The following is a 441,752-nucleotide window of genomic DNA, read 5'->3' on the forward strand; positions in this document are numbered from 1 at the left end:
CTCGCCGACTACGTCGCCGAGGACGGCCCGGGCCTCCACCACGTCGCGTTCGCGACCGACGACGCGGCCGCGGCGCTCGATCACGCCCGCGACCTCGGCGTCGAGACCATCGACGACGAGCCGCGGCCGGGCGCGTGGGGCCACGACATCGCGTTCCTCCACCCGCGGGACACCGCAGGGGTGCTGGTGGAGTTCGTGGAGCACTGAGCCGGGTCGTGGTATATACCCTCACATAATCCTCGGTGGTGTATATATCCGACGAGCTATCGAGCGATTTATGCAGGACCGTTCAGCACGTCGACCCGCATGCAACGACGGGCACTCCTGAAGACGGCGGCGGCCGGTGCACTGCTCGGGAGCGTCGGCGTGAGCACGAGTACGAGCGCGCTCGCGGCGACGGGCACGATCGACTCGCTGGTGTTCGACTCCACCGCGAGCCAACTGAACGCGGAGAAGGAGCCGTTGACCGACGACTCGCTGGTGGCGGTCTGGGCGGCCGAGACGGCGACGACCGTCGACGAGGACGGGAACGACGACGCGGTCATCTACCCGGAGGACGCGTCGATCCCGCTGGTGACGAGCGACGACGGCGTCGTCGGCTTCGGCGCGCCGATCGTCCAGAACGGCACCGACTTCGGCTTCGGCAACGAGGAGTTCGTCCTGAACGTCCTCGACGCCGAGGCCGACGGGTCGGCGGTGGCGTTCGACGACGGCCACGGCCAGTTCTACGACAGCGATAGCTTCTCGCAGTTCCTCAACTACGCCGAGGCGAACGGCTACGAGACCAGCGCGACCACGGATCTCGCGGGTGCGCTGCCCGACGCCGACGCGGCGATCGTCACCTCGCCGGCGACGGCGTTCACCGACGACGAACTCGATGCGCTCGCGACGTTCGTCGACGGCGGCGGCGCGCTCCTGCTGTTCGACCAGTCCGACTACGGCGACTACGACGCGACGGCCAACCTCAACGAGATCGCCGACGCGATCGGTCTCGGCTTCCGGTTCAACGACGATCAGGTCATCGACGAGGGGAGCAACGACGGGATCGGGTTCGTCCCGACGACCGATCGCTTCGACGCCGAGACGTTCGACTACTTCGCCGACCGGCCGGGAATCGCCCCGCCGGAGCTGGAGAAGGGCGAGCAGTACGAGGTGGACGTCATCTCGGTCACCGACGGCGACACCGCCGACGTGCGGTTCTCCAACGGCTGGGTCGACACGGTCCGCATCCTCGGGCTCGACACCCCCGAGACCGGCGAGACTGAGGAGAACCTCGACGAGTGGGAGGGACTCGAAGACGAGTCCTACCTCAAGGATCGGGGCGACGACGCCGCCGCGTTCGCCGACGACCTGCTCGGCGACGAGACCGTCTCGATCCGCTTCGACGACGAGGAGCCGCTGCGTGGGGACTTCGGTCGGCTGCTCGCGTACATCGACGTGGACCGCGACGGCGACGGCACCTACGAGTACCCCTACAACCGTGCCGCGGTCCGCGAGGGGTACGCCCGCGTCTACGACTCCGGCTTCGGCCAGCACGACAGCTTCCTCGAGGAGGAGTTCGCCGCCCGCGACGAGGGGCTGCGCCTCTGGGCCGAGAGCGACCCCGACGCCTCCGAGACGATCCGGAACGGCGAGGTGACGGAGATTTACGCGCCGTACGCCGCCAGCGTCCGGACGACCGACGGCCAGATCGACGCCAAGCGCGTGCCCGTGGCGGCGTCGCCGACCGCGACCCAGCAGGACGCCGACCTGACGTACGACGGCGACGTGCCGCTCGTGGGGATCGACCAGCACGCCCGCGTCGCGATGGCGGGGTCGACGCTCGTCGACGAGCAGTTCGAGGACTCGGAGTTCCCGGACGACGTGAGCGGGTACGGCAACTACGCGTTCCTCACCAGCCTGCTCGACCGGCTCTCCGACCGCGAGGGCGACGTGCTGATCGACGGCGGCCACGGCCAGTTCGGCGCCGACGGCTCGATCGGGGCGGAGGACGCCGCCCCCTACCTGCGCTACCTCGAAGGCGTCGACCTCGGCTTCGAGCAGGTGAACGACCTCACCGGCGACCTGCTGGAGCGCGGCCGCGCGATCCTGATCTCCGCGCCCGCCGAGTCGTTCGCCGAGGAGGAGATCACCGCGCTGCGTGAGTTCGTCGCCAACGGCGGCGGCGTCGTCCTGCTGGGCGGCGACGTGCCCCCCGAGCACCGCGAGAACCTCGACGCCGTCGCCGAGGGGCTGGCGACGGACCTCCGACTCGGCAGCGGGCGTGTGATCGACGAGTCGTCGAACCTCGCCGACCGTGCGAGCCTCCCGACGACGGCGAACTTCGACGACTGGTACCGCCTGTTCGGTGGCTACGACGCCGACGCGAACTACAAGGGTCCCCGCGGCGGCCCCGGCGTACCGGGCAAGAGCGGCAAGGACCCCGGCAGCGGCAAGGGTAACGGCAAGGGGAAGGGCCACGCCGACTGACCGATCGCGTCGACCTGACTTTTTTGCCGGCGCCGTCGCGTGTCACGCGAACGAACTGTTAAGGCGGCCGGTTCGTAACCCCGGTGTGTGCTTCGAAAGCTCGTTGGCCTCGCCGTCGTCGGAACGCTGCTGTTCGCCGCCGTCGGCGGCGGCTGGCTCGTGGCCGGCGGCCCGCTACAAGGAGAAGCCGCCGCGCCGCTCACCGTCGACACCGCGACCGCCGCCGAGCACGGGTTCGCGGAGCCGCGCGTCGAGACCGTCCAGTTCCAGGAACGCCTGCAGGTCGCCGGCGTCGAGAAGGCGGTCGACCTCTCGGCGTACACGATGACGACGACGAACGAGGAGACGGGTGCGGCGGTGGTGACCGTCAGCCTCCCGGGGTGGACGGTCGGGGGCGTGTCGCTGAACCCGGTGACGTACGCGCCGCTGAAACAGGCCGTGAACCGCGTGCTACCGTACCTGCCGATGGAGACGCCCCCGGTGACGTGGGCGGGCGAGACGACCGTCGATCTCGGGGGTGAGAACGTGACCGCCGGCGAGTACGCCGTCGAGGGGGAGGCCCCCCGGCTCGTCGTCGCGCGGACGACGATGGGCGGCGATACGGTGTTCGCGGTCGGGCTCTACTCGACGGAGGCTCCCGAGAGCCGGGACTCCGTCGACGCACTGTTCGCCGAACTCGATCACGGATGAGCCGCCAACCGCCGGCCGGCGCGATGTGCCAAGACGGAAGTACCAGCAGTCCCCTTCGGTGACCATGCACGACTGGCTGGCCCAGCGGGCGCGGAGCACGCCCGACCGGGAGGCCCTCGTCAACGCGAGTTCGGGCAACGCGTGGACGTACGCGACGCTGGACGAGACGGTCGACGAGATGGCGGGGCGGCTCTCCGCGCTGGGGGTCGCCGAGGGCGACCACCTCGCGGCGGTCATGGAGACCGGCGTCGAGGAGGTCTGCCTGATCCACGCCGCGATGCGGCTCGGCGCGGTGCTGGTGCCGCTGCCGCCGGAGTTCACGCCGCCGGAGCTGGCCGACCGCTTCGACCGCGCCGACGTGGACGCGGTCGTCTGCGACGCCGATACGGAGTCGCAGGTCCGCGGGGCCGTCGAGGGTGCCGAGCCGTGGCTCCCCGTGTTCACGATCGACGAGGCCGACTGGAGCGACGCGACGCCGCTCTCGGACGCCGAGCCCGGGTCGTTCACCCCGGCGACGTGGGAGCGAGGGGACACCCAGCTACTGCTGTTCACGTCGGGAACCACCGGCGACGCCAAGGCAGTGACGTTGACGATGGGGAACCTGCTCGCGAGCGCCACCGCCAGCGCGTTCCGGCTGGGGATCGACCCGGCGGACCGCTGGCTGGTGCCGCTCTCGCTCCACCACATGGGCGGGATCGCCCCCGTCCTCCGCTCGACGCTGTACGGGACGACGGTGATCGTCCGCGAGTCGTTCGACCCGGGCGGCACCGTCGACGACCTGCGCGAGTACGACGCCACCTGCATCTCGCTGGTGCCGACGATGCTGCGCCGAATGCTGGAGTCGCGCGGCACGCTGCCGGACAGCCTGCGGTTCGTGCTCGTCGGCGGCGCGCCCTGCCCCGAGGAGCTGATCGAGCGCTGCCGGGACTACTCGGTGCCGATCTGTCCGACGTACGGGATGACCGAGACGGCCTCGCAGGTCGCGACCGCGCGCCACGAGGAGGCGTACGACCACCCCGACACCGTCGGTCGGCCGCTGCTCTGGACCGACGTGACCGTCGTCGACTCCGCTGGCAGCCCGGTCGAGCCCGGCGAGTCGGGCGAACTGGTGGTCCGCGGGCCGACCGTGACGCCGGGGTACTACGGCGACCCCGCGGCGACGGGCGAGGCCATCGGCGCCCACGGTCTCCACACCGGGGACGTGGGGTATCGCGACGAGGAGGGGCGGCTGTACGTGCTGAACAGGCTGGACGACCGCATCCTCACTGGCGGGGAGAACGTCGACCCCGGCGAGGTCGTCGAGGCGATCCGGACCCACCCCGGCATCGAGGACGCCGCCGTCGTGGGGCTGGACGACGAGGAGTGGGGCGAGCAGGTCGCCGCGCTGCTCGTCCCGACCGAGGACGGCGTTGACGTCGACGACCTCGAGGCCCACCTGCGCGAGCGCCTCGCGGGCTTCAAGCTCCCGCGGACGATCGGGACCGCCGAGGAACTCCCCCGGACCGTCTCCGGCACCGTCGAACGCGACGCCGTCCGGGAGCGACTGCGCGAGGACGACACGGTCTCGATCGGCCGCGACCAGCCGAGTGCCCGTGCCGCAAGCGACGCCGAGAGCGTCCGCGCGGTCGCTCGCGAGGCGTCCGAGGACGAACCGACCGAACTCCCCGAGAGCGAGGAGCCGTCGGACGGGGAGACGGACGACTCCGACCGGGCCGCCGACACGGAGCCGGCGCTGGATCGGGAGCCGGCCGCCGCCGGGGAGAGCGTGACCGAGGACGCCGGCTCGGCTCGCCCGCCGCTCGGCGACGATCGGGAGGGTGACGGCGCGCTCGACGTGACCGACGCCGCGGAGGAGACGCGACTGGGCGGCGCCGCGCTCTCCTCGCCGCACGACACCGTCGACGCAGCGAGCGATCGACTCACCGGCGGTGCAGTCGGAGAGCCGTCAGGCTCCGACGACGAGATCGAAACGGACGACGAGGGAGTGACAGTCGACGCCGACACCGTGAACCGCGAACCGGAGGAGGACGGACGCGACGACGAAGGTGGGGAGGTCGATGACTGGGACGCCGACGGAGGGGACGCCCCGGACGGTGACGCCGCGAACGAAGACGCCGAGGACCCAGCCTCGGACGGCACGTAGCCGGAAACGGCGGACCACGGGGGGGCAGTTCTGGGTGGCTTTTTGCCCGCTCGCGCCCATCGTGGGGTATGGATCTGCTCGACGAGGGGATCGTCCCCGAGCACGCACGCGAGGCGAAAGCCGAGGCCAGAGCGTTCGCGGAGGACGAGATCATGCCCGTCGCCGCCGAGAAGTTCGACGCCGGCGAGTACCCGTGGGACGTGCTGGAGGCCGGGATGGACGCCGGCCTCGTCGCCGCCGACCTGCCCGAGGAACTCGGCGGCCGGGGGTTCGACATCCAGCAGATCCTCGCGATCGCCGAGGAGTTCTACCGCGCCGACGCCGGGATCGGGCTGACGCTGATGCTCGCCTCCTTCGGCTGTGAGCTGGTCGAACAGTACGGCAGCGAGGAGCAACACGAGAAGTACCTCCGACCGGTCGCACAGAACGACCAGATCTCCGGGCTCGCGGTGTCAGAGCCGGAGACCGGCTCCGACCTCGCGGGGATGAGCACTACCGCGGAGAAAGACGGCGACGAGTGGGTGCTCAACGGCGAGAAGTACTGGGTCGGCAACGCCGTCGAGGGCGACTGGCTCACCGTCTACGCCAAGACCGGCGACCGCGACGACCGCTACGGCAACTACTCGCTGTTCATCGTCGAGACCGACACCGACGGCTACGAGGCCGAGCACATCCCCGAGAAGATGGGGATGCGCGCCTCCAAGCAGGGCCATATCGTGTTCGACGACTGCCGGATCCCCGAGGAGAACCTCGTCGGCAGCGAGGGCGGCGGCTTCTACGCGCTGGCGGACTTCTTCAACCACGGCCGCGTCGTCGTCGGCGGCCACGGGCTGGGGATCGCCGCCGCCGCGATCGAGGAGGCCGAGGCGTTCGTTCACGAGCGCGAGGGGTTCGGCCGCAACATCAACGAGTTTCAGTCGGTCCAGCACATCCTCGCGGACATGCAGACGGAGTTCCGCGCGGCCCGCGCGCTGAACTGGCAGGCCGCCGAGAAGGTCAAGAACCACGACAACCCCGGCTACTGGGCGGCGATGGCCAAGACGAAGTCCACCGAGGTCGCCGTCGACGTGGCCGAGCGCGGGATGCAGCTCCACGGCGGCCGCTCGATCTTCACCGACCGCCGGATCGCCCGCGCGTACCGCGACGCCCGCATCCCCGTGATCTACGAGGGGGCCAACGAGATCCAGCGGAACCTGATATACCGCCAGACGCCGCGGTAGGCGTCGCTCCTTCCCCGTCCGTTTTCACACGCCGAGTTCGTCCTGCACGATCTCGATCCCGTCTTGCACGGCCGCCATCGACACCGAGCGGTCGCGCTCGACGGAGAACAGACAGCCCCGCTTCGGGCCATCGCTGACCCGGACCACCCACGAGCGTTCGAACGTCCGGACGACCGCCTCCAGACTCCCAAGCCGGAACGACGACTCGACGGCCGGCGCGTCGAGCTGGTGGACGATGCTGTTGTCGACGACCGCCCTGATCTCGTCGTCGCTGTACTGCGCCGCCACGTCCTCCCGGAGGGAGTGATCGAACTCCCCGCTGTCGTACCTGATGACCCCACGGAGTGCGGTCCCCAGCCGGTCCGCGAGGGCGGCGTGGATCGTCCCGGCGTCGATCTCACCCATAGCGGCGACTCTTTCTGTAGGGGCAAAAAGCTCCGTATCCCCGCCGCCGCCCGGAGAAAGAACTACGGTGATTCCCACGTCCGGTAGGGCCATGGACACGCTCACCGGCGGCGAGGCGGTCGTCGCACAGCTCGAGCGCGAGGGGGTCGACGTGGCGTTCGGCATCCCGGGCGTCCACACGCTCGAGATCTACGACGCGCTGCTCGACAGCGGGATCGACCACGTCACCACCCGCCACGAGCAGGGTGCGGGGTTCGGCGCCGACGGCTACGCGCGGGCGACCGGCCGCGTCGGCGTCTGCTTCGTCATCACCGGTCCCGGCCTCACCAACGTCGCGACCGCGGTCGGGCAGGCGTACTCCGACTCCTCGCCGATGCTGGTGATCTCCACGACGAACGCGACCAACGAGGCCGACCGCGGGAAAGGCCACCTCCACGAGCTCAAGGACCAGCAGGGCGTGATGGAGTCGATCGCCGCCGAGAGCTACCACGTCGACCGCGTCGCAGACGTGCCGGAAGCGATCGCCGACGCGTTCGACTACCTCGACCGCCACCGACCCCGGCCCGTCCACGTCCAGATCCCGACGGACGTGCTCGAACGCGCGGAGCCGGTGGAACTGGTCGACCGGACGCCCGCCACGCCGCCCGGCCCGGACACGGAGCGCGTCGAAACCGCGACCGAGATGCTCGCCGACGCGGAGCGTCCCCTGCTCGTCGTCGGCGGCGGCACCGTCGACGCCGCCGACTCGATGCGGGCGTTCGTCGACGAGACCGAGATGCCCGTAATCACGACCGCCGCCGGGAAAGGCGTCGTCCCCGCGGATCACGACTGCTGTGTCGCGACGGCGCTGGGCCACGAGCCGGCGGCCGAGTTCGTCGCGAGCCGGGACCTCGTGCTCGCTGTCGGGACGGAGTTGAGCGCACAGGACACGGGCGACACCCCCCTCCCCGACGAGCTGATCCACGTCGACATCGACCCGACGGATATCGGGAACAACCACGAGACGGCGATGGGGATCGTCGGCGACGCGGGAGCGACGCTCGACGCGCTCACCGAGCGAGTGAGTGAGCGCCGCCTCTCCTTCGACGGCCCGGCCGAGGCCGCCGACGCGGGGCCGGAGCCGCTCTCGATCGGTGTCGAGGACGACCGCCTGCATCTGCTCGCCGTGCTCCGGGAGGCGCTCGACGACGACGCGGTGGTCGTCAACGACATGACGAAGGTGAGCTACGCCGCGCGGACGCGGTTCCCGACAGGCGCGCCCAGATCGTTCCTGTTCCCGCGGGGGTTCGGGACGCTGGGGTTCAGCGCGCCCGCGGCGTTCGGCGCCGCGATCGGCACGGACCGGCAGGTAGTGTCGCTGGTCGGCGACGGCGGGTCGCTGTTCACGATCGGCGACCTCGCGACCGCGGTGCAGTACGACCTCGGCGTGCCGATCGTCCTCTGCAACGACGACTCCTACGACATCCTCGAGGACGTCCAGCGCCGGGACTACGGCCGGACGATGGCGACCGACATCGAGAACCCCGACTTCGTCGAGATGGCCGAGAGCTTCGGCGCCGCCGCACGGCGGATCGAGTTCGAGGACGCCGCCGACGAACTGCCCGACGCGCTCACCGCGGCGTTCGACCGCGACCGGCCGACGCTGATCGAGGTCCCCGTCGAGTTCTGACAACGCTGAAGGACCCCCGGCCGCATGAGCACCTATGCGACTGCAGGAGTACTGGGGCGTCGGCCCGAAGACGGCCGACCTGCTCGAAGCCGAGTTGGGGGTCGAGCGTGCGGTGCGCGCGATCGAGTCCGCGGACGTGAGCACGCTCGTCGACGCCGGGCTCCCGCGCGGCCGGGCGACGCGCATCCTCCGCCGGGCCACGGGCGCGGCCGGGCTGGACACGCTGGGCACCGGTGACGCCCGCGACGTGTACGGTGACCTGCTCGAACTGGCCGCGGGCGAGGCACTGACTGACGGCGCGGCCGACCGAATCCGCGTGCTCACGCCACTTGCGAGCCACGAGGCCGCCGACGAACGGCTGGACCGCATCGACCGAGCACGCGAGGTGTGGTCCGGACTCGAGGAGGAGGACCAAGAGCGCGTGATCGACGCGTTCGACAGCTACGACGAGGCCGGCGGCGGCCGCCGCGCGGCCGTCGAGGCCGCGCTCGAACTCCGGCGCGTGGGCACGAGCGAGGGCGGCCCGTTCGAGCGGCTGGCCGAACTCGACGCCGACGCGCTCGAGGCCGCCGTCGACGCGCTGGCGGCCGTCGAGGGCGAGTTCGGCGACGGTGACGAGCCGCTGTCGGTCGGGGAGGGCGCCGACGACCGGCTCGACACGCTCCGGACCCAACTCGCCGCCGCGAGGCGGCTGGACGACGCCGCGCTCGACGTGCTGGAGACCGTCCGCGGGCAGGGCGTCCGGTCGCTGGAGGAGTTCCAGCGCGCGGTGATCTCCTACGTCGCCGAGGAGACCGGCGTGACCGCGAGCGAGGTCCGGTCGGTCGCACCCGACGAGGCCCGCGACGAGACCGACTTCGTCTCGGCGACGCTGCGCGCCCTGGTCGCCGATCTGGAGGGGCAGGTCGCCGACCGCGAGGCGGCCGTGGCGACCGACCTCCGGGAGACGCTGGACGACGCCGGCGGGGGGATCGAGGCCGCGGTGGACGCGGTCGGCGAACTCGCCTTCGACCTCTCGATCGCCCGCTTCGCCGCGAGACACGACCTGACGCGGCCCGTGCTGGTCGAGGACGGCCTCGCGGTCCGGAACGCCCGGAACCTCTTCGTCGAGGGAGAGGTCCAGCCGGTCACCTACGGCGTCGGGACGCACTCTGTGTCGGGAGGCGAGGCGGACCCGCCCTCGGGCGACCGCGTGGCGGTCCTGACGGGCGCGAACTCCGGCGGGAAGACGACGCTGCTGGAGACGCTCTGTGGCGTCGCGCTGCTGGCGGCGATGGGGCTGCCCGTCCCCGCCGAGCGCGCGGAGGTCGGCAGGTTCGACACGGTCGTGTTCCACCGTCGGCACGCCTCGTTCAACGCGGGCGTGCTGGAGTCGACGCTGCGCTCGGTCGTGCCGCCGCTGACGGGCGAGGGCCGGGCGCTGATGCTGGTCGACGAGTTCGAGGCGATCACCGAGCCCGGCCGGGCGGCGGACCTGCTGAACGGGCTGGTGGATCTGACCGTCGACCGCGGCGCGCTGGGCGTGTTCGTCACCCACCTCGCGGAGGACCTCTCGCCGCTGCCGGAGACCGCTCGGATCGACGGCATCTTCGCCGAGGGGCTGACCGACGACCTCGGCCTGCGCGTCGACTACCAGCCCCGGTTCGGCACCGTCGGGCGCTCGACGCCGGAGTTCATCGTCTCGCGGCTGGTCGCGAACGCGGGCGACCGCGACGAGCGCGCGGCGTTCCGCTCGCTCGCGGCCGCGGTCGGAGAAGAGGCGGTCCAGCGGACGCTGTCGGACGCGGAGTGGCAGGATTAGCGCCGGAGCAGCACCAGCGCGAGCCCGCCGCCGCCGAGGACGATCCCGCCGCTGACGAGCAGGCCGGTCACGTCGTCGTTGCCGGCGGGCGCGTCGGTCGGCGTCGTCGAGTCGGTGGCCCTCGGGTCGGCCTCGGAGACGAACAGCGTCCCGACGTCGCTGTTGCCGTCCGCTCCGGCAGCCGCGACTTGGAGGTCGTACTCGCCGGCGTCGAGTGCGGCCGGGAGGCTGTCCTCCGAGCGGACGCTGAGCTCGTCGCCGCTGGAGACGCTGACCGTCTCGCCCTCGCGACCGGCGAGTTCGGTGTCGAAGTAGACGGTCGCCTCCCCGTCGCCGTCGGCGTCGCGGACCTGCAGATCGAGCACGTAGCCCGCGGCCTCGCTACCGACGGTGAGCGTCGCAGTATCGGCGCCGTCGAACCGGATATCGATCGTGGCCACGTCACCGCGGACGGTGTCGACCACCGACTCGGTCAGTTCGACGGCCGCGCCCTCGTCGGAGCCGTTCGAGCCGGGGGTCGCCGTCGTCGTCTGTTCGGGGATTGGCGTCGGCGTGTCGCTCGGCGGCGTGTCCGCACAGTCGCCGCCACACCGGACCACTTCGGCCTCGGCGGTGGCGGAGTTCGTCCCGTCCTCGGTGCTGGCCTCGACGCTGAACGTCGCCCCCGCGTCGAGGAACGAGAAGTTGAACGCGGTGGCCCACGTGCCGTCCTCGGTCACGACCGCCGTCGAGGTGCGGAAGAAGTTGGGCCGGGTGTCGCCGGTCGACCGGAGGGAGACGACGATCTCGGTCCCCGTCGGCTCCGCGGCCGTGCCGGAGACGACCTGCGTGCTGCCGTTGGCGACTGTCACCGCGTCGCCCTCGTAGTCGATGGCGACGCCGTCGTCGGGTTCGGGCGTCGGTTCGACACAGCCGCCGTCACAGGCGACAATCTCGCCGGTCGCGTTGGCCGTCGCGTCGCCCGCCTCGACGGTCACGTTGAACGTCCCGCCGGCGGTCTGCTCCGAGAAGTCGAACGTGGCGCTCCACGTCCCGTTGCCGTCGACGGTCGCCGACTCGGTCTTGAAGAACTTCGGCTGAGTGTCGCCGGTCGCACGGATGCGAATTTCGACGGACTCGCCCTCGGGGAGGTCGGCCGTACCGGAGATCGTCTGCGCGCTCCCGTTGGCTACCGTGACCGACTCGCCCTCGTAGTCGATGCCGACGCCGGCTTGTGTGTCGGCGCCGGCTGGCGCGACGAGCGTCGGTAGCAGCACCGAGAGCGCCACGAGACCCGCGAGGGCGAGCGCACGGTACCGTCCGTTCATCGGTCCCACCTCCGCCGCTGGCGGGTAGTCGGTGTGTCCGGTTCGAGTGTGGTCCGTGGCTGTGCCGTGGAGGGCATACGCGAATCGTGGGACCGGGTTACCGAAAAACGGCCGATAGCTTCGACGCGATTTTACGCTACTGGCACCGTTCGGAGGGTTGATAGCTCCGGGGATCGTTCGCCCGGCGATGGCGTCCCGTTGGACCGAGGACTCCGGCCGACGACTCAGCCGCCGTCGGGCGATCACGCTCGGTGGCGGCGCCGTCGCCGCGGCGCTCGCGGCGGTGGGACTCCCGGGCCGGTCCGCCCGGTCCGAGGGGGTACTCGCCGACGAGTCGAACCCCGTCGAAGGGATCCACGGCATCGGCGTCACCGGGGAGGGCGTCCGCGTCGGCGTGCTCGATCCGACCGGGTTCGACCCCGGACACCCCGCGCTGGTGGACTCCGTGACCGGGCTGCGGGCGTTCGACGGCTCCCCCGTGGTCGTCGACGGCGGGAGCCACGGCACCGCGGTGGCGGCGACGGTCGCCCGCGCCGCGCCCGACGCCGACCTGTTGCTCGCAGGGTTCGAGCGCGCGTCGGGGTTCGGACGTGCGCTCGAGTGGTTCGAGGAGATGAGCGTGGACGTGGCGCTCGCGCCCGTCGCGGCCCACGGCCCGGCCGCCGTCGGCGGCGGCGCGGTGAACCGCGCCGCGGCGGCGGCAGTCGAGGCGGGAATCACGCTCGTCGCGCCCACGGGCAACGCGGCGCGCGGGCACTGGCAGGGGCCGCTCGGATCGATCGCGTCGACGGGCGAGTCCTCGGCGCTGCTGGAGGTGGAGTCACGCGACGGCGACGAGCCGCCGGTGGGGAGTCTCACCGCGTGGCTGGGCTGTCGAACCGCGGAGCCGCCGGAGCTTTCCCTCGCGCTCGTCCGCCGAACCCAGACCGGCGACGGCCGGCAGTTGATCGCGCTCTCGAGCGCCGAGCGGCCGGGGCTGGAGCGGCTGACGGCCGAACTCGAACCCGGTCGGTACGCACTGGAGGTCAGGCTGCCGGAGCGGTCGTCGGTCCCCGAGGAGCTGTCGACGGCGCCCGTGACGGTGACGACGCCGAGCCACCGACTCTCGCCCGCGCGGCCGGCCGGGAGCGTCGCCGCGCCCGCCAGCGCCCCCGGGGTCGTCGGCGTCGGCGCGCTCGGTGCCGACGGCGCCGCGGCCTACAGCGGACGCGGGCCGGCGCCGGACGGCGGCCTCGGCGTCGATCTCGTCGCCGAGCCGCGCTCCTGGCCGACGGCCGAGGACCCCGGGACCTCCGGCGCGGCCGCACAGGTCGCCGGCGTGGCGGCGCTGGTCGCCGACGCCCGGGGAGACGAGGCTGAGGGGGCGGAACCCGTCGGCGCGTTCCTGCGGGCGACAGCGACCTCGGCCGACGACCAGACCCGCCCCACGTTCGCCACCGGCCACGGCGTCGTCGATCCGCTGGCGGCGGTCCGCCGCGCGCGCCGATCCGACTAAAACGACGTTTTGAGCCACACCGGGATTGATGTGGCCGCTGCCCACAGTACCGGTATGTCGTCTCCGATCGCCCGGCTCGGCTCGCAGTCGTTCGGTGGCGAAACCGAGCCGACAGTGGTCGACGTGAGCGGCGACGACGCCGACGCCGTGCTGGACGCACTGAGCTCCGACACCGCGCGGGCGCTGTACTGCGAGATCGACGAGGAGCCGGCCCCGCCGTCGGTGTTGGCGCGGCGGCTCGACAGCTCGGTCCAGAACGTCCACTACCACCTCTCGAACCTCGAAGCGGCCGGGCTCGTTCAGGTCGTCGGCAGCGACTACTCCGAGAAGGGCAACGAGATGGACGTCTACGGCGTCGCCGCCGACCCGATCGTGCTGGCCGCCGGCGCGACCCCGGAGGAGCGCTCAACGCTCCGGCAGCTGCTCGCGGACTGGACCACCGGCGTCGCCGCCATCGGGCTGGTGAGCGTCGCCATCCAACTGCTCGCCGTCCGACTCGTCGGCAGCGGGAGCGGCGTGTTCGAACCGGCCTCGCCGGGGCTTCCCGACGACGCGGTCCTCCCCTGGCTGGCGGAGGCGGTCGCGGCGCCCGGCCTGCTGTTCTTCGTCGGCGGCGTGGCGGTGCTCACCGTCGCGATCGCGCTGGAGCTGCTGGGGGAGTAGCGCCGTTCGGCGGTAGTCTCATATGACTGTTTACCCAACAGTGCCGCGTGTACGAGTCGCGGGATCGGACCGACACCGTGTTGCTGGTCATGGCTTCAGGCCGTGACCGCGATCTCCTCAGCGATCGGCTCGAAACCGGGGGCGGCTACGAGGTGCTGACACCGACGGAGTCGGCGACGCTCCCGGCGTACGACGCCTGTCTGATCGACGGGGACTCCCTCGAACAGTACGAGGACGCCCTCCGGCAGCGCAAGCGGGACGCCGACGCCTACCTCCCACACCTGTTGCTGGACGGGGCGGACACCGAGCCGCCCCAACCGTCGGCGTCCGAGGACCCCATCGACGACCCGCTCATCGACGACGTGCTGAGCCGCCCCGTCGACGAGGGGACGCTCGTCCGCCGGATCGAGAACCTCCTCGCGACCCGCCGGGCGTCGGTCGCGCTGGCCGACCGCGAACTGCAGTACCGGCAACTGGTCGAGCTCACCCCGCAGGCGGTCCTGCTGGTCGACGACGGGCGGATCGTCTACGCCAACGCCGCCGCGGTCGAGCTGTTCGACGCGGCGAGCACGGAACTGCGCGGCGAGCACGTCACCCGGTTCGTCGACGAGGCGGGTGAGACCGCGCTGACGGCGCTGCTGGACGCGGTCCCGCCCGCCGGTGAGGGCGCCTCTGAGTTCATCGACGTGCGGTTCGAGACCGTCGACGGCCGGCACATCGACGGCGAAGCCGCCGGCATCCGGGTCAGCTACCGTGACACCGAGGTGGTCCAACTGCTCGTCCGCGACCAGACCGACGCCCGGCGCCGTGAGGACCGGCTCCAGCTGTTCGGCCGTGCGGTGGAGGCGGCCAACCACGGGATCACCGTCGCCGACGTACGCGCCGACGACGAGCCGCTGATCTTCGCCAACGCCGGCTTCACCCGGATCACCGGCTACCCGCTCGGGGAGGTCCTCGGCCGGAACTGTCGGTTCCTGCAGGGGGAGAACACCGACCAGTCGACGGTCGATCGGCTCAGAGCCGCGATCGACGCCGGCGAGCCCGCCTCGGAGGACCTGCTCAACTACCGCCGGGACGGCACCCCGTTCTGGAACCGGCTGGACCTCGTCCCCATCCACGACGACGACGGCGAGCTGTCCTACTACCTCGGCCTCCAGCGCGACATCACCGAACAGATACAGAACGAACAGCGCCTCGCGGTGCTCGACCGCATCCTGCGACACAACGTCCGGAACAAGACCAACGTCATCCGAGGGTACGCCGAGACGATCGCCCAAGGAGAAGCCGATCCGGTGACGGCGGCCGAGCGCATCGTCGACGCCGCGGACGAGCTGTACACGATCAGCGAGCAGGTCCGCGAGTTCGACACCGTCGTCCGGAACACCGAGGAATCGATCGACGTGGTGCAGTTGGACGCAGTCGTCGGCGAGGGAGTGGCGGCGCTCCGCGAGGAGTTCCCCGGCGCCGACGTGCAGTTCCGGGCTTCGGGCTCGGTCGCGGTCCACGCCAACCCCACGCTCCGGGCAGCACTCCAGAACCTCCTCTACCAACTCGGCGACGCCGACCAGCCGGCCGCGGAGATCACGCTGGTCGGGGAGGGTACTGATGTCCGCCTCGAAGTGCGCGACCGCGGGGGCGCGATCCCGCCGGAGGAACTCGAACTGGTGTCGGCCCGGTCGGAGACGCCGCTGGAGCACTTACAGGGACTCGAGCTCTGGCTGCTGCGCTGGGCCGTCGAACAGTCCGGCGGCGAGTTCACCCTCGGCGACGCCGACGGCGACCCGCTGATCCGGATGCGGTTCCCCGCGGCCGACCGCGAGCCGCCGCTTCGAGATTCGTAACGGTCCCCGGCGGCCGGACCCATCGACGTGTACACCAGCGTCGAGGCCAGAGCCGAGGGATTCAAGGTCGTGCCTATCCCCTTCTCCACCGATGCGTCAGGACCACCTCGTCGCCGCGGGACAGCTCTCCCGGGCCGACGTCGAGCGGCTGCTCGACCGCGCGGCCGAGTTCGACGCCGCGCTCGACGCCGGCGGCGACCTCCCCGCCAGCTACCCCGAGAAGCTGCTCGCACTGTGTTTCTACGAGCCGAGCACGCGCACCAAGATGTCGTTCGAGGCCGCGATGAAGCGGCTCGGCGGCGACGTCGTCGACATGGGCGGCGTCGACGCCTCCTCGGTGAAGAAAGGCGAGAGCCTCGCCGACACGGTCCGGGTGATCGAGGGGTACGCCGACGGCCTCGTGCTTCGCCACCCCCGCGAGGGCGCCGCGAAGATGGCCGCGGAGTTCGTCGACGCGCCGGTGATCAACGCCGGCGACGGCGCGGGCCACCACCCGAGTCAGACGCTGCTCGACCTCTACACCATCCGGGAGTCCGCGGGGCTTGACGACCTCACGATCGGCATCGTCGGCGACCTGAAGTACGGCCGGACGGTCCACTCCCTCGCGACCGCGCTGACGGAGTTCGACGCGCGGATGCACTTCGTCAGCCCGGAGTCGCTGCGGCTTCCGCGATCGGTCCGGTTCGACCTCCACGAGGCCGGCGCACAGGTCCGGGAGCACACCGAACTCGAGGAGGTGCTGCCCGAACTCGACGTGCTGTACGTCACGCGCATCCAGCGGGAGCGCTTCCCCGACGAGGACGAGTACCAGAAAGTCGCCGGGGAGTACCGGATCGACGCGGAGACGCTCGACGCCGCCCGCGACGACCTGACGGTGATGCACCCGCTGCCCCGCGTCGACGAGATCGCCCCCGAGATCGACGACACCGAGCACGCCGACTACTTCGAGCAGGCCCACAACGGCGTCCCGGTCCGGATGGCACTGCTCGATCTCCTGTTCCAGAACCATGAGTGATCACGAACTCCGCGTCTCGAAGATCCGCGACGGCACCGTGCTCGACCACCTCCCCGGCGGCAGCGCGCTGAACGTGCTCGCGATGCTGGGGATCGACGGCAGCGAGGGCACCGGCGTCAGCGTCGCGATGAACGTTCCCTCCGACCGCCTCGGCACCAAGGACGTGGTGAAAGTCGAGGAGCGCGAACTCTCCCAGGCCGAAGTGGACGTGCTCTCGCTGATCGCGCCGCGGGCGACGGTGAACATCGTCCGGGAGTACGACGTTCGGGAGAAGAAGCAGGCCGAACGCCCGTCGTCGGTGTCGGGCGTGCTGGCCTGCCCGAACAGTAGCTGCATCACCAACGCCGACGAGCCGGTCGAGAGCCGCTTCGACGTGCTCGACGACGGCGTGCGCTGTGGCTACTGCGAAGAGATCATCCGCGAAGGGATCGCGGACCACCTGGACGTGGCCTGAGGCGTCGCAGGAGTTTTTCGACACTGACCGTGATTTATACCGTTTCCGAGGTGGAGTCCGCGCGTGACTGTCACTCTCTCCCAAAGTTATTTGTCATTTAGTGATCACCATTGGAGTATGTCAGAAGCGGCAGAATCCGACGGTCCTGAAGTGTTGGGGTCCGGTATTCGAATCCCCGAGTACTATCTTCGAAAGAGAGGGGAGGCGCTTTCGAACGAAGAAGTGACCCAGCATCTCGGCAGTATTCGGAACCAACTCGAGGAGTATCTGGAGCCCGACGAGCCTCTCGAAGCCGTCTACTCCGGGATCGGAACGTCCTTCGGCGGGGCGGGAAGCGGGCTATACGTGTTCGGGGCGACTGACCGCCGGTTCGTCATCCTCGATCAGAACGGACGGTTCGCCGAGGTGGACTACGACGCGGTGACGACGATCGACCGGGAGACGGACGTGTTCAGTTACGAAGTGGACACCTCTCGGCTACGTGAGATCGGAATAGGGGGCGGGGCCATGCTCGTCTTCATCGTCCTGATGAACGTGTTCACTCAGCCCGTTTTTGCGCTCGGCTTCATTCTGAGTTTCTTCGGCACGGCCTACATGATAAACCGCCACTGGAAGGAGAGCAAGCGTCTCCACATCCCCTTCTACGAGGTCGTGATCCGTACGCCCAACAGCACCGACCGAAGCGTCGAGGTCGAAGCCGACACGGACTGGGTGCTCGGGACGACCGACGTCAACGTTCGAGAGTCGGAGTCCGAGCGGTACGTGATTCGGCAGTGGATGAGTCCCGAAGAAGCACCCGACACCGGCGGCACCGGGATCGAATACGACGGCGTGGAGACGTTCGGCGACGGCACCGTCGAGGAGCCGCGAGATCTCGAGACCCGCCTCTCCAAGATCGTCCGGAAACACAGAGACTGAGACCGGTCGGATTCCCTCGTCCCTGTCCTCCGATTTTGACAGAACGACCTCTCACCGCAGCGACCCCAGCGACGGCCGCCACGACAGCAGCACGACCGTCACCAGGAACACCGCGGTCGACACGTCGTAGGCGTACGTCGTCGTCGCCGCCGCGACGAACGAACCGCCGCCCAGCGCCGCCGTCCCCACCGACGCGAGGATCGGCCACGAACAGGAGATACAGGAGAACAACCCCAGCAGCCCCGACACCGCCGACCCGGACACGTCGAGCACCGTGACGTAGACGAGGTAGGCGAGCGCGAGGTAGCCGACGACGCGGGCGGGCATCAGGACCAGCCGGACGAACTCGCTTTTGAACGTGAGCGCCGGTCCCCAACCCGGCGGGAGCCAGAGCACCGAGAAGCCGGCCGAGTAGTCGAACGTCGCCGGGATCCCGGGGGCGACGACGCCGCCGGTGTACGCGAGCACCGCGAGGTAGCCGAGGGCGAGCACGCCCGCGCGGCGGACCGCCGAGGCGCTCGCGTCGGGGGCGTCAGTCCGGAGGACCACCCACAGCGAGACGTTGATCCAGAGCAGGCCGTACAGCGCGAAGCGCGGCTGGCTGACCGAGACGGTGTCGCCGAACAGCCAGTAGCCGGTCAGCGCCATCACCTCGACGTACAGGACGCCCGTCCAGAACAGGATCGTCCGGGGTTCGGGGAGAACGTCGGCGTCCACGCGGTCGAGGACGGACATCGTCACAGCGCCAGCGTGTCGAGCACGACGGCGAGCAGCACGCCGCCGAGGTAGGCGTTCGAGGCGTGGAACGCGCGGAACGCCGCCGCCTCGGTACGCTCGAAGTGGAGGCGGACGACCGCCCAGAGGAACACCCCGGCGAGGGCGATCCCGAGCGCGACGAACAGCCAGTCCAGCCCCGGGATCAGCGCCAGCGCGGCCGTCGCCGCGAGCGTCGCGCCGAGGTACCAGAGGATGTGTCGGCGCGTGGTCGTCTCGCCGCGGACGACGGGCATCATCGGGAAGCCGCCGGCCTCGTAGTCGTCCTTGTAGGCGAGCGCGAGGTTGTAGAAGTGGGCGGGCGTCCAGAGGAACACGACCGCCGCCAGCCCGACGCCGCCCCAGCCGATCTCGCCGGTCACTGCGGCCCAGCCGATCAGCGCGGGGAGCGCGCCGGCGGCGCCGCCGATGACGGTGTTCTGGACGGTGTTGGGCTTGAGGATCAGCGTGTAGACGACGCTGTAGAACGCGATCGCGATCAGCCCCAGCACCGCCGCGAGGACGTTGATCGACGCGAACAGCCCGACGGAGATCGCCGCGAGGGAGAGGCCGAACGCGACGGCGTTGCGGACCGGCACCAGATCGACCGCGAGCGGGCGGTCGCTGGTGCGCTGCATCCGGCGGTCCACGTCGCGTTCGAGGACGTGGTTGAACGTCCCGGAGGCGCCGATCGCGAGCGCGCCGCCGACCATCGTCTTCGCGACGACGGGGACGGTGAAGTTCTCGCCGCCGGCCAGCGCCATCGCCGCCGCCGCCACCAGACAGAGCAGCCACATCAGCCGGGGCTTGGTCAGCCGGGCGTACGCCAGAATCTTCGCCTTCGTCCGGGGCCACCCCGGTTCGGGGAGCGCCGGCGAGGGCGCGTCCTCGACGGGCGGGAGTTCGTCGTCGAGCGGGTCCTCCGGCTCGTCGTCGGGGTCGCCCGTGGCGGCTTCGAGCGCCCACGTCAACGCCGCGAGCACCCCGCCGAAGATGACGACGCCGACAGCGAGGTGGAGCGCAGAGACGGCCGCGGTCGGCGCCACGGTCGTCGTGGCGATGACGGCGCCGACGGCGGACTGGAGCGGGAACAACACGACTGCGAACAGGAGGGCGGCCTTCACGCGCCGGGACTCGCCGCGGCGGAACGCGAGCGCAGTAGCGCCGACGAGCAGGAGGCCGGCGCCGACGGCACCGATCCGGTGGCCGAGGGCGAACCAGCCGTCGGCGGAGGTCGGGAGCGCGAAGCCGCCGCCGCAGGCGGGCCAGCCGCGGCACGCGGTGGCGGCGTCGGTCACCGCCGTCGTCGCGCCGACGGCGACGAGGAGGTACACTCCCATCGCGGCGGCCGCGAGCAGGCCGGCGAACTGGCGGTCTGAAGTCACTACGCGAGGTAGCGCCCGGCGATACTTATCCGCTTCGCGTCTGCCCGACGGCTGGGAGCCACGGACACCGTCCGAGCGAAAATCGATCGACAGCGACCGTCGACTACCCGCGCCGCTCCAGAATCCGGTCGACGATCCGGCCCGTCGAGAGCAGTTCGTCCTCGTACTTCGGCTCCCGCGGTCCCGCACGGGCCACGTCGCAGTCGATCCCGCGGTCGTCCAGCGCGGCCGCAACCGCGTCCTCGTCGTGGTGCTGGTCGTAGCCGAGCACGATCACGTCCGGGTCGATGCGCTCGATGGGGACGAAGATGTCCGACTCGTGGCCGAGGTGTGCCTCGTCGACGGCGTCGATCGCGCCGACCACGTCCCGGCGCTGGCGGGCGGGCAGCACGGGGTCTTCCTTGTGGGAGACGTTCGAACTCCGGGCGACGATGACGTGGAGTTCGTCGCCGTGGTCGGCGGCCTCGCGGAGGTAGTGGACGTGTCCCGGGTGGAGCAGGTCGAAGGTGCCCTGTGCGACCGCGCGGGTCGGTTCGCCGCCCGTCGTCTCCCGACCGTCCCCGCTCATGGCTCGTCCCCGTCGAGGCCGAGTTCGGCGTCGATGTCCTCCTGCGTGAAGTCGAAGAACTCCTCGGGGTCGTCGAGTTCTACGTCGTACACCGGGAGGCTGCGGCGCTTGCCCTCGCGGTCGAGCGCGACCCAGTCGTCGCGGCCGTAGGGGTGGCCGACGATGATGTGGACCTGCCCCTTGCCGAACGTCGCGAGGTCGGCCTGAGAGGGCTGGAGCACGCCGTTGGGGTGGGAGTGGATCGATCCGACGGAGGAGAAGTCGTTGGGGACCATGTTGGTCTTGATCGTCGCGCTGATCGGGTTGGACTCGGTGCCGGGGATGATCAGCACGTCCGTCACGAGCAGCCCCTCGTGGTCGATCCCGAACTCCTCGGCCGGCTCCCCGCGCAGCAGCCCCATGTACTCGTCGGGGTGTGTCTCGCGGGACGCTTCGAGCGCGAACGTGAGGGCGTCGTCGGCGATGCCGACCACATCGCCCGACCGGAACAGTCCCATCTCCGGGTACTCGGTGGCGGCGCTAACTAAGGATTCCGGGACGCCCGCGGGGGCGCGTCGTGTTCGAACTGGAAGACTTAACACCCGCGACCGCCGAGTTTTCCGTATGACCGAGCACTCAGCCGGCGAGGACGCCGGCACTCCCGAGGGCGGTTCGCCCTCGGACCGTCGGGATGTTCCCGACGACGCGACCGTGGTTTACGATCTCGACGACGACTGTACGATGGACGACGTGGCGGAGGGCGCACGCTACCTCGTGACCGTCAACGGCGTCGTCGACTACGGCGTCTTCGTCGACGTCTCCGACACCGTCTCCGGGCTGGTCCACGAGTCCGGCCTCGACGGCGAGTACGAGGAGGGCGACGAGCTGGTCGTCCGACTGACCGAGATTCGGGAGAACGGCGACATCGCGTTCGAGGAGGTCGATCCCGCCGAGAACCGGGTCGTCCGCGTCGAGCACGAGCCCGAGATCACCGCCGTCGAGGAGCTCCGCCGCGGCGAGGCGGTCACCGTCGAGGGCGAGCTCACCCAGATCAAACAGACCGGCGGCCCGACCATCTTCCACGTCGGCGACGACACGGGTATCGTCGCCGCCGCCGCGTTCGAGGAGGCCGGTGTCCGGGCCTACCCCGAGGCCGAGATCGGCGACGTGGTCCGCGTGAGCGGCGAGGTCGGCCTCCACGACGGCGTCCGCCAGCTCGAAGTCGACGACATCAGCGTGCTGGCGGGCGAGAAAGCCGAGGCCGCCCGCGAGCGCCTCGACGAGGCCCGCGCCGAGCACGCCGCCCCCGAGTCGGTCGAGCCGCTGATCGAGTGGGACGCCTTCGAGAAGCTCCGACCCGACCTCGAGGAGCTCGCCCGCCTGCTCCGCCGGACGGTGCTCGAAGGGCGCCCCATCCGGGTGCGTCACCACGCCGACGGCGACGGGATGTGTGCCGCGATCCCGGTCCAGCGTGCGCTTGAGAGCTTCATCGAGTCGGTTCACGCCGACCCCGACGCCGGCCGCCACCTGCTGAAGCGCCTCCCCGCGAAGGCACCGTTCTACGAGATGGAGGACGTGACCCGCGACCTCAACTTCGCGCTCGAGGGGCGGGCCCGCCACGGCCAGCAGCTCCCGTTCCTGCTGATGCTCGACAACGGGAGCACCGAGGAGGACACCCCGGCGTACCGCAACCTCGCCCACTACGACATGCCCATCGCGGTGGTCGACCACCACCACCCCGACCCGGACGCGGTCGACCCGCTGCTCGACGCCCACGTCAACCCCTACCTCTACGACGAGGACTACAGCATCACCACGGGGATGATGTGCGTCGAACTCGCCCGCATGATCGACCCCGAGATCACGGAGGACCTCCGTCACGTCCCCGCGGTCGCCGGCGTCTCGGACCGCTCGCGGGCCGACGCGATGAGCGACTACGTCGAACTCGCCGAGGCGGAGGGGTACGACCGCGACGACCTCGACGACGTGGGCGAGGCACTGGACTACGCCGCCCACTTCCTGCGCTACTCCAGCGGCCACTCGGTCGTCAACGACGTGCTCAACGTCGGCTGTGACGACCGCGACCGCCACGAGGAGCTGGTCGAGTTCCTCGCCGACCGCGCCGAGCGCGACGTGGCCGAACAGCTCGACGCCGTCGAGGACCACGTCGAACACGAGACCCTCGAGAGCGACGCCCACCTCTACCGGATCGACCTCGATCAGTGGGCACACCGCTTCACCTACCCCGCGCCGGGGAAGACCACCGGCGAACTCCACGACACGAAGGTCGAGGAGACGGGCGACCCCGTGATCACGATCGGCTACGGGCCGGACTTCGCCGTCCTGCGGAGCGACGGCGTGCGGCTGGACATCCCCGAGATGGTCGAGGAACTGAACGAGGAGCTGCCCGGCGCCGGCGTCTCCGGCGGCGGCCACCTCGTCGTCGGCTCGATCAAGTTCGTGAAGGGCCGCCGCGAGCAGGTGATCGACGCGCTGGTCGAGAAGATGGCCGACGCCGAGATCGACGAGGCGCTCTCCTCGACCGCCGCCGCGCTGGACGACTGATCGTCGCGGCGTCGGCCTGCCGCGACGGACGATTAGGCAGCGCGGCACGCTGTCAGCCGCGCTGGACGACTGGGCAGCCGATTCTCTCCACGGTTACGACGCTCACTCCTCCCACTTCTCCACCGCCGCGAAGTCGAGCGACCGCGTCGCGACCAATACTGCGACCAGCACTGCTGCGACGGCGCCGGCGGCGAACAGCCACGTCCTGCCCGCCCCGCTGCCGCCCCGCCAGTCCGCCGCGAAGCTCTCGCGGTAGAACGCGACCGGCTCCGGGCCGTGAAGCGCGAGCGCCAACTCGCGGTTCCGGGTCGCACTGTTCTCGTTCCAGTTGAGCGACCCAACGACCGCGAGGTCGTCGTCGATCAACAGCCCCTTGGCGTGGATCTTTTCGTACCGCCCGTCAGGCTCGGAGATTCGCGCGGTGAGCGGGGCGTCGTTGCGGTCGGCCCAGTCGTTCAGCCACGCGACCAGCGCCTCGTTCTCCTCGGCGGAGTACCACGCCCCGGAGAGCAGAATCCGGACCTCGACGCCGCGCTGGGCGGCCCGCAGCGTCGCCCGCACGAGCGCGTTGTCCTCCCGGCCGAGGCTCGGCTGGAGCACGTCGACACGCGTCTCGGCGGCGTCGATCGCCGCAATCAACTCCGACTCCGCGTTGCCCGGTGCGGTCAGGAGCGTGACGTTCCTCGCGGTGACCTGCTCGGCGGGGAACTGGGTCGGGTAGCTCCCGTTCGCCGCCGGGATCGGCTCGAACCGACGGTTCTCGCGGAACGCTGTCCACGCCCGGGTGTCCGGCGCGTCGCTGTCGTTCCGGAACAGCGCCGCGAGTTCGTCGGCCGTGCTGCCGTTCTCGACGCGGACGCCCCAGCCGCGGCTCGACGCGCCGCCGACGCCCGAGGGTTTCCAGTTCTCCGAGAGCACGAGCGCCCGGCCGTCGGCGACGGCGTATTTTGGATGGTGGAATGCGAACCGGCTCGCGCCCACACCGACGACTCGGACCTCGACGCCCGCGTCGGCGAGACGGTCGAGAAGCCGGGCCTGTCGTGCCGAGGCGCCGTTGACGGGCTCTGCCTCGACGAGCACTCGGACGTCGACGCCGCGCGATTCGGCGGCGAGCAGCGCCTCGGTGACGCGCTTGGACGTGAAGCTGTACCCCGCGAGCAGGATGCGGTCGTCGGCGCGTCGGAGCGTCTCGATCGGCACGTCGGGCGAATCGGGGAGCAGGAACGCGGTCGCGTTGGCTGGCCCGGTCGCGATCGGCGGTCGGGGGTCGAGCCCGCGCGGCCGCCACTCGTCGACCGCCGGGAGGTAGCGCTCGCCCTCGGTCGTCTCGGTGTAGCGAACGCGGTGGACCGGCTCGCCGTTTCGGCGGAGCACGACCGTCTCGCCGGTGTTCGCGAGCGCGAGCGAGCCTTCGACGACCGTCGCGCCCTTGCCGGCGTTGCCACTGATGGCTTCGGGATCCGGCGTGATCAGGACTCTCCCCGATCGGTTCCGCAGGGGGACCGTCGAATCGCCGTCGGAGAGACTCCAGTTGCCGGCTTCGGGGAGTCGGACCAGCACGTACTCCCCGGCGTCGCCGTTCCGGATCGGGTCCGGGTAGAGTTCGAGCACCGCAGCGTCGTCTGACTCGGTTTCGAGTGTGGGTTCGACGGCGTCGGCGCTCCGTCCAACGGCTGCGTGACCACTCCCGGCCACCAGCGAGACGAGCAACAGGCTCACGAGGAGCAGGCGAACGGCGAACGCGCCCGGGAACGAACGCTCCCGTGAGCAGTTCTGTCGCGCCACGGGACGGCTGGTCCCGCTATCGGTGATAAAGGCTCGCCCGGTCGCTACATCCCCATGTCTTCGGCGGGGTCGGGGACGGGGAGGTCGTTGACGGCGAGGCCGAGCAGTTCGGCGGCGTGGTCGAGCGCCATGTCGAACCCGTAGTAGCGTTCGAGTTCGTCGCCGTCGGGGGCGGTTCGGACCTTCAGCATGGCGTAGCCGTCGACGTTCTGGGCGATCGAGGCGGTCCGGCCCTCGTACACGAAGTCCAGTCGGCGTTCGCCCGCCTCCTCGACGTAGCTGGCTCTCACGCCACCCGCCGTCAGTTCGGTTTCGCCGTCGTCGTCGCTCATGCCCGGCGATTCGACCGCCCGGGAGTAAGGCCCATCGGTGTCGGTGGGCCGCGGTGCAGGCTTATGGGGCGCCCGCCCCAACGCGGGGACATGACCGACCGTCGGGACCCCTCCGAAGATAACCTCCGCGACCGCCTCGACGAACTCGAATCGACGCTGACGGCGCTCCGTGAACAGCTGGACGACGACCGCCGGCAGCCGCCGACGATCCCCCGCGGCCTCCCGGGCGGCGGTCGGCGACCGCCGCGCCCGCCCCGACTACGGGAGGTGCTGCGCTTCACCGAGGAGTACACCATCCCGACGCTGATCTCGATCCTGGAGACGAACGTCCGGCTGCTCCGACTCACCGGCGCAGCGCTGCGTGCGTTCGACCCCGAGCGGTCGGCGGCGCCGTCCGAGGACGGCGCGGTCCAGCGGGCGATCGACGCCGGACGGGGACTCTCGACGGATCGGCTGGCGAGCACGCTGGAGGAACTGAACGACGCGATCGCGGGCACCGAGGCGCCCGACCCCGAGGCCCGCGAACTGCTCTCGGAGGCCGAAGCGCTCTCGGCGGAGATTCAGGAGCGGCTGCGGGACGCGAACGCGGCCGCCGACGCGGATCGAGAACGGGATGGCAACCGCGCCGAGGGTGACGGAGTCTCGATCGACGTGGCCGACGGCAGCGAAGGAGAGGCCGACAGCGCGACGGAAGAGACAGCAGAGTCCGACGACTCGCCGGAGCCGGACGTCGACGCCGAACTCGACTCCATCCGGGAGGAGGTCAGAGGGTCCGAGGACGAGGGTGACGACGCCGACGAATCGGCCGACTCCGGACCGGGCGAGGACGCCGAGGACACCGCGGCCGAGTAGCTACTCCTCGACGGGGCGGAACCGGAACCCGTCCCAGTCCTGACTCTCCGGCTCGCGGATTCCCTTTTCGGGATCGCGGAGTTCGTCGACGTGGAACGGCTCGACGGTGTCGCCTATCTCGACGTTCGCGTCCTCCAATTGTCCCAGCGCGCGGACCGGCACGCCGTCCACGTCGAACTCCACGATCGCGAGGTGGTTGGGCTGGCGGACGCCCGGCGGCGTCGCCGTCGAGGTGGTCCACGTCACGACCTCGGCGGTGTACTCGCTGAGGTCGACGGTACCGACGGGTTCCTCGCCGCCCGGGCCGCGCGGGTGGCCGGGGTAGGTGACGCTGCCGTCGGGGTAGCGGTACGCGGTCATCTCGGGGTCGGAGTTCTGATCGGTCATTCTGCCTCCGGGGTTTCGAGGATCGTCGTGGTCACGCAGTTGCCGAAGCCGCCGACGTTGCAGGCCAGCCCGACTTCGGGATCGTCGAGCTGTCGGTCGCCGGCCTCGCCGAGAAGCTGTTCGTACACCTCCACCGCCTGTGCGACGCCCGAGGCGCCGAGGGGGTGGCCCTTCGACTTCAGGCCGCCGGAGGTGTTGATCGGCAGGTCGCCGTCGCGTTCGGTGCGTCCCTCCTCGATGGCCTTCCAGCCCTCGCCTTTCTCCGCGAAGCCGAGGTCCTCGAACTGCAGGAACTCGAGGATGGTGAACATGTCGTGGAGTTCGGCGAAGTCGACGTCCTCGGGCGATCGATCGGCCATCTCGTAGGCCTGATCGCTCGACTCCACGACGCCGCGCATCGTGGTCGGGTCCGCGCGCTCGTGGACGACGTGGGTGTCCGTCGCGCCCGCGACGCCGCTCACGACGACGTACTCGTCCGTGATCTCGCGGGCGACCGACTCCGGACAGAACAAAAGCGCCGCGGAGCCGTCGGTGATCGGGCAGAAGTCGTAGAGGCGGAGCGGGTCGGCGACGATCGGCGAGTCGAGGACGGTGTCGAGATCGACCGCCTTCCGGAACTGCGCCTTGGGGTTGTCGACGCCGTTCCTGTGGTTCTTCACGGCGACTTTCCCGAGGCTCTCCCGCGGCGCGTCGTACTCGTCGAGGTAGAGTCGCGCCGTCAGCCCGGCAAAGGAAGGGAGCGTGACGCCGTGTTTGTACTCCACCGGGTGGGTCAGGGAAGCGATCACGTCCGTCGCCTCGCCGGTGGTCTTGTGGGTCATCTTCTCGCCGCCGACGAGCAGCGTCATCTCGCTGGCCTCGGAGGCGACCGACTGCCACGCGGCGTAGATGCCGGCACCCCCCGAGGAGGATGTCTGGTCGATCCGTGCGGTGTAGGCCGGCTGAGCGGCGAGATCGTGGGCGAGCATGTTCGGGGCGCCCGTCTGCCCCTCCAGTTCGCCGCTGGCCATGTTCGAGACGTACAGGTGGTCGACGGCGTCGGCGGCGACCCCGGCGTCGTCGAGGCACGCGGCGCCGGCCTCGGCGAGCAGGTCCCGCAGCCACTCCCCCTCGCGATCGCCGAAGGGGGTCATCGACGCGCCGACGATGGCGACTCGGTCCATACCCGTTGCCCGGACGCGGGTCGCTTACGCGTTTCCCTTCGCCGAACACGAGCGATTTATGCCCGCGCCGGCGCGACTCCCGGCCATGGATCTCGCGGACCCCGCGGACGCCGGGAAACTGACGGCGGCCGTCGCGGCGCTGCTCGCCGTCGTCGCCTTCGCGCCGCTCGTACTGGTGACCGGGGCCGGGGACACCCTCGGCGCCTACTACGCGGCCGGCCCGTTCGGGCTCACCGCGGTCGGCCTGCTGGCGATCGTCGCCGCGGTCGTGTTCCTCTCGGTCGGCCAGCCCCACACTGACGCGCTGACGCTGTCGGGCGTCGGCGTCGTCGTCGCGCTCGGCACCGTACTGACCGCGGCCGTCTGGCTGCTCACGCTCGACTCGACGGTGCTGTTCGGCTTCCCCGCCGAGTACGCGTGGATCGAGAACCACCGCTGGGCCGTGCTCGCCGGGGCGGTCGTCCTCACGGCGGCCTCGGGCCTGCAAGCCCGGACGGCGCTGTGACCGACTGGCCGCCCGTCGACCTGACCGACGCCGCGGCGGTCGCCGAGCGCCGCGACGCGGTCGTCGAGGCCGTCCGCGACCACGCCGGGCGGATCGCCTACGAACTCGCGCTGCTGGAGGGCGGCGACTACGGCCGCGTCGAGTTCGAGACCGACGGCGGTACGTGGACCGTCAAGTACGAGGCCGGCGATCTGGAGTTCCTCCTGTTCGACCCCGACAGCGGCTCGGAGGTGTACGTCGTCTCCACCAAGCGCCAGCCCGAACCCGGCGCGCTCGCGACGGCACTCGCAGACTACCCGGCGTTCGTCCGGGCGTTCAACGACCACGTCAGGGCCGCCGAGGAGCAGTTGGAGAATGCCCCGACCGAGTTCCCGGAGCCCGCGAGTACCGAGGAGGCCGTGAACGAGCGCCGGCGTGTCCTCGACCGCGTGGAGGAAATCTGCGACGAGATCGCAGGCCAGCTCCACCGCCTCGAAGGCGGGGAGTACGGCACCTACGAGAGCCGGATCGACGGCCAGCGGTGGGAGCTCAACTGGGACCGCGACGGCGTCTCCTACCTCCGGATCGGCGGCAGCGACGGCGTCTACCTGCTCTCCCAGTACGCGCCGCCGGAAGCCAGCGATATCCGCCGGTACGTCCCGCAGTTCCCCGCGTTCGTCGAGGCGTACAACGAGTCGGTCGCCGATCGGACCGAGACGCTCTCGCGGGTCGAGTTCTGAGTCGTGTCGAACGCGCCGCCGGCGTCGGGATGTACGACCCGAAAGGGCCTTAAGTCGCACCGCGCTACGTTTTGGTGGACTAGGTCGGGCGGTTAGGCCCCGCTCGCAACCCCCGAGATAGTCTTCAGGGGGGACCGAACCCCGGGCGCGTCCGGTCAGACCGGCACGGGCCTCGGGAGCCGACGTGGAAGCCTCGTCCGCCGGGGACAGCGGTCCGCGACGCTCGCCCGCAGGGGCGATCCGCCGCGGTTGGTCGACGGCACTGGGTCAGGCGCGGAAGCGAGCAGCCCACCGTCGGACGCCCGTCGCTCGTCGGGTCGCGGGGTGGAGGAGGCAACCGAGACTCCCCGTGTCGGAACGCCGGGCAATCCCGGACGTCCGCCATTCATTCCGTTCTCAGTTCGCGAGCCGACGGCTCGGCGACCGAGACGTTCGAAAAATTCCGCAATGTGCGAACCGTCTGAGACGTTCGGACCGCTCAGGCTCGCTTGTACTGATCCGGCCACTCCGGCGCGTTGTCGGCGTCGAGTTCGCGGCCGGCGTGGAGCGTGAAGTACGGGTCCCGGAGGTGCTCGCGGGCCAGTAGCACCGCGTCGGCGCGCTCGTTGCCCACCAGCGCCTCGGCGTGAGTCGCGTCGGTGATGCCGCCGACGGTGCCGACTGCGATCTCGTCACTGCCCGCATCCAGTGCGTCGCCGGAGAGCGTCTGCCCGTCCTCAGCCAGCACCTCGCGGATGGTCTCGGCGTACTGGGCCTGATAGCCCGGACCGGCCCGCGGGATCTGCTGGTCGGGGTGGATGCCGCCCGAGGAGACGTCGAGGAAGTCGACGCCGAGTTCGGCGAGATCGCCGGCGAGGCGGGCCGACTGGGCAACGTCCCACGACTCCCGGTCGGGGAGCCAGTCGGTCGCGGAGATGCGCACGAAGATCGGCTTCTCGTCCGGCCAGACCGAACGGACGCGCTCACAGACCTCCCGCAGCAGCTTCGTCCGGCCCTCGAAGTCGCCGCCGTACTCGTCGTCGCGGTCGTTGGAGACCGGCGAGAGGAACTCGTGGAGCAGGTAGCCGTGGGCGGCGTGGATCTCGGGCACCTCGAAGCCGGCGTCGAGCGCGTACTCCGCGGCCTGCTCGAAGGAGTCGATCACGTCGTCGATGTCGTCCTGATCCATGCGCTCGGTCGGCGCCGTGTTCTCCTCGTCGCGGGGGTAGGGCTTCTCCGAGGGACCCTTGGGGGTCCAGCCGCCCTCGTCCGGTTTGACGAGGCGGGGACCGTCCTCCCACGGGCGACGGGTGCTGGCCTTCCGACCGGCGTGGGCGAGCTGGATCGCCGGGACGCTGCCCTGCTCGCGGATGAACTCGGCGGTCGGGGCGAGCGCGTCGGCGTGCTCCTGACTCCAGAGCCCGAGGTCCTCCGGCGAGATGCGCCCGCGGGGTTCGACGGCCGTCGCCTCGGCGATCACGACGCCGGCGCCGCCGACGGCGCGGCTGCCGAGGTGGACGTGGTGCCACTCGGTCGCCAGCCCGTCGCGGTCGTCACAGGAGTACTGGCACATCGGCGACACCATCACGCGGTTCGGGATCGTCGTCTCACGCAGCGTGAGCGGTTCGAACAGTTCGGCGTTCACAGCGGACGTTCGGTAGGGTGGGAAAAGGCGCTGTCGACCGATGTACGGATTGCCGATTTCGCGGTCGCCGCTCTCCGTTCCGGTGGTCCGTGCCGGCTTCGGGAGCTTTTCACAGCCACCGCGGGGAGAGAGCGCATGGCACTCTCGACGTCCGAGATCATGGAGATCAGTCTCGACCTCGTCGGCTGGGACGAGGTGCCGGCCGACAGCGGGGTTCACGTCCCCGCCGACGCCGTCGAAACCGCGCTCGTGGGGATCGACCTCGAGTCGCCGGAGATCCAGTTGGCCCACCGCGAGGGGTACGACCTCGTGCTCGCCCACCACCCGCCCGGCGGCGACCCGCGGGTGAACTTCGCGCCCGTACTCGACAAGCAGATCGAGTTCATGACCGACCACGGCGTCCCCGAAGAACGAGCCGAGGAGGCCGCGTCGTCGATCATCTCGGGGATGGAGCACGCCGGCCACAGCGCGAACTACCGCCACGACCCCAGTATCGCCGAGCACCTCGACCAGCCGTACATGAACGTCCACCTCGCACCGGACGAACTCGGCCGCCGGCGGTTCCGCGAAGTCGCCGACGACCTCGCCGACGACGCGACCGTCGGCGCGTTCGCGGACGCGCTGGGCGAGATCCCAGAGATCGACGAGGCGATCACCGACGTGGAACTGCGCCTCGGCGAGCGCGAGAACGACCTCGGCGAGGTGGCGATCCACCACGCCGCCGGCACCAACGGCGGCAGCGACGTGGCCAGCGCCTACTTCGACAACGGCGTCGACACGGTGCTGTACATCCACGTCGGCGCGGGCGACACGGCCGAACTCAAAGAGGAGTACGGCGGCGAGGGGAAGAACCTCGTCGTCACCGGCCACATCGCCAGCGACGCGATCGGGATGAACGAGTTCATCGACGCGCTGGAGGAGGAAGGGCTGGAGTGCGACACGGTGTCGGGCTGCGGCATCGGCCGGTAGGCAGTCAGACAGTTCGGCTGCCGAATCGGTAGCTGGATGGGGGAGTCGTCCGACTGTGAGCGTATGCCCGAGGAGTTCACGCCGGAAGCGTACTACGACGAGTACGGCGAGCGCGAGTGGGACCGGCTCGACCGCGACCTCTACGGCGAACTGGAACACGACGAGACGTGGAACTATCTCGACCGCCACCTCCCCGAGTCGGGACGCGTCCTCGACGCCGGCGGCGGCGCTGGCCGGTACAGCGTCGAACTCGCCGATCGAGGGTACGAGGTGACGCTCGTCGACCGGAGCAGCGAGCAGGTCGCGCTCGCCCGGGAGAACGCCGCCGAACACGGTGTCGCGGACGCGGTGACAGCCCGGACCGGCGACGTGCGTGACCTCGATGCCGAAGCCGACAGCTTCGACGCGACGCTCTGTCTGGGCGGCCCGCTCTCGCACGTCCTCGACGCCGGAGAACGGGAGACTGCGGCCGCGGAGCTCCAGCGAGTCACTGACCCGGGTGGCCCGGTGTTCGTCTCGGTAATGGGCCGGCTGGCCGCGCTCCAGACCATCGCCCGGATGGCGGGCCGGGTCGATCCGGCGGCCGACGAAACCGAGATACTGCCCCGGCTCGCTCGGACCGGCGACTACGACGCCGACCTGCTCGAGGCGTTCGACCTCGAGCCGTCCGGGCCGCCGATGCATCTGTTCCGAGCCGACGAACTGCGCGAACTCCTCCAGCGCGCCGGATTGACGGTCCACACCCTGACCGGGCTGGAGAGCGTCGCCTCCCAGCGCCGGGACGAGTTCGACGCGCTCGGCGACGACCACCGCGAGGCGATCCGGGGGACCGTCGCGGCGCTGCGCGGCGACCCCGGCGTCGCCGACCTCTCGGGGCATATGCTCGCGGTGGCGAGCGCGTGATCCGCCGCCGGGCGTACCATTATACGTCCGGCTGAAGTACCCCGTGGCGTGACTGGGGGAACGAACGGGGACGACGAACGCAGCCCGGAGGACGCCGCGTTCCTGCGGGCGATCCGGGAGATCGAGGACTCGTCCGATGGGGCGGAGACGCCCGCCGAGACTGGAACGGACGAGACAGCCGAGGAGAGCGACCGGATCGCCGAACTGGAAGCGCGGATCGAGCGCTTGGAAGAACAGACGGCGGACGACGCGACCGAATCGGAGTCGGCGACCGACGACCGCGTCGAACTCGCCGAGGAGGTCGCAGCGCTCCGCGAGACGACCGACCGGCTGGAGTCGAGGCTGGACGAGGCGCTCGACGAACTCGACGCCATCCACGAGTCGGAGTACGGCGCACTCGACGAGAAGCGCGAGCAGCAGTTCGAGACCGCGGTGAAGTCGATGGTGGCGTTCCACCAACTGGCGACGGAAGTGCTCGACGTGCGCGTCGAGAACTACGAGCCCGCCGCCGGCCACGCCGACGCCGAGCGCGTCGAGGCCACGCGAGAGCGGATCGTCGACGCGCTGGACGTCGGGCAGAACGACGGCGGTATCGGGCCGACGCTCGAGACGAGCGACGAGGAGTGGCCCGATCCCGAGGAGGCAGCCCGAGAGGGTCGCGTGTTCTCGGGAGGCGACGAACCGGAGACGACCTCCGACGCCCCCGAGTCGGGGGTCTACCCGCCGGTCGGGGAGGACGACGCAGAGAACGAGGGGTCGGGGTCGCTCCCCGAGAGCGTCCGAGCCGACGCCGACATCGTCAAGGAGAGCACCTCCGAAGACGAGCACGCCGCTGAGGCCGACACTGAGGCCCCGTGGCGCCTCACCCGCGTCGATCCCGGCGGCGCTCGCGAGGTTCGTGACGCCGTGCTGGCGTCGGACGCCGGGGGACCCCCAGACGGGGAGGCGTACGCCCGGATCGTCGGCGAGCCGTCGGTCGGTTCCGCGAACGCGCCGGAGGGCGGCAGTCCTGCACCCGTCGACGACGACGATTGAGCGTCACGGCACGCAGTCACCCGGGAGCGATAGCTGTTCCGAGGCGGCCGCCCGAACCCCGGTTTCGCTTCGCTTAACTCCGCGGACCCGCAAGCCGGCGTGTGGACCCGTTCGACGTTCTGGGCGTCGAAACCGACGCCAACGAGTCCGACGTCTCCCGGGCGTACCGGGAGCGCGTGAAGGAGGCCCATCCCGATCAGGGCGGGTCCCGCGAGGCGTTCATGCGGATCCAGCAGGCCTACGCCGCGATCCGGAACGGCAACGTCGAGGTGGCCGAGGACGGCTCGGCGGAGTCGACGGCCGCGACGGAGCCGACCGCGACCCACGATCAGGGGCCGCCGCCGGGCACCGCCCGGATGGAGTATCTCGACTTCGAGGTGCTGTCGGACCACGGCTGGGAGATCGACGACGACGACCTGTTCGAGGCGGCGTCGAACGCCGACCTCGAGCCCGGGGAGTACGGTCGCCTGCTCGTCGACCGCGAGGAGACGCTGCTGGAGGCGGCCGAGCGCTGCGGGTTCGCGTGGCCGTACGCCTGCCGGGGCGGGGCCTGTGCAAACTGTGCGGTGCTGCTGCGCGAGGGCGAGGTCGAGATGGCCGACAGCCACGTCCTACCCGAGGGGATGGTCGAGGAGGGGATCCGGCTCTCCTGCCTCTGTCGCCCGCGAAGCGACGAGCTACAGGTCGTGTACAACGTGAAACACCTCCCGGGGCTGGACGAACTTCGACTCCCGTCCCAACGCTTCTGAGCGGTCGGGATCAGTGCGTTCGCGGTCGACCCGCGAGTTCGGGGTTCGTCCACGCCCACTCTTCGTCCACGTGTTCGAACGCGCGGTTCGGGTCGTCGACGGCCTGTCCGAGCGGTCGGGCGCCGCCGAGATCCGGCCCAACGTCGGTGATGGGGACCGCGGCGACACACCGCGTCCGCGTTGAGTAGTACACCGCCTCGTCGGCGCCCGAGAGCACGCCGATCAGCGTGCGGTTCCCGACGTCGGCATCGTACAGCAGGTCGGCGGTCCGTTTCCGGACGGACACGTCGGGAGTTCGCGGGCGCAGCGCCCGGACGAGCGCGTCGAACGGCGTCGTCGTGCGCGTTCGGGTAGCCATACACCACCGTCGGACGCGCAGGGTAAAGGGAGTGAGCCATCCCCGGAGTGAAAGTGAAGGATACGGCGAAAGTGAACGAGGCGGGCGATTTTCCGGAGCCGTCGCCGCGCGGCCCCGACGCGGAAAGGTGATGTGCCCCCTCGCCCATCGGGCGGGTATGGAGTACGTGGCGTTCGACGAGGCCGAGACGTACGAACCCGACGAGGGGTGGCAGCGCCGCGCCCTCGCCGGCAGCGATCAGTTCACCTTCGAGTGGTTCGAGAAGCCGCCGGGGCACTCCTCGCCGATGCACGACCACGAGAACGAGCAGGTCTGTGTCTGTCTCGAGGGCGAACTCACCGTCCACACCGAGGAGGAGTCGGTGACGCTTTCAAAGAACGACTCGGTCCACCTCGACGCGTGGGAGTCCCACCGCGTCGAGAACGAGACGGACGAGCGCGCCGTCGGACTGGACGTGTTCGCGCCCGGCCGCGGCTTCGAGTTCTGGACCGACCGGGAGTAGTCCGTAACTGACCGGCCGAGGGTCCGTGCGTCGGCTCTCACGGGATCGGACTCACCGACTGCCCCGGGCGTAACGTTCTCGGGTATCGCCGCCCAACGACCAGCCATGGCACAGGAGACTATCTCCGTCGAAGGAATGGCGTGTGGTAGCTGTGAAGAGACGGTCGAGTCCGCGGTCGCGGCGCTGGACGGCGCCGAGTCCGTCGAGGCCGACAACACGACCGACACCGTCGAGATCGAGGGCGAGGTCGACACCGACGCCGTCGCCGACGCGATCGAAGACGCCGGCTACACAGTTCTCGGTTAATCCTCGTTCGCCGGCGACGCCGCCTCGATCAGCGAGACGACCCGGTCGGGCCGGTCCATCCCGGCACAGACCGACAGGATCGTCAGGTCGAGACCCCCATCGATCGGGGTGTCGCCGGCGCGGACCGCGCCGCCGCCGATCGTCTCGTCGAGCGTGCGTCGGGCGTCGGCGATCGCCTCGCGGTTGAGCCACTCGGGCGGTCCCATCGTCACCAGCAGCGCCCGCGTCGCCCGCGAGAGATCGCCGCCGGCGGAGCGCTGGCGGAACAGCGACCGCTGGACGGCGGTCTCGATCGTGCTGTAGCTCTCGATCTCGTCGGGCGACTCCGTCTTCGAGCGCAGGCGATCGAACAGCGACGGCTTCTCGCGGACCTGCTGGCGCCAGTAGCCGAGCGTCGCGTACCCGCCCTCGCCGAGCGTCGCGATGATCTCGCTGGCGTCGACGACGCTCTCGCCGACCGCGGCGGCGTCGGCCGCCTCGCCGGCGCCGAACAGCGTCGCGATCCACTCGGCGATCGTGTCGTTCGCGTCGGCGTAAGCGTCGGCCGCCTCCGCGTCGGGCGGGCGCTCCGCGGGCGCGTCAAGATTTCCGTTGTCGAACAGCAGTTGCGCGTCGACGGTCGCTTCGAGGCCGCGCAGGCCGGCACGCGCGTTCGCGGCGACGCCCTCCTCCTCGGGTGCCGGGAGCACGGTCAGCGCGTACACGGGAACCTCGATCGTCTCCCGGAGCGTGTCGATCAGCACCGGCGCGGCGCCCGCGCCGGTCGCGCCGCCGACGCCGACGGCGACGAGCACGCCGTCGACGGTCGAGGGGACGGCGTCGGTCGCCGCGTGGCTCAGTTCGCGGACGTTCGACTCCGCGGCCGCGCGGACGGCCGCGGCGTCCCCCGTGGACCGCGAGGTCGTCCCGAACGCGTGCCGGCGCTCCTGTGGCACGTCGAGGTCGGCGATCGCCTCGGGGTCGGTGTCGAAGGCCGCGACGGTCGCGACGTACGGCCGGTCCTCGGACTCCGCGGCGGCGAGCCGAGCGGCCACCCGACCGCCCGCGCCGCCGACGCCCAGAACGGCGAGTTGCATAGTTCCGCGTTGCCGCCCGACGGCATAGGTGCTTCGTCGCTGGGGCGAAGAGCGGTCGGCGGCTCCCGACGGGGTCGGATCGGCGGGGACCCCGTCGTACAGAAGTACTATACTCGTTCGTCCCCGAAACTCCCCGGAGAACAGATGCGTACCAACCGAGCACGGGACGACCGTGTAGGAGGCCGCTGATCATGCTCGACAGCCTGCTCGCCGACGCCCGATCGAGCGACCACCAGTTCGTCATCCACTCGGACGACCCCGAAACGGCGGCGGCGGACTGGTTCCGGAACCACGACGTCGACGTGGCTCATCGGCCGCTTCCCGAGGGGATCCCGCGCCCGTTCCTCGTTGTCGAGCGGGACGGGGAGTTCGTGGGCGTGCTCGACCTCGCGGAGGTCGAACGGCTGCTCGAACCGCCGATCGAGCCGCCCGCGTCCCGCGAGGAGCTCTCGCCGGGCCACCGGGAGTTCTTCGACGCGCTCGCCGGGACTGTGTTCACCTCGATCAGCCGGCGGGAGCTGCTCGCGGTGAGCCGGGAGATCGAGGACCGCGCCCGCCGCGTCGGCGACGGCAGCCTCCACGTCAGCTTCCAGCGGCTGTCGATGTTCCGGTCCCAGCAGGAGGTGTACGAGCGGATCGCGACCGAGACGGCGCTGGACATCCACGTCCACGGCGTCGACGACTGGACGCCGCCGGAGCGCTCGGGGATCCACTACCACGCACACCAGGACGAGCAGCTTGCGCCCTACTGGGTGCTCGCGTTCGACGGCGGTCCCGACGAGACGCAGGCGTCCGGGCTGGTCGGCAGGGAACGCCCGGGGGAGGGGTTCACCGGGTTCTGGACCAACGACGAGGGGATGGTCGAGCGGATCCGCACGAACGTGGCGTCGGCGACCGCGTAGCCGCCCCGGTCGAGCACGCCGCCGACACGCGCTGTTCCACGACCGACCACGTCGTTCGAGTTTTGTGACCGATATCGGTTTCTCCGCTCGGCGTCGATATGCCTCATCGGAAACGTTGATACGCCCGTCTCTCCACTGTCGTCGTAGTGGACGGAACAACGACCCCGACCGTCACGGAGTCCCTCTCGTTCTCCGCCAGCGAACTGACCGGGGCGTTAGGGGATTCGGTTACGGTCCTCCCCATCGTCGTCGCGGTCGGCGCGCTCACGGAGCTGTCGCTCGCGAAGATGCTGCTGGGATTCGGTGCGTTCCAGATCGTCTGGGGGCTGCGGTACGGGCTGCCGATCTCCGTCGAGCCGATGAAGGCGCTGGCGGCGCTGACCATCGCCGGCGCGCTCGGCGCCGACGAACTCGCGATCGCCGGCCTGCTCGCCGGCGTCGTCCTGCTCGGCGTCGGCGCGACGGGGGCGCTCGGCCGGGTCGCGCAGTACGTCGGCGAGCCGGTCACCCGCGGCATCCAGCTGGCGGTCGCGCTGCTCCTGCTCCAGACCGGCGTCGAGCTGAGCCTCGGCGATCCCGCGTTCGCGCTGGCCGGCGTCGTCGCGGCGGCGGCCGTCGTCGCCGCGGGCTACCGCCGCGCGAGCGCGCTGGTCGTGCTCGCCGTGGGGCTGGCGATCGCGCTCGCGACCACCGGGATCCCACAGCCGACGCTGCCGTCCGTGGGCTTCGCCCTCCCGGACCCGAGCGGGCTCACCCGTTCGGCCGCCGAGGCGACGGCCGCGCAGTTGGCGATGACCGTGGGCAACGCCGCCGTCGCGACCGCGCTGCTGCTCTCGGAGTACTACGACGCCGACGTGACGCCCGACGAGCTCGCCTCCAGCATGGGCGCGATGAACCTCGCGGCGGTCCCCTTCGGCGCGCTGCCGATGTGTCACGGCAGCGGCGGCGTCGCGGGGAAGTACACCTTCGGCGCCCGGACCGCCGGCTCGAACGTCCTGCTCGGCGGCCTCTACGGCGTCGCGGCGCTGGGAACCGCCGTGGTGACGGCGTTCCCGATGGCGGTTCTGGGCGTCGTGCTCGCGCTGGTCGCGGTCGAACTCGGGCGGTCGGCGTTCGACACCGACCACCTCCCCACGACGCTCGCAGTCGGCGCGCTCGGCCTGCTCGCCAACGTCGGCGTCGCGTTCCTCGCCGGAGTCGCGTGGTGGATCGCACGGGAACGGGTGCTGTGACGCGAAAATCGAGAACTGTCAGTACTCGTACAGCGACACCACGAACGGTAGCTTGTTGTACATCACCACCGCGATCGGGATGCCGACGATGCTCAGCGTGAACACGTAGGCGACGGACATCCAGACGCCGCTGGCCCACCAGCCCACGAACACGAAGTAGACGCCCCGGACGAGCAGGCCGTACCGCTGCTCGCCCGGACTCCCCGTTTCGTCGACGAAGTCGCGCTCCTTCAGCGAGAGCACCTTCGGCGTCGCGTTGATCATCTTGATCCCCAGCGGGAGGCCGACGATGGTGACGTTCAGGAACCACGCGACGCCGAGCCAGATCCCCGTCGCCCACCAGCCGACGAGCAGGAACCACACTGCACGGACCGCGAGCGAGGGGTCGTCCGCGCCGCCTGTCGTTGTACTCATACCGAGTCGGACGAGCGTCGCCCGGTTAGGTGTACCGGCGATCGGCCAGCAGCCGCCTCAGTCCGACCGCGTCAGGTAGTCGCTGGCCTGTGGCTCGTCGGGGTCGGTCGGCACCTCAACCAGCCGCGGCTCGTCGGCGTCGACGGCGTCGGCGACGGCCTCGCGCACCTCGGCGGGCGTCGCGGCGCGGGCGGCGTCGACGCCCATCGACTCCGCGAGTGCGACGAAGTCGATCGGCGACTCGCCCCACGCGTACGTCCCCTTCGGGAGGCCGTGCTCGCGCTCGGCGCCGTCGCTGATGATCGCGTAGTCCTCGTTGCGGAACACGACCGTCGTCACGGGCAGCCCCTCGGCCGCGGCGGTGTGCAGTTCGTGGATCGCCATCATCAGCCCGCCGTCGCCCGCCAGTGCGACTACGTCGCTGTCGGGGTTGGCGGCCTGCGCGCCCAGCGCCGAGGGAAGCCCGCTGCCCATCGTCGCCCACGAGCCCGGGTTCACGTAGGATCGCGGTCCCGCCGCGGGGAACGTCGCGAGCGTCCAGATTCGGAAGCCGCCGGCGTCCGCCGCGACGATCGCGTCCTCGGGTACCGCTTCCCGGACGGCTCGCAGTGCGCCCGGCGAGGTGAGCGGCGGTTCGCCGTCGACCAGCTCGTCGACGCGTCGGGCGACCGACGCACGCAGCCGATCGGCGACCGTTTCGGCGTCGTGGTCGCCCGCCGGGATCTCGGCCGTCAGCGCCGCGAGCGTCGACTTCGCGTCGGCGACGATCCCGACCGCGGGCTCGTAGTTCGTCCCGAGGTCGTCCGGGGAGAGCGTGACGTGGACCAGCGCGTCGGGCACCTCGAGCGTCCGGCCGCGCGTGACCAGCTCGTCGAAGTCGGTGCCGATCGCCAGCGCCGCGTCGGCCTCGGCGACGTACTCGTGCATCTCCGGCGTGGTCGCGCCACAGAGCACGCCCGCCGAGAGCGGATGGTCCTCCGGGATCACGCCCTTCCCCTTGTACGTCGTCAGCACGGGCGCGTCGTAGCGCTCGGCGAACGCGAGTAGCTCCTCACTGGCGTTGGCGCTCCGGACGCCGCCGCCGGCGATCACGACCGGCGCGTCGGCGCCCTCGAGGATCGAAGCCGCGTCGGCGACCGTCCCCGCGGGCGGCGCCTCGGGCTGGCCGGTGTCGGTCACCGCGACGCCGCCCTTGGGCGCCGCAGCAGGGAGGTAGGACTTCGGGATGCCGAGCCGGACCGGCCCCTTCGGCGCCGTCGTGGCCGTCTCGACTGCACGCTCGACCTCCGCGAGCACGCCGTCGGGGTTCTTGACCACGCGGTTGGCCTTGGTGACGGTGTCGTACGTCTCCGGCGGCGTCTCGTGGATGCCGTCGCGGCCCCGGACCTCGGGGTCGGTCTCCACGGCGATGTGGACCAGCGGCGTGTTGTCGTTGTACGCGTTCTTCAGCCCGTTCATCGCGTTCATGTCGCCCGGACCGGGGACGACGACGGTGGCGGCGGGCCGGCCGGAGGTCTCGGCGTACCCCCACGCCTGCTGGGAGACGGCCGTCTCGTGGCGCGCCATCACGAACTGCACGTCGTCGCGGCCGTCGACGGCCTCGTTCAACGGCAGCGTCTGCTTGCCGGGGATGCCGAACACGGTGTCGATCCCGTGCTCGACGAGTCGGTCGATCACGGCGGCGGCGAGCGTCATGATCGGTGTGCCGGTCCGCGATGTGAAAACTGTATCTCACTCCGGGCGCCGGGCTACTGGTTCCACGCCGCGCCGTCGGGGTCGACCAGCCGTCGCCGTTCCTCGATCCCGTCGATAGTGGCCATATCCTCCTCGGTCAGGTCGAGGCTCGCGGCCTCGAGGTTCGCGCGGATGTGCTCCGGCGTGGCGGACTTCGGGATCGGCACCAGCGCCTCCGTCTCGACGGCCCACGCGATGCAGACCGCCGCGGGGGTGGTGTCGTGGCGGTCGGCGACCGCCTGCAGTTCGGGCGTGTCGAAGATGTCGCCCTGTCCGAGCGGACAGTAGCCGACGAGGGTGTGGCCGTGCTCGGCGGCGTACTCGCGGAGTTCGTCCTGCGGGAGCAGCGGGTGGCACTCGACCTGGTGGGCGGCGATGTCGGCGTCGAGGATCTCGCGGGCCTCGTCGAGCAGTTCGGGCGTGAAGTTCGACACCGCGACGTTGCGGGTCACGCCCTCGTCGTGGAGTTCTTGCAGCGCGCGCAGGCTCTCCTCGGGGTCGTACGCGCCCGTCGGCCAGTGGACGTACAGCAGGTCGAGTTCGTCGACGCCGAGCCGGTCGAGGCTCTCCCGGCCCGTCCGTTTGGCGTCCTCGTAGCCGAGGTTGTCGGGGAGAATCTTGCTTGCGAGCACGACGTCCTCGCGGTCCACCTCGGAGAGGCGGATGCCCGCGCCGACCGCGGGCTCGTTGTCGTACATCTGTGCGGTGTCGACGAAGCGGTAGCCGGCGTCGAGCGCCGTGGCGACCGCGTCGGCGCACTCGTGACCCTTCGTGCCGGAGGTACCGAGGCCGATGTCGGGAAGGTCGAGACTCATGGCTGTGGCGGGGAACTGGGAGCGGCGGCGTAAAGAACTCCGGCTCCCGGCGGATTTCGGGGCCGCGTCACCACGGCCGGACCGGGAGCAGGTCACCGGCCCGGACGGTCCGGATCTCGCCGTCGCGGGGGACGATCACCCGCATCTCGGGGTTGTAGTCCGCGAGCAGTTCCCGACAGACGCCACAGGGCGGGACCGGTCGCTGTTCGTCGGCGTCGTGCTCGGGGAGCGGGTAGGAGACGGCGACGCAGGCCTCGATGTCGGCCCCCGAGTGGCCCGCGGCGATCGCGGCGCTCACAGCGCCCGGTTCGGCGCAGTTCGACGCCCGACCGATGCTGGCGGGCAGACTGACGCCGTCGTAGACGGAGCCGTCGACCGTGCGGACGCTCGCGCTGACAATGTGTGCACCGTCCAAAAATTCCGGATCGTACGTCTCCCGGTTCAGGGCTCTCGCATGGTCGAGGAGGGCGTCGTCGGCGTCGGACAGCGGGGCAGTCTCCATACGTGGCGGGGCGCCGTCGCCGGTAAGTGTTTTCGGGAACGCGTCGATTTCGATCGACAGAGGAGCTAAGTGTAGAACGCTCCAAATACGAGGGTATGGTCCCCTCCAACCGCGAAACGAGTCGGCTGCTCGCCGCGGTCGCCCTGCTCGCCGCAGTGCTCGCGTCGGCCGTCCTCCTGTTCCCGGCGCCGCTTTCAGACGCCTTCTTCGCTGGGATCGTCCTCCTGAATCCACTCTTCGCGGCCGTCGGCGTCGCCGGCGCGTGGACCGAGCGGACCGTGGTCGTGTGGGTCGCGGCGCTCCTCTCGGTTGGCCTCTCGCTGGTCGGGATGCTGTCGATCGGGCTGTTCCTCGTTCCGACCGCGCTCCTGCTGCTCGGGAGCGCGATCGCGGCACAGGCCGCCGGCCCGCAATCGGGCGTTCGCGAGCGGATCGTCGCCGACCCGCCGAGCAGCCGCGAGCGACTGCTGCGAACGCTGGCCGGCGCGGCGTCGATACTCGTCGGCGTCGGACTGGTGAACGTCGGCGCGTTCGGCCAGGAGCTGTTCGGCTCCTGCGCGCGGGAGACGCTCGCCTGCGCGCTCGAGACGACGAACTGGGGCGCGGTGGGTGTGACGGTTCTGGGGTTGGCGGCGGTCGCCGTCGGCGGGTGGCTGGTGTGGAAGCAGGTGTACGTCTCGCGGGTACTCCGGCGGGCTGGGAGTGGGTAGGTGCTCAGGATGGCTTCGATGCGTAGCTTCTCGGGGGAGTAGCGATCACGTAGTTTCTCGGAGGAACAGCGACCGGAACAGCACCTCGCTCGTTGGCCACTTGTGACCGCAGTGCGCCGGACACGAGGTCCGGCGCAGCACCGAATCCCCACCCCTCCCCCCGCGGCCGCCGACCGCTGGCGGCCGCGAGGCGTCCACCGCGACCGCACCGCTGTGGCGGTCGGCGCGCGACGTGAGCGCCTCCGTGCGCGAACGAGCGCGCGAGGGACGACTGACCGAGCGAAGCGAGGGAGGGAGTCGGCTGGGGAGGATCGAGGGCTGTGCGGGGCGGTGCGGTCGCAAGTGGTCTACGATCGAGCTGCTGTTGCTGTTCCAGTTGTCAACGACCGAGCTCCCATTGCTGTCTCAGTTACTGCTCGTCGACAACAAAACGAACCAAAAATACGCTACAACCTCACTCCAGCGCGCTCGCGGCCCGAACGATCGTCTCCTCGCCGTACTTCGGTCCGACCAGCTGCAGCCCGACCGGCAGGCCGTCAGCCTCCCCCGCAGGCACGGAGATTGCGGGCAGGTCCGCGAGGTTCACCGGCACCGTGTTCGCGTCCGCGAGGTACATCGTCCGCGGGTCCTCAAGCCCCTCGCCGAGTTCGAACGGCGGCACGGGCATCGTCGGCGACGCGAGCACGTCCGCCTCCTGCAGCGACTCGTCGAAGTCCTGCTTGATCCACTCGCGGGCGTCCTGTGCCTTGGCGTAGTACTTGTCGTGGTAGCCGGCCGAGAGCGCGAACGTGCCGAGCAGGATCCGCCGCTTGACCTCGGGACCGAACCCCTCCTCCCGAGCAGTCGCGAACGCCTCGTTCCAGTTGCCCGCCTCCGAGAGGTCGTCGGCGTCGCCGGCCTCCACGGCGTTCAGCCCGTAGCGCGTGCCGTCGAAGCGCGCGAGGTTCGAGGAGGCCTCGGACATCGCGATCACGTAGTACGCCGCGACCGCCTTCTCGACGGAGGGCATCGACACCTCGACCGTCTCGGCACCCTGCGCCTCGAGCTCGTCGATCGCGTCCCGGAACGTCTCGACGACGCCCTCGTCGGCGCCCTCGACCAGTTCGTTCGGGATACCGATCGTCATCCCCTCGACGTCGCCGTCCGCGGCCGCGGCGTAGTTCGAGCCGTCGCCCTCGTCGACGGTCGTCGCGTCCCGGTCGTCCGAGCCGGCGATCACGTCCAGCAGTTCCGCCGCCTCCTCGACGGTCGGTGCGATCGGGCCGATCTGTTCGAGGGAGTTCGCGTAGGCCACGAGCCCGTAGCGGCTCACGAGGCCGTAGGTGGGCTTGATCCCGACGACGCCGCAGAACGCGGCGGGCGCGCGGACCGAACCGCCCGTGTCGCTCCCAAGCGCGAGGTCGGCCTCGCCCGCGGCGACGGCCGCCGCCGAGCCGCCGGAGGAGCCACCCGGCACGCGGTCGGTGTCCACGGGGTTCAGCGTGGGGCCGAAGTGGGAGGTCTCCGTCGTCGTCCCCATCCCGAACTCGTCCATGTTCGCTTTGCCGTTGATCGTCGCGCCCGCCTCTTTCAGGCGCTCGACGACCGTGGCGTCGTACGGCGGGACGTACCCCTCGAGCATCTTCGACCCGCAGGTGGTCTCGACGCCCTGGGTGGAGATGTTGTCCTTCACCGCGACGGTCTTGCCCGCGAGCGGGCCGTCGTCGGCGCCTTCGATGCGCTCCTCGGTGATGTAGGCGTTCAGCTCGGCCATTACGACACCCGCGGCCCCTTGAAGTAGCCGTCCTCCGTCTCGCTGGCGTTGCTGAGCGCTGCCTCCTGACTGAGGCCCTCCTCGACCTCGTCGGCCCGCATCACGTTCACGAGGTCCGGCTCGCTCTCGACTTCGGGCACCTCGTCCAAGGTTTCGAAGTCCGCGAGCACGTCCTCGAACTGCTCGGCGAACTGCTCGACCTCCTCGTCGGTCAGGTCCACCCGCGCGAGGTCCGCCACCTTCCGGACCTCCTCGCCGGTGACCGCCGGCTCGTCTCCGTCGCTCATACCTCTCGGTCGCCGCGGACCGGGAGTAAGGGTTTCGGTGAGCCCCGAGCCCGCTCCCAGAACGTCTTTCCCGGAACCGTTCGACAGCGGTGGTGTGAACCTCCCGTTCGCGACCGACACCCCGACGGACGACCGCTGGCTCCGGGCGTGGGCCGTCGGCTACGCGGCCGTCGGCGGCGCGTCGGTGCTGCTCCCGCTGTACGCGCTGAGCCTCGACGGCGGCGCGTTCCTCGTCGGACTGATGGCATCGACCGCGGCGTTCGCGGGCGTCCCCGGCGCGATCCTGTGGGGTCGGATCGCCGGGAAGGCCGGCCGTCGACGCCCGTTCGTGCTGTTCGCGCTGATCGCGACGGCGGCGGTGCTGCTGGTGTCGCCGCGACTCAGAAGTCCGATCGCGCTGGTCGCCGCCAACGCCGCGCTCTGGTTCGCCGTTACCGCCGCGTCGCCGGTGCTCAACCTCATCGTCGTCGAGGGGGTGGAGCAGTCGGCGTGGGACGGCCGCATCGCCCGCCTGAACGCGCTGCAGGGCTGGGGCTGGCTGGCGGGGCTGGTCGTCGGCACCGTCTGGACCGCCGCCGCGCCGCGGCTTGGCTACACGGCTGTCTCCGCCCAGCGCACGCTCCTGACGGGGCTGGGGCTGCTCGCGGTCGCCGCGACGCTGCTGTTCGTCCACTTCTACCCGGACGCCACCCACGTCTCCGAGAAGCGGTTCCTGCGCCGCTACCGCTCGCTGTCGCGGGAGAGCTGGCGGGGCGACCGGTTCCTCCGCGGCATCCCGTACGGCCCGAGCCGGATGTACTGGGCGCTGCGCTCGCTGCGGTCGGGGCGGCTCTCCGAGCGCTTCGGTCGACCGCTGCTCGGCTACTTCGCGGGGACGGCGCTGTTCTCAGCGGGCTTTGCGGTGTTCTGGGGACCGATGCCCGCCCACCTCACCGACATCGGGTTCGGCGACGGCGTCGTGTTCCTCTGTTTCCTCGCGAACACGCTCGGTTCGACGGTGTGTTACGACCCCGTGGGCCGGCTGATGGAGCGCTACGCGGCGATGCGCCTGCAGGCGGGCGCGCTGATCGCCCGTGCGGTGCTGTTCGTGGGCACGGCGTTCCTCGCCGTCGAACTGCTGGTCGGGAGCGCGCTCGCGGCGATCGGCGTGACGTGGGCGGTGGTCGCGGTCACGACGACCGGAATCGTCGCGCGGCTGGCCTCCGAACGCGTCCGCGGCGAGGCGCTGGGGCTGGTCGTCGCGATCACCGGGATCGGCGGCGGCGTCGGAAACGCCGTCGGCGGCGCCGTCGCCGCGGCGACGAACCCCCTCACGACGTTCGGGCTGGCGGCGGTGACCGTCCTCGTCGGTGGCGCAGTCGCCGCCGCTGCGGTCGTTCCGGCGCGAAACGCCGCCTGAGGGCGGGTCGAGGTGAAACGGCAGGAAGAGAACCGAGCGTTCAGAGGCCGATCTCGCGGCCGATCACGAGGTGCTGGATCTCGCTTGTCCCCTCGCCGATCTCCATCAGCTTCGCGTCGCGGTAGAACCGCTGGGGCGCGAAGTCCTCCGTGTAGCCGTAGCCGCCGAGGGTCTGGACCGACTCCTCGGCGACCTCGCGGGCGGCCTCGCTGGCGTCGAGTTTCGCGAGCGCGGACTCCCGGCTGACGGACTCCCCCTGATCGTACGCCCACGCAGCCTTGTGGGTCAGCAGCCGGGCGCGCTCGATCTTCCGGTGCATGTCCACGACCTTGTCCCGGATCGCGTCGAACTTCGAGATGGGCTGGCCGAACTGCTCGCGCTCGGTGGAGTAGTCGCGTGCGGCCTCGTAGGCGCCCTGTGCGAGCCCCGTCGAGAGCGCCGCGATGGAGATGCGGCCGCCGTCGAGGGTCTTCTTCGTCTGCTCCCAGCCCTCGCCCTCCTCCCCGAGCAGGCGGTCCTCCGGGATGCGCACGTCGTCGAGCTGGATCTCACAGGTGGGCGAGCAGTTCAGCCCCATCTTGTCCCAGACGGTCGTGACCTCGAACCCGTCGTCGTTCTCGGGGTCGACGATGAACGTCGAGATGCCGTCGTAGCCCGCGTCGGGGTCGGTGACCGCCTTCACGAGCACGCTGTTCGCCACGTTGGCGTTGGTGATGAACTGCTTCGTCCCGTTGAGCACGTACTCGTCGCCGTCCTTCTCGGCCATCGTGTCCATGTCCGAGGCGTCGGAGCCGCTGCCGGGTTCGGTGAGCGCCCACGCGCCCATCCCCTCGCCGCTCGCGAGCGGTTCGAGCCACTCCTCCTTCTGGGCCTCGCTGCCGAACATCTCGATCGGCTTCGAGCCGAGCGAGACGTGGGCGGCGTAGGAGAGGCCGATCCCGCCGGAGACGCGGCCCAGTTCCTCTGTCACGAGGGAGTACATCAGTTGGTCACCGCCGAGGCCGCCGTACTCCATCGAGACGGGGACGCCCATCATGTCCAGTTCGCCCAACTGCTCGAAGATCTCCTCGGGGAAGCGGTGCTCGTTCTCGATCTCCTGTGCGATGGGTTCGATCTCCTCCTCGCAGAACTCCCGGACCGTGTCGCGGATCATCCGGTGCTCCTCGCTGTCGACGACGTCCAGCAGACCCTGCTCGCTCATGCACGGGCGTACGGACGAAGCAGGCAAAAACCCCGCCGGTCCGTCGCCGCCGGTGGTACCGCGGCCGCCGGAGCGCTACCACGGTGACGTGTACGTTTAACTGCCGAGCGACCGTTCGACCCCGCGTGCCCTCCGATCGCTCACGCGACACCGAGCCGGACAGCCGGACGGCCGTCGACGTGTCCGATCTCGATCAGGAAGCGCTGTATCGAACCGTGCGGCAAGCCGTTCAGGACGCCATCCTCGACGCCGTCGGGACGATCGCGCTGGTCGCCGTCGGCGGGGCGCTGGCGTTCGCCGGTGCCAGCCTCTTCGTCCGGACTGCTACCGAGAGCGGGCTCTCGATCGGGTTCCTCACTGCCGGGATCTGGCTGCTCGCGATCGGCCTCTACGTCGTCGGCTCCTCCCTCGGCGCCGTCCAGCCGGTCCGCGACTGGCTCTGAGAGCTCGAAGGTCGTCAGCGTCGCTACTCGAACGCGGTACAGAAACGGTCGGAGAATCGAAAACGAGCCGTCAGTCGTCGGTGAAGGAGCTCCCCACCCGTCTCAGGGCATGTGGATGCTCTCCTCGGCCTCCAGCAGCTCGTGGTAGCGGTTGCGGATCGTGACTTCGCTGATGTTCGCGACCTCGCTGACCTCGGACTGGGTCACCTTCTCGTTGGTGAGCAGCGAGGCGGCGTAGACGGCGGCGGCCGCGAGGCCGACCGGCGACTTGCCCGAGTGGACCTCCTGCTCCTTCGCGGTCTGGAGCAGTTGGCGCGCGCGGCGCTCGGCCTCGTCGGAGAGGCCGAGGTCGCTGGCGAACCGGGGGACGTACTGCTCGGGGTCGGCAGGCTGGATCTCCAGCTTCAGTTCGCGGACGACGTAGCGGTAGGTGCGGGCGATCTCGTCCTTCTCGACGCGGGAGACGGCGGAGATTTCGTCGAGGCTGCGCGGGGTGCCGGCCTTCCGGGCGGCGGCGTAGAGACTGGCCGTGGAGACGCCCTCGATCGAGCGCCCCGGCAGGAGGTCCTCCGAGAGCGCACGCCGATAGATGACGGAGGCGGTCTCGCGGACGTTCTCCGGGAGGCCGAGCGCGGAGGCCATCCGGTCGATCTCGCCGAGCGCCTGCTTGAGGTTCCGTTCCTTGGAGTCCCGTGTCCGGAACCGCTCGTTCCAGGTCCGGAGCCGCTGCATCTTCTGTCGCTGGCTGGCCGACAGCTGGTTGCCGTAGGCGTCCTTGTCCTGCCAGCCGATGTTGGTCGACAGCCCCTTGTCGTGCATCATGTTCGTCGTCGGGGCGCCGACGCGGGACTTCTCGTCCTTCTCGCGGGAGTCGAACGCGCGCCACTCGGGACCGTGGTCGATGCTGTCCTCGTCGACGACGAGGCCGCAGTCCTGACAGACGGTCTCGCCGTGTTCGGTGTCGGTGGCGAGGCTGCCGCCACATTCGGGACACTGGAGCTCGTCGACGGACTCCTCCTCTTCCTCGGTCTGTTCCTCGTTCTGTGCGGCCTCGGCACGCTCACTGGTGTACGCTTGTACTTTGTCGCTCATTGGGTGTGGGGTGGGGAGAGACAGATGCGTCTGGACTGCAGTCGTCTCACTTTCGGGTACCGTACGGTGTTACTTAAATCTGCCGTCTGATTTCTCGCCCGAATGGACGGAGAGGAATCAGGAAGAACCGCTGAGACAGCCGAATTACTCCGAATCCTTCCGACCGGGTAGAGCGCCGGACGTGGCCGACGAGGCCTACTTGAGGGTTTCGTCGCGCTGGACACGGGGGTTTATTGAGCGTTTCGCCGGCGGGAACCCCCGATCGGCGCGGCAGCCACGCCCCCGTGACGGCTCAGTCCGTCCGGTTCACGTAGAAGCTTGCTCGGTACAGGCTCTGCCCGTCCCAGAGGATCCGTCCCGTCTCCGACTCGTCGGCCGAGAACCCGAGCCGACGGAGCAGCGTCTCGAACGCATCGGACGGTTCGCCGGTTTCCCGGTACGCCTCTCGTTGGATCGCGCGGTCCAGCAGCGTCCGGGCGTCCTCGGAGAGGTCGATGGCACCGAGGTCGGTGTCGACTGCCGACCCCAGCACGACCTCCCGGAACGCCTCGCGGTCGTCGGCGACCACGGTCGCGAACGTGGTGTGTTCGGTCAGCGTGACCCGCCCGCGCTCGACGTGGACCCGGTAGGCGAGCTCGCCGTCGGCCGCCATCCTGACGGCTCGGCCGTCCAGTTCGTCGACGAGTCGGCTCTCGCGTTCGGCCGGCCGAGCCATCACGTAGGCGTCGCCACGGAGCAGCGACGCCGACGAGGACGCGCCGTCGCTCACGGCGTAGGTGTGGAGGATCTTCACCGGTCGCGCGCTGGGCTGTTCGAGGCTGTCGAGCAGCACCGCGTCGTCGGGGGCGCCGTCGAGGGTGTCGACCCGGACTAACGGGCGCTCACGCACCGCACGGCCGCTGACGAACTGGTCGATCCGGTAGTACTGGCCGTCGTGTTCGACGTAGGCGCCCTCACTGATTGGCGTGTAGCCGCGGGTCACGTGCCGCCCCGTCGGGACGACCGCGTCGATTGCGGCCCGCGCCGGGTCGCCGAACAGTTCGTTCTCGGGGGGTTCGTACAGCGCCCAGGGGACGGGCTCGGTCGCGATCCGATACACCTGTAGCGTGTACTCCGTTCGAGAGGAGTCGTTGCCGAGCACGTCGCCCGAACAGCCGGCCAGCGCGGCCGCGACGGCAGTACCGGCGAACTGGAGGGACCGTCTGCGAGAGACCATACCCACCGTGGCCGCTCGGAGGACTTGGAACTACTGACGCGAGCCAGCCGGCAGAAAACGAACGGTGGCGGTCAGGCCTGTGCGGTCAGCGCGGTCGTGATACGGCTCTCCACGTCGTCCATCCGCGCCAGCACGCGCGTGCCGTCGGCGAGTACGGGGTAGGTGGCGTCGAGGTCGCGGTAGAGGTAGCGGTACACCGACTCGCTGTCCTCTCGCTGCCAGCCGAACGTCACCCCCTCCTGAATCTGCTCCTGGCGGCGGGCGAGCGTCGCCTCCAGCGACTCCCGCGTCTCGTCGAGGCACTCGAAGCGCGCCTGCAGGTCGTCGAACGACTCCCGCCGGAGTCGGTCCCCGTCCAGCTCCGCACACCGGGCCGCGGCGTCGTCGAGCGCGTCGCCCGCCCGTTCGAGCCGGCGGCGCTCGTCGTCGAGCGTGTCGAGGTAGCGATCCCGGCGAGCGCAACTCTCCTCCGCGCTCGCGATCACCGCACGCTTGACCTGCGGGGAGAGCGCGTCGTTCGCGACGACCGCGCCGGCGACGCCGTCGCCGAACTCGTTCGCGAGGTTGACCGGTAGCGACTCCCCGTAGTCGCGCTCGAAGTGCTCCACGTCCATCATCGTCTCGCGGTACGCCTCCCGCACCTGCGCCATCCCGCCGGACTGACCGTTGGCGGCGCCGACGACGCCGACCCCGCCGCCCTCAACCGTCGGCGCCGGGCCGGCCGCCGAAAGCTCCCGCACCCGGGAGACGAACGACGACAGCGCGTCCTGCTCGGCGGTGATTGCCTCGTACTCCCGCCGGATCGCCTCCGTCGCCGCCCGGACGTTCGCCCGCGGGGCGAACAACAGCCCCGTCGAAAGCCCCGCCCACAGCACCAGCGCGATCAGCGAGCCCGCGACCGCCTCGGCACAGCCGAACGCGCCGCTACAGGCCGCGACTTCCTGCTCGATGTCGGGGGAGAAACCGTACGAAGCGGGCATTTGAGTGTGTGAACAACTGACTCGGAGCCACTTCAATTGCCCGGCCATTCCCACGATCGGCAAACGGCGGCGGGATCGGTCCGCGGACCGACAGATCGAAGGTCGCACCGCCGACAGTCCGGCACATGGTCAAGATGGTCGTCCTGCTGGTCCGGAAGGAGTCGCTCGACTACGAGGAGTTCCTGACCCACTGGAAAGAGGAGCACGTCCCGCTGGTCGAAGATCTCCCGGGGGTCGAGCGCTACGTCACCTCCCACCCGACGGAGCCGGAGAAGAGCGCCTACGACGGCGTCGCGGAGGTGTACTTCGAGGACATGGAGCAGCTCGGCGCCGCGTTCGACTCCGAGGCGGGCGAGGCGCTGCTGGCCGACGCCGAGGCGTTCTCCGATCAGGACGCCGGGGAGGTGCTGTACATGGAGGAGGAGACGCGGTTCGTCGCGGAGTGAGAAACCGATCATGGCGCGCGACCTGCCGCGCGCTCCGTCGCGCGGCTGCGGAGCCAATGCCGTGATCGTGTAGATAACCCCCGGCGCGCGACCTGCCGCGCGCTCCGTCGTGCGGCCGCTGAGCCGATGCCGTGATCGGGTAAACTATTCTCGACGAACAACGACGGCTCGGGAGACGCCTCCTCCTACTCCTCTGTCGGCTCCGACTCACCCTCGCCCGGCGGAGACGCAACCTCGTCATCCTCGTCGGAGTCGGCCGCCGCCCCGTCGCCGTCCTCGCCATCGTCGCTTCCGTCGTCGACGAGCGTCAGCCCGTCGCCCAAGAGCGATCCGAGTCCGTCGCCCCCGCCACTCGAGTCGTCACTCCCTCGTGGTTCGCGCCGCGCGAGCGCCGGCGGCTCGTACACCACGACCAGCTCCTCGGCGACCGCGTAGAACAGCCCCGTGTCCGGCTCCTCGATCACGCCGGTGTCCGCGTCGATGGCGAAGTCGACCACGTCGCCGAGCGACTCGGCCTCGGCGCGGGGCCGGTCGTCGAACGCCGTCGAGAGCCGCGCCCGGACGACCCACTCGTCGAACTCCGCACGCTCGGCCCGGAACGCGAGCAGGTCGCGCTCGGCCTCGGAGAGGGTGAACGCGTCCTCGCGCCACCCACCGACGAGTCCCCCGACGCCGACCACGCCGAGGAGCAGCAGGAGCGGCCCGCCGACCGACCAGAACGGGCCGTACTCGCGGGTCGTCCGGACCGTCCGCGTCGTGGTCGCCGGCTCGCTCCCTGCCTCCGCGGGGCCGACGACGTACGTCTCGTCGTTGACGGTGATCGGGAGCCGGTGGGTGAACGAGCGGTTGGCCGGCTGGCCGTTCAGGCTCCCGGCGACCGTGGCCTCGACCGCGACGAACGTGGATATCTCCCCCTCCGTGTCGCCGAGGCTTTCCTGAATCGTCGCCCGCCTCTCGGCGACCTCGGTCGCGTTCACCGAGAAACTGAGTTCGACCGTCTCCCCCGGAGCGACCGACTCGGTACGGGTCCCGCCGAGCGGGGTCCGATCCGACCAGAGCACCGTCCCGTCCGTGCTCGACTGGATCACGAGAGCGGCGTCGATCTCGACCGTCGCCGGCTCGGTGCCCCCGGCGTACCGCAGGCTGTACTGCCCGTCGAGCACCGGCGACGGCCCGACGTAGTACGTCGAGCGGTCCGAGAGCGTCGATCCGACCGGGAACACGGGGTTCTCGCGGGTCACGTCGGCGCTGTGTCGGAATCCCCCGTCGGCCCGCCAGTGGGTCCGTTCGACCTGCTCGGCCTCGGTCCCCGGGGCGACGTGGGCGGTGTACGCCGCGGCGCCCCCTACCACCGTGACCGCGACGAGTACGGCAGCCAACACGGCGAACCACGACCCCACGATCGCACGGAGCCGAAGCCCGCTCGTCCCCTCTGTCATGCCCGTTCCTGTGCGGTGGTCTCACATAGAACTATTGGTCATCCGAAACGAAATCACCGCGTGAGATAGCGGAGCAGTCGGCGCCACCCGGCGCGGCTGTGGCGGGAGTCCCGCTCCCTGACCCGCACCCGCCGGCCCCCGAGCACGACCAGCCCCAATAGCGCGACGAAACCGGCGAGGCCGGCGTCGATGACGACGATCGGGAGCCACGGGTGGACGCCGTACAGCGTGTCGATCACCGGGCCGGGGAGCACCGCGAGGTACCGGCGCTCGGTCACGAACCGCCGGTAGTACCCCGTCTCGTCGGGCGCCGAGAGCGTCATCTCGACGGTGGCCCGCTCGCGGCCGGCAACCCGGACGCGGTCCGGCGAGACGGTGACCCCTTCGCTACCCGGTTCAAGGTAGGTCACGATCGGAAGCAGGCCGCCGTTCGGGACGGTGTAGGGGACCGTCGCCGACTCCCCCTGTCGTATCACGGTCGGGTTCTCGGAGGCGAACTCCGCGCTCACGACGCCGAACTGCTGAGTGCCGGCCGGGACGACCATCGCCGCCGTCGCCGACGCCACCAGCACCCCGGCGAGCACGACGACGACCAGCGCCGGGGAGATCCCTTGGTCGCGATCCCGATCCCGGCTCCGGTCCCGAGCCTCCCCACCGCCGGCGACGAGGTCGTAGAGGTACAGCAGCGCCGACAGCCCCAGCAGGGCGTACGCGAGCCCCTGCGTGCCGAGCAGCGCTCGCGAGCCGGTGAGGACGGCGAGCCGCTGCTGGACCGCGCCGAAGGAGCTCTGCAGCCCGGTGACCACCGTCCCGAGGTTCGGGATCACGACCACGCTCCCGCCGATCTGGAGCGCCTCGGCGACGATCTGGCCCTCCTTCACCGGTGGCTCGTCGCCGTCCTGATCGGTGAAGGGGTTGGCGTCGCCCTGCGTAATGTACCCCCGCTCGGTCTCCCCGACGACGCGGTGGGTCGTCAGCCCGCCGCCCTGCAGCTCCTCGGCGCGGAACACGATCACGTCGCCCTCCTCCACGTCGCCCGCGACGGCGTCGGGGACCGCGACGAACCCGTCGCCCGGTTCGAGCGTCGGCTCCATGCTCCCCGTCTCGACGTAGCCGAGCAGCACGGGCGTCCCGAGCACCTGCCCGAGCAGCAGCGACGCGACGACCAGCGCCACGGCCAGTTCGGCGCCGACCGTCAGGAACCGTCTGGGGGACACGGTACGCGAGGAGTGGTGTCAGTCTGACAAAAAGCCTCGGTCGGCGCCGAGGACGCCGAGCACGAGCGCGATGTACGGGACGATAAAGCCCAGACAGAACCCGAGCAGGTGGACGTAGACGTTCACGATCCCGCTGCCGGTCGCGAGGCTGCCGAAGCCGACGAACTGGTAGCCGAACAGCGTGACCGTGCCGAGGATCCCGGCATCGAGCCAGCCGGCCCGGTCGAGGCGGCGACGACCGGTCCCCGGCCTCTCGGGCCACGATCGCCGCGCCGAGACCACGTAGCCGGCGGCGACGAACACGCTCGCGGCGCCGATCCCGGTGACGGTCCCCGCCCGCGGGACGATCAGCGCGATCAGCGCCACGACCGCGAAGAACAGCCCCGGCGCGTACCGGACGCTGATCCGGTCGTCCAGCCGGCCCCCGTACGCGACGAGCACGAGCGCGAGCAGGCCGACGAACGCCATGTTCAGCCCCGAGAGCCCGTAGCCGACGGCGTTGCGAGGGAGTGCGAGGTTCAGCCACGACAGCGCCGGGGGAAAGGCCAGCAGGTACGTCGAGGCGGCGACGCCGAACAGCCGCCGGTAGCCCGACAGCGCCGCGAGCACGTAGCCGAGCCCCGCGACCAGCACGTAGCCGAGCGCGTTCGCCGCGAGGTGGGCGGCGTCGAAGTGGACGAACTGCGCGGTGTAGGCCGTCAGGAGCGACGGGTCGCGGTACGCGAACGCGAGCGACTCCCGGCGCGCGACCGGTAGCGTGAAGGCGGCGACGGCGATCGCCGGCACGAGCGCGAGCGCCAGACAGTCCCGGAGCCGGACGGCGTCACGTAGTGCCGCGAGAAACGAGTCGTCGTCCGGTCTGCCCATGTGTCAGTGATCGATATTGAACGGCAAAAGGCTGTCTCCCAAGGGTTCAGGGCTGGGGCGTCCGCCGGGCCAGCGCCAGCGTGACGGCAACGATGGTCAGCAGCCCTACCAGCCCCACGAGCGCCCGAAGCCCGAAGCCGCTGGCCTCGCCGATGGGGGACTGTGTGCGCTCTGCCGTCGACGCCGGCGAGGCCGCCTCCGCGTCGCTCGATGCCGGCGTGGCGCTCGTTTCGGTCATCACGCGGAACGTTCCGACCTCGTTCCCGTCGACCGCGACGGCGTACTCGCCGGTCGTGTTCCGGACGATCGGGACCGACACCGTCTCGCTCTCCCCGGGGGACACCGCGACCGTCCGCTCGGCGGCCACCGTGCCGTTGACGGTCACGCGCACGGTTCGCTCGCCCGCGAGCGTGCCGTCGTTCGCGACGGTGGCGTTTACGGTGACGGCCTCGCCGGGCGCGACGGCGTCCGTGTCGAGGCTCGCGTCCGTCACCGCGAACCGCGGTCGCTCGACGGCCACGACGAACGTCGAGAACCCCGCCGTCTCCGCCTCGAACGCGAGTCGGCCGTCCCGTTCGCCGAGCGTCCTGACGGGCACCCGGGAGAGTTCGCCGTCGGCGTGGCGGTAGACGGCGAGGTTCGCGGGATCGACGCCCCGGGCCTCGAAGTACGCCGCCGGCGCGCTGAACCGCAGCGTGGCGTTCGAGACGGTCCCAGTGCGGACGGTCATCCGGACCGCCCCCAACGGCTCGGAGCCGTCGGCGACTACCGACGACCGCACCTCGTCGGTCCCCGCCGCCTCGGCGGTCACCGAGAACGTCCGGTTCGAACTGCTCGCCGAGAGTTCGTCGAAGGTGAGCGCCTCGCCGTCGACACGGTCGAGCGGCAGTCCGGCGGCGTCGAAGTCGACCGGGCGGCCCGGGTCGATGCTGAGGGCGGTGAATCGCCGGGAGTCCTCGGTGGGCGCCCTGGACAGGGTCGAAACGCCGGCGCTCTCATCGTCCACCTCCTGTTCCTCGGGTTCGGCGACCCGGGCGTGGATCGTGACGTCGTCGACGAGGCCGTCGGCGGCACCGCCGGTGGTGTCGACGGTGATGGAGACGGCGGCCGACTCGTTGGGGGCGAGCGTCACGTTGTTCTCCGGCGACTGGATCGGCCGGCCGTCGACGGTAAAGGTCACCGCGTCGGAGCCGTGGGTCAGCCAGACGTCGGCGTAGCGGGAGCCGTTGTACCGGACCCTGAAGGCGTCCCCGATCGTCGTCCGCCCGTCGGCGGCGACGCCGTCGCCGTCGAGGGCCGGGTTCGACGCCGAGAGGTCGACGACCAGCTCGCCGTCGCCGTCGAGGTACGCGTAGTCGCTGCTCGGGGCGAGAACCACGTCGTTCCCGACCTGGTCGGTCTGGCCCCCGAACAGCGGCGCCGCTGCCGAGGGGAACGCGAGTGTTCCCGCGACGACGAACGCGACGACGAGCGTGAGTGTTCGGCGGTTCACTGTCCTCCCGGCGCCCTCCGACCGGGCGTTACCTGTCGTGTAGACACCAACTCCCGTAGTATTGGTACGTCTGAGCCGGTTCAGGATCGCCCTACGGCCACGCTGTCTATCGATCGGAGGGTCTCGTGGCTGGCTCCCGGTCGCCCCGACGTGTCGGTGCCTGACTGAACGAGGCCACGGGCGAGTCCGAGCTATCCGCGAAAGTGACAGTAAACAAATATGCGTCTGACGATTCCTGTCGCGCCGGATCCGTACAACAAACGTCGCCTGACCGCTCCGAAGGGCGGCGTTTCCCGACATTGTATCAGGTTATAGTTCTGGAATTATAATAGGAAATATGTACTCTCAACCCCTATATAGTGGTTTTACTCCGAATTCGTTGGAGACAGTATTCTGACCAGTCTGTTAAAATATACATAGGGTTTATATGGCATTGTACTAACACTCTCCCTGTGTCATCCACAACTCCGCGCCAGCAGCAAGGGGAGGCTGCCGGCGACATGACCGCGGGCTCGGTAGCGGGCGAACAGTCACCGAGCCTCTCCGACGACGAGCTGTTCGAGGTGCTGTCGAACCGTCGTCGTCGATACACGGTACACGCACTGGAGGCGGCGGATGGCGCCGCGGAGATCGGCGACGTCGCCGAACAGGTGGCTGCCTGGGAGTACGACGTGGCCGTCGAGGAGGTGTCCTACGAGGAGCGCAAGCGGGTGTACACGGCGCTCCAGCAGTCCCATCTGCCGATGATGGACGACGCGGGTGTCGTCGAGTTCAACAAGAACCGGGGGGTTGTCGAGCCGACCGACTCCCTCAACGACATCGAGGTGTACATGGAGGTCGTCCAAGGCAACGAGATCCCCTGGAGCGTCTACTATCTCGGACTCTCGGGGGTGGCCGCCTCGCTGACGGCGGCGGTGTGGCTGGGGGCGTGGCCGTTCACGCTCCTGCCCGACGTGGCGTGGGCCACCGCCATCACCGCGATGTTCACCGTCTCCGCGGTCGCTCACACGTACTACGCACGGGGCCAGCGCATCGGGGAGGTCGACAAACCGCCCGAACTCAGGAAAGAATGAACTCCCGCCGCGCGGTCAGCGTCCTGCTCGCAGCCGTCGCCGCGACGATGCTCGTCACGGGCAGTTTCGGCTTCACGAGCGTCAGCGCTGAGCGCGGGGTCGCCGTCAACGTCGTCGAGTCGGAGAACGCGTACGTGAACGTCTCGGCCTGCGAGAAGAGCAACGGGAACGCGACCAGTCGGCCCGCGCGGGTGACGGTGACCAATCAGTTCAGCGGATCGTTCACCATCGAGGACGTCTCGTGGGGCGACCTGAATCGTGAGCGCACCCTGCAGCCCGGCGAGTCGACGACGTTCAACAACGCCTTTGCCGACGCCGCCGACGGGACGGTCACCGTCGACGTGACCGGCGGCCTCGACGCCACCGTGACCGCGCAGGTGTCGGAGAAGGCCGACTGCCCCAAGAATCCGAAGAAGGGCGGCGGGAACGCCGATAAAGGGGGGAGGGAGTCCGGGGATACCCAGGGTGAGACGGAGTAGGCCGACGAGGGGATTGACGACGAAGAGAGAGACGACTGAGCCGCCAGTCGACACCGACCACGTTCAGACGACGCCGTTCTCGCGGAGCCGTTCGATCTCCGCCTCGCCGTACCCCAACTCCGTCAGCACCGCCTCGGTGTGCTCGCCCAGCAGCGGCGGGTGCCGCCGCGCGGTCGCCGCGTACTCCGAGAACTGCATCGGCGACCCCGGGAGTTCGATCTCGCCCGCCGTCGGATGGCTGACCCGCTGGACCATCCCCCGCGCCTCGGCCTGCGGGTCGTCGAACGCCTCCAGCACGTCCCGGATGCGGCCGACGGGAACGTCGTTGGTGCGGAGCAGATCGACCACCTCGTCGACCGGCGCGCCCCTGAACGCATCCGTGAGGATCGACTCCAGCGCCTCGCGGTTGTCGACGCGCTTCTCGTTGCTCTCGAACCGCGGATCGTCGACGAGGTCCGGCCGGTCGAGCGCCTCGCAGAGCCGGTACCAGATCGCCTGACTCGCGCAGGCGACGACGACGTAGCCGTCCGCCGCCTCGAACGCCTGGTACGGCGCGATGTTGGGGTGGCGCGAGCCCATCCGCTCGGGCGCTTCGCCGGAGGCGAACGCGTCGGTCCCCATGTAGGAGAGCCAGCCCAGCAGCGCGTCGAACAGCGCCACGTCGATGCGGTCGCCGCCCTCGTCGGCAAACTCACGGCGGAACAGCGCCGCGAGCACCGACTGGGTCGCGTACATGCCCGCCGCGAGGTCGGCGACGGCGACGCCGACACGGACGGGCGGTCGCCCTTCCTCGCCGGTGATGCTCATCATCCCGCCCTCGGCCTGCATCATCAGGTCGTACGCCGGGCGCTCGGCCTTCGGACCGGTCTGTCCGTAGCCGGTGATCGAGCAGTACACCAGCCCCGGGTTCGCCTCGCTGAGCGTCTCGTAGTCCAGCCCCCACTCCGCGGCTTTGCCGACCCGGAAGTTCTCGAGCAGCACGTCCGCCTCGCCCGCGAGGTCGCGGAACGCCTCGCGACCCTCCTCGATAGTGAGGTTCAGCGTTATCGAGCGCTTGTTCCGGTTGATGCTGGCGTAGTAGGAGGCAACGTCGTCCCCGAACGCAGGCGGCGTCCAGTGGCGGGTCTGATCGCCGCCGTCGGGGCGTTCGACCTTGATCACGTCGGCGCCCAGATCGCCGAGCTGCATCCCGCAGAACGGGCCGGCGAGCACGCGCGAGGCGTCGAGTACGGTGACGCCCTCCAGCGGTCCGGTCGGGTCGTCGGTCATAGCCCGATCCGGGCGGGCCAGCGTCTTAGTGGTTCCCACCCGGCGCCGTCACGGCTCACTCCTCGCGACCGGCGAGTCGATCCGGAAGCCCGGTGAGATCGCCGTCGACGTGGAGGTAGCGCCCGCCGTGGCGGTCGATCCCGCCGTCCGCGTCGTGGTCGTCGCCGACGTGGGTCAGCGCCTCGACGGGCACGTCCAGTTCGTCCGCGACCGCGGCGAACGCCCGCCGGTCCGGCTTCCGCCAGCCGATCTCGACGCTCGACACGACGGTATCGAACTGATCGAGCAGCCCCGCGCGGGCGAGGACTCGATCGACCAGTCCCGGGACCGAGCAGTTCGAGAGCACGCCCACGGGCGCGTCGACGGCGGTGATCGCCGCTTCGACGCCGGGAACCGGCACCACCTCGCGGTCGAACGCGTCGAGCACGGCGGCCTCGACGACCGATTCGTCGGCCTCGATCCCGCGGCTCGACAGCGCCGCGCGGACGTGCGCGGGCAGCGACACCTCGGCGCCGGCCGGCGAGTCGAGGTGCGGTTCGGTGTACGCCTCGTGCCAGTCCTCGGGGACTGTGACGCCGCGGCCCCGGAGCTGTTCGGCGACCGCTGCGGCGGGGTCCGGGGGGCGCGGGACGGCGACGAGCGTGCCGAAGCAGTCGAACGAGACGGCGCGCATCACCCCACCCTCGGGGCGGGAGCGCGCTAAGGGTTTTGCCGCTCCCCGTCGACTGCGATCGTCGGCGTCGATTCGGGCAGGACGAGTAGCCAGTCGAACGATCCCGGCAGATCGGTACGGGCGTACCCTTCCTCCGCCGGATCGAACACCGAGCCGACGTAGCGTTTCCGCTGCTCTGCAGTCGCCCACTGGGCGAGTCGATCGTCGTCGGCGACGGCGTCGAGATCGAGGGCGTAGGGGGCGTCTCCGACCGCCGCGAACGCGGCCGTCGCGCTGTCCTCGGTCGGCGAGCCGACCGAGAACGTCTCCACCTCGCCGCTCTCACGGCCGACCGCACGGAACGACCCGCGAGCGAAGTCGAACCCGACCGGCCGGTAGTCGTCGCCGAGCGCCCGCGCGAGTCGCTCGCCCATCGTCGTCGCGTCGGCCCAGACCGTGCCGTCGTCGAACGATCCGCGCTGGACGTGGCCGTCGTGCGCCCACAACACCACGCCCATTCCGGGATCGCGCTCCAGTGCCCGGCGGGCGTTCTCGGCCATGAAGCGGTCCCGTGCCGCCATCCCCGCGGGGTGGGGGCCGGGCTGTTCGTGCCTGACGCGGGCCCACTCGCAGGACTGTTCGATCACGCGGCAGAGCCATCGGGCCGTCCGCCACGCGTCGCGGGACGCTTCGTCCGCGTCGCGGGTCGCGTCCAGCCGCTCGCGGATCTGTTCCGCGGCTGCAGTCACCGTCTCCAGTACGCGTTCGCGATCATCGTCGTCGCTGACCGTCGCGTCGGCGACGGTCCGGAGCTGTTCGATCTCGGCGTCGGGGTCGATCCGTTCGAAGTACGCCTGCAGCGGCGCTGCCGGCGCCGACGGCGTGCTCAGGTCGACGCCACGGATCCGGACCTGGTCCGCAGGCGCGCGCCCGTCGTTGAACGCCCGGAGCCAGTCGAGCAGCGCCCGCACCGACTCGGTCCGCCACTGCCACATGTCGAGTTCGGCGAGCGCCGACTCCGCGTCCGCGGACAGTCGAGCGAACGGGCTCCCGCCACGGACGAACGCGTCCAGCGCCGTCGTCGCCGCCGCGTCGGCTTCGAACGCGACCGTTCGGAACCCCCGTTCGGTCACGAGGTGGCGGATCAGGCGGTGTTTGTGTTCGAAACACTCCCGTGTACCGTGAGTCGCCTCGCCGAGACCGACGATCCGGGCGTCGCCGAGCGAATGGGCGAGCGGCGTCGGAACCGCGGCCGACCTTGCCTCGGCGTCCGTTCCCGCAGGGACCATCGAGGTTGTGCGTGCCGCCAGCGCGTCGATCGTCCCGTCGTCGAGCATACGCACCCACTACTGCCGGCGCGTGAAAACGGTGCGTGAGAGAGGGTCGCAAACCCACGATAACATTTACCACGGTAGAACTCCCACGGTAATTCGATGGTCGGTCCCCAGTTCGTCTGTCAGGAGTGTGCCCGGACGGTGAGTAACCGCTCGTACCGCGCCAACTGCCCCGACTGCGGCGGCGAACTCGACCGACAGCGCCGCGCGACGTGAGCGAGGTGTCGACCGACCCCACCCGGATCCGCTCGCTCGCGGTCCACCGCGACGACGTGCTCACTGCGCTGGAGGCCCGAGCGCGCGACCGCGATCCCGCCGTCCTCCGCCTCGTCGCCCCCTTCTCCGGCCGGATGCGCGCCCGCCTCCACGTGGCCCGCGAGGACGCCGGTCCCGAGGAGATCCACATCGAACCGGCGACGTTCGTTGCCGACCCGCCAGCGTTCCCGAGCGTCGACGAGACTGAGGACCGGCTCCGGGCGGCCGACGAGTACGACCTCGACCGCCACCGCGAGGCCCACCAGCGAGCGGTGGATCGGTGGCGCGACCGCGTCGAAGACCGCCTCCGGGACCGGCTCACGCTCCCGGGGACGGACCACGAGGTGACGGTGCACTATCTGGGCTGATCGCCGCCGAAAAATCGACCCGCCCCGCGACGGTTACAGCCGCTGCAGGTTCGTCGCGCGGGGTCCCTTGTCGGCCTGTTCGATGTCGAACTCCACCTCTTGACCCTCCTCGAGGTCGGGACCGCCGACGTCCTCCATGTGGAAGAACACGTCGTCGTCCGCGTCCTCGGTCTCGATGAAGCCGTATCCGCCCGTGTCGTTGAAGAACGCAACCGTGCCTGTCGCCATCGGTATCTCCGGCGGGGAGATTACGCCCGCTCGAATAAATATGTGTGGGACGCTACCACGGGTGAGTATCACGTGATCGATGGGATTTACGCCACAGAATCCCCCTACGCGAGGTCCTTCGCTTCGATCTCGCAGGTCGGCGAGCAGTACGGTCCCGCCGTCGCGTTCGCGTCTGGGTACGCGCGGAACGTCGTCGAACACTCCACACAGTCGTACGTGTCGAAGTCCGACATACGCTCGCCGGTAGTTCGTGGCGGCCCAAAAATCGTGTGGCGGCGGCGGTCCGACAGCAGCTTTTTGCGAACACGTCCCAACCGACGCGTATGGCCAGAGAGACCATCAGCGACGACACCCACGGCGTCGTCTACGAGTTCAGCCCACAGATGAAGCCGGTCCGGACGGTCGAGCCCGGCACCGAACTCACCTTCGAGACGCGGGACAGCCTGAACGGCGTGATTCAGGACGACGACGACCTGCTCGAACAGATCCCCGAGGAGGTCAACGCCGCCACCGGCCCGGTCGCCGTCGAGGGTGCCGAGCCGGGCGACGTGCTCCGGGTCGAGATCGAGGACGTACGGCTGGCGGAGGACCGCGGCCGCGTCGTCACCACGCCGGGGTTCGGACTCATGCAGGACGACCCCGACGTGGAGGCGCCGTTCACCCGGGTCACGCCGGTCGAGAAGGGGTCGAACTACGCGGACGGCCGGCCGCGGGTGCGGTTCCAGGGCCGGGAGATCGCCGCCGACCCGTGTATCGGGACGATCGGCGTCGCGACCGCCGGCGAGACCCACTCGACGCTCGTCCCCCACGACCACGGCGGCAACCTCGACACGAACGACGTGACGACGGGGTCGACGCTGTACCTCCCGGTGTTCCAGTCCGGCGGGCTGCTCGCGATGGGCGACTCGAAGGCGGTGATGGCCGACGGCGAGATGTGCGGCACCGGCGCGGAGATCGCGACCGACGTGGACGTGACTCTCGACGTGATCTCGGACCCCGAGTTCGACCTCCAGCGGCCGCTGATCGACACCGGCGACCACTGGAAAACCGTCGCGAGCGCGGAGACGATGGAGGAGGCGTCCCGGCTCGCTCACAAGGACGCGATGGCACTACTCTCGGCAGAACACGGCTACAGCACCACGGAGGCCCACACGTTCGGCAGCCTCGTCGGCGGGCTGGAGATCTCGCAGGTCGTCGATCCGCTGGTGACAGTCCGGAACGCGATCCCGAGCGAGCACGTCTCCTCGCCGTTCTGAGACTACTCGCCGAGGAGTTCCAGCAGGAGCGCCTGCTGCGTCGGCTTGCGGTTGCCGGCCTGCTGCCACACCACCGACTGCTCGCTCTCCAGCGCGCCATCGGTCACCTCGCGGCCGCGATCGGCGGGCAGGCAGTGCATCAGCGTGGCGTCGCCGAGCAGCTCCTCGTCGACTTGGAACCCCTCGAACGCGGGCAGTTTCTCCTCGCTATCGCCCATGCTGACCCAGACATCGGTGTACACTACGTCCGCGCCCGCGACGGCGGCCTCCGGGCTGTCGAACTGTGTCGGCTCGCTGCCGGCCGCGGCCGCCGCCGCGATGGCGTCGTCGTCGACGCCGTAGCCCTCGGGGGTCGCGACGCGCAGATCCACGCCCGCGAGCGCACAGCCGACCACGAGCGAGCGCGCGACGTTGTTGCCGTCGCCGACCCACGCGAGGGTGATGTCGTCGAGCGCCCTGCCCGACTCGGCCGCGATCTGGCGCAGCGTCAGTAGGTCCGCGAGCGTCTGACAGGGGTGGGCTTCGTCGGTCAGCGCGTTCACGACTGGCACGTCGGCGTACGCCGCCAACTCCTCGAGGTCGTCGTGGCTGTTCAGCCGCGCCACGAGCGTGTCGACGTACTGCGAGAGCGCGCGGGCGGTATCTTTCAGCGGCTCGCCGTGGCCGAGGTGGATGTCGTCCTGCCCGAGGAACGTCGGGTGGCCGCCGAGTTCGGCGACGCCGGACTCGAACGACGTCCGAGTGCGCGTCGAGGGTTTCTCGAACACCATGGCCACGCTCCGGTCGCCCAGTCGCGCGGGGTCCTCGCCGGCCTCGATCGCGGCTGCGCGGTCGAGGAGCCGCCGGAGCGCCGCCGGCGAGAGCTGGTCGATCGTGAGCAGGTCCGTCGGGAACGTGGTCGCGGTGTTGTCGTGCATGGGTCTGTCGGTCAGTCGGTGAGCTGTTCGCAGGCGGTCGTCAGCGCCGTCACCGCGCGGTCGAACTCGGCGAGTGGCAGGCGCTCGTCGGGTGCGTGATCGAGCGCCGAGTCGCCGGGGCCGTAGGTGACGACGGGCACGTCCCACGCGTCGGCGTAGAGGTTGGCGTCGGCGGTGCCGGTCTTCTGCAGGTGGGTCGGCTCGCCGCCGGCGGCGCGAATCCCCCGCCGGAGCGCCGCCGCGGGCGTGCCGCGCGGGGACGCGACGTGCGGTGGGATCGACGCCCCCCACTCGATCTCGCCGGCGTCGAGGCAGCCGTCGACGAGGTCGCGTACGGAATCGGGCGTCTCACTTGGCGGGACGCGAAAGCGCGCCGCCATCGACGCCGTGACGGTCGATCCGTCGTCGGACAGCCCGCCGTCGATCGACGCCGCGGTCGCGGTAATCGTGTCGAAGCTTCCGGGCTCGGCGTCGCCGTTCTCGTCGGCGACGGCCGCGCGGACGCGCTGCCACCACGCGGTCGCGTGGTCGATCGCGTTCGCGTCCGGGCGGGCGCCGTGGCCCGCGGGGGTCGAGACGGCGTACTCGCCGCCGACGATCCCGCGGTAGCCCAGCGTGATCGCGTCCCAGCCCGAGGGTTCGCCGTTGATCACGACCTCGGGGGCGTCCCGGTCCGCGAGCAGGTGACCTGCGCCGCGGGAGTCGGTCTCCTCGCCGACGACGCCGACGAACGACGCACCGGTCTCGACGGCCGCGACGGCCATCGCCGCCAGCGGGCCGGTCGCGTCGACGCTGCCGCGGCCCCAGAGCACGGGTCCCTCGACACCCAGTTCGTCGTCCCCGTCCTCGACGCGAACGGGAATCTCCCCGGGCACCGTATCGACGTGGGAGGTCAGCAGCACCGAATCGTCGCCCGGCGCGCGGACGTTCCCGGCGTCGTCGATCCACGCCTCGCGGCCGTGGGCCGTGAAAAAGTCCGCGAGGTGGGCCGCCGCCTCGGACTCGTCGCCCGAGGGCGAGGGGATCGAGACGAGCGCCGCGAGCAGTTCGCGGCCCGGCGTGTCGAGCGCGCCGGTGGGGTCCGGGATACCGCCCTCGAGGTCGGGCATCGTCAGCCGAGCACCTCGATCAGACTGTCGACGACGCTGTCGGCGTGCCCTTCGTCAATCGTCAGCGGCGGGAGCAGGCGCACCACGGAACGGCCGGCCGGGAGCGCGAGCACTTGCTGTTCGATCGCGAGGTCGCGGAGCACGCGCATCGAGCCGCGCTTGACTTCGATGCCGATCATGAGTCCCGAACCGCGCACCTCACGGACGGGGAGGTCGTGCTCGTCGACCGCCGCACGGAGTTCCGCGCGAAGGTACTCGCCGACTGCGGCGGCGTTCGCGGGCACGTCGTCGGTCTGCAACTGCGTCAGCGTCGCGCTCGCGGCCGCGGCGACGACTGGGTTGCCCGCGAACGTCGAGCCGTGGTTCCCCGCGTCCTCGGCGATCCAGTCCGCACAGAGCGTCACGCCGAGGGGGAGGCCCGACGCGACGCCCTTCGCGGCCGTGAGCACGTCGGGGACGATTCCCGCCGACTGGCAGGCCCACATCGTCCCCGTACGGCCGACGCCGGTCTGGATCTCGTCCAGCACGAGCGCCGCGCCCGACTCAGCGGTCACCTCACGGGCGGTCTGCAGGTACGCGTCGCCCGCGGGGTGGACGCCGCCCTCGCCCTGAATCGGTTCGAGGAAGACGGCCGCGGTCTCCTCGTCGACTGCGTCGGCGAGCGCGTCCTCTTCGCCGTAGGGAACGAACTCCACGCCGCCCGGGAGCGGCCCGAACGGGTCGCGGTACTCGTCCTTCCACGTCAGCGAGAGCGCGCCGAGCGTGCGCCCGTGGAACGCACGGGTGGCTGCGACGACCTTCTCGCGACCGGTCGCCGAACGCGCGAACTTCAGCGCGGCCTCGTTGGCCTCCGTCCCGGAGTTACAGAGCCACACCTTCGAGAGGTCGCCCGGCGCGACCTCGCCGAGCTGCTCCTGCAGCGCCGTGCGGGCGGCGACGGGGTAGGACCCCTGCACGTACAGCAGATCCTCGGCCTGCTCGCTGATCGCGTCGACGACCGCCGGCGGCGAGTGCCCCAGCGGCGTGCAGGCGTAGGACGCGCCGAAGTCGAGGTACTCAGTGCCGTCCTCGGCGGTGAGCGTGACGCCCGACCCCGACTCGATCGTGATCGGCTTCTCGGAGAAGACGAACCCCTCGCCGGTCACGCGGACTCACCTCCGTTGGCTGTGGCCGCTGCGTCGTCGCCATCCACGACAGCCTCCTTCGCGATCCACGTCCCGTGACCCTCCAGCGCCGCGAGGAGGGGCTTGCGGAGCGTCGCGTCGGAGACGACGACGCCCTCGGCGCCGCCGGAAAGCGCCTCCTTCGCGGCGTGGACCTTGCGGCTCATGAACCCCGCCGCGGCGTCCTCGACGGCCGCGAACTCCGCGGGCGTCGACGCCTCGTCGATCAGCGTGTCGGGGTCGTTCGGGTCCGCGTAGACGCCCGCCACGTCGGTCAGCAGCACCAGTTCGGCGCCGAGTTCGGCAGCGAGCAGCGCGGCCACGCGGTCGGCGTCGGCGTTGGCCGTGGTGTCGTCGTCGGCCAGCATCGGCGGCGAGACCGTCGGGACGTAGCCGTCCGCGAGCAGCGACTGGAGCAGGTCGACGTTGACCTGCTCGGGCGTGCCCGCGTGGTCGCCGCGACGGATCTTCCTCTTCCCGTCCTCGACGATCCTGACCGCCGACTTGCGCGGGCCCGTCACGAGGCCGCCGTCGACGCCCGAGAGCCCGACCGCGTTCACGCCCGCCGCGCGGAGCTCGGTCACGAGCTCGGTGTTGAGCTTGCCGGGCAGCACCATCTCGAACACTTCCAAGGTCCCCTCGTCGGTGAAACGTCCGGAGACGCCCGACGGCGTGGTGACGTACTCCGGCTCCTCGCCCATCGCTTCGAGCGTGTCGTCGACGGCCGTCGAGCCGCCGTGGACGACGACGACCTCGCGGCCGGCCGCGACGACGTGGGCCACGTCCTCGATCACGCCCGCCGGGTCGACCGCGCGGGCGCCGCCGATCTTTACCACCAGCGGAGGCTGCTCCGGGCCGACTGCGGTGTTGGACTCGCTCATGGCGATCCCACCGGGTGAAGCCCCTGCTGGTCGAGTCCGGCCGTCTCCTCGAGCCCGAACGCGATGTTGGCGGCGTGAACCGCCTGCCCCGCGGCGCCTTTCATCACGTTGTCGATGGCCGCGAACGCGACGACGCGCTCGCCGTCGGCCGCGAAGCCGACCTCCGCGAGATTGGTGCCCGCGACCGACTTCGGTTCGGGGTAGCGGTACACGCCACTGCCGCCGGCGACGAGTCGGACGAACGGCTCGTCCTCGTAGGCGTCGCGGTAGGCACCCCAGAGGTCGGGCGTCTCGATCCCGCCGTCGCCGCCCGTGGGGAACGTGTGACAGGTCGCGGCCGCGCCGCGGACCATGTCCACCGCGTGGACCGTGAACGACAGGGAAAGCCCCAACTGCTCCTCGATCTCGGCCTCGTGGCGGTGCCCCGTGGGCGCGTACGGGCGGACGACGCCCGAGCGCTCCGGGTGGGAGGAGGCCGCGCCGCCGCCGGCGCCGCCTTCCGAGGAGCCGACCTTGAGGTCGGCGACGATCTGATCCTCAGGGGTCAGCAGGCCCGCGTCGACGAGCGGTTTGAGTGCGAGCATCGTCGCCGTGGCGTTACAGCCGCCCGAGGCGACGATATCCGCGTCTTCGAGTCCGTCACGGCCGAGTTCGGGTAGCGCGTACGTGGCGGAATCGAGGTACGCCGGCGCACTGTGCCCGTCGTACCACTCGTCGTACGCCGCCTCGCTGCCGAGGCGGAAGTCCGCCGAGAGGTCGACCAGCGTGTCGGCGGCGGCGAGGTACGATTGGACGTTCTCCATCGAGACGCCGTGAGGCGTCGCCGTGAACAGCGCGTCCACCGAGTCGAGGTCCGTCGGGTCGGTGAAGCGCAGATCGAGTTCGCGGAGGTTCGGGTGGACCGACCCCACCGTGTGGTTCTCGTACTCGCGAGAGGTGGCCTGGACGACCTCGAACTCCGGATGTGCCGAGAGCAGGCGGAGTAGCTCCCCGCCCGCGAAGCCGGAGGCGCCGACGACGCTCGCAGCGAGCGTCACGACTCCACCCCCGCGGCCGTCGGGTCCGGGGCCGCGAACGTCCCTTCCAGCCAGTCGACGATCTCGCCGGCCACGTCCACGTCGACGGCGGCGTTCAGCGCCTTGAACTCCACCGTGTGGTTCACCTCGTGGACAGTGTAGCCGCCGGACTGCAGTTCCATCAGGTCGACGCCGAGCAGGCCGCCGCCGACGGCCGCGCTGGCCTCGCGAGCCAGCTTCTCGATCTCGGGATCGAGGTCGAACGAGTCCGTCTCGGCGCCCGTCGCGGCGTTGGTGAGCCAGTGGTCCGAACTGCGGCTCATCGCCGCCACGGGCTCGCCGTCGATGGTCAGCACGCGCAGGTCACGCCCGGGCTTCTCGACGAACTGCTGGACGTAGAACACGCTGTGCTCGTAGTGGCCCAGCGTCTCCTTGTGTTCGAGCACGGCCTCGGCGGCCGAGCGCGACTCGATCTTGGCCATCAGTCTGCCCCACGACCCGACGACCGGCTTCAGCACGCAGGGGTAGCCGAACTCCTCGATGGCGTCCAGCGCCGACTCCTTCGTGAACGCGACGGTGGTCTCCGGCGTCGGGATCCCGGCTTTCGAGAGCGCGAGCGTCGTCTCCACCTTGTCCGAACAGATCTTCGCCGTCTCGGGACCGTTGACGACCGGCACGTCGTAGTGGTCCACGAACCGGCCCGCGTACTTCGAGCGCGAGGTCGCCAGACAGCGGTCGAGCACCACGTCGCACTCCCCGAGCGGTTCGGGCGGCGCGTCGAGGCCGAACGTCGCTTTCCGCACGTCGACCTTGTGGACCTCGTGGCCGCGGTCGCGCAGCTCCGTCAGCAGGAGCTTCTCGTCCGGGCGGATGCGGGAGTAGAGCAGACCGACGTCCATCACTCCCCCCAGTCCTCCGCGAGGTCGGGCGCCTCGTCCAGCTCGGCGGGCTCGACGCCCACGACTTCGAGTTCGGTGCCACAGCTCCCGCAGTCGACGATCTCGCCGATCTCGACGTCTCCGGGCAGTGTGACGCTGTCGCCGCACGTGACGCAGTCAGCTTCTGACATCGTACTCCGAGGGAGGCGACGGGTGTACTTTAATCCGTCTATTTAATCCCCGTAAAATAAACTCTTAGACGCTTCTATCCGTCAAATTCTGCCGAATCGGTGCCGCGCAAAACCGACCGCGACGGCGCGAAGTGAGTGGTGGCCCGGACGGGCCGTCGCGGCCCCCGCCGGAGTCGGGTGGGGACCGGCCGCGGGCGTCGTCGCCGGCCCCGCCGTAGCCGTGGCTGTCGCCGCGGGGCTGGCGTCGCCGGGGGCTGGACGTTCTCAAACATACTCGGTCACCGCCGCAGTCAGCCGGTCATCCGCGGCCGCGAGCGCCTCGCGGTGGGCGTCGACGGCCGCGGTGTGCTCCTCCTGCGTGTCGCGGAGGCGGGTCAGCGAGTCCGCGACCGCCGCGGCCGCGGGGCCGCCGCGGGAGTCGCGCGCCGCGACGCTCCCCGCGGGCGAGAGCACGTCAGCCAGCGTCGCCTCGTCGACGTACGCCGAGAGCGGGTCGTCGAGCACGGCCTCGGCGGCCGCCGCGAGCGCGTCGATCTGCTCGTCGACGGTCGAGTCGTCGTCGATCCCCGCGGCCGCGTCGGCCACGAGTTCGTGAGCGGTGCGGAACGGCACGCCCGCACTCGCGAGCGCGTCCGCGACGCCCGTCGCCGTCGAGAACCCCGCGCCGGCGTCGGCCGCGCAGGCCTCGGCGTCCCACTCGGCGGTCGCGACGGCGCCGGCAGTGACCTCGGTCGCCTCGGTCACGATGTCGACGGCGTCCCACGCGTGGGGGGTGGCGCGCTGGAGGTCGCGGTTGTACGCGCGGGGCAGCCCCTTCAGCGTCGTGAGCAGCCCCGTCAGGTCGCCGACGGCGTCGCCGGCGACCGCGCGGACCAGCTCCAGCGAGTCGGGGTTCTTCTTCTGGGGCATGATCGAGGAGGTGGAGGCGTAGGCGTCGTCGAGTTCGACATGGCCGTCCTTCGCGCCCTCGATCAGGTCGGTCGCCAGCCCCGAGAGCGTCGCCGACAGCGCGGCGAACGCCGAACAGCCCTCGATCAGGAAGTCGCGGGCGGTGACGGCGTCGGCGCTGTTCTCGATCACGTCGTGGAACCCCAGCAGCTCCGCCGTTCGCTCGCGGTCCACGTCGAACGTGGTGCCCGCAAAGGCCGCCGCGCCGAGCGGCGAGCGATTCGTGCGCTCGTAGGCGGCGAGCAGGCGCTCGGTGTCACGCGCCACCGCGCCCGCGTACGACGCGAGCAGGTGGCCGACCGTCGTCGGCTGGGCGTGCTGGCGATGGGTGAAGCCGGGGACGACGGTGTCGGCCTCTGCGGCCGCCGCGTCGAGCAGCGCGCCGCGGAGTTCGAGGCTGGCCTCGGCGGCGGCGAGCAGGTCCTCGCGGAAGCGGTAGCGGATGCAGGTCGCGACCTCGTCGTTGCGCGAACGCGCGGTGTGCATCCGCCCGCCCGCAGGTCCGACCTCGGCGACGACCGCCGACTCGATCGCCTCGTGGACGTCCTCGCCCTCGGGGAGGGCGTCGTGGCCGGCGGCTTCGACCCCATCGAGCGCGTCGAGGATCGCCGCGGCGTCGTCGTCGCCGACGATCCCCTGCTCGGCCAGCATCACGACGTGGGCACGGTCGACCGCGAGGTCAGCCGCGAAGATGCGCTGGTCGGCGTCGAGGCTGGACATGAACGAGCGCGCCGGCCCGTCCGCGAAGCGCTCGCGGCGGATCACGGTCTCCGCGCCGTCGGTCGACTCTCCGGACATCTACTCCCCGCCGTCGGTCGAGAGCGTCGCTTTCTCGTGGTCGTCCTCTTTCTCGGCGGCTTCCTTCACCTGGTTCGCGAGGCGCTCCTGGAAGCCGTGGTACTTCGCGACGCCGGTGGCGTCGGCCTGTTCGATCCCGTTCACGGTCTCGGTGTTGAACGAGGCGGCGTTCTCGGAGTAGACGCCGTACTCGGAGTCGCGGGCGACCGGGCGGACGCCCCCGCCCTGCAGTTTGACCGTCACCGTGCCGGTGACTTTCTCCTGTGAGGCGTCGAGGTAGCCGTTCAGGCTCTCGGTCAGCGGCGAGAACACCAGCCCGCGGTAGGCCTGTTCGGCCCACTGCTGGTCGATCTGCGGCTTGAAGTCGCGCTCGGTCTTCGTGAACACGAACTGCTCGAGCGCCTCGTGGGCCGTGAGCAGCACCGTCGCCGCGGGGTGCTCGTAGTTCTCGCGCACCTTCAGCCCGAGCATGCGGTCCTCGAGCATGTCGGTGCGGCCGACGCCGTGGACGCCCGCGAGCGCGTTGAGGTTCTCGATCAGGTCCACCGGATCGAGGAGTTCGCCGTTCAGCGCGATCGGGTAGCCGTCCTCGAACTCGATGTCGACCAGCTCCTCACCGCCGCTGGGCGTCTGGGTCCACTCGTAGATCTCCTCACTGGGGACGTGGCTGGGGTCCTCGAGGTCGCCGCCCTCGACTGAACGGGACCAGAGGTTGGTGTCGATGCTCCAGGTCCCCTCGTTGCCGGCCTCGACGGGAAGGTCGCGCTCGGCGGCGTACTCGACCTCCCACTCGCGGGTCAGGCCGAGTTCGCGCACGGGCGCGACGACTTCGAGGTCGGAGCCGCGCCAGACCGTCTCGAAGCGGAGTTGGTCGTTCCCCTTCCCGGTGCAGCCGTGAGCGATCGCGTCGCAGTCCTGCTCTTCGGCGACTTCGAGGATCGCCTCGGCTATCACGGGACGGGCGAGTGCGGTGCCCAGTGGGTAGCCCTGATACGTGGCGTTTGCACGCACCGAATCGAAGCAGAGCGACGCGAACTCGGCTTTGGCGTCGACGACGTGGATCTCCAGCCCCAGCGCGTCGGCGGTCTCGCGGGCCTCCGCGAACTCCGCCTCGGGTTGGCCGACGTCGACGGTGACGGCCACCACCTCGTCGTAGCCGTACTCCTCTTTCAGTAGCGGGACGCAGACGGTGGTGTCGAGTCCACCGCTGAACGCGAGCGCGACTTTCGTCATATCTGCGTCTGATAGTCGCTACCCGATAAATACATCGTTTTAGAGCTTGTAAGAAAATGTGCTACGACACGCTAACCGGACGAAGAGGTGGAGAACAACGGCGAAACGGTGACGAGGGAATGAGGTGGAGTTGGGCCTAAGCGGCCCGCGGCCGGAACGCGACCCGCCGCTGTCGGGCAGCGGCGACGGCGGTGGCGTCGGCGGCGTGCGTGCCGTCGACGGCGGTGGTCGCGTGAGTCACAGGAATATGGTTGAGCCGGGGGGACAAATGTGTTACGCCGTTCGCGCCTCCAGATACGTCTCCGTGCCCGCTACTCGAGATACGTCTCGGTCGCCCGCGCCAGCGCCGCGACGCCGGCCTCCAGATCTTCGGGCGAGCAGTGGCTGAAGGAGAGCCGCGCCGAGCGCGTCCCCCGGCCGTCCTCGACGAAGAAACGCTCGCCGGGGAGGTACGTCACGCCCTCCTCGGCCGCCAGCGGGAGCAGTTCCTCGGTGTCGACGCCCGCCGGCAGCGTGACCCAGAGGAAGAAGCCGCCCGCAGGCTCGGTCCACGACGATCCGGGCGGGAGGTGGCGTTCGAGCGAGTCGAGCATCGCGTCGCGGCGACGCTCGTACCCCGCCAAGAGGTCGTCCAGCGTCGGCTCGTAGTGGCCGGCGTCGAAGTAGCGGCCGAGCACGCTCTGGGTGAACGTGTTGGTGCCGCCGGCGGCCATCCCGCCGATCTGGTCGGCCAGCGCCTCGTGGGCGACGATCCAGCCCGTCCGCACCCCGGGCGCGATCGTCTTCGAGACGGTGCCGAGCCGGATCACTCGCCCCGAGTCGTCCAGCGCCGAGAGCGGCGGCGGCGACTCGCCCGAGAAGCGGAGTTCGCCGTAGGCGTCGTCGGCGACGATCAGGAAGTCGTACTCCTCGGCCAGTTCGAGCACGCGCTCGCGGCGCTCGCGGCTGAGCGTCGCGCCCGTGGGGTTCTGGAACTCCGGGATCGTGTACAGCAGTTTCGGCGTCGGCTCGTCGGCGGCCTCGCGCGCTTCGAGCGTCGCTTCCAGCGCATCGGGATCGAGGCCGTTTTCGTCGATCTCGACGCCGGTGAGGGCGGCACCGCGGTTGTCCAGCACCGCGAGGCTCCAGACGAACGTCGGCGCCTCGACGAGCACCTCGTCGCCGGGATCGAGGAACGTCGAGCAGACGGCGTCCAGCGCGTGGGTGGCGCCGTTGGTGAGGAGCAGTTGCTCTCGCGTGGCGTCGATCCCGCGGGCCTCCTCGCGGGCGAGCAGCCCGTCGCGCAGGCGGTCGACGTACTCGCCGCCGCCGTACTGGAGGGCGTCCGCGCCTTCCTCCTCGAGCACGGTCTCGGTGGCAGCCTCCAGTGCCGCTGTCGGGAAGGAGTCCGGGTAGGGGAAGCCGTACGTCAGGGGGACCGCGTCCTCGGCGTTCGGGGAGGCGCTGCTGCCGTACCCCTCGCGGCCGAGGCGTTCGCGCACCGTCGACGCGAACAGGTGGTCGAACCGGTCGTCGCGTGGCTCGGTCATGGCGGGAGTCGTCGCCGCCGGGAAATAAAGCCACCCGTGGCGGGATCGGCGACCGGCTCAGCCGAGCAGCCCCAGCACCCAGCGGACGACCTCCGACCCGGCGAACAGCCCGCCCTCCAGCCGGGAGAGCTCCCGCCCGGTCCACAACGCGGCGACCATCACCAGCGAGACGGCGGCCAGCCACGCGAGCGTCGACAGCGCCGTCGCGCTGACCGACAGCGGCCGGACGAGCGACGCCACGCCGACGACCGCGAGGAGGTTGAACACGTTGCTGCCGACGACGTTGCCGACCGACACGCCGAGGCTCCCGCGCCGGAGCGCGACCAGCGAGACGGCGAACTCCGGCGTCGACGTGCCCGCGGCGACGATGGTGCCGCCGACGACCCACTCGGAGACGCCGGCGCCGCGGGCGAGGTCGGACGCGGCCTGTACCAGCAGGTCGCCGCTGACGAGTACGAGCGCGAGGCCCCCGACGAGGTAGACGGCGTCGCGCCCGCGGAAGGAGAGTTCGGTGGGGAGGTCGCGGGTCGCCGCCGTCGCCGACGTCGTCGGTGCCGCGGGCTCGCTCTCCCCGGACCGGAGCAGGTACGCCGTGTACAGGGCGAATATCGCGACCAGCGCGCCGCCTTCGAGCCGGCTCACGCCGAGGTCGAACAGCACGAGCGCGCCGAGGCCGGTGCTGACGAGCAGCGCGATCCCGTCCCTGTGGACCAGCGACTTCGCGATGGGGATCACCCGGATCAGTGCGACGACGCCGAGGACGAACGCGAGGTTGTAGATGTTCGACCCGAGGACGTTCGCGACGGCGATGTCGCCGAGCCCCTTGAGCGCCGCGTCGATGGAGACGGCCAACTCCGGCGTCGACGTGCCGACCGCGACGACGGTGAGGCCGATGGTGAGGTCGGAGAGGCCGAAGCGCTTCGCCAGCCGGATCACGGCGTCGACGAGCAGTCGCGCGCCGATCCAGAGGCCGACGACCGTCAGCAGCACCGTCGCGACCTGTCCGAGCGTCGTGTCGAGCATGATCGGGCGCGGGTACACGGCTCGTTCCGCCAGTGATTTATCCGTACTGGCCCGGGCGGCCCGACGTCCGCCCGGCGGGCGCCGACGCGGGGGTGACGGCCCCGAAAACTATCCGGCTCCGGATTCGACGGAGTAGTATGAGCGGTGACAGTTCCGGGAGCGGCTGGGTCGACTTCCCCGCGGACGGGAGCGTACACGCGGGGAGTCGGCGCGCTCGGCTCGCCGCCGCCGCGGTGAGCGCGGTCGGAGTCGCGCTGCTCGGGGTGCCGGCGTACGACATCTGGGACGACACGAGCAACCTCGGCTGGGGGGTCGCGGCGACGCTGGTAGAGAACGCCGTGCTGATCGCGCTGGCACTGCTGCTGGTGGGGGGCGGCGTCTGGCTCTCCCGGCAGGAGTGGCCGGAGCGCGACGTGCTGCTCGCGGCGAAGTGGACCCTCGGCGCGACGCTGCTCGCGACCGGGATCTACGCGATCGTGATCCTGCTCCAGCTCTGGGCGATGGGGCGACTCAAGCCGTACGTGCTGGCCGCCGACGGCGTGTTACTCGGCTCGGTGGCGGCGTTCGGCGCCGGCCTCTACGACGTGCAGCGACGGCAGGAGCACCGCGCGCTCACCGCCGAACGCGATCGGTTCCGGTCGTTCTTCGAGGACACCGCGGTCCGGATCGTCGCGCTGGACCACCACGACGGCGGGCTCAGCGCCGGGCGGGAGAACCCGGCGTTCGAGGAGACGTTCACCGTGGGGTTCTCCGAACTGCTCGACGCCGCCGACGCCCCGGCAGGCAGCGCGTTCGACCGTGACCAGTTCGTGCAGGCGACGCTCAGGGGCGAGCCCTACCACGAGGAGATCAGCGTCCCGCCCGAAATCCTGTCGCCGAGCACGCGGAACGACGACGGGCTGACCGACGGGCGGTTCTACGACCTGCGGACGGTCCACGTCGCCGACGACGAGACGTTCGCCGTGCTACCGGACATCACCGCCGGGAAGGAGCGGGAGCAGCTACTGAGCGAGCGCACCGAACGGCTGGCCCGCGAGAAGAGCGAACGCGAACGGGAGCTCGAGGAGCGCACCGACCAGCTCGAGTTCCTCCACTCGCTGCTTCGCCACGACGTCCAGAACGGGATGATGGTGATCGACTCCCGCGCCGAGATCCTGCGCGAGGAGCTGACGGGCCGCAACGGGGAGTTCGCGACCACGATCCTCTCGCGGTCCCGCGAGATATCCGACCAGATCGACCGGATCCGGACCGCCCTCGACACGCTCGCCGAGGGGACCGACACCGAGCCGGTCGACCTCACGGGGGTGCTGACCAAGCGGATCGAGACGTTCCGGAGCAACTACCCCGAGGTCGTCGTCGACACGGCGATCGAGGACGGTCTCCGGGCGGAGGCCGACGACATCCTCGACGACGTGCTGACGAACCTCCTGCGGAACGCCGTCGAACACAACGATAAGGAGCAGATAGAGGTCGAGGTCCGGGCGATCGCGGACGGCGACGAGGTACGGATCGAGGTCGCCGACAACGGCCCGGGCATCCCCGAGTCCGAGCGCGATCAGGTGTTCCGCCGCGGCGTCTCCCACGCGGCCGGTGGCGGTCCCGGCGGCTCCGGGTTCGGCCTCTTCTTCATCGACACGATGGTCGACAGCTACGGCGGCGACGTCCACGTCGGGGACAACGACCCCGAGGGCGCGCGGTTCGTCGTGACGCTCCCGCGGAGCGACGACGGGGAGCACGACGCCTGATTCGTTTCCCCGAATCGGCCACATTCCTTTTAGTCAGCCGGGTGAACACTCTACAGTACGATGGCGCCTACCGAGTCCTCGAGAACTCCCGTCGTGCTCGTCGTCGAGGACGACGACGACGTTCGAGCCACCTACGACCTCTGGCTCGACGACGAGTGGGAGGTGCGGACGGCCGCGGACGGCAAGACGGCGCTATCGATACTCGATCCGGCAGTCGACGTCGTGGTGCTCGACCGGATGATGCCCGGGCTCTCGGGGCGTGACGTGCTCGACGCGATGCAGGACCGGCAGGCCGACCCCCGGGTCGTGATGATGACGGCGGTCACGCCCGACCTCGACATCGTCGAGATGCCGTTCGACGCCTACCTCTCCAAGCCGGTCGACCACGATCAGCTCAACGAAACCGTCCGGACGCTGCTCGACCGGGACAAGCAGGACGACCAGCTCCGGGAGTACTACCGGCTGGTCGAGAAGCGGGCGACGCTGGAGTCCGAGAACCCCGACCACGTGCTGTCCGAGGACGAGCGGTACCAACAGCTCACCGACCGGATCGCGGAGCTCGAGGACGTGCTCAGCGACGATCTCAACGATCTGGACTCAGACGAGTTCGTCGCCCTGCTCGACGACGTCGTCTGAGACAACGCGTGTGACTTTCTTTCGTAGTTTCCACCGACAAACGTTTTTGAATCGGTAGCGCAACGCTTCGTTATGGACCGATCCACGCTGACGCGACGTGACGCCCTCCGAGCCGGCAGTGCGGCCGCCCTCGCCGGCCTCGCCGGCTGTTCCGGCGTTCTCGGCGGGAGCGCGACCGTCTACGGCCGGTGGACCCCCGAACGGGAGGGCAGCGGCGCCAACCGGAGCGGCGAGTCGATCCGGGCGATGGAGCCGGTCGATCTGGCCGAGGCACGCTACGTGCTCGGCGACCGCTACGACCTGATGGCGGCGTTCCTCGAACCGCCGGTGCCGACCATGGAGTTCGGCGAACTCGATGCCGTCTACTACAACGGCGGGTGGACCACCTCGCTGTACGGCGTCGAGGCGGAGTTCGACCGCTCGGCGATGATCGAGGCCTACCGACAGGAGCTCGACGCGGAGACCGTCAACAGCACGTACAGCGGCTACGAGCTCTACCGCGTCGACGCGACGCTCAGTTCCTACCTCGTCGGCGTCGGCGACAGCCGGATCGCCATCTCCTCGAACGGCGACCGGGACCGGGCGGCGATCGAGTCGCTGATCGACGCCCGCGAGGATGGCGCGCGCCGGACGAGCAACGACGGGCCGCTCGCCTCGATCCAGTCCGCGGTCGGTCAGGAGTCCTACACCCAGATCTCGATGGGCGACGACGTCGGGATCGAGGTCGGCGAGACCACGCCCACGGCCGTCGCACTCGGGTTCGGCGTCCCCGACACCGAGGAGGACCGCGTCAGCCTCACCAGCGGCTTCGTCCTGCCCGACACCGTCTCGGACCCCGAAGCGGCCGTCGAAGCCCGGCTGAGCGCCGACGCCTCCGTCGGCGTGCTGAACTACGCCGACCCCGAGATCAGCACGGACGCCGGCGTCGTCGTCGCGACCGAGGAACGGCCCGTCGACGACGGGCTGGCGTTCTAAAGCGTCTCGAACAGCTCGACGCTGGTCCGGATCCCGCTCCGGAAGCAGGAAAGCGCGAGGTTCTCGTCGGGCGAGTGGTTGTTCTCGTCCTCGTTCGCGTACGGCACCGTCACGCAGGGCAGCCCCAACTCCCGCTCGAACACCGCGGTCGGCAGCGAGCCGCCGAGGGTCGGCTTCAGGATCGGCTCGGTCGGCCACGCGGCCGCGACGGCCTCCATCACCGGCTCGCGGATCGGGTGGGAAAGCGGCGTCCGCTGGGGGTGCATCTGGCCCATCTTCGTCACCGCCACGTCACAGACGCCGGTCGCGTGCTCGTGGACGTGTTCCTCGAAGGCGTCGTAGATCGCGTCGGGGTCCTGATCCGCGACGAGGCGCATGTCCATCTTCAGCGTCGCCGTCGAGGGGAGGACGGTCTTGCTCCCCTCGCCGCCGTAGCCCGAGGAGAGGCCACAGATGTTGCAGGTGGGGTAGTACAGCAGCTTCTCGAGGTAGCTGTCGCCCGGCCCCTCGGCGAACCGGTCGATGCCGAGGTCGGCTTTGATCGCCTCGGCGTCGAACGGCATCGCGTCGAGCGCCTCGCGGTCCTCCGCCTCGATCGGGCGCACGTCGTCGTAGAAGCCGTCGACAGCGACCCGGCCCGACTCGTCCTTCAGCGAGGCGACGATCCGGACCAGCTCCCACGCGGGGTTGGGGACCGGCCCGCCGTAGTTCCCGGAGTGGAGGTCGCGGTTCGGCCCGGTCACGTCGATCTGGACGTACTGCATCCCGCGGGCGCCCATGAGGACGTGCGGGCGCCCCGAGGCGTCGATCGGGCCGTCGGCGACGAACGCGAGGTCGGCGCCGCTCAGCACGTCGGCGTACTCCCGGACCACGTCGTCGAGGTTGGGGCTGCCGCTCTCCTCCTCGCCTTCGAGCAGGAGGGTGACGTTGATCGGAAGGCCCGTCGTCTCCCGCAGCGCGCGCACCGCACAGAGGTGGGCGAACCACTGCCCCTTGTTGTCGCCGGCGCCGCGGGCGTAGATGCGCTCACGGCCGTCCGGCCCCTCGCGGATCGTCGGCTCGAACGGCGGCGTCGTCCACTCGTCGGGGTCGGCCGGCTGTACGTCGTAGTGGCCGTAGACGAACACGGTCGAGGCCTCCTCGCCCTCGACCGCCTCCTCGTCCGCGTCGGCGCGGGCGATGACCGCCGGCTGGCCGGCCGTCTCCACCCGCATCGCGTCGTCGAAGCCGTACGTCCGACAGAGCGACTGGACCAGTTCCACGCAGTCGGCGACGCCCTCCCCGGTCGCGCTGATCGAGGGCTGGGCGAGCAGCGAGAACAGGTCCTCCAACTGTTCGTCCTCGTGGTCGTCGACGTACTGTTCCGCCGCCCCGCTCATCGACGCTCACCGATCATGCGTGTCGGTGGCACGGGGAGGGGCATATCCCTATCGGACCCGGCGACCTGTGGGCGTCACTCAACCCGGCCGAGCGCGATCTCGCGGGCGGTGTCCTCGGGCCGGTCGGCCGCCAGTTCGATCGCCGCCACCCACTTGACGCTCTCCCAGCAGTCGCCGTCGCCGGTCGGGATCAACCGCGCCGGCCCGCCGTGTACCGTCGGGAGCGGTTCGCCGTCGAGTTCGAGCGCCAGCACCGCGCTCTCGAGCCGATCGAGCGGGAAGGCACAGGCGTAGTCGCCGTCCATCGCGTGGACGAGCGCGAACCGGCTCTCCGGCGACGGCTCGACGTGGTCGAGGAGGTCGCCGACACGGACGCCGCGCCACGACAGCCCCTCCGCGACCCAGCCGGCTTCACAGTCGAAGTCCTCGGAGAACGTCTCCATCGGGAGGTCGGCGAGGTCGGCGGCGTCGAACGTCCGGGGCTGGCCGACGCTCCCGCGAACCGCGAGCGCCCAGTCATCGGTCTCGACCTCGTCGGGGACGTCGTGTTCGGGGAGTCCGTCCATCGCTCGCGCTTGTGGCTGCGGGACAATGAATGCCGTCACGAACCAGTACGGAAACGGTGCTAACCCGGCCGATCTGCGAAGCGGGCCGGAAGTCAGAGCGACAGCTGCCGCACGTCGATGATCCGGTCGTCGCCGGTCAGCTCCGCCAGCGCGTCCTCGGGCACGTCGTCGTCGAGGCTGTACACCGTCAGCGCCTCGCCGCCGATCGTCTCGCGGGCGTTGTACATCCCCGCGATGTTGACGCCGTGCTCGCCGAGCACGGTGCCGATCAGGCCGATCACGCCCGGCGCGTCCTCGTTGCGCGCGACGAGCATGTGGCCGTGCGGGAGCGCGTCGACGCGGTAGCCGTCGATGGAGACGAGCCGCGGCTCCTCGCCCGTGAACAGCGTCCCCGACACCGCGAGCTCGTCGGTCCCGTCGCCGACAGTCACCGTCAGCAGGCTCCGGAAGTCCTCGGAGCTTCGAGTCTTCGTCTCGGTCACGTCGACGCCGCGCTCCTCGGCGACCCGGGGCGCGTTGACCGCGTTCACCTGCCACTCAAGCGGCGCGAACGCCCCCTGCAGCGCGCTGGCGGTGACCAGCTCCACGTCCTCCTCGGCGATCTCGCCGGCGTAGCTTACCTCGACCGTCTCGATCCGGCCGTCGAACAGTTCCGCGGCGACCCGGCCGGCGGTCTCCGCGAGGCCGATGTACGGCTCGATCCGCGGGAACGCGCTCTCGTCGACCGAGGGGGCGTTGAGCGCGTTCATCACCGGCTCGCCCGCGAACGCGGCGAGCACCTGTTCGGCGGTCGCGACGGCGACGTGTTCCTGCGCCTCGGCGGTCGAGGCGCCGAGGTGGGGGGTCAGCACGATGTCCTCGACCTCCCGGAGGCGCGACCCCTCCGGGAGCGGCTCGTCGGTGAACACGTCCAGCGCGGCGCCGGCGACGACGCCGTCCTCGACCGCGTCCGCCAGCGCCGCCTCGTCGACGACGCCGCCGCGGGCGACGTTGATCACGTAGCCGTCCTCCATCTGTGCGAGTTCCTCCTCGCCGATCAGCCCCTCCGTCTCGTCGGTCAGTGGGACGTGGACCGTGAGGAACTCCGCGCGGTCGATACACTCGTCGAGTTCGACCAGTTCGGCGCCGATCTGCTCGGCGCGCTCCTCGCTGATGTAGGGGTCGTAGGCCACCAGCTCCATCCCCAGTGCGCCGAGGCGCTTGGCGGCCTCCTGCCCGACGCGGCCGAGGCCGACGATGCCGAGCGTCTTGCCGTTGAGTTCGGTGCCGAGGAACTCCCCTTTCGCCCACGCGCCCTCGACCATGCGCCCGTGGGCCTGCGGGATCGATCGCGCGGTCGCGAACGTCATCCCGACGGTGTGCTCGGCGGCGGCGCGGACGTTCCCCTCGGGCGCGTTCGCGACGATCACGCCGTGGTCGGTGGCGGCGTCGATGTCGATGTTGTCGACGCCGATGCCCGCGCGGCCGACGATCTGGAGCTTCGGCGCGGCCGCGAACAGCTCCTCGGTCACGTCGGTGCCGGAGCGGACGATCAGCGCGTCGGCGTCGGCGACGGCGTCGAGCAGCGCCGTGCCGGCGGCGTCGTAGGCGGTGACGACCTCGTGGCCCGCCGCCCGGAGCCGTTCGATCCCGGCGTCGGCGATCGGGTCCGTGATGAGTACCTTCATGCCCCGAGTGAACTCTCCACGGGGGTTAACGCTTTCTCCAGCGTGACACCGACACCCACGATAAATATACAGGTGCGTGTATAGATTGTCAGACTGGATGAGTCCGATACACAGAAACGTCCACAGGGAAACACCGATTACCCCCGACGACGCAGTACGCCCGTGACCCTCGTCGCGTTCGACTTCGACGGCACGCTCTCCGAGGCGGAGATGCTGGTGGCACTGGGCGAACGGTACGGCGTCGCCGAGGCGATCGGCGACATCACCGCCCGCGCGATGCGCGGGGAACTCTCCTACGCCGAGAGCCTCCGGGAGCGCGCGGCGATGCTCGAAGGGCTGCCCGACCACGAGGCCGCCGCGGCGTACGAGGAGACCGCGCTCCGGCGGGGCGCCGCCGACGTACTCGAACGGCTGCAGGACGCCGGCCACACGACGGCGATCCTCACCGGCGGCTTCACCCCCGGCGTCGAGGCGGCCCTCGAACGCGACGGCGCAAGCGTCGACCGGATCGTCGCCAACGACCTCCCGACCGCGGACGGCGAACTCACGGGCGAGGTCGAGGGACCGCTGATCGAGGGGACGAAAGACGACGCGCTCGCGGATCTCTGTACGGAGTACGGCGCCGATCTCGCGACCACCGTCGCGGTCGGCGACGGCGCGAACGATCTACCGATGCTGAAGGCGGCGGGCCACGCGGTCGGGTTCGAGCCGAAGGACGCGGTCGAACCGCACTGCGACGACGTGGTGACGACGATGGACGCGCTGGAAGGGCTGTTCGAGCGGACCGGGCTGCTCGACTGACGCTTACGCGTCCAGTTCCCGCCGCGCGGTCTCGACCCCCGCCTCGGTGTCCACGTCGACGCCGACCTGCTCGAACGCCTCGCCGATCGTCCGGACCCCCCGCAGCAGTTGGTCACTCGTGAGGTTCCCCATGTTGCTCACGCGGAATATCTCGCCGCCGAGGTGGGCCTGCCCGCCCGAGATCGACACGCCGCGCTCCACCACGGCGTCGAAGAACGCGCCGCTGTCTTCCTCGCGTGCACCCTCAGGGAGTTCGATCGCCGTCAGCGTGTTCGAGTAGCTGCTCTCGTCGTTCAGTTCCGGGAACGACTCCAACCCCATCGCCCACATCGCCTCGCGGAACGCGGTCGACTGCCGGCGGTGGCGGGCGATGCGGTCGCCCATCCCCTCGGCTTGGATCTCCTCGACCGCGACCGCGAGCCCGCGGAACAGCGGCACCGCGCTGGTGAAGGGGGTCTGGTGCTGGCTCGCCTTCCGGCTGTGCCAGTCGAGGTCCTCGTAGAACGGCGCCCCCTCGCCGTCGACGTGGGCGTCGACGCCGTCGGCGACGTACAGCGCGGAGATTCCCGGCGGCGCCGCGAGCGCCTTCTGCCCGTCCGTGACCGCGATGTCGACCCCCCAGTCGTCGATCCGGAACTCGTCGCCGCCGATCGAGGTGACGCCGTCGACGACGTAGCGGGCGTCGTGCTCCGCGGCGATCTCGCCGATCTCCGGGACGGGGTTCAGCAGTCCCGTGCTCGTCTCGTTGTGGACGACCGTTACAACTTCAGTCTCGTCGGTCACCGCGTCGGCGACCGCGTCCACGTCGACGGGGTCGCCCCAGTCGAACTCGACTGCCGACACCTCGCAGTGGCGCTCGGCGATGCGCTTGAACCGCCGGCCGAACTTCCCGTTGACGACCGCGACGAGTTCGTCGTCCCCGTCGACGAGGTTCGCGACGGCGGCCTCCATCCCCATCGTCGCCGTCCCGTTGAGGACCAGCGCCTCGCCGCCCTGGGCCGCTCGCGCCTCCTCGGGCGTCGAGCGCTCGAACACGTACTCCAGCCCGTCCTGTGCGCGCTCGTACACCGCCTCGAACGCCGCCGAGCGGTGGGAGACCATCGGCTCGCTCATCGCCTCGCGCGCCTCGGCGCTCATCGGGACTGGCCCGGGGTTGAGAAGCAGGAAGTCCTCTCGCATGTGTGTGGATAGTTCACGCCGTGGGTGTTAAGCCCGCCGTTGGCGGTGGTCGTGTTAACACGAGGCAGGGAAACGGTGTCAGGACCGAACGCCGCGCTGGAGGGCGACCTCGCCGAGCGTCTCCGCGCGGCTGGTGGTCCGGACCACGCTGTCGAGCGCCCGAGTGAGCAGGATCCCGTCCGGCGGTCCCTCGACCGCCACCGCTCGGCGGAGTCCCCGCGCCGCGTCCGCCGCGCGTTCGGCCCGGCGCAGCACCTCGCGTGCCGTCGCGGTCGAGCCGCCGTCGACGACCGCGTCGGCCGCCATCTCGACGGCCTCGCGGGCGTCGTCGCCGACGGTCCGAACCTCGGCGGCGAGGTCGGGCGACACGGTCGGACCCAACCGACGGGCGGCGCGGGCGATCTCGGCGGCGTCGGTCCCGACCCGTTCGAGTTCGCGCGCGGCGCGGTACTGCGCGAACAGCTGGGGGCGCGTGGCGTCGAGCCGGTCGAGCGCCGCGAACAGCACCATCGCCCGGCTGCACTGGCGCTCGACCAGCCGGGCGAGCCGGTCGGTCTCCTCGGTCCGGTCGCCGACCGACCGCGGGTCGGCCGTCGCGCCCGCGAGCGTGGCCATCGCCGCGTCGTGCATCGACCCCGCGACGAACCGGAGCTGGCCGACCGACCGGCGGACGGTGAGGTCACTGTCGTCCAGCAGCCACCGGACTTCGACGCTATCATCGGACTCCTCAGTCACGTCGACGCCGACCAGCGTCCGGGCCCGCGCGGTGATCGACTCCCGCTGGGCCGCCGAGACGCCGTGGAAAGTGATGCGGTCGAACCCCGCGGTGTACGCGGCGTCGAGCGTCCGATCGGCGGCCGCGTCGGCGTCGCCGACCTCGACGTCGACCGCGCCGAGGGCAGTCTCCTCGCGCTCGCCCCACCGGACGATCAGCGAGCCGTCGCGGTGGGTGTAGAGGTACGCGGTCTCGCCGGCCTCGACGCCGTGCTCCTCGGCCCAGGAGATGGGGATCGAGACGGTGTACGTCCCGCCGCCGACCTGCTGGATCTTTCTGGTCTCCATCAGCCGAACTTACCCGTGATGTAGTCCTCGACCCGCTGGCTCTGCGGGTGTTCGAAGATCTGGTCGGTCTCGCCGTACTCGACGAGTTGGCCCCCGGTGAGGAACACCGCGGTCTGGTCGCTGATCCGGGCGGCCTGCTGCATGTTGTGGGTGACGACGACGACGGCGTACTCCTCGGCCAGTTCCTCGATCAGGTCCTCGATCTTCGCGGTCGCGATGGGGTCCAGCGCCGACGCCGGCTCGTCCATCAGGATCACGTCGGGGTCGACAGCGAGACAGCGCGCGATGCAGAGCCGCTGTTGCTGCCCGCCGGAGAGCCCGAGCGCGTTGTCGTCGAGCCGGTCCTCGACCTCCTCCCAGAGCGCGGCGCGGCGGAGCGCTCGCTCGACCAGTTCGCGCTCCTCCTCGGTGTCGTCGCGGCCGAGCAGCCGGGCCAGCAGGCCGGTGTCGAGGTCGCCGTGTTTCCGCGGCCCGTAGGAGATGTTGTCCGCGATCGATTTCGGGAAGGGGTTCGGCTCCTGGAACACCATCCCGACGCGCTTGCGGAGCGCCACGAGGTTCACGCCGTCGCCGTATATCTCCTCGCCGTCGAGCCGCACGGAGCCGTCGACGCGTGCGCTGTCGATCCGGTCGTTCATGCGGTTCAGACAGCGCAGGAACGTCGACTTCCCGCAGCCCGACGGGCCGATCAGCGCAGTCACGGACTCGTCGGGGACGTCCAGCGAGACGCTCTGGAGCGCCCGCTCGTCGCCGTAGTACACGTCGAGGTCCTCGACGGCGAGCTTGGCGTCGCCCGCGAACTCGTACTCCGTCCACGCCTCGCGGACCCGCTCGCTGGTCTCGCCGGTGGTCGTCAGTCCCTGTTCGGTGCGGTCGCGCGTGTCTGTCTTACTCATGTAGTTTCCTCCGGAAGTAGAGTCGGCTGCCGACGCCGACGGCGTAGAGGCCGACGACGACCAGCAGCAGCACGAGGGCGGTCCCCCAGCCGAACTCGGTGTTGGTGAATATCTCCTTGGGGAACACGCCGGCCTTGATCGTCGAGTACAGCTGGTACGGCAGGGCGCTCGCGGGGGAGAGCAGCGCCTCGTTCGTCACGAACGGCGGCTGAGCGCTGAGTTGGAAGCTGCCGAGGACGTTCGGGGAGTCGCTCGGGTACGGCGCCCCGCCGAACACCAACAGCAACGGGGCCGTCTCGCCGGCGATTCGGCCGACGCCGAGGATGACGCCGGTGATGGTGCCCGGCATCGCCGCCGGGAGCACGACGCTCCTGATCGTCTGCCACTTCGTGACGCCGAGGGCGGCGCTGGCGTCGCGGTGGGCGTCGGGCACCGCGAGGATCGCCTCCCGGCTGGTGATGAGCACCAGCGGCAGCAGCATGAATCCGAGCACCAACTGCCCGACGATGATCGAGTTCCCGCCGCTGATCCGCGGGACGAGAAACGCCAGCCCGAACAGCCCGAACACGATGCTCGGCGTGCTCCAGAGCCCGTTGGTCGCGACCTCGACGACCTGCGTGAACCGCCCGCGCTCGGCGTACTCCGTCAGGAACACCGCGGCGCCGATCCCCAGCGGGACCGCGAACGACACCGCGCCGAAGACGAGCCACAGCGTCCCGATCAGCGCGGGCAGGACGCCCGGAATCTCGACGTACAGCCCGCCGGTCTGGTTCAGCAGGAACGGGAACTCGGGCCACGGGAGCCGGACGCCGACGACCGGGAGCGTGAGCCGGCCGCCGGTGAGGCTCGCCCCCGTGAGCATCGTCTCCAGCCCGTTGGTGACGACGAACGCGACGAGCAGCACGAGCACGCCGAGCATCCCGAACACGACCGAGCCGACGAGGTAGTACGCGCCCGTCTGTCGCCCCTCGGCGCCGAACCCCGCCTTCGCCTTCCCGGCGCTCCAGGCGCCGAGCAGCGTCCCGAAGACGACGAGGATCGGCACGAGTTCGCTCCCCGGGAACTCCGCCGAGGACCACGCCGGCGACCAGGTCCAGCCGGCGTTGATGCCGCCGACGGTGACGAAGCCGCCGAGCAGGATCAGTATCCCCGCGACCGGGAGCGTCGAGCCCACGTCCTCGCTCGGCAGCACCGACGCGAGGAAGCCGGCTCCCCCGACGAGGACGGCGACGGGGAGCCACAGGGCGGTGTCGTTCCCGAGGGCGGACGTGGCCGCGAGACCGCCGACGACCGCCCAGAGCAGCCCGAACACGACGCCGACGGCGACCCCGGCCGTCGACGACGGCGCAGTATCGACGTAGTCGAACCGCGAGCCAACGCCGAGGAACGCGAGGCCGCCGCCGACGGCGACGAGGCCGACGCCCAGCAGCTTCAGCACGCTCAGCCCGGCGACGGTCGCCGTCTCGTCGACCCACTGGAGCAGCAGCACCCACGACGTGAGGAAGGTGAGCACCGCGACGGCGAGGATCCCGGTCGACACGAGGTCGCCGACCGGCGAGTCAGCGCCGGCGAGCCGGGTCCGTTCGACGTTGCTCATCGCTCACCTCCGAGCTTCTGGTGCATCCGCCACTCGACGTACTGCGAGGTGACGCTCAACAGCATCACCATCACGAACAGGACGACGCCGGCCGCGAACAGCGCGCTCATGTGGATGCCGCTGGCGTTGCCGCCCTCGAACGCGATGACCGTGGTGAGCGTCTCGCCGTAGCGCGAGAACACGTCGAACACGGGCGAGGGGAACCCCTTCGTGTGGGTGAGCATCACCGTCGCGGCCATCGTCTCGCCCATCGCCCGGCCGACGCCGAGCAGGACGCCCGCGGAGACGCCCGACAGCCCGGCGGGGATGGTGACGCTCTTGGTGGTCTGCCAGCTCGTCGATCCCATCGCGAGCGCGCCGCTTTTGATCGACTCGGGGACGGCGTTGAGCGCGTCCTCGGCGACGGTGACCACCGTCGGCAGCGCCATGATGCCGATCATCAGCCCGGCCGCGAAGTACGTCCCGATGGTCGGGGTGCCGAACTCGGCGTAGAAGTACTGGTTCACGATCGTGAGGCCGATGAACCCGTACGTGATCGAGGGGATCCCGGCCATCAGTTCGATGCCGGGTTTGACGACCTCGCGGACGCGCCCGGGGGCGATCTCGCTGACGAATACCGCGCCGGCGACGCCGATCGGCGCCGCGATCAGCGTCGCGACGACGGTCGTGATCGCGGTGCCGAGCATCATCGGCGTGAGCGACCAGACGCCGCCGCGGCCCCACAGCCCCTGCCCGAGGGTGGGGGTCTCCATCGCGGGGTTGCGGACCCGCGTGAACAGGTCCACCCCCATCGCGCGGACCGCGGGGATCGACTCGTAGAGCAGGAACGCGACGATCAGCGTCAGGATCGAGACCGTCGCGACGGTCGTGAGGAACGTCAGGGCCTTGGCGGCCTCCGCCTGATAGCGGAGCCAGCCGACGCTCATCGTCCCGAGGAACGTCAGCACCGGGAGCACGGTCCACCGCGAGCCGGCGAGGAACAGCAGGAACGTCGTGAGCACCGACGCGGCGACGAGGCCGTGCATCGCGATGGCGCCGTCGTCGGTCCGGGATCGGTAGTCGCGTGCCCGCTGTCTCGTGCGTTCGGTGTGTCGGGCGACGGCCCCGCGGAGCCGCGTCGGTACCTCTCGTGGCGGCGGGAGTAGCTGCGTCATGGATGCATCAGTGATAAATCGGGAGGGCCGATCGCGCGGGGCGGGGCGTTACTCGTAGTTCGACGCCGCGACTTTCTCCCGTTGGGTTTCGAGCCGGTCGTCGGGGAGCTGGAAGTAGTTGTTCGCGGCGACGAAGTTCTCCTGCCCGAAGTCGCTCAGCACGAAGTTCAGGAAGGCGGCCTCCTTCCGGGACGTTCCCTCCCACGTGTAGGCGTGGAGGTCACGCGACAGCGGGTAGTCCTGGGAGCCGAGGTTCTCGCCGTACTCGTACAGGGTGCCGTCGATCTCGAGGCCGATCGGCGGCGTCGCGCCGTCCGGCTCGACGAACGCCAGCGCGATGTAGGCGATGGCGTTGTCGGCCTGCCCGATGGCCTGCTGGAGCTGCTGGTTCTGCCCGAAGCGCTGGTCGGGGCTGATCGGCGCGTTGGGATCACCGTACACGTTGTTCCGGAACGCGGTGTCGGTCCCGGATCCCTCCGCGCGGCCGAGGGCGAGGATCTCCCGGTCGGGGCCGCCGACCTCGTTCCAGTTAGTGATCTCCTGCCGGTAGATCGCGCGGAGCTCCTCGATGGTGATGCTCTCGACACCGGCGTCGGCGATCTCGCGGCTGACGACGATCGGCTGGCCGTCGACGCCGACGACGTGGTCGGTGAAGTTGTTCAGCGTCTCCTCGGAGGGGTCGCTGCCCGCGAGCTCGGCTGCGGCCGGCGCGCTGGAGTCGCCGATGTCGACGCGACCCTCCATCACGCCCTCGATCCCCGTGCCGGAGTGGCTCAGCGCGATACTGACCCGGAACGGCGGCACCGAGCGCTGCTCGGTCGCCTCGTAGCCGTAGTCGCTCGCGAAGTAGTCCGCCAGCCGCATGTCGGTGCCGTACTCGTCGGCCCACTCCTGGGGCCAGTAGTCCTCGTCGCCGGCCTCGGGGTTTGAGTTCCAGTAGCTCGACGCGGTGCTCGTGATCGGGAACACCGTCGAGGAACCGTCGCCCGTCAGAACGGAGGTGTCCAGCCCGTTCGAACTCCCCGAGCCTGAGCCGCCGGAGCCGCCGGCCTCGGTGTCGGTTCCGCTACCGCCCGAACAACCGGCGACGCCGGCCACGCCCGCGACGCCGGTCGCCGCGATGAATTTCCGCCGCGATACTCGTCCTGCCTCCGGGTCGGGTGCCATCACCTGAGTCGGGTGGGGGGATTAGTAAAGCAGTTTATAATAGGAGTATTTGATGGTACAATAACCCTACAGCGGTCCGTTTACCCTCCGTGTGGTACGGTCCCATGCTGGAGGCTATATACTCCTCCGTACTCCTCTAAGAGCGCCTCGGGAGCCGCGCGGTCCCGGCGCCCCACCGGCGCTACTGGGAGAGCGAGAACGACCGCTCGACCGTCTCGTACCCCTGTGCCGCCAGCGCGTCGTCGCGATACCGCCGCGCGACGAGGTGCTGGGGGAGCCGCCGGAGGCCGAACTTCCGGTCGGACTGCACCTCGACGGTGATCCCGGTGCCCCCCTCGACAGGCTCGATCCACGCGGTGTACGTGCCCCACGGCTGCCCGTCGACCGTCACTCTCAGTTCCACGCGGTCCGGCTCGGTCACGTTCTCGACGACCTCGCTATCGACCTGCATCTCGACGCTCCGGAGGCCGAACAGGTAGGAGAGGTCGTACGCGGCGCCGCCGTCGTCGGCCCGAACGTCGTCGGCGACCCCCCACTGCAGCGCCAGCGGCGGCGGCGTCGGCCCCGCGAACGCGTCGCGGACTCCCTCGGGATCGTCGTCGGTTCGCAGGCGGGCACGACCGCCCGAGCGGAACACGGGCGCCCGCGCCAGCGCGACGAGGGCGACGATGGGGACCAGCGCCCACAGCGGCGGAAGATAGAGGAACGCCGCCGCGCCGGCGATCCCGATCCCGAGCGCGACGGCGCCGCTGACCAGTCGCTCGACGCGGAGGTAGCGCCGCGCGACCGCGGCGGCGTCCCGGGGGGCCTCGATCTCGTCGGTCACGGTCCCGGCGTGTGCGGCCGTCGGCCTCAGCGTTCCGGTCGCCGGTAGAGCGAAGTCCCGCGGGGGCCAACGGCCGGCCATGACCGTCGTTGCGTTCCTCTCCGTCGCACCGGCGACCGACGAGTCGATGGGTCCAGAAGTCGCGAAAGCCGTCGACGCGCTCGAAGACTTCGACGTCTCCTACGAAACGACGCCGATGGGGACCACCATCGAGGCCGACGAGATCGGCGAACTGTTCACGGCCGCGCAGGCCGCCCACGAGGCCGTCGACGGCGACCGCGTGAGCACGTTCCTGAAGATCGACGACAAGCGGGACAGCGACGCGAGCGCGGCGTCGAAAGTCGAGTCCGTGGAGGACGCGCTGGGCCGGGCGGCACGGAGCGAGCGGCCAAGCGATAGGGACTGAAAACCCCTTTACGCGGTGACGCGGGAGTAAGGCGTATGGAGAGCATCAACCGGATGGCGGTCGAGCTGGTCGACGAGGCGCTCGACTTCGCCGACGAGCTCAACGTCGCGCCCTACGAACTCGACTCGGGCGCGACCGTGCTGGACTTCGGCGTCGACGCCGACGGCGGGATCGAGGCGGGCGTGCTGCTCGCGGAGATCCAGACCGCGGGGCTGTCGACGATTACGACCCGGATGGGCCGTGTCGACGGCGCGCCCGTCCCCCACGTCGAACTGTCGACTGACCACCCCGGGATCGCGCTGCTGTGCTCGCAGAAGGCGGGCTGGGAACTGGACTTCGACGTGTTCGACGGGCTCGGCTCCGGCCCCGCCCGGGCGCTGGTCGGCCGCGAGAGCGAGTTCGAGGCCGTGGGGTACTACGACGAGTTCGACCTGACCGTGCTGGCCGTCGAGAGCATCGAACTCCCGGACGACCAGATCGCGGCCCACGTCGCCGACCTCGCTGGCGTCGAGGAGAGCGGCGTGTTCCTGCCGACGTTCGCGCTGGGCTCGATCGCCGGCAGCGTCGCCGCCGGCGCCCGCGCCCCGGAGATGGCGGTCTGGCAGCTGTTCGAGGCGGGCTACGACCCCAACGACGTGCTGTCGGTCTCCGGCACCGCGCCCGTCGCGCCCGTCGGCTACGACGAGAGCGAGGCGATGGCCCGGACGAACGACGCGCTGGCCTACGGCGGCGAGGTCCACCTCACCGTCACCGGCGACGACGCCGACGCGTTCGAGTCGATCACCTCCGCCGCCGGCGAGGAGTTCGGCCGCCCATTCGCCGACATCTTCGGGGCCCACGACTGGGACTTCGAGGCGCTGCCGGCGTCGGTGTTCGGCCCCGCGGCGGCCACCGTCGACGTGGTCGACGGGCCGACGTACCGCTTCGGCGAGCGCAACGAGGCGCTGCTGGCGGAGAGCTTCGGCTTCTGAGCCGTGCGGCTCAAACCGCTCCCCGAGGCGCCGACCGACCTCGACGCAGTGGCCGACGCCCAGTCGGCGGTGCCGCTGGTCCCCGGCTCGGAGAACGACTGCTGTGCCCGGCTGATGCGCCGCGAGGGCCACGAGAGCCGCGACGTGGCACGGACGTGGCTCACGTTCCTCCGCGCGTTAGAGTTGGTCGTGGAGACCGATTCTGGGTTCAAGCGCACCCAGCGCGAGCCGACGCCCGAGAATATTCGCGAGTCGTTCCGCGAGCGCGTGTTCGGCGCGAGCGAGACGCTTTCAGTCCTGCAGGACGCAGGCGAACCGCTCCACGCCGAAGCGGTCTTCGACCGCCTGCGCGACACCGTTCCGGGCTGGGAGCGCGAGCGCCGCCGGCAGTGGGTCGACCACTGGACCGACCGCACCGAGCGGCTGCTCGACTGGCTGGTACTACTGGATCTGGCCGAGCGGACGGACGACGGCTACGTCGCCGCCTGACCGATCACTCGCGGGCCGTGAGTCCGTCGGCCGCGAGGCGGCCGAGCACGAGCGCGCGGGCCGCGACGCCGCCGAGGTACGCCCCGGCAGCGGCGCCGCCGACCGGGATCACGGCCGGCAGTTCGACCGCGAGCAGCACCGCGACCGCGGCGACGCCGACCGCGACTCCGGCGGCGCTCTCGGCGACCGCGAGCGTCGCCCGCGTCCGCCGGTCGTCGACGTTCGTCAGCGGGTACGCGCCCGAGAGCAGCACCGGCATCGCGACCCCGAGGCCGACCGCGACGGCGTACGGCTCCGCGGCGGCGACGCCCTCGCCGACGAGCAGGCTCTGGACGACCGCCGTGACGGCCGTAGCGAGCAGGGCGCCGGCGCCGAACCGCGCCAGCCGTCGCTTCCCGGTCGACTCCATATCCCTTCAAACGAGGCTGTCCGGCGCGAAAAGGGTTCGGGCTACGTGTCGATCGATCTGACCGTGCCCACGCCCTTGCTCTGGCCCTCGCGGAACACGAAGCGCTGACCCTCCTCAACGAGGTAGGGGCGGAACTTGAACCGGACCGTCGTCCGGCCGTTGTCACCCGGGAGCAGCCGACCGCCCTCCGGCGTGAAGATTCCGGCCTCGCTCACGGTCTCGAGGTGGACGACCGGCTCGTACCCCTCGCCGATCTTGGTCGGGTGGTTCAACACGACGACCTCGGCCTCGAACTCCCGCACGGGGTCGGGGTCGGCGTCGCGGGGGAGCAGCGCCATCCCGCGTTCGATCTCCGCCTCCTCGACGCCCTTGAGCGCGATCCCGACGATCCGGCCCGCGCGGGCCTGATCGACGCGGTGGTAGTGCATCTCGATCGAGCGGACCTCCACCTCCCGGAAGCTCCCGTCGGCCATCGGCCCGAGCAGGAGTTCGTCGCCGGCCTCGACGGTGCCGGCGTTGATCGTCCCCGAGGCGACGGCGCCGACGCCGGTGACGCTGTAGGAGCGGTCGACGTACATCCGGAACGGCGCGTCGGCGTCGGAGTCGCGCTTGGGCAGCGCCTCGAACAGCGTGTCCAGATCGTCGAGGCCGTCGCCGGCGACCGCGCTGGTCCGGAGGATCGGAACCACGGTGCCGATCTCCTCGATCGCGGCGTCGATGCCGTGGCGGTCGACGGGTAGTGGGGTCTCGCCCACTTCCCGGAGCATCGCCTCCACCTCGTCCTCCACGTCTTCGACGCGCTCGTCGCTGACGGCGTCGGTCTTGGTGATCGCGACCATCGTCGGCAGTTCGGTCGCGAGCAGGATGCCGAGGTGTTCGCGGGTGGTCTTCGTCGGGCCGTCGTCGGCCGCGACCGCGAGCAGCCCGTAGTCGAGTTTCTGGCCCACCAGCCCCCGGATCGTCGTGCGGAGCCACGGCTCGTGACCCACGGTGTCGACGAAGCTGACGAGGCGGTCGGCCTCCTGCACGACCCGTGCCCGGTCGCTCTTGCGGTGGGGGTTGTCCATCCGGACCGTGTCACCCTCCCCGTCGAACCCGTACACCGCGTAGGAGAGGTCCGCCGAGAGGCCGCGCTCGACCTCGTGTGGCTGCACGTCGAGGAACGAGCGGGTGTTCCCCTGTCCGTCGTCGCGCTCGCCGGTGACGAGCGTGCCCACGAGCGTCGACTTCCCGTGGTCGACGTGGCCCGCAGTACCGACGACGACGTGCTCGTCGTCCTCGCGTTCGAGCATCGCGCCCTCGCGGACCGTCGCGACGCCGACGAGTCCCTCGGTCCCATCGCCGCCGTCGATCCCCCACGTCTCCACGTCCTCGATGTGAGCGTCGGCCTCGTCGGCCAACAGGGAGAGCACGTCCATCGACTCCGAGAAGGCGTCGGGGGAGATGCCCGCGATCGCGCCGTCGTCGTCGACGCCGACGACGTACGTCGCCTCACCGTCGCCAGAGAGCACGCGGTGGCGGAGTTGGGCGGCCAACGACTCCATCCGACCGTCCGCGAGGTGGGTGTCGCGGGTGAGCCGCGTCTTGAATTCGACGGGACCGCCCTCCTCCTCGCCGCGCTCCAGGGCCCGCTGCAGGGGGGCCCGGTCTGCGCTCATGGGGCGGGGTAGGCGCCGCGGCCGATATATGCCTTTTCGTGTTGTGTCTCCCCATGGCACAGTACCGCTCCGGAGCGGCGCTGCCGGTGGAGGGGAAGCGGTTATAGGTATCCGGACCGAACCGGGTAACAGATGTCTACCGATATCGAGGACGCCGGCGTGACCGCGGACGAGCAGGTGACCGAGGGGCAGGCGACGGAGGTCTGCCCCGTCGTCGACGCCGTCGAACAGATCGGCTCCCAGTGGCGGCTCGTGGTACTCCACGACCTGACCGAGGGGGAGAAGCGGTTCAACGAGCTCAAGCGCTCGACGGAGGCCAACGCCCGCACGCTCTCGCGCGTGCTCGACGACCTGCAGGAGTCCGGGTTCGTCGAACGGCGACTGGAGGAGGACGCCCCCGTCGCGACGTACTACTCGCTCACCGGAAAGGGCGAGTCGCTGGCGCCCGTCTTCGACGAGATCGAGTCCTGGGCCAACGAGTGGATGGAGAGCTGTCAGGCCGCCACGGCCGACGACTAACTCCGGATCTCGATCCGCGCGCCGCCGTCGTTCTCGGCGACGATCTCCCAGTCGTGAGCCTCGGCGATCCGCCGGACGATCCCCAGCCCGGCGCCCTGCCCGCCGTCGCCGGAGTAGCCCCACGCGAACGGGTTCCCGTCGCCGAACCCCGGGCCGTCGTCGGCGACCGCGAAGCCGGCGTCGGTGTCGGTCACGCGCACGGTCACGTCGTCGCCGCCGTGCTCCACCGCGTTGCGAACGAGGTTCTCGAGTAACAGCGTCAACAGCTCCGGGTCGGCCTGTATCGTCTCCTCGGCGTCGATGCGGATCGAGGCCTCGGGCGCGCGAACGCGGTCGGCCGCGTCCGTGGCGGCGGACGCGAGCGAAACGGGTTCGGTGTCGCTGACCTCGCCGGCGGCGATCGCCTCCGCCTCGTTGGCGAGCCCCTCCAGCCGGTCCAGCGCGTCCCGTGCCTGCTCGATCGTCGGCCCCTCCAGCGAGTCGACGGCGAGCCGGGCCGCGCTCAGGTGGTTCCGGAGCTCGTGGGAGACGGTGTCGCCGAACGCCGCCAGCGGGTCGTTCTCGACCGCGGGCTCGGCGTCGGCCGCGCTCGCGGCGAGCAGGCGTTGGCGGATCACCGACGCCGCCGCGTCCGCGCCCGCGGGCGCCTGCTCGACCCCCGGCGGGAGCTGTCGCGCCTTCGACCCGACGAACACGCCCGGGAGCTGGTGGCCCCGGCGCGCGGCGGCGCCGAACACGTCGGCGGGCCGGCTCTCGATCCCGTCGATCACGACGAGCAGCGCCACCTCCACCGCGTCGAGCGTCGCGAGCGCCTCGGGCGCCGACGCCACCCGCGTCGTCTCGATCCCGTCGGCGGCGAGGCTGCTCTCGAGTGCTGCGGCTCTGTCGCCGTTCCCAACAACGAGAACGCGATTGCGGGCGAACGGTGACTCCAGAGCCGGCGTCACACCCGTCGTTCGTGAGCCGCCCACAATAATCGTACGCTCCAGTTACGAGATCTGATAGGAGTTGTGTGAGGTACGTTCACAGGCATCCGGAACGCGTTTCACTCGGGGGTCGGAACGCCGCCCATGGACGACCAGCGGGCGACGGTTCGGGACGGCTACGACGCGATGGCGGACGCCTACGACGAGCAGCGAGGGGGCGACCCGGCCGACAACGACGCGCTCGTCGCGCTGAAGGCGTCGCTACCGGCGGCGCCGCGGGTGCTCGATCTGGGCTGTGGCGCCGGCAAGGGGCCGCTCGGGTTCCTCCCCGCCGAGCGCGCAGTCGGGCTGGACATCTCGACGGCGCAGTTAGGACTCGCACGCGAACGCGTCGACGCCGGCCTCGTCGCCGGCGACATGACAGCACTCCCGTTCGCGGCCGACAGCTTCGACGCCGCCACCGCGTTCTACTCGGTGATCCACCTCCCGGTCGAGGACCACGGCGACTGCTACGCGGAGGTCGCGCGGGTGCTCGAACCGGGCGGGGAGTTCCTGTTCAGCATCGGCGACGACTGGGCCGGTGAGAACGACGACTGGCTCGACGCCGGCGAGCGGATGGCGTGGTCGTTCCCGCCGATGGCGGAGACCGAGCGGCTGTTGGCCGAGGCCGGGTTCACGATCACGGATCGCTACGGGGTCCACAGCGAAATGGACGGCGTCGATTGGCCGTTCCTGCGGTGCCGGCTCGCGGAGTAGCCCTCTTCCTGAGACCGTTTCGTTCCTCACTGCGGTGCGGATGCTGTCGCGGTGCGGCGGACGCCTCGCGGCCGTCGGTGATCGAAACACGGCTCCTGTCACGGCCACCAACACTCCCAACCGACGGCCCGCCGGTTCCTTTTTACTACCCCATCCGCTACGTCGGGTATGGCCCAGTGTGAGATGTGCGGCGCGGAGAAGTCCTCGCTCACCACGACGAAAGTCGAGGGCGCGGAGCTCGAACTCTGCGACGACTGCAAGGACTTCGGCACGACCGTCGAGACCGAGTCGACGTCGACCACGTCGACGAAGTACTCGACGTCCTCCTCCGACGGCTCCTCGTCCTCGACGAGCGGTGGGAGCACCGGAGGCGGTGGCGGGCGCCGCCGCGACATGTTCGACCAGATGGACGAGATCGCGGGCGACTACGACGAGCAGATCCGGGCCGCCCGCGAGGACGAGGGGCTGAGCCGCGAGGATCTCGCGAAGGAACTCAACGAGAAGGCCTCGCTGATCGGCAAGCTCGAACGCGGCGACGTGCTCCCGAGCGACGACGTGCGCAAGAAGCTCGAGAAGCGTCTCGGGATCTCGCTGGCGGAAGGCTCGGGCGACGACACCTCCGACTGGGAGACCGACTCCTCGATGACCCAGACGCTCGGCGACGTGGTCGAGCGCAAGGGCGAGTAACGCCGCCGAACCGCCTACCTATTTGCCGGTCGGGACCCGCCTCCCGACGTGTTCGTCCTCGTCAACCTCAAAGCGTACGACTGTGACCCCGTCGCCGTGGCGGCAGCCGCGGCCGACGTGGCCGAGGAGACAGGCGCTCGCATCGCGGTCGCGCCGCAGGCCGCCCGCCTCGGCGCCGTCGCCGCCACGGGCGTCGAGACGTGGGCCCAGCACGTCAGCCCCGTCGGCCACGGCAGCCACACCGGCAGCACTCACGCCGACGCCGTCGCGACGACGGGCGCCGTCGGGACGCTGCTGAACCACTCAGAGAAGCGGCTCAAGCTCGCAGACATCGACGCCGGCCTCGACGCCGCGGCGTCGGCCGGGCTCGAGACGGTGGTCTGTGCGAACAACCCCGACCAGATCGCCGCCGCCACGGCGCTCGGTCCCGACGCCGTCGCGGTCGAACCGCCCGAACTCATCGGCGGCGACGAGTCCGTCGCGACCGCCGACCCGGATATCGTCCGTGACGCCGTCGACGCCGCGGGCGACGTGAACGACGACGTGGACGTGTTCTGCGGCGCCGGCATCGCGACCGGCGAGGACGTCGCGGCCGCGCGCGACCTCGGCGCCGACGGCGTGCTGCTCGCCTCCGGGGTGGCGCTCGCGAACGATCCCGAAGCGGTGCTGCGCGATCTGGTCGACCCGCTCTGAGTACCGATCGAACGGGGTGCGATCTCTTCGGGGAGTCGAACACCTAAAGCAGAGCCTCAGCGCGAAGACCGAGGCCTCTCTCCGGGGGTGTTACGCCTCGCCGAGAGATAGTTCAGAGGTGGCGTTCAGATAGCAGGGCTGCGCGAACTACTCGTCCTCCGGATCGACCAACAGCGTGTTTGCTACGAGAGTGGAGATACCACGGCGGAGCCGCTCAGTTACCGCCTGATCGGAGATATCGAACCGTTCCGCCAACTCCTCTGTCGATGTGGCGCGCGGCAGCGAATAGTACCCCGACTCCACCGCGTACGCGAGCGTTTCGCGCTGAACCGGCGTCACTCCGAACCAGGGGCCAGCGTCGGGCTTCGTCGGGTTGTAGATGTGCTTGATCGACACCGGGATGTTCGCTTCGAGATAGTACTCTTGGAACTTCGAGAGCGTCTCGTGGGTCGGAAACCTGAGTTCGAGGCTCCACGTGTCAGCGGTCCCCGTCGCGCTCAGGAGCACCCCCTCCAGATCGAGAACCGTCTGCAACAGCGAGAAGTCCGACGACTGCCAATCGAGTGAGTACAACAGTTCCCCGTCATGTGAGTTGACGAGTTGAAGCCCATCGACCGACGGATGGTTCCGGACGGTGCGTTCGAACTCCTCTCGCGTCCCGTTTTGAATTTTGATGAACGGCGTCGGCCTCCCGCCTAACGGCACCATCGTCTCTACGGTAATTTCTGTCGTCCCCTCTATCCGAAGGATTTGTCCCAGTTCGAATGAATCAGCTGGGAGAGTCAGATCAACGATAACAGCCATAGATATGTATAGAATCTATCGCAACGAGGATAAAGGCTCGGTAGAGGCGTTCTCGGCGCGGGTTTGGGCTTGGTGTACCATGCTTTCCGATACTCCTATCCGACGTGTCCCCGTACGAAGAGATAGAGACGATTACGGCTGTGGTCCTGATCGCTGTGAGGTTTCGAATCACAGTCAGGCCGTCTTCCCATTATGACAACCGACTCTACGTCCAACGAGGAGATAACGACTACAGAGGACTTCGAAGCCGCGCTCGGCCGGGTAATTCTCGCCGGCCTCGAGAACGATATCGACCTACAGGGGGCATGGGAGTATCGCACCGACGGGGAGATGCCCGACATGGAAGTCATGGTCGTCGAGCTTGTGCCGTAACACTCGAAGGGAACAGCGAACGGCCGGCGAGTCGTACTCCGCGATAGATCACCCCCGAAGAGATCCGTCTTCTCGCGGCCGGAAACTGGCAGGGGGGGATATTCACGATGGTATACCATGCTGGACACCCTTCCGAGAGGCCGTTCTACGTGCATATATCGGAATCATGGATGGAACAGGTCGGACGGGTACCGAGACGACGGTTTCGGAACCATGACAACAACATCACGTACGAACACCTGTGATCGGTGCGACCGAAAGACGGAGCATACCGTTCGAATAGAGGTACGAACGGAGAGTCAAAAGGAGGAAAACATCAAGTTTTCCCGGGAACCGTATCGCGTTAGCACCTGTTCGGAGTGCGGAACGAAACAAGTCCAGCGGATGAACAACGCGTAGCGTCCGTTTTAGCGAGACCCCCGGTGAAAGAGGTCGATGTTCAGCCCTCCCGCTCCTCGATCACGTAGTGATCGTCGCCCTGCTCGACCAGCGTGCCACCCTCTTTCAGCGTGACGACGTATCCCGTCGGCGAGCGCTCCATCTCGTGGGGCGGACGCACCCGGACGAGGTTCCCGATGAACTGCGCCGAGGGCGGTTTCTGTGCGGCGCCGCAGTCGTAGACGGTCACGAGTTCGTCGCCGGCGTCGGCCTCGTACACCACCAGCCGGGCGTGGCGGTCGAGCCGCCAGCGACCGTCGCCGGTTTCCGGAAGCGCCCGCATCAGTCGATATCCGTCGCGGTTTCGATCGCCTCGACGGCGTCGGTCACCGTTCCCGCGGCGGCGTTGCCGTCGAACGCCTCCCTGACGAGGTCGGGCAGCGCGTAGCGGTACCGGCCCGCGCCGTCGTGTTCGATCACGCCCGCCTTCCGCAGCGTCCGGTTGCGCGCGTAGGCGTACCGGCGCTCGCCGGAGCCGCCGGCGGCCACGTGGGCGTCGAGGGGGGTCGCGTCGCCGACCTCGCGGTAGTGGGCCAGCATCTCCCGGGTCACCTCGTCGAGCGCGTCGATCCCTTCGACGAACGCCTCGACCACCTCCCCCTCCTCCCGGAGTTCGGCACGCCGGACCAGCCGGCTGAGGCGTTCGCCGCGGTCGGCGGTCGGATCGGGCGGCTCCTCGTCCACCCCGTCCGAGTCGGGTTCCGACTCCGCGTTCTCAGTCAGCGGCGAGCCGTCGAGCGATCCGCCCGTGAGATCCGAGGAAGTCTCCATCCCGACGCCGAACGACTCGTCCGTGTCCCCGTCGTCGGACTCCCCGCTGCCCGCCTCGGCGTCGGCCGCGGACGCCGTCTTGACGGGCGAGATCCCCGAATCTCTGGCGTTCACGCCGGTGTCGGCCGACTCCTCGCGCTGGCTATCTGCGGTCGGAGCCTCCCGGTCCGGAGCCGATCCCGCCGCGTCGACGGTCGGTCGCACGCCCTCGTGATCGCCGTCGGCGGTCGCGGTGCCGGTGTCCTCGAGCGGGTCGGTCGCCGGGTCCCAGTCCTCGTGCGATCTCGTTCCCGTGTCGGCCGTCTCGCCCGCCGGGGCAGCGGTCTCGGGATCGCCATCCGCGGGGTCGAGGTAGCGCCGGTCGAGCTCGCTCTCCAGCCGCTCGATCCGGTCGGCCTTCGCGTCGATCTCGGCCGTCAGCGCGGCGTACGTGTCGATGAGCGGGAGCGAGACGGCACGCTCGTTCTCGTGCTCGTCGGAATCGGTGTCGTCGGTCATAGTGGGGGGCGTCGCCGCCGTCCGACGTCGGTCGGGCGGCACGATGGGCGACCGGAGCGGTCGCCGTGATCGTCGTAACAGACCCACTGGCCCCACATAGGGTTTCCGACGGGGCTACTCGAACTCCTCGAGCGAGAACTGTCCCGACCGGTCCTCGTCGGCGGAACCGCCACCGGCGCCGCCGTCCTCGCCGCTACCGTCCGTGACGGCGTCGCCGGACTCTGTCGAACCGGCGGCCGAACCGTCGCGGGGCTGGCCGTCGAATCCGTCGAGGCTGGCCTGCTCGCCGGCGGTGAAGCTCAGCTTCGACACCCGCACCCCGAGCTTGCGGACCGGCTCGTCCTCGAACTCCGCCAGCAACGAGAGCGCGGTCTCCTCGACCAGATCGGGGTCGTCGACCGGGCCGGAGAGCGACTCGGCGCGGGTGTTCACGTCGTACGGCGTCGTGACGGCCTTGATCCCGATCGTCCGGTAGAGCGCGTCCTTCGACCGCGCGCGCTCCGCGACGGCGGCCGCGAGCGCGCGGACCTTCTCGCGCATCGCCGCGGCGTCGCTCGTCGCCTCGCTGAACGACGACTCCCGGGAGAGGCTCTTTGGCAGCCCCGTCGGCGTGACCTCGCGATCGTCGTTCCCCCGAGCGCGCTCGTGGAGTTCGACCCCGCGGTCGCCGAAGCGGTCCTGTAGCCGGCCGGGATCCGCGGATGCGAGGTCGCCGGCGGTCTCGATGCCCATATCGCGGAGTTCGCCCGCCCGCACGGGGCCGACGCCGTGGATCTCCTCGACGGGCAGCGGCGCGAGAAAGTCGGCGACCGTCCCCGGCGGCACGACCGTCAGCCCGTCGGGCTTGTCGTGGTCGCTGGCGATCTTCGCAGTCGCCATGTTCGGTGCGACGCCGACGCTGGCGGGCACGCCCACCTCGCGGGCGATGCGCTCGCGGACGTGGCGCGCGAACCCCTCCGCGAGCGTGCGCTGCTCGGCGGCGCCCGACGCTCGCGCGGGCGCGTCGACACGCTCCCACGACGTGCGGTCGGTCACGTCGAGGTACGCCTCGTCGATGCTCACCTCCCGCACCGTCTCGGCGCAGTCGTGCAGGATCGCCTTCACCTCGCTCGCGACCGACTGGTAGAACTCCATGTCCACCGGGCGGTAGTGGCCGCGGTCGTCGCCCTCGTCGCCCAGATCCGGGCGCTCGACCGGCGGCAGCCGCTCGACAGCCTGCGAGATGGGCTGGGCGGAGTCGACGCCGTACTCCCGGGCCTCGTAGGAGGCGGTCGCGACGGCGCCGATCGTCTGGCCTTCCTCGTAGCCCATCCCGACGACGACGGGCTGGCCGCGGAGCTCCGGCTCCCGCAGGCGCTCACAGGAGGCGTAGAAGCAGTCCATGTCGACGTGGAGCACCACCCTGTCGGGCGACTCGTCGTCGCCGGTCCCGGGGAGGGTGCTCCCGCTCATAGGTGGCGTTCGGGCCGGGACGGAGAAGAGGGTTGCCCAGCCACGGTGAAAGTGGAGCGGCGGGCGCGTGCTCAGCGTGGCCCACTCGACCGCGCCGGCAGCCGTCGGTGTCGACCAGAATAGAGTCATCTACGTTACAAAAAATGATTGCCGGGAATACACTTGATCCCGGCGACGCCACAGTCGAGTATGGTCTCTGTGGTCAGGCGGTACTACGCGTACCGCGCGACGCTCACGAACGGGTTCTACCTCCCCGTCTCGGTGATCTACATGGAGGCACAGGGGCTGGGGCTGGCGGAGATCGGCTTCGTGCAGGGCGTGTTCCTGTTCGGGATGGTGGCCGGCGAACTCCCGACCGGCTATCTGGCGGACTACCTAGGTCGGCGGCGGACGCTCGCGCTGGGCAACGCCGTCACGGCGACGGTGATGGCGGGGTTCGTGTTCGCGTCGTCGACGGAGGCGTTCACCGGGCTGTTCCTGCTGTGGGCGGTGGCGTGGACGCTCCGGAGCGGCACCAGCGACGCGTGGCTGTACGAACTGCTGGCGGAGAACGATCTCGACGACGAGTTCGCGCGGCTCAGCGGGCGAGCGGAGTCAGTGCTGCTAGTGATCTCCGCGGGCGCGGCGCTCGCTGCTGGCTTCCTGTACACCGCCGATCCGGCGCTACCGTTCGTGGCGAACGCCGTCACCGCCGGGCTGGGACTCCCGATCCTGTTCACGCTGCCCCCTACTGGGGGTACGACCGACGACGAGCCGACGATGACGGTCCTCCGGGCGGTCTCGCTGCTCCGCGAGCAGTTCACCCGCCCCTCGATCGGCTGGCTGATCGTCTACGCCGCCCTGTTCAACGTCGTCTTCTCGGTGACGCGGGTGTTCGAACAGCCGGCGCTACGGGAGGTGGGCGTGCCGGTCGCGGGGCTCGGCGTCGTGTACGCAGGGTTCAAGCTCGTCTCGGCGGCCGCGACCGGAGCCGCGGGGGCCGTACAGGATCGCCTCGGAACGCGCGGCGTCATGCTGTCGCTTATTCCGATCTTCGGCGTGCTCTACGCGAGTTTCGCAGTCGTCCCCCTCCTGCTCGTGCCGGCGGTGTTCGCCCGGCGGGCCGTCTCGCAGTTAGTTCGTCCCGTCCGGAACGAGTACTTCAACGACCGGCTCGAGAACGTCGGCCGTGCGACGGTGCTCTCCGGCGTCTCGATGGCGCTCTCGTTGGCCTCCGGGACCGCGAACGTGCTCGGCGGCCGCGTCGCGGAAGGAATCGGCCCCGTGACGTTCCTCGCGGTGACTGGCGTCGCCGTCTCCGCCGTCGCGGGGGTGCTCTGGCTGCTCACGTCGCCGGTGCGGGACGACCCCGCCACCGCGACCCCGGCCTCGGTCGGGAGGACCGAGGGGTCCTCGGGCGCTACCGACCCGTAGCGAAGCCGCTCGTCGCCGGATCTACCGAAAACGCTTCCTCGCGGCTCCCCAAGCGACAGCCATGCGGGACCGCGACGAGCCGCGGACGCACGGCCGTCTCCCCCCGGAGACGACGCTGTCGCTGCTGTCGAACGAGGTGCGGGCAAGCATACTCTGGCAGCTCAGCGAGGCCCGGGGCGGCGACGGGCCGCCGCCGACGCTGTCGTTCTCCGAACTCAAGGCGCTGGCCGCGCCCGAGGCCGACAGCAGTCGGTTCAACTACCACCTCCAGGAGCTCGTCGGCCCCTACGTCGAGCGCGTCGAGACCGAGGAGCAGTGGGGGAACGCCAGCCGGCCGATCCCCCGGATGGCGGGCGATCCGGAAGTGGGCTACCAGCTCACTCCCGAGGGGACGACCCTGATCCGGACGATCCGCGCGTGGTCCGCGGAGGCAGCGACCGACCGGGAACTGGCGATCGACCACGACTGCGACTACTGCGGAACGACGCTGACGGCGCGCTACGAGAACGCGATCCTGGCCATCGAGTGCCCGGGCTGTGAGTACCTCTACGACTACAACCTCACGCCGCCGGGCGTGCTCACCGGCGTCGACGACGAGTTCGGCGACGTGGACGACGCCGACGTGCTCGATCGGGCGGCCGAGTACAACCGTACCGTCCGCCTCGCGTTCGCCCGGGGCGTCTGCCCGTACTGCGGCAACGGCGTCGACGCGGAGTTCCAGGACCCCGAAGACACTGGCTACCCCCGCGGGGACCGCCGCGCGGCGCTGATACGTCGGGGCTGTTCACACTGCGGGAACAAGGACAACCTCACCGTCGGCGAACTGCTGCTCCGGGAGCCCCGGGTGATCTCGTTCTGCCTCGACAACGGGATGGACGTGACACGGACGCCGATCTGGGAGATCGAGTTCGCGGCCACCGATCGGCACACGACCGTCCGTTCGACCGATCCGTGGGCGGTCGCTGTCGACGTGACGTTCGGCGACGACCGGCTGACGCTGGTCGTCGACGAGTCCGTGACCGTCGTCGAGGAAGAGGGCGGTGCGTGAGGCCGGATCGCCGCGAGAAACTACTTCAGGCGTTCCTGCAGGAAACAGGGGTGAGCCGCAGTCACGCCGTCGATTTCGAGGATCCGGTCGTTGATCACGTCGCCGAGCGCGTCGCCGTCGGCGGCGCGGACCTCCGCGAGCAGCATGTGGTCGCCCGACGAGCTGTACAGCGACTCGATGGCGTCGAGATCCTTGAGCGCGTTCGTGGCGTCGACGTACTGCTCGCTGTCGACGTCCATCCCCACCAGCGCGATCGACTGGCCCGTCAGCTTCTTGGGGTCGACCTCGGCGGAGTAGCCGACGATCACGCCCTCCTCCTCGAGCTGGCGGACGTACTTCCGAACCGTCGGCTTGGAGACGTCGGCGCGCTCGGCGATCTCGGAGACCGACGCCTGCGCGTCCTCCTCCAGGATCTGCAGGATCCGGTCCTCGGTGGCCGACGTAGTCATGGAACTCGCTTCGCGGTCCGGGGAAAAATGCCTTGCGAAGCGGAAAGCGAGTCTCCGTGGACCCAAACGGGGCGGGGGCCGCTACCGGCCGCCGACGTTCACTTGTGGTCGTCGAGGAACATGTCCGCGGAGCGCTCCCACTCGTAGTCGTCGTCGAAGTAGCGCTCGGCCAGCGGCTCCTCGGGGATCTCGCCGATCTGTCGTTTCTCCTCTTGGTAGGACGGGCGGCTCTCGTCGACGTAGAACTTCCCGGTGAGCACCTCGCCGTCGTTGAGGGCACCCTCGGCCTCACGCATCATCTCCGCGGCTTCGTCCCGGTCGGTCGGGTCGAACTCGTAGTCGTCGTTCTCGTTCACGTCGATGTAGGGGACGTACTGCTTCGCGTCCTTGTTCCAGGTCGGACACTGGGTCAGGAAGTCGATGTGGGCGAACCCGTCGTGTTCGATGGCCTCCTTGATCAGTTCCTTGGCCTGGTTGGGGTTGACCGCCGCGGTCCGGGCCACGAACGACGCTCCCGACGTGAGCGAGAGCGAGAGCGGCCGGACCGGCTCCTTCGCCGAGCCGTGGGGCTGGGTCTTGGACTTGTGGCCCTTCGGGGAGGTGGGCGAGGTCTGGCCCTTGGTGAGGCCGAAGATCTCGTTGTTGAACACGATGTAGGTGAAGTCGTGGTTCTCCCGGGCGGTGTGCATGAAGTGGTTCCCGCCGATCCCGTAGCCGTCGCCGTCGCCGCCGGCGGCGATCACTTCCAGTCCGGGGTTCGCGAGCTTCGCGGCTCGCGCGACGGGCAGCGCGCGCCCGTGGATCGTGTGGAACCCGTAGCTGTTGAAGTAGGAGTTCAGCTTGCCCGAGCAGCCGATCCCCGTCACCGTCAGGGTCTCGTCGGGCGTGCGTCCGGCCTCGGGCAGGGCGCCCTTCAGGGCCTTCAGGACGCCGAAGTCGCCACAGCCCGGACACCACGTCGGCTGAGGCTCGATCCCCGGCGTGTACTCCTCCTGTTCGATCTCGCGTTCGTCGCCGATTGCGCTGAATGCACTCATTGGTCAGTCACCTGCCGCGGGTACGAACGTCGTCTGGTGGTCGGTCGCTTCCTCGCCGCCGACGGTGTTGTGGAACCCTTCGACGACCTCCGCGGGCTCGAATGGGTTGCCGTTGTACTTCAGGAGGCTCGACAGCTTCGGCCCGTACTCGCCCAGGTGTTTCTGGGTCAGGCCGCGGAACTGCGCCGAGGAGTTCATCTCGACGACCATCGCCCGGTCGACGCTCTCGATGAACTCCCGGACCTCGGTCTCCGGGAACGGTGCGAGTTCGCCGACCGCCAGCGCCTTCACGGACTCGCCGTCAGCGTTGAGTCGGTCGACCGCCTCCTCGACGGTGCCGACCATGCTGCCGAACGCGAGGATGCCGTAGTCGGCGTCCTCGGGACCGTACGTCTCGTTCAGGCCGTCCTCGTTCAGCTCTGCGCGGATCGACTCGAGCTTGCGGTTCCGCCGGTCGACCTGCGCGACGCGGTTGTCGGGGTCCTCGCTGATGTGGCCGGCCTCGTTGTGCTCGTTACCGGACGCGAGGAAGCGCCCGCCCTTCTGTCCCGGCACCGAGCGCGGCGAGACGCCGTCCTCGGGGTCGTGACGGAAGCGGTGGAGCTTCCCGCCGGGCTCGTGGGGTGCCTCCGTGATCTCGTCCTCGGTGAGCGTCTTGCCGATGTCCGGGTTGGGGTCCCGGTCGAAGTGGCTCGCGGGGACGTTGCGGTACTCCCCGGAGAGCTTCTGGTCGTAGAGGATGATCGTCGGGATCTGGTACTGGTAGGCGATCTGGAACGCTTTCCGCGCGTGGTCGTACGCCTCCGCGGGGTCCGCGGGCGCGAACACGACGCGGTTGGAGTCGCCCTGTGAAGTGTACAGGACGTGCTCCAGGTCGGCCTGCTCGGGCTTGGTCGGCATCCCCGTCGAGGGGCCCGCGCGGGCGGCCTCGAGCAGCACGATCGGCGTCTCGGAGATCTCGGCCAGTCCGAGCGGCTCGGACATCAGCGCGAAGCCGCCGCCGGAGGAGCCGGACATCGCCTTCACGCCGGTGTGGGCGGCGCCGATCGCCAGCGACGCCGCGGCGATCTCGTCCTCCACCTGCTCGGCGATCCCCCCGACCTCGGGGAGGTTCTTCGAGAGGATGGTGAACACCTCCGTCCACGGCGTCATCGGGTAGCCGGAGATGAACCGGCAGCCCTCGTCGAACGCGCCGTAGGCGATCCCGTCGGAGCCGTTGACGAGCACCTGCTCCTCCTCGTGCTCGCCCTCGGGACAGGAGACCTCGATCCCGGAGAGGTCGTAGTCCTCCAGCACTGCCTCGTACGCCTCGTTGAGGATCTCGAGGTTCGGTTCGAGGATCTTCTCGGGCATCGCGTCCCGCATCAGGTCTTCGATGGCCTCGACGGGGATGTCGGCGATGGCGCAGGTCGCGCCGACGCCGGCGGTGTTGCGCATCACCTCGCGGCCCTTCTCGCGGGCCAGCCCGCGGAGGTCCAGCGGGAACACGTGCCAGTCGTTCTCCTCGACGCGCTGGTCGAAGTTCGGTACCTCGTCGGCGTCGATGAGGCCGGAGTCGTAGACGATCACGCCGCCCTCCCGGAGGTCGTCTAAGTTCTCCGAGAGCGGCTTGATCTCCTCTTTCCCGTAGTACGCCTCCTCCTGTGGGTTGCGCGCGAAGGAGTCCCCGAGCGCCAGGAGGAAGTCGTACCCGTCACCCCGCGAGGTCACGTCCTCGGGGGCGGCCCGGACTTCCGTGTACGTGTGACCGCCACGGATCCGGGACGGGTAGTGTCGGTGGGTGAATACGTCCAGCCCCGACCGCATCAACGCTTTCGCGAAGTTCTGGCTGGTCGAAGCGATCCCGTCGCCGGAACCGCCTGCGATCCGCCAGATGAGTTCGTCGTCAGTCATGAGTGGTACGGCGACCGACGGCCGGTCGCGTCTTCGTGGGCATTCCATCGCCGAGCCCAAAGCACTTGCTATCAGTTGTCAAGAAAAGACCGTGACAGACCGGGCGGCGTCGCCGCGTCCGACCGCGACCGACGGCTCAGTGACCGGCTTCCTGATCGGGGAGCGCGTCGAGGTAGCGCGCGAACAGGAGGACGGCGAACACGAGCACGGCGCCGCCGGCCAGCTGGAGCGGCTGACCGAGCTGCGTGAGCTGTTCGCTGTGGACCAGTTCGGAGCCCAGCGTGACCCCGACCAGCAGGACGGCCGTCCCGATCGTCATCGTGCCCGCGAGCAGGTAGGGCATCGAGGACTCGTTCTCGAGCATACCCCTATTCCGGGTGTCGAGTGATAAATAACGCACGGACGCGCCTCCAGAAGATTCTCCGACCGATCCACCTATCAAATAGGAAAGTCTGCACATGAAATTTAAGTACTATTGAGAGATGAAGGAACCCACTGTCAGATGAAACGAGTCTCTCTCATGCTCGTAGTGCTGCTCGTGGTAGCGGGCCTGCCGACGCCCGCAGTGGCGGCGACCGACGACGGACGCCCGCTCGCGGACGCGGGACTCGACCAGTCGACGACGGTCGGGAGTACGGTCTACCTCGACGGCGGCGGAAGCGTCGATCCCGACGGCGAGATCGTCGGCTACGACTGGTCGATCCGGACGCCCGGCGGCGAGACGGTGACGCCCGCAGATCCGGACGCGGTGACCACGCGGTTCGTCCCCGACGAAACCGGCCGGTACGAAGTTCGGCTGACGGTCACCGGCGACGATGGGCAGACGCATACGGACATGCTGTACGTCGACGTGGAGGAGGCGTCGACGCAGCCGCCGGCGGGGACCCCGACCGAAACGTCCACACCGACACCGGAGTCGACGGACACCTCGCCACCCTCCGAGCCGGCGAATCCTACAGAGCCGACACCGACCGAAACCGTCGCATCGACGCCGACCTCACCTGATGGCCCGACTGCGGATACGAACCGGCCGCCGTCGGGGGAGATCGACGGACCGTCACACGTGACTTCGGGATCGACGGTCGGCTACAGTATCCACGCGAGCGATCCGGACGGCGAGATCGTGGACCGATGGTGGCTCCCCACCTCGATCGCCGCGTCGGCCCCGAATCAGGCTGCTCTCCGGAGCGGTACACGAACGCTGACCGTCGGGGGGACGCCGGGAACGACCGCGACGGTGACCGCGATCGTCGTCGACGACGACGGGGCGACGTCGACGCTGGAGAAGACCGTCGAGATCCGGAACACGCCGCCGACCGCTCGGATCGAAGGCGACAACATCGCAGTCGTCAACGCGACCAAGGAGTATCGAGTCGTCGCGAGCGACCCCGGCGGCCGGATCATCTCGGTGAGTCTGGCCGACGACGCCGGGAGCGTCGTACCAGTCGGAACGGTCTCGTCGGGCAGCGGCGAGTGGGCACGGTCGTTCCGTTTCGACGGGATTCCGGAACGTGACGGGACGGTGACGATCGAAGCGACGGTTCGCGACGAACATGGCGGGGTGACGAAAGTGGAGAAGGAGGTGACGGTGGTTGGAGAAACTACGAAGTCGGAGATGGCCAATCCAGTCTCTCAACAGGCACCTGAAATCCTCGATTTAAATATCTCGTTGAGAGAAGCACCTGATGGAATCAGCGGGAGACAGGTCATATTGACTGGGATCGCGAACGACAACGACTCAGATCGGTTACACTTCCAGTGGAAAGTCGACGACAGACTCCTGTTTAGTACTCGTGAGGAGGGGAGTCCCGCACGGGCGAGTGTCTCTCACGGCCTCGAAAACATGGAGTTCGACGACGGGACGGTCGGGGTACAACTCACCGTCACCGATCAAAACGGACACCAACAGTCGGTCAAAGAGAGTTTCGACGTGCATCGGGGGACCCCAACGGAAAGTAGCAAGGGGCTGACTATCCCGATCGAACTCACAGAGGTAGACGGAACAACCGTCCAAGGGCGGTACCGGATAGACCCCATGCACGCGGGAAAGCAGGTGGTGATCGGTTTCGGCGACAAGAACGTCACAACCCATACGATCAAGGAAACGAACTATCACTACTTCCGACATCGATACGCCTCCGGTGGAAATTACCACATTTCAGTGCATCCTGCGTGGTCACCAGACAAGGCGTCGATCCCCGTGAGGCTATCCGAGGCGGAGTACAATGTCTGGGTGTACGAGCGGAACACGACCGAAGTGCACAGAACCAAGGCTTTCGAGAGTCCCGGGGAAAATTGGACGCGAGAGGGGATCGCGCGGATCGACCGTGAGCAGATCGATACCAAGACGATGCGGACCCCAGCCGACAGCGGGCGCGGAACTCTCAGTCCCGGTCAGGAGTGGTACCGCGTCGGAACGACGACCGAGTACGACACCGAACGGCGAACGACGAGGAGCACGGATCATCCCGGCGGTGAATGGGAGATCGCGGAGCAGAATGTCGACCAACGGCGGGTGTTCGACGGGTGGGAGTACACCACAATGCCACAGCGTGACGCTTTCGGTGACGACTGGGAGTACGTCGAAGCCGTCCCCCGAACCGTCGAGCGGGGCGAAACAAAGCGGTCAGCGGACCGGCCCGCCGGGAGTGGTTGGGAGCGAGGGGACCGAGTCGGTCGAACACTAGCTGGCTACCACACGCAGTGGGTCTACTCCCACTACCGTGCACCAGAGCACTGGGAGTACCGCCGGTCCGATAGATACGTCAGTGGATATGATGAGACGGAGTACTGTGTCGAGCGCTCGTATCGGTTCGATCCGCCAGTCTGCATCAAGTCGGAAACCGAGCGTGATCCGCAGTACGACTATCGGTACGAGTACCGCGTTCCCGAGTACGACGCAGTTTACGAGTGGGAACGAACCGTCGAAGAAACGGAGTACTCTCATCGGTACCGCCGCGCGACGTACGAGCAGGAGGCAGTCCACGAGTACGAGAAGCAGGTGCGGGTCGGCACCGAGTACGTGCAGTGGAAACGCCCAGTGTTCGAGACGACAGAGGTCTACCGATGGCAAAAAATTACGTACACCTGGGAGCAAGTCCGTGCATTCAGCGAACCGACGGGAGACGTTCGAAACGTGACCAAGATCGTGAAGGAGTGTGGCGCAGATCCGAACGCGGACGAACCGACAGCCTGTAACGGTGAGACCTGAATGAGGGTTCTGGTCGTCGCCGTTTGTGTGGTGGTACTCCTCGCCGGTTGCGGAGGGGCTGGGACTGTCCCTGACGCCATCGACGGGACCGAGCATACGACAGCCGATACGGAGTCGACACCCCGACAGCCGACGACACCGTCATCGGAGCGGTACGATGTCGATGTGGAACAGATCGAGGAACTCATCCACAAGAAGATGAACGAGCGTCGGGTCCAGAACGGTGTAGAGCCGCTTGAGCGGAACGAAACGCTGGACGCCGTCGCTCGGTATAAGTCGTGGGACATGGCACAGCAGGATTACTTCGCGCACACTGGACCAAACGGGACGACCCATGCGGAGGTTCGATCACAGTATAAGTTGAAGTGCAATCATTCAGGACAGAATATCTACAAGCATACGACTCGACAGATAGTCGACGATACCTATGATTTTCTTAATAATGAGAGAAAGGTATCTACCGGAGCTGTCGATTTTCTACTTGACTCACCCTCTCACCGCCAAAACGCCCTCTCTTCGAACTACGACACCCAAGGAATCGGCGTCTTCGTCGACGAGAACGGAACCGTGTTCGTGACGCAGGAACTCTGCGGTTAGTCGTTCCGTGGACTGCTCGGGTGGTACGGCGTGTCGTACTCGCCCGGGTTGTCGTCCAGTCGATCCGGGTTGATCCGGCCGCCGAGCAGCATGAAGTCGAGCACCGTCAGGTAGAGCATCGACTCGACGACGGGGACCGCCCGCGGCGGGAGCACCGGGTCGTGCCGGCCGACGACCTGAATGTCCTTCTCCTCGCCGGTTTCCCAGTCCGCAGTTCGCTGGGTCTTCGGAATCGACGTCGGCGCGTGGAGCGTGAGTTCGCCGTAAATCGGCTGCCCGGTCGTGATCCCGCCTTGAAGCCCGCCGTGGTCGTTGCCGACCGGCGTCGGGTCCGGATCCGCCTCGTCGTCGGGGAACTCCCAGTCCTCATTTCGCTCCTTCCCGGTGACCTCACGCGCGTCGCGGCCGAGTCCGTACTCGAAGCCCGTCGACGCCGGGACGGCGAGCAGCGCCTGCCCGAGCCGGGCCGGAAAACTGTCGAACCGCGGCGCGCCGAGGCCTCGCGGGACGCCGCGAGCCTCGAACGCGACGCTGCCGCCGATGGAGTCGCCGGCCTCCTGGTACTCGTCGATCAGCGCCCGCATCTCCTCGGCGGTCTCCGGGTCCGCACAACGGACCTCGTTCTCCTCGCTATGTTCGAGCATCTGCTCGAAGCTCACTTCGGGCGCCTCGATGTCGCCGATCTGGTTGACGTGTGCCTTGATCCGCACGTCGTGCTCGCTCTGTTCGAGCACCTGCTTGGCGATCGCGCCCGCGGCGACCCAGTTCACCGTCTCGCGGGCGCTGGATCGGCCGCCGCCGCCCCAGTTCCGCGTGCCGAACTTCGCGGAGTAGGTGAAGTCGCCGTGACTCGGTCGGGGCGCGGTGACGAACGGCTCGTACTTGCCCGACCGGGCGTCCTTGTTCTGGATCGTCATCCCGATCGGGGTGCCGGTCGTATAGCCGTCCTGCAGTCCCGACTGGATCGACACCTCGTCCGGTTCGCCGCGGCTTGTCGTGATCATCGACTGGCCGGGCTTGCGCCGGTCGAGGTCGCGCTGGATGTCCTCCTCGTCGAGTTCGACGCCGGCGGGGACGCCGCTGACGGTGCAGCCCATCCCCGGACCGTGGCTCTCACCGTAGGTGGTCACCTGAAACAGGCGACCGAAGCGATTGCCGTTCATGGGTGGTGGTAGTGAGCCGTGCATTTAGTCGTTGCAGAAGCGGCCGCCCGAGCGCCGACGCTGTCGAAGTCAGCCGAGCGGTGAGGTCAGTCCCGCAGGTCGCTCCCTCGCGCCGCGGCGAAGGGGACCAGCATCTCCTCGGGAGTCATTCCGCCGTGGACGCCGATCTTGTCGTCCGGTTCGTACCACATCACGTGATCGCGGTGGACCGCCAGCAGGTCCGGGGCGCGGCGGTCGAAGGTCGCGCTGGTCGCGGCGTGGTTGCTGCCGAACAGCCCGCGATTGCGGTACTCGGCTTCCGTGAACGTCAGCACGTCCCCGCCGGCTTCGGTTTCGACGTGTTCTCGAAGCTCCTCGACCCGCCCGTCGCGGACGTGGAACTGGACGTTCCGCGGGCCGCCCATCGGTGGAATCGGCTGGCCGTCGTTGTTTCGGGCGAGGTAGTCCTGCACCTCGGGGACGGAAAGATCGACCGCGACACCTTCGTCGACGTTGGTGTGGCCGTGGTCGGCAGTGAGTAGGACGGCCGTCTCCTCGGCGGTTTCGGGGTCGAGGTTGTCGAGGAATCCCGTACGGAACGCCTCGGTCACCATCCGCACTTGGGCGTCGTACCGATCGGCCTCGGTCCCAGTCACGTGGGAGATGCTGTCGACGTTCGGAACGTACGCCGTGACGTGGGTCGGGCCGCCCTCGGCGACGGCGTCGCGCACCGTGACGGCCATGTCGGCGACGTTCCAGTAGCCGTGTGTCTCCGCGCCGGCGGTCGTGAGTTCGGAGGAGACGGAGCCGGCGATGTGCTCGGGCTGAGTGACGTGGGTGTCGATGCCCGCCGCCTCGGCGTCGCCGTAGATGGCCTCCCCCTCGAACAGTTCACGCGGGTCCGCGAGCGGGTACTCGTCCCGAACCGGGGTGCCGTCCTCTAGCAGGAACGGGAGTGTCTGGACCGACTCGCCGACGGAGTCGAGGTACTGGTGCCAGCCGAGCAGTCCGTGTTCGGCCGGGAGCAGTCCCGTGTGGAGCGTCGTGATCGCCGCGGCGGTCTCGGAGGGGTAGGTGGAGGTCAGCGGCGTGACGGTCCCGGCTGCCTCGAAGGCGTCGAGCAGCGGGAGGTCGTCGCGGAGCCGCGTCCACTGGTCCAGCCCGAAGCCGTCGACGACGAGTAGGACGACGTTCTCGACGCCCGCCGGGAGGTCGCCGAACGCCTCCTCGGGGAGGTTCCGCTCGAAATCCGACGACAGCAACGAGAGGGCGCTCTCGGTCGCGTCGGCGAAACAGCGGTCGCGGTACGCCGGGAACACGTAGCCGTCCTCCTCGTACTCCTCGCGGAGGTCGGGTGCGAACTCGGTCACAGAGGCAGTCCCGCAGGGACCGACAAAGCGGTACCGACACCGACCGAGCGCGGGTTCTCAGGCGTCGGTAACGTTCGCGCCGAGGCCGTCGAGAACCGTCCAGAAGTCGGGGAACGACACGTCGACGTGCTCGGCGCCCGCGATCGTGGTCGTCCCCTCGGCGACGAGGCCGGCGACCGCCAGCGCCATCGCGATCCGGTGGTCGCCGCGGCCGTCGACTGCCGCGCCGACGAGCTCCGACTCGCCGCCGTGGACCGTGAGCGTGTCCCGCTCTTCGGTCACCTCGGCCCCGAGCTTGCCCAGCTCTTCGGCCATCGCGCTCACGCGGTCAGTCTCCTTCAGCCGGACGTGCTCGCAGTTCACGATCCGCGTGTCGCCGTCGGCGACGGCGCCGACCGCGGCGATCGTGGGGAGCAGATCCGGCGTGTCGCCCACGTCGACCTCGACCCCGGAGAGGTCGCCGCCCGCGGCGTGGATTTCGCCGGCCTCGCGATCCCAGTCGATCTCGGCACCCATCCGGTCGAGGACCTCGACGATCGCGGTGTCACCCTGCGCGCTCGGCTGGGCACCTTCGACGACGACGCCCTCGCCCCCGTTTGCGGCGACTGCCCCCGCGGCGGCGAGGTAGGAGATCGAGGAGAAGTCGCCCGGCACCGCGTAGCTTCCCCCCGAGGGGGCGTACTGCTGGCCGCCGGGGACGCGGAACCCCGAGTCGGTGTGTTCGGCGTCGACGCCGAACGCGTCGAGCACCTCGAGCGTAATTTCGACGTACGGCGCCGACTTGAGTTCGGTTTCGAGGTCGATCTCGATTCCCTCGTCGGTGACCGCGCCGGCCATCAGCAGCGCGGTGATGAACTGCGAGGACACGTCGCCGGGCATCGAGACCGTCCCGCCCGAGAGGGAGTCACCGACGACCAGCGGCGCCTGCCCGTTCCGGCGGGTGCTCTCTGCGCGTGCGCCGAGGTCCTCGATCGCGTCGAGCAGCGGTCCGTGGGGGCGGGAGCGAAGCGAGTCGTCGCCCGTGAGGACTGTCAGTCCGTCGGCGAGCGCCCCCGCAGCCGTCACCAGTCGGGTCGTCGTCCCGGAGTTCTCGCAGTCGATCACGTCGTCGGGCACCGCGGGGCGCCCGTCGAACCCCTCGATCGTGAGCGTTCCCGCCTCGAGTCGCGAGCGGTCGACCGTGCCGCCGAATGCCGAGACGGCGCGCATCGTCGCCCGGGTGTCGGCGCTGACGAGCGGACTCTCGACGGTCGCCTTGTCGGCGTAGCCCGCGGCGAGGATCGCCCGGTGCGTGTAACTCTTCGACGGCGGTGCGCGACAGCGGCCGGCGACCCGAGATTGGGAGACGTGTTGCTTCATGCTCCCCCCTGTGACTGCCGGGGGGATGAGTCCACCGGAGCCGGTTTTTGAAGTACGATGTCGGGACCACCCCCTGTGTGATCTGAGAACCGCCGCGAGATGGTTCGCGGTTGTGCGGCCAGCCGTCTCGCGTCGATCCGGGCCGCCTGTTCGCTAAGGCCGCCAGCGACTGCGCTGGGCGTCGACAGTGCCTACTCCCCAGCGACGTCGGCGCCTGCCGACTCCGCCATCGCCCCGGCCAGCACCCGCGCCGCGCTCGCGCAGTCGTCCCAGTCAGTCCACTCCCGCGGGTTGTGGCTGATTCCGTCCGCCGACGGCGCGAACAGCAGCGCCGCTTCGGTCACGTCGGCGACGTGCATCGTGTCGTGTGCGGCGCCGGAGTGGAGGTCCATCGTCCGGATTCCGGCCTCCTCGCCCGCGCGGTGAGCGGCCGCGCGGAGCGACTCGCTCATCGGCGTCGGTTCGAGGTCGAACGGTCGCGAGAACGATGTCTCGACGCCGCGGTCGGCTTCGACGATCGCGAGGCTGGATCGCGTTGCCTCGACGATCGTCTGCATCGACTGGTACTCCACGTCCCGGATGTCGACGCCCATCTCCACCTTCCCGGGCACGACGTTGGTCGCGTTCGGCGATACGGAGAGCGAACCGACGGTTCCGACCGCGGTCTCGCTCTCGGACTCGACCACGTCGTTGGCGGCGGCCTCAACGTCCAGCACCACCTCCGACGCGGCGGCGAGCGCGTCGGTCCGCTCGTCCATGGCCGTCGCGCCGGCGTGGTTCGCTTCCCCGACGATCTCGGCCTCGCAGTGAGTGATCCCGGTTATCGTGGTCACCACGCCGACCGGGACGCTCTCGCGCTCCAGTTGGGTGTCCTGTTCGACGTGGAGCTCGTACCACGCCTCCCAGTCGCCGGCGTCGAGTCGCCCCTCGCCGCGGAAGCCGATCCGTTCGAGAGACTCCTCGAGGCTGATCCCCTCCTCGTCCTTGATCGCGAGCGCTTCTTCCACCGACCGCTCGCCGACCGCGACCGACGAACCCAGTAAGCCGTCGGCGAAGCGCTGTCCCTCCTCCTCGGTGAAGGAGACCACGACCAGCGGCCGCGACGGCTCGACGCCGGCGTCCTGCATCGCCCGCACCGCCTCCAGCGCCGCGTACACTCCCAGCGGGCCGTCGAAGATGCCGCCCTCCGGAACGGAGTCGACGTGGCTCCCTGCCGCGACGGGGGCGGCGTCGGGGTCGGCAGATTCGGGTACCCACGTCCCCGCGACGTTCCCGACGGCGTCGACGGTCACGTCCAGTCCGACATCCTCCATCCGTTCGACCAGCATCTCGCGAGCGGCGCGGTTGGCGTCGGTCCCGGTGAGGACGGTCCGCCCGCGCCCCTCGTCGACCTCGATCTCCCCGTGCTCCGCGTTGCGTTCGATATCCCTCCGCAGGCGGTCGGCGTCGATCTCCATGCCCGACTGTGACGGGGCGGGCGCCTTACCAGTACCTCTCGCGGCGGACGGCCCACCGGAGGCGTGGTGCTTAACCCCGGCGACCGCCTCCTTCGGAACGAATGGAGAACGCCGGCGTCGACGCGTTCACCCACCTCGGCCCGGCGGTTCGGGAAGCCCTCTCCGAACAGGGGTTCTCGACGCCGACGGAGCCACAGCGGCGGGCGATCCCGCCGCTGGCGGCGGGGGAAAACGCGCTCGTGATCGCGCCCACCGGGACTGGCAAGACCGAGACCGCGATGCTCCCGGTGCTCGATCAGATCGCCGCGAGCGAGGAGCGACACGGCATCTCGGCGCTGTACATCACCCCGCTCCGTGCGCTGAACCGCGACATGCTCGAACGGCTGGAGTGGTGGGGCGAGACGCTCGATCTCGAGGTCGACGTGCGCCACGGCGACACCACCGACTACCAGCGGAGCAAGCAGGCCGACGACCCGCCGGACGTGCTGATCACCACCCCCGAGACGGTGCAGGCGATGCTGACCGGGGAGAAGCTCCGGCGGGCGCTCTCGGACGTGGAGCACCTGATCGTCGACGAGGTCCACGAGCTCGCCGCCTCCAAGCGCGGGGCACAGTTGACGATCGCGATGGAGCGGATTCGGGAACTCTCCGGGCCGTTCCAGCGGATCGGCCTCTCGGCGACCGTCGGCGACCCCGACGAGGTGGCGAAGTTCCTCACCGGCGCCGTACAGGGCGAGCGGCGCACGCAGCGGGACTACCGAATTGTCGAGGTCGACGCCGGCTCGAAGATCGACATCGACGTGGTCCGCCCGGAGATCACCGAGTCCGACCGGAAGCTGGCGGGCGAACTCGCGACCGAGCCCGAGATCGCCAGCCACGTCCGGTTCGTCCGGGACGTGGTCGCCGAAAACGAGTCGACGCTCGTGTTCGTCAACACGCGACAGACCGCCGAGGCGCTCGGCTCGCGGTTCAAGAGCCTCGACGCGCCGATCGGGATCCACCACGGCTCGCTCTCGAAGGACGCCCGGATCGAGGTCGAGGAGGCGTTCAAGGCCGGCGAGATCGACGGGCTCGTCTGCACGTCGTCGATGGAACTGGGGATCGACGTGGGACGGGTCGATCACGTCGTGCAGTACGGCTCCCCGCGCGAGGTCGCACGCCTACTCCAGCGCGTTGGGCGAGCGGGACACCGCCGGGATCAGGTCTCGAACGGGACCGTCGTCGTCTCCGACCCCGACGACGCCAGCGAGGCGATGGCGATCGCCCGCCGCGCCGTCGCCGGCGAGGTCGAACCCGCGGGTATCCACGAGGGGAGCCTCGACGTGCTCGCGAACCAGATCGTCGGCCTGCTGATGGACGAGGGGGAGATCGACGCCCGCGAGGCGTACGAGCGGATCACCCGAGCGTACCCGTTCCGCGACCTCCCCGAGGAGACGTTCCGCGAGGTCGTCCGCGAACTCTCCTCGAACCGGCTGCTCTGGCTGGAGGAGGACCACGACCGCATCGAGAGCTCCGGCGGGACGTGGCAGTACTACTACGCGAACCTCTCGATGATTCCCGACGAGGAGAAGTACGAAGTGTACGACGTCTCCTCCCGCCGCGGGATCGGATCGTTGGACGAGCGGTTCGTGGTCAACTTCGCCGAGCCGGGGTCGGTGTTCGTCCAGCGCGGCGAGATGTGGCGCGTCGACCGCGTCGACGACGAGGAGGAGCGCGTCGAAGTCTCGCCCGTGCAGGACCCGGGCGGCGAAGTGCCGACGTGGGTCGGGTCGGAGATCCCCGTTCCCGCGGCAGTCGCGAACGAGGTGGGCGACCACCGCGAGGTGGCGGCTCAGCAGTTCGAGAACGGAGCGAGGCTCTCCGCGGTGGCGTCGGAGTTTACGACCCGCTACCCGGTCGACGTCGGGACCGCCGAGACTGCACTGGAGCCGGTCGAACGGCAGGTCGAAGCCGGTGCGCCGGTGCCCACCGCGGAGCGACTGGTGCTCGAGTCCCAAGGCCGGACAGTCGTGCTCAACAGCCCGTACGGCCACCAGGTGAACGAGACGCTCGGGAAGCTCTGTTCGGCGCTGGTCGGCCAGCGGACGGGCTCCTCGGTCGGAATGGAGGTCGACCCGTACCGCGTCGAGTTCGAGGTCCCCAGCGGCGTCGGCATCGCGGCGTTCGACGAGGTGTTACGCGAGACGGACCCGAGCCACGTCGAGGCGATCATCGAACTCGCGCTCAAGAACTCCGACGCGCTGAAGTTCACGCTCAGCCACGTCGCCGCCAAGTTCGGCGCGCTCAAGCGCTATCAGGGACAGGGGCGCTTCGGCGCGGATCGGCTGCTCGCCGCGCTGGAGGACACGCCCGTCTACGAGGAGGCGCTCCGACAGGTGTTCCACGAGGATCTGGCGCTCGAAGAGACGAAAGACCTGCTCGAGGCGATCCAGTCCGAGGACGGCAGCGTCGAACTGACGACCGCCCGCGAGCGCACGCCCATCGGCGCGGGCGGGCGCTCGACCGGCGGGGAGTTCCTCGTCCCGGACGACGCCGACGCGAGCGTGATCCAGACGGTCCGTGACCGACTGGAGGGCGACCGCGTGCTGCTGTTCTGTGTCCACTGTAAGGACTGGAACCGCCGGCAGGAGGTGGGGAAGATCCGCGAGCCGATCGAGTGCCCGAACTGTGGCTCGACCCGGATCGCGGCGCTCAACCCCTGGGCCGACGAGGTCGTCAAAGCGACCCGGGCCGAGCAGAAGGACGAAGAGCAGGACCGTATGACGCGGAAGGCGTTCAAGTCCGCCAATCTGGTGCAGGAGCACGGGATGAAGGCGGTCCGGGCACTGGCGGCCCGCGGGGTCGGCCCGCAGACGGCGGCGCGGATCATCGCGAAGTTCCGGGAGGACGAAGCCGACTTCTACCGGGACATTCTGGAGCAGGAGCGGCAGTACGCACGGACCAAGAGCTTCTGGTGACTCGGCTCTCGGTCAGATCTGGACCGCTCCCCTGCTGATCTGTACGCTCTCCGCTCGAACTGTCTGTATCCACTCTTCTGCATCATCCCGTCTCGGACCTCGGCGCGGTAGAAATTGCTATCGCGATATGTGATTTATCACTGGGTCTCGAACGAGAAACTGCTCGAACTGGCCCCTCAAGGGCAGTCTGTGCCCCGCAGTAACGGGAACCTCGATCGACAGTATCTCGATCGGCCGCCGAGCCCACTGACTGCCACAGACTTCCTTCGCGATCTGCCTCGGCACAGTTTCTGTCCCGCGAGCGACTTCCCTCGGGCGTTTTCGGGATACCGGCGCCGATGTCGGATCCCGTGTTGACGTTTACCAATGTTTATGCCGAGCCCTCCCCTACCGCGCGAACGCGAGCCACGCATGAGCCAGCCGACCACCGATAGGGGCGTCCTCGACCAGTTCGAGCAGCGCCTGTACGACGAAGTATCGATCGACGAGCCGTGGGACCTCCTCGAGGAGTTCGCCACGCTGAACCGAGTGTCGGGCAGCGACGACGAGGTCGCGGCCGCGGACTACGTCTGTGACCGACTCGACGCGAACGGCGTCACGTACCGGCGCCACGAGCCTGAACTCTACATCAGCCAGCCCCACGGCGCGACCATCGAGACGATCGGGAAGGAGTTCGAGCCCGGACCGATCAAGACCGTCTCGTTCTCGGCGTCGACGACCGTCTCCGGTCCCGTCGAGTACGTCGGGAGCGCCGGCGGCGATCTGCTCGAGGAGGAGGACGACCCCCGGGAGCCGTACCACGACGTCGGCGACCTCTCGGGCCGGATCGCCCTCACGAAGGCGGGCAGCCTCTCGATCCGCGCGGTCAGGAAGCTCTCGGAGAAGGGCGCGATCGGCGTGATCGCGATCCACAAGCACGACCGCGAGCCTCACAACGGGATCGCGACGCCGATCTGGGGCGGTGCCCCCCGGTACGACGAGCGCGAGAAGATTCCGGACGTGCCGATCGCCAACGTCAACAGCCCCGACGGCGAGACGCTGCGGGAGTGGGCCGAGAGCGACGAGGGACTCGAGATCGAACTTTCGACGGACCTCACGACCGACTGGATGGAGTGTCCGGTCGTCGTCGCCGAGATCGAAGGGGAGGCCGACCCCGAGAACGACGACTTCGTGCTGCTGCACGGCCACTACGACTCGTGGTACGTCGGGGTGACGGACAACGCGACCGGCGACGCCGGGCTGCTGGAGGCCGCCCGAGTGTTCGAGCAGCACAGTGACGAACTCGACCGGAACCTCCGGATCGCGTGGTGGCCCGGACACTCCACCGGGAGATACGCCGGCTCCACGTGGTACGCCGATCAGTTCGCCCAGGAGCTGGCCGAGCGCTGCGTCGCGCAGGTCAACATGGACAGCCCCGGCGCGAAAGACGCCACCGAGTACACCGACATGTCCTGCTGGACGCCCGAGGCCCACGATCTCGTGGGCGACGCGATCGACGACGTGACGGGCGCGCCGTACGAAGAGCACTTCCCGTACCGTGCGGGCGACTACTCCTTCGACAACCTCGGCATCACCGGCTTCTTCATGCTCTCCTCGAACATCCCGGCCGAGATCAGGGAGGAACGCGGGTACCACCCGGTCGGCGGCTGCGGCGGCAACTCCGACGCCTGGCACGTCTCCACCGACACCCTCGAGAAGGCCGGCGAGGACGAGCTTCTGCGGGACATCCGGCTGTACGTGATCTCGGTCGCCCGCGTGCTGAACGCGGACGTGCTGCCGTTCGATCACGCCCGGACCGCCGCGAAGCTCCGCGAGGCCGTCCAGCGTTACGACGAGGCGGCGGGCGACCGGTTCGACTTCTCGCCGACGCTCAACCGGCTGGACGCGCTGAAAGCCGAGATCGAGGCGTTCCAGGACGCCGCGGAGGCGGGCGAGATCGACGCGACGACGGCCAACGACACGATCACGTCGCTCTCCAGAGTGCTGACTCGGCTCTACCTCGTCGAGCGCGGACAGTTCGAGCAGGACCCGGCGACGGGGCGCGAGCCGTTCCCGCGCTTCTCGGTCGCCCGGAAGTTCGAGGTCGTCGAGGGCGACGAGGTCGGCTTCGTCGAGACACAGCTCACCCGTGAGCAGAACACGGTCGTCGGCGAACTGGAACGGGCGCGTTCTATCGTCGCGGACGCGATGGGGGGTGGTGCCTGATGGTCGACGTCTGCTACCTCGTCCCCGGCGTCGGCCTGCCGAACGACGAGCAGGCGCGCCGCGAGCGCGTCGCGAACGAACTCACGCCGGACCACGTCGACGTGACGGTGGTCGAGGCCGACGGTCCCGGCCCGACCAGCATCGAGAGCGCCGTCGAGGAGTACTGGTGTGTCGTCGGGTCGATGAAGACCGCCCACCGCATCCAGTCGGAGTTCGACGCGCTGGTGATCGGCTGCTTCGGCGATCCGGGCATCCGCGCGCTGCGCGAACTGCTCTCGATCCCGGTAGTCGGGCCGGCGGAAGCGACCATCCACACCGCCGCGATGATCGCCGACCGCTTCACCTGGCTCACCATCCTCGAAGCGACGGCGCCGATGAGCTACGAGCAGGCCCACGAGCACCACCTCTCGGACCGCTGTGTGAGCGTCCGCTCCGTCGACGCCCCCGTCGAGTCGATCGATCACGGCGACGACGACCTCGTCGAGCGCATGGTACGCGAGGGAAAGGCCGCCGTCGAGGAGGACGGCGCCGAGGCGCTGTTCCCCGGCTGCATGAGCCTCTCGTTCGCCCAGCGGCACGACGAGATCGAGGAGCGCGTCGGCGTGCCGTTCCTCGACCCCGCGAGCATCGCGCTCGAACAGGCGGCCGCGTGGGCACGCCACGGCGTCGCCCAGAGCTCGAAAACCTACCCTGAGCCGAAGTTCGAGAAGCTCGGCGACCTGTTGGGTGGGTCCGCCGCCGCGGCCGACGACTGAGGCGCGGCGACGGCCAGCCGCGCCTCTGTGACGACTGAAACGCGGCGGCAGACAGCCGCGTTTCGGTGATGACTAATCGCTGCGACGGGCAGCCGCGTTTCGGAGAGAGCGCCGAGACACCCGGCCGCTTGGCCCCCGCGAAGCTATTTGGTGGATCCGTCGTGAGGAACCCGTATGGACGACGACCAGTCCGTGACGGCCGACAATATCGGAGCGTATGCCCGGCGGGCACGGTTCGACCCGGACCGGTTCGACCCGGCGGAGCAGGCAGCCGCGATGGCGGCACAGGACGACCTCGTCGCCCGGCTCGACGAACTCGAAGCGCCGAGTCCGCCCGATCGGGAGTTCTGGGACCCGACCGACGACGACCCGAACGCGGCGTTTCTCACCCGGTGTGACCTGCAGCGAACCGACGAAGGGGTGCTGTCGGGGCTGACGGTCGCCGTCAAGGACAACGTCGCGGTCGCGGGCCTCCCGATGACCGCCGGGTCACCGCTGTTCGCCGATCACGTCCCGGCCGAGGACGCGACCGTCGTGGACCGAATACTCGACGCCGGCGGGCGCATCGTCGGGAAGGCCAACATGGACGAGTTCGCGCTCGGCGGCGACGCCGCGACGATGCGGTTCCGGCTGGCGCGGAACCCAAACGACACCGACCACCAGCCCGGCGGCTCCTCGGCCGGTAGCGGGGTGGCCGTCGCGGACGGGCTCGCGGACGTGGCGCTTGGGAGCGACACCGGCGGTTCCGTCCGCTTCCCCGCCTCGTTCTGTGGCGTCGTCGGGCTGAAACCCAGTCGGGGGCTCGTCCCGACGACGGGGTTCGTCCAGTTCTCCAAGCTCAACGACGAGATCGGCGTGCTCGCGGGCGGCGTCGAGGATGCCGCCCGGACGCTCGACGCGATCGCAGGGCCGGACCCGCGGGACGCCGCCACGGACGGGGCGACCCCCGAGGCGTACGTCGACGCGGTCGCCAGCGTCGACGCTGCCGCGGTCGAGTCGCTCACCGTGGGCGTCCCCGAGGAACTGTTCGGGGGCGATCCGGCGGTCGACCGGGCGGTTCGGGACGCGATCGACGACCTCGCGTCTGCCGGCGCGACCGTGCGGGAGGTGTCGATACCCCACTTCGAGTACGCCATCCCGGCCTGGTGGGCCATCGCGATGATCGAGATCGCCGCCTACGTCGAGCGAAACGGGGTCAACTTCTGGCAGCGATCGGTCGGCGACCCGGGGTTCGCGGCAGCCGTCGACGAGGCGCTCGCCGCGCGCTCCGACGAGCTCGGCGACTACCCCGCGGAGGTGCTCCTCTACGGGCAGCACCTCCTCGCGACGGACGGCCCGGAGTACTACGCCCGAGCCCAGCGCGCCCGGGAGTTGGTGACCGCCGGCGTCGACGAGGCGCTCGCGGCGGTGGACGTGCTCGCGGGGCCGACGACGCCGATGGTCGCGCCGGCGTGGGACGGCGACAGCTACCTCGAAGACAGCACGCTCGACGAGGCAGTCCGGACGACGGGACCGTTCAACCTCACCGGCCACCCCGCCGTCTCGGTGCCCTGCGGGACGATCGACGGCCTCCCGGTCGGACTGCAGTTCGTCGGGCCGCGGGGTGGCGACGCGACCGCCCTCCGCGCGGCGGCGATTTGGGAGCTGATCGACGGGTAGGCGGCGCCTTCCGTGTCAGCGAGCCCGATTCGCGGCTCCGGACTGTCGGCACTCCCGCCACGCTTATTGCACTACTTCCCTCCCTTTGCCTGTGATTGACACAGTCGACCGAACGACGGAGGAGAGACTCGTCGACGAGATCGATCGGGACGCGCTGGCGGCACACATCGACGCGTTGGCCGACCTCCGACGGTATCCGGGGACGGACGACCAGTGGGAGGCGGCCGAGTACATCGTCGACGAACTGGGCGCCGACGGCGTCGACGCCGAACTGCGGACGGTACAGGCGTACACGAGCGTGCCGGTGTCCGCGACGGTGACCGTCACCAGCCCGGTGCAGGCGGAGTTCGACGACGCGATCACCACCGCGTTCAGCGCGAGTACGCCCCCGGGCGGCGTCAGCGGCGAACTCGTGCTGGTGGATTCAGTCGGGCACGGGACGAGCGACCTGCCCGACGTGTCCGGGAAGGTCGTGTTCACGCGGGGACTGCCCACCCCGGGAGCCGTGCGGGCCATCGACGAGGCCGGCGCGCGGGCGGCGGTGTTCCAGTCGCCGACCGAGGGCGAACTCCACGAGATGATCGTCTCCCCCGTCTGGGGCTCACCGTCGGTGGACGACGTGGACGAGCTTCCGGACCTCCCGGTGGCGGAGATCCACCACGCCGACGGCGAGTGGCTGGCGGAGCGACTGGCCGGCGACGACGTGTCGGTCGCCGTCGAGACCCAGGCCCGGACCGAGCAGCGCGAACTCCCCTGTCCGGTCGCGCGCATCGAGGGGACCGAGAGCGACCGCTACACCGTCGTCGGCAACCACATCGACTCCTGGCACGAGGGCGTCACCGACAACGCTTCGGCCGTCGCGACCTCGATGGAGCTGGCCCGCGTGTTCGCGGAGAACCCGCCGAAACGGGGCGTCGTCGTCGGGTTCTGGCCCGGCCACTCGATGGGCCGGTACGCCGGCAGTGCCCGGTACGCCGACCGGAACTGGCTCGACCTCCGCGAGAACGGGGTGGCCTACATCCACATCGACCTGAACGGCCTCGACGGCGCTGACCACCTCTGGGCCCAGCACATGGCCGAGGTCGGCGACGAGCACCTCGACGTGCTCGAAGGCGGTCCCCTCCCGCTGGACGCGGCGAGGGACGACGACGGGCTGATCGGCGGCGGGCGTCGGCCGGGGCGCAACTCCGACCAGTCGTTCTGGGGCGCCGGACTCTCCTCGCTGCTCTCCGGCGCGCGGTTCAGCGCGGACCACGAGGACGCCGGCCCCGTCGGCGGCGGCTGGTGGTGGCACACCCCGGAAGACGGCCGCGACAAGATCGACGTGGACCTGATGGTCGAGGAGGCTCGGCTGTACACCGCCATCGTCTCCCGGCTCTCGAACTCCCCCGTGCTCCCGCACGACCACCGGGAGACGGCCGCAGAGATTCGCGCGCTCACCGAGCAGATCGACGCCGACGCCGAGGGGGAGATCGACTTCTCGCCGGTGTACGATCGCCTCGACCGTCTCGACGCCGCGCTCGACGCGTTCGTCGAAGTTGTCAACGCCGTCGACGACGACGGCGTCGCGGCCGACGTGGAGGACGTACAGGTCCGGCTCGGGAACTGCCTCATCCCGGCGCTGTACATGGAGTCGCCGGCGCACGAACACGACCCGGCGCTGCCACACGAACCGCTCCCGTACCTCCGGGTCGCCGAGTCGCTCCCCGATCGGACCGGGGCGCGGGCCGGGTTCGCCCGGACGAAAGCCGTCCGCGGCGTCTCGAAGCTCGCCCACGGCGTCGAGGAGGCGGCCGACGCCGTGGAGGCGTTCCTCGACGACCGGGCGTAGCTAGCTGAACGCCGGAACGACCTCGTCGGCGAACAGCTCCACCCCGGTCGCGTCGGGGAAGTCGACGAACTCCAGTACGGCCTCGTCGACGCCGAGTTCGGCGTAGGGTTCCAGCTCCTCGATCAGCTGTTCCGGCGTGCCGATGAGGTTGTTGTACGACGCCATCGGGTCGTCCGGGTCCGGATCACGGAACCGCGGCACCTCGTCGAGGATCGCCTCGACCTCGGCCTCGGTCTCCCGGACGATACACCGGGCGAACCAGGAGACGTCGATCTCGTCGTACTCGGTGTCGTACGTCTCGCAGTGGGAGCGCAGCACGTCGAGTTTGTGGGACATGACCTCGGTCGGTCCCCAGTAGTTCCACTCGTCGGCGTGTTTGGCGGCGATGCGGAGGGTGAACTCCTCGCCGCCGCCGCCGACCATGATCGGCGGCCGAGGCTCCTGACGCGGCCCCGGGCGACAGCTGGCGCCGTCGAGTTGGTAGTAGTCGCCGTCGTAGTCGACGTCGTCCTCGGTCCAGAGGCGCTTGGTGAGCTCGATCGTCTCCTCCATCGCGCGCAGTCGCTCGGGCGCGTCCGGCCAGTCGTAGCCGTAGGCCACCGCCTCGTCCGCCTTCCACCCGGCGCCCATCCCGAGCTTGAGGCGGCCGTCGCTGACGTTGTCGACCTCGGCGGCCATCTTCGCCAGCAGGGGACCGTGGCGGAGCTCGTTGTTCACCGTCTTGGGGAACAGGGTCACCTCCTCGGTCGCGCCGGCGAGGGCCGTCAGGGTCGTGAAACACTCGGTGGTCGCGCCGTCACCCGCGAGCAGGTGGTCGGGAACGCCGAGGCCGTCGAACCCCGCGGCCTCGGTCGCGCGGGCGAACGACCGCTGTTTCTCCCACGAGATCGAGTCACAGAACGCCAGCGTCGAGTACTCCGAGGCGCCGGCGGCAGTCGGAATGTTTGCTGCGAACCGCATCACCTCCACTATCCCCCACCACGGGTAAAGAACTACCCCCGGCAACGGGCGGGCACCGTCTACAGCGACCGGCGCAGCCGCCGGAGCTCCGCCACGACCTCGTTTCGCGCACGCCGGAGCTGGAGTTCGAGGAAGCGCTCGTCGTCGCCGTCGAGGTCGGGGAGTCGCTCGGCCGGCGCCAGCCGCGGCAGCGGCGCCCGGCTCTCGGCAGGGTCCTGCTCGAACGGCCCCTCGGTGACGAACTGCAGGCGCGTCAGTCGCTTCACCAGCCTGTCGGCGGCGTCGGGGTAGCCGTCGGCGTCGTCGAGGAACGCGGTCGTCGCCTCGCGGAGCGCGTCGAGTTCGTCGATCACCGGGCGGAGGTCGAAGCCGCTGGCGGCGTCGTACTCCGCGGCCGCCGACGCGAGTCGGTCGATCGCCCGAACCGGGTCCGCGGGGCGGGCCACGCGACTCAGCCGGGCGGTGGCGAGGGTGTATACCTCTGTATCCCGCTCCAGCACCTCCGGGTCGGCTTTCTCGATCGTGTCCGTGGTGAGGTGCCACGCGTCGGCGTGGCCGCCCGATCCGCCGACGGGGTGGTAGCCCCGCTCCTCCCTGACGGACTCCGGGATGCTGGACTGCAGTGACATGCCCGGGATGCCGAGGTTGTTGAACGAGTAGTCGCCCGCACGCGCCGGCCGGAACTCGCGAGTCGCTTTCCCGCTCACGTCGCCGATGGTTTCGGCCGCCACGTCGTGGACCGCGGCCATCCACTTCACGCGCTCGTCGTACTCGGTCGCGTCGGCGACGCCCGGCGAGTCGACGTTCACGTGCGCGACACAGCGCTCGGCCAGATCGTGGGCGAACTCGTCGGTGAACCACGTCGAGCCGGCGTATCTCCCGGTGGAGTGTCCGGGCCACCACGCGACCCACACGTCCCGCCGAAGCTCCTCCCGATGGCTCTGGAGGACTCTGGCGAGCTCCAGTAGGGTGGCGTCGCCGGTCGCGTTGTCGGTGACGCCCTCGTGCCACGAGTCGATGTGACCGTGTGCGAGCACGAACTCGTCGACGTCCGGCGCGGACTCCCCGGGGATGCGTGCGACGACGAGGGGCGCGGTCTGCCACTCGGTCGTCGTCTCGGCGGAGACGGTGACCTCGGCGCCGGCGGCGGCCTTCTCGCGGAGTTCGCGGCCGTCGCTTTCGGAGACGTTCGCCACGAGCAGGTCGGGTATCCGCTCCCGTTCGTCGTACGGCGGCGCGCCGCCCCAGACGGGGGTGACGATCCCCTCGTGGGGTTCGCGCTCGTGTGGGTGGATGCCGACGAACGCCTCGGCGCCCCGGTCGGCGAGCTCCGAGATCGCGCTGATCGGGATGATCGACTCGCTCATCACGACTTTCCCGGAGAGGTCCGCGGGGAGTCCGGCGAGGGAGACCGAGAGCATGGCCTCGATGGAGTCCATCTCGTCGTCGTTCTCGACGTAGACGAGCTCGCCGGAGACGGTGTCGCTCGCGGAGAACGCGACCGTCTTTGCCGACGCTGCCGTCCAACCGTCGTCGGTTTCGACGCTCGCCTCGCCGGGGGTGCTCAGATACAGCGACGGCTCGAACAGCTCGTGGTCGACGCCGAACTGTTCGAGCCGATCCGTCACGTACGCGGCCGCCGCGCGCTCGTCCTCGCTGCCCGAGACGCGTTCGAGTTCGGCGAACCGCTCGACGAGCGACCACGGCTCCTCGGCCGACACGTCGTCGACGATGGCGGCGTCGACGCCCGACAGCGATGGCTTCCCGTCCTCGTAGAGTCGCTGACCCATACGCCACCTTCGGCACCCCGTCCGTAATAGTTTCTCGTAAGTGACATTGAACCGGTAGAACCTCCGGGATCAGTCCGCGGTCGCGGTACCGCCCGCGAACCGGCGAACGACCGGCGCGTGTCGGGACCCTCGGTCCGTCCCGCCGTCGCGTGATAGTTCCTCCAAGAGTGTTATATATTCTACTGGCCTATTTTTAAGTTCTATTTGAATCTCTTCGAAGTATATTTCGGGGACGGATCGCGCTATGACAAACATTTAAATAAGCTTGGGAGTAGGTTACACCCATGCCTGAGAATGATTGGCAAGACAATCGTCGCAAGTTCCTCCAGGCCGCGGCGTCGGCGGGCCTCGTCGGACTTGCCGGTTGTACCGGTGGCGACGGCACTGAAACCCCGACCGACGCGGACCCCGGCTCCTCCGGGGGCGGCGACACGGACACCCAGACGGCGATGCCGAAGCGAGGCGGCTCGCTGAACTTCGCCCAGACCTCGTCGCCGGTGGAGCTGGACCCCGTCAACAACAACGGCGGGAACTACTCCATCATGCTGAAGAACTTGGTGTACTCGCCGGTGCTCGGCTACGACCGGAACACCAACCTCGTCCCCATCCTGGCCGAGGAGATCCCCACGCTCGACGGCAACGAGTTCACGCTCAACCTCGACCCCGACGCGACGTTCCACAACGGGGACCCGGTCACCGCGGAGGACGTGAAGTACACGTTCGAGGCGACCGTCGAGGAGCAGACCAGCTACGCCTCCAACTTCAGCATCGTCGAGTCCATCGACGTCGAGGACGACCAGACCGCCCACTTCACGCTGACCGAGCCGTACGTCCCGATCCTCCACGCCATCGCGCACCCGGTCGCCCCGAAGAGCGTCCGTGAGGAGGACCCCGAGGGGTTCGGCATCGACACGTTCGTCGGCTCCGGGCCGTTCGAAGTGACGGAGTTCGAGGAGAACGACCACGTCACGATGGCGGGCTGGGACGACTACTGGGGCAGCGGCAGCCCCAACCTCGACGAGGTGACGTTCACGCCGATCAACGAGCCGACCAACCGCGTGACCCAGCTCCAGACTGGCGAGCAGGACGTGATCAACCGCATCCCGCCCCAGTTCTGGAACACCGTCCAGAACATGTCGGACGCGGACGTGATCGAGGGGCCGTCGCTGAGCTACCAGTTCGCCGCGTTCAACCAGAACGAGGGGGAGTGTGCCAAGCGCGACGTGCGGCTGGCGATCGACCACTGTGTCGACCTCGATCAGGCGATCGACCAGTACATCAAGCCGGGCGGGGGCCGGATCTACAGCCCGCTGCCCGCCTCCGTCGCGGAGGCGTGGGACATGCCCCTCGACGAGTGGCAGAACAGCTGGTCCGAGAAGGACATCGACCGCGCACAGGAGCTGTTCGAGAGCGCCGGGGTGCCCGACGACTGGACCTGTAACATCATCGTCTCATCGACCGAGAAGCGCCGGCAGGTCGCCGTCTCCATCGCCAACGGGATCCAGGAGGCCGGCTACGACGCGCAGGTGCAGTACCTCGACTTCGCGACGATGCTCGAGCAGTTCGACTCCGGCGACGCCAGTCAGGTGAACATCTACCTGCTGGGCTGGACGCGTGCGCCCGAACCCGACCGCTTCCTGTACGAACTGCTCCACATCGACGGCGCGTTCCAGGGGCAGTACTACGACAACGACCGGTTCAACGAACTGCTGGCCGAGGCGCGAGTCACCGCCGACCGCGACCAGCGCCGCGAGATGTACATCGAGGCGATCAACCTCTTCGTCGAGGACCGCGTCCACCTCCCGCTGTACTACACCTCCATCTCGATGGGCGTGAAGAACTACGTCAAGGGGCTGAAAACCCACCCCGTCTCGACGTACAACCCCTACCTGTACGGCGAGCGGAACAACACCAACGGCGAGGCGGAAGGCTCGAACGTCTGGATGGATCAGTAACCCTCCCCCCGACGACCGTTTTCGCACCCACGACGACATAGATGTCACACTTACGATACACCCTCAAACGGCTGCTTCAGGCGATCCCGGTGCTCATCGGCATCTCGTCGATCACGTTCTTCCTGATCAACGCGATGCCCGGCTCCCCGGTGGAAGTGATGCTCGGTCCGACCGCGAGCGAGGAACTCATCGCCGCCGCCGAGGAGCGTTACGGGTTCGACCAACCCCTCCACGTACGGTACGTCAAGTACATTCTCGCGGCGATCGGCGGTGATCTGGGACGCAGCATCCACTACGGCGTCCCGGTCACGACCAAGATCATGGAGCGCCTACCGGTGACGCTCCTGCTGCTCGCGTCGAGTTTCGCGTTCGCCCTGAGCGTCGCGATCCCACTGGGGATCGTCTCGGCGCGCCGCCGGAACCAGCCGGTCGACCACGCCTCCCGCGTCGTCTCGCTGATCGGTGTCAGCACCCCCAACTTCTGGATCGGGCTGCTCCTCATCATCGTGTTCGGCTACCACCTCGAGGTGCTCCCCTCGAACGGGTTGGTGATGCCGTTGACTCCGATCTCGGAGGTGGAGGGAGCCACCTCACGGCTCGACGTGTTGGTCGAAACCGCCCGGAGCCTCGTCATGCCGACGATCGCGCTGGGGACCCTCCAGATGGCGGCGGTCTCCCGCATCGAGCGGTCGTCGATGCTCGAAGTGCTCGGCCGGGACTACATCAGCTTGGCCCGCGCGTTCGGCGTGAAGGAGTCGGTCATCACCCGAAAACACGCGTTCCGCAACGCGCAGTTGCCGGTCGTGACCATCATCGGCCTCCAGCTCACCTCCGCGCTGGGCGGTGCCGTGCTGACCGAGACGGTGTTCAACATCAACGGGATGGGCCGGCTGATCATTCAGGCGGTCCGCACACAGGACTACGCGCTCATCATGGGGACGACGCTGTTCTTCGGCGTCATGTTCGTGATCGGCACGCTGCTGACCGACCTGACCTACGCGTACCTCGACCCCCGCGTGACTTACGAGGGTGAGGAGTGATGGCGGCCGAAACCGAGGAGGCCGACGGCGAGGAGTACGAGTCCCGCGTCGGCGCCTCCTACACGCTCTCTCGGCTGCTTCAGGACACGACCGCCCGGATCAGTCTGGTGCTGATCGCGATCATCTCCGGGATGGCGCTGTTCGCGTTCGTCGATGCCGAACTGCTCGACTACCGGCTGGCGGAGACGTACCTCTACCATCCGCTCCGGAACAACGCCGGCACCCGCCCGCTCCTGCCGCCGGTCGGGCTCAGCAACCAGTTCGGCGAGGGGGTGCTCGCCCACCCGTTGGGCACCGACACCCGCGGCCGGGACATCGCGGTCCGGCTGCTGTACGGCTCCCGTATCGCCATCCAGATCGCGCTTGTCTCGACTACCATCGGCGTGGTCGTCGGCACCGCCGTCGGCGCCGTCTCCGGCTACTACGGTGGCTGGATCGACGACGTGCTGATGCGGTTCGTGGAGATCCTCTACTCCATCCCGTTTCTGGTGCTCGTGATCGCGTTCATGGCCGCGTTCGGCCGGGAACTCATCTACGCGATGATCGGGGTGAGCATCATCTCGATCCCCATCTTCGCCCGGCTGATCCGCTCGGAAGTGCTCAGCATCCGCGAGGAGACGTACGTCGAAGCCGCACAGGCGGCGGGCGTCAAGGACCGGAACATCCTGCTGCGTCACGTCATCCCGAACAGCTTCGCGCCGGTCGTCGTCCAGACGACCCTCCAGATGGGGACCAACATCCTGATCGTGGCCGGGCTGTCGTTCCTCGGCTTCGGCGCTCAGCCCCCGACGCCGTCGTGGGGGCAGATGCTCTCGATCGCGCGTAACTACATGCTCCCGGCGCCGTGGTTCTCGGTCTGGCCGGGGCTGGCCATCCTGATCACCGTGATGGCGTTCAACATCCTCGGCGACGGGCTCCGCGACACGCTGGACCCGCGGCTGAACGACTAACACAATGACAACTGACACACCACTACTCTCGGTCGAAAACCTCCAGACACAGTTCGAAACCGCCGAAGGGACCGTCCGGGCCGTCGACGGCATCTCCTTCGACGTACACGAAGGGGAGACCGTCGGCCTCGTCGGCGAGTCCGGCGCGGGGAAGTCCGTCGCCATCTCCAGCATCCTCCGGCTGGTCGAGTCGCCCGGCGAGATCGTCGGCGGCGAGATCCGCTTTCGCGGCGAGACGCTCCTCAGCTTCGAGGAGGGTCCCAACGGCGAGCGCCGACGGAGCCCGGAGACGCTCACGAACGAACAGTTCCGTGAACGCATCCGGGGCCGGGAGATCGCGACCATCTTTCAGGACCCGATGGAGAGCCTGAACCCGGTCTTCACGATCGGTAGCCAGCTTCAGGAGTTCATCGAGATCAACCGGGATCTCCCGCCGAAGGACGCACGCGACGTGGCGATCGAGACGCTCCGGGAGGTCGACATCCCCAAACCCGAAGACCGGTTCGACGACTACCCACACGAGTTCTCCGGGGGGATGCGCCAGCGCGTGCTCATCGCGATGGCGATCGCCTGCCAGCCGTCGCTGATCCTGGCCGACGAGCCGACGACGGCACTGGACGTGACCGTCGAGGGGCAGATCCTGAACCTGGTGTCCGACCTCCAGGAGGAGTACGGCACGAGCTTCGTCTGGGTCACGCACGACCTCGCCGTCGTCGCGGACATCTGCGACCGCGTGAACGTGATGTACCTCGGGCAGATGGCCGAACAGGCCGACGTCCACGACCTGTTCGACGACACCAAACACCCGTACACGCAGGCGCTGCTGAACTCCGTCCCGCGGCCCGACAAGACCGTCGAGTCGCTCACGCCGATCAAGGGGGTGATGCCCGAGGCTATCGACCCCCCGTCGGGCTGTCGGTTCCACCCGCGGTGTCCGGACGCTCGTGAGGTCTGTCGGGAGATCAACCCCGAACCCCGGGACGTGAGCGACACCGACACCCGACACGACGCGGCGTGTGTGAAACACGACGCCTTCGACGTCGACTACGAGCACAGCGCGCCGATACAGTCCGACGACGACGAGTTCGGCGAGGACCTGCAGGTGACGGAGGGGAGCCGATGAGCGAGGCCGACGACGGCGAGCCGATCCTCCGCGTCGAGAACCTCAAGAAACACTTCTCGACGGGAAGCGGCGTGTTCGACAGCGTCGAACTCGACCTCAGCGGCGGGTTCCCGCTCAAGCGGGCCGTCGAGCACGTCCGCGCCGTCGACGACGTCTCCTTCGAGATCCAGCGCGGCGAGACGCTGGGGCTGGTCGGCGAGTCCGGCTGCGGGAAGTCGACGCTCGGGCGGACGATCCTCCGTCTGCTCAAACCGACCGACGGCGCCATCTACTTCAAGGGGCGAAACATCGCCGACCTCGACAAGGGCCAACTCCGTCGGACCCGGAAGGACCAGCAGATGATCTTCCAGGACCCCCAATCCTCGCTCAACCCCCGGATGAAGGTCGGCCCGATCGTGGAGGAGCCGATGAAGGCCCACGACCTCTACGACCAGGCGGGCCGGGAGGAGCGGGCGCGGGAGCTGCTGGAGGCGGTCGGCCTCGACCCCCAGCACTACAACCGCTACCCCCACCAGTTCTCCGGGGGCCAGCGCCAACGCATCAACCTCGCACGGGCGCTGTCGGTCGACCCGGACTTCATCGTCTGCGACGAGCCGACAAGCGCGCTCGACGCCTCCATTCAGGCGCAGGTGCTCAACACGATGCGGGAGCTGCAGGACGAGTTCAACCTCACCTACCTGTTCATCAGCCACGACCTCTCGGTGATCCGCCACATCTCCGACCGCGTCGCGGTGATGTACCTCGGCCAGATCGTGGAGCTGGCCGAGAAGGAGGAGCTGTTCGAGGACCCGAAACACCCCTACACCCGGTCGCTGCTGTCGGCGATTCCGGTTCCCGACCCCAGCCAAGCGGGCTCCCGGACCATCCTGCAGGGCGACGTTCCGGACCCGGTGAACCCCCCGTCTGGCTGTCGGTTCCGAACGCGCTGCCCGGAGCTCATCCCGCCGGACGCGTACGACCTCGACGACGACGCGTGGGCGGCCGTCCGTGAGTTCATGCGGGCGGTCAGGCGCCGCGCGTTCGACCTCGAAGACCGTGCGGCCGTCGAGGCCGAGTTCTTCGACGGGGTGACCGTCGACGGCGAGCCGGGTGCCGTCGTCGACGAGGCGCTGGACCACGTCGCCGCGAACGAGTGGGACACCGCCGCCGAGCTACTCACCGACTCCTTCGCCGAGCAGAGCATCTGTGCACAGGCGGAGCCGGCGTACGAGCTCGAGTCGAGCCGGACGGGGAGCCGCTTCGCCGCCTGCCACCTCCACCGGGAGTAGCCGGCACCCTACTCGAACAGGCTCGCCTCGCGTTCCGCTGAGAACGCCGGGTAGGTGACCCGGCTCTGGGTCAGTCCCTGTTCGGCCCACATCGCCGCCGTCCCGAGGCTGATCCGGACGGGGTCGAGGAACGGCACGCCGAGCTCCTCGGCGACGCGGTCGTGGACCTGCATGAACGCAAGGCTCATGCAGCCGGGGACGACCGACTCCGCACCGTCGGCTTCGACCGCCGCCTCGGCCTCGCGGACCATCTTCCGGACGATCTCCTCGGACTCGTGATCCACGTCGAGCACCCCCTGTTCGACGACGCGCACGCTCGCCAACCGCTCGCCGAGCCCGTCGGCGAGAATCTGCCGCCGTTTCGAGGCCGGCGTCGAGCGGATCGTCAGACAGGAGAACCGATCGGAGAGCTGTGCCGCGGTGTGGAACGTCGCCGACGCGGGACCGACGACGGGCTTGTCGACGAACTCCCGCGCCGCCGCCAGCCCCGGGTCGCCGAAGCAGCCGACGACGAACGCGTCGTACTCGTCCTCGGTCTCCCTGAGGAGGCCGAGCAGGCTCCGCACGCACCACTCGTGTTCGACCTCGCTCTCGATCGAGAGCGGTCCGTCGTCGGCGTCGACGACGGTGACGCTGGCGTCGGTGAGTTCGTTGGCGATCCCCTCGCGGCGGTCGAGCTCCGCGGCCGCCAGTCCCCGCCCCGGGACGAGGTAGGCAATCTCTGTCACGCCCTGATCTGACGGTCGTACCACGATAAACCTACCTCCGCCCCGGAGCGGCGCTCGACGGGGAGGTATCGGCCAGAGTGACGGGTATGGGTACTGTTTTCATTGTTGTACGGTAACGTACCTTTATGGCCGAGATATCTCCGGCTGACGCGTACCAGCGACTCCTCGACCGGGCCGAACGGGTCGGGACGCTCGAAACGATGGACAACCTCCTGTTCTGGGACCAACAGGTGATGATGCCGTCCGGCGGGACGCCGGCGCGGTCGACCCAGCGCGGGCTCGTCTCCTCGCTCCAGCACGAGGCGCTCACCGGTGACGACGTGGAGGCGTGGCTCGACGCCGTCGACGGCGCCGACCTCGACGAGGACGAACAGGCCGTCGTCCGCGAGGTCCGCCGCGAGCACGAGCGGACGGCGGCGGTCGATCAGGAGCTTACCGAGGAGATCAACGCGGTGATCTCCGAGGCCAACGACGCCTGGGAGGAGGCGAAGGAGAACGACGAGTTCGAGACGTTCGCGCCCTACCTCGAAGAGCTGCTGGAACTCAAACGCGAGCAGGCGAACCAGATCGACCCCGACAAGGAGCCGTTCGCGGTCATGCTGGAGGAGTACGAGCCCTACGTCGGCGTCGAAACCGCCGAGCGAGTGCTCGAGAACCTGAAGGACGCGCTCGTCCCGCTCATCGAGGAGATACGGGCGAGCGACGTGGACCCCTCGGGTCCGTTCGTCGAGGGCGGCCCCTACGACGAGGACACCCAGATGGCGCTCTCGAAGGACGCGCTCTCGTTCGTCAACTGCGACTGGGACCGCGCACGGCTCGACACGTCGCCGCACCCGTTCTCCTACGGCAACCGGTACGACATGCGCATCACGACCCGGTTCCACGACCACTCGCCCGTCGACGGGCTGGACAGCTCGCTCCACGAGTACGGGCACGCGACCTACGAGATGGGGCTCGACCCCGACGGGTTCCCCGGTCCGCTGGGCCAGTCCCGCAGCCACTCGATCCACGAGTCACAGAGCCGCTTTTGGGAGAACCACGTCGGCCGCTCCGAGGCGTTCTGGGAGCAGTTCCTGCCGATCGTCCGGAAGCATTTCCCCCGGCTCTCGGACGTGACGCCGCGGGAGGCGTACGAGGCCGCAAATCAGGTGTACGAGGACAACCTCACGCGCGTCGAGGCCGACGAAGTTACGTACCACCTCCACATCGTCGTCCGGTTCGAGATCGAGCGCGCGCTGCTGAACGGCGAGCTCGAAGTCGAGGACGTGCCGGAGGTCTGGAACGACAAGTACGAACAGTACCTCGGCATCCGGCCGGAGACCGACAGCGAGGGCTGCCTGCAGGACATCCACTGGAGCATCGGCCGCATCGGCACGTTCCAGGGCTACTCGCTGGGGACGGTGTTCTCCGCCCAGCTCCAGCACTACCTCGAAGCGGAGTTCGGCACCTCCCTCGACGAACTCGTCCGCGAGCGCCGGTTCGACGAGATCCGCGAGTGGATGGAAGAGCACGTCCACCGCCACGGGAAGCGGTACCGGACCGACGAACTGCCCGAAGTCGCGACCGGCGAGCGGCTGACGACGGAGTACTTCGTCGACCGCATCGAGGAGAAGTACGCCGACATCTACGACCTGTAGCCGGCGACGACCCCGACGGCGCGACGCCGACGGGGTTACGTGTTCTCGGCGGTCTCGACCCGCCAGCAGGCCGCGGCGTGCTCACCGTCGGCCGTCTCGAAGGCGTCGAGGCCGGGCTCCTCGGTACACTCCTCGGCGGCGAACGGACACCGCGGGCGGAAGTTACAGCCCTCCGGGAGCTGTACCGGGTCCGGCGGCTCCCCTTCGAGCTGCGGTTCGGCGATCTCGTGTGCGGGGTTCGGAACGGGGACGGCGTCGAGCAACGCCCTCGCATAGGGGTGTTTCGGCCCCTTGATGAGCCGCTCCGTCGGCCCGCGTTCGACCACCTTCCCGAGGTACATCACGCTGGTCCGGTCGCACATCTGCCGGATGAGCGAGAGGTCGTGGGAGATGTACAGCGCGCCCATGTCCAGGTCGTCGACGAGGTCGCGGAGGAGGTTCAGGATGCTCGCACGGACCGACACGTCGAGCATCGAGACGGGCTCGTCGGCGACGATGAACTTGGGTTCGAGGACGAGCGCGCGGGCGATCGAGACACGCTGGCGCTCCCCGCCGGAGAGCTCGTGGGGGTGTTCGTTGACGTAGTTCTCCGGCGGCGTCAGCTCCGCCCGTTCGAGCGCCTGATAGATCCGCTCGTCCTGATCGTCGATGTCGTGGACTTCGAGCGGCTCCCGGATCCACTGTTCGACGGAGAATCGGGGGTTCAGCGACTCGTAGGGGTCCTGAAAGATCATCTGGACGTTCCGGCGGAACTCCTTGTGCTGGGCGTCGGACATCTCCTCGAGCTCCGTGCCGAGGAACTTGATGGAGCCGCCGGTGGCCTCCTGCAGGCCGATCAGCACCTCGCCCAGCGTGGACTTCCCACAGCCGGACTCGCCGACCAGCCCCATCGTCTCGCCGCTCTCGATGGCCATGTCCACGCCGTCGACGGCCTTGACGTGGCTCGTCTCGCCGCCGATCAGTTGGTGGATGATCCCGGTGCTCTGGGGGAAGTGCTTCTCCAGCCCCGTCACTTCGATGATGGGACCGTCGTAGTCCCAGTTCAAACTTTGTTCTCTGATAGCCATGTGTCGTCCTCGCGGGATTGGTCGCGGATCTGTTCGAACGGAACCGGCTCGTGGCAGCGAACCCTGTGGCCCTCGACCGGCTCCTGGACCGGCACCTGTTCCTCACACTCGGGGGTCGCGAACGGACATCTGGAGGCGAACGGGCAGCCCTCGATCGACTCCGAGAGGTCCGGCGGCGACCCCGGGATGCTGGTGAGGTCACGCTTCTCGCCCTCGACGCTCGGGAACGCGTTCTGCAGCCCCAGCGTGTAGGGGTGGTGGGCGTTGTTGAATATCTCGTCGACGTTGCCGGACTCCATCAGCTCGCCGCCGTACATCACCACCATGCTGTCACACGTCTCCGCGACGACGCTGATGTCGTGGGTGACCATCACCATCGAGTTGCCGAGCTCGCGCTGAAGCTCCTTGATCCGGTAGAGGATCTGCTCCTGGATGATCACGTCAAGCGCCGTCGTCGGCTCGTCGGCGATGATGAGATCCGGGTCGAGCGCGAGGCTCATGGCGATGATGACCCGCTGGCGCATTCCGCCGGAGAGCTGGTGGGGGTAGTCCTCGACGCGGTCGGCGTCGAGGCCGACCAGCCCCATCAGCTCCCGGGCGCGCTCGTAACACTCCGCGTCGGACGTCTCACGGTGTTCCTGAATGGCCTCCTTGATCTGGTCTTTGACCCGGTACACCGGATCGAGGCTGTTCATCGCGCTCTGGCTGATCATCGACATCTTCTCCCAGCGGATCTCCCGGCGCTCGCGGTTCGAGAGATGGGTGATCTCCTCGCCGTCGAAGATGATCTCGCCGCCGGTGATCTCGCCGTTGTCCGGCAGCGCGCCCATGATCGCCTGCGCGAGCGTCGTTTTCCCGCAGCCGCTCTCGCCGACGATGCCCAGCGTCTCTCCCTCTTCGAGGGTGAACGAGACGCCCCTGACGGCCTCGACGTCCGGATCGCCCGCGTACGTCACGTGTAGATCGTTGACTTCGAGTAGTGTCATTGTTCTTGGAGTTCGGGGTTCAGTTGCTCTTCGTAGCCGCGACCGATGAGGAACGCCGAGATGACCGTCAGCATGATCGCCATGCCGGGCATCGTGAACCACCACCACGCGTCGCGGGCCAGCGCCTGTGACTGCTGTGCCGACTGGAGCATCTGCCCCCACGTGACCGCGGTCGGGTCACCGAAGCCGAGGTAGCTGATCGAGGCCTCGGTCAGGATGGCCCACGCGATCGCGAAGCTCCCGTAGAGGAACACCAGCGGGAGGACGTTGGGCGCGATGTGTCGGTAGATGATCCGCCGGTCGCTGGCACCGACGGTCCGGGCGCTTTTCACGAACGGTTTCTCCTTGAGGTTCAGCACGTGCGAGCGGACGACGCGTGCGGTCTGGCGCCAGAGCAGCAAGGCGATGGCGCCGACGATGGTCCACTTCGACGGCTCCCAGAGCGCGACGAGCACGATGATGAACGGCGTGAACGGGATCCCGTAGGCGAAGTCGACCAGCCGCATCAGGGCGTCGTCGACGTAGCCGCCGTAGTAGCCGGCGATCAACCCAACGTTCATACCGACGAACGCGACGCTGATCGCGCTGAGCAGGCCGATCTGGAGCGCCGGGCGCGCGCCGAACACCAGTTGGCTGAAGATGTCCCGGCCCGCGCTGTCGGTGCCGAGGGGATGCTCGGCGCTGGGCGGGGCCAGCGAGTTGCCGTAGTCCGTCTCCGTCGGCTCGTAGGGGGCGATCACCGGCGCGAAAATCGCGACGAGGATGATCGCGAGCAGGATCAGGATCCCCGCCAGCCCCATCGGCTCCTGTTTGAGGAAGGCGAGGCGTCGGCGCCACGCGTCGACCTGTCGTTCCCGCCACGTCGAGAGCTCCGAGTCGAGGGAGCCGTCGGACGACTGCGAATCGAGGGTGGTCGTGTTCTGGTCACTCATGAGTCAGTCGTAGGTGATCCGCGGATCGAGGTAGCCGTACGCCAAGTCCGCGAGGAAGTTCGCGATCAGTACCAGTCCGGCGAGGATCAGGAACGTCGCCTGTGCCACCGGGTAGTCGTTCGCGATGACCGCTCTGACCATCTCCCGGCCCAGCCCCGGCCACGCGAACACGGTTTCGAGGACGACGCTGCCGCCGACGGCGAAGCCGGCGGCGACGGCGAACGCCGTCACGATCGGGAGCAGCGCGTTCCGAGCGGCGTGTTTCAGCATCACCGAGAAGTCGCTGATCCCCTTCAGCTCCGCGAAGTCGACGAAGTCCTCGTTCATCACTTCGAGCATGCTGTTGCGCATCAGCAGCGCCGGCAGGCTGTAGAAGTAGAACGCCTGCACCAGCGCCGGCAGGATCAGGTGTCGCAGGAAGTCGGGGCTGGTGAACTGTGCCAGCTTGCTGGAGTAGGTCACCCCCGGCTGCGACATCGACCCCGCGGGGAGCCAGCCGAGCTTGAACGAGAACAGCCAGATGCCGAGCAGTCCCGTCCAGAACACCGGCGCGCTCCGGGAGATGAGGGCGAACACGACGCCGAAGCGCTCGCGTTTGGTCCCGCGGTTCCACGCGAGGTAGGCGCCGAAGGGGACGCCGATCAGGTACGCCAACACGACCGAGGTCCCCATCAGGGCGAGCGTGTTCCAGATGCGATCCTGGATGATCCCCCACACCGGATCGCCCGTGATGTAGGATAGCCCGAAGTTGAACGTGACCAAGTTGGTCATGTACTTCCAGTACTGGACGTGGATGGGCTGGTCGAGCCCGAACGTCGCCCGTATCTGGGCCGCCTGCTCCTGAGTGAACCCGGTCCCGATGTACGCCGCCAGCGGGTCACCGGGCGCCGCCCGGAACAGGAAAAACAGCATCGTCGCTATCGCGAAGTAGAGAACGACGATCTGGATGATGCGCCTCGTGACGAATTCTTTTAGTCCCATTTTTTGGAAAAAGGAGCGGGCCTAAGGCTCGTCGTCCCCGTCGATCTCGGTGTTGTCGGCGGGCATGTAGAGCATCCCGTCGCTCTCGTCCCAGACGAAGCCGGCCTCGATGAGCTCGTTCGCGGCGGCCTGCAGGCTGAACTCGTAGCGTTCGAGCTCGTCGTTGTGCCAGTTCTCGAGCGCCGAGGAGACCAGCGTGTTCGGCGCGATCGATCCCCAGCCGCTGTAGATGTCGTTGACGATCGTCTCCTTGTCGAAGCGGTGGTTCATCGCGCGGCGGAACCCATCGATGTGGAACGGCGGCCGGTCGTTGTTGTAGGAGATCTGCTTGAACCCGACCGTCGTCGTCGCGGCCATGGTGAGGCTGTCGTTCTGGTCGACGCGCTCCCGCAGCACGTTCTTGTCGCCGCGGTAGTTCGCCAGCATGTCCAGCGTGCCGTTTTCCAACTGAGTCAGCATCGTCTGGACGCTGGGGATGATCCGGGAGTTACGCGCCTCGTAGGCGATCGGGTCGAAGTGGTCGTCGAACCGCTCCAGACGGACCTCCTCGGAGCTGTTCCAGTGGACGAACTCCATCGGTCCCGACCCGAGGGGTTCGTCCTCCTGGTACAGCATCGGGTTGTCGACGTCCATCCGGTTCTCGATGATGTCGGTCCACTTGTGCTTGGGGATGATGGCGATGCGGCCCATCGCCGCCATCGGGAACGGCGCGAAGTGGTAGTCGAAGCTGAACTCGACGGTGTGGTCGTCGACGACCGTGATCTCGTTGACCGGCTCGACCGGGCCCGAGAAGTACGTCGAGTAGTCGCGGTGGATGTTGTAGCTGTACTTCACGTCCTCGGCGGTGACTGGCTCGCCGTCGTGGAACGTGTGGCCCTGCTTGATGGGGACTTCGAGGGTGGTGTCGTCCTTCCAGTTGAACTCCTCGGCGAGGCGAGGCTCCGGCAGGGCCGACTCGTTGGGCCAGGCCAGACGGTCCCAGATCATCCGGTGCTGGATCATGTCGATCTCACCGGACTGGTCGAACGGGTTCAGCGCCTGGAGCTGTTGGTCGTAGGCGATGTTGAGTTCCGTCCGGTCGCCGGTAGGCTCCATGTTGGCGAACGTGAGCATGTTCACCGCGCCCATCCCGTTGAGCTCGACGACCCCCTCCCAGCGGTCGCTGTTCCACGGGATCGTCTTCTGGGGGTACATCAGGAACGTGCTCGGTCCCCTGTCGTGGAAGATCTGCTGACACTCCTTGATCAGCTGCTCGCGGGTGTCCTGGTCCAGCTCCTCGCGCTGGGCCATCACTTTCTCGTCGTACTCCTCGTCCTCCCAGAAGTAGTAGTTGTACCCCTGCTGGAAGTCCGAGTGGCCCATCTGGACGGAGAACTCGTCGGGGTCGAGCCGGGACGGACGCCCGACCATCTGCCAGAACGTCATGTCCCAGTCTTCGCCGTCCCAGACGGTCGAGGACTGGGAGGGCCACGTCATCGTCTCGACGGTAGTGTCGATGCCGAGCTTGGCGATCTCCTCGGTGACGAACATCGACGTCTCGTGGTCGTCGGGCTGTGCGTCCGGCGGATTGACGATCAGGGTGAGTTCGGGGATCGCCTGTGCGTCGTCCAGTTCGCTCTGAGGGACGACGTTCTCGGAAGGCACCTGAAACCCGTCCATGTCGACGGTATCGCTGTCGCCGCCGCCCGCGACGGTCTGGGTGTCGGTGTCGCCGCCGTCGTCGCCGTCGCCGCCCGCACAGCCGGCGAAGGAGGCGAGCGTCACCGTCGCTCCCAGCGCGCTCGTCCTCTTCAGAAAGCTACGTCTCTGTACCGAGTTGTCGGGTCTCTGGTCGGTCATGGGCTGACGTTTGGTTCTATCTGTCATGGTATATAGTATCTTGGGTTGAAGTCACAATACCGACAGTACACACAGTCCGTCACGGTACCGAACTAATCCCGAAGGGGGGTGCATAGAGATATGGGGATGGATCCCGACGGACGGGGTATGCGGGCAGTTCACATCGTCGACAGTGGGGCACCGGAAGAGGTACTGGAGATCCGCGAACTCCCGCGACCCGATCCCGGTCCGGGGCAGGTCACGGTGGCGGTGCGGGCGTGCGCGCTCCAGCACGCGGACGTGTTCGCCCGCGTCGGCCACCCGGAGATCGAGGAGTCGTTCCCGAAACGGCCGGGCACCGAGATCGCCGGCGTCGTCGACGAGGTCGGCGACGGCGTCGAGGGGTGGTCACCCGGCGACCGGGTCAACGTCTACCACCACGTGAGCTGTGGAGAGTGTGAGTTCTGCGAGCGGGGCGAACAGACCATGTGTCCCCACGACCGGAAGCTCGGGAGCGACTTCCCCGGCGGGCTGGCGGAGTACGTCGAGGTGCCGGCGGCGAACCTCGAAGCGGTGCCCGACCACGTCGAGATGACGACCGCGGCCGCGTGGCCGTCCTCGTTCACGACCGCGTGGCGGATGCTCGTGAGCGGCGGGGGACTGGAGCCGAGCGAGACGGCGCTGATCCTCGGCGCCAGCGGCGGCGTGGGCCACGCCGCCCTCCAGTTGGCCGACCGGATCGGCGCCGAGGTGTACGCGACGACCTCCGCCGACTGGAAGGCCGAGCGGGCGGCGGCGTGGGCGGAGGCGGTGATCGACTACACCGAGACGCCGTTCGACGAGGCGGTGACCGAACTCACCGACGGTCGCGGGGTGGATCTGGTCGCCGACCACGTCGGCGAAGAGACGTGGCAGCGGTCGATCGACAGCCTCGCGACCGGCGGGCGCATGGTGATCTGCGGCGCCACCTCGGGGGCCGACCCCGACATCGACATCCGCTCGGTGTACCAGCGCCACCGGCGGATCCTCGGGACGCCGATGGGGAGCCGGCAGGACTTCCGGGACGTGGGGCGCCTGATCGCCCGCGGTGAGGTGTCGCCGGTCGTCGACCGCGTGCTCCCGCTCGACCGCGTCGCGGAGGGCCACCGCGCCATCGAGAACCGCGAGGTGTTCGGCAAGGTCGTCGTGACGCCACAGGAGTGAGCGGCTGGCGCCGACCCGGGAGCCATCCGGTGGTCGGCACGCGAAGATTTTTGTGCCGTGGATTGACTTACCAATACGATGTCTCAGGAGAGCGCCGGCGAGAAGTCGCTAGACCGGTACGAATCACGTCTCACGGACGCGGTGTCGATCGACGAGCCCTGGGCGCTGCTCGAGGAGTTCTCGGAGTTGGAGCGCGTCTCCGGCACCGAGGACGAGCGGCGGGCCGCCGAGTACCTCACTGGGCGGCTGGACGCGTTCGGCGTCGAGTACGAGCGCTACGACCCCGAACTGTACATCAGCCAGCCCCACGACGCGTCGATCACGGTCGACGACGGCGCCTTCGAGCCGGGACCGGTGAAGACCGTCGCGTTCTCGGCGTCGAGGGAGGTGACCGGCGAACTGGTGTACGTCGGCGAGGCCGAGCAGAGCGACGTCGGCGCCGACGAGGGGAGCCAGTACCACGCCGTGAACGTCACCCGCCCCTACGCCGACGTGGACGATCTGGACGGGAAAGTCGCGCTCACCGCGGCGGGGAGCCTCTCGATCCGGGCGACCCGAGTGCTCGAACAGAAGGGCGCCGCCGGCGTGATCGCGATCCACGAACACGAGCGCGAGCCACACGACGGGATCGCCACCTCCGTCTGGGGCGGCGCGCCCCCCTACGACGAGAAGGAGCGCATCCCGGACATCCCGATCGCCAACGTCACCCGCCCGGACGGCGACGAACTGCGGACGTACGCCGACGCCGAGGCGACCCACGAGGTGACGCTCGGAACCGACGTGACGACCGACTGGATGGCGTGTCCGATCGTCGAAGCCCGCATCGAGGCCGGCGACGCCGACCCCGACGACGAGGACTTCGTGCTGCTGCACGGCCACTACGACTCGTGGGCGGTCGGGATCGCGGACAACGCGACCGGCGACGCCGGCCTGCTGGAGTTGGCCCGCGTCTTCGACGCACACGCCGACGAACTGCAGCGTGACCTCCGTGTCGCGTGGTGGCCCGGCCACTCCACGGGGCGATACGCCGGCTCGACGTGGTACGCCGACGAGTTCGCCATGGAGCTCGCCGAGCACTGTGTCGCCCACGTCGACATGGACAGCCCGGGGGCGAAAGGCTCCACCGAGTACGTCGACATGGCGTGCTGGATGCCGGAGATGCACGGCGTGGTCGCCGGCGCGATCGAGGACGCCACCGGCGCCCCCTACAGCGAGAACCGCCCCCGACGCGCCGGCGACTACTCGTTCAACAACCTCGGCGTCTCGGGCGCGTTCACCCTCTCCTCGAACATCCCCGCCGACGTGCGGGAGACGATGCGCTGGCACACGGTCGGCGGCTGCGGCGGGAACGCCGACGCGTGGCACCTCAGCACCGACACGATCGACAAGGCGGGCAAGCCCGAGCTGGTCCGGGACATCCGGATGTACGCCGTGCTGGTGTCGCGGCTGCTCCGGGCGGACGTGCTCCCCCACGACCACGCTCGCAACGTCGAGCGCCACCGCTCGATCGTCGCTGAGTACGACGAGCTCGCTGGCGACGCCTTCGACTTCGGCCCCACGCTCGACGCGCTGGACGAGCTCGCCGACGCGGTCGAGTCGTTCTACGACGCGGTCGAGGCCGGCGAGATCGACCCCGAAACCGCGAACGAGGCGATCAAGACGCTGTCGCGAACGCTGACACGGCTCAACTTCGTCAGCGACGGGCAGTTCGAGCAGGACCCCGCGTACAACCGACCGCCGTACCCGCGCTTCGAGCACACGTCGCTGTTCGAGGCGTACGACGAGGACGACGACGAGTACCGGTTCCTGCAGGTCGAGCTGCGACGGGCACAGAACGACGCGGTGTTCGAGCTGTCGCGGCTGCGGGAGCAGCTACCGAACTGACGGCGGCACCGACGGCTCAGTCGAACAGCGCGTCGTCGAGTTCGACGCCCAGTCCCGGACCGTCCGGGACCGGGGTGTCCGGCGCCCGCTCGATCGGTCGATCGACCGGGTCTTCTGCGATCAGGTTGGCGCCCAGCTCCGCCGCCGAGGAGAGCGTCGGGAGCACCGACGCCACGTGGAGGTTCGCCGCCACGCCGAGGGAGGTCTCGAACGCGCTAACCAGCGTCACCGGGAGGCCGGCGTCGGCCGCCAGTTCGCCCATCCGGACGATCTCGGTCAGCGAGCCCGCCTTGGCGAGCTTCGCACACACCCCCGAGACCGCCGCAGGCTCTCGCGTGAGCTCGCGAACGTCCGCCGCGTCGTGGATCGCCTCGTCGGCGAACACCGGCACCCCGCGGACGGTCCGCAGCGACCGGAGGTCGCCGACGGCGTCGGCGGCCACGGGCTGCTCGTAGTACTCGACGAACGCCTGCCGTTCGATCCGGTCGATGGCCCGACCCGCCCGTTCGTACGACTCCCAGCCGGTGTTCGCGTCGGCGCGGACGAACACCTCCTCTGGGTCGGCTCGGTCGGCTAGCTCGCGGGTGACGGCGTTGATCCGCGCGGCGTCGGCGTCGAGGTCGCCGTCGACCTTGATCTTGAACGTCCGGAACCCCGCCTCGAAGGCGTCGACGACGTTTTCCGCCACCGTCTCCGCCGGGAGCGCGCCGGAGGCGAACGCGAGCGGGATCGATTCCCGGCGGGGGTGGCCCAGCAGCTCCTGGAGGGGGACGCCGAGCTGTTTCGCCCGGAGGTCGAGCAGCGCCATCTCGACGCCCGCGCTCGCACCCGGGTTGCCGGGGAGGCGGTCGGCCAGATCCCGGCAGGCTCCGAGCGCCGCCGTGACCGGTTTCCCCTCGATCGCCGGGACGAACTCCGATCGGACGATCGACGCCATGGTGGCCGCGGTGTCGCCGGTGAACCACTTCAGCGCCGACCCCTCGCCGTAGCCGGTCGCGTCGGCCGTCCGCGCCCGCACGAACACGTGTTGGGTCGGGCTCTGGTCGTCGTACGACGTGGGGAACGCCTCGGCGTAGGGGATCTCACGGCTCACGACCTCGACACTCGTTATCATGCGAACACCAGTGCGAACGAGTCAATTAAGCGTTGTGCCGGTTCCGCCGATACTCACCCCCAAGCGAGTATTGAAATAGTTCGGTTCGCAACACCAGCCTGCATGAGTGAGGCAATCACTGACAGGAGCGCGTTGAGCGACGTGGAGCGGCGGGTCGTCGACGAGGTTTCGATCGACGAGCCGTGGGCTCTCTTGGAGGAGTTCTCGGAGTTGGAACGGCTCTCCGGCTCGGAGGACGAGCGGGCGGCCGCCGAGTACCTCACCGGGCGGCTGGACGCGTTCGGCGTCGAGTACGAGCGCTACGATCCCGAACTGTACATCAGCCAGCCCCACGACGCGTCGATCCGGACGATCAACAAGACGTTCGAGCCCGGCATCGTCAAGACGGTCGGCTTCTCGGCGTCGACGACGGTCGAAGCCGAAGTGGAGTACGTCGGCACGGCCAGCAGCGACCTCGTCGACGACGGCGAGGGCGGTCCCCGCGAGCCGTTCGCGGAGTTGGACGACCTCGAGGGGCGGATCGCGCTGGTCGACGGCGGGAGCTTCTCCATCGGCGCCACGACCGTACTGGAGGAGAAAGGCGCCGGCGGCGTCATCGCGATCCACGAACACCGACGCGAGCCACACGACGGGATCGCGACGCCGGTGTGGGGCGGCGCACCCCCCTACGACGAGCGGGACCGCATCCCGGACGTGCCGATCGCCAACGTCACGAAACACGACGGCGAGATCCTCCGGGAGTGGGCCGAGAGCGACGAGGGGCTCGAACTCGAACTCTCGACCGACCTCACGACCGACTGGATGGCGTGTCCGATCGTCGAGGCACGCATCGAGGGCGAGGCCGACCCCGAGAACGACGACTTCCTGCTGCTGCACGGCCACTACGACTCCTGGTACGTCGGCATCACCGACAACGCGACCGGCGACGCCGGGATGCTCGAACTCGCCCGGGTGTTCGAGGAACACAGCGACCAACTGAAACGCGACATCCGGATCTGCTGGTGGCCCGCCCACTCGACCGGGCGCTACGCCGGATCGACGTGGTACACCGACGAACACGCGCTCGAAATCGCCGAGCGCTGCGTCGCACAGGTGAACATGGACAGCCCCGGGGCGAAGGACTCCGCGGAGTACACGGACATGTCCTGCTGGACGCCCGAGGCCCACGGCCTCGTGACCGACGCCATCGACGACGTGGCCGGCATCCCCTCCGCGGAGCAGTTCCCGCCGCGGGCGGGCGACTACTCCTTCGACAACATCGGGGTGACCGGCTTCTTCATGCTCGGTTCGAACATCCCCGAGGAGATCAGGGAGGAACGGGGGTACCACCCGGTCGGCGGCTGCGGCGGCAACTCCGACGCCTGGCACGTCTCCACCGACACCCTCGACAAGGCCGGGAAGGACGAACTCCTGCGGGACATCCGCATCTACGCGGTCAGCATCCTGCGCGTACTGAACGCCGAGCTGCTGCCGTTCGACCACGCCCGGTACGCCGACCGCCTGATCGATCAGGTCGAGGAGTACGACGACGCCGCCGGCGACGCCTTCGACTTCGGCCCGACCCTCGACGAACTCCGGGCGCTCCGAGCGGAGATCGAGTCGTTCCGGGAGCGCGCCGAGGCGGGGGAGATCGATCCCGAGACCGCGAACCGCGCGATCACCGACCTCTCGCGCACCCTGACCCGGCTCTACCTCGTCGAGGACGGGCAGTTCGAGCAGGACCCGGCGACGAGCCGGAACCCCGTCCCGCGGTACGATCCGGCCTACGACTTCGCCCGCGTCGACGGCGACGACGCCCGATTCCTCCAGGTCCAGCTGAAGCGGGCACAGAACGAGACGGTGTACGAGCTCCGACAGGCCCGGAACGACCTCCCGAACTGACCGACCGAGCGGGCGAATTTCCCGCTTTGCAGAACGTTTCTCCCCGAAAATCGAACGAACGTGCAGTCCGTATCGGAACGGCTCCGGCCTGTCTCAGCGGCCGGCCGCCGCTGGTGTGCGATAGTCCGAGCGACTCCGTACGAGGAGTATCGTGAGACGAACGCCGTTACCGCTCTCCGGTAGCTGTGTTCCGTGATCCGGGAATCGTTCCCCGAACTATCACAGCAGTACGGTTGTGATAGATATCCGGATTTCCCTCAGTCGAGCGTGATCGTTTCTCACACCGGAACGGGCGTTTACCATGGTAACAATTAACACACTCTACAGCAGCCTGATGTTCAGCTCCAGCTCCTTCTTCACGTCGAGGAGGAGTTGGGTGTACTCGCCGTCGGCGGCGCCGACGCGGTTGATCGGTCCCGAGATGCCCAAGGCGCCGACGACCCTGTCGTCCTGTGTCTCGATGGGGACCGAGACCGCGCCCAGCCCCTCGACCGTCTCCTCGACGTTGGTGGCGTAGCCGCGCTCCCGGACCTTGTCGAGTTCGTCGAACAGCACGGCCGAGTCGGTGATCGTGTGTTCGGTGATCGCGTCCAGCCCGTTCCGATCGATGTACGCCTCGACCGCCTCACGCGGCCACGTCGAGAGGATTGCCTTCCCCCCGGCCGTGGCGTGGAGCGGGCGGAACGTCCGGGCGTCCGACCGGGAGACGAGACCGTTCCGCCCCGTCTCCTTGAACAGGTACACCAGCCGGCCGTCCTCGTGTGTCGTGAACTGGACGAGCTCCCCGGACTCGTCGGCGAGGTCGCGGACCTTCCGCTTGATCATCGGGTAGGAGGGGTCCCGGAGGTGGATGCGGTTGGCGTAGCTGAGGAACTCGAAGGAGACGCGGTACTGTCCCTCCTCTCGGCTCACGTATCCAACGGAAACGAGCGTCGAGAGGTGCCGGTGGATCGTGCTCTTCGACAGCGCCAGCGCCTCGGAAACCTCCGTAAGCGTGACCGGTTCGTTGTCCCGAACGTGTTCGAGGATCTGAAACGATCGTTCGACCGACTTCAGCGGGTTCGAACCGTCTGCCATGGTCTTGTCGACGCTTCACATGGGGCCGGCTTAATGGTTCCGCCAACCGGAACGATCCTCCCACTGGTTCGAAGCGGGCGGCTCGGCGCCGCCGAAATATCTGTTCCCTGTCCCGGGAGCGGACACCCCCTCGAAAGAACTATGCCGGTTTGGTGACACCGCCACCCATGGGTACTGACAAGCAGTATCAGGGGTACGAGCCGTTCGACTACCTCGACGCCGGCGAGGACTACGAGGCGTTCGACACGCAGGACGGCCCGCACTACTTCGACGACCCGTACGAGATCCCCCTCGACGAGGCGGACGAGGCCCGTGCGGAACGGCTCTCCGCGGCGGAGACGATCGTCTCGCTCCACGAGCACGCGTTCTACTTTCCCGAGAACATCGAGGAGATCGACGACTACTGCCGGCAGGGCCGGGCGATGACCGCCTACGACGCGCTGGCGGCGTCGAACCTCGACGCGGTGTTCGACTGGCACCTCGACGGCGTGCTCCGGATGCACTCGAAGAACGGCTGGAAGTTCTCGGAGGTGGTCCACGATCTGGGGATCAGAGCCGCCGACATCGCGAAACAGGAGTTCGTCACCCGCGCCGGCAGCGTCGACGACATCCGCGAGGCCCACGAGAACGGGCAGGTCGCGATCGTCCCGAGCATCGAGGGCTGTATGATGATCGAGAACGAGCTCGACCGCCTCGACGTGCTCTACGGGCTGGGCGTCCGCGCGCTCGGAATCACCTACAGCGAGTCGAACGCGCTCGGGACGGGGATCAACGACGAGGACAGCGACGGCGGCCTCACCAGCTTCGGCGAGGACGCCGTCGAGCGCATGAACAAGCTCGGCATCCTGATCGACCCGAGCCACGCGAGCAGGCAGACCACCCTCGACACCTGCGCGGCGAGCGAGGACCCCGTGATGCTCTCGCACAACGGCGCCCGGGACCTGCTCGACATCACCCGCCTCGACGCCGACGAGGTGCTCGAAGCCGTCGCCGACACCGGCGGCGTCATCGGTATCCAGTCCGCACCGCACAACGTCGCCTCCCCGGACCACCCGACCCACACCATCGAGTCGGTGATGGACCACTTCGAGTACGTGAAGGATCTCGTCGGGATCGACCACGTGTCGTTCGGGCCGGACACGCTGTACGGCGACCACGTCGGCCTCCACAAGTACATGGGGAAGAACTACGACAAGTACCCCGACTGGCAGGAGGTCGAGTTCGAGTACGTCGAGGGAATGGAGAACCCCACGGAGGCGTGGCACAACATCGTCCGGTGGCTCGTCCGCGAGGGCTACTCCGACGAGGAGATCCGAAAGGTCACCGGCGGCAACACCCTCCGGGTGCTCGAAGCGGTCTGGTAGCCCGTCGGGGACCGCGTCGGCGCTGTCGAGCGTGAACGCTTTCGCCCCGCGGGATCGCACCGAACCGCAGCCCGGCTCAGTTCAGCGCCGAGTAGCCGAGCCCGCCGGCGAGGCTCATCAACGCGGCGCCGACGGCGGCGATCAGCACGCGATCGAACGTCGTCGCCACCAGATCGGAGAACGCGCCGAACACGGCGATCGAGAACCCGACGGCGGCCAGTACCGCGGCGAGGCTGAGCGTGAGCATGAACAGTTTCTGCCCGCCGGCAGCGATCAGACGACTCACGGGATTGGCGCTTTCGGCCATCGAGTAACCGTGTACATCGGTGCCACATAACTGTGTCGTCCGACGCCGAGCCGAAACGGCGTTCGGGCCGTCGTCGTCCCCCAGTCGGGGACGGGCGGCTCAGTCGTACAGGTGACAGGCCACCTGTCGGCCGTCCTCCAACTCGGCGAGTTCGGGCTCGTCGAGCTCACACGGCGTCGTGAACGCGTCGGCCAGCCGCTCGGCCGCCGCCTCGTTCTCGCCGCGGGCGAGCGCGGTCAGCGCCTCGTCCACGATCGCCTCGGCGTCCGCGTCGACGAACGTGCCGTCGAAGCGCCGCTCCTTGATCGCGGCGGCGACGGACTCGGGGTCGTCCGGCGACTCGGCTCGCTCCCGGGCGCGGTCGACGCGGACCGAGCCGGCGTCGAGGTCCTGCCGGAGGTCCATGAGCTCGCGGAACCGTCCGTCCGCGAACTCGAACTCCTCGGGCGGGATGACCGCCGGACAGCGCGTGTGGAACCGACAGCCCGACGGGGGATCCCGGGGCGACGGCGGCTCGCCGCTGATGTCCACCGGCGTCCGCTCGACGGTCGGGTCCGGCACCGGCACCGAGTCGACCAGCGCCTCGGTGTAGGGGTGTTTCGGGTCCTCGACGATCCGGTCGGTGTCGCCGACCTCGACGAACTCGCCGAGGTACATCACGGCCGTCCGGTCGCTGACGTTCCGGATCAGGCTGAGGTCGTGGCTGATGATCGACAGCGTCAGCCCCTCCTCGCGGCGGAGCCGCCGGAGGATGTTGAGCACGCTCGCCCGGATGCTCACGTCGAGCATCGACACCGGCTCGTCGGCGAGCAGGAAGCTCGGGTCGACGACCAGCGCCCGCGCGATCGAGACGCGCTGGCGCTCGCCGCCGCTGAGCTGGTCGGGGAACCGCCGCAGGTACTCCTCCGGCGGGGAGAGCCCAACCTCCGCGAGCGTCTCCTCGGCGACCGCGACCCGCTCGGAGTACGTCAGGTCCTCGCCCAGCAACGCCAGCGGCTCGGTGATCGTCTGCTGGACCGTCATCCGGGGGTTGAGGCTCTCGAACGGGTCCTGAAAGATCATCTGGGCCCGGCGGCGGAACTCCTCGTTGGGAATCTCGTCGATCGACTCGCCGTTCAGCGAGATCGTCCCGTCGGTCGCGGTGTGGAGGTTCAGCATCGTCCGCCCGAGCGTCGACTTCCCGCAGCCGGACTCGCCGACGATGCCGAATATCTCCCCCTCGCTCACGTCGAAGGAGACGCCGTCGACCGCTTTCACCGGCGTCGACTCCCGGCCCAGCAGCGAGTCGAGCAGCCCGCTGCCGGTGTCGAAGTACTTGCGGACCCCCTCGGCCTCGAATACCGCCTCGTCGCCGGGTTCGGCCGCGGCTTCGTCGCCGCCGGGGGCGCCGCCCCACGTCGCCGGGTCGGCGGCCTCCTCGCGGAGGCGGTCCACCTCGTCGACGAAGTGACAGCGCGAGCGGTGGTCGGGCGCGCCCGGCGCCGCCGTCAGGTCGGGGTGGTACTGCTCGCACTCGTCGGTCGCGAACGGACAGCGCTCCACGAACGGACAGCCCTGGCGTTCGCCCGTGAGCTCCGGGGCGGTGCCGGGGATGTCCACGAGCTCGCGGTCCGGGTCGGTGATGTCCGGGAACGAGTTCGCCAGCCCCAGCGTGTAGGGGTTCGAGGGGTTGGCGAACACGTCGGTCGCGCTCCCGACCTCCATCAGCTCGCCGCCGTACATCACGCCGACGTCGTCACAGATTTCGGCCATCACGCCGATGTCGTGGCTGATCACCAACATCGCGACGCCCATCTCCCGCTGAAGCTCCTCGAGTTCGGCGAGGATCTCGTCCTGTACGACCACGTCGAGCGCCGTGGTCGGCTCGTCGGCGATGATCAGGTCCGGGTCACACGACATGGCCATCGCGATCACCGCCCGCTGGAGCATCCCGCCGGAGAACTCGTGGGGGTAGTCCGCCATCCGGTCGGGCGTGAGGCCGACCTGCTCGAACAGCCCCTCGGCGTGTTCCCGTGCGGCCTCCCGGTCGCGGTCCGTGTGGAGTTGGATCACGTCGAGGATCTGGGAGCCGACGGTCTCGACGGGGTTGAGCGCGTTCATCACGTTCTGCGGGATCGTCGCGATCTCGTTCCAGCGGGCGTCCCGAAGCTCCGCGTCGCTCACCGCCGTAAGGTCGCGGCCGCCCTTGCGGACGCTCCCGTTCGTGATCTCGCCGTTCTCGTCGAGCAGGTCGATGAGCGCGCGGGCCGCCGTCGTCTTCCCGCAGCCGGACTCGCCGACCAGCCCGAACGTGGTGCCGGCCTCGACGCTGAAGCTCACGTTCCGGACCGCGTTGACGTCCGGTTCGTCCTCCATCCGGTAGGTGACTGAGAGGTCCTCGACGTCGAGGACCGTCCCCTGTGACTCGTCGGCCGTCGGTGTGGTCGTGCTACTCATTGGTTCGAACCGGGATTCATGACGTCTTCGAGGCTGTAGCCGATGAAGTAGAACGACGCCGCCAGCAGGGCGATCATGATCCCCGGCGGGATCAGCCACCACGGCGCCGTGTAGATGTATCCTTGCACCTGTATCCACTGCAGCATCGTCCCCCACGAGACTTGGGTGAAGTCGGCGAGGCCGAGGAACGCCAGACTCGCCTGAATCAGGATGGCGAACGCCGCGTCCTGCGCGAGGTAGATGAACCCCAGCGGCAGCACGTTCGGCAGCAGGTGTCGCCACATGATCCGGAAGTCGCTGGCGCCGCTGGCCTCCGCGGCCTCGACGAACGGCCGCTTCGACAGCGACAGCACCTGTCCGCGGATGACGATGGCGTTGTTCAGCCACGACTTCGCGACGATGCCGAGGATGATGTTCGTCGTCGTGACGCCGTTGATGAACACCAGCACGATCACCAGCGGCAGGAACGGCAGGCCGTACATCACGTCGACGACGCGCTGGATCCCCTCGTCGACCCACGTGTTGCTGTAGTAGCCGCTGATGATTCCCAGCGGGACGCCCACCAGCGAGGAGAGCACCCCCGCCGCCAGCCCGATGAACAGCGCCGTCCGGGAGCCGTAGATCAGCTGGGTCAGGATCCCGTGTCCGAGGTGATCGGTGCCGAGCGGCGCGAAGAACGGGTCGCCGAACGCGGGCGGGTGGGGGAGCTGGCTCGCCTGCCTGAACGTCGGGTTGTTGCCGAACGCCTGCCACTCGAGCGAGTGGGGCGCGATGTACGGCGCGAACACCGCGACGAACGCGATGGCGGCGATGATCAGCAGCCCCAGCACGCCCAGTCGGGACTCGGTGAACTGCCCCCACGTCCGGCGGACGCCGACGATCAGCGGGTAGAGCCGCTCTCGGATCCCGTTGTCGGCGTCGGCGTCGACCTCTCTGGTCTCGGTCGCCATCAGGCCTCACCCCCGAACTCGATCCGCGGGTCGATCATCGTGTACACCACGTCCGTGACGAGCCTGAGCACGACGATCAACACCCCCAGCGTGTAGAACGCCGCGAGCGCGGTCGGGAGGTCCTTCGCGAAGATGGCGTCGACCAGCAGTTGGCCGATCCCGGGCCAGGAGAACACCGTCTCGACGATGACCGAGCCGTCGATCATGAACGCGATGCCGATGATACCCTGCGTGATGACCGGGATCAGCGCGTTGCGCGCGCCGAAGCGGGTCATCACCGTCGGCTCGTCGTACCCCTGTGCGCGGGCGAAGTCGACGTAGTCGGCGTCGACGACGTCCTGCATCGTCGTCCGCATGATCAGCATCGGCCCCGCCCAGCCGACCAGCGCGAGCGAGAGCACGGGCAGGGTCATGTGCCAGACAAGGTTGATCACCGCGTCCAGCCAGTGGAAGCTGCTGGTGTACGGCGGCATCATCGAGCCGCTGGGGAACAGCCCCAGCTCGTAGGAGAACGCCCCAACGAGGATCCACCCCAGCCAGAAGAAGGGGATCGAGTACATGAACAGGCCGGTGGTGAACCCCGCGAGGTCGGTCTTCGTCCCGCGTTTCCAGCCCAGGAACGTACCGATGATCGTCCCCAACGAGTACTGGAGCATGAAGGCGGGCGCGAACAGCACGATAGTCGGCACGAACCGGTCGAGCAGGCGATCGCGCACCGGCTCCAGCGTCTGGACCGAGTAGCCGAAGTCGAACACCGTGACCGAGGTGATGAACTCGATGTACTGGCGCCAGATCGGTTGGTTCAGCCCGAACCGCTGCTCGATGTTCTCGATCTGTTCGGTCGTCATCCCCGGGCCTACCAGCGCGTCGATCGGGCTGCCCGGCATCGCGTGCATCAGGACGAACAGCAGGCTCGCGAGGATGTAGATAGTGACGACGCTGATCGCCACTCGGCGGAGCAGATAGCGGCCAGTAATCCGAACCATGGAGGTGGCGGGGAGGTTAGGCCTCGCGGACGTTCAGGTACGTCCACGGGTTCTGCGTGATACCGCCGGGCACCTTCACCCACCCCTCAAAGGTGTTCGAGGAGGCGTGGAGCCGGTTGGGGTACTCCGTCACGAGCACCGGCTGGTCCTCGTACACCCGAGCCAGCGCCTCCTTCGTGGCCTGCCGCTGGGCCTCCGGCTCGTAGGTCGTCTGGACTGCCGAGATCAGGTCGTCGGCGTTGGTGTACCCCATCGGGTTGAGGTGGACCTCGTCGCTGGAGGAGTCGGCGTCCACGCTGCCGCTGGTCAGCCAGAACCCCATGTACATGTGGGGCTTGGGCATCCAGATCCAGCCCGAGGACCACATGTCGAAGTCCTCCTGTACCCAGATGAGCGAGTTCTGGGAGCCCTCGGCGACCGGCTGGGTCTCCGCGGGGATGCCGACCTCGTTGAGGTTCTCGACGAACCGGGCGCCGGCCTGAGCCTCCACGGGCGCGGTGCTCGGCGGCGTGATCACGAGGCTGATCGGCCCCTGCCCGCCCTCGCCGTCGTTGTTGGTGTGGGCGTCCGTGAGCAGTTCGCCGTCGACGCGGATCTCCTGATCGCCGGTGACCTGCTCGGACTCGACGGGGCCGAACGTGTAGTCGTGTTCGCCGTCGGCGTTGCGGAGGAACTCACGCGCCTGCTCCACGTCGAGCTGGCCGTCGTCGGTCATGTACGGACCGTGCTCGATCGGCTCGTCGAAGCTGTCGGGCCGCCACGGCTCGTACACGCCCGCGGCCACGTAGTCGCCCGTCTCGGTCAGGCCGCGACGGAGCTGGCTCTGGAGGTAGTTGAACGGGTAGATGAACCCCAGACTCTGCCGGAACGGCTTGTCGTCGAACGGCACCCGGCGCATGTTGTGGGCGATGTAGTTGTAGCCACGCGCCCGGGAGTTCCAGACCTTGACCGAGTCGGCGTCCTGAAGCTGGAACGCGCGGTTCGGCGTGATGGAGTTGTACGTCAGGTCGACGTTGCCGCGCTGGAGCTCCTGAATCAGCGTCGTCATGTCGCCGAACACGCGGAACCGGAGCGACTCGATGTAAGGCCCCTCGTGAATCTCGTCGGGGAGCGTGTCCGGATTGGCGTTCAGCTCGTACCAGTTCCCGGGGTTGGAGTCGGCCCACTCGAACCCCTGTGCGCCGATCAGTTCGTCCGGGGAGTACTGGGTGTAGTCGTCGATGTCCTGCCAGACGTGTGCCGGCAGGATCGGCACCGCGAACACGCCAGTCTCGGGCGTGAACACCGCGGCGGTCGTGCTCTCCAGTTCGAACTCCAGCGAGTACTCGCCCGTGGCCTCGATGCTCGCGAGCTGGTTGGTGTTGGACTCGTAGCGGTGGCCCGACTGCTCCATCAGGTACTGGAACCACCAAGCGACGCCCTCGGCGTCGAGCGTCTCGCCGTCGGACCACTGGAACCCCTCGGTGATCGTCACCTCGCCGGTGAGCGAGTCGGGGTCGAACGACCAGTCGTTGAACACGTAGGGGTGGGTGTTCTCCACGTCGGCGGGGTCCCGGACCGTCGGGTACGGGTACATGCGGTCCATGATGGCCCACGCGTCCGAGTCGGAGGTCACCAGCGGGTTGAACGCCTGCGGCTCCGCACCGAGTCCGACCACCGGCTTCCCGCCGCGCTCGATGTCCTCGTCCGTCGAGAGCGGCGTCCCCTCGGCGGTGCTGCTCTGCGTGTCCGTCGCGTCCGTCGCCGTGTCCGTCCCGTCGCCGCCGGTACAGCCGGCGAGCCCGATCGCTCCCCCGACGGCGCCGTATCGGAGGATCGACCGACGGTCGACGAGCGGTTCCGTGTCTGGGTTGTCGTCCCTCATGGGTCTCTGTCTCACGGGAACGACCCTCCCACCATAAGTCTTAGCATAGCGTCCCGATGCGTCAGGCGGGAGGGGTTCGACGGCGGGGCGTCAGAGGTGCTCGTCGAACCAGCCGCGGGTCCGCTCGATCGCGTCGCGGCGGTTTGCCTCGTCGCGGAAGCCGTGCCCCTCGTCCTCGTAGATGGTGGCGTCGAAGGGGACCGGCCCGTCGTCGAGCTCGTCGATCAGCTCCTCGGCCTGATTGATCGGGACGCGCTCGTCCTCGGCGCCGTGGAGCACCCGGAGCGGCGTCTCGACGCGGTCGAGGTCGAACGCCGCGCTGGCTTTCCGGTAGAGCTCCTCGGCCTCCTCGGGCGTGCCGCCCATGTCCCGCTCGGTGAGCAGGCGACCCACGCGGTCGACCTCCTCGTAGTCGGTGAACTGGTTCGAGACGCCGTACCACTCGACGCCGGCGTCCCACACCTCGGGGTAGCGGGTGAGGCTCATCAGCGTCATGAAGCCGCCCCACGAGCCGCCGTAGATGCCGACGCTGTCGGTGGTGTACGGTAGCGACCGGACGAACCGCGCGGCCTCGCGGGCGTCGTCGACCTGCCCGCCGTGCCAGTCCTCCATCGAGAGCTCCTGGAACGCCCGCCCGTAGCCGCCCGAGCCCCGGAAGTCGATCGCGAACACCACGTAGCCGTGGGCGGCGAGGTACTGCTCGATGGGGTGCCAGCCGTCGCCGTACTGGAAGTGGCCGCCGCCGTGGACCTGCACCAGCGCCGGCGCGGGGTCGTCCTCGGTGACGCCGTCGGGTTTGTAGAGGTAGCCGTTGACGTACTGGCCGTCGAAGCTCTCGTAGGTGACGTTCTCCGGGACGACGACGCCGTCGGGCACCTCGGGGTCACGGAGCTGCTGTTCCTGCCCGCCCGCGGTCGGGATCGCCCGCGGGTGGGGCGGTAGCTCCGCCTCGGCGTAGGAGAAGCCGAGATACTCGCCGTCCGGCGAGAGCGATATCGGCCCCGCACCGAAGACGCCCTCGTGAACGGTCACGCGGGTCGGAATCCCCCGCGCGTCGCTCTCGTCGTGGAGCAGCATCGCCTCCAACTGCTGTTTCCCGCGCTCGCGGGTCGGGAAGAACAGCCGGTCGGTGCCGTCCCAGATCGGCTGCTGGACGTTGTACTGGTGGGACGCCTCGACCGGGTAGATCTCACGGGTCCCGCGGCGCAGGTCGTGGACGTGGATATCCTCGGAGTGGCGGTACCACGGCTCGGCGACCTCCTTGGCGAAGAACGCCACCCTGTCGCCGTCGGGCGCCCACGAGGGGACCGAGGTGACGCTCAGCCCGCGAGTGAGCCGGTCGACCTCGCCCGTACCGACGTGGACGACGTGTGCCTCGTCGGCCCAGTCGCGGCCGTGCCAGTCGGCGGCGCCCACGTAGGCGATACGGTCGCCCTCCGGCGACCACGCCGGCTCCCAGCGCTTGTCGTCGTGGGGGTTCGCACCCTCGGTGATCCGTTCGAGATTGCTGCCGTCGCGGTCGACGACCCAGATGTCGTTCCCCGCCTCGCCCCGGCCGGAGATGAACGCGATCCGCTCGCCGCCGGGCGAGAACCGCGGCGCGTTGTCGAACGCCTCGCTCGGTGCCGGCGTCGACTCCTCGCCGGTCTCGGTGTCGTAGACGCGGATATCCCCGCCGCGGGTGTACAGCAGATACCGCCCGTCGGGACCCCAGTCGACCTGCCCCCAGCGCCCGGAGATGCGCTCGTCGAACGCGACCACGCGCTCGGAGGCGTCGATGTCGAAGCGGTAGTCGTAGACGGCGTCGGCGCCGCGCTCGCGCTCGACGTAGGTGAGCCGCCGGGGCTCGCCGGGGCGCCACGACACCGAGAGCGCGTCGGCGAGGTTCATCACGTCCGGGTCGCTCGTCTCCGTCATCGTCGCTCACCCCCGTCGGCCGCGGCGTACGGCTCGCCGTAGCCGATCTCGTCGAAGAACTCCCGGACGCGAGCGATGAACTGGTCGTGCTGGTCGAGGTTCGGCGAGTGGCCGCTGGACTCGAAGATCACCAGCCGCGAGTCCGGCAGCAGGTCGGCGATCTCGACGCTGGCCTCCGGCGGCGTGATCCAGTCGTGGCGGCCGACGGTCACGAGCGCCGGCACGTCCACGTCGGGCAGGTCGTCGGTGTAGTCCATGTTGGGGTAGGCGTTGGTGAACATCTCGTTGTGGGTCTCGTGGTGGAAGTCGCGCTCGGCGGTCGACTCCTTCGCAGCCTCCACGTCGAACGCGTCGAGGTTGGGGGCGTACAGCGGCAGCATCCCCAGCCAGATGCGTTCGAACTCCTCGTCGGACTCGACGTTGCCGTCCATCACCGTCATGAACTCCTCCCAGGTGATGTCGGGCAGGTCGAAGTTCCGGGCCTTCATCTCGTCCCACGACTCCCGGGCGTTCTCGACGGAGTTGTCCTCGTAGGCGTGGGAGGCCGCGGTGTCCCGGAGCACGAACCCCTCGAAGTGGTCCCGGTCGCCGAACCGGGTCGCGTACTCCTGGGTGATGAAGCCGCCGTATGAGCCGCCGACGAGCACCACCTCGTCAAGGCCGAGATGCTGGATCAGCCCCTCGCAGTCCCTCGCGTACTGTTCGTTCGAGTAGGGCTCGGTCAGGCTCGACTGCCCGCAGCCCCGGTGGTCGTACACCACCAGCCGGTAGGCGTCGGTGAGCGCCTCGAACGCCTCCTTTCCCTTCTGGTGGTCGCTGATGCCGGGCCCGCCGTGCAGCGAGACGATGGCGGGCGCGTCGTCCGGACCGTGGACCTCGTAGTAGAGGTCGGCCCCGTTGATCTCTGCGTACATCTCCTCGGCGTACCCACTTGGCCGGGGTAGCAAATAGCTTGTGTACAGGTCACGTTTACCGCGATCCGTCGCCGCCGGCGTCAGCTTGAAGCGCCCCGCCCCGAACCTGGCACGCGTATGTCCGACTCCCCCAGCCCCGAGGACGTGGCGGCGTACGCCGACCGGCTCTCGCTGTCGGTCGCCGACGCCGACGCGCTCGCCGAACAGTTCGCCGAGCAGGATGCGGTGCTCGACGCGCTCGACGCGGTCGCCCCCGCCGCGCCGCCCGAGCGGGAGCACTGGGACCCCGACCCCGAGACGGACGAGCTCGGCGCGTGGCTCACGCGCTGTGACGTGGGGCGCGAGGGCGCTTCCGGCCCGCTCGACGGGCTGACCGTCGGCGTGAAGGACAACGTCGCGGTGGCGGGCGTGCCGATGACCTGTGGCTCGCCCCTGCTGACCGACCCGGCCTACGTCCCCGCCCGGGACGCGACTGTCGTCGACCGGCTGCTCGACGCTGGCGCCCGAATCGTCGGGAAGACCAACATGGACGAGTTCGCCTTCGGTGGCAGCCGCGAGAGCATGCGGCTCCGTCTCGCCCGGAACCCCCACGACCCGGAGCGCCAGCCCGGCAGCTCCTCGGCCGGCAGCGGTATCGCCGCCGCCACCGGCGAGGTCGACCTCGCGATCGGCTCCGACACGGGCGGGTCGATCCGCTTCCCTGCGGCGTGGTCCGGCGTCCCGGGGCTGAAACCCACCCGCGGGCTGGTGAGCCACGCGGGGTTCGTCCAGTACGCCAAGACGCTCGACAACGTCGGCTTCCTCGCCCCGACGGTCGAGAACCTCGCACTCGGACTCGACGCCGTCTCGGGCCCGGATCCGCGCGACGAGCGGACACGGGGGAGCGAGCCGACGGCCACCGCCGACGCCCTCGGGGATCCGGCGCCCGAGACGCTCACGATCGGCCTCCCCGAGGAGCTGTTCGGCGCGGCGCCCCGGATCGAGCGCGTCGTCCGCGACGCCGTCGACGAGCTCGCCGCCGCCGGCGCGACCGTCCGGTCGGTCTCGATCGAGAGCTACGATCTCTGGCTCCCGGCGTGGCTGGCCATCGGGATGACCGAGGTGGGGAACTACCTCGCGGCCGACACCACGAACTACTGGGCGCTCTCGCCCGGCGAGCGGGCGCTGGTCGAACGCCTCCACGAGGCCCGCGCCGGCGACGCCGAACTCGGCGAGCCGCTGAAAGCCGCCATGCTGTACGCCGAACACCGCAGCCGGACCGACGGCGACGCCGCCTACGTCGCCGCCCACGAGGCACGGCGCCGCCTCGCTGCCGGGGTCGACGACGCGCTCGCGGACGTGGACGTGCTCGCGTCGCCGACGGTACCGATGCTCGCGCCGACGTGGGACGAGGCGGTCGACGACCTGTTCGGCGCGCTCGCGAACACCGGTCCGTTCAACGTCAGCGGCCACCCCGCGGTCAGCGTCCCGTGTGGCAGCCTCGACGGACTCCCGGTCGGCCTCCAGTTCGTCGCCGAACGCGGCGCGGACGCGACGGCACTGCGGGCGGGAGCGTGCTGGACGGCCACCGCGGACCGGCCGGCCGACGACTGATCGCGGCCGACCTGCGCACTGTTCCCGCGACCCAAACGGCTAAGTAGCGCTCCGGTCCGTGTGGGACGTATGGGTGCAGACAAGCAGTTCGACGGGTACCAGCCGTACGACTATCTCGACGCCGGCGAGGACTACCGAGCGTTCGATCTCGCGGAGAAGACTGCGGGGTTCGAACCCCGGACGATCGAGCTTACCGACGAACAGGAGGCCCGCGTCGACGAGCTCACCGACGAGATCGTGCTCTCGCTGCACGACCACGCGTTCCAGTTCCCCGCGGAGATCGACGAGGACCTGTTCGACTACATCCGCGAGGGGCGGATCCACACCGCCTACGAGTTCCTCGCCGAGACCAGCCTCGACGCCGTCTTCGACATGCAGTTCGACGGGCTCTCCAGCGTCCACTCGCTGCACGGCTGGAAGTGGGACGACATCACTCACGAGGTCAGCATGCGGGCCTGTGACCTCGCCCACTCCGACTACGCGTTCCAGTGCCGGAGCGTCGACGACATCCACCGAGCCCGCGAGGAGGGGAAGCTCGCGGTCGTCCAGTCGATCGAGTCGGCGGCGATGATCGAGAACGAACTCGACCGGATCGAACAGCTGTACGGCATGGGCGTCCGCTCGATGGGGATCACCTACAACAGCTCCAACGCGCTCGGCACCGGCGGCGGCGACATCCGGGAGCGCGACGGCGGCCTCACCGGGTTTGGCGCCAACGCCGTCGAGCGGATGAACGACGTGGGGATGGCCGTCTCGGTCAGCCACGCCAGCCCGCAGACCTCACTCGACGTGTGTGACGTGAGCGAGAAGCCGGTGTTCGACACCCACGCGCTCGCGAAGGGCGCGGGGATGGGCGCCCGCGGCACGTCCGACGAGGTGTTCGAGGCGATCGCCGACACCGGCGGCGTCGTCGGCCTGCTCTCCTCGACCCACCTGCCCGACATCGAGACGTACATGGAGCACTTCGAGTACGTCGTCGACCTGATCGGGATCGACCACGTCGCGTTCGGGCCGGACGTGCTGTACGGCGATCACACCGAACTGCTGCGCGTGCTCTCGGAGTACCACGGGATGGAACTCCCGGAGTCCACCCTCCAGAGCGAGTACGTCGAGGGGCTGGAGAACCCCACGGAAGCCTGGCAGAACATCCCGCGCTGGCTGGTCGCCAACGGCTACGACGACGACGAGATCGAGAAGGTGCTCGGCGGGAACGTGCTCCGCGCGCTCGAACAGGTCTGGTAGGACCACCCCACCGTTTCTCCCGCTTTTCCACCCCTGAGCGGCAGCGCTGGCGACGCACCCCCGTCGGTAAATATCTCTACACAGGATTTTGAACCGAACAAGTATACATAGTAGAATTAGAGATAAAAACACCCATAGGAGTTTTAGCGTGCCGCCGTTCCACGCAAAATGCCAATCGCCACCGCGGAAAACGTGTCACTCGGACCCACAGTCGCACTCCACACAGTCACAGAACGCCCCCCTCGCGAGCGCCTCCTCGACGGGGACGGCCGTGTCGCAGGCCGAGCAGCGGACGCTGATCGTGACCGTCGGCTCCACCGCCCCGCCGGCGGAGAGCGTTCCCTTGTTCACCAGCGACCGGACGGCCTCGGCGGCCTCCGCCGTCGCGTACTCCGTGAGCCCGTCGAGTCGGTCGGCCTCCCAGTTCGACGGCGGTTCGGGGTCGCGTTCCGCCCCCAAGCAGTCCCGGAGGTGGGTCCTGACGACGCTGTAAGAGACGAAGTCGGCCCGGAGTTCGCCGACTTTCACGCCGGCCCGACGGAGCAGCGCGGCGACCGCGTCGGCGGTGTCGTCGCCGGTCAGCCGCTCGTAGCGCGAGCGCGCCTCGCCGCCGCCCGTGGGGAGGCCGACGCGTTCCATCTCGCGGCGCAGCAGCGTGGCGTTGAGCCAGTCGGCGAGCCGGCGATACCCCATCCGTTCGCCCGACTCGCCCCGCCAGCGCGTGACGAGCTCGTCGTCGAGCCGGTCGAGTCCCCGTTCGTCGAGCACGCGGCACACCTTGCAGCCGTGGTCGGTCATCGCGCCCCGCTACCGGCCGGAGGGAGAAATACCCCCGGCCTCACTCCTCGTCGCCCTCGCGGAGTCCCTGCCGGTAGTAGTCCTGCAGGTCGCTCCGGCGGTCGGTGACGACGATGAAGTCGATCTCGGCCACGCAGTCGTAGCCGCGGATCTCGGTGACCATCGCGTCGATGTCGGCCATCGTCGGCGCCATCCCGACGCCGTAGATGTCGTACGTGCCGACCCCTCTGGTGACGTGCCAGAACGGCATCTCGGCGATGCGGTCGAACGCCTCGCCCTTGTCGCCGGGACCGTCCGTCGCCCGGACCGAGATCCGGACGATCTCCCACGCCAACTGCTCGGGATCGAGCAGGAAAAACGGCGTCGTCGCCGCCATCAGGTCCGTCACGCGCCGGCGGACCCCCTCGGCGCTCATCTGGTACCCCTCGTCCTCGAGCCGGCGGGAGAGCTGTTGGTAGGACATCCGGGGGTCCTCCGAGAGGATCACCAGTATCTGCGTGTCGATCGCGTCGAACGCGTCGAACGGCGATTCGCTCATACTCTCCCTGTCGGTGGGGGCGTGTTAACAGTGTCGTCGGCAGCACGCCGGCGGGCTCAGATCTCGGTGATCCGCTCGTACTCGTCGTCGAGCGCGGCGGCGTCCTCCGGGAGAAGCGCGACCAGGAGGTAGTCGGCGTAGTCGGCGAAGTAGTCGACCAGCGCCGCGATGCGGGCGGAGTCGATCGCCTCCAGCGAGTCCAGCAGCACGAACGGGACCGTCTCGGCCACGTCGTGGACCAGATACCCCGCGAGCGCGAACACCAGCCCGATCACCTCGCGCTCGCTCTCCGAGAGGTGATCGACGGTGTCCTCGTAGGCCGCGCCCGACTCCGTAGTGCGGACGACGTGGAGTTCGAACGTCCGCTCGGTCACTTTCCGGCGTCCCTTCCGGGTCTCCTGTTCGACCCGCTCGATCCAGATTCGGTCGAGGTTGTCGTAGTCGAGCAGCCCGAGCACCGACTCCATGTGGTCGTTGAACCCCTCGACGGCCTCGCGCTCGATCCGCTCGATCCGGGTGCGGAGCCGCTCGATTCGGTCGTTCACCGACTCCAGCTCCTCGCGAACGTCGGCCTCCTCGGCGATCCGCTCCTCGGCCGCGTCGATCTCGTTCTCGACGTCCTCGCGGTCGCTCTCCAGCCGACCGAGTTCGTACTCCAGCTCGTTCGCGGTCTTGTGGAGTTCGAGCATGTCGCCGTACTCCGCCGCCTCCAGTTCGTCGACCGCGGCCTCGATCCGTTCGATCTCGCCGGTCAGCGACTCACGCCGGCCTCGTAGCTCCTCGATGGTGGCTTCGGCCTGCTCGATCTCCTCGTCCAGTTCGCGCAGGCGGCGTACGAGCCGCTCGCGCTCGCGGCGAGCCTGCTCGATCTCGTCTTTCTCTTCTTTGAGCTGCTCGATCTCGCGCTCCAGCCGGTCGACGTCGCCGACTTTCGACTGGCTGCGTTCCCGGAGCTGCTCGACTGTGGCCTCGATCTGACCGGGCTCGACGTCGGTGCCGCAGGTCCAGCAGGTGACGCTGTCGTCGACCAGCTTCTCCGTGACGCTGTCGGCCCCGTCCGACGCCAGCTCCGGCGGGGTCGCGGCGCCCTCGTCGTCGAGCATCCCCTCGTTGAACTGGATCACGCTCTGCAGTTCGTTCACCTGCGACTCCAGCTCCCCCTTCCGCTCGCGGAGCTCCCGGAGCCGGTCGTCGATCCCCTCGGGGTCGGCGTCGGCCGGGTCGGACAGCTCCTCCAGCTCCGCCTCGCGTTCCCGGCGCTCGGTTTCCAGCGCCGTGAGGCTCTCCTGCTCGGTGTCGAGTTCGTACCGGACGTCCTCCAGCTCCGCACGCTTCTCGCGGAGGTCGGCCAGTCGGCTCTCCAACTCCGACTGCTCCTCCCGGCGCGCCTCGATGTCGGCGTCGGCGGCGTCGAGCTCGGCCTCGGTCTCCTCGAGTTCGGCCCTCGTCGCTTCGATCTGCGTTTCGAGCGTCTCGCGGCGCTCCTCGAGCTCGCGGAGCTCCCCCTTCCGTTCGTCGATCGCGTCGAGTTCGGCGTTGAGGGAGTCCCGGCGGTCCTGAAGTCGGTCGATCTCGGCCTCGATCTCCGCGGTGTCGATCGGCCGCATTATCAGCTCCCGGAGGTCCGCGTTCGTCGCGACGGCGCGCCGGGCCTCGTTGGACTCGAGCAGGAACGCGAACAGGTCCGCCAACGTCGGGTCGTCGCAGTACGGGGCTCCGCTACGCTCGACGCCGCCGCTCCGCCGAGTGAACGTCCGGGTGTACGTCTCCCCGTCCAGTTCGAGCGTCACTTCGGCCTCGTCGGCGTCGCCCTTCATCGAGACGTTCTCGCTTCCCAGCACCGCCATCACCGACTGCAGGAACGAGGTCCGGTTTGTCGCGTTGCGGCCGACGAGGATCGTCACCCCGGGGTCGAACGTGACCGTCGTCTCCTGAATTCCCCCGATGTTTCGGGCGTGTACCGTCGCCGCGGATGCCGAGGCCTGTGGTCGCTGCATGGGCGTGCTGTCAGCGGCACTCCTATAAAAAATATTGGCCGAGCCGGGAGAACCGAACCGTTAGGTGTCTTCGCAGTCACATCCGCCGCGGTCGAGCAGCGCCTCGGCGTCGTACTGCGCGCCGCAGTCCTCACACAGGACGTTCACCTCCACGAGCGTCCGGAACGACCCCAACTCGATCTCGTCGGTGTCCCGTAGCTGCTCCAGTTTGCTTTCGGTGACCGTCCGGGCCCGGCCCCGAAGCCGCTGGATGTGTTTCTTCTCGGATTCGGCGCGGTCGACCGACTCCGCGTCGTACGACGCGCCGCGGTGGCCCTTGAGGTACGTCCGGATCGCCTGGTAGGTGACGAACTCCTCGCGGAGGCTGTCCACGTCGACGCCCTCCCGCCGGAGCCGGCGTTCGGTCCGGGTCCGGTCGCCGCCGCCGACCTCCTCGTCCGTCAGCAGGCGGTACGTGTTGTCGACCTCGCCGTCCAGCGGCTGCATCCCCGCCTCGGCCATCGTGCTCCGCAGGAGTTCGCGGTTGAACTCGTCGGCGAGGTCACGCAGGCTCCGTCGCTCGTCGCCGCTTGCGGTCCATAGCCGCTCTAAGCGGTCGCCGATGCCGTCGAGCCCGTGTGCCTCTATCAGTTTGACTACCTTCCCCCGCCTGCCCGCGCCGTTCGACGTTCCGGAGTCGCTCACTACCCCCACGCACACCGCCGACGAGTATAGGCTTGTGGGCTGAAGAATAACACCAGTACACCTGTTAGGGAACTCCGTGAAACCCGGCTCCGTCGTCACATCGGGTTTTCCTCCCCGATATCGGCCCGAACACGCATTGATAAATCATATACAGCGATACCAAATCGGGGTCCCTCCCGTTGTTCAGCCTCGGACCCGTCGTCGACCCCCCGGGCGGGCGACCGGGACCGCTGCCGGTCCCGCTCGGCGGTCGGCGGCGCCGTCTCCGGCAACGCTTTGGGGCACCCGTTCCCACCCGCGGCCATGAGCGACTCCCTCCGCCTGACGGTCCGCGCCGCCGAGAAGCGCGACGCGGGCCGCGGTATCGCGCGGCTCCCCGAGGCCGCCAGACAGCAGTTGGGACTCCTCTCGGGCGACACCGTCCTGATCGAGGGCGAGCGCGAAACCGTCGCGAAGCTCTGGCCCGCCCGCGGCGACGTTCCCGACGGCGTGATCCGGATCGACGCCGACAGCCGCGCCAACGCCGGCGTGAAAGTCGGCGAGACGGTTCGCGTCGCCGCCGCCGACCTGCCCGAAGCCGAGTCGATCACGCTCCGCGCGCCGGCGGCGCTGGGCGAGGTGGACGTCGATCGGGAGTCGATCGAGCGCCTCGTGAGCGAGGACGTGCGGAACCGCCCGGTCGCACCGGGCGATCGGCTCCACCTCGAACGGCTCTCGGAGATCGCGTTCACCGTCGACGAGGCCGACCCCGACGGGCGCGTCCGCGTCACCGACGACACCGACGTCCGACTGGTGATCGAGGGCGATTCCGTCGAGTCGGGCCACTCCGGCGGCGTCGGACAGACTGGGGGGACGGGTGGAGTGTCGACGACCGGGGTCGACGAGGCACCCGGGGGCACGAGCGACGACGCCTCCGGTGCCGCTGACGTGACCGGGAGCGGCGCCACCGGTACGGGCGTCAGCTACGAGGACATCGGTGGGCTTGACGAGGAACTGGACCTCGTCCGAGAGACGGTCGAACTCCCGCTGTCGAACCCCGAACTGTTCGCGCGGCTGGGGATCGACCCGCCGAAGGGGGTGCTGCTGCACGGCCCGCCCGGGACGGGGAAGACGCTGATCGCGAAAGCCGTCGCCAACGAGGTCGACGCGACGTTCATCAGCATCTCCGGCCCCGAGATCATGAGCAAGTACAAAGGCGAGAGCGAGGAGCGCGTCCGGGAGGTGTTCGAGGCCGCACAGGACGACGCCCCGGCGATCATCTTCTTCGACGAGATCGACTCCGTCGCGCCCAAACGCGACGACGGCGGCGACGTGGAGAGCCGCGTCGTCGGCCAACTGCTCTCGCTGATGGACGGCCTGAACGCCCGGGGCGAGGTGGTCGTGATCGGCGCGACCAACCGCGTCGACGAGATCGACCCCGCACTCAGGCGTGGCGGCCGGTTCGACCGCGAGATCGAGATCGGCGTCCCCGGGGAGGCGGGACGCCGCGAGGTGCTGGAGGTCCACACGCGGAACATGCCGCTGGCCGACGACGTCCGGATCGACCGGCTCGCCGAGCGTACCCACGGTTTCACCGGCGCGGACCTCGCGTCGGTGGCGAAGGAGGCGGCGATGTCGGCGCTCCGGCGCGCGCGCCGGGAGGGGACCGAAACCGCCGATAGCGAGCCTGAAACCGCCGTCGCGGCCGCCGACCTCACCGTCACCCGGTCGGACTTCGAGTCGGCGCTGGCGGCGGTCGAACCCAGCGCGATGCGGGAGTACGTCGCGGAGTCGCCGGAGGTCGGCTTCGACGACGTTGGCGGGCTGGAGGAGGCGAAAGAGACGCTCGAACGTGCAGTCGCGTGGCCGCTCTCCTACGGCCCGCTGTTCGACGCGGTCGAGGCGTCACCGCCGACGGGAGTGTTGCTCCACGGCCCGCCCGGGACGGGGAAGACGCTGCTCGCGAGAGCGATTGCCGGCGAGAGCGGCGTGAACTTCCTCGAAGTCGCCGGGCCGGAGCTGCTCGACCGCTACGTCGGCGAGAGCGAGAAGGCGGTCCGTGAGCTGTTCGAGCGCGCGAGACAGGCCGCGCCGGCGGTCGTCTTCTTCGACGAGATCGACGCCATCGCGACCGCCCGCGGCGGCGGGAGCGACTCCGAGGTCGGCGAGCGCGTGGTCTCCCAACTCCTGACCGAACTCGACCGCGCCGCGGAGAACCCCAACCTCGTCGTGCTGGCGGCGACGAACCGCAAGGACGCGCTCGACCCCGCGCTCCTCCGGCCGGGGCGGTTCGAGTCCCACGTCCACGTGCCCGCGCCCGGCGAGGAGGCGCGGCGGGCGATCCTCGCCGTACACGTCGAGGGGAAGCCCCTCGGCGACGACGTGGACCTCGACGCCGTCGCGGCGTCGATGGCGGGGTACACGGGCGCCGACGTGGCCGCGGTGGTCCGCGAGGCGACGCTGCTGGCGGTCGAGGACGTGACGAACCGCTACGCGGGCGAGGAAGCCAACGATCACGCCGAGGAGATTCTGCTCACCGGCGAGCACTTCGAGCGGGCGCTCGACGCGGTGGAACCATCGATCTGACGCTGCCCCATCCGCCACCTTCGGGTCGTTTATGCCTGTCGCGTCGTACTGTCGGGTTATGGCGTTCGGCCTCAGCAGGCGTGCGACGGCCGCGGCGGTCGCAGTCGGACTGACAGTGATCGGGATGACCGTCGGGACGATACTGTTGCTGGCGACCGGCCGGACCCACGTCGGCTGGTTCATGTTCCTGCTCTCCTTCGGCGGGTGGATGTTCGCCGCCGTGGCGGGGATGCTACTGGTGTGGGACTCCGGCTACTTGGACCGGTGAGCGCGTCGTTCCGATAGGCCAAAGTACGCGCCGGCCACAGTCGCCCGTATGGACGACCACGATCACGACGACGGCGACGAGGGGCGCGTCACCGCACCGATGCAGGAGTTCACGACCGGGGAGGCCGGCGTCGGCGCCGCGGTGCTCGTCGTCGGCCTCGTGCTGACGTTCGGGCTGGCGCTGGGACTGGTCGGGTTCTAAGCCGGCCCGCTTCGGCGGGCGCCGTCCGACGGGAAATCGATTCGCCGGCGGACCGCCGGCGATGGATTTTACTCCCATGTCGAACAGCTTACGGGTACGTGGGCGAGCACGAGACGTCGACGCCCGACAGCCCCGGGGCGAACTGAGATGGGAGAGTTCGAGGACCACTACGCGGCAGGGAGTCGTCGCTTTCCGGTCGCCAGCCTGTGGCTCGTGGTCCCCGTCTACGTGGGGACGAACGACCCGACGCTCGTCGTCCTGACGCTGGTGCTCGGGAGCCTGATCGTCCGCGCGGGTGCGGTGGTGCCCGACATCGACAGCCACGACTCGATCCCTCGCCGGAAGCTCGGCCGTCTGCTCACCGTCTGGGTGCTGCTCGTCTTCTTCCTCGCGTCGGTCGATCTCGTCGTGCCGGGACCGCTGCTCGCGGGCGTGCTGTCCGCGCTCCCGGTGGGGTTCACTCCGTCGGCGCTGTTCGTCCTCCTGCTGCTCTGGACCGGGCTGGCGTCGCGCCACCGGAGCATGACCCACTCGATCGTCTGGGGGGCGGCGCTGTCGGTCGCGTTCGGGGCGACGGGCTTTTTCTCGATCTATCGCGGGGGCGTCGCCGCGGCGGCGACCGTCGGCGCCGCGCTCGCGGCGTACTGCTTCGTCGGGTTCTACAGCCACCTCGATATCGACGACGAGGAGGACCAGGTCGTGCCGTCGCCCGACGAACGCGAGTTCGACGGCTACGAGCAGTACGTCCGGGACTGGACCGCGCAGTATCGGTGGCTGAGCGTCCCGGCGCTCGTCGCCGGCCTCGTCGTGACGGAGTCGGGGCTGCTGCTGCTCGCCGGGCTGGCGCTCGTCTACTGCGGGCTGCTCGCCGGGCTCACCCTCCCGAACATCGACCGAAAGCGCTCGGAGCCGCGCCGGGTGTTCGACCTCGTCGGCATCGGCGTGTTGACCGGCCTGTTGCTCCAACAACTGTTGGCGACCCGGGCCCGACTCCTCGCCGAGGGGGCCGAGCGGGCGCTGGCGCTCCCCTCGGGGACCGTCCCGGCGTTCTACCTGTTCCTGCTCGTGCTGTGGCTCGGCCGCGAGGGGAACCTCCTGCGGCGGCTCGGGCTGGGTAGAGTGACCCACACGCTCCACTGGCCGGCCGCGGTCTGTGCGTCGTTCGTCCTCCTGATCGTCGCCGGCACGTCGGGGCTGCCCCGCGATACGACCGTCTTCCTCGCGGCGGTCGGGACCGGTTCGATGCTGTACGGCTTCTACCACCACCTCAGGGAGGACGAGATCATCGCGGCGCCCGAACACGGCGTCGACTGAGCGTCCGAGGCGTCACACCGCGGGGACCGACGGACCGAGGTGAAACGTCCCGCCGCCCACCGGAGTTAACCCCTGCGGGCCGCTTGCTCCGACCATGAGCGACAGCCACGTTCCGGCCGAGTACCGCGCGATCGCGGCGCTCCCGCTGACGGTCGACGGCGTCGGCTACGAGCAGTTCGAGCAGGACACCTCCTCGGGGTTCACCCGCGTCACGACCGTCCTCGAACTCCGCGGCGACGGCGCGACCGGCCGCGGCGAGGACGTGACCTACGACACGGCGGACCACGAGCGCCTCGCGAGCGCGCTCGACGCGGGCGAACTCTCGCTCCCGACCGGCTCGTTCACGTTCGAGGAGTTCTCGGCGTCGCTCGACGAGGTGGAGCTGTTCCCCGGCGAGGGTCCCGAGCGCGAGGACTCACACGACTACCGACGCTGGGCGGTCGAGTCCGCGGCGCTGGATCTCGCGCTCCGACAGAACGACACCGACCTCCCCGACCTGCTCGACCGCGAGCACCGGCCGGTCCGGTTCGTCGCGAGCACGCGGCTGGGCGAGCCGCCGAGCGCCGACCGCGTCGACGAAGTCCGGTCGCGCACCCCGGGGATCGGGTTCAAACTGGACCCCACGCCGGAGTGGGACGACGACCTGATCGACGATCTGCGGGCCCGCGACGCCGTCCGCGTCGTCGATCTGAAGGGCCACTACGAGGGGACGGACGTGGACACCGAGGCCGACCCGGAGTTCTACCGCCGGATCGTCGACGGCTTCCCCGAATCGGTGGTCGAGGACCCGCTCGTGACCGAGGAAACGCGGCCGGTGTTCGAGGGGGAGGAGGGACGCGTCTCGTGGGACAGTCCGATCCACGGGCTGGACGACGTGCGCGCGCTCCCCTGGGAGCCGTCGTGGCTCAACGTCAAACCCTCCCGCTTTGGCACCGTCGAGTCGCTGCTCCGGACGGTGCGCTGGGCGCTCGACAACGGCGTGACGCTGTACGGCGGCGGCCAGTTCGAGCTCTCGGTCGGCCGCGGGCAGGCTCAGGAGCTCGCGTCGCTGTTCTACCCCGACGGGCCGAACGATCTCGCGCCCAGCGTCTACAACGAGGCGTCGCTCCCGCCGGAACTCCCGCGGAGCCCGATCGCCGTGCCCGCCCGCGGGAGCCACGAGGGGTTCGGGTTCTGACTGGCCACGGCGGCGACGCTACGACGCCGAGGCGTTCCCGACCGTGACGCGTGGACCGTCCGCCGCCGTCACGTTCGCCGCCCGGACGAACGACTCGTTGCCGAGGTAGACGACGACGGTCCGTTCACTCGCGCGCTCCAGCCGGTAGGTCACGTTCCCGTCAGGCCGCGTCCAGACGCTCCCCGCTCGCGTCGCTTTCGCGTCGAGGTAGCGCTCGAACGCGCGCTCGAACTCGGTGGCGTTCGCGGCGTCGTCCCACCGCAGCACCCACGCCGTCGCGGTCGCCTCGCCGCGCTCGTAGGTCACTCGTCGGTCGTTCCCCCAGCCGGCCGCAGCGTCGGCGGCGGCGGACCTGTTCAGCTCCGTCCGGAGCGCGACCCGGAGGAACAGTTCGCCCTGCGTGGCGCCGGCGGTCCGCTCCCAGTCGCCGACCGCGCCGGCGGTGACGTTTAACGGGGCGATCGGGTCGTCAGTGCCGTGGAGCACCTGTTCGGTCGAGATCGGCGGGTCGGTGTGTATCGCGGCGAGATCGTCGCCAGCGGCGAGTCGCTCCTCGACGTAGGGAGCGCCGTACCGATAGGGAGCCAGCAGGAGTCGGTTCCACGCCGAAGCGTTCCGGTAGCGATCGGTGTAGGTCACAGGCTCGGTCGACGGCATGTAGGCCCGCTGGTACTGGCCCTCGAACTCGGTCGCCGCCCCCTCCATCACGAGGCGACTGGTCTTGCGGACGTCGTAGGTCCACTGGCGGTCCTCCGAGAGCGTGGAGAGGAGATCGCTCTTCCACCCCATTCCGAACTGGACGGTGTGGACGAACTCGTGGGCCAGCGTCCGCTCGGTGACTGCCTCATCGCGTAGCGCCGGGTCGAAGAGGTAGACGGTCGAGGGGTCCGTCGCGGCGCCGGCCGCCCCGACTCGCTCATCGGGGGGCGTGATTCCCAGCGAGGCGTAGAACGGCGAGGCGTCCTGTGGCGGGAGATCGCCGCTCTCGGCGGTGTACACCGTCGGCGGCTCCACGTCCTGCCCCGTGAGGTTCAGGACGCGCTCGAACACCGGGTCCGGATCGACGGGCAGCCCGTCGTTGGGGATCAAGACGCCGTCGCCGTCCGGCGTCACTCCGGCGGTCGGTGTCGGCGTGGCGGCCGCGTCAGTCGTCGGCGACGCCGTCGCGTCCGGGGCTGCCGTCGGCGATGGCGCCCCGGGCGCGGCACCACAGCCGGCGAGCACGAGCAGGAGGGCACAGGCGATCGGGACGAGACGCATACGGCTCCCGGATGGAACGGGAAAGTGAAAATACTGTCGACAGGTTTTTACTTCATTTAAATATTAAACGGACAGTTAGCCGTGTTATTACGATCTAAACACACGATTCGACAAAACCGACGTAGCCGGGGCGTCCGCGAACCGTTCCGGCTCTACGCCAGCTCCCGGGCCAGCACGCCGCGCAGATCCCGGATCTCGTCGGCCGCGTACTCGATCGATCGGTCCCCGATCGAGAGCGACAGCGATCCGTCCTCGGTCGCGGTGCCCAGTTCCGTCACCGCCGCGTCGTCGCCGGCCGCGTCACGGAGCGCGTCGGCGTCGGTCGTCTCCACTACGACCCGACCCGGCGTCTCGGCGAACAGCGCCGCCGCGTCGTCGAGTTCGGCCGCGACCCCTGTGTCGTCGGTGACCATCTCCGCGAGCGCCACCGCGAGCCCGCCGTCGCTGGCGTCGTGGGTCGCGAGCGTCGAGTCCAGATCGGCGACGCGAACGAGCGCGTCCACGAGCGCGCCCGGCGCCGCGGGCAGTGCGGGGAATCGGTCCGAGCCGCCGAACTGCGAGAGGAGTAGCGAACCGCCCAGCGCGTGGGACTCGTCACTGCCGATACCGGAGCCGGCAACGTACTCGGCAGGCTCGACGAGCACCAACTCCCCCTCGCCCGAAACAGTCGCCGGCGGCGCGCCGTACCCCGATTTCGTGGCCTCGCCGGCCCCCTGTGCCGGCGAGCGCCGCGTGCCCAGCACGGCGAGCGTCGGCGTCGGAGCGACGGGACCGCTCTCGGAGTCGTTGTACAGCGAGACGTTGCCGCCGACGACCGGCACCGAGAGGTCGGCACAGGCGTCGGCCAGCCCCGAGACCGCAGACGCGAACCCCTCGTACGTCTCGGGGTCCTCGGGGTTGCCCCCGTTGAGGCAGTCGACCGCGGCGAGGGGGGTCGCCCCCTTCGCGGCGAGGTTGGTCGCGTTCTCGACCGCGACCGCGCGGGCGCCGGCCTCGGGGTCGCAGTCGGTCCAGTGGGGGTTCGCGCCCGCCGAGAGCGCGATCGCGTGCTGTTCGTCCTCGTCGCCGGCGTCGTGGAGCGCGAGCACGGCGGCGTCGTCGCCCGGTTCGACCGCGGTTCGCAGGCCGACCTCGTGGTCGTACTGGCGGTACGCCCACTCCTTGCTCGCGGCGGTGGGGTCCGCGAGGACCGCCTCGAACGCCTCGGCGAGGTCGAAGTCGGGCAAGTCACGCTCCGGGGCGGTGAGTGGTTCGCGTGCGAGGTCGTTCAGCGGCGCGCCCTCCGCGAGGTAGTCGGCGTCGGCGTCGACGACTGTCTCGCCCTCGAACCGACAGACGTAGTTCCCCTCGGTGATCTCGCCGATGTCCGAACAGCCGAGGTCGAAGCGCTCGGCGATCGCTTTCACGCGCTCGACGTTCTCCGGCGCGACCTCGTAGCACATCCGCTCTTGGGACTCCGCGAGCAGGATCTCCGTCGCGTTCATCCCGGGCTCGCGGGTGTGGATCGCGCCGAGGTCGATATCGGCCCCGAAGCCGCCCTTCGCGACCAGTTCGGAGGAGGCGCCGCCGAGTCCCGCGGCGCCGAGGTCCCGCGCGGACTCGATCAGTCCCTCGTCGACGAGCGCCTCGTTGCACTCGATCAGTAGCTTCTCCGAGTACGGGTCGCCGACCTGCACGGCGGGCCGGTCCTCGGTCTCGGCGTCCTCGTCTAAGTCCTCGCTCGCGAAGGAGGCGCCGCCGAGTCCGTCCCGGCCCGTGGCGTTGCCCAGCAGGACGAGACGGTTGCCGGCTTCCTGTGCCTCGGCAGTCACGAGTCGGTCGGGCGTCGTCTTCCCGACGCAGGCGACGTTCACGAGGGGGTTCCCGACGTGGCCGTCCTCGAACGCGACGCTGCCCGCGACGGTCGGGACGCCGATGGCGTTGCCGTAGTCGGCGATCCCCTCGACGACGCCGTCGAGCAGGTAGCGGGAGTGCTCGCGGTCGAACGGCCCGAAGTACAGCGAGTCCGCGAGCGCGATGGGGTAGGCGCCCATCGAGAGCGTGTCGCGGACGATGCCGCCGATCCCGGTCGCGGCGCCGTCGTAGGGGTCGACGTAGCTGGGGTGGTTGTGGCTCTCGATCCCGAACGTCAGCAGCGTGTCGGTGCCGGGGACCCGGACGACCGCGGCGTCGTCGCCGGGGCCGATCTCGACGTGCTCGCCCTCGCTGTCGAACGCCGAGAGCAGCATGCGCGAGGAGCGGTACGCGCAGTGCTCGCTCCAGAGGTTCTCGAACAGGTGCTCCTCGGCCCGGGTGGGCTCGCGGCCGAGTTCGTCGACGACGAGGTCGTGGTCCGCATCCGCGAGAGGCATTCACCCGTGTGGTCAGCGCCGGTGTCCAAAGGGGTTTCGTTGTGCGCGTTCGTGGATACTCACGGTCGGCGGCGCAGGGTCAGACGAACAGCAGCGGCAGCATCACCGCCACGCCGGCAGCGAACCCCACGACCAGCACCCGGCGACCGCCACCGGGGAGATCCGTCCCCGTTTCGAGCGCCTCGGGGACGAACTCCGTCGCGACGAGATACACCATCGCGCCCGCGGCGAACCCGAAGCCGAACGGGAGAAACGACTGCGCCCAGCGCACGAACACGAACGCGATCACCGCGCCGACCGGCTGGGGGAGACTCGAGAACACCGCGGCACCCACCATCCGCCAGTTCGAGAGGCCCATCGCCCGCATCGGGATCGCGATCGCCGTCCCCTCGGGGACGTTGTGGATCGAGATAGCGATCGTCATGAACACCGCGAGCACGGGGACCGAGAAGCCGAGAATCGGGACACCCCCCTCCAGCCCCAACTCCGCGAAGGAGACGCCGACGGCGACGCCCTCCGGGAAGCTGTGGATCGTGAGGATGCCGAGGATGAGCGCGAGCTTCTTGATGTCGCCCGCCGCGAACGCCTCGGCCTCCAGTCGGTGCTCGTCGTGGCTGTGGCCGCCGTCGGCGTCGTCGTGATTGTGACCGCCGTCGGCCTCATCGTGGCTGTGGCCCCCGTCGGTTTCGGCGTCGTCGCCTCCGATGTCGATCCGGTCGAGGATGCGGTCCGAGACCTCGACCAGCGCCGCGCCGGCGACGATGCCGCCGAGGAGCAGGAGGGGAAGCCCCGTGGAGTAGGCCAGCCCCTCGTTGAACAGGCCGAACAGCGACGCCGACACCATGATCCCCGACGCCAGCCCCCACAGCGCGACGTTCCAGCGGTCGCTGATCTCGTCGGTGTAGAAGAACGGCAGCGCTCCGAGCCCGGTCGCCAGATCCGTGACGAGTCCGGCGACGAACACGAACGCGAGGCTCCCGGCCAGTCCCATGTCTCACCTTTCGTCTCGACCGGCATAACTCTTTTCAGATATCCGATAGTTTTGGCCGTCCTAAAGCCACAGTCCCCCCGGCCGGACCGGACGCCTTTTTACGGCCGGCCGCCAACCCCGGCCCGTGCTTTCGGCCGAGCTGCACTGTCACTCCGAGCTGTCCCATGACGGCCGTGACCCAGTGGACCTGCTGGTCGAACAGGCCGCGGCCGTCGGCCTCGACGCCATCGCCGTCACCGACCACGACGAGATCGACGCGAGCCACGAGGCCGCCGCGCTGGCCGAGGAGTACGGGCTCGTCGGCATCGTCGGGATGGAGGTCACCTCCGCGGCCGGCCACGTGCTCGCGCTGGGGATCGAGGAGGCGATCCCCTCGGGGCTTGACTACGACGAGACGCTCGACCGCATCCACGAACAGGGCGGCATCGCCATCGTCCCCCATCCGTTCCAGAGCTCGCGCCACGGCGTCGCCGCCCACGTCTCCGACGAACAGCTCGCGAGCGCCGACGCGATCGAGGTGTACAACTCCCGCCTCCTCACGGGTCGGTCGAACCGACAGGCCGAGCGGTTCGCGACCGCCCACGACGTGCCCAAGACCGCCGGGAGCGACGCCCACATCTCGGAGATGGTCGGACAGGCGATCACGGAGATCGGGATCGACGAACGCAACGTCGACGCGATCCTGCGGGCGATCCAGCAGGGCCGGACCAGCGTCGTCGGCCAGAAGACGCCGTGGCGCATCTCGTTCCGGCAGGCCGCCGGCGGCGTGAAACGCCGGGTCCAGCGCGGCGTGCGCGAACTGTTCCGATGACCGAACCGCTCCGCGGCGCCGACGCGTCGACGGTCTGGGCGGCGATGGAGTCCGGCGATCCACTACCCGGAACGGGGGGCTTCGCCGGCGAAGTCGACGGTCGGCTCGTCCGTGACGTCCTCGGCCGCGAACCGCTCTACCTCGACGCCGCGAGCGACGGCAGAGAGTGGAGCTTCGACCCGACGGATCTGACCGACCCCGAACTGCTCGACGCCGGCACGGTCATCGAACCGGACGACGCCCGGGGCGAGGTGTGGTCGCTCCCGAACCCAACGACCGAGACGGACCACGGGACCGCCGTCGACGCCGTTCGCGACGCCGTGCTCACGAGCGTCCGCGAGCCGAGTCCCGACGGACTCGCAGTCGCCTTCTCCGGCGGCGTCGACTCCGCGGCCGTCGCCGCGGGGGTGCCCGAGGCGCCCTGCTACGTCGCCGGCTTCGCCGACGCCGAGTCCCACGACGTGGACGCGGCCCGCGAGGCCGCCGACGCGATGGATCGCGACCTCCGCGTGGTCGCGTTCGACCACGACGATATCGAGCGCGCGGTCCCGGAGATCGTCCGCGCGACGGGGCGCTCGAACGCCATGGACGTGGGGATCGCCCTCCCGCTGTACTTCGTCGCCGAGCGGGCCGCCGCGGACGGCTTCGACCGGCTCGCGGTCGGGCAGGGCGCCGACGAACTGTTTGGCGGCTACCGCAAGGTCGTCGACCCCGCCGAGGACCACCGCGTCGACGCCGATACGGTTCGCGGCGCGACGCGGGAGGTGGTCCGGAGCCTGCCCGACCAGCTCCCGCGGGACGTGCTGACGCTCCGGGCCGCCGGTGTCGAGCCGGTCGCGCCGCTGCTCCACGACCGCGTGGTCGACGCCGCGCTCCGACTGCCCGCGGACCTGCTCGCGACCGACGAGGAGCGGAAGATCGCGCTCCGCCGAGCGGTCGCGGACGTGGTTCCGGACGACGTTCGCGGGGCCGAGAAGAAGGCCGTCCAGTACGGCACCTACGCCGCACGGGAGTTGGACCGGCTGGCTCGACAGGCCGGCTACAAGCGCCGGATGGACGATCACGTCGGGCAGTACATCGACGCGCTCGTGGCGGGCGAGGCGTAGTTAGCTCTCCTCGGCGGCCTCGATCGCACGCAGCGCGAGTGCCCGCGTGTCGGCGTCGACGTGGCTCTCCTGCAGGTCGTCGCGGTCGTACCAGTCCCACGCGTCGGCACCGGCCTCACCTGGGGCGGGGTCGATCTCTCGGCTCGGGACCGTCGCGAAGTAGATGTGGTCGACGTGCTGGTGGAACACGTCCTCGCCGTCGGTGTCGATGTCGTACAGGAGTTGCTCCCGCGGGGTGGGGAGGGTTCGCCCCGCGGGCGCGCCGACTGGCTCGGTGTCGTCGAGTAGCGTCGGTTCGAGGCCGGTCTCCTCGCGCGTCTCGCGCAGGCCGGCCTCGTGGGGGAGTTCGTCGCGGTCGACGTGGCCGCCCGGGGGGATGTGAATTCCCAGTTTCGGGTGGTAGTGCAGGGCCGCGGCGCCGTCGTTGACGATGTAGACGGTGGCAGTGAAGTGGCGCGTCGTCTCCATGGCTCTCGATTACCACCGTGGGGTTTCGGGGTTGCGGTTCGATTATTGGTCGGTCGTGGTTGGGGGCGTTTCAGTCGGTTATTGATCAATTGGTCCACCTGTTTTGTGAAGCGTGAGTACGACAACACCGTGAAAGCCCCTCCCCGCTCGGCTCGCGCGACTCGCTGCGCTCCTCGTCGGTCACTTCGTTCCCTCCTGCGGTGCTTGCGTCGCCGTGCTTCGCCGAGCGGGCAGCCCCTTTCAGTCCTACCCGACCGCACAGCCCACACGCCTCCCCAGCCGACTCACTCGCTCACTCCGTTCGCTCGTTCGTCCCTCGCGCTCGGGTCGCGCACGGAGGCGCGCCCGCTTCGCGCCACCGCATCTGCGGCGGAAGTGTGGACAGCGTTCCATCGGCGCCGCGCAGCAAGAGGTCGGTCGCAAGAACTACGTTTCGGCCCCCCGGAGGCGGGAGTATGGCACACGAAAACTCGTCCGATCTGGGTCTCGGGATCGGCGTCACCCTCTCCGTGGTCGCGCTGCTGGCCGCGGCGTGGCTGGCGCTGGTCGACCCGAGCGCGACGTTCGACAGCGGGATGCACGCCGCGGCGGTGCCGTTCGCGGTCGCGATGACCGTCGGCGTCGGCGCCGTCGCCGCGATCCACCTGTTCTGGGGGGAGTAGCCGGGAAACCGTTAAGAACGCGAACGCCCTACGCCACGACGAATGACCGAGTACACCGAGGAGGAGGCACGCATCGTCGCGTACCTACGCCACAGCGTCTCCTCTGGGGATCGGTACTTCCGGGCCAAGAACATCGCCGAGTCGATCGGCCTCTCGGCCAAGCAGGTCGGCAGCCGACTGCCGACGCTGGCGGAGAAGTCCGACGACGTGGAGATCGAGAAGTGGGGACGCTCGAAATCCACGACCTGGCGTGTCGAGCCCCAGGGGTAGCAGCACCGCAGCCTAGCGAATTTTCGCCAGCCGCCGCTCCATCTCCGCCCCGACTTCCGCCGCGAGCTCCTCGTCCGGCCGCTCGTCGTCGGGCGCCCACTTCGAGAAGAAGCCCGCCCGTCCGAGGTAGCCGACCGCTTCGTAGATCTCCCGCCTGGCCTCGAACCCCTCCGGCAGTGAGCCTGCAGTCTCCCGGTAGGCGTCGAGCAGCACAGCCTCCAGTTCGTCCGCGACATCGAAGTACTGCGAACCGAGGAGCTGACGGTGTGCCCGGTGGAGCTCGCGTGCCGGGTCTCCGACGTGGGCGATCTCCCAGTCCAACAGGCCGACACGCCCGTCGGTGAGGAATCCGTTGGGGTGGGCTGGATCGCCGTGAAGCAGTGCCGCGGGCGCCCCGTCGAGTCGCTCTCGATTCGCCTCGACGGCAGCGATCACTGCGTCGAAACAGTTCGGGAACCGTTCCGCCGGCGCGATTCGGCGCATCTGCTCGATCTGCCCGATCAGCACGTCGGTCCACGACCCCTCCTCGAGCGCGAGCCCGTCGGGACCGCCGCCGACGATCCGACCGTGGCTGTCGAACCGCTCGGCGTGCAGCGTCGCGAACGTCCGCGCGGCTTCCGTGACGAGCGTCGACCGCTCCTCCGTGTTCGCGTCGGCCCAACGCCGGATCAGGGGATCGCCGTCGACTGCCGCGGTCGCGAGATACGGTACCTCGTACTCCGGCTCCGCAGCCGTGATCGCCGGCACCGGCACGTCGACGTTCTCCGCGACGTAACCGATGACTGATCGCTCGCGGGCCACACGTTCGCCGTCTCCGGTCGTCGAGATCTTGAGATAGATCGTCTCGCCGTCGGTGAACGTCAGTTCGACAGTCCGGTTCAGATCGTTCCAGGAAGGTCCGGTCGATCCTACTTCGGCGATCTCCCGGTCCGGGAACGCACGCCGGAGGGCGTCCGCAACCTGCTCGTCCATGGCCGTGGGTCGGCTGACCCCGGAAAGGGTTTTGTGGTGGGACGTCGGGCGACACCGTCGGCCGCAGTCCCTACCCGTTATCACCCCCCGACCCGTAGCCTGGGGTATGACCGTCCGTGTCGAACGGACCTTCACGTTCGACGCCCCGGCCGAGCAGGTGTGGGAGTTCATCGCGGACCCCGCCAAGCGCGCCGAGGCGATCAGCGTCGTCGAATCGTACGAAGTCGCCGACGAAGCCGGCCGGGAGGCGACGTGGCACGTCAGCCTCCCGATCCCGGGCGTGGGCGCGACCGTCGCAATCGAGACCGAGGACGTCGAGCGCGACCCGCCGAACCGCGTCAAGTTCGTCGGTAAGTCCACGGCGCTGCGGGTGACCGGCACCCACACCATCGAGTCCGACGGCGAGACGACGACGCTGCACAACGAGTTCGTCGTCGACGGCCGGCTCCCCGGCGTCGAGCGCTTCTTCAAGAAGAACTTCGAGTCCGAACTCGACAACCTCGAAGCCGCACTCCGCGAGGAGTTGGGGCTGAAAGCATGAGCGAGATCGGCGACGGCGACGACGCGATCACGGTCGCGCTGGCCCAGCACCGCGTCGAGGCGGGCCACGTCGAGGCGAACGTCGACCGCGCGGTCGCGGCGATCGAGCGCGCGGCCGCGGACGGCGCCGACCTCGTCTGTCTGCCCGAGATGTTCAACGTCGGCTACTTCGCGTTCGACTCCTACGCCCGGGAAGCGGAGGGACTCGACGGGCCGACGCTGAAGCGGATCGCCGCGGTCGCCGCCGACCACGGCGTCGCTGTCCAAGCCGGCAGCATCGTCGAGGATCTCCAAGTCAGCGCCGAGACGGGGTTTTCGACGCCCGATTCCGAGGGACTGGCCAACGCCTCGGTGTTCCTCGACCGCGCGGGCGAGGTGCAGGCGGTGTACCGCAAGCAGCACCTGTTCGGCTACGACTCGGCGGAGAACCAACTGCTCACGCCCGGCGAGTCGCTGCCGACCGTCGAGTTCGAGGGGTTCACCGTCGGGATGACCACCTGCTACGACCTGCGGTTCCCCGAGCTCTACCGGAAGCTCGCCGACGACGGCGTCTCGCTGGTGCTGGTGCCGAGCGCGTGGCCCTACCCCCGGGTCGAGCACTGGCGGACGCTCCCGCGCTCGCGGGCCATCGAGAACCTCGCCTACGTCGCCGCGGTCAACGGCGCCGGGGAGATGGGCGACGACCGCCTCGTCGGCCGCTCGACGGTGTACGACCCCTGGGGGACTCCGATTTCGACCTGCGACGACGACCCTGAACTGGTGACGGCCGAGCTGTCGCCCTCCCGCGTCGAGGCGGTCCGCGAGGAGTTCCCGGCGCTGCGGGACCGCCGGCTGTAAGCGGCAGTTTCTCTCCGCTATCGGCGAAAGAGCCTCTACCCCGGCGGCTGAACGGCCGGTATGGACACGAAGAAGTTCCTGTTCGTCTCGGCCGACGCCGCGCTGATCACCGACCTCGCGTGGCAGGTCCACCGGGAGGGCCACGACGTGAAGTACCACATCGAAGCCGAGAGCGATCAGGAGATCGGCGACGGCTTCGTCCCCAAGACCGACGACTGGGAGGCGGAAGTCGACTGGGCCGACGTGATCATTTTCGACGACATCTGGGTGGGCGACAGCGTCGGGACGGGGAAGCTCGCGCAGGAGCTCCGCGAGGAGGGGAAAGCCGTCGTCGGCGGCACACCAAACACCGACCGGCTTGAGGAGGACCGCGGGTACGCGATGGAGATCCTCGAGGACCACGGGGTCAACACCGTCGAGCACCACGTCTTCGACGATTTCGAGGAGGGGATTCGGCACGTCCGGGAGAACCCCGCCCCGTACGTCATCAAACCGCTCGGTGAAGTCCAGAACGTCAAACGCCTGCTGTACGTCGGGAACGAGGACGACGGCAGCGACGTGATCGACGTCCTGCGGGCGTACGAGAAGGCGTGGGGCCACCGGATGAAGGGGTTCCAGCTGCAGCGGAAGGTCGAAGGCGTCGAGGTCGCCATCTGCGGGTTCTTCGACGGGAACGAGTTCGTCGATCGGGTGAACTTCAACTTCGAGCACAAGAAGCTGTTCCCGGGCAACATCGGGCCCTCGACCGGCGAGATGGGCACGTCGATGTTCTGGGCCGGGCGGAACGAACTGTTCGAGGAGACGTTCGGGAGGCTCGAAGGCTGGCTCGCGAACGAGGGGTACGTCGGCAGTATCGACATCAACTGCATCGTCAACGAGAACGGAATCTACCCGCTGGAGTTCACCCCTCGGTTCGGCTATCCGACGATCGCGCTGCAGGAGGAGTCGTTCGAGTCCTCGACGGGGCAGTTCTTCTACGACCTCGCCCACGGGAACGACCCCGACCTCGACGTACACGGCGGCTACCAGATCGCGGTCCGGATCGTCCTGCCGCCGTTCCCGTTCGACGACGAGGAGACGTACGACGAGAGCTCCCGGAACGCCGCGGTCGTGTTCGAGACCGAGAGCCGTGACGGGATCCACATCGAGGACGCGAAGAAGGTCGACGGGCAGTGGCGCGTCGCCGGCGACAACGGGATGCCGATCGTCGTGACCGGGAAAGGGGAGACGATGGCGGCCGCACGGGAGCAGGCGTACGACCGCATCGACGACATCGTGATGCCCAACATGTACTACCGCGACGACATCGGCGAGCGCTGGATCGACGGCGACGGCGACCGACTGCAGGCGTGGGGGTACCTCGGGCCGCAGTCCTGAGGGCAGTCGCCCCGGTCGTCGACGCCGTTACGGCAGCGTCTCGTTCGGCGCCCCGTCGCCGGCCAGCAGTTCACAGAAGCGCCGCAGGACCGCCTCCCGACCGTTCGCCCGGCGTCGGCCGCGACTGGAACCGGGGGGAACTGACAGTTTGAGTGTATACCGTTCGATCCAACGCCGCTCGGATCCCGTAACGAAGTGTATTCGCCCCGTAGCGGCGCTCTCGGATACTCATTATTGAATTCCGACAATAGCATCAAACATCTATCATCTATTGAGACGTATATTGACTTACGCTTGCCTAAGCTATTTACCCCATTAGCCCGCCCATAGCCCATGGTAGATGGTGACAATCAGCCAACGACCACGCGACGAACGTACCTGAAAGCGGGCGCAGCGGTCGGTAGCTTCGCCGGACTGAGCGGGTGTGTCTCTTCGCTAACCGGAGGGACGACGACGCTTCGGGTCAATTCGCCGGCCGCGGAGGGTTCAGTGCACGGCGACGCCGGGGCGTGGATCAAAGAGTACGTCGAGGCCGAGACCGACGGCGACATCGAGATCGAGGTGTACCGCAACAGCGAGTTGGGGGGCCAGATCGAGTCGATCGAGAACGTCTCCTCGGGGTCGCTGGAGATGTACGTCATCCCCTACGCGCTGACGGGGACCCAGTACCAGCCGGCACAGGTGTTCGACGCGCCGTACCTCTACGACCCGGAGAACCCCTACGAGGACATCTACGAGAAGACCGACCCGCAGGACAGCGAGATCGCACAGAACGTCATCGAGAACCTCGCTTCGGAGACCAACATCCGGTCGCTCGGCGCGGTGGTGCAGGGCACCCGCCGGTGTACGCTGAACGTCGAGGGCGAGCCGCCGACGAACCCCGAGGAACTGGGCGAGTACCGGATGCGTGCGGTGCCGATCGGCATGTACGAGCAGGCGCTCGTCGGCCTCGGCGCCGAGACGACGAACATCGACTTCTCGGAGGTGCCACAGGCGCTGGCCTCGGGCTCGATCCAGGGGCAGGAGAACCCCTACAACATCATCCGGAGTTCGGGCATCTGGGAGAACCAGAGCCACATCATCGAGACCGACCACATGCACGTGCCGCTGGCGATCATCATCAACGAGGGGATCTTCCAGGACGACCTCACCGACAACCAACAGCAGATCATGTACGACGCGGTGCGCGAGAACCAGTCCCGCGCGACCGAGACGCTCCAGTCGAACCTCGAGGACCACCGCTCGTTCATGCGTGAGAACGGCCTCACGATCGTGCCGCCGGAGGACCTCGACATGGACGCGTTCCGGAGCGCGACCCGCCAGCGCATCCGGGACCAGTTCCCCGACCTGATCGACACGATCGAACAGCTGCACGGCAACGGCTACCCCGCGGAATAGATGTCGCGGGTCGAGCGCGCGTTCGACCGGGCGACGAGTGCGCTGTATCGCGGCTCGGCGGTAGCGCTGCTGCTCATCCTCGTTTTGATGCTGGTCCGTGTCGTCTCACGGAACCTGAGCCTCGGCATCAGCGGGCTCCAGATCGTCGCACAGGCCGCCGCGGTCTGGCTCACGTTCATGATCGTCGGCGCCCTGGAGTGGGAGCGGCGCCACATCGAGATCGACTACTTCACCGACCGCATCCCCGAGCGCTGGCAGCCGCTCCACGACATCTTCGTGACGCTCGTGGGCACGTACGCGGCGTACGTCATCTTCGTCGGCTCGATAATCGCGATGGTGACGTTCGCCGACTCCACGTCGCCGGCCGTCGACATCCCGATCCCGTTCTACTACGCGGCGTCGACGCTCGGGGCGGGGTTCCTGCTGTCGATCTACGCCTACCGCATCTACTCCGCGGTGCAGGAGGTGCGTCGCTGATGGCGGTGCTGGGTCTGATCGCGGTGCTGATGTTCGTGGCGCTGGCCTCGATGCGGGTGCCGGTGTGGATCGCGCTGCTGGTGCCGGCCGCGCTGTACAGCTTCGTCAGCGGCCAGCCGTTGCTGTTCCCCGCGGTGAACATGGTCCGGGAGCTGGACTCGTTCACGCTGCTGGCCATCCCGCTGTTCATCTACGTCGGCTCGCTGATGAACCACGGCGAGATCACCGAGAAGATCTTCGACTTCGCCGACGACGTGGTCGGCCACTACGACGGCGGGCTGGCGCAGGTGAACATCCTCACCAGCCTGATCTTCTCGGGGATCAGCGGCTCGGCGCTCGCCGACATCGGCGGCGTCGGGCGCGTCCTGATCGACTCGATGAAGGACGCCGGCTACGAGGGCGACTTCTCGGCGGCGGTCACCAGCGCGTCGGCGACGGCCGGCCCGATCTTCCCGCCGAGCATCCCGCTGATCCTCTACGGGATCATCGCGGAGGTCTCCGTCGTCTCGCTGCTGCTCGCGGGCGCGCTGCCGGCGCTGCTCACCGTCGCGTTCCTGATGCTCGGCACCGCGGTCATCGCGAAGACCCGCGGACTCCCGAGCAACTCCCACCGGGCCTCGCTGAGCAAGATCGCCTCCTCGTTCGCGAAGGCGTTCCCGGCGCTGCTGACGCCGGTGATCCTCATCGCCGGGATGCTCGGTGGGCTGTTCAGCCCGACCGAGGCCGCGGCGGTGACGGTGTTCTACATCCTGCTGATCAACACCGTCGTCTACCGGTTCCTGAACCTCCGGTACATCTGGAACGCGGCCACCGAGACGGTCGAGACCACCGGGACGATCGTGATAATCCTCGGCGCCGCGAGCGTGTTCAGCTACGTGCTCTCCGTCGAGGGGGTCGACAGGCTGTTCGAGACGACCGTGCTGTCGGTGTCGACCAACCCGATCGTGGTGCTGATCCTGGTGAACCTCGTGCTGCTGTTCATCGGGCTGTTCCTCGACCCGATCGCGGCGCTGGTGATGATGACGCCGATCGTCGTCCCCACGCTGACGGAGGTCGGCGTCGATCCGGTCCACGCGGGGGTCATCATGGTGTTCAACCTGATGCTCGGGCTGCTCACCCCACCGCTCGGGCTCTCGGTGTACCTCTCGGCGGACATCGCGGACGAGCCGGTCTGGGACGTGTTCCGGGAGACTCGGGACTACTACGTGATCCTCGCGATCGCGCTGCTGGTGATCACTTACTACCCGCCGCTCAGTCTGAGTATTCTCGAGTACCTGTAGCCCGCCGCCGGCGCTCCTCCGGCGGCGTGTCGTCCTCGACCAACTGCATGGGCGCGAGCGTGTCGGCTTCAGCCATCGTCGCGACCAGCCAGTCGTACCCCTGCTGAGGCTCCTCGCTCGCGAACCCGACCCCCGCCGCCCGGAGCTCGGCCATCCGCTCCCGGATGTCGTCGACGGCGAAGGCGATGTGGAAGAATCCGTCGCCGTGCTCGCGCCAGTGGTCGTACACCCAACCGGACTCGGTCGTCGGCGTGATGAGCTCGACCAGCGCGTCGCCGACCGGGTAGAGCGCGACCTCGAGTTCGAACTCCCCGGTCATCTCCTCGCGAGCCAGCCGATCGACGCCGAACTGTGACTCGAACGCGGCCGTCGCCGCGTCCAGATCGCCGACCACGAACGCCACGTGGTGGATGCGCGTGAACATACCTCACACGTCGGCGCTCGCGGCATCAATCTATCGTCTCCCGCAACGCCGCCACGAATGCCCGACAGTCCATCCCGGTCGAGGCGCCGCGGGCGGCCGCGGTGTCGTTCACTGCGCTCACCACGCCGTCCTCCCACGTCGAACGCGCGTCGCCGATGCGGGCGGTGTCGTGAGCGACCGTCGCCGCGGGGATGCTCCGCTCGTCGAGGAACGGGAGTCGGCTCCGGCCGGCGCCGTCCTTTCCGCCGCCGGCGTCGTTGAACACCGCGGCGGCCACGTCGCCCGCGATGTAGGAGTCGCCCTCCCCGGCGAGTCGGGCGCCGTGGCTCGCGGTGATCGCGATCCGGCCGTCGTCCTCGGGCCGGATCAGCGACAGCGAATCCATCCCCCAGACTGCGGGGTCGCCGTCGTCGAGTTCGAACCGGCCGGGCGAACGCGCCGCCGGGGACGGCGCTGGCTCGGCGTCGCGCATCCGCTCGGCGGCGTCGACGACCGCGTCGCCCTCCGAGCAGCCGAGCGCGGCGGCCGTGTCGTTGGCCCGGCTGATCCGCCCCGATCGGACGGTATCGGCGCCGTCGCCGATGCGGGCGCTGTCGTGGGCCACCGTCGCCGCCGGCGTGCCGTGCTCGTCGAACGCCGGGAGGGTCTTAACGCCCGCCGCGCCCTTCCCGACCCCGGCGTCGTTGAGGATCACCCCGCGGACCCCGGCCCGCGCCGCGAGGTAGCCCGCGTAGGCGCCGCCGTGGCTCGCGGCGACGACGACCCCCGGTTCGGCGTCGGCCGAGAGCTGTGTCACGCTGTCGAGCACTCGGACGTGAGTGAGTACCATGGACGGACTGGCGGCCGCAGCCGCATAACTCCCGGCGTCCCCTCAGTCGCCGGGACGAACAGCTTTTTGTCGGTATTCGCCTCTTCTTGAGAGTATATGCCATACGTCGTCCGGATGCCGAAGCTCGGCGTCGAGATGGAGACGGGGATCGTGATCGAGTGGTACCTCGACGTGGGTGAGACGGCCGAGGAGGGGGACGTGATCGCCGAGATCGAGTCCGAGAAGTCGACAGCCGAGGTCGCGGCACGCGAGGACGGCGCGCTCCGGGAGCGCTACCTCGACGCCGGCGAGGAGGGGCCGCCCGGCGCCGCGATGGGCATCTTCGCGCCGCCGGACGCCGACATCTCGTCGCTCCGGGCGGAGGTCGACGTCGAGCCGGACGAAACCGAGGACGACGAGGCTGACGCCGAGGCGACGCCGGAGGCCACCGAGGACGACGGGACGCCGGGGTCGGCGGGCGAGCCCGCACAGCCGTCGGTCGACGACGGGACCGTCCGGGCGAGCCCGCGGGCCAAGCGCCGGGCCGAGGAGCTCGGGGTGACGCTCTCCCGGGTCGAGGGCACCGGTCCCGAGGGCGGGATCGTCGCCGACGACGTGGCGGCCGCGGCGGGCGACGCCGGCGGGCGGACGATTCGCGAGGAGCGGACGTTCTCGGGGATGCGCTCGACGATCGCCGACCGGCTGAGCACCAGCTACCGCGAGGCCGCCCACGTCACCGTCGATCGGGAGGTCGAGGTCGAGGCGGCGTTCGATGCGGCCGAGGCCGCCGGCGACGACGCCTCGCTCACCGACGTGTTGCTGCTCGCGGTGTCGGCGACGCTGGACGAACACCCCGAGTTCAACGCCACCTTCGACGCCGACAGCGAGACGCACACGCTGTACGAGGAGCACAACATCGGGATCGCGGTCGACCTCGAAGGCGGCCTCGTCACACCGGTCATCCCCGACGTGGGCGGGAAGTCGATCGACGAACTCGCCCGACAGCGAAGCCGGCTGACCGAGCGCGTGCTCGACGGCGAGTACGACGGCGACGACCTCAGCGGCGGGACGTTCACGGTGTCGAACCTCGGCGTCGTGGGCAGCGACTCGTTCACGCCGATCATCAACCCCCCCGAGATCGCGATCCTCGGCGTCAACCGCGTCCGCGAGCGCCCGGTCAACACCGACGCCGGCATCGAGTTCCCCCGACACATCACGTTCAGCCTCTCCTTCGACCACCGGGTGGTCGACGGCGCCGACGCGGCGCGGTTCCTCGTCACGCTCGACGAGACGCTTGCCGACGCGGAGAAACTGCTCGACTGATCGCCCCCGGATTTTCTGTTGTGTGGTACCACGCAACGTAGATTTATGCGCCGTCAGTCACACGACCGGACGATGACGAAACTCCTGACGGGCCAGACGGCGGTCGTGACGGGCGCGGCGAGCGGGATCGGGCGCGCGATCGCGCTCGCGTTCGCCGGCGAGGGCGCGGACGTGGTCGTCGCCGACCTCGACGCGGAACCACGCGAGGGCGGGCAGCCGACCGCCGAGCGTATCCGCGACGACACCGACGCCGACGCGACGTTCGTCGAGTGTGACGTGTCCGACCCGGACGCCGTCGAGGGCGCGATGGACGCCGCCGAGGCGTTCGGCGGCGTCGACGTGCTGGTGAACAACGCCGGCGTCGTGCGGGTGGAGTCGCTGCTGTCGGTCACCGAAGCGGAGTACGATCAGGTGATGGACGTGAACGTCAAGGGGACGTTCTTCGGCGCCCAGCGGGCCGCCCGGCGGATGGCCGAGGGCGACGGTGGCTGCATCATCAACATCTCCAGCATCGCCGGCCTCGAAGGCGCCGGCGACTACGTGACCTACTCCACCTCGAAGGGTGCGGTCCGGCTGATGACGTACGCGCTGGCCGACGCGCTCGGCGACGAGAACGTCCGGGTCAACGCGATCCACCCCGGCCCCGTCGACACGGGGCTGATGCGGGAGGACCTCGGCACCGACCCGGACGGCGAGAACCCGTTTCTCGCAGGGGTCCCCCGCGGACGGATGGGCGAACCCGAGGACGTTGCCGACGCCGCCGTGTTCCTCGCGAGCGACCGCGCGGATTTCGTCAACGGCTCGTCGCTGGTCGTCGACGGCGGGATGGTCAACACCCGGGGACAGCTCCTCTCGGAGTGAGGCGAGAATCGGCCGGAATCGCCCCGCTACCAAGCTTTTTATGCTATCTCCGCTCATTCCTACGCGTTAATCATTATCATGCCACAGTTCGACTTGGATTCAGCCGACGACAGGCGGAAGGCCCTCCGGAAGATGCTGCTGATACGGGAGTTCGAGAACCGGGTCAGCGAGCGGTTCGCGGACAACGAGATTCCCGGGTTCGTCCACCTCTCGCAGGGGCAGGAGGCCGTCGCGGTCGGCGCCTGCGGTGCGCTCGACGACGACGACTACGTCACGAGCACCCACCGCGCCCACGGTCACAGCCTCGCGAAGGGGCTGGAATCGGATCGGCTCATGGCCGAACTCTACGGCAAGGAGGCAGGCTACTGTGGCGGACGAGGGGGGTCGATGCACGTCGCCGACCTCGACACCGGGATGCTCGGCGCCCAGCCCATCGTCGGCGCCAGCGTCCCGCTGGGCACCGGGGCGGCGCTCACGGCCCACCTCCGCGACGAGGACTGGATGGCGATCGCGTTCTGTGGCGACGGTTCCACGGCCGCCGGACAGGTACACGAGGCGATCAACCTCGCGGCGACGTGGGGGCTGCCGATCGTCTTCGTCATCGAGAACAACCAGTACTCCGAGGGGATGGTGTTCGACGAGCAGCACAACATCGAGGACCTCGCGGACATGGCCGCGTCCTACGGGATCCCCGGTGAGATCGTCGACGGGCAGGACGTGGAGGCGGTCAACGACCTCGTCAACGATGCCCGCGACCGCGCGCTCGCCGGCGACGGGCCGACGCTGATCGAGGCCAAGACGTACCGCTACCGCGGCCACTTCGAGGGCGACGAGGAGCCTTACCGGTCCGAGGAGGAGGTCGAGGAGTGGAAGCGTGAACGCGACCCGATCGAGAACTACCGCGAGCGGCTGCTCGCGGAGGGCGTGATCGACGAGGCGACGTTCGAGGAACTACGTGAGTCGGTCGTCGAGGAGATCGACGCCGCCATCCAGTTCGCCCGCGACGCCGACGAGCCCGACCCGGAGGACGCCTACGACGACGTGTTCGCCGAGCCCGTCGACGACGTCGAGCGGTTCCACGATCGGCTCCGCGCCGACGGGGGTGGAGAATGAGCGGCGAGACCGAGCGACTGAGCCTCCGCGAGGCGATCCGCTCGGCGCTCCGGGAGGAGCTGCTCCGGGACGACGACGTGTTCATCATGGGTCAGGACGAGGAGGACGGCGGCTCCTTCGAGGTGACCGCCGGGCTGCACGACGAGTTCGGCTTCGACCGCGTGCGGAACACGCCGATTAGCGAGGCGGCACAGATCGGCTCGGGCGTCGGCGCCGCCGCGACCGGGCTTCGGCCGGTCGTGAACCTCAGCTTCTCGGACTTCATCGGCGTCTGCTACGACCAGGTGATGAATCAGGCCGGAAAGACCCGCTACATGTTCGGCGGCGCGAGTTCCGTCCCCATGACGATCCGGGCGATCGAGGGCGCCGGACTCAACGCCGCGGCCCAGCACTCCGGGACGGTCCACTCGATGGTGTCCCACCTCCCGGGGATCAAGGCGGTCGCCCCGGGCACGCCCGAGGCGGCGAAGGGGCTGATGAAGTCCGCCATCAGGTCGGACGACCCGGTGGTGTTCTTCGAGAACAAGACGATCTACGAGCGCCGGGGCGAGGTGCCGGTCGACGAGGAGTTCACCGTCCCGCTGGGCGAGGCAAGCGTCGAACAGGAGGGCGACGACGTGACCGTCGTCGCCACCCAGCGACTGCTCGGCGAGGCGCTCGCGGCGAGCCGGGAGTTCGACGACCTCGGCATCGAGGTGATCGACCCGCGCTCGCTCTACCCGCTGGACACCGACACGATCGCCGACAGTATCGAGAAGACGGGGCGGCTGGTCGTCGCCGACGAGAGCCCGCTCTCCTACGGGTTCCACGCAGAAGTGTTCGCGCGGTCGGCCGAGGACGCGTTCTGGCACCTCGACGCGCCGTTGCAGCGCGTCGGCGTCCCCGACACGCCGATTCCCTTCTCGCCGACACAGGAGGACGAGGTCGTGCCCGACGCCGACGACGTGCGCCGCGCGATCGAACGCACGCTCTGAGCCGCCTCAGCGGTTCACGGTGTGTATCGCCTCGCCGTCGACGTTCGCGGCGGCCTCCATCAACGCCTCCCCCAGCGTCGGGTGCGCGTGGACGGTGTGAGCCACGTCGGCCGCGGTGAGTTCGTTCCGAACCGCGAGCGTCAGTTCGCCGATCAGCTCCGACGCCTCCGGGCCGACGATCTGGGCGCCCAGCAGCGTCCCGTCGTCGGCGTCGGCGACGACCTGCACGAACCCTTCCTCCTCGCCGGCGGTGAGCGCGCGGCCGTTCCCGCGGAACGACATGCGGCCGACAGTGACCTCCCGCTCCGCAGCCTCCGGAGCGACCCCGACGGTCGCGATCTCGGGCTCGGTGAACACGACGCTCGGGACGGGGCCGACCGGCCCCGGATCGCCGCCGGCGATCGCCTCGACGGCGTGGAGCGCCGCGTGGCTGGCCTCGTGAGCCAGCATCGGCTCGCCCGCCACGTCGCCGACGGCGTAGATGTGCTCCTGACTGGTCCGTCCGTTCTCGTCCGTGACGACGAACCCGTCGTCGTCGACCGTCACGCCCGCGGCGTCCGGGTCGACCGTGTCGGCGACCGGGCGGCGACCGACGGCAACGAGCACGGCGTCGGCTTCGTACTCCTGCTGGTCCCCGTCCTCGGTCTCGGTGACGACGACGGGCGCGCCGGTGATGTCCTCGTACCACTCCTGTGCGGCCTCGCCGAAGGAGAAGGAGATCCCCAGCTCGCGGGCGCGCTCGGCGACCGGCTCGACGAGTTCGTCGGCGTAGCCCGGCAGCGGGTCGTCCAGCGCCTCGAGGACGGTCACGTCGGTGCCCAGCTCGGCGAACGCCGTCGAGAGCTCCATCCCGATGTAGCCCGCACCGACGACGACCAGCCGGTCGGGTCGCTCCGAGAGGTCGAGCACGTCGCGGGAGCTCAACACCGGCTCGTCGTCGAACGAGAAACCCGGAAGCTCGATCGGGCGGCTCCCGGTCGCGATCACCGCGTGCTCGAAGGAGAGCGTCGTCGAGTCGACGGTCAGCGACGGCGGGTCGATCTCGACGGTGTGGTCGTCCTGGAAATGGGCGGTCCCCTCCCGGTAGGTTACGCCGTTGGCGTCGAGAAGCTGCTCGACGCCGCCGGTGAGCCGGTCGACGACGGAGTCCTGCCACTCGCTCAGCTCGTCGAACGCGACCGTCGGCTCGGCGTGGACGCCGCGATCCGCCATCCGTCCGACCCCGCCCGCGGCGCGTGCCACGTCGATCAGCGCCTTCGAGGGGATGCAGCCGTGGTTGAGGCAGACGCCACCCGGTTCGCCGCGCTCGACGATGGTGGTTTCGAGGCCCCGCTGTGCGGCACGGATCGCGGCGACGTAGCCGCCCGGCCCGGCGCCGATCACGACCACGTCCGTCCGTTCGGTAGACATGGCTCTACCTTGGGTCAGTGTGGCATAAAGCCAGTCCCGCCGGCAACACTGGATCCGGGACGGATTCGGGGTTTCGATATCGCTATTAGTGGTTTACGAAGTGGGTTCAGCGAGCTACTCCCCCTGCCACTCGGGATCGCGGTCTTCGAGGAACGCGTCGATCCCTTCGTCCTTGTCGGCGGTCGCGAACAGCTGGGCGAACAGTTCGGCCTCGTACTCGATGCCGTCTTCCAGCCCCATCTGCGAGGCGGCCTGCACGGACTGCTTGGCGAACTCCAGCGCGACCGGGCTGTTCGCGGCCATCGACGACGCGAGGTCATTCACTGCGTCGTCGAAGTCGTCGTCGCCGTGGACCTCGTCGACGAGGCCGATCTCCCGGGCTTCGTCGGCGTCGATCAGCTCGCCGGAGAGGATCAGCCGCATGGCCTGCCCCTCGCCGACCAGCCGGGGGAGCCGCTGGGTGCCGCCGCCGCCGGGCATGATGCCGAGGTTAATCTCCGGCTGGCCAATTTTGGCGTCCTCGTGGGCGAGGCGTACGTCACAGGCCTGGATCAGTTCGCAGCCGCCGCCGAGGGCGTGCCCGTTGATCCGGGCGATCACCGGCATCGGGCAGTCGGCGACGTGTTCGTACACCCGCGGGCGCTTGCTGGCCTCGCGCTGTTCGAGCGCGTCGCGCTCCCGGAGCTCGGTCACGTCGGCGCCGGCGGCGAACGCCCCGGCCTCCTCCGCGCCGGTGAGCACGACTGCCCGGACCTCCTCGCCCTCCACCGCGTCGATCACGTCGGCGAGTTCCTCGCGTAGCTGGGCGTTCAGCGCGTTCCGGGCGTCCGGGCGCCGGAGCGTGATCGTGGCCACGCGGTCGCCCCGAGCGCCGACCTCGGCGTCGACGGTCTCGCAGTCGGCGGCGATCTCCTCGAGCGTCATTCTCCACCCCAGTCGCCGCTGGTGCCGACGATCTCACCGTCCTCCCAGACGTAGAACCCCTCGCCGGTCTTCTTCCCGAGCTTGCCGGCCCGGACCTTCCGTTTCAGGATCTGCGGCGGCCGGAACCGCTCGCCCAGCTCCTCCCGGAGGTGTTCGAGGATGTCCAGCCGCACGTCCAGCCCGACCACGTCGCCCAGCGCGATCGGCCCCTGCGGGTGGTTGTAGCCCAGCTCCATCGCGGCGTCGATATCCTCGGGCGAGGCGACGCCCTCCTGTACCATCCGCATGGCTTCGACGCCCAGCGCGACGCCGAGCCGGGAGGAGGCAAAGCCCGGCGAGTCGGTCACTTCGACGGGCGTCCGGTCGATCCCCTCGACGAACTCGTGGGCACGCTGGACGGTTCGGTCGCTCGTCTGCTCAGCAACCACAATTTCCACCAACTCCATGATGTGCACGGGGTTGAAGAAGTGCAGACCGACCGCGCGGTCCGGGCGGTCCAGCGCGCTCGCGATCTCCGTCAGCGACAGCGAGGAGGTGTTGGAGGCGATGATCGCGTCGTCAGCGACGTGGGACTCCACGTCCTCGAACGTCTCCTGCTTGATCTCCATCTGCTCGGGGACGGCCTCGATGACGATATCGGCGTCGCCGACCGCGTCTTCGAGCGAGGTCGTCCCGGTGATGCGATCGAGCGTCGCCGCCTTCTCGTCCTCGGTGACTTTGTCGCGCTCGACGCCGCCTTGGAGGTTCGCCTCGATGGCGTCGAGCCCGTCGTCGACGAACTCCCGCTCGATGTCCCGGAGCCACACGTCGTGGCCCGCCATGGCCGATACCTGGGCGATCCCGTGTCCCATCGTGCCGGCGCCGAGTACGACTACGTGCATGCGCCGGAGAGGGGCCGGAGCCGAGAAAAAACCGCGTGACACGGAGTTGCTGAAGATCGCCGAGGCGCTCGGCCGACTACCGCCGTCGCTCGACCGGCCGTAGTTTGAACCCGTAGCGGATCACTCCCTCCTGCGTGTAGATCCGACGGATCGTCGCCTCGACGCGCGTGCCGATCTCGACGTCCTCCCCATCAGCGAGCACTTGCGAGGGCACGCTCACGCTGCCGCCGTCGGGACCGTCGAGCGCGACGATCGCGCTCACGAACGGGCCGCTCCGGGACTGCTGCTCGACGAACTCCGGCGGCGCGCCGCCCTGGGCGATCGTGGTGGTCGCCTCGACGGTTCCTTCTCCGGGCAGTTCGACCCGTTCGTACTCCTCGACCTGGGCGTGGCAGTCCCCGCAGGCGCCGCCCGCCGGGAAGTTCAGCGCGCCGCAGTCCGGACACCGTCCCGCGACCAGTCGGTGGCGCTGCGGCGTCGTGCGCTGCCACGAGGGGACGCTGACGTACGCGCCGCCGCCCTCCGGCTCGCCGGTCGTGATCTCGCCGCGCCGGCGGAGGTACTCGGCGTAGGAGAGGTCGGTCGTTCCTGACAGCGCCGCATCGACGGGGATCGAACCGTCGATCACGAGCGTGTTCGCGCCCGCGCCGCTGCCGTACGCCGCGAGCAGCACGCGCTCGGCGCCGTCGTCGAACGCCGACGCGGCGCCGAGGAACGCGCTCGCCGCGCCCGTGTCGCCGAGCTGGCTGACGGTCTCCGCGGCCGCGATCGTCTCGGTGTCGACGCCAAGCGCGCCCGCGGCGCGGTAGGGAAGCTTGCCGTCGGGCGACTGGACCGCCGCGGCGTCGACGGACGCCGGATCGAGGTCGAGGGCGGCTGCCGCGCCGCCGAGCGCCGTCGTGAACGCCTCGCGGTCGTACTGAGTGACGCCGAGCCCTGTGGTCTCCTCGCTTCCGACCTCGCGGAACCGCGTTCCGGGGGAGGACTCGACGTGCGAGCCGCGGTCGACGACTGTTCCGGGGCCGTCGGCGGCGAGGACGAGCGCGGCCGCACCGGCGCCCGCGGCGTGTTCGATCTCGCTGTCCGGCTCGCCGCGCGGGCAGTCGGCGACGATCACGAGGCCGACGCCGTCTTCCGGGTCGGAACCGCCCCACGTCCCCGCGTCGAGCGCCCCGGCGAGCGCCTGTGCGCCGGCGCGGGTGCTGCCCGTGAGCGTGCGCGTGTCGGCGTCCGTGGGTGCGCCGAGCACGCTCGCGAGCCGGGGCGTGAGATCCTCCTCGGCCATCGGCGGCGTCGTGGTCGCGAACGCGAGGTGGGCGACCTCGTCGCCGTCGCGGTCGGCGGCGTCGAGCGCGCGCCGGGCCGCCTCGATCCCCATCGTGAGCGCGTCCTCGTCGGCTTCGGGGACCGCTTTCTTCTCGATTGCTGCCGCGTCGAACTGCCCCCACGCGGCCTCGAACTCAGCGGCGTCGATGCGCAGTCTGGGCGTGTACGCCCCGATCGCGGCGATTCCTGGTTCGTCGGCCGCGCCGCCGCCGCTCATCGTCCCACCTCCCGTTCGAGGACGTGGACGACCGCCGCGCCGCCGCTACCGCCAACATTGTGAGTCAGGCCGAGTTCTGCGTCTTCGACTTGGCGGTCCCCCGCCTCGCCGCGGAGTTGTTTGACCGCCTCCGCGATCTGCCCGGCGCCGGTCGCGCCGATCGGGTGGCCCTTCGACTTCAGGCCGCCGGAGGCGTTCACCGGGAGTTCGCCGCCGAGTTCGGTGGCGCCGGAGTCGACCAGTTCGTGGGCCTCGCCGCGGCCACAGAACCCCAGATCCTCGTACGCCAGCAGTTCGGCGATCGCGAAGCAGTCGTGGACCTCCGCGAAGTCGAGGTCGTCCGGTTCGATCCCGGCGCGGTCGTACGCCTCCGCAGCGGCTTCCATCGAGGCGTCGATCCCGGTGTAGGTGTCGCGCTGGAACAGGCCGACGCGTTCGCTGGCGGCACCGACCCCCGCAACGCGGATCGGTTCGTCGGTGTACTCCCCGACGGCGTCCTCGCTCGCGACGAGCACCGCGGCGGCGCCGTCGGAGGTCGGACAGCAGTGATAGAGGTTCAACGGATCGGCGACGACCGGCGCGTCCCGGGCGTCCTCGATCGAACACTCGAAGCCGAGGTGGGCGTCGTCGTTCTTCGCGCCGTTTTTGTGGTTCTTGACGGCGACCTGTGAGAGATGCTCCGGCGTCGCGTCGTAGCGGTCGAAGTAGGCGCTGGCCATCTGGGCGTACACGCCGGCGAACGTGGTGCCGGTCAGGCGCTCCCACTCGGTCTCGCCGGAGACGCCGAGCCAGTACTTCGCCGCGTCGCCGCTCATGTCGGTCATCACCTCGACGCCGCCGGCGAGCGCCACGTCGGCCATCCCGCTCCGGACGGCCTGCACGGCCTGTCTGACTGCGTACCCCGAGGCCGCACACGCGTTCTCGACGCGCGTGCTCGGGATGCCGTGGAGGCCGGCGTGTTCGGTGACCGCCGGCCCGGAGAGCCCGATCTGTCGCCCGCCGACGCCGAGCGTGCCGACGACCGCCTCGTCGATCTCGCCGGCGTCGATCCCGTCGGGGACGCTGTTGAGCGCCGCGTCGACGGCGTCGGTGAACAGCGACCGATAGCTCTCGCCGGGCATCGCGCCGAAGGGGGTCTGCCCCGCGCCGATGATGTACGCCTCGCGCATTGGCCCACGGTTCCGCCGGTCCGACGAAAAGCCTTCCCGTGGGCGACGTGGCGGCCACGGACCGGCGCCCGGTCGGTTGGTTTCACCTCGTCGGAACCATCATGATTTTTACTGTCGTCGGTCCAGCGGGCGAGTATGGTACACAAGCCCATAGAGGGCGCCGACCGCGCGGAGATCCGCGACCTCCAGGCCGAACGACTCCGGGAGACCGTCGAGAACGCCTACGAGAACGTTCCGTTCTACCGGGAGACGCTCGACGAGGCCGGGGTCGAACCGGCCGACATCCAGAGCGTCGACGACGTGACGAAACTCCCGACGACCACGAAGGAAGACTTCCGCGACGAGTACCCCGACGGGCTGTTCGCCGTCGACGACGACGAGGTGACCCGGATCCACGCCTCCTCGGGGACGACGGGCAAGCCGAAGATCGTCGCCTACACCGACGACGACGTCGACGTGTGGAGCGAGGTGGTCGCGCGCTCGCTCGCGGCGGCGGGCGTCGAGCCCGGCGACACCGTCCAGAACGCCTACGGCTACGGGCTGTTCACCGGCGGGCTCGGGCTCCACTACGGCGTCGAGGAGCTCGGCGGGACGGTCATCCCCGTCGGCGGCGGGCAGACTCAGCGCCAGATCGAGCTGATGATCGACCTCGACAGCGACGTGTTCACCTGCACGCCCTCCTACGCGCTCTACCTCGCCGAGACGGCCGAGGAGATGGGTCACGATCCGCGGGAACTGCCCATCTCGACGGTCATCTTCGGCGCCGAGCCCTGCACCGATCCGATGCGCGAGGAGATCGAACAGCGGCTGGACGTGACCGGGATCGACATCTACGGGCTCTCCGAGATCGTCGGTCCGGGCGTCTCGAACGAGTGCCACGAGGCACAGGAGGGGCTGCACATCTGGGAGGACCGCTTCCTGCCCGAGGTCGTCGATCCACAGACCGGCGAACCGCTCCCGGAGGGCGAGGAGGGCGAACTCGTGCTCACGACGCTGTCGAAGGAGGCGCTGCCAGTCCTGCGTTATCGGACGGGCGACCTGACGACGCTGACCTACGAGGAGTGTGAGTGCGGGCGGACGATGGTCCGGATGGACAACGTCACCGGCCGCGCCGACGACCTGCTGATCGTCCGCGGCGTGAACCTCTACCCCAGCGAGATCGAGGACGTGGTGCTCGACATCGACGGCGTCGCACCCCACTACCGCATCGACCTCGACCGCGAGGAGAACCTCGACGTGATGGAACTCACCGTCGAGCGCGCCGAGGGGGCGGATCGGGGCCACGTCGAACTGGAGACGGAGATCCGCGAACGGCTGTCGAACGTGCTGGGGTTCACCCCCGACGAGCTTACGCTGGTCGAGTCCGGCGGCATCGCCCGCAGCGAGGTCGGGAAGGTCCAGCGCGTCTACGACCACCGGTAGCGGGGGCCGGTGCCTCCGGGAGCTATTTACCCCGACTGGGCGAACCCGGGGGTATGGCTTACAGCTACGAACCGCACTACTTCGAGGACTTCGAGGTCGGCGAGGAGTTCATCAGCGTCGGGCGCACGGTGACGGAGTCGGACTTCGTGATGCACTCCGCGCTCAGCGGCGACTGGACCGAACTGCACACCAACAAGGAGTACGCCCAGGAGCAGGAGTTCGGCGAGCGCATCGCCCACGGCCCGATGACGTTCGTGCAGGCCACCGGGTTCGTCTACCGGACGGGCATCGTCGAGCGCACCGCGGTCGCGTTCCTCGGGATGAACTACATGGACCTCCCGAACCCCGTCACCATCGGCGACACGCTGCAGTTGGAGATGGAGGTCACCGAGAAGAAGGAGCTCAGCCGCGACGACGCCGGGCTGGTCGTGCTCGACTGCGTGATGGAGAATCAGGAGGACACGGTGGTGTTCGAGGGCGACATGAAGTTCCTCATCAAGCGGAAAAGCGCCGACGAGGACGCCGAATAGCCCGCCCGCTACTCGAACTTCTTGAACTGCTGGAGGCAGTCGTTGCAGTAGTGGATCGACTGACAGCGCGACGGCCCGCGGGGGTGCTCGCGCTCGGTGTTCTCCGAGCCGCAGTACGGGCACTCTGCGCCCGTCGTCTCGCCGCTGGTCGTGACGCTCGGGTCCTGCTCGGGGGCGTCGGCGCTCGGCCCCGAAGTCGGCTCGTCGCTCATCGCTCCACGCTGATCCCGAACTCCCGGAGCGCTTCCTTCCCCTGTTCGGTCACGAGATCGAGCGACCAATCCGGCGCCCAGACGAGGCGGACCTCGGCGTCGTCGACGCCGTCGACGCTCTCGGCGGCCGCCTCCACGTCCTCGAGGATCAGTTCGCGGGCCGGGCAGCCGCTGTAGGTCAGCGTCATGTCGATGGTGGCCTCGCCGTCAGCGACTTCGAGCCCGTAGATCAACCCGAGGTCGACGACGCTGACGGGCATCTCCGGGTCCTCGACCTCGTACAGCGCGGCCCAGACCTCGCGTTCCAGTCCCTCGGCGCCCTCGCCGGTGGCGGGCACCTCCTCGGTGGTGCGCTCTTTGGTCTCGTACTCGGTGTAGCCACACGGGCCGGCGTCGGGGTCGGCTCGTGGGCGGTCGAACTCCTCGGGACCGTCGGGCTCGCTACTCATCGTCCATGAGTGTGGTCGCCTTGTGGCGACCGAGGTTCCGGTACGCCGACACCATCTCCTCGTGGAGGTCGTGCCAGTGCTCGGTGTGCTCGTTGTCCCGGCCCGTCGGTGTCGCCGGTTCGACATCTGTCGGCACCTCGAAGCCGAGATCGGTGAGGAACGCCGTGGTTCGCTCCTCCCACTCCTCGCGCATCTCGTCGAGGCTCGCGGTCCGGATGCCCAGTTCCTCGATGTCCTCCTCGACCTCGCCGAGTGGCTCGAACAGGGTGAGCGCGTAGGGGTAGAGATCTTCCAGCGCGGCCTGTACTCGCTCGCTCGCCTCCCCGTCGTCGGCCATTCGCTCCAGCCAGCTCTGGGCGTGCTCGACGTGGTAGTCCTCCTCGCCCTGAATCCGGCTGGTGCGGTTGCGGATGACCTCGTAGCTCGAGTCCTCGAGCGCCGCGAGGCGGATATCCTCGGCCACGTCGTAGAGGTAGCCACGGACGACCGCGTCGGCCCAGTCGCCCTCCGAGAACGGGCGCTCCACGAGGGTGCTGTGCTGGAAGTCGTCCGGGTCGCTCTCCCAGAGCAGCGACTCCTCGCTGTAGCCGAACATCTGGATGGCGTCGTACCAGAGTCGGGCGTGGCCGAGTTCGTCCTGGGCGTTGTTCGCGACCGCGAGATCCGACTCCAGCGTCGGTGCGCGGACCTGCCAGAACGTGTAGCGCTCGGCCTGGATGTACTCGTCGTCGGCGAGCCGGAACAGTTGGGCCTCGACGGCGCGCTGTTCCCGCTCGCTCAGCTCCTCCGGACTCCCGAGGTCTGTCTCTCGTGTCGCCATCAGTTCTTCCCTCGTCGCTGTTTGGCCGCCACCTGCTCGTCCTCGGAGGCCGCCACTTCCTCGGCCGCCGGGTCGACGTTGTACGTCTGGGCGAAGCGGTAGGCCTTGTTCGTCGTGCCGCCGAACGCCACCTGATCGGCGGTGATCTCGCCGATGTAGCTGGACTGAACCAGCCACAGGCTGTGTGGGTCGTCGGCGCCGTACTGCTCGTCCGCTGCCGCCTTCGCGCCGTCGACGCTGTCGGTCGACACGTCGCCGCAGTAGGTGTGGTAGCCGCCCGCCTTCTCCTGACGGAACACCGTCCACACCGTCTCGCCGTCGACGGGGCCGGCGTCCTCGTCGCCGTAGACGCCGCTGACCTTCTCCTGCGGAGCGACCCACAGCGAGTGCGTCGGCTTGCGTCGGCCGTGCTGGATGGCCGAGAACTGCTTGGCCATCACGCGGTCGGGCGCGTGGACGTTGCCGCAGTGCTCGTGGGGTTCGCCGGGTGCCGCCTGTCGGAACACTTCCCAGATCATGGTCAGTCGGCCGCCTGCGGCGTGTTGGGACCGTCGCCGGTGGTCGCCTGACTGTCCATCATGTCTCGGACCCACTGGACCGCCTCCTGGGCGCGGGCCCGGCTGTCGATCTGCTGCTTGCTGCCCGCGTACTCGTTCTTCGAGACGGTGAAGAACTCCTCCCAGTCGAGGTCGTCCTCGACGACCTCGTAGGTGCCGTCACCGTTGTCCCGGATTCGCGGCTCGTCGGGAATCTCCAGCCCGTACTTCTCGGCTTTGGGCATGTACGTGTTGAGGAACGCGTTCCGGAGCTCGTCGTTGGACTTCGTCTTCAGCCCCACCTGCTCGGCGAAGTCGTGGTGCGTGCTCTGGTCGTCGGTCGGCCCGAAGAACTGCAGGATGCGGGGCCACCACTCCTCGAACGCCTCCTGTGTCATCTCCTGTTCCCGCTTGGAGCCGCTCATCAGCTCCCGGAGGATCGACTCGCCGTGTTTGACGTGCATCCCCTCCTCGAAGCAGATCTTGTCCATCGCGTGGGCGTACGGCTCCCAACTCGAGGACTTCAGCGTCGCCTGCCGGCGCATCGCCGCGCCGTCGACGAAGAACGCGATCATCGGCGTCTCGACGTAGCGCTCCATCGGGTAGTGGAAGCAGTTGAGGAACTTCCCGTCGCCGTTGGCGAGGTCGTCGAGCATCTCGTCGCGGGTCTTGATCCCCAGCGACTCCGCGGCCCGGTAGAGCATCTGCCCGTGGCCGATCTCGTCCTGCGTCTTGGCGCTGAACGCCATCTTCCGCTCGAGGCTCGGCGCCTTGCGGATGAACGGGCGCTCCAGATACGCGCCCATGATCTCGCTGTTCGCGTGGAACTCGAGCATCCGCGTCGCCGCCTCGCGGTACTCCCGGGGCAGGTCGTCCCGCGGGCTGAACGCGCGGGGTTCGGCCTGCTCCTTGACCTCCTCGATGTTCATAGTCAACTGTTGCCGTCACCGGACCTTACCGGTTCGGCAGTTCATAGACGGGTTTTAAATACTCCCGGCGCCTCCTCTCGGCGATGATCGACGAGTGCCTGATGGCGGAGTTCCGCATCAGGGGCGACGACTGCCCGCTCGCGGACGCCTCCCGCGCGGCCGACGCGGTCGTCGACGTGGCGCCGCCGCTGCTCCGGGACGACGGCAACGTCCTCCTACGGTTCAGCGCGGCGCCGAACGAGGCGTTCACCGCCGCACTTGAGGCCGACGACCGCATCCGCTACCTCTACCGCGCGGCCGTCGACGGCCGCCACAGCTACCGCTGCCTCTCGCTCCAGCGGAGTGTCGTCCACGAACTCGTCAGCGCGGGGTTCGTCGTCGAGTCGCTGCGCTACCAGCGCGGCGACGCCCTGCTGACCGGCGCCGTCGTCGGGCAGGAGATCCTGCAGGCGGTCATGGAGACCGCCGGCGGGACCGTCGGCGTCGAACTGGAGCGGGTGTACGCGCTCGGGCCGGAGGAGGACAGCACCGTCCCCGAGCGGTGGGATCTCACACCCGCGCAGGCCGACGCGATCGAGACCGCGGTGGAGATGGGGTACTTCACGGTCCCGCGTGCGGTCACGGCGAGCGAGGTCGCCGACGCGATGGGGATCAGCAAGACGGCCTTTCTCGAACGCCTCCGTCGCGGGCAGAACGCGCTGTTCTCGCAGGTGTTCGACGTCGAGCGCTGAGCGGCCACGGTTCCAGCGGCGGGAACTAAGACGCCGCCGGCCCCGGACCTACTCATGCAGATCGACGACGGCGCAGTCAAGCGCATCACCTTCGACCGGCCCGACGTGTACAACGCGATGACCACCGACGTGGCCGCCGAGCTCGCAGACTCGATCGCCGACCTCGACCCCGAGACCCACGACGCCGCCGTGGTCACGGGTGAGGGGGACGCCTTCAGCGCCGGCGGCGACATCGATTCGATGGCCGAGCGCGACTGGACGACCGCGGAGGCGTACGAGCGCGTCCAGTCGACGTTCGGCCGCGTCGCCGAGACCGCCCTGTCGGCGCCGGTACCGATCGTCGCGAAGGTGAACGGCGACGCCGTCGGCGCTGGGCTGTCGCTGGTCGCCGTCTCCGACTTCGCGTACGCCGCCGAATCCGCCCGGTTCGGGGCCTCGTTCGTCAACGTCGGCCTGATTCCCGACATGGGCGCGACGGCGATCCTCCCGCGCCTGATCGGCCTCCGGAAGACGAAGGAGCTCGCGTTCACCGGCGAGCTCGTCGGCGCCGACGAGGCGGCGGCGATGGATCTGGTCAACGAGGCGGTTCCGGACGACGACCTCGACGCTCGTGTCGACGACCTGCTCGAAACGCTCCGGAGCAAGCCGACCGCCAACGTCGGGCTCGCGAAGGAGGCGATCCACGACAGCCTCGGCCAGCAGTGGCGCGACGGCCTCCAGCGGGAAGCGGCCCTCCAGTCGATGGCGTACGACACGCCCGCCCACGAGGAGGGGGTGGCCGCGTTCCGGGAGGGCCGTAAACCGGATTTCGATCGATAGAACGCTGGAGATCCGTCCGGTGAGCGCCGATCCAGTCGAGGTGATTGGCCCGCTGGCCGTTGGCGAGGACAGGAACTTTGGCCCCCCGGCGTAATCTACGGGTGAATGACGACTGACACGCCCTCCGCCTCGGAGGCGGGCGAGCGCTGTGCGGCGGTGCTCGACGCCATCGAGGGAGCCGTGATCGTTCGACGCGAGTTCCTCGAAACCGTCCTCGTCGGCGTGCTCGCCCGCGGGCACGTCCTGCTGGAAGACGTCCCCGGCACGGGGAAGACGCTGACCGCCCAGAGCGTCTCGACCGCGCTCGGCCTCTCGTTCTCCCGCATCCAGTTCACGCCGGACCTGCTGCCGGCGGACATCACCGGGACGAACGTGTTCCACGAGAACGAGGGCGACTTCGAGTTCCAGCCCGGTCCGATCTTCGCGAACGTCGTGCTGGCCGACGAGATCAACCGCGCGCCGCCGAAAACGCAGGCCGCGCTGCTGGAAGCGATGGCCGAGGGGCAGGTCACCGTCGAGGGGGAGACCCGGGAGCTGCCCGACCCCTTCATCGTGATCGCGACCCAGAACCCCGTCGAGAGCGAGGGGACGTTCCCGCTGCCCGAAGCGCAGGTCGACCGCTTCGCGGTGAAGGACTCGATGGGCTACCCCGAGCGCGACGGCGAGATCGAACTGCTCCGCCGGCGTGCGGGCCGGACCGAGCAGGTGCCCTCCGTCGAGCGCGTGCTGGACGACGGGATGGTCGAAACGCTCCAGCACGTCCCCGAGGAAGTCCACGCCGATCCGGACCTGCTCGACTACGTCGCCGACGTGGCTCGGGCGACCCGCGAGGACCGCCGCGTCGAGGTCGGCGTCTCTCCCCGCGGGACCCAGCGGCTGTTCGAGATCAGCCGCGCCCACGCGACGCTGCGCTCCCGGGAGTTCCTCACGCCCGACGACGTGAAAGCCGTCGCCGAGCAGGCGCTCGCCCACCGCCTCGTGCTCACGCCGGAGGCACAGGTCGACGGCGTCGACAAGGCGGCCGTGATCGAGGACGTGCTCGACTCCGTCGAGGTGCCGACCGTCGACGCCGCGCCCGAAGCCTAATCGCGCCGAAACGCGAACGCCGTCTCCGCCCCGATTTCTTCGCCGCCCTCGACCGCCGTCACGCGGAGCGTCACGTCCCGCGTCGACCCACAGCCACGGCTCACGAACTCCGCCCACTGATCGCCGACAGCGACGGGACCGGCGTGCGTACGGCGGAGGAACGCCCGGTAGCGGTCCGAATCGAGCGCCGTCGCGGTGGCGTCGTCGTCGGGTTCGACGGAGAGCACGACCCGATCGGCAGTCGTCTCGCTCACGTTCGCCGTTCACACTGCACGGGGAAATCGTCCACGCCGACGCTCACCGCCCGGGCTCGCGGAGCCCGCGTTCGAAGAACGCCTCGTCGACGCCATCGCCGCCGACCGCCAGCGCGACCGCGAGCTTGATCCGCGCCTTCCACGGCTGGAGGTCGCCCGCCCAGAGCACGCCCAGTTCGTCGAGGGTCGTGCCGCCGCCGGCACCGCCGTACAGCGGTGCGGTCGCGCCCTCGTGACACCGGGAGGCGATCACGACCGGAACCTCGGCCGCCCGGATCTCCTCGATCGCGTCACAGAGCGCGCCGGTCGTGTTCCCCAGTCCCGTTCCCCCGACGACGACACCATCGACGGCAGAACTGGCCGGATCCCCGACCACCCGCCGGAGCGCGTCGCCGCCGGCGCCGAGTCCTGAGGTGAGGATCGGGATCGCCGCGCCGACATCGCCGACTCCCGGCACACCGGCCGCATAGCTCCGCGGCTCCCGAAACAGCCGAAGCCCGGCGGGCGTGAACTCCCCGACCGGCCCGCGCTCGGGCGAGCGGAACGTCGACAGCGCGCTGGTGTGGGATTTCACCACGTCGCGGGCGGCGTGGACCTCGTCGTCGAACACCAGATACGTGCCCGACTCTACGCGGTCGTGCGTGACCGTCCGGACGGCCGCGAGCAGGTTCGGCGGGCCGTCGGTTCCCACCTCGTCGAACGGCCGCTGGGCGCCGGTAAAGGCCACCGGGACGTCGAGATCGGTCGTCAGGTCCAGCAGGTACGCCGACTCCGCCATCGTGTCGGTGCCGTGGGTGACGACGATCCCGTCCGACGCCTCGGCCGCCGCTTCGGCCGCATTCCGGAGCGCGGCCGCCCGCTCCCACGTCACGTCGAACCCGGAGACGCTCGCGACGCGCTCGACGGTTATCGACGCCAACTCGCCGAGGCCCGGAACCGCCTCGATCAGCGCTTCGCCCTCCTTCGACGGCGTCTTCCCGCCGTCGCCGTCCGTGCTGGCGATCGTCCCGCCCGTACTCAGTAGCGTGACGTCCATGCCGGACCGGGACACCGACGGGCGATACGCCGCGGGATTCCGGCGAGGGTTGCCGCCACCACCGCACGACCGGGCTGCCGTCCCACGGATACTTACCGGTCGGGAGCCACGTCGGGGATATCCTCCCCGCATGACCGAGACCACCGACCGGGGCTCGCTCCGAGCGGTCGTCGGGCGCCCCGAAGAACTGCTCGACCGGGCGAGCCGTGCCGCCGAGCCGGCCGAGTTCGTCGTCACGCCCGAGCGGCTCCACCGGCGGAACCTGAAGCGTCGGCTCGCCGAGCGAGCGACGCCCCGGAGCAGTCTCCGGCTCACCGACGCGACGGCGATCGCGAGCCGGCTGCTCGACGCCGCGGGCGAACCGAGCGAGACGATCGACCGGATCGACCGACTCAAGCACCTCGAATCGTTGCTGGAGCGGGACACCGAAGCGAACGAACGGCTGCGCGCCGCGGTCGGCAGCGACCTGCCCGCCCACGCCGAGACGATCGCCGCGGCACAGACCCGCGTCGCCGAGATGACCGGCTGGGACGACGAGTGCCTGCACGCGCTATCGACAGTCGCCGAGGGACTCCCGTCGGTCGCTGCCCGGGACACGGCCGATCTGCTCGCCGGCGTCCGCGCGCTGGAGCGGGGGCTCGCGGAGCGTGTCGGCGCCGTCCACTCCCGGGAGACGCTGCTGCCGGCCGCCGCCGCGGCGCTTCGCGACCGTCCAGCGCTCTGGTCGGAGACGTTCCCGACGGCCGAGCGAATCTCCGTCGCCGGCGTGAGCGCGGTGGACGCCCCGCTGCTCTCGCTGCTGGACGCGGCCACGGCTGCCGGCGTCGACGTGACGCTATCGCTCCGACCGGGGACGGGGCAATCGATCGTCGACAGGCTTCCGGACCGAACCGAGGCCGACCTCTCAGCCGACGGGCGGGACGCGTCGATCGCCCCCGACCTCGCCGCCGCCGAGTTCGTCGCCGACACGCCCGAGGCGGAAGCCCGACTTGCGGCCGGCGTCGTCGCCGCTCACCTCCGGAACGGGGTGTCGCCGAGCGACGTGCTGGTGGTCGCCCGCGACGCCGCCGAGTACGAGCGCCCGCTCCGGCGGGCGATGGGCCGGCAGGGGGTGAACCTCGCCGTCTGGGCACAGCTCCCGGTCGAGCGGACGATCCCCTACCGCCAGTTCGCGGCAACCTGTGCCGTCCTCGCGGCCGACGAACTCGACGTAGATCGACTGCTCGAACCGCTGGAGTTCCACTGGGTCCCGCCGGCGACCGCGGTCGAGGACGCCGACATGGATGACTGGCCGCTGTCCACTGCCGATATCGGCGAACTCCGAACGGCGCTCGCGACCGATTCGGGGACGGAACGCTCCCTCGTTGGGTGGGCGGACAGACTCGGGGCGGTCGTCGACGCCGGCGAAATCCAGCCAGAGCGGGCGCGCCCGCTCCGGACGTTCCTCGACTGGGCCCGCGAACAGCCGGGAACGCCCGAACCCGTCGCAGTTCACGAGACGTTCGAGCCGCTGGTCGAGGCCGGACGGGAACTCGCCCTGCCCAGCGTGTTCGCCGAGGACAGCGCCGACCTCGGCCGGACATCGCGGTACGCCCGCGCACTCAGTCGGATCGAGGAGCTCCTCACCGACACGCGGGCGAAGTACCGCGAGTGGCTCGACGCCGGCGACGTGCTGCGCTCGTGGCTGGCCATCGCCGACCTCGCCGAGCGCGTGGTGACCACCCGCCCGGGCCGGCGCGAGCACGCCAACGCCGCCGCAGTCGACGTGATCGACGCGACGGACGCGTGGCTCCGGGAGGCGCCCCACGTCGTCGCGGTGGGACTGGTCGACGGCGTCTGGCCGCGCCGGGTCGAGAGTGTGTTCCCCGACGCGTTCCGGCAGGCCGTCGTCGCGGGTGACAGTGCCGCCGCTCGTCGGCTGGCGGTCCCCGGCCGGTGGACCGCCGCCCGCGAGGCCGACCACCTCGCCAGCGGGCTCGGCGCCGCGACCGAGACGCTCTGTTGTACCCGGTACCGCCGGGACCGCGAGGGCACCGCGCGGGAGCGCTCGCGGCTCCTCGCGGAGGTGTCGACCCGGCAGGTCGACGAGGCGGCGGCGCAGTCGCTACTGACGGCGGGGACGCTCCCCGACGCCCTCGCCGCCGACGGGGGTGGTGCGCGATGAGTGATAAGGAGTCGGCCGGCGGGGGAGACGAGGGGACGGACGGCTACCGGCGGCTCGAAGGCGCACAGGCCGAGATCCGCGACGCCTTCTTCGCGGCCGACTCGGGGCTGTTCGTGCTCGACTGCGGGCCGGGCGCCGGGAAGTCCGTCACCGCCGACAGCATCGCGGCGGAGGACCTCGCGCGCAAGGCCCGCGCCGGCGTCGACAGCCCCACGGAGACGCTCTGTCTCACCTCGTTCTCCCGTGACGACGCCGCGAGCATCCTCCCGGGCGTCGAGCGCGCGCTCCGGGGGTTCGCCGACGACCCCGACGCGCCGGTGGATCTCGACGACGAAACCGCCGCGGAGCTGGGGACCGCACTCCGCGGGAGCGACCGCGTGGGGACGATCGACAGCGTCCTCGGCACGGTGTTCGAGGCGATCGCCGGGGAGGTCGGCTTCGAGGAGGTGCCGGAAGTCGGCGACAGCGCCGCGCTCGCGGGCGTCCACGGTGACGCGCTCGAAACGGTCCGGAACGACGAGTCGCTCGACGACGCGTTTGCGACGCTGGACGACGCCTACCCCGGCGGGCGGTACGACGCCGACGCCGCCGACCTGCTCGCGGCTGCCCGGAGCGCCTGTCGCGAACGCCGCCTGTCGGTGGCAGAGCTACGCGAGCGGCTGGACGCCGTCGTCTCGGGCACGTACCCCGACGGGCCGCCCGACTCGCTGGCCGACGTGCTGCGGGACACCGAGCAGTTCTTCGGCGCCGAAGAGCGCGAGGCGGTCGAGCGCGCGTTGGCGGAGTCGGACGGAAAACCCGACGCAGTCGTCGCCGCCGACGCGGGCTGTCACGAGCGATGGGACGAGGCCGTCGGTGCACTCTGTACGGTGCTGCCCGCCTATCTCGACGCCTACGACGAGGCGTGCCGGGCGGCGGGCGTGCTCGCACACGTCGACGTGGCCCACTGGGTCGCCGAATTCTTCGACGACGCGGCCTACGGGAGCGCGTTCCGGGACCGCCTGCGCCGGCGCTGGACCGACCGCCTCTCGACGGTGATCGTCGACGAGGCACAGGACGTCTCCCGGGCACAGCACGACGCGCTCGCGCCGCTGATCGACGCCGACACCCGGGTCCTGCTGGTCGGCGACCGCGAGCAGTGCATCTACGCGTGGCGCAACGCCCAGCCGAGCCTGTTCGATCGGGCCGCGACCGAGGGGGAGTACTTCGGCGTCGACTGGACGCCCCACGAACGCCGGAGTGCGACCAGATCGTACCGCTTCCGGCCGTCCATCGCGGCCGCGATCGACACCGTGTTCGAGCCGACGTTCTCGGACCCGACCCGCGGCGGCGCCGAGGGCGCGGCCGACGGCCGCGAGACCGACGCGTACGACCGTCTCTCGGCCGTTCGCGAGTCGACCCCCGAGCCGAGCGTCCACGTCGCCGCGTTCCCGGAGCACGGCCGCCCCGGCTCACCGACGTGGGTCGATCCGTCCGAGGGACTGGGCGAGGCCGAGGCGCTGGCCGACTGCGTCGCGACGGGGCTGGCGTCGGGGCGGTTCGAGCGCGAGGACGGCGAGGCGCCGGGCGTGACGGTGCTGTTCCACCGCCGGACGCACATGGACAGCTACGTCGACGCGTTCGCCGACGCCGGGCTCTCGGTGCGTGACACCAGCCGCGCGCTGTTCGACCACCCCCTCGTCGGCGCGGTCTGTGCGGTCGTCGAGTGGCTCCGCGCGCCGACGACGCAGTCGGCGACGCTCGACCTCGTCAACGACGACGACCTGCCGATCGACGGCCTCGTCGACCGGCTCATGCGCTCGGACTGGTCGATCGCCGCCGTGGCCGAGTCGGGCGCGATGCGGGGCGAGAAGGCGGCGGTGGTCGACGGGCTGGCCGAGCTCGCGGGCCGGCGTGCCGACCACCTCGCGATGGCCGGCGCGGACGTGGTGAGCGACGTGATCGAGACGCTGTCGCTGGCCGACGACCCGCTGAACCAGAGCGCCACCGCGGTCGACGACGCCGCGGTGCTCGACCGGCTGGTCGGCGTCGTCGCCGACTGGGAGGGCGAGCAGCCGTACTCGCTGGGCGAACTCGCGAGGGCACTGGATCACGCGCGCCGGAACCCCAGAGGCGGCCCCAGCCTCCCGACCGCCGCCGAGACCGACGTGACGTTCCGGACGATCCACGGCGCGAAAGGCGACGAGGACGACGTGATCGCGGTCGCAGACCTCGGGACTGGGATCGGCCGGTACGGCGCCTACCTCGATCGGTTCGTCGCCCACGGCCGCCACGTCGCGCTGGCGCCCCCGGATCCCGAAGTGGGGGACGCGTACCCCGACCTCGGCGGGACGGTGGTCGCCGGCGGGCCGTACGATCCGGATGCCTCGCCGGGCGACGGGAGCGCGGGTCTCCGATGGGCGAGCGAGCAGTGGGTCGAGGGTGATCCGCCGCGGCTCGCCGGCCCGCCGCCGCTCCGGGCGCCGGTCGCGGCCGCGCGTGCCGAGCGCTGGCGCCTGCTGTACGTCGCGCTCTCGCGGGCACGCGACCATCTCGTGCTCCCGCTGCCGGGGCGGCGCTCGGCGCCGACGCCGCGGGATCGCTGGGTCGACACGCTCCGAGAGACGCTCTCGTTCGACGCCGAGCGCGCCGGCGAGTACACGGTCGAGGCGCCCGGCGACCACGACCCGTTCACGGTCGCGGTCCACCGCGCGGACGGCGAGCGGCCGACGTCGGCTGAGCAGCAGGAAGAGGCCGAGCCGTCGGGCCGACCGGAGCCTCTCCCCGAGCGCGGGTGGACGCCCCGGTTCGTCAGTCCAAGCACGGTGTACGAACTCGCCGCGGCGCCGGAAGAGGGCGTGCTCGCTCACCTGAGCGGGCAACCGCTCCACGCCGAGCAGGACGGCGTCACGGTCCCGCTGCCGTTCGAGACGATGGGACCGGAGGTCGTCGGCGACGTGGCCCACGACGTGTTCGCGACCGCGCTGTCGGCGGGGATCGATCCCGACACGCTCCGGGACTGTTCGGGGCCGCTGCCGGCGGCGCTGGATCGAGCGATCGGCGAACACGCCCGCGGCGTCGCGCCCGACGAGCGCGAGCAACTCCGGCGCTACGTCGAGGGGACGCTCTGCCCGCAGTTGGCGGCGACGGAGAGCTACGGGCGGCTGGCGGGGAGCGAACGGCGGTACGTCGAGGAGCCGCTGGACGCCGTCGTGCGCGTGTCGGGGCTGGCCGTCGAGCTCGGCGGCCGTGCGGACGTGGTCTCGGTGGATGCTGACGGCGAGTGGCACGTCGACGAGTTCAAGGTCGGCCTGCGGCCGCCGGAGCCCGAACTACGTGATCGCTACGAGCTGCAGGCGGCGACGTACGCGTGGCTGCTGGAGCGACAGGGACTGTCATCGGTGACGGCGACCGTGACGACCGTCGGCGCCCACCGGGAGAGCGCCACCGTCACCGCGGGGGCGGACGACGTTCGCACGCTGCTGGACCGGCTCGCGGACCGGCGCTGGGACTGCCAGCGGTAGTTTTCGGTTGAGCGGTGCTACGCGACGGTGAGAGAACGGGAGAAGGCGTGCTGTCGCCGCCGGTGTCGCTACCGGAGTTCGGCGGCGTGTCAGCGCCTGGTTACAGCGTTATCGATGCCACGACGGCGACGACGAACACCACGACCGCGATCGCGGTGATGCCTGAGGCGGTCTTGTCGTTCTCGGGTCCGTCAGTGAACTGCATCGTTCCGACAACGCCCACGACGGCGACGACGACCGCCGCCCACGCGTACGCCATGTTGAGTAGCTCGCCAGCCATACCTCCCCCTTACGGCGCACCCGTAATAACTCCCCGGTCGCCGAGCGGTCGTCCGAGGTGGACAGCTATATCCGCCCTCATCCCTCACAGCGGAGTATGCGGATGGAACTGCGGGTCTGCAAACACTGCTACGAAGGAGAACACGGCAACCCCGAGAAGACGGCAGTGACCCGCGACATGGTCAGCTGCGCCGAGCGGATTCGGGAGTACAAAGACCTGATCGGCATGGACAGCCTCTACATCACGAAAGTGGTCGAGGGCGAGCCCGGCGGCTCGGAGGCGCTGTCGTCGATCGTCGCCTCGATCGAGGACGGCCAGATCCAGCTCTCCGACACCCAGCTGGTGATGGAGGACGACGACGGCAACATGCTCGTCTACCCCGAGCCCGAGGACGTGCTCGAAGTGCTCACGCGGAACATCGATCAGATCCAGCAGCACGCCACCGAGGACGTGACCGTCGAACTGTCGACGGAGAGCGCGGAACTGATCTCCTAACGCCCTTTTTTCTCCGTCGGCGGCACATCCTCGCACCCGGGAGCGGCGGCTGTTCGATCGGAAAGAAAGGAAAAACCGCGAGTGTCGCGTCAGTCGGCCGCTTCGGCCTCGACGCTGTCGGCCTCCTCCTCCTCGGCCATGCGCTGTTCCCAGCGGATGCGGACGAGGTTGCCGTACACCGACAGCACCATGCCGAGGAACAGCACGAGCACGCCGATGTTGACGCCGACGGTCAGCAGCAGGTTCGTCGGGCCGCCGCCGACCAGCAGTTCGAGCGACACCGGGTAGCCGGTGTCAAAGATGCTGGCGGTCAGCACGCTGACGATCCCGATCACCGTCGCCGCGCCGCCGAGGTTGGACGCGCTCGCCCAGTTGGGCGAGAGCTCGAGGTGCTGGATGCCCGTCCCCTCGACGTCGTCGCTGTGTTCCTCGGGGATCATCGAGCGCGGGATGAACGCCTTGGTCTCCACCGGGAAGAACGCCGGGTGGAACCCGTGCTCGAAGATGTGGAACATCACACCCATCAGCATCACGACCCCGAGCAGGCCGTGGAACACGACGAACGCCATCGCCGCGGTCCGGGTCGCGAAGTACTGCATCAGCCCGGTCTTGCTCCAGATGAGCAGGCCCGAGATCGACAGCAGCGTCAGCTCCGCGGCGAAGATGAACACCACGCCCTTGCCGACGTAGCTCAGCAGCGGGATCTCGTCGGCGGTGCCGCCAGCGAACTGTCGGGCGTTGGGGTGGCGCTCCTCGGCGTTGCCCAGCACGAACTGGATGTCCTGGACGAACGCCTTCGCGTCGCCGGGCGTCGGCATGATCTCACGGAAGTTCGAGCGCCCGGTGTCCGTCGTCACCATCATCAGCATCCAGAACACGACCAGCGCCAGTAGGCCGACGCCGAACGCGCGGTGGAGCGCGGCGACGGAGCCGGAGCCACCCATCAGGGTGAGCATCCACCAGAGCTCGTCGTTGAACATGATGGCGTACCCCGTGAAGAACAGGAAGAACACGTCCATGGCGAGCAGCGAGTGGAACACTGTCGTCATGCGCGTGAACTTCCCGTGATCGAGGTTCGTCATTCGTTCTCACCTCCGTCGGTCGCGACGCGGGACTCGCCGGGCTGGCGCATCCGCCCCGCGAGGCGTCGGAACGCCCCCCAGTGGAGGAACACCATCACCAGGATGAACAGCCCCATCAGCACGTCGATCGCGTGCATCGCCTCCACGAGGAAGACGAGCCACTCGATCTCGTTGCCGGTGACGAACGCACTGCCGATCCCGCCGCCCTCGACGGTGGGCGAGACGCGGTCCAGCCGCTCGTAGAACACGTTGAACCCGTTGACGACCCAGACCAACCCGAGCGCGACCGCCACCGAGATCACGGCGTTGACCGCGACGACGGTCCCCGAGTAGCTGCTGGCGCCGTTCTCTGCGGTCGAGTTGCTCATACGCCGAACGCCTCCTTCGCCTCGTCCTCACCGAAGACGATCTCCATCGCCTCGTCGTTGAAGAACGTCCCCGAGTCACGCTTCTCGAGCTCGTCGGCGATCTGTTCGGTCGTGCCCACGAGGATGGCGTCGGTCGCACACTCCTCGGCACACGCCGGACCCTTGCCGACGTCCTGTCGGTCCTGACACATCGTACACTTGTCCATCGTGCCGCCGGTACCGAAGATCTCCGCGGCGCCGTCGTTCGAGCCCGGGAACTGCGGGGCGCCGAACGGACAGGCCGAGAGGCAGTACTGGCAGCCGATACAGACGTCGTCGCGCACGTCGACGAACCCGTCGTCCTTCTTGACGAGCGCGTCGACCGGACAGACCGAGACGCAGGGCGCGTTCTCGCAGTGGTAACACTGCATCGGGACGCTGGTCTCGCCCGGGCTCTCGCCCTGGGCCATCGCCTGCGAGGGATTCGCGTTGAGACCCTCGGCGCCCTCCTCGCCCTCGAGCATCGTGGAGATGCTGATCCGCTGTTCGTCGCGGGGCATGTCCCACGTTCGGTTACAGGCGACTACACAGCCGCCACAGTCGATACACGCGGCCACGTCGGGGAAGATGCGCGTATCCTCGCCGGTGCTCATCACCCCTTGGCCGATGACTTCGGAGTTTGATTCGTTGGTAGACATTTTACTGAACCGTCGTGTTGTCGCGGGTGTCGAAGTCCTTCTGCTGGCCGAAGCCCGCCTCGTCCTGCGGGAACGTGAACGTCTCCAGATCGACGTCCATGTTCAGCTCGTCGACCAGCTCCTGTGTGGCGGGGCGGACTTTCGCCAGCGCCGCCTTCGTCTCCTGCATCTGTGTCTCCACGTCGTACCCGCGCGAGGTGATGAAGTTCACCGAGTCGCCGATGGCGAACGGCTCGTTGCCGTCGGGGTACTTATCGAGCAGGCTCTCACCTTTCGCGATGCCGCCCCAGTGGTACGGGAGGAAGATCTCTTCCTCCTCCGGTCCGTGGCCGGGGCGCGGCGTGACGCGGGACTTCACCAAGACGGACCCGCGGTCCGTCGTGGAGACGACGACGAGGTCGCCGCCGTCGATCCCCATCTCCTCGGCCATGTTCGGGTGGATCTCCACGTACATGTGGGGCTGGAGGTCGGCCAGGTACTCGTTGGAGCGGGACTCTGCCCCGCCACCCTGGTGTTCGACCTGCCGCCCGGTCGTCATGACCGTGCTGAACGCCGACTCGTCGCCCGGATCGTTCGCGGCCGCGGTCGCGCGCTCCTGGACCGCCGCGTTGTTCTGGTCGAGCCGGTAGAAGTTGGTCTGCTGCCCGTTCGCGGGCCAGTCCTCCACGAGGTCGGGACGGGGGCTCTCGACCGGCTCCCGGTGAACCGGGACCGTGTCGAGGAAACCCCAGACCACACCGCGTGCGCGGCCACGCCCGGTCGGCGCGTCCGGCTGGGCGTAGTCGTACTGCTCGTACCAGTCCTCGTCGAAGTCCGTCCCGTAGCGCTCGTTCATCGCGACCGCCGTGTCGTAGACGGACTGGTTCGGATCGAGCGCGTACGCGTACGGCAGCGAGAGCTGGTCCGGGTTGGAGTAGTCCTCCGGCAGCGTCGTCGCGAAGCCGGGGTACTGCGGGACGCCCTGAACCTCGCCGTCGAAGTCGGACTCCCACTCGGGCTCGTAGGGGTCACGCAGGAGGTTCAGGCCCTCTTCGCCGTCCTGATCGTACGTCTCCTGCATCGGGTACTCCTTGTCCCCGACGTCCATCTCCTCCCACTCCTCGGGTGTCGGGGCCTGTACCCCCCACCGGGCGCGGAAGTCCTGCCCGCCGTTTCGCGGGTCGAGGTCGTCGTTCCAGATGATCGGGGTGCCGGGATGACCCTCGCCCCAGCAGGGCCACGGGAGCTGCCAGAACTCCCCGGAGACGGGGAGTCCCTCCTCCTCACAGCGGAGGTTGTCCGTGGAGAACGCGTAGTCGTACTCCTGCTGCTCCTGCAGGCGTTCGGGATCCTGCTGGTAGCCGATCGTCCGGACGCCGAGGTTGACCTCCCGGAGCACCTCCTCGTAGGTGCTCTTGCCGTTGTACAGCCCGGGGCCGGAGCCCCAGTCGAAGTGGTCGCCGAAGCCGAAGCGGGCCGCGAGCTCCTGCATGATCTCGAGGTCCGGCTTCGTGTTGTGCGACGGCGGTCGCACCGGCTCGGACCACTGGACCGAACGGTGGGAGTTCGTCAGCGAGCGGTGGTGCTCGTACTGCGAGGCCGCCGAGAGGATCACGACGTTGTCCTGATCGGAGAGCACCGACGCCACCGAGGGGAACACGTCGACGACGACGACCAGATCCATCCGGTCCATCGCGTCCTTCATCTTCTGCATCTCCGAGATGGAGTTCAGCGAGTGGCCCCAGATGACGACGGCCTTCAGCTCGTCGGGCTGGTACAGCGGCGTCTCGTTGAGCCGCTCCTCCTGGGGGAGTCCGCCGTCGAACCACCGCGCGACGGTCATCCCCTTCTGGAACATCATCGAGCGGTCGTTCGGGAACGTCTCGTCGACCTCCCCTTCACCCGACTGCCGGGCGTACTTCTCCTCCGGCATCAGGTCGTACTCGTCGTACAGCTCCTCGAAGGTGATCTCCCCGCTCGTGTACGGGCTTTTGCTCCAGACGTCAGTCCAGTAGCGCCACGAGCCGGGCGAGCCGACCGAGTAGTAGCCGGGCAGGATGTGGCTCGCGACCGCGAGGTCGGTCGCCCCCTGCACGTTCGCGTGGCCACGCATGACCTGCAGGCCGCCGCCGGAACGGGCGGCGCTCCCGGAGGCCAGCGAGGTGAGCGCGTAGGAACGGATGTTCTGGGTCCCGTTGTTGTGCTGGGTGCCGCCCATCGCCCACTCGATCTGGACGTTCGGCGCGTTCTCGGCGATCAGGTCGCCGAGCTCCCGAATCTGCTCCTGACTGACCCAGGTGATGTCCTCGACGGTTTCGAGGTCGTACTGGTCGAGTTCGGCCTCGACGTCCGGCCAGCCCATGACCCGCTCTTCGAGCATCTCCCGGTCGAGGTTCTGCTCGTCCCGGAGATACTTCATCAGCCCCATCATCAGGGCCACGTCGGTACCGGGCCGCATCCGGTAGTAGTAGTCACCCTTCGCCGCGGTCTTGGTGAACCGCGGATCGACCACCGCGATGTCGCCCCCGCGCTTCTGGCCCTCGAGGATGTGCTGCATCGCGATCGGGTGGGCCTCGGCCGGGTTCTGGCCGATGATGATGTTGAGGTCGAAGTTGCGGTAGTCGTTGATCGTGTTGGTCATCGCCCCGTAACCCCACGTGTTCGCGAGGCCGGCGACGGTGGTGGAGTGACAGATCCGGGCCTGGTGGTCCACGTTGTTCGTCCCGAACAGGCTGCTCAGCTTTCGGAACGCGTAGGACTCCTCGTTGGAGAAGTGGGCCGACCCCATCCACATGACCGAGTCGGGACCGTGCTCCTCCCGGATCTGGTTGATCTCGTCCGCGACCTTGTCGAGCGCCTCGCTCCAGCCGGCCTTGCGCCAGCTGTCGCCGTCCTTGATCAGCGGATGCTTGAGACGGCGTTCGGAGTGTTCACTCCCGTAGATCGCGGCGCCCTTCGAGCAGAGCGAGCCGTTGTTTATCGGGTTCTCGTGCCAGGGCTCCTGCCCGACGAAGGCGTTGCCCTTGCGTTCGCCCCGGAACCCACACCCGACGGCACAGAAGTTACAGACCGTCTTGGTGAGTTCGCCCTCTTCGTCGGTTCCGTCGACCTCCCCGTCGCTTTGTGCGAGTGCCTGTCCCGCGCCGCCGCCCCCGAGGGCTACTGCGCCGGCCAGCGCGCTCGCCTTCAGGAACGACCTGCGGTCCAGGTCGAGGGAGACTGGTTGTGAACTCATTGTTGTATCATGTCGCACCGACGATGCGTGCCGGTGCGAATTAACGGATACATGAACGGGTACTCCTTCAATCCATCGCACGGCAGTACCGGGGTTTGGAGACGAATCGACACGATTCTCGCTCGAAATGAAACTGTTTACCGCAACATCGTCCCCGATTTCCGCTATCGCGAAACGGGTATGCCGAACCCCACGGGTATTTTTTCGGCCAGCCAAAATCAAAACTGCCCGTGTCGCAAGCCCTATTGGGAGCGGTGGGTAAGCGCTCGGACGATGAAGGTAGGCGCGTTCGTCTGCGACTGCGGCGCCCCCGACGCCATCGACGCCGAGGGCGTCAGGGAGGGCGTCGGCGACGAGGACGTGGAGGTGGTCGCGAGCGCGAGCCACCTCTGTGGCGACGGCCTCGGGAAGGCCGCCGCCGTCGTCGAGGAGTACGACCTCGATCACGTGGTCGCGACCGCCCCCGACGCCGGCTGTCAGCGGCGGATCCAAGAGATGGCCGAGGCGCAGGGACTCCACCCCGACGCCACGGCGTTCGTCGACCACCGCGAGGGGTCGGGCTGGGTCCACGACACCGCCGAAGCGACCGAGAAGACCGCCCGCACCATCGACGCGACCGTGGCCGGCCTGCGCGAGGAGGCGCCCTCGCGCACGGTGTCGAAGGAGGCCGGCGACCACGTGGTCGTCGTCGGCGACGCCGCCGCCGCGGAGTCGCTGTCGGGCCGCGCCGACGTGACGCTGCTCGCCAACGGGCTGGACTTCGGCGAGCCGGAACACGACCTCGATGACGTGGATGTCGAGCGCGGCCGCGTGCGCGACCTCTCGGGATCGTTCGGCGAGTTCGAACTCACCGTCGAGGCCCGCGTCACCGAGGACTGCATCGGCTGCATGGAGTGTGTCAAGCAGGGCCCGGACGAGGCGGTCAGCTCCTACCCGGTCGACATCGCGCCGGACGCGCCCGACGGGGAGTATCTGGACTGCTGCCCGGTCGACGCCATCGAGCCTGAAGGCGTCGAGCGCACGATCGAGGCCGATCAGGTGGTGTACCCCGGCGGGCCGACGCGGGGTCGCGGGGGCCAACTGGGCTACTTCTCGCACTTCGACGGCGGCGTCGCCGCGGCCGTCGAGAGCCAGCTCGGCGGGATCTCCAAGCCCCAGCACCTCGACATCGACATGAATCTCTGTGCCTCGGGCGACTCCGGCGTCGAGGGCTGTACGCGCTGTACCGAGGCCTGTCCCCACGAGGCCGTCTCCCGGCCCGCGGTGGACGAAGTCGCGTTCGACGAGACCGCCTGTATGGACTGTGGCGCGTGTACGTCCGCGTGTCCCACGGGCGCGGTCGAACTCCGGGAGCCGTCGAACGAACGTCTCGCGCGCGAGGTCGAATCCCTGCTCGACATGGAGGAGGGAGGTCGGCTCTCGAGCTTCTTCGGCGGCGACAGCGGTATCGAGTCGCCGGTGATCGCGTTCGTCTGTTCCGAGCAGGCGGCCGACGCGCTGGAGAGCTACGGGCGGCGCGCGGGCCGCGGCGAGGACATCTCCTACCAGCCGATCCTCCCGGTCCGCGTGAACTGTACGGACACGGTCGGCGAGGCGCAGGTGCTCCACGCGCTCGCGGCCGGCGCCGACGGCGTCGCGATCGTCGGCTGTGGCGACGACTGTCTCCACTCCGGTCCCGACCCGAAGGCCGAACTGGTCGAGCGGATGAACATCGCCACGAACGATCTGGAGCTCGGCGCGCGGACCGCGTTCTTCGCGCCCGCCGGCGACGACCCCGCGAGCTTCGCCGACGAGCTCGACGGGTTCGTCGAGGGGCTGGAACCGTCGCCGCTCCCGACCGGCGAGCACGAGGCCACCGGCACCGGGCGGCCGGACTCCCCCCGCGAGCCGTTCACGACCCACGACTGGGCGCTGGAGTCGCTGCGCCGGATTCTGGCCGCGACCGACCCGGACCGCGACGTGATCCGCGGGCTGGACACGTTCGGCCGGATGGAGGTCTCCGACGACTGCAACCTCACGCCCACCTGTTCGACGCTCTGTCCCACCGACGCCATCCAGCGGACCGGCGACGGCGAACTGCAGTTCAACCACGCCGACTGCGTGAACTGCGGGCTCTGTGAGAGCGGCTGTCCGGAGGGCGCCATCACCATCGAGCCCGGGCTGGAGCGCTCGCGCCTGCCGGAGAACCGCGACGGCGAGGAGTGGGAGCCGGTCTTCGAGGGCGAGATGATCGAGTGTGTGCGCTGTGGCACTCCCTTCACCAGCCGCGGGTCGATGGAGAAGGTGCAGGACGAGGTCGGCGACCTCGTCGAGGGCGTCGCCGGCGACACCGAGCACAGTATCTTCGAGTACTGCGACGAGTGCCGCGCGCAGATCGTGTTTCAGGGGTAACTAATGGACGAAACCGCCGTTTACGACGCACGTATCGAACTGGTCGACTTCGTGATCGAAGTGTTCCACGACACGCCCGACGAGGCGTTCATCGAACGCCTGCTCGCGGGCGAGATCGAGACGCCCGGCGACGAAGTCAACGACCACCTCGACGCCGGCTTCGCCGCGCTGGAGGAGTTCATCGAGGAAAACGAGGGGCGCGATCCCGCGGAGGTGACAAACGAACTCGCCAAGGAGTACACCGCGCTGATGGTCGGTCCCCGGCCGAACGTGCTCCCCCACGAGACGTACTACCGGGACGACACCGAGTTCATCGGCGAGGGGCTGGCCGACGTGGAGGCCAGCTACGGTGCTGCGGGCTGGAACCCGCCGGAGGAGTACGGCGAGGAGAACGACCACATCGCCGTGGAGTTCGCGTTCCTGCGGAACCTGATCGAGCGCCAGCGCGCCGGGCAGGACGAGACCGTCGGCTTCGAGCGCGTGTTCCTCGACGAGCACCTGCTGACGTGGCTGGAGCAGTTCACCGACCACATCGCGGAGGAGACCGACGAGCAACTGTTCGTCGCCGGCGCGCGGATCGCCGCCGGGACTGCGGCGTTCGAGGACGAGATCGTGGCGCAGTTGCTGTAGTTCTCGGTCTTCGTTTCGTTACTTCGTTCGTGAGTGGGCACGGTAGTTGCTCGTTTAACGGCGATCACGACCGCGGAGTTGGCTGCCTCTATCTTCGCTACATCCACGATGAATGCGACCGCGGAGTGAGCATGGCCACTTGTAACCGCAACCGCCCCGCACAGCCCTCACTCCTCCCCAGCCGACTCCCTCCTTCGCTTCGCTCAGTCGGTCGTCCCTCGCGTGCTCGTTCGCGCACGGAGGCGTCGTGCGGGCGACCCATGCGTCGCCCGCACGGCCAGCGAGACCCTCGGTCTCGCCCTGCTCACGTCGCGCGCCACCGCAGCCGCGGTGCGGTCGCGGTGGACGCCTCGCGGCCGCCGACTGTCGCCGGCCCGCGGGGGGGAGGGGTGGGGATACGGGGCTGCGCCGGGCTTCATGCCCGGCGCACTGCAGTTACAAGTGGTCAAGCATCGAGATGCTGTCGCGGATGCTGCTTCAGTGGCCAACGATCGGGACGCTATCGCGGTCGCTGTTCCAGAAATCGACGACCGAAACGCGATCGCCGTTCCAGAAGCTATCGAGTCGAACTGCGATCCGCAAAAACGACGGGACGGCGAAGCCGAACCGTCGACCGCGTTACTCGTCGTCGTCTTCGAGGTCGTCGACCGAGGTCGCGAAGTCGCCGTCCTCGTACTTCTCGAAGTCGATCGTACCGTCGACCTCGCCCGTGTTGATCTCGTGTGGGCCGCGCTCGTACTCCCAGACCTCGTAGTCGCCGAAGGCATCCATCGCGCCCTCCGGACGCCAGCCACTATCCTTGAAAGCCATACACGGGGTCAAGAGCCGACGGGGCTTAGTCGTTTTCCCTCACCAGTCGTCGGCGTCGACCGGCGCGCCCGGACCGGCACCCGGCTGGATCGAGTCCTCGGGGAGGAACGTCCGGGCGAACAGTTCGAGGTGAAGCCCGAGCACGGCGCTCGGGTCGGCGTCGACGCGCTCGGCCTGCTCTTCGAGCAACGCCTCAAGTTCGTCGCTCGGCGCGTAGTGGAGCGTCCGATCGTCGAGTTCGAACTCGATCTCGGTCGTGCCGGAGGCGAGGTGTTCAACCTCCAGCAGCGCCTGTTCGAGCTTCTGCTCCAGCGCGTCGTCGTCGTCGAGCATCCGCTGGTCGGCCCACTCCGACGCCGCGTCGGCGAGCCGGTCGCCGATTTCGACTGCCAGCGCCATCAGAACGACACCCCCTGGGCCTCGCCCTCGAAGGCGGGCTCCCAGCGCGTCACCGCCTCACAGACGGGACACTGGGTGTCCACGGGACCGGTCTCGCCGCCGAACCGCGCCATCGAGTCGCACTCGGTACAGACGTACTGCATTATGCGTCTTCGGGCGGCCACGTCTCCGGCGCCGGCTCGTCGTGCTCGATCGCGCCCAGCAGCGCGATCGCGAGCACGATGCCGATACCCATCACGAGCACGCCGACGATCCCCGCACCGGGGGTCATGCCGAACGGCTCGGGGTTCCAGTAGTCGAACTGACCCAGCACGCGGGCGGTGGAGAACACCGTCCACGCGATAGCGGCCAGAACGGCCAGCGTCAGGAAGCTTGACTGTTCGAACGCCTCTTTCAGACTCATACCCACCCAATTGGACTGTCGAGTCAAAAACCCACGGGTCGCGGACGGTCAGTTCTCGTCCAACTCCCAGCCGGCCTCCTCCGCGGCGGTCTCCAGCGGGACGAACTCCCAGTCGGCCTCCTGCGCCCACGCCTGCTCGCGCTCGTCGACGCCGACGAGCACCATCCGCTCGGCGTAGAACATCGAGTTCGGCCCCACCGCCGCGAGCCGCTCGGCCGGCCCGGTGCCGGAGCCGTTGAAGAAGTCCAGATCCAGCACGTTGTCGCGCTGGTACTTGTTGATCGTCGACGCGTCCACGTCGCCGACGATGCCGAGGTAGTCCGTCCAGTTCTCGGCGTCGGCCAACGCGGCGTGGACGTTCGCGAGCCGCCGGATCGCGCGGTAGGAGAACGCCATCGTCATGTCCGCGGTCCGGGTCGGCGCCGAGCCGTGGGAGGCCGCGCCGGGCGTCGACTCGGACTGCTGTACCGGCTGGGCGTTCTCCCACTCCTCGCCGCGGGAGTGCCCGCCCGCGCTCGTCCGACTCGCGCTCGGGGTCGCGCCGTCGCCGCCCCCCGGCGTTCCGGGCTGGGGGCTGTCGGCGTCGGCCTCGGTCGCGTCCCCGGAGGCGCCGTGCTCCCGGGCAGCCTCCCCCCACGCCCGACTGGGCGTGTCGCCGGTGTTCGCGGGGTCGCCGCTCCGCTCGGCCTCCTCACGCTCGGCGTCGTCGGTCGACGGGACGCCGCCGGTCGGCGCGTCGCCCGAACTCGCCGGGCCGCCGCCCGCGCCGCCGCTGTCGACGGGGACGCCCACCGGCTTGTCGTCGTTCTCCCGCGGGATGCGCGGGGTCGCGGTGCCGGTGTCCGCGAAGTCGTCGGCGCCGATGTCGACGCTCCGCTCGGGGGGCGCCGGCTCCTCGTCCGGCGAGCCCTCGCCGCGCCAGAGCCAGTCGCCGGGGTTGGGTCGGTCCTCGTCGCGCTCCTCCTCGGGCTGTTCGACGTCGTCGAGATCGATCCTGTCGGTCATTCTGTCTGGGTGTCGTCGGGTACTGTCGCGTCGCCGGCGGGCGCCGGGGCGTCGGTCGAGAGCGGCGTTTCGGCGTCGATCACGTCGTCGAGGTCGAGCGCCGCGACGAGCGCCCGGGTCGGGAGGCCGTCGCGGCCCCAGCCGCGGTACTCGTAATAGGCCTCGAGGGTGCGCTCGAACGCCGCGGGGTCGATCGCGGCGCCGTCCTCGCGGGCCTGTCGCAACCGGGCGGGCAGTTCATCGTCCGCGCGGTCGAACCCCTCGCGGGCGTTGAACAGTCGGACCAGCGTCCAGATGCGCTCGCCGGTTCGGGCCAGTGAGGCGGCGTCGTGGTCGATGCCGACCGCGCGGAGCCACTCTGCGCCCAGATCCTCCCGGAGCACGTCGCCGAGGAAGTCGTCGGCGACGAGGCTCCAGAGCACCGAGCGGGCGGTCTGTGCCTCCGCGACCTCGCGGACGGTCTCGGCGCGGCTCCGGTCGTGGAACACCTCCTCCTCGACGGGCCGGGCGCGGCGGTGACAGCCGCCGCGGTCGCTGGTCGCGTAGGCCAGCGCCATCCCCTCGGCGCCACGGGGGTCGTACCCCGGCAGCGCCATGGCCTTCACCGTCGGCACCAGTTCCTCGCCGGAGAGGTCGGCGTCGCCGGTGTCCTCGTCAGGGTCGGCGCCGTCTCGGCCGTTCCGTTCGACGAACGCGGCGGCCTCGGCGACCCCCTGTGCGAGCGCGTCCGCCAGCGGGTCCTCGCGGCGGGCGATCCGCTCCACGAGTTCGCGTGCGGCCTCGTCGTCGCCGAACTCGACTGACTCGTCGACGACGCCGGCCTCCGCGGCGAGGACGGTCCAAGAGACGGCGCTGCCGGACTCGATCACGTCGACGCCGAGGCGGTCACACGCCGCGCCCAGCGCCGCGACCGCGTCGAAGTCGTCGATCCCGAGGCCGGCGCCGAGGCTGATCGGCGTCGCGCCGCGGGGGACGCTCTCGCCCTCCTCGGTGTCGACTCGGAAGCCGCCGGGCACGCGGTCGTCCTCGCGCTCGCGCTCGATCGCGGCGTCGCGCGCGGCGCCGATCCCGACGCCTTCGCTCCCGTCGAACCGGCCGGCCTGCCAGCCCTCGGTCGCGAGCGCGCCCACCTCGTCGGCGAACTCGACGGACTCGAGGGTGCCGCTGGCGGCCTGCCAGCGACCGGTCGCGTGGTCAGCGTACTCCGCGTCGGTCCGCTCCCGCAGTTCCTCGATCGCGGGCGGAATCTCGGGCCGGTCGCCGCGAGCGACGACCGCCTTCAGCCGCTTCGCGCCCATCACGGCGCCGACGCCGCCGCGGCCCGCGTGGTGGTCGCCGGCGTCGGACGCGACGGTCGCGTACGCGACCTCGTTCTCGCCCGCGGGACCGATACAGGCGACGCTCGCGTCGGGGTAGGCCTCGGCGGTCTCGACGGTGTCGGCGCCCCAGTTCTCGGCCGGGACGAGTTCGGCGTCGCCGTCCTCGACGACCAGCGTCGTCGGCTCGTCGGCGACCCCCTGCACGATCACGGCCAGACAGTTCGGCAGCGCGCCGGCGAGCGCGAGCGGGAACTGCCCGCCGGCGTAGGAGTCGAGGAAGCCCCCCGTCAGCGGCGACTTCGTCACCGCGGCGTAGCGCGTCTCGCCCGGGAGGTAGCCCGACAGCGGACCGAGCGCGAAACAGAGCCGGTTCTCCGGCCCCAGCGGGTCGGCGCCGGCCGGCAGCTCCTCGTAGAGGTAGCGTGCGCCCAGCCCCTTCCCGCCGAGGTAGCGCCGGCGCCACCGCTCGGGGACGGGCTCCTCAGTGACCGCCCCGCGGGTGAGGTCGACGCGAAGTACCGACTCCCGTTGCATCTGTGGTTTCCAGGGCGGGCACGGCTAAAAGGGTTGCTCGACAGTGCGACTGCCACTGCCGATCCGCGCCCGGAGCGAGTCGTCGGATCAGGCCAGCGAGACGGAGATGCGGTCGGAGTCCTCGACGATGTCGACGATCGCCTCGTGGACGCCGACCTGATCCACCAGATCCGACATCGCCGCGAGCACCAGTTCGGCGCCGTGGGAGAGCTCGTGGGCGCGGTACTGCCCGCCGGCGAGGCCGTCGTTGTGGTGGCTCGAAGCCGTGATCCCCAGCCCCTCGATCTCGCCGAGGAAGTCCCGGACCCGGCGCGTGGTTCGGGCGTCGTGGGGCGCGCTCTTGCAGAGTTCGGCGTAGCGCTCGTAGATGTCCTGTGAGCGGGCCGGCGTCTCGCCGGCGGCCTGCAGCGTAACGAGCGCGTACAGCACCAGCTTGTGCTGGTCGGCGAGGTCGGCGATGCCGTCCATCACCTCCTCGCGTTCGAGTTCGCGGCGGGCCTCCTCGACGTGTTCGGCGGTGACGGTGTCGGCGTTGTCCGCCCGCGCGAGGTCGGCCGCGGCCCGCAGCAGGTCGAGCGCCTTCCGGGCGTCGCCGCCGTCCTTGGCGCCGTAGGCCGAACAGAGCGGCACGACCTCCGCGGCGAGCGCGTCGTCGTAGAACGCCGCGTCGGCGCGCTGGGCGAGCACCTGCTCCAGTTCGCCGGCGTCGTACGGCGGGAACCGGATGTTCACCTCCGCCAGCGAGGACTTGACCTCCGCCCGGAGGTTCTCCCGGAACGCGAGGTCGTTGCTGATCCCGATGACGCCGACGCGGGCGGCCTCGACGTTGCCGTTCGATCGGGCGCGGGGGAGCTGATAGAGCAGCGTGTCGTCGCCGCCGATGTTGTCCACCTCGTCGAGCACGATCAGGACGGTGCCGCCGATCCCCTCCAGCGCGTCCCAGAGCTGGGAGAGCACCTCGTGCATCGGGTGACCGGTGTTGGAGATGCTCTCGCCGGGCGGGCGGAGCTTGTTGACGAGGTTGATCGCGACCTGGTAGCTGCTCGTGAGTCCCTCGCAGTTGAGTTCGACCGTCGTCAGGTCGACCTCGTAGGTGCCGGCGTCGGCCTCCAGCTGTTCGAGCAGGTACCGCGTCACGGCGGTCTTCCCCACCCCCGTCTTGCCGTAGACGAAGATGTTGTTCGGGTCCTCGTTGTTGATCACGGGCTGGAGCGCGGTGTGGTACCGGGCGATCTCGTCGTCGCGGCCGACCAGCTCCGTCGGCGTGTACTCCTCGGAGAGTCGGTCCCGGTCGCGGTAGAGCGAGTCGTCCGGGCTGAAGCTGATGTCTGGCATGTGTTAGCAGGCGAAGTTTCCGGTGGCGAACCGCCGACCACCGTTTCCGCAGTTTCCTACGGGAGTGGGGTTTCCGATGCTGTAAGTAGCTGTCGGACCGACCCGAACCGGCGGTTCGGCCCGGGGGAGAGAGACACCACCGTTTCCAGTGCTTTCCCGGGACGGGCTGCGGGGGGCGACGCCGAACGATCGGTGGATACGGAAGGATTGATTAGGCGGGTGGGAGAGTTAGTCCGTACGGCAGTCCTCTCCCGCGGTCCGGGGCGCGTATCGCGCCGCGGACTCGGCCGGATCGTGCTCCGAGAGCGAGAGCACCGGAAACGGTGGTCTCTCTCCCCGTGCGGGTCGGGGCCGCAGCGACCTCAGAACGGGTAGTCGCGAGGCTCCGTCTGGACCGAGATCCACTTCGTCTCGGTCACCTCGTCGAGGAACGCGTCGCTGTTGTAGCCGCCGACGCCGGAGGCGCCGATCCCGCTGAAGGGGACGTGTGCCTCGTCGTTGATGGGCTGGTCGTTGATGTGGACGTTGCCCGTCTCCATCCCGTGGGCGATCTCCTCGGCGACCCCGAGGTCGCCGGCGTGGACCGAGCCCGAGAGGCCGTACTCGGTGTCGTTCGCGAGTTCGATCGCCTCGTCGACGGTCGAGAACGGGATCACGGGCGCGATCGGGCCGAAGTGCTCGTTGCACGCGGCCGGCATCTCCATCGTCACGTCCGAGAGCACGGTCGGCGCGACGACGAGCGAGTCGTCGACGCCCTCCAGATCGACCGTCTCGCCGCCGGTCTCGAGCGTCGCGCCGGCCTCGACGGTCCGCTCGACGTAGTCGAGCATCTCGTCGCGCTGGGACTCGTCGATGATCGGGCCGACGACGGTGCCCTCGTCGTGGGCGCTGCCGACCGGCAGTTCCTCGGCGCGCTCGGTCAGGCGCTCGACGTACTCGTCGTAGACGCTCTCGTGGACGATGTGGCGGTTGATCGAGATGCACACCTGCCCCTGGTGGACGAAGCTGCCGAAGACGGCGCCGTCGATCGCACGATCAAGGTCGGCGTCACCGGTGACGACGTGGGCGTTGTTGCCGCCCAGCTCCATCGCGGGCACCGCGAGGTTCTCGCCGGCGAGGCTGGCGACGTGGCGGCCCACCTCCGTCGAGCCGGTGAACGCGACCACGTCGCTCTCGGGGTGGCTGGCCACGCGGTCGCCGATCTCGCTACCCTTGCCGACGACGACGTTCAGCACGCCCTCGGGGAGGCCGGCTTCCTCGAACAGCTTCGCGAACAGCAGCCCGCCCGTGATCGGGGAGTTGGTCGAGGGCTTGAGGACGACGCTGTTGCCGGCGGCGATCGCGGGCGCGACCGCCCGCATCGAGAGGTTCAACGGGAAGTTCCACGGCGAGATCACCGTCACCACGCCCTTCGGCTCGCGGTAGAGGCGGTTCTCCTTGCCCGGGATGTTCGACGCGGCGGTCTCGCCCTTCATCCGCCGGGGGAGCGTCGCCGCCTCGCCGGCGTGGTCGGTGGCGATCTGGATCGAGGTCTGGCCCATCGCGGGCGAGCCGCCGACCTCGTGGGTCAGCAGCGACGTGATCTCCTCTTCGTACTCCTCCAGCAGTCCGAGGAGGTTCTGGATTACTTCCGCGCGCCGCGCGGGCGGCTGCTCGGCCCAGGACTCCTGGGCCTCGGCGGCGGCCTCGTAGGCGGCGTCCACGTCGGCCTCGACGCCGGCGGGGACCTCGGTGACGATCTCCCGGGTCGAGGGATCCTCGACGTCGATGGTCTCGCCGCTCTCGCTCGGGACGAACTCGCCGTCGATGTACTGGCTGGCCCAGTCGGCGTCGATAGTGAACTCGGTGCTCATCGGTGATTTACCGTACGGTCAAGACCCGGATAAGCGACACGGCGACGGTGGTCGGGACCGCTACCGACGGTGTCCTTTCGGGGGTGAGTCGCGTACCGCGGGGACAGTGAACGGGCGGCCGAGCGCCACGGGCGCTACGCTTTTGGTTCGCGGCGACGAGGTGCCGGCGATGCCCGAGGGAACACGGATCGCGGCGGTCGACGCCGTGCCGGAGCGCGGCTCCTACCTGTTCAGCGTCGAGGACGCGTTCACCAACGAGCGCGAGGCGATCCTCGTCCCTTGCGAGGACGAGCCCGGCGTCGAGGCGTGGCTCAACAACTGCCCTCACGAGGACCAGCGGTTCGACCGCGGCGACGGCGCGGCGATGCGGGACGGCGAGATCATCTGCCCGAAACACGGCTCGCTGTTCGACGCCTGCGAGGGCGACTGCGGCAACGGTCCGGCCGCCGGCTCGTCGCTCCGCCCGGTCGAGATCGCCGTCGAGGACGGCGACGTGTTCCTCGTCGACGACGGCTACACCTACCTCAAGGACGGCGGCCTCGACGACGACGAGGGGCCGAGTTCGACCTCCCACCTCTCGTTCTGAGTCGAGCCACGGCTGTCGAAGCTGAAAACGGGGAAAACGCGTTCCGCGGCGGCGGGGTGCCAACCGTCGTGCGTGTCGCCGTCGCCGGAGCGCGCCGGATCGCGGCGTCGGCCGCGACCGCGTGAGGGCCGAAGTTCAGTCGTTACTCGAACAGTTCGACGGCCTGCTCGTAGCGGGCAGACGGCTCCTCCCAGTCGACGACCTCGAAGAACGCGTCGACGAAGTCGCCGCGGGCGGGACCGTAGTCGTAGTAGTAGGAGTGCTCCCAGACGTCGAGCGCGAGGATGGGGTGGCTGCCCCAGAGGGCGCCCTGGTCGTGCTTGTCGACGACGACGTTGCGGAGCTGGTTGCTGTAGGAGTCGTAGACGAGCAGCGCCCAGCCGCCGGCGGCGCCGGCAGCGGCCTCGAACTCGCCCTTCCAGGCCTCGTAGGAGCCGAAGTCCTCCTCGATACGGTCCGCGAGGGCGCCCGACGGCTCGTCGCCGCCCTCGGGGCTCATCGACTGCCAGAACAGATCGTGGAGAATGTGGCCCGAGCCGTTGTGGGTCACGTCGCCGATGGCGCCGGGGGAAGACCCGAACTCGCCGTTCTCGCGGTTCTCCTCGAGCGTCTCCTCGGCGCTGTTCCAGCCGTTGACGTAGCCCTGATGGTGCGTGTCGTGATGCCACGTCAGCACCTGCTCGGAGATCGACGGTTCCAGTGCGTCATACTCGTACGGCAGCGGCGGCAGTTCGTAATCCGTCATGCACTCCATCGTACGGGCCGGGACGGTAAGAGCGTTCCCTGAAACGGATTCAAGTTCGATAGTCGAGAGATAGGTATCCCGAGATAGTTGTCGCTACAAACCTCCTGACTGACTTTCCTCAAAAATACCTCGAGAAACTGGTGTTTCTTCTGTTCCGCCGCCGTGACGGTTAACCGTCCGCACCGACTGGATCGAACCATGTCTTTCGACCAAACGGTAAACGCCCCGGTGCCGGGCGAAACGGTCCGGCACGGGACGGGCGTGAACTCCAACCGCGCGTTCCCCACCGACGGCTATCCTCACAACCTCGACCCGTTCGTGCTGTTCGAGCGGTTCTACATCGAGCCGGACGACGGGTTCCCGACCCACCCCCACAGGGGGTTCGAGATCGTCTCCTACATGCTCGAAGGGGGGATGGAGCACGGCGACTCGCTGGGCGTGACCCACACCGCCTACCCGGGCGACGCGATGCGGATCACCACCGGCGGCGGGATCGAGCACTCCGAGATGCCCGCCGACGGCGCGGGCTGTAACGGCCTCCAGCTCTGGGTCAACCTCCCGCGCGAGAAGAAGGATATCGAGGCCGACTACGCGGACGCGGACGCCGAGGAACTCCCCACCGAGGAGGTCGACGGCGCGACGATCACGACCGTCGTCGGCGAGGGCTCGCCGCTCTCGCTGCACACGCCGATGACGTACCACGACGTGCGCGTCGACGGCACGTGGGAGTGGACGACGCCCGAGGGGTGGGCGGGATTCCTCTACGGCGTCGACGGCGAAGGGATCGTCGACGGCGAGGCGTTCGGGAAAGGCGACGTGCTGCCCGCGACCGACGCCGGCGGCGTCACCGTCGAGGGTGAGTTCCGGCTCGTCGCCGTCGCCGGTGAGCCGCACGAAGAGCCGATTAATCAGCGCGGCCCGTTCGTGCTGTAGCCGGTCACGGCTCGCGACCTGTCGCGCGCTCCGTCGCGCGACCACGCAGCGTGCTGCCGTGACCGTGCTGTAGGCCGACCACGGCTCGTGACCTGTCGCGGACTCCGTTCCGCGACCACGGAGCCTGTTGCCGTGACCACGAAGGGAGCGATTTTTGTCATTCCGTCACTTGTTCCGTGCTATGGCGACACACGCACAGCGCGACGGCCCGACCCCGGCGTCGCTCCCCGACGCCGTCCCGTTCGACCTCCGGAACCTCACGCGACAGAGCTGGAAGCTCGGCAGCCGGATCGTCGACGGCGCCGAACGGGTCGGCGAGTGGCGCCACACCGAAGGACGCTGGACGCTGACGGCGTTCGACGCGACCGACGAGACGCTCGTTCTTCGGCTCCGGACCCCTGTCGGGCGGGTCCGGTTCTACGGCGCGATCGAGGCGGAGTTCCGGGAGGCCCGCCCGGCGCTCGCGTCGGCGGCGGCGTGGGAGCGCGTCGACGAGTGACGGCTCAGGCCCGCGCGACCCGGAGATAGCTCCGGATCAGCGCGTACAGCAGGCCCAGCAGCGCGCCCACCACCAGCACCGCCGGCCCGACGCCCATCGAGATCTCGGTGGCCGTCTCCGTGAACGAGAACAGGTAGGTGATCGTCTCCTCGGTCCCGACGGTGAGGGACTCCACGCCCATCGCCGACAGCACGAGCGGGCCCGCGACGGCCAGCAGCAGCAGGACGGCGAACGCCGACACCGCGGCGCCGGCGAGCTACGAGGGGACCAGATCCCGGACGCGGTAGCCGGCGTCCTCGATGTCCCGGATGATCCCCTGAATGGCCGCCTCGCTGGGCGTCGTCAGCCGCATGACGAGGTCCGCCTCGCCGACGGGTAGCCCCTCCTCGGAGCGGTCGTGGCGCACGCTCCGGATGTTGGTGTCGTGCTCGCCGATCAGCGAGGCGAGTTCGCCGAGCACGCCCGGCTGGTCGTCGATCCGGACCCGGAGCGTGACGAACTGCCGGCGGTCGACCAGCGCGCGGGTCAGCACGTCCTGCAGCGTCGCGATGTCGATGTTGCCGCCACAGAGCAGCGGCGCGACGGTGCCGTCGACCTCGATCGTCTCCGAGAGCAGCGGCGCGACCGACGCCGCGGCCGCCCCCTCGACGAGCTGTTTGGTGCGTTCGAGCAGCCACAGCGTCGCGGTCGCGATCTCGGTGTCCGACACCGTCACCACCTCGTCGACGCGCTCCTCGATGATCTCGAAGGTGCGCTGGGAGAGGCTGCCCGTCGCGATCCCGTCGGCGATCGTGTCGGGGTGCTCGTTCTCGACGGGCTCACCCTTCCGCAGGCTCTGCGGCGCCGTCGCGGCGTCCTCGGCCTGCACGCCGACGACGCGAACGTCGTGGTCGGCGGCTTCCATCGCCGTCGCGACGCCGGAGATCAGCCCGCCGCCGCCGATCGGGACGATCACGGTGTCGAGGTCGGGCACCTGCTCCAGCAGTTCGAGGCCGAGCGTCCCCTGCCCGGCGATCACCGCGGGGTCGTCGTAGGCGTGGACGAACGCGGTCCCGGGCTCGTCAGCGCGATCCTGCGCCGCGGCCATCGCCTCCGCGAACGTCTCCCCGCGGAGTTCGACCGTCGCGCCGTACCCCTCGGTGGCGTCGATCTTGGCCTGCGGCGCCGTCTCGGGCATGAACACGAGCGAGTCGAGCCCGCGCTCGGTCGCGGCGTAGGCGACGCCCTGTGCGTGGTTGCCCGCGCTCGCGGCGACGACCCGGTCGGCCTCGCCGCGCTCGGCGACCTCGCTGATCCGGTTGTACGCGCCGCGGGGCTTGAACGAGCCGGTCTTCTGGAACTGCTCGAGCTTGAGCCACGCGTCGGCGCCGACGCGCTCGCTGAGCGTCTGGTTGTGCATCACCGGCGTCTCGCGGATCCCCTCGGCGTCGGCGAGGCGCTCGCGGGCCGCGCGCACGTCCTCGAGCGAGACCGTCATCGCCCCACCCCTACGGCGGATCGGCTCGGACTCCGGTGTCGGATCGCGTTGTCGTTCACGCCGTCGAAGTGGGGTCGACACCGCCTTAGTCCTTCGTTCGTCCGGCGACGCCGTCGGGTCATGGTGCGCCACGCGCCGTGGACTTTTCCCCCGGGCCGACCCAGCCCGGGTATGGCCGACTCAGCCGACCCCTCGCCCGAGGTCGTGGCCGTCGGCGCCGCGACCGTCGATCGGTTCTACGACGTGACGAACCTCCCCGACCCGGACGGCGGCGCGTTCGCCCGCGAGGCCACCGAGCGCTTCGGCGGCGTCGGCGCCAACGTCGCGACCGGCCTCGGCCGACTGGGGCGGGACGCCGCCCTCATCGCACGGATCGGCTGGGACGACCTCGGCGACCGCGTGCTCGCGGATCTCGAAGCCGGCCCCGTCTCGACTGCGCTGGTCCGGCGCGCCGCCGGCACGACGACCCACTGCGTGATCCTCCGCGACGACGCCGGCGAGCGGATGATCGTGACCGCGGGCGACTCGACGGTCCGGCTCCGCTTGAACGACGACGACCGCGCCGCGATCCGGGCCGCCGACGCGGTGTTCGTCACCGCGTACGCACCCGACCCCGTGACCGCGGAGATCGTCGATATCGCCACCGAGGACGACGGGCCGGCGCTCGCGTTCGACCTCTCCGGGCCGCTCGAAGAACTCCGGGGCCGCGGGACCGAGCCGTCCACGATCGACCACGTCGTCGAGACGGCATCGCTGTTCGTCACGGCCGAGGTGGCCGCAGAGTCGTACCTCGACTGCCCGGCCGAGGCGGCCGTCGACGCGCTCCGCGACCGGGGCTGCTCGCGCGGCGCGGTCACGTTCGGTACCGAGGGCGCGACGCTGTTCGACGGCGAGGAAACGACCGAGATCCCGGCGTTCGACGTCGAGGCGACGGACACGACCGGCGCCGGCGACGCGTTCACCGCGGCGCTGACCGAGCGCTGGCTGCTCGGCGACGCCGACCCCGAGCCGGCGGGACGGTTCGCGGCGGCCGCGGCGGCGCTGAACTGCCGCGCCGCGGGCGCCAGAGGCGGGCTACCCGACCGCGACGCCGTTCGGGCGTTCTTGGCGGGCCGGGACGCTTGATCGCCGAGGCGTTCGGTCCCGCCCACAGGATTATCCCTATCGGTGTGCTAACGAGTGTAATGGCAGACGACAAGCAAGGCCGGGAGAAGCAGGCCGCCGACGAGGAGCGACGACAGCGCGAGCGTGCGCTTCGAACCGAACTGGAGCGATACGACGAGGCCGAGCCGCCGATCGACGACGCCGAACTCGACGAGATCGAGGCCGAACTCGAGACGGTCTCCTTCCCCGCGACCGGCGCCGAGATCGTCGACACCGTCGGTAGGCGTCGAGTCGCCGCAGGGCAGGAGACGTACGCCGTCGAGGAACTACTCCCCGAGGCCGAAGTCGAGACGTACGAGTCGCCAGCGGTCGTCCGGAGCAGGATCCAGCGGCCGACGATCGCGATGGCGATGAAGCGAATCGTCGAAGCGAGCGAGACGATCCCGAACGTGGAGTACTCGGCGAGCCAGCGCGACGCCTACGAGAAGACGCTCCGCGCGCTGCAGGCGGTCGACACGCTCGACGAGGACGAGGGCGTCCGCGCGATCACCGACTGGATCGTCGAGCGGATCGAGGAGAAGGGGAAGCTCCCCGGCTCGCGCGACGTGCGCCGGGAAGCGGGGAAGCTCACGCGGGAGAGCGGCTACGAGGTGCGGAACGACGAGTGGCTGGGGATCTGACCCCGCCCCGAATCGGCCGCTAACACTCGCGTCACCGGGTGGGAGCCACGTCGGGGAACGGATTTACCCGTGGGGCGAGAAGTCAGTAACACGAGACAATTATGTCCGACGCACCCACGCAGGCCGACGAGAGCGACATCCCCGTGACCGCCGAGAAGCCCGACAGCCCCGTCGGGGTCACCGGCGTCGACCACATCACGCTGATCGGGAGCAACGAGGAGGACACCGTCGAGTACTACCGGGATATCCTCGGCATGCCGCTGGTGCTGCGCCAGCCGAACCTCGACGACCCCGAGGCGACCCACCTGTTCTTCGACGCCGGCGACGGCCGGATCATCACGTTCTTCGTGAAGGACGACCGCCCCTCGGACAACCGACCCAAGCGCGTCGGGATGGGCGGCGTCCACCACCTCGCGTTCAGCGTCGACGGCGAGCGCCTCGCGGAGATCGCCGAAGGGCTGGAGGACGCGGGCTACGGCTACAACGAGTTCGACCGCGGCGCGTTCCACTCGCTGTACACCCGTGACCACAACGGGCTCACGATCGAACTCGCCGCCGACAAGTTCGAGATCCCCGACGACCGCCGGGGCGAGGTGCTGGCCCACGCGCAGGCCCACCGCGTCGACGCCGGCGACGAGTACGTGAAGGACGAGCACATGCGCGCCGCGCTGGAGGAGCTCGACATCCCGATCGAGGAGATCGAGATCCCCACGACGGCGTCCTCCGGGACGGGGGGACTGTGAGCGAGCGGGAGCCCGAACTCGACACGCTTTCGCCCGACGCGGGCAGTGACAGCGAGACGACTGCCCCGGACACGCCGGGGATCCACCACGTCTCCGTCGTCAGCGGCGATCCCCACGGGACGCTGACGTTCTACCGCGACGTGCTGGGGATGCGGTTGGTCAAGCGCACCGTCAACCACGACGAGCCGGCGGTCCACCACCTCTACTTCGGCGACGGGACGGGCACGCCCGGAACCACGTTCACCGCGTTCCCCTACCCGCTCGACGCCGGCGGCCGTCGCGGTGCCGGGCAGCCGAGCGAGACGGCGTTCGCGGTCCCCGAAGGGAGCCTCGCTTACTGGCGCGACCGCCTCGAGGACCACGGCGTTGCGACCGACGAACCGACCGAACGGTTCGACGAGCCGACTCTCACCTTCACCGACCCGGACGGCCTCGACCTCGCGTTAGTCGAGAGCGCCGCCGCCGGCGTCCTCGGGACCGACGAACTCGCCGTCGATCCGTGGGCCGAGACGGTTCCGAGCGAGCACGCGATTCGGGGCGTCCACTCGGTCACGCTGCGCTCGAACAGTCCCTACGTCACCGGGCGCGTGCTGGAGCTGTTCGGGTTCGGCCTCGTCGGGCAGGCGGGCGACCGCGTCCGCTACGTCGCCGGCGCCGACGGCGTCGAGACCGAGGGGCTGGACGCCGACACGACTGATCTCGCGCGGGACCCCACACCGGGGACCGTCGTCGACCTCTACGCCCGCGAGGAGCCGTGGGGGAAGGAGGGCGCCGGGACGGGCCACCACGTCGCGATCCGCGTGCCCGACCGCGCGGCGCTCGAGGCGTGGCGCGACCGACTGATCGACGCCGGGCTCTCCCCGTCGCCGGCCCGGGACCGATACTACTTCGACTCGGTGTACGTCCGCGACCCCGGCGGCGTGCTGTTCGAGATCGCGACCGACGGTCCCGGACTCACGCGCGACGAGCCGACCGACGAACTCGGGAGCGACCTCCGCCTGCCGCCGTGGCTCCGGGAGGACGAGGCGATGCTCCGCGAGCAGCTCCCGCCGCTCGACGAACCGGTACAGCACGACGCCGATCCGGAGCGCCGCGAAGCGACGGATGAGTGATCTCCCGACCGTCGGCGGCGACGGCCCCCACGCCGGCCAGCCGATCCTGACCGCCGGCGCGCCGAAGGCCGCCGCCGAGGCTGCGCTGGTCCTGCTCCACGGCCGCGGCGCCCGTCCGGGCACCGTGCTCGACCTCGCCGACGAACTCGACCGGTCCAGTGTGACCCACATCGCTCCGGAGGCGTACCACGACACCTGGTACCCCCACGCCGCCACGGCCGAGCGGGAACTGAATCAGCCACACCTCGACTCGGCGCTTCGAGCGGTCGGCGACGCCGTCGAACTGGCGCTCGACGCCGGCGTTCCGCGGGAGAAGGTGGTCGTACTCGGCTTCTCACAAGGCGCCTGCCTCGCCGCCGAGTACGTCTACCGGAACCCCGAGCGCTACGGCGGGCTGGCCGCACTCAGCGGCTGCCTGATGGGGCCGGAGAACACGACGCCGCCCGATACCGAGGAAGGGAGCCTCGACGGGACGCCCGCCTTCTTCGGCTGCGACCGAACCGATCCGCACATCCCCGCGTTACGGGTCCGAGAGTCCGCCGACGCCTACCGCGAGCGCGGTGCCGAGGTGACGGAACGGCTCTACGAGGGGCTCGGCCACCAGGTGAACGAGGACGAGATGGACTGGGTCCGGGCCACCCTCGACGACCTGCTCGACTGATCGGGCGAACTCTTTTGAACGAGAGCGCAGGCAGGGCCGTCGATGCGCTGAGAACCGACCCGGGGCGTCTGCGGGTGTGCGGCCACACGCCTCGGGCACGCGACGGCCGCCTGTTCGCTACTCCGCCTCAGCAGCAGCGCCAGAGTCGACGACCTACTCCCGGACCTCGTCGGCGGCGGCGACCAGCTCCCCGGTCCGCTCCTCGCTCACGGGCTCGCCGGAGGCCGACCCCGACTTGAGCGCGGTGCCGACGATGACGCCGTCAGCGATCGAGAGGATCTCCCCGACCGTGTCGGCGGTGACGCCGCTGCCCACGAACAGCGGTACGTCCAGTCCGAACTCCTCGCGGCGGTCGGCGGCGCGCTGAAGCTCCTCCCGGTCGACGGCGTGGCCCGTGCCCATCCCCGAGACGACCGTGGCGTCGGCCAGCCCCCGCTCGACGTTGTCGGCGAAGGACTCGGCGGTGAAGTCCTCGGCAGCGATGGGTGCGGAGTGTTTCACGTCGTGGTCGGCGAACACCGCTACGTCGGCGCCGAGGCGCTCGCGCTCCCGCATCGTCTCGTAGGCCTTCCCCTCGATGATCCCCTGATCGGCGACGCGCGCGCCGGTGTGGATGTTCACCCGCATGAACTCCGCGCCGACGGCCTGCGCGACCGCGAGATCCGCCGCGGCGTCGTTCCGGAGCACGTTCACGCCCACCGGCAAGTCGACCTCGTCGGCGACCGCACCCGCGGCGTGGGTCATCGAGGCGACGACGTGTTTGGGCACGTCGTCGGGGTAGAACGGCGCGTCGCCGAAGTTCTCGACCATCACGGCGTCGACGCCGCCGGCCTCGAGTGCCCGGGCGTCGGCACGCGCCCGCTCGATCACGGCCGCGCGGTCGCCGTCGAACTTCGGCGCGCCCGGCAGCGGGTCGAGGTGAACCATCCCGACGATCGGCTGGCTCCGTCCGAACGTGGCTTCGAGATCCATAGCCGAGCGTCGAACCGACTCGGGTAAGCTCTGACGACTCCGGGTCGGGCTACGCCCAGAGCTCCGTCTCTTCGCGGAGGCCGCCGGTGATAATCGAGCGCACGGCCTCGATCTCGCTGTCGACTTCGGCAGTGTTCTCCAGCAACACGGTCTCGCTGGGGAACAGCTGTTCGCCCAGCACGAGGCCGTGGTCGCGAGCGGTGTTCCCAGTGACGGTGAGGTAGACGCCGACGCCGGCCTCGGCGATGGCGGCCTCCTCCTCCTGCCCGTTCTCGGGGTAGACGAACTCGACGCCGTCGAGGGCGTCCATCCCCAGCACCGCCTCCACCAGCCGCTCGTAGCGCGGCGAGATGCAGAGCGGGCCTTCGTAGTCGGCCAGGAACGCCCGGTCGAGGTCGGTGCCGGAGGGGACGGTCTCGGGCGTCCCGAGCAGCGTGTGGTACACCGTATCACCGAGCCCAGTGACGACGCGCACGTCGGACTCCGTCGGGTCGATCCGCTCGTTCACGGCGGCGAGGTTGTCGACCCCCTCCGGACCGAGGGAGACGACCTCTTCCAGCACCAGATCGGCGGCGTCGAAGCCGAGCGCGAACTCGTGGGTGCGAAGCGCGCGGAACGGCTCCTCCCGTCCCACGAGGTGGACCGGCGTCCCGTCGAGCTCGACGGTGAGGCTGTCGAAGACGATCCGGCGGGGTTTCCCCTCGCGGTCGTCACGGATCAGTGTGAACTCCGGACCCAGCGGGTCGGTGGGCATGGAGTACTCGAGCAGCCGCTCGTAGCTCCCCTTCTCGGCGGTCTGTTCCCCCTTCGTGATCGCCTTCTCGTAGCGGAGCACGGAGGTCACTTCGTCGACCGTCGCGTCGGCGTCGGGGGTGTCGGCGACGGTGGCGACCCGCTCCAGCACCGCCTCCAGCGGCCGCCCCTTCCGGGGAACCGCGACGGGTACCGGCTCAGTCATTACCTGTGCGACGGGGCCGACAGAAAAAGCGGTTGCGGAAGGGGCGTGTCACAACGGCTAAGCCGCGTCGGCCCGCGCTCACCGACGTGACCTACGGTGACGGCCGCTGAGACGGTCCTCCTCGTCGGCGTCGTACTCGCCGTGTGGGGTGCGGCCAGCGTGCTGTTCGACGCCGCCCTCGGCGGCGGGAACCACCGGTTCGTCGCCTACCTCGTCGGACTCTTGCTCGGGCTGGCGCTCGTCGGCTACCTGTTGGTGACGCGCCTCTGAGGTCGGAGGGTGGCGCCGTCTGGCACCGCGTCAGTGTTCGTCGCCGGCGAACTCCACCCGGGTACCGTCGTACCGGCAGTCTTCGAGGGCGTGCTTGGCGTCGATCCCCGCGTCGTGGGGAGTCGGGCCGAAGCCGACGCCGACTTTGAGCTCCACGCCGGCGTCGTCGCTGACGTGTTCGATGGCCTCCAGGTACTCCGCCTCGGTCATCTCCGGGACGACGGAAATCACGTTGTCGCCGCCGACGAAGAACGAGAGCGCGCCGTGGGCCTCGCGCATGTACCGCATCAGGCTGGCGTACGCCTGCTCGATGCGGATGAACGAGTCGAACTCGTTCAGCCGGTCGGTGTACTTCCCGGTCGCGTCGTTCACGTCGAAGTGGGCGATCGACACGTCGCCGGCCTCGGGTGGCCGGTACTCGCCGCCGAGCACCTCGCGTCGGGCGCGATCCTGCGCGCTGCCGGCCGCCTGCACGCGCTCGGTCGCGCCCTCGAGCGCCTCGATGGGGACGGGGTCGACCGCGGTCCCAAGGCTGACGGAGATCGGGTAGCGGTTGCCGATCGACTCCTGCAGGAGTTCGTGGTCGGTCCGGTCGAGCCCGTTGGTGACGGCGACCATGTTGTCGAACCGGGTGAAGAAGGCGTAGCCGTCCCGCGAGCCGACGAACTGCGCGATGTCGGCGAACAGTCGGGACTGCAGGGTCTGGAGGTCCATCTCGCGGCGCGGTTCCGGCTCAACGGTCCACGGGCCGTAGTTGTCGATCTGGATATGGGTAAGCTGCGGACGGGTCACGTTACCTGAAGTAGGTCGGCTGTCGCAGTTGTAGTTTGGTATTCCCGAATGCGTGACGCTACCGCAGCGGCGACAACAGAAGCCCGGCGTAGTACTTCGGCGCGCTCTTCCGCGAGCGGGCCAGCGCCACCCGCAGCGCGTTCGCGGCGTCGTCGAACACGCCCGGCCCGTGGCCGACGAGCACGCTGTCGGGCGAGAGGCCGCCGAGCGCGGTCTGCGGCGGGAACAGCCGCAGTGCGGGGTGGACGCCCAGACGCTCCACGCCCGTCGTGAAGAACTCGGCTGTGCCGACTGCTTCGGGGACGATCAGCGTCCCGCGGTCACGGTCGTATAGCGCCACCTCGTGCCAGAGTCGGTTGTCGACGACCGTGATCGCCCGGAACTCGGTGTCGGGGAGCGTCCGACTGTACCTCTCGGTCTCGGCGTCGAGGTCGTCGGCGACGTCGGAGAGCGGTTCGGGGAGCGAGACGGGCACGTCGTGGCGTTGCGCCACCGCGGCGGCGTCGCGCTTGTGCCGGTCGAGCAGGAGCGTCACTCCCGCAACCTCGCCCAGGTCCGCGAGCTCGTCGTCGAGTCCGGGGGCGTCGACGGGGTCGATCACCCAGAGGCCGTCGTCGGTCTCGACCGCGTGGCTGGTGCGGTGCATCTCGCCGACCTCCTCGGCGAGCGTCCAACTGATACCGCCGTCCCAGCGGTCGACGACTTCCAGAGTAGCCATGGACGGACGTTGGATCGCCCGCGGCTTAACTATCCCCGGCACCGGACCCGTGGGTTCGGTTGGCCGTTCGTGACCGTTCGCGTCGCAGTCGCGTTGCCCCGAACGTAGCCACGCCGAGAACGGCGCCGAGCTTGCCCGGGGAGGTGCACGCCGCACTACTCCAGCCCGGAGGACGGGACGTTGTACCGCGTCAGGTCGGCCACGAGCTCGTCGCCGTCGATCAGTTCGACCGCCGAGGAGTTCGCGGCGTATCGCTCGGCGGTGGTGGCGAACGACGAACTGGTGACGATGACGACACGGTCGGCGTCGCCGCGGGCGATCGTGCTCTCCAGTTTCTGGATCACCTCTCGGCCGACCGTGTTCCCCTCCGCGAACTGCTTGACCTGGATCGCGATCCGCTCGACGCCGTTCTCCGCCCAGACGTCGACGCCCAGATCCCGGGAGCCGGCGGTGACGGTCGTCTCGTACCCCTTCTGCTCGTAGAGGTTGGCGACGAGGTGCTCGAACGCCTCCCAGGAGAACTGATACAGCTCGTCACGGGACCACATCGACCCCTGCATCTGCTGCATCCGACGGTACGGCTCCAGCACCGGATCGGGGTCGCCGCTCTCACGCGCCTCCTCGATCGCGCGGCGCCACTCCCGGGCGTCGACGGCGGGATGTCGCCGCCACTCCTCGACGAACGCCGCCAGTTCGCCCGTCAGCGTCTCGATCTCCTGTTCGACGAGGCGATCGATCCGGTCGAACTCGGCCGAGAACGCCTCGGGAGCGAGCGGAACCCCGTCCTCGATCCGTTCACGCATCTCGTCGACGATGGCGTCGATAGAGAGCGACGGGAACGCCGACTGATACTCCTCGACGGTGTCCATCGAGTCGACGAGCGTTCGCACCCGCTTGAGCTCCGACCCCTCCCGGAGCGACTCGCGGTGGCGGAGCGCAGTCCTGACGGCGTCGGCCCACTCGACGATCGACTGGTCGGGATCGTCGGCGGCGAGTCGGTCGAGCCGTTCGAGGACGGCGGCGAACAGCTCCCCGCTGCGGACCGCGTCGTCCGGCGACTGCTCCGCCGACCGTACGATCTCGTCCAGTCGGTCGAGGTACGGCTCGCTCGGCGCCGTCGCGGCCTCGATCCTGTCTCGGACCCTTCGATAGCGCTCGACCAGCTCCGTCGCCCGCTCGGCCGTTCCGAGCCAGTCCTCGTCGAGTAACTCCGGGTAGCGCCCCTCGTCGAGCGTCCCGTCGTAGATCGAATCGAGCCGATCGCCGATCGGTGCCGGAAGGAGTTCCGCGAGCAGTTCCCGCTCGAACGGCGTCGGCGACTCGGGGAGCAAACCGAGCAAGCGCTGCCGGGCGGCCGTCGCGAGCCCGCTGTCGAGCCGATCGGTCAGTTCTCGGTGACTCTCCTCGTGTTCGTCGGGGGCACTCGGCGCCAGCCGGTCGTCGATCGTCCGGAACCGCTGGATCGCCGTCTCGTACTGGCCGGCGTCGACGGCGCGCTCGGCCGACCGGAGCAGGTCGAACAGTTCGTCGACCGACTCCTCGAACCGTGACACGGTCATCTCGGTTTCGAGTCGGCTCCGCCGCTGCGTGATTTCGTCGACTTCGTCGTCGCGGTCGAGCGCGGCCGCGAGCAGTTCCGCGCTCCGGTAGCACGCCATCGACTGCTCGAACTCCCCGTCGTCGGCGAGTGCCTCCCCCGCCTGTAGCGTCCGTTTCTGAAGTCGGTCCAGGCTCCCGACCCGGTCCGCGATGACCGCGGTCGCGATCTGTCTTCGGTTGTCCTCGATCTCCTCGGGGTAGTCGTCGAGGTCGATCCCCTGCCGAAGCCCGTCGGCGGCGTCGAAGACGGCGACCGCGTCTTCGTACTCCCGCTCGCTTCGGAGCGTCTCGCCGATTTCGATGACCCGTTCGACGAGCTCCCGCTTGGCCGCCTCGGGAGCGTCCCGATGGGTCACGGTCGCGGCTTCGAGGAACGTCTCGGCGCGCACGAGCGGGACCGCCAGCCGGAGGCGCGAATCGAGGTGGTCTTGCAGCACGTCCCGATCGGCGGGCGTCACGTCGCCCTCCGGCGTCGCCGCCAGCACAGCGAGGGCGGTGTTTCGGACGTCCTGATCGCGAACGTCGTCGGCGAGCAGGCTGTCCACCGCGGTGGCGCGGTCGACCTTAGTTCGTTTGTAGGTCTTGTAGACGAACCACGGAGTGGCGAGCGCGTAGAACACCAGCGCGACCCCGACCAACGCGTTCACCGCGGGAATGATCGAGATGATCAGGAGGATCACGGTCAGGACGACCAACAGTAGCAACCCACTGAGTATCGTCCGGGGGAGCGTCGGTTCGCCCCCTAACAGGAGGTCTTCGCCGTCGAGTATGGCCCAGCTCCCGAGCGCCAAGGACAGCCCGCCTATCGCTCCGGCGACGCCGAGGAGGAGCGTTCCGCCCCAGAGGAGCTGTATCCCCGGGGCCAGCCTGTAGACGACTGTGGCGAGTACGAACGTGAGGACGGGGACGACGAACGTCGAGAGATACCCGAGGACCAGATACCGGCCGTAGCCGGCCTCTATCCGCTCGTAGTAGTCGGTGAGCCGGGACTCCGACCAGACGGTTTCCCCCTCGAAGTCGTCGCCACAGTGGTGGCACTCCTCCCAGTCCGGCGGCGAGAGGTGGCCGCAGGAACTGCAGTAGTTCACCGGTGACACCATCGGGATGCACCACCGTACCTCCCTCCGGCAGATAAAGGCCCCTCTTCGGGCAATCGACCGGGGGGGAGCGTCGTTCGTCCGCTCGACTACGCCACCGGACCCGGGAACCTCGCCCCAGCGCTTACCCCGCCCACGCCCCTACCGTGAGCCATGAGCGACGAGATCGCGGCGGCGTTCGACGGTGTCGATCCGGCCGATGTGCCCGAATCGGTCGACCGCGCGGCGCTGGAGCGGATGCGCACGGTCGCGATGGTGCTCGACGAGTCGGTCGAGATCCCGGTGATCGAGTACCGGATCGGCGTCGATCCGCTGCTCTCGATGCTCCCCGGGGTCGGCGACGCGCTCAGCGCCGGCATCTCGCTGTACATCGTCGTCGAGTCGGCCCGGCTGGGCGTCTCCTTCGGGACGCTGTTAGGGATGCTCGCCCGGATCACCGTCGACTTCGCCGGCGGCTCGATCCCGTTCGTCGGGCCCGTCTTCGACGCCGCGTTCAAATCGAACAAGTGGAACGTCGAGGCCGCGGTGGACGACCTGTTCGGCGAGGAGCGGGACGAGGGCGACGACGCGGTGACGATCCCGGTCACCTCGCCGGAGTAGGCCGGGCGGCGCCTTTTCGACCCCGCCGGCCGTAGGGGCTTCCATGAGCTACGACGGCGCCATCCTCGACGTGGACGGGACGGTGGTCCGGGGCGAGCGGCTGCTCCCGGGCGCCGAGGCCGGCCTCGGGACGCTCGCCGAGCGGGGGATCCGGCGGCTGTTCGTCTCCAACAACCCCACGCGGCCGCCGACCGCCTACGCCGAGAAACTCCGGCGTGCGGGTATCGACGCCGCCAGCGACGAGATCCTGACCGCCGGCGCGAGCACGGTCGCGTACCTCGGCCGCCACCACGCCGGCGAGACGGTGTACCTCGTCGGCGAGCGGGGCTTACGTGAACAGTTGGAGAACGCGGGGTTCGACACCGTCGTCGCCGGCAGGCACGGCAACCCCGAGCGCGGCGTCGACGTGGCGGTGGTGTCGATCGACCGGGAGTTCGACTACGACACGCTCACGACCGCCGCGCGGACGATCAGGAGCGAGGAGCTCCCGATCGTCGGCAGCGACCCCGACGCGGTGATCCCCGCCGGCGACGGCGACGTGCCGGGGTCGGGGGCGATGATCGCGGCCGTCACCGGCACCGCCGAGCGCGAGGCCGACGCGGTGCTCGGCAAGCCCCACGCGATCACTCGGGAGCTGGCGCTCGACCGGCTCGACTGCGACGCCGCGGACTGTCTGGTCGTCGGCGACCGCCTCGATACGGACATCGCGCTGGGCGCCGGCGCGGGGATGACGACCGTGCTCGTGCGCTCGGGCGTCACCGACGACGCGCGGCTCGAACGCTCGCCCGTGACGCCGGACTACGTCGTCGACGACCTCTCGGGGATCGAATCGGTGCTCGACGGAACTGCCCCGCGGTACGGCTGAGCCGGAGTCGAACCGCTTAACCGCGGTTCCGCCGCATCGCCGGACATGAGCGAGCCGCGGATTCTGGTGACCAACGACGACGGGATCGAGAGCCCGGGGTTCCGGGCGCTGTACGAAGCACTCGAGGACGTGGGCGATCCGGTCGCGGTCGCGCCGTACTCGAACCAGAGCGCCGTCGGCCGCGCCCGGTCGTTCGAGGCGACGGTCCACGAGTACGAACTCGGCTACGCCGTCGAGGGGACGCCCGTGGACTGCGTGATCGCCGGCGTCGAGGCGCTCTGCCCCGACGTGGACGTGGTCGTCGCCGGCTGCAACAAGGGGGCGAACCTCGGATCGTACGTGATGGGCCGCTCCGGCACCGTCTCGGCGGCCGTCGAGGCCACCTTCTTCGACGTGCCGGCGATCGCCGTCTCCCAGTACGTCCCGACGACCGACGACGAGGAGTTCGAGAACCTCACCCCGCCGAAGGAGGCGTACGCCGACGCCTGCGACGCCGCGGCGTACCTGGTCGAGGAGTCGCTCGGCTCGGCCGTGTTCGATGGCGCGGACTACCTCAACGTCAACGCCCCCGCGCCCGACGCGACCGAGGGCCGGCCGCCGATGACCGTCACCGAGCCGTCGCCGCTGTACGCGATGAGCGCCGAGTTCGACGGCGAGACGATCCGGCTCGAGGACAACATCTGGCAGCGGATGCAGCGCGGCGACATCCCCGACGAGGAGGGTACCGACCGCCGCGCCGTCGTCGACGGCGAGATCAGCGTTTCGCCGCTGGCGGCGCCGCATTCGGTCGAGCGCCACGAGCACCTCGACGAGCTGGCGGCGAAGTATCGAGTCTAACCGGGGCCGGGCCTCAGTCGTACGTCTCGACGCGGAACACCGTCACCCGCGTTCCGTCGTGGATGGCGACGACGCGGCCGTTCCCCCCGTGGAACGTCACGTTCCGGACGGTGACCGACTCGTTGGCCCTCGGCAGCGGCCGGCGGACTGTGTCGTTGTCCTCGCTCACGAGGAGGTAGAACGACTCGTTTCCGGCGACGACCGAGACGTTCTGGTTCGCGATCTGTGGCTCCGCCCGGGCGGGGGCGGAGGTGAACACCGTCCGCCGCTCGTCGCCGTTTTCGAGCGCGACCGCGTAGGCGGTGCCGCCGCCCACCGCGGTCCAGCCGCGACGAACCGCGGTCACCGTCTCGCGCCAGCCGACGCCCCCGACGACGACCCTCGCACGGCCGTTGGACGCGAGCCGCCCCCGGGGGACGACGGACTGCCAGATCCCCCTGTCGCGGTTCGAGACGATCACCCCCGAGGTGGTGACCTGCGTGGTCTCGCCGAACAGCGTGACGGGGATGGCCGACACCAGTTCGTTCTCGACACCCTCCGCGTAGGTGACCTCGTACCCCCGGACGGTGACTGGCTCCCCCGGCAGGTTGCCCTCCGTGGAGACGAGGTTGACCGCGACCGCAGGCCCCGACAGCACCGCCGCCAGGACCACGAGCAGTGCGACCCCGAGCTGTCGGACGGGGAGGTCCACGAGCCGCGTGTCGCCGGCGTCGTCCGGCTCTCCACCCCCCAGACGGGCGAACGGGCGGCGGTCGGAGCCGGCGACGGCGACGACGATCAGCGCCGCCGCCAGCGCGACGAGGCCGAGGCCGACCGCGCGGTACAGCACGTACTCGGTGCCGCCGCGGTACCAGTACACCGCCCAGAGCGACTGGGCGCTGGCGAGCAGGAGCGCGCCGGTGAACAGCCGGACCGGCGACGGCCCGTCGGCGGGACGGCGACGGAGCAGCAGCGCGCCCAGCACCACCCCCGCGAGCAGGCCGATCGCGTGGCCCTGGATCGCGATGTCGGCGAACCACGGCGTGACGAACCGCGAGCGCCCCGAGGCGGTGAGCGTGGGATCCCGGAGCGCGTTGTAGAGGAGGTTCAGCAGGTCCGACCCCACCAGCGCCAGCACGGTACCCAGCGGGTAGCGAACCAGAGCGAACCCGGCGAACGCGAACACGACGCCCGAGAAGCCGATCACGGCGCCGACCGTGAACAGCGTGAGGAGGACGCCGACGACGGCGACGCCGAGCGGGAACAGCAGGAACGCGCGGGCGATCGGATCGTACCGGAGCGCGGCGAGGCGCTCGCGGCGAGTCGACGGCTCGGGATCGACGGGACGGCTCGTCGCGGGGTAGTGGCCGATCGCGTACTCCACAATCGGCGCGAGTGTGAGCGCGCCGAAGAGGTTTCCGAGCAGGTGGCCCGGGCCGGCGTGGGCGAATCCGGCGACGAGCATCCCCAGCGGCTCGGCGTACGACCACGCGCGGAACGGCAGCACGACTGGGCGGTACCAGTGCCAGTAGCCGCCCTGCAGGAACAGGTACACTGCGAGTACCCCCGAGAGAGTGACGAGCGTCCCCCACGGGACGCCGAGGACGAACCGCTCACGGAGGCGGGTCGGGAGGCGGCCGTCGTCGAGTCGGAGCGCGAGCGCACTGCCGGCGAGCAGCGCGAGGACGACGAAGGCGCGCTGGAGCAGCCCCCACGGGACCGCGCCGAACTGGAGGGCGGGCGAGGCGGCCATGGGCGTAGTAGTACCGTCACCGCCCTTGAAAGCTCGCCCGCGGGGTACTATTCTTCCAGCCGCCAGAGCTGCGTCTGAGGCTCGACGACGTACTCGACGCCGTTCTCGGTCACCCGGACCATCTCCTCCTGCCCGACGTACCCCCACTCGGTGTCGAGGCCGAGCTCCATCGTGTACAGCTCGCCGGGGCGGACCTCGTGTTCGACGGACTCCCCGTAGCGATCCCACTCCGGGCCGAGCAGCGTGCCGCCGTCGTGGGCGCTCCGCCCGACCTGGTGGCCGAAAGCGTGGTCGAACAGCTCGCGGTCCCGCGCGACCAGTTCCGCGCGGGCGCGGGCGTCGACGCGATGGCCGACGACGCCGGGCTGTAGCTCCTCGTACCCCGCCTCGATCGCGGCGCGAACGTCCTCGAACGCCTCGACCAGCCCCTCGGGTGGCTCACCCCGAACCCAGAGCCGCTGGAGGTCGGCGGCGTAGCCGTCGCGCACGACGCCGAAGTCGACGTGGAGCAGTTCGCCCTCGGGGACCGTCCGATCGCCGGGGAGCGTGTGGCCCACGTCGGCGTCGCCGCCGGCGTGGACGGTCGGGCAGTACTCCCACGACCACGCGCTGTCGAATCCGGCCTCGCGCATCCGACCGTGGAGGTAGTCGGCTACCTCTTCCTCGGTCGTTTCGAGTGTCCACTCGTCGGCGGCGTCGTGGAGCAGATCCAACGTGGTCTCGGCGGCCGCCGCGACGCGCTCGTGTTCGGTCCCGGACTTGATCCCGCGCACGTCGGCGACGATCCCGCCGGCACCGACGAACTCCCGGTCGGGCAGCAGGTCGTCGAGTCGGAGGTACATCCCGTGGGTCAGCCCATCGGCGACGTTGTCGTCCCGATCGAAGTTGACCGCGACCGTCTCGGCGCCCAGCCGCGCGAGCGTCTCCCGGAGGGGTTCCTCGATCGACTCGTCGTACGGCCGGACCTCGTGAACGCCCAGTTCCTCCGCTGTCGGCGCGTCGTGCTGACCGAGCACGACCGTCGACTCCTCGGATCCGATCACGATCGCGGTCGGCCAGACCACGTCGAACCCGAGCACGTACGGCAGCGTCGGCTCGTGGATCTCGTCGGTCTCCCGGCAGAAGATCAGCCACACGTCGGCGTCGCTCTCGGCGACGGCGTCGCGGGCCTGCTCGACTTTCTCCGCAACGAGGCTCGCGTCCATACCCCCTCCTGCGCCGGCGGCGGCTTAGTTCCGGGGGCTATCCCCCGGCAAGAGCGTTTATACGGATCGACTCGTGATATGTGCACAAGTACCACAGGTGGAGAGTCGTGATAGGAAAGCTACGCTGGGGCGTCGACGGACTCCTCGATCGCATCAGGCCGTCGCGGATCCGCCCGACTGCGCCCCCGGAGACGTTCGTCGACGGCGAGGGGCGGGAGGTACGGGTCCGGCCGTACCGCGAGGAGGACTTCGCGGGGCTGGTCGAGATGTATCACGAGTTCGACCCGGAACTGCGGGCACAGGGGACGCCCCCGGTCGGCACCGAGAACATCGAGGCGTGGATCGACGACCTCCTCGACGGCGTGAACGTCGTCGCGATCCACGACGGGCAGCCCGTGGGTCACGTGAGCTTCGTCCCCGACGGTATCGACCGCCACGAACTCGCGATCTTCGTCCACCAGGAGTACCAGCACGCCGGGGTCGGCAGCCGCCTCATGGCGAACGGGCTGGGGTACGCCCGGGAGCAGGGCGTCAGGTACGTCTGGCTGACCGTCGAATCACGGAATCGCGGGATTCAGCGATTCTACAGCCACGCTGGCTTCTCGACGGTGAGCCCGATGGGCGCTGCTCACCGGATGTCCCGGACGCTGTGAACCGGGGGGACACGCCTACCGAGCGAGCAGGAACGAGCCGACGAGGTAGACGCCGACGGCGACGGCCAGCCCGGCCGGGAGTCCCAGCAGCAGGTCGGGGCCGCGAGCGAACCCGAGTGCGAGCATGCCGATCGCGCCGACTTCGAGGCCGAGCCCGAGCAGCCCCGGGCCGGCGCTCCGATCGACGCGGTCCGTCGCCGCGGCGAACCGCTCGCCGTCGTCCATCGCGGCCGAGAGTCCGACGAACCACGGGAGGAACAGGAACGCGCCGACCCCGGAGAGGCCGCCGACGGCGACGCCGTAGGGGACGCTTTCGAGCGTCAGCACGCCGACGGCGGTGAAGGCGACGATCTGCATCAGGGCCGATCCGACGCCCAGCATCGTCAGGAACCGATCGCTCGGTTCCTCGGCGGTGGAGGACATGGCCGGGCGGTCGGCTGGCGGGAGCAAAAACGTCCCGCCTCGCGTGTTCAGTAGCCGACGCCGAACTTCTCGTGGACGCCGTCGCCGGACTCCAGCTCGTCGACGAGCGCGATCGCGAAGTCCTCCATCGAGACGTAGCTGTCGCCCGACTCGTCGGTCACCAGTTCGTCGACCGCGGTGCGGTACTCCCCGGTCCGCTCGCCGGGTTCGATCAGCGCCGCGGGCGCGACGTAGCTCCACTCGATGTCCTCGATCTCCTCGAGGCGCCCGTAGGCGTCGATGGCGGCGCTGGCGACCGGCACCCACTCCTCGGGGAAGTCGTCGGTCTCGATGAGGCGGGTGTCGGGGCCGACACGCAGGATGCCCGCGCCGCCGGTCCAGACGAGGCGGTCGACGCCGCCGCGGCGCATCCCCTCGATCACGGCCTCGATCATCGTCGTCAGCACCTCGGGGTCCTCGTCCTCGCTGGGGCCGAGCGCCGAGACGACGGCGTCGTGGCCGGCCGCGAGCTTGGCGACCGCGGCGGCGTCGGTGGCGTCGCCGGCGACGGCGACGAACTGGTCGTCGTCGACGCCCTCGACCGCCCCGCTCCGGGAGACGCCAGTGACGCGGTGCCCCCGGTCGAGAAGCTCCGTCGCGGTTCGTCGTCCGATCCGTCCGCTCGCGCCGAGTAGGAGTACGTCCATGGTGGGTGTCACGACGACGTGGTTACGTCGTCACACCTGATGTTGGAGAGTGACCGACAAATAGTTCCGCGAACGTCGGCGTGACCAGGTTACACCGATGTCATCGACCGCCGACCTCGAAGCCGAGTACCGGGACTGCCCCGTGATCGAGACGCTCGAACAGATCGGCTCCCGCTGGCGGATGACCGTCATCCACGTGCTCAGGGAGGGCGAACTGCGGTTCAACGAACTCAAGCGCGCCACCGACGCCAACTCCCAGACGCTTTCGCGCGTGCTCGACGACTTGGAGGAGCAGGGGTACGTCGAGCGCCGAGTCGCGGAGGGCAGCCCCGTCGCGGTGTACTACTCGCTGACGCGGAAAGGGCAGGAGCTTCACGGCGCGTTCGACGAGATCGCCGAGTGGGCCGAGACGTGGCTCGACGAGTGAGGTCAGTCGGCGGAGACGTGACGTTCGATCCGTGCGACGTTCCGCCGGTTGCCTTTCCACGCGACGTCGAGCAGGTCACCGAACAGCGGGACGCTCCCGAGCGCCGCTTCGAGTAGAACGAGCAGCAGCATCCAGAGGCAGGTGCGTTTGGGCATCCCCAGTCGGTAGCCCTGGTAGACGATGTACGTCGATGGGAGGACGATCAGCCAGTCCCCGGCGACGGGCAGCAGGCCGACGATGCCGTCGATCCCGACGTCCCCGACCAGCGGGAGCGTGACGGCTGCGTCCAGCAGCTCCGCGACCGTGCGGGCCCGGGCGAGCCGAGCCGGCTCGCTCATTTACAGTCGGCTCTCGGCGTCCTCGGCGAGCTCCTGCATCCGCTTACCGATCCGGCCGGCCGAGGAGAACTCGTCGTCGCTCATCGCGTTGGCGAGGGCGTTACCGAGCACGAACACGGCGTGTTTGTGCTCGCTTTTGGATTTGTGGACGTGGGAGGGGTCCACGTCGAGCTCGTCGTACTCGTCGAACGTCCCCTCCTCGACGTCCTCGCGGTCCCGGAAGTTCTCCATGATGATCACCATCTGTTCGTGGAGTTCGAGCAGTTCGTCCTTGTGCATACCCGAACCACGCGGTTCCGGCGGTTAAACGTTATTGGGGTGATGTCTCACACGGACGGCCGAGACTCAGGGCTGCGAGCGATACTCGCGGAAAACGGCGTCAGAAGACGTACTCGTCCTCGTGGCCCATCATGCCCTCCTCCTCGTACTCGGGCTCCTCGTCGTCCATCGGGCCACTGGTCTTGTAGGCTTTCAGTCCCGTCGAGAGCAGCTCTTCGACGGCTTCGTTCCGATCCACGAACTCGCCCTGCTCGACGAGCTGTGCGATCTGCATTTCGAGGTGCTCGGGGACGGTGAGATCGACCTTGGGCATCTGTCAGGGGGGTTTGGCACAGCGGGTATTTAAGTTCGTTGGCGCATCCCCCCGAACGGAGAACGTGCCGTAGAAGCGCTTTCCTTCCGGTTCGCGGTGTCGTCGCGATCACCTCTCGGCCCGCCGATTCCGATAACCATAGGTGAACGGACCCACTGGGTTCGAGTATGACTACGGACGTTACGGCGCTCCACGAGGAGTTCGACGGCGAGCGCCTCCCGCCGGGCCAACGGCAGACCGAGAGCTTCCCGGTGCTGTCGAAGGGGGAGACGCCGGCCGTCGACGACGACTGGACGTTCACCGTCTCCGGCGCCGTCGAGGACGAGCGGGAGTTCTCCGCCGCGGAGTTCAAAGCGCTCGCGCCCGAGACCCAGATTCAGGACTTCCACTGCGTCACCGGCTGGTCGAAGTTCGACTGCGAGTTCACCGGGCTGCCGTTCCCCGAACTCGCCGACGCGGTCGGCGTGCAGGACGACGCCGAGCACGTCATGTTCCACGCCCACGACGGTTACACGACCGATCTCCCGCTCGCGGAGTGTGACCGCCGGGAGGTCATGTTCGTCTGGGCGTTCGACGGCGAGCCGCTCCCCGCCGAACACGGCGGGCCGCTCCGGGTGGTCACGCCCCACAAGTACGCCTACAAGGGCGCGAAGTGGGTGAGCGGCGTCGAGTTCCTCACCGAGCCCGAACTCGGCTACTGGGAGAAGCGGGGGTACTCCGACTCCGCGAACCCGTGGAACGAGGAGCGGTACAGTTAGGGCCGCCCACCGAAAAGAGAGAGCAGATGGAGTCACCGCGGCAGGCCGGCGTCGACCCGGCCGAGACGACGCTCGTCGCCGAGAGCCGGGAGGTGCCGGACGCCTCGTTCCGCGCGTTCCTCGCCGGCCGGAGAGCACCGCGTGTCCACTGGGCCGCCCCGGACGGGCTGGAAGTGGTCGGCGCCGGCGAGGCCGTCCGACTGACCGGCGAGGGGGCCGAGCGGTTCGAGACGGTTCGGGACGCCGCCGAGACGACGTTCGCCGGCGCGGAGACCCCGGACGGCGCCGCCAGACCCCGCTTCTTCGGTGGCGCCGCGTTCCACGACGACCACGAGCCCGCGCCGCCGTGGGAGGGGTTCCCGCCGGCGGCGTTCGTGCTGCCACGGGTCCAACTCGTCCGGACCGACGAGGCGACCCACCTCACGGTCGTCCGTGTGGACGGCGACCGCGACGCCCTCGAACGCGACGTGGAGCGCGTCGCCGAGGAGATCGCGGAACTGCCGGCGATGCGTCCCGTGGGCGACCCGCCGGGGATCGTCGCCAGCCGACGCACGACCACCGAGGCCGAGTGGGCCGCGGGTATCGAGGCGGCGATCGAGCGCATCGAGGCCGGCGACCTGCGGAAGGTGGTGCTCGCGGTCGCGCTGGCGGTCACGCTGGAGGAGAAGCTCACGATCCCAGACACGCTCGAACGGCTGCGGCGCTCCTACCCCGACTGCTTCCGCTTCCTGACCCAGCCGTCCGACGAGGCGGGCTTCTTCGGCGTCCCGCCCGAGCGGCTGGTCCGCCTCGACGGCCGACACGCCCGCACGGAGGCCCTCGCTGGCACGGTCGCACGCGGGGAGACGCCCGAGGAGGACGCCACGCTCGCCGACTCGCTGCTCGAAAGTGAGAAGCTCCAGCACGAGCAGGCGCTGGTCACCGAGGCCATCGAGGAACACCTCTCGCCGCTGGGTGATGTGACCGTCGCCGAGCAGGGTGTCCGGAAGCTGGCGACCGTCCAACATCTCCACACGCCGATCGAGGCCGACCTCGACGGCGACCGGCACGTCCTCGACCTCGTCGAGGCGCTCCACCCGACGCCCGCGATGGGCGGCCTGCCGACGGCGACCGCCGAGCGCGTGATCCGGGAGACGGAGACGTTCGAGCGCGGCTGGTACGCCGCCCCAGTCGGCTGGTTCGACGCCGACGGCGACGGCGAGTTCGCTGTCGGCATTCGTTCGGCGGTCGCGGGGGGCCGGCGCGCCACCCTGTTCGCGGGCAACGGGATCGTCGCCGACAGCGATCCCGAGGCGGAGTGGGAGGAGGTCGGGCTGAAGCTGGAGCCGATCCTCGCGGCGCTGGGGGACTGAGGCCGGGCTCAGCCGTCGATCGGTTCGGTCCAGTAGGCCCGGAGCCCGCGGGCGACCGCGCCGACGATGACCGCTTGGACGTAGAGGAACGCGTAGATCTCCACCCAGAGCCACTGGGTGCCGCCGCCGATCAGGAACTCGTTGTAGAGGAACGTATCGAGCAGCAGCGCGGCGGCGATCGCCGGCGCGGCGACGAGAAGCGCTTGCCGGGGGAGGATTCCCCACTCCGAGAGCGCGACGGCCGCGCCGGTCACGGCGAACACGCCGAGCGTGACACGGGCGAGGAGGACGCTCGCGTGTCGATTCGGTCGGAGGGCCATGGTCGGCGGTTGCGGGGCGACTGACAAGGCGTTTTCCCCCGCGTCGCGGCTCGGTCCGCCGAAGGGCATATACAAGCGACCACCGAAATCGATGACAAGATGTCGTTGCGCCGGCTCGTCGACGAACACGAGGGCGCCGAGCGAGCACTCGTGCTCGCGAACCGGAGCCAGCCCGAGCAGCTCCGGGCGCTGCTCGCGGGGATGTTTGCCGAGCAGTCGGTGACCGTCGACGAGGCCGCCGTCGAAGGGGTCCCCGAGGACACGGTGTTGCTGCTCGATGGCGAGGGGGAGGTACTCGCCCAGTCGCCGCTCTCGGCGGTGTCGGAGTCGCTGCTGTTCACCAACTCCGACGCGTTCGTCACCGGCTCGACGAGCCTCGAAGAGACGAACCTCCCGGCGGTGATCACCGGACTGGAGGGCGTGCAGTTCCGGCTCCGGGGCTACCCCCAATCCCACAAGGAGAAGCTCCTGCTGATCGCCGTCTCCCGCCACATCGAGCGGACCGCCTGGGAGCGCGGCGCCGGCACCCACCGGGCGTCGTTCCAGCAGCTCTCCCGGATCGTCGACGAGCAGGGGACCCAGCGCGTGTACCGCCGGCTGGGCGAGAGCGGCGTGGACACGCACGTCTACGGCGTCGACGACGACGGCGGCGCCGAGCGGGCGGCCGAACTCGGCGTCACCGTCCACGCCGGCGAGTCGGCCGACTACCGCGACTCGTGGTTCGTGGTCCACCGCCCGCCAGACGCCGAGCAGCCCGAGGAGCCGGACCCGCTGGCGCTGCTGGCGATACAGGGCGACGACGGCGTCTGGGACGGCTTCTTCACCAGCGATCCCGAGCAGGCGCTGGCCGTCGACGACTACGTCCGGCGGGAGCTCTGAATCGGGGTCGGCGGCTTTATGTCCCGGACGTTCCAACGGTCGCGTATGTCCACGAAAGCCAAACTGCTGCTGGTGCTCGCGTTCGTGACGCTCGTCTACTTCCTCGTCGGCGGCGACGCCGAACCCGTGGAAGTCGAAGTCGAGTCCGAAGAGTAAGCCAACTACGGCGCGTGACCTGATGCGCGCTCCGTCGCGCAGGAACGGAACCCATGCCGTAGTTGTGTCACCAACTGCGGCGCGCGACCTGCTGCGCGCTCCGTCGCGCAGTAACGGAACCCATGCCGTAGTTGTGTAACCCAACTACGGCGCGCGACCGACTGCGCGCTCCGTCGCGTAACGTTCTTTCGCCACTCTCCTCGCGAGCGCCGCGGCCGCCGGGAGCGAACCACTTACCCGCCGCCGCGCCCAGTTCTCCCCCATGTACGGGGTCGTCACGCGCAACGAGGAGGAGGTGGAGTGGTCGGCGTTCGACCGGGGGTTCTACGAGGTGAAGGACGTGACCGGCCGGGCCGCGGAGCCGCTGCCGAACGCGGTGAACATGGTCTCCTGTTTCGGCGACACCGCCGCCGGCGAGTCCAGCCCGGAACTCCTCCCGGTCGACGACGAGGGGAACGAGGCGACCCGCGAGCAGCCCTACTTCGACTGGGGGTACGTCTGCCCGACACACGAGGGGTACCGCGAGGGGCTGCTGGAGACGATTTCGGACTGCGCCGCCGTCAACGAGGACGTGCGCCTCGACGACGTGGGGTTCCCGCGCGCGGAGTACTGCCGGTGTGACCGCTGTGAGCGGCTGTTCGCCGAGAGCGAGTACGAGGACCGGTTCGACTGGCGCGGCAGCGTCATCACCGAGTTCGTGAAGGAGGCCAGCGAGCGCATCCCCGGGCGGACCTACCTCACGCTCTACCCCGACCCGTACCCGGGCCACCTGTTCGAGCGGGCGGGGCTGGACCTCTCGGTGCTGTCGGCCTACGTCGACGAGTACGTCGTGCCGGTGTACGACACCCACTACAGCACGACGTACTGGCTGGAGACGATCGCCTCGGGCTTTCAGGACCTGCTCGGCTGGTCGCCGGAGACGCCGGAGGCGGGCACGCCGTTCTCGATCGAACTGTACGCCGTCGACGTGGACGTGGACAACCTGATCCACGCGGCGGAGGTCGCCGAACGCTACGGGAAGGACACCTTCTTCGGCTACGACGCCAGCAACGCCCAGGCCGCGATCCGGCGGAAGACCGCCGACGAGCGCGAGGGCGTCAGCCACGGGTAGCCCGACAGCCGCAACAGCGCTTACCTACCCCCCGCTCCAACGTCGGCCCATGTACGACAGTATCCTCCTCCCCGTCGACGAGGCTGCCGTCGAGAGCAGCCTGCTCTACCACGCCGCCGAGCTCGCGAACTGGGACGACGCGAGCGTCGAACTGCTGTACGTCGCCAACACGGGGCGGGACAGCGTGACCGTCGCCGGCGACGGCGACGTGGTCGACACGCTGGTCCGGGAGGGCGAGGACGTGCTCGACGAGGCGGGCGGCGTGCTCGACTCGCTCGGCGTCGAGTACGCCACCAGCGTCGAGCAGGGCACGCCCGCGAAGACCATCGTCGACTACGCCGAACACGAGGGGCACGACCTGATCGCGATGCCGACCCACGGCCGTCAGGGGCTCTCGCGGTACCTGCTGGGCAGCGTGACCGGGAAGGTCGTCCGGCTCGCACCCATGCCCGTGCTCACCGCGCCGATCGAGGAGGAGGCGTTCGAGTTCCCCTACGGCGGGCTGTTGCTCCCCACCGACGGCAGCGATCAGGCGCTCCGGGCGGCCCGACACGGCCTCGACTTCGCGGCCGAACTCGACGCGGACGTGCACGTCCTCACGGTGAACGACGACTCGCTGCTGGCCAGCGCGGGCGACGTGGTCAGCGAGGGCGAGGGGGCCGCACGGACGGCCGTCGACGAGGTGGTCGAGGCCGCCGAGGCCCGCGGGATCGGGGACGTGACCACCCACATCGAGACGGGGGATCCGGACGCGGAGATCCTCGCGACGGTCGAGGCGGCGGGGCTGGACGCGGTCGTGATGGGCGCGACCGGCCGCGACGGGATCGACCGCGTGCTGCTGGGCAGCGTCGCCGAGAAGACGGTCCGGCAGGCCGACGTCCCCGTGATCACGGTCGGCGAGGACTGAGATCACGTCACGCGCCGCTCTGGCGGCAGAACGGCCGGTGGATTTTCGTGTACCGGAGCTATCGTTTTCGGTATGTCCGAACACAACATCCCGAAGGGTGTCAACCTCGACACCCTCAAGGAGATCCTCGCGGGGTGGGCCAAAGCCGGGGCCGACGAGGAGCCACGGTACACCTCGGCGGTCGAAGAGTATACCGGCGTCTCGGACGTGGTCGGCCGACAGACGCGGTTTCTGGAGGAGCTGGGCGTCCTCGAACCGCACCGACAGAAACACCGACTCACCGGGGCCGGCGCGGCGCTCGCCGACGCGCTCGCGGCCGGCGACGACGAACGCGCCCGCGAAGAGGCCCGAGAGCTGCTCGCGAACTGGCCGCTCACCGACGATCTCCGCGGCGTGCTCGCCGAGAACCCGACCGACGAGGAGACGCTCGTCCCGATCCTCGCCGACCTGACCGAGCAGGACGTCGACGCCACCCGCGTGGAGCCGGGGCTGTCCACGCTGCTCGACGCCTACGAGTGGACCGGCCTGCTCGACCGCGACGACGAAGGCCGGTACCGGCTTCCCGAGGAGGCCGGCGGTGAGGGAGACGGGAACGGCGAGATCGACGAGGCGGACGCCGAAGCAGCAGGCGCCGAGGAGACGGCCGACTCCGCGTCCGAGCCAGAACCGTCGATCGACGACTCCGCGCTTGAGGAGGCGGCCGAACGGGCCGTCGCCGAGGCCGCGCGCACGGTGGCGCGCGAGACGGCCGAGGAGGTGGCCGAGTCGGTCGCGGAGGAGCAGGCCGGAGCGGTCGCGGAGGAGGCCACCGCGGACGCGGCCGACGAGGCGGACGCTGCCGCCGCGAAAGCCGAGAGCGCTGCCGAAACTGCCCAAGTGGCGGCCGGGAACGTCGAGGAGACCGCGAGACACGTCGCGACGGAGACCGCCGAGAGCGAGGCCGCAGAGACGGCCCGAACCGTCGCCCGCGAAGCGGCGGAGGACGCCGCCGAGGAGATCGCCCGCGTGGCCGCCGAGGAGGCGGCCGAATCGGTCGCTCGGGAGACTGCCGCCCGCGTCGCCAAGGAGACCGCGCGGGAGGTGGCCACGGAGCAGGCCGAAGCGGTCGCCGAGGAGGCCGCGGGCGAGGCGGCACAGGAGTCGATCGAGGCGACCGCCGGCGAGGTCGAACAGATCGCGTCGACGGTCGCCGACGCCGCCGAGACGATCGACAGCGTCGCGTCGGATATCGAGGCACAGCAGGGAACCGAGGACGAGACGGAGAGCGAGTCTGGAGCCGAGTCGGCGGAGGGATCGACGGAGGATTCGGCGGACGAATCGGCTGACGAACCGACGGAGGAATCGTCGGCCGAGATCCCCTCGGGGCTGGAAGCAGCCGCCGAGGCGCTGGCGGGAGACCAGCTCGACGGCGTGGAGGGTGTCGACGTCTCGATCGACGACGACGGCGGGCTCCAGATCACGCTGGACGAGGACGCCGACGTGGAGATCAGCGTCGACGACGGGACGGAGCTGTCGGACGTGACCCTCCCTGAGGGGATCGACATCCGGACCGGAGGGTCCGACGATTCGGATCTCGAACCCGACGGCGGGGAGCCGATCCCGGACGGCGGCTCGATCGAACTCGGCGAGGACGGCGAGACCGTCCACATCGATATCGACGACGGCCCGGGGATCACTATCTCCGTCGGCGAGGGGGAGTCCGGCGGCGACGAAGGGGAGGAGGAGTCGGCCGAGGGAGGCGAAGAAACCGGGGAAAGGGCGGTCGAGGAAGCGGAGGAGACTGTCGAAGCGGCGGCCGAGGCAGTCGAGGAGACAGCCGAGGAAGTCGAGAAGACCGGGGAAAAGGTCGAGGAAACTGCGGAAGAGGCGGCCGAGGAAACTGCGGAGGAGACGGACGAAGCGGCCGAAGAGACGGCTGAAGACGCCGCCGAGGGGACCGAAGAGGCGGCCGAATCGGGCACCGAGGACGCGGCTGAATCGGCCGAGGAAGCCGGGGAGGGCGGGGAGCCGCCGGAGTCGGTCCAACGAGCGATCGACGAGATCACGGAGACGGCCGAGGCGGCGAGAGCGGCCGCCGAGGAGGCCAAGGCGGCCGCGGCGGCGGAGGGCGCCGACGGGGAGCCTGCCACCGGCGACTCCGAAGCGGCGTCCCAGCCGCACACGCTCTCGCTGAACGTCGACATCGACGCCGACTCGGACGAACTGGAGGCGATCGTCCGCGGCGTCAAGGAGGGGCTTCAGGAGCAGGCCGACGAGGGAGACGGGGAGTAGCGAACCGAACCCACAGAGCTTCATAGCTCCACTCGGAACGCCCGTCCATGTCACGGGGGGACCACCCGTCGAGCCGGGGCGATCGCGCGGGCCGCCGCGCGCTCCGGGCGCTGGTCGGGCTGTCGGTCCTCTCGCTCGCGCTCCGACTGGCCGGCCTCGGCAGCCGGGTGTTCCACTGGGACGAGGGCCGCGTCGGCTACTGGATCCTGCGCTACCACGAGACCGGGCAGTTCCACTACCGGCCGATAATCCACGGCCCGTTCGTCCAGCACGCCGACGCACTGCTGTTCCACGTCGTCCCAGTGACCGACTTCTGGGCGCGGTTCCCCGTCGCGGTCGTCACCGCCGCGCTCCCGCTGTCGGCGTGGCTGCTGCGCCGCCACCTCGACGACCGGGAGATCGTCGCGCTGGGGCTGCTACTGACGGTCCAGCCGCTACTGCTCTACTACTCGCGGTTCATGCGCTCGGACATGCTCGTAGGCGCGTTCGCGTTCGCGGCGTTCGCGCTGCTCGTGCGGGCGGCCGACACCCGCCGACTCGGGCCTGCGGTCGCCGCGAGCGCGGCGCTCGCGCTCGGCTTCGCGAGCAAGGAGAACGCGATCCTCTACGTCGCCTGCTTCGGCGGCGCCGCGGCCGTCTGCTACGACCACCGGCTGGTCCGGGCTGCGACTGGTGGCGGTGAACCGGGCGCTACGGCCCGGGTTCGGGCAGACTTCGCCGCCGTTAGAGACTGGCTTGATCGCCGCTCGGGCGCGCTCCCCGCCGTGATCTGGCTCGGCGGCGCGCTCGCGGCACTGGCGGGGACGTTCCTCGCGGTCACGGTGCTGATGTACGCGCCCCGGCCGGAGATCTGGGGCGCGCTCTCCGGCGTCGGAAATCTGCTCGACGTACTCGACGCCGCGCTGGTGGAGACGGGCGAGGAGCTGGTGAGCACGTGGCTCGAGCGCGACGGCGGCGACCGCTCCTACCTCGCCTTCTTCCACGACACGCTGGAGACGCTGGCCTTCGGCGCACCCGTCGTTCTCGGGCTGGCGCTCGTCGGATACCTCGCCGACGGCTACGGGGTCACCGCCGGTCGCGGGAGCGAACCGCGCCGCCGCCTGCTCGTCGCGTTCTGCCTGTACTGGGCGGCCGCCAGCGTCGTCGGCTACCCGATCGCGACTGACATTCAGGCGCCGTGGGCCGTGACCCACGCGGTGCTCCCGCTGACGGTGCCGGCCGCTGTCGGCGCGGCCGCGCTCGTCGGCACCGTCGAGCGGGGGGTGACGACCGAGGGAGAGAGGATCGTCGACGCGCTCCGACGCGTTGCCGGAGGTGAACGCCTCGAACTCGGCGCGTCGGCGCTGGTCGCCGTGCTCCTGCTCACTGCCGGCACCGTCGGCGTCGTCGGCCTGAACGTCGACTACTGGAACAGCGCGAGCGAGGAAGACCGGGCGGTGCTCCAGTGGGCACAGCCCGAGAACGACCTCCAGCGAACGATGGACGACGTGGCGGCCATCGCCGACGGGACCGACGGGACGGATGTACTGTTCTACGGTACCAGTGTCGGCGGCGGGACACAGTTCTACGTCGCGAACGAGTCGAGCCTCGATCAGCCGCCGCCGGGCGGGCCGTCGTGGCACTCCCGGCTGCCGCTGCCGTGGTACCTCGAACGCGCCGGCGCGACCGTGAACTCCAGCGCGCCCGACACGCCGCCCGACGAAGCGCTCGTGGATGCGCCGCCGGTCGTGATCGCCCACGACGACGCCCGCGAGGAGATCGCCGCCGAACTCGACGGCTACGCGGTTCGCGAGCACCGCTTCAAGCTCTGGGGCGAGGATATCGTCGTGTTCCTCGACCGCGACGCACTGTCGAGGGTATAATCACGAACGTGCCTATATCGATCCCGATCCAGCAATCCTTATACACACTCGTCCGGAAGCGTCGCGCATGAGCGTCACGCTACCCGGACCCACGCTCGGCGTCGTCGGCGGCGGCCAACTCGGCCGGATGCTCGCCGAGGCCGCGTCACCGCTGGGCGTCGACGTGGTCGTGCTCGACCCGACACCCGACTGCCCGGCCGCGCGGGTCGCCGACCAGATCGAGGGCGAACTCGACGATCCCGACGCCGTCCGCGAACTGGCCGAGCGCGCAGACGTGCTCACGTTCGAGATCGAGACCGCCGACCCCGACCTGCTCGCGGACGTGCGGGCCGAGACGGGCACGCCGGTCCACCCCGACCCCGAGACGCTGGCGGTCACTGGCGACAAGCTCCGGGAGAAGGAGATGCTCGCGGGCGCGGAAATCCCCGTCCCGCGGTTCGTCCCCGCGGACTCGCCGGCCGCCGCGGAGACCGCCGTCGACCGCTTCGGCGGGACGATGCTGAAAGCCCGCGAAGGTGGCTACGACGGCCGGGGGAACGAGCCGGTGACCGAGATCGACGACGCCGAGCACACGCTGGAGACGGTCGGCGGTGACGCCGTGGCGGAGGAGCTACTCGACTTCGACCGCGAACTCGCCGCGATCGGCGTTCGGGGGGCCGACGAGGAAACGCGGGTGTTCCCCGTGACCGAGACGATCCACCGCGAGGAGATCCTGCGCGGGACCGTCTCGCCGCCGCGAGTCGACGACGAGACTCGGGAGCGAGCGCGTGAGGTGGTCGAGCAGGTGCTCGCCGAACTCGACGGCCGCGGCGTGTTCGGCGTCGAACTGTTCGACGTGGACGGGGAGATCCTCGTCAACGAGATCGCGCCCCGGCCGCACAACTCCGGCCACTGGACGATCGAGGGCGCCGCGACCTCGCAGTTCGAGCAGCACGTCCGCGCCGTGCTCGGCTGGCCCCTCGGGCCGGTCGACCGCGTCGCCCCCACGGCGTCGGCGAACGTCCTCGGCGACGTGGCCGAGCCTGAGGAGGCGACGCTGTCGGGTGTCGACGCCGTGCTCGCTGAGCCGGACGCGAGCCTCCACTGGTACGGGAAGCGGGAGGCCCGGCCGCTCCGGAAGATGGGCCACCTCACCGTCACCGATCCCGGCGCCGCGGACGCGACCGACGCCCTGACGACGGCCGAATCGCTGCGCGACCGCCTCACGTTCACCGAGTAACCATGCCTTCAGTTACCGACCTGATCGACCGACTCGAATCGGACGCCGCCGCCGACCGCCCGGACGAATCCACCCCCGACGTGGGGATCATCATGGGGTCGGACTCCGACCTCGACACGATGCAGGGCGCGTTCGACGCGCTCGACGCGTTGGGCTTCTCTGAGCAGACCGACCACGCCGACCCGCCCGAGGGACGGTTCAGCTACGAGTCCTACGTGGTCTCGGCCCACCGAACTCCCGACCTGATGTACGCCTACGCCGAGACCGCCGAGGACCGCGGGCTGGAAGTGGTAATCGCCGGCGCGGGCGGGAAGTCCGCGGACCTGCCGAACATGACCGCCTCGATCGCGTTCCCGCTGCCCGTGATCGGCGTCCCGGTGCAGGAGAAGTCAGTCGATTCCGTGATCGGGATGCCCACCGGCGCGCCGATCACCGCCGTCGACGCCGGCAAGTCGTACAACGCCGCGCTGTCGGCGGCCCAGATCCTCGCCCGTGAGTATCCCGAGGTCCGGGACCGCCTCGAGGAACTCCACGACGAACGCCGCGAGGGCGTCGGCGACGTATCTGCGGCACTGCACGATCTCGGCGTCCGCGGGTTCCGCGAGCGCGAGGAGTGACCCGCCTCGGGGTGCTCCGGGCCGGCCGTCGCGTCCGTTCGACTCCCCGACTTCCACGGTACTGGTCCGCACGCTCGCCCGCGTGGGGAAATGAACGCTTAAGAGCCGTGGGGTCGAACCCCGGAAACGTTACGGAGAACCCGATATGAATCCATGGATAGCTATCGGCGCGCTGGCGCTTGTTGCGGTCGGCATCCCCGTTGCGATGATGGTGGTGTCGGCACTGCTTCGTCCCAGCGTGCCTGAACAGGGGAAAAGCGCCGTCTACGAGAGCGGCGAGATCCCGACGGGGACGACGCGCATCCGGTTCAACATCCAGTACTACATGGTTGCGCTGCTGTTCGTCGTCTTCGACATCGAGACCGTCCTCATCTTCCCGTGGACGGTCATCTACCGACCGGCCCTCGAAGGGGGCGCCTCCATGATGGAGGTGCTCGCGCCGATGCTGGTGTTCATCGGGGTGCTGGTCGTCGGGCTCGTCTGGGCGTGGCGGCAGGGCGCCGTGCAGTGGGTGTCCAGTCCGCGCGCGCTCGAGGAGAAGACGGAGGCAAACCAATGAGTAGCGAACGAGAACTCTTCCGAACCGACGACGCACAAGTACAGACCGAGACCCGCGACGCCCGTATGAGCGGCCAGGGCGACCGGTTCAACTCCAAGCTTCGCGAGGCGTTCGGCTCCTCGCCGTTCATCCTCACGAAGTTCGACAAGTTCATGAACTGGGTCCGGGGCTCGTCGATGTTCATGCTGCAGTTCGGGATCGCCTGCTGCAGCATCGAGATGATGCACACCTACGCGGTCAAGCACGACCTCGACCGCTTCCACGCCGGCGTCCCGCGGGCCTCGCCCCGGCAGGCCGACGTGATGATCGTCCCGGGGACGATCGTCTCGAAGTTCGCCCCGCGGATGAAGCGCGTCTACGACCAGATGCCCGAGCCGAAGTTCGTCGTCGGCATGGGCTCCTGTACCATCTCCGGCGGCCCGTTCCAGGAGGGGTACAACGTGATCAAGGGCGCCGAGGAGGTCATCCCGGTCGACATCCACGTCCCGGGCTGCCCGCCCCGCCCCGAGGCGCTGGTGTACGGCGTCGCGAAGCTCCAGGAGCGGATCGCCAACGGCGAGGCGTCGCCGGTGACGGTCAAGCCCTACGAGCTCGAACAGTTCGGCGACCTCGAACGCGACGAGATCGTCGACGAACTCGCGTCCGAGATCGACGAGGAGGACCTCGTGATGCGCTACAACTGGGCTGATTCACCATGAGCCTGCAGGAAGGCGAGGCGACCCCGGAGATCGAGTCCGGCGAGACCGACCTCGAGGCGCTGCTCGGCGACCTCGTGGTCGACCGCGACGACCACATGAACGCGCCGGCGTTCGTGATCCGGCCCGACACGGTGCAGGAGACGCTCGGCCGACTCAAGGAGGAGGCGGGCTACGACCACCTCTCGCTGGTCACCGCCGAGGAGTACCCCGACCGCTACGAGTCGATCTACCACCTGAAGAAGTTCGACGACCCGACCGACGAGGTCAGCGTCGTCGTCCCGACCGACTCGGAGAACCCCGTCAGCGAGTCGGCGGAGCCGGTGTTCCGGACCGCCGACTGGCACGAGCGGGAGGCGTACGACCTGGTGGGGATCGAGTACGACGACCACCCCGACCTGCGCCGGATCCTCCTGCCCGAGACGTGGCAGGGCCACCCGATGGGTCGGGACTACGACCAGGACCGGCCGCAGATGGTCCCGCTGCGGGAGAACGCGAACCCGCTGCAGGAGGACCAGCGCGCCGCGTCCGACTCGGACACGATGTTCGTCAACATCGGTCCCCACCACCCGGCGACTCACGGCGTGCTCCACCTCGAGACCACGCTCGACGGCGAGCAGGTGATCGACGTGGAGCCGGACATCGGCTACCTCCACCGCAACGAGGAGCAGATGGCCCAGAAGAGCACCTACCGCCACCAGATCATGCCGTACCCGGACCGCTGGGACTACATCTCGGCGGGGCTGCTCAACGAGTGGGCGTACGCCCGCGCGGCCGAGGACCTCGCGGACATCGAGGTGCCGGAGTACGCACAGATCATCCGCACCATGGGCGCGGAGCTCTGCCGGATCGCGGCCCACATGCTCGCCGTCGGGACGTTCGCGCTCGACATCTACGGCGACTTCACCGCGATCTTCATGTACGCGATCCGGGACCGCGAGAAGGCCCAGAACATCCTCGAGGATCTCACGGGCCAGCGGCTGATGTTCAACTACTTCCGGCTCGGCGGGGTCGTCTGGGACCTGCCCGAACCCCGCGAGGAGTTCTTCGAGAAGGTCCGGGAGTTCGTCAACGAACTGCCCGAGGCGCTGGAGGAGTACCACGACCTCATCACGGGCAACGAGATCCTCCAGATGCGGACCGTCGACACCGGCATCCTGCCGCCGGAGGTCGCGAAGAACTACGGTGCGACCGGTCCGGTCGCCCGCGGCTCGGGCATCGACTACGACATCCGGCGCGACGATCCCTACGGCTACTACGACGAGCTCGACTGGGACGTCGTCACCGAGGACGGCTGTGACAACTTCAGCCGCCTGCTCGTCCGGATGCGCGAGGTCGAGGAGTCCGCGAAGATCATCGAGCAGTGTGTCGACCTGCTCGAGGACTGGCCCGAGGAGGAGCGCAACATCCAGGCCAACGTTCCGCGGACGCTGCGCCCGGACGACGACAAGGAAATCTACCGTACTGTCGAGGGCGCGAAGGGCGAACTCGGCGTGTACATCCGCGCCGACGGCACCGAGAAGCCCGCCCGGTTCAAGATCCGGAGCCCGTGCTTCTCGAACCTCCAGACGCTACCGGAGATGAGTAACGGGGAGTACATCCCCGACATGATCGCCGCGCTGGGGAGCCTCGACATCGTGCTCGGGGAGGTGGACCGTTGATGCTGCAGGCCGAGACCCCGCTGCCGGACCTGCTCGCGAACCTGCTCGGCCTCGGCGGCTTCGGCGTCGTCGGCGAGTTCGTCGCCGCGCTGCTGGCGGCGTTCATCGTCGGCAACGTGATGCTCGCGATGACCGGCGTCGCCGGCCCGTGGGCCAAGCGGAAGATCACCGCGAAGTTCACCGACCGCATCGCCGCCGACCGCATCGGTCCGAAGGGGCTTGGGACGATCCCGGCCGACGCGCTCCGGCTCCTCTCGAAGGAGCTGATCGTCCCCGAGGGCGCCGACCGCCCCGCGTGGGACGTGGCGCCGCTGATCGTCGCCGGCTCGGCGATGCTCGGCTTCGCGGTGATCCCGATGGGCAGCGGCATCCAGCTCGCCGACCCCGAGGTCGGGCTGGCGTACGTGTTCGCGGTCGCGTCGATCGCCAGCCTCGGCATGGTGATGGCGGGCTACGCGTCGAACAACAAGTACTCGATGCTGGGCGCGCTGCGTGCGGTCGCACAGAACCTCGCTTACGAGATCCCGCTGGTCGTGACGGGGATGTCGGTGGTGCTGTTTACCGGCTCGCTCCGGATGAGCGAGATCGTCGCCGTCCAGCAGGAGACGCTGGTGTCGATCGGCGGCCTCGCGATCCCGTCGTGGTTCGCGATCGTCAATCCCTTCGCCTTCGTCCTGTTCCTCGCGGCCAACGTCGCCGAGGTGGGGCGGAACCCCTTCGACATCCCGGAGGCGCCGACGGAGATCGTCGCGGGGTTCCAGACCGAGTACTCCTCGGTGTACTTCGTGCTGCTGTACCTGGGTGAGTTCCTGCACATCTTCCTCGGCGGCGCCATCACCGCGGTGCTGTTCCTCGGCGGCGCGGCCGGCCCCGGGCCGGAGAGCATCGGCTTCCTCTGGTTCGTGGTGAAGATCTGGGCGTTCTTCCTGTTCACCCAGTGGCTGCGCTCGGCGGCGCCGCGACTGCGTATCGACCAGCTGATCGAAGTCGGCTGGAAGGGGATGCTCGAGCTCTCCTTCCTCAATCTGGTGCTCACGGCCCTAATCGTGGGGGTGGTTGTATGATCGGAATCCTGAAAGGCATGGCAACGACGATGAAGCACGCGTTGGACGGCAACACCTTCACGGTCGAGTACCCGGAGGTCGCGCCCGAAGTCAGCCCGCGGTTCCGCGGGGTCCACAAGTTCAGCCAGGAGCGCTGCATCTGGTGTCGGCAGTGTGAGAACGTCTGCCCGAACGACACCATCCAGATCGTGATGGACGAGCAGCGCAACGGCGAGCAGTACAACCTCCACGTCGGGCAGTGTATCTACTGCCGGCTGTGCGAGGAGGTCTGCCCCGTCGACGCGATCATCCTGACCCAGAACTTCGAGTTCACGGCGGACACGAAAGACGAGTTCGCCTACAACAAGGAACAGCTCAAGAACGTCCCGTGGTACAAGGGGAGCGACCCCCTCGAAGCCCGCAACCCCGACCGGTCCGCGTGGGTCGGCGAGGGCGCGGGCGAGGTCGACTACCAGTAACACAATGGTCACAGAGACAATCACGTTCGCGCTGTTCGCCGCCCTCACGGTGGGGTGTGCGCTGGGAGTCGTCCTCGTGAAGGACCCCTGGCACGCCGCACTCCTGCTCGGCGGCGCGCTGACGAGCCTGGCGGTTCACTACGTGATGTTGCAGGCCACGTTCCCGGCGGCGATGCAGATCCTCGTCTACATCGGGGGCGTGCTCGTGCTCATCACGTTCGCCGTCATGCTCACGCGAACCCAGCAGCCGAAATCGGAGGTGTACAGCTAGATGGTCACGCGACCCGAGCTCAAGGAGGACGGTAACTACGCCAACGGGCTGGCGGCGGCGGTGCTATTCGTCGTGCTCGCGGCGGTGTTCCTCACGAGCAACTTCGGCGAGGCCGCGGGCTTCGCCGAGGACGCGTCGCTGGTCGCGGGGATCGGCTACGCGCTGATGGACCTACAGACCATGTCGGCGGTCGCCGTCGAGGGGTTCCTCGCGGCGTTCGAGATCATCGGCCTCGTGCTGGTGGTCGCGACCGTCGCCGCGGTGACGCTGGCACGTCGACAGTCCGACGGCTCGTACGTCACCGCCCTCACCGACGGGGGTCGGAAGGCGTCCGACAGCGAGGAGCCACGCTCCTCGGAACGCGACGAGGAGGTGGCCGACTGATGGTCCCCATCGAGTACTACCTCGTGCTGTCGGCGGCGGTGTTCTCCATCGGCCTCTACGGCCTGCTGACCCGGGAGAACGCGCTGCTGTTCCTGATGTCGGTCGAGCTGATGCTCAACGCCGCGAACATCAACTTCGTCGCGTTCAGCGTCCAGTGGGGGAACCTCACCGGGCAGGTGATGAGCCTGTTCGTGATGGGGCTGGCCGCGGCCGAAGTGGCTGTCGGCATCGGCATCATCCTCGTGCTGTACCGCAACTTCAACGACGTCGACGTGACCCTTCCGCAGTCGATGAGGTGGTAAGATGGTAGGAGCATTCGACTACGCACCGGCGATCGTACTGCTACCGTTCCTCTCGTTCTGTCTCGCGGTCGGGGTCGCCCTCTCCGGGCGGGACCTGCTACCGAAAGGTGGCGCGCTCCCCGGGATCGCGGCGACAGCCGGCTCGCTGCTGCTCTCCGCGTGGGTGTTCCTCACCGTCAGCGGCGGCGAGACGTACAACGAGACGATATACACGTGGGCCGCCGGGACCGAGGCGACCGGGAGCCTGAGCCAGCCGCTCGAACTGACGTTCGGGCTGCTGCTCGACCCGCTGTCGGCGATGATGCTGCTCATCGTCTCGCTGGTCGCGCTGCTGGTCCACGTGTTCTCGCTCGGCTACATGAACGACGAGGGCGAGACGGGGCTGCCCCGGTACTACGCCGGGCTGGGCCTGTTCACCGCCTCGATGCTGGGGTTCGTCGTCGCCGACAACCTCCTGATGGCGTTCATGTTCTTCGAGCTGGTCGGGCTCTGCTCGTACCTGCTGATCGGGTTCTGGTTCCGGCAGGCAGGCCCGCCCAGCGCGGCGAAGAAGGCGTTCCTGGTCACCCGCTTCGGTGACTACTTCTTCCTGATCGGCGTCGTCGCCGTGTTCGCGACGTTCGGCACCGCGCAGTTCGCGGGCGAGCACTCGTTCCCGCATCTCGCCGAGCAGGCGATCCACGGCGAGGCGACGGTGAACACGTTCCTCGGGCTCGGCCCGCGGGCGTGGTTCACCGCGGTCGGCCTGCTGGTGCTGGGCGGCGTGATCGGCAAGTCCGCCCAGTTCCCGCTGCACACGTGGCTGCCCGACGCGATGGAGGGCCCAACCCCCGTCTCGGCGCTGATCCACGCGGCGACGATGGTCGCGGCCGGCGTCTACCTCGTCGCCCGGATGTACGGCTTCTACGCGCTCTCCCCGACCGCGCTGGCGGTCGTGGCGCTGGTCGGCGCGTTCACTGCCCTGTTCGCGGCGACGATGGGGCTGGTCAAAAACGAGATCAAGCAGGTGCTCGCGTACTCCACCATCTCCCAGTACGGCTACATCATGCTGGGGCTTGGCGCCGGCGGCTACGTCGCCGGCACGTTCCACCTGCTCACCCACGCGTTCTTCAAGGCGCTGCTGTTCCTCGGCGCCGGCTCGGTGATCATCGCGATGCACCACAACGAGGACATGTGGGAGATGGGCGGCCTGAAGGAGAAGATGCCCGTCACCTACTACACGTTCCTCGCGGGCTCGCTCGCGCTCGCGGGCATCGTGCCGTTCGCCGGCTTCTGGTCGAAGGACGAGGTGCTGTACGAGGCGCTCGTCCACGGCCTCGGCACCACGAGCGGCCTCGGTACCGCGCTGCTGATCGCCTACGGGATGGGTCTGATCGCGGTGCTGTTCACCGGCTTCTACACGTTCCGGATGGTGATGCTCACCTTCCACGGTGAGCCCCGCTCGGAGACGGCCGAGGAGGCCCACGAACCGGGCTGGAACGTGAAGCTCCCGCTGGTCGTGCTCGGGATCCTCGCGACGACCGTCGGGTTCGTCAACATGGTCCCGGTCCAGGATCTGACGGGCGCACACATCGACTTCCTGCACCAGTGGCTCTACGGGAACCCCGGCTCCGGTTGGGCCGCGGCGCTCGGGACCGGTGGCGAGCACTACCACCACCTGCTGGTGGCCGACTACGGCGCCGGCATGACGGCGGCGGAGCTGCCGTCGTACCTCGTCGGCCTGCTCTCGCTGGCGCTGGCGCTGTTCGGCGCCGGCGCGGCGTACGTCCTCTACGGCGGCGCCGACCCCGAACCCCACACCGAGAAGCTGGGGAGTCTGCGTGAGGTGCTGTACAACAACTACTACCAGGACGAGTACCAGGTCTGGATCGCCGAGAGCGTCGTGCTCCCGCTGTCGAAGGTCGCCGACACGTTCGATCAGGCGGTCGTCGACGGCGTGGTCAACGGCGTCTCCAGCGTGAGCCTGTTCGGCGGCTCCCGGATCAAGCGGATCCAGGACGGGCTGGTGACCCACTACGCCGCGATGCTCACGATCGGCCTGACCGTGTTACTCGTCGGGTTCGCGATCTACGGAGGGTGGTTCTGAATGATCATCGAGACGCTCATCGGCTTCACGTTCGTCGCCGCGCTGGTCACGTTCCTCGTCCCTGACGAGGTGGCCAACCGCGTCGGCGCGGCGCTGAGCCTCGTCCCGCTGGTCGGGACGCTCTGGATGTGGACACAGTTCGACGGGAGCGGCAACGCCCTCACGGGCGGGACGCTATCCTTCGAGACGAAGTTCGACCTGCTGACGCTGTCGGGCTATCAGGTGCAGTGGTTCACCGGGCTCGACGGGATCAGCCTGCCGCTGGTCGTGCTGACGGCGTTCCTGACGACGCTCGCGATCGTGAGCGCGTGGACGCCGATCGACACGCGCCAGTCGCAGTTCTACGGGCTGATGCTGTTCATGGAGGCGAACCTGCTGGGGATGTTCACCGCGCTGGACTTCTTCGTCTGGTTCGTCTTCTGGGAGGCCACCCTGCTGCCGATGTACTTCCTGATCGGCGTCTGGGGCGGCCCGCGCCGCAAGTACGCGGCGATCAAGTTCTTCGTCTACACGAACGTGGCGAGCCTGCTGATGTTCGTCGGCTTCGTCGCGCTCACGTTCGGCGGCCTCGGCGACAGCATCGACACGCTGGCGCTGCCGGAGGTCGCGATGGCGCTCAACGCGGGCGGCAACGTGAGTTCGTTCATGGGACTCGCCCCGGACACGCTGAAGCTCGCGGCGTTCCTCGCGATGTTCGTCGGGTTCGCGGTGAAGGTGCCCGTCGCGCCGCTGCACACGTGGCTGCCGGACGCCCACGTCGAGGCGCCCACGCCGGCGTCGGTGATGCTGGCGGGGGTGCTGCTGAAGATGGGGACGTACGCGATGCTGCGGTTCAACTTCACGATGCTGCCCGACGTGGCGGGCGATCTCGCGGTCCTGATCGCCGCCCTCGGCGCGTTCTCCGTGATCTACGGCGCGATCCTCGCGCTGGCACAGGAGGACCTCAAGCGCATCGTCGCGTACTCCTCCGTGTCGTCGATGGGCTACGTGCTGCTGGGCCTGATCGCCTACACCGAGTTCGGCGTGGCGGGCGCGACGTTCCAGATGATCGCTCACGGCCTGATCTCGGGGCTGATGTTCATGGCCGTCGGCGTCATCTACAACACCACCCACACCCGGATGGTCGGCGACATGTCCGGGCTGGCCGACCGGATGCCCGTCACGGTGGGCATCTTCGTCGCCGGCGCGTTCGGCTACATGGGGCTGCCCCTGATGGCCGGCTTCGCCGGGGAGTACTTCATCTTCGTCGGCTCGTTCCACTCCACGGTGATCCCGAGCGCGCCGCTGTTCACCGCGGCGGCGATGTTCGGGATCGTGATCGTGGCGGGCTACCTGCTGCTGGCGATGCAGCGCACCCTGTTCGGGCCGTTCAGCCTCGACGCCGACTACGAGGTCGGCCCGGCCCCGTTCCACGACGTGGCGCCGCTTGCGGTGCTGCTGCTCGCAGTCATCGCGCTCGGCGTCGCCCCTGACCTGTTCCTCGACATGATCCAGAACGCGATCGCCCCGCTCGTCGGAGGTGGTGCCTGATGGTGACGGCACCGCCGCTGACGCCGACCTTCCTGCTGGGGCTCACGGCGCTTGCGGTGTTGCTCTACGACAGCGTGTGGCCCGACTCCAGCGACGCGAGCGTCCTCGCGGGCATCTCCGTGATCGGCTCGCTCGCCTCGCTCGGGACCGCGGGCTGGTTCCTGTCCGCCGACACCGGGCTGGCGACCGAGGGCATCTCGCTGTACGCCGACGCGGTCGTCGTCGACGGGATGTCGCTGTTCTTCACCGCGCTGTTTGCCGCGGTGACGATCCTTGTCGCGCTGGCGGCCTACGACTACTTCGACGACGGCAACCGCGGCGAGCTGTACGGGCTGGTGCTGCTGGCGACGACGGGCATGTCGCTGATGGCGAGCGCGAACTCGCTGGCGACGGCGTTCGTCGCGCTCGAACTGGTCAGCCTGCCGTCGTACGCGCTGGTCGCGTTCCTGAAGGACGACCGCGGGAGCAGCGAGGCCGGTCTGAAGTACTTCCTGATCGGCGCGCTCTCCTCGGCGATCTTCGTGTTCGGCGTCTCGCTGATCTACGGTGCCACCGGCTCGCTGCTGCTGCCCGACGTGGCGGCGGCGTTCGAGTCCGGGCTCGGCGGCCGGACCGGGATCGCCGGCGTCGGCGTCCTGATGGTCGCCGGCGGCTTCCTGTTCAAGACCGCCGCGGTGCCGTTCCACTTCTGGGCGCCCGAGGCGTACGAGGGTGCGCCCGCGCCGGTCTCGGCGTACCTCTCCTCGGCCTCGAAGGCCGCCGGCTTCGCGCTGGCGTTCCGCGTGTTCGTCGTCGGCTTCCCGCTGGGGGCCGCGACGAGCGCCGGGATCGACTGGGCACTGCTGTTCCAGGTGCTCGCGGTGGCGACGATGGTGCTCGGTAACTTCGCCGCCGCCACCCAGGAGAAAGTCAAGCGGATGCTGGCGTACTCCTCGATCGGGCACGCCGGCTACGTGCTGATCGGCCTCGCCGCGATCTCCGCGGAGGCCAGCACCAACGGCGACGTGATGGGCGCCGCGATGGCCCACCTGTTCGTCTACGGCTTCATGAACACGGGCGCGTTCCTGTTCGTGGCGCTGGCCGAGAACTGGGGCGTCGGGCGCCGGTTCGAGGACTACAACGGACTGGGCGCCGAGAAGCCGTTCGCCGCGGTGGCGATGACGGCGTTCCTGTTCTCGCTGGCGGGCGTCCCGCCGCTGGGCGGCTTCTTCTCGAAGCTGTTCCTCTTCGCGGGCGCCGTCGAGGCCGGCCTCTGGTGGCTGGTCGTGATCGCGGTGATCAATAGCTCGCTCTCGCTGTACTACTACTCCCGCGTCGTGCGGGCGATGTGGTTCGAGGAGGGCGAGCACGATCTCGGCGCGACGCCGACGGCGCTGTACGCCGCGCTGGCGATCGCGCTGGTCGGGACGGTCCTGCTGCTGCCCGGCTTCGGGCCAGTGATCGAGACCGCACAGGAAGCCGCGACGGCGCTGTTCGCCTGACCGGCACCGCACCTTTTACTCGAAGACGCCCTTCACCGCCGCGGATAGCTCCGACTCGCGATCCATCCTCAGCCCGTCGGTAGTGGCGACGACGCTGGTGTCGCCGATCCGGACCCGGGCGACGTAGCCGCTGTCGAACTCACAGACCGTTCGGCTGTGGTCGGAGTCGGTGGCGGGCGACCGTCCGCCGTCGGCGAACACCGGCGACTCGCAGGAAGCGCCCTCGGCCATCGCCTCGTGGACCGGCCCGTCGGTGCCGGGGGCGAGATCGCTCCGGCGGTAGAGCGTCCCGCTGTACTCCGGGCCGTCGACGCTGACGCTGCGGAGCCGGTCGCCGACGACGCCCCGGCAGGCGTATTCGAGGGCGCTCAGCCGCTGGTCGGTCGCGTTGTTCGCCGATCGAACCATGTCCCTCATTAACAATGCACACGATTATCAATCTATCGGCAGGCGCCCCCGACAGGCACATACCCCCCGAGAGCGAGCCACGGCGTATGCACGCACGCGTCGCGGAGTTCGCAGAGTTCGCCGAGGAGCGCCACGGGCTGGCGATCGATCCCGTGGAGTTCCCCGAGGAGGGGACGCCGACGGCCGCCGACGCCGCCGAGGCGGTCGACTGCGAGATCGGGCAGATCGTGAACAGCCTCGTGTTCGATGTGGGAGGCTCGCCGGCACAGGGAGCCGGCGAGGACGACGGCGACGCGGTGCTCTGTCTCACCTCCGGCGCCGAGCGCGTCGACGAGGCGGCGATCGCCGAGTGGACGGGCGTCGACGCCGAGGACGTTTCGATGGCCTCGCCCGACCTGGTGCGGGAGGCGACGGGGTGGGCGATCGGCGGGGTCCCGCCGATCTGCCACGAGTCCGACCTGCCGACGCTGTTCGATCCCGCGCTGCTCGAGTACGACATCGTCTGGGCCGCCGCGGGGACGCCCACGTCGATGTGGTCGATCGCTCCCGAACGGCTCCGCGAGACGGCCGACGCCAAGGTCGTCACGTTCACCGAGTGACGCGATCGGGTGGCGTCGGATCGCTACCCTTATCCCCATTTAGGGCTGCCTAAAGCATATGCAACGCGGGGGAGATCGTCGTGGCGAGTGAGACGGGCGAGATCGTCCCCGAGCTCCGCGCCGCGGTCTCGTGGATCGACTCCCGGGTGGCGACGCTGATCCTCGGGAGCTGTCTGATCGTCGGCGTCGGCGGGCTGGTACAGGTGAGCTTCGGGACGTACACGATGTCCATTCTCGACGCGTGGCGCGCCGTGTTCGACCCGGCCGTCTGGACCAACCCCCAGTATCCGCTACGCCTGCTGCTCGGCGACGGGCTGGGGACGCGCACGGCGGAGCTGCTGGGCTTCTCGACCAGCGAAGTCGAGCTCGGCCGCGAGACGCTGATCGTCTGGGGGATCCGCCTGCCGCGGGTGCTCGTCGCGATGATGGTCGGGACGAACCTCGCGATCTCGGGGGCGGTGTTCCAGGCGGTGACGCGCAACGAGCTCGCCTCCCCGTTCATCCTCGGCGTCTCCGCGGGCGCGGGGCTGGCGATCCTGCTCACGCTCGTCGTGTTCACCGGGCTGGCGTCGTTCCTCCCGCTGATCGCCGCCGGCGGCGGCGCGATCGCCTTCGGCCTCGTCTACGCGATCGCGTGGAAGGGCGGCACCAACCCAGTCCGGCTGGTGCTCGCGGGCGTGATCGTCTCGACGGTGTTCAACTCCCTCCAGACGGGGCTGTTCTTCTTCACCGACGATCTGGGCGTCGTCCAGTCGGCGATCTCGTGGACGACCGGCTCGCTGACCGGCGTCGACTGGGAGCAGGTCCGGATCGCGCTGCCGTGGACGCTCGCGACGGTGCCGATCACCCTCGCCGGCGCCCGCCAACTCAACGTCCTACTGCTGGGCGAGCGCACCGCACGCTCGCTGGGGATGTCCGTCGAGCGCGTGCGGTTCCTGCTCTCCGGCGTGGCGGTGCTCGCGGCCGGCACCGCCATCGCCGTCGCGGGGATCGTCAGTTTCGTCGGCCTGATCGTCCCGCACATGGTCCGTCAACTGGTCGGTTCGGACTACAAGCGCGTAGTGCTGGGCAGCGCCTTTGCCGGCCCGGCGCTGGTCGTCGTCGCCGACGTGGGCGCGCGGCTGGCGATCCCCGGGACGCAGCTCCCGGTCGGGATCGTCACCGGGCTGGTCGGTGGCCCGTACTTCCTCTACCTGATGCGGCGAACGGAGGTCGGTCAACTATGAGCAAGCACACCACCCCGGACGGGGACAGCACTGTCGGACCGAGCGGCGAGACGACCGACGGCGACGAGGAACCGCCCGGGATCGAGGCGAGCGACCTCAGCCTCGCCTACGAGCCGGGCGAGCCGGTCGTCGAACTCGACCGGCTGACCGTGCCAGCCGGCGAAGTGACCGCGCTCGTCGGCCCGAACGGCAGCGGGAAGTCGACGCTGCTGAAGTCGATGAACGCCGAGCTCTCGCCGGAGAACGGGATGGTCTACTTCGACGGCCGGGACGTGGAGCAGTACGAGACGACCGAGCTCGCCCGGAAGCTGGGGCTGCTCTCCCAGCAGAACGAGGCCCCGGCGTCGACGACGGTGCGGGAGCTGGCCGCCCACGGGCGCTACCCCCACCGCGGCTTCTTCGAGTCGCTGAGCGAGGAGGACCACGAGGCGATCGACCGCGCGCTCGAACGCGTCGGCGTCTCCCACCTCGCCGACCGACCGGTCGGCGGGCTCTCGGGCGGGCAGCAACAGCTCGCGTGGCTCGCGATGACGTTCGCACAGGAGACCGACGCGCTGCTGCTCGACGAGCCGACGACGTTCCTCGACCTCCACCACCAGCTCCGGGTGCTGCGCGCCGCCCGCGAACTCAACGAGGAGCGCGGCGTCACGGTCTGCGTCGTCCTCCACGACATCGGGCAGGCCGCCCGCTTCGCGGACAACCTCATCGCGCTCCGCGACGGCCAGCCCTACGAGTGGGGACCGCCCGACGAGGTGGTCACGCCGGACCTGCTGGAGGACGTGTTCGGCGTCGAGGCCGAGGTCGGGTTCGGCCCGGAGGGACCGACGATCGTCCCCCGCAAGCCCGTCGACGAGGAGTAAGGTCGCCGGCCCCGCCCGCGTTCTCACACGCCGAGGCCGGCCTGAAACGTTTTGACGAGGCCGACCGTCCGTGTCGACATGGCCGACGACAGCGACGCCGACACCGTCCGCGTCTGGCTCGTCGAACGTACCTACTCCGACGACGAGCAGAACATCGTCATCCTCGTCTACGCCACCCCCGACGGCGAGCGCTACCTCCGGAAGGAGCGCGCGCTCACCTCCTTCGGCGACCACCGCGACACCACCGCCGCCATCGACGCCGACCCCGGAAACCTCGGCGAGACCGGCGACGACAAGCGCGAGCAGTACGCCGCCGAGGCCGAGCGCATGGCCGCACAGCACGACCCCGACGACCTGATCTAATTAGCAGCGCCAGCCGCGGTCGGTGTCGTTCAGCCGCTCGCAGCCCTCCTCGGTGACGACGACGAGGTCCTCGATCCGGACGCCGAACTCCCCGGGGAGGTAGATCCCCGGCTCGACGCTGAACACCATCCCCGGCCGGAGTTCGCGGTCGTTCCCCTCGACGATGTACGGCTCTTCGTGCACGTCGAGGCCGACGCCGTGGCCGGTGCGGTGGATGAACTCGTCGCCGTAGCCCGCGTCCTCGATCACCGCCCGCGTCGCGGCGTCGACGGACTCCGCAGTCACGCCCGGCGCCACTACATCCACGCCCGCCTGCTGTGCCTCGCGGACGACCTCGTGAACCTCTCGGTACCGCTCGCTCGGCTCCCCGCCGAACACGAGCGTCCGCGTCTGGTCGGAGGGGTAGCCGTCCACCCGGGTGCCGAAGTCGAGCACCACCGGCTCGCCGGGGGTGATCTCCCGGTCGGAGTGGTGGTGGTGCGGTTTCGCGCCGTTCGGGCCGGCGCCGACGATCGTCTCGAAGGCGACGCCCGTGCCGCCGTTGGCCTCGAGCAGTTCCTCGATCTCTGCGGCGAGTTCGGCCTCGGTCAGCCCGAGTGCCTCCTCGCCCATCGCCCGGAGGTCCCGAACCGTCTCGTCGGCGACGGCGCCGGCCCGGCGCATCGCGTCGAGTTCGGCGTCGTCCTTCCGGACCCTGAGCTCGCCCAGCACCTCGCTCGCGAGGCCGAACGTCGCACCGGGGAGCGCCTCCCGGAGGTCCTGCGTGAACAGCGCCCACATCGTGTCGTCGACGAGCAGGTGGCCCTCGCCCATCCCCAGTTCGCCGGCGATCTCGGCGATCGTCGGCACGGGGTCCTCGGCGTCGCTCCACGTCCGCACGTCGCCGACCCACGACGCCTCGCGGACCTGCTCGCCAGAGAGCTCCGGGACGAGGAAGACCGGCTCGCCCGTCGCGGGGACGAAGAGGAGGAAGTGGCGTTCGCCGGGGTCTTCGGAGTAGCCGGCGAGGTAGCGGAGGTTCAGGCTGGGGAACAGGACGAGGCCGTCGTCGCCGCGGTCGCGGAGTCGCTGTTGGGCGTCGCTGGTCCGGCGTTCGAGCGCGTCGCGGTCGGCGGTCATGTGGGGGGGTCGGCCGGCGGGGAGGAATAGCTGCCGCTCCCGTTACTGCTCGATCTCCAGCAGGCGCGCGCCGCAGTCCCGGCACTGATGAGTGTACACCTCCGCCCGTCGACAGCAGGATTCGACGGTCTCCTCGCCGAGTTCGGGCGTCCCGCCGCAGGCCGGGCAGCGCTCGACGAACAGCCGCAGGCCGGCGAGGATGCGACCCCGCTCCTCCCGGCTCCGGCTCGGCCACGTCGGGTCGCGGGCACGCAGGGGCGCCGCCGCGCCCAGATCCGCGAGCAGCGCCGCGCGCGAGGGCCAGTCCGCGACGTGGATCCCCTCGTCGGTCACCACCGTCGCGCCGTCGCGCTCCTCGACGCCGGGATCGTCCAGCCCCAGCAGTTCGCCGGCCGCCGCGGCCGGGCGCTCGCGCACCTCGTCGATCCGTTCGTCCCACGCCGCCCGGAAGGAGTCGGTCGGTTCGAGTTCGTCACCGGTCGCCGTCTCCCGGAGGACGCCGGCGTCGAGCAGGTACGCCTCCACGTCGACGGCTTCGCCCGCGTCCGGCAGGTCGGGAGCCTTCCCGAACAGGCGGTGGACGCGGTCGGGCAGGTAGCGCTTCGTGAGTTCGGGCGTGCCGGGAACGAGGTAGCCACGCAGGTAGATGGCCGACAGCGACAGGACGAGCGCGGCGACGCCGGCGACCGGGACGACGACGCCGAGGACTACTGCGAGCACGATGGCGACGCCGACGTTGACCACGGTACAGGGCGTACACCGGTTTTCGCCGGTGTAGGCGGGCTGTCTGAGTCGATCGACGATCGTCTCGGCCGACATTAGTTATCGGAGTTCCCCGAGAGAACATAATCCTACCGACGCACGGAACGAACGGCCCGTTACTGCAGGCGCTTGGTCGTCTCGATCAGGGGGTGGCGCGCGTAGTCGACCACCGCCACGTCGTCGATGGAGTCCAGCCCCTCCTGTTCGGCGGTGCGTTCCATCCCCAGCGTGATCGGCTCGTCGGCCTCGACGACGATCACGTAGGCGTCCATCTCCTCGATGTCCGATCGGTCGGCGGCCAGCGCGCGGTGGTGGCCGTCGGTCAACAGGAGAAGCTCCTTGTCGCCGGTCGCGTTGGCGATGACGACCAGCGGCTCGGCCAGCCCGTGTTCGAGCTCGTAGCGGCGCCCCTCGAGTTCGTCGGCGTACACCCGGTCCTGCGTGGGGATGAGGTCGTCGAGGCGGACCCGGCGGCGCTCCTCGCTGACCGTCACGTCGTGGATGTGCTGCAGCGTCTCCATCAGTTCGCCCACCTTCTCGGGGGTGGCGCGCTCGATCTGGCTGCGCACCACGTCGGTGTTGGAGATGATCCCCGTGAGGTTGCCGGCGTCGTCGACGACGGGCAGCTTCTGGATCCCCGAGCGCAGGATCACCCGCGCGGCGTCGATCACGTCCATCTCGGGGTGGGCGACGACGATGTCCTCGACCATCACGGTGAAGATCGGCGCTTCCTCGTCGGCGAGCAGCAGGTCCCGCGCGGAGACGAACCCCTCGACTTTCCGGCCGTCGGTCACCGGGAACCCGTTGTGGTCGCTCTCGGCGATGCGTCGCGCCACGTCGCCGACCGTGTCGTCGGCGTCGACCGTCGCCACCTCCCGGGTCATGTACTCCTTGACCCGCGCTTTGGCACTCATCACTCACCGTTCGGGCCCGGCGACGAAAAAGGGACAGGCTCAGCGCTCGGTGTCGTCGCGGCCCTCCTCGTACGGCAGCGCGACCGACGCTGCCCCCTCGGGGGCGTAGTCGTACTCCAGCGAGTCGTCGGCCGTCGGCGCGTCCGGCGCGTCCGACAGCGCGTCGAAGAAGCGCTCCTCGACCACCTCCCTGACGATCTCGGTCAGCGAGCCGGTCCGGTCGGGACCGGTCTCGGCGAGGATCCCCAGCGGGATCTGGGCGCCGGCCATGTCGGCGTGGCCGCCGGCGTCGCCGATGGCGCCGAAGGCGTCCCGCAGCGTCTCGCCGAGGTCGAGTTCGGAGCCGCGTGACCGGCCGGAGACGTAGATCGTCTCGTCCATGAACCCGTAGACGAGCGTGATCTGGACGCCCTCCATGTCGAGCAGGCGCTCGGCGGCCTGCGCCAGCGCGTCGCGGTCCCGGACCTCGCCGACGCAGGTCGAGAGCGCGCCGTCGTCGACGGTGCGGTTCTCGATCGCCGCGGCCAGCACCGACACCGTCTCGATGGAGAGGCTGGGCGACTCCACCCGCGAGAGCGTGTCGGCGTCGACGTCGGGGATCAGCGACGCCGCGGCCGCGAAGTCGGCCTTCGACACCTCGCGGGTGAACTCCTTTGTGTCGACCTGAATGCCGTACAGCAGCGCGGTCGCGGTCGTGGTGTCGGCGGGCACGTCGAAGCGGTCGAGGTACTCCGCAAGCAGCGTGCTCGTCGCGCCGACGCCGCTGCGGAGGTCGACGAACTCGCCGTCGACGGGGCCTCGCGGCGGGTGGTGGTCGATCACGATGTCGATCTCCGTGTCATCGGGGAGGCTGTCGTTCACGCCCGCCCGTGAATGGTCGACCAGCGCGATGCCGCCGTACGCCTCGATATCGTCGTCTTCGAGCCGGACCATCGGGAGGTCGAGGAGGTTCACCAGCGCGCGGTTCTCCTGGTGGCTGATCTCGCCGTGGTAGCAGGGGTCGGCGTCGACGCCGATCCGGTCGGCCAGCCGACAGAGCGCGACCGCGCTCGCGATGGCGTCGGGGTCGGGGTTGTCGTGGGCGACGACGGCGACAGGCTCCTCGGCGGCGAGCAGCGCCCCGCGCAGGCCGCGTGCGCGCTCGCTCTCGAAGCCGACCGTCCGGTCGAGCACGCGCCCGGCCAGCGCCTCGGTCGGGTCGATCAGCCGGTCGACCGTCTCGCGGATTGCGTCGACGGTGTCGGGTCGTGCCCCCTCGCCGGCGTAAGCGATCAGCATCGCGTCGGGGAACGTCTCGCGGGCGGCCGCGGCGACGGCCCGGTTTCGCTCGGGCTCGTCGCTCGCGACGAGCACGATGTCGGCGTCGGGGGCGTGGGCCGCCGGGTCGGTGGGATCGCCCTCGACGGCGGCGATGCCGGCCTCGCGGAGGCTCTCGGCGCGGGGTTCCTCGTCGGTGACGACGGTCGTCTCCCCGTCGGGGAGCCGCTGGAGGAGATCGAAGCCGACCGCGCCACAGCCCAGCACCAGCCGGGTGACCATACCCGTGGGAGTAGGTGAGTGCGGGAAAACCTTACCGTCCCGAGGTGAAACTGCTACCGCGACTCCACGACCAACTGCGGCTCGGCGAGGCGCTCGCAGTTGCACTCCGGACACCGGCTCGGCGCCGACAGCGGATCGTCGAAGCCGGCGAAGCCACACTCTTTGCACTCCGGCGGCGCGACCAACAGCTGCTCGTCGTCGTTCGCGAGGCTCTTCGCGACGTGTCGGACGTGGTCGTAGACGACGCTCGTGGGCACGCCGACGCGCTTGGACAGCTCCCGCGGCGTCGCCGGCTCCCCCCGGAGCGCGTCGACGATCCGCTGGCGGGTGGTCGCTTCCTCCATGGGTACCGTTGGGGCGGCGCGAACAAACGCCTTTCCGCCCGCCGTGGGAGAATTGAAAAAGCGTTTACCGTCTCCACCCCGACCACGGTGCCATGAAGGCTATCGTTCTCGCGGGCGGCTACGCCACGCGTCTCTGGCCGATCACCCGCAACCGCCCGAAGATGTTCCTCCCCGTCGGCGAGGGGACCGTCATCGACGACGTGTTCGCCGATCTGGAGGCCGACGACCGCGTCGACGAGGTGTACGTCTCGACCAACGAGCGCTTCGCCGACGACTTCCACGACTACCTCGCCGACAGCGAGTTCGAGAAGCCCGTCGTCTCCGTCGAGGAGACCGTCGACGAGGACGAGAAGTTCGGCGTCGTCGGCGCCTTGGCCCAGTTGATCGACCGCGAGGGGATCGACGACGACCTGCTCGTCGTCGCCGGCGACAACCTCATCTCGTTCGACCTCGCGGAGTTCGGCGACTTCTTCGAGGAGAAGGGGACGCCCTGTCTCGCCGCCTACGACGTTGGCTCGAAGGAGCGAGCCAGCTCCTACGGCCTCGTCGAACTGGAGGACGACCGCATCGTCGACTTCCAGGAGAAGCCCGACCAGCCCAAGAGCACGCTGGTCTCCATCGCCTGCTACGCGTTCCCGGCGGAGACGCTGCCGCAGTTCGATGAGTACCTCGCCGGCGAGAACAACCCCGACGAACCCGGCTGGTTCCTCCAGTGGCTCCAGTCCCGCGAAGCCGTCCACGCCTTTACCTTCGACGGCGCGTGGTTCGACATCGGCACGCCCGAGAGCTACCTCGACGCCGTCGAGTGGAAGCTCGACGGGGAGAACATGATCGCCGACGACGCGACCGTCGACGCCGAACTGGGCGAGAACGTCCACGTCATGTCCGGCGCGACCGTCGAGGGTGGCGAGATCGACCGGAGCGTCGTGTTCGACGACGCCACGGTCGTCGACTCCTCGCTGCGTGACTCGATCGTCGACACCGCGAGCTACGTCGAGGGGCTGGACCTCTCGGGGGCGCTCGTCGGCGCCCACTCCGAGATCGCGGACCGCGAGGAGTAACGGACTCGTTTTCCGTCCCGGAATCGGGAGACGGCGAATACGTTCGGGAGTAGGTTCAGGGGGTTGTTGCGTCGTGTTCCGAGTATGGCGACAGAGACAGAGAACGCCCCGTGGCCACAGCAGTTGCTGGACAGCATCTGGCTGCTCGCGCTCGCCGCCATCATCTACTGGATGTTGGCGTACGTCGTCTGGGGTGTCATCGACGTCCTGACGGTTCCGATGGGGTGATCGCCGATGGACTCCCCGATCACCCCCCCTGACGGCGACTGGTGGAGCGAGAAGATCAACCGCCGCGAGTCGATCTGGCTGGGGATCAGCGGCGTCTGGGCGCTGACCCTGTTCGGCTGGATGATCGGCTGGACCGAGTTCGGCGAACAGAACCAGACCGGGGAGACGTATCAGGTCTCCACCGAGGCGCTCCAGCAGAAAGTCCAGGCCTACAAACAGTCGGCGGGGACGCTGACCGTCGGGGGCGAGGAGCTACTCGTCCCCCCGGAGAACGACGTGTACGTGGGCGCGCTCCAGTGGGGCTGGGACGGGCTGCCGGCGGTGCTCAAGCCCGGCGAGACGTACCGGTTCCACCTCGGCTCCTACGACGTCCAGCACGGCTTCTCCGTGCGCAACGCGGACAACCTCAGCCAGCAGATCTCGCTGCAGGTGCTTCCGGGCTACGAGTGGGTGCTGGAGATGTCCTTCGACGACCCCGGCACCTACCACGTCGTCTGCAACGAGTTCTGCGGCGAGGGCCACCGCTCGATGCACGGGAAGTTCGTCGTGCAGGACTACGACGAGTCCGCCGTCACCGCCCCGGAGGAGAGCGGCGGCTCCGGCGGCTCCGGCGGCGACGCCGACTACGGCGGGTGGTTCACCGGCGACGCTGCGGGCAGCGCGACGGGGAACTACGACGGCACGACCGTCGACGAGACCGGCGCCGATCAGGTCACCGTCACCGTCGGTGCCGAGGGCAACGGCGGCCCGTACGCCTTCGATCCGCCGGCCGTCTCCGTCTCGCAGGGGACGACGGTCACCTTCGAGTGGGCGTCGAACAACCACAACCTACTGGTCGAGTCCCAGCCCGACGGCGCGGGCTGGGAAGGGCACGAACCCTTCGAAAACGAGGGGTTCAGCGTCGAGCACACGTTCGAGACGAGCGGCGTGTACAAGTACTACTGCGAGCCCCATCTCGGCGTCGGGATGAAGGGCGTCGTGGAGGTGGTGTAGATGTTCGGTTTCAGCACGTACGAGTACGACAGCGACGGCTTCCGTGAGTGTAACGTCACCGGGCTCACCATCCACAAGTCCGCCGAGGACATGGTGAAACTGTACGGCCTGACCGCGATCCTCGCCCTCGCGATCGGGGGCACCTTCGCGCTGGCCGTGGCGCTGACCCGCTGGGAGGCGATCGGCCTGCTCTCCGCGGGCGACTTCTACACGTACCTCAGCGTCCACGCCTGGAACCTGCTCATCTTCTGGATGGTGTTCATGGAGATCGCGATCCTCTACGTCGGCGGCCCGTTCGTTCTCGGGCGCCGGCTCTCGCTGCCCCGGGTCGCGAAGGTCGGCTGGGTCGTGATGGCCGCGGGCGCCGTGCTCGTCAACGCCGCCATCCTGCTCACCGAGTACCCCAACCAGGCGCCGCTGCTCACGTCCTACGTCCCGCTGCCCTCGAGTTGGCAGTTCTACCTCGGCGCGACCGTGTTCGTCCTCGGCGCCATCGTCGCCGCGGTGCCGTTCCTCGCGACGATCTGGAACCACCAGCAGGAGAACCCGAGCAAGACGCTCCCGCTGGTCACTTTCGGCGCGTTCATCACGAGCATCGTCGCGCTGGAGGCGCTGCTGGGTGGGCTGATCACCTACGTGCCGACGCTGCTGTGGCGCGTGGGCTACTTCGAGAGCCTCGACCCGGCGTTCTACCGGCAGATGTACTGGATCATCGGCCACGGGAGCCAGCAGATCAACCTGCTGGCGATGATCACCGTCTGGTACTTCCTGACCCACGTCGTCGGCGGCGCCGTCGTCGCGAGCCAGAAAGTCTCGCGGGCGGCGTTCGTGCTGTACCTGTTCTTCATCAACCTCGGCGCGGCCCACCACCTGATGTCCGACCCGGTGGTCTCGGCGGGCTGGCGGATGTGGAACACCTCCTACGCCGCCTACGGCGCGGTGCTGGCGAGCATGATCCACGCGTTCGCGATCCCGGCCGGCCTCGAAGTCGGCCGCCGGGCGAAGGGGAAAGCCGGCGGCCTGTTCGGCTGGCTCTGGAGCAGCCCTTGGGACGACCCCGGGTTCTCGGCGACGATCCTGAGCATCATCCTGTTCGGCTTCCTCGGCGGGATCACCGGCGTCATGATGGGCCAGATGCAGCTCAACATGACGTGGCACAACACGCTCGCGACGGTCGGCCACTTCCACGCCACCGTCGCGACCGGGACGACGCTCGCGTTCATGGGGCTGGGGTACTACGTCCTCAGGCTGGTGTTCGGCCGTGACTGGTCGCTCGGTCCCCTCGCGAAGATCCAGCCGTACCTCTACGGCGGCGCGATGGGGCTGACCGTCCTGATGATGATGTACACCGGCATCCTGTTCGGCGTCCCTCGACGCCACCCCTCGGTGATGGACATCCCCGGGACGGCGTTCAGCTTCTCGCCGGCCAAGCCGTTCTTCGTGGTGTTCGGCGTCGCCGCGATACTGGCCATCGTCGGCGGCGCGCTGTTCGTCGTCGTCGCGCTCGCCACGCTGCTGTTCGGGGAGCGATTCGAGGGCGGCCCCGTGGGTGACGTGCAGCGCGCCGCGGCCGACGGTGGCGAAGGGAAGGCCGCCCACGCTTACAGCATGCGCGGGACGTTCGTGCTCTGTCTCGTGTTCCTCGGTGCCTTCATCACGCTCTGGGCGCTGAACTGGTACCTGCTCTCGACGATCTGGCAGATCGGACCCTAACTCATGGACACAGAACTCCCCGCCCACCTCTGGTCGCTGGTCAAGCCCCGCATCGTGACGCTGCTCTGTGTCACCGGCGCGTTCTCGCTGCTCGCGGCCGGCGGCACGTCGGCGATCACGCTCGCGGGCTTCGTCGTCGCCGGCGCCTGCGTCGCCGCGAGCGCGGCGGCGTGGAACTGCTGGTACGACCGCAAGCTCGACCAACACATGGAGCGGACCGCCGACAGACCGCTCCCCAGCGGCCGCCTCGACCACCGCGTCGCCGCCGCGTTCGCGACGGCGCTCCTGCTCGTCGGGACGGCGCTGGGGCTCGCACTGCTCCCCCTGCGCTCGGTGGTGTACATGCTGCTCGGCTTCGCGTCGTACGTCGGCCTCTACACGGTGGCGCTCAAGCGACGCCACTGGCTCGGCGTGGTTCTGGGCGGCTCCGCCGGCTCCTTCCCCGTGCTCGCCGGCTGGAGCGCCGTCCGGCCGCTCACGGTCGAACCGGTGCTGATGGCGCTGGTCGTGTTCGCGTGGACGCCCGCCCACGCGTGGGCGCTGGCGTACGTCTACCGCGACGAGTTCGCGTCGGTGGATATTCCGACGCTCCCGGTCGTCGTCTCGACGGCCACGGTCCAGCGCGGGATCCAGTACGCGGTCTGGTCGACGGTCGCGACCGTCGCCGCCGTCGGTCTCTTCGCCGGCCCGCCGTACGCCGCCACCGCCGTCGTCGGGAGCGCGCTGTTCGTGCTCGGCTTCCGGCCGTTCCTCAGGGTCGGCACCGAGCGCGCGGCCGTCCGGGCGTTCTTCACGTCGAACCTGTTCCTCGCCGTCCTGTTCGCGGCGTGGGGCGTCGGCGGCGTCGCCCCCGGGCTGGCGCCGTGGAGCGGCCTGCTGGCGCTGGCCGCGGTGCCGGCGCTGTTCGTCGGGATGTGGACCGCACAGCCGTCGCTCCGGGGCGTGCCGGCGTCGGTCGGCGGCGAGTGGCGCCCCGTCACCGACCGGCTGAGCGCCGGGGTGGCGGCGTTCCGAGTCCGGCTCTCCGGGGAGCACGACCGGCCGGGGAAGGGTGAGTAACGATGAGCGGCGACTCTACCGACGGCGACGACGGGTCGAACGCCGAGGAGCCGTCGGTCGGCGTCCGCGACCTCGTCGGCAGCGCCTGGAGCACGCTCAAGACTGTGTACTACGCCAACTCGGTCAGTTGGCGGGTGCTGAAAGCCGGCGGGCTGGTCTTTTTCGGCTTCTTCCTCTGGGCCGGCTCGAACCTCGTCTACTCGTACAACCCCGGGCTCGGCGTGCTGCGCTACCCGATGGCCTACGGCTTCCTGCTGATCGTCTACGGGCCGATCCACCACCTCGTCGTGCTCCCGCTCGCGTTCCGGTGGCGGCGGACCCCGGGCCTCAGACAGACCGTCGGGAAGCGACTGCCCAACGGGATGCTGGCGGTGTTTCTCGCCACCGTCGTCGTGCTGGGGACGTTCCCGGCCGGACCGATGGTCGTCGACTTCCAGAGCGCACTGGAGTCAAGCGGCGCCGACGTGAGCCCGGACCTGCTCTGTACGAAGTCGACGACGGAGAACGGGACCTCCGTTCACTGTCACCTGAGCGAGACCGACGGTGTCGACCGGATCGAGGTCCGGAGCGGCGACAGCCGGCTACTCACGGACGAGGATCCGCCCTACGAGTTCACGATCCACGACCGCGAGATCGAGACCGTCGCGGGGGAGAAGCGGTTCACCGTCCTGCTGCAGGACGAGGACGGCTCGATGGTGCGACGCTACACCCGTCGGCTGGCGATCGTCGAGGAAGGGTAGCTTACGGCTCGAACTCGTCGTTCTGGATCCCCCTTCGGACGGGGTCGTGCTCGGCATCGCTCGGCGGCGGTGCGGTCACGAGGACGGCCTCCAGTCGCTCGTCGCCGGCTTTGACGCCGCGGTCCTCGCCGGCGGGCACCGTCACGACCGAGCCGGGTTCGACCTCGTGGCTCCGCTCGCCGTCGCGGACGACACCGCTCCCGGACTGGACGACGACGGTCACGTCGCTGTCGGGCGCGTGAACGGGGATGAACTGCCCGGGCTCGAAGTAGCCACAGACGGTCTTGCTGTGGGTCGTTCTCGACACCTCGCGGGCGGTGAACCGACCGTCGCTGTACGTGCGTTCGGCGTCGACGCTCGTCGCTGGCATACGTGGGGAGTCCGGCCGGCCCTCGGCTCCCAGTTGTGCCGAACACGTTCGCGAACCGCGCGGCAAAGTCGGGGACGCGGGTGCTAAGTGTTCGGGCCGGGTAGTACCGGTAATGAGCGACGATCGAGTCACGGTCACCTGCGACGACTGTGGCCTCGCCGAGACGTTCGACGCGCTGGGGGTGGCCCGGGCGTTCGTCGAGGAGCATCGGACCGAGACGGGCCACGACCCGACGTGGGAACTCCCGTCGCTCGCGTCCGGGGTCGAGCGCGCGGGCGACGAGGCCGGCGTCTGCGGCCGGCCGGGCTGCACCGACACCGGGTCGCCGCTGTATCAGGGCGAGTAAGTGACCTCTTTCGCTGTTCACCGCCGATAGCGAGTGACGACGCCGAATTTTTGCGTGTGTTGTGTTCCCAAACCACTGTTTTCCCGAGTGAGAGGTTCGCTACTTGTCGAATTACCTTCGAGCATTTAGAAAGTCCTTTCAATACCCGTTGGGAATAACGCGGTACAGTGAGACGTTCGACTGCGGACCGACGGCACGACGACGGAACGAGCACTCGACGGCGCTGGCTGCAGGCGCTGGGTGTCGCGGGAGCGGCCGGACTCGCCGGCTGTACCGGCGGCGACGGCACCGAGTCCTCAGACACGCCGACGACGACGGCGGGGAACGCGTTCGGCACCGAGGAGCCGACGGCGACCGACGGGGAGCTACCGGAGGTACGCGGGACCTACCGGACGGTGACGGCGGGCCGCGTGAACACGCTCAACCCCCTGTACAACCGCGCCGGGGGCGCGGGGACCATCATCGGCTACGCCCTCGACGGCGGCTACACCTACCGGCCGGGCAACGAGCGGTTCGACCAGCTCTACGAGCTGTCGTCCGACCGCGGCGAGGTGTGGACCGCGTCGGTCCGGGACGGCCTCGAGTTCAGCGAGCCGTACGGGCAGGTGACCGCCGAGGACTTCGTCTATCAGGTCCGACAGCTTCACCAGTCCGACTGGGCGGCGACCGCCGCCGCGAGTAGCTGGCCCGACTCGGTGACGGTCGAGCAGACCGGGGAGCTGGAGTTCCAGATCGAGCTCGAAACCCCGAACCTCCTCTACCCCGAGACGCAGGACCCGTTCCTGTACCCGGTCCCGAAGGCGCTACTCGAACCGTACGTCGCCGAGAAGGACGAACAGGGGCTTCAGCAGGATCAGGAGCTGCTCACGCTGGCGTTCACCGGGAACCTCGGCGCCTACACGCTGGAGGAGTGGAACCGGGGGAGCAGCCGCGTGTTCAGCCGGAACGACAGCTACTACCTGCGGGACGTCGAGGACGCCCCCCGAGCGTTCGAGAAGGCGCCGTACTTCGAGCGGCTCGTCTCCGAAGTCGTGCCCGAGCAGTCCTCGCGGGTGGGCGCACTGGAGGCCGGCGAGACCGACAGCGCCGGCGTCCCGCCGAACCAGGTCTCCCGGCTGAACGACCTCGACAACGTCGACGTGGAGGTCGTTCCGCAGCCGTACAACGACGTACTCACGTACAACATGCGGGACAACGGCTGGAACGCCGGCCCCGGCAACCTCTTCCGGAAGACGGCGTTCCGGCAGGGGCTGGCCTGCGCCATCGACAAGCAGCGGATGGTCAAAGGGATCCAGCGCGGGTACGCGAACGTCGAGCACACGTGGCAGCCCCGCTGGTCGCGGTGGTACCCCGACGAAGAGGAGATCACGAAGTACGGCGTGGGCGAGCTGTACGGTCCCGAACCTACCCGGGAACGGATCCGTGAGGCAATCGCCGACACCGACTACGAGTACGGCGACGAGTACCTGCTGAACCCCAACGGGTCGCGGTGTCAGATCGACCTCTACTACAGCGCCGGCAGCAAGCTCGAACGGAGCAAGGCGCAGTTCATCGCCAGCGAGATCGAGGCCAACGCCGGCATCGTCGTCGAGCCGGAGGGGATCGACACGACGACGTTCAACACGGGCTACTGGCAGCAGGAGGTCCCCGACAACCCCGACGACTACGAGTGGTCGAACGGCTCGTTCAACGCCGGGCCTCGGGAGGTCACGAGCGCCAACGCGTGGGACATGGAGATCGTCTGGGGGCTGAACACCTACCCGCTGAACCCCACGACCGCGAGCATCTTCTTCGTCAAGGACGACTCGTACAACCCGTACGGCTACTACCCCGACTGGGACGCCAAGGGGCTGTTCGAGGAGGCCCGGGCCGCCGGGAGCGAGGCGGAACTGCAGGAGACGCTCACGGAGATCTTCCGGCACATCACCGAGGATCAGCCGATGGGGATGCTCTCGTTCCCCTCGGACACGATCGGCTACGCCAGCGACATCGAGGGACCCAGCCGGACGTACTTCAACGGCTGGGACTTCCCGACGTGGCACCGCACCGAGTGAGGCGCCCGGCGCGGTAGCCGGAAGTCAGTCGTCCGACGGCGCGACCGTCGGTTCGGTCGTCGACGCCTCGGGGTCGACCCCCTTCTGACTGGCGTCCCACTCCGAAATCCCGTACACGACGCCGTACAGCAGGCCGACCCCGACCGGGAGCGGGACCAGCTACTCCAACCAGGCGTCCTCGACGACGATGTGGCCGCGGGTTCCCTCCCACTCGGTCGTGAACTCCAGTTCGATCCGGCGGTCCATGTGGGGACCGTCGACGACGAACGTCTCGAACTCTCCCCCCTCGCCGAGGATGTGCACGCCGTACTCGTCGTTGAGCGCCCGGAGCTCCGCCAGCGCGTCGGCGTCGAGCGTCCGGCCGAGCCACGACTCGTCCAGCCCCGCGGCCGCGACCTGGACGATCCTGATCTCGAAGCCGGCGTCGAGCATCTCCGTCGCGAGCGTCTCGGGGTCGCGCTGCCACAGCGGCGCGAACAGGTCGATCCCGAGGCGGTCACAGAGGCCCTCGATCCGGGAGGTCTGGTACTCGCTCTCGACGGCGCCGGCGGTGACGCCCGTCAGGTCGCCCTCTGCCGCAATATCCCGGAGTGCGGCCTCCAGCGGTTCGATCTCCGCGTCGCCCTGTGCGCCCGCGTCGGGCACGTCGTCGGCGCCGAAGTCGTCGGGTTCGACCTCCACGAGCGGCAGGCCGACGCTCTCGGCGGCCAGCCGCGCGAGGTGTGTCGCCGGCGTGTGGTACATGTACGAGTCGCCCGCCGGGTGGACCGTCAGCAGGCGTTCCACGTCCAGCCCTTCCTGCTGGGCCCGGTACAGCGCCCACGAGGAGTCCTTCCCGCCGGAGAACAGGCTCACCCAACTCATGGGCGTCACCAGCCGGTCCGAGAACATACGGGCACCGGTTCGCCGGCGGTTTCAGCCCGAAACGGGGCGAACTTTTTCACCTCGGGGGCCGATCGACGCGTATGAGCAGTCCGGTCAGATCGGCCCGGGGTGAAGGCGGGGGGCTCCGGGAGACGTTCCGCGAACTCAAACAGCGCGGGCCGCAGGTGCTCGTCACCGGCGACGTGCCGGAGGCGGTCTCCCGGCGGGCGACCCGGCGGCTGTTGGGCCACCCCGACGAGGAGCGCCACCGCGTGTTCGCACTCACCGACGGCGACGCCGCGGCCGAGCGGTGGTTCCCCGGGGACCGCACGCCCGCCGACGACCGGGCGACGCTGATCAGCGGGGGCGAACTCCGCAGCAGCGCGGTCGTGGACGCGTCGGCCGACCGCGACGGCGCCGAGGACGCCCTCGTCCGCCGGATCGACGGCGAGATCCGGAGCCGGTGTCCCGACAGCGACACGCTGCCGCCGGCGATGCTCCGCGTGGGGCTGTACTCCCTCGAGACGCTGCTCGAAGCCCACGGGATCGAGACGGTACGACGGCTGGCCTACCGGCTGACCGGCGAGGTCCGGCGTGCCCGCGGGATGGGCCACTACCACCTGCCGCGTGCGTCCGACTCCGCCGCCGTCGCCGACCTCCAGTTCGTGTTCGACGCCCGGCTGGAGCTCCGGACCGGCGCCGCCGGTCCCGAACAGCGGTGGCACCTTCCGGGGCGGGGCACCACGAACTGGGTCGCGCTCGACGAGCAGTGATCGAGTTCGAGGCCGTCGACCGCGGGCTCCGCGTGGTCGACACGGTCGAGGAGGTCGAGTACGTCGTCGAAGCCGGCCCCGTCGACCCCGGGCCGGCGTCGACCGATCCCTTCCCCGTCCCCGTCGACGACGCCGCCCGGATCCGAACCGGGCGGCTCTACCTCCCGACGGTGGTCGACTACCACCTCCGGGAGGAGGCCGGGGCACGACAGCTCGTCGTCGACGGCGAGCAGTCGGTGACCGGACCCACGTTCCTCGAGGCGACGAACACCCCGATGAAGCTGTACCTCCGCATCGACGGCGCCGCGACGATCGCGGAGGGCGAACACGGCACCCGCGTCAGCTTCGACGGCGAGTCGACGGTCGTCGTCGGCGCCCGGTCGCTCCACCAGCGGCCCGCCGGCACCGTCACCGTCCCGCGGACGCCGGCCGGGGTCGCACGCGGCGTCTCGCTGTTCTCGTCAGCGCTCAAGACCACCTCGCCCGAGCGGTCGTTTCCGACGCTCAGGGGACACCCGCCCCTGCTGGAGTTCGGCGACGCGTTCGACGCCGACGGGCTCGACCGACCGGAGACGGGGATCGAGATCCACGTCCCCGACGAGTACAGCAGCGTGTTCACCGTCGCGCCGCTGTCGTACTACCTCGGCGCCGCGGTCCGCACCGGCGCCGAGACGCCGCGGATCGTCGCCGACGGCGAATCGTTCCCCTTGGACGGTGACCTGTCGGCGGCCGCGGCCGACACGCTCCGGCACTGCTTCCTGCTCGACTGCGTCACTCGGACGGAGGGCCTCTACCCGGTCGACCTCCACGAACGGGAGGTGCTGGCCGAGCGAGCGTCGATCGCGCCCGAACGCTGGTACGGGATGCCCGTCGACCGGCGGACCGCGGCGTACCTCTCGGTGCCGCGATCCGCGACCGACGACCTGCTGGAGTGGCACCTGACCGCCGACATCGAGCCGGCCGTCCGGAACGCGGAGATACTGCCGTTCGTCGTCGACGACCTCGCAGTCGTGCGGTCGCCGACGCCGCTGTCGGACCGAGGGAACGCGCCGACCGAACCCGACGAACTCGAGGAGTTCTTCCGGACCGACGACGCCCGCGGGCTGCTCCGGTCGACGCGAACCACGCAGAACGCCGACAGCGTCGACGAGTCGGTACGCTCGCCGGTCGACACCGAGACGTACGGCCACGTCTGGGTCGGCGAGGGGTTCCCGATGGGCGCCTCGAAGCCGACCGTCGACGCCTACCGGCGCCGTCTCGACCGCCAGCCCGCCGACGACAGCACGACGACGGTGACGCTGGTCTGTAACGACGAGGAGATGCTCGAGGAGGTCGACGAGGAGCTGTACGGCTTCCTCGACATGCTCCGGTTCGAGATTCGCAGCCACCACGACCTGACGACGGCCGAACTCCGCGAGGTGCTCCGGGAGGAGACGAGCTTCCTCCACTACGTCGGCCACGTCGAGGACGAGGGAGTGCAGTGTGCCGACGGCCACCTCGACCTGCGGACGCTCTCCGGAACCGGGGTGGAGGCGTTCCTGCTCAACGGCTGTACCTCCTACGAGCAGGGGCAGGCGCTGGTCGACGCCGGCGCGTTCGGCGGCGTGGTGACGCTGACCAGCGTGAGCAACGCGAAAGCCACCGAGACCGGCCGCCACCTGGCGCGGCTGCTCGACATCGGCTTCGACTTCCACGGCGCGCTCGACGTGATCCGGCGGATGCGGATCTCCCGACAGAACTACGTGGTCGTCGGCGACGGCCGGGTGACGATCTCGCAGTCGGAGACGGGGACCCCGCTGCTGCTCGAAGTCGAGGAAGTCGTCGGTGAGCAGGCCCGTGTCACCTACCGGACGTACCCCACCTCTCGGTATCAGGTCGGCGCGATGACCCACCCGTACGTCGAGGAGGGCGCCACGCAGTACGTCTCCGTGGGCGACATCGAGGAGTACCTGCTCTCGGCGGAGACGTACGAGGAGGAACTCGCGGAACAGCGCACCCCGATCGTCGTCGACGGGGAGCTGCGCTGGACGAACTCGCTGCGCTTCGAGTCGATTACGGACCGACCGTAGTGCCCGTTCCGCCCGCGACGCTGCCGGCCTGCGAGAGCAACAGCAACGCCGTGAACAGGACGCCGACCATCTTCGGGTGCTCTGCGAGGTACGCCGCCGTGCTGGAACTGTCGGATTCCATGTTCCACACGTGATCCCGTTCAATTAATAATTTATCTTAAGAGTTCAGATAGGTAACCGACTTCGAAAAGGCCGCTCAGGGGTGGCTCGGCGGCGGACGCCGGTTTTCCCCGGGAATCACTCCTCGGGTGGGCTACTCCCCTCCAAGCGATCACAGATCGCCGCGGCGATCGCGTCAGCGTCGTCGCGCCACCAGTCCGGCCGCTCGCCGCCCCGCTTGGGCGGCGCCACGTCGAAGTCGAGCGGGTGGTACGTCACGTGGTCGAACAGGTCGGCGGCGGTCCGACCGACGAACTCGGCGTTCTTCCGTTTCGAGGAGACGCCGCCGCGGGCGAGGTCGTAGTATCGGGTAAACAGTTGGAACACGACGACGGTGTCGGCGTCGATGCTGCCCTCCGCGACGTGTCGGCAGAGCTTCGCGGTGTTGTCCGCGGGGTCGGCCCGGCGCCACTCCAGTTCGACGAGGACGAGGCGCTCGCCGGCGCGGCCGCCGAGATCGACGGGCGTGCCGCCGACCCGGTACTCGGTCTCCCACTGGACTCCGGGGCGACGTGCCGAGAGCTCCCGGCGGAGGTACGCCCCCACGTCGTCGGCGAACGAGCCCATGAGGCCCAGCTCGCGCTCGGGGGACTCCGGGTTTCGGGAGCGTCGATCGGAAAAAGCGTGTGCCGGGCCGGGTCGCCGTCTACATGTAGCCCAGGTCGCGGAGGCGCTCCATGAGGTCCTCCTTGTCCTGGGCGCGGCCGGCGCGCTCGGTGGTGTTCTCGAGGTCCTGGTGCCACGCAGGCTCCTCCTCGCTCTTCTCGGTGGAGACCTCCGAGCCGAGCGAGCGGAAGCCGGCGAAGTACTTGGGCGAGACCGGGATGTCGTCCTGGGTCAGCCCGTTGGGCAGGTCGTCGGCGTCGTCGGGGACGTAGCCGTCGTCGGGGTAGCCCTCGACGGTGTCCGGCACGACGTAGTGCCAGAAGCAGTCCCAGACCGCGCGCTCGTCGAACTGCAGGATCGGCTGGATGCGGTCGTGGGGCGGGTAGATGTCGGGGTCGTGGCGCGGGCTGAAGAACGTCTCGTCGGCGCGGGCCTCCTGCTCGTCCCAGCGGACGCCGGAGACGATGCCGTCGATGTTCAGCTCCTCGATGGCGTTGTTCAGCGGCACCGTCTTCAGCAGGTGGTTGCCGACGTAGGTGTCGAGCAGGAACGGGAACGTGTCGTCCTCGTACTCGAGGATGTTCCGGATGTGGTGGCGGTTCTGCTCGTTGAGCGCGGAGATTTCGATGTCGTCGCCCGGCGTGAGGCCGTGCTCCTCGACGTAGGCGCCGATGTCCTCGTTGCGCGCGAAGTGCACGTCGAGGTCCCACTCGTCGGCCCAGTGCTCGACGAAGTCGATGAGTTCGTCGAAGTGCTGGTAGTGGTCGAGGAACACCGCGGGCGGCATCTCCAGCCCGTGCTTCTCGGCGACCTCCTTCACGAAGTACAGCGTGAGCGTGGAGTCCTTCCCCCCGGTCCACATGATCGCGGGGTTCTCGTACTGCTCCAGCCCCTGCCGGGTGACCTCGATGGCCTTCTCGATCTTGTGTTCGAGGCTCGGGTAGTCCGCGGGGGACTCGCCCTCGCCGTCCGTGTAGTCGACGTCCAAGTAGTCGGGGAACTCGGCCATTCGTAATTACATCTAATTAGCGGGGGACTGAAATGGTTTCTGTCTGGGCGTTCGAATTCATCAGGACATTTATAATGGCACAGAGCCGTCACACGACGAAATGGCCGATCGGGACGGCTCGGATCAACTGGAGGGACTGGACGACATCAACGGGTACGACCCGAAGGAAGTGGTCAAGCTCCCCCGGAAACGAATTGTCGAGATTCGGAAGGAAGCCCGGGAAAACGCGCGGCAGGAGATTCGCGACGTGAACTCCCTCCAGCATCAGGAACGGGAGAAGATTCGGGAACAGGCCAGAGAGAAGGCCGAGACGGAGACGAAAGCGAAGCTTCTGGAGAAACACATCGACAAGATCGACAGCAACATCAACAGCCTCGAACAGCGGATGACCCGAACGTCGAAGGCAGTCGAATCGATCGTCGATGTGGTCGAGAAAAACGAACAGGAGATCTACGTTGTCCCGCCGGACACGGATGTCGACAAGCACTTGAAACGGGTGTGGTTGACGTCCGCATCCTTCGCCGCGTCGTTGGCCGTCCTTTCGGCGTTTTTCAGCTTCTCGGCCATTCAGGGGGTGTCGATAGCCTTCACCGTCGCGTTAGTCGCGCCGCCACTCGTCCAGTTCCTCTGGCACATCCGCGACTGATACTCTCCGTAGACTCCTCGTGGGACGCGAAAACTACGCGTTGCTCGGGAGTATTCAGGCCCGAATTAGCTGATGAACTCGTTGTCCCGCCAGTTGACGCCGCCGTCCTCGCCGTTGCCCTGTCGGGGGTTCTCGACGACTTCGACGCTCGCGGGACGTTCCTCGCCCTCGACGATGCGGACGGCCTGCAGGTCGCCGTCCTTCTCGAGCACGGCGGTCAGGGTGCCTTTCTCGGAGATGAGCGCGAGTTCCCGGAGCACGAGGAACATCGGGAACCGCAGCGCGCTGTTCTGGAGCACCGTCTCGCGGTCGCCCTTGAAGCAGGCGAACTCCACGAGCTCGGAGGGGATCTCCTCCTCCTCCTCCTCTTGGCCCCACGTCGGGGCCGTCTTGGGCGGCTCCTCCTCGTACACCCGCGTCTCGGAGACACTGGCTTTGAGCTGTGCGGTCGGGGTGTACTTCCCGATGTCGGCGTCCTCCGCGACCGCTTTCAGGATCAGGGTGTTGTTCCGGCGGGTGAGCTCGACGTCGTCGAGCTCGGGGGGAAGATCCGGGTCCTCGAGGAACGCTTCGAGGTCTTCGAGTGGCAGTTCGAGGGTCGAGTGGAGTCTGAATACGCGACCAGTCATTTGTAGGTGTGGGATGGGGTTGGTGTGGGAGTTCGGTGGGCGGCGGGCGGCGAAACCGCGGTAGTACGTCGATAGGTAGGCCGGCTAGCCTTTTAGCTGTTGTTACCGGGGGGTTCAGGCGGTGGCGTTGACGGTCTCGGCCAGCTCGCCGCGCTCGTCGAGCTCGGCGAGGATGTCGCTGCCGCCGACGAACTCGCCGTCGACGAACGTCTGCGGGATCGTCTCCCAGCCGGACTTCTCCTCGAGCACGGCCCGGTACTGCGGGAGCGCGGGCAGCACGTCGATAGTCTCGAACTCCGCGCGGTGCTGAGAGAGCAGCTGCACCGCACGCTGGGAGTAGCCACACTGGGGCATCAGCCGGTTGCCCTTCATGAACAGGACGACCTCGTTCTCGTCGAGAACCTCCTCGACCTGCTCCCGGACTTCCTCCTCGGTGAGTTCGCTCTGAGTACTCATTTCGGTACGAGATAGGGGGCTTGCTCGGATAACGGTTGCGCCGTGGGGACGGTAGCCTTTAACCTCCGGCCCGTAAAGCCGGGTACACATGAGCGCGGCCGAGTACGACCTCAGCGACGACGAGCGGCGGGCCCTGGAGCTGATCCGTGACTCCGGCGGCATCTACCAGAGCGACTTCTGGAAGGAACTGGACATCTCCTCGCGGAAGGGGAGCCGCATCGCGGAGGGGCTCGCCGAGAAGGAGCTGATCCAGCGCGAGGAGGCGGTGTACGACGGACACAACACGTACCTGCTGAAGCCCCGCACGCGCGATCTGGACTTCTCGCTTTTGATGGCCGGCGACAAGCTCACCCCCTTCATCGGCGAGGAGGAGATCGACCCGCAGTCCGACGCGTTCTCGCAGTGGCTGATGAACCTCGCCTACGAGGAGTACTGATAACTCGCGGCTCGTGACCTGTCTCGACCTCCGTGTCGAGGCCACGGAACCTACGCCGCGATTGTACTTTTAACCGATCACGGCGAGTGAGCGTCGGCGACCGCCGTGTCGTCTCGTGGCCCGTATTGTCCCTACGCCTCGGGCACGCGGTAGTACATCCCCTTCGAGGCCGGCGCGGTCCGCTCGAACCCCCACTGTTCGTAGAAGCCGTCCACGTCCGCCATCAGGTTCACGTACGCCGCCGGCGGGGCCTCCTCGTCGATCCACTCCATCAGCGCGTCCATCATCCGGCTCCCCAGCCCCTGTCGCTGGTGGTCGGGGTGGACAGCCATGTCGCAGACGTGGTACACCGACCCTCCGTCGCCCACGATCCGGGCCATCCCGACCGTCTCGCCCGTCCCGTCGACGACCGTGACGGCGTACAGGCTGTTCGGCAGCCCCTGTTCGACTGCCTCGCGCGAGCGTTCGGCCATCCCTGCAGCGTCGCGGAGTTCGAGAAACCGGTCGACCGTCGGCGGCGATTCACGGAGTTCGTACGCCATCGCGGGGTTACTGGGCGTCGCCGCTCTCGTCGTCCGCCAGCAGGTCCCGCTTCTCGAGGTGGGTCTCGACCTCCTCGGGCGGCAGGTGGACGTACTCCTCGGTGTCGACGTCGATCGTCGCGATGTCGACGCCGTCGGGCGTCATCTCCTCGTCGTCGTGGACCGCGAGCGCCGAGAGCGCGAGGCCGACGCCCGCTTCGAGGCTCATGTCGTCCTCGTACTCGGCCTCGAGGTGATCGCGAATGTCGCTCCGGTTCGCGCCGACGGAGAGTGCCTGCCACTCGTAGGGGGTGCCGCTGGGGTCGCACTCGAACAGCCGCGGCCGGCCGTTCGTGACGCCGCCGACGATCAGCGAGACGCCGAACGGACGGGCGCCGCCGTACTGGGTGTACTGCTGGATGAAGTCCGTCACCGTCTTCGAGAGCGTCTCGACGGTGATCGGCTCGCCGTAGCGCAGGCGGTTGGTCTGTGCCTCCCGGCGCGCGACGTCGATCAGCTTGCGCGCGTCGGCGACGTGGCCGGCGCTGGCGATGCCGATGTGCTCGTCGGCCTTGTGGAGCTTCTCGACGGAGTCCGGCTCGATCATCTTCGAGCGCCGGCGCTTGTCCGCCGCGAGCACGACGCCCTCCGGTGTCCGGACGCCGACGCTGGGCGTGCCTCGCTTGACTGCCTCGCGGGCGTACTCGACTTGGTACAGTCGCCCGTCGGGCGAGAAGATGGTGATACCGCGGTCGTAGGCCTGCTGTTGTTGTCCTTGCATGGTCACTCGAGATCCCGAACGGTCGCGCCGATCCACCCCGCCGGGGCCGCCATGTCGACGGCGCCGTCACGGGATCGGGCCGGGTGCTCGGCACCCGCGAACGCGACCTCTTCCTGTGTTAAACTGCCGGCTGGATCGCCTAAATAGCTTTCCGAAGCGGCGTCGACGCTGCCCGAGACGCCGGAGACGCGAAGGCCGACCGGCTCGCCGTCGACCTCGTCGACGCAGGCGATCGCCGCGCGGGCGGCGTCGACCTCGCCGCGCCGGGCGCGGACGATCGCGCCGCCGCTTCCCTCCCCGAGTGCGAAGCGCATCACGCGCAGGTCGGCGGCGGCGCTGCCCGGGTCGCCCAAGAGGTTCTGCCCGGCGTACCAGAGTTCGCGCTGGAACGCCCGGCGTCCGATATCCGCGTCGGGCCAGCTCTCGATCGCGACCGCGAGGTAGCGCCAGCGCGGCTGGAGGTGTTTGGGGAGGTGTTTCATCGGTCGGCGACGAGCACCCCGTACTGCTCGCTCACGAGCGTCGCGTCGGAAACGGTGAAGCCGGCGTCGGTCAGCGCCTCCACCAGCACGCCGACGGTCGCGGGGTCGTCGACCTCCGGGGAGTACTGCTCCTCGCCCTCGGGGATCGCCGCCGACAGCATCACGTCGCCGAGCACGAACCGCCGCGGCTCGAGATCCGCGATGACCTCGATCGCCTCGCGCTTCTCCTCGTCGGCGAGGTGGTGCATCGCGAAGTTCGAGACGACCACGTCGACCGACTCGTCGACGTTCGGCTCGCGGAACCGCCCTTCGCCGAACGTGACGTTCTCGTGGCCGCCCGCCTCGGCCTTCCGCTCGGCCTCGGCGAGCATTCCCTCGCTGATGTCCCGACCGATCACGCGGCCGGCCTCGGGGGCGAGCGCGAGCGCTATCGCGCCCGTGCCCGTCCCGAGGTCGAGCACTGTCTCGTCGGAGTCGGGATCGGCGGCCTCGATCACCAGCGAGGCACAGGCACCGTACTCCTCGCTGTCCTGCTGTTCGTCGTACTCCGCCGCGACGGCGGAGAACCGCTCGGCGTGGTCCTCGATCGAGCGTTTCATTCCTCGTACCGCCCCCGTTGGACCCCCGGAGAGATGAAGGAATCGGAGAGCCGTTCCCGGTTGCGGGCGGCGAGTCGGCCCCACTCGGCCAGTCCATCGCGGACGGCCTCGGCGCCGAAGCCGATCTGCTCGCCCACCGCAGCGAGCTCCCGCGGCGCGCGCAGCCGGAGGTGGCTCTCGGGCGTCGCGCTCACGACGTACGGCGCGTCGAAGTCCTCGACCAGCTCCCGGAGCTTCCTGAGCTTCCGGAGCCGCCGGACCCGCGTCCCGCCGTCGTCGCGCAGTACCGGACCGAGGTCGAACTCGATGCGCACGCCGTGTTCGACTGCCGCCTTCACGAGCACGTGGTTCACGTCGCCGCCGTCGCCGAACGGCCGCGTCAGTACGTCCACGCGGTCGTGCTCGACGGCGAAGCGGTTGACCGCGTCCGTGCCGCCACGGACCAGCAGCAGGGTGCAGTCGCCCCGGAAGTTCCCGACCGCGCCGCTGGCCTCCTGCGGGTCCGCGGCGTCGATCTCGACCCCGCGAACCACGTCGATCCCGTGCCGTCCGGCCAGCGTACCGGCGTCGTACTCGGCTTCGCGCGTGCGAACGACCACCCCGTCGAAGCCGTACTCCGCGGCGGTTTTGACCTGCCGAGCGGCCGTGGCGTCGCCTTCGGGGTGAGCGTAGACGGCCTCGTACGGACCGAATTCGGCGTTTCCGTCGCCGTCCGCTTCCCCTCCAGTGTCGCTCACGGCTCGAACCCCTCCGGATCGTCGGTGGCGTCGGCGACGTTCACGGCGGCGACGTTCTCGGCCACGTCGTGGACGCGGACGATATCGGCGCCGTTACGCGCGGCGAGCGCCGTCGCGGCGACCGTGGAGTGCGGCGCGTCGCCCGCTTCCTCGCCGGTCAGTTCGAACAGCGACTTGTGAGAGTGGCCGAACAGCAGCGGACAGCCCAGCGCCTCGAACTCTTCGAGCCGGTCGAGCAGTTCGAACGACTCGCGGGCGCTCTTCCCGAAGCCGATCCCGGGGTCGACGATCACCTGCTCGCGGTCGACGCCGGCCTTCTCGGCGGCGAGCAGTCGGTCGCCGAGTTCCCGGATCGTCTCCTCGACCACGTCGTCGTACTCGACCGCCGTACTCGGGTCGACCGGCGCCTCGATCGAGTGCATCAACACCACCGGGACGCCCGTCTCGGCGACGACGCGGCGCATCTCGGGGTCCTGCAGCCCCTCCACGTCGTTGAGTACGTCGGCGCCGGCGTCGACCACCGCGCGGGCGACCTCGGGCCGGCGCGTGTCGACGGAGATCGGCACGTCCAGTTCGCTCAGCTCCTCGACGACCGGCAGCACCCGATTCAGTTCCTCCTCGATCTCCACAGGATCGGCGCCCGGGCGGGTGCTCTCCCCGCCCACGTCGATCACGTCCGCGCCGGCCTCGACCATCGCCTCGGCCCGGGAGACCGCGTCCTCGACGCGTTCGTACTCGCCGCCGTCGTGGAACGAGTCCGGCGTGACGTTCAGGACGCCCATCACCGCCGTTCGGTCCTGCGGCCACGGGAGGTCGCGCTCGGGCGGGCTGTACTGAATTCCCAGCGACTCGCGGATCTCCTCGCCGAGTTCGGAAAGCCCCCACGGCTGGCCCTGCAGTTTCTCGGCGAGGCGTTTGAACTGCGCCATCGTGCCCGAGAGCACCACGTCGTGGAGTTCGCCGCCGGAGCGCAGCGCCGACGCCGAGCACTCGCCGTCGAGCGAGAGCATCTCCTGCTTGAGGTACTCGGCCTGCCGCTGCTGAACCCGGGTGTGCAGCACGCGGTGATCGGCCTTCCCGCGCATCCGCCAGATCCCCGGCTCGGAGACCTGCCCGTTTCGCAGGACGGTCTCGGCCTCGTCGATCGACTCGATCCGTTTGGGGATCTGGAGTCGGGTCCACGTCGCTCGCGCTTCGGCGACGGCGTACAGCGAGCCAGTCACGAGCAGCGCATCGTCCTCCTCGGCGTCCTCGCGGGCCAGCGAGAGCGCGTTCGCGACGGAGCCGGTCGAGCGCACGTCGTCGTAGCCCGCGTCCTCGAACGTCCGGGCCAGCACCTCGGGGTCCTCCGCGCGGTCGGTCGCGGGCGCACAGGTGGTCACCGAGCCGTCGGGCAGCGCCGCCGCCATCGCGGCGGTGTCCTTGTCGTGCATCGCGGCGACGACGATGTGGCAGTCGTCGTACTCGAACGTCGAGAGCGTCTCTCCGACGGTCTCGCAGGCCTCGGGGTTGTGCGCGCCGTCGAGCACGGTTAGCGGCGACTGGCCCATCACCTCGAACCGGCCGGGCCAGTCGGCGCGGGCCAGCCCCCGCTCCAGCGCGGTCCGATCCACGTCGACGCCGAGTTCGTCGCCGACCTGCCGGGCGAGCACGCAGGCGATCCCGGCGTTCTCGGCTTGGTGCTCGCCGAGCAACGGGATCTCTGCGTCGACCGACCAGTCCTCGGCCGCCACGCTCACAGCGGCCTGCTGGTGGGTGACGCGGCCGTCGTAGCTCACTGTCACGTCGGGGTGCGCTTCCTTTTCCGTGGCACCTTCGCCCGCCCAGTCGTCCTCCCCGACGGTGATCACGCCGCTGGCGCCGACCCGGCCCGCAACGTCACGGACCGTCGAGAGCGCTGCACCCTCGGTACCGGTCACGAGCCGGCGTCCCTCGGGGGCGACGTGTGACTTCGTCTCGGCGATCTCCTCGACGGTCTCCCCGAGCACGCCGGTGTGCTCCAGCGAGACGTTCGTGACCGCGCTGGCGGTGGGGTCGACCGCGGAGGTGGCGTCGAGTTCGCCGCCGAGGCCGACCTCGAGGACTGCCACGTCCACGTCGGCGCGCTCGAACTGCCAGATCCCCATCGCGGTGACGACCTCGAAGAAGGTGAGCGGCGCGCCGTCGGCCGCGCGATCGACCAGCCACGGTTTTGCCTCATCGACGAACTCGGCGACAGCCGATCGGGGCATCTCCCGGCCGTCGATCTGGATCCGTTCGGTGAGGTGGTCGAGGTGAGGCGACGTGTACAGGCCGACCGAGAGGCCCGCCTCCCGCAGCGCCGACTCGACCATGCGGGCGGTGCTCCCCTTCCCGTTGGTGCCCGCGACCTGTACGTAGGCGGGGCCAGAGCCCTCGGTCGGGGAGACGTCCATCGCCGCGAGGAGGTCCTGTACCGACTCGACCCCGGGGTCGACGCCGAACCGCCGGAGGTCGAACAGGAAGTTCGCGGCCTCGTGGTACTGCATGGTCGACGTTGCGGCCGGTGGGCGTTTGGCCGTTTCGGACGCGGCCGGTCAGTCGTGCCGGAATGCGCGCTGGCCGGTCATCACCATCGCCAGCCCCAGTTCGTTCGCGGCCTCGATCACGTCGTCGTCGTTCACCGAACCGCCGGGCTGGATCACCGCCTCGACGCCCGCCTCGGCGGCTTCCTCGACGGCGTCCGGGAACGGGAAGAACGCGTCAGAAGCGACGACGGCGCCCTCGGCGGACTTCCCTTCCGCGTCGTTCTCGGCTTTCATCGCCGCCAGCGTCACCGCGTCGACGCGGGACACCTGTCCCATCCCGACGCCGACGGTCTCGGTGCCGTCGGCGATCAGGATGCCGTTGGACTTGACGTGTTTGAGCACCTTCCAGGCGAACAGCATCGTCTCGATCTGCTCGTCGGTCGGTTCGCGCTCGGTGACGACCTCCAGGTCCTCGCGGGTCAGCGTCGAGCGGTCGCGCTCCTGAACGAGTCGGCCGCCGACGAGCGCCTTCTCGGTGAAGCGCTCGGTGCGGTCCGCGGGGCCGAGCGTGTCGTCCTCGGTCCGGTCGCCCACGTCCAGCACGCGGAGGTTCTCCTTCTCGGTCAGCGTCGCGAGCGCGTCGTCGGTGTACCCCGGCGCGACGACGACCTCCTTGAACGAGTCGACTATCTCCGCGGCGGTCTCGGCGTCGCACTCGCGGTTGAGCGCGACGATGCCGCCGAAGGCGGACTTCGCGTCGGTCGAGAGCGCGTCGCGGTAGGCGTCGGCGAGCGTGTCGGCGGTCGCACAGCCCGCGGGGTTGGTGTGCTTGATCACCGCGGCGGCGGGCTCCTCGAACTCCTTGACCAGATTCAGCGCGCCGTCGGCGTCGTTGTAGTTGTTGTAGGAGAGATCCTTCGCGCCCTCGTTCAGTTGGGGGGCGTGGACGACGCTCGGCTCCTCGCTCGCGTCGCTGGCGTACACCGCGGCGTCTTGGTGGGGGTTCTCGCCGTAGCGGAGCGTGTCCTCGCGGCGGTTCGCGACCGTGCGCCGCGCCGGGAGGTCACCTTTCGTGTCGGTCGCGATGTCGACGCCGACGGGCCGGCCCTCCTCGTCGCGTTCGACCTCGACTTTCCCCTCGGCGAACCACCGGATCGCCCGCGGGTACGCCTCGAACTCGGCCTCGTACAGCACGCGCTCCTTCAGCGACTGCTCGTCGTCGTCCTCGAACACCGGCACCGACTCCTGCGTGACGATCGGTCCCTCGTCGAGCGCCTCGGTGACGACGTGGACCGTCGCACCCGTCGTCCGGACGTTCGACTCGAGCACCTGCCCGTGGGCGTCGGCGCCGGGGAACGCCGGCAGCAGCGACGGGTGGACGTTGAGCACAGTGTCCACACGGTCCAGAAATTCCGGCGTCAGGATCCGCATGAACCCGTCCAGACAGAGCACGTCGAACTCGTACTCCGCCAGCGCGTCGAGGATGCGCTCCTCGTGGGACTCGCGGGACTCGTCGTCCCCGCGCTCGACCGCGACGCTCGGGATGCCGCGCTCCTCGGCGCCGTCGAGCGCCGGGGCGTCCTCCCCGTTCGCGACGACGACCGAGAGTTCGGCGCCGCCGGGCGCGATGTCCGCAATGTGCAGAAGGTTTCGACCGCGGTTACCCGCGATGCCGGCGATCTTCATGTGCGTTCCCGGGGCCGAACGCGCAAAGAGCGTTGCGATCGTGTGAGCGCCGATACTCATGTTCGAGCATAGATTACGGCCCTGTTTGCGAATAGAGAGGCATACGTATGCACGGTGGTGCGATATGCGCGGCGGCGCTCCGGCAGGGTTTTGTGACTGCCCGGGCGAGCGTTCGGCATGAAGGAGCTCTCCCGGGAGTCGCCGCTCGCGGCCGTCTCGCCGCTGGACGGGCGGTACGCCGGCCGGACCGCGGATCTGGTGCCGTACGCCAGCGAGGCCGCGCTGATCGAGGCCCGCCTGCGCGTCGAGGTGGAGTACCTGCTCGCGCTCGCGGACCACGAGAGCGTCGACTGTGAGGTCACCTCAGAGGAGCGCGCCCACCTCCGCGAAGTCGTCGACGAGTTCGACGCCGACGACGCCGCGCTGGTCAAACGGATCGAGACGGAGGGGGCCGCGGGCTTTGCGGCCACCAACCACGACGTGAAAGCCGTCGAGTACTTCCTCCGCACCGAGACGCCCGAACGGCTCCACCCGTGGATCCACTTCGGCCTCACCAGCGAGGACGTGAACAACCTCGCCAACCGCCTGAATGCGAAGGGCGCCGTCGAGGACGTGCTGCTGCCCGCTATCGAGGACGTGCGGGCGTCGCTGACCGCGATGGCCCGCGAGCACCGCGACGTGCCGATGCTCGCACGCACGCACGGTCAGCCGGCGACGCCGACGACGTTCGGCAAGGAGATGGCCGTGTTCGCGGCCCGACTCGGCCGCGCGGAGGCGCGCGTCCGCGAGGCGAGCGAAGAACTGTCGGGGAAGCTCGCCGGCGCCTCGGGCACGTACGCCGCCCACGTCGCCGCCTACCCCGAGGTCGACTGGCGCGCGTTCTCGGCGGCGTTCGTCGACGACCTCGGCCTCGAACACACGCCGCTCTCGACGCAGATCAACCCCTGTGACGACCTCGCGGCGCTGTTCGACGCGCTCTCGGGCGTGAACAACGTCCTGCTCGACCTCGATCGGGATATCTGGCGCTACGTCTCGGACCGCTACCTCGGCCAAGAGAGCGACGACTCGGAGACGGGCTCGTCGACGATGCCCCACAAAGTCAACCCAATCGACTTCGAGAACAGCGAGGGGAACCTCTCGAAAGCCAACGCCGACCTCACGTTCCTCCGGGACTACGTCACCTCTTCGCGGCTCCAGCGCGACCTCTCGGACTCGACGGTCAAGCGCAACGTCGGCGCTGCGCTCGCCCACTGCCTGATCGGCTACCGGAAGACGGCGGCGGGGCTGGAGAAGGTCGTCCCTAACGAACAGGTGATGCGCGAGGAGCTTGAGGCCACCCCCGAGATAATCGGCGAAGCCGTCCAGACGATCCTCCGACGCGAGGGCGACACGGAGGCGTACGAACGCGTGAAGGAGCTAACCCGCGGCCGGCGGGTGACGCTCGCCGACTTCCGGGATCTGTTCGACGAACTCGACGTGGACGAGTCGGTCCGCGAGGAGCTTCGAGCGCTCACGCCCGCGGGCTACACCGGCGTCGCCGACGAGCTGGTCGACGAACTCGATCGGTAAGCCGTCGTCACTGTCGGTCGTCGACGCCCCACTCCGTCTCCGTCCCCCAGTCGTCATCGCCGTCCGAAGATTGGTCCTCGTTCTCGTCGGTGTCCTGCCGAGCCGCACGCTCCGCGTGGGTCCGATCCATCCGCGGCGGGTCGTCCGTCTCGCGGTCGATCGCGTACCAGAGGCCGATCGTGCCGGCGATCGTCGCGGCGAACAGGAGGGCGAACAGCAGTCCGACGGCGGCCATACCCGAGCGAGGGGCCGCGCGGCCGTTAGAGGTTTCGCCGCCCGCGGTAGCTTTTTGCTGGCCTCGGTCGAACGCCCGGCCGCATGTGCCCTCCGACCGACGATTTCGGCGACGACGAGAGCGGCTGTCCCAAGTGCGGTCACAGCGAGACGGAGATCGACGAGATCGCCACCAGCGGCACCGGACTCTCGAAGATGTTCGACGTCCAGAACCGCAGCTTCAAGGTGGTGACCTGTGCGAACTGCGGCTACTCCGAACTGTACAAGGGGACGAGCTCCGGCAACATGGTCGACCTGTTCCTCGGGTAGCTACTTCGAGGCCGCCATGACGACGGGGATGTCGACGCGCTCGTCGACGCTGTCGGGCATCGAGCCGAACAACACGCGTTCGAGGCGGCTCTTCGTCGGCGCGCCGATCACGATGGCGTCGTAGTACGCCGACTGCTCGGCGATCGCCGCGGTCGGGTCGTCGGCCTCGTAGAGCCACGTGTCGAACTCCTCGAAATCGCCGAGGTAGCGCCGTGCCTCCGCGAGGTGTTCCGCACCCTCGGAGCGCTGTGCGGCGTCGGCGTCAGCCGGGACGACCGTGAACAGCTCGATCCACGCGTTCTCGTGTTCGGCCAGCGCGCGAGCCACCCGAACCGTGAGTTCGGTGTTCGGCCCGCCGGTGACCGGCACGAGGATCGACGCGAGATCGTCCAGTTCCCCGGTGCCGTTGGCGAGCACCGTGTCCGTCGGGCTGTTCGCGACGATCCGGTCAGTCGTCCCCCGGCGGATCCCGACCCCCGAGGACTCCGACGCCGGGCGTTCGAGCACGACCACGTCGGCGTCGACCTCGGCCGCCTCCTCGGCGACGGCGTCGGCCGGCGAGCGCCCCGCCCCGCCCGCGCTCTCGGTACACGTGAACTGGACCGGCGGGCCGTCGGCCGACGTCGCCGGCACCGGCGCCGTCTGTGCGTCCGGCGCACGCTGTGGCGCGAGCAGGCGGACCGGCGTGCCGGCCTCTCGGGCCAGCGCGAAGGAGAGCTCGCGTGCCTGTGTGTCCCCCGCGGGGTCGAGCAGCGTCCCCAACACTGGTCGACCGTCGGGGGTCCCATCCTCAGCCATGCTCCTAACGTCACCTCCCATCCACATAAGCGGCCCGCAGTAATTCCTCCACGACCGGCGCAGGCCAGAAATTCCGCCAATTTTCGGCTGTTCGGGCCTCGTGTGGCGCGTCCGTTAGTCGTCCAATACCGGGGGTCGAGCGCTGCCGAAGAGCGGCGCCGCGTCCCCGACTCAGAGCACGGACGGGACGGCGAGCGCGGCGATCCCGGCGACGTTCGGAGTCAGCCCCCCGACTGGCCGTCAGCCAGCAGCCGCTCGGCCGCCTCGCGAACCGCCGTCGCCGCCGCCCGCACCGCCTCGGCGTCGACGTACTCCCGCTCGGCGTGGGCGACCGCTCCCTCCTCGTCCGCGAGCCGGCCCGGACCGAACACGACCGTCGGCGCCGGCGCGAAGTACGACGCCTCCGTCGCCGCGCCGAACGGCCTGACCTCGCCGCGCTCGCCCAGTCCCGCTGCCTCGCTCGCACTCCGCGCCGCGTCCGCGAGCGCGTCGACGATCGGCTCGTCGGTGTCGGTCGCGAACGCCTCGAGGAACGGCGTCTCCCGCTCGGTCAGCGAGAGCGACACCGTCGCGTCCTCGCCGTCGAGGACCGACCGGAGATGCGCTTCGAGCGCCACACGGAACCCCTCGGCCGTCTCCGGCGGGACGCTCCGGCGGTCGATCGTCACCGCACAGCGGGCGGGGACTTGGTTCGTCGACTCGCCGCCCTCGATCCCGGTCGGTACCAGCGTCGCCGCACCCAACTGCGGGTGGGCGTCGACGTTGTCGAACGACTCCAGCGCGCCCAGTAGTCTGCCCGCGGCCGAGACGGCGTTGACACCCGATTCCGGGCTGGCGGCGTGGGCGGCGATGCCCTCGACGGCGATGGTCCCCTCGAACCGCCCACGGGCGGCGGTACAGACGTCCAGCCCGGTCGGCTCGCCGACGACGTAGGCGTCAGGTTCGGGATCGGACGCGGAGAGCGGTGTCACGGTCGCGCCCGTCTCGCCCGGGCCGCCCGGGGCCACTTCGCCGGTCAGCAGCGCGTGGGCGCCGGTCGAGAGCGTCTCCTCGTCCGGCGTGACCGCGAGCGTGAGGGTTCCCTGCTCGATCTCGGCGTCGAGGAACGCCGACAGCAGCGCGGCCAGCGGCCCCTTCGCGTCGCAGGCGCCGCGGCCGCGGATCGTTCCCCCGTCTCGCTCGAAGGGGACGTGCGGCGCCACGGTGTCGATGTGGGTGTTGAACACGAGGTGGGGCGAGCCGGAACCGCGGCTGGCACGGACGTTCCCGGCGGCGTCGACGCGTGGCTCGTGACCGCTCTCCCGCAGCGCGTCGAGCAATAGTTCGCGGGTGCCGCCCAAGTCCTCGGTCGAGTCGTCTTGGACGGCGTCTTCGAGGAACGAGACGGGATCGAAGCTCATCGCTCGCTCCCCTCGTCGAGTCGGTCCGCGCCCAGCGCCGCCTCGCCGGTGACGCCCGCGATACGGTCGTCCTCGGGGACGGGTAGCTCCCCCTCGAATCGCTTCCTCGCGGGGCCGCGCAGGCGTGCGGGACCGTCCTCGGGCACCGCGACGGCGAGATCGCCGCCCGGCGGCGTGACAGTGATCCAGTCGGCGCCCCCGTGGAGCCGACCGAGTCGCTTCGCCGCGGCGGCGACCGCGACCGCGCCGGTGCCGCAGGCTCGCGTCTCGCCCTCGACGCCGCGCTCGTAGGTGCGCTGGCGGAACCCCTCGTCCGCCGCCGACGCGAACGTCACGTTCGCCCCCTCCGGGAACGCGTCGGCGTGGCGGATCGGCGGCGCGACGGCGTCGATATCGACCGCGTCCACGTCGTCGACGAAGACGACCGCGTGGGGGACGCCAGTGTTCACCGCCGTGACGGCCAGTCCCGCGGCGGGCGTGCCGTCGAGTTCGTCGAGCACTGCGTCGACGAGTGGTTCGTCGGCTGCCAGTGGCACGTCTGCGGGATCGAACCTCGGAACGCCCATCTCCACGGCCACCTCGTCGTCGACGACCGCGCGGCGGGTACCGGCGGGGGTGTCGATGTCGAACGTCGTCGCGTCCGTACGGTCTGCGGCCCACGCCGCCACACAGCGCGCGCCGTTGCCGCACATCTCCGCGATGGAGCCGTCGGGCTGGACCAGCGTCATCGTCACCCTCGGCGGGGCGGCGTCCGCGTCGAGCGAGAGGAACAGCACGCCGTCGGCGCCGTGGCGCGCGCCGGCCTCGTTTTCGACGCCGACCTCGCGGTCGCAGTGAACGCGGGCGAACGCGGCGCGGTCCTCGACGGGGTCGCCGTCCGCGTCGACCACCACGAAGTCGTTGCCCGCGCCGTCGTACTTCTCGAACGCGACCGTCATACGTCCCCCTCGTCGGTCCGACGGTTTGAGTCTCCCGCCGCGTCGAGCCGACTCACGTCCGCGAGCGTCTCGCGCCGGCGGAGGATTTCGCCGTCGACAGTGACCTCCGCGGGCCGGGGGCGGGAGTTGTACGTCGAGGCCATCTCGTAGCCGTACGCACCCGCGTTGCCGACCGCGAGTAAGTCCCTGCGCTCGGGCCGGGGGAGCGGGCGGTTCTCACAGAGCAGGTCCGCGGTCTCACAGACCGGCCCGGCGACGGTGACGCCGACCTGCTCACGCGCCGAGGGGTCGCCCTCGGATCCGAGGTTCCGCACCGCGTGGTAGGCGTCGTACATCGCCGGCCGCAGCAGCGTCGTCATTCCGGCGTCGACGCCCGCGACGACGGTCGACGGCGCTTCTTTCACGGTATTCACCCGGGTCAGCAGCACGCCCGCGTCGGCGACGACGTAGCGGCCGGGCTCGATCGCGAGCCGGCCGTCGATCTCGCCCAGCGCCTCGCGGGTCGCGTCCGCGACGGCGTCGAGGTCGAGCGCCGGCGCGTCCTCCTGGTACGGAACGCCGAAGCCGCCGCCCACGTCGACCGTCTCGACGGGGATGCCGTCGGCTTCGAGCTCCCGAGCCAGATCGCCCATCCGGCGGACCAGCTCGCGGTGGTTCGCGAGGTCGTCGCCCGAGATTCCCGAGCCGGCGTGGGCGTGGATGCCCGCGAACGCGAACTCTCCGTCGATCCGGGCGGCGATGTCGGGCGCGCGGTCGAGCCCGACGCCGAACTTGGGGTGGCCGCCCGTGACCACCTTCTCGTGGTGGCCGGCGCCGACGCCGGGGTTGATGCGCAGCCGGAGGCGCCCGTCGAACCCGCGTTCGGCGAGGCGGTCGACCGTGTCCGCGGCGCCGGCGGTGATCGTGAGTTCGGGATTCTCCTGCCACGCTTCGACGACGCTGTCGAGGTCGCCGGCGGGCGGATTGACCGCGGTGTAGATCACGTCGCTGCCCGGGATTCCGGCTCGGAGGGCGCGGCGCACCTCGCCCGCCGAAGCGCACTCCACCGCAAGCCCCTCGTCGTGGACGGTCTGCAGGGTTTCCCCGGCTGTGTGGGCCTTCGCGGCGTACTGGATCTCGGCATCGGGGAACGCGGCCCGGAGCCGCCGGCAGTTCTCGCGGACCCGCGCGGGGTCGAACACGTACAGCGGCGTGCCGTGCTCCGCGGCGAGCGCTTCCAGCGTACTGCGGTCCCAGTCGTCGAGCCGCCGGACCGCGGGGCCGCCGTCGGACGCCGCCGCCCGCTCCTCGTCGCTCATTCCCGGAGCGCGCCTTCGCGCTGGGTCGCTTCGAGCGTCTCCTGTTCCAGCCCCGTCGCGACGACGGCGGGCTTGTACGCCTTCCCGGGGATCAGCTCCTCGTCGGAGACCGAAGACTCGACGTAGCGCTGGAACGCGCGGCGTTCCGGCGGGAGGCGGCCGTAGTGGACCTCCTCCTCGACGAGGTCGTAGACGGGGATCCGCGGGGTCAGGAGCGTGTCCTCGCCGACGACGCTGTTCTCGCCGACGACGAACCCCGACGTTACGCGGCAGCCCGCGCCCAGCGAGACGCCGTCCTCGACGACGACCGGCGCGTCCTCGACCGGTTCGAGCACGCCGCCGATCAGCGTGTTGGCGCCGATCTTGACGCCGTCGCCGATCTGAGCGCAGGAGCCAACCACGTCGTTGGAGTCGACGAGGCTGTCGTCACCGACGCGGGCGCCGATGTTGACGAAACTCGGCGACATCATGATCACGTCCTCGCCGAGGTAGGAGCCGGGGCGGAGGACGGTGCCGTCGGGCGTGTTTCGCGCGCCGCGGTCCGCGAGGTCGTCGGTCGAGCGCAGCGGCAGCACGTCGTAGTAGTCGACGCCGCCGTACGTTCGGGGTTGGGTCTCGCGCAGGCCGAAGTTGAGCAGCACGCCCCGCTTGACCCACGGGACGGCCTCCCACTCCGCGGGGCCGACTTTCTCGGCGGCGCGGTACTCGCCGGCCTCCAGCGCGGCGAGAAACGCGTCGAGGGTCTCCAGTTCGCTGCTGCCCGCCTCCTCGGCGGTGAGTCCGTCTTCGTAGCGGTTCCACAGGTCCGAAATCTCGGTTTCGAGGCTCATTGGTAGATGTTGGATGTGTCGCTGGTCAGTCCTGCAGTAGTTCGGCGAACTCGTAGCGTCCCGGTTCGCGGTCAGCGACGGCGACGGCGGCGTCGAGTGCGCCCTCCGCGAACACGCCGCGGTCGCCCGCCGAGTGCGACAGCGAGACGGTCTCGCGGTTGCCCGCGAACAGCACCTCGTGCTCGCCGGTCACGTCGCCGGCCCGCCGGGCGTGGACGCCGATCTCGTCGGTCTCGCGGGGCTGCTCGCCCTCGCGGCCGTACTGGCGGTCGGTCAGGTCCGGGCGTTCCGCCTCGACGTCCTCGACGAGCGTGAGCGCGGTGCCGCTGGGCGCGTCACGCTTGCCGTTGTGGTGGGTCTCGGTGACCTCCACGTCGTATCCCGGGAGCGAAGCGGCGGCCTCCCGGACCGCCCCCCGGAGCGCGGCGATCCCGCGGGAGAAGTTGCTGGCGTGGAGCACCGGAATCGACTCGCTGGCGGCGTCGAGCGCGCCCAGCGGGTCCGCATCGTGGTCTTCCAGCCCGGTCGTTCCGGTGACGAACGCGACGCCGTGCTCGGCCGCGATCTCGGCGTACTCAGCGGTCGCCTCCGGCGCGGTAAAGTCGACGACGGCGTCGACGTCGTCCTCGTCGGCGAGGATCGCGGCGAGGTGGGTGCCGACCGCTGCTTCGGCGGTCACGGAGCCGGGGGTTCGGGAGACGGCTGCGGTGACGAGCACGTCCGAACGGTCGCCCGCCGCGTCGATGAGTTCCTCGCCCATCCGGCCGGTCGCGCCCGTGACGACGATCCGGGTCGGGCTGGCCGACATCAGACGGTCACCTCCGGCTCGCCGCCCGCGAGATCGGCGAGCGTCTCGCGGAGTTGCTCACGGTGCTCCTCGGAGAGCCGCGTCAGCGGCGAGCGCACGTGTGGCGGGTGGTCCTCGCGGATCGCCATCGCTTCCTTCACCGGAATGGGGTTGGTCTCGACGAACAGCTCGCGGATCAGGGGTTCGAGCTCGTAGTGGAGGTCGCGAGCGCGGCCCATGTCGTCGGCGGTGGCGGCGCCGACCATCGCGCCCGTCCGCTCGGGCTCGACGTTGGCGACAACGCTGATCGTCCCCGTCCCGCCCAGCGAGCAGATGGGGAGCGTGAGTCCATCGTCGCCCGAGAGCACCGAGAACGCCTCGTCGCGGGTGCGTTCGATCACCTCGGAGACGCGGCCGAGGTCGCCGCTCGCGGCCTTGTACCCCTGTACGTTCGGATGCTCGGCGAGTTCGGCGACCACGTCGACGGGGACGTTCCGGCCCGTCCGCGAGGGGACGTTGTAGACGATCTGTGGGAGATCAACCGCGTCGGCGATGGTGCGGTAGTGGTCGAGGTAGCCCTCGGCCTCGGGCTTGTTGTAGTACGGTGAGATCAGCAACACGGCGTCGGCGCCGGCTTCTTCGGCGTCCTCGGCGAGGCTGACGGCCTCGTGGGTCGCGTTCGATCCCGCGCCGGCGATCACCGGCACGTCATCGACGGCGTCGACGACGGTCTCGACGACCTGCGCGTGCTCGTCGTGGGTCAGCGTCGCGGACTCGCCCGTGGAGCCGACGGGGACGAGACCGTCGACGCCCGCGGCTTCGAGGCGCTGTGCGTCGGCAGCGAGTCGGTCGTGGTCGATGCTTCGGTCCTCCCGGAAGGGAGTGGTCATGGCGGGGTAGACCCCGCTGAACGGTGTCGTCATCTGGTGTGAGGCTGTCGCGTGAGCGGTCGCTGCGCGATGCGGTCGAAAGTCGCCAACGACCGGACGCCACGCCGGCCGAGAGCGGGAGAAGTCAGCGTTTGCCGCGTTTCCCGCAGCGGGGTGCGACAGCCGGAGCTCCGCGGGCGGCGGCGCCGTCGAGTCCGGACAGTCGCGTCACGGACGGGAGAGGGAGGGCGACCCTCATAACGGTTCTGACTCCGGCCGGGATCGAGACGGCATTTTTTAACGAACGCCGGGCAACGAACGGCTAATGACCGAGATCCACGAGGGCCAGCGCGTCGCGGTGCTCGCCGACGCGCAGAACCTCTATCACACGGCCCAGAGCCTCTACTCGCGGAACATCGACTACTCGGGGCTGCTGGAGAAGGCGGTGATGGACCGCGAGCTCGTGCGGGCGCTGGCGTACGTGATCCGCGCGGACTCGCCCGAGGAGGAGTCCTTCTTCGAGGCGCTGGAGGATATCGGCTTCGAGCGCAAGATCAAGGAGATCAAGACGTTCGGCGACGGCTCCCAGAAGGCCGACTGGGACGTGGGTATCGTGCTCGACGCCGTGACGCTGGCGGAGAAGGTGGACACGCTGGTGCTCGCCAGCGGCGACGGCGACTTCGCGCGGCTCTGCTCGCACCTCCGTCACGAGGGCGTCCGGGTGGAGGTGTTCTGCTTCGAGAGTTCGACCGCCGAGGAGCTGATCGAGGCCGCCGACGCGTTCCACGACATGGCGGAGCGGGAGGAGGAGTTCCTGCTCTAACCCCACTCGTCCCGAGCTTCGAGACGCTTTTCCGCCGAGCGCTCGCTCTCTCAGTATGGCCAAGACCTCGCGTGCGGACCTGCGGACCACGGCCGACTACCAGTTCGGCCGCGGCGCCGGGCAGGCGCTGTTCCCCGCGGAGGCCCACCTCGAGATCGACTACTCCACCGGCGGCCGGCCGAGCCAGATCCACGCCCCGGACGGCCGGCTGGCGTCGATGGGCACCGACGGCCGCTTCACGCTCGGCTTCGCGGGCGGGCGACGGCTCCACGACCACCTCGACGCGCCGGCGTACCGCGTCTACGTCGGCGACGAGTCCGAGCCGTTCGTGCGGGAGGGGGAGAACACGTTCGCGAAGTTCGTCGACCGGTGTGGGGAGGAGATCAGGGCGGGAGACGAGGTGCTGGTGGTCCACGAGAGCGGGGAGCTACTGGGCGTGGGGCGGGCGGAGCTGTCGGCGACGGAGATTCTGGACTTCGAGACGGGGATGGCGGTGATGGTCCGGGAGGGCGTCGAGGAGTACGTGGATTCCTCTTCGTAGTTCTCGGTCGGTTCGTTCTCTTCGTTCGTTGGAGTGCTGTTTCTGGCGGGATTGTCGTCGACAACACCGCGAAAGCCCCTGCCCGCTCGACGGCTGCGACTCGCTGCGCTCCTCAGTCGCTTCGCTCCCTGCGGTGCTTGCGTCGTCTCGCTCGCCGAGCGGGCAGCCCCTTTCAGTCCCGCCCGCATAGCCCACGAACCTCCCCAGCCGACTCCTTCCCTCGCTTCGCTCGGTCAGTCGTCCCTCGCGCTGGCTCGCGCACGGAGGCGCGAGCGCTTCGTGCCAAGTTCACAATTTCCAAAAAGTCTCTACAGTCCCAGCGCCGTCAGGATCGGCACGCCGGCGGCGACCGAGCCGACGAGATAGCCGCCGATGGCACCGCCGTTGAGCAGCGGGAGGCCGGCGTGGGCGCGGCCGGCGAACACCATCCGCAGGAGGACGAACAGACCGAGGAACGTCCCGATCATCGCCGCCAGCGCGGGAAGGTTCAGCGCGAGGTCGATCCCGATGTCCAGCGGAGCGGCAGGCGAGAAGTGGGCGGCGCTGGCGACGAGCACCGTCGGCATCACCGCGTCGCCCAGTCCGATGAAGAACGCGTCGCGGTCGGCCACCGCCGGCGCCTCGCCCTCGACGGCGGCCTCGTCGGAGACCGACTCGCTCTCGGTGTCGCCGTCCGCTTCGCTGTTCTCGTCATCCCCGTCCTCGTCCTCGGGTAGGATCGAGAACCCCAGCGTAAGCGGGATCACCAGCACCACCGGCACCCGGAGGTCCATCACGCCCTCCGCGAGTTCGAGCATGTGCTCGGTGCCGTACACCGAGATGGCGTCGTACACCGCCAGCACCGCGAGCAGCACGATCGCCGGCAGGACGCCGAAGCTAATACCGAACAGCCCCGCAGCGCCGGCGCCCATCACCACTCCCGCGGCGTCGATGACGTACCACTCGGGGTACACCCACAGCGCGACCGCGATCAGCGCGGAGAGGGGGATCGCGGCGATCGCGGGGAGGAACACGCCCAGCACGTACCACGCCAGCAGGCCGCTGGTGAACACGACGAACGCCCGGACGACCCAGTCGAAATCGTACTTGAACGCCGCGAGCATCAGCACCGTCATCACCAGGATCAGTAGGATGTAGACGAGGCTGTTCGTGGGGTCCTGTGGATTCTCGAACTGCTGGTAGCCGCTGGCCTCGAAGGAGGGGACCAACGCCAGCGCACCCAACTGGACGAGCAGGAAAACGAAAGCCGCGAACGCCGTCCCGCGGAACGCACGAGAACTCATTGTCAGCCGTTCTCCCGGGAGCGGTTTGGCCGTTGTGGTCCCGGGGCGTCAGCGGGCGTACAGCTTCTGCCCGACGAGCGCAGCGAGGCCCGAGCGATCGTTCGGCGTGACCGCGACGTAGGGCTGGGAGACAGGGCCGAACACGTCGACGACGCGCCCGACCGTGTCGAGGTTCTCGTCGACGACTGGCTGCCCGATCTCGGGGTGGTCGCCGTCCGGGCAGCGCGCGATCGCCAGCCCCTGTGCGGTCCGAGCGACCGTGCCGACTCGCTCCATCAGTCCCGCAGGATCGCGACGTACGCCGCGATGGCCTGCACGAGGTCGTTCTTCGTGGCGTCCTCGGCGCCCTGGACGAGCACGCGACCGCGCTGCTCGTACTCCCGGGGGTAGGTCTTGTCCCGCTCGATGACGGCGTCGTAGCCGACCTGCTGGACCGCCTTGGCGATCTCGTCGACCGTCGGCTCGTCGACGGCCTCGTCCTCGGGGACGCGCCGCCCCTCCGAGCGACTGTACGCCGCGTCGAGGTAGGCGGGGTAGACGACGTTCTCGATCATGCGAGAGAAGAAGCCGTCGGCGGGGAAAGCGGTTTTGGTGGCGCTCAGTCGCGTCGGGCGAGCAGCGCCGCGCCCGCGCCGAGAGCAGCCACGGCGGCGCCCGCACCGAAGCCGGGCCCCTCAGTCGCGGTCTCCTGTGTGGCGGTTTCGGTCGCCGTCGCGGTCTCGGTCATCGCGACCGTCTCGGTCGGCGTCGGGGTCGCCGTCTCGACGCTCACGTCGCCCCGTGCGGTCCACTCGGCGTTCGCGGCCGCGTCGGGGTGGAACCCCTCGGTGAGGTTCCGGGTCGCGTACACCACCGAGCGCGGCGCGGGCTGGCTGAGGTAGTTCGCGTCCACGACGACGCTGGCGTTGTTCTCGCCCGCGGTCGTCAGCGAGTACGGCTCCTGTCCGATGTAGCCGGCCATCCACGGCTGGAACACGATGATCTCGGGGTCGAGTTCGACGATCACCTCGTCGGACGCCTCGCTGTAGCCGCTGCCGTACCGCTCGGCGGCGACGTTCTGGCCGCCCGCGGCGGTCACCATCGCGTCGATGAACGTCTCGTTGCCGACGACGAAGCCGCCGCCGAGCGGGACCAGCACGCGCGGCCGGTCGAGGTCGGCGGTGATCTCGGTCGCGGTGTCGACGTTCGCGTTCATCCAGGCGTTGGCCTCGGCGGCGCCCTCACAGTTGCCGGTGAGCTGGCCGATGAGCGCGGTCTTGTTCGCCACGTCCTCGATCGAGGTGGCCTGCTCGAACTTGTACACCGTCATCCCCGCATCTCGCAGGGCGGCGACGGTGTCGTTGGTGACGATGTTGGCCGCGAGAACCAGATCGGCCTCGGTGCCGACGACCGCCTCGGTGCTGTAGCCGAAGCCGGCCGCGGAGACGTTGGTCCGGCTCTCGGCGTCAGCGAGGTACTCGGCGTTCTGGTCCAGCCCGACGACCTGCTCCTTGCCGCCGATCTCCCACATCGTCTGGGCCGCGCTCGGCCCCAGCGTGGTGACGGTCTCGGGCGCCTCCTCGATCGTCACCTCGGTGCCCGTCGCGTCGGTCGAAGAGAGCGGGTAGGAGCAGTCGGGAACCGACTGCTGGACCGCGGCGTTGTCGACGCTCGCGTGGGCCGTCGGCGCGCCCGTCGCCCCGACGGCGCCGGCCGGCGCGACGCTCACGAGAAGCGTACACAGTACGATCAACAGCGTTGTTCGCGTTCGCATCGCCTCCCCCTCGCGGCTAGTGCAACAAGTATTTGTCTAACGCAACTCAGGTTTGAGTACATGAGCGTCGCGAGGCGCGCCACCGGCTGGTCTGTCGCGTTAGCCGGCGCGCTCGCCGTGACCGTCGTTCTCAGTGCGGGGATCGGCCCGGTTCCGGTCCCCGCCGAGGCGGTCGTCAAGGCCGTGCTCGAGGCGGTCGCGGTGCCGAGCCTCGCGGAGGGCGAACTCGGCTGGCGGCGTCCCTTCGAGTTCTCGCTGCAGGACTCAAACCGGGCGATCGTGATGCGGATCCGCCTGCCGCGGATCCTGCTGGGTGCGCTGGTCGGCTTCGCGCTCTCGGCGGCGGGGACGGTGATGCAGGGGTTCTTCCGGAACCCGATGGCCGACCCCTCGATCATCGGCGTCTCCTCGGGCGCGGCCGTCGGCGCCGTCGCGGCTATCGTCGCCCCGGCGCTGATCCCGTTCGGACTGGGGCTGGAGCCGGCGGCCTTCGCCGGCGCGCTGATCACCGCCTTCGGCGTCTACGCCATCGCGACCGAGGGCGGGCGAACGCCCGTGGCGACGCTGCTGCTGGCCGGGGTGGCGGTCCAGACGTTCCTCGGCGCGGTTACCTCCTTTCTCCTCCTGCACTCCGGGGAGAGCATGGAGGAAGTAGTGTACTGGCTGATGGGCCACCTCGACAACGCCGGCTGGGGGGATTTCGTCCCCGTGGCGGGCCTGCCGCTGTTGCCGCTGTTCGTCGCCTGCTGTTTCCTCCTCCTGCTGGCCTACGCGCGTGACCTGAACGTCATGCTGCTGGGCGAGGAGGAGGCCGCCGGCCTCGGGATCGAGGTCGAGCGGACCAAGCGCCTCCTGCTCGCGGTGTCGGCGGTGATGACCGGCGCCGGCGTCGCCGTCTCCGGGGTGATCGGCTTCGTCGGCCTGATCGTCCCCCACGTGATGCGACTCGTCGTCGGCCCGGACCACCGCATCCTCCTGCCGACGGCCGCGCTCGCGGGGTCGGCGTTCCTCGTCGCGGCCGACACGGTCGCCCGGAGCGGCGCCCAGGAGCTTCCGGTCGGGATCGTGACGGCGGCGGTCGGCGCGCCCTTCTTCCTGTTCCTGCTGCGCAGACGGAGGGTTCACGAGCTATGAGTCGGACAGATCCGAGCGACGAGGGACCGATCGACGGCGACGTCGCGACCGACGGACCAGTGCTGTCGATCGCCGATCTCTCGGTGACGCTCGGCGACAACGACGTGCTCGCGGGCGTGAGCCTCGACGTGGAGCGCGGGGAGTTCGTGGGACTCGTGGGTCCCAACGGCGCGGGGAAGACGACGCTGCTGCGGGCCGCCCGCGGCTCGCTCACTCCGGATTCGGGCCGGGTCCAGATCGCGGGCGAGGCCGCCGACGCGCTGTCGGCGAAAGCCGTCGGCCGCCGGGTCGCGACGGTCCCGCAGGACACCTCCATCTCCTTCTCGTTCGACGTCCGGGAGATCGTCGAGATGGGGCGAACGCCCCACGTCCCGCGGTTCGGATCGATGGACGAAGCCGACCACGCGGCCGTCGAGCGCGCGATGGAGCGGACCGAGGTCGCCGAGTTCGCGGATCGACCCGTGACCGAAGTCTCCGGCGGCGAGCGCTCGCGCGTGCTGCTGGCTCGGGCGCTGGCACAGGAGACGCCGCTGTTGCTGCTCGACGAGCCGACCGCCAGCCTCGACCCGAACCACCGACTCCGCACGTTCGAGACGGTGTCGGCGCTGGTCGACGAGGGGCGGGCCGCGGTCGCGGCGATCCACGACCTCGACACTGCGGCGCGGTACTGCGACCGGATCGTCGTGGTCGCCGACGGCGGCATCGTCGCCGACGGGCCGCCCGAGGCGGTGCTCACCGGCTCGACGATCGGCCACGCGTTCGACGTGGACGCGGTCGTGACGACCGACCCCGTGACGCAGCGCCCCCGCGTGACGGCGCTGTCCGACGACCTCGCCGGCGACGACCCGGAGATCCCGCCGGTCGAACGCGTCCACGTCGTCGCGGGCGGCGGCCGCGCCGGCCCCCTGCTGACCCGCCTCGACCGGGCCGGCGTGGAGACGACGGTCGGCCCGGTGCCCGCGGGCGACAGTGACGCTGCGGTGGCCGACGCGCTGGGGATCGAAGCCGTCGAGTTCGACGCCTTCGGCGAGATCGACGCGGCGACGCTCGATCAGACCGCGGAGTACGTGACAGCGGCCGACGCCGTGATCGTCGCGGACGTCGACCTCACCGACGGCCTCGTCCCCGTGTTCGACCGGATCGGCGAGCTCGCGACGCCGGTGTACGCCGTCGAGGAGCGCTCGCTGGCCGAACGAACGGTCTCACAGGCTGCCGCCGAGCGCTACCGCTCCCTCCGCGGCAGCGAGGCCGGCGTGGCGGCGTCGGCGCCGGAGCTGCTCGAGAGCCTGACCTGAGGCCGGCCCATCGCTACTCTTACTCGGGTCCGGCGCCGAACCCCGGTATGGAGCGGCCCTGCGTCGCCGTCGCCCGCGAGGACGGCGAGGCGACACGACAGCGTCTCGCCGAGGCGGATCTCGTCGATCAGGAGTACGGTATCGCGGTCGAGGACGGTGCCGCGGACGAGGACGCGAAACTGTTCATCCCCGTCACCGACCCCGACGCAGTTCCCGGGGACCTCGACGTCGTCCGGCACGACGTGCCCGCGCGCACCCCCCAACGTACGCCCGCGGACCTGCTGGGGTTCGAGCCGACGTACGAACGACTGGGCGATGTGGTGCTCGTCGACGAGGACGACCCCGAGCGCGCCGACGAGATCGCCGAGGCGATCGTCGAGTCGGACATCCCGGTCCGGAGCGTGCTCAACCGCGACTCCAAGGTGAAAGGCGAGACTCGCGTCCGCGACTGGGCGGTGCTGGCCGACGAGGGCGAACAGCGCCCGCCGACGGAGACAGTCCACCGCGAGTACGGCCACGAGTTCGCCGTCGACGTGGCGGAGGTGTACTTCTCCCCGCGGCTCGCGACCGAGCGCCACCGCGTCGTCGAGCAGGTCGAACCCGGCGAGCACGCGCTGGACATGTTCGCCGGTGTGGGTCCGTACGCGATCCCGATGGCCGACGCCGGCGCGGAGGTCGTCGCCTGCGACCTCAACCCCGACGCGATCCGGTACCTCGAGGAGAACGCCGAACGCAACGGCGTCGCCGACCGGATCACGACCCACGTCGGCGACGTGCGGGAACTGACCGACGAGTACGAGAACTGGGCCGACCGGCTGGTGATGAACCTTCCCCACACCGCCGCGGAGTTCGCCGACACGGCGGTCGCGTTCGCCGGCGACTCGTGTGTGGTCCACCTCTACGACATCCAGCACGAGGACGCCCCTTTCGAGCGCGCCCGCAGCGCGCTCGAGGACGCGGCCGGCGACCAGTACGAAGTGACGACGCTGGAGGAGCGCGTCGTGCGGTCGTACGCGCCCCACGAACTGAACGTCTGCCTCGACGCGCGGCTGGACCGGATCGACTGACTGCGCAGGGTTTCGGAACCCTTATGTCCGCCTTGCCGGTACGTGGGGATGGACGCGCCGGAGTAGCTCAGCTGGCAGAGCGATTCCTTCGTAAGGAATAGGTCGAGGGTTCAAATCCCTCCTCCGGCTCTTCTGTCGAACGTAGTGAAACTGAGAGCCGTGAGAGGTATCTGTACCAAGGAGTGAAGCGAGCGGAACGACCGTAGTTCACAATCCCTCCTCAGGTGGGCAGATAGCCGGACCGAAACGACACCTACCCAACCACGACCGGCTGCTCCACCAGCTGGAACCCCTCGAACACCGTCTTTTCGCCCCGGGTCGCCGTCACCTCGACGGCACCGGGCATCGCGCTCTCGGGGATCGACCACGCGGCGGTGACCATCCCCGACTCGCCGGGGGCGATGCTGCCCGTGCTCGACACGCCGTCGACGAGCGTCCCGTCGCGGAGCCGGAGGCGTTCGGTCCGGAGTTCGACCGGCTCGTCGGTCGTGTTCTCCACATCGACGCCGAAGACGTACGTCCGGCCGCCATCGGTCTGCCGGACCTCGGAGGTGGTGATCGTCTCCGTCGCCGCCGTCTCGTCGAGGAGTTCGTCGTCGACGCCAACCGCGTCCGGGCGATCCGTCTCCGTCTCCGCGGCCGTCGGCGTGGCGTCGCCGCCACCGAGCAGTTCGTCGCCGATGATGTTGCCGAACGTGAGCGCCTCGACGACGACCGGGACGCCGAACGCGAGCACGGCGATCCAACGGATCAGCCGACGGCGATCGATCTCGTCGTCCTCCGGCGGGGCGTCGTCCGCCGGTGTCTCGGCGTCGGAGTCAGTCGGTGTGTCGGCATCAGTCATGAGTCAGTCGGAGAGAGCGGGGAGCAGCGTGCGCGCTACGCCGGGATCGGGAGGCTACCGGGCGAGAGGATCCCGTCGGCGAGCATGTCGTACAGCGGGACGCCGTAGGCCAGCAGCACCAGCGCGACGGCGATCGCCGTCCAGAGCTTGAGGTTGTCGAGCACCCGCGGCGACTCCTCGGCCCCCGAGAGCGGTTCGGGGATCGAGCCGTTGACCCGTAGTCGGCTGTTGGGCTTCCCGAACGCCCACGTCCCGAACATCACCACGAGGAACATCATCGCGGCGATGAACAGGAGCGTGCCGCCGATCGCGATCTGGACGCGCATCTCGCCGACCGTCCCGACGACGGCGTCGAAGCTGACCTGGTCGTACTGGGGTTCGGCGGTGCGCCGCGGAATCCCCGCGAGCCCGCCGCGGTGCATCGCGTTCGACATCAGCACCATCCCGACGAACCAGACGAACGGCTGGATCGACGCCAGCCCGCGGAACTGGAGCCGCTTGCCGGTGAGCTGTGGGATCAGCCAGTAGGAGATCGCCATCAGCGTCAGCGCGTACGCCGTCCCCACGGTGAGGTGGAAGTGCCCCGGCACCCAGATGGTGTTGTGGATGAGGTAGTTGATGTTCATCCCGGCGTTGATCATGCCGGAGAAGCCGCCGGCGGCGAACATGATCCCGGCGAGCGCGACGCCGGAGAACTCCGGCCGCTCCCACGGGAGATCCTTGAGCCACGCGAGGCGGCCCGACGCGCCGCTCTGTCGCGCGCCGTGTTCCATGCTCGCGACGACGGTGAACAGCGTCAGCAGCGACGGCAACAGCAGGAAGAACGTGTTCGTCATCGCCACCAGCTTGTAGCCGGAGGCGATCCCGGGGTCGGTGTACTGGTGGTGGAACCCGACCGGGGTCGACAGCAGCAGGAACAGCACGAACGTCACCCGCGCCAGCGGGTCGCTGAACAGCCGGCCGCCCGCGAGCTTCGGCAGGACGGTGTACCAGACCAGGTACGCCGGCAGCAACCAGAAGTACACGACCGGGTGGCCGAAGTACCAGAACAGCGTCCGGGTCAGCAGCGGGTCGACCTGACTGATCAGCCCCAGCGACCACGGGATCAGGAACACGACGACCTCGATGGCGACCCCCAGCGAACAGAGGTACCACATCAGCATCGTCGCCATCACCATGAAGGACTGCAGCGGGATGCGCGCGTCCGGGTTGGACTCCCGCCACTCGCGGTACTGCAGGAACCAGTCGAGTCCGGCGCCCCACGAGCCGATGATCAGCAGGGCGGCGCCGATGTAGAACAGCGGGTGTGCCTCGAGCGGCGCGTAGAACGTGTACAGCACGTCCGCGCTGGCGGGGATCGCGTCGAACAGCCCCGCGACGATCGTCGCCGCCGCGAGCACGGTCCCGATCGTCATCGTCCACAGCCAGCCCTGCGTCAGCCGCTTACTCGTCGGTGGGACACCCAGACTCCGGGTGTTCGCCCAGTGGAACAGGCCGACGATCCCGAACGTGGTGAGCACCAGCCCCAGCAGCACGCCGTGGCCGGTCAGGATCGTGTAGTAATCCGCCGAGGGGATGATCCGCAGCGTGTTCGTGCGGTGCAGCGCCTGGATCAAGCCGAACAGTGCGCCGACGCCGAACGACGCGAACGCGATCCACAGACAGATCCGGGCGGTCCGGGCCGCCTCCGGGAAGCGGTCGACGAACGCCAGTCGGCGGCGCGTGCCGTCGTCGGTCTCCACGTACTCCTGCTCCGTCTCGAACCCCGTCTCGCTGCCGTGTTCAGTAGCCATTAGCTGTCACCTCCGTCGAACTCCGACTGCTCCACGACGACCACTTGGCCCTCCATCGTGTGGTGGCCGCTGCCGCAGTACTCGTGGCAGACGATCCCGTGCTCGCCCGTCTCCTCGAACGTGACGGTGAACTCCGCGATCTGCCCGGGGATCACCATCGAGTTCACGTTCGTCCCGGCGAGGTTGAACCCGTGTGTCACGTCCGGCGACGTGACGTGGAACGTCACGGGCTCGCCCGCGGGCACCTCGATCGGCTCCGAGCTCCCGGGCTGGAACAGGTACTGCCGGGCGACGACGTACACGTCGACGCCGTCTTCGGTGTCGTACACGCCAGGCTCCCGGAAGTTCTCTACCTGATCGTAGTTCCCGTCGGCGATGACCGACGGATCGACCGTCCCGCCGCTGTCGTCGACCATCGCGACACCGGGACCGACCGCGCCGTAGACGATGGTCGCGAGGAACGCGACGATCAGGACGAGCGATGCGCCGAACCAGAGTTTCTCGAATCGATGTACGTGCATAAATCACCCCGTGATCGTCGGTCCACCGATGAACTCGACGAAGTACATGAACACCCACAGTAGCGCGATCAGGACGAAGTAGCCCGCGACCAGCGTCGCCGTGCCGATCGGGTCGTACTCCTGGCCGATCTCCTCGACCGGCTCGGTCTCGGCGGCCTCGGTCGACTGCTCGCCGACGTACTGCTGTTCGGACGCCGAGTGCTCGCGGTAGGCCGCGTACGACTCCGCGCCGAGCACCATCGCCACCGCGAGCCCGCCGCCGGCGCCGAACAGCAGCGCCAGCCAGCCGACGAAGTCCGAGGGCATTGGGACGGAGAAGCCGCCGCCGGCCTCCTCGCCGCCGCCGTCGCCCCCGCCACCGTCGTCGCCGCCGCCGCTCACGCTCCCCACGACGATCGCCCCCTTCATCCCGAGCGACTGGTGGGGCGTACAGACGTAGCGGTAGACGCCCTCCTCCTCGAAGGTGTGGCTGAACGTGTTCCCCTCCTCGGAGGAGAGATCCGACTCGAAGGAGCCGTCCTGTGCGACGACGTTGTGCGAGCCGCCACGGCCGGTCCACTCCCAGACGACCGTCGTCCCGGGGTCGACCCGGACCGCCGCCGGCCCGAACCCGTAGGGCTGCCCGCCGTTGTCGACGCCGACCTCGACCGTGACTTCCGAGCTGCCGCGCTCGTCGACGGTCTCGTCGTAGTTGCTCACGCCGTCGAACCAGTCGCCGTAGTCCGGCTCGGAGACGCCGCCCCCGCCGGAGCCGACGACGACCGCCCCCTTCATCCCGAGCGACTGGTGGGGCGTACAGACGTACTTGAACGTCCCCTCGCTCTCGAAGGTGTGGCTGAACGTGTTCCCTTCCTCGGAGGAGAGGTCGGACTCGAAGGAGCCGTCGTCCGCGACGACGTTGTGCGAGCCGCCGCGGCCGGTCCACTCCCAGACGACCGTCGTCCCGGGATCGACCCGGATCGCCGGCGGGCCGAACCCGTACGGCTGTCCCCCGTTGTCGACGCCGACTTCGACGGTCACCTCCGACTGGCCGGTCCGGTCGACGACGCCGTCGTAGTTGCTCACGCCGTCGAACCAGCCGTCGAACGACGACTGGGCCGCCGCGGGGCCGGCCGCGCCGAGCAGCGCGCCGGTCGCGACCGTCCCCCCGGCGGCGAGGAGCCGTCGCCGTGTAGGCCGTGGCTGTCTATCCGCGTTCGGTGCCATGGGGGCGCCTTGTTGCCCGATTGATTAACCCGGCCCGCCAGTTCCCAGACGGTAGGAATCGGCGGAGGTGCCTACCTGAATGGGACCGAACGGGGGTGTATGTCCGTATCCGCACGAGGGTTGGCCGCCATCGGGCTCGCGGCGCTCGTCCCGGTGTGGCTGTACGCCCTACAGATCAGTGGCGGGGTCACCGTCGCACTGGCGTCGACCACCTGCGTGTTGCTGGTCGTCGGCGGGCTCTACGTCATGTTCGGCCCGCACGACGACGAGGAGTCCGTCGTCGGCAGCGTCTGAGCCATGTCCGGACTCGGCGCCGGCGTCGAGCTCGGGGCGTTCCTGCTCGTCGGGCTGCTCGGCGGCGCCCACTGTCTGGGCATGTGTGGACCGCTCGTGACCGCCTACGCCGGCGACGCTGGTAGCCCACAGGGCCGAGTGACGCTCCGTGACGTACGCCAACAGGGACTCCTGACGGTCGGCCGCGTGGGAACGTACGCGCTCGTGGGCGGGGCGCTGGGCGCGCTCGGGGGCGCGACCGTCGCCGGCGGCAGCCTGTTCGCCGGCGTCGACGTGGTCCGCGGGCTCTTCGGCGTCGCCGCCGGAACGCTCGTTCTCGTCGTCGGCGCGGGCTACCTCCGCGGCCGGCCGATCGATCCCGGACAAATCCCGATTCCCGGCGTCTCCGGGCTGTTCAAGCGACTCTCGGGGGTCGCGATCGATCGAGCACGGACGTGGGCCGAGGGGCCGCGGATCGCGCTGCTTGGCTCGATCCACGCGCTGCTGCCGTGTCCGCTGCTGTACCCGGCGTATCTCTACGCGTTCGCCCGCGGCTCGCCGGTCGCCGGGGCGCTCGCGCTGGGCACGCTGGGCGTCGGCACGGCGCCGGCGATGGTTGGCTCGGCCACGATGCTCGGCGCGGTGCCGGCGTCGGTCCGGTCGCGGCTCCACCGCGCGCTCGGCGGCGCGTTCCTGCTGCTCGGGCTGCTCCCGCTGCTGCACGGCCTCGGACTCCTCGGTGTCCCGGTGCCACAGATCCACCTGCCCCACTACGCGGAGGTGCCGACGCCGTGAGCGCGACAGAGAACTGCACGCTCTGTGGGCTCGAAACGCCCGACCCGCCGCTGACCGACGACGGCGTGGACGGGTCGTTCTGCTGCCGGGGCTGTCTGGAAGTCGCGCGGAGCCTCGACGATCCGGCGACGGCCGACGCCGCCGAGGCTCGCGAGACGGTTCCCGAAACGGAGGCCTCGGTCCCGGACGACGCCGAAACCGCGTACCTGCAGGTCGACGGGATGCACTGCGCGAGCTGTGAGGCGTTCCTCGAGCGCCGCGCGACCGCCGACGAGGGCGTCGCCGCGGCGGACGCGAACTTCCCGGCGGAAGCGATGCGGGTCCACTACGACCCCGACGCGACCGACCCCGAGTCGGTCGCGGAGACGGTCTCCGGCGTCGGCTACGCGGCCGCCCCGACGAGCGAGGAGCCGGAGGCCGACGCCGACGACGGGACGGTCGGCCGCCTGCTCGTCGGCGGCTTCTTCGGGATGATGGCGATGCTGTGGTACGTGCTGTTCCTCTACCCCGTCTACTTCGGGCTGCCGCCGGAGGCGCTGCTGTTCGATCTGGAGGGCGGGGCGGGGCGGTTCCTGCTCGGCAACCTCTGGCTCTCGGCGACGGTTGTGCTGGCGTACACCGGCGCGCCGCTGCTCCGCGGGGCGTACGTCGCCGTCCGGACCCGACAGCCCAACATGGATTTGCTCGTCTCGCTGGCGGCCACGACGGCCTACCTCTACAGCGGGCTGGCGGTGCTCACCGGCCGGACCGAGGTGTACTTCGACGTGACGATCGTCGTCGTGCTGGCGGTCACGGTCGGGAGCTACTACGAGGAGCGGATCAAGCGGCGGGCGGTCGGCGAACTCGCCGACCTCACTCGCGACCGCGCCTCGGAGGCCCGCGTTCGTACAGGTGACGGAACCGAGACGCTCCCGGTCGAGGCCGTCGAGGGCGGCGACGAGCTGGTCGTCCGCTCCGGCGAGCGCGTCCCGGTCGACGGCGAGGTGATCGAGGGGACCGCCGCGGTCGACGAGTCGCTGGTCACCGGCGAGTCGCTCCCGGTACGGCGGAGTCGCGGCGACGAGGTCCGCGGCGGGACGGTCGTCTCCGACGGCCGGCTCGTCGTCCGGGCCGTCGACGGCGCCGAGCGCACGCTCGACCGCGTGGTCTCGCTGCTCTGGGACGTACGCGGCGAGGGCACGCCTCAGCGGCTGGCCGACGCGCTCGCGACGATCTTCGTCCCCGCGGTGCTCGTACTCGGCGCGCTCGCGTTCGTCGCCCACCTGCTGCTCGGCGCCAGCCCGACCGCCGCACTCCTGACCGGGCTGACGGTGCTCGTGGTCTCCTGCCCCTGCGCGCTGGGACTGGCGACGCCGCTGGCGATCGCGGCGGGCACTCGCTCGCTGCTCGAGGACGGCGTCGTCCTGACCGACGGGAGCGCCGTCGAGACGGCCCGCGAGGTCGACACCGTCGCGCTCGACAAGACCGGCACGCTCACGACCGGCGAGATGGCGCTGCTGAACCTCGAAACCGCCGACGGCACCGACCGGGCGACGCTGCTCGGTCACGCGGCCGCCGTCGAGGCGCGCTCGGACCACCCCGTCGCCGACGCGGTGGTCGCCGCCGCGGACGAGGCCGACACCGAGGCCGGTCCCGACTCGACCGTCGCGGCGTACGAGGCCCACCCCGGCCGCGGCGTCTCGGGCCGCGTCGGCGCCGGCCCGCGGGTGACCGTCGGCGAGGAGTCGCTGTTCGCGGACGCGGCGATCCCCGACGAACTCCGGGAGCGCTACGCCGACGCCGAGTCGTCGGGCCACCTCGCGGCGTACGTCGGCTGGGAGGGCGCGGTTCGCGGGGTGCTCGTCGCCGGCGACGACCCCCGTCCCGGCTGGCGCGAGGCGGTCGAGCGCCTGAGCGAGGGCCGCCGGGTGGTCGTCCTGACGGGCGACGAGGGGGCCGCGGCCGACCGCTTCCGCGAGGTGCCGGGGATCGACGAGGTGTACGCCGGGCTTCCGCCCGCCGGGAAGACCGAGACAGTTCGCCGGCTCCGTTCCGAGGGCACTGTCGCGATGGTCGGCGACGGGAGCAACGACGCGCCGGCACTCGCGGCGGCCGACCTCGGGATCGCGGTCGCCTCCGGCACCGAACTCGCCGCCGACGCCGCCGACGCGGTGCTGGTGGGTCGGGACCTCGCCGCCGTCGACCGCGCGCTCGACACGCTCGCGGCCACGCGCCGGCGCGTCCGGGAGAACCTCGCGTGGGCGTTCTGCTACAACGCGGTCGCGGTGCCCGCCGCGGCGCTGGGTGTCATCACGCCGCTTGTCGCCGCGGTCGCGATGGCGGCGTCGAGCCTGCTCGTCGTCGGGAACACGACGCGCTCGCTCGGCCCGGACGACGATCCGGAGCCGGCGACGACGGGCGGCGACCGTCGAAACGCCGCGGTCGCCGACGGGGGTGAGCGCGAGTGAGCCGCGTCGCGACCGCGCGCTCGTGGTCGGTCCCCGCGCCGGCCCGGACCGCGGTGCTCGCACTCGGCGTCCAGTCCGCGCTCGCGCTGGCGTACCTGCTCGCGACCGACGCGGGGCTTGCGGTGCCGACGATTCTCGCGGTGCCGTTCGTCTGGTTCACCGTCGCCGCGGTCGCGGTCCGACACGCGGAACGCCCGACTGTGAGTCGACGGGGCTGGTGGATCGCGGCCGGCGTTGGCGCCGCCTACGTCCTCGCGCTCGCGTGGCTGATCGGCGCCGTCGCCCCCGCGATGGGGCCGGCGACGGGCGTCGATCTCGTGTTGCTCCCGCCGGGGTGGGGACCCGTCGTGCGCTACAGCGGCGCCGGGGTCGCGCTCACGGTCGTTCCCTACCGCGCGGCCGGCGTACTCGCGCTCGGCTATCTGGTGTCGCTGTCGGTCCGAAACGTCGTCGATGAGGGACTCTCGGCAGGGGTCGGCGGACTGGTCGCGCTCGGCTCCTGTGCGGGCTGTGCGCTGCCGCTGGTCACGAGCCTCGTGGGGGCGCTGAGCGGTGCGGGGCTGGGCGTCGGCGCGGCGCCGGCCGTCAGCGGCGGAACGTACCTCCTCGGGACGGCGGCGTACGTGCTCGCGGCGTGGCTGCTCGCCGCGCGGCCGCTCCGGCGCTACACCACGCGATAGACGCCGGCGATCGACGTTTCCTCGACGGTCACGTCGACCGTCTCGCCCTCGGGGACGCGTTCCTCGACGAGCAGCGTCACCGGCTCGATCGGCTTCCGGCGGAGCATCGCCCACGCGAGCTCGAAGATCGACGGGTGGCCGCCGCGCCGGCAGACGACGACGTGGCGCTCCCCCGCCAGCGACTCGAGTTCGGGGTCGAGGTCGTGCTCGCCGAACTCCTCGGGCGCGACGGAGTGGATGGCTTCGGCCTCGATCCGTTCGGTCATGGGTGATCGACGGGCCGGAGCGGAAAGGCCGTGTCGGACCGTCGGCGCCTACCCGCCCCGCGGCTCCAGCGCGTCGACCATCGCGTCGCCGACGACGTTGAACGCGAACACCGTCAGCGACAGCAGCAGCAGCGGTATCCCGGCGAGCCACCACGCCGTGGGGAGGCCGACCGTGAACAGGGAGTTGTAGATCTGCTGTCCCCACGAGAAGTTGCTGGGGTCGCCCAGCGTCGAGGAGCCCTGCATCACCGGGATCTGGATGAACGACACCGTCGCCTCGATCAGCACGAACAGCGGGATCTGCAGCGTCACGTTCGAGAGTACCGACGGGATCACGTTCGGCAGCAGATGCCGGCTCAGCAGCCGTCGGTCGTCGACGCCGCCGATCCGGGCGGCCTGGGCGTACTGCTCGTTCTCCTGTACCCTGAGTTCGTCGCGTACCAGACGGGCCAATCCGCCCCAGCTCACCAGCCCGAGCACGCCGATCAGGAGCCGGAGCCGTCCCTCGACCATCCAGTAGAACAGCACGAGGTACAGCAGGATCGCGGGGACCGACTGGAGCGACTCGGCCAGCCACATCAGCGCCGCCTCGACGCGGCCGCCGATCGTGGTCGCCGCGACGCCGACCCCGACGCCCGCGGGGACGATCAGCGCCGCGGCGCCGAGGGCGACGCTCAGGCTCGTCCGCGTCCCCAGCACCAGCAACACGAGCAGGTCCTTCCCGCCGATGGCGGTCGTCCCGAGGGGGAACTGCCAAGAGCCGTGGCAGCGGCCGTCGACGACGGGACCGTAGCAGTTGGGGACGAACACGGTGTCGATGCTCCCCCACACCGGCGGCTGGGCGGAGTAGAGGATGCGCACTTTGGGCTCGCTCACCAGGAACGGGCCGAACAGCCCGACGGCGACGAACGCGGTCAGAAAGCCCAGACACGCGACGGCGAGGGGATCGGTCCGGAACTGACTCCAGTAGTGTGCGACCTGCTCCGGCGCCCCGAGCAGCGCCGCCAGCCCGATCGAACCGAACATGTAGAGGCCCAACACCAGCAGCCAGTCGAGGCCGGTCATCACCACCGGGAGGCCGGCGACGTAGTCGTAGCAGAACGCCGCGAGCAGGGCGACGGCGCTGATCGGGAGCCAGCGCGGCATCGCGACCGCGGCCTGCTCGGGGTCGAACTCGTTCCAGTCGACTGTCGCGAAACGCCCGGCTTCGCGGGGGGAGGGCTCGCTCATGGCGGGGGAACAGCCCCAACAGCGGTGAGCAAGACCTAATAGTTTGTGACTACGTGGCACTACTCGTCCATGCGACGGATCGTCCCCCCTCCGACCGTGACGCCCTCCAACCGACGACGGCCGCCCGGCGACGATGCGTAGCCTCCTCACGACGCTCGCGAGTCGGCTCGCCCGGCTGGCGCTGACGCTGTGGCTCGTGTTCACGGCCGTGTTCGGCGCGCTCGCGTACGTCCAGAATCCGCACGTGCTGCGACCGGCGTACATGCCGCGGCTGTTCTCGGGGCTCTACCGGGAGCCGCGGTTCGCCGCCCGGGCCGAGCCGTTGCTCGCCCAGTACGGCGACTGGCTCGTCCGCGTCCTCACGCTCGATCTCGGCCGGATCGGGTTCGGCGATCGGACCGTCGTCGTCCGGGAGCTCGTCGTCGAGGCGGTGACGGTCACGCTGATCTACCTCGTCCCCGCGGTGGCGGTCGCGGTCGTGCTCGGAACGCTGATCCAACTGCTGGCGGTCGCCGTCGAGCGCGGCGACGCGAGCGCGAAGACGAAGCTGCTCGGCGCGGCCGCGATCTCGGTGCCGGTGTTCCTGGTCGCGTACGTGCTGCAGGTGTACCTCCCGGTGCTCGTGATCGACGCCTCCGGCGAGATCGTCGACATGGGGTACGACGACACGGCGGGACCGTTCTCCCCCGCGAACCTCCGGGCGGCGATCTGGCCGGGCGCGACGATGGGGCTGTACCTCTTCGCGATACAGCTCCGGGTCGCCGGCACGGATCTGGAGCAGTACGCGAACGAACCGTTCGTCAAGACCGCCCGCGCGAAGGGGGTGGGGCTGCTGGGCATCTGCCGGCACGTGTTCCCTCACTCCGCCGCGCGCCTGCTGACGCTGCTGTCCTCGGAGATGCTCGGCGTCGTCCTCGTCGGTATCTACGCCGTCGAGTGGGTCACCGAGACGCCGGGGTTCGGCACGCTGACGATCGACGCCGCGGGGAGCCGGGCGCCCGGGCTGATCTTCGCCGTGGTGTTGCTCCCGGTTCTGGCGGTGGCGGGCGTGAACACCCTTCAGGAGGTCTACTACTCCGTGTTCGACCCGCGCGTGGAGGGAGACGGGAGCTAACCCCTCCGCGGTCCGTCCGGTCGTCAGCGGTCGGTGTCGCGCTCCGACTCGACATCGTCGGTCGACTCCGCCGCCTCGGCGTCGTCCCAGACGGGGCCGTCGTCGCCGGCGCCCGCGTCGACGGTCGCGTCGTCGCTCTCGGGCTTCTCGCCGACGGCGGTGTCGTAGTTGTCGCGGTAGCGCGCCAGCTTCCGGTAGAGCAGGTAGAGGAAGATCCCGTCGTAGACGATCACGAAGGCGAGGTAGCCGAGGATCGAGAGCCCGGCCAGCGGCGCGACCGCGACGATGCTGTTGTACAGCGCGTGGATCAGGGCGGCGATCAACAGCCCCTTGACGACGATCGGCCCGCGGTTCTCGGGGTTGAACTTCGCGAGCCCGAGGTAGTAGCCCGCCCACGCCGAGTAGATGACGTGGCCCGGGCCGGCGAGCGCGCGGGAGGTGGCGGTGCCGAGGGCAGCGCCGATAGCCCGTGTCGCGCCGGCCTCCTGAGCCCGGACGAACCCCTGCACGACGTACAGCGTGTTCTCGATCGTCGCGAAGCCCAGCCCGGCGACGGCGCCGTACACCGCGCCGTCGATGACGGCGTCGAACTCCGAGCGCTCGAAGGCGTACAGCCGGATCGCGAACCACTTCACGAGCTCCTCACCCGGCCCGACGATCAGGAAGAAGTACAGCACCATCCCCCAGACGCCGACCGCGCGGAACAGCCCGCCGAGGGCGGTGTTGACCGTCGCCGCGAAGCTCGCGAACAGCACCGAGAGCACGAACGTCGCGGCGAGGGTCCCCAACGGTTCCTTCTCGACCACGTCCTGTCGCCAGACGAACGCCACCAGCACGAACGCCGGCACCGCCGACAGCAGCGCGACGATCCCCAGCGCGGGGTTCTGACTCGCCAGCCAGACCACCCCGCCCACCTGTCCGAGGAACACCAGCGCCGCGAACAGGACGAGCAGCAGGCGGGCGTTGCCCGCGAGCGTACGGTGGACCGCGACCGCAGCGCGGTCGACGACGGTCCGTGGCTCCCACGTCGCCACGTCGTAGAGGTCGCGATCCTCGGACGCCGACGTCTCGACCGGATCCGTCTCGGACATGGCTTCCCCTGTGGGCCGCGCCCACGTAGTCCTTGTCGCCGCGTCGTGTGCCGGGCGCCGATGGACACCGATTTGGGCCGGGACCGCCGACTCCCACCATGCTCACGTTCATCGGGCTGGGGCTCTACGACGAGCGCTCGATCACGGTCGAGGGCCGGGAGGCGCTGGCCGCCGCCGACCGCGCGTTCGCGGAGTTCTACACCAGCCGGCTCGTCGGCACGACCGTCAAGGAGCTGGAGGCGTACCACGACACCGAGATCGAACTCCGGGACCGCGCGGGGGTCGAGCGCGACCCGGCGCCGATCCTCGACGCCGCCGAGGAGGAGGATGTGGCCTTCCTCACCGCGGGGGACACGATGATCTCGACCACGCACGTGGATCTGCGCCTGCGCGCCCACGAGCGCGGGATCGAGACGCGGGTAATCCACGGCGTCTCCGCCCAGTCGGCCGCGGCGGGGCTGACGGGGCTACAGAACTACCGCTTCGGGAAGGCGACGACGCTGCCGTTCCCGAGCGCCCACGGCGGCGGGGACGTGCCCGACAGCGTGATCGAGACGATCGAGGCAAACCGCGAGCGTGACCTCCACACGCTCGTCTACCTCGACATCAAGGTCGACGACCCGACCGCCGACGCGGCGGGGCTGGGGGAAGACGAGCGGTTCATGACCGGCGACCGCGCCGCCGAACTGCTCGCGGCGAACTGGGCCGACGAGCTCGCGGTCGTCGTCGCCCGCGCGGGCAGCCCCGAGCCGGTCGTGGCGGCCGATCGGCTCTCCGCGCTTGCCGAGCGGGAGTTCGGCGGCCCGCTCCACCTGCTGGTGGTGCCCGCCGAGCCGCATCACCTGGAAGCGGAGGCGCTGGCGTCGCTGGCGGGCGCGCCGGAAAATCTCGTCGAGGAGTAGCCGTCAGTCCCCGTTCTCGGGGATCTGTGACCGCGCCCGACTGCGGGGGAGGTCGAGCGTCTCCGAGAGGTCGTACTCGTCGCCGGTCACCATGAACAGCACGTCCTCGATGATGGTGAGGATCTCCGGCAGTTCGCGGACCACGAGGTAGGTGACGCCCACGAGCGCGACCACGGCGAGCAGTTGGCTGATGATGCGGTCGGAGACGTACCACGAGACGCGGTAGGGGTCCGAGCCGCCGAACATCGTCAGCACGAGGTTCGGGAACACGTGGAGCAGTTGCTCGCCGAACGCGATGCCGATGAACGTCGTCCGCACGAGGTTCAGCCCGTAGATAATCGGGACGGCGACGCTCAACGCGCGGAGCTTTCGACGCAGCGGCGCCCGGACCGCGGCGATCAGCCCCGCGAAGATCGCGATGCTCCCCAGCCCCGTACAGGCGAGCACGACCGAGAACTGGAGAATCTGCCCGTCGCTGGCGACGAACTCGTAGGTGTTCTGGTACCCCTGCGGGCCCAGAATGAGTTCGGGGTTCGACCCGAAGACGCTCATCATGAACCCCGTCTGGGCGGCGACGACCTCGATCAGCACCTGCCGCGGCGCGGGGACGTGCAGCCCCGCCACGTCGACGGCGGGGATCGTCTCGAAGGGGAGGTAGATCAGCCCCATGATCGCCGTCGAGCGCGAGAGGAGAAACAGCGTGTCCCGGCCCCGCCAGAGCAGGTAGCCCGCGTAGAGGCAGGCGGGGACGGCGACGAGCGCGAGCACTCCCTCGACGTAGCTCTTGTGGACGAACGCGAAGTGGGGAAAGAGGAGCAGCCAAAACAGCGCGAACAGCCCCCACGCCGACGCCGAGACGGTTCGGGCAGTCTCGAGCTGGTCGTCGACGGCGTCCAGTGCTCCGCCGTCCTCCCGTCGGGTGAGGATCTCGAGCGCCGCGCCGAGGGCGAACGCGCCGACGACGATCCACGCCACCACGTCGGTCACGTCGAGGAGCCACGGCGGAACGGCGCCCGCGATACCGGCCATATCGGGAGAAGACGACGCGCGGGTAAATCCCTTACCGTTGTGGGGTATCTGCGTGTGACGGCGCTGTCGCTATTCGGTGTAGCGGTCGAAAGAAATGAAGGCGGAAGACCGGCGTGAGCCGGTGGTAACTACTGGGAGTCGCGAGAGTCAGTTACTCTCGGCGACCAGCCAGCAGGGCAGCCGCGAGCAGGGCGACCAGCGCGACGGCGACGCCGAAGCCGGGCGTCGTCGTCGTGGTGGTCTCCGTGTCGGGCTCCTCGGTCTCCGTGTCCGGAGCTTCAGTCTCCGTGTCCGGAGCCTCGGTGGCCGTGGCCGTTGCCGTCTCAGTCTCAGTGTCCGGCTGCTCGGTTGCCGTCGCAGTCGGCGTCTCCTCGGAGACGCTCTCGACGACTTCGCCGTCGGCGGAGGCGACCTGCGTGCCACCCTTACGGACGGTCACGTCGAAGGTGTCGCCAGCCGACTGCTCGCTGAAGTCGAACGAGCCCGAGAAGGTGCCGTCAGACTGGACGGTCACCGTGTCGGTGTTGAAGAAGCCGGGGCTGACGTCCGACGTCGAACGGACGCGGATCGTCAGCTCCGTCCCGGGCGCGTAGTTGGTCGTACCCGAGACCGTCTGACCGGAGTCGGCAGTGACTTCGACCACATCGGAGTCGAGCTCGGTCGAGGGAGCCTCGACCGTGAACGTCGCGTTCACGGACTGGTGGTCTTCCGTGTCAGCGCTGCGGAGGAGACGGTTGTCGGTGACCGTGAAGGTCGCCTTGAACTTGTCTCCCGCAACAATGTTCTTCGTATCGTCTTCCAGCACGAGGTTGCCCGTGTTGGCGACGATGTAGTACGCACCGTCACCCTCGACGAGCGTTAGCGCACCCGAGGACGCCGAGAGGTTGATCTCCTTCGGCTCCTGGTTCTGCACCGGGTTCGTCTGCATGATACTGAGGGAGAGACCGTTACCGAGGGCGGCGCTGAGGTTACCCTCAGCCTGCACGAGGCCCTCCAGACCGGTCGCTGAGACCTGGTGGACCACGAGGTCGCCCGAGGTAATGGTGTCGTCCTCGGTGATGACGCCGTCGTCGATGAGCGTCGCGAGGTCACTCTCCGTGATCCCGTTCTCATCGTCGGCGTTCAGGTCGGCGCCGCTCGGTGCGGTCCACAGCTGCATGTCGTCCGTGGATCGCGGGCCGATAGCCAGCGCGCCGAGGTCCTGCGGCTGATCGACGGTCGTGCTGGCCTCGCCGGACGTGCTCACCGAGAGCGTGTAGTCGCCCTGTGCGAGGATCTCGCCGATCATCGTCTGGTTCGTGCTGGCGTTGAACGTCACCGAGTCGTCCTCGGAAGCGGCCTCGACGACCGTGCCGTTCGTGGCGTTCCCAGCAGCGTAGGTGTTGAACTCGACGACGACTTGGCCGTCGGCGTTGCCGTCGGTGAAGGTGACGTTCGCCTGGTAGCCTTCGCTGTCCTCGAGGCCGATGACCAGCGTACCGCTGGTGCCGGTCGCCGCGCCGTCGAGGGAGATGTTGATCTCGGCAACGTCACCCTGATCGACGGTGAAGCTACTGTCGGTGAAGGACGCCTCACCGGCACCGACGTCGGTGACGGTGATGTTGGTGGAGATCGTCGTCGTCGTGTCAGCGACGTCGAACTCGAGCGTGTAGTCGCCCGCGTCGATGCCACTGGCGTTCAGCGTGTACTCCTGACTACGGTCGACCACGACCTCGACGGCGTCGTCCGTGCCGTCGTCGTTCAGGTCGCGCAGCGTCGTCGTCGTGAATCCGTCGTCGAGGATGTTCTCGACCTCGTCCGCGCTGAGGTTCTCAGCCGAGACGTAGGTCGTGAAGCTCTGACGGTTCGAGTCGAAGGTGGCAGTCGTCGTGGTCGTGCCACCCGCGTTTCCGATCTCCGAATCCTCCAGGTCGATGGAGAACTGGTGGTTCACAACCTGGAAGCCGGCCGTGTCACCGTTGCCGTCGTTCCCTTGCAGGAAGTAGTTCTGGCCGGTCTCGAGGTTGGACGTGCTGAACGTGATGTTCCCGTCCGCGTTAGCCGTGTAGCGGTTCTGGAACGTGCCCGGCTCCGCAGCCGTGCCTGTCGACAGGATCACGTCCTTGTTGCGCTCGAAGCCGATGGCCTTCACTTGCTGGCCCTGGTAGACGATCGAGCCGTTCACGACCGACGCGTTCTGGTCGGAGGTGTCGGACGTGTCAACGATCGTCAGGCTCGTCAGAGACGTATCGAGGTTCTGACCACCGGAGTCCGTGATGCTCACGCGAAGCTCAGTTGTGGTGTTACTGTCGACGCTCGGGTAATCCACTTCGAGGCTACTAATGTCGAAGTACGCCGTTTTGTTCGAACTGCTCGGCGAAGCGTCGAACGTCAGATTGCCGTTCTGAACGTTCTGATTGCTCGAAGAGATGTTAGAGCTCACACCACTAGTGCTAATGATGTCAACACCATTGGTGAAGTAGAGCTCGAATTCAACGGTCTGACCCGAATTGTTATCGTTCAAATTCTGTGCTGTCAGGTTCACACTGTTGTGAACCACTGTCGTGCTTTCGTTCACGTTTCCATCAGCTGGATTGGAAACAGTGACGGAAGCACCCGTAGCCGCAGCAGCGGTCCCGGACAGCGCGACGGTGCCAGCGACGACGCTGAACACCATCAGCGCTGCCAGAACGATGCTGCGGATCTTGTCTGAGTTGTCTGTCATGGTTGAATACGGAGATACGGGGTAGCGACATTTTTCTCGTTGACCGAGTCAACGATACTACCGGCGCTACCATTGGGTAGGGGCATGAAAAATAACGGCGTTATGGAGTAAATGTCTTGGGGCCGATATTTCGGTACGAGTCTCGAAAACGCCGATATTCGTCGTCTGGGAGTAGGGCGGTTCTCTCATTCGCTTCCGCCCCGACAGTTACCATCCGAGAACGAACTGCGAGAGCTATCGCTGTCCAGTGTAGCGGTCGAAAGAAATGAAGGCGGAATACCGGCGTGAGCCGGTGGTAACTACTGGGAGTCGCGAGAGTCAGTTACTCTCGGCGACCGGCCAGCAGCGCAGCGGCGAGCAGGGCGACCAGCGCGACAGCGACGCCGAAGCCGGGCGTCGTCGTCGTGGTGGTCTCCGTGTCGGGCTGCTCAGTCTCCGTGTCCGGAGCCTCGGTCTCCGTCTCAGGAGCCTCGGTGGCCGTGGCCGTTGCCGTGGCCGTCTCAGTCTCCGGCTGCTCGGTTGCCGTCGCAGTCGGCGTCTCCTCGGAGACGCTCTCGACGACCTCACCGTCAGCGGAGGCGACCTGCGTGCCACCCTTGCGGACGGTCACGCGGAAGGTGTCGCCAGCCGACTGCTCGCTGAAGTCGAAGGAGCCCGAGAAGGTGCCGTCGGACTGGACGGTCACCGTGTCGGTGTTGAAGAAGCCGGGGCTGACGTCCGACGTCGAACGGACGCGGATCGTCAGCTCCGTCCCGGGCGCGTAGTTGGTCGTGCCCGTGACAGTCTGACCGGAGTCCGCAGCGACCTCGACGGGGTCAGCGTCGAGCTCGGTCGAGGGAGCCTCGACCGTGAACGTCGCGTTCACGGACTGGTGGTCTTCGGTATCGCTGCTACCGAGGAGACGGTTGTCGGTGACCGTGAAGGTCGCCTTGAACTTGTCTCCCGCAACGATGTTCTTCGAGCTGTCCTGCAGCACGAGGTTGCCCGTGTTGGCGACGATGTAGTACGCACCGTCACCCTCGACGAACGTCAGTGCGCCCGACGACGCCGAGAGGTCAACCTTCTTCGCCTTCTGGTTCTGCACCGGGTTCGTCTGCGTGATGGTCAGCGTGGTACCGTTACCGATGGCGGCGCTGAGGTTGCCCTCAGCCTGCACGAGGCCCTCCAGACCAGTCGCGCTGATCTGGTGAACCACGAGGTCGCCCGAGGTAATGGTGTCGTCCTGAGTGATGACGCCGTCGTCGATGAGCGTCGCGAGGTCACTCTCGGTGATGCCGCTCTCACCGTCAGCGTTCAGGTCGGCGCCGCTCGGTGCGGTCCACAGCTGCATGCTGTCGGTGGAGCGCGGGCCGATAGCCAGCGCGCCGAGATCCTGCGGCTGGTCAACAGTGTCGGCAGCGTTGTCGGACGTGCTCACGGAGAGCGTGTAGTCGCCCTGCGCGAGGATGTCGTCGATCGTCGTCTGGTTCGTGGTGGCGTTGAAGGTCACCGAGTCCTTCTGCGCGGCGGCCTCAACGACCGTGCCGTTGTTAGCGCTACCAGCAGCGTAGGTGTTGAACTCGACGACGACCTGACCGTCGGTGTTGCCGTCATCGAAGGTAACGTTCGCCTGGTAGCCTTCGCTGTCCTCGAGGCCGATGACCAGCGTACCGCTGGTGCCGGTCGCCGCACCGTCGAGGGAGATGTTGATCGCCGCAACGTCGCCCTGGTCGACAGTGAAGCTACTGTCGGTGAAGGACGCCTCACCAGCACCAACGTCAGTGACGCTGATGTTGGTGGAGATGGTCGTGGTCGTGTCAGTGACGTCGAACTCGAGCGTGTAGTCGCCCGCGTCGATGCCACTGGCGTTCAGCGTGTACTCCGTACTGCGGTCGACAGTAACTTCGACAGCGTCGTTGGTGCCGTCGTTGTTAAGGTCGCGCAGCGTCGTCGTCGTGAATCCGTCGTCGAGGATGTTCTGCACTTCCTCCGCGCTGAGGTTCTCAGCGGAGACGTAGGTGCTGAAGCTCTGACGGTTCGAGTCGAAGGTGGCGGTCGTCGTCGTCGTGCCACCCGCGTTCCCGATCTCCGAGTCCTCCAGGTCGACGGAGAACTGGTGCTTCACAACCTGGAAGCCGGCCGTGTCACCGTTGCCGTTGTTCCCTTGCAGGAAGTAGTTCTGGCCGGTCTGGAGGTTGGACGTGCCGAACGTGACGTTGCCGAACGAGTTTGCAGTGTACCGGTTCTGGAACGTACCGGGGTCCGAAGCCGTACCCGTCGACAGGATCACGTCCTGACCGGACGCGAAGCCGATGGCCTTGACCTGCTGACCCTGGTAGATGATCGAACCGTTCACGACAGACGCGTTCTGGTTCGAGGTGCCGGTGTCAACGATGGTGAGGCTCTGGAAGTCAGAGAACCCGTCGTCGTTGTTGTCAGTGTAGGAACCGTTAGCGTTCTCGTCCAGCGCGAACTGGGCCTGGGCCGTCGTGTTACCGCTAACGGCCGGGGTAGCGACGTTCGTGATGTCGAACGTGACGTTGACGGTGTCGCTGTTGACACCACTGGAGTCCTGAAGCGTCACCGTAACCACGTCGGTGGTGGAGTTGACGTTGAAGGTCCCACTGTAGGTGACGTTCCCGGAGTTGACGTTGAAGTTCGTCACGCCCGAGCTGGACGTGTCCAGCGAGTCGGGCAGGTCAACAGCGAAGACCTGGTTCCCGTTGCCGCTGGTGTTAACGCCGCTCGCGATGAGCGTTACCGTATGTGTGTTCGTCGTCGATTCGTCGACCGTGGACGGCGTGATACTACTGTTCGTAGTATCAGTCGTCCCTGCAGCAGCCGTACCGGCGAACGCGACGGTCCCCGCGAAGACGGAGAAAACCATCAGCGCAGCCAGAACGATGCTGCGGATCTTGTCTGAGTTGTCTGTCATTGTTGTGTTGGATTCGCACTGCAGTCGGCGGCGCCAACTTCCTCGCCGAACCGAACGGCGATACTCACTGTTGCCACCATGGGTAGGGGTATCGGAAACAAACGCACCTGATTATAAATGTCTTGTGTATACCCATGTGGCGTGTTACAACGTCTCACCGCAGAAAACGCCCGCGAGAGCGTTCCTGTGCGATATACTTGCTTAAGTACTTTCTGCCGGTGACCCCCCGCCTTTATCCGTGGTGTCGGCGGCGGGCGGTCGTCGACGCCGGCAGCGGCCGGCACGCGCTCACGCGTGCGAATGAAAAATGACCGTCGCTACTCAGTCACCACTTCGACTTCGTGGCCGTCGAACGTCTTCGTGAAGGCGTAGTTGTAGTCACAGGACTCCGGATCGCGGTAGTCCTCGGCCTCGCGGGTCAGCAGCGTCTCCCAGAACCCCTCCAGATCCTCACACTCGACCGCGAGGTGGCCCCAGGCGTCGCCGAGGTCGTAGGAGCGCCCGTCGTAGTTGTACGTGAGTTCGACGGTCATCGCCTCCTCCGCGGCGTCTTCGGGCGCGAGGAAGTAGTTCGCGAACGTGTCGGCCTCCCAGCGGCCGGCCGGTTCGTACCCCATCTTCCGCGTCCACCAGCCGATCGAGGCGTCGGCGTCCTCGACGCGGATCATCGTGTGGTCGAGGCTCCACCGAGCGCCGTGGTCGCGCTCGACGATCTCGATCTCGTGGCCGTCCGGATCCTTGACGAACGCGTAGCCGGGGTTCTCCTCCGGCGGGCGGTAGTCCTCGACGCCCTCGTCCATCAGCTCGTAGTACGCCTCCTCCACGTCCTCGACGCGGACGGCGATGTGGCCCCACGCGTCGCCCATCTCGTAGGAGCGGCCGTCGTGGTTGTACGTGAGCTCCAGCAGCGCGCCGTCGTCGTGGACGTCCTCGGGACCGAGGAAGACGTTCGTGAACGTGTCGGCCTCCCAGCGGCCCTTCTCCTCGTAGTCGAGGTGGGTGGTGTACCAGTCGAGCGATTCGTCGAGATCCTCGACCCGCATCATGACGTGATCCAGCGTGTGACTCATGCGGTCGTAGGTGGGTTCGTGAGAGCGAAAAGCGTACCGAAGGCGGTGGTGGATTACGGAGTCGGGTGTGGTCGTTCTCGCCCGCGTGGGCGTGCGTTAGTGAGATTGCTTGGGTGTGACGCTGAACGCGACTACTGAGTTCGTTACTCCGACTTCGCTACTTCCACGACGAACAGGACCGCGGAGTGAGCATGACCACTTGTGACCGCACCGCCCCGCACAGTCCACAGGCCTCCCCAACCGATTCGCTCGGCCTGCCGGCCTCGCTCATCCCTCGCGCCGGCTCGTCCGCGGAGGGACTCGCGTTTCGCGCCGACAGCCACCGCGGTGGCGGTGGACGCTTCGCGCTCGCCAGCGGTCGGCGAACGCGGGGGGAGGGGTGGGGAATCGGCGCTGTGCCGGACCTTGTGTCCAGCACCCTGCGGTCACAAGTAGTCAAGCATCGAGTTGCTGTTGCGGTCGACGATCCTACGGTATCCCCGTTCACGCGCACCTCTTACACCGCAACTGTATCGAAGAAACCGACTACTTCCGCGTGATGATCCGGAGTTCGTCCTCGTCTTCCAGCTCGTGTTCCAGTCCGACCTGCTGGTCGTCGTGTTTCGCCGACGGCCCGCTGACTCGTCCGAACCGGAAGCGATCGAGGAACTCGTCGCCGCCGATGTCGAGGCAGGCGTCCTCGACGGTCGAGCCCGGCGGCAGCACCAGCGGCTCCTCGTAGTCGACGCCGCGGCCGGGCTTGTCCATGTACACCCGGATCAGGCCCAGTTCCTCCCAGATCCGCTCCTTGAGTCCGTCGAGGCCCTTCTCTTCCTCGGCGGAGATGAAGATGGCCTCCTCGGGGTCGATGTCGTACTCCCGGAGGTCCTCCTTCACCGTCGGGAGGTAGTCCTGGTCGATCAGGTCGGCCTTGTTGACCGAAACGATCGACGGCAGGTAGACGCGGTTGTCCATGATCGCGTCGATCAACTCGTCGATCGACGGATCGCCGCGAACGGTCACCTCGGCGTTGACGTAGCCGTGCTCCCGGAGCACGTCCTTGATCGTCTCCGTCTCCATCGACACCGAGTCGCTGACAGTGACCTGCAGCCCGCCGGTGTGGCTCTTGGTGATCGAGACGCTGGCAGGCTCGGTATCCAGCCGGATTTTGTTCTTGTACAGCTCCTCGGAGAGCCGCTCGTACTGGTCGATCTCGAACACCGAGAGCACGAACACCACCAGATCCGCGGTCCGGACGACCGAAAGCACCTCCTGCCCGCCGCCGCGGCCGCTGGCTGCGCCCTCGATCAGCCCCGGCACGTCGAGGATCTGGATGTTCGCCCCGCGGTGTTTGAGCATCCCGGGGTTCACGTCGAGCGTGGTGAACTCGTACTCGCCCGTCTCGCTCTCGGCGTTGGTGAGCGCGTTGATCAGCGTCGACTTGCCGACGCTGGGGAAGCCGACGAGGGCGACGGTCGCGTCGCCGGTCTTCTCGACCGCGTAGCCGTGGCCGCCGCCGGAGGAGGACTGGTTCTCCAGCTTCTCTTTCTTCTCCGCGAGCTTCGCCTTCAGACGCCCGATGTGGCCCTCGGTGGACTTGTTGTAGGGCGTCTCGGCGATCTCCTCGCGGAGTTCCTCGATCTCCTCCTCGAGTCCCATCGGCCGGAAATCCGCCGTGGGCGTCGTTAAAGCTGTTCCTTCAAACCAGTCACGGGGCGCGAGCCGCGACGGCCTCCGTGTCGTCGCCGCGGAGCGGATCCCGTGACTGTGTTCAAACCAGCCCCGGCGAGCGAACTGTGCCGACCTCCGTGTCGGCACCACTGAGACTGATGCCGTGGCTGTGTTCCAACCAGCCGCGGCTCGTGACCGCTCGCAGCCTCAGTGCCGCGAGTACGGAACCTACGCCGCGGCTGCGTTCAAACCTACCGGGGCAAACGACCGACGACGGCCTCCATGTCGTCGCCGCGGAGCGGATCCCGTGACTGTGTTCAAAGCCGAAGAGGTTATAGATACGAAAGAGACATTCTCACGCATACCGATGGACCTGCTCTTCCTGGGGCACGTCGGCGTGTTCACGGTCTCCGCACTCGCCTGCCTCCTCTCGCTCCCGCGGGCACGGCGGATCGAACATCCAGGTACGAGGAAGGGACTGATCGCGCTTCTGCTCTCGGTCACGGTCTGGTCGCTGGGATACGTCGGCTACCTGATCGGGCCGACCGATCCGTTGCGGGTCGCGTCGTACACTATCGGGTTCATCTTCGCGTTCGGTGCCGTCGCCGCGTGGGTGTACTTCTGTGCCGCCTACACGGGCCGCCCCCCGCGACAGGCGCCCTACCTCCGGCTCATGATCGGCGTGTTCCTCCTGTTCGTGGTGCTCAAACTCACCAACCCCTACCACCACCTCTTTTTCACGACCGAGTGGACGACCGACCCGTTCCCCCACTTGGCGATCCAGCACGGGATCCTCTACTGGTTCACCTTGGGGCTGTCGTACGTCGTCATCGGGGTCGGGTTCTTCATGCTGATCGAGCGGTTCGACCACACTGGCACCGACAGCCGGCCGCTGGTCGTGCTGGCCACTATAACGGCCGTCCCGGCGGGGGCGACCGTGTTCGGCGAACAGATCCCCTGGCTCCTCCCGCTGATGTACGAGCCTACGGGCGTCGCGGTGTTCGCCGTCGGCACGCTGTTCGTCTACATCAACCGCTTCGAGACGGTCCAACTCACCGGCGAGAGCGACGAACCGGCCGTGTTCCTCGACCCGGACGATCGCGTGCGGGACTACAACCGAGCCGCGGCCGCGCTGTTCCCGTCGCTCGAGGACTCGGTCGGGCAGCGCGTGGGGGAGATCGTCCCTGCCATCGGGAGCCGTCTCGACGACCCGGGCGTGCTGGAGATCGACGCCGGCGAGGAGAGCCAGTATTACCAGATCTCGACGACGCCGTTCACGACCGGCGGCGTGACCACGGGCCGGCTGGTGACAATCAGCGACGTGACCGAGCGGGAGGCGTACCGCCGACAGCTGGAGGAGCGAACCGAACAGCTCGAGGCACTGAACCGCGTGGTCCGCCACGACATCCGGAACGACATGGCCGTCATCCGGGGGTGGGCCGAGACCCTCACCCCCCACGTCGACCCCGAGGGGCAGGACGCGCTGGATCGGGTGCTCCGGAAATCCGACCACGTGATCGAGCTCACGGAAACCGTCCGGGAGTTCGTCGAGTCGCTCTCCGGCGAGCACGCGATCGAGCCGCGGCCGACCGATCTCCGCCGGCACCTCCAGACCGAACTGGAGGCCGTCCGGGAGTCGTTCGCCGAGGCCGAGTTCCGCGTCGACGGCGAGATCCCCGCGGTCGACGTGCTGGCCAACGAGATGCTCCCCTCGGTGTTCCGGAACCTCCTCGAGAACGCCGTCCGGCACAACGACAGCGAGACGCCGGAGGTCACCGTCGACGTCGTCGAAACCGACGACCTCGTCCGGGTCCGGATCGCCGACAACGGTCCCGGCATCCCCGACGAGCAGAAGCGGCGGATCTTCGGCAAGGGTGAGAAGGGACTCGACAGCCCGGGATCGGGGATCGGCCTCTACTTGGTGTACACCCTCACCGAGCAGTTCGGCGGCGACGCGTGGGTCGAGGACAACGACCCCCGCGGGGCGGTGTTCGTCGTCGAACTCGTGAAAGCCGACGCCGCGGAGAGTTCGTAGCGCACCCGCCCGTAGATTGAACACCTGTCGCGACCAACGAGCGGGTATGAACCTCCGAGCCGCCAGAGAGACCGACATCCCCGGGATCAGGGACGTGGCCAACCGCTCGCTCGCGGCGTCGTACGACGACGTGCTCGACGCCGAGACGCGCCAGCGGGCGGTCGAATCGTGGTACGGCGCCGAGGGCGCCGCCGCGGGCACGCTGGCCGAGGAGCTCGCGGACGGCCAGACGGTCGTGATCGTCGCCGAAGACGACGACGAGATACTCGGCTTCGCACAGGCGTTCCTCGCGGGCGATACCCCCCGAGTCGGCCGGATCGAGTGGCTCCACGTCCGGCCGGGCCGGCGCGGGGAAGGGCTGGCGAGCCGGCTGCTCGACCGGATCGAGTCCGCGCTGGCCGACCGCGGCGCCGACCGGATCGAGGCCAGCGTGATCGAGGCCAACGAGGCCGGCCGCGCGTTCTACGAGGAGCACGGCTACGACCACGACCACACCCGACAGGTCCGGATCGCCGGCGACCGAGTCGCCGAACTGACGCTCGTCGGCGACGACGAACTGTCGGCCGAAGGGGCCGGATCCGGCACCGAACGCCGCGAAACCGGGGACGGGGAGACGGTCGTGATCGCCTACGACGAGAGCGAACGGGGGTCCGAGGGACCGTTCCACCCGACGTACCTCGACGACGACCGCGAGGAGCAGTACGGCTGGCACTGCGGGAACTGCGACAGCCTCGACGTGAGCGTCGGCTCGATGGACGAGTTCGTCTGTAGCGACTGCGAGAACCGCCGGCGCGCGATGCGCTGGGACGCCGTCTACGGCGGATGACCCGCTACCGGCTCCGCTGGCCGACAGCGCAACCCGTATATCGCTCACCCCCGGACGGTCGGGCGTGATCGACGCCGACGACGCGGCGCGACGCTGGATGGAACTCGGTGAGGGGTGGCAGGCGGCCCTCTTGGGACTGCTGCTCGTCGCCGCGGTTCGCCTTGGACTCACGGTCCCGTGGTGAGCGTGCGGGGGTCGATAGTTCCGGGACTCGCGCTGCTCGTCGGACTCGGGCTCGGCGCACGCCTGTTCGCCGCGATAGTTCCGCTGAACCACCTGTTGCTGGCAATCCTGCTCGGACTGGCGGTCGGGAACCTCGTCGGCGTCCCCGAGACGGTCCGCGCCGGCGTCGGCACCCACAAGCTCTGGCTCAAGACGGGCATCGTCCTCACGGGCGCGAGCGTCGCGCTCGACCGCGTGGTCGCCGCCGGCCCGAAACTGCTGGTGCTGGTGGCAGGAGCACTGACCGCGACGGTCCTGCTCGTCGAGGCGCTCTCCCGGCTGGCGTTCCGGATCGACGGCGAGACGGGCTCGCTGCTCGCGGCGGGGTCGGGCGTCTGTGGCGTCTCGGCGGTCGTCGCCGTCGCCGAGAGCATCGACGCCGACGAGACGACGGTGGCCTACGCCGCCACGACGATCCTCCTGTTCGACGCCGTCACGCTGGTCGCCTACCCCGCGGTAGGGACCGCGCTCGCGCTCCCGGACCGGACGTTCGGGATCTGGGCCGGGCTGACGATGTTCAGCACCGGCCCCGTGACCGCCGCGGGGTTCGCGGTCTCGGAGACGGCGGGCGAGTGGGCGGTGTTGGTGAAGCTCGTCCGGAATGCCGCGATCGGACTCGTGGCGGTCGCGTACGCTGGCGTGTACGCGAGCACTTCGGGTGAGAGCGCGGGCGGCGATCGCGGGACGGTCGCCCGCCTCTGGACCCCGTTCCCGAAGTTCGTCGTCGGCTTCGTCGCCGTCGTCGCGATCGCCAATCTCGGGCTGCTCTCGGGGGCGGAGATCGACTCCCTCGCCAACGCCGCCGACTGGCTGTTCCTGCTGGCCTTCGCCGGGCTGGGGCTGGAGATCCGGCTCGACGACCTGCGGGAGACGGGCTACCGGCCGGTACTGGTCGTGCTGGTCGCGCTACTCGCGGTCTCTTCGGTCGGTTTAGCGGTCGTTCGGACGGTGTTCTGAGCCCGGTGCCCGCCGTCAGAAGAGTGGTCGCCGCCCGCGGGAACTACTCGCCGCCGACGATGTCGGCGACGCGATCGCGGTCGAACAGCCGCTCGTCCTCGGGAATCTCCGGGTAGGGGTCGCCCTGCTCGTAGCCCGGCCACTCGCCGAACTGTTCGGGGTAAAGCTGCTTGGCGGTCATCTCCAGCTGGAAGAGGTTCATCAGCGGCCCCTGGACGGGGTGGCCGCCGGCGTAGAAGCGATCGTCTTTGATCGCGGTCAGCTCCCCGCCGACGGGGTCGTCGGCGATGGTCCCCCGGATCGACCCCACGTCGTAGTAGGAGTTGATCCCGTAGCGGTGGAGGATCACGTCGGGGTCGATCTCCAGCAGTTGCTCGTAGTCGTAGGAGGTCTGGTAGTTCACGTCGTCGCCGGCGAACGCGTCCTCGGCGCCGAGCGGCCGGACGTGGGCGTTGCTGAACCCGTCGGTGCTGATACGCGAGGGGTAGAACGTCCCCTGCATGAAGATCACCGAGGCGACCGAGGGGCGCTCGCTCTCCGGCGGGAGGTCGGCCTCGATCGTCGACAGGAGGTCGTCGTGGACCGCGGCGAGTTCCTCGTACGTCGAGCCGGCACGGAACACGTCGGCGGTGCGGTCGGCGATCTCCCAGAGCGTGTAGTACTCGTACTCGTCGGCACAGGACTCCGGCGGCTCGCTGTTGCGCCGGCTGAGCGTGTTGCCGAACCACGGCGCGACGTTCTCACGGATCTCCTCGATGTCGCTCGCCGCCCAGCCGTCGAAGCTCGTCACCAGACACGGGTCGACAAGGTGGAGGTCGGAGTTCAGCTCGTAGAACAGCTCCTTGTCGATCGTGACGCCGCTCTCGCCGCTGTTGAGCTGTTCGATGTCCTCGTGGTCGAAGGAGACGCCAGGCAGCCGCTCGTAGTAGGCGTCGAGCGTGTTGCCGCCGGCCTCGGCGCTGAACCCCAGCGAGTTCACCGCGTCGCCGTGGCCGTAGGCGACCGCCATGTCGGCGTACAGCAGGCTGTACACCATCACGTCCGTCGGGACGGCGTCGAACTCGACTTCGCCGACGGGCGCCATCGACGCCGTGTAGCTGCTCGGCGTCGCCGTGCCCTCCGTCGGCTCGCTCGTCTCTGTCAGGTCGGCAGTTCCATCGGCGTCGGTCGGCGTCCCGGTGCCGTCGCCGCCGATGCAGCCGGCGAGCAGACCGCTCGCACCGATCGCGCTGCCGTAGGTGAGATACTCCCGTCGTGTCAGGTCGTGGTCGTCGTTCATTGGTGGATGTGTAGATCGTCAGTCGTCCGTCTCGCGCTCGGCCTCGATCTCGCGGGCCGCCTCCAGCACGAGGTCGTCGTCGACGTGATCGAGCAGACGGCGCTGTCCCTCCTTCCGGCGCCGCTCGGCCTCGTCGTCGCTGATGTACATATCGAACCGTCGGTCGATCTCCCGCTCCCGGATCTCCTCGGCTCGCTCCGGGGAGAGATCGTGGTCGTCGGGGAACCGCTCCTCGAAGAACTCCCGCCAGCGGTCACGGTCGCTCCACTCGCCGGTGCGTTCGCTCTCCGGGCGGACCCAGTCGTAGTAGCTGGCAAGCCCCTCGGGGTACCCCCGTTCCCGGCGGGCAGCCTCGACGACGGCGACGCCGACGCGGGCGCCGTGCCCGGCGGCCATGATAGCCTGCGGGCTGGTCGGCTCGTACGGGGAGGCGACGTACAGCCCGTCGACCGGCGTCGAGCCGTCGGCGTCGGCGTACTCCGCGTCGAAGTGTTGCTGCGTCTCGCCGTCGTACTCGTGAGTCTCGAACATCGCGTCCTCGTCGTCGCCGGACTTCGTCCGACTGCCAGAGGGACTTCGTCCCTCGCTGTCGAGGCCGCGCAGGTACTCGCCGGCGTCGTACCGGGTGGCGGCGATCACCCGGCGGGCGGTGACCGCCTCGCCGGACTGCGGCCGGACGACGAACCCCTCGTCGCCGTGCTCGACCGACTCGACGAGGTCGGGGACGACCGCACAGCCCGCCTCCGCCGCGTGGTCGTGCAGCAGATCGTAGAACGTCTCGATGTCGACGCCGGCGGGGAAGCCGAGGTAGTTCTCGAGGTGGGCACACCGCTGGATCGACGACCGTCCGCGGTCGAAGATCACGGTGTCGAGCCCGTTGCGGGCGGTGAACACGCCCGCCGAACAGCCGGCCGGCCCGCCGCCGACCACGACCACGTCGTGATCGAACGGGTCCGTTCCTGTCTCGTCGGCCATGTGGATTAGGCTGACCTAAACAGGTAAACCCGTTTCGATCGTTCGGGAGGGCGCCACGGCGGGTGGAAAGAACGGCGCTTTCGTATCGCGACTGCCGGTTTACTTCTGGACCTGTTCCTGAATCGACGCCACCACGTCGGGGTTGCGGAGGGTGGAGGTGTCACCGAGTTCGGCGCCGTTAGCGATGTCTTCGAGGAGGCGGCGCATGATCTTGCCCGAGCGCGTCTTGGGGAGTTCGGGCGTGAAGATCACCTGTTCGGGGCGAGCGATGGGTCCGATCCCGTCCTCGACGCCTTGGATGATCGCGTCGCGAAGCTCCTCGTCCCCGTCGTAGCCGTCCTCGGTGATGACGTAAGCGTAGACGGCCTCGCCCTTCATCTCGTGGTCGCCGCCGACGACGGCGGCCTCGGCGACGCCCTCGACGCCGACGATCGCCGACTCGATCTCCATCGTCCCGAGCCGGTGGCCCGAGACGTTGATCACGTCGTCGACACGGCCGAGCACGGTGATGTAGCCGTCCTCGTCGATCTTCGCCCCGTCCTCCGGGAAGTACGTCCAGTCGCGCCAGTCGTCGCTGTCAGTGTCGGAGTACTCCCGCCAGTACTCGTCGACGAACCGCTCGTCGTTCTGGTACAGCGTCCGGAGCATCCCGGGCCAGGGCTTCTGGATCGTCAGGTAGCCAGCGCGTCCGGGTTCGACCTGCTCGCCCGTCGTGTCGACGATTTCGGCGTCGATACCCGGCAGCGCGGGGCCGGCGGAGCCGGGTTTCATCTCCTTGACGCCGGGGAGGGTGGTGACCATCATGCCGCCCGTCTCGGTCTGCCACCAGGTGTCCACGACGGGACACTCCTCGTTCCCGATGTGCTTGTAGTACCACTTCCAGGCGCGGGGGTTGATCGGCTCGCCCACGGTCCCGAGCAGGCGGAGGCTCGAGAGGTCGTGCTGGTCGGGGAACTCCGATCCCCACTTCATGAACGCGCGGATCGCCGTCGGTGCGGTGTAGAGTTGGGTCGCCTCGTACTCTTCGACGATCTCCCAGAGCCGGTCCCGCTCGGGGTGATCCGGCGTCCCCTCGTACATCATCGTCGTGGTCCCCAGCGCGAGCGGGCCGTAGACGATGTAGGAGTGGCCGGTGATCCAGCCGATGTCGGCCGAACAGAAGTACGTGTCTTCAGGTTTGATGTCCAGGACGGCGTGGGAGGTCCACGCGGCCCAGGAGAGGTAGCCGCCCGTCGTGTGTTTCACCCCCTTCGGTTCGCCCGTGGTCCCCGAAGTGTACATGAGGAACAGCATGTCCTCGGCGTCGCGGGCGACCGGTTCGACCTCCGCGCCCTTGTGGGCGTGGACGGCGTCGACCCAGAGCCGCTGATCGTCGCGGAGGTCGTGGTCGAACGCGTCGTCCTCGGGGAGGCGCTCGACGACGACCGTCTCGGTGTCGTGTTCGACGTTGTCCAGCCCCTCGTTGGCTTTCTCGAGGTGGTCGAGGGGGTCGCCGCGGCGGTAGTAGCCGTCGCAGGTGATCAGGTACTCGGAGTCGGCGGCGTTCATCCGGGTCGCGAGCGCGTCGGCAGAGAAGCCGGCGAAGACGACCGAATGGGGGGCACCGATGCGAGCACAGGCGAGCATCGCGATCGGCAGTTCCGGGATCATCGGCATGTACATCGTCACGACGTCGTCCTCGCCGACGCCCATCTCCCGGAGTGCCGCGGCGGCCTCGTTCACCTCGCGGTGGAGGTCCTCGTAGGTGTACGTGCGGTTGGCCTCGTCGGTCGGCTCACCCACCCACTCGATCGCGACCTCGTCGCCCCGCTCGTCGAGGTGTCGGTCGAGACAGTTGGCCGAGGCGTTGAGTTCGCCGCCCGTGAACCACTCGAAGAACGGTGGGTTCGACCCGTCGAACGTCTGGTCGTACTCGGTCTCCCAGTCGAGCATATCGGCTGCGGCCTCCCAACACTCCGGCCAGTTCTCCTCGAACTCCTCGTAGATGTCCGGATTCGAAACGTTCGCCTGCTCGACGAACGACTCGGGCGGCTCGAAGCTGTCCTGCTCCTCGAGCCGTGCTTCCAGTTCCGTGTCAGCGTCCGACATAGCTACACCGATCGTGGGTCGGAGCGGACATAAACCCACCTACAACGGGACGAAAGCGAAAGAGTGCGCGTCGATCAGGCCAGCCCGATCTTCTCGCGGTACCCGCCGTGCTCGGCCTCGAACACGTCCATGATCTCGCCCATCGTCGCGTACGCCTTCACCGCGGTGACGATGTACGGCATCACGTTCTCGTCGTTCTGGACGGCCTCGCGCAGGTCGTCGAGCGCGGCCTCGACGGCGTCGTCGTCGCGCTCGGCCTTGACCGATTCGAGGCGCTCGCGCTGGTGTTCGGCGACCTCCTCGTCGACCTTCAGGACCTCCGGCGAGGTATCCTCCTCGGAGACGTACTTGTTGACGCCGACGACGACCTCCTCCTCGTTCTCGACGCGCTCCTGGTACTCGTAGGAGGCCTCCTGGATCTCGCGGTGGAAGAAGCCGTCCTCGATCCCCGTGAGCACGCCGTCGCGGACAGACCCGTCGCCCATCTCCTTGATCGACTCGATGTACTCCATGGCCTCCTCCTCGACCTCGTCGGTGAGGCTCTCGACCATAAAGGAGCCCGCCAGCGGATCGACGCTGTCAGCGGCGCCGGACTCCTCGGCGATGATCTGCTGGGTGCGCAGCGCGACCCGGACCGCCTCCTCGCTGGGCAGCGCCAGCGCCTCGTCGTAGGAGTTGGTGTGGAGGCTCTGGGTGCCGCCGAACACGCCCGCCAGCGCCTGGATCGTCACGCGGACGATGTTGTTGAGCGGCTGTTGGGCGGTCAGCGACTGGCCGGCGGTCTGGGTGTGGAACTTGAGCTTCTTCGAGGCGTCCTTCTCGGCGTCGTACCACTCGTCCATCACGCGGGCGTAGATGCGCCGGGCGGCGCGGAACTTCGCGACCTCCTCGAAGATGGAGTTGTGGGAGTTGAAGAAGAAGCTGAGCTGGGGGGCGAACTCGTCGACGTCCATCCCGCGGTCGAGGCAGTCCTCGACGTACGCGAACCCGTCCGCGAGGGTGAAGGCCAGCTCCTGAACCGCCGTCGAGCCGGCCTCGCGGATGTGGTAGCCGGAGATGGAGACGGGGTTGAACTTCGGCGTCTCCTCGGTCGCGAACTCGATGGTGTCGGTGACGATGTCCAGCGACGGCTCCGGGGGGATCACCCACTCCTTCTGGGCGATGAACTCCTTCAGCATGTCGTTCTGGAGGGTGCCACGGACCTCCTCGCGGGGAACACCCTGCTCGTCGGCCAGCGCGAGGTACATCGCGTAGATCACCGGTGCCGAGGGGTTGATCGTGAACGAGGTCGACACCTCGCCGATGTCGATGCCGTCGAACAGGATCTCCATGTCCCGCAGCGTGTCGACGGCGACGCCCTCCTTGCCGACCTCGCCCAGCGCCATCGGGTCGTCGGAGTCGATCCCCATCAGCGAGGGCATGTCGAACGCCGTCGAGAGGCCGGTCTGGCCCTCCTCGATCAGGTAGTGGAAGCGTTCGTTCGTGTCCTCCGCGGAGCCGAAGCCGGCGAACTGCCGCATCGTCCACGTCCGGCCGCGGTACATCGTCGGGTACGGGCCGCGGGTGAACGGGAACTCGCCGGGGTTGCCCAGATCCTCCCCGTAGTCGAGGTCGGCCACGTCGGACGGGTCGTACAGCCGGTCGATCCCGAGGTTCGAGATCGTCGCGAAGCGGTCCTTCCGTTCGCCGTAGGCGTCGAGGGTCGGGTCGAGCGTTCCCGCCTCCCACTCCTCGCGGGACTCGCGGATCTCCGCGAGATCCTCCTCGTCGTACATGGCTCTCCCTTTCACCGGAACGATTATGAAGGGTTCGGGTCCCGAGACACCCCGAGACCGAGAAATAAATCTGATACTGCGATACAGAATAGGGGCGTCAGTCGACGACTCCCGCTGTCGGCCGCTACTGGTCGCGTGCGACGACGCGGGCTTCGGTGCCGTCGTCGTCGATCGACAGTTCGACGTGATCGACGCTGCGGCGGTACTCGCTGGCGTGCTTGCCGGAGCTCCGGATGCGGATGCCCTCCTGAAGCAGGCCGGCGTCGACCAGCCGGTCGATCTTGCGGTACGCCGTCGAGGAGGGGATGTCACAGCGTTCGACGATGTCCTTGGCCGAGAGGGGCTGCTCGCCGGTGACCTCAAGGACGGCACGGCAGTCGGGGTCGTCGAGAACCGCGAGCAGGTCGGTGATTTCGCTCTCCGTGTGGAGCACTTCTTCGCCGGCAGTGTCCGGACGGCGGTTCTGGGTTGACGGGACGGCGTAGCTCATACTCTACTGTGGGGGCCCTATTCCAACAAGCGTGAACCACACATATCGTGGGGGGTTTATGTACACCCGGCCGCCCCGGCACGGTTCGGACGGCCGGCGGGACCACTGCACTCAAGGTAGGCCCGGACGGTAGGTGGCTCCATGGGTTCCGGAATCCGGGCGACGGTGACGTTCGACAGCCCGGCGAGCTGTCCTGTCGCCGGCTTCTCGACGGCGACGGGCGCCGCCGTCGACAGTATCTCGACGAGCGTCTCGCCCGCGGGCGAAGCGGTGACGGAGTTCCTGGTCGACGCCGACGAGTCGGCCGGCGACGCCGATCTGGAGCCGATCTTCTCGTACGGCACCGCGGACGTGTACCGGACCGAACACGCCGGGAACTGCCCGTGTACGTGTCTGGGCGGGTTCGACTGCCCGATCCACCGTTACCTCGCGGACGGCGAGGAGCTCACGCTGGTGTTCCACGCCGCGGAGTTCGAGACGCTTCAGGACGCGATGGCGACGCTGCGCGAGGAGTTCCCCTCCGCGGACGTCCAGCAGCTCCTCCAGCCGCCGCTGTCGGGGAGCCACGAGGACCGGCGGTTCGTCAACCGCGGGAAGCTCACCGACCGGCAGTTCGAGGTGCTGCAGACGGCGTACCGGCGAGGCTACTTCGAGCGGCCCAAGGGAGCGAACGCGACCGAGCTCGCCGAGGAGCTGGGGATCTCCCAGTCGACGTTCACCGAACACCTCGTCGCCGCCCAGCGGAAGCTGCTCGGCGACGTGTTCGACGACGGGTAGCCGCAGATCGTCCGCGGTTCCTCGTCCAGCCCGATCGAAATCACTTAACCCGAAGCTCCGTTGAGTCGAAGTACAGATGCCACTCGCCCGAGAGACCGAGATGACACCCGAGGAGACCGACGCGTTCCTCGGCGAGAACGAGACGGGAGTGCTCTCCCTCGCGGAGGACGACGACCCGTACGCGGCGCCGGTCTCGTACGGCTACGACCCCGAGAAGCGGTCGTTCTACTTTCGACTGGTCTCGACGCCCGAGAGCGAGAAGCGTCGGTTCCTGAAGGCGAGCACCAGCGCGCGCTTCGTGGTCTACGGCGACGACGCGACGGGCGCCGAGGAGGAGTACCGCAGCGTCGTCGCCGCGGGGACGCTGTCGGAGATCGACCCCGCGGAGCTCTCGGTCGAGCAGATCGAACAGTACGGCGACGCGAAGCGGCCGCTGTTCGAGATCTGGGGCGAGCCGAAGGAGAGCCTCGACATCCGACTCTACGAGTTCGAGACGACGAACGTAACTGGCCGACGGACTACGGTCGACCGCGACGCCTGATCAGGTCTGTGAAAAGTGGTCGGTGTCGGCGGGCGCAGAGCAGACCGGGCAACCGTTCTCCACGATCGCCTCACGCATCGGTCCGTTGACCTCGATCTGCTGCCCACATTCCTGACAGACGTACTCGTACTCCTTCATCTGTTTGTCACTCGGGGGCGGGTGTAGTCGTGGTTCGACCCTATCCGAGAAAGGGGTTTCCTCTTAGGAGTGGGTGTCGGGAAATCCCAGCGCGTAGGAACCGCCCCTGATTTGCAGCGCGTGGCAGGGTGGAAACAGTGGTACGGGGGTGTCGTCGACCCCGGCACGGCGGTCGCGCGCCGTTGTCGGTCACACACGATCACCGTTTGAGCGTCGGAACTGCGGCCCGGAGGCCGCAGTCGGCCGCGCGCCGTGATCGGTTACAGCGAGTAGTCGTGCTCACCGTCCTCGCTCTCGAGGAACGCAGTCAGCAGGTCGATCGTGGACCGGATGTCGTCGCCGTTCGCGGTTTCGGTGACCGTGTGGAGGTAGCGCGTCGGGATCGAGATCGCGCCGACGGGCTTGGCGCCGTTCGTGTTCTGGAACCCCGCCGTGTCGGTGCCGCCGGAGGGGAGCACCTCGATCTGGTGGTCGATGTCCTCGTCCTCGGCGACCGAACGGAGTCGCTGGTGGACTTTCGGCGTCGTGATGACCGAGCTGTCCTTCAGCTTGATCGCGGTGCCGTCACCGAGCTTCGTGACGTGTTTGTCCGCGCTGACGCCCGGGATGTCGCTCGCGATCGTCACGTCGAGCGCGATCGCGAGGTCCGGATCGACGTCGACGCCGAGGGCGGTCGCGCCGCGGAGGCCGACCTCCTCCTGCACCGTGGCACAGAAGTGGATCGTCGCGTCGGGGTTCTCGATCTCGCGGGCGGCCTCGAGCATCGCGAACAGGCAGACGCGGTCGTCGAGCGCCTTCCCCGTGACCGAGTCGCCCATCTTCACCGTCGTCTGGTCCATCGTGACGAGGTCGCCGACGCTCACGAGCTCCTCGACTTCCTCGGCGTCGCGGCCGAGGTCGACGACGCGGTCGCCGACCTCCTCCTCGCCGTCAGGCTCCTCGTCGAGCGTGTGCGGCGGGACGGAGCCGAACACGCCGGTCACGTCCTCCTCGCCGTGGACGGTCACGCGCTGGGCGCGGAGCACGCGGGCGTCCCACCCCCCGAGCGCGTCGATCTTGAGGAAGCCGTCGTCGGTGACGTGTTTGACCATGAAACCGATCTCGTCCATGTGGGCGGCGACGGCGACGGAGTAGTCCGAGTCGCCCTCGATCGTCCCGACGACGTTGCCCATCGCGTCGGTGCGGACGGAGTCGGTGCTCGTTTCGAGTTCCTCGCGCACCAGATCGCGCACGCGGTCCTCGTAGCCGGGGACGCCCCGCTCCTCGGTCAGCTCCTTCAGCAGGTCGAAGTCGAAGTCGAACGCCATGCTCGTAGCTCCGGCCGTACCGTCTAAAACGGGGCGGTTCCGGCCAACCGCCGGGGGTTCTCCATGTCGCGGGAACCCACGGTGGGTTCCCCCACGTTTCGGAAACGCTTATCCGACGTTCGGCGGCATTGGCGTGTATGGCCGACGACGAAACCGAACGCGAACTCCGCGCACAGCTCACCGACGCCTTCGAGGGCGCCGACTTCCCGGTCGACAGCCAGATGGACCTCGTGCCCGCGCTCCCCGAGGGGCCGAGCACGCGGTTCGAGGCCGGCGACGTGTCGTTCACCGCGATGGAGCTGGCCGCCAAGCTCGGCGGGCAGCAGGAGTTCCCCTACAGCGACGTGGAGTCGCTCGTCGACGACGTGATGGAAGGGCTGGAAGCCGAAGGGATGCTGTAGTCGATACGGCGAAGTTCCTGCCGGAGCCTTCGTGCTCCGGCCACGGACACTCTGCCGTAATCGTGCTGTAGTCGATACGGCGAAGCTCCGTCGAGACCTCCGTGTCTCGGCCCCCTGTTTTCGAGCGCGAGTGGCGTCCTGCCGAGGCCCTTGTGCCGGCGAGGCGGCGCTTAGATGAAGAAGATCATCAGCACGCCGGCCCCCAGCACCAGCACCAGCCACGCCACGGTGAGGATGAACAGTTGCTTCGCGTACCGTTGATCGTCCTCGGTGGATAGGTCTGCCATTGTCGGCAATAGCCGCTCGCCCCTTACTTAGGTACCGGTGCCGAACTGGGAGCCGAAACGAGTCGGGGCTGTTTTTACCCCCCGGGAAGCAACCTCCCGCCGTGCACGTCGCGTTCGTCTCCATGGAGACCGCCCACAGCGCCGACCGCCGGGGGCTGGAGCGAGCGCGCCGGACCGCCCGCCTGCTCGCCGACCGCGGGCACGAGGTGACGTACCTCTGTGCGCAGTGGTGGGGCGGCGACGCCGTCCCCACCTTCGAACACGAGGGGATCGAGTACCGACGGGTGACCAGAGAGCCCGCCGAAAGCGCCTTCGCCGCGAAGCTCCCGGCCGCGCTGTGGCGCGCGGGCGCCGACGCCATCCACGCGGTCCACGGGCCGCCACGACACGTCGCCGTCGCGGAGAAAGTCGGCACGATGCTCCGGACGCCCGTACTCGTCGACTGGTTCGGCGACGGCGCCGCCGAGCCGGGCAGCCAGAGCCGGGCCGCGAGCGGGGGCGACCTCGTCACCGTCCCCTCGGAACTGATCCGCACGCGGGTCAGGGAGTACGGCGCCGACGACGGTTCGGTCCGGGTCGTGCCCGAGAGCATCGACCTCGAGACGATCCGCGAGGCGCCGACCGACGACCGATTCGACGTGGTGTACGCCCGCCGGCTGGACGAACACGCAAACGTCGGGACGCTCCTGCTCGCACTCGCCGAGCGCCGGCGCCGGGACTGGTCGGCGGCGATCATCGGCGACGGCCCCGAGCGCGAGGCCGTCGAGACCGCCGCGCGCGAACTCCGGATCGACGACCGGATCACGTTCACCGGCGCGCTCCCCGAGCGCGAGCGCGTGAGCATCTACAAGGGTGCCCACGTGTTCGCCCAGACCGCGAGCGTGGAGCCGTTCGCGACCGAACTCCTCCGCGCGCTCGCGTGTGGCTGTCTGGGCGTCGTGGAGTATCAGGCCGACTCCAGCGCCCACGAACTGGTCGAGGGCGTCGACCGCGGCCGGCGGGTCACGAGCCCGGAGGAGATGGCCGAGGTGATCACCGCGGCCGGGAACGTCCCGCGTCGCGAGTACAACGGGGCGTTCGAGAAGTTCGGCCACGAGGCCGTGATCGAGACGTACGTCGACTGCTACGAGGAGATCCGCGCGGAGCAGGGACTGTTCTAACCCTACTCCTCGTCGTCGTGGCCGGGGTTGTCGCCGCCGAACTGGAGGAAGAAGTACGCGATCAGCAGCGTCGCGACCATCGCGAACGCCGCGCCGACGCCGAGCGTCTTCGCGCTGTCGGGCACCGCCGGCCCGGTCGGCGCGGGCGTCTCGAGGTTCTCGACGACTTCGATGGTACCGATCATCCCCGCGCTCTCGTGGGGGGTACAGACGTACTCGTAGCTCCCGGTAGTGTCGAACGTGTGGGAGTACTCGTGGCCGGCGTCGAACGTCGTTCCCTGTTCGCCTTCACCCTCCCAGTTGGCGCCCTCGGGCTGGCTGGTCGGGACGACGTTGTGCATGTTGCTGTCCCAGACCCACTGGACCGTCGTACCCGTCTCGATCGTGAGCTCCTCGGGTTCGAACACGAGGCTCCCGCCCGGACCGACGGTCACCGTCTCGGTCGGGCCGCCGCCCCCGCCACCGCCGCCCTCGGTGCCGGTCGCGGTGCCGCCGTCGGTCCCCGTCGGGGTTCCGGTCGCGGTCCCGTTCGACGTCGCGGTCTCGGTTCCCTCCTGTGCCGCCGCGGTCCCGGCCGCCATCGACGCGGCGGCGCCGGCGGTGCCCGCGCGAATGAACGAGCGGCGAGAAAGGGCGTCGTCGTTCTCCATACACCCGGCTTGTAGACGCCCGATAGTGAATACTTTGGTTCGGTCCGGGCGGGACACGTCTCCGACGGGGTACGCACGCCACCGCGGCGGCAGTGCGGTCGCGGTGGACGCCTCGCCGGCGCCACCGGTCGGCGCCGGCGGGGGGAGGGGTGGGGACTCGGCGCTGCGCCGGACCCTGTGTCCGGCGCCCTGCGGTCACAAGTAGTCAAGCATCGAGTTGCTGTTGCGGTCGGAGCTACTGGCGGGAAGAAATACTGTCGCGAGTACGCTACATCCCTCGAACTTCGTGCGCAGTGACCGCCTTACACAGCCGCGGCTGGTCCTACCCGAAGCTCTCGACTTTCGCCCCCTCAGCATCACCGCCGGCGGCCTCGATCGCGTCGGTCGCCGCCTCGACGAAGTCGGCGAAGCCGTAGACGAACACGCCTTCCTCGTCCGCGCCGGTCACGACCGAATCGACTGCCCGCTCGAACTCGGCGTCGTCCTCGCCAAGCAGCGTCACGTCCGCGCCGGCGTCGACGAGCGCGTCGAGGCGGGCCTCGTGAGCCGGCTCGCCCTCGTAGCGGTACACCACCGCGGCCTCGGCGTCGTTCTCGACGGCGGCCTCCGCGATCGCGACGGCGGCGCCGATCCCCGGCCCGCCCGCGAGCACGACCGCCCGCCCCTCGCCCTCGTAGTAGTCGTCGCCGAAGGGGCCGGTGACTTCGACCTCGTCGCCCGACTGGAGCGCCGCGAGGTAGTCACTGAAGGGGCCGCTCTCCGGGGCGACTTCGACGGTGATCTCGAACGTCTCGCCGGTACCCGGCGAGGAGAGCGTGTAGAACCGGGCGTACTCCTCGCCGTCGATCTCGCCGGAGAGCCGAACGAACTGGCCGGCGAGTCCCTCGAACCCCTCGGGCGTGTCGAACGTGAGCGTGAACGTGTTCGGGCCGACCGACTCGCGGCCGACGACAGTCGCGTCCATACCGCGGCTTTCGCCGCCGCGCTAAAGCCGCTTTCCTTCGCGACTCCGGGAGTCGGGGGAACGAACGGTCAGTTTCGCCGGGTTGTACACGGTCGTAACTGACCGACTGACCGGACGCTTCAGAAGGTTTTTGCGCGGGCCGTTGGTAGTTCGTGCCAGTATGCCTGCGGACTTCAACTGGGCCATCGGCGGGGAGGCCGGCGATGGCATCGACTCCACCGGGAAGATCTTCGCGAGAGCGCTCTCCCGGGCCGGGCGACACGTGTTCACCTCTAAGGACTTCGCTTCACGTATCCGGGGTGGGTACACGGCGTACAAGGTTCGGACCTCGATCGACCAGGTGGAGAGTACGGTCGACCGCCTCGACGTGCTGATCGCGCTGACCCAGCGCACCGTCGACGAGAACATCGACGAACTCCACGAGGGGTCGGTGATCATCTACGACGGCGAGCGCACGTCGATGCAGGACCTCGAGATCCCCGACGAAATGGTCGGGATGGACGTCCCCCTCAAGTCGCTGGCGGAGGAGGCCGGCGGCGCCATCATGCGCAACATCGTCGCACTGGGGGCCGCCTGCGAGGTCACTGACTTCCCGATCGAGCACCTCGCGTCCTCGCTGGAGAAGCGCTTCAGCGACAAGGGCCAGTCGATCGTCGAGAACAACAAGACCGCCGCCGAACTCGGCGCGGAGTACGTCGGCGACAACTACGAGGCCGAGAGCACCGAGTTCGAGTACGAACTGGAGACGACCGACGAGGACTACGTCCTGATCAACGGCGACGAGGCGATCGGGATGGGCGCCATCGCCGCCGGCTGCCGGTTCTACTCGGGCTACCCGATCACGCCGGCGACCGACGTGATGGAGTACCTGACCGGGCGCCTCGAGCACTACGGCGGCCACGTCGTGCAGGCCGAGGACGAGCTCTCGGCGATCAACATGGCGCTGGGCGCGGCCCGCGCGGGTGCGCGGTCGATGACCGCCACCTCCGGCCCCGGGATCGACCTGATGTCCGAGACGTTCGGGCTGGTGGCCCAGAGCGAGACGCCGCTGGTGATCTGTGACGTGATGCGCTCGGGTCCCTCGACGGGGATGCCGACCAAGCAGGAGCAGGGCGACCTCGACATGACGCTGTTCGGCGGCCACGGCGAGATCCCGCGGTTCGTGCTCGCGCCGACGACGATCTCGGAGTGCTTCTGGAAGACCGTCGAGGCGTTCAACCTCGCCGAGAAGTACCAGACCCCCGTCTACCTGGTGTCGGACCTCGAGATGGCGGTCACCGAGCAGACGTTCCCGCCCGAGGCGTTCGACATGGACGAGGTCGAGATCGACCGCGGGAAGCTCGTCGACGAGGACGAGATCGACGAGTGGCTCGACGACGAGGGGCGCTTCCGCGCCCACGCCGCCACCGAGGACGGCATCAGCCCGCGCGCGAAGCCGGGGACGACCGACGGCGCCCACATGTCCACCGGGCTCGAACACAACGAGCTCGGCCGGCGGACCGAGGACACGGAGATCCGCGTCGAGCAGGTCGACAAGCGCCAACGTAAGGTCGAGACCGCCCGAGAGCGCGAGGACTGGAGTCCGCGGGAGTTCGGCAACGCCGACGCCGACAACCTCGTCGTCTCGTGGGGGTCGAACGAGGGGACCATCGTCGAGGCGATGGACCTGATGGGCGAGGACGACCCGGACTTCCGGTTCCTCTCGGTGCCGTACCTGTTCCCGCGGCCGGACCTCACCGACGCGTTCGAGCAGGCCGAACAGGTCGTCGTCGTCGAGTGTAACGCGACCGGGCAGTTCGCGGACGTGCTGGAGCACGACACGCTCCAGCGCGTGGATCGGGTGAACAAGTACAACGGCGTCGGGTTCAAAGCGGACGAACTCGCCGACGAGATCACGGAGGTGCTCCAATGAGCAGCGAGACTCGATTCATCGACTTCAAATCCGACAAGCAGCCCACCTGGTGTCCCGGTTGCGGTGACTTCGGGACGATGAACGGCATGATGAAGGCGCTGGCGAACACGGGGAACGACCCCGACAACACGTTCGTCGTCGCCGGCATCGGCTGTTCGGGCAAGATCGGCACGTACATGCACAGCTACGCGCTCCACGGCGTCCACGGTCGGGCGCTGCCCGTCGGCACGGGCGTGAAGATGGCCAACCCCGACCTCGAAGTGATGGTCGCGGGCGGCGACGGCGACGGCTACTCGATCGGCGCCGGCCACTTCGTCCACGCGGTGCGCCGGAACGTCGACATGACGTACGTCGTGATGGACAACCGCATCTACGGCCTCACCAAGGGGCAGGCCTCGCCGACGAGCCGCGAGGACTTCGAGACGGCGACGACGCCCGAGGGGCCGAAGCAGCCGCCGGTCAACCCCCTCGCGCTCGCGCTGTCGGCGGGCGGGACGTTCATCGCCCAGTCGTTCGCCTCTGACTCCCAGCGCCACGCCGAACTGGTGCAGGAGGCCATCGAACACGACGGGTTCGGGTTCGTCAACGTGTTCTCGCCGTGTGTCACGTTCAACGACACGGACACGTACGACTACTTCCGCGACAACCTCACCGATCTGGCGGAGACCGACCACGACCCGACTGACTTCGACGAGGCCAAGGACCGCATCATGGATCCCGACGGCGAGTACCAGGGGATCCTCTATCAGGACGAGGACTCCGTCCCCTACCACGAGGCCCACGGCGTCACCGAGGACATGACCGAGATCCCCGACGGCGCCCCCGAGGACGCGACGGATCTCGTCCGCGAGTTCTACTGAACCGCCACGGCCCCGTTTTTCCGCCGCCGATCGCATCGCTCCTCCGTCCCGTTCCGACCCCCGCGAGCCGACGGAAACCACGGAGTACGGGACGGACTCGCAGGATTCGCTACGGAGTTAGCAACACTCATTACGGACACGGCGTTTCGTGTGTCCATGTCCGACCGTTTTGACGTGGTCATCGCGGGGGCGGGACCCGCGGGCGCACAGTGTGCCCGCGACCTCGCCCAGCGAGGCTACGACGTCGTCCTCCTCGAGACCGAACCGGAGGACGAGTTCCCGCGTCAGAGCAACAAGTCGACCGCCGGCACGTTCCCGTCGATGATGTCCGCCTTCGGCGTCCCCGACGACGTGGTGATGAACTACACCGACGACGTGGTGCTGGAGTCGCCGAACCGCCACTACGTCCAGAACCAGCCCGGCGCCGTGCTGGAGTTCGCCGAGTTCAAGCAGTGGATGGTCGCCGACGCCAGAGAGAAGGGCGCGGAGGTGTGGTTCGACGCCCGCGTCTCCCGGCCGATCACGGAGGACGGCACCCCCGTCGGCGTGCGCTACAACGGCGACGAGGAGGTGTACGCCGACATCGTCGTCGACGCCACCGGTCCCGCGGCGCCGCTGGCGAAGGATCTGGGCGTCAGCGACCTCAAACGCGGGAAGCAGGCCATCGGCGTCGAGTACGAACTCGAAGGCGTCGAGATCGACCACCCCGACTACGCCGACCTGACCGACTCGATGATGCTGCGGCTCGACCACGACCTCGCGCCCGGCGGCTACTCGTGGATCTTCCACACCGGCGGCGACGAGGCGAAGGTCGGGATCTGCTACATCCAGAACGAGAGCCACCAGCGCCACGGGAAGGAGGGGATGGGGATCGACGACTACCTCCAGTACTGGCTCGACACCGACCCCCGATTCGAGGACGCCGAGCGCATCGAGGGGAAGGTCCACCGCGGCTCCGCCCACATCCAGACGCCGGGCGAGCTCAGCACTGACAGCTTCATGGCGATCGGCGACACCGTCCCAAGCATCGACCCGCTCTGGGGCGAGGGGATCCACAAGGGGATGCAGTCCGGCCGCGCGGCCGCGACGACCGCCGACCGCTGTCTCACGCCGGAGGAGCCCGACACCTCGGCGTCGGCGATGGCGGTGTACAACAAGCTCTGGCACAGCGAGGTCGCCCCGCGGGCCCGCGAGCGGCTGCTGATGACCGAACTCCTCTACCTCGCGCCGAACTCACGGTACGACACGCTGATGGCCGACCTGAACGACACCGAGGAGGAGACGCTCGCGAAGGTCAACGCCGGCGACGTGGGCGCGATGCGGAAGCTGCTCCACCTCAGCGACGTGCCGCTGCTCGCGAAGTTCGCGCGCGAGCGGTTCAGCGAGTAGGGGAACCGACGACGACGCGCAACCGACTGCGGCCGTCGCGCCGTCGTCGAACGCGCCGGGGGGCGAGAGTGCCCCGGCCGCAACGGCTTTTCCTCCGAAGAACCACTGTTCGAACACATGAGCGAAACGCCTACCGGCGACGAGATAGCGACGGCCGAGGACTGTCCGCGTGCCAGCGGCATGCCGATGCTCGGCATGGGGACGTGGGAGCTGACCGACGAACAGACCTGTCCCGAGGCGGTCGCGACCGCCCTGGAGATGGGGTACCGCCACGTCGACACCGCGCAGGCGTACGGCAACGAACACCTGGTCGGCGACGGGATCGCCCGCAGCGACGTCGACCGGGAGGATATCTTCCTCGCGACGAAGATCTGGAACTCCGATCTGGGGTACGACGATGCGATCGACGCCGCCTACGACGCCGTCGACAACCTCGGCGTCGACTCCGTCGACCTGCTGTACGTCCACTGGCCGGCGGAGGCGTACGACCCCGCCGAGACGTTCCGCGCGTTCGACGAACTGGTCGAGGAGGGGGTCACCGAGCGCATCGGCATCTCCAACTTCGAGCCCGAGCAGATCGAGGAAGCGCAGGCGGCGGCCGACCACGACATCTTCGCCCACCAGTTCGAGTGCCACCCGCTACTCCAGCAGGAGGTGGTCCGCGAGGCGACCGTGGAACACGGCATCGAGCCGGTCGCGTACTCCCCGCTGGCCCGCGGCGAGGTGTTCGGCCACGAAGTGATCAGCGACATCGCCGGCAGCCACAACGTCAGCGAGGCACAGGTGAGCCTCGCGTGGCTCCGCGAGCAGGGGGTCACCGCGATTCCGAAGGCCTCCAGCGAGGCACACCTCCACGACAACTGGGCGTCGCTGTCGCTCCAGCTCAACGAAGGCGAACTCGAAGCGATCGACGAGCTCGAGGAGGGTCGGCGGATGGTCGATCCGGATTTCGGCCCGTGGAACCGCTGAACTGTCGGAGAACTGTCGTCTGACGCCCGTCGTTCGCACCGCAACTTTCACCTCGGCGGGACTGCTCTACTCGCCCAATGCAAGGGCAGCGAACCGGACTGATCGACGCCATCCGCATCGACGTCGCCCGCCTCCACGCGACGTGGATGGAGCTGGTGTTTCCCCGACAGCTCGACCCCAGTAGCGTGCTCGGCCGCTGGGAGCCGGAGACCGGCGGCCAGAAGGCCGCTTACTACGCTTGGGCCGCACTGGGGATCCCGCTCGTGGTGATCGGCTACCCGCTCCTCCTGCTCGGCTTCGCGACGCGGTACTACGCCGGCAAGCTCGACTCCGCGACCACCCGGCTGGGGATCGTCGGCGTCGTCCTCGTCGCCGCCGTGGCGTGGGGGCTGTTGACCGTCGGCGCGTGGGTCCGGCAGTTCTCGACTGACGGGCTGGTCGCCGTGGCCGCCGCGGGCGGGGTCGCGACCGTCTCCGCCGGGCTGGCGGTCGTGTTCTCCCGCCGCGGCGGGCGCCTGACGAGCGTCCTGTTTGCCTACCCCGCCGCGACGACCGCGCTGTTCCTCCCGCCGGTCGTGGCCGCGCTCTACTCGCCGGCGCTGGCCGGCGTGCTCACCGGCAGCACCAACCTCGCGATCTGGATCCTCGACAACGTGCTCACCGTGGGCGGGCTGAACGAGATGATCCGGAGCCGGTTCGCCCTCGAGGGGCCGGCATACGTCGCGATGTGGTTCGGGATCGCCGTCCCGCTGGGCTGGCTGCTCGGCGGCGTGGTCGCGCTGGCGGACGTGATCCGCCCGCAGCAGGATGGGTCGAGCGCCTCCGGCAGCGCCGGCCAGTTCTAAGACTGTTCGAGTTCCGACTCCTCGGCGACGCTCTCCTCCTCGACCTCGTCGGTGACGTGGGACGCCACCCGCACACCGATCAACGAAACGACGATGCCGGCGACGATGAATCCGACCAAGCGCTGGCCCGGCTCGAACGTGATCTCGGTGACCCACAGCGACAGCGTCAGGTTGGGAACGTCCGTCTGCTGTTCGAGGAAGTAGCCCGCGAAGCCGCGGATCACCAGCCCGACCGCGACGACGCCGAAGGGGAGGTTCAACACCGGCGAGGAGAGCCCGTCGTCCCGGATACGTTCGTCGACCAGCCGGCCGGCGGAGGCGGTCAGCGCCGCCAGCGCCAGCCACGGCACCGCGTCGTAGACGAACAGCACGAACTGGATCAGGACCGGCTCGGAGCTGGCCTCCGTCGCCGAGAGCCCGCCGAGGAACGCGCCGACAAGCGCCAGCCCGGCCCCGACGGCGTAGGTGACGACGGACACCTGCCCGGAGTACAGCGCCTCGCGCACCTGTTCGGGCGTGTTCTCCAGCCGGTCGTCGATCGCGAGCCCCTTGTACAGCAGCACCGCGCCGAGCAGCGACGCCAGCCCGGCCATCGCGATCTGTGGCGAGAACTGGATCGCGAGCGCGGGCAGGACGAGCAGGGCGACGCCGAGCGGCACGAGCACCGTCTCGCGCATCTCCTCGTCGCCGAGGAACTGTTTGAGCAGGTAGTACGTCGACTCGATGTCGCGGGCCTGCCGGACGACGACGCGGTCGACGCTGTCGACGCCCACGCGGGACTCGACGATCGGGACCACGCGCTCGTCCTCGGCGCTGTCGACGACGACGATCGCGGAGTCGGGGGCGTAGCGCTCGATCAGCTCGTCGATCTGTCGGGCGATCGCGCGGTCGGCATTCACTCGCGAGTCGGCGCCGCCGGAGACCACCGCGACGGTGGCGTCGTCGCCGCCGTCGGTCAACTCGCGCGTGACACGGAGGGCTTCGAGCAGGCAGTTGACGCTCGCGTCCTCGGGGTCGGCGAGCCCCACGTCGGTCACGAGCGAGCGCACCGCCTCCCAGCCGGCGACGGGCATCGCCGCGCCCGTCTTGGCGCCGACATCGTTCGAGCGGTCCACACAGAGGACCAGCGTGCTCACGGCCGGAGGGACGGGCGCCGCGACGTTAAGCTTCGGGTCGACCCCACGGGATCACGCGAACCCCCGATCGAGGTAGCCGCGATCACGCCCGAAAGCGGAAGTCGAGCCCGCCGTCCTCGCCGGTGACGCGGCTGGCGAGCCCGGCGCCGAAGGCGTACGCGACCGAGCGCGCGCCCATGCCGACGCGGGCGAGCGGGCCGCGCTGCGGTTCGAACTCCTGGACGGAGACCTCCTCCCCGAGCTGCTCCTCGAGGCTGTCGGTCACGTCCTCGCGGGTGCCGATCTCGTCGACGAGGCCCATCTCCGCCGCCTCGGTGCCCAGGTAGATCCGGGCCTCGGTGTCCCGGATCTCGCCCTCGCTCAGCTCCCGGCCCTCGGCGACGCGGTCGACGAAGCGGTCGTACAGCCCGTCGATCAGGCTCTGGAGGTACTCGCGTTCGTCGTCGTCGATCTCCTTCAGCGGCGTGCCGGCGTCCTTGTACTCGCCGGCGGTGAACTGCTCGTAGCTGACTCCCAGCCGGTCGGCGAGGTCGGCGACGTTCGGCCGGGAGCCGATCACGCCGATCGAGCCGACGATCGACGGCTCGCGCGCCCAGATCTCGTCACAGCCCGAGGCGATCCAGTAGCCGCCGCTGGCACACACGTCGGTCGCGTAGGCGATCGTCGGACCGTCGAACCGCTCGACGGCGTTGCGGATGTCCTCGCTCGGGACCACCTCGCCGCCGGGGGTGTTGAGCTTGACCAGCAGCGCGTCGACCGCGGGGTCGTCGTCGGCCCGGTCGATCTGGTCGGCGATCTCGTCGGCGGTCGCGCCCACCGGCCCCGTCGGGATGGGGTTGTTGCCGCCGCCGTCGCGGGTGATCGGCCCCTCGACGCCGACCTCCGCGACGTTGTACGGCGGGAACTGGCTCCCGGCGATACCGGACAACATGCGGACGGCGCCGGCCGCGACGGCGAACGCGAGCAGGATCCCGAGCAGGTCCGCGAGGTCCGCCGCGAACTCGACGAACAGCAGCCACGCCGCCACCAGCGCGACCAGCGTGCCGCCGGCGACGAGGAGGAACCGTCCCAGTCGGTCGTTCGTGTCGGTCATGGGCGCTACTGCGGCGCGGTGCTACAAAAAGGATGGCCGAAACGACGGCGACGGCGTCGCCGCTGGCGGCTCGTCGTGGGGTCGAAAAACGGAAGCGATTCTCCGGAAAGTTACAGCAGGCCGGTCTTCTGCAGCTTCATCAGGTCCTCGGTGTCGAGGGTCTCGCCTTCCTTGAACTTCTGGTAGATCTCCTCGGCCTCTTCCTTCTCCTCTTCCATCTTCTGCTCGCGCTCGTCCTTGCGCTCTTCCTCTTCCTCCTTGTCGAGTTCGCGCAGGCGCTTCTGGACGCGCACGAAGTCCTCGTGGTGGCGGTCGGCCGCCTCCTGGGCCTCGACGAACAGCTCGTGCATCTCGTCGGCCTCGTCGCGGATCTCGTCGGCCTCGCGGTAGGCCTCGATCATCTCGTTGTGGTGCTCCTGGGCCTTGTCCGCCAGCTCCGTGACCTTCTGGTGGTGCTGGCTGGCCTCCGAGCGGACCTCCTCGGCCTTCTCGATCTTCTCCTCGAGCTCGTCGCTCTGGTCGACCTTCTCCTCGCGCTCGGCGAGCTGCTCGCGCTTGTCCTCGATCTTCTCGATGAGTTCGCGCTCCTCCTCGGCGGAGAGCACTTCGGTCTGCTGTTTGAACTCGAGGTCCTCGATCTCCTCGCGGAGCTCCTCGGCGTCCTTGCCGTCGTCGAGTTCGAGGTCCTCCTTCATCTCCTCGACCTCGTCGAACAGCTCGTTCGCGTCGGCGTTGAGCTCGTTTCGCTTCTCCTTGTGCTCCTGAACCTGCTCGTTGAGCTCGTCGCGCTTCTCGCGGTGCTCCTGTGCCTCGTCGACCTTCTCGCGGGTCTCCGCGTTCAGGTCGTCGCGCTTGGAGGCGCGCTCGGAGGCGATCTGGTTCAGGTCGTTCCGTCGATCCCGGAGCTGGCCGGCGAGCTTGATCAGCTCGCCCTTCGAGCCGTTCTCCAGCTTCTCCTCGGGGAGGTCGACGTTGTCTTCTTCACTCAGTGCTTCGATGTCGTACTTCTCGAGTACGTCCTGTTTCGTTACCATGCTAATCGAACCTCTGTACCATCCGCCCTCCGGACACAGCGGACGCTCGTGGGACCGCAGTAAATCGTGGATAAGAGTTCCCGATCATTCTGCGTGCGGTGCCACCAGCGCCGGAGGCGTTCTGGTACCTGAGAGTATGGTAGTAGCGTAGTTAAATTCTTCGGTGGTTCGCGGGTGTAATTGCGTCACACGGCCTCTACCGCCCGTCACGCACTCGCACACCCCCGACAGGTCGGTCCGGCAAACACTTCCCGGGGCGTCGCCGACGGCGACACATGAACGACGCGGACGCGACCGACCGCGGGACGACCCACGTCGAACGGATCACCGCGCAGGGCCACGAGAACGTCACCGGCGAGCACGGGAGCACCGTCGAGGTGACCACCGACGACTGGCTCACCCCCGCCGGCGACTGCATCGTCGGCGTCGAGGCCGACGGGACTCCCGCCGACTTCGACGACGCGTTCGTCGCCGCCTGCCAGTCGAGCGAGGCGACGATCACCGCCGAGTTCGCGGTCGAGGCCGGGGACGAGACGCTGACGGACACGATAACCGGCCGCGGCGACCCCGAACTCACGTTCGAGGGCGACCGCAGCCTCGTGGGCAGAACGAGCGACTACGTCGACGACCGGACCGTGTTCGTCGGCGCCGACGGCGCCGCCGCGGATCTGGACCGGGAGCTGATCGACGCGCTGGCCGACGGCGCGGCGTTGACGCTGACGCTGACCGTCGACTCCGGCGGGAACTGACGGCGTTCGGCGCGCAGTTTTTGGTCGCCCGTCCGAACAATTCGGTATGAGCGACGACGCCGAGGAGCGCGCGGACGAGCCGTCGAGAAACATCAGCGGCGGCCCGGACGGCGGTGGGGAAGCGGTCACGGCCGTCGACGACGGCGAGCCGGCCAGTCGGGCGGAAGCGGTCGTCGACGAACTTGGGGAGATGTACTGGCAGAAGGCCTACGGCGGCCGCGACGGCTTCGAGTGTCTCGTCCGGACGATCCTGAGCCAGAACACCAGCGACAAGGCCAGCCAGCCGGCCCACGACAGCCTGATGAGCCGGTACGGCGGCGACGGGATCGACCTCGCCGAGTCGCTCGCCGGCGCCGCACAGGACGAACTCGCCGAGACCATCTCTTCGGCCGGCCTCTACAACCAGAAGTCCGAGACCATCGTCCGCCTCGCCGGACGCGTCGTCGAGGAGTACGGCGGCGCCGACGGCTTCGACGAGTTCGTGAAGTCCGGCGACCCCGACCAAGTCCGGGAGACGCTCTTGGAGATGAAGGGCGTCGGACCGAAGACGGCCGACTGCGTGCTGCTGTTCTCCGGGGGTCGCAACGGCGTATTCCCCGTCGACACCCACGTCCACCGGATCGCACGGCGGATGGGCCTCGCGCCCGCGGACGCGGACCACGAGCAGGTGCGGCAGGCGATCGAGGCGGCCGTCCCCGGGGAGAAGTGTGGCTTCGGTCACACCGCGATGATCCAGTTCGGCCGGGAGTACTGCACCGCCCGCGAGCCGGCGTGTCTGGACGGCCCGGAGGCCTGCCCGCTGGTGGAGTACTGCGACCAAGTGGGCGTCGACGAACTCTCCGGCGACGTGGTGGATCCGGCGGCGGTCGTCACCGACGATTAACCGATCGCGCCGGAGGGGTGGTACGTCGGTGGACTATCACGCAGCGAGGGCACCAGCCCCGCCCTTCAGACCGAACCCCATCACCGGGCCGCTGTAGTCGGCCGTGTCGTTCGGCGGACTCGTGTGGGTGGCTTCCTCCTCGGTCTCCCCGCCACCGGCCTCTAGGTTTCCGGTCGCGGCAGCGTTCCCCGCCGTGACGGTTATCAACATCACGACGACCAGTAACGTGATCGTGACTCGTCGTAGATCCATCGTCGATCCAGTCGCTCGTGAACAGTGCCCACAGTAAAGTTCTTCTGGTGGAACAGGTTTCGACTCTCACCCGAAACTCGACGCCCCCGACGATCACTACTTGAATCGGAACGTCTCGAGGTTCTTCGGCGCGAGTGAGTCCGGAGGACGAACGAGCGTTTTTGCATGAACGGGTTTTGCGGGGGTCTGGCCGCAGGCGGCTACGCCGCCGAGGACATGTCCCCGCAAAAACGGTTCACTTGAACCGGAACGTCTCGAGGTTCTTCGGCGCGAACGTGCGCATGTTGAACTCGTGGTACAGCGCCGAGGAGAAGTCCTGCACGGAGCTCTCGTCGCCGTGGACACAGAGCACCTTCTCCGGGCGCGGGCTCATGTTCCGGACAAAGTTCATCAACCCCTCGCGGTCGGCGTGACCGGAGAAGCCGTCGACGGTCTCGACGTCCATCTTCAGGGTCAGCTTCGAGCCCCGGCCGTCGCGGTTCGAGCCGAAGTCCGAGACGGGGATCTCGTCCCAGCCGTTCTGGATACGCCGGCCGAGCGTCCCCTGGGCCTGATAGCCGACGAAGGTGAGCGTGGAGTCCTGATCGCTGCCGAGGTGGCGCAGCCACGACATGATCGGGCCGCCGGTCACCATCCCGGAGGTGGAGAGGATGATCGACGGGCCTTCGTCGACGACCTCCTGTCGCTCGTCCTCGCCGCCGTCGATGTGGTTGAACTGGTCGGCGAGGAACGGGTTCTCGTCCTCGTGGAAGATGCGGTCCTGCAGGTCGTCACGCAGGTACTCGGGGTAGGTGGTGTGGATCGCGGTCGCCTCCCAGATCATCCCGTCGAGGTGGACCGGCATCTCCGGGATCTTCCCGGTGCGCATCGCCTCCTCGATGACGAGCATGATCTCCTGTGACCGCCCGACAGCGAAGGCGGGGATCAACACCTTCCCGCCTTTCTCGTGAGCCTCGTTGATCACCTCGATCAGCCGGCGCTCGGAGTCCTCCTGATCGGTCTGGTAGTCGTTCCGACCACCGTAGGTGGACTCCATCACCAGCGCCTCGACGCGGGGGAAGTCGTTGACCGCGCCGTTGAACAGCCGGGTGTCGTCGTAGTGGATGTCGCCGGAGAACGCGACGTTGTAGAGGCCGTCGCCGACGTGGAAGTGGGAGACGGCCGAGCCGAGGATGTGGCCCGCGTTGTGGAACGTGAGCTTGAGGTCGGGCGCGATGTCGGTCACGTCGCCGTACTCCAGCGGGATGCAGTGCTTGATCGCCTCGCGTACCTGCGCGGAGTCGTACGGCGGCGTCCGGCCCTCCTTGGCGGCCACGTCGAGGTAGTCGAGCGTGAGCAGCCCCATCAGGTCCCGCGTCGGCTCCGTACAGTAGATCGGGCCGTCGTAGCCGTACTTGAAGAGGAGGGGGATCAGCGCGGAGTGGTCGAGGTGGGCGTGGGTGAGCACGACCGCGTCGAGGTTCTGGGCGCCGGCACCGAGCGCCTCGGGGATCTGGAGGTACGGCACCTCGCCCTCGGCGCCAGGCTTGTCGCCGCAGTCGACCAGCACGCGCGTCTCCGCGGTGTTGAGGATGAACGCGGCGCGGCCGACCTCGCGACAGCAGCCAAGCGTGGTGATCCGGACCCACTGCTCGTCGGCCATCTCCTCGCGGTGGATCTGCCGGCCGACGCGTTCGAGGATCTCGCGGCGCTCCTGGCGCTCCTGCTTGAGGAAGTTCCGGACGTTGGAGACGGTGGAGGACTCGATCGGCGGCGTGCGGACGACCTCGGGGGTCCAGCCCACTTCGCGGGTAATCTCCCGGAGCGTGGAGCCGTGGCGGCCGATGACCATGCCGGGCTTCTCGGCCTCGATGACGACCTCGCCGGTGTCCTCGTGGAAGTCCAGATCCTCCACGCCGGCCTCCTCCGGGATCACGTCCATGACTTTCTCACGCGCCTCGCCGGGTCGGGAGAGCACGTCGGGGTCCGGGCGGACCGTGATGCGCTTGCGAAGCTTGGAGGCGAGCTGGCGGACCAGGTTGCCGTCGCCGGCGAACTCCTTGGGGTCGCGGGTGTAGACCACCAGCTCCGGCCCCTCGTATTTCACGTCAGTGATGGAGATCGTAGAGGGGATCTCTGCCTCGATTTCACTTTTCAACTCCTCGAGTTGCGTATCTACTTGACTCATGTGTCGAAGACGCTCGCGTCGACTGCGTTGCCCGACGCGAGAGTGGCGGTGATTCTCTCCGGTGTTGCCGCGCGGGAAAGTACAGCGAGAACCCGCTTACACGGAGGTATCTCCGCGCGGTAGTAAAAGCCTTCCCAAACCGCGAGCGTGGCTGGTGGCAACATGCTTTTTCCTCGGGCGGCGAAGCCCGCGAGCGTGTTCGAAGACGATCCCGTCGAGGAACTGCCCGCGGCGACGCTGTGTCACCTCGTCGCAGGTGCGGCCGGCGACGAACAGCCGGCCGGCGACGACGAGACTCTCCTCATCCACAAGAAACGCGGCGTCGGCAGCGGGCAGTGGGTCGGTCCCGGCGGGAAAGTCGAGGACGGTGAGACTCCGCGGGAGTGCGTGGTTCGGGAGGTTCGCGAGGAGGTCGGGATCGACGTGCTCGACCCCGAGAAGGCCGGGGAGTTCGTCTACCGCTCGGACGACTGGGACGCCCTCGTCCACGTGTTCCGCGCGACCGAGTACGCGGGCACGCCCGAGGAGACCGAGGAGGCCGATCCGCGGTGGTTCCCCGTCGACGACCTCCCGTTCGCCGAGATGTGGGCGACCGACCGCGAGTGGCTGCCCGTCGTGCTCGACGGCGGGACGTTCCGCGGGCGGTTCGTCTACGAGGACGGCGAGCCGCGGGAGGTGACCGTCGAGACGGGCGTGACGTTCCCCGGCGAGCGCTGACGGTGGCTTCGGACGTTTTAAGCCGCGACCACCACTTCGTCGGCGTATGAGCGACGACGACGACCAGACGCTCGGGATCACCGAGTCCAAGGAGTACGCCACCGGCGACTGGTACGCCGAAGTCTGCCGGAAGGCGGGGCTGACCAACTACGGCCCGGAGGGGATGTCCGGGTTCATCGTCGCCCGCCCGCGGGCGTACGGCCTCTGGGAGCGAGTACAGGGGGAACTCGACGCCCGGTTCAAGGACACCGGCGTCCAGAACGCCTACTTCCCGCTGTTCATCCCGGAATCCTACCTCGAACGCGAGAAGGACATCGTCGAGGGGTTCGACCCCGAAGTCGCGTGGGTCACCCACGGCGGCCACGACGAGCTCGAGGAGCGCCTCGCGGTCCGGCCGACCTCCGAGTCGATCATCGCGCCGTACATGTCCCAGTGGATCCGGAGCCACCGTGACCTCCCCCTCCGAGTCAATCAGTGGGCCTCCGTCGTGCGCTGGGAGGCGACAGAGACGAAGCCGTTCTTCCGCACCAAGGAGTTCCTCTGGCAGGAGGGCCACACCGCCCACGAGACCGACGAGGAGGCGTGGGAGGAGACCCTGACCCGCCTCGACCAGTACGAGGAGGTGTACGAGGACGTGCTCGCGATCCCGGTGATGCGCGGGCAGAAGCCCGACCACGACAAGTTCCCCGGCGCGGACACGACGACGACCGTCGAGGCGCTGATGCCCGACGGGAAGTCGGTGCAGGGCGCGACCTCCCACCACCTCGGCCAGTCGTTCGCGGAGGCGTTCGACATCACCTACAGCGACGAGGACGAGGAGGAGCGCGTCGCCCACACGACCTCGTGGGGGTTCTCCTGGCGCTCGCTGGGCGCGCTGATCATGACCCACTCCGACGAGCAGGGTCTCGTCCTCCCCCCGACGCTCGCGCCCGAGCAGGTCGTGATCGTCCCCATCTACCAGTCCGACACCAAGGACGAAGTCATCGACTACGCCGAAGAGGTCGCCGACGACCTCGAGGACGCCGGCGTCCGCGTCGAACTCGACGACCGCGACGAGCGCAACCCCGGGTTCAAGTTCAACGAGTGGGAGCTGAAGGGCGTCCCCGTCCGCTTCGAGATCGGTCCCCACGAGGTCGAGGACGGCGAGATCACGGCGGTCCACCGTCCCGACGGCGAGGAGGTCACGCTCGACCGCGACGGCGTCGCCGAGTCGGTCCGTGACGAACTCGACACCGTCTACGCCAAGCTGTTCGCCGCCGCCGAGGAGAACATCGAGGAGAACGTCCGCGACGCCGACGACCGCGCGGGCATCCTCGGCACGCTCGGCCAGCACGGGGGCTACGTCCGGACGCCGTGGTGTGGCGACGAGGCCTGCGAGGAGGAGATCTCCGAGCAGATGGCCGCCGAGATCGTGATGGTGCCGTTCCCCGACGACGAGGAGAAACACCACGACGACGTGCTCGCCGGCGACGCCGAGTGTGCGGTCTGTGGCGACGACGCCGACGAGACCGCCTACTTCGCGAAGTCCTACTGAGCGATCGCGATCCTCTCGAACTTTTTTCAGGTCGACACCGCGTGGAGTCCGACGATCCCCACGACGATCACGCCGATGAACGCCAGCCGCGAGGCCGTCGCCGGCTCGTCGAACAGCGCGATCCCCAACAGCGCCGTCCCGACCGCGCCGATCCCGGTCCAGACGGCGTAGGCGGTCCCGACCGGTAGCTGCTCGACCGCCTTCGCGAGCAGGACCATCGACGCGACGAGCGCGATCACGGTGCCGGCAGTCGGGATCGGCTTCGTCAGCCCCTCCGAATACTCCAGTCCGATCGCCCACGCCACCTCGAACAGCCCCGCAGCGAGCAGGAGGTACCACGCCATACCCGCGACTGGACGGTCGGCGGCCATAGCTCCCGTGATCCCACGCCGGTGTCGAACCACTCAGGGGGCTGGCTGCCCTCCGTTCGCGCATGGAGGTGGCTATCGTCACCGTCGGCGACGAGATCCTCGCCGGCGACACACGGAACACCAACGCCGAGCGGCTCGCCCGCCGGCTGCACGAACGCGGCGCGACCGTCGCCCGGATGCTCACGATCCCCGACGACCGCGAGCTAATCACGGAGACCGTCGACGACTGGCGCCGCGAGTTCGACGCCGTGATCGTCGGCGGCGGCCTCGGCGGCACCCACGACGACGTGACGATGGACGCCGTCGCCGACGCGTTCGGTCGCGAACTGGTGCTCGAAGACGAGGTCCGAGCGGACCTGATCGAGTACATGGCCGACTACGAGGGGGTGGATCCCGACGAACTCGACTCCGAGACGGTCGAACTCGATCTCGCGGCGTGGGGGGCGACCCCCGCCGGTGCGCGACCCCTGCTCAACCCCGTTGGGCTCTGCCCGGGCGCCGCCATCGAGAACGTCTACGTGTTCCCCGGCCCGCCCGCGGAGTTCGAGGCGATGTTCGACCTCGTGGCCGAGGAGTTCGGCGGCGACGCGGTGAGCGAGACGCTCGCGACGACCGCGCCGGAAGGCTCGCTGACCGACACGCTCGCCGAGTTCCGCGAGCGGTTCGACCTCGTTGTCGGCAGCTACCCCTCCAGCGAAGGGACGAACCGCCTGAAAGTCACCGGGAGCGATCCCGACACCGTCGCCGAGGGGATCGAGTGGCTCCGCGAGCGCGTGTCGACCCCGGAGTAATCCCTCGACTGCCGCGGAGCGCGTGTTTTTGCGACGGCGTCACAGTTCTACCCATGACTGACACCGCGCTCGTCGTCGGTACGTGTTCGCTGTTTCGACCGCAAACACGAACGCGGAGTGAGCATGACCACTTGTGACCGCACCGCCCCGCACAGTCCACAGACCTCCCCAGCCGACTCACTCGCTCACGTCTGTTCGCTCGTTCGTCCCTCGCGCTAGTCGCGCCCACGAGGGGCGCTCCTGCTTCGCGCCGACCGCCACAGCGGTACGGTCGCGGTGGACGCCTCGCGGCCGCCAGCGGTCGGCGGCCGCGGAGGGAGGGGTGGGGACTCGGTACCGCGCCGGGCTTCATGCCCGGCGCACTGCGGTCGCAAGTGGGCTACGAACGAGTTGCTGTCGCTGTCTCAGTTGCCAAAGATCGAGACGTTATTGCTGTCGAAAGACCCACCGAAGCAAAATCCGACTCGTCTCACGAACTCCAACGAAACCGTCGACTTACTTCCTACTCCCGCTGCCCGTCGACACAGTCCTCGATCGGGCCGAGCACGTCGTCGGCGACCGTGTAGGGATCCGTCTCGCGATCGACCACGCGTTCGGCCATCGCCTCGACGCCGCCGCGTCGGTCGAGTTCGTCGTCGATCAGGTCCGCCACGTCGGCCCGGAGGAGCTGCCGGATCTCGGCCGCGTAGCGCTGCTTGGCCTTCGCTTCCCGGCGGCCGGTGTCGTCGAGCCACGCCGAGTGGTCGTCGAGCGTCCCGATCAGCTCCTCGACGCCCTCGCCGGACTTCGCGACCGTCTCGAGCACCATCGGCTCCCAGACATCCTCCTCAGGCTCGTCCGCGTCGCCCCCGCCGACGGTCAGGTCGTCCTCGTCGGGGTGGTCGGGCTTCTCGAAGCCGCCGGTGTTCAGCTTCGCGGTCGGATCGCGCTCCATGTGGAGCATCTCCTCCAGATCCGCGACGGTGCGGCTCGCCCCGTCCATGTCGGCCTTGTTGACGACGAAGATGTCGCCGATCTCGAGGATGCCCGCCTTGAGCATCTGTACGTCGTCGCCCGAGCCGGGCTGGACCAGTACGACCACGGTGTCGGCGGTGCGGACGATGTCGACCTCGTTCTGTCCGGCGCCGACGGTCTCGACGATGATGCGGTCCTTGCCGAACGCGTCGAGCGCCTTGATTGCGTCGGAGGTGGCCGTCGAGAGCCCGCCGAGCGTGCCGCGGGCGGACATCGAGCGGAAGAACACGTCCATGTCGCCGACGTTGCTCGCCATCCGGATGCGGTCGCCGAGCACCGCGCCGCCGGTGTACGGCGAGGAGGGGTCGACCGCGATCACGCCGACGGTCTCCCCGCGGTCGCGGTAGTGCGCCGCGAGCTTGTCCACCAGCGTCGACTTCCCCGCCCCGGGGGAGCCGGTGACGCCGATCACGTCGGCGTGGCCGGTGTGCTCGTGGAGCTGTGAGACGATGTCGCGGTAGCCCGGCGCGCGGTCCTCGACTTTCGAGATCACGCGGGCCAGCGCGCGGTGCTTGCCGTCGAGCAGCTCCTCGACCAGCTCGGTCTCTGCGGCCGCGTTCATCGCTCGGGCGCGTGCTCCTCGACGAACTCGACGGTCTCCTCCATCGGCGTGCCGGGACCGAACACCTCCGCGACGCCCATCTCCAGCAGTTTCTCCTTGTCCTCGTCGGGGATGATCCCGCCGACGAGCACGAGCGTGTCGTCGAACGCGTCGTACTCCTTCAGCCCCTCGATCACCTTGGGGACCAGCGTGTTGTGGGCGCCCGAGAGGATCGAAATCCCGAGCACGTCGACGTCCTCCTGCACCGCCGCCTGAACGATCTCCTCGGGCGCGCGGTGGAGGCCGGAGTAGATGACCTCGAAACCGGCGTCGCGGAACGCCCGCGCGATCACGTGGGCGCCGCGGTCGTGGCCGTCCAGCCCGACTTTGGCGACGAGACAGCGGATGGTTCGTTGCTCCTGATCTGCGCTCATGACGGGGAGCTTCGCCCGGCGGCGGTTTCACTCTAACGGGTCGGCAGAGCCGCCCGATCGGTCGGGACGGGGAGCGCGACCGCCGGTCCGACGGCGTCTCACACCGCCGAAGGATTGAAGTCCGATAGCGATCATTGGTAACATGTACCAATGAAAATCTCGTCGTACGAGTATCGGAGCGGAGAAAAACTGTACGAATGTTCGGATTGTCTCGGTCATCACGCCAGCGCCGACAGGCTGACCAGCTGTCCGGAGTGTGGCGGTCCCGTCAAGAACATCACCAAACCCCGCGCGGAGTGAACGGGGGACGGCCGTCGGCCGCGGTCAGCGCGTCGCCCGTCGGCGGTACGCCGCGAACAGCGAGGGGAGTCCCAGCGGGAACGCCAGCACGCCGAACGCCGCGAGCGCGAGTGTGTCCGCACGCCAGCGACGGACGGCGACGGCGGTGGCGACGACGCCAAGCCCGGCGACCGCGTACGCCGCGTTGCTCCAGAGCGGCTCGTAGGAGGAGCAGTAGAGCCAGCAGACGAGCGTGTAGGAGGGCGCGTTCCACGTCGGCGGGGAGAGCTTCGGCCAGAAGAACCGACAGTACGTCGTCAGCCCCAGCATCGCCGCCGTCGGCAGCCCGACGAGCCACCACGTCGGGGTGAGGCTGTCGGGGAAGCGCCGGTAGCCCGCGAAAAAGAGCGCCGGGAAGCAGCACACCCACAGCCAGATCCCCAGCGTGTAGCTCACCGGCCAGTGTTCGATACGGGGCTGTCGAACCGGGAGGCGGAGCGACGACGGCAGCGTCACCCACGGGAACGACGGATCCGGGACGGCGTTGGTGAACAGCGCGAGCAGACAGAGGGCGGTGCCCGCCACGAGGCCGTACAGGCCGAGGGTCGTGTACCGATCGAGCCACGGCAGGAGCGGACGGCGACTCGCCACGGCGGATCACCCCTCCTCGTCGCGCTCCAGCGCCTCGCGCCGCCGCTCGTACTCCTCCTCGCTTAGGTCGCCGCGGGCGTACGCCGAGCGTAGCTCCTCGATCGCGGGGTCGCGCCCGTCGCCGGCGACGGCACGGAAGAGGAGGTAGGCGCCGCCGACCACGACGAGCAGGAACAGCAGCTGCATCACCAGCCCCACGAGCGGGAACCAGCCCATCGCGCCGCCGCCGTCCCACATGTGGCCCCACGTTCCGCCCATCATCCCGCCGACGCCCATCATCCCGCCGACGCCCATCATCCCGCCGACGCCCATCATCCCGAACCCCGTGAACAGCACGGGGAACAGGACGAGGACGCCGAGGGCGACGAGCAGCAGCAGCCCGAGCCGTTGGCCGTCGGTGTTCGAGGACATATGTGATCGTACGGGACACTGATTTACCACGTTTGTTCTTAGGAAACCGCCGTTCGGCGGCCAGGGTTCCTTTCGATTCGAGGGTAGGAGACCGCGTCAGTTCGTCACCGAAAGCGAATCGGGACGCGGAGCAGCGATCTACGGCGGACGGCCGCCCTGTCCGCCCCCGTGTCGGTGCGTTGTTCGCTAAGGGAAACCGCAATAGACGAGGCGGCCGATCGTTCACCCATGCCTCCGACCATCGTCGAGGGCGTGCTCGAGTCGCTCCGGATCGGCGTGGGGTTCCTCTGGACGGCAGCGTGGGCGATCATCATGGGGCTGACCGTCACCAGCCTCGTCCAGACGTTCGTCTCGAAGGAACGGATGGCCGACGTGCTGGGCGAGGGCGACCTGAACGGGCTGACGAGGGCGACGGTGTTCGGCGCGATCAGCAGCGGCTGCAGCTTCGGCGCCGTCGCGATCGCGAAGGGGCTGTTCAAGAAGGGCGCGGCGGTCGTGAACGTGCTCGCGTTCATGTTCGCGTCCACGAACCTGATCGTCGAACTCGGCCTGATGATCCTGATCCTGCTCGGCTGGGAGTTCCTCGCGGCCGAACTGCTCGGCGGGCTGGTGCTGATCGCGGTGATGGCGCTGCTGGTCCACCTCACGCTCCCCGAGAGCCACTTCGACGAGGTCCGCGAGCGCCTGAACGAGCGCGACAGCGCGGCGGGCGTCGACGAGGACCCCACCTGCGGCATGGAGGGCAGCCCGGAGCACACCCTCACCACCGACGGCGGGGAGACGCTGCAGTTCTGCTCCGAGGGCTGTCTGGAGACGTACAGGCAGCGGACCGCCGGCGCCGGCGGTTGGCGCGAGGAGCTCCGGTCGTGGGGGGGCTGGTACAAGGTGGCCAACCAGTTCCGCAAGGAGTGGTCGATGATCTGGACCGACGTGATCGCCGGCTTCCTGATCTCGGGGTTCGTGATCGTGTTCGTCCCGCAGTCGGTGTGGAACGCGCTGTTCCTCGGGGGCGACGGGCTGTTCGCCACCGCCGAGAACGCGGTGATGGGCGTCGCGATCGCGGTGCTCAGCTTCGTCGGCAGCATGGGGAACGTCCCGTTCGCGGTCGCGCTCTGGGGCGGCGGGATCAGCTTCGCGGGCGTGATCGCGTTCGTCTACGCCGACCTGATCACGGTGCCCGTGCTGAACGTCTACCGGAAGTACTACGGCTGGAAAGTGATGCTGTATATCCTCGCGGTGTTTTTCGTCACGATGGCGTTCACGGGGTTCCTGATGGAGCTTCTGTTCGACGCGCTCGGGATCGTCCCGAACCTCGCGAGCGGGACGACCGCGACCGAGAAGTCCTACTTCGAGGTGGACTACACGCTCGGCCTGAACCTGATCGCGTTCGGCCTCGTCGGCTTCCTCGCCGTCGTCTACCGCCGCGGCCTCGGCGCGCCCGGCCAGTACCGCGACCCCGTCTGCGGGATGCGCGTCGACGACGACGTCCCGAGCGCGACCCACGACGGCGACACGTACTACTTCTGCTCGAAGACGTGCAGGGAGGCGTTCGAGGCGGCGCCCGAGGAGTACGCCCACCACGGCCCGGAGGTCGACGCCGGGGGTCACGATCACGACCACTGACTCGGGTGGGTCACAACGGTGAAGGTCCCGCCAGCCGACCGGGTCCCCATGGACCGCCCCGCGCCGCGACTCGGCACCGAGTCCAAGACGTTCGGCCAGCGCGTCGGCGCCTTCCTCCTCGACGCGCTGCTGATCGGCGCCGTGTTCGGGATGCTCTCCGGACTCGTCGCCGCGCTCGCGTTCGTGGTGGTCGCCGACCCGACCGGCACGCTCGCGGTCGGAACCGTCGTGGCCGTCCTGCAGTCGTTCACCGTCGTCGCCGGGCTGGCGTACTTCGTCTACACGGAGGGCGCGTACGGCCAGACGCTCGGCAAGCGTGCGGTGGGCCTCGTGGTCGTGGACGAGGAGGGCGACCCGATCGGCTACGGCGACGCGCTCGCCCGGAACGTGCTCCGGGTCGTCGACGCGCTACCGGCGTTTTTCCTGCTCGGTGCGGTGCTGATCGTCCTCACCGAGCGGGGGCAGCGGGTCGGGGATCTGGCGGCGGGGACGATCGTCGTAGAAGCGAAGTGAGCGCGGCTACCCGGTCACGCCGAGGCGGCGGTCTCCGTCCCGCCCACGGTGCCGGAGACGTCGACGACCTTGCCGAACGCCGCGCCGAACATGTAGAACGCCGCGACCTGCACGTAGAACTGGATGAACGGCACGACGACCAGTCCCACGACCGTAATCGCGAGCACGAACACGACGACGTTGACCAGCGCGGCGAGCAGGAACGGGATCAGCCACGCGATCAGGTAGTCGACCGAGAGGATCGCCTGCTTGATCGTCCCCAGGTCGAACGCCGCGCCGAAGTTCCCCTCCAGCGCCATGTTGGTCAGCGCCGCGGGGATCAGGTAGTAGAGCAGGAACATCGCGAGCAGACTCACGAGGAGACCGAGAACGCCGATCCCGCCGAGAACCCCCGTCGCCGTCTCACTCCCCGTTGCGCTCCCGCTTCCGGCGACGAAGATGCTCGCGAACATCAGGACGAACGGGACGATCCCGTAGACGATCGACACGGCCGTCGCCTTCAGGCCGTCGACGATCATCTCGCCCCAGTTCTCGAACGCCGGCGGCTCCTCCTCCCCGCGGGCGGCGCCACCGAGCACCCAGACCAGATACCCCATGAGCGCGAACGCGGGGATGATCAGGATACTGCCGAAACCGAGCAGTCCGCCGATGACGATGCGACCGAGCGCGTTGTCCCCGTTGAACGGGTACGAAAGCCCTTCTTCGAGCATGTACGGGTGGACACCTCGCGACTATGACTTAACAGTTTCCCCGAGAGGTCGGGGTGCTGGCCGGCTCAGACGTGCTCGTCGAGGAACTCCACCACCGCCGAGTACGCCTCGATGCGGTTCTCCAGCTTCGAGAAGCCGTGGCCCTCGTCGGGGAAGAGTAGCTTCCGCACCGGGACGCCCTGCTCGCGGGCGTCCTCCACGATCTGTTCGGCCTCGCTGACGGGCACCCGCGGGTCGTTCTCGCCGTGGAGCACGAACAGCGGTGCGTCGATGTTCTCGATGTTGTTGGTCGGCGAGATCTCCTGCAGGAACTCCCGATCCTCGTCTAAGCTGCCGTACTCCGCCTCCCGCAGCGACCGCCGCCAGTCGCTGGTGTTCTCGAGGAACGTGACGAAGTTCGCGATCCCCACAACGTCGACGCCCGCCGCCCAGAGGTCGGGGTACTCAGTCAGCGCCGAGAGCACCATGAAGCCACCGTAGGAGCCGCCGTAGGCGACGATCCGATCCGCGTCCGCGTCGGGGTGGTCCTGCAGCCACTCGACGCCGGCTTTCAGGTCCTTCACCGAGTCCATGCGGTTACGCACGTCGTCGAGGCTGGCGTACTCCTTCCCGTAGCCCGAGGAGCCGCGGACGTTCGGCTCGAACACCGCGTAGCCGTTGTTGAGGAAGTACTGCTTCACCGCCCGGAACGACGGCCGGCGCTGGCTCTCCGGGCCGCCGTGAATGTCGACGATGACGGGCAGTTCGCCCTCGGCGTCCTCCGGCACCGAGAAGAAGCCGGGGATCTCCCGGCCGTCGAAGCTGGGCACGTGGACGAGCTGGGGTTCGACGAACGTCTCCCGGGGGATGCCCGCGGTGGCGGCGTTCGTCCAGCGGTCGCGCTCGCCGGTGCGCGCGTCGGCGACGTGGACGTTCGTGTTGTCGGTGCTGGCGGTGACGGTGACCGCGTACTCCTCGCCGTCCGGTCCCCAGTCGAGGCCCGCGACGACGCCCTCCGGGAACGACGCCGTCTCCGCGGGGTCGATCCGGTCGGGATCGACCAGTTCACCCACCGAGAGGTCGGTGTAGCCGTCGACGTTCCGGGTGTAGACGACCCGGCGGCTCTCCTCGTGGATCGAGACGCCGTCGACGTTCCACTCGCCCCCGTCCTCGACGACCGAGAACTCCCCTTCCGAGAGGTCCAGCCGTTCGAGCCGGAGCGTGTCGGAGTCGTGGTCGGTGACCATGTACAGCGAGTCGCCGTCGGGTCCCCACTCGACGCTGCTGAACCGCGCACGGCCCTCGTGGGGCGTGACGTGGCTGATACCGCCGTCGCTCACGTCGAGGACGTGCACGTCGTGGTCGAAACTCGAGTGGGCCTCGTGGACGAGCAGCCGGTCGCCGTCGGGCGACCAGCCCGAGAGGCTGAGCCAGCCGTCGCCCTCGTGGACCAGTTCGGCGTCGTCACCCACGCCGTCGCGGTCCTGCACGTAGATGTCGAACACCGTGTGGTCGCGGCGGTTGGAGGCGAACGCGAACCGTTCCCCGTCGCCGTCCCAGCCGCCCCAACGGTGTTTCGCGTCGGGGCGCTGGGTTCGGTTGGTGATCTCGCCGGTCGCGGTGTCGAGGGTGTACAGTTGGGCGCGCTCGTTGCCGCCCTGATCCTTCCCGAACGCGAGCTCCTCGCGCTCGGGGGAGTAGTCGACGAAGGTGACGCGGTCGTCGTAGAACGTTCGCTGAACGGGCCACTCGCCGGGGCCGTCGACGGTCCAGACCTGCGCGGTGCCGGTGGTGTCCATCAGGAACGCCAGCGACTCGCCGTCGGGACCGAACGAACCGCCGTAGGCGCTCCGGACGTTGAGGTACCGCTCGATGTCGTACGTTGTCACGGCTCACCGGTTCGCGGGGCGGGGCCAAGGGAGTTCGGGTCGCGGTCGGCCAGTGGGGGTTCGCCGGCGGTGACCGCCCGAGAGCGGCCGCCAGCGAGTCGTTGAAGGGGCTGCCGACCCAACGCTGGGGCGTGCTCCCCGCCGTCTCCACCGGGCTGCCGTCGTGGCTCGTCTCCGGCCTGCTGCTCGGCGTCGCCGCCTCCGTCGTCGTCGCGCTCGTGTTCGCGCTGGGCGAGCGGTACATCCCCGACCCCGACCGGAGCGAGCGCCGCGTCGGCGGGCCGGGACGCCAGCGCGCCGAGATCCGCGCGGTGTTCGACGCCGCCGACGAACCGTTCCTCGAAGACTACCAACTCGGGACCACCACCGTCGCGTTCTACCTCCCGGACCGCGACGTGGCGATCACGTTCGACCCGCGGGCGTACCTCCGGCTCGCGGACGGCCCGACACACGTCGTGCTCTGTGAGCACGAAGTTCCGGGCGCCACTATCGGCCGCCGACTCCCGTTCGACCTCGGCGTCGACGCGAGCGAGCGAGCCGCCAGTGCCGGCCCGCGTGGCGGCCGCCGTAGCCGTAGGGGGCCGCGAGGCGGTCCGGGCGGGGGTCGCGGTGCGGCCGCTCCCCGCGGCGACCCCGTCGGCGACGCGTTCGAGTTCCTCGATCTGGACCGGGACGCCGACGCCGACGAGGTGCAGACGGCCTACCGCGAGCAGGTGAAGGAGCTTCACCCCGATCAGGGCGGCAGCGAGGAGGAGTTCAAGCGCCTGCAGGAGGCGTACTCGACCGCGAAGGAGTACGCGAGCTGAGCCGCCAGATCACTTATCCTCGTGGGCAGCCTCCTTCGAGATATGCCCGAAGAACTGCTGTTCAAGACCGAGAGCGACAGGAGCCGGAGCGAGATCGCCGACTACCTCCGGAAGGTGGCGGACTCCCTCGACGAAGGCGGGGAGATAAGCCTACAGGCCGGCAGCGAGTCGGTAACGCTCAATCCTCCAGAGCGGCCGACGTTCGAAGTGAAAGTCGAACGCGAGGGGCCGGCCGACCGCCCGGAGAAGAGCATCGAGTTCGAACTGGAGTGGACCGAGGGCGAGAGCGGAAGTGAAGCCAGCGGTGAACTGCAGATCGAGTAATCAGCCGCCCTCGACGACGTACTCCGTCTCGCCGTCCCGGAGGGTGTCGGTCACCCGACCCACCTCGTCGCGGGTGACCGCGACGACGACTTCCTGTCCCCGAGCCGCGGCCTCGGCGGCCACCTCGCCCGCGCCCGCGGCGACCGCGGGCGGGTGATCGACCCGGCGGAGCGCGACGACCGCCTCGACGCCGCTGGCGATCACGAGGTCCGCCGACTCGCAGGCGTCGGCGAGCGCGTCGGCGTCGACGCCGCGGCTCCCCCCCGCCCGGACCGGCGGCACCTGGTAGACGGTGACCGTGCCGGGCGCCATGTCGATCACGCCCTCGAACCCCGTGACGCCGACGTCGGTGCCCGCCTCGGCGTCCGTGGTCGCGACGCCGGTCGCCGCCCCCTCCTCGCCGGGCGTCGCGTGGAGCAGGCCGTTCCGGATCGAGAGCGAGACGGTGTCGCCGGCCTCGACCGCCTCGACCGCGATGGCGGCGTCCTCCTGCAGACTCTCCAGCACGTCGTCGGTGACGTGGTCGACGTAGCGCCGCAGCGACTTGGCCTCGCGGAACAGCCAGTCGACCCCCTCCTTGGTGACGCGGTAGCGCGAGCGGCCCTCCTTCTCGACCAGCCCGTCGTCGACCAGTTCGCGGATGTACTCGCTGACCGCCTGACTGGTGACGCCGACGGCCTCGGCGATCTCGCCCTGACTTACCGCCGGCTGGCGGTCGGCGATCTCCGCGAGGATGCGAAAGCGGCTCGCAGTGCGTTTGTCCGCCAGCGCGTCGCTCATAGCCGACCTGTGGGCTGGCCGCCACATAAACCGCCCGACCTGCGGGGTGCTCAGGCGTCGAACCGCGCCGTGATGGCGTCGGCCGCACGCGTCCCGCTCTCCAGCGCCCCCTGGATCGACGACCAGCGCGTATAGTCGCCCGCGAGGAACACCGGCCCTGCCGGGTCGTCGGCGTCCGGGAGCCGGGCGTGGGCACCGGGCGGCTGGGCGAACTGTGCGAACGGGATTCGGTCGGTCGCGAGCAGTTCGAGTCCGGACACGTCGCGTTCGGGGTACCACGACGCCAGCGCCTCCCGGGTCTGCGCCGCGAGCGCCTCGGCCGAGCGGTCCTGTGCGCCGTCGTCGACGAAGGAGGCCGCGAGCAGCGCGTCGTCGCTGCCGTCGCCGTACTCGGGGGCGACGGCCGAGAGCTGTGCGACCGTATTGGGTGCCTCGTCCCCAGCGTTGAGCATGATCCGCGTGCCGGCGTCGAGTTCGGGGCCGGGCAGGCGGTAGTGCTGGGTGACGACGCCCGCGCCCTCGGTCGGAATCGACTCGACGCCGGTGAGTTCGCGCGCGGTCGGCGGGTCCGTCGCGACGACGGCGGCGTTGAACTCGGGGCTGCCGGAGTCGGTGTCGAACGCGACGCGGTTCCCGCCGGTGTCGAGATCGTCCACGGCGACGCCGGTCCGGATATCGACGCCAGCCTCCCGCGCCTTCTCGGCCAACTGTGCCGGGATCGCGGCCATCCCCTCCGCCGGGACGGCGATGCTCCCAAGCGACATCGCGCGGAACGTGTACTCGAACACGTTCGCGGAGGTCGACAGCGAGCGGTCGAGCGTGATCCCGCCGTACAGCGGCGCGGCGAAGTTCTCCACGAACCCCTCGGAAAATCCCGTATCCCGGAGGTACGCCCGGATCGACTGGTCGGGCGTTCCGAACGCCGGCCAGTCGCCGTCGGTGAGTCGGCGCCGGAGCCGGAGCGTCCGAAGTTTGTCGGCGATCGTCACCTCGCGGGAGAGCGCCGAGGGCAGGAGGGCGCCCGGATCGCGGAGCGGGTCCGACAGCGTCGATCGCTTGCCCGGCCGGCAGATGACGCCGCCGGGCGCGAACGAGCGGAGATCGAGCGCGTCGAGATCGAGTTCGCGTCGGACCGCGGGGTAGGACTCGAACAGCACCTGGAACCCGCGGTCGCAGGTGAACCCGTCGACGCTCCGGGTTCGGACCCGGCCGCCGACGTCCTCGCGCCGCTCGAACAGCGTCACGTCGTGGCCCGACTCGGCGAGCCGGCGGGCGGCGACCAGCCCCGCGAGCCCCGCGCCGGCGACGGCGATGTCGCTCATACCGGGCGTTCGAGCGGCGGGCCCATAGCTCCGCCGCCCGCGGAAGCGGCGAACGCGGCCGGAGCCGATAGGTGATAGCCGTCGCCGCGTGAGGGGGAGGTATGGCAGACTGGATCGCGGAGACGTTCAGGAGCGACGCCGGCTGGGATCACCTCGAGACGCTGGTCGACATCGGCAACCGCATGGCGGGCCAGCCCGGCGAGACCGAGGGGCTGGAGGCCACACGCGACGCGTTCGCGGCTGCAGGCGCCCGCGACGCCCGCGTGGAGACGTTCGACCTCGCGGGCTGGGTCCGGGGCGATAGCTCGATCTCGACCCCCGAGACCGTCGAGGACTGCATCGCGCTCCCGCGCGGGCCGGCGGGCGAGGTGACCGCCGAACTGGTCGATCTCGGCGCCGGCCTCCCTGCTGACTTCGAGAACACCGACGTGGAAGGGAAGATCGTTCTCGCGACCTCGGACGTGCCGGACTACTTCGACCGCTACATCCACCGGACCGAGAAGTACCAGTACGCCGTCGAGGGCGGCGCGGCGGCGTTTATCTACGCCAACCACGTCCCCGGCGAACTCCCGCCGACGGGCAGCGTCGGCGGCAGCGACGGCGGTCCGTACGGCGACATCCCGGCAGTCGGGGTCTCCGCGGAGACCGGCGCGCGTCTCGCCCGGCGCTTCGACGGCGAGGAGCTGTCGGTGGCCGTGGAGTGTGAGACGCCCGAGACCCAGTCGGGCAACGCGGTCGCCGAACTCGGTCCCGACACGGAGGAGTACGTGATCCTCTCGAGCCACGTCGACGCCCACGACATCGCGGAGGGCGCGCGGGACAACGGCGCCGGGACGGCGACGATCGTCGAGGTCGCGAACGCGCTCGCGGCCCGCGAGGACGAACTGGAGACCCGGGTGAAGTGCATCGCCTACGGCGCCGAGGAGGTCGGCCTCGTCGGATCGGAACTGGAGGCGGAGAACGCCGACCTCGACGCGATCAAGTCGATCGTCAACGTCGACTCCAACATGGGGAACCGGACGCTCGAACTCACGACTCACCGGTTCGACGAACTCGACGCCGCCGCCCAGCGGGTGAGCGACCGCTTCGACCACCCGATCGCGACGGTGCCGCGGATGGTCCCCCACTCGGACCACTGGCCGTTCGTGCGCTGGGGCGTCCCGGGCTACATGGTGTCGAGTAAGTCCGAGTCCGCGGGCCGGGGGTGGGGCCACACCGAGGCCGACACGCTGGACAAACTGGAGAGCCGGACCCTGCGCGAGCAGGCGATCCTACTGACGGAGCTGGTGGTCGAGGTGGCGGCGGAGTCCGTCGAGATCGAACACGCCGACGCGGAGACGATGGCGGGCTACCTGAAGGAGGAGGATCAGGCGATCGGGATGAAGAAGACCAACGGCTGGCCGTACGAGTTCGAGTAACGGCCGTTATCACTCGTTTTGGGTGTACGATCGAGGGGTCGGTGACTTCGACTGGTACAGCGACTGCGACAGCAACAGCAGTTCGTTCGTAGACCACTTGTGACCGCAGTGCGCCGGGCACGAGGCCCGGCACAGTGCCGAGTCCCCAGCCCTCCCCCGCGCGCCGGCGACGATTGCCGGCGCGCGGCGTCCACCGCCACCGCACCGCGACCGCGGTGGCGCGCGACGTGAGCGCCTCCGTGCGCGAACGAGCGTGCGAGGGACGAGCGACCGTAGGGAGCGAGTCGGCTGGGGAGGTCTGTGGGCTGTGCGGGGCGGTTGCGGTCGCAAGTGGTCTAGCACCGAGATGCTGTTGCTGTCGCAGCCGCTGTCTCAGTAGCCAACGATCGAGATACAGTCGCTGATAACGGAGAGCAATACTGTCGGAGAGAGATCGAACGAGACGAGTCCCACCCACGACACACCTACCCCACGAACCGCCACAGACCACCGTCGTTTTACCCGCGCCGCCCGACGACGCGAGCATGACCCAGTCGTCGCCGATCGGTCGGGTCAGCGTACGCGGCGCGGAGATCGACACCGACCTCTCCCCACTGACGGTGACCGACGACGACGCGGACGCGATCGTCGCCGTCGGGGAGGCGGCGGTCGAACGCGCCGCGCTCGCTGACGCCGACACGCCGATCCTCGCTGTCGACGCCGACGACGGCCGCCACGGCGCGACGCGCGACGGGCTTGCAGCCGCCGCCGCGGCGCTGGCCGACGGCGCCTACCGCAGCGTCACTCACACGATCCTCGGCGTCGCGGTGGGTGGCGAGCGCGTCGACCGCGCGGTGTTCGACGCCACGCTGATGACCAGTGAGCCCGCCCGGATCTCCGAGTACGCCGTCACCGCGTCGGGCGAACGCCTGTTCGACGTACGCGCCGACGGTGTCGTCGTTTCGACGCCGCTCGGCTCCGCGGGCTACGGCCGCGCGGCCGGCGGGCCGGTCGTCACCCCCGGTGCCGGGCTCTCGGTCGTCCCCGTCTCGCCGTTCTCGACCCGTGCGAACCCGTGGGTCGTCCCCGGCCCGCTCTCGCTGACCGTCGAGCGCGACGAGGGTGCGGTGTCGCTGTTCGTCGACGGCGAGGAGCGTCGCCGGGTGGGGACGGACGAGCCGGTCGAGATCGCCGCCGTCGGCGAGTTCACCTGCCTCCGACCGCTGGTCGAGTAGCCGCCGGAATTGGAAAAGCACTAAACCGTCCTGTGCCGATATGCGGGTATGACCCCACTGCAGTTCGCCGTCCCGATCGGGGCGCTCGAATCGGTCTCTGGGGCGTTCCCCTACGTGATCCTGGCGCTCGTGCTGGCCAACTTCGTCACGCGTCATCGCGCGTTCAGCCACTACAAGCGCGCCGCGGAGAACGGGGCCGACACGCTGGATCGCTACGTGCCCCACGTCGCCGTCTCGGCGGTGCTCGCGCTCGTCAGCCTGCTGTACCTCGTGATCGAACCGCACTCGGGGATGGTGATCTCCGTCCTCGTGGTCGGGACGGTGATCGCCGACATCTTCGAGTTCGAGGCCCGGAACGTCGAGGCCCGGAACAACCTCGACATCGAGAAGCCCAAGGGCGCGATCACGGTTTCGATCCTCATGCTGCTGTACGCCTCGTTCCTCGCCCTGTTCTGGGTGATCGAGGATCAGTGGGCGGCGATCGTCTGATCCGCGCCGACGTTTCCGAGCGCCGTCGTCTTTTCGTTCTCCGTACTCCGAGCCACACCGTCGTACCGTCGTGCACACTCCCGGTACCGATAGTCGATCACACTCCCCGCACCGCGTTCTCTCTGCACCCTACTGTCGTCGTCCTCCCGCCACTCGAAGCGTCGTCGCTCTCGTCCCGTCGCTCACCCGACGCTCCGAGCGCCGGCCGAGAGCCGCCGGACACGATGGAAGGCGACCGCCGGGGACGCGACTGGGCGGCCGTGATCGATCGTTATCGACGGTGGTCGACTGCCGGCCCGGAAGAGTCAGTCGGCGGATCGAACGGGGAGAACGACCGACGACGACGTGACCGTGTCGGCGTCGCCGTGAGAGAACGACCGCGAGAAGAGATTACTCGTCGACGACCAGCGCCTCGCGGGCCTGCCTGCCCGCGGGGATGATGACCCAGAACGTGAACGCGCCGATCAGGGCGGTCCAGAACATCAGGTCGCCGAGGAAGATCCCGAGCGTGTCGAACACGGTTCCGGGGTCCTCCGGCGGCGCCGCCACCAGCTGGCGGGTGCTCTCGAAACTGGGCGTGCGGTACCAGCTCGCGGAGATCATCCACACGAGGGCGGCCACGCTGAACAGCCCGAACCCTTTCATGAACTCGTCAGCCATTACCTGAATCTGGGCCGCGAGCCCCCTTCAGCGTTTCCCATCCCGGCGAGACTACGCCGACTCCTCGCTCATCTCCTCGGCCGTGAACCGCGTGCCGAGCACGTAGACGGCCGCGCCGGTCGCGATCGACAGCAGCCCCGCGACGGCGAAGGCCGCCGAGAGCAGCGAGTCGGCCGGCGAGAGCGAGAGCGCCGAGAGTATCGAGCGGACCAGTTGGCGGAGCAGCCCCGTCCCGAGCGCGGCGGCGTCTAAGAGGAGAAAGCCGAACACGACGGCGAACACCGCGATCAGCGTCGAGAAGACGGTGACGGTCTTGTAGAGCCGCATGGGCACCGCCACGTCGCGCCCGTCGCGGCCCTCGGTACTGCGGTCGTCGTCGGCCACGGCCTACTTCGGGGGCCGCAGCCGGTAGTAGCGACGGTTGAGGTCGTACATGTACCCCTCGCGCATCGTCTTCAGCACCGCGTAGGTGATCGCGGCCATCACGATCGGCACGAGGAACGTCAGGTCGAACAGCAGGCTGACGTTCATCGGCATGATGTTCTGGATCGACAGCAGCGAGATGGTGAACGCGAACGTCAGGCCGCCAACCCCGACCGCAGCCCAGAACGGCTGCTCGACCGGGCGGCGGGCGCTCCCCTTGTTGAGGAACGGGACGATCGCGATCGCGCCGACGATCACCACGTTCGCGAGCACGCCGTACGTTCGGTCGGCCATCAGCTTCTGGCCGTCCAGCAGCGAGATCGCGGGGTTGAGGTCACCCAGCTTCAGGAGGCCGAACGACCAGTAGAGGTACCAGTCGGGGAGGATGATCGCGGGCGTCGAACTGGGGTTCGCGGGGTTGCCGATGTGTGGCGGCAGCGTCGCCGACAGTAGCAGCAGCATCCCCACGAAGAAGCTCGTCAGCGCGAGGTTCCGGATCAGCTCGTGGGGCCAGGTCGGGAACGCGAGCACGTCGCGCTCGACGTACGTCGACTGCTGCCGGAGGTCCTGATCCTCACGGCGGGCCCGCTCGAAGTACTCGTAGGTGAGACGGGGGAGTCCCGACCGCCGGCTCTTGCGTTCGCTCCACGTCGGCGTGTCGTCGTCCGGCGGGACGATCCCCGTGCCGCCGTCGGTTCGTGCGTCGGGTTGGTTGTCGTCGCTCATTGTGTTAGTGGGGTTCCGCGATGCCCTGCATCCAGACGATGCCGATGTGGATCGCGATCAGCGAGGTGACCACGAACGGCAGCAGGAACACGTGGATGATGTACATCCGCTGCAGCGTCGGTGCGCCGAGCGAGAAGCCGCCGAACACCAGCTGGGCGACCCACTCGCCGATGATCGGGATCGACAGCGCCATCTCGACGCCGATCTGTCCCGCCCAGTAGGCGAGCTGGTCCCACGGCAGCAGGTAGCCCGTGTAGCCGAAGCCCATCGTGAGGCTGATCAGGACGATCCCGAGCAGCCAGTTCAGCTCGCGGGGCTCCTTGTACGCGCCGGTGAAGTAGACGCGGAGCATGTGCAGGAACACCGCCGCGGTCATCACCTGCGCCGACCAGCGGTGGATCGAGCGCAGCATGAAGCCGAACTGGAGGTCCTGCATGATCATCGCGATCTGGGAGTAGGCGACGGTCCCGGTCGCGGCTTCGGCCGCCGAGGGGGTGTAGTAGAACCCCAGTAGCGCGCCCGAAAGCGCCGCGACGACGTACGCGAGCGTCGAGAACGATCCCAGCGCGTACAGCGGGTACCAGTACCAGAACTTGTTGTCGAGGTTGTACTGCTCGGTGTGGCTCTTGGGCATCTGGAGGTTGACGCGGTAGTACATCGTCTCCAGAATTTCCAGGTAGTCGACGATGCGGAACCGCTTGTCGAGCCAGATGAGGGTGAACAGGTACCCTTTCTCGATGGGGGAGAGCTGCTTCTCCTCCATCCAGCCGAGGTGGTCGTGTTCGTCTTTCTCTTTGAGGCTCATTGGTTATCGTTTGTAGTACGGGTAGACGGCGCGCTTGATCTGGTCCCAGACGCCGGCACCCTCGAGCTGTTGGCCGTCGGCCTGATCGCCGCGGATGTAGAGGTCCTCCCACTTCCGGCGGCGCTTCTTGACGACCATCACGTCCGGGAGGAACTCCTTGCGGTAGATCGCGAGGATGAACGCGAGGTCGATGAACACGATGGCGAGCAGGCCGCCGAGGAACATGTTCCCGTCGGCGGTCAGCCCCCAACCGGAGACCAGCCCCCAGGTGAACATGAACACGAAGACGATCTCCAGCAGCGTCAGCAGCACGATCGCGATCGCCGCGGCCGTGCTCTCACGCGCCGGCTCGTAGCGGTGGATGTCGCCGTAGGTGGATCCGGACGTGGACATCACTCACCACCCCCGGTGTTGCCGGTGTTGGGCGACTCGCCGTACTTGAGCACGTAGAACGTGAACACGAGGCTGACGAACATCATCAGGATGGTCGCCGCGCCCACCCAGTGGGGGTGGATCGGGGCGCCGATCTCGTGGAGCTCGCGTTCACCGCCGCCTCCGGACTGGAGCTCCTCGACGACCTCGATGGTGCCGACCATCCCCGCACTCTCGTGGGGCGTACAGACGTACTCGTAGGTGCCCGTCGTGGTGAACGTGTGGGAGTACTCGTGGCCCGCGTCGAACGTGACGCCCTGTTCGCCTTCACCCTCCCAGTTGGCGCCCTCGGGCTGGCTCTGTGGAACCACGTTGTGCATGTTGCTGTCCCAGACGAAGTTCACTGTCGTGCCCGTCGCGATCGTGAGCTCGGCCGGTTCGAACACGAGGCTCCCGCCGGGGCCGACGGTCACCGTCTCCGTCGGTCCCCCGCCCCCGCCGCCCTCGGTGCCGGTGGTCGTGCCGGTCTCCTCCTGTCCGGCCGCGACCCCCGAGCCGAGGGCGACGGCTCCGCCGGAGCCGCCGGTCGCTCGGAGAAAATCCCGCCTCTTCATACGGCCAAAACGTGGGACGGCCAGCGCTTAAAGCCTCCGTTTCACACCACCCTCGACGCCGCCGACGGCGGTACGACGCGCCTGCGGACGGCCGGCTCAGTCGCCGCCGTCCTCGTCGGGGTCGTCGCTCAACTGCGGGACGAACTCCGGCCGCTCGCCCGCCTCGTCGACGGCGCGGAGCCGATCGCGGTACTCGGCGGCACGGAACCGGTCCGAGAGCCGCGCGTTCGCGACGACGGTGAACAGGAACACGCCGACCAGGACGAACAGGACGCCGACGGCCGGACCGATCACGCCCCCCTGTGGCACGTCGGGCTGGAGGTCGAACAGCAGCGAGCCGACGACCAGCCCGAACCCGGCGATGATCTGGGCGGCGGCGATCAGTTGGAGCATCGTGTTGCCGAGCTCGCCCGACCCGGACTCCACGTCGTCGGGGTCGGGGAGGCTCGGGTCCGCCGGCGGCGACGGCACCTCGTACTCCCCCATCGAGCACAGCGCGACCGTCGGCTCCACGTCCCGGAGCACCGTCCCCTCGCCCTCGACGCTCCCGTCGGGGTTGACGATCGCGTACCCCTCGTCGGAGTAGGCGAGCAGCCGATCGCCCTCGGGGCTGGGGTGGCGTTCGAGCCGTGCGAACACCTCGCGGGTCGCGATCCGGTTCTCCAGATCCTGCTCGACCCGGTCGATCAGCTCGGCGCCGGTGATCCACGTGTCGGGGTCGAACGCCGCCTCCCACTCCTCGCGATCCATCTCGGCCATGTCGGCGGGGCCGAAGTCGTCGAAGTCGTACTTCTGCTCGACTTTTTCACGCAGTGCCTCAAGGTCTTCAGACTCAGACCCGCTAGTGTCCTCTTGGGCGTGCGATTCGTCCGGAGGTTCGCTCATTGCCTCGGAGTTTGTGGGGGAGATTCCTTAGCGTGTTGGTTCCGCAACTCGCGGCCACAGAATCCGATAAAGGAAACGAACATCGTAGACCCAAGATATTCGAGTACCGGAGCTAGCTACCTCCCGTCAACACAACTAATACTCCTCGCTGGACCAAAAACTCCCGTCTGTTAACTTTCTCGTGGGGTCTTCGTCCACCTCGTCAGTGTATTCACAGTTGCGGCAATGTTTCCCTCGGAGATACTTGTTCCCCATCAAGCTACCCTTGTGGTAAGTGTAGTGTGCTAATTTATACTCGCCACACCTCGGGCATTCGTCGAGAGGGCTATATCGATACCAATTCAAAACGGACTTCCCCTTCCACTGACCCCACTGAACCGTAGAATCTCCCTCGTCCTTGCGTTCCTTCTCTTCGATCGCTTCGAGAAAATCCTCTTCTTTCATCTTATCACAGTTGGCTCTCCCAGTTGCTACTTATAGTTTCGTTGCGGTTCCACCCACCGGCGATCAGAATCGAAGAGTCGGTTAGTCAGCTTCGTACAAACAGTTTGTGAGCGGTCGGAAAGACCATATTTTGTAGATTACTTGGAGTCGACTCGGCGTCCGCAGTCCCGTGCTCGAAGGGGTCGACTGGAGTCGGTGGTCTGGTACGCCGGAGTCGCTCCTTTTAGGCGGGCGCGCCGCGAACATCGACGGGATGGTCTCCGAGTCGACCGCGGCGACGCTCGCCGCGCTGTCGGTCACGATCAGCCTCCCCTTCTTCCTCTACGGGGCGTGGTACGCGATCGAGACGGAGGTGATGACGTGGGAGCGACTGCTCCACCACCTGAAGTTCGTGGTCACGGGGCTGGTGCTGACGACGGCGCCGATGCTGCTGTGGATGATCCCGCGACTGCCCGGCCAGTTCGGCGGGCTGGCGGCGATACACGCCTTCTTCGGCCTGCAGGCGTACGCGCTGCTCGTGCTCGCGCTCACCGGAATCGTCCGGATCTTCCAAGCTAAGCGGCAGGCGGACCTCTACCGTAACCCCGACCCCGACGCCGACATCGGCGAACTCCACGAGAACATGGGCGCGTGGCGCCGACGGCTCCGGATCGGCGTGTTCGGCTACCTGATCCTCTGGATACTCGCGTACCTGGTCGGGATCGCGCGGTTCCTGATGGACTACGTGTTCTGAATCGGGGTTCCGACGATCGCCGGAGTCTACCACGCCTCGCCGCTGGCGAGGTCGACCTCGCTGTCACCCTTCGCGGAGGGGCAGATATCCGCCAGCACGCATTCCCCGCAGTCGGGGTTGCGGGCGGTGCAGACGGCGCGCCCGTGGTCGATCAGCAGGTGGGTGAACTGCTGCCAGTGCTCCTCGGGCACCACGTCCAGCAGGTCGTCCTCGATGGCCTCGGGGCGTTCCTCCTCGGTCAGCCCGAGCCGGCGGCTGATCCGCTGGACGTGCGTGTCGACGACGATCCCCTCGACCACGTCGTGGGCGTGCTGGAGCACGACGTTCGCGGTCTTGCGGCCGACGCCGGAGAGCTCGGTGAGTTCGTCCATCGTGTCCGGCACTTCGCCGTCGTGTTCCGCGACGAGCGTCTCGCCGATACTCTTGAGGTAGCCCGCCTTGCTGTTGTGGAACGTGATCCCGTAGATGTCGTCGGCCAGTTCCTCCTCGTCGGCCGCGGCGAAATCCTCGGCGGACTCGTACTTCTCGAACAGGTCCGCAGTCACCTCGTTGACGCGCTCGTCGGTACACTGCGCGGAGAGCACGACCGCGATCAGGAGTTCGAGTCGCGTGTCGAAGTTCAGCGAGATCGTTGAGTCGGGGTACTCGGCTTCGAGGCGGTCGATCACTTCGGCCGCCTGTTCGCGGCGTGGTTCGAGTGGCTCGCCCATACCCGCCGTTCCGTTCCCCCGGGGTTGAACGGTTCGGTCGCGGCCGCGACGGCCGCGGGCACACGTCGCCCGCGCCTACATCCCGGTGCCGGCGGTGAACTCGTAGCTGTACACCCAGTTGAGGAGCACGTACGTCAGCACGCCCATCGACAACGAGAGGATCCACGAGCCGGCGGCGAGGCGGCCCACCCGCTTGTGGGGCGTCTCCTCGCGAAGTTCCCGCGGCGAGTGGGTGAGGCCGAGCACCAGCGCATACAGCACGACCGGCACCGCAACCACCGAGAGGACGATGTGGATCGCGAGCATCAGTAGGTAGGCGTAGTACACCGGATCGGGCGCGCCCACGATCTCCTTCGTCCCGCCGCCGCCGATCTTCCAGAGGTAGAGCACGAGGAACACCATGATGAGTCCGAACGCACTCCCCATCGCTTTCCGGTGTTTCTCGACGTTCCCCTCGCGGATCCACTTCCAGCCGAGGGCGAGCAGCACCGTCGCGGTGGTGTTGATCGCCGCGATCGCGTGGGAGAACAGGTTCACTTGCGCGTTCGTCAGGTCGGGGTAGATCGGGAGCGCCCCGGCGAACGTCCCCATCACCAGCCCGTAGCCGAGCACCGAGAGCAGCGCGACCGTCGCCCGCGGGCGATCGCGGGCGCGCGATCGGAGGGTTTCCAGCATGGCCGGAGGGTGGGTCCGGAGCGACAAGGTGGTTCGGGTTCCGGCCGAGACGTTTTGCCGCCGGCGGCTGAACCGGTCGGCATGGCCGACTGCGAGTTCTGCGCCATCGCCGCCGGGGAGCGTGACGCCTACGTCGTTCACGACGACGAACACACCCTCGCGATCCTCGACGAGATGCCAACCCGGCGGGGCCACACGCTCGTCCTGCCGAAAGCCCACCGCGAGGAGCTACTGGGGGCGGACGAGACGGGGAAGGAGGTGTTCAAGACCGTCGACGCCGTCGCCGAGGCGCTCCGGCGGGTGCTCGACCCCGACGGGTTCAGCGTATTCTACACCTCCGGTCCGCTGGTCGGATCGGTCCGACACGCGCACGTCCACGTCGTGCCGCGCGCGGCGGACGACGACGTCTCGCTCGCGCTCGATCGGACGGAGTTGGATCACGACGCGGCCGCCGACCTCGCGGCGCGGATCCGCGACGCTGAGCACTGACAGCGGTCGCGGGTACGGATCGTCGGGTCGATGTGCCGGGATTTATGTCCGATGGCGCGGAACGGGCAGGTACGGGTGATGGCGACGCACCCGTCCTCGGTCGGACGGGCCGACTCCCGCCGCGACGGGGTGGCCCCCACGGCGCGGCGGACTTGGCGCGCCACCGGCCTCTCCGACCACTCTCGTCGCGCGACCCAGGACAGGTCGCGCGGCGTTCCTTCGTCCCCGGGCGCTCGCTCCCCGGCCGGGGACGTTCTCAGTTCCCCGAGCGACGGCTCACTGGGTCGATAATCACGGCGTCGAGTTCCGTGGCTGCGGCACGGAGGCCGCAGCAGGTCACACGCCGAAGAAGGTCCGACACAGCCACGGCATCGAGCTCCGTGGCCGCGAGCCGAAGCTCGCGGCAGGTCACGCGCCGTGGCTGGTTAGATAACCCCGGTCGTCTCCGCCACTTCCCGCGCCGCCTTCTCGGTGATCCCGTCGCCCAGCACCGTGTAGCGGTCGCGGATCTCGTGGGCGGTCGTGAGCGCCTCCAGCAGTTCGTCGTCGCTCAGCCCCAGATCGGCGGCGGTCGTCGGCGCGTCGAGGCTCTCCAGCGCCGCGCGGATGTCCTGCCACAGCCCGTCGGGACCGTCGTGGAGGTACGCCGTCATGATCGAGCCGACGCCGACCTGGTGGCCGTGGAGTGCCCGTCCCGGCGCGATCCGGTCGAGCTGGTGGGAGAACAGGTGCTCCGCGCCCGAGGCGGGCCGGGAGGAGCCCGCGATCGACATCGCCACGCCCGAGGAGACCAGCGCCTTCACCACGATCCACGCCGACTCCTCCAGCCCCGGCCGGATCAGGTCGGCGTTGTCGACCAGCATCTCCGCGGTCATCCGGGCGAGCGCGCCGCCGTACTCCGAGTACTCCACGCCCTTGAGCCGCCGGGCGAGCTGCCAGTCCGCGACCGCGGTGTAGTTCGAGATGATGTCCGCACAGCCGGCGGTCGTGAGCTCCCACGGCGCGTCGGCGATCACGTCGGTGTCGGCGACGACTGCCAGCGGCGGCTCGGCGGCGACGGAGTGGCGCGTGTCGCCTTCCGGGATCGACCCGCGACCGGAGACGATGCCGTCGTGGCTCGCAGCCGTGGGGACGGAGACGAACCCCACGTCGAGCTCGTCGCTGGCCATCTTCGCGGTGTCGATCGGTTTGCCGCCGCCGAGGCCGACGAGGTAGCCGGCGTCGACCTCGCGGGCGGCGTCGATCACGTTCTGGACCTGCTCGAACCCCGCCTCGGCGACGATCACCGTCTCCGCGCCGGAGAGCTGCTCGCGGACGCGGTCGCCGACGATCTGGTTCGGCGAGGGGCTGGTGACGATCAGCGGCGTCCCGGAGAGGTAGAGCTCCCCGACTGCGTCGCCGAGGTCGTCGAGGGCCCCGTGGCCGACGACGACGTTCCGGGGGAGCCGGATCCACGTCGATTTGTCGAACATGCTCCGGTGGTCGGGTGCGGCGGTGAAAAACGGTTCGTCAGTCGACGCCCGCTCAGGCCAGCGTACGCCACGCCTCGAACAGGAAGCTGACGCCGAAGCCGGCGAGCACGAGCGCGCTGACGGCCGCGACCGCGGGCGCGAACGAGTCGACCCGGCGGCCGGCCTGTACCAGCGCCGCCGGGAAACTGACCAGCCAGAGCGCGACGCCACCGAACAGGCCGACGATCAGCGCCGGGCTACCCGTCTCGACGACGAACAGGCCCGTGAGCGCCTCGCCGACGTAGGGGAGCACCGCCAGCACGTCGAGCGTCCCGGGGTCGAGCAGCCCGACGCCGGCGGTCAGCCAGAACAGGATCTGGTAGGGGTTCGTGAGCGCGAGCACGAACGCGCGGCGGAACCCCGTCGATTCGTCGTCGGCGAGCGGCGGCTCGGTCGATCCGTTCCCGCTGCGTTCGGTCGCTCCGCCGACTGACGAGGGCGCGAACGACTCCCGGACCCCCGACGCGGCGCCGTAGGCGAAGTAACACATCAGTAGCCCGCCGACGCCGAACATGACACCCTGTGCGGTCGGGTACTGCTGGACGACGCCGACGACGCCGCCGAGCGCGAGCAGGAAGAACACGAAGTCCGCCAGCCCCGCGCCGAGCCCGGCTTTCGCGCCCGCGGTCCAGCCGCGGAGCACGCTCTCCTCGGCGATCACGGCGTTCATCGGCCCCGGCGGCGCCGCGAGCGCGAGCCCGAACGCGGCGCCGGCGACGAGCGACGGGACGAGGTCGAACACGACGGGACGAAGGGCCGAAAATGCGAAAAGTCGCCCGATTCAGCGTCGGCGGAGCACGCCGACGACCGCGGCCACGGCCAGCGCCGCGATCGCCGCGTACAGCAGGACCGTCGGCGCGCCGAGCACGACGGCGCCGAACGCGAGGAACACGACGGCGGCGCCGGCCTCGATGTACGCGGTCGGCAGCACCGCCTCGGCTTTCCCGCCGATCACCGCGTCGACGCCGGTCCGGAGCGCGAGCGCGCCGACGACGCCGACGAACACCGAGACGGGCGCGTCGGGGAACGTCGCCGCGAGGTTGATCGTCAGTAGCTGGGTCTTGTCGCCGAACTCCGCGAACAGCACGAACAGGAAGCCCGTCAGCAGGCCGCCGTAGCTCCCGACGCGGACGAGCAGCGCGTCCGGGACCAGCCGGCCCGAGAGGCCAACGTCCAGCCCCGTTCCGGACGTGATCGAACGCGAGCGGTCACCGTCGCGCAGGCCCCTCACCGCCGATCGGCCGGTCCAGACGCCGAAGACGACGAACAGCCCGCCGGTGATCAGGGTGACGACGCTCGCGGGCAGCACCGAGACGACGTACTGGCCGAACGCGACCTCCAGCGCCGACCAGAGCGAGAACGCGCCCATGGCGCCGACGAACACCGCCTTGGCGTCGTACCGCGTCGCCAGTGTGATCACCACCAGTTGCCCCTTATCGCCGAACGTCGCGAGCAGGTTCGCGAGGAACGCGGCCGCCAGCGGGCCGTGGCCGGCGTACCGGGCGACGACGCCGTCCAGTCCCGACTGCAGCGGGAGGGCGATCGCGCCGGACATGCTCAGGCGACCTCGCCCACGACGGCCCGCACGCGGATGGCGTCGGCGACCTCCTGCGGGAGGCTCTGTTCGGTGTTGTCGTCGATACGGACCGTCACCATTCCGAACGGCGCCACGTCGACGATCTCGACCTCGGTCCCGGGCGTGAGACCCGCCTCGGCGAGGTAGTCGAGCTCCTCGCGGTTGCGGTGGGGAACTCGGGAGACGGCGACGCGGTCGCCCTCCTCGAAGCTGGTGAGGCGCTCGCCGGCGTCCTCGTCGACGGGGTCGAGCGTCTCCGTCGGGATCGGGTCGCCGTGGGGGTCGACCGCCGGATCGTCCAGCGCCTCGGCCATCCGGCGTTCGAGGTCCTCGCTGATGTGGTGTTCGAGCGTGTCGGCCTCGTCGTGGACCTCCGACCAGTCGAAGTCGAGGTGTTCGGCGAGGTACGCTTCGAGCAGGCGGTGGTGGCGGATCACCTCGAGCGCGACCGTCCGCCCCTCGTCGGTGAGTTCGACGCCGCTGTACTTCTCGCGGTCGATCAGCCCGCGGTCGGCCAGCTTCTCCATCATGCTGGTCACCGTCGGCGGGGTCTTGTCGAGGTACTCCGCGACCGCGGAGGTGGAGACGGGCGCGCCCTCCTCGCGCTGGATGACGTAGATGGCTTTCAAGTAGTCCTCCATCGCGTCGCTCAGCATGTCGAACGATATGTTTCGACGTGGCAAAAGATCCCCGGTGGCGGCGACTGGGGGACCGAGAACTGTGGAGTTAAGCCGCCGGGACTCCTAACCGAGACTGAATGAACCTCCGACGCGCCCTCAGCTACGTGACCCTCGGTATCGGCGCCGCCGCGGCCGGGAACGCCCTCCTCCGGCGCGACGCCGGCGACCTCCCGCCCGCACTGGACGGGATGCAGCGCACCTACCGCTGGCGCGGGATGAACGTCGCCTACACCGAGGCCGGCGACCCGGACGACCCGGACCTCGTGCTACTGCACGGGCTCAACGCCGCCGGATCCTCGGGCGAGTGGCGCGGCGTGTTCGACGAACTGGCCGAGGAGTACCACGTGATCGCACCGGACCTCCCGGGCTACGGGCGCTCGGACCGGCCGCCGATTCGCTACTCCGCGACGCTGTACGAGGCGTTCGTCGAGGCGTTCCTCGGGGAGTTCGGCGACGAGGACGGTCCCACGGTGATGGCCTCCTCGCTCTCGGCGTCCTACGCCGTCGCGGCCGCTCGAACGGTCCCCGTCTCGCGGTTCGTGCTCGTCTGTCCGACGACGACGACCGGGCCGGGCGGCGGGACGTGGGTGCGCGAACTGGTCCGGGCGCCGCTGGTGGGCGAGGCGCTGTTCAACACCGTGAGTTCGAAGCCGGCGATCGAGTACTTCAACGCCGACCACGGCTACGCCGACCCGGACGGTCCCGACGAGGAGTGGGCCGAGTACGAGTGGCGGACCGCCCACCAAGAGAACGCCCGGTTCGCGCCGGCGGCGTTCCTCGCGGGCGATCTCGACACCGAACTCGACCTCGGGGGCACGCTCGCGGATCTCGACGTGCCCACGACGATCGTCTGGGGGCGGGAGACGGAACTGACGCCGGTGTCGCAGGGCGAGGAACTCGCACGCGCCGCGGGCGCGGAACTGCTCGTGTTCGACCGCGCGAAGCTCCTGCCCCACGTCGAGCGCGCTGATGCGTTCCTCCGGTACGTGCTGGAGGGCGAGCTTCCTGACGACTACTCGGTGATCCGAGAGTACGATCCGAGTGAGGAGGAAGATGAAGGGACGGACGAAGAGGACGAGACTGAGGAAACGGACGAAGGCGACGAGTCCGACGAGGAGTAATCGCGTCGTCGTTCAGGTTCGTTAGCGGCGTGGGTTCTCTTTTGGTTCAGTCGTTCGGTGACTGTGACGGCAACAGCAGCTCGTTCGTAGACCACTTGTAACCGCAGTGCGCCGGACACGAGGTCCGGCGCAGTCCCGAGTCCCCACCCCTCCCCGCGGGCCGGCGACCGGTGCCGGCCCGCGGCGTCCACCGCCACCGCACCGCAGCCGGCGGTGGCGCGCGAGGGACGAGCGACCGTAGGGAGCGAGTCGGCTGGGGAGGAAGCGAGGCGGGAAAACTCGCCGAAGGCGAGGCAAACCGCCTCGAAGCGAGCGGCGAACGGAGTGAGCCGCGAGCAGTGTGGGCTGTGTGGGGCGGTTGCGGTTACAAGTGGTCTAGCACCGAGATGCTGTCGAGAGTGCTGTCTCAGTTGCCAACGATCGAACTGCAGTTACTGTCCCAAACACCAACGATCGAGCCAACGTCGCCCTTACGACCGATCTATCACGCAAACAAAACGTCACACTATCCCCAAATACCGATCAGACCGGGCGCAGCACCAGCACGTCCGCGCCCGTCGTCTCGCTCGCACCCACGTCGACCGCTACCTCGTCGCCGACGCCGACGTTCCCCGGTTCGGCGTCGACGACGATCCCCGTCACCCGCGCGGGACCGAAGTCGACGACCGCGGTGTCGTACGGCGCGTCGGCCTCGAACGCCGGCGCCGGGACGTGGACGGTCGTGATCGTCTCGACCGTCCCCGTCTCCGGCAGCGCTTCCTCGCTGAACTCGGTCGAGCCACAGTCCGGGCAGACCCGCCGGGGCGGGAGTAGCCCGTGGCCGTTCTCGCACTCGAGGTAGTAGCCGTCGTCGGCGACGAACGCGTGCAGCCACTCGTCGAACCCCGCGTCGCTCATTCTGCCACCTCCAGCACGTGCACGACCGCGGACGCGACCGTCCCACCCGCGTTGTGGGTGACGCCGACCTCGGCATCCTCGACCGCGTCGCTGTTGGGGTGGTCACCCCGGAGCAGTCTGGTCATCTCCGCGATCTGTGAGCCGCCGGTCGCGCCGACGGGATGGCCCTTGGCCTTCAGCCCGCCGGAGAGGTTCACGGGGGTCTCGCCGTCGGCACGAGTCTCGCCACGGCGGGCGGCGCCGAGGCCCTCGCCGGGTTCGTACAGCCCCAGCGACTCGATCGCGAGCACCTCCGCGATCGTGAAGCAGTCGTGGACCTCCGCGACGTCCACGTCGTCGGCGTCGATCCCCGCCTCGCCGTAGGCCATCGCGGCCGCGTCGTCCGCCGCGGGCGTGCGGGCGAGGTGGTCGCGGTCCTGCAGCGCCATGCGGTCGGTCCCCTGTCCGGTGCCGACGACGGCCACGTCGGCCGACACGTCGTGTTCGGCGGCGTACTCCTCGCTCACGAGCAAAATTGCGGAGGCGCCGTCGGTGATCGGACAGCAGTCGAACAGCCCCAGCGGTTCGGCGACCGGCGGGGCGTCCAGCGCCTCCTGCACCGAGAGCTCGCGCTGGTACTGGGCGTACTCGTTGGGGATCGCGTTGTCGTGGTTCTTCGAGGCGACGTTCGCGAGGTCGGTCTTGAGTTCGTCCTCGTCGACGCCGAACGCCTCGCCGTAGGCAGTCGCCATCAGCGCGTACGCCGCGGGGAACGTGACGCCGGCGCGGACCTCGAACAGTTCGTCGGCGGCGATGGCCAGCGCCTCCGTCGCCTCCGCGGTGTCTTGGTTGGTCATGCGCTCGACGCCGCCGGCGAGTACCACGTCCGCCTCGCCGGAGCGGACGGTCCGGACCGCCTCGCGGACGGCGACGCCCGCGGAGGCACACGCCTCCTCGTAGCGCGTCGCCGGGCAGTCGAGCCCGGCGGCCTCGGCCAGCAGCGGCGCCATGTGGCCCTGCCCCTCCGAGAGCGAGCCGGCGAAGTTGCCGACGTTGAGCTGTTCCACGTCGTCCAACGGGACGCCGGCGTCGGCCCGCGCGTTCAGCGCGGCCTCGGCGAACAGGTCGCGGCCGGTCCGTTCGGGGTGGGAGCCGAAGTGGGTGAGTCCCACGCCAGCCACGCGCACACCAGTCATGCCTCGGCGTTGGAGCGGTTCGGCTAAAGGCCTGCCGGAGTCGCCGAGCGGCGGCGACGTTCCGGCAGTTCCTTCCCGACGCCGTTCGTTCCCCCGGCCATGTTCAGCGACGCGTTCGTCGGACTCGCCTGCACCGACTGCGACGCCAGCCTCGAGGTCGACGACGCAGACCCAGAATCGATCGCCGGCGCCGGCCCGTGTCCGGAGTGTGGCGCGCCGCGCGTGCCGGAGTACGACCTCGACCGCGTGGAAACCGAGGCGGTCCGCACCGGTCTGCGGGCGTGGGATCGCGACGCCGTGCTCCCGTTCCCGGCCGAATCCGCGCTCTCGGCCGCGGAGGGCGGCACCCCGAGCGTCGACGCCCCCAGAGTCGCCGACGAACTCGGCCTCGCGGGCGTCGAGATCAAAGACGAGGCGCGCAACCCCACGGGGTCGGTGCTGGACCGCGGCCTCTCCGCGGCCGTGACCGCCGCCGACGCCGCCGGCGCGGATCTCGTCGCCTGCGCGTCGCCGGGCAACGCCGGCCAGTCGATGGCGGCCTACGCCGGGCAGGTCGACCTCCGCTCGTACGCGTTCGTGCCGACGCGCTCGCCGTTCTCGAACAAGGCGATGGTGAACGTCCACGGCGGCGAGATGAAGGTCGTCCCCGGGCGGCTCGGCGACGCCGTCGACGCGCTCGCCGAGGAACTCCAGTCGGAGTACGTCGATCTGGGCGCGTTCGCCTCGCCGTTCCGCCACGACGGGCTGAAGACGGTCGCCTACGAACTGCTCGCGGATCGCGGCTGGGAGACGCCGGACGCCGTCGTGCTCCCCGCGGGAACGGGCGAACTGGTCGTCGGCGTCGTCGACGGCCTGCAAGAGTGTCGGGAACTCGGCCTGATCGACGAACTACCGACGGTGTACGCGGTGCAGGCGGCCGGCTGCGCGCCGATCGCGGCGGCGTGGGAGGCGGGAACGATCGCGACCGAGCCGTGGGAGACGCCGGACACGATCGTCGGCGAACTCGAAGTCGCGGACCCGCCGGGCGGCGACCTCGCGCTCGCCGCGCTCGAGGAGGTCGACGGCGAGGCGCTGACCGTCGAGGACGCCGACGCGCTGGAGAGCGCGGTCGCGGTGGCGTCGACGGAGACGGTCGAGGTGGGGCTGGCCGGCGGCGTCGCCGCGGCGGGGCTGTGGGCGCTCGCCGAGGACGGCACGCTCGGCGAGGACGACGAGGCGGTCGTCCTGAACACCGAGGCGGCGACGAAGGCGCCGGACGTGCTCAGGAGCCACCTGATGGGACAGGGCGTCTGAGCCGGCGGGACCTCCGATCGGGCGGGACCTCTTCAGGTGTGCAAGTCCCAGTCGGCGTCGGACACCTCGACGCGGGCGGCCTCCTCGCCATCGACGACCGCCCGGAACGCGAACGTGTGGCCGTCCCTGTCGAGTCGGACGTCGACGCTGCCGGCCTCGACCGTGAACTCCTCCTCGATGCGGTCCGGTCGGTCGTCCTCGCGGTCGGTGCGGACGCCGTAGTCCCCGTAGCTGAACTGTCTGGCCGTCTCGACGAACCCGTCCTCGTCGAGGACGTCGACGTCGACGGCGTCGTGGTTGCTGGCCTCCCGGACGACCAGCGTGTACGTGTTTCCGCTCATGAATCTGTTGTTCGGTAGCACGAACCAAGAAAACGGCGACGGTCGTCGGTTCGAAGCGACTGAGGCCAGTGGGGGTGACCGCCCCGCCGAACCGAGCGAACGAATGGCCGGCTTCCGGGACGCTTTCCTTTCCCCCCACCAACGCCGACGCATGTCCGACACCGCGCTCGTGATCGGCGGCACCCGGTTCGTCGGCCGCCACACCGTTGAGGAACTGCTCGATCACGGCTACCACGTCACGATCTTCAACCGCGGCAACCACGACAACCCCTTCGCCGACCGCGAGGGCGTCGACCACGTCGAGGGCGACCGGCGGGACGACACCGACCTCAAAGCTGCCAAACTCTCCGTCGAGCCAGACATCGTGATCGACTGCGTCGCGTACTACCCCGCGGACGTGGCGATCGCGACCGACGTGTTCGCGGACGTGGACGGCTACGTCTACATCTCCTCGGGCGACGCCTACGGCGCGGAGGAGATCCCCAAACGCGAGGACTCGACGCCGATGCGGCCCTGCACCGAGGAGCAGGCCGTCGACGACTCCGGGGACACCTACGGCAACCGCAAGGCCGAGGGCGACCGGGAGATCGTCGCGGCCGCCGAAGAGGGCGTGAACGCGATGTCCGTCCGGCCCTGCATCGTCTACGGGCCGTACGACTACACCGAGCGGATGGACTACTGGCTCGACCGCGTCGACACCCACGACCGCGTGGTCGTCCCCGGCGACGGGCAGAACCTCTGGCATCGCGCGTACGTCGAGGACGTGGCCAGCGCGCTCCGGATCGTCGCCGAAGAGGGCGAGCCCGGGGAGTTCTACAACGTCGGCGACCGCCGGGCGGTCACCTTAGAGGAGATGCTCGAACTGATCGCCGACGCGATGGACACCGAGGTCGAGGTCGTCCACGCCGGCGAGCGCGAACTCGCGGCCGCGGGGCTGGCGCCCGAGGACTTCGTGCTCTACCGCGACTACCCGCACCTCCTCGCGACCGAGAAGCTCGCCGACCTCGGCTGGGAGTCGACGCCGCTCGAGGAAGCGATGGCTCGAACCGTCGCGGAACACCGCGACTCCGACCGCGACGGGAGCGAGCACGATCCGGGCCGTGAGAACGAGGAGGCGGTGCTCGACGTGTTGGACACGCTCTGAGCGGCCCGCCCCTCACCGCGGGCGGAACGCTCGGAGCGTCTCCCGGTCGGACGCGAACAGCAGGTCGTCGGCGACGGCCATCGTCGTGCCGATCTCGTCGTTCGGCCGCGACCAGCGTTCGGTCCCGTCCGTCGGGTCGAAGCAGTGGAGCGCGTCCTCGCCGTGGACCAACACCGCCTCGTCGGCGACCACGGGCCGGGCGGTCGGCGTCACGGACACGTCCCACGCCTCGCTGCCGTCGCTGGTCGAGAGCGCGTACAGGCCCGTTTCGTCCCGGCCCGAGACGCCGACGTAGAGGCGGTCCGGGCCGGCGCTCACGTGGTGTTTTCCGGGCGGAACCCCGGTGTCCCAGCTCTGTCCGCCGTCGTCGACGGCTGTCGCCGAGGCGCCGCCGAAGAACGGCTCGGTCGAGTACACCGTCCCGTCGCGGTAGAGCCGTTCCGCCGGGAAGTCGTGCCCCTGATCGGGGTCGGTCAGGCGGTCGCCGTCGTCGGTGGCGAGCCGCCACGCGCGGCCCCCCTCGGTGCCGCTGGGGACGAACACGGTGTCGCGGCTGGCGAACAGCCGGCGCGTCCACGGCTCCGCGATCTCGGTCCGCCAGCGTTCGCTCCCGTCGGCGAGCGCGTCGGCGACGACGGTCGGATTCGCCCCTTCGTCGTCCAGTTGGATCCAGTAGAGGCTGTCGCCGGTCGCGAGAACGCTCACTCGGGGCGGGAGCGCGCTGTCGTCCGTCGAGTCGTCCCGCCCCGGCGTGTCGATCCGCCACTGCTCGGTCCCGTTGGCGCCCAGCGCGACGATGCCCGCGTCCGTCGGCACGTAGAGCGTGCCCGAGACGATCCGGGGGGTGAACGCCGTCTCGCCGACCGACCGCCGCCAGCGCTCCTCGCTGGATCGGGCGTCGAGCGCGACCACGTCGCCGTCGGCCGTCCCGACGTACACCGAGCCGTACGCGACGGTCGGCGCCGAGAGCGCGGCGTCGTCGACGAACCGCCAGAGTTCGCCGACCGCCGCCGTGGGGCCGACGGCGTCGGTGGCGTTGCTGAACCCGGGGTCACAGCCGGGCATCCGCCACGTCGAGTCGACGCTGTCGGGCGGGTCCGGCGCAGGCGAGGCCGAGTCGGTCGGGGCGTCGGTTTCACTCACCGGCGTCGACGCCGTCGGCGTTTCACCGCCGTCGAGACAGCCAGCGACGGCGGCCGTCCCGAGGCTGGCGAGGAGGGCGCGCCGCGAGTGTGGGGACATCGACGGCGCGTTCGCTCGCCGCGGGTAAGTGCTTTCTCCGTTCGAGAGCGCGTGTCCCGCTCAGAACTCCATCTCCCGGCTCTCCGCGCTGATGCCGGCGACCTCCTCCTCCAGCCACTCGCGGAACCACTTCACGCGCTTGAGCCGCTGGTGACCGATCGACTCGGCGGTGTCGCTCTCGACGCGGTCGCAGTGCTCCTGCCCGCGTTCGAGCACGCGGTCGACCATCTCCGCGGCGTCCATGTGCGTACGGGCCTCGTACCCCATCCGGAGGAGCATGAGGACGGTGCCGTTGGCGCCGACCTTGTCCAGCACGTCGCCCTCGATCAGACACTGCGTCTCGAGGGAGACGTCCGAGAGCGGCCCCTGGTAGGAGTGGTCCGCGACGACGTTGCAGACCTCGTCGATGAAGGAGTCGGGGAACTCGCCCCGGCTCTGGAGGTACTCGCGGGCCACGCGGGCGCCGGCCTCGGCGTGCCGGTCCTGTTCGGCCTCGAGCTTGGCCACGTCGTGGAACACGGCGGCGACGCGGACGACGTGGACGTTCGCGCCCTCCGCCGACGCGATCTCGCTCGCGATCTCGACGACGTTGCGGATGTGGTTGAAGCGGTACTCCGCGGAGTGCCACGGGTACCAGCGCATCCGCCCACCGTCGTCCTCGCTCTCGACGCTGGCGGCGAGGTAGTCGTGGACGAACTCCTCCATCGCGGCGAACTCCTCGGCGGAGACGGGCGCGTCCCTTATCTCGACGCCCATGCTGGTCCCCCGGGTTCGGTCGTACGACGTTCGTGTTTCATTACCAGAGAGGACGGCCGTTTCGCTCTTAGTCGTTGCGGGACGGGCAAACACGCCGTCTCGTGGATTCCCGACGCCGTCTGCCACCGACGCCGACCCGCAGTCGTGGCCGCCCCCGCGGTCCGAACCGTTAGGTAGCCCGAGGTGCTTCCGGGCCACATGACCGAGCAACTCTACCTCGAGGACTCCACCGTCGACGCCTTCGAGGCGACCGTCGAACGGACCGTCAGCGACGACCGCGTCGTGCTCGACCGGACCCACTTCTACCCCGAGGGCGGGGGTCAGCCCGCCGACCACGGTACGATCAGCACCGAAGACGGCCGCGAGTGGCGCGTCGTCGACGTACAGAAACACGACGGGATCCACCACTACCTCGAACCGGGCGACGGCGTCGCCGACGAGGAACTCCCGGCGGCCGGCTCGACGGTCACTGGCGAACTCGACTGGGAGCGCCGGTACAGCCACATGCGCTACCACACGGCTCAGCATCTGCTGTCGGCGCTGCTGCTGAACGAGTACGACGCCGAGACGACCGGGAACCAAGTCCGGGCGCACAAGGCGACGCTCGACTGCGCCTACGAGCGCTTCCACGACGACGAGCTCGAACACGTCGAGGACCGGATGAACGAACTCGTCGAGCAGGCTCGCCCCGTCGATTGGTACGTGCTGGACCGCGACACCGCCGAGGAAGAGCTCGACCCCGAACGGACGCGGCTCTCGCTGCTGCCGGACTCGATCACCGAGATCCGGATCGTCGAGATCGGCGGCACCGACGACGGGGACGAGCCGTTCGACCGCACCGCCTGTGCGGGCACCCACGTCGAGAACACCGAGGAGATCGGCGAGGTGACCGTGACTGGCCGGGAGACGAAAGGAAGCGACGAGGAACGGATCACGTTCGAACTCGACTGAGGGGACAGGCGGGAGAGCCGCCCCACTGACTTCCCCGAGCCGACTACTCCACCCAGAGCGTCTTTCGGTTGACGAACTCCTTGATCCCGGCCTCGGAGAGCTCGCGGCCGTAGCCGGAGATCCCGACGCCGCCGAAGGGGACGCGCGGGTCGGACTTCACCAACTGGTTCACGTACGTACAGCCGGCGTCGATCTGCCGGGCGACGCGCCGGCCGCGCTCGCGGTCCTCAGTCCAGACGCTCGCGCCGAGGCCGAACTCGGTGTCGTTGGCCTTCTCGATCGCCGCGTCCTCGTCGTCGACCTCGAAGACGGCCGCGACGGGGCCGAACAGCTCCTCGCTATCGGCGGGGCAGCCCTCGGGCACGTCCGCGAGCACCGTCGGCTCGTAGAACGCGCCCTCACGGTCCATCGGCCCGCCGCCGGTCAGCACGGTCGCGCCGGCGTCGACGGACTGCTGTACCTGCTCGTGGAGGTCGGCCATCAGGTCCGGGCTGGCCTGCGGGCCAACCTCGGTGTCCTCGTCGGTCGGGTCGCCCACCGTGAGCGACTCCACCTCGTCGACGAGTCGATCCACGAACGCGTCGTACACGTCGGTGTGGACGACGAACCGCTTGGCGGCGATGCAGGACTGGCCGCCGTTGAGGTTGCGCGCCCACGCCCCTGTCTCGGCCGCCTCGTCGAGGTCGGCGTCGTCGAGCACGACGAACGGGTCGCTGCCGCCGAGTTCGAGCACCGTCTTCTTCAGGTTCTCGCCGGCCGTCGCCGCGACCGCGCGCCCGGCCGGGCCGCTGCCCGTGAGCGTCGCCGCGCGCACGCGGTCGTCCGCGAGCACGTCGTCCACGCTGTCGGAGTCGATCAGCAGGGTCTGGAACACCCCCTCCGGGTAGCCCGCCTGACGGAACACGTCCTCGATCGCCTCGGCACAGCCCGGGACGTTCGAGGCGTGTTTCAGCAGACCGACGTTGCCGGCGGTGAGGTACGGCGCGGCGAAGCGGAACACCTGCCAGAACGGGAAGTTCCACGGCATCACCGCCAGAACCGGCCCGAGCGGCTCGTAGACGGTCTGTACGTCCGCCCCGGGCGGGCTGGGGTGGCCGTCGGGCTGGAGGTAGGCGCTGGCGTGCTCGGCGTAGTGGTCACAGACCCACGCGCACTTCTCGACCTCCGAAATTGCCTGCGAGATGGGCTTGCCCATCTCCTCGGTCATCAGCTCCGCGTAGTCGCGCTTGTTCTCCCGGAGCACGTCGGCGGCGTCGGCGAGCAGTTCCTCGCGCTCGCGGATCGGTCGGTCGCGCCAGTCGTCGAACGCCTCGTCGGCGCGGGTCAGCGCGTCCTCGACGTCCGCGGCCGAGTCCGGTTCGTAGGTCGCGATGCGTTCGCCCGTCGCGGGGTTGATCGCGTCCATGGCTGTGTGTACTGGCTCGTCACTCCTCCCAGTTGTGCAGCGCGTCGCGGAACACGTCCGCCACGTCCTCCTTCGTCACCGGCCGGGGGTTACACCGCAGCAGCCGTTCCTGCGTGTCGACGGTCTGCTGGGCCAGCCAGTCCACGTCGTCTTCGGTGATCCCTGCGAGTTCGTTGAGGCCGCTCGGCAGGACGTTCAGGTCTTTCTGGAGCTGGATGTACTCCTGCTTGAGCGCGTCGGCGGCCGCGCGGTCGGTCATCCCCGCGGTGTCGACGCCGAAGATCTCCGCGACCTCGGCGAACCGGCCGGGGTCGCTCGCTGAGTTGTAGTCGATGGTGCTCGCGGGGGTGAGCACGGCGATCGTCTCGCCGTGGTACGTGTGGTACTTGTTGCCGACCGGATACGCCATCGCGTGACAGAGACTCGCGCCGGCGGTGAGCCCGGAGATGGCGCCGAACAGCGCCCCCAGCAGCATGTCCTCGCGGGCGTCGAGGTCGTCGCCGTTGTGGACGGCGGTGCGGACGCTGCCGGAGAGCAGCCGGATCGCCTTCTCGGAGAACATCTCGGTCAGCGGCGTCCGGCCGGCGTAGACGGGGCGCTCGGCCGGGTCGCTGGCGCGCAGCAGCGAGTCGTACTCGTGGGTGGTGTACCCCTCGATCGCGTGGCCGAGCGCGTCCATCGCCGTCCGGGCGGTGAGCTCCGGGGGGAGCGTCGTCGTCAGCGTCGGGTCGAGCACGGCGGCGTCGGCCCGGACGTGGTTGCTCGAGATAGCCTCCTTGATCTCCTTTTCGGGCACCGAGAGGATCGCGACCGGCGATATCTCGGCGCCGGTGCCGGCCGTCGTCGGGAGCAGCACCAGCGGCGGCCCGGACTCGGTGAGGCGCTGGCCCTCACCCGTCGGCTCGGCGATGTAGTCGAGCGGGCTGCCGCCGTTTGCGATGATCGCCCGGGTCGCCTTCGCGGTGTCCATACAGCTCCCGCCGCCGAGGCCGACGTAGAAGTCGTAGCCATCGTCGGTGTTGTCTCGAACGAACGAGAGGCAGTCCTCGATTGCCCCGATCGAGGGCTCGCGTTCGCTGTCGGCGTAGAGATCCACGTCGAGGCCGTCGTCCTCGAGGTGGGCGACGACGCGGTCGGCGTGGCCGGCGTCGGCGATCCCCTCGTCGGTGATGACGAGACCGCGGGCCGCCCCTTCGACGCCGAGGTCGCGCAGTTGGAACGCGAGTTCGTCGGTCGCGTCCCGGCCGAACCGGATCTCCGGCATGTCGATGTGCCAGACCGTCTCCGGGGAGAGCTCGCGGCTGTCCGCGGAAACCGAACGCTGGTAGCTCATTCAGGACCACCCCGACCGGATCCCCTCGAACTGCTCGGGGTCGTGGCCGTACACCACCTCGGCGTCGTGGTAGCGTTCGAGCTCCTTCAGCGTCTGGAGGCTCTCGAACCACTCCTGGTTCCCCCAGAGCAGACCGGCGCCCAGCGGCACCTCGTCCTCGTAGTTCACGTCCTGGTAGATCTCGTCGCCCGAGAACACGAGCGTCCCGTGGTCGTCGAGGTGGATCATCGTCCCCATCAGCCCTGGGGTGTGGCCGGGGAGCCGGATGAACTCCACGTCCTCGAAGTGGCTCTCGCGGTCCTGGTGGATGATCTGCCAGTTCAGATCGTGGTCGAAGTCCTCGAGGATGTACGCGCTACTGCCCTTGTCGGTCTTCTCGGAGTAGTACGCGAACTTGAGCTCCTTCTCGTGGACGTACACCGGCACGTCCGTGCCGTCGAAGTGGTGCAGCCCGCCGGCGTGGTCCAGATGGAGGTGCGTCTGGAACACGGCGTCGATGTCGTCGAGGCTGTACCCCGCGTCCGCGAGGTCGCCCTCGAGCGTGTGCTCCCGCACGTCGTGGGGGTAGAACGCCTGCTTCAGCCCCTCGGGCCAGTGGCCGTCGAGGGCGTCCTCGTGGTTGCCCGTGTCCCACAGGATCGTCGCCTCGGGGTGGTCGATGACGAGGTTCCACACCGGGATCTCCTCGTAGTCGGTGTCGGGGTTGGGCTCGTCGTGGCTCCCGAGCGTGTTCCCCTGTATCAGATAGTTGAGATCACACTTCAGCCCGCCGCGGTGGATCACGTCGATGGTAGCGTCTACCATACGTTCGGCGTTTTGTCGTCAAATAGAATGAACGTTCGGAAATGCATCACGGCTTACCGTTTTCGGCACCAGCCCCGCGAATCCACGCCGGAGCGCCGTCGTCGCGGCAGCCACGCTTTTCCCCGTTCCGTCGAAACGGCCACGCATGACCGACGACGACCGATCGCTCTCGCGGCTGGGTCGCATCGCGCTCGGGCTCGGCCTCGCGCTGCAGGCGAGTGAGGACTTCCGGGACATGGAGGACAGCGTCGAGTACGCCGAGTCCGCGGGCGTGCCGATGCCCGAGACGATGGCGCCGCTTGGCTCCGGGACGATGCTGTTCGGGGGGCTGGGGATCGCCCTCTGGCGGTTCCCGCGGCTCGCGACGGGCGCGGCCGCGACGTTCCTCGCGGTGGTGACGCCGACGATGCACGACTTCTGGACCGAGGAGGACGGCAGCGGCGAGCGGCTCGCCTTCTTCGGCAACCTCGCGATGCTCGGGGGCGTGCTCGTGTTCCTGCGGGAGGCGTGGCGACGGGACTGAGCCCGACGTTCAGTCGTCGGCCGGCCCCGCCAGCACCGACGGCCGCTCCGCGACCGAGGCGTCGGTGACGAGGGAGATACCGACGACGAGGACGAGACCGACGACCATCCCGACCACCGACGACGACCAGCCGGCGAACGTCTCCATCACACCCGGGACGACGACGCCAAGCACCGTCGTCGTCTCGCCGGCCGGCGGCGTAAACGTCGTGACCGTGTAGAACAGCTGGCTGCCGAGAATGCCCGCGAGCATCCCCCACAGCGTCGTCCGCGACCAGTAGAGCGCGACGATCACCGGCGGGGCGAGCTGGGCGAACCCGCCGAAGGCTGTGTCGCCGATCACGAACAGCGACGGGGGGTTGTAGAGGCTCGCGAGGAACGCCAGCGTCGCGAAGACGGCGACGCCGATCCGGGCGATCAGGTCCTCGCGGCGCTCGCTCGCGTCGGCGTCGACGAAGGGGCGGTAGAGGTCGCGGGTGAAGTACGACGACCCCGACAGCAGCATCGAGTCAGAGGAGGACATCATCGCCGCCATCGCGCCCGCGACGACCAGCGCCGCGAACCACGTCGGCGTGTACTCCGCGAGCAGTCCGGGGAGGATGTTGCCGCTCTCGGGCATCGGGACGCCCAAGCCGGCCGCCCATGCGCCGAGCATGAACGCCGGGACGAACAGCAGGAGTACGACGATCGGCCACAGCGCCATCGTGCGCTTCAGCACCTTCTCGGAGTCGGCGACGAAGAAGCGCTGATTCACCTGCGGGAACATCGCGACGCCGAACGCGATACCGATCGCCTGCGAGAGCATCCACGGCAGCGAGTAGACGCCGCCGCCGAACAGCGACGGCGCCGCCGAGCCGTCACCCAGCGAGAGGAACTCGGGGTTCGACGACGCCACCGCGTCGGTCGCGGCGCCGATCCCGCCGACGGCGGAGAGAACCCAGACGAACGCCGCCCAGACCATCGTGAGCATGAACAGCCCTTGGAGCGTGTCCGTCCACGCGACGCCGCGCATCCCCGAGAGGACGACGTAGACGATCATGAACGCGGTGATGAGTCCCGCGCCGGCCCAGTAGGGGACCGCGCCGTTCGTCAGCGCCGACAGCGCGCCGCCGGCGCCGACCTGCTGGAGCATCACGTACGGAAACAGCCAGAACAGCGAGACGCCGGCGACGAGGCCGCGTAGCAGCGGCGAGCCGAACCGGTCGCCCAGCATCTCGCCCAGCGTGACGTAGCCGTGCTCGCGGCCGACGAGCCACTGCTTGTAGCCGACGACGTACCAGAGCACGCCGAAGATCACGCCGTCCATCAGCCCCATCACGAGGATCCACTCGGGACCGTACGCGAAGGCGATGTTCGGCCCGGCGAAGAACGTGAACGCCGACAGGAGGGTGGCGAACGTGGTGAACAGCAGCACCACCGTACCGAGCGTCCGCGAGGCGAGGTAGTAGTCCTCGGCGGTGCGGTCGGTGAGGCGGTAGGCGACCAGCCCCACCCCCAGCGCGAGCAGGAGGTAAGCGACGACGATTCCGATCTGGATCGCCACCGCGGACTGGAGGATCACGCCGACCACCCCCCCATCCAGACTCCCCAACCTCGTTGGGTGAACACGGCGAAGGCGAGCGACGCGAGCACCATCCAGCCGATGTGCCACCAGAGCCAGAGCGGAAGCCCGGCGACGACGGTCGAGTTGCCCCAGAGGAACCACGGGATCGCCAGCGCCATCAGCACGAACAGGATCGCTCCCCACGCGAACGAGGCAGTTCGGTTCGGCATCGTGGAGCCGTATTCTCCCCGATACGTGAAAACAGTACCGAACTATCGAACAAAGGCAGCTTTTGAAGAGAAATTTCCTTCAACGCGACGTCGGTGGTCGATAGCCGTCGCTACCAAGGAGACAGTGTCGGAAAACCGACGGACGGCGGTCGTCGGGGACGGCTCAGTCGTCGGCGTCGACCGGCTCGGCGCCGGGGACCGTCACGTCGGGGAGGCCGGCCTCGATCTCCTCACGGCGGTCCTCGAACGTCCCGGGGAGGACGAGCCGGCCGCCGAGGTCGTCGAGCGGTTCGTCGCTGTCGTAGCCGGGGCCGTTGGTCGCGAGTTCGAACAGCACGCCAGCGTGTTCACGGAAGTACACCGAACGGAACCAGTGGCGGTCGATCTGCTGGGTGGGGTTGAGCCCGCGCGATCGGACCGCTTTGCGCATCGACTCCTGATCCTCGTCGGTCGGCGTCTGGAACGCGACGTGGTGGACGGTCCCGTGGCCGTTGCGACCGCCCTGAATCGTCGGCAGCACGTCGACGTACTTTCCGATCGGTCCCTCGGCGGCGAAGCGAGTTCGTTCGTCGCCGGGCGTGTTGCCCGCGGCCTGCTCGGTGCCGACGCGGTCGAACCCCATCGTCTCCAGTAGCTCCTCGGTCGGGTCGGGGTCGGCGAGCCACAGCGTCACCGAGTGGAAGCCGCGGATCGCGGCGTCGGCGGGGACGAACTCGGTCCACGCGGTCGTCGGGTCGTCGTCGCCGATCTCGGTTTCGACCAGTTCGACGGGGAGGCCGTCGGGGTCGCGGAACGGCAGGACGGTTTCGCCGAACCGCTCGACGCGGTCGTCGTAGTCGACGCCGTGCTCGTCGAAGCGCTCCGCCCAGTAGTCGAGGCTCCCCTCGGGGACGCGGAACGCCACCCGGGAGACCTGCCCGGAGCCGACCTTTCCCTGCGGGAGGTCCTCCCACGGGAAGAACGTCATGCTCGTCCCGGGCGTCCCCTCGGCGTCGCCGAAGAAGAAGTGGTACGTGCTCGGATCGTCCTGATTGATCGAGCGCTTCACGAGGCGGAGGCCGAGCGTCTCGGCCCAGAAATCCATGTTGCGCTGCGGGTCGCCGGCGACGCAGGTGACGTGGTGGATCCCCGGCGTCGGTGTTGGGTCAGCCATACGCTACGTAGGCGCTGGAGGGACTTGAGTGCGCGCTGACGTGGGTGTTACCGGAGCCTCAGCAAACTGTTAGAATGTTTATAGTTCCGGGCGGATTCGAACCGCCGTCATGGGCTCCAAAGGCCCATATGATTGGCCACTACACCACGGAACTGCATCCGGAGAAAGCGGGCCGCCGTACAAGAGTATTACCGTTCCCCTCAGTCAGACGCCTCCTCGCCACACGTCCCCGCGAGGTGACAGCACGCGTCGGCCTCGGCGTCGAAGCAGTCCGGGCACTGGTCCTCCCGGTCGATGATCGTATCCAGTCGCTCGGCGACCGTCTCGTCGATGACGGGCTCGAGCTGTTGGGCCTCGTCGCGGAACTCCTCGACGCCGAGGACGTTCGCGAGGAAGCGCTCGATGATGCAGTACGTCTGGAGCGCGCTCTCGGCGCGGGCGATCCCCTCGTCGGTGAGCGAGACGCCCTTGTACTTCTCGTGTTCGGCGAGCCCGCGGTCCTCCAGCTTCCCGATCATCTCGTTGGCGCTGGCGGGGCTCACGTCGAGCGAGTCGGCGACACGGCCCGTCGCCGCGGGGCCGTCGTCCATGCGCTGGACCAGGTAGATGGCTTTCAGGTACTGATTGGCCGTGTTCATTCGCGAGCCTCCATGATCCGGGTGACCTCCTCGACGCCCTCGGCCTCCTCGTCGCGGATCTCCGTTAGCACGGAGAGCACGCGGTCGCGATCAAGCGTGAACGCGGCGTCGCTGGCCTCGATGGCGTCTATCAGGTCGTCGTAGAACTTGTAGGCCGTCTCCTCGTTACAGAGCTGGTCGTACAGTACGCCGTCGAAGTCCTCGGGCTTGGTGCGGCCGTAGCGCGCCTCGACCAGCGTCTCGACGTCCTCGAAGGGGATCGAGTCGGCGTCGAGTTCGTCCACCAGCTCCTCCAGCCGCTCGCGGTGACGGGCCGACTCCTTGGCGGCGTCCTCGAGCAGCGCCTCCACGTCGGCTTCGAGGTCGCGGTCCTCCTCCGCGAGGCTCTGGTAGTGTCGATACGCGCGCGCTTCGACGACTTCCTCCAGCACCACGCCGATCTGGAGGAGTCGGGCGAGCTGGTGGTCCGAGCCGACCTGCTGATCGACGCTCACGGCGACCACCGCCGGTTGGCGACCGATACCGTCCTCATCGCCTCCGACTCCGTGAGGGAGGGACTTAAGCCCGGCCCTTCGAGGGGTCCCCCCGACCGCCGGTCGAACCCGGAACGCCGAAGCCGTCGGAGTTCCAACGGGCGCCCGTGTCCTCCCGCGACCGGACCGCGCTCGCCCTCGTCGTCTGGGCGGTGATGCTCTCCCAGACGCTGCTGTACCCGGGGGTGGATCGGCTCGTGGCCGCGATGGGGCTGGGCAGCGGGAACTACCTCGACGCGAGCACGTGGTTCCTCGCCGCGGAGTTCGCCGCGTTCGCGCTCGCCGCCGGCGTCTGGGGCGCCGCGAGCGACAGCGTGGGACGGCGTATCCCCTTCGTCGCCGCCGGCGCCGTGTCGGGCGCGCTGGGGTACGGCGTGCTCGGACTGCTCGGACCAACGGAGCCGGCGATGTGGCTCGTGCTCGTCGTCCGGTTCCTGCAGGGCGCCGCCACCGTCGGCGCGTTCTCGTTGGCGATGTCGATGCTCGCCGACCTCGGCGAGGGGAACGGCCGGAACATGGGCGCCGCCGGGATCGCGATTGGCCTCGGGACCGCGCTCGGCGCGCCGCTGGGCGGGCAGCTCTACTCGATCGGCGCGTTCGTGCCGCTCTGGACCGGTGCCGGGCTGCTGACGCTCGTCGGCGCGGCGACGCTCGTGGTCTCGGACCGCGCGCCCACCGGCGAGCACGAGGGCGTCCGCGAGGCGCTGGGTGCGCTCCGTCGCACGCCCTCGCTCGCCGTGCCGTTCGCGTTCGGCTTCGCCGACCGCATGACTGCGGGCTTCTTCGCGCTGGTCGGCACCGTCTACTTCCGGACCGCCTTCGAACTCTCGCCCGCCGAGACCGGGATCACGCTCGCGCTCTTTTTCGCCCCGTTCGGCCTGCTCCAGTACCCCTTCGGTCGGCTCTCGGACCGCTTCGGCCGCACCGCCCCGATCGTCGCCGGGTCGGCGTTCTACGGGATCGTCGTGCTGGGTATCGGCGCCGCGGAGGGCGCGTTCCCCGCCCGAGCCGACGCGCTACTGGCGGTCCAGTTCGGGATGGTCGCCGTCGGGGTGCTCGGCGCGCTGATGGCGCCGGCGACGATGGCGCTGGTCGTCGATCTCGCCCCCACCGATGAGCGCGGCGTCGCGCTCGGGGGGTTCAACATCGCCGGCAGTCTGGGCTTCCTCGCGGGCGTCGTCGGCGGGGGAGTGATCGCCGACGACTTCGGCTACCCCGCCGCGTTCGCGTTCGCCGGCGGCGCCGAGATCCTGCTCGCGCTGGTCGCGATCCCGGCGTTCATCAGGCTCCAGATCAGCCGCGAGAAGTTGTTCAGTTAGCCGGCCGGCGTCGGAGCCGCGTACGCGATCCGCTGACCGTCCGTGCGTCGCTAATCGGGCTGGAACGGAGAGGGAAAGAGCCGCGAGAACCGCTTAGTCGAGGCGCTCGTAGACGAGATCCTGCACGTCGTCGCGGAACTCCTCGACGGCGATCTCCTCGAGGACGGGCACGAAGAAGCCCTCCACGAGCATGTTTCGGGCCTGCCGCGGGCTGATCCCGCGGGAGGTCATGTAGAACAGGTCCTGCTGGTCGACCTGCCCGACCGTCGCGGAGTGGCTGGCCTCGGTGTCGTGGTTCTTGATGATCAGCTTCGGCGAGGCGTCGGCCTCGCTGTCGTCTGACAGCATCAGGGTGTTCTCACGCTGGTAGGAGGAGGTGTCCCAGGCGTCGCGGCCGACGTCCTGGACGCCCTCGTACACCGAGCGTGCGGTGTCGTCGAGCACGCCGCGGGTCACGAGATCCGCGGTCGTGTGCTCGGCGTTGTGCCAGACGCGGGCGTTGAGGTCGAAGTGCTGGTCCTCGTGGCCGAAGAACGCGCCGACGATCTGGGACTCGCTGCCCTCGCCGTTCAGCTCGGTCTCGACGTCGGACCGCGTGATCTGGGTGCCGAAGTTGCCCTCGATCCAGTCGATGGTAGCGTCGTCGCCCGCCACGCCGTGCTTGAGCGTGTAGCAGTAGGCGTCCTCGGAGAGGTCCTGCAGCGAGCCGAACTGGACGTTCGAGTTCGCGCCGGCCGAAACCTCGACGAGGTTGCTGAAGTAGCGCCCCTCGTCGCCGGTCGGCCCCTCGTCGTCGATCGCTTCGAGGATCGTGACGGAGGCACTCTCCTCGGTCACCACGAGCGTGTGGCTGAACAGGGAGTTCGACCGCATCTCGGTGCGGATCTTCACGTCCTCGGCGTCGACGCCCTCGGGGACGTAGATCAGCGTCCCCGTCGTGAACAGGGCGGCCGACAGCGCGGTGAGGTAGTTGCTCTGGGGGTCGAGCGTCGCACCGAGTTCCTCACGGATGAGGTCCTCGTGCTCGTCGAGGGCGGTCTCGAAGTCGAGCACCTCGACGCCCTCGGCGGTGACGCGCTCGGTCTCGTCGGCCTGGTTCAGCGGGTCGACGAGCGTCCCGAACTGCAGGTCGGTGAGGTTCGTCCACCGGCGGCCGGGCGTCTGGATCACGTCCGGCAGCTCCAGCCCCTCGAGCGCGTCGAGCGCGTCGAGGCGGCGTTCGAGCAGCCACTCGGGCTCGTCGCGGGCCTCGGAGAGTTCGCGGACGGTGTCCGCGGTGAGGCCCTGTTGGATGGTCGCACTCATTATCCGAGGCTCCCCTCCATCTCGAGTTCGACCAGTCGGTTCAGCTCCACGGCGTACTCGATGGGGAGCTCCTCCGTGATCGGCTCGATGAAGCCGCTGACGATCATCTGCTTTGCGTCGTCGTCGTCCAGCCCGCGGGTCTGGAGGTAGAAGATGTCCTCGTCGCCGATCTTCCCCACCGTCGCCTCGTGGGCCACGTCGACCTTCGACTCGTTGATCTCCATGTACGGCATCGTGTCGGAGGTCGACTCGTTGTCGAACATCAGCGCGTCACACTCGACGGCGGTCGAGGAGTTCTCGGCGCCGTCGGCGATGTGGACGAGGCCGCGGTAGTTGGTACGGCCGCCGTCCTTGCTGATGGACTTCGACTCGATGGTGGACTTCGTCTCCGGCGCGTTGTGGTACACCTTCGCGCCGGTGTCGATGTCCTGCCCCTCGCCCGCGAAGGCGATAGTGATGTGGTTGTCGCTGGCGCCGCGGCCCTTGAGGACCGTCGACGGGTAGAGCATCGTGGCCTTCGAGCCCATCGAGCCCGAGATCCACTCCATGCGCCCGTCCTGCTCGACGAGGGCGCGCTTGGTGTTGAGGTTGTACGTGTTCTTCGACCAGTTCTGGACGGTCGAGTACTGGACGTGGGCGTTCTCGCCGACGTACACCTCGACGCCGCCGGAGTGGAGGTTGAACGCGGAGTACTTCGGGGCGGAACAGCCCTCGATGTAGTGGACCTCCGAGTTCTCCTCGGCGATGATGAGCGTGTGCTCGAACTGGCCCATCCCCTCGGAGTTCATCCGGAAGTACGCCTGAACGGGCATGTCGACGGTCACGTCCTCGGGGACGTAGACGAACGAGCCGCCCGACCAGATGGCGCCGTGCAGCGCCGCGAACTTGTTGTCGCTCGGGGGGACACAGTCCGTCATGAAGTGCTCCTTGACGAGCTCCTCGTGCTCGCGCACGGCCTCGTCCATGTTGCAGAAGATGACGCCCTTGTCCTCCCAGCGCTCCAGCATGTTCTGGTAGACGACCTCCGACTCGTACTGGGCGCCGACGCCCGAGAGCGCGTTCTTCTCGGCCTCGGGGATGCCCAGCTTGTCGAAGGTGTCCTTGATCTCGTCGGGGAGGTCGGTCCAGTCGTCGACCCCGCCGCGGGTCTCGATGTCCGGCCGGATGTACGGGACGATCTCGTCGATGTCGATCTCCGTCAGGTCGGGCTGGCCCGGCCAGTCGGTCGGCATCGGCATCGCCTGGAACTGCTTGAGCGCGCGCAGCCGGCGCTCGCGCATCCAGTCGGGCTCGTCCTTGTCGTCGGAGATCGCGTGGATCGTCTCCTCGGTCAGCCCTTTCTCCGCCGCGTAGGCGGCCTCGGAGTCCTTCTTGAAGTCGAAGCGCTCCTCGGTGTCGGTCTGTTGTAGGTGGTCCTGGTCTGAACTCATGGTTTATGCGTAGACCTGCTCGCGCACCCAGTCGTACCCCTTCTCCTCGAGCGTCTCGGCGAGCTCGGCGTCGCCCTCCATGACGACTTCGCCGTCGAGCATCACGTGGACGCGGTCGGGTTCGACGTAGTCGAGGATCCGCTGGTAGTGGGTGATCTGCAGGACGCCGGTGCCCTGTTCGTCACGCAGTCGTTCGATGCCCTGTGCCACGTCGTTGAGGCGGTCGATGTCGAGCCCGGAGTCGATCTCGTCGAGCACCGCGATCGACGGTTCGAGGATCGCCGCCTGCAGCACCTCGTTCTGCTTCTTCTCGCCGCCGGAGAAGCCGGCGTTGAGGTAGCGCTGCGCGAAGGACTCGTCCATGTCCAGCAGCTCCATCTTCTCGCTCAGGATCTGCTGGAACTCGGCGACGCCGATCTCGCCCTCGTCGGCGGGACCCTCCATCGGCGAGGACTCGTACCCCTCGTCCTCGTCGTCGTCGGCCTCCGCCTCCTCTTCGTCCTCGAAGAGCTCCTCGCGCTCCTCGAGTTTGGCGTTGAGCGCCTGTCGGAGGAAGTTGGTCATCGTGACCCCCTCGATCTCGGCGGGGTACTGGAACGCGAGGAAGATCCCGAGCGCGGCCCGCTCGTTGGGTTCGAGGTCGAGCAGGTCCCACGACATGTCCTCCTCGTCGGCGTCGACGTCCTCGACGTCTTCGTCGTCGAGGTGGAGGTTGATCTCGCCCTCGGTCACTTCGTAGGCCGGATGGCCCGCGATGACCTTGGCGGTCGTGGACTTCCCGGACCCGTTCGGGCCCATCAGCGCGTGGATCTCCCCGGACTCGACCTCGAGGTCGACCCCGCGGAGGATTCGCTCTCCGTTCTCGGCGACTTCGGCGTGTAGGTTGTTGATTTCGAGTGTAGCCATTCGTAGCCTCGTACGCATACATCGGTCTGTCGCACCCATGAACGTTACGCATCACCCCCCGAGTATTTCGGGAGTCGAAAACAATACTTTCCGAACCGAGAAACAGCGCCGGACGGGTCGCCCTCCGCGATCCCCACCGGTACGTCCGGCGACGGCCGTGTTACGCGTTTCGAGCGGGGCGGCGCCGCCACCCGAAAGGGGTTTCCCGGTCGGGGCCGCGGCTTCCGGCAATGCAGTACCTCGCCGTGCTCGTCTGGCTGGCCGTCTTCGCGGGGGTCGCCGTGCTCGGCTACCCGATCGCGGCCCGGCTGTTTTCCCGGTTCCGGAGCGGCGGAGCGGGGTTCGCGCTCCCGATCGCGCTGGTGACGATCTGGCTCCCGGTGTACTGGCTCGGGAAGCTCTCTTTCGGCCCGCTCACGGTCGCTGCGGGACTGGCGGTTCTCGTCGGCGTCGCCGCCATCCTCGGCCTCGACCGCGGGGCGATTCGGGACGGCGAACTCCGCCTCGCCGAGGGGATCGGTGTCGATCGCCGTGCCGTCGCCGAGGCGGCGGTCGTGTTCGTCGCGGCGTTCCTGTTCCTGATCGCGATCCGCAGCGTCGACCCCGCGGTCCACGCCGCCGGCGGCGAGAAGTACCTCGACTACGGGATGCTCCGGACGCTGCTCCGGTCGGGAACGCTCCCGCCGGAGGACTTCTGGTTCGCGGGCGAGCCGGTGCAGTACTACTACGGCGGCCACCTGCTCGCGGCGATCCTGACGATCCTGACGGGCAGCGCGCCCGAACTCGCGTACAACCTCGCGCTCGCGGGGTTCTACGCGATGCTCGTGACCGCGGCGTACGACCTCGCCGCGAACGTCGCCGCCGAACGCGACTGGAAGCCGGGGGTCGCCGGCGCGTTCGCCGCGTTCTTCGTCGGAATCGCGAGCAACTTCGCGACCGTGGGGCGCCTCCTCCTCGGCTTCCTTCCCCCGGGGCTGCGATCGTCGCTCGCGCCCGGGATCGAGGCGCTCCCGCTGTCGGGCGAGGGGTTCAGCTACTGGAACGCCAGCCGCGTTATCACCGACACCGTCGACGGCAACACGTTCCCGACGATCAACGAGTTCCCGCTGTTCGCGTGGCTCAACGGCGACATGCACGCCCACATGATGGGCACCCCGTTCCTCCTGCTCGCGGCGGCGCTGGGGTTCGCGCTCTACCTGACGCCGGCCGAGGAGCGTCGCCGACGGCTCGGACTGCTCGCGGTCGTCCCGCTGCTCGGCTTCTTCCAGATCGTCACGAGCACTTGGAGCTTCCCCTCCGTGTTCGGCGTCACCTACCTCGCGCTCGCGCTCGCCCCGGCCGACCCGACTGCACTCCTCCCCGAGCCTGCGGCCGAGCGCGTTCGCGCGGGACGGCAGCGAGCAGCCGACTCGCTGGGCGACGGCGGGGACCGCGCGCTCGCCGAACTCGAACGGCTGCTCGTCCCGCTCGGCGTCGTCGGCGGGCTCGTCGCGGTCGCGGGCGTGCTGGCGCTCCCGTTCCTGACGCGGACGATGACCGGCGGGAGCGAGCGGACGATCGCGCTCCTCCCCGCGGCGGCCCGGAGTGGCGTCCTCGAACTGTTCGCGGTCCACGGGGCGTTCCTGCTCGTGTTCGGGCTGTTCCTGCTCTCGCGGCTGCGTGATGACCAGCGACTGCCGCTGGTGACTGGCGTGCTCGGCGTCGGGGGCGTCGCCGTGACGCTCCCGCTCGACGTGCTGGCGTTCACGCTCCCGCTGCTGGTCGTCGGCTGGGCGGTGCTGCGGTTCCGCGACGCCGGCTACGAGACGGTGCTGATCGTCGCCGGCGCGGGGCTGGTGACGATCGTGGAGTTCGTCTACGTCAGCGAGCAGGCCGGCCCGCTCCGGATGAACACGGTGTTCAAGACGTACATGCAGGTCTGGGTGCTGTGGAGCGTCGGCGCGGGCGCGGCGGTCGCCGGGCTGCTCGGTGGCGCGAAACGGGCGGTCGAGAACGCGGAGCGTCCCGCGTTCGGTCGAGGCGTCGCGGTTCCCGCGTTCGTCGCGCTGCTCGTGATCTCGACGTCGCTCTACGGGGGGTTCGCGCTCTCGGGCCACTTCGCCGGCGCGAGCGACCCGACGCTCGACGCGACTGAGATGCCGTCGTGGTACGAGGATGACGAGCTGGCGGCGGTCGACTGGCTCGACCGCACGGCCGACGGGGAGACGGTGATCGTCTCGGCGCCCGGACAGGGCGGCACGCCCGGGATGTACAACTGGAACTCCGCGATCGCGTCCAGCCTGACTGGCGTGCCCACGGTCGTCGGCTGGGCACACGAGGTCGGCTACCGCGGCAGCGAGGCGTACGACGCCCGCGTCGACGCCGTCGACGCGCTCTACACGGGGTCGCCCGCCGATGCCGCGTCGGTGATCCGCGAGCACGACGTGCGCTACGTCTGGGTCGGCAGCGCCGAGCGGAACCGCTACGGCGACGAGCTGGTGAACTTCTCGGACCGGGCCGGGTACGAGCCCGTGTTCACCCACGGCGACGTGGTGGTGTACGAGGTGACGGCCGAGGAGCTGCCGGCGTGATGCGGCGGCCGAGAGAAAGATAGTCGCTTACACGATCGCGGCGTGGCGCTCCGGTGTTACGACACGGAGTTCGTGACAGGTCGCCAGCCGCGATCGGTCTTCACACGACTACGGCATGGCGCTCCACGATCGAGGCACGGAAGCCTCGATAGGTCACGCGCCGTAGTCGGCGTTAAACGTTCAGCGGGTTCTTCTCGCTCAGGATCTCGACGTCCTCGGCGTCGACGCTCTCGGTGTCGAGCCAGTTGGGGACGTACTGTCGCTTGTCGTACTTCTCGCGCTCGTCTTCGGTGCCGACCGTACACCACATCTGGGGCTCGTCCGGGCCGTGCCAGTCGCCCTGTTTGTTCACGCCGAAACAGACCAGCTCCTCCCCGTCGACCTCGATCACGTCGTCGCGTCGGAACCCCGCGTCGCCGTGGACGATGAGCTGCTTCATGCGCCGGAGTTCGGCCACTCGCTCCTTAACCGCTTCGCTCCCCCATCGGTCGAGACCAAACGGGTTTTAAGCTACGCTCTCGAATTCGCCGACAAGAGGCGAATATCCATGGAGATGCCACGCCGCATGAACACGTACTGTCCGCACTGTGACGCCCACCACGAACACGAGGTCGAGAAGGTTCGATCCGGCCGCCAGACCGGGATGAAGTGGGCCGCCCGCCAGCAGAAGCGCGGCACGAAGGTCATCGGGAACTCCGGGAAGTTCTCGAAGGTGCCGGCCGGCAACAAGCCGACCAAGAAGACCCACCTGAAGTACATCTGCTCGGACTGCAACAAGGCGCACATGCGAGAGGGGTGGCGGACCGGCCGCCTGGAGTTCCAGGAATGACGGGGAGCTTCCTCGAAGTCGTCTGTCCGGACTGTGAGAACGAGCAGGTGCTGTTCCAGAAGGCCGCCACGACGGTCAACTGCGCCGTCTGTGGCACCACGCTGGCGACCCCCACCGGCGGGAAGGCGGAGATCAACGGCGAGGTCGCCGACACCGTCGAGGCGCGATAACACCTGATGGCGGGGAACGAGTGGCCCGAGCCGGGTGAGCTCGTCGTCGGCACGGTCGACGAGATCGCCGACTTCGGCGTGTTCGTCGACATGGAGGGGTACGAGCACCGCGGGCTGGTCCACGTCTCGGAGGTCGCTTCGGGCTGGATCAAGAACGTCCGCGACCACGTCAGCGTCGGCCGCACGGTCGTCGCGAAGGTGCTCGAAGTCGACGAGTCGGCCCAACAGGTCGACCTCTCGCTGAAGGACGTCAACGAGCACCAGCGCAAGCAGACGATCCAGGAGTGGAAGAACCAGCAGAAGGCCGACAAGTGGATGGAGCTCGCCTTCGGCGAGGACCACGAGCGTGAGGACGTGGTCGAGGCGCTGACCGCCGAGTACGACTCCCTGTACGAGGCGTTCGAGGAGGCCGCCGTCCACGGGATGGAGGCGCTCGACGACATCGACCTCGACGACGAGGCCGCCCAGGCGGTCGTCCAGACCGCCCGCGAGAACGTCTCGGTGCCGTACGTCAACGTCACCGGCTACGTCGACATCCGCTCGCCCGGTCCCGAGGGCGTCGACGACGTGAAGGCCGCGCTGCGGGCCGCCGAGGGCGACGGCGACCACGAGGTCCCCGAGGAGATCGAGCTCGAAGTCTCCTACGTCGGCGCGCCGGAGTACCGCATCGAGGTGCAGGCGCCCGACTACAAGACCGCCGAATCGGAGCTCGAGGGCGCGGCGGCACGTGCCGAGACGGCCATCGAGGAGCGCGGCGGTACAGCGGAGTACCACCGCGAGCGCAACGAGCCCGAAGAATGACGAAGTCGGACATCCGCGTCTGCTCGGCGTGGAGGTCCGAAGACGACCCGGACCGAGCAGGCGGGTCGGGCAATCACGATCGACCCGTCTACACGCTTTCTTCGACGTGTCCGGAGTGCGGTGCGGAGGCGGTCAACTCCGCCCCGGCGTCGTTCGATCCCGCCGACCCCTACGGCGAGTACCGCCGGCGGGCGCGCGACGCCGGCCCCGACACGAACTGAGGGTTTCGACGTACCTTTACCCGCCGAGAGACCATTCGCGGGTATGGATCCCATCGATATCGAGACGGTCGCAGACCCCGAGCTCCGCGACCCCGTGCTCGTCGAGGGGCTGCCCGGCGTCGGCCACGTCGGCAAGCTCGCCGCCGAGCACCTGCTCGAGGAGTTCGAGAGCACGCTCGTCCGGCGGGTGTACGCAGACGAGTTCCCCCCGCAGGTCGACGTCGACGACGACGGCGTCGCCTCGCTGACCCACGCCTCCTTCCACGCGGTCGATCTCTCCTCGCCGACCCCTACCGACGTGGAAGACGAGGACGCAGAGAGCGAGGACGACGAGGACGAAAGCGACGAGAACCCCGAAGGTGACGCACTCGCCGACGGCGGCGAGGAAGAGGCCGACGAGGAGGAGGTCGAGGAGGACGAGGCCGAGGAAGACGACCCCGGCACCGTCCCGACCGACCGCGACCTGCTCGTCCTCACGGGGAACCATCAGGCCGGGAGCAACAAGGGCCACTACCAGCTCACGGAGGCGTTCCTCGACGTAGCCGAGGGGTTCGGCGTCGAGGAGGCGTACGCGCTGGGCGGCGTCCCGACCGGCGAACTCATCGAGGAGCACAACGTCCTCGGCGCCGTCAGCGACGGCGAGCTCACCGACTCGCTCGCCGACGCGGGCGTGGAGTTCCGCGGCGACGAGCCCGCCGGCGGCATCGTCGGCGTCTCGGGGCTGCTGCTCGGCCTCGGCGGCCGGCGCGGCCTCGACGTGGCCTGCCTGATGGGGGAGACCAGCGGCTACCTCGTCGACCCCAAGAGCGCACAGGCGGTGCTGGAGACGCTGGAACGGCAGCTCGACTTCCGCGTGAACTTCGCCGCCCTGGAGAAGCGCGCCGAGGAGATGGAGGAGGTCGTCGGAAAGATCCAGCAGATGCAGGAGGGCAGCGGCGGCGGCGTCTCCGGCGACGAGGAGCTACGCTACATCGGCTGAACGCGGTCGGGAGAACTAAGTCCCGTCGCGCCCCGGAATCGAGTATGGACATCGAGCACCCCTCGTGGCGCGCGCTTGCGGGCGCCCTCGGCGGCTACGGGCTGATTCTGGTCGGCATGACGGTGCTGCTGTTCGGGGTGCCGACCGCGGTCTTCTTCCTGCTCTAAGCGCCCGAGCCGGCGTCGCCGCCGGCGTCGATGCGCGCCTCGTACTTCGAGAGCGACGTTTCCAGCGCGCGACCGGCGTCAGTTTCCAGCTCCTCGGCGAGCGCTAAGAGCGCGAACAGCGCGTCGCCGATCTCGTCCTCGGGGACCGAAAGCGAGTCGGGATCGTCGCCGTACTCGCTGGATTTCGCGGCGTCGGCCGCGACCTCGCCCACCTCGGCGGCGAGGTCGAGCAGGCGATACGCCGGCGGGGCAGTCATCCCATTCTCCTCGATGAACCGGGCGACCTCGCGCTGTTCGGGCATGGAATGGTCGTCGACCATAGCGACGCGAGCGACGGCGGCGCGGAAAAAGCGGGCGGTTCAGTCCGGGAAGCGGCCGGCTGGATCAGGCGAACGCCGGGGAGTCGCCCGTCTCCACCGTCTCGCTGCTCTGGAGCTTCTCCCAGGCCTCGACGAAGTCGCGCTCCTCGATCTCGGTGCGGTCGTCGCGGATCGCGAACATCCCCGCCTCGGTACAGATCGCCTTCACGTCGGCGCCGGAGGCGTCCTCGGCCATCTCGGCGAGCTCGGCGAAGTCCACGTCCTCGGAGACGTTCATGTCGCGAGTGTGGATCTGGAAGATGAGCTCGCGGCCCTCGGCGTCGGGCTTGGGCACCTCGATGAGGCGGTCGAAGCGGCCGGGGCGGAGGATCGCCTCGTCGAGCATGTCGAAGCGGTTGGTCGCGGCGATGATGCGGATGTCGCCGCGCTCGTCGAAGCCGTCCATCTCCGAGAGCAGCTGCATCATCGTCCGCTGGACCTCGGCGTCGCCGGAGGTCTTCGAGTCCGTCCGCTTGGAGGCGATGGCGTCGATCTCGTCGATGAAGATCACCGCAGGCTCGTTCTCGCGGGCGACCTCGAACAGGTCGCGGACGAGCTTTGCGCCCTCGCCGATGAACTTGTGGACGAGTTCGGAGCCGGCCATCTTGATGAAGCTCGCGTCGGTCTCGTTCGCGACGGCCTTCGCGAGCATCGTCTTCCCCGTCCCCGGCGGGCCGTGGAGCAGGATGCCACTCGGCGGCTGGATCCCCACCTTGTCGAACGTCCCGGGCTGCTGGAGCGGGAGTTCGACCGTCTCGCGCACCTCGCGCATCTGGTCTTCGAGGCCGCCGATGTCGGCGTAGGTGACGTCCGGCGAGTGGTCGATCTGCATCACGCGGGCCCGCACGTCCGTCTCGCGGGTGAGCTTCTGGACGACCGACAGCGAGTTGTTCACCGCGACGCGGTCGTCGGGCTCGATCTCCTCGCGCATCTCGTCGGTGACCTCCGTCAGCGCCTCCTGGTTGTTGCCGTGCTGTTTGATCACGACGCCGTCGTCGTTGACCTCCTGCACCGTCGCGACGAACAGCGGCGACTGCTTGAGCTTCTCGTTCTCGTGAGAGAGCCGTTCGAGCTTCTGCTGGTACTTGTTGTTCTCGGCGTTGGCGTCCAGCAGGCTGTCCCGCATCTGCTCGTTCTGGTCCTCCAGATCCTCGAGGCGGTCACGCAGGGACTCGATCTTCTCCTGTTGCGACGCCGTCTCCTCGTAGGGGAGTTCGACGTCGTCAACCGTATCGCTCATTGGCAGACCGTAGGCGGCTGACTCTTATGAGGCTTCGGGTCGCGTCGGAACGCGCCGGCGACGGAACGGGCGACACAGCGACGCTGGCATCTGTTTATCCAGAGTCTCGTATCACCCCGATACTCAAGTGTGATGGCGCGGCTACCCCAGTCATGCCCGATCCGGACGCCGTCGCACGAGCGCTGGCTCGGCTCGCCGACGGCAGCCACCGACAGCACGGCGACGATCCCGAGCGAACCGTCGGCGAGGCCGAGGTCGCGATCGGCGACGTCGATAGTGCGGCGGCGTTCGTCGACAACGACGGGGAAGCCGCGCTCCGTCGCGCCGTCGACGCCGCCGAGAAGGCGGGTGAGGACGGCGTCGCAGCCCGCGGTCGGACAGTGTTGGAGACGCTCGACGCGTTCCGTGATGCGGCCGACGACGCCGGCGAACAGCGGCCCCGCGGGGCGCGGACCACTTCCACCACGCTCGCGCAACGCTCTTCCCGGGAGGGGTCGTAGCCGGGGGCAGATGACTCGGGTGATACACACGGGCGACACCCACGTGGGCTACCAGCAGTACCACTCCCCCGAGCGCCGGGCGGACTTCCGCCGGGCGTTCGACGCCGTGGTCGACGACGCGATCGAGGAAGGCGTCGACGCGGTGGTCCACGCCGGCGACCTGTTCCACGACCGCCGGCCCGAACTGCCGGACTTGATGGCCGTACTCTCCGCGCTGCGGCGGTTGGACGACGCCGACATCCCGTTTCTCGCGATCGTCGGCAACCACGAGGCCACCCGGACCGGCGAGTGGCTGGACCTGTTCGAGGGGACGGGGCTCGCGACGCGGCTGCGCGACAGTCCCGTCGTCGTCGGTGACACCGCGTTCTACGGACTCGACTGGGTGCCCGAATCGCGCCGGGACGATCTCGACTACGAGTTCGAGGAGCACGACGCCGCCCACGCGGCGCTGGTCTCCCACGGCCTGTTCACCCCCTTCGAGTTCGGCGAGTGGGACACCGAGACCGTGCTCGGGGAAGCGAACGTCGAGTTCGACGCGATGCTGCTCGGCGACAACCACAAAGCCGACACCGCGGAGGTCGCGGGGACGTGGGTGACCTACTGCGGGTCGACCGAGCGCGCGAGCGCGAGCGAGGAGGAGGCCCGCGGCTACAACCTCGTCACGTTCGACGGCGAGGTGGACATCCGCCGGCGCAGCCTCGACACCCGACCGTTCGCGTTCGTCTCCGTCGACCTCGCCGAGGGCGAGGGCGTCGAGCGCGTGCGCGAGCAGGTTCGCCAGTACGACCTCGCGGACGCGGTCTGTATCGTCGAGATCACTGGCGAGGGCGAGCCCGTGACGCCCGCGGCGGTCGAGGAGGCCGGTGAAGAGGAGGGAGCCTTACTGGTCCGCGTCACCGACCGCCGGGAGATCGAGGAGGCGGCCGAGATCGGCGTCAACTTCGCCGACCCGGACGAGGCGGTCAGGGAGCGCGTCTCGGAGATGGGGCTCTCGACGGCCGCCCGCGGCGTCGACGAAACCGTCCGGGAGAGCAAGGTGGCCGACGCGAACGTCCGCGAGGAAGTGAGGAACCGCGTGACTGACCTGCTCGACGACGATCCGGCGGCGTTCGAGCCGGCCGGTGAGGACGAGGAGGCGAGCGAGGACGGCAGCGACGACGGAAATGGCGGTAGCGAGGGCGACGCCGAGGCCGACGAACCGAGCCTACAGACCGACGACGAGGAGCAGGGCACCATGGAGGAGTACCTGTGAAGTTCGACCGCCTGCGGCTCCGGAACTTCAAGCCGTACGCCGACACCGACCTGCAGTTCACCGACGGCGTGACCGTGATCCACGGGCTGAACGGCTCCGGGAAGTCGTCGCTACTGGAGGCCTGCTTCTTCGCCCTGTACGGCTCGAAGGCGCTGGACGGGACGCTCGACGACGCGGTCACCACCGGCGCCGACGAGACCGACGTGGAGCTGTGGTTCACCCACGCCGGCGAGGAGTACAAGATCACTCGAGAGCTCCGGCGTTCCGGCGGGTCGATCTCGACCCGGACCTGCGTGCTGGAGGGGGCCGACACGACCGTCGAAGGTGCCCGCGACGTGCGGGAGTTCGTCGGCGAGGAGCTGCTCCGGATGGACAGCGAGGCGTTCCGCAACTGCGCGTACATCCGCCAGGGCGAGGTGAACCGGCTGATCAACGCCTCCCCCCGGGAGCGCCAGGAGATGATCGACGACCTGCTCCAGCTCGGGAAGCTGGAGGAGTACCGCGAGCGGGCCCGCGACGCCCGCCTCGGCGTCGAGGACGTGCTCGCGGACAAGCGCGGCGGTCTGAACAAGCTCGATGAACAGATCGAGCGGAAGGAGGCGAAGGAGCTCCACGACCGGCTCAACGAACTGGAGAGCGAGCTCTCCGAACTCGACGACGAGATCGAGCGCTTCGAGGGGAACCGCGAGGACGCGAGAGAGACCAGAGACGAGGCCGAGTCCATCATCGAGCAGGCCGAGGAACGGGAGAGCGAACTCGAAGAGCTGAACGAGGAGATCGAGGAGTTGGAGGCGTCGATCCGCGAGACCGAAAGCGAGCGCGAGGAATTGCTCGAAGAGATCACCGAGATCCGCGAGCGGATCGACGAGCGCGAGGCCGAACTCGACGACCTCGCCGATGACGCTGGCATCGACGCCGCGACTGAGGACGCCGTCGCCGCGGCTCGCGAGGAACTCGACGAACGCGAGGCGGACCTCCGCGAGCAGCGACAGGAGCAGCGCGATCGAGTCACGAGCCTCGAGAGCGACGCCGAGAGCCTCGAAGACGAGGCCGAGCGGCTGCGCGAGCAAGCGACCGAGAAGCGGGAGCGCGCCGACGAACTCGAGCAGGAAGCCGACGACGCCGAGGCCGACCGCGACGACCTGCGGGACGAGCTCGACGAGGTGACCCGGGAGCGCGAGGAGATCGAGGCCCGGTTCGCCGACGCGCCAGTCGAGATGGGCGAGGCCGAGACCCACCGCGAGTCGCTCCGCGAGGAGCTCGACGAGCGACAGGCCGAGATCGAGGAGACGGTCGGGGATCTCGCGTCCGCCCGGGACCGCGTCGAGGAGGCCGAAGAACTGCTCGAGGAAGGCCACTGCCCCGAGTGCGGCCAGCCGGTCGAGGACTCCCCGCACGTCGACACGCTGGAAGCGGACCGCGAGCGCGTCGAGGCACTGTCCGCCCGGCTCGGGAAGCTCAACGGCCGGAAGGAGGAGCTGAAAGCCGACATCGAGGACGCCGAGTCCCTCGTCGAGGCCGAGAGCCGCGCGGAGATGCTCAGCGAGCGCCGCGAGACAATGACCGAGCGCGTCGAGGAGCTCGAAGCCGAAATCGAGAGCGACCGTGCGGAGGCGGAAGAGCTCCTCGAGGCGGCAGACGAACTCGAAGCCGACGCCGAGGAAACCGAAGCCGACGCCGAGGAGAAAGCCGACGCTGCCGAGGAGGCCCGCGAACAGGTCGCCGAACTGGACGAGGGGCTCGACGCAATCGAGGAGCGCCGCGAGCGACTCGACGCCGTCGAGGAGACGCTCGACGCCATCGACGACGCCGAGGAGGAGATCGACCGCCTGCGCGAGCGCCGGGAGAGCAAGGCCGAGATCGCCGACGAGCGCCGGGACCGGCTGGACGACCTGCGGGCGCGCCGCGACGACCTCCGGGAGGCGTTCGACCGCGAGCGCGTCGAGCAGGCGCGCGAGCAGCGGGAGAGCGCCGAGGAGTACCTCGAGAAAGTCGAGGCCAAGCTCGACTCGCTGGCCGAACAGCGCGACGAGCTCACCGGCGAGATCGGGAGCGTCGAGAACGAGATTCGGGAGCTGGAGGAGCTTCGAGAGGACCGCGAGGCGCTGGCCGAGACGGTGGCCGATCTGGAGTCGCTCCACGAGGAGACCGAGCAGTTGGAGCAGACGTACGGCGACCTGCGGGCGGAGCTCCGCCAGCGGAACGTCGAGAGCCTCGAACGGATGCTGAACGAGACGTTCGACCTCGCGTACGGCAACGACGCCTACTCACACATCGAGCTCGACGGCGAGTACGAACTCACCGTCTACCAGAAGGACGGCACGCCGCTGTCGCCCGATCAGCTCTCCGGCGGCGAGCGCGCGCTGTTCAACCTCTCGCTGCGGTGTGCGATCTACCGGCTGCTCTCGGAGGGGATCGAGGGCGCGGCGCCGACGCCGCCGCTGATCCTCGACGAGCCGACAGTGTTCCTCGACGCCGGCCACGTCTCCCGGCTCGTCGATCTGGTCGAGGAGATGCGCGGGTTCGGCGTGCGACAGATCCTGATCGTGAGCCACGACGAGGAGTTGGTCGACGCGGCCGACGAACTGGTCACCGTCGAGAAGGACACGACCACGAACCGCTCGACCGCACGGCGGGAGGACGCAGCGACGCTGTCCGGTGCTGCGGCACTGCTGGAGAGCGGGGACGACTAAGCGTCGTCGCGTAGCAGCGCCACGGCTTCTTCGGCAGTTTCGGTCGCCTCGTAGCCGCGCTC

At 69.2% G+C, this 441,752-nt stretch carries 439 protein-coding genes, 2 tRNA genes, 1 other RNA gene and 4 pseudogenes (2 of these 446 cut by a window edge); 205 read left to right on the forward strand and 241 right to left on the reverse strand.

The features are described 5' to 3' along the window. The 5 genes from mce to ACYQZ5_RS07220 form a co-directional block, all read left to right on the forward strand. Window positions 1–207, forward strand: partial view of a methylmalonyl-CoA epimerase gene (gene mce, locus ACYQZ5_RS07200; protein ID WP_379818357.1) — the 3' portion only. 186 nt of this gene lie to the left of the window's left edge; only the last 207 of its 393 coding nucleotides appear in the window; its start codon lies beyond the left edge, outside the window; it ends in the stop codon at window positions 205–207. Between the two features lie 99 nt (window positions 208–306). Continuing rightward, window positions 307–2,469 carry a DUF4350 domain-containing protein gene (locus ACYQZ5_RS07205; protein ID WP_379731088.1) on the forward strand — a complete coding sequence of 721 codons (2,163 nt, stop codon included), beginning with the start codon at window positions 307–309 and terminating at the stop codon, window positions 2,467–2,469. 87 nt (window positions 2,470–2,556) lie between these two features. After that, window positions 2,557–3,159, forward strand: coding sequence for a DUF6517 family protein (locus ACYQZ5_RS07210; protein WP_379731087.1), 603 nt, complete (start codon window positions 2,557–2,559; stop codon window positions 3,157–3,159). A gap of 64 nt (window positions 3,160–3,223) precedes the next feature. Then, window positions 3,224–5,302, forward strand: a complete 2,079-nt coding sequence (locus ACYQZ5_RS07215; protein WP_459845635.1) for a class I adenylate-forming enzyme family protein — start codon at window positions 3,224–3,226, stop codon at window positions 5,300–5,302. A 68-nt stretch (window positions 5,303–5,370) separates the two neighbouring features. Beyond that, on the forward strand, window positions 5,371–6,522 hold the full coding sequence (locus ACYQZ5_RS07220) for an acyl-CoA dehydrogenase family protein (RefSeq protein ID WP_379732052.1): 1,152 nt from the start codon (window positions 5,371–5,373) through the stop codon (window positions 6,520–6,522). 24 nt (window positions 6,523–6,546) lie between these two features. On the opposite strand, the gene ACYQZ5_RS07225 is transcribed toward ACYQZ5_RS07220, so the two are convergent. Continuing rightward, entirely contained in the window at window positions 6,547–6,927 is a 381-nt protein-coding gene (locus ACYQZ5_RS07225; RefSeq protein ID WP_379732053.1) for a DUF7522 family protein, read from the reverse strand. Window positions 6,928–7,018: 91 nt separating this feature from the next. Between ACYQZ5_RS07225 and ACYQZ5_RS07230 the strand changes: the two genes are divergently transcribed. Together ACYQZ5_RS07230 and ACYQZ5_RS07235 are read left to right on the forward strand one after the other, a co-directional pair. Beyond that, window positions 7,019–8,596 (forward strand): thiamine pyrophosphate-binding protein, encoded by a 1,578-nt coding sequence (locus ACYQZ5_RS07230; protein WP_379818488.1) that lies wholly within the window; start codon window positions 7,019–7,021, stop codon window positions 8,594–8,596. Window positions 8,597–8,630: 34 nt separating this feature from the next. Beyond that, window positions 8,631–10,397: a P-loop NTPase family protein gene (locus ACYQZ5_RS07235; protein WP_459845639.1), complete on the forward strand. Its 1,767-nt coding sequence runs from the start codon at window positions 8,631–8,633 to the stop codon at window positions 10,395–10,397. Here the strand turns inward: ACYQZ5_RS07235 and ACYQZ5_RS07240 are convergent. Continuing rightward, complete coding sequence (locus ACYQZ5_RS07240) at window positions 10,394–11,704, reverse strand: BGTF surface domain-containing protein (protein WP_459845641.1); 1,311 nt, start codon at window positions 11,702–11,704, stop codon at window positions 10,394–10,396. The genes ACYQZ5_RS07235 and ACYQZ5_RS07240 overlap by 4 nt on opposite strands. A gap of 187 nt (window positions 11,705–11,891) precedes the next feature. Between ACYQZ5_RS07240 and ACYQZ5_RS07245 the strand changes: the two genes are divergently transcribed. The 6 genes from ACYQZ5_RS07245 (at window position 11,892) to ACYQZ5_RS07270 (ending at window position 18,090) form a co-directional block, all read left to right on the forward strand. After that, entirely contained in the window at window positions 11,892–13,199 is a 1,308-nt protein-coding gene (locus ACYQZ5_RS07245) for a S8 family serine peptidase (RefSeq protein WP_459845643.1), read from the forward strand. A gap of 54 nt (window positions 13,200–13,253) precedes the next feature. Beyond that, a complete protein-coding gene (locus ACYQZ5_RS07250) occupies window positions 13,254–13,862 on the forward strand; it encodes an ArsR/SmtB family transcription factor (protein ID WP_379731480.1) in 609 nt (202 codons plus the stop codon). A 47-nt stretch (window positions 13,863–13,909) separates the two neighbouring features. After that, on the forward strand, window positions 13,910–15,703 hold the full coding sequence (locus tag ACYQZ5_RS07255; RefSeq protein WP_379731481.1) for a PAS domain-containing protein: 1,794 nt from the start codon (window positions 13,910–13,912) through the stop codon (window positions 15,701–15,703). A gap of 91 nt (window positions 15,704–15,794) precedes the next feature. Continuing rightward, window positions 15,795–16,718, forward strand: coding sequence for an aspartate carbamoyltransferase (gene pyrB / locus ACYQZ5_RS07260; protein WP_459845647.1), 924 nt, complete (start codon window positions 15,795–15,797; stop codon window positions 16,716–16,718). After that, window positions 16,711–17,172, forward strand: coding sequence for an aspartate carbamoyltransferase regulatory subunit (gene pyrI / locus ACYQZ5_RS07265; protein ID WP_379731483.1), 462 nt, complete (start codon window positions 16,711–16,713; stop codon window positions 17,170–17,172). The genes pyrB and pyrI overlap by 8 nt, the downstream gene beginning before the upstream one ends. A gap of 117 nt (window positions 17,173–17,289) precedes the next feature. After that, window positions 17,290–18,090, forward strand: a complete 801-nt coding sequence (locus ACYQZ5_RS07270; protein ID WP_379818386.1) for a hypothetical protein — start codon at window positions 17,290–17,292, stop codon at window positions 18,088–18,090. A gap of 51 nt (window positions 18,091–18,141) precedes the next feature. Here ACYQZ5_RS07270 and ACYQZ5_RS07275 read toward each other — a convergent pair whose 3' ends face one another. The 4 genes from ACYQZ5_RS07275 to ACYQZ5_RS07290 all read right to left on the reverse strand — a co-directional run bounded on the left by ACYQZ5_RS07275 (window position 18,142) and on the right by ACYQZ5_RS07290 (window position 21,293). After that, entirely contained in the window at window positions 18,142–18,825 is a 684-nt protein-coding gene (locus ACYQZ5_RS07275) for a DUF7546 family protein (RefSeq protein ID WP_379731485.1), read from the reverse strand. Between the two features lie 2 nt (window positions 18,826–18,827). Continuing rightward, window positions 18,828–20,183 carry a heme o synthase gene (locus tag ACYQZ5_RS07280; RefSeq protein WP_459846605.1) on the reverse strand — a complete coding sequence of 452 codons (1,356 nt, stop codon included), beginning with the start codon at window positions 20,181–20,183 and terminating at the stop codon, window positions 18,828–18,830. A gap of 148 nt (window positions 20,184–20,331) precedes the next feature. Continuing rightward, window positions 20,332–20,796, reverse strand: coding sequence for an FAD synthase family protein (locus tag ACYQZ5_RS07285; RefSeq protein ID WP_379732617.1), 465 nt, complete (start codon window positions 20,794–20,796; stop codon window positions 20,332–20,334). Beyond that, window positions 20,793–21,293, reverse strand: a complete 501-nt coding sequence (locus ACYQZ5_RS07290; RefSeq protein ID WP_379732616.1) for a Mov34/MPN/PAD-1 family protein — start codon at window positions 21,291–21,293, stop codon at window positions 20,793–20,795. Before ACYQZ5_RS07290 ends, ACYQZ5_RS07285 begins: the two co-directional genes overlap by 4 nt. Before the next feature lie 106 nt (window positions 21,294–21,399). Between ACYQZ5_RS07290 and han the strand changes: the two genes are divergently transcribed. Beyond that, on the forward strand, window positions 21,400–23,340 hold the full coding sequence (gene han, locus ACYQZ5_RS07295) for a Hef-associated nuclease (RefSeq protein WP_459845652.1): 1,941 nt from the start codon (window positions 21,400–21,402) through the stop codon (window positions 23,338–23,340). Between the two features lie 102 nt (window positions 23,341–23,442). Here the strand turns inward: han and ACYQZ5_RS07300 are convergent, their stop codons facing one another. Further along, window positions 23,443–25,125, reverse strand: coding sequence for a phospholipase D-like domain-containing protein (locus tag ACYQZ5_RS07300; RefSeq protein WP_459845654.1), 1,683 nt, complete (start codon window positions 25,123–25,125; stop codon window positions 23,443–23,445). Between the two features lie 44 nt (window positions 25,126–25,169). Next, window positions 25,170–25,457 (reverse strand): DUF7111 family protein, encoded by a 288-nt coding sequence (locus ACYQZ5_RS07305; RefSeq protein WP_379733009.1) that lies wholly within the window; start codon window positions 25,455–25,457, stop codon window positions 25,170–25,172. A 90-nt stretch (window positions 25,458–25,547) separates the two neighbouring features. Here ACYQZ5_RS07305 and ACYQZ5_RS07310 point away from each other — a divergent pair, with 90 nt between their 5' ends. After that, window positions 25,548–26,309 (forward strand): DUF7547 family protein, encoded by a 762-nt coding sequence (locus ACYQZ5_RS07310; RefSeq protein WP_459845656.1) that lies wholly within the window; start codon window positions 25,548–25,550, stop codon window positions 26,307–26,309. On the opposite strand, the gene ACYQZ5_RS07315 is transcribed toward ACYQZ5_RS07310, so the two are convergent. Both ACYQZ5_RS07315 and ACYQZ5_RS07320 read right to left on the reverse strand, forming a co-directional pair. Further along, on the reverse strand, window positions 26,310–26,696 hold the full coding sequence (locus ACYQZ5_RS07315; protein WP_379732553.1) for an OB-fold domain-containing protein: 387 nt from the start codon (window positions 26,694–26,696) through the stop codon (window positions 26,310–26,312). After that, the gene (locus ACYQZ5_RS07320; protein ID WP_379732554.1) at window positions 26,693–27,859 is read right to left on the reverse strand and encodes a thiolase family protein; all 1,167 of its coding nucleotides are present in this window, start codon (window positions 27,857–27,859) and stop codon (window positions 26,693–26,695) included. The genes ACYQZ5_RS07315 and ACYQZ5_RS07320 overlap by 4 nt, the downstream gene beginning before the upstream one ends. Window positions 27,860–27,944: 85 nt before the next feature. Here ACYQZ5_RS07320 and ACYQZ5_RS07325 point away from each other — a divergent pair, with 85 nt between their 5' ends. From ACYQZ5_RS07325 to ffs, 3 genes are all read left to right on the forward strand, one after another. Then, window positions 27,945–28,364 (forward strand): DUF7548 family protein, encoded by a 420-nt coding sequence (locus tag ACYQZ5_RS07325; RefSeq protein ID WP_459845660.1) that lies wholly within the window; start codon window positions 27,945–27,947, stop codon window positions 28,362–28,364. Continuing rightward, window positions 28,361–29,083: a profilin-fold protein gene (locus ACYQZ5_RS07330; protein WP_379818770.1), complete on the forward strand. Its 723-nt coding sequence runs from the start codon at window positions 28,361–28,363 to the stop codon at window positions 29,081–29,083. The genes ACYQZ5_RS07325 and ACYQZ5_RS07330 overlap by 4 nt, the downstream gene beginning before the upstream one ends. Before the next feature lie 72 nt (window positions 29,084–29,155). After that, window positions 29,156–29,467: signal recognition particle sRNA (gene ffs / locus ACYQZ5_RS07335), an RNA gene on the forward strand. A 94-nt stretch (window positions 29,468–29,561) separates the two neighbouring features. On the opposite strand, the gene ACYQZ5_RS07340 is transcribed toward ffs, so the two are convergent. Further along, window positions 29,562–30,707: an NADH:flavin oxidoreductase/NADH oxidase gene (locus tag ACYQZ5_RS07340; protein ID WP_459845663.1), complete on the reverse strand. Its 1,146-nt coding sequence runs from the start codon at window positions 30,705–30,707 to the stop codon at window positions 29,562–29,564. Between the two features lie 135 nt (window positions 30,708–30,842). Here ACYQZ5_RS07340 and ACYQZ5_RS07345 point away from each other — a divergent pair, with 135 nt between their 5' ends. The 4 genes from ACYQZ5_RS07345 to fer all read left to right on the forward strand — a co-directional run bounded on the left by ACYQZ5_RS07345 (window position 30,843) and on the right by fer (window position 34,363). Next, entirely contained in the window at window positions 30,843–31,676 is an 834-nt protein-coding gene (locus ACYQZ5_RS07345; RefSeq protein ID WP_379731721.1) for a hypothetical protein, read from the forward strand. 63 nt (window positions 31,677–31,739) lie between these two features. Then, entirely contained in the window at window positions 31,740–32,579 is an 840-nt protein-coding gene (locus ACYQZ5_RS07350) for a class I SAM-dependent methyltransferase (RefSeq protein ID WP_379731723.1), read from the forward strand. Between the two features lie 48 nt (window positions 32,580–32,627). Further along, a complete protein-coding gene (locus tag ACYQZ5_RS07355) occupies window positions 32,628–33,614 on the forward strand; it encodes a hypothetical protein (RefSeq protein WP_379731724.1) in 987 nt (328 codons plus the stop codon). 101 nt (window positions 33,615–33,715) lie between these two features. Then, window positions 33,716–34,363: a ferredoxin Fer gene (gene fer, locus ACYQZ5_RS07360; RefSeq protein WP_379818773.1), complete on the forward strand. Its 648-nt coding sequence runs from the start codon at window positions 33,716–33,718 to the stop codon at window positions 34,361–34,363. A 10-nt stretch (window positions 34,364–34,373) separates the two neighbouring features. On the opposite strand, the gene ACYQZ5_RS07365 is transcribed toward fer, so the two are convergent. Next, the gene (locus ACYQZ5_RS07365) at window positions 34,374–34,721 is read right to left on the reverse strand and encodes a hypothetical protein (protein ID WP_379731726.1); all 348 of its coding nucleotides are present in this window, start codon (window positions 34,719–34,721) and stop codon (window positions 34,374–34,376) included. Between the two features lie 157 nt (window positions 34,722–34,878). On the opposite strand from ACYQZ5_RS07365, the gene ACYQZ5_RS07370 reads away from it, so the two are divergent. After that, the gene (locus ACYQZ5_RS07370; RefSeq protein WP_379731727.1) at window positions 34,879–35,223 is read left to right on the forward strand and encodes a cupin domain-containing protein; all 345 of its coding nucleotides are present in this window, start codon (window positions 34,879–34,881) and stop codon (window positions 35,221–35,223) included. 105 nt (window positions 35,224–35,328) lie between these two features. Continuing rightward, window positions 35,329–35,529 carry a heavy-metal-associated domain-containing protein gene (locus tag ACYQZ5_RS07375; RefSeq protein WP_379731728.1) on the forward strand — a complete coding sequence of 67 codons (201 nt, stop codon included), beginning with the start codon at window positions 35,329–35,331 and terminating at the stop codon, window positions 35,527–35,529. Here the strand turns inward: ACYQZ5_RS07375 and ACYQZ5_RS07380 are convergent. Further along, complete coding sequence (locus ACYQZ5_RS07380) at window positions 35,526–36,605, reverse strand: FtsZ/tubulin family protein (protein ID WP_459845668.1); 1,080 nt, start codon at window positions 36,603–36,605, stop codon at window positions 35,526–35,528. The genes ACYQZ5_RS07375 and ACYQZ5_RS07380 overlap by 4 nt on opposite strands. Window positions 36,606–36,796: 191 nt before the next feature. Here ACYQZ5_RS07380 and ACYQZ5_RS07385 point away from each other — a divergent pair, with 191 nt between their 5' ends. Beyond that, complete coding sequence (locus ACYQZ5_RS07385; protein WP_379732828.1) at window positions 36,797–37,507, forward strand: DICT sensory domain-containing protein; 711 nt, start codon at window positions 36,797–36,799, stop codon at window positions 37,505–37,507. Window positions 37,508–37,653: 146 nt separating this feature from the next. Continuing rightward, complete coding sequence (locus ACYQZ5_RS07390; protein ID WP_459845670.1) at window positions 37,654–38,739, forward strand: putative sulfate/molybdate transporter; 1,086 nt, start codon at window positions 37,654–37,656, stop codon at window positions 38,737–38,739. Between the two features lie 18 nt (window positions 38,740–38,757). On the opposite strand, the gene ACYQZ5_RS07395 is transcribed toward ACYQZ5_RS07390, so the two are convergent. The 4 genes from ACYQZ5_RS07395 to ACYQZ5_RS07410 form a co-directional block, all read right to left on the reverse strand. Continuing rightward, window positions 38,758–39,153 carry a YccF domain-containing protein gene (locus ACYQZ5_RS07395; RefSeq protein ID WP_379733023.1) on the reverse strand — a complete coding sequence of 132 codons (396 nt, stop codon included), beginning with the start codon at window positions 39,151–39,153 and terminating at the stop codon, window positions 38,758–38,760. A gap of 57 nt (window positions 39,154–39,210) precedes the next feature. Next, the gene (locus ACYQZ5_RS07400; RefSeq protein ID WP_459845672.1) at window positions 39,211–40,848 is read right to left on the reverse strand and encodes a thiamine pyrophosphate-binding protein; all 1,638 of its coding nucleotides are present in this window, start codon (window positions 40,846–40,848) and stop codon (window positions 39,211–39,213) included. Window positions 40,849–40,901: 53 nt separating this feature from the next. Continuing rightward, on the reverse strand, window positions 40,902–41,702 hold the full coding sequence (locus ACYQZ5_RS07405) for an aldo/keto reductase (protein ID WP_379732490.1): 801 nt from the start codon (window positions 41,700–41,702) through the stop codon (window positions 40,902–40,904). Between the two features lie 67 nt (window positions 41,703–41,769). Then, window positions 41,770–42,204, reverse strand: a complete 435-nt coding sequence (locus ACYQZ5_RS07410; protein WP_379732489.1) for a cytidine/deoxycytidylate deaminase family protein — start codon at window positions 42,202–42,204, stop codon at window positions 41,770–41,772. A gap of 95 nt (window positions 42,205–42,299) precedes the next feature. Between ACYQZ5_RS07410 and ACYQZ5_RS07415 the strand changes: the two genes are divergently transcribed. Continuing rightward, window positions 42,300–42,914, forward strand: coding sequence for a hypothetical protein (locus ACYQZ5_RS07415; protein WP_379818476.1), 615 nt, complete (start codon window positions 42,300–42,302; stop codon window positions 42,912–42,914). Between the two features lie 454 nt (window positions 42,915–43,368). On the opposite strand, the gene gatA is transcribed toward ACYQZ5_RS07415, so the two are convergent. Further along, entirely contained in the window at window positions 43,369–44,667 is a 1,299-nt protein-coding gene (gene gatA / locus ACYQZ5_RS07420) for an Asp-tRNA(Asn)/Glu-tRNA(Gln) amidotransferase subunit GatA (protein ID WP_379818477.1), read from the reverse strand. Further along, window positions 44,667–44,954 (reverse strand): Asp-tRNA(Asn)/Glu-tRNA(Gln) amidotransferase subunit GatC, encoded by a 288-nt coding sequence (gatC, locus tag ACYQZ5_RS07425; protein ID WP_379732964.1) that lies wholly within the window; start codon window positions 44,952–44,954, stop codon window positions 44,667–44,669. Before gatC ends, gatA begins: the two co-directional genes overlap by 1 nt. A 94-nt stretch (window positions 44,955–45,048) precedes the next feature. Between gatC and ACYQZ5_RS07430 the strand changes: the two genes are divergently transcribed. Continuing rightward, window positions 45,049–46,353, forward strand: a complete 1,305-nt coding sequence (locus tag ACYQZ5_RS07430) for an MFS transporter (protein ID WP_459845676.1) — start codon at window positions 45,049–45,051, stop codon at window positions 46,351–46,353. A 40-nt stretch (window positions 46,354–46,393) separates the two neighbouring features. Here the strand turns inward: ACYQZ5_RS07430 and ACYQZ5_RS07435 are convergent, their stop codons facing one another. Continuing rightward, complete coding sequence (locus ACYQZ5_RS07435; RefSeq protein ID WP_379731800.1) at window positions 46,394–47,554, reverse strand: acyl-CoA dehydrogenase family protein; 1,161 nt, start codon at window positions 47,552–47,554, stop codon at window positions 46,394–46,396. A gap of 125 nt (window positions 47,555–47,679) precedes the next feature. On the opposite strand from ACYQZ5_RS07435, the gene ACYQZ5_RS07440 reads away from it, so the two are divergent. Further along, window positions 47,680–47,997 carry a hypothetical protein gene (locus ACYQZ5_RS07440; protein WP_379731799.1) on the forward strand — a complete coding sequence of 106 codons (318 nt, stop codon included), beginning with the start codon at window positions 47,680–47,682 and terminating at the stop codon, window positions 47,995–47,997. Window positions 47,998–48,099: 102 nt separating this feature from the next. On the opposite strand, the gene ACYQZ5_RS07445 is transcribed toward ACYQZ5_RS07440, so the two are convergent. The 3 genes from ACYQZ5_RS07445 to ACYQZ5_RS07455 all read right to left on the reverse strand — a co-directional run bounded on the left by ACYQZ5_RS07445 (window position 48,100) and on the right by ACYQZ5_RS07455 (window position 51,285). After that, on the reverse strand, window positions 48,100–49,089 hold the full coding sequence (locus tag ACYQZ5_RS07445) for a transcription initiation factor IIB (RefSeq protein WP_379731798.1): 990 nt from the start codon (window positions 49,087–49,089) through the stop codon (window positions 48,100–48,102). 292 nt (window positions 49,090–49,381) lie between these two features. Next, window positions 49,382–50,305, reverse strand: a complete 924-nt coding sequence (locus tag ACYQZ5_RS07450) for a hypothetical protein (RefSeq protein ID WP_379731797.1) — start codon at window positions 50,303–50,305, stop codon at window positions 49,382–49,384. 71 nt (window positions 50,306–50,376) lie between these two features. After that, entirely contained in the window at window positions 50,377–51,285 is a 909-nt protein-coding gene (locus ACYQZ5_RS07455; RefSeq protein WP_379818479.1) for a DUF7260 family protein, read from the reverse strand. A 125-nt stretch (window positions 51,286–51,410) separates the two neighbouring features. Here ACYQZ5_RS07455 and ACYQZ5_RS07460 point away from each other — a divergent pair, with 125 nt between their 5' ends. Further along, window positions 51,411–51,731: an EthD family reductase gene (locus ACYQZ5_RS07460; RefSeq protein ID WP_379732481.1), complete on the forward strand. Its 321-nt coding sequence runs from the start codon at window positions 51,411–51,413 to the stop codon at window positions 51,729–51,731. A gap of 185 nt (window positions 51,732–51,916) precedes the next feature. Here ACYQZ5_RS07460 and ACYQZ5_RS07465 read toward each other — a convergent pair whose 3' ends face one another. The 4 genes from ACYQZ5_RS07465 to ACYQZ5_RS07480 are packed head-to-tail and all read right to left on the reverse strand — an operon-like array spanning window position 51,917 to window position 56,746. Next, a complete protein-coding gene (locus ACYQZ5_RS07465; protein ID WP_379818480.1) occupies window positions 51,917–53,170 on the reverse strand; it encodes a DUF5305 family protein in 1,254 nt (417 codons plus the stop codon). Between the two features lie 53 nt (window positions 53,171–53,223). Beyond that, window positions 53,224–54,387: a signal peptidase I gene (locus ACYQZ5_RS07470; protein ID WP_379732518.1), complete on the reverse strand. Its 1,164-nt coding sequence runs from the start codon at window positions 54,385–54,387 to the stop codon at window positions 53,224–53,226. An 18-nt stretch (window positions 54,388–54,405) separates the two neighbouring features. Continuing rightward, complete coding sequence (locus ACYQZ5_RS07475) at window positions 54,406–55,254, reverse strand: hypothetical protein (protein WP_459845680.1); 849 nt, start codon at window positions 55,252–55,254, stop codon at window positions 54,406–54,408. A 46-nt stretch (window positions 55,255–55,300) separates the two neighbouring features. Next, complete coding sequence (locus ACYQZ5_RS07480; protein ID WP_459845682.1) at window positions 55,301–56,746, reverse strand: PGF-pre-PGF domain-containing protein; 1,446 nt, start codon at window positions 56,744–56,746, stop codon at window positions 55,301–55,303. Window positions 56,747–57,246: 500 nt separating this feature from the next. Between ACYQZ5_RS07480 and ACYQZ5_RS07485 the strand changes: the two genes are divergently transcribed. Together ACYQZ5_RS07485 and ACYQZ5_RS07490 are read left to right on the forward strand one after the other, a co-directional pair. Next, entirely contained in the window at window positions 57,247–57,819 is a 573-nt protein-coding gene (locus ACYQZ5_RS07485) for a DUF7344 domain-containing protein (RefSeq protein ID WP_379731927.1), read from the forward strand. Continuing rightward, entirely contained in the window at window positions 57,816–58,298 is a 483-nt protein-coding gene (locus tag ACYQZ5_RS07490) for a hypothetical protein (protein ID WP_379731924.1), read from the forward strand. Before ACYQZ5_RS07485 ends, ACYQZ5_RS07490 begins: the two co-directional genes overlap by 4 nt. A gap of 63 nt (window positions 58,299–58,361) precedes the next feature. Here the strand turns inward: ACYQZ5_RS07490 and ACYQZ5_RS07495 are convergent, their stop codons facing one another. The 3 genes from ACYQZ5_RS07495 to ACYQZ5_RS07505 are packed head-to-tail and all read right to left on the reverse strand — an operon-like array spanning window position 58,362 to window position 61,556. After that, window positions 58,362–59,567, reverse strand: a complete 1,206-nt coding sequence (locus tag ACYQZ5_RS07495; protein ID WP_379731925.1) for a CaiB/BaiF CoA transferase family protein — start codon at window positions 59,565–59,567, stop codon at window positions 58,362–58,364. A 55-nt stretch (window positions 59,568–59,622) separates the two neighbouring features. Next, complete coding sequence (locus ACYQZ5_RS07500; protein ID WP_379818814.1) at window positions 59,623–60,240, reverse strand: HAD family hydrolase; 618 nt, start codon at window positions 60,238–60,240, stop codon at window positions 59,623–59,625. A gap of 26 nt (window positions 60,241–60,266) precedes the next feature. Beyond that, a complete protein-coding gene (locus ACYQZ5_RS07505) occupies window positions 60,267–61,556 on the reverse strand; it encodes an erythromycin esterase family protein (RefSeq protein WP_379732059.1) in 1,290 nt (429 codons plus the stop codon). A 218-nt stretch (window positions 61,557–61,774) separates the two neighbouring features. Between ACYQZ5_RS07505 and ACYQZ5_RS07510 the strand changes: the two genes are divergently transcribed. Beyond that, on the forward strand, window positions 61,775–62,176 hold the full coding sequence (locus ACYQZ5_RS07510; protein ID WP_379732061.1) for a DUF8009 family protein: 402 nt from the start codon (window positions 61,775–61,777) through the stop codon (window positions 62,174–62,176). A 33-nt stretch (window positions 62,177–62,209) separates the two neighbouring features. Here ACYQZ5_RS07510 and ACYQZ5_RS07515 read toward each other — a convergent pair whose 3' ends face one another. Continuing rightward, the gene (locus ACYQZ5_RS07515; protein ID WP_379732062.1) at window positions 62,210–62,404 is read right to left on the reverse strand and encodes a cold-shock protein; all 195 of its coding nucleotides are present in this window, start codon (window positions 62,402–62,404) and stop codon (window positions 62,210–62,212) included. A 104-nt stretch (window positions 62,405–62,508) separates the two neighbouring features. Then, on the reverse strand, window positions 62,509–62,637 hold the full coding sequence (locus tag ACYQZ5_RS07520) for a hypothetical protein (protein WP_379732063.1): 129 nt from the start codon (window positions 62,635–62,637) through the stop codon (window positions 62,509–62,511). A gap of 90 nt (window positions 62,638–62,727) precedes the next feature. Here ACYQZ5_RS07520 and ACYQZ5_RS07525 point away from each other — a divergent pair, with 90 nt between their 5' ends. Continuing rightward, a complete protein-coding gene (locus ACYQZ5_RS07525; protein ID WP_379732064.1) occupies window positions 62,728–63,660 on the forward strand; it encodes an acetamidase/formamidase family protein in 933 nt (310 codons plus the stop codon). A 2-nt stretch (window positions 63,661–63,662) separates the two neighbouring features. On the opposite strand, the gene argF is transcribed toward ACYQZ5_RS07525, so the two are convergent. The 11 genes from argF to ACYQZ5_RS07580 form a co-directional block, all read right to left on the reverse strand. Next, window positions 63,663–64,577, reverse strand: coding sequence for an ornithine carbamoyltransferase (gene argF / locus ACYQZ5_RS07530; protein WP_379818812.1), 915 nt, complete (start codon window positions 64,575–64,577; stop codon window positions 63,663–63,665). 11 nt (window positions 64,578–64,588) lie between these two features. Continuing rightward, on the reverse strand, window positions 64,589–65,686 hold the full coding sequence (locus ACYQZ5_RS07535; RefSeq protein ID WP_459845690.1) for a [LysW]-lysine hydrolase: 1,098 nt from the start codon (window positions 65,684–65,686) through the stop codon (window positions 64,589–64,591). Window positions 65,687–65,688: 2 nt separating this feature from the next. Beyond that, entirely contained in the window at window positions 65,689–66,831 is a 1,143-nt protein-coding gene (locus ACYQZ5_RS07540) for an aspartate aminotransferase family protein (protein WP_379732628.1), read from the reverse strand. Further along, a complete protein-coding gene (locus ACYQZ5_RS07545; RefSeq protein WP_459845693.1) occupies window positions 66,828–67,730 on the reverse strand; it encodes an acetylglutamate/acetylaminoadipate kinase in 903 nt (300 codons plus the stop codon). The genes ACYQZ5_RS07540 and ACYQZ5_RS07545 overlap by 4 nt, the downstream gene beginning before the upstream one ends. Further along, entirely contained in the window at window positions 67,727–68,767 is a 1,041-nt protein-coding gene (gene argC, locus ACYQZ5_RS07550; protein WP_379732477.1) for an N-acetyl-gamma-glutamyl-phosphate reductase, read from the reverse strand. Before argC ends, ACYQZ5_RS07545 begins: the two co-directional genes overlap by 4 nt. Then, window positions 68,764–69,645: a lysine biosynthesis protein LysX gene (lysX, locus tag ACYQZ5_RS07555; protein WP_379732478.1), complete on the reverse strand. Its 882-nt coding sequence runs from the start codon at window positions 69,643–69,645 to the stop codon at window positions 68,764–68,766. Before lysX ends, argC begins: the two co-directional genes overlap by 4 nt. Beyond that, entirely contained in the window at window positions 69,645–69,815 is a 171-nt protein-coding gene (gene lysW / locus ACYQZ5_RS07560) for a lysine biosynthesis protein LysW (RefSeq protein ID WP_379732479.1), read from the reverse strand. Before lysW ends, lysX begins: the two co-directional genes overlap by 1 nt. Window positions 69,816–70,079: 264 nt before the next feature. Beyond that, window positions 70,080–71,561, reverse strand: a complete 1,482-nt coding sequence (gene argH, locus ACYQZ5_RS07565; protein WP_459845696.1) for an argininosuccinate lyase — start codon at window positions 71,559–71,561, stop codon at window positions 70,080–70,082. After that, window positions 71,562–72,794 (reverse strand): argininosuccinate synthase, encoded by a 1,233-nt coding sequence (locus ACYQZ5_RS07570; protein ID WP_379732270.1) that lies wholly within the window; start codon window positions 72,792–72,794, stop codon window positions 71,562–71,564. It lies immediately after the preceding gene. Between the two features lie 311 nt (window positions 72,795–73,105). Next, window positions 73,106–74,323 (reverse strand): aminotransferase-like domain-containing protein, encoded by a 1,218-nt coding sequence (locus tag ACYQZ5_RS07575; protein ID WP_379732271.1) that lies wholly within the window; start codon window positions 74,321–74,323, stop codon window positions 73,106–73,108. A gap of 57 nt (window positions 74,324–74,380) precedes the next feature. Beyond that, the gene (locus tag ACYQZ5_RS07580; RefSeq protein ID WP_379818846.1) at window positions 74,381–75,346 is read right to left on the reverse strand and encodes a calcium/sodium antiporter; all 966 of its coding nucleotides are present in this window, start codon (window positions 75,344–75,346) and stop codon (window positions 74,381–74,383) included. Between the two features lie 137 nt (window positions 75,347–75,483). Between ACYQZ5_RS07580 and ACYQZ5_RS07585 the strand changes: the two genes are divergently transcribed. The 3 genes from ACYQZ5_RS07585 (at window position 75,484) to ACYQZ5_RS07595 (ending at window position 78,702) form a co-directional block, all read left to right on the forward strand. Next, window positions 75,484–77,091: an ATP-binding protein gene (locus ACYQZ5_RS07585; protein WP_379818845.1), complete on the forward strand. Its 1,608-nt coding sequence runs from the start codon at window positions 75,484–75,486 to the stop codon at window positions 77,089–77,091. A gap of 60 nt (window positions 77,092–77,151) precedes the next feature. Then, window positions 77,152–77,727, forward strand: coding sequence for a response regulator (locus tag ACYQZ5_RS07590; protein ID WP_379731650.1), 576 nt, complete (start codon window positions 77,152–77,154; stop codon window positions 77,725–77,727). A 72-nt stretch (window positions 77,728–77,799) separates the two neighbouring features. After that, window positions 77,800–78,702: a hypothetical protein gene (locus ACYQZ5_RS07595; RefSeq protein WP_379731649.1), complete on the forward strand. Its 903-nt coding sequence runs from the start codon at window positions 77,800–77,802 to the stop codon at window positions 78,700–78,702. On the opposite strand, the gene ACYQZ5_RS07600 is transcribed toward ACYQZ5_RS07595, so the two are convergent. The 3 genes from ACYQZ5_RS07600 to serA all read right to left on the reverse strand — a co-directional run bounded on the left by ACYQZ5_RS07600 (window position 78,699) and on the right by serA (window position 82,314). Further along, window positions 78,699–80,081: a M20/M25/M40 family metallo-hydrolase gene (locus tag ACYQZ5_RS07600; protein WP_379731648.1), complete on the reverse strand. Its 1,383-nt coding sequence runs from the start codon at window positions 80,079–80,081 to the stop codon at window positions 78,699–78,701. The two genes, ACYQZ5_RS07595 and ACYQZ5_RS07600, sit on opposite strands and share 4 nt — an antisense overlap. Before the next feature lie 74 nt (window positions 80,082–80,155). Beyond that, window positions 80,156–80,647: a molybdopterin-dependent oxidoreductase gene (locus ACYQZ5_RS07605; protein ID WP_379731647.1), complete on the reverse strand. Its 492-nt coding sequence runs from the start codon at window positions 80,645–80,647 to the stop codon at window positions 80,156–80,158. A gap of 92 nt (window positions 80,648–80,739) precedes the next feature. Next, window positions 80,740–82,314 carry a phosphoglycerate dehydrogenase gene (gene serA, locus ACYQZ5_RS07610; protein WP_459845703.1) on the reverse strand — a complete coding sequence of 525 codons (1,575 nt, stop codon included), beginning with the start codon at window positions 82,312–82,314 and terminating at the stop codon, window positions 80,740–80,742. Between the two features lie 162 nt (window positions 82,315–82,476). On the opposite strand from serA, the gene serB reads away from it, so the two are divergent. Beyond that, window positions 82,477–83,115: a phosphoserine phosphatase SerB gene (gene serB / locus ACYQZ5_RS07615; RefSeq protein WP_379818841.1), complete on the forward strand. Its 639-nt coding sequence runs from the start codon at window positions 82,477–82,479 to the stop codon at window positions 83,113–83,115. A 3-nt stretch (window positions 83,116–83,118) separates the two neighbouring features. Here the strand turns inward: serB and ACYQZ5_RS07620 are convergent, their stop codons facing one another. The 7 genes from ACYQZ5_RS07620 to ACYQZ5_RS07650 form a co-directional block, all read right to left on the reverse strand. Beyond that, window positions 83,119–84,294 carry a pyridoxal-phosphate-dependent aminotransferase family protein gene (locus ACYQZ5_RS07620; RefSeq protein WP_379732645.1) on the reverse strand — a complete coding sequence of 392 codons (1,176 nt, stop codon included), beginning with the start codon at window positions 84,292–84,294 and terminating at the stop codon, window positions 83,119–83,121. Between the two features lie 78 nt (window positions 84,295–84,372). Next, a complete protein-coding gene (locus tag ACYQZ5_RS07625; protein WP_459845705.1) occupies window positions 84,373–85,356 on the reverse strand; it encodes an AbrB/MazE/SpoVT family DNA-binding domain-containing protein in 984 nt (327 codons plus the stop codon). After that, complete coding sequence (gene pstB / locus ACYQZ5_RS07630; RefSeq protein ID WP_379732459.1) at window positions 85,356–86,252, reverse strand: phosphate ABC transporter ATP-binding protein PstB; 897 nt, start codon at window positions 86,250–86,252, stop codon at window positions 85,356–85,358. Before pstB ends, ACYQZ5_RS07625 begins: the two co-directional genes overlap by 1 nt. Then, window positions 86,245–87,849, reverse strand: a complete 1,605-nt coding sequence (gene pstA, locus ACYQZ5_RS07635; protein ID WP_459845708.1) for a phosphate ABC transporter permease PstA — start codon at window positions 87,847–87,849, stop codon at window positions 86,245–86,247. Before pstA ends, pstB begins: the two co-directional genes overlap by 8 nt. Continuing rightward, on the reverse strand, window positions 87,846–89,003 hold the full coding sequence (gene pstC / locus ACYQZ5_RS07640; RefSeq protein ID WP_379732265.1) for a phosphate ABC transporter permease subunit PstC: 1,158 nt from the start codon (window positions 89,001–89,003) through the stop codon (window positions 87,846–87,848). The genes pstA and pstC overlap by 4 nt, the downstream gene beginning before the upstream one ends. 48 nt (window positions 89,004–89,051) lie before the next feature. After that, window positions 89,052–90,170, reverse strand: a complete 1,119-nt coding sequence (locus tag ACYQZ5_RS07645; protein WP_379732264.1) for a PstS family phosphate ABC transporter substrate-binding protein — start codon at window positions 90,168–90,170, stop codon at window positions 89,052–89,054. Between the two features lie 181 nt (window positions 90,171–90,351). Continuing rightward, window positions 90,352–90,996, reverse strand: coding sequence for a hypothetical protein (locus ACYQZ5_RS07650; protein WP_459845711.1), 645 nt, complete (start codon window positions 90,994–90,996; stop codon window positions 90,352–90,354). Between the two features lie 79 nt (window positions 90,997–91,075). Between ACYQZ5_RS07650 and ACYQZ5_RS07655 the strand changes: the two genes are divergently transcribed. The 3 genes from ACYQZ5_RS07655 to ACYQZ5_RS07665 are packed head-to-tail and all read left to right on the forward strand — an operon-like array spanning window position 91,076 to window position 92,862. Beyond that, complete coding sequence (locus tag ACYQZ5_RS07655; protein ID WP_379733063.1) at window positions 91,076–91,402, forward strand: MTH1187 family thiamine-binding protein; 327 nt, start codon at window positions 91,076–91,078, stop codon at window positions 91,400–91,402. Window positions 91,403–91,437: 35 nt separating this feature from the next. Next, window positions 91,438–92,373 (forward strand): methenyltetrahydromethanopterin cyclohydrolase, encoded by a 936-nt coding sequence (mch, locus tag ACYQZ5_RS07660; RefSeq protein WP_459845713.1) that lies wholly within the window; start codon window positions 91,438–91,440, stop codon window positions 92,371–92,373. Between the two features lie 3 nt (window positions 92,374–92,376). Next, complete coding sequence (locus ACYQZ5_RS07665) at window positions 92,377–92,862, forward strand: double winged helix-containing putative transcriptional regulator (protein WP_379733375.1); 486 nt, start codon at window positions 92,377–92,379, stop codon at window positions 92,860–92,862. Window positions 92,863–92,866: 4 nt separating this feature from the next. Here ACYQZ5_RS07665 and ACYQZ5_RS07670 read toward each other — a convergent pair whose 3' ends face one another. Both ACYQZ5_RS07670 and ACYQZ5_RS07675 read right to left on the reverse strand, forming a co-directional pair. Continuing rightward, window positions 92,867–93,271, reverse strand: coding sequence for a hypothetical protein (locus ACYQZ5_RS07670; protein WP_459845715.1), 405 nt, complete (start codon window positions 93,269–93,271; stop codon window positions 92,867–92,869). A gap of 41 nt (window positions 93,272–93,312) precedes the next feature. Then, window positions 93,313–94,929, reverse strand: a complete 1,617-nt coding sequence (locus ACYQZ5_RS07675) for a GTPBP1 family GTP-binding protein (RefSeq protein WP_379732382.1) — start codon at window positions 94,927–94,929, stop codon at window positions 93,313–93,315. Window positions 94,930–95,061: 132 nt separating this feature from the next. On the opposite strand from ACYQZ5_RS07675, the gene ACYQZ5_RS07680 reads away from it, so the two are divergent. Further along, complete coding sequence (locus ACYQZ5_RS07680) at window positions 95,062–95,448, forward strand: winged helix-turn-helix transcriptional regulator (protein WP_379732383.1); 387 nt, start codon at window positions 95,062–95,064, stop codon at window positions 95,446–95,448. On the opposite strand, the gene ACYQZ5_RS07685 is transcribed toward ACYQZ5_RS07680, so the two are convergent. Continuing rightward, the gene (locus ACYQZ5_RS07685; RefSeq protein WP_459845718.1) at window positions 95,445–96,395 is read right to left on the reverse strand and encodes a sensor histidine kinase; all 951 of its coding nucleotides are present in this window, start codon (window positions 96,393–96,395) and stop codon (window positions 95,445–95,447) included. The two genes, ACYQZ5_RS07680 and ACYQZ5_RS07685, sit on opposite strands and share 4 nt — an antisense overlap. Window positions 96,396–96,518: 123 nt before the next feature. On the opposite strand from ACYQZ5_RS07685, the gene ACYQZ5_RS07690 reads away from it, so the two are divergent. After that, on the forward strand, window positions 96,519–97,130 hold the full coding sequence (locus ACYQZ5_RS07690; protein ID WP_379818969.1) for a class I SAM-dependent methyltransferase: 612 nt from the start codon (window positions 96,519–96,521) through the stop codon (window positions 97,128–97,130). A 98-nt stretch (window positions 97,131–97,228) separates the two neighbouring features. Here ACYQZ5_RS07690 and ACYQZ5_RS14875 read toward each other — a convergent pair whose 3' ends face one another. Further along, window positions 97,229–97,432, reverse strand: coding sequence for a DUF8138 family protein (locus ACYQZ5_RS14875; RefSeq protein ID WP_487247225.1), 204 nt, complete (start codon window positions 97,430–97,432; stop codon window positions 97,229–97,231). Here ACYQZ5_RS14875 and ACYQZ5_RS07695 point away from each other — a divergent pair. Next, window positions 97,350–97,817 (forward strand): annotated as a pseudogene (locus ACYQZ5_RS07695) (multiprotein bridging factor aMBF1); the annotation flags it as partial. The gene ACYQZ5_RS14875 and the pseudogene ACYQZ5_RS07695 sit on opposite strands and share 83 nt — an antisense overlap. Window positions 97,818–97,865: 48 nt before the next feature. Next, complete coding sequence (gene tpiA, locus ACYQZ5_RS07700) at window positions 97,866–98,510, forward strand: triose-phosphate isomerase (RefSeq protein ID WP_459845722.1); 645 nt, start codon at window positions 97,866–97,868, stop codon at window positions 98,508–98,510. Window positions 98,511–98,657: 147 nt separating this feature from the next. On the opposite strand, the gene ACYQZ5_RS07705 is transcribed toward tpiA, so the two are convergent. Beyond that, complete coding sequence (locus tag ACYQZ5_RS07705) at window positions 98,658–99,314, reverse strand: helix-turn-helix domain-containing protein (protein WP_379732543.1); 657 nt, start codon at window positions 99,312–99,314, stop codon at window positions 98,658–98,660. Between the two features lie 192 nt (window positions 99,315–99,506). Between ACYQZ5_RS07705 and ACYQZ5_RS07710 the strand changes: the two genes are divergently transcribed. Together ACYQZ5_RS07710 and ACYQZ5_RS07715 are read left to right on the forward strand one after the other, a co-directional pair. Beyond that, complete coding sequence (locus ACYQZ5_RS07710) at window positions 99,507–99,686, forward strand: hypothetical protein (protein WP_379732544.1); 180 nt, start codon at window positions 99,507–99,509, stop codon at window positions 99,684–99,686. Between the two features lie 213 nt (window positions 99,687–99,899). Beyond that, window positions 99,900–100,085 (forward strand): DUF7835 family putative zinc beta-ribbon protein, encoded by a 186-nt coding sequence (locus ACYQZ5_RS07715; protein WP_459076986.1) that lies wholly within the window; start codon window positions 99,900–99,902, stop codon window positions 100,083–100,085. Between the two features lie 40 nt (window positions 100,086–100,125). On the opposite strand, the gene ACYQZ5_RS07720 is transcribed toward ACYQZ5_RS07715, so the two are convergent. The 3 genes from ACYQZ5_RS07720 to dinB form a co-directional block, all read right to left on the reverse strand. Next, on the reverse strand, window positions 100,126–100,407 hold the full coding sequence (locus ACYQZ5_RS07720) for a hypothetical protein (protein ID WP_379732545.1): 282 nt from the start codon (window positions 100,405–100,407) through the stop codon (window positions 100,126–100,128). Further along, window positions 100,407–101,393, reverse strand: a complete 987-nt coding sequence (locus ACYQZ5_RS07725) for a hypothetical protein (protein WP_459845725.1) — start codon at window positions 101,391–101,393, stop codon at window positions 100,407–100,409. The genes ACYQZ5_RS07720 and ACYQZ5_RS07725 overlap by 1 nt, the downstream gene beginning before the upstream one ends. A gap of 114 nt (window positions 101,394–101,507) precedes the next feature. Continuing rightward, a complete protein-coding gene (gene dinB, locus ACYQZ5_RS07730) occupies window positions 101,508–102,845 on the reverse strand; it encodes a DNA polymerase IV (protein WP_379818248.1) in 1,338 nt (445 codons plus the stop codon). 189 nt (window positions 102,846–103,034) lie between these two features. Here dinB and ACYQZ5_RS07735 point away from each other — a divergent pair, with 189 nt between their 5' ends. Then, window positions 103,035–104,258 carry an MFS transporter gene (locus tag ACYQZ5_RS07735; RefSeq protein WP_379730804.1) on the forward strand — a complete coding sequence of 408 codons (1,224 nt, stop codon included), beginning with the start codon at window positions 103,035–103,037 and terminating at the stop codon, window positions 104,256–104,258. Between the two features lie 61 nt (window positions 104,259–104,319). Further along, entirely contained in the window at window positions 104,320–105,306 is a 987-nt protein-coding gene (locus tag ACYQZ5_RS07740) for a DUF7351 domain-containing protein (RefSeq protein ID WP_379730803.1), read from the forward strand. Window positions 105,307–105,326: 20 nt separating this feature from the next. Here ACYQZ5_RS07740 and lrpA1 read toward each other — a convergent pair whose 3' ends face one another. The 4 genes from lrpA1 to ACYQZ5_RS07760 all read right to left on the reverse strand — a co-directional run bounded on the left by lrpA1 (window position 105,327) and on the right by ACYQZ5_RS07760 (window position 109,049). Continuing rightward, complete coding sequence (gene lrpA1 / locus ACYQZ5_RS07745; RefSeq protein WP_379730802.1) at window positions 105,327–105,755, reverse strand: HTH-type transcriptional regulator LrpA1; 429 nt, start codon at window positions 105,753–105,755, stop codon at window positions 105,327–105,329. Window positions 105,756–105,853: 98 nt separating this feature from the next. Next, window positions 105,854–106,792: a thiamine pyrophosphate-dependent enzyme gene (locus ACYQZ5_RS07750; protein WP_379730800.1), complete on the reverse strand. Its 939-nt coding sequence runs from the start codon at window positions 106,790–106,792 to the stop codon at window positions 105,854–105,856. Window positions 106,793–106,795: 3 nt separating this feature from the next. Then, window positions 106,796–108,685 carry a 2-oxoacid:acceptor oxidoreductase subunit alpha gene (locus tag ACYQZ5_RS07755; protein ID WP_379730799.1) on the reverse strand — a complete coding sequence of 630 codons (1,890 nt, stop codon included), beginning with the start codon at window positions 108,683–108,685 and terminating at the stop codon, window positions 106,796–106,798. A gap of 136 nt (window positions 108,686–108,821) precedes the next feature. Beyond that, window positions 108,822–109,049, reverse strand: coding sequence for a hypothetical protein (locus tag ACYQZ5_RS07760; RefSeq protein ID WP_379730798.1), 228 nt, complete (start codon window positions 109,047–109,049; stop codon window positions 108,822–108,824). Between the two features lie 156 nt (window positions 109,050–109,205). On the opposite strand from ACYQZ5_RS07760, the pseudogene ACYQZ5_RS07765 reads away from it, so the two are divergent. The 3 genes and pseudogenes from ACYQZ5_RS07765 to ACYQZ5_RS07775 form a co-directional block, all read left to right on the forward strand. Then, a pseudogene (locus ACYQZ5_RS07765) lies at window positions 109,206–109,478 on the forward strand (PKD domain-containing protein); the annotation flags it as partial. 444 nt (window positions 109,479–109,922) lie between these two features. After that, window positions 109,923–111,896 carry a hypothetical protein gene (locus ACYQZ5_RS07770; RefSeq protein ID WP_379730805.1) on the forward strand — a complete coding sequence of 658 codons (1,974 nt, stop codon included), beginning with the start codon at window positions 109,923–109,925 and terminating at the stop codon, window positions 111,894–111,896. Further along, window positions 111,897–112,493: a CAP domain-containing protein gene (locus tag ACYQZ5_RS07775; protein WP_379730797.1), complete on the forward strand. Its 597-nt coding sequence runs from the start codon at window positions 111,897–111,899 to the stop codon at window positions 112,491–112,493. Here ACYQZ5_RS07775 and aroC read toward each other — a convergent pair. The 4 genes from aroC to ACYQZ5_RS07795 all read right to left on the reverse strand — a co-directional run bounded on the left by aroC (window position 112,490) and on the right by ACYQZ5_RS07795 (window position 117,821). Next, window positions 112,490–113,656 carry a chorismate synthase gene (aroC, locus tag ACYQZ5_RS07780; RefSeq protein WP_379730796.1) on the reverse strand — a complete coding sequence of 389 codons (1,167 nt, stop codon included), beginning with the start codon at window positions 113,654–113,656 and terminating at the stop codon, window positions 112,490–112,492. The genes ACYQZ5_RS07775 and aroC overlap by 4 nt on opposite strands. 86 nt (window positions 113,657–113,742) lie before the next feature. After that, window positions 113,743–115,005 (reverse strand): alkaline phosphatase family protein, encoded by a 1,263-nt coding sequence (locus tag ACYQZ5_RS07785; protein ID WP_379730795.1) that lies wholly within the window; start codon window positions 115,003–115,005, stop codon window positions 113,743–113,745. A gap of 57 nt (window positions 115,006–115,062) precedes the next feature. Next, window positions 115,063–116,364 carry a 3-phosphoshikimate 1-carboxyvinyltransferase gene (aroA, locus tag ACYQZ5_RS07790; RefSeq protein WP_459845731.1) on the reverse strand — a complete coding sequence of 434 codons (1,302 nt, stop codon included), beginning with the start codon at window positions 116,362–116,364 and terminating at the stop codon, window positions 115,063–115,065. Window positions 116,365–116,555: 191 nt separating this feature from the next. Further along, entirely contained in the window at window positions 116,556–117,821 is a 1,266-nt protein-coding gene (locus ACYQZ5_RS07795; protein ID WP_379730932.1) for a M20 family metallo-hydrolase, read from the reverse strand. A gap of 101 nt (window positions 117,822–117,922) precedes the next feature. On the opposite strand from ACYQZ5_RS07795, the gene ACYQZ5_RS07800 reads away from it, so the two are divergent. The 5 genes from ACYQZ5_RS07800 to ACYQZ5_RS07820 all read left to right on the forward strand — a co-directional run bounded on the left by ACYQZ5_RS07800 (window position 117,923) and on the right by ACYQZ5_RS07820 (window position 127,228). Beyond that, entirely contained in the window at window positions 117,923–120,778 is a 2,856-nt protein-coding gene (locus ACYQZ5_RS07800; RefSeq protein ID WP_379730933.1) for a DEAD/DEAH box helicase, read from the forward strand. A 411-nt stretch (window positions 120,779–121,189) separates the two neighbouring features. Continuing rightward, complete coding sequence (locus ACYQZ5_RS07805; protein WP_379730934.1) at window positions 121,190–122,983, forward strand: M28 family peptidase; 1,794 nt, start codon at window positions 121,190–121,192, stop codon at window positions 122,981–122,983. Then, complete coding sequence (locus tag ACYQZ5_RS07810; RefSeq protein ID WP_379730935.1) at window positions 122,983–123,738, forward strand: aspartate/glutamate racemase family protein; 756 nt, start codon at window positions 122,983–122,985, stop codon at window positions 123,736–123,738. Before ACYQZ5_RS07805 ends, ACYQZ5_RS07810 begins: the two co-directional genes overlap by 1 nt. A gap of 174 nt (window positions 123,739–123,912) precedes the next feature. Continuing rightward, the gene (locus tag ACYQZ5_RS07815) at window positions 123,913–125,397 is read left to right on the forward strand and encodes an amidase (RefSeq protein WP_459845734.1); all 1,485 of its coding nucleotides are present in this window, start codon (window positions 123,913–123,915) and stop codon (window positions 125,395–125,397) included. Between the two features lie 91 nt (window positions 125,398–125,488). Further along, on the forward strand, window positions 125,489–127,228 hold the full coding sequence (locus tag ACYQZ5_RS07820; protein ID WP_459845736.1) for a M28 family peptidase: 1,740 nt from the start codon (window positions 125,489–125,491) through the stop codon (window positions 127,226–127,228). On the opposite strand, the gene ACYQZ5_RS07825 is transcribed toward ACYQZ5_RS07820, so the two are convergent. Both ACYQZ5_RS07825 and ACYQZ5_RS07830 read right to left on the reverse strand, forming a co-directional pair. Further along, on the reverse strand, window positions 127,229–128,188 hold the full coding sequence (locus ACYQZ5_RS07825) for an LLM class flavin-dependent oxidoreductase (RefSeq protein ID WP_379730464.1): 960 nt from the start codon (window positions 128,186–128,188) through the stop codon (window positions 127,229–127,231). A gap of 59 nt (window positions 128,189–128,247) precedes the next feature. Beyond that, window positions 128,248–129,978 (reverse strand): M28 family peptidase, encoded by a 1,731-nt coding sequence (locus ACYQZ5_RS07830; RefSeq protein ID WP_379818148.1) that lies wholly within the window; start codon window positions 129,976–129,978, stop codon window positions 128,248–128,250. A 284-nt stretch (window positions 129,979–130,262) separates the two neighbouring features. On the opposite strand from ACYQZ5_RS07830, the gene ACYQZ5_RS07835 reads away from it, so the two are divergent. From ACYQZ5_RS07835 to ACYQZ5_RS07855, 5 genes are read left to right on the forward strand one after another with little or no spacing between them, the layout of a single operon-like run. Then, entirely contained in the window at window positions 130,263–131,933 is a 1,671-nt protein-coding gene (locus ACYQZ5_RS07835) for an ABC transporter substrate-binding protein (RefSeq protein ID WP_379730622.1), read from the forward strand. A gap of 41 nt (window positions 131,934–131,974) precedes the next feature. Further along, on the forward strand, window positions 131,975–132,973 hold the full coding sequence (locus tag ACYQZ5_RS07840; RefSeq protein WP_379730621.1) for an ABC transporter permease: 999 nt from the start codon (window positions 131,975–131,977) through the stop codon (window positions 132,971–132,973). Beyond that, complete coding sequence (locus ACYQZ5_RS07845; RefSeq protein ID WP_379730620.1) at window positions 132,973–133,923, forward strand: ABC transporter permease; 951 nt, start codon at window positions 132,973–132,975, stop codon at window positions 133,921–133,923. The genes ACYQZ5_RS07840 and ACYQZ5_RS07845 overlap by 1 nt, the downstream gene beginning before the upstream one ends. A gap of 4 nt (window positions 133,924–133,927) precedes the next feature. Next, on the forward strand, window positions 133,928–135,046 hold the full coding sequence (locus tag ACYQZ5_RS07850; RefSeq protein WP_379730619.1) for an ABC transporter ATP-binding protein: 1,119 nt from the start codon (window positions 133,928–133,930) through the stop codon (window positions 135,044–135,046). After that, window positions 135,043–136,314, forward strand: coding sequence for an ABC transporter ATP-binding protein (locus ACYQZ5_RS07855; protein WP_379730618.1), 1,272 nt, complete (start codon window positions 135,043–135,045; stop codon window positions 136,312–136,314). The genes ACYQZ5_RS07850 and ACYQZ5_RS07855 overlap by 4 nt, the downstream gene beginning before the upstream one ends. 8 nt (window positions 136,315–136,322) lie before the next feature. Here ACYQZ5_RS07855 and ACYQZ5_RS07860 read toward each other — a convergent pair whose 3' ends face one another. After that, window positions 136,323–137,066, reverse strand: a complete 744-nt coding sequence (locus tag ACYQZ5_RS07860) for an aspartate/glutamate racemase family protein (protein WP_379730617.1) — start codon at window positions 137,064–137,066, stop codon at window positions 136,323–136,325. Window positions 137,067–137,167: 101 nt separating this feature from the next. Between ACYQZ5_RS07860 and ACYQZ5_RS07865 the strand changes: the two genes are divergently transcribed. Beyond that, window positions 137,168–138,679, forward strand: a complete 1,512-nt coding sequence (locus ACYQZ5_RS07865; RefSeq protein WP_379730615.1) for a carboxypeptidase M32 — start codon at window positions 137,168–137,170, stop codon at window positions 138,677–138,679. 35 nt (window positions 138,680–138,714) lie between these two features. On the opposite strand, the gene ACYQZ5_RS07870 is transcribed toward ACYQZ5_RS07865, so the two are convergent. From ACYQZ5_RS07870 to ACYQZ5_RS07890, 5 genes are read right to left on the reverse strand one after another with little or no spacing between them, the layout of a single operon-like run. Next, the gene (locus ACYQZ5_RS07870) at window positions 138,715–139,746 is read right to left on the reverse strand and encodes an oligopeptide/dipeptide ABC transporter ATP-binding protein (RefSeq protein WP_379730614.1); all 1,032 of its coding nucleotides are present in this window, start codon (window positions 139,744–139,746) and stop codon (window positions 138,715–138,717) included. After that, window positions 139,722–140,732 (reverse strand): ABC transporter ATP-binding protein, encoded by a 1,011-nt coding sequence (locus tag ACYQZ5_RS07875; RefSeq protein ID WP_379818146.1) that lies wholly within the window; start codon window positions 140,730–140,732, stop codon window positions 139,722–139,724. Before ACYQZ5_RS07875 ends, ACYQZ5_RS07870 begins: the two co-directional genes overlap by 25 nt. Continuing rightward, window positions 140,729–141,664, reverse strand: coding sequence for an ABC transporter permease (locus ACYQZ5_RS07880; RefSeq protein ID WP_379730611.1), 936 nt, complete (start codon window positions 141,662–141,664; stop codon window positions 140,729–140,731). The genes ACYQZ5_RS07875 and ACYQZ5_RS07880 overlap by 4 nt, the downstream gene beginning before the upstream one ends. Window positions 141,665–141,667: 3 nt before the next feature. Next, window positions 141,668–142,645, reverse strand: a complete 978-nt coding sequence (locus ACYQZ5_RS07885; protein WP_379730610.1) for an ABC transporter permease — start codon at window positions 142,643–142,645, stop codon at window positions 141,668–141,670. A gap of 21 nt (window positions 142,646–142,666) precedes the next feature. Further along, complete coding sequence (locus tag ACYQZ5_RS07890; RefSeq protein ID WP_379818145.1) at window positions 142,667–144,409, reverse strand: ABC transporter substrate-binding protein; 1,743 nt, start codon at window positions 144,407–144,409, stop codon at window positions 142,667–142,669. A gap of 222 nt (window positions 144,410–144,631) precedes the next feature. Between ACYQZ5_RS07890 and ACYQZ5_RS07895 the strand changes: the two genes are divergently transcribed. Both ACYQZ5_RS07895 and ACYQZ5_RS07900 read left to right on the forward strand, forming a co-directional pair. Further along, the gene (locus ACYQZ5_RS07895) at window positions 144,632–145,666 is read left to right on the forward strand and encodes a zinc-binding dehydrogenase (protein WP_459845743.1); all 1,035 of its coding nucleotides are present in this window, start codon (window positions 144,632–144,634) and stop codon (window positions 145,664–145,666) included. A gap of 78 nt (window positions 145,667–145,744) precedes the next feature. Beyond that, window positions 145,745–147,550, forward strand: a complete 1,806-nt coding sequence (locus ACYQZ5_RS07900) for a M28 family peptidase (RefSeq protein ID WP_379731135.1) — start codon at window positions 145,745–145,747, stop codon at window positions 147,548–147,550. A 16-nt stretch (window positions 147,551–147,566) separates the two neighbouring features. Here the strand turns inward: ACYQZ5_RS07900 and ACYQZ5_RS07905 are convergent, their stop codons facing one another. Next, window positions 147,567–148,664 (reverse strand): mandelate racemase/muconate lactonizing enzyme family protein, encoded by a 1,098-nt coding sequence (locus ACYQZ5_RS07905; protein WP_459845746.1) that lies wholly within the window; start codon window positions 148,662–148,664, stop codon window positions 147,567–147,569. A 102-nt stretch (window positions 148,665–148,766) separates the two neighbouring features. On the opposite strand from ACYQZ5_RS07905, the gene ACYQZ5_RS07910 reads away from it, so the two are divergent. Beyond that, a complete protein-coding gene (locus ACYQZ5_RS07910; RefSeq protein WP_379731137.1) occupies window positions 148,767–150,545 on the forward strand; it encodes a M28 family peptidase in 1,779 nt (592 codons plus the stop codon). Window positions 150,546–150,866: 321 nt separating this feature from the next. Here the strand turns inward: ACYQZ5_RS07910 and ACYQZ5_RS07915 are convergent, their stop codons facing one another. Continuing rightward, the gene (locus ACYQZ5_RS07915) at window positions 150,867–151,622 is read right to left on the reverse strand and encodes an IclR family transcriptional regulator (RefSeq protein WP_379731138.1); all 756 of its coding nucleotides are present in this window, start codon (window positions 151,620–151,622) and stop codon (window positions 150,867–150,869) included. A gap of 167 nt (window positions 151,623–151,789) precedes the next feature. On the opposite strand from ACYQZ5_RS07915, the gene ACYQZ5_RS07920 reads away from it, so the two are divergent. Continuing rightward, entirely contained in the window at window positions 151,790–152,986 is a 1,197-nt protein-coding gene (locus ACYQZ5_RS07920) for a dipeptidase (protein ID WP_379731139.1), read from the forward strand. A gap of 76 nt (window positions 152,987–153,062) precedes the next feature. Here the strand turns inward: ACYQZ5_RS07920 and ACYQZ5_RS07925 are convergent, their stop codons facing one another. From ACYQZ5_RS07925 to ACYQZ5_RS07955, 7 genes are all read right to left on the reverse strand, one after another. After that, window positions 153,063–153,293, reverse strand: coding sequence for a hypothetical protein (locus ACYQZ5_RS07925; RefSeq protein WP_379731140.1), 231 nt, complete (start codon window positions 153,291–153,293; stop codon window positions 153,063–153,065). 99 nt (window positions 153,294–153,392) lie between these two features. Then, on the reverse strand, window positions 153,393–155,729 hold the full coding sequence (locus ACYQZ5_RS07930; RefSeq protein WP_459845749.1) for a dipeptide ABC transporter ATP-binding protein: 2,337 nt from the start codon (window positions 155,727–155,729) through the stop codon (window positions 153,393–153,395). Then, the gene (locus tag ACYQZ5_RS07935; RefSeq protein WP_379731243.1) at window positions 155,726–156,679 is read right to left on the reverse strand and encodes an ABC transporter permease; all 954 of its coding nucleotides are present in this window, start codon (window positions 156,677–156,679) and stop codon (window positions 155,726–155,728) included. The genes ACYQZ5_RS07930 and ACYQZ5_RS07935 overlap by 4 nt, the downstream gene beginning before the upstream one ends. Next, entirely contained in the window at window positions 156,679–157,665 is a 987-nt protein-coding gene (locus ACYQZ5_RS07940) for an ABC transporter permease (protein WP_379731244.1), read from the reverse strand. The genes ACYQZ5_RS07935 and ACYQZ5_RS07940 overlap by 1 nt, the downstream gene beginning before the upstream one ends. 16 nt (window positions 157,666–157,681) lie before the next feature. Next, a complete protein-coding gene (locus ACYQZ5_RS07945; RefSeq protein WP_379731245.1) occupies window positions 157,682–159,529 on the reverse strand; it encodes an ABC transporter substrate-binding protein in 1,848 nt (615 codons plus the stop codon). Between the two features lie 90 nt (window positions 159,530–159,619). Beyond that, window positions 159,620–161,446, reverse strand: a complete 1,827-nt coding sequence (locus tag ACYQZ5_RS07950; protein WP_379731246.1) for a S9 family peptidase — start codon at window positions 161,444–161,446, stop codon at window positions 159,620–159,622. After that, window positions 161,443–162,360 (reverse strand): alpha/beta fold hydrolase, encoded by a 918-nt coding sequence (locus tag ACYQZ5_RS07955; protein ID WP_379731247.1) that lies wholly within the window; start codon window positions 162,358–162,360, stop codon window positions 161,443–161,445. The genes ACYQZ5_RS07950 and ACYQZ5_RS07955 overlap by 4 nt, the downstream gene beginning before the upstream one ends. Window positions 162,361–162,477: 117 nt before the next feature. Between ACYQZ5_RS07955 and ACYQZ5_RS07960 the strand changes: the two genes are divergently transcribed. Together ACYQZ5_RS07960 and ACYQZ5_RS07965 are read left to right on the forward strand one after the other, a co-directional pair. Further along, window positions 162,478–163,953, forward strand: a complete 1,476-nt coding sequence (locus tag ACYQZ5_RS07960) for an amidase (protein ID WP_459845754.1) — start codon at window positions 162,478–162,480, stop codon at window positions 163,951–163,953. A 69-nt stretch (window positions 163,954–164,022) separates the two neighbouring features. After that, window positions 164,023–165,195: a dipeptidase gene (locus ACYQZ5_RS07965; RefSeq protein ID WP_379732579.1), complete on the forward strand. Its 1,173-nt coding sequence runs from the start codon at window positions 164,023–164,025 to the stop codon at window positions 165,193–165,195. A gap of 195 nt (window positions 165,196–165,390) precedes the next feature. On the opposite strand, the gene rdfA (ACYQZ5_RS07970) is transcribed toward ACYQZ5_RS07965, so the two are convergent. The 4 genes from rdfA (ACYQZ5_RS07970) to rdfA (ACYQZ5_RS07985) are packed head-to-tail and all read right to left on the reverse strand — an operon-like array spanning window position 165,391 to window position 169,212. Continuing rightward, entirely contained in the window at window positions 165,391–165,993 is a 603-nt protein-coding gene (gene rdfA / locus ACYQZ5_RS07970) for a rod-determining factor RdfA (RefSeq protein ID WP_379818135.1), read from the reverse strand. Between the two features lie 40 nt (window positions 165,994–166,033). Beyond that, window positions 166,034–166,531, reverse strand: a complete 498-nt coding sequence (locus ACYQZ5_RS07975) for an Lrp/AsnC family transcriptional regulator (RefSeq protein WP_379732114.1) — start codon at window positions 166,529–166,531, stop codon at window positions 166,034–166,036. A gap of 56 nt (window positions 166,532–166,587) precedes the next feature. After that, window positions 166,588–168,528 carry an archaea-specific SMC-related protein gene (locus ACYQZ5_RS07980; RefSeq protein ID WP_379732113.1) on the reverse strand — a complete coding sequence of 647 codons (1,941 nt, stop codon included), beginning with the start codon at window positions 168,526–168,528 and terminating at the stop codon, window positions 166,588–166,590. A 60-nt stretch (window positions 168,529–168,588) separates the two neighbouring features. Beyond that, on the reverse strand, window positions 168,589–169,212 hold the full coding sequence (rdfA, locus tag ACYQZ5_RS07985; RefSeq protein WP_379732112.1) for a rod-determining factor RdfA: 624 nt from the start codon (window positions 169,210–169,212) through the stop codon (window positions 168,589–168,591). A gap of 303 nt (window positions 169,213–169,515) precedes the next feature. On the opposite strand from rdfA (ACYQZ5_RS07985), the gene ACYQZ5_RS07990 reads away from it, so the two are divergent. From ACYQZ5_RS07990 to ACYQZ5_RS08010, 5 genes are all read left to right on the forward strand, one after another. After that, window positions 169,516–171,777, forward strand: coding sequence for an AAA family ATPase (locus tag ACYQZ5_RS07990; protein WP_459845758.1), 2,262 nt, complete (start codon window positions 169,516–169,518; stop codon window positions 171,775–171,777). Between the two features lie 58 nt (window positions 171,778–171,835). Beyond that, a complete protein-coding gene (locus tag ACYQZ5_RS07995) occupies window positions 171,836–172,045 on the forward strand; it encodes a hypothetical protein (RefSeq protein WP_379732185.1) in 210 nt (69 codons plus the stop codon). A 48-nt stretch (window positions 172,046–172,093) separates the two neighbouring features. After that, window positions 172,094–172,246 carry a DUF7550 family protein gene (locus ACYQZ5_RS08000; protein ID WP_379732184.1) on the forward strand — a complete coding sequence of 51 codons (153 nt, stop codon included), beginning with the start codon at window positions 172,094–172,096 and terminating at the stop codon, window positions 172,244–172,246. 147 nt (window positions 172,247–172,393) lie between these two features. Beyond that, on the forward strand, window positions 172,394–173,560 hold the full coding sequence (locus tag ACYQZ5_RS08005) for a hypothetical protein (protein WP_379732183.1): 1,167 nt from the start codon (window positions 172,394–172,396) through the stop codon (window positions 173,558–173,560). A 94-nt stretch (window positions 173,561–173,654) separates the two neighbouring features. Further along, entirely contained in the window at window positions 173,655–174,737 is a 1,083-nt protein-coding gene (locus ACYQZ5_RS08010; RefSeq protein ID WP_379732182.1) for an enolase-like domain-containing protein, read from the forward strand. Window positions 174,738–174,755: 18 nt separating this feature from the next. Here ACYQZ5_RS08010 and ACYQZ5_RS08015 read toward each other — a convergent pair whose 3' ends face one another. The 3 genes from ACYQZ5_RS08015 to ACYQZ5_RS08025 all read right to left on the reverse strand — a co-directional run bounded on the left by ACYQZ5_RS08015 (window position 174,756) and on the right by ACYQZ5_RS08025 (window position 179,339). Then, the gene (locus tag ACYQZ5_RS08015; protein WP_459845762.1) at window positions 174,756–175,997 is read right to left on the reverse strand and encodes a hypothetical protein; all 1,242 of its coding nucleotides are present in this window, start codon (window positions 175,995–175,997) and stop codon (window positions 174,756–174,758) included. 152 nt (window positions 175,998–176,149) lie between these two features. Continuing rightward, window positions 176,150–178,348 (reverse strand): phosphoribosylformylglycinamidine synthase subunit PurL, encoded by a 2,199-nt coding sequence (purL, locus tag ACYQZ5_RS08020; RefSeq protein WP_459845764.1) that lies wholly within the window; start codon window positions 178,346–178,348, stop codon window positions 176,150–176,152. A 79-nt stretch (window positions 178,349–178,427) separates the two neighbouring features. Then, on the reverse strand, window positions 178,428–179,339 hold the full coding sequence (locus tag ACYQZ5_RS08025; protein WP_379732201.1) for a ZIP family metal transporter: 912 nt from the start codon (window positions 179,337–179,339) through the stop codon (window positions 178,428–178,430). A gap of 124 nt (window positions 179,340–179,463) precedes the next feature. Between ACYQZ5_RS08025 and ACYQZ5_RS08030 the strand changes: the two genes are divergently transcribed. After that, window positions 179,464–180,150, forward strand: coding sequence for a PHP domain-containing protein (locus ACYQZ5_RS08030; protein WP_379732200.1), 687 nt, complete (start codon window positions 179,464–179,466; stop codon window positions 180,148–180,150). Continuing rightward, a complete protein-coding gene (locus tag ACYQZ5_RS08035; protein WP_459845766.1) occupies window positions 180,147–181,256 on the forward strand; it encodes an asparagine synthase C-terminal domain-containing protein in 1,110 nt (369 codons plus the stop codon). Before ACYQZ5_RS08030 ends, ACYQZ5_RS08035 begins: the two co-directional genes overlap by 4 nt. On the opposite strand, the gene ACYQZ5_RS08040 is transcribed toward ACYQZ5_RS08035, so the two are convergent. After that, a complete protein-coding gene (locus ACYQZ5_RS08040; protein WP_379731048.1) occupies window positions 181,257–181,724 on the reverse strand; it encodes an NUDIX hydrolase in 468 nt (155 codons plus the stop codon). It lies immediately after the preceding gene. 455 nt (window positions 181,725–182,179) lie between these two features. On the opposite strand from ACYQZ5_RS08040, the gene ACYQZ5_RS08045 reads away from it, so the two are divergent. Then, a complete protein-coding gene (locus tag ACYQZ5_RS08045; protein WP_379731049.1) occupies window positions 182,180–182,386 on the forward strand; it encodes a DUF7525 family protein in 207 nt (68 codons plus the stop codon). Window positions 182,387–182,428: 42 nt separating this feature from the next. Further along, window positions 182,429–182,656 carry a DUF7123 family protein gene (locus ACYQZ5_RS08050; protein WP_379731050.1) on the forward strand — a complete coding sequence of 76 codons (228 nt, stop codon included), beginning with the start codon at window positions 182,429–182,431 and terminating at the stop codon, window positions 182,654–182,656. A gap of 12 nt (window positions 182,657–182,668) precedes the next feature. Here ACYQZ5_RS08050 and ACYQZ5_RS08055 read toward each other — a convergent pair whose 3' ends face one another. Next, on the reverse strand, window positions 182,669–183,628 hold the full coding sequence (locus ACYQZ5_RS08055) for a phosphotransferase family protein (RefSeq protein WP_379731051.1): 960 nt from the start codon (window positions 183,626–183,628) through the stop codon (window positions 182,669–182,671). Window positions 183,629–183,734: 106 nt separating this feature from the next. Here ACYQZ5_RS08055 and ACYQZ5_RS08060 point away from each other — a divergent pair, with 106 nt between their 5' ends. From ACYQZ5_RS08060 to ACYQZ5_RS08085, 6 genes are all read left to right on the forward strand, one after another. After that, window positions 183,735–184,169: an SRPBCC family protein gene (locus ACYQZ5_RS08060; protein WP_379731053.1), complete on the forward strand. Its 435-nt coding sequence runs from the start codon at window positions 183,735–183,737 to the stop codon at window positions 184,167–184,169. A gap of 26 nt (window positions 184,170–184,195) precedes the next feature. Further along, the gene (locus ACYQZ5_RS08065) at window positions 184,196–185,005 is read left to right on the forward strand and encodes a carbon-nitrogen family hydrolase (protein WP_379731060.1); all 810 of its coding nucleotides are present in this window, start codon (window positions 184,196–184,198) and stop codon (window positions 185,003–185,005) included. Window positions 185,006–185,065: 60 nt separating this feature from the next. Next, the gene (locus ACYQZ5_RS08070; protein ID WP_379731054.1) at window positions 185,066–186,382 is read left to right on the forward strand and encodes a phosphoribosylamine--glycine ligase; all 1,317 of its coding nucleotides are present in this window, start codon (window positions 185,066–185,068) and stop codon (window positions 186,380–186,382) included. Window positions 186,383–186,715: 333 nt separating this feature from the next. Next, entirely contained in the window at window positions 186,716–187,780 is a 1,065-nt protein-coding gene (gene dctP / locus ACYQZ5_RS08075) for a TRAP transporter substrate-binding protein DctP (protein WP_379731055.1), read from the forward strand. After that, window positions 187,781–188,257, forward strand: a complete 477-nt coding sequence (locus tag ACYQZ5_RS08080; protein ID WP_379731056.1) for a TRAP transporter small permease — start codon at window positions 187,781–187,783, stop codon at window positions 188,255–188,257. It abuts the gene before it with no gap. After that, entirely contained in the window at window positions 188,257–189,537 is a 1,281-nt protein-coding gene (locus tag ACYQZ5_RS08085) for a TRAP transporter large permease (protein WP_379731057.1), read from the forward strand. Before ACYQZ5_RS08080 ends, ACYQZ5_RS08085 begins: the two co-directional genes overlap by 1 nt. On the opposite strand, the gene ACYQZ5_RS08090 is transcribed toward ACYQZ5_RS08085, so the two are convergent. Together ACYQZ5_RS08090 and ACYQZ5_RS08095 are read right to left on the reverse strand one after the other, a co-directional pair. Continuing rightward, window positions 189,509–189,961, reverse strand: a complete 453-nt coding sequence (locus ACYQZ5_RS08090; RefSeq protein WP_379731058.1) for a VOC family protein — start codon at window positions 189,959–189,961, stop codon at window positions 189,509–189,511. The two genes, ACYQZ5_RS08085 and ACYQZ5_RS08090, sit on opposite strands and share 29 nt — an antisense overlap. Window positions 189,962–189,986: 25 nt before the next feature. Further along, a complete protein-coding gene (locus tag ACYQZ5_RS08095) occupies window positions 189,987–190,790 on the reverse strand; it encodes a hypothetical protein (protein ID WP_459845771.1) in 804 nt (267 codons plus the stop codon). A 96-nt stretch (window positions 190,791–190,886) separates the two neighbouring features. On the opposite strand from ACYQZ5_RS08095, the gene ACYQZ5_RS08100 reads away from it, so the two are divergent. The 4 genes from ACYQZ5_RS08100 to ACYQZ5_RS08115 all read left to right on the forward strand — a co-directional run bounded on the left by ACYQZ5_RS08100 (window position 190,887) and on the right by ACYQZ5_RS08115 (window position 195,040). Further along, entirely contained in the window at window positions 190,887–192,092 is a 1,206-nt protein-coding gene (locus ACYQZ5_RS08100) for a dihydrolipoamide acetyltransferase family protein (protein ID WP_459845773.1), read from the forward strand. Between the two features lie 72 nt (window positions 192,093–192,164). Further along, window positions 192,165–192,953 (forward strand): SDR family oxidoreductase, encoded by a 789-nt coding sequence (locus ACYQZ5_RS08105; protein ID WP_379817987.1) that lies wholly within the window; start codon window positions 192,165–192,167, stop codon window positions 192,951–192,953. 78 nt (window positions 192,954–193,031) lie between these two features. Further along, window positions 193,032–194,066, forward strand: a complete 1,035-nt coding sequence (locus ACYQZ5_RS08110; protein ID WP_379732280.1) for a thiamine pyrophosphate-dependent dehydrogenase E1 component subunit alpha — start codon at window positions 193,032–193,034, stop codon at window positions 194,064–194,066. Then, window positions 194,063–195,040: an alpha-ketoacid dehydrogenase subunit beta gene (locus ACYQZ5_RS08115; protein ID WP_379732279.1), complete on the forward strand. Its 978-nt coding sequence runs from the start codon at window positions 194,063–194,065 to the stop codon at window positions 195,038–195,040. The genes ACYQZ5_RS08110 and ACYQZ5_RS08115 overlap by 4 nt, the downstream gene beginning before the upstream one ends. Window positions 195,041–195,046: 6 nt before the next feature. On the opposite strand, the gene lpdA is transcribed toward ACYQZ5_RS08115, so the two are convergent. The 5 genes from lpdA to ACYQZ5_RS08140 all read right to left on the reverse strand — a co-directional run bounded on the left by lpdA (window position 195,047) and on the right by ACYQZ5_RS08140 (window position 200,967). Next, complete coding sequence (lpdA, locus tag ACYQZ5_RS08120) at window positions 195,047–196,450, reverse strand: dihydrolipoyl dehydrogenase (RefSeq protein WP_459845776.1); 1,404 nt, start codon at window positions 196,448–196,450, stop codon at window positions 195,047–195,049. 114 nt (window positions 196,451–196,564) lie between these two features. After that, window positions 196,565–197,374, reverse strand: coding sequence for an enoyl-CoA hydratase/isomerase family protein (locus tag ACYQZ5_RS08125; RefSeq protein ID WP_379817984.1), 810 nt, complete (start codon window positions 197,372–197,374; stop codon window positions 196,565–196,567). Continuing rightward, window positions 197,371–198,255 carry a 3-hydroxyacyl-CoA dehydrogenase family protein gene (locus tag ACYQZ5_RS08130; protein ID WP_379732744.1) on the reverse strand — a complete coding sequence of 295 codons (885 nt, stop codon included), beginning with the start codon at window positions 198,253–198,255 and terminating at the stop codon, window positions 197,371–197,373. Before ACYQZ5_RS08130 ends, ACYQZ5_RS08125 begins: the two co-directional genes overlap by 4 nt. Window positions 198,256–198,331: 76 nt before the next feature. Then, entirely contained in the window at window positions 198,332–199,798 is a 1,467-nt protein-coding gene (locus ACYQZ5_RS08135) for an OB-fold domain-containing protein (RefSeq protein WP_459845778.1), read from the reverse strand. Further along, window positions 199,795–200,967, reverse strand: coding sequence for a thiolase domain-containing protein (locus tag ACYQZ5_RS08140; protein ID WP_459845780.1), 1,173 nt, complete (start codon window positions 200,965–200,967; stop codon window positions 199,795–199,797). The genes ACYQZ5_RS08135 and ACYQZ5_RS08140 overlap by 4 nt, the downstream gene beginning before the upstream one ends. A 135-nt stretch (window positions 200,968–201,102) precedes the next feature. Here ACYQZ5_RS08140 and paaK point away from each other — a divergent pair, with 135 nt between their 5' ends. Then, window positions 201,103–202,389 (forward strand): phenylacetate--CoA ligase PaaK, encoded by a 1,287-nt coding sequence (paaK, locus tag ACYQZ5_RS08145; RefSeq protein ID WP_379731543.1) that lies wholly within the window; start codon window positions 201,103–201,105, stop codon window positions 202,387–202,389. Window positions 202,390–202,442: 53 nt separating this feature from the next. After that, window positions 202,443–202,919, forward strand: coding sequence for a MaoC family dehydratase (locus ACYQZ5_RS08150; protein WP_379731544.1), 477 nt, complete (start codon window positions 202,443–202,445; stop codon window positions 202,917–202,919). A gap of 8 nt (window positions 202,920–202,927) precedes the next feature. On the opposite strand, the gene paaE is transcribed toward ACYQZ5_RS08150, so the two are convergent. The 5 genes and pseudogenes from paaE to ACYQZ5_RS08175 all read right to left on the reverse strand — a co-directional run bounded on the left by paaE (window position 202,928) and on the right by ACYQZ5_RS08175 (window position 205,865). Then, window positions 202,928–203,131: a 1,2-phenylacetyl-CoA epoxidase subunit PaaE gene (paaE, locus tag ACYQZ5_RS08155; RefSeq protein ID WP_379731545.1), complete on the reverse strand. Its 204-nt coding sequence runs from the start codon at window positions 203,129–203,131 to the stop codon at window positions 202,928–202,930. Continuing rightward, window positions 203,128–203,580 carry a 1,2-phenylacetyl-CoA epoxidase subunit PaaD gene (paaD, locus tag ACYQZ5_RS08160; RefSeq protein WP_379731546.1) on the reverse strand — a complete coding sequence of 151 codons (453 nt, stop codon included), beginning with the start codon at window positions 203,578–203,580 and terminating at the stop codon, window positions 203,128–203,130. The genes paaE and paaD overlap by 4 nt, the downstream gene beginning before the upstream one ends. Continuing rightward, window positions 203,573–204,400 carry a 1,2-phenylacetyl-CoA epoxidase subunit PaaC gene (paaC, locus tag ACYQZ5_RS08165; protein ID WP_379731547.1) on the reverse strand — a complete coding sequence of 276 codons (828 nt, stop codon included), beginning with the start codon at window positions 204,398–204,400 and terminating at the stop codon, window positions 203,573–203,575. The genes paaD and paaC overlap by 8 nt, the downstream gene beginning before the upstream one ends. Before the next feature lie 353 nt (window positions 204,401–204,753). After that, window positions 204,754–204,918: pseudogene (locus ACYQZ5_RS08170) on the reverse strand (1,2-phenylacetyl-CoA epoxidase subunit PaaB); the annotation flags it as partial. A gap of 2 nt (window positions 204,919–204,920) precedes the next feature. Then, complete coding sequence (locus ACYQZ5_RS08175) at window positions 204,921–205,865, reverse strand: Phenylacetic acid catabolic protein (RefSeq protein WP_379731549.1); 945 nt, start codon at window positions 205,863–205,865, stop codon at window positions 204,921–204,923. A gap of 83 nt (window positions 205,866–205,948) precedes the next feature. Here ACYQZ5_RS08175 and ACYQZ5_RS08180 point away from each other — a divergent pair, with 83 nt between their 5' ends. The 3 genes from ACYQZ5_RS08180 to ACYQZ5_RS08190 all read left to right on the forward strand — a co-directional run bounded on the left by ACYQZ5_RS08180 (window position 205,949) and on the right by ACYQZ5_RS08190 (window position 208,501). Continuing rightward, window positions 205,949–206,596, forward strand: coding sequence for a helix-turn-helix domain-containing protein (locus tag ACYQZ5_RS08180; RefSeq protein WP_459845784.1), 648 nt, complete (start codon window positions 205,949–205,951; stop codon window positions 206,594–206,596). Window positions 206,597–206,650: 54 nt separating this feature from the next. Continuing rightward, entirely contained in the window at window positions 206,651–207,415 is a 765-nt protein-coding gene (locus ACYQZ5_RS08185; RefSeq protein ID WP_379731910.1) for an enoyl-CoA hydratase/isomerase family protein, read from the forward strand. Between the two features lie 105 nt (window positions 207,416–207,520). Further along, entirely contained in the window at window positions 207,521–208,501 is a 981-nt protein-coding gene (locus tag ACYQZ5_RS08190) for an AAA family ATPase (RefSeq protein ID WP_379731911.1), read from the forward strand. Here ACYQZ5_RS08190 and ACYQZ5_RS08195 read toward each other — a convergent pair. Further along, window positions 208,498–208,755 (reverse strand): DUF7968 family protein, encoded by a 258-nt coding sequence (locus ACYQZ5_RS08195; RefSeq protein WP_379731913.1) that lies wholly within the window; start codon window positions 208,753–208,755, stop codon window positions 208,498–208,500. The two genes, ACYQZ5_RS08190 and ACYQZ5_RS08195, sit on opposite strands and share 4 nt — an antisense overlap. A gap of 43 nt (window positions 208,756–208,798) precedes the next feature. After that, on the reverse strand, window positions 208,799–209,791 hold the full coding sequence (locus ACYQZ5_RS08200) for an asparaginase (protein ID WP_379818305.1): 993 nt from the start codon (window positions 209,789–209,791) through the stop codon (window positions 208,799–208,801). A gap of 130 nt (window positions 209,792–209,921) precedes the next feature. Here ACYQZ5_RS08200 and ACYQZ5_RS08205 point away from each other — a divergent pair, with 130 nt between their 5' ends. Beyond that, window positions 209,922–211,955, forward strand: a complete 2,034-nt coding sequence (locus ACYQZ5_RS08205) for a PD-(D/E)XK nuclease family protein (RefSeq protein ID WP_459845788.1) — start codon at window positions 209,922–209,924, stop codon at window positions 211,953–211,955. Then, window positions 211,952–215,458 (forward strand): UvrD-helicase domain-containing protein, encoded by a 3,507-nt coding sequence (locus ACYQZ5_RS08210; protein WP_459845790.1) that lies wholly within the window; start codon window positions 211,952–211,954, stop codon window positions 215,456–215,458. Before ACYQZ5_RS08205 ends, ACYQZ5_RS08210 begins: the two co-directional genes overlap by 4 nt. Before the next feature lie 100 nt (window positions 215,459–215,558). On the opposite strand, the gene ACYQZ5_RS08215 is transcribed toward ACYQZ5_RS08210, so the two are convergent. Beyond that, window positions 215,559–215,738 (reverse strand): hypothetical protein, encoded by a 180-nt coding sequence (locus ACYQZ5_RS08215; RefSeq protein WP_379731386.1) that lies wholly within the window; start codon window positions 215,736–215,738, stop codon window positions 215,559–215,561. 96 nt (window positions 215,739–215,834) lie between these two features. Here ACYQZ5_RS08215 and ACYQZ5_RS08220 point away from each other — a divergent pair, with 96 nt between their 5' ends. Further along, window positions 215,835–216,233: a hypothetical protein gene (locus ACYQZ5_RS08220; protein WP_053947779.1), complete on the forward strand. Its 399-nt coding sequence runs from the start codon at window positions 215,835–215,837 to the stop codon at window positions 216,231–216,233. Between the two features lie 89 nt (window positions 216,234–216,322). Here the strand turns inward: ACYQZ5_RS08220 and ACYQZ5_RS08225 are convergent, their stop codons facing one another. The 4 genes from ACYQZ5_RS08225 to ACYQZ5_RS08240 are packed head-to-tail and all read right to left on the reverse strand — an operon-like array spanning window position 216,323 to window position 221,574. Further along, a complete protein-coding gene (locus ACYQZ5_RS08225; protein ID WP_379731387.1) occupies window positions 216,323–217,315 on the reverse strand; it encodes a cytochrome b/b6 domain-containing protein in 993 nt (330 codons plus the stop codon). Further along, window positions 217,312–217,683 (reverse strand): hypothetical protein, encoded by a 372-nt coding sequence (locus tag ACYQZ5_RS08230; RefSeq protein ID WP_379731388.1) that lies wholly within the window; start codon window positions 217,681–217,683, stop codon window positions 217,312–217,314. Before ACYQZ5_RS08230 ends, ACYQZ5_RS08225 begins: the two co-directional genes overlap by 4 nt. Continuing rightward, entirely contained in the window at window positions 217,680–218,360 is a 681-nt protein-coding gene (locus ACYQZ5_RS08235) for a 4Fe-4S dicluster domain-containing protein (RefSeq protein WP_379731389.1), read from the reverse strand. The genes ACYQZ5_RS08230 and ACYQZ5_RS08235 overlap by 4 nt, the downstream gene beginning before the upstream one ends. 1 nt (window position 218,361) lies before the next feature. Next, window positions 218,362–221,574: a formate dehydrogenase subunit alpha gene (locus ACYQZ5_RS08240; protein ID WP_379731390.1), complete on the reverse strand. Its 3,213-nt coding sequence runs from the start codon at window positions 221,572–221,574 to the stop codon at window positions 218,362–218,364. 273 nt (window positions 221,575–221,847) lie between these two features. Between ACYQZ5_RS08240 and ACYQZ5_RS08245 the strand changes: the two genes are divergently transcribed. Together ACYQZ5_RS08245 and ACYQZ5_RS08250 are read left to right on the forward strand one after the other, a co-directional pair. Further along, on the forward strand, window positions 221,848–223,965 hold the full coding sequence (locus ACYQZ5_RS08245) for a hydrogenase iron-sulfur subunit (RefSeq protein WP_459845794.1): 2,118 nt from the start codon (window positions 221,848–221,850) through the stop codon (window positions 223,963–223,965). 3 nt (window positions 223,966–223,968) lie between these two features. Continuing rightward, entirely contained in the window at window positions 223,969–224,595 is a 627-nt protein-coding gene (locus tag ACYQZ5_RS08250) for a TorD/DmsD family molecular chaperone (RefSeq protein WP_379732821.1), read from the forward strand. A gap of 618 nt (window positions 224,596–225,213) precedes the next feature. Here the strand turns inward: ACYQZ5_RS08250 and ACYQZ5_RS08255 are convergent. The 8 genes from ACYQZ5_RS08255 to ACYQZ5_RS08290 all read right to left on the reverse strand — a co-directional run bounded on the left by ACYQZ5_RS08255 (window position 225,214) and on the right by ACYQZ5_RS08290 (window position 232,253). Continuing rightward, window positions 225,214–225,405, reverse strand: a complete 192-nt coding sequence (locus ACYQZ5_RS08255; protein ID WP_379732692.1) for a hypothetical protein — start codon at window positions 225,403–225,405, stop codon at window positions 225,214–225,216. A 39-nt stretch (window positions 225,406–225,444) separates the two neighbouring features. After that, on the reverse strand, window positions 225,445–225,804 hold the full coding sequence (locus ACYQZ5_RS08260) for a hypothetical protein (RefSeq protein WP_379732691.1): 360 nt from the start codon (window positions 225,802–225,804) through the stop codon (window positions 225,445–225,447). Beyond that, window positions 225,804–225,947, reverse strand: coding sequence for a hypothetical protein (locus tag ACYQZ5_RS08265; RefSeq protein WP_379732690.1), 144 nt, complete (start codon window positions 225,945–225,947; stop codon window positions 225,804–225,806). Before ACYQZ5_RS08265 ends, ACYQZ5_RS08260 begins: the two co-directional genes overlap by 1 nt. Further along, entirely contained in the window at window positions 225,947–226,207 is a 261-nt protein-coding gene (locus tag ACYQZ5_RS08270; RefSeq protein ID WP_379732689.1) for a hypothetical protein, read from the reverse strand. The genes ACYQZ5_RS08265 and ACYQZ5_RS08270 overlap by 1 nt, the downstream gene beginning before the upstream one ends. A 48-nt stretch (window positions 226,208–226,255) precedes the next feature. Further along, complete coding sequence (locus ACYQZ5_RS08275; protein WP_459845797.1) at window positions 226,256–227,212, reverse strand: DUF7124 domain-containing protein; 957 nt, start codon at window positions 227,210–227,212, stop codon at window positions 226,256–226,258. Next, window positions 227,209–229,065, reverse strand: a complete 1,857-nt coding sequence (locus ACYQZ5_RS08280) for an aldehyde ferredoxin oxidoreductase family protein (protein WP_459845800.1) — start codon at window positions 229,063–229,065, stop codon at window positions 227,209–227,211. The genes ACYQZ5_RS08275 and ACYQZ5_RS08280 overlap by 4 nt, the downstream gene beginning before the upstream one ends. Window positions 229,066–229,152: 87 nt before the next feature. Continuing rightward, window positions 229,153–230,400 (reverse strand): orc1/cdc6 family replication initiation protein, encoded by a 1,248-nt coding sequence (locus ACYQZ5_RS08285; protein WP_459845802.1) that lies wholly within the window; start codon window positions 230,398–230,400, stop codon window positions 229,153–229,155. A gap of 362 nt (window positions 230,401–230,762) precedes the next feature. Continuing rightward, a complete protein-coding gene (locus ACYQZ5_RS08290; protein WP_379732178.1) occupies window positions 230,763–232,253 on the reverse strand; it encodes an aldehyde dehydrogenase family protein in 1,491 nt (496 codons plus the stop codon). A 169-nt stretch (window positions 232,254–232,422) separates the two neighbouring features. Here ACYQZ5_RS08290 and ACYQZ5_RS08295 point away from each other — a divergent pair, with 169 nt between their 5' ends. Beyond that, entirely contained in the window at window positions 232,423–232,839 is a 417-nt protein-coding gene (locus ACYQZ5_RS08295; RefSeq protein WP_379732177.1) for a Rieske (2Fe-2S) protein, read from the forward strand. A gap of 142 nt (window positions 232,840–232,981) precedes the next feature. Here ACYQZ5_RS08295 and sod read toward each other — a convergent pair whose 3' ends face one another. Further along, window positions 232,982–233,584, reverse strand: coding sequence for a superoxide dismutase [Mn] (sod, locus tag ACYQZ5_RS08300; RefSeq protein WP_379818861.1), 603 nt, complete (start codon window positions 233,582–233,584; stop codon window positions 232,982–232,984). Window positions 233,585–233,782: 198 nt separating this feature from the next. Between sod and ACYQZ5_RS08305 the strand changes: the two genes are divergently transcribed. Together ACYQZ5_RS08305 and ACYQZ5_RS08310 are read left to right on the forward strand one after the other, a co-directional pair. Beyond that, on the forward strand, window positions 233,783–234,517 hold the full coding sequence (locus tag ACYQZ5_RS08305; protein WP_379732754.1) for a pirin family protein: 735 nt from the start codon (window positions 233,783–233,785) through the stop codon (window positions 234,515–234,517). A gap of 181 nt (window positions 234,518–234,698) precedes the next feature. Continuing rightward, complete coding sequence (locus ACYQZ5_RS08310) at window positions 234,699–235,016, forward strand: hypothetical protein (protein ID WP_379818862.1); 318 nt, start codon at window positions 234,699–234,701, stop codon at window positions 235,014–235,016. A gap of 4 nt (window positions 235,017–235,020) precedes the next feature. Here the strand turns inward: ACYQZ5_RS08310 and ACYQZ5_RS08315 are convergent, their stop codons facing one another. Both ACYQZ5_RS08315 and ilvA read right to left on the reverse strand, forming a co-directional pair. Then, complete coding sequence (locus ACYQZ5_RS08315; RefSeq protein ID WP_379732884.1) at window positions 235,021–235,257, reverse strand: hypothetical protein; 237 nt, start codon at window positions 235,255–235,257, stop codon at window positions 235,021–235,023. Between the two features lie 15 nt (window positions 235,258–235,272). Next, the gene (ilvA, locus tag ACYQZ5_RS08320; RefSeq protein WP_459845806.1) at window positions 235,273–236,493 is read right to left on the reverse strand and encodes a threonine ammonia-lyase; all 1,221 of its coding nucleotides are present in this window, start codon (window positions 236,491–236,493) and stop codon (window positions 235,273–235,275) included. A gap of 171 nt (window positions 236,494–236,664) precedes the next feature. Between ilvA and ACYQZ5_RS08325 the strand changes: the two genes are divergently transcribed. The 5 genes from ACYQZ5_RS08325 (at window position 236,665) to ACYQZ5_RS08345 (ending at window position 240,793) form a co-directional block, all read left to right on the forward strand. After that, window positions 236,665–237,618 carry a carbohydrate kinase family protein gene (locus tag ACYQZ5_RS08325; protein WP_459845808.1) on the forward strand — a complete coding sequence of 318 codons (954 nt, stop codon included), beginning with the start codon at window positions 236,665–236,667 and terminating at the stop codon, window positions 237,616–237,618. Window positions 237,619–237,677: 59 nt separating this feature from the next. Next, window positions 237,678–238,277, forward strand: a complete 600-nt coding sequence (locus ACYQZ5_RS08330) for a hypothetical protein (RefSeq protein WP_379732537.1) — start codon at window positions 237,678–237,680, stop codon at window positions 238,275–238,277. Between the two features lie 101 nt (window positions 238,278–238,378). Further along, window positions 238,379–239,020: a VOC family protein gene (locus ACYQZ5_RS08335; protein ID WP_379732536.1), complete on the forward strand. Its 642-nt coding sequence runs from the start codon at window positions 238,379–238,381 to the stop codon at window positions 239,018–239,020. Next, window positions 239,017–240,132 carry a VOC family protein gene (locus ACYQZ5_RS08340; protein WP_379817930.1) on the forward strand — a complete coding sequence of 372 codons (1,116 nt, stop codon included), beginning with the start codon at window positions 239,017–239,019 and terminating at the stop codon, window positions 240,130–240,132. The genes ACYQZ5_RS08335 and ACYQZ5_RS08340 overlap by 4 nt, the downstream gene beginning before the upstream one ends. Then, on the forward strand, window positions 240,125–240,793 hold the full coding sequence (locus ACYQZ5_RS08345; RefSeq protein ID WP_459845811.1) for an alpha/beta hydrolase: 669 nt from the start codon (window positions 240,125–240,127) through the stop codon (window positions 240,791–240,793). Before ACYQZ5_RS08340 ends, ACYQZ5_RS08345 begins: the two co-directional genes overlap by 8 nt. A 153-nt stretch (window positions 240,794–240,946) precedes the next feature. Here the strand turns inward: ACYQZ5_RS08345 and ACYQZ5_RS08350 are convergent, their stop codons facing one another. Together ACYQZ5_RS08350 and ACYQZ5_RS08355 are read right to left on the reverse strand one after the other, a co-directional pair. Beyond that, window positions 240,947–241,765: a BtpA/SgcQ family protein gene (locus ACYQZ5_RS08350; protein WP_379730726.1), complete on the reverse strand. Its 819-nt coding sequence runs from the start codon at window positions 241,763–241,765 to the stop codon at window positions 240,947–240,949. A gap of 49 nt (window positions 241,766–241,814) precedes the next feature. Continuing rightward, the gene (locus ACYQZ5_RS08355; RefSeq protein WP_379730727.1) at window positions 241,815–242,723 is read right to left on the reverse strand and encodes a phosphoribosyltransferase HisG-related protein; all 909 of its coding nucleotides are present in this window, start codon (window positions 242,721–242,723) and stop codon (window positions 241,815–241,817) included. Between the two features lie 96 nt (window positions 242,724–242,819). Here ACYQZ5_RS08355 and ACYQZ5_RS08360 point away from each other — a divergent pair, with 96 nt between their 5' ends. Then, on the forward strand, window positions 242,820–242,993 hold the full coding sequence (locus ACYQZ5_RS08360) for a hypothetical protein (RefSeq protein ID WP_379730728.1): 174 nt from the start codon (window positions 242,820–242,822) through the stop codon (window positions 242,991–242,993). A 30-nt stretch (window positions 242,994–243,023) separates the two neighbouring features. Here ACYQZ5_RS08360 and ACYQZ5_RS08365 read toward each other — a convergent pair whose 3' ends face one another. From ACYQZ5_RS08365 to ACYQZ5_RS08375, 3 genes are all read right to left on the reverse strand, one after another. After that, a complete protein-coding gene (locus ACYQZ5_RS08365; protein ID WP_379730729.1) occupies window positions 243,024–243,785 on the reverse strand; it encodes a GTP cyclohydrolase III in 762 nt (253 codons plus the stop codon). A gap of 58 nt (window positions 243,786–243,843) precedes the next feature. After that, on the reverse strand, window positions 243,844–244,503 hold the full coding sequence (locus ACYQZ5_RS08370; RefSeq protein ID WP_379730730.1) for a hypothetical protein: 660 nt from the start codon (window positions 244,501–244,503) through the stop codon (window positions 243,844–243,846). 155 nt (window positions 244,504–244,658) lie between these two features. Beyond that, complete coding sequence (locus tag ACYQZ5_RS08375) at window positions 244,659–247,202, reverse strand: restriction endonuclease (protein WP_379730731.1); 2,544 nt, start codon at window positions 247,200–247,202, stop codon at window positions 244,659–244,661. Window positions 247,203–247,352: 150 nt separating this feature from the next. Between ACYQZ5_RS08375 and ACYQZ5_RS08380 the strand changes: the two genes are divergently transcribed. The 3 genes from ACYQZ5_RS08380 to surE are packed head-to-tail and all read left to right on the forward strand — an operon-like array spanning window position 247,353 to window position 249,501. Beyond that, window positions 247,353–247,799, forward strand: coding sequence for a DUF4112 domain-containing protein (locus tag ACYQZ5_RS08380; RefSeq protein ID WP_379730732.1), 447 nt, complete (start codon window positions 247,353–247,355; stop codon window positions 247,797–247,799). 43 nt (window positions 247,800–247,842) lie between these two features. Continuing rightward, complete coding sequence (locus ACYQZ5_RS08385; RefSeq protein WP_459845815.1) at window positions 247,843–248,664, forward strand: HAD-IIA family hydrolase; 822 nt, start codon at window positions 247,843–247,845, stop codon at window positions 248,662–248,664. A 45-nt stretch (window positions 248,665–248,709) separates the two neighbouring features. Continuing rightward, a complete protein-coding gene (gene surE / locus ACYQZ5_RS08390) occupies window positions 248,710–249,501 on the forward strand; it encodes a 5'/3'-nucleotidase SurE (protein WP_379732844.1) in 792 nt (263 codons plus the stop codon). 13 nt (window positions 249,502–249,514) lie between these two features. Here surE and ACYQZ5_RS08395 read toward each other — a convergent pair whose 3' ends face one another. Both ACYQZ5_RS08395 and ACYQZ5_RS08400 read right to left on the reverse strand, forming a co-directional pair. Beyond that, a complete protein-coding gene (locus tag ACYQZ5_RS08395) occupies window positions 249,515–251,233 on the reverse strand; it encodes a rhomboid family intramembrane serine protease (protein WP_459845817.1) in 1,719 nt (572 codons plus the stop codon). A 47-nt stretch (window positions 251,234–251,280) separates the two neighbouring features. Then, window positions 251,281–252,438 carry a M24 family metallopeptidase gene (locus tag ACYQZ5_RS08400; protein ID WP_459845819.1) on the reverse strand — a complete coding sequence of 386 codons (1,158 nt, stop codon included), beginning with the start codon at window positions 252,436–252,438 and terminating at the stop codon, window positions 251,281–251,283. Window positions 252,439–252,545: 107 nt separating this feature from the next. Here ACYQZ5_RS08400 and ACYQZ5_RS08405 point away from each other — a divergent pair, with 107 nt between their 5' ends. Continuing rightward, window positions 252,546–253,091 (forward strand): GNAT family N-acetyltransferase, encoded by a 546-nt coding sequence (locus tag ACYQZ5_RS08405; RefSeq protein WP_379732317.1) that lies wholly within the window; start codon window positions 252,546–252,548, stop codon window positions 253,089–253,091. 15 nt (window positions 253,092–253,106) lie between these two features. Here the strand turns inward: ACYQZ5_RS08405 and ACYQZ5_RS08410 are convergent, their stop codons facing one another. Both ACYQZ5_RS08410 and ACYQZ5_RS08415 read right to left on the reverse strand, forming a co-directional pair. Then, a complete protein-coding gene (locus ACYQZ5_RS08410; RefSeq protein WP_379817948.1) occupies window positions 253,107–253,514 on the reverse strand; it encodes a hypothetical protein in 408 nt (135 codons plus the stop codon). A 47-nt stretch (window positions 253,515–253,561) separates the two neighbouring features. Continuing rightward, window positions 253,562–254,200 carry an NAD(P)-dependent oxidoreductase gene (locus ACYQZ5_RS08415; RefSeq protein ID WP_459845822.1) on the reverse strand — a complete coding sequence of 213 codons (639 nt, stop codon included), beginning with the start codon at window positions 254,198–254,200 and terminating at the stop codon, window positions 253,562–253,564. 97 nt (window positions 254,201–254,297) lie between these two features. On the opposite strand from ACYQZ5_RS08415, the gene ACYQZ5_RS08420 reads away from it, so the two are divergent. Next, complete coding sequence (locus tag ACYQZ5_RS08420; RefSeq protein ID WP_379732461.1) at window positions 254,298–254,627, forward strand: winged helix-turn-helix transcriptional regulator; 330 nt, start codon at window positions 254,298–254,300, stop codon at window positions 254,625–254,627. A 2-nt stretch (window positions 254,628–254,629) separates the two neighbouring features. On the opposite strand, the gene ACYQZ5_RS08425 is transcribed toward ACYQZ5_RS08420, so the two are convergent. The 3 genes from ACYQZ5_RS08425 to ACYQZ5_RS08435 form a co-directional block, all read right to left on the reverse strand. Continuing rightward, complete coding sequence (locus ACYQZ5_RS08425; protein WP_379732462.1) at window positions 254,630–254,965, reverse strand: DUF4112 domain-containing protein; 336 nt, start codon at window positions 254,963–254,965, stop codon at window positions 254,630–254,632. Next, the gene (locus ACYQZ5_RS08430) at window positions 254,966–255,244 is read right to left on the reverse strand and encodes a UPF0058 family protein (protein ID WP_379732463.1); all 279 of its coding nucleotides are present in this window, start codon (window positions 255,242–255,244) and stop codon (window positions 254,966–254,968) included. 100 nt (window positions 255,245–255,344) lie between these two features. Next, the gene (locus ACYQZ5_RS08435; RefSeq protein WP_053947743.1) at window positions 255,345–255,557 is read right to left on the reverse strand and encodes a DUF7120 family protein; all 213 of its coding nucleotides are present in this window, start codon (window positions 255,555–255,557) and stop codon (window positions 255,345–255,347) included. Between the two features lie 167 nt (window positions 255,558–255,724). Between ACYQZ5_RS08435 and ACYQZ5_RS08440 the strand changes: the two genes are divergently transcribed. Together ACYQZ5_RS08440 and ACYQZ5_RS08445 are read left to right on the forward strand one after the other, a co-directional pair. Beyond that, on the forward strand, window positions 255,725–256,315 hold the full coding sequence (locus tag ACYQZ5_RS08440; RefSeq protein ID WP_379732464.1) for a sulfite oxidase-like oxidoreductase: 591 nt from the start codon (window positions 255,725–255,727) through the stop codon (window positions 256,313–256,315). A 26-nt stretch (window positions 256,316–256,341) separates the two neighbouring features. Beyond that, window positions 256,342–257,667 (forward strand): isochorismate synthase, encoded by a 1,326-nt coding sequence (locus ACYQZ5_RS08445; protein WP_459845825.1) that lies wholly within the window; start codon window positions 256,342–256,344, stop codon window positions 257,665–257,667. A gap of 8 nt (window positions 257,668–257,675) precedes the next feature. Here ACYQZ5_RS08445 and ACYQZ5_RS08450 read toward each other — a convergent pair whose 3' ends face one another. After that, window positions 257,676–257,987 carry a hypothetical protein gene (locus ACYQZ5_RS08450; RefSeq protein WP_379732955.1) on the reverse strand — a complete coding sequence of 104 codons (312 nt, stop codon included), beginning with the start codon at window positions 257,985–257,987 and terminating at the stop codon, window positions 257,676–257,678. Window positions 257,988–258,086: 99 nt separating this feature from the next. On the opposite strand from ACYQZ5_RS08450, the gene ACYQZ5_RS08455 reads away from it, so the two are divergent. The 18 genes from ACYQZ5_RS08455 (at window position 258,087) to ACYQZ5_RS08540 (ending at window position 277,500) form a co-directional block, all read left to right on the forward strand. After that, complete coding sequence (locus ACYQZ5_RS08455; protein ID WP_459845828.1) at window positions 258,087–258,866, forward strand: DICT sensory domain-containing protein; 780 nt, start codon at window positions 258,087–258,089, stop codon at window positions 258,864–258,866. 418 nt (window positions 258,867–259,284) lie between these two features. Continuing rightward, entirely contained in the window at window positions 259,285–260,133 is an 849-nt protein-coding gene (locus ACYQZ5_RS08460) for a hypothetical protein (protein WP_379732546.1), read from the forward strand. Between the two features lie 49 nt (window positions 260,134–260,182). Continuing rightward, complete coding sequence (locus tag ACYQZ5_RS08465) at window positions 260,183–261,040, forward strand: universal stress protein (protein WP_459845830.1); 858 nt, start codon at window positions 260,183–260,185, stop codon at window positions 261,038–261,040. Window positions 261,041–261,112: 72 nt separating this feature from the next. Continuing rightward, window positions 261,113–263,311 (forward strand): hypothetical protein, encoded by a 2,199-nt coding sequence (locus ACYQZ5_RS08470; RefSeq protein ID WP_459845832.1) that lies wholly within the window; start codon window positions 261,113–261,115, stop codon window positions 263,309–263,311. 47 nt (window positions 263,312–263,358) lie between these two features. After that, entirely contained in the window at window positions 263,359–265,173 is a 1,815-nt protein-coding gene (locus ACYQZ5_RS08475; protein ID WP_459845834.1) for a flippase activity-associated protein Agl23, read from the forward strand. Between the two features lie 67 nt (window positions 265,174–265,240). Continuing rightward, a complete protein-coding gene (locus tag ACYQZ5_RS08480) occupies window positions 265,241–266,392 on the forward strand; it encodes a 5-(carboxyamino)imidazole ribonucleotide synthase (protein WP_379818961.1) in 1,152 nt (383 codons plus the stop codon). A 2-nt stretch (window positions 266,393–266,394) separates the two neighbouring features. Beyond that, window positions 266,395–267,009: a 5-(carboxyamino)imidazole ribonucleotide mutase gene (purE, locus tag ACYQZ5_RS08485; protein WP_379730641.1), complete on the forward strand. Its 615-nt coding sequence runs from the start codon at window positions 266,395–266,397 to the stop codon at window positions 267,007–267,009. Between the two features lie 145 nt (window positions 267,010–267,154). Further along, window positions 267,155–267,568, forward strand: a complete 414-nt coding sequence (locus ACYQZ5_RS08490; protein WP_379730640.1) for an NADH-quinone oxidoreductase subunit A — start codon at window positions 267,155–267,157, stop codon at window positions 267,566–267,568. Beyond that, entirely contained in the window at window positions 267,565–268,266 is a 702-nt protein-coding gene (locus ACYQZ5_RS08495) for an NADH-quinone oxidoreductase subunit B (RefSeq protein WP_053947731.1), read from the forward strand. Before ACYQZ5_RS08490 ends, ACYQZ5_RS08495 begins: the two co-directional genes overlap by 4 nt. Beyond that, window positions 268,263–269,924, forward strand: coding sequence for an NADH-quinone oxidoreductase subunit D-related protein (locus ACYQZ5_RS08500; RefSeq protein WP_379730639.1), 1,662 nt, complete (start codon window positions 268,263–268,265; stop codon window positions 269,922–269,924). The genes ACYQZ5_RS08495 and ACYQZ5_RS08500 overlap by 4 nt, the downstream gene beginning before the upstream one ends. After that, entirely contained in the window at window positions 269,924–270,988 is a 1,065-nt protein-coding gene (locus ACYQZ5_RS08505) for a complex I subunit 1/NuoH family protein (protein WP_379730638.1), read from the forward strand. The genes ACYQZ5_RS08500 and ACYQZ5_RS08505 overlap by 1 nt, the downstream gene beginning before the upstream one ends. Beyond that, window positions 270,985–271,446: a NuoI/complex I 23 kDa subunit family protein gene (locus ACYQZ5_RS08510; protein ID WP_379730637.1), complete on the forward strand. Its 462-nt coding sequence runs from the start codon at window positions 270,985–270,987 to the stop codon at window positions 271,444–271,446. Before ACYQZ5_RS08505 ends, ACYQZ5_RS08510 begins: the two co-directional genes overlap by 4 nt. A 4-nt stretch (window positions 271,447–271,450) precedes the next feature. Beyond that, window positions 271,451–271,717 (forward strand): NADH-quinone oxidoreductase subunit J, encoded by a 267-nt coding sequence (locus ACYQZ5_RS08515; RefSeq protein ID WP_379730636.1) that lies wholly within the window; start codon window positions 271,451–271,453, stop codon window positions 271,715–271,717. Continuing rightward, window positions 271,718–272,101 (forward strand): proton-conducting membrane transporter, encoded by a 384-nt coding sequence (locus ACYQZ5_RS08520; protein ID WP_379730635.1) that lies wholly within the window; start codon window positions 271,718–271,720, stop codon window positions 272,099–272,101. Next, a complete protein-coding gene (gene nuoK, locus ACYQZ5_RS08525) occupies window positions 272,101–272,403 on the forward strand; it encodes an NADH-quinone oxidoreductase subunit NuoK (protein ID WP_379730634.1) in 303 nt (100 codons plus the stop codon). Before ACYQZ5_RS08520 ends, nuoK begins: the two co-directional genes overlap by 1 nt. Before the next feature lies 1 nt (window position 272,404). After that, window positions 272,405–274,489 carry an NADH-quinone oxidoreductase subunit L gene (nuoL, locus tag ACYQZ5_RS08530; RefSeq protein WP_379730633.1) on the forward strand — a complete coding sequence of 695 codons (2,085 nt, stop codon included), beginning with the start codon at window positions 272,405–272,407 and terminating at the stop codon, window positions 274,487–274,489. Further along, window positions 274,490–276,019: a complex I subunit 4 family protein gene (locus ACYQZ5_RS08535; protein WP_379730632.1), complete on the forward strand. Its 1,530-nt coding sequence runs from the start codon at window positions 274,490–274,492 to the stop codon at window positions 276,017–276,019. Beyond that, complete coding sequence (locus ACYQZ5_RS08540) at window positions 276,019–277,500, forward strand: NADH-quinone oxidoreductase subunit N (RefSeq protein ID WP_379730631.1); 1,482 nt, start codon at window positions 276,019–276,021, stop codon at window positions 277,498–277,500. Before ACYQZ5_RS08535 ends, ACYQZ5_RS08540 begins: the two co-directional genes overlap by 1 nt. A gap of 15 nt (window positions 277,501–277,515) precedes the next feature. Here ACYQZ5_RS08540 and ACYQZ5_RS08545 read toward each other — a convergent pair whose 3' ends face one another. Next, window positions 277,516–277,908, reverse strand: a complete 393-nt coding sequence (locus tag ACYQZ5_RS08545; RefSeq protein WP_379730630.1) for a DUF7522 family protein — start codon at window positions 277,906–277,908, stop codon at window positions 277,516–277,518. A gap of 86 nt (window positions 277,909–277,994) precedes the next feature. Between ACYQZ5_RS08545 and ACYQZ5_RS08550 the strand changes: the two genes are divergently transcribed. The 4 genes from ACYQZ5_RS08550 (at window position 277,995) to ACYQZ5_RS08565 (ending at window position 280,956) form a co-directional block, all read left to right on the forward strand. Beyond that, window positions 277,995–278,507, forward strand: a complete 513-nt coding sequence (locus ACYQZ5_RS08550) for a YbaK/EbsC family protein (protein ID WP_379730628.1) — start codon at window positions 277,995–277,997, stop codon at window positions 278,505–278,507. Window positions 278,508–278,587: 80 nt separating this feature from the next. Next, complete coding sequence (locus ACYQZ5_RS08555; RefSeq protein ID WP_459845843.1) at window positions 278,588–279,733, forward strand: FecCD family ABC transporter permease; 1,146 nt, start codon at window positions 278,588–278,590, stop codon at window positions 279,731–279,733. Further along, the gene (locus tag ACYQZ5_RS08560) at window positions 279,730–280,593 is read left to right on the forward strand and encodes an ABC transporter ATP-binding protein (protein ID WP_459845845.1); all 864 of its coding nucleotides are present in this window, start codon (window positions 279,730–279,732) and stop codon (window positions 280,591–280,593) included. The genes ACYQZ5_RS08555 and ACYQZ5_RS08560 overlap by 4 nt, the downstream gene beginning before the upstream one ends. Window positions 280,594–280,671: 78 nt before the next feature. Then, window positions 280,672–280,956 carry a DUF7967 family protein gene (locus tag ACYQZ5_RS08565; RefSeq protein WP_379730625.1) on the forward strand — a complete coding sequence of 95 codons (285 nt, stop codon included), beginning with the start codon at window positions 280,672–280,674 and terminating at the stop codon, window positions 280,954–280,956. On the opposite strand, the gene ACYQZ5_RS08570 is transcribed toward ACYQZ5_RS08565, so the two are convergent. From ACYQZ5_RS08570 to ACYQZ5_RS08590, 5 genes are read right to left on the reverse strand one after another with little or no spacing between them, the layout of a single operon-like run. Next, window positions 280,957–282,075 (reverse strand): M24 family metallopeptidase, encoded by a 1,119-nt coding sequence (locus ACYQZ5_RS08570; protein ID WP_379818090.1) that lies wholly within the window; start codon window positions 282,073–282,075, stop codon window positions 280,957–280,959. 42 nt (window positions 282,076–282,117) lie between these two features. Next, window positions 282,118–282,894, reverse strand: a complete 777-nt coding sequence (locus ACYQZ5_RS08575; protein WP_379818091.1) for a DUF8054 domain-containing protein — start codon at window positions 282,892–282,894, stop codon at window positions 282,118–282,120. A gap of 59 nt (window positions 282,895–282,953) precedes the next feature. Then, entirely contained in the window at window positions 282,954–283,751 is a 798-nt protein-coding gene (locus ACYQZ5_RS08580; protein WP_379732466.1) for a CBS domain-containing protein, read from the reverse strand. 39 nt (window positions 283,752–283,790) lie between these two features. Further along, window positions 283,791–285,290 (reverse strand): DHH family phosphoesterase, encoded by a 1,500-nt coding sequence (locus ACYQZ5_RS08585; RefSeq protein ID WP_459845849.1) that lies wholly within the window; start codon window positions 285,288–285,290, stop codon window positions 283,791–283,793. Between the two features lie 53 nt (window positions 285,291–285,343). Beyond that, the gene (locus ACYQZ5_RS08590) at window positions 285,344–285,634 is read right to left on the reverse strand and encodes a transcriptional regulator (RefSeq protein ID WP_379731838.1); all 291 of its coding nucleotides are present in this window, start codon (window positions 285,632–285,634) and stop codon (window positions 285,344–285,346) included. A 92-nt stretch (window positions 285,635–285,726) separates the two neighbouring features. Between ACYQZ5_RS08590 and ACYQZ5_RS08595 the strand changes: the two genes are divergently transcribed. The 6 genes from ACYQZ5_RS08595 (at window position 285,727) to ACYQZ5_RS08620 (ending at window position 291,428) form a co-directional block, all read left to right on the forward strand. Continuing rightward, window positions 285,727–286,695, forward strand: a complete 969-nt coding sequence (locus ACYQZ5_RS08595) for a nucleotidyltransferase family protein (protein WP_379731839.1) — start codon at window positions 285,727–285,729, stop codon at window positions 286,693–286,695. Window positions 286,696–286,779: 84 nt separating this feature from the next. Then, on the forward strand, window positions 286,780–286,923 hold the full coding sequence (locus ACYQZ5_RS08600) for a hypothetical protein (RefSeq protein ID WP_379731840.1): 144 nt from the start codon (window positions 286,780–286,782) through the stop codon (window positions 286,921–286,923). Window positions 286,924–286,929: 6 nt separating this feature from the next. Then, a complete protein-coding gene (locus ACYQZ5_RS08605; RefSeq protein ID WP_379731841.1) occupies window positions 286,930–287,916 on the forward strand; it encodes a halocyanin domain-containing protein in 987 nt (328 codons plus the stop codon). Beyond that, a complete protein-coding gene (locus ACYQZ5_RS08610; protein ID WP_379731842.1) occupies window positions 287,917–289,629 on the forward strand; it encodes a cytochrome c oxidase subunit I in 1,713 nt (570 codons plus the stop codon). A gap of 3 nt (window positions 289,630–289,632) precedes the next feature. Continuing rightward, window positions 289,633–290,688 carry a protoheme IX farnesyltransferase gene (locus ACYQZ5_RS08615; protein WP_459845852.1) on the forward strand — a complete coding sequence of 352 codons (1,056 nt, stop codon included), beginning with the start codon at window positions 289,633–289,635 and terminating at the stop codon, window positions 290,686–290,688. A 2-nt stretch (window positions 290,689–290,690) separates the two neighbouring features. After that, complete coding sequence (locus ACYQZ5_RS08620; RefSeq protein WP_379732766.1) at window positions 290,691–291,428, forward strand: hypothetical protein; 738 nt, start codon at window positions 290,691–290,693, stop codon at window positions 291,426–291,428. A gap of 1 nt (window position 291,429) precedes the next feature. Here the strand turns inward: ACYQZ5_RS08620 and ACYQZ5_RS08625 are convergent, their stop codons facing one another. Then, entirely contained in the window at window positions 291,430–291,798 is a 369-nt protein-coding gene (locus ACYQZ5_RS08625; protein ID WP_379732764.1) for a cupin domain-containing protein, read from the reverse strand. A gap of 112 nt (window positions 291,799–291,910) precedes the next feature. Between ACYQZ5_RS08625 and ACYQZ5_RS08630 the strand changes: the two genes are divergently transcribed. Together ACYQZ5_RS08630 and ACYQZ5_RS08635 are read left to right on the forward strand one after the other, a co-directional pair. Next, window positions 291,911–292,144, forward strand: coding sequence for a DUF7542 family protein (locus ACYQZ5_RS08630; protein ID WP_379818418.1), 234 nt, complete (start codon window positions 291,911–291,913; stop codon window positions 292,142–292,144). Between the two features lie 167 nt (window positions 292,145–292,311). Then, window positions 292,312–294,198 carry an ABC transporter substrate-binding protein gene (locus ACYQZ5_RS08635; protein ID WP_379732249.1) on the forward strand — a complete coding sequence of 629 codons (1,887 nt, stop codon included), beginning with the start codon at window positions 292,312–292,314 and terminating at the stop codon, window positions 294,196–294,198. A 159-nt stretch (window positions 294,199–294,357) separates the two neighbouring features. On the opposite strand, the gene ACYQZ5_RS08640 is transcribed toward ACYQZ5_RS08635, so the two are convergent. After that, the gene (locus ACYQZ5_RS08640) at window positions 294,358–295,062 is read right to left on the reverse strand and encodes a diphthine--ammonia ligase (protein WP_379818416.1); all 705 of its coding nucleotides are present in this window, start codon (window positions 295,060–295,062) and stop codon (window positions 294,358–294,360) included. 101 nt (window positions 295,063–295,163) lie between these two features. Between ACYQZ5_RS08640 and ACYQZ5_RS08645 the strand changes: the two genes are divergently transcribed. Together ACYQZ5_RS08645 and ACYQZ5_RS08650 are read left to right on the forward strand one after the other, a co-directional pair. Continuing rightward, entirely contained in the window at window positions 295,164–295,835 is a 672-nt protein-coding gene (locus ACYQZ5_RS08645; RefSeq protein WP_459845857.1) for a DUF7504 family protein, read from the forward strand. Further along, the gene (locus tag ACYQZ5_RS08650; RefSeq protein WP_459845859.1) at window positions 295,832–297,904 is read left to right on the forward strand and encodes a hypothetical protein; all 2,073 of its coding nucleotides are present in this window, start codon (window positions 295,832–295,834) and stop codon (window positions 297,902–297,904) included. Before ACYQZ5_RS08645 ends, ACYQZ5_RS08650 begins: the two co-directional genes overlap by 4 nt. On the opposite strand, the gene ACYQZ5_RS08655 is transcribed toward ACYQZ5_RS08650, so the two are convergent. The 3 genes from ACYQZ5_RS08655 to ACYQZ5_RS08665 all read right to left on the reverse strand — a co-directional run bounded on the left by ACYQZ5_RS08655 (window position 297,888) and on the right by ACYQZ5_RS08665 (window position 299,678). After that, window positions 297,888–298,025, reverse strand: coding sequence for a DUF7503 family protein (locus tag ACYQZ5_RS08655; protein ID WP_379731202.1), 138 nt, complete (start codon window positions 298,023–298,025; stop codon window positions 297,888–297,890). The genes ACYQZ5_RS08650 and ACYQZ5_RS08655 overlap by 17 nt on opposite strands. A 116-nt stretch (window positions 298,026–298,141) precedes the next feature. Continuing rightward, window positions 298,142–298,630 carry a hypothetical protein gene (locus ACYQZ5_RS08660; protein WP_379731203.1) on the reverse strand — a complete coding sequence of 163 codons (489 nt, stop codon included), beginning with the start codon at window positions 298,628–298,630 and terminating at the stop codon, window positions 298,142–298,144. A gap of 79 nt (window positions 298,631–298,709) precedes the next feature. Then, window positions 298,710–299,678 carry a phosphoadenosine phosphosulfate reductase family protein gene (locus ACYQZ5_RS08665; RefSeq protein WP_379731204.1) on the reverse strand — a complete coding sequence of 323 codons (969 nt, stop codon included), beginning with the start codon at window positions 299,676–299,678 and terminating at the stop codon, window positions 298,710–298,712. A gap of 100 nt (window positions 299,679–299,778) precedes the next feature. Between ACYQZ5_RS08665 and ACYQZ5_RS08670 the strand changes: the two genes are divergently transcribed. Then, window positions 299,779–300,324, forward strand: coding sequence for a hypothetical protein (locus ACYQZ5_RS08670; RefSeq protein ID WP_379731205.1), 546 nt, complete (start codon window positions 299,779–299,781; stop codon window positions 300,322–300,324). Between the two features lie 65 nt (window positions 300,325–300,389). Here ACYQZ5_RS08670 and ACYQZ5_RS08675 read toward each other — a convergent pair whose 3' ends face one another. Both ACYQZ5_RS08675 and ACYQZ5_RS08680 read right to left on the reverse strand, forming a co-directional pair. Beyond that, window positions 300,390–300,953, reverse strand: a complete 564-nt coding sequence (locus ACYQZ5_RS08675; RefSeq protein ID WP_379731207.1) for a DUF7110 family protein — start codon at window positions 300,951–300,953, stop codon at window positions 300,390–300,392. 114 nt (window positions 300,954–301,067) lie between these two features. Beyond that, entirely contained in the window at window positions 301,068–301,409 is a 342-nt protein-coding gene (locus ACYQZ5_RS08680; RefSeq protein ID WP_379731208.1) for a glutaredoxin family protein, read from the reverse strand. An 88-nt stretch (window positions 301,410–301,497) separates the two neighbouring features. On the opposite strand from ACYQZ5_RS08680, the gene ACYQZ5_RS08685 reads away from it, so the two are divergent. Continuing rightward, window positions 301,498–301,845: a helix-turn-helix transcriptional regulator gene (locus tag ACYQZ5_RS08685; protein ID WP_379731209.1), complete on the forward strand. Its 348-nt coding sequence runs from the start codon at window positions 301,498–301,500 to the stop codon at window positions 301,843–301,845. A 131-nt stretch (window positions 301,846–301,976) separates the two neighbouring features. Here the strand turns inward: ACYQZ5_RS08685 and ACYQZ5_RS08690 are convergent, their stop codons facing one another. Genes ACYQZ5_RS08690 through purH form a run of 7 tightly spaced genes read right to left on the reverse strand, consistent with a single transcriptional unit; the run spans window position 301,977 to window position 309,137 of the window. After that, entirely contained in the window at window positions 301,977–302,387 is a 411-nt protein-coding gene (locus ACYQZ5_RS08690) for a GNAT family N-acetyltransferase (RefSeq protein WP_379731210.1), read from the reverse strand. Window positions 302,388–302,394: 7 nt separating this feature from the next. Next, window positions 302,395–303,147 carry an archaeal proteasome endopeptidase complex subunit alpha gene (psmA, locus tag ACYQZ5_RS08695; RefSeq protein WP_379731211.1) on the reverse strand — a complete coding sequence of 251 codons (753 nt, stop codon included), beginning with the start codon at window positions 303,145–303,147 and terminating at the stop codon, window positions 302,395–302,397. A gap of 2 nt (window positions 303,148–303,149) precedes the next feature. Next, window positions 303,150–303,629 (reverse strand): Rpp14/Pop5 family protein, encoded by a 480-nt coding sequence (locus ACYQZ5_RS08700; RefSeq protein ID WP_379818514.1) that lies wholly within the window; start codon window positions 303,627–303,629, stop codon window positions 303,150–303,152. Further along, a complete protein-coding gene (locus ACYQZ5_RS08705; protein WP_379733105.1) occupies window positions 303,626–304,228 on the reverse strand; it encodes a class I SAM-dependent methyltransferase in 603 nt (200 codons plus the stop codon). The genes ACYQZ5_RS08700 and ACYQZ5_RS08705 overlap by 4 nt, the downstream gene beginning before the upstream one ends. Then, entirely contained in the window at window positions 304,225–304,965 is a 741-nt protein-coding gene (locus tag ACYQZ5_RS08710; RefSeq protein ID WP_379818512.1) for an RNase P subunit p30 family protein, read from the reverse strand. Before ACYQZ5_RS08710 ends, ACYQZ5_RS08705 begins: the two co-directional genes overlap by 4 nt. Further along, the gene (folP, locus tag ACYQZ5_RS08715) at window positions 304,962–307,472 is read right to left on the reverse strand and encodes a dihydropteroate synthase (protein WP_459845866.1); all 2,511 of its coding nucleotides are present in this window, start codon (window positions 307,470–307,472) and stop codon (window positions 304,962–304,964) included. Before folP ends, ACYQZ5_RS08710 begins: the two co-directional genes overlap by 4 nt. Before the next feature lie 48 nt (window positions 307,473–307,520). Further along, window positions 307,521–309,137 carry a bifunctional phosphoribosylaminoimidazolecarboxamide formyltransferase/IMP cyclohydrolase gene (gene purH, locus ACYQZ5_RS08720; protein ID WP_379732164.1) on the reverse strand — a complete coding sequence of 539 codons (1,617 nt, stop codon included), beginning with the start codon at window positions 309,135–309,137 and terminating at the stop codon, window positions 307,521–307,523. A gap of 177 nt (window positions 309,138–309,314) precedes the next feature. Between purH and purB the strand changes: the two genes are divergently transcribed. Then, on the forward strand, window positions 309,315–310,706 hold the full coding sequence (gene purB, locus ACYQZ5_RS08725; RefSeq protein WP_379818509.1) for an adenylosuccinate lyase: 1,392 nt from the start codon (window positions 309,315–309,317) through the stop codon (window positions 310,704–310,706). Between the two features lie 7 nt (window positions 310,707–310,713). Here the strand turns inward: purB and ACYQZ5_RS08730 are convergent, their stop codons facing one another. Next, window positions 310,714–310,941: a DUF8143 family protein gene (locus ACYQZ5_RS08730; protein ID WP_379732620.1), complete on the reverse strand. Its 228-nt coding sequence runs from the start codon at window positions 310,939–310,941 to the stop codon at window positions 310,714–310,716. An 83-nt stretch (window positions 310,942–311,024) separates the two neighbouring features. On the opposite strand from ACYQZ5_RS08730, the gene ACYQZ5_RS08735 reads away from it, so the two are divergent. Beyond that, a complete protein-coding gene (locus tag ACYQZ5_RS08735) occupies window positions 311,025–311,249 on the forward strand; it encodes a zinc ribbon domain-containing protein (RefSeq protein ID WP_379732621.1) in 225 nt (74 codons plus the stop codon). On the opposite strand, the gene ACYQZ5_RS08740 is transcribed toward ACYQZ5_RS08735, so the two are convergent. From ACYQZ5_RS08740 to dapA, 7 genes are all read right to left on the reverse strand, one after another. Beyond that, window positions 311,250–312,047 carry a universal stress protein gene (locus tag ACYQZ5_RS08740; RefSeq protein WP_459845869.1) on the reverse strand — a complete coding sequence of 266 codons (798 nt, stop codon included), beginning with the start codon at window positions 312,045–312,047 and terminating at the stop codon, window positions 311,250–311,252. Window positions 312,048–312,268: 221 nt separating this feature from the next. Further along, the gene (locus ACYQZ5_RS08745) at window positions 312,269–313,447 is read right to left on the reverse strand and encodes a M20 family metallopeptidase (protein ID WP_459845872.1); all 1,179 of its coding nucleotides are present in this window, start codon (window positions 313,445–313,447) and stop codon (window positions 312,269–312,271) included. Beyond that, complete coding sequence (gene dapF / locus ACYQZ5_RS08750) at window positions 313,444–314,385, reverse strand: diaminopimelate epimerase (protein ID WP_379818180.1); 942 nt, start codon at window positions 314,383–314,385, stop codon at window positions 313,444–313,446. Before dapF ends, ACYQZ5_RS08745 begins: the two co-directional genes overlap by 4 nt. Next, window positions 314,382–315,683: a diaminopimelate decarboxylase gene (gene lysA, locus ACYQZ5_RS08755; RefSeq protein ID WP_459845874.1), complete on the reverse strand. Its 1,302-nt coding sequence runs from the start codon at window positions 315,681–315,683 to the stop codon at window positions 314,382–314,384. Before lysA ends, dapF begins: the two co-directional genes overlap by 4 nt. Then, a complete protein-coding gene (locus ACYQZ5_RS08760) occupies window positions 315,680–316,513 on the reverse strand; it encodes a 2,3,4,5-tetrahydropyridine-2,6-dicarboxylate N-succinyltransferase (protein WP_379732784.1) in 834 nt (277 codons plus the stop codon). The genes lysA and ACYQZ5_RS08760 overlap by 4 nt, the downstream gene beginning before the upstream one ends. Before the next feature lie 25 nt (window positions 316,514–316,538). Beyond that, window positions 316,539–317,321, reverse strand: coding sequence for a 4-hydroxy-tetrahydrodipicolinate reductase (dapB, locus tag ACYQZ5_RS08765; protein ID WP_379818179.1), 783 nt, complete (start codon window positions 317,319–317,321; stop codon window positions 316,539–316,541). Then, window positions 317,321–318,223 carry a 4-hydroxy-tetrahydrodipicolinate synthase gene (gene dapA, locus ACYQZ5_RS08770; protein ID WP_379731827.1) on the reverse strand — a complete coding sequence of 301 codons (903 nt, stop codon included), beginning with the start codon at window positions 318,221–318,223 and terminating at the stop codon, window positions 317,321–317,323. The genes dapB and dapA overlap by 1 nt, the downstream gene beginning before the upstream one ends. Before the next feature lie 271 nt (window positions 318,224–318,494). Here dapA and ACYQZ5_RS08775 point away from each other — a divergent pair, with 271 nt between their 5' ends. Together ACYQZ5_RS08775 and ACYQZ5_RS08780 are read left to right on the forward strand one after the other, a co-directional pair. Further along, the gene (locus ACYQZ5_RS08775; RefSeq protein ID WP_379731825.1) at window positions 318,495–318,992 is read left to right on the forward strand and encodes a LabA-like NYN domain-containing protein; all 498 of its coding nucleotides are present in this window, start codon (window positions 318,495–318,497) and stop codon (window positions 318,990–318,992) included. A gap of 55 nt (window positions 318,993–319,047) precedes the next feature. Next, window positions 319,048–319,533 carry a PUA domain-containing protein gene (locus ACYQZ5_RS08780; protein ID WP_379731824.1) on the forward strand — a complete coding sequence of 162 codons (486 nt, stop codon included), beginning with the start codon at window positions 319,048–319,050 and terminating at the stop codon, window positions 319,531–319,533. Between the two features lie 308 nt (window positions 319,534–319,841). Here the strand turns inward: ACYQZ5_RS08780 and ACYQZ5_RS08785 are convergent, their stop codons facing one another. From ACYQZ5_RS08785 to ACYQZ5_RS08800, 4 genes are read right to left on the reverse strand one after another with little or no spacing between them, the layout of a single operon-like run. After that, window positions 319,842–320,816: a presenilin family intramembrane aspartyl protease PSH gene (locus ACYQZ5_RS08785; RefSeq protein ID WP_379731823.1), complete on the reverse strand. Its 975-nt coding sequence runs from the start codon at window positions 320,814–320,816 to the stop codon at window positions 319,842–319,844. Between the two features lie 48 nt (window positions 320,817–320,864). Next, window positions 320,865–321,092 (reverse strand): H/ACA ribonucleoprotein complex subunit GAR1, encoded by a 228-nt coding sequence (locus ACYQZ5_RS08790; protein WP_379731822.1) that lies wholly within the window; start codon window positions 321,090–321,092, stop codon window positions 320,865–320,867. Next, the gene (gene srp19, locus ACYQZ5_RS08795) at window positions 321,092–321,370 is read right to left on the reverse strand and encodes a signal recognition particle subunit SRP19 (protein ID WP_379731821.1); all 279 of its coding nucleotides are present in this window, start codon (window positions 321,368–321,370) and stop codon (window positions 321,092–321,094) included. Before srp19 ends, ACYQZ5_RS08790 begins: the two co-directional genes overlap by 1 nt. Before the next feature lie 44 nt (window positions 321,371–321,414). Next, the gene (locus ACYQZ5_RS08800) at window positions 321,415–322,569 is read right to left on the reverse strand and encodes a PGF-CTERM-anchored ABC transporter substrate-binding protein (RefSeq protein ID WP_459845879.1); all 1,155 of its coding nucleotides are present in this window, start codon (window positions 322,567–322,569) and stop codon (window positions 321,415–321,417) included. A gap of 60 nt (window positions 322,570–322,629) precedes the next feature. On the opposite strand from ACYQZ5_RS08800, the gene btuC reads away from it, so the two are divergent. The 4 genes from btuC to ACYQZ5_RS08820 all read left to right on the forward strand — a co-directional run bounded on the left by btuC (window position 322,630) and on the right by ACYQZ5_RS08820 (window position 326,194). Then, window positions 322,630–323,703: a vitamin B12 ABC transporter permease BtuC gene (btuC, locus tag ACYQZ5_RS08805; protein ID WP_379818176.1), complete on the forward strand. Its 1,074-nt coding sequence runs from the start codon at window positions 322,630–322,632 to the stop codon at window positions 323,701–323,703. Beyond that, a complete protein-coding gene (locus ACYQZ5_RS08810; protein ID WP_459845881.1) occupies window positions 323,700–324,998 on the forward strand; it encodes an ATP-binding cassette domain-containing protein in 1,299 nt (432 codons plus the stop codon). Before btuC ends, ACYQZ5_RS08810 begins: the two co-directional genes overlap by 4 nt. Window positions 324,999–325,045: 47 nt before the next feature. After that, window positions 325,046–326,065 carry a class I SAM-dependent methyltransferase gene (locus ACYQZ5_RS08815; protein ID WP_379731758.1) on the forward strand — a complete coding sequence of 340 codons (1,020 nt, stop codon included), beginning with the start codon at window positions 325,046–325,048 and terminating at the stop codon, window positions 326,063–326,065. Between the two features lie 56 nt (window positions 326,066–326,121). Further along, window positions 326,122–326,194, forward strand: a tRNA-Thr gene (locus ACYQZ5_RS08820). Between the two features lie 124 nt (window positions 326,195–326,318). Here ACYQZ5_RS08820 and ACYQZ5_RS08825 read toward each other — a convergent pair. The 4 genes from ACYQZ5_RS08825 to ACYQZ5_RS08840 form a co-directional block, all read right to left on the reverse strand. Then, on the reverse strand, window positions 326,319–326,909 hold the full coding sequence (locus ACYQZ5_RS08825; protein WP_379731757.1) for a hypothetical protein: 591 nt from the start codon (window positions 326,907–326,909) through the stop codon (window positions 326,319–326,321). Window positions 326,910–326,944: 35 nt separating this feature from the next. Continuing rightward, on the reverse strand, window positions 326,945–328,621 hold the full coding sequence (locus tag ACYQZ5_RS08830; protein ID WP_379731759.1) for a b(o/a)3-type cytochrome-c oxidase subunit 1: 1,677 nt from the start codon (window positions 328,619–328,621) through the stop codon (window positions 326,945–326,947). Between the two features lie 80 nt (window positions 328,622–328,701). After that, entirely contained in the window at window positions 328,702–329,223 is a 522-nt protein-coding gene (locus tag ACYQZ5_RS08835) for a cytochrome c oxidase subunit II (RefSeq protein ID WP_379731756.1), read from the reverse strand. Between the two features lie 3 nt (window positions 329,224–329,226). Beyond that, a complete protein-coding gene (locus ACYQZ5_RS08840; protein ID WP_459845884.1) occupies window positions 329,227–330,429 on the reverse strand; it encodes a halocyanin domain-containing protein in 1,203 nt (400 codons plus the stop codon). Window positions 330,430–330,528: 99 nt separating this feature from the next. On the opposite strand from ACYQZ5_RS08840, the gene ACYQZ5_RS08845 reads away from it, so the two are divergent. The 4 genes from ACYQZ5_RS08845 to ACYQZ5_RS08860 are packed head-to-tail and all read left to right on the forward strand — an operon-like array spanning window position 330,529 to window position 334,624. After that, window positions 330,529–330,723: a DUF8131 family protein gene (locus tag ACYQZ5_RS08845; protein WP_379733358.1), complete on the forward strand. Its 195-nt coding sequence runs from the start codon at window positions 330,529–330,531 to the stop codon at window positions 330,721–330,723. A 3-nt stretch (window positions 330,724–330,726) separates the two neighbouring features. Then, window positions 330,727–331,497, forward strand: a complete 771-nt coding sequence (locus tag ACYQZ5_RS08850; protein WP_459845886.1) for a sulfite exporter TauE/SafE family protein — start codon at window positions 330,727–330,729, stop codon at window positions 331,495–331,497. Then, window positions 331,494–333,944, forward strand: coding sequence for a heavy metal translocating P-type ATPase (locus ACYQZ5_RS08855; protein WP_459845888.1), 2,451 nt, complete (start codon window positions 331,494–331,496; stop codon window positions 333,942–333,944). Before ACYQZ5_RS08850 ends, ACYQZ5_RS08855 begins: the two co-directional genes overlap by 4 nt. Next, a complete protein-coding gene (locus tag ACYQZ5_RS08860; RefSeq protein WP_459845890.1) occupies window positions 333,941–334,624 on the forward strand; it encodes a DUF7546 family protein in 684 nt (227 codons plus the stop codon). Before ACYQZ5_RS08855 ends, ACYQZ5_RS08860 begins: the two co-directional genes overlap by 4 nt. On the opposite strand, the gene ACYQZ5_RS08865 is transcribed toward ACYQZ5_RS08860, so the two are convergent. Then, complete coding sequence (locus ACYQZ5_RS08865) at window positions 334,609–334,890, reverse strand: DUF7526 family protein (RefSeq protein ID WP_379731880.1); 282 nt, start codon at window positions 334,888–334,890, stop codon at window positions 334,609–334,611. The two genes, ACYQZ5_RS08860 and ACYQZ5_RS08865, sit on opposite strands and share 16 nt — an antisense overlap. A 48-nt stretch (window positions 334,891–334,938) precedes the next feature. After that, the gene (locus tag ACYQZ5_RS08870) at window positions 334,939–336,120 is read right to left on the reverse strand and encodes an ABC transporter permease (protein ID WP_379731882.1); all 1,182 of its coding nucleotides are present in this window, start codon (window positions 336,118–336,120) and stop codon (window positions 334,939–334,941) included. A gap of 133 nt (window positions 336,121–336,253) precedes the next feature. Here ACYQZ5_RS08870 and ACYQZ5_RS08875 point away from each other — a divergent pair, with 133 nt between their 5' ends. Next, the gene (locus ACYQZ5_RS08875; RefSeq protein WP_379731883.1) at window positions 336,254–337,234 is read left to right on the forward strand and encodes an ABC transporter permease subunit; all 981 of its coding nucleotides are present in this window, start codon (window positions 336,254–336,256) and stop codon (window positions 337,232–337,234) included. Between the two features lie 23 nt (window positions 337,235–337,257). Here the strand turns inward: ACYQZ5_RS08875 and ACYQZ5_RS08880 are convergent, their stop codons facing one another. Continuing rightward, on the reverse strand, window positions 337,258–338,325 hold the full coding sequence (locus tag ACYQZ5_RS08880) for a PrsW family intramembrane metalloprotease (protein WP_379731884.1): 1,068 nt from the start codon (window positions 338,323–338,325) through the stop codon (window positions 337,258–337,260). A gap of 98 nt (window positions 338,326–338,423) precedes the next feature. Between ACYQZ5_RS08880 and dph5 the strand changes: the two genes are divergently transcribed. Beyond that, window positions 338,424–339,227, forward strand: a complete 804-nt coding sequence (dph5, locus tag ACYQZ5_RS08885; protein ID WP_459845893.1) for a diphthine synthase — start codon at window positions 338,424–338,426, stop codon at window positions 339,225–339,227. A gap of 3 nt (window positions 339,228–339,230) precedes the next feature. Here the strand turns inward: dph5 and artA are convergent, their stop codons facing one another. From artA to ACYQZ5_RS08915, 6 genes and pseudogenes are all read right to left on the reverse strand, one after another. Further along, window positions 339,231–340,256 carry an archaeosortase A gene (artA, locus tag ACYQZ5_RS08890; RefSeq protein ID WP_379732669.1) on the reverse strand — a complete coding sequence of 342 codons (1,026 nt, stop codon included), beginning with the start codon at window positions 340,254–340,256 and terminating at the stop codon, window positions 339,231–339,233. A gap of 151 nt (window positions 340,257–340,407) precedes the next feature. Beyond that, window positions 340,408–342,678, reverse strand: coding sequence for a BGTF surface domain-containing protein (locus ACYQZ5_RS08895; RefSeq protein WP_379818269.1), 2,271 nt, complete (start codon window positions 342,676–342,678; stop codon window positions 340,408–340,410). A gap of 186 nt (window positions 342,679–342,864) precedes the next feature. Further along, window positions 342,865–342,960, reverse strand: a pseudogene (locus ACYQZ5_RS08900) (surface glycoprotein); the annotation flags it as partial. A 322-nt stretch (window positions 342,961–343,282) separates the two neighbouring features. Beyond that, window positions 343,283–345,874: a BGTF surface domain-containing protein gene (locus tag ACYQZ5_RS08905; RefSeq protein ID WP_379818254.1), complete on the reverse strand. Its 2,592-nt coding sequence runs from the start codon at window positions 345,872–345,874 to the stop codon at window positions 343,283–343,285. A 317-nt stretch (window positions 345,875–346,191) separates the two neighbouring features. Then, window positions 346,192–346,944, reverse strand: coding sequence for a VOC family protein (locus ACYQZ5_RS08910; RefSeq protein WP_379731371.1), 753 nt, complete (start codon window positions 346,942–346,944; stop codon window positions 346,192–346,194). A 525-nt stretch (window positions 346,945–347,469) separates the two neighbouring features. Further along, window positions 347,470–348,582, reverse strand: coding sequence for an OBG GTPase family GTP-binding protein (locus ACYQZ5_RS08915; RefSeq protein WP_379731370.1), 1,113 nt, complete (start codon window positions 348,580–348,582; stop codon window positions 347,470–347,472). A gap of 379 nt (window positions 348,583–348,961) precedes the next feature. Here ACYQZ5_RS08915 and ACYQZ5_RS08920 point away from each other — a divergent pair, with 379 nt between their 5' ends. The 3 genes from ACYQZ5_RS08920 to ACYQZ5_RS08930 all read left to right on the forward strand — a co-directional run bounded on the left by ACYQZ5_RS08920 (window position 348,962) and on the right by ACYQZ5_RS08930 (window position 352,634). Then, on the forward strand, window positions 348,962–350,629 hold the full coding sequence (locus ACYQZ5_RS08920; RefSeq protein ID WP_379731369.1) for a sensor histidine kinase: 1,668 nt from the start codon (window positions 348,962–348,964) through the stop codon (window positions 350,627–350,629). Between the two features lie 46 nt (window positions 350,630–350,675). After that, entirely contained in the window at window positions 350,676–351,455 is a 780-nt protein-coding gene (locus tag ACYQZ5_RS08925) for a GNAT family N-acetyltransferase (RefSeq protein ID WP_379818255.1), read from the forward strand. Between the two features lie 177 nt (window positions 351,456–351,632). Next, window positions 351,633–352,634, forward strand: coding sequence for a YeiH family protein (locus tag ACYQZ5_RS08930; protein WP_459845897.1), 1,002 nt, complete (start codon window positions 351,633–351,635; stop codon window positions 352,632–352,634). Window positions 352,635–352,677: 43 nt separating this feature from the next. Here the strand turns inward: ACYQZ5_RS08930 and ACYQZ5_RS08935 are convergent, their stop codons facing one another. The 5 genes from ACYQZ5_RS08935 to ACYQZ5_RS08955 all read right to left on the reverse strand — a co-directional run bounded on the left by ACYQZ5_RS08935 (window position 352,678) and on the right by ACYQZ5_RS08955 (window position 359,241). Then, window positions 352,678–353,913 (reverse strand): ABC transporter substrate-binding protein, encoded by a 1,236-nt coding sequence (locus tag ACYQZ5_RS08935; RefSeq protein WP_379730907.1) that lies wholly within the window; start codon window positions 353,911–353,913, stop codon window positions 352,678–352,680. 18 nt (window positions 353,914–353,931) lie between these two features. Further along, the gene (locus tag ACYQZ5_RS08940; RefSeq protein WP_379730906.1) at window positions 353,932–354,888 is read right to left on the reverse strand and encodes an FAD-dependent oxidoreductase; all 957 of its coding nucleotides are present in this window, start codon (window positions 354,886–354,888) and stop codon (window positions 353,932–353,934) included. 99 nt (window positions 354,889–354,987) lie between these two features. Continuing rightward, a complete protein-coding gene (gene acs, locus ACYQZ5_RS08945) occupies window positions 354,988–356,976 on the reverse strand; it encodes an acetate--CoA ligase (protein WP_379730905.1) in 1,989 nt (662 codons plus the stop codon). Window positions 356,977–357,050: 74 nt separating this feature from the next. Beyond that, window positions 357,051–358,751: an acyl-CoA mutase large subunit family protein gene (locus tag ACYQZ5_RS08950; protein ID WP_379730904.1), complete on the reverse strand. Its 1,701-nt coding sequence runs from the start codon at window positions 358,749–358,751 to the stop codon at window positions 357,051–357,053. 124 nt (window positions 358,752–358,875) lie between these two features. Next, window positions 358,876–359,241 (reverse strand): helix-turn-helix domain-containing protein, encoded by a 366-nt coding sequence (locus ACYQZ5_RS08955; RefSeq protein ID WP_379730903.1) that lies wholly within the window; start codon window positions 359,239–359,241, stop codon window positions 358,876–358,878. A gap of 141 nt (window positions 359,242–359,382) precedes the next feature. Here ACYQZ5_RS08955 and ACYQZ5_RS08960 point away from each other — a divergent pair, with 141 nt between their 5' ends. Then, entirely contained in the window at window positions 359,383–360,018 is a 636-nt protein-coding gene (locus tag ACYQZ5_RS08960; RefSeq protein WP_379730902.1) for a helix-turn-helix domain-containing protein, read from the forward strand. 76 nt (window positions 360,019–360,094) lie between these two features. Then, on the forward strand, window positions 360,095–360,559 hold the full coding sequence (locus tag ACYQZ5_RS08965; protein WP_379730901.1) for a pyridoxamine 5'-phosphate oxidase family protein: 465 nt from the start codon (window positions 360,095–360,097) through the stop codon (window positions 360,557–360,559). Here the strand turns inward: ACYQZ5_RS08965 and ACYQZ5_RS08970 are convergent, their stop codons facing one another. Together ACYQZ5_RS08970 and ACYQZ5_RS08975 are read right to left on the reverse strand one after the other, a co-directional pair. Beyond that, on the reverse strand, window positions 360,560–360,697 hold the full coding sequence (locus tag ACYQZ5_RS08970) for a DUF7560 family zinc ribbon protein (RefSeq protein ID WP_379730900.1): 138 nt from the start codon (window positions 360,695–360,697) through the stop codon (window positions 360,560–360,562). It lies immediately after the preceding gene. A gap of 260 nt (window positions 360,698–360,957) precedes the next feature. Next, window positions 360,958–362,004: a M42 family metallopeptidase gene (locus tag ACYQZ5_RS08975; RefSeq protein WP_379730899.1), complete on the reverse strand. Its 1,047-nt coding sequence runs from the start codon at window positions 362,002–362,004 to the stop codon at window positions 360,958–360,960. Between the two features lie 137 nt (window positions 362,005–362,141). Between ACYQZ5_RS08975 and ACYQZ5_RS08980 the strand changes: the two genes are divergently transcribed. Next, window positions 362,142–362,405: an MTH865 family protein gene (locus ACYQZ5_RS08980; protein ID WP_379730898.1), complete on the forward strand. Its 264-nt coding sequence runs from the start codon at window positions 362,142–362,144 to the stop codon at window positions 362,403–362,405. A gap of 388 nt (window positions 362,406–362,793) precedes the next feature. Beyond that, the gene (locus tag ACYQZ5_RS08985) at window positions 362,794–363,852 is read left to right on the forward strand and encodes a glycosyltransferase family 4 protein (protein WP_459845903.1); all 1,059 of its coding nucleotides are present in this window, start codon (window positions 362,794–362,796) and stop codon (window positions 363,850–363,852) included. A 2-nt stretch (window positions 363,853–363,854) separates the two neighbouring features. On the opposite strand, the gene ACYQZ5_RS08990 is transcribed toward ACYQZ5_RS08985, so the two are convergent. Together ACYQZ5_RS08990 and ACYQZ5_RS08995 are read right to left on the reverse strand one after the other, a co-directional pair. Further along, the gene (locus ACYQZ5_RS08990) at window positions 363,855–364,502 is read right to left on the reverse strand and encodes a plastocyanin/azurin family copper-binding protein (RefSeq protein ID WP_459845905.1); all 648 of its coding nucleotides are present in this window, start codon (window positions 364,500–364,502) and stop codon (window positions 363,855–363,857) included. A 322-nt stretch (window positions 364,503–364,824) separates the two neighbouring features. Continuing rightward, complete coding sequence (locus tag ACYQZ5_RS08995; protein WP_459845907.1) at window positions 364,825–365,466, reverse strand: FAD-dependent oxidoreductase; 642 nt, start codon at window positions 365,464–365,466, stop codon at window positions 364,825–364,827. A gap of 160 nt (window positions 365,467–365,626) precedes the next feature. Here ACYQZ5_RS08995 and ACYQZ5_RS09000 point away from each other — a divergent pair, with 160 nt between their 5' ends. The 5 genes from ACYQZ5_RS09000 (at window position 365,627) to ACYQZ5_RS09020 (ending at window position 371,441) form a co-directional block, all read left to right on the forward strand. Further along, entirely contained in the window at window positions 365,627–367,378 is a 1,752-nt protein-coding gene (locus ACYQZ5_RS09000) for a 2-oxoacid:acceptor oxidoreductase subunit alpha (protein ID WP_379731176.1), read from the forward strand. Continuing rightward, complete coding sequence (locus tag ACYQZ5_RS09005) at window positions 367,375–368,238, forward strand: 2-oxoacid:ferredoxin oxidoreductase subunit beta (protein WP_379731177.1); 864 nt, start codon at window positions 367,375–367,377, stop codon at window positions 368,236–368,238. The genes ACYQZ5_RS09000 and ACYQZ5_RS09005 overlap by 4 nt, the downstream gene beginning before the upstream one ends. A 156-nt stretch (window positions 368,239–368,394) precedes the next feature. Then, complete coding sequence (locus ACYQZ5_RS09010) at window positions 368,395–369,627, forward strand: digeranylgeranylglycerophospholipid reductase (protein ID WP_379731178.1); 1,233 nt, start codon at window positions 368,395–368,397, stop codon at window positions 369,625–369,627. Window positions 369,628–369,744: 117 nt separating this feature from the next. Continuing rightward, window positions 369,745–370,596: an aldo/keto reductase gene (locus tag ACYQZ5_RS09015; RefSeq protein ID WP_379731179.1), complete on the forward strand. Its 852-nt coding sequence runs from the start codon at window positions 369,745–369,747 to the stop codon at window positions 370,594–370,596. A gap of 77 nt (window positions 370,597–370,673) precedes the next feature. Next, window positions 370,674–371,441: a hypothetical protein gene (locus tag ACYQZ5_RS09020; protein WP_459845910.1), complete on the forward strand. Its 768-nt coding sequence runs from the start codon at window positions 370,674–370,676 to the stop codon at window positions 371,439–371,441. Here the strand turns inward: ACYQZ5_RS09020 and ACYQZ5_RS09025 are convergent. The 3 genes from ACYQZ5_RS09025 to ACYQZ5_RS09035 form a co-directional block, all read right to left on the reverse strand. Further along, the gene (locus tag ACYQZ5_RS09025) at window positions 371,438–372,577 is read right to left on the reverse strand and encodes a DUF373 family protein (protein WP_379731181.1); all 1,140 of its coding nucleotides are present in this window, start codon (window positions 372,575–372,577) and stop codon (window positions 371,438–371,440) included. The two genes, ACYQZ5_RS09020 and ACYQZ5_RS09025, sit on opposite strands and share 4 nt — an antisense overlap. 82 nt (window positions 372,578–372,659) lie before the next feature. Continuing rightward, the gene (gene sppA, locus ACYQZ5_RS09030; RefSeq protein WP_379818262.1) at window positions 372,660–373,670 is read right to left on the reverse strand and encodes a signal peptide peptidase SppA; all 1,011 of its coding nucleotides are present in this window, start codon (window positions 373,668–373,670) and stop codon (window positions 372,660–372,662) included. Window positions 373,671–373,780: 110 nt separating this feature from the next. Continuing rightward, a complete protein-coding gene (locus ACYQZ5_RS09035) occupies window positions 373,781–374,704 on the reverse strand; it encodes a coiled-coil protein (RefSeq protein WP_379731061.1) in 924 nt (307 codons plus the stop codon). 275 nt (window positions 374,705–374,979) lie between these two features. Between ACYQZ5_RS09035 and ACYQZ5_RS09040 the strand changes: the two genes are divergently transcribed. Beyond that, window positions 374,980–375,453 (forward strand): DUF371 domain-containing protein, encoded by a 474-nt coding sequence (locus ACYQZ5_RS09040; protein ID WP_379731062.1) that lies wholly within the window; start codon window positions 374,980–374,982, stop codon window positions 375,451–375,453. A 46-nt stretch (window positions 375,454–375,499) separates the two neighbouring features. Continuing rightward, on the forward strand, window positions 375,500–376,336 hold the full coding sequence (locus ACYQZ5_RS09045; RefSeq protein WP_379731063.1) for an endonuclease III domain-containing protein: 837 nt from the start codon (window positions 375,500–375,502) through the stop codon (window positions 376,334–376,336). A gap of 36 nt (window positions 376,337–376,372) precedes the next feature. On the opposite strand, the gene ACYQZ5_RS09050 is transcribed toward ACYQZ5_RS09045, so the two are convergent. After that, window positions 376,373–376,588: a hypothetical protein gene (locus ACYQZ5_RS09050; RefSeq protein ID WP_379731064.1), complete on the reverse strand. Its 216-nt coding sequence runs from the start codon at window positions 376,586–376,588 to the stop codon at window positions 376,373–376,375. Between the two features lie 235 nt (window positions 376,589–376,823). Continuing rightward, window positions 376,824–378,755, reverse strand: coding sequence for a beta-CASP ribonuclease aCPSF1 (locus tag ACYQZ5_RS09055; RefSeq protein WP_379731065.1), 1,932 nt, complete (start codon window positions 378,753–378,755; stop codon window positions 376,824–376,826). A 195-nt stretch (window positions 378,756–378,950) separates the two neighbouring features. Here ACYQZ5_RS09055 and ACYQZ5_RS09060 point away from each other — a divergent pair, with 195 nt between their 5' ends. Both ACYQZ5_RS09060 and proS read left to right on the forward strand, forming a co-directional pair. Next, entirely contained in the window at window positions 378,951–379,472 is a 522-nt protein-coding gene (locus ACYQZ5_RS09060; protein ID WP_379731066.1) for an 8-oxo-dGTP diphosphatase, read from the forward strand. 46 nt (window positions 379,473–379,518) lie between these two features. Then, window positions 379,519–381,006 (forward strand): proline--tRNA ligase, encoded by a 1,488-nt coding sequence (proS, locus tag ACYQZ5_RS09065; RefSeq protein WP_379731067.1) that lies wholly within the window; start codon window positions 379,519–379,521, stop codon window positions 381,004–381,006. A gap of 26 nt (window positions 381,007–381,032) precedes the next feature. Here the strand turns inward: proS and ACYQZ5_RS09070 are convergent, their stop codons facing one another. Beyond that, a complete protein-coding gene (locus ACYQZ5_RS09070) occupies window positions 381,033–381,350 on the reverse strand; it encodes a DMT family transporter (protein WP_379731068.1) in 318 nt (105 codons plus the stop codon). Between the two features lie 89 nt (window positions 381,351–381,439). Between ACYQZ5_RS09070 and ACYQZ5_RS09075 the strand changes: the two genes are divergently transcribed. Beyond that, complete coding sequence (locus ACYQZ5_RS09075; RefSeq protein WP_379731069.1) at window positions 381,440–382,168, forward strand: competence/damage-inducible protein A; 729 nt, start codon at window positions 381,440–381,442, stop codon at window positions 382,166–382,168. A gap of 502 nt (window positions 382,169–382,670) precedes the next feature. Here the strand turns inward: ACYQZ5_RS09075 and meaB are convergent. Continuing rightward, complete coding sequence (gene meaB / locus ACYQZ5_RS09080; RefSeq protein ID WP_379731229.1) at window positions 382,671–383,744, reverse strand: methylmalonyl Co-A mutase-associated GTPase MeaB; 1,074 nt, start codon at window positions 383,742–383,744, stop codon at window positions 382,671–382,673. Then, window positions 383,741–384,157, reverse strand: coding sequence for a cobalamin B12-binding domain-containing protein (locus ACYQZ5_RS09085; protein ID WP_379731228.1), 417 nt, complete (start codon window positions 384,155–384,157; stop codon window positions 383,741–383,743). The genes meaB and ACYQZ5_RS09085 overlap by 4 nt, the downstream gene beginning before the upstream one ends. Window positions 384,158–384,307: 150 nt before the next feature. On the opposite strand from ACYQZ5_RS09085, the gene ACYQZ5_RS09090 reads away from it, so the two are divergent. Then, entirely contained in the window at window positions 384,308–384,457 is a 150-nt protein-coding gene (locus ACYQZ5_RS09090; RefSeq protein ID WP_379731227.1) for a rubrerythrin-like domain-containing protein, read from the forward strand. Window positions 384,458–384,481: 24 nt separating this feature from the next. On the opposite strand, the gene ACYQZ5_RS09095 is transcribed toward ACYQZ5_RS09090, so the two are convergent. Next, the gene (locus tag ACYQZ5_RS09095; protein WP_379731226.1) at window positions 384,482–385,087 is read right to left on the reverse strand and encodes a hypothetical protein; all 606 of its coding nucleotides are present in this window, start codon (window positions 385,085–385,087) and stop codon (window positions 384,482–384,484) included. A 6-nt stretch (window positions 385,088–385,093) separates the two neighbouring features. Beyond that, window positions 385,094–385,498, reverse strand: a complete 405-nt coding sequence (locus ACYQZ5_RS09100) for an SHOCT domain-containing protein (protein ID WP_379731225.1) — start codon at window positions 385,496–385,498, stop codon at window positions 385,094–385,096. 228 nt (window positions 385,499–385,726) lie between these two features. Between ACYQZ5_RS09100 and ACYQZ5_RS09105 the strand changes: the two genes are divergently transcribed. Both ACYQZ5_RS09105 and ACYQZ5_RS09110 read left to right on the forward strand, forming a co-directional pair. Beyond that, entirely contained in the window at window positions 385,727–387,121 is a 1,395-nt protein-coding gene (locus tag ACYQZ5_RS09105; protein WP_379731224.1) for a permease, read from the forward strand. A 48-nt stretch (window positions 387,122–387,169) separates the two neighbouring features. Then, complete coding sequence (locus ACYQZ5_RS09110) at window positions 387,170–387,634, forward strand: RDD family protein (RefSeq protein ID WP_379731223.1); 465 nt, start codon at window positions 387,170–387,172, stop codon at window positions 387,632–387,634. A 14-nt stretch (window positions 387,635–387,648) separates the two neighbouring features. Here the strand turns inward: ACYQZ5_RS09110 and ACYQZ5_RS09115 are convergent, their stop codons facing one another. Continuing rightward, window positions 387,649–388,344: a DUF4013 domain-containing protein gene (locus ACYQZ5_RS09115; RefSeq protein ID WP_379731222.1), complete on the reverse strand. Its 696-nt coding sequence runs from the start codon at window positions 388,342–388,344 to the stop codon at window positions 387,649–387,651. 65 nt (window positions 388,345–388,409) lie between these two features. Next, entirely contained in the window at window positions 388,410–390,212 is a 1,803-nt protein-coding gene (locus ACYQZ5_RS09120) for a S9 family peptidase (RefSeq protein WP_379731221.1), read from the reverse strand. Between ACYQZ5_RS09120 and ACYQZ5_RS09125 the strand changes: the two genes are divergently transcribed. Both ACYQZ5_RS09125 and ACYQZ5_RS09130 read left to right on the forward strand, forming a co-directional pair. Then, complete coding sequence (locus ACYQZ5_RS09125; RefSeq protein ID WP_459845919.1) at window positions 390,206–391,018, forward strand: DnaJ domain-containing protein; 813 nt, start codon at window positions 390,206–390,208, stop codon at window positions 391,016–391,018. The two genes, ACYQZ5_RS09120 and ACYQZ5_RS09125, sit on opposite strands and share 7 nt — an antisense overlap. 42 nt (window positions 391,019–391,060) lie before the next feature. Continuing rightward, window positions 391,061–391,342, forward strand: a complete 282-nt coding sequence (locus ACYQZ5_RS09130) for an amphi-Trp domain-containing protein (protein WP_379733286.1) — start codon at window positions 391,061–391,063, stop codon at window positions 391,340–391,342. On the opposite strand, the gene ACYQZ5_RS09135 is transcribed toward ACYQZ5_RS09130, so the two are convergent. Together ACYQZ5_RS09135 and ACYQZ5_RS09140 are read right to left on the reverse strand one after the other, a co-directional pair. After that, complete coding sequence (locus tag ACYQZ5_RS09135; RefSeq protein WP_459845921.1) at window positions 391,343–392,122, reverse strand: DUF7839 domain-containing protein; 780 nt, start codon at window positions 392,120–392,122, stop codon at window positions 391,343–391,345. Between the two features lie 50 nt (window positions 392,123–392,172). Beyond that, complete coding sequence (locus ACYQZ5_RS09140) at window positions 392,173–393,444, reverse strand: NAD(P)/FAD-dependent oxidoreductase (RefSeq protein ID WP_459845923.1); 1,272 nt, start codon at window positions 393,442–393,444, stop codon at window positions 392,173–392,175. Between the two features lie 101 nt (window positions 393,445–393,545). On the opposite strand from ACYQZ5_RS09140, the gene ACYQZ5_RS09145 reads away from it, so the two are divergent. The 3 genes from ACYQZ5_RS09145 (at window position 393,546) to ACYQZ5_RS09155 (ending at window position 396,565) form a co-directional block, all read left to right on the forward strand. Further along, a complete protein-coding gene (locus ACYQZ5_RS09145) occupies window positions 393,546–394,862 on the forward strand; it encodes a M28 family peptidase (RefSeq protein ID WP_379818071.1) in 1,317 nt (438 codons plus the stop codon). A 524-nt stretch (window positions 394,863–395,386) separates the two neighbouring features. Further along, complete coding sequence (locus ACYQZ5_RS09150) at window positions 395,387–396,076, forward strand: NAD(+)/NADH kinase (RefSeq protein ID WP_459845926.1); 690 nt, start codon at window positions 395,387–395,389, stop codon at window positions 396,074–396,076. A gap of 48 nt (window positions 396,077–396,124) precedes the next feature. Further along, the gene (locus tag ACYQZ5_RS09155; protein WP_379731173.1) at window positions 396,125–396,565 is read left to right on the forward strand and encodes a DUF7313 family protein; all 441 of its coding nucleotides are present in this window, start codon (window positions 396,125–396,127) and stop codon (window positions 396,563–396,565) included. A 390-nt stretch (window positions 396,566–396,955) separates the two neighbouring features. Here ACYQZ5_RS09155 and ACYQZ5_RS09160 read toward each other — a convergent pair whose 3' ends face one another. The 8 genes from ACYQZ5_RS09160 to ACYQZ5_RS09195 all read right to left on the reverse strand — a co-directional run bounded on the left by ACYQZ5_RS09160 (window position 396,956) and on the right by ACYQZ5_RS09195 (window position 401,494). Further along, window positions 396,956–397,225 carry a DUF7314 family protein gene (locus ACYQZ5_RS09160; protein ID WP_379731172.1) on the reverse strand — a complete coding sequence of 90 codons (270 nt, stop codon included), beginning with the start codon at window positions 397,223–397,225 and terminating at the stop codon, window positions 396,956–396,958. Window positions 397,226–397,276: 51 nt separating this feature from the next. Next, complete coding sequence (locus tag ACYQZ5_RS09165) at window positions 397,277–397,609, reverse strand: DUF7315 family membrane protein (RefSeq protein ID WP_459076962.1); 333 nt, start codon at window positions 397,607–397,609, stop codon at window positions 397,277–397,279. Between the two features lie 3 nt (window positions 397,610–397,612). Beyond that, on the reverse strand, window positions 397,613–398,374 hold the full coding sequence (locus ACYQZ5_RS09170; RefSeq protein ID WP_379731171.1) for a cytochrome b family protein: 762 nt from the start codon (window positions 398,372–398,374) through the stop codon (window positions 397,613–397,615). Window positions 398,375–398,378: 4 nt separating this feature from the next. Next, on the reverse strand, window positions 398,379–399,179 hold the full coding sequence (locus ACYQZ5_RS09175) for a cytochrome b (protein WP_379731170.1): 801 nt from the start codon (window positions 399,177–399,179) through the stop codon (window positions 398,379–398,381). 3 nt (window positions 399,180–399,182) lie between these two features. Beyond that, entirely contained in the window at window positions 399,183–399,572 is a 390-nt protein-coding gene (locus ACYQZ5_RS09180) for a DUF7318 family protein (RefSeq protein ID WP_379731169.1), read from the reverse strand. Beyond that, entirely contained in the window at window positions 399,572–400,165 is a 594-nt protein-coding gene (locus ACYQZ5_RS09185; protein WP_379731168.1) for a plastocyanin/azurin family copper-binding protein, read from the reverse strand. The genes ACYQZ5_RS09180 and ACYQZ5_RS09185 overlap by 1 nt, the downstream gene beginning before the upstream one ends. A 96-nt stretch (window positions 400,166–400,261) precedes the next feature. Further along, window positions 400,262–401,050 (reverse strand): DUF7319 domain-containing protein, encoded by a 789-nt coding sequence (locus tag ACYQZ5_RS09190; RefSeq protein ID WP_379731167.1) that lies wholly within the window; start codon window positions 401,048–401,050, stop codon window positions 400,262–400,264. Between the two features lie 135 nt (window positions 401,051–401,185). Then, window positions 401,186–401,494, reverse strand: a complete 309-nt coding sequence (locus ACYQZ5_RS09195; protein ID WP_379731166.1) for a hypothetical protein — start codon at window positions 401,492–401,494, stop codon at window positions 401,186–401,188. A 253-nt stretch (window positions 401,495–401,747) separates the two neighbouring features. On the opposite strand from ACYQZ5_RS09195, the gene ACYQZ5_RS09200 reads away from it, so the two are divergent. After that, window positions 401,748–402,227 carry a DUF7321 family protein gene (locus ACYQZ5_RS09200; protein WP_379731165.1) on the forward strand — a complete coding sequence of 160 codons (480 nt, stop codon included), beginning with the start codon at window positions 401,748–401,750 and terminating at the stop codon, window positions 402,225–402,227. Window positions 402,228–402,253: 26 nt separating this feature from the next. Here ACYQZ5_RS09200 and nth read toward each other — a convergent pair whose 3' ends face one another. After that, entirely contained in the window at window positions 402,254–402,937 is a 684-nt protein-coding gene (gene nth, locus ACYQZ5_RS09205) for an endonuclease III (RefSeq protein ID WP_379731164.1), read from the reverse strand. A gap of 75 nt (window positions 402,938–403,012) precedes the next feature. After that, entirely contained in the window at window positions 403,013–403,612 is a 600-nt protein-coding gene (locus tag ACYQZ5_RS09210; protein ID WP_379731163.1) for a DUF420 domain-containing protein, read from the reverse strand. An 81-nt stretch (window positions 403,613–403,693) separates the two neighbouring features. Between ACYQZ5_RS09210 and ACYQZ5_RS09215 the strand changes: the two genes are divergently transcribed. Beyond that, on the forward strand, window positions 403,694–404,101 hold the full coding sequence (locus tag ACYQZ5_RS09215) for an HIT family protein (RefSeq protein WP_379731162.1): 408 nt from the start codon (window positions 403,694–403,696) through the stop codon (window positions 404,099–404,101). A 425-nt stretch (window positions 404,102–404,526) separates the two neighbouring features. Here ACYQZ5_RS09215 and ACYQZ5_RS09220 read toward each other — a convergent pair whose 3' ends face one another. The 4 genes from ACYQZ5_RS09220 to ACYQZ5_RS09235 form a co-directional block, all read right to left on the reverse strand. Next, the gene (locus ACYQZ5_RS09220) at window positions 404,527–405,573 is read right to left on the reverse strand and encodes an NAD(P)-dependent glycerol-1-phosphate dehydrogenase (protein ID WP_379732571.1); all 1,047 of its coding nucleotides are present in this window, start codon (window positions 405,571–405,573) and stop codon (window positions 404,527–404,529) included. A gap of 52 nt (window positions 405,574–405,625) precedes the next feature. After that, window positions 405,626–406,282, reverse strand: coding sequence for a LysE family translocator (locus ACYQZ5_RS09225; protein ID WP_459846609.1), 657 nt, complete (start codon window positions 406,280–406,282; stop codon window positions 405,626–405,628). A gap of 111 nt (window positions 406,283–406,393) precedes the next feature. Continuing rightward, window positions 406,394–407,167: a TMEM165/GDT1 family protein gene (locus ACYQZ5_RS09230; protein WP_459845933.1), complete on the reverse strand. Its 774-nt coding sequence runs from the start codon at window positions 407,165–407,167 to the stop codon at window positions 406,394–406,396. A 2-nt stretch (window positions 407,168–407,169) separates the two neighbouring features. After that, the gene (locus ACYQZ5_RS09235) at window positions 407,170–407,844 is read right to left on the reverse strand and encodes a metal-dependent transcriptional regulator (protein WP_379732399.1); all 675 of its coding nucleotides are present in this window, start codon (window positions 407,842–407,844) and stop codon (window positions 407,170–407,172) included. 101 nt (window positions 407,845–407,945) lie between these two features. On the opposite strand from ACYQZ5_RS09235, the gene ACYQZ5_RS09240 reads away from it, so the two are divergent. Next, window positions 407,946–408,989, forward strand: coding sequence for an alpha/beta fold hydrolase (locus tag ACYQZ5_RS09240; protein WP_379732398.1), 1,044 nt, complete (start codon window positions 407,946–407,948; stop codon window positions 408,987–408,989). Between the two features lie 522 nt (window positions 408,990–409,511). Here ACYQZ5_RS09240 and ACYQZ5_RS09245 read toward each other — a convergent pair. Next, window positions 409,512–409,886 (reverse strand): Zn-ribbon domain-containing OB-fold protein, encoded by a 375-nt coding sequence (locus ACYQZ5_RS09245; RefSeq protein ID WP_379733081.1) that lies wholly within the window; start codon window positions 409,884–409,886, stop codon window positions 409,512–409,514. Continuing rightward, window positions 409,883–411,061 (reverse strand): thiolase C-terminal domain-containing protein, encoded by a 1,179-nt coding sequence (locus ACYQZ5_RS09250; protein ID WP_459845936.1) that lies wholly within the window; start codon window positions 411,059–411,061, stop codon window positions 409,883–409,885. Before ACYQZ5_RS09250 ends, ACYQZ5_RS09245 begins: the two co-directional genes overlap by 4 nt. Before the next feature lie 99 nt (window positions 411,062–411,160). Here ACYQZ5_RS09250 and ACYQZ5_RS09255 point away from each other — a divergent pair, with 99 nt between their 5' ends. Further along, the gene (locus tag ACYQZ5_RS09255; protein ID WP_459845939.1) at window positions 411,161–412,354 is read left to right on the forward strand and encodes a pyridoxal-phosphate dependent enzyme; all 1,194 of its coding nucleotides are present in this window, start codon (window positions 411,161–411,163) and stop codon (window positions 412,352–412,354) included. 32 nt (window positions 412,355–412,386) lie between these two features. On the opposite strand, the gene ACYQZ5_RS09260 is transcribed toward ACYQZ5_RS09255, so the two are convergent. After that, a complete protein-coding gene (locus tag ACYQZ5_RS09260; protein WP_379732447.1) occupies window positions 412,387–412,695 on the reverse strand; it encodes a hypothetical protein in 309 nt (102 codons plus the stop codon). A 151-nt stretch (window positions 412,696–412,846) separates the two neighbouring features. Here ACYQZ5_RS09260 and ACYQZ5_RS09265 point away from each other — a divergent pair, with 151 nt between their 5' ends. Continuing rightward, window positions 412,847–413,839, forward strand: a complete 993-nt coding sequence (locus ACYQZ5_RS09265) for an NAD-dependent epimerase/dehydratase family protein (protein ID WP_379732446.1) — start codon at window positions 412,847–412,849, stop codon at window positions 413,837–413,839. Window positions 413,840–413,851: 12 nt separating this feature from the next. Here the strand turns inward: ACYQZ5_RS09265 and ACYQZ5_RS09270 are convergent, their stop codons facing one another. Both ACYQZ5_RS09270 and ACYQZ5_RS09275 read right to left on the reverse strand, forming a co-directional pair. Beyond that, window positions 413,852–415,081, reverse strand: a complete 1,230-nt coding sequence (locus ACYQZ5_RS09270; protein ID WP_459845943.1) for an outer membrane protein assembly factor BamB family protein — start codon at window positions 415,079–415,081, stop codon at window positions 413,852–413,854. Between the two features lie 60 nt (window positions 415,082–415,141). Next, window positions 415,142–415,837, reverse strand: a complete 696-nt coding sequence (locus ACYQZ5_RS09275; protein ID WP_379732415.1) for an HD domain-containing protein — start codon at window positions 415,835–415,837, stop codon at window positions 415,142–415,144. 198 nt (window positions 415,838–416,035) lie between these two features. Here ACYQZ5_RS09275 and ACYQZ5_RS09280 point away from each other — a divergent pair, with 198 nt between their 5' ends. Then, window positions 416,036–416,788, forward strand: coding sequence for an alanine--tRNA ligase-related protein (locus tag ACYQZ5_RS09280; protein ID WP_379732416.1), 753 nt, complete (start codon window positions 416,036–416,038; stop codon window positions 416,786–416,788). Between the two features lie 43 nt (window positions 416,789–416,831). Here ACYQZ5_RS09280 and ACYQZ5_RS09285 read toward each other — a convergent pair whose 3' ends face one another. Genes ACYQZ5_RS09285 through ACYQZ5_RS09295 form a run of 3 tightly spaced genes read right to left on the reverse strand, consistent with a single transcriptional unit; the run spans window position 416,832 to window position 420,330 of the window. Then, window positions 416,832–418,193 (reverse strand): NAD-dependent succinate-semialdehyde dehydrogenase, encoded by a 1,362-nt coding sequence (locus ACYQZ5_RS09285; protein ID WP_459845945.1) that lies wholly within the window; start codon window positions 418,191–418,193, stop codon window positions 416,832–416,834. A gap of 19 nt (window positions 418,194–418,212) precedes the next feature. Further along, window positions 418,213–419,526 (reverse strand): hydroxyacid-oxoacid transhydrogenase, encoded by a 1,314-nt coding sequence (locus tag ACYQZ5_RS09290; protein ID WP_379731277.1) that lies wholly within the window; start codon window positions 419,524–419,526, stop codon window positions 418,213–418,215. Beyond that, complete coding sequence (locus ACYQZ5_RS09295; protein ID WP_379731278.1) at window positions 419,527–420,330, reverse strand: N-acyl homoserine lactonase family protein; 804 nt, start codon at window positions 420,328–420,330, stop codon at window positions 419,527–419,529. A 145-nt stretch (window positions 420,331–420,475) separates the two neighbouring features. Here ACYQZ5_RS09295 and ACYQZ5_RS09300 point away from each other — a divergent pair, with 145 nt between their 5' ends. Then, entirely contained in the window at window positions 420,476–420,853 is a 378-nt protein-coding gene (locus ACYQZ5_RS09300; RefSeq protein ID WP_379731279.1) for a DoxX family protein, read from the forward strand. A gap of 9 nt (window positions 420,854–420,862) precedes the next feature. Here ACYQZ5_RS09300 and ACYQZ5_RS09305 read toward each other — a convergent pair whose 3' ends face one another. From ACYQZ5_RS09305 to ACYQZ5_RS09330, 6 genes are all read right to left on the reverse strand, one after another. Next, entirely contained in the window at window positions 420,863–422,422 is a 1,560-nt protein-coding gene (locus ACYQZ5_RS09305) for a sodium:solute symporter family protein (RefSeq protein ID WP_379731285.1), read from the reverse strand. Beyond that, a complete protein-coding gene (locus ACYQZ5_RS09310; RefSeq protein WP_379731280.1) occupies window positions 422,410–422,625 on the reverse strand; it encodes a DUF3311 domain-containing protein in 216 nt (71 codons plus the stop codon). The genes ACYQZ5_RS09305 and ACYQZ5_RS09310 overlap by 13 nt, the downstream gene beginning before the upstream one ends. Window positions 422,626–422,788: 163 nt before the next feature. Beyond that, on the reverse strand, window positions 422,789–423,778 hold the full coding sequence (locus ACYQZ5_RS09315; protein WP_379731281.1) for a ring-cleaving dioxygenase: 990 nt from the start codon (window positions 423,776–423,778) through the stop codon (window positions 422,789–422,791). Window positions 423,779–423,859: 81 nt separating this feature from the next. Then, a tRNA-Gln gene (locus ACYQZ5_RS09320) sits at window positions 423,860–423,932 on the reverse strand. A 46-nt stretch (window positions 423,933–423,978) separates the two neighbouring features. Then, complete coding sequence (locus tag ACYQZ5_RS09325; RefSeq protein WP_379731282.1) at window positions 423,979–424,416, reverse strand: metal-dependent transcriptional regulator; 438 nt, start codon at window positions 424,414–424,416, stop codon at window positions 423,979–423,981. Further along, entirely contained in the window at window positions 424,413–424,910 is a 498-nt protein-coding gene (locus tag ACYQZ5_RS09330; RefSeq protein ID WP_379731284.1) for a ferritin family protein, read from the reverse strand. Before ACYQZ5_RS09330 ends, ACYQZ5_RS09325 begins: the two co-directional genes overlap by 4 nt. A gap of 146 nt (window positions 424,911–425,056) precedes the next feature. On the opposite strand from ACYQZ5_RS09330, the gene ACYQZ5_RS09335 reads away from it, so the two are divergent. Next, window positions 425,057–426,268 carry an MFS transporter gene (locus tag ACYQZ5_RS09335; RefSeq protein WP_379818077.1) on the forward strand — a complete coding sequence of 404 codons (1,212 nt, stop codon included), beginning with the start codon at window positions 425,057–425,059 and terminating at the stop codon, window positions 426,266–426,268. Window positions 426,269–426,361: 93 nt separating this feature from the next. Here ACYQZ5_RS09335 and sufD read toward each other — a convergent pair whose 3' ends face one another. From sufD to ACYQZ5_RS09350, 3 genes are read right to left on the reverse strand one after another with little or no spacing between them, the layout of a single operon-like run. Continuing rightward, window positions 426,362–427,573, reverse strand: coding sequence for a Fe-S cluster assembly protein SufD (gene sufD / locus ACYQZ5_RS09340; RefSeq protein WP_379731666.1), 1,212 nt, complete (start codon window positions 427,571–427,573; stop codon window positions 426,362–426,364). Continuing rightward, complete coding sequence (gene sufB, locus ACYQZ5_RS09345) at window positions 427,573–429,003, reverse strand: Fe-S cluster assembly protein SufB (RefSeq protein ID WP_379731667.1); 1,431 nt, start codon at window positions 429,001–429,003, stop codon at window positions 427,573–427,575. The genes sufD and sufB overlap by 1 nt, the downstream gene beginning before the upstream one ends. A 3-nt stretch (window positions 429,004–429,006) precedes the next feature. Continuing rightward, the gene (locus ACYQZ5_RS09350) at window positions 429,007–429,909 is read right to left on the reverse strand and encodes an ABC transporter ATP-binding protein (protein ID WP_379731668.1); all 903 of its coding nucleotides are present in this window, start codon (window positions 429,907–429,909) and stop codon (window positions 429,007–429,009) included. Window positions 429,910–430,139: 230 nt separating this feature from the next. Here ACYQZ5_RS09350 and ACYQZ5_RS09355 point away from each other — a divergent pair, with 230 nt between their 5' ends. Next, complete coding sequence (locus ACYQZ5_RS09355; protein WP_459845950.1) at window positions 430,140–432,479, forward strand: DUF2298 domain-containing protein; 2,340 nt, start codon at window positions 430,140–430,142, stop codon at window positions 432,477–432,479. Window positions 432,480–432,651: 172 nt separating this feature from the next. Here the strand turns inward: ACYQZ5_RS09355 and ACYQZ5_RS09360 are convergent, their stop codons facing one another. Beyond that, window positions 432,652–432,918, reverse strand: a complete 267-nt coding sequence (locus tag ACYQZ5_RS09360; protein WP_379732074.1) for an HAH_0734 family protein — start codon at window positions 432,916–432,918, stop codon at window positions 432,652–432,654. 108 nt (window positions 432,919–433,026) lie between these two features. Here ACYQZ5_RS09360 and ACYQZ5_RS09365 point away from each other — a divergent pair, with 108 nt between their 5' ends. From ACYQZ5_RS09365 to ACYQZ5_RS09390, 6 genes are read left to right on the forward strand one after another with little or no spacing between them, the layout of a single operon-like run. Further along, entirely contained in the window at window positions 433,027–433,308 is a 282-nt protein-coding gene (locus ACYQZ5_RS09365; protein ID WP_379732075.1) for a 50S ribosomal protein L44e, read from the forward strand. Beyond that, a complete protein-coding gene (locus ACYQZ5_RS09370; protein WP_379732076.1) occupies window positions 433,305–433,478 on the forward strand; it encodes a 30S ribosomal protein S27e in 174 nt (57 codons plus the stop codon). Before ACYQZ5_RS09365 ends, ACYQZ5_RS09370 begins: the two co-directional genes overlap by 4 nt. Window positions 433,479–433,484: 6 nt before the next feature. Beyond that, window positions 433,485–434,279 carry a translation initiation factor IF-2 subunit alpha gene (locus tag ACYQZ5_RS09375; RefSeq protein ID WP_379732077.1) on the forward strand — a complete coding sequence of 265 codons (795 nt, stop codon included), beginning with the start codon at window positions 433,485–433,487 and terminating at the stop codon, window positions 434,277–434,279. Next, window positions 434,276–434,500, forward strand: coding sequence for an RNA-protein complex protein Nop10 (locus ACYQZ5_RS09380; protein ID WP_379732078.1), 225 nt, complete (start codon window positions 434,276–434,278; stop codon window positions 434,498–434,500). Before ACYQZ5_RS09375 ends, ACYQZ5_RS09380 begins: the two co-directional genes overlap by 4 nt. Before the next feature lie 43 nt (window positions 434,501–434,543). Then, complete coding sequence (locus ACYQZ5_RS09385) at window positions 434,544–435,479, forward strand: PAC2 family protein (protein WP_379818080.1); 936 nt, start codon at window positions 434,544–434,546, stop codon at window positions 435,477–435,479. Between the two features lie 44 nt (window positions 435,480–435,523). Then, window positions 435,524–435,646: a hypothetical protein gene (locus ACYQZ5_RS09390; protein WP_379732496.1), complete on the forward strand. Its 123-nt coding sequence runs from the start codon at window positions 435,524–435,526 to the stop codon at window positions 435,644–435,646. On the opposite strand, the gene ACYQZ5_RS09395 is transcribed toward ACYQZ5_RS09390, so the two are convergent. Together ACYQZ5_RS09395 and pan1 are read right to left on the reverse strand one after the other, a co-directional pair. Next, window positions 435,643–435,948 (reverse strand): MazG-like family protein, encoded by a 306-nt coding sequence (locus ACYQZ5_RS09395; protein ID WP_379732499.1) that lies wholly within the window; start codon window positions 435,946–435,948, stop codon window positions 435,643–435,645. The two genes, ACYQZ5_RS09390 and ACYQZ5_RS09395, sit on opposite strands and share 4 nt — an antisense overlap. An 82-nt stretch (window positions 435,949–436,030) precedes the next feature. Further along, entirely contained in the window at window positions 436,031–437,245 is a 1,215-nt protein-coding gene (pan1, locus tag ACYQZ5_RS09400) for a proteasome-activating nucleotidase Pan1 (protein WP_379732494.1), read from the reverse strand. Between the two features lie 152 nt (window positions 437,246–437,397). On the opposite strand from pan1, the gene ACYQZ5_RS09405 reads away from it, so the two are divergent. Genes ACYQZ5_RS09405 through rad50 form a run of 3 tightly spaced genes read left to right on the forward strand, consistent with a single transcriptional unit; the run spans window position 437,398 to window position 441,690 of the window. Then, window positions 437,398–437,745 (forward strand): DUF7966 family protein, encoded by a 348-nt coding sequence (locus ACYQZ5_RS09405; RefSeq protein ID WP_379818081.1) that lies wholly within the window; start codon window positions 437,398–437,400, stop codon window positions 437,743–437,745. Between the two features lie 10 nt (window positions 437,746–437,755). Then, entirely contained in the window at window positions 437,756–438,997 is a 1,242-nt protein-coding gene (gene mre11, locus ACYQZ5_RS09410; RefSeq protein WP_379732305.1) for a DNA double-strand break repair protein Mre11, read from the forward strand. Beyond that, window positions 438,994–441,690 carry a DNA double-strand break repair ATPase Rad50 gene (gene rad50, locus ACYQZ5_RS09415; RefSeq protein WP_459845955.1) on the forward strand — a complete coding sequence of 899 codons (2,697 nt, stop codon included), beginning with the start codon at window positions 438,994–438,996 and terminating at the stop codon, window positions 441,688–441,690. Before mre11 ends, rad50 begins: the two co-directional genes overlap by 4 nt. On the opposite strand, the gene ACYQZ5_RS09420 is transcribed toward rad50, so the two are convergent. Further along, window positions 441,687–441,752 carry the end of a DUF7346 family protein gene (locus ACYQZ5_RS09420; protein WP_379731406.1) on the reverse strand. It continues 360 nt past the right edge of the window, so the window shows 66 of its 426 coding nt (coding positions 361–426); its start codon lies beyond the right edge, outside the window — the gene reads right to left on this strand; its stop codon occupies window positions 441,687–441,689. The genes rad50 and ACYQZ5_RS09420 overlap by 4 nt on opposite strands.

Source organism: Halolamina salina (assembly GCF_054653455.1).

Coding starts and splice junctions, on each gene's coding strand:
- ACYQZ5_RS07205 (WP_379731088.1), top strand. CDS start 307: ATGCAACGACGGGCACTCCTGAAGACGGCGGCGGCCGGTGCACTGCTC.
- ACYQZ5_RS07215 (WP_459845635.1), top strand. CDS start 3,224: ATGCACGACTGGCTGGCCCAGCGGGCGCGGAGCACGCCCGACCGGGAG.
- ACYQZ5_RS07220 (WP_379732052.1), top strand. CDS start 5,371: ATGGATCTGCTCGACGAGGGGATCGTCCCCGAGCACGCACGCGAGGCG.
- ACYQZ5_RS07225 (WP_379732053.1), bottom strand. CDS start 6,927: ATGGGTGAGATCGACGCCGGGACGATCCACGCCGCCCTCGCGGACCGG.
- ACYQZ5_RS07230 (WP_379818488.1), top strand. CDS start 7,019: ATGGACACGCTCACCGGCGGCGAGGCGGTCGTCGCACAGCTCGAGCGC.
- ACYQZ5_RS07235 (WP_459845639.1), top strand. CDS start 8,631: ATGCGACTGCAGGAGTACTGGGGCGTCGGCCCGAAGACGGCCGACCTG.
- ACYQZ5_RS07240 (WP_459845641.1), bottom strand. CDS start 11,704: ATGAACGGACGGTACCGTGCGCTCGCCCTCGCGGGTCTCGTGGCGCTC.
- ACYQZ5_RS07245 (WP_459845643.1), top strand. CDS start 11,892: ATGGCGTCCCGTTGGACCGAGGACTCCGGCCGACGACTCAGCCGCCGT.
- ACYQZ5_RS07250 (WP_379731480.1), top strand. CDS start 13,254: ATGTCGTCTCCGATCGCCCGGCTCGGCTCGCAGTCGTTCGGTGGCGAA.
- pyrB (WP_459845647.1), top strand. CDS start 15,795: ATGCGTCAGGACCACCTCGTCGCCGCGGGACAGCTCTCCCGGGCCGAC.
- pyrI (WP_379731483.1), top strand. CDS start 16,711: ATGAGTGATCACGAACTCCGCGTCTCGAAGATCCGCGACGGCACCGTG.
- ACYQZ5_RS07270 (WP_379818386.1), top strand. CDS start 17,290: ATGTCAGAAGCGGCAGAATCCGACGGTCCTGAAGTGTTGGGGTCCGGT.
- ACYQZ5_RS07275 (WP_379731485.1), bottom strand. CDS start 18,825: ATGTCCGTCCTCGACCGCGTGGACGCCGACGTTCTCCCCGAACCCCGG.
- ACYQZ5_RS07280 (WP_459846605.1), bottom strand. CDS start 20,183: ATGGGAGTGTACCTCCTCGTCGCCGTCGGCGCGACGACGGCGGTGACC.
- ACYQZ5_RS07285 (WP_379732617.1), bottom strand. CDS start 20,796: ATGAGCGGGGACGGTCGGGAGACGACGGGCGGCGAACCGACCCGCGCG.
- ACYQZ5_RS07290 (WP_379732616.1), bottom strand. CDS start 21,293: ATGGGACTGTTCCGGTCGGGCGATGTGGTCGGCATCGCCGACGACGCC.
- han (WP_459845652.1), top strand. CDS start 21,400: ATGACCGAGCACTCAGCCGGCGAGGACGCCGGCACTCCCGAGGGCGGT.
- ACYQZ5_RS07305 (WP_379733009.1), bottom strand. CDS start 25,457: ATGAGCGACGACGACGGCGAAACCGAACTGACGGCGGGTGGCGTGAGA.
- ACYQZ5_RS07310 (WP_459845656.1), top strand. CDS start 25,548: ATGACCGACCGTCGGGACCCCTCCGAAGATAACCTCCGCGACCGCCTC.
- ACYQZ5_RS07315 (WP_379732553.1), bottom strand. CDS start 26,696: ATGACCGATCAGAACTCCGACCCCGAGATGACCGCGTACCGCTACCCC.
- ACYQZ5_RS07320 (WP_379732554.1), bottom strand. CDS start 27,859: ATGGACCGAGTCGCCATCGTCGGCGCGTCGATGACCCCCTTCGGCGAT.
- ACYQZ5_RS07325 (WP_459845660.1), top strand. CDS start 27,945: ATGGATCTCGCGGACCCCGCGGACGCCGGGAAACTGACGGCGGCCGTC.
- ACYQZ5_RS07345 (WP_379731721.1), top strand. CDS start 30,843: ATGGCACTCTCGACGTCCGAGATCATGGAGATCAGTCTCGACCTCGTC.
- ACYQZ5_RS07350 (WP_379731723.1), top strand. CDS start 31,740: ATGCCCGAGGAGTTCACGCCGGAAGCGTACTACGACGAGTACGGCGAG.
- ACYQZ5_RS07365 (WP_379731726.1), bottom strand. CDS start 34,721: ATGGCTACCCGAACGCGCACGACGACGCCGTTCGACGCGCTCGTCCGG.
- ACYQZ5_RS07370 (WP_379731727.1), top strand. CDS start 34,879: ATGGAGTACGTGGCGTTCGACGAGGCCGAGACGTACGAACCCGACGAG.
- ACYQZ5_RS07375 (WP_379731728.1), top strand. CDS start 35,329: ATGGCACAGGAGACTATCTCCGTCGAAGGAATGGCGTGTGGTAGCTGT.
- ACYQZ5_RS07380 (WP_459845668.1), bottom strand. CDS start 36,605: ATGCAACTCGCCGTTCTGGGCGTCGGCGGCGCGGGCGGTCGGGTGGCC.
- ACYQZ5_RS07385 (WP_379732828.1), top strand. CDS start 36,797: ATGCTCGACAGCCTGCTCGCCGACGCCCGATCGAGCGACCACCAGTTC.
- ACYQZ5_RS07395 (WP_379733023.1), bottom strand. CDS start 39,153: ATGAGTACAACGACAGGCGGCGCGGACGACCCCTCGCTCGCGGTCCGT.
- ACYQZ5_RS07400 (WP_459845672.1), bottom strand. CDS start 40,848: ATGACGCTCGCCGCCGCCGTGATCGACCGACTCGTCGAGCACGGGATC.
- ACYQZ5_RS07405 (WP_379732490.1), bottom strand. CDS start 41,702: ATGAGTCTCGACCTTCCCGACATCGGCCTCGGTACCTCCGGCACGAAG.
- ACYQZ5_RS07410 (WP_379732489.1), bottom strand. CDS start 42,204: ATGGAGACTGCCCCGCTGTCCGACGCCGACGACGCCCTCCTCGACCAT.
- ACYQZ5_RS07415 (WP_379818476.1), top strand. CDS start 42,300: ATGGTCCCCTCCAACCGCGAAACGAGTCGGCTGCTCGCCGCGGTCGCC.
- gatA (WP_379818477.1), bottom strand. CDS start 44,667: ATGGCCGAGCTGAACGCCTACATCACCGAGGAGCGCATCGAAGGCGCC.
- gatC (WP_379732964.1), bottom strand. CDS start 44,954: ATGAGCGACGGAGACGAGCCGGCGGTCACCGGCGAGGAGGTCCGGAAG.
- ACYQZ5_RS07435 (WP_379731800.1), bottom strand. CDS start 47,554: ATGAGCGAGCAGGGTCTGCTGGACGTCGTCGACAGCGAGGAGCACCGG.
- ACYQZ5_RS07445 (WP_379731798.1), bottom strand. CDS start 49,089: ATGAGCGACAAAGTACAAGCGTACACCAGTGAGCGTGCCGAGGCCGCA.
- ACYQZ5_RS07450 (WP_379731797.1), bottom strand. CDS start 50,305: ATGGTCTCTCGCAGACGGTCCCTCCAGTTCGCCGGTACTGCCGTCGCG.
- ACYQZ5_RS07455 (WP_379818479.1), bottom strand. CDS start 51,285: ATGCCCGCTTCGTACGGTTTCTCCCCCGACATCGAGCAGGAAGTCGCG.
- ACYQZ5_RS07460 (WP_379732481.1), top strand. CDS start 51,411: ATGGTCAAGATGGTCGTCCTGCTGGTCCGGAAGGAGTCGCTCGACTAC.
- ACYQZ5_RS07465 (WP_379818480.1), bottom strand. CDS start 53,170: ATGACAGAGGGGACGAGCGGGCTTCGGCTCCGTGCGATCGTGGGGTCG.
- ACYQZ5_RS07475 (WP_459845680.1), bottom strand. CDS start 55,254: ATGGGCAGACCGGACGACGACTCGTTTCTCGCGGCACTACGTGACGCC.
- ACYQZ5_RS07485 (WP_379731927.1), top strand. CDS start 57,247: ATGACCGCGGGCTCGGTAGCGGGCGAACAGTCACCGAGCCTCTCCGAC.
- ACYQZ5_RS07490 (WP_379731924.1), top strand. CDS start 57,816: ATGAACTCCCGCCGCGCGGTCAGCGTCCTGCTCGCAGCCGTCGCCGCG.
- ACYQZ5_RS07495 (WP_379731925.1), bottom strand. CDS start 59,567: ATGACCGACGACCCGACCGGACCGCTGGAGGGCGTCACCGTACTCGAC.
- ACYQZ5_RS07500 (WP_379818814.1), bottom strand. CDS start 60,240: ATGCGCGCCGTCTCGTTCGACTGCTTCGGCACGCTCGTCGCCGTCCCG.
- ACYQZ5_RS07505 (WP_379732059.1), bottom strand. CDS start 61,556: ATGCTCGACGACGGGACGATCGACGCGCTGGCGGCACGCACAACCTCG.
- ACYQZ5_RS07515 (WP_379732062.1), bottom strand. CDS start 62,404: ATGGCGACAGGCACGGTTGCGTTCTTCAACGACACGGGCGGATACGGC.
- ACYQZ5_RS07520 (WP_379732063.1), bottom strand. CDS start 62,637: ATGTCGGACTTCGACACGTACGACTGTGTGGAGTGTTCGACGACGTTC.
- ACYQZ5_RS07525 (WP_379732064.1), top strand. CDS start 62,728: ATGGCCAGAGAGACCATCAGCGACGACACCCACGGCGTCGTCTACGAG.
- argF (WP_379818812.1), bottom strand. CDS start 64,577: ATGCACGACAACACCGCGACCACGTTCCCGACGGACCTGCTCACGATC.
- ACYQZ5_RS07535 (WP_459845690.1), bottom strand. CDS start 65,686: ATGCCCGACCTCGAGGGCGGTATCCCGGACCCCACCGGCGCGCTCGAC.
- ACYQZ5_RS07545 (WP_459845693.1), bottom strand. CDS start 67,730: ATGAGCGAGTCCAACACCGCAGTCGGCCCGGAGCAGCCTCCGCTGGTG.
- lysX (WP_379732478.1), bottom strand. CDS start 69,645: ATGGACGTCGGTCTGCTCTACTCCCGCATCCGCCCGGACGAGAAGCTC.
- lysW (WP_379732479.1), bottom strand. CDS start 69,815: ATGTCAGAAGCTGACTGCGTCACGTGCGGCGACAGCGTCACACTGCCC.
- argH (WP_459845696.1), bottom strand. CDS start 71,561: ATGTCCGGAGAGTCGACCGACGGCGCGGAGACCGTGATCCGCCGCGAG.
- ACYQZ5_RS07570 (WP_379732270.1), bottom strand. CDS start 72,794: ATGACGAAAGTCGCGCTCGCGTTCAGCGGTGGACTCGACACCACCGTC.
- ACYQZ5_RS07575 (WP_379732271.1), bottom strand. CDS start 74,323: ATGACCGAGCCACGCGACGACCGGTTCGACCACCTGTTCGCGTCGACG.
- ACYQZ5_RS07580 (WP_379818846.1), bottom strand. CDS start 75,346: ATGCTCGACACGACGCTCGGACAGGTCGCGACGGTGCTGCTGACGGTC.
- ACYQZ5_RS07585 (WP_379818845.1), top strand. CDS start 75,484: ATGAGCGGTGACAGTTCCGGGAGCGGCTGGGTCGACTTCCCCGCGGAC.
- ACYQZ5_RS07590 (WP_379731650.1), top strand. CDS start 77,152: ATGGCGCCTACCGAGTCCTCGAGAACTCCCGTCGTGCTCGTCGTCGAG.
- ACYQZ5_RS07595 (WP_379731649.1), top strand. CDS start 77,800: ATGGACCGATCCACGCTGACGCGACGTGACGCCCTCCGAGCCGGCAGT.
- ACYQZ5_RS07600 (WP_379731648.1), bottom strand. CDS start 80,081: ATGAGCGGGGCGGCGGAACAGTACGTCGACGACCACGAGGACGAACAG.
- ACYQZ5_RS07605 (WP_379731647.1), bottom strand. CDS start 80,647: ATGGACGGACTCCCCGAACACGACGTCCCCGACGAGGTCGAGACCGAT.
- serA (WP_459845703.1), bottom strand. CDS start 82,314: ATGAAGGTACTCATCACGGACCCGATCGCCGACGCCGGGATCGAACGG.
- ACYQZ5_RS07620 (WP_379732645.1), bottom strand. CDS start 84,294: ATGCGAGAGGACTTCCTGCTTCTCAACCCCGGGCCAGTCCCGATGAGC.
- ACYQZ5_RS07625 (WP_459845705.1), bottom strand. CDS start 85,356: ATGGAGACCAGAAAGATCCAGCAGGTCGGCGGCGGGACGTACACCGTC.
- pstB (WP_379732459.1), bottom strand. CDS start 86,252: ATGAGTAAGACAGACACGCGCGACCGCACCGAACAGGGACTGACGACC.
- pstA (WP_459845708.1), bottom strand. CDS start 87,849: ATGAGCAACGTCGAACGGACCCGGCTCGCCGGCGCTGACTCGCCGGTC.
- pstC (WP_379732265.1), bottom strand. CDS start 89,003: ATGACGCAGCTACTCCCGCCGCCACGAGAGGTACCGACGCGGCTCCGC.
- ACYQZ5_RS07645 (WP_379732264.1), bottom strand. CDS start 90,170: ATGGCACCCGACCCGGAGGCAGGACGAGTATCGCGGCGGAAATTCATC.
- ACYQZ5_RS07655 (WP_379733063.1), top strand. CDS start 91,076: ATGACCGTCGTTGCGTTCCTCTCCGTCGCACCGGCGACCGACGAGTCG.
- mch (WP_459845713.1), top strand. CDS start 91,438: ATGGAGAGCATCAACCGGATGGCGGTCGAGCTGGTCGACGAGGCGCTC.
- ACYQZ5_RS07670 (WP_459845715.1), bottom strand. CDS start 93,271: ATGGAGTCGACCGGGAAGCGACGGCTGGCGCGGTTCGGCGCCGGCGCC.
- ACYQZ5_RS07675 (WP_379732382.1), bottom strand. CDS start 94,929: ATGAGCGCAGACCGGGCCCCCCTGCAGCGGGCCCTGGAGCGCGGCGAG.
- ACYQZ5_RS07680 (WP_379732383.1), top strand. CDS start 95,062: ATGTCTACCGATATCGAGGACGCCGGCGTGACCGCGGACGAGCAGGTG.
- ACYQZ5_RS07690 (WP_379818969.1), top strand. CDS start 96,519: ATGGACGACCAGCGGGCGACGGTTCGGGACGGCTACGACGCGATGGCG.
- ACYQZ5_RS07705 (WP_379732543.1), bottom strand. CDS start 99,314: ATGGCTGTTATCGTTGATCTGACTCTCCCAGCTGATTCATTCGAACTG.
- ACYQZ5_RS07710 (WP_379732544.1), top strand. CDS start 99,507: ATGACAACCGACTCTACGTCCAACGAGGAGATAACGACTACAGAGGAC.
- ACYQZ5_RS07715 (WP_459076986.1), top strand. CDS start 99,900: ATGACAACAACATCACGTACGAACACCTGTGATCGGTGCGACCGAAAG.
- ACYQZ5_RS07720 (WP_379732545.1), bottom strand. CDS start 100,407: ATGCGGGCGCTTCCGGAAACCGGCGACGGTCGCTGGCGGCTCGACCGC.
- ACYQZ5_RS07725 (WP_459845725.1), bottom strand. CDS start 101,393: ATGACCGACGACACCGATTCCGACGAGCACGAGAACGAGCGTGCCGTC.
- dinB (WP_379818248.1), bottom strand. CDS start 102,845: ATGAGCGGGAGCACCCTCCCCGGGACCGGCGACGACGAGTCGCCCGAC.
- ACYQZ5_RS07735 (WP_379730804.1), top strand. CDS start 103,035: ATGGTCTCTGTGGTCAGGCGGTACTACGCGTACCGCGCGACGCTCACG.
- ACYQZ5_RS07740 (WP_379730803.1), top strand. CDS start 104,320: ATGCGGGACCGCGACGAGCCGCGGACGCACGGCCGTCTCCCCCCGGAG.
- lrpA1 (WP_379730802.1), bottom strand. CDS start 105,755: ATGACTACGTCGGCCACCGAGGACCGGATCCTGCAGATCCTGGAGGAG.
- ACYQZ5_RS07750 (WP_379730800.1), bottom strand. CDS start 106,792: ATGAGTGCATTCAGCGCAATCGGCGACGAACGCGAGATCGAACAGGAG.
- ACYQZ5_RS07755 (WP_379730799.1), bottom strand. CDS start 108,685: ATGACTGACGACGAACTCATCTGGCGGATCGCAGGCGGTTCCGGCGAC.
- ACYQZ5_RS07760 (WP_379730798.1), bottom strand. CDS start 109,049: ATGCTCGAGAACGAGTCCTCGATGCCCTACCTGCTCGCGGGCACGATG.
- ACYQZ5_RS07775 (WP_379730797.1), top strand. CDS start 111,897: ATGAGGGTTCTGGTCGTCGCCGTTTGTGTGGTGGTACTCCTCGCCGGT.
- aroC (WP_379730796.1), bottom strand. CDS start 113,656: ATGAACGGCAATCGCTTCGGTCGCCTGTTTCAGGTGACCACCTACGGT.
- aroA (WP_459845731.1), bottom strand. CDS start 116,364: ATGAAGCAACACGTCTCCCAATCTCGGGTCGCCGGCCGCTGTCGCGCA.
- ACYQZ5_RS07795 (WP_379730932.1), bottom strand. CDS start 117,821: ATGGAGATCGACGCCGACCGCCTGCGGAGGGATATCGAACGCAACGCG.
- ACYQZ5_RS07800 (WP_379730933.1), top strand. CDS start 117,923: ATGGAGAACGCCGGCGTCGACGCGTTCACCCACCTCGGCCCGGCGGTT.
- ACYQZ5_RS07805 (WP_379730934.1), top strand. CDS start 121,190: ATGAGCCAGCCGACCACCGATAGGGGCGTCCTCGACCAGTTCGAGCAG.
- ACYQZ5_RS07810 (WP_379730935.1), top strand. CDS start 122,983: ATGGTCGACGTCTGCTACCTCGTCCCCGGCGTCGGCCTGCCGAACGAC.
- ACYQZ5_RS07815 (WP_459845734.1), top strand. CDS start 123,913: ATGGACGACGACCAGTCCGTGACGGCCGACAATATCGGAGCGTATGCC.
- ACYQZ5_RS07825 (WP_379730464.1), bottom strand. CDS start 128,188: ATGCGGTTCGCAGCAAACATTCCGACTGCCGCCGGCGCCTCGGAGTAC.
- ACYQZ5_RS07830 (WP_379818148.1), bottom strand. CDS start 129,978: ATGGGTCAGCGACTCTACGAGGACGGGAAGCCATCGCTGTCGGGCGTC.
- ACYQZ5_RS07835 (WP_379730622.1), top strand. CDS start 130,263: ATGCCTGAGAATGATTGGCAAGACAATCGTCGCAAGTTCCTCCAGGCC.
- ACYQZ5_RS07840 (WP_379730621.1), top strand. CDS start 131,975: ATGTCACACTTACGATACACCCTCAAACGGCTGCTTCAGGCGATCCCG.
- ACYQZ5_RS07845 (WP_379730620.1), top strand. CDS start 132,973: ATGGCGGCCGAAACCGAGGAGGCCGACGGCGAGGAGTACGAGTCCCGC.
- ACYQZ5_RS07850 (WP_379730619.1), top strand. CDS start 133,928: ATGACAACTGACACACCACTACTCTCGGTCGAAAACCTCCAGACACAG.
- ACYQZ5_RS07855 (WP_379730618.1), top strand. CDS start 135,043: ATGAGCGAGGCCGACGACGGCGAGCCGATCCTCCGCGTCGAGAACCTC.
- ACYQZ5_RS07865 (WP_379730615.1), top strand. CDS start 137,168: ATGGCCGAGATATCTCCGGCTGACGCGTACCAGCGACTCCTCGACCGG.
- ACYQZ5_RS07870 (WP_379730614.1), bottom strand. CDS start 139,746: ATGGCTATCAGAGAACAAAGTTTGAACTGGGACTACGACGGTCCCATC.
- ACYQZ5_RS07875 (WP_379818146.1), bottom strand. CDS start 140,732: ATGACACTACTCGAAGTCAACGATCTACACGTGACGTACGCGGGCGAT.
- ACYQZ5_RS07880 (WP_379730611.1), bottom strand. CDS start 141,664: ATGAGTGACCAGAACACGACCACCCTCGATTCGCAGTCGTCCGACGGC.
- ACYQZ5_RS07885 (WP_379730610.1), bottom strand. CDS start 142,645: ATGGGACTAAAAGAATTCGTCACGAGGCGCATCATCCAGATCGTCGTT.
- ACYQZ5_RS07895 (WP_459845743.1), top strand. CDS start 144,632: ATGCGGGCAGTTCACATCGTCGACAGTGGGGCACCGGAAGAGGTACTG.
- ACYQZ5_RS07900 (WP_379731135.1), top strand. CDS start 145,745: ATGTCTCAGGAGAGCGCCGGCGAGAAGTCGCTAGACCGGTACGAATCA.
- ACYQZ5_RS07905 (WP_459845746.1), bottom strand. CDS start 148,664: ATGATAACGAGTGTCGAGGTCGTGAGCCGTGAGATCCCCTACGCCGAG.
- ACYQZ5_RS07910 (WP_379731137.1), top strand. CDS start 148,767: ATGAGTGAGGCAATCACTGACAGGAGCGCGTTGAGCGACGTGGAGCGG.
- ACYQZ5_RS07915 (WP_379731138.1), bottom strand. CDS start 151,622: ATGGCAGACGGTTCGAACCCGCTGAAGTCGGTCGAACGATCGTTTCAG.
- ACYQZ5_RS07920 (WP_379731139.1), top strand. CDS start 151,790: ATGGGTACTGACAAGCAGTATCAGGGGTACGAGCCGTTCGACTACCTC.
- ACYQZ5_RS07925 (WP_379731140.1), bottom strand. CDS start 153,293: ATGGCCGAAAGCGCCAATCCCGTGAGTCGTCTGATCGCTGCCGGCGGG.
- ACYQZ5_RS07930 (WP_459845749.1), bottom strand. CDS start 155,729: ATGAGTAGCACGACCACACCGACGGCCGACGAGTCACAGGGGACGGTC.
- ACYQZ5_RS07935 (WP_379731243.1), bottom strand. CDS start 156,679: ATGGCGACCGAGACCAGAGAGGTCGACGCCGACGCCGACAACGGGATC.
- ACYQZ5_RS07940 (WP_379731244.1), bottom strand. CDS start 157,665: ATGGTTCGGATTACTGGCCGCTATCTGCTCCGCCGAGTGGCGATCAGC.
- ACYQZ5_RS07945 (WP_379731245.1), bottom strand. CDS start 159,529: ATGAGGGACGACAACCCAGACACGGAACCGCTCGTCGACCGTCGGTCG.
- ACYQZ5_RS07950 (WP_379731246.1), bottom strand. CDS start 161,446: ATGACGGAGACGAGCGACCCGGACGTGATGAACCTCGCCGACGCGCTC.
- ACYQZ5_RS07955 (WP_379731247.1), bottom strand. CDS start 162,360: ATGTACGCAGAGATCAACGGGGCCGACCTCTACTACGAGGTCCACGGT.
- ACYQZ5_RS07960 (WP_459845754.1), top strand. CDS start 162,478: ATGTCCGACTCCCCCAGCCCCGAGGACGTGGCGGCGTACGCCGACCGG.
- ACYQZ5_RS07965 (WP_379732579.1), top strand. CDS start 164,023: ATGGGTGCAGACAAGCAGTTCGACGGGTACCAGCCGTACGACTATCTC.
- rdfA (WP_379818135.1), bottom strand. CDS start 165,993: ATGACCGACCACGGCTGCAAGGTGTGCCGCGTGCTCGACGAACGGGGA.
- ACYQZ5_RS07975 (WP_379732114.1), bottom strand. CDS start 166,531: ATGAGCGAATCGCCGTTCGACGCGTTCGACGCGATCGACACGCAGATA.
- ACYQZ5_RS07980 (WP_379732113.1), bottom strand. CDS start 168,528: ATGCAGCGACCACAGGCCTCGGCATCCGCGGCGACGGTACACGCCCGA.
- ACYQZ5_RS07990 (WP_459845758.1), top strand. CDS start 169,516: ATGAGCGACTCCCTCCGCCTGACGGTCCGCGCCGCCGAGAAGCGCGAC.
- ACYQZ5_RS07995 (WP_379732185.1), top strand. CDS start 171,836: ATGGCGTTCGGCCTCAGCAGGCGTGCGACGGCCGCGGCGGTCGCAGTC.
- ACYQZ5_RS08000 (WP_379732184.1), top strand. CDS start 172,094: ATGGACGACCACGATCACGACGACGGCGACGAGGGGCGCGTCACCGCA.
- ACYQZ5_RS08005 (WP_379732183.1), top strand. CDS start 172,394: ATGGGAGAGTTCGAGGACCACTACGCGGCAGGGAGTCGTCGCTTTCCG.
- ACYQZ5_RS08010 (WP_379732182.1), top strand. CDS start 173,655: ATGAGCGACAGCCACGTTCCGGCCGAGTACCGCGCGATCGCGGCGCTC.
- ACYQZ5_RS08015 (WP_459845762.1), bottom strand. CDS start 175,997: ATGCGTCTCGTCCCGATCGCCTGTGCCCTCCTGCTCGTGCTCGCCGGC.
- purL (WP_459845764.1), bottom strand. CDS start 178,348: ATGCCTCTCGCGGATGCGGACCACGACCTCGTCGTCGACGAACTCGGC.
- ACYQZ5_RS08025 (WP_379732201.1), bottom strand. CDS start 179,339: ATGGGACTGGCCGGGAGCCTCGCGTTCGTGTTCGTCGCCGGACTCGTC.
- ACYQZ5_RS08035 (WP_459845766.1), top strand. CDS start 180,147: ATGACCGAACCGCTCCGCGGCGCCGACGCGTCGACGGTCTGGGCGGCG.
- ACYQZ5_RS08040 (WP_379731048.1), bottom strand. CDS start 181,724: ATGGAGACGACGCGCCACTTCACTGCCACCGTCTACATCGTCAACGAC.
- ACYQZ5_RS08045 (WP_379731049.1), top strand. CDS start 182,180: ATGGCACACGAAAACTCGTCCGATCTGGGTCTCGGGATCGGCGTCACC.
- ACYQZ5_RS08050 (WP_379731050.1), top strand. CDS start 182,429: ATGACCGAGTACACCGAGGAGGAGGCACGCATCGTCGCGTACCTACGC.
- ACYQZ5_RS08055 (WP_379731051.1), bottom strand. CDS start 183,628: ATGGACGAGCAGGTTGCGGACGCCCTCCGGCGTGCGTTCCCGGACCGG.
- ACYQZ5_RS08060 (WP_379731053.1), top strand. CDS start 183,735: ATGACCGTCCGTGTCGAACGGACCTTCACGTTCGACGCCCCGGCCGAG.
- ACYQZ5_RS08070 (WP_379731054.1), top strand. CDS start 185,066: ATGGACACGAAGAAGTTCCTGTTCGTCTCGGCCGACGCCGCGCTGATC.
- dctP (WP_379731055.1), top strand. CDS start 186,716: ATGGTAGATGGTGACAATCAGCCAACGACCACGCGACGAACGTACCTG.
- ACYQZ5_RS08080 (WP_379731056.1), top strand. CDS start 187,781: ATGTCGCGGGTCGAGCGCGCGTTCGACCGGGCGACGAGTGCGCTGTAT.
- ACYQZ5_RS08085 (WP_379731057.1), top strand. CDS start 188,257: ATGGCGGTGCTGGGTCTGATCGCGGTGCTGATGTTCGTGGCGCTGGCC.
- ACYQZ5_RS08090 (WP_379731058.1), bottom strand. CDS start 189,961: ATGTTCACGCGCATCCACCACGTGGCGTTCGTGGTCGGCGATCTGGAC.
- ACYQZ5_RS08095 (WP_459845771.1), bottom strand. CDS start 190,790: ATGGTACTCACTCACGTCCGAGTGCTCGACAGCGTGACACAGCTCTCG.
- ACYQZ5_RS08100 (WP_459845773.1), top strand. CDS start 190,887: ATGCCATACGTCGTCCGGATGCCGAAGCTCGGCGTCGAGATGGAGACG.
- ACYQZ5_RS08105 (WP_379817987.1), top strand. CDS start 192,165: ATGACGAAACTCCTGACGGGCCAGACGGCGGTCGTGACGGGCGCGGCG.
- ACYQZ5_RS08110 (WP_379732280.1), top strand. CDS start 193,032: ATGCCACAGTTCGACTTGGATTCAGCCGACGACAGGCGGAAGGCCCTC.
- ACYQZ5_RS08115 (WP_379732279.1), top strand. CDS start 194,063: ATGAGCGGCGAGACCGAGCGACTGAGCCTCCGCGAGGCGATCCGCTCG.
- lpdA (WP_459845776.1), bottom strand. CDS start 196,450: ATGTCTACCGAACGGACGGACGTGGTCGTGATCGGCGCCGGGCCGGGC.
- ACYQZ5_RS08125 (WP_379817984.1), bottom strand. CDS start 197,374: ATGACGCTCGAGGAGATCGCCGCCGACTGCGAGACCGTCGACGCCGAG.
- ACYQZ5_RS08130 (WP_379732744.1), bottom strand. CDS start 198,255: ATGCACGTAGTCGTACTCGGCGCCGGCACGATGGGACACGGGATCGCC.
- ACYQZ5_RS08135 (WP_459845778.1), bottom strand. CDS start 199,798: ATGAGCGGCGGCGGCGCGGCCGACGAACCAGGAATCGCCGCGATCGGG.
- ACYQZ5_RS08140 (WP_459845780.1), bottom strand. CDS start 200,967: ATGCGCGAGGCGTACATCATCGGCGCGGGGCAGACCCCCTTCGGCGCG.
- paaK (WP_379731543.1), top strand. CDS start 201,103: ATGGTACACAAGCCCATAGAGGGCGCCGACCGCGCGGAGATCCGCGAC.
- ACYQZ5_RS08150 (WP_379731544.1), top strand. CDS start 202,443: ATGGCTTACAGCTACGAACCGCACTACTTCGAGGACTTCGAGGTCGGC.
- paaE (WP_379731545.1), bottom strand. CDS start 203,131: ATGAGCGACGAGCCGACTTCGGGGCCGAGCGCCGACGCCCCCGAGCAG.
- paaD (WP_379731546.1), bottom strand. CDS start 203,580: ATGAGTAGCGAGCCCGACGGTCCCGAGGAGTTCGACCGCCCACGAGCC.
- paaC (WP_379731547.1), bottom strand. CDS start 204,400: ATGGCGACACGAGAGACAGACCTCGGGAGTCCGGAGGAGCTGAGCGAG.
- ACYQZ5_RS08175 (WP_379731549.1), bottom strand. CDS start 205,865: ATGAACATCGAGGAGGTCAAGGAGCAGGCCGAACCCCGCGCGTTCAGC.
- ACYQZ5_RS08180 (WP_459845784.1), top strand. CDS start 205,949: ATGATCGACGAGTGCCTGATGGCGGAGTTCCGCATCAGGGGCGACGAC.
- ACYQZ5_RS08185 (WP_379731910.1), top strand. CDS start 206,651: ATGCAGATCGACGACGGCGCAGTCAAGCGCATCACCTTCGACCGGCCC.
- ACYQZ5_RS08190 (WP_379731911.1), top strand. CDS start 207,521: ATGACGACTGACACGCCCTCCGCCTCGGAGGCGGGCGAGCGCTGTGCG.
- ACYQZ5_RS08200 (WP_379818305.1), bottom strand. CDS start 209,791: ATGGACGTCACGCTACTGAGTACGGGCGGGACGATCGCCAGCACGGAC.
- ACYQZ5_RS08205 (WP_459845788.1), top strand. CDS start 209,922: ATGACCGAGACCACCGACCGGGGCTCGCTCCGAGCGGTCGTCGGGCGC.
- ACYQZ5_RS08210 (WP_459845790.1), top strand. CDS start 211,952: ATGAGTGATAAGGAGTCGGCCGGCGGGGGAGACGAGGGGACGGACGGC.
- ACYQZ5_RS08215 (WP_379731386.1), bottom strand. CDS start 215,738: ATGGCTGGCGAGCTACTCAACATGGCGTACGCGTGGGCGGCGGTCGTC.
- ACYQZ5_RS08220 (WP_053947779.1), top strand. CDS start 215,835: ATGCGGATGGAACTGCGGGTCTGCAAACACTGCTACGAAGGAGAACAC.
- ACYQZ5_RS08225 (WP_379731387.1), bottom strand. CDS start 217,315: ATGACGAACCTCGATCACGGGAAGTTCACGCGCATGACGACAGTGTTC.
- ACYQZ5_RS08230 (WP_379731388.1), bottom strand. CDS start 217,683: ATGAGCAACTCGACCGCAGAGAACGGCGCCAGCAGCTACTCGGGGACC.
- ACYQZ5_RS08235 (WP_379731389.1), bottom strand. CDS start 218,360: ATGTCTACCAACGAATCAAACTCCGAAGTCATCGGCCAAGGGGTGATG.
- ACYQZ5_RS08240 (WP_379731390.1), bottom strand. CDS start 221,574: ATGAGTTCACAACCAGTCTCCCTCGACCTGGACCGCAGGTCGTTCCTG.
- ACYQZ5_RS08245 (WP_459845794.1), top strand. CDS start 221,848: ATGAAGGTAGGCGCGTTCGTCTGCGACTGCGGCGCCCCCGACGCCATC.
- ACYQZ5_RS08250 (WP_379732821.1), top strand. CDS start 223,969: ATGGACGAAACCGCCGTTTACGACGCACGTATCGAACTGGTCGACTTC.
- ACYQZ5_RS08255 (WP_379732692.1), bottom strand. CDS start 225,405: ATGGCTTTCAAGGATAGTGGCTGGCGTCCGGAGGGCGCGATGGATGCC.
- ACYQZ5_RS08260 (WP_379732691.1), bottom strand. CDS start 225,804: ATGGCGCTGGCAGTCGAAATCGGCGACCGGCTCGCCGACGCGGCGTCG.
- ACYQZ5_RS08265 (WP_379732690.1), bottom strand. CDS start 225,947: ATGCAGTACGTCTGTACCGAGTGCGACTCGATGGCGCGGTTCGGCGGC.
- ACYQZ5_RS08270 (WP_379732689.1), bottom strand. CDS start 226,207: ATGAGTCTGAAAGAGGCGTTCGAACAGTCAAGCTTCCTGACGCTGGCC.
- ACYQZ5_RS08275 (WP_459845797.1), bottom strand. CDS start 227,212: ATGACCGACAGGATCGATCTCGACGACGTCGAACAGCCCGAGGAGGAG.
- ACYQZ5_RS08280 (WP_459845800.1), bottom strand. CDS start 229,065: ATGCAACGGGAGTCGGTACTTCGCGTCGACCTCACCCGCGGGGCGGTC.
- ACYQZ5_RS08285 (WP_459845802.1), bottom strand. CDS start 230,400: ATGCCAGACATCAGCTTCAGCCCGGACGACTCGCTCTACCGCGACCGG.
- ACYQZ5_RS08290 (WP_379732178.1), bottom strand. CDS start 232,253: ATGAGCACCGAGTTCACTATCGACGCCGACTGGGCCAGCCAGTACATC.
- ACYQZ5_RS08295 (WP_379732177.1), top strand. CDS start 232,423: ATGCCCGAGGGAACACGGATCGCGGCGGTCGACGCCGTGCCGGAGCGC.
- sod (WP_379818861.1), bottom strand. CDS start 233,584: ATGACGGATTACGAACTGCCGCCGCTGCCGTACGAGTATGACGCACTG.
- ACYQZ5_RS08305 (WP_379732754.1), top strand. CDS start 233,783: ATGTCTTTCGACCAAACGGTAAACGCCCCGGTGCCGGGCGAAACGGTC.
- ACYQZ5_RS08310 (WP_379818862.1), top strand. CDS start 234,699: ATGGCGACACACGCACAGCGCGACGGCCCGACCCCGGCGTCGCTCCCC.
- ilvA (WP_459845806.1), bottom strand. CDS start 236,493: ATGACGGTCTCGCTCGAGGACGTGCGCGCGGCCCGCGAGCGCCTCGCC.
- ACYQZ5_RS08325 (WP_459845808.1), top strand. CDS start 236,665: ATGGCCGACTCAGCCGACCCCTCGCCCGAGGTCGTGGCCGTCGGCGCC.
- ACYQZ5_RS08330 (WP_379732537.1), top strand. CDS start 237,678: ATGGCAGACGACAAGCAAGGCCGGGAGAAGCAGGCCGCCGACGAGGAG.
- ACYQZ5_RS08335 (WP_379732536.1), top strand. CDS start 238,379: ATGTCCGACGCACCCACGCAGGCCGACGAGAGCGACATCCCCGTGACC.
- ACYQZ5_RS08345 (WP_459845811.1), top strand. CDS start 240,125: ATGAGTGATCTCCCGACCGTCGGCGGCGACGGCCCCCACGCCGGCCAG.
- ACYQZ5_RS08350 (WP_379730726.1), bottom strand. CDS start 241,765: ATGGATCTCGAAGCCACGTTCGGACGGAGCCAGCCGATCGTCGGGATG.
- ACYQZ5_RS08355 (WP_379730727.1), bottom strand. CDS start 242,723: ATGACTGAGCCGGTACCCGTCGCGGTTCCCCGGAAGGGGCGGCCGCTG.
- ACYQZ5_RS08370 (WP_379730730.1), bottom strand. CDS start 244,503: ATGGCTACTCTGGAAGTCGTCGACCGCTGGGACGGCGGTATCAGTTGG.
- ACYQZ5_RS08375 (WP_379730731.1), bottom strand. CDS start 247,202: ATGGTGTCACCGGTGAACTACTGCAGTTCCTGCGGCCACCTCTCGCCG.
- ACYQZ5_RS08380 (WP_379730732.1), top strand. CDS start 247,353: ATGAGCGACGAGATCGCGGCGGCGTTCGACGGTGTCGATCCGGCCGAT.
- ACYQZ5_RS08385 (WP_459845815.1), top strand. CDS start 247,843: ATGAGCTACGACGGCGCCATCCTCGACGTGGACGGGACGGTGGTCCGG.
- surE (WP_379732844.1), top strand. CDS start 248,710: ATGAGCGAGCCGCGGATTCTGGTGACCAACGACGACGGGATCGAGAGC.
- ACYQZ5_RS08395 (WP_459845817.1), bottom strand. CDS start 251,233: ATGGCCGCCTCGCCCGCCCTCCAGTTCGGCGCGGTCCCGTGGGGGCTG.
- ACYQZ5_RS08400 (WP_459845819.1), bottom strand. CDS start 252,438: ATGGACGCGAGCCTCGTTGCGGAGAAAGTCGAGCAGGCCCGCGACGCC.
- ACYQZ5_RS08410 (WP_379817948.1), bottom strand. CDS start 253,514: ATGTCCTCCACCGCCGAGGAACCGAGCGATCGGTTCCTGACGATGCTG.
- ACYQZ5_RS08415 (WP_459845822.1), bottom strand. CDS start 254,200: ATGGACGTACTCCTACTCGGCGCGAGCGGACGGATCGGACGACGAACC.
- ACYQZ5_RS08420 (WP_379732461.1), top strand. CDS start 254,298: ATGTCATCGACCGCCGACCTCGAAGCCGAGTACCGGGACTGCCCCGTG.
- ACYQZ5_RS08425 (WP_379732462.1), bottom strand. CDS start 254,965: ATGAGCGAGCCGGCTCGGCTCGCCCGGGCCCGCACGGTCGCGGAGCTG.
- ACYQZ5_RS08430 (WP_379732463.1), bottom strand. CDS start 255,244: ATGCACAAGGACGAACTGCTCGAACTCCACGAACAGATGGTGATCATC.
- ACYQZ5_RS08435 (WP_053947743.1), bottom strand. CDS start 255,557: ATGCCCAAGGTCGATCTCACCGTCCCCGAGCACCTCGAAATGCAGATC.
- ACYQZ5_RS08440 (WP_379732464.1), top strand. CDS start 255,725: ATGACTACGGACGTTACGGCGCTCCACGAGGAGTTCGACGGCGAGCGC.
- ACYQZ5_RS08445 (WP_459845825.1), top strand. CDS start 256,342: ATGGAGTCACCGCGGCAGGCCGGCGTCGACCCGGCCGAGACGACGCTC.
- ACYQZ5_RS08450 (WP_379732955.1), bottom strand. CDS start 257,987: ATGGCCCTCCGACCGAATCGACACGCGAGCGTCCTCCTCGCCCGTGTC.
- ACYQZ5_RS08455 (WP_459845828.1), top strand. CDS start 258,087: ATGTCGTTGCGCCGGCTCGTCGACGAACACGAGGGCGCCGAGCGAGCA.
- ACYQZ5_RS08460 (WP_379732546.1), top strand. CDS start 259,285: ATGTACGGGGTCGTCACGCGCAACGAGGAGGAGGTGGAGTGGTCGGCG.
- ACYQZ5_RS08465 (WP_459845830.1), top strand. CDS start 260,183: ATGTACGACAGTATCCTCCTCCCCGTCGACGAGGCTGCCGTCGAGAGC.
- ACYQZ5_RS08470 (WP_459845832.1), top strand. CDS start 261,113: ATGTCCGAACACAACATCCCGAAGGGTGTCAACCTCGACACCCTCAAG.
- ACYQZ5_RS08475 (WP_459845834.1), top strand. CDS start 263,359: ATGTCACGGGGGGACCACCCGTCGAGCCGGGGCGATCGCGCGGGCCGC.
- ACYQZ5_RS08480 (WP_379818961.1), top strand. CDS start 265,241: ATGAGCGTCACGCTACCCGGACCCACGCTCGGCGTCGTCGGCGGCGGC.
- purE (WP_379730641.1), top strand. CDS start 266,395: ATGCCTTCAGTTACCGACCTGATCGACCGACTCGAATCGGACGCCGCC.
- ACYQZ5_RS08490 (WP_379730640.1), top strand. CDS start 267,155: ATGAATCCATGGATAGCTATCGGCGCGCTGGCGCTTGTTGCGGTCGGC.
- ACYQZ5_RS08495 (WP_053947731.1), top strand. CDS start 267,565: ATGAGTAGCGAACGAGAACTCTTCCGAACCGACGACGCACAAGTACAG.
- ACYQZ5_RS08500 (WP_379730639.1), top strand. CDS start 268,263: ATGAGCCTGCAGGAAGGCGAGGCGACCCCGGAGATCGAGTCCGGCGAG.
- ACYQZ5_RS08505 (WP_379730638.1), top strand. CDS start 269,924: ATGCTGCAGGCCGAGACCCCGCTGCCGGACCTGCTCGCGAACCTGCTC.
- ACYQZ5_RS08510 (WP_379730637.1), top strand. CDS start 270,985: ATGATCGGAATCCTGAAAGGCATGGCAACGACGATGAAGCACGCGTTG.
- ACYQZ5_RS08515 (WP_379730636.1), top strand. CDS start 271,451: ATGGTCACAGAGACAATCACGTTCGCGCTGTTCGCCGCCCTCACGGTG.
- ACYQZ5_RS08520 (WP_379730635.1), top strand. CDS start 271,718: ATGGTCACGCGACCCGAGCTCAAGGAGGACGGTAACTACGCCAACGGG.
- nuoK (WP_379730634.1), top strand. CDS start 272,101: ATGGTCCCCATCGAGTACTACCTCGTGCTGTCGGCGGCGGTGTTCTCC.
- nuoL (WP_379730633.1), top strand. CDS start 272,405: ATGGTAGGAGCATTCGACTACGCACCGGCGATCGTACTGCTACCGTTC.
- ACYQZ5_RS08535 (WP_379730632.1), top strand. CDS start 274,490: ATGATCATCGAGACGCTCATCGGCTTCACGTTCGTCGCCGCGCTGGTC.
- ACYQZ5_RS08540 (WP_379730631.1), top strand. CDS start 276,019: ATGGTGACGGCACCGCCGCTGACGCCGACCTTCCTGCTGGGGCTCACG.
- ACYQZ5_RS08545 (WP_379730630.1), bottom strand. CDS start 277,908: ATGGTTCGATCGGCGAACAACGCGACCGACCAGCGGCTGAGCGCCCTC.
- ACYQZ5_RS08550 (WP_379730628.1), top strand. CDS start 277,995: ATGCACGCACGCGTCGCGGAGTTCGCAGAGTTCGCCGAGGAGCGCCAC.
- ACYQZ5_RS08560 (WP_459845845.1), top strand. CDS start 279,730: ATGAGCAAGCACACCACCCCGGACGGGGACAGCACTGTCGGACCGAGC.
- ACYQZ5_RS08565 (WP_379730625.1), top strand. CDS start 280,672: ATGGCCGACGACAGCGACGCCGACACCGTCCGCGTCTGGCTCGTCGAA.
- ACYQZ5_RS08570 (WP_379818090.1), bottom strand. CDS start 282,075: ATGACCGCCGACCGCGACGCGCTCGAACGCCGGACCAGCGACGCCCAA.
- ACYQZ5_RS08575 (WP_379818091.1), bottom strand. CDS start 282,894: ATGTCGGCCGAGACGATCGTCGATCGACTCAGACAGCCCGCCTACACC.
- ACYQZ5_RS08580 (WP_379732466.1), bottom strand. CDS start 283,751: ATGAGTGCCAAAGCGCGGGTCAAGGAGTACATGACCCGGGAGGTGGCG.
- ACYQZ5_RS08585 (WP_459845849.1), bottom strand. CDS start 285,290: ATGGTCACCCGGCTGGTGCTGGGCTGTGGCGCGGTCGGCTTCGATCTC.
- ACYQZ5_RS08590 (WP_379731838.1), bottom strand. CDS start 285,634: ATGGAGGAAGCGACCACCCGCCAGCGGATCGTCGACGCGCTCCGGGGG.
- ACYQZ5_RS08595 (WP_379731839.1), top strand. CDS start 285,727: ATGAAGGCTATCGTTCTCGCGGGCGGCTACGCCACGCGTCTCTGGCCG.
- ACYQZ5_RS08600 (WP_379731840.1), top strand. CDS start 286,780: ATGGCGACAGAGACAGAGAACGCCCCGTGGCCACAGCAGTTGCTGGAC.
- ACYQZ5_RS08605 (WP_379731841.1), top strand. CDS start 286,930: ATGGACTCCCCGATCACCCCCCCTGACGGCGACTGGTGGAGCGAGAAG.
- ACYQZ5_RS08610 (WP_379731842.1), top strand. CDS start 287,917: ATGTTCGGTTTCAGCACGTACGAGTACGACAGCGACGGCTTCCGTGAG.
- ACYQZ5_RS08615 (WP_459845852.1), top strand. CDS start 289,633: ATGGACACAGAACTCCCCGCCCACCTCTGGTCGCTGGTCAAGCCCCGC.
- ACYQZ5_RS08620 (WP_379732766.1), top strand. CDS start 290,691: ATGAGCGGCGACTCTACCGACGGCGACGACGGGTCGAACGCCGAGGAG.
- ACYQZ5_RS08625 (WP_379732764.1), bottom strand. CDS start 291,798: ATGCCAGCGACGAGCGTCGACGCCGAACGCACGTACAGCGACGGTCGG.
- ACYQZ5_RS08630 (WP_379818418.1), top strand. CDS start 291,911: ATGAGCGACGATCGAGTCACGGTCACCTGCGACGACTGTGGCCTCGCC.
- ACYQZ5_RS08640 (WP_379818416.1), bottom strand. CDS start 295,062: ATGAGTTGGGTGAGCCTGTTCTCCGGCGGGAAGGACTCCTCGTGGGCG.
- ACYQZ5_RS08645 (WP_459845857.1), top strand. CDS start 295,164: ATGAGCAGTCCGGTCAGATCGGCCCGGGGTGAAGGCGGGGGGCTCCGG.
- ACYQZ5_RS08655 (WP_379731202.1), bottom strand. CDS start 298,025: ATGGAATCCGACAGTTCCAGCACGGCGGCGTACCTCGCAGAGCACCCG.
- ACYQZ5_RS08660 (WP_379731203.1), bottom strand. CDS start 298,630: ATGGGCTCGTTCGCCGACGACGTGGGGGCGTACCTCCGCCGGGAGCTC.
- ACYQZ5_RS08665 (WP_379731204.1), bottom strand. CDS start 299,678: ATGGCCGAGTTCCCCGACTACTTGGACGTCGACTACACGGACGGCGAG.
- ACYQZ5_RS08670 (WP_379731205.1), top strand. CDS start 299,779: ATGGCCGATCGGGACGGCTCGGATCAACTGGAGGGACTGGACGACATC.
- ACYQZ5_RS08675 (WP_379731207.1), bottom strand. CDS start 300,953: ATGACTGGTCGCGTATTCAGACTCCACTCGACCCTCGAACTGCCACTC.
- ACYQZ5_RS08680 (WP_379731208.1), bottom strand. CDS start 301,409: ATGAGTACTCAGAGCGAACTCACCGAGGAGGAAGTCCGGGAGCAGGTC.
- ACYQZ5_RS08685 (WP_379731209.1), top strand. CDS start 301,498: ATGAGCGCGGCCGAGTACGACCTCAGCGACGACGAGCGGCGGGCCCTG.
- ACYQZ5_RS08690 (WP_379731210.1), bottom strand. CDS start 302,387: ATGGCGTACGAACTCCGTGAATCGCCGCCGACGGTCGACCGGTTTCTC.
- psmA (WP_379731211.1), bottom strand. CDS start 303,147: ATGCAAGGACAACAACAGCAGGCCTACGACCGCGGTATCACCATCTTC.
- ACYQZ5_RS08700 (WP_379818514.1), bottom strand. CDS start 303,629: ATGAAACACCTCCCCAAACACCTCCAGCCGCGCTGGCGCTACCTCGCG.
- ACYQZ5_RS08705 (WP_379733105.1), bottom strand. CDS start 304,228: ATGAAACGCTCGATCGAGGACCACGCCGAGCGGTTCTCCGCCGTCGCG.
- folP (WP_459845866.1), bottom strand. CDS start 307,472: ATGCAGTACCACGAGGCCGCGAACTTCCTGTTCGACCTCCGGCGGTTC.
- purH (WP_379732164.1), bottom strand. CDS start 309,137: ATGAAGATCGCCGGCATCGCGGGTAACCGCGGTCGAAACCTTCTGCAC.
- purB (WP_379818509.1), top strand. CDS start 309,315: ATGAAGGAGCTCTCCCGGGAGTCGCCGCTCGCGGCCGTCTCGCCGCTG.
- ACYQZ5_RS08730 (WP_379732620.1), bottom strand. CDS start 310,941: ATGGCCGCCGTCGGACTGCTGTTCGCCCTCCTGTTCGCCGCGACGATC.
- ACYQZ5_RS08735 (WP_379732621.1), top strand. CDS start 311,025: ATGTGCCCTCCGACCGACGATTTCGGCGACGACGAGAGCGGCTGTCCC.
- ACYQZ5_RS08740 (WP_459845869.1), bottom strand. CDS start 312,047: ATGGCTGAGGATGGGACCCCCGACGGTCGACCAGTGTTGGGGACGCTG.
- ACYQZ5_RS08745 (WP_459845872.1), bottom strand. CDS start 313,447: ATGAGCTTCGATCCCGTCTCGTTCCTCGAAGACGCCGTCCAAGACGAC.
- dapF (WP_379818180.1), bottom strand. CDS start 314,385: ATGACGGTCGCGTTCGAGAAGTACGACGGCGCGGGCAACGACTTCGTG.
- lysA (WP_459845874.1), bottom strand. CDS start 315,683: ATGAGCGACGAGGAGCGGGCGGCGGCGTCCGACGGCGGCCCCGCGGTC.
- ACYQZ5_RS08760 (WP_379732784.1), bottom strand. CDS start 316,513: ATGAGCCTCGAAACCGAGATTTCGGACCTGTGGAACCGCTACGAAGAC.
- dapB (WP_379818179.1), bottom strand. CDS start 317,321: ATGTCGGCCAGCCCGACCCGGATCGTCGTCACGGGCGCGACCGGCCGG.
- dapA (WP_379731827.1), bottom strand. CDS start 318,223: ATGACGACACCGTTCAGCGGGGTCTACCCCGCCATGACCACTCCCTTC.
- ACYQZ5_RS08775 (WP_379731825.1), top strand. CDS start 318,495: ATGACCGAGATCCACGAGGGCCAGCGCGTCGCGGTGCTCGCCGACGCG.
- ACYQZ5_RS08780 (WP_379731824.1), top strand. CDS start 319,048: ATGGCCAAGACCTCGCGTGCGGACCTGCGGACCACGGCCGACTACCAG.
- ACYQZ5_RS08785 (WP_379731823.1), bottom strand. CDS start 320,816: ATGAGTTCTCGTGCGTTCCGCGGGACGGCGTTCGCGGCTTTCGTTTTC.
- ACYQZ5_RS08790 (WP_379731822.1), bottom strand. CDS start 321,092: ATGGAGCGAGTCGGCACGGTCGCTCGGACCGCACAGGGGCTGGCGATC.
- srp19 (WP_379731821.1), bottom strand. CDS start 321,370: ATGATCGAGAACGTCGTCTACCCCGCCTACCTCGACGCGGCGTACAGT.
- ACYQZ5_RS08800 (WP_459845879.1), bottom strand. CDS start 322,569: ATGCGAACGCGAACAACGCTGTTGATCGTACTGTGTACGCTTCTCGTG.
- btuC (WP_379818176.1), top strand. CDS start 322,630: ATGAGCGTCGCGAGGCGCGCCACCGGCTGGTCTGTCGCGTTAGCCGGC.
- ACYQZ5_RS08810 (WP_459845881.1), top strand. CDS start 323,700: ATGAGTCGGACAGATCCGAGCGACGAGGGACCGATCGACGGCGACGTC.
- ACYQZ5_RS08815 (WP_379731758.1), top strand. CDS start 325,046: ATGGAGCGGCCCTGCGTCGCCGTCGCCCGCGAGGACGGCGAGGCGACA.
- ACYQZ5_RS08825 (WP_379731757.1), bottom strand. CDS start 326,909: ATGACTGATGCCGACACACCGACTGACTCCGACGCCGAGACACCGGCG.
- ACYQZ5_RS08835 (WP_379731756.1), bottom strand. CDS start 329,223: ATGCACGTACATCGATTCGAGAAACTCTGGTTCGGCGCATCGCTCGTC.
- ACYQZ5_RS08840 (WP_459845884.1), bottom strand. CDS start 330,429: ATGGCACCGAACGCGGATAGACAGCCACGGCCTACACGGCGACGGCTC.
- ACYQZ5_RS08845 (WP_379733358.1), top strand. CDS start 330,529: ATGTCCGTATCCGCACGAGGGTTGGCCGCCATCGGGCTCGCGGCGCTC.
- ACYQZ5_RS08850 (WP_459845886.1), top strand. CDS start 330,727: ATGTCCGGACTCGGCGCCGGCGTCGAGCTCGGGGCGTTCCTGCTCGTC.
- ACYQZ5_RS08865 (WP_379731880.1), bottom strand. CDS start 334,890: ATGACCGAACGGATCGAGGCCGAAGCCATCCACTCCGTCGCGCCCGAG.
- ACYQZ5_RS08870 (WP_379731882.1), bottom strand. CDS start 336,120: ATGAGCGAGCCCTCCCCCCGCGAAGCCGGGCGTTTCGCGACAGTCGAC.
- ACYQZ5_RS08875 (WP_379731883.1), top strand. CDS start 336,254: ATGCGTAGCCTCCTCACGACGCTCGCGAGTCGGCTCGCCCGGCTGGCG.
- ACYQZ5_RS08880 (WP_379731884.1), bottom strand. CDS start 338,325: ATGTCCGAGACGGATCCGGTCGAGACGTCGGCGTCCGAGGATCGCGAC.
- dph5 (WP_459845893.1), top strand. CDS start 338,424: ATGCTCACGTTCATCGGGCTGGGGCTCTACGACGAGCGCTCGATCACG.
- artA (WP_379732669.1), bottom strand. CDS start 340,256: ATGGCCGGTATCGCGGGCGCCGTTCCGCCGTGGCTCCTCGACGTGACC.
- ACYQZ5_RS08905 (WP_379818254.1), bottom strand. CDS start 345,874: ATGACAGACAACTCAGACAAGATCCGCAGCATCGTTCTGGCTGCGCTG.
- ACYQZ5_RS08910 (WP_379731371.1), bottom strand. CDS start 346,944: ATGAGTCACACGCTGGATCACGTCATGATGCGGGTCGAGGATCTCGAC.
- ACYQZ5_RS08915 (WP_379731370.1), bottom strand. CDS start 348,582: ATGGGACTCGAGGAGGAGATCGAGGAACTCCGCGAGGAGATCGCCGAG.
- ACYQZ5_RS08920 (WP_379731369.1), top strand. CDS start 348,962: ATGGACCTGCTCTTCCTGGGGCACGTCGGCGTGTTCACGGTCTCCGCA.
- ACYQZ5_RS08925 (WP_379818255.1), top strand. CDS start 350,676: ATGAACCTCCGAGCCGCCAGAGAGACCGACATCCCCGGGATCAGGGAC.
- ACYQZ5_RS08935 (WP_379730907.1), bottom strand. CDS start 353,913: ATGAACGACGACCACGACCTGACACGACGGGAGTATCTCACCTACGGC.
- ACYQZ5_RS08940 (WP_379730906.1), bottom strand. CDS start 354,888: ATGGCCGACGAGACAGGAACGGACCCGTTCGATCACGACGTGGTCGTG.
- acs (WP_379730905.1), bottom strand. CDS start 356,976: ATGTCGGACGCTGACACGGAACTGGAAGCACGGCTCGAGGAGCAGGAC.
- ACYQZ5_RS08950 (WP_379730904.1), bottom strand. CDS start 358,751: ATGTACGACGAGGAGGATCTCGCGGAGATCCGCGAGTCCCGCGAGGAG.
- ACYQZ5_RS08955 (WP_379730903.1), bottom strand. CDS start 359,241: ATGAGCTACGCCGTCCCGTCAACCCAGAACCGCCGTCCGGACACTGCC.
- ACYQZ5_RS08960 (WP_379730902.1), top strand. CDS start 359,383: ATGGGTTCCGGAATCCGGGCGACGGTGACGTTCGACAGCCCGGCGAGC.
- ACYQZ5_RS08965 (WP_379730901.1), top strand. CDS start 360,095: ATGCCACTCGCCCGAGAGACCGAGATGACACCCGAGGAGACCGACGCG.
- ACYQZ5_RS08970 (WP_379730900.1), bottom strand. CDS start 360,697: ATGAAGGAGTACGAGTACGTCTGTCAGGAATGTGGGCAGCAGATCGAG.
- ACYQZ5_RS08975 (WP_379730899.1), bottom strand. CDS start 362,004: ATGGCGTTCGACTTCGACTTCGACCTGCTGAAGGAGCTGACCGAGGAG.
- ACYQZ5_RS08980 (WP_379730898.1), top strand. CDS start 362,142: ATGGCCGACGACGAAACCGAACGCGAACTCCGCGCACAGCTCACCGAC.
- ACYQZ5_RS08990 (WP_459845905.1), bottom strand. CDS start 364,502: ATGGAGAACGACGACGCCCTTTCTCGCCGCTCGTTCATTCGCGCGGGC.
- ACYQZ5_RS08995 (WP_459845907.1), bottom strand. CDS start 365,466: ATGGACGCGACTGTCGTCGGCCGCGAGTCGGTCGGCCCGAACACGTTC.
- ACYQZ5_RS09000 (WP_379731176.1), top strand. CDS start 365,627: ATGCCTGCGGACTTCAACTGGGCCATCGGCGGGGAGGCCGGCGATGGC.
- ACYQZ5_RS09005 (WP_379731177.1), top strand. CDS start 367,375: ATGAGCAGCGAGACTCGATTCATCGACTTCAAATCCGACAAGCAGCCC.
- ACYQZ5_RS09010 (WP_379731178.1), top strand. CDS start 368,395: ATGTCCGACCGTTTTGACGTGGTCATCGCGGGGGCGGGACCCGCGGGC.
- ACYQZ5_RS09015 (WP_379731179.1), top strand. CDS start 369,745: ATGAGCGAAACGCCTACCGGCGACGAGATAGCGACGGCCGAGGACTGT.
- ACYQZ5_RS09020 (WP_459845910.1), top strand. CDS start 370,674: ATGCAAGGGCAGCGAACCGGACTGATCGACGCCATCCGCATCGACGTC.
- sppA (WP_379818262.1), bottom strand. CDS start 373,670: ATGACCGACACGAACGACCGACTGGGACGGTTCCTCCTCGTCGCCGGC.
- ACYQZ5_RS09035 (WP_379731061.1), bottom strand. CDS start 374,704: ATGGTAACGAAACAGGACGTACTCGAGAAGTACGACATCGAAGCACTG.
- ACYQZ5_RS09040 (WP_379731062.1), top strand. CDS start 374,980: ATGAACGACGCGGACGCGACCGACCGCGGGACGACCCACGTCGAACGG.
- ACYQZ5_RS09045 (WP_379731063.1), top strand. CDS start 375,500: ATGAGCGACGACGCCGAGGAGCGCGCGGACGAGCCGTCGAGAAACATC.
- ACYQZ5_RS09050 (WP_379731064.1), bottom strand. CDS start 376,588: ATGGATCTACGACGAGTCACGATCACGTTACTGGTCGTCGTGATGTTG.
- ACYQZ5_RS09055 (WP_379731065.1), bottom strand. CDS start 378,755: ATGAGTCAAGTAGATACGCAACTCGAGGAGTTGAAAAGTGAAATCGAG.
- proS (WP_379731067.1), top strand. CDS start 379,519: ATGAGCGACGACGACGACCAGACGCTCGGGATCACCGAGTCCAAGGAG.
- ACYQZ5_RS09070 (WP_379731068.1), bottom strand. CDS start 381,350: ATGGCGTGGTACCTCCTGCTCGCTGCGGGGCTGTTCGAGGTGGCGTGG.
- ACYQZ5_RS09075 (WP_379731069.1), top strand. CDS start 381,440: ATGGAGGTGGCTATCGTCACCGTCGGCGACGAGATCCTCGCCGGCGAC.
- meaB (WP_379731229.1), bottom strand. CDS start 383,744: ATGAACGCGGCCGCAGAGACCGAGCTGGTCGAGGAGCTGCTCGACGGC.
- ACYQZ5_RS09085 (WP_379731228.1), bottom strand. CDS start 384,157: ATGAGCGCAGATCAGGAGCAACGAACCATCCGCTGTCTCGTCGCCAAA.
- ACYQZ5_RS09090 (WP_379731227.1), top strand. CDS start 384,308: ATGAAAATCTCGTCGTACGAGTATCGGAGCGGAGAAAAACTGTACGAA.
- ACYQZ5_RS09100 (WP_379731225.1), bottom strand. CDS start 385,498: ATGTCCTCGAACACCGACGGCCAACGGCTCGGGCTGCTGCTGCTCGTC.
- ACYQZ5_RS09105 (WP_379731224.1), top strand. CDS start 385,727: ATGCCTCCGACCATCGTCGAGGGCGTGCTCGAGTCGCTCCGGATCGGC.
- ACYQZ5_RS09110 (WP_379731223.1), top strand. CDS start 387,170: ATGGACCGCCCCGCGCCGCGACTCGGCACCGAGTCCAAGACGTTCGGC.
- ACYQZ5_RS09115 (WP_379731222.1), bottom strand. CDS start 388,344: ATGCTCGAAGAAGGGCTTTCGTACCCGTTCAACGGGGACAACGCGCTC.
- ACYQZ5_RS09130 (WP_379733286.1), top strand. CDS start 391,061: ATGCCCGAAGAACTGCTGTTCAAGACCGAGAGCGACAGGAGCCGGAGC.
- ACYQZ5_RS09135 (WP_459845921.1), bottom strand. CDS start 392,122: ATGAGCGACGCGCTGGCGGACAAACGCACTGCGAGCCGCTTTCGCATC.
- ACYQZ5_RS09140 (WP_459845923.1), bottom strand. CDS start 393,444: ATGAGCGACATCGCCGTCGCCGGCGCGGGGCTCGCGGGGCTGGTCGCC.
- ACYQZ5_RS09145 (WP_379818071.1), top strand. CDS start 393,546: ATGGCAGACTGGATCGCGGAGACGTTCAGGAGCGACGCCGGCTGGGAT.
- ACYQZ5_RS09150 (WP_459845926.1), top strand. CDS start 395,387: ATGACCCAGTCGTCGCCGATCGGTCGGGTCAGCGTACGCGGCGCGGAG.
- ACYQZ5_RS09155 (WP_379731173.1), top strand. CDS start 396,125: ATGACCCCACTGCAGTTCGCCGTCCCGATCGGGGCGCTCGAATCGGTC.
- ACYQZ5_RS09160 (WP_379731172.1), bottom strand. CDS start 397,225: ATGGCTGACGAGTTCATGAAAGGGTTCGGGCTGTTCAGCGTGGCCGCC.
- ACYQZ5_RS09170 (WP_379731171.1), bottom strand. CDS start 398,374: ATGAGCGACGACAACCAACCCGACGCACGAACCGACGGCGGCACGGGG.
- ACYQZ5_RS09175 (WP_379731170.1), bottom strand. CDS start 399,179: ATGAGCCTCAAAGAGAAAGACGAACACGACCACCTCGGCTGGATGGAG.
- ACYQZ5_RS09180 (WP_379731169.1), bottom strand. CDS start 399,572: ATGTCCACGTCCGGATCCACCTACGGCGACATCCACCGCTACGAGCCG.
- ACYQZ5_RS09185 (WP_379731168.1), bottom strand. CDS start 400,165: ATGAAGAGGCGGGATTTTCTCCGAGCGACCGGCGGCTCCGGCGGAGCC.
- ACYQZ5_RS09190 (WP_379731167.1), bottom strand. CDS start 401,050: ATGAGCGAACCTCCGGACGAATCGCACGCCCAAGAGGACACTAGCGGG.
- ACYQZ5_RS09195 (WP_379731166.1), bottom strand. CDS start 401,494: ATGAAAGAAGAGGATTTTCTCGAAGCGATCGAAGAGAAGGAACGCAAG.
- ACYQZ5_RS09200 (WP_379731165.1), top strand. CDS start 401,748: ATGGTCTCCGAGTCGACCGCGGCGACGCTCGCCGCGCTGTCGGTCACG.
- nth (WP_379731164.1), bottom strand. CDS start 402,937: ATGGGCGAGCCACTCGAACCACGCCGCGAACAGGCGGCCGAAGTGATC.
- ACYQZ5_RS09210 (WP_379731163.1), bottom strand. CDS start 403,612: ATGCTGGAAACCCTCCGATCGCGCGCCCGCGATCGCCCGCGGGCGACG.
- ACYQZ5_RS09215 (WP_379731162.1), top strand. CDS start 403,694: ATGGCCGACTGCGAGTTCTGCGCCATCGCCGCCGGGGAGCGTGACGCC.
- ACYQZ5_RS09220 (WP_379732571.1), bottom strand. CDS start 405,573: ATGTTCGACAAATCGACGTGGATCCGGCTCCCCCGGAACGTCGTCGTC.
- ACYQZ5_RS09225 (WP_459846609.1), bottom strand. CDS start 406,282: ATGAACGCCGTGATCGCCGAGGAGAGCGTGCTCCGCGGCTGGACCGCG.
- ACYQZ5_RS09230 (WP_459845933.1), bottom strand. CDS start 407,167: ATGTCCGGCGCGATCGCCCTCCCGCTGCAGTCGGGACTGGACGGCGTC.
- ACYQZ5_RS09235 (WP_379732399.1), bottom strand. CDS start 407,844: ATGCTGAGCGACGCGATGGAGGACTACTTGAAAGCCATCTACGTCATC.
- ACYQZ5_RS09240 (WP_379732398.1), top strand. CDS start 407,946: ATGAACCTCCGACGCGCCCTCAGCTACGTGACCCTCGGTATCGGCGCC.
- ACYQZ5_RS09245 (WP_379733081.1), bottom strand. CDS start 409,886: ATGAGCGACGCGGGGTTCGACGAGTGGCTGCACGCGTTCGTCGCCGAC.
- ACYQZ5_RS09250 (WP_459845936.1), bottom strand. CDS start 411,061: ATGACTGGTGTGCGCGTGGCTGGCGTGGGACTCACCCACTTCGGCTCC.
- ACYQZ5_RS09255 (WP_459845939.1), top strand. CDS start 411,161: ATGTTCAGCGACGCGTTCGTCGGACTCGCCTGCACCGACTGCGACGCC.
- ACYQZ5_RS09260 (WP_379732447.1), bottom strand. CDS start 412,695: ATGAGCGGAAACACGTACACGCTGGTCGTCCGGGAGGCCAGCAACCAC.
- ACYQZ5_RS09265 (WP_379732446.1), top strand. CDS start 412,847: ATGTCCGACACCGCGCTCGTGATCGGCGGCACCCGGTTCGTCGGCCGC.
- ACYQZ5_RS09270 (WP_459845943.1), bottom strand. CDS start 415,081: ATGTCCCCACACTCGCGGCGCGCCCTCCTCGCCAGCCTCGGGACGGCC.
- ACYQZ5_RS09275 (WP_379732415.1), bottom strand. CDS start 415,837: ATGGGCGTCGAGATAAGGGACGCGCCCGTCTCCGCCGAGGAGTTCGCC.
- ACYQZ5_RS09280 (WP_379732416.1), top strand. CDS start 416,036: ATGACCGAGCAACTCTACCTCGAGGACTCCACCGTCGACGCCTTCGAG.
- ACYQZ5_RS09285 (WP_459845945.1), bottom strand. CDS start 418,193: ATGGACGCGATCAACCCCGCGACGGGCGAACGCATCGCGACCTACGAA.
- ACYQZ5_RS09290 (WP_379731277.1), bottom strand. CDS start 419,526: ATGAGCTACCAGCGTTCGGTTTCCGCGGACAGCCGCGAGCTCTCCCCG.
- ACYQZ5_RS09295 (WP_379731278.1), bottom strand. CDS start 420,330: ATGGTAGACGCTACCATCGACGTGATCCACCGCGGCGGGCTGAAGTGT.
- ACYQZ5_RS09300 (WP_379731279.1), top strand. CDS start 420,476: ATGACCGACGACGACCGATCGCTCTCGCGGCTGGGTCGCATCGCGCTC.
- ACYQZ5_RS09310 (WP_379731280.1), bottom strand. CDS start 422,625: ATGCCGAACCGAACTGCCTCGTTCGCGTGGGGAGCGATCCTGTTCGTG.
- ACYQZ5_RS09315 (WP_379731281.1), bottom strand. CDS start 423,778: ATGGCTGACCCAACACCGACGCCGGGGATCCACCACGTCACCTGCGTC.
- ACYQZ5_RS09325 (WP_379731282.1), bottom strand. CDS start 424,416: ATGAACACGGCCAATCAGTACCTGAAAGCCATCTACCTGGTCCAGCGC.
- sufD (WP_379731666.1), bottom strand. CDS start 427,573: ATGAGTGCGACCATCCAACAGGGCCTCACCGCGGACACCGTCCGCGAA.
- sufB (WP_379731667.1), bottom strand. CDS start 429,003: ATGAGTTCAGACCAGGACCACCTACAACAGACCGACACCGAGGAGCGC.
- ACYQZ5_RS09350 (WP_379731668.1), bottom strand. CDS start 429,909: ATGGCTACACTCGAAATCAACAACCTACACGCCGAAGTCGCCGAGAAC.
- ACYQZ5_RS09355 (WP_459845950.1), top strand. CDS start 430,140: ATGCAGTACCTCGCCGTGCTCGTCTGGCTGGCCGTCTTCGCGGGGGTC.
- ACYQZ5_RS09360 (WP_379732074.1), bottom strand. CDS start 432,918: ATGAAGCAGCTCATCGTCCACGGCGACGCGGGGTTCCGACGCGACGAC.
- ACYQZ5_RS09365 (WP_379732075.1), top strand. CDS start 433,027: ATGGAGATGCCACGCCGCATGAACACGTACTGTCCGCACTGTGACGCC.
- ACYQZ5_RS09370 (WP_379732076.1), top strand. CDS start 433,305: ATGACGGGGAGCTTCCTCGAAGTCGTCTGTCCGGACTGTGAGAACGAG.
- ACYQZ5_RS09375 (WP_379732077.1), top strand. CDS start 433,485: ATGGCGGGGAACGAGTGGCCCGAGCCGGGTGAGCTCGTCGTCGGCACG.
- ACYQZ5_RS09380 (WP_379732078.1), top strand. CDS start 434,276: ATGACGAAGTCGGACATCCGCGTCTGCTCGGCGTGGAGGTCCGAAGAC.
- ACYQZ5_RS09385 (WP_379818080.1), top strand. CDS start 434,544: ATGGATCCCATCGATATCGAGACGGTCGCAGACCCCGAGCTCCGCGAC.
- ACYQZ5_RS09390 (WP_379732496.1), top strand. CDS start 435,524: ATGGACATCGAGCACCCCTCGTGGCGCGCGCTTGCGGGCGCCCTCGGC.
- ACYQZ5_RS09395 (WP_379732499.1), bottom strand. CDS start 435,948: ATGCCCGAACAGCGCGAGGTCGCCCGGTTCATCGAGGAGAATGGGATG.
- pan1 (WP_379732494.1), bottom strand. CDS start 437,245: ATGAGCGATACGGTTGACGACGTCGAACTCCCCTACGAGGAGACGGCG.
- ACYQZ5_RS09405 (WP_379818081.1), top strand. CDS start 437,398: ATGCCCGATCCGGACGCCGTCGCACGAGCGCTGGCTCGGCTCGCCGAC.
- mre11 (WP_379732305.1), top strand. CDS start 437,756: ATGACTCGGGTGATACACACGGGCGACACCCACGTGGGCTACCAGCAG.